At 52.3% G+C, this 385000-nt stretch carries 385 protein-coding genes, 6 tRNA genes, 2 rRNA genes, 7 pseudogenes and 2 riboswitches (2 of these 402 running past the window's edge); of the genes and pseudogenes, 213 read left to right on the top strand and 187 right to left on the bottom strand.

Translation table 11 applies throughout. The annotated features are described in order from the left end of the window. The 3 genes from EOV40_RS11675 to EOV40_RS11665 form a co-directional block, all read left to right on the top strand. Positions 1–1634, top strand: a 23S ribosomal RNA gene (locus tag EOV40_RS11675); it begins 1104 nt to the left of the window's first position. 106 nt (positions 1635–1740) lie between these two features. Next, positions 1741–1856: ribosomal RNA gene (rrf, locus tag EOV40_RS11670) — 5S ribosomal RNA — on the top strand. A 55-nt stretch (positions 1857–1911) separates the two neighbouring features. Beyond that, positions 1912–1988: transfer RNA gene (locus EOV40_RS11665), tRNA-Met, on the top strand. On the opposite strand, the gene EOV40_RS11660 is transcribed toward EOV40_RS11665, so the two are convergent. The 3 genes from EOV40_RS11660 to EOV40_RS11650 all read right to left on the bottom strand — a co-directional run bounded on the left by EOV40_RS11660 (position 1945) and on the right by EOV40_RS11650 (position 5595). Beyond that, on the bottom strand, positions 1945–3612 hold the full coding sequence (locus EOV40_RS11660; protein WP_128106258.1) for a recombinase family protein: 1668 nt from the start codon (positions 3610–3612) through the stop codon (positions 1945–1947). The two genes, EOV40_RS11665 and EOV40_RS11660, sit on opposite strands and share 44 nt — an antisense overlap. 395 nt (positions 3613–4007) lie before the next feature. Next, the gene (locus EOV40_RS11655; protein WP_128106045.1) at positions 4008–5390 is read right to left on the bottom strand and encodes a hypothetical protein; all 1383 of its coding nucleotides are present in this window, start codon (positions 5388–5390) and stop codon (positions 4008–4010) included. Continuing rightward, positions 5356–5595: a hypothetical protein gene (locus tag EOV40_RS11650; protein WP_061498227.1), complete on the bottom strand. Its 240-nt coding sequence runs from the start codon at positions 5593–5595 to the stop codon at positions 5356–5358. Before EOV40_RS11650 ends, EOV40_RS11655 begins: the two co-directional genes overlap by 35 nt. Before the next feature lie 1527 nt (positions 5596–7122). Between EOV40_RS11650 and EOV40_RS11640 the strand changes: the two genes are divergently transcribed. From EOV40_RS11640 to EOV40_RS15025, 4 genes are all read left to right on the top strand, one after another. Beyond that, complete coding sequence (locus EOV40_RS11640; protein ID WP_128106044.1) at positions 7123–7890, top strand: hypothetical protein; 768 nt, start codon at positions 7123–7125, stop codon at positions 7888–7890. Positions 7891–8023: 133 nt separating this feature from the next. After that, positions 8024–8257, top strand: coding sequence for a hypothetical protein (locus EOV40_RS11635; RefSeq protein WP_128106043.1), 234 nt, complete (start codon positions 8024–8026; stop codon positions 8255–8257). Between the two features lie 114 nt (positions 8258–8371). Next, positions 8372–9163: a hypothetical protein gene (locus tag EOV40_RS11630; protein ID WP_244296924.1), complete on the top strand. Its 792-nt coding sequence runs from the start codon at positions 8372–8374 to the stop codon at positions 9161–9163. 127 nt (positions 9164–9290) lie between these two features. Next, entirely contained in the window at positions 9291–9458 is a 168-nt protein-coding gene (locus EOV40_RS15025) for a hypothetical protein (protein ID WP_167506877.1), read from the top strand. Positions 9459–9499: 41 nt separating this feature from the next. Here the strand turns inward: EOV40_RS15025 and EOV40_RS11625 are convergent, their stop codons facing one another. The 6 genes from EOV40_RS11625 to EOV40_RS11605 form a co-directional block, all read right to left on the bottom strand. Then, positions 9500–10048 carry a hypothetical protein gene (locus EOV40_RS11625; RefSeq protein ID WP_128106042.1) on the bottom strand — a complete coding sequence of 183 codons (549 nt, stop codon included), beginning with the start codon at positions 10046–10048 and terminating at the stop codon, positions 9500–9502. Positions 10049–10060: 12 nt separating this feature from the next. Beyond that, on the bottom strand, positions 10061–10576 hold the full coding sequence (locus tag EOV40_RS11620) for a hypothetical protein (RefSeq protein WP_128106041.1): 516 nt from the start codon (positions 10574–10576) through the stop codon (positions 10061–10063). A 63-nt stretch (positions 10577–10639) separates the two neighbouring features. Then, entirely contained in the window at positions 10640–11038 is a 399-nt protein-coding gene (locus tag EOV40_RS11615; RefSeq protein WP_128106040.1) for an outer membrane protein assembly factor BamE, read from the bottom strand. A 137-nt stretch (positions 11039–11175) separates the two neighbouring features. Beyond that, on the bottom strand, positions 11176–11475 hold the full coding sequence (locus tag EOV40_RS11610; RefSeq protein WP_128106039.1) for a hypothetical protein: 300 nt from the start codon (positions 11473–11475) through the stop codon (positions 11176–11178). A 13-nt stretch (positions 11476–11488) separates the two neighbouring features. Further along, the gene (locus EOV40_RS15020) at positions 11489–11659 is read right to left on the bottom strand and encodes a hypothetical protein (protein WP_167506876.1); all 171 of its coding nucleotides are present in this window, start codon (positions 11657–11659) and stop codon (positions 11489–11491) included. Between the two features lie 237 nt (positions 11660–11896). After that, on the bottom strand, positions 11897–12535 hold the full coding sequence (locus EOV40_RS11605; protein ID WP_208729341.1) for a LexA family transcriptional regulator: 639 nt from the start codon (positions 12533–12535) through the stop codon (positions 11897–11899). 190 nt (positions 12536–12725) lie between these two features. Between EOV40_RS11605 and EOV40_RS11600 the strand changes: the two genes are divergently transcribed. Beyond that, on the top strand, positions 12726–12971 hold the full coding sequence (locus tag EOV40_RS11600; protein ID WP_061498169.1) for a hypothetical protein: 246 nt from the start codon (positions 12726–12728) through the stop codon (positions 12969–12971). Between the two features lie 255 nt (positions 12972–13226). On the opposite strand, the gene EOV40_RS11595 is transcribed toward EOV40_RS11600, so the two are convergent. The 6 genes from EOV40_RS11595 to EOV40_RS11570 form a co-directional block, all read right to left on the bottom strand. Beyond that, positions 13227–14633 (bottom strand): hypothetical protein, encoded by a 1407-nt coding sequence (locus tag EOV40_RS11595; protein ID WP_128106037.1) that lies wholly within the window; start codon positions 14631–14633, stop codon positions 13227–13229. Continuing rightward, a complete protein-coding gene (locus tag EOV40_RS11590; RefSeq protein ID WP_208729185.1) occupies positions 14630–19501 on the bottom strand; it encodes an ATP-binding protein in 4872 nt (1623 codons plus the stop codon). Before EOV40_RS11590 ends, EOV40_RS11595 begins: the two co-directional genes overlap by 4 nt. A gap of 478 nt (positions 19502–19979) precedes the next feature. Continuing rightward, positions 19980–20387: a hypothetical protein gene (locus EOV40_RS11585; RefSeq protein ID WP_128106036.1), complete on the bottom strand. Its 408-nt coding sequence runs from the start codon at positions 20385–20387 to the stop codon at positions 19980–19982. After that, the gene (locus EOV40_RS11580) at positions 20384–20887 is read right to left on the bottom strand and encodes a hypothetical protein (protein ID WP_128106035.1); all 504 of its coding nucleotides are present in this window, start codon (positions 20885–20887) and stop codon (positions 20384–20386) included. The genes EOV40_RS11585 and EOV40_RS11580 overlap by 4 nt, the downstream gene beginning before the upstream one ends. Before the next feature lie 336 nt (positions 20888–21223). Then, positions 21224–22501 carry an anti-phage deoxyguanosine triphosphatase gene (locus EOV40_RS11575; RefSeq protein ID WP_128106034.1) on the bottom strand — a complete coding sequence of 426 codons (1278 nt, stop codon included), beginning with the start codon at positions 22499–22501 and terminating at the stop codon, positions 21224–21226. A gap of 335 nt (positions 22502–22836) precedes the next feature. Beyond that, on the bottom strand, positions 22837–23760 hold the full coding sequence (locus EOV40_RS11570; RefSeq protein ID WP_128106033.1) for a LysR family transcriptional regulator: 924 nt from the start codon (positions 23758–23760) through the stop codon (positions 22837–22839). A 98-nt stretch (positions 23761–23858) separates the two neighbouring features. On the opposite strand from EOV40_RS11570, the gene EOV40_RS11565 reads away from it, so the two are divergent. Further along, positions 23859–24827, top strand: a complete 969-nt coding sequence (locus EOV40_RS11565; protein ID WP_128106032.1) for a carbon-nitrogen hydrolase family protein — start codon at positions 23859–23861, stop codon at positions 24825–24827. A gap of 67 nt (positions 24828–24894) precedes the next feature. Here EOV40_RS11565 and EOV40_RS11560 read toward each other — a convergent pair whose 3' ends face one another. Further along, on the bottom strand, positions 24895–25719 hold the full coding sequence (locus tag EOV40_RS11560; protein WP_128106031.1) for an IS5 family transposase: 825 nt from the start codon (positions 25717–25719) through the stop codon (positions 24895–24897). Positions 25720–26125: 406 nt separating this feature from the next. On the opposite strand from EOV40_RS11560, the gene EOV40_RS11555 reads away from it, so the two are divergent. Beyond that, entirely contained in the window at positions 26126–26965 is an 840-nt protein-coding gene (locus EOV40_RS11555; RefSeq protein ID WP_128106030.1) for a hypothetical protein, read from the top strand. A 350-nt stretch (positions 26966–27315) separates the two neighbouring features. Here the strand turns inward: EOV40_RS11555 and EOV40_RS11550 are convergent, their stop codons facing one another. Both EOV40_RS11550 and EOV40_RS11545 read right to left on the bottom strand, forming a co-directional pair. Continuing rightward, entirely contained in the window at positions 27316–28416 is a 1101-nt protein-coding gene (locus EOV40_RS11550) for a hypothetical protein (RefSeq protein WP_128106029.1), read from the bottom strand. A 489-nt stretch (positions 28417–28905) separates the two neighbouring features. Further along, positions 28906–29676, bottom strand: a complete 771-nt coding sequence (locus EOV40_RS11545) for a hypothetical protein (protein ID WP_128106028.1) — start codon at positions 29674–29676, stop codon at positions 28906–28908. On the opposite strand from EOV40_RS11545, the gene EOV40_RS11540 reads away from it, so the two are divergent. Then, positions 29670–31286, top strand: coding sequence for an ISL3 family transposase (locus EOV40_RS11540; protein ID WP_128106021.1), 1617 nt, complete (start codon positions 29670–29672; stop codon positions 31284–31286). The genes EOV40_RS11545 and EOV40_RS11540 overlap by 7 nt on opposite strands. Before the next feature lie 106 nt (positions 31287–31392). On the opposite strand, the gene istB (EOV40_RS11535) is transcribed toward EOV40_RS11540, so the two are convergent. From istB (EOV40_RS11535) to EOV40_RS11525, 3 genes are all read right to left on the bottom strand, one after another. Next, a complete protein-coding gene (istB, locus tag EOV40_RS11535) occupies positions 31393–32172 on the bottom strand; it encodes an IS21-like element helper ATPase IstB (RefSeq protein WP_128106020.1) in 780 nt (259 codons plus the stop codon). After that, entirely contained in the window at positions 32162–33685 is a 1524-nt protein-coding gene (gene istA, locus EOV40_RS11530) for an IS21 family transposase (protein ID WP_128106019.1), read from the bottom strand. The genes istB (EOV40_RS11535) and istA (EOV40_RS11530) overlap by 11 nt, the downstream gene beginning before the upstream one ends. 361 nt (positions 33686–34046) lie before the next feature. Beyond that, positions 34047–35075: an IS110 family RNA-guided transposase gene (locus tag EOV40_RS11525; RefSeq protein WP_128106027.1), complete on the bottom strand. Its 1029-nt coding sequence runs from the start codon at positions 35073–35075 to the stop codon at positions 34047–34049. Positions 35076–35184: 109 nt separating this feature from the next. On the opposite strand from EOV40_RS11525, the gene EOV40_RS11520 reads away from it, so the two are divergent. Then, complete coding sequence (locus EOV40_RS11520) at positions 35185–35376, top strand: hypothetical protein (protein WP_244296922.1); 192 nt, start codon at positions 35185–35187, stop codon at positions 35374–35376. A 9-nt stretch (positions 35377–35385) separates the two neighbouring features. Here EOV40_RS11520 and EOV40_RS11515 read toward each other — a convergent pair whose 3' ends face one another. The 4 genes from EOV40_RS11515 to EOV40_RS11500 form a co-directional block, all read right to left on the bottom strand. Beyond that, entirely contained in the window at positions 35386–37542 is a 2157-nt protein-coding gene (locus EOV40_RS11515; RefSeq protein WP_128106026.1) for a peptidase domain-containing ABC transporter, read from the bottom strand. Then, positions 37542–38846: an HlyD family secretion protein gene (locus EOV40_RS11510; protein WP_128106025.1), complete on the bottom strand. Its 1305-nt coding sequence runs from the start codon at positions 38844–38846 to the stop codon at positions 37542–37544. The genes EOV40_RS11515 and EOV40_RS11510 overlap by 1 nt, the downstream gene beginning before the upstream one ends. A 94-nt stretch (positions 38847–38940) precedes the next feature. Next, the gene (locus tag EOV40_RS11505) at positions 38941–39201 is read right to left on the bottom strand and encodes a hypothetical protein (RefSeq protein WP_128106024.1); all 261 of its coding nucleotides are present in this window, start codon (positions 39199–39201) and stop codon (positions 38941–38943) included. Between the two features lie 400 nt (positions 39202–39601). Then, positions 39602–40987: an IS1380 family transposase gene (locus tag EOV40_RS11500; RefSeq protein ID WP_128106023.1), complete on the bottom strand. Its 1386-nt coding sequence runs from the start codon at positions 40985–40987 to the stop codon at positions 39602–39604. Between the two features lie 90 nt (positions 40988–41077). Between EOV40_RS11500 and EOV40_RS11495 the strand changes: the two are divergent. Then, a pseudogene (locus EOV40_RS11495) lies at positions 41078–41850 on the top strand (IS630 family transposase); the annotation flags it as partial. Positions 41851–42005: 155 nt separating this feature from the next. Here EOV40_RS11495 and EOV40_RS11490 read toward each other — a convergent pair. Beyond that, positions 42006–42947 carry an IS5 family transposase gene (locus EOV40_RS11490; RefSeq protein WP_244296920.1) on the bottom strand — a complete coding sequence of 314 codons (942 nt, stop codon included), beginning with the start codon at positions 42945–42947 and terminating at the stop codon, positions 42006–42008. 137 nt (positions 42948–43084) lie between these two features. On the opposite strand from EOV40_RS11490, the gene EOV40_RS11485 reads away from it, so the two are divergent. Continuing rightward, positions 43085–44503 carry a Hint domain-containing protein gene (locus tag EOV40_RS11485; RefSeq protein ID WP_128106022.1) on the top strand — a complete coding sequence of 473 codons (1419 nt, stop codon included), beginning with the start codon at positions 43085–43087 and terminating at the stop codon, positions 44501–44503. A gap of 201 nt (positions 44504–44704) precedes the next feature. Further along, positions 44705–44821: pseudogene (locus EOV40_RS11480) on the top strand (IS5/IS1182 family transposase); the annotation flags it as partial. Positions 44822–44855: 34 nt separating this feature from the next. Here EOV40_RS11480 and EOV40_RS11475 read toward each other — a convergent pair. The 4 genes from EOV40_RS11475 to EOV40_RS11460 all read right to left on the bottom strand — a co-directional run bounded on the left by EOV40_RS11475 (position 44856) and on the right by EOV40_RS11460 (position 50220). Continuing rightward, positions 44856–46472: an ISL3 family transposase gene (locus tag EOV40_RS11475; protein WP_128106021.1), complete on the bottom strand. Its 1617-nt coding sequence runs from the start codon at positions 46470–46472 to the stop codon at positions 44856–44858. Positions 46473–46636: 164 nt separating this feature from the next. Continuing rightward, complete coding sequence (gene istB / locus EOV40_RS11470; protein WP_128106020.1) at positions 46637–47416, bottom strand: IS21-like element helper ATPase IstB; 780 nt, start codon at positions 47414–47416, stop codon at positions 46637–46639. Beyond that, positions 47406–48929: an IS21 family transposase gene (istA, locus tag EOV40_RS11465; RefSeq protein ID WP_128106019.1), complete on the bottom strand. Its 1524-nt coding sequence runs from the start codon at positions 48927–48929 to the stop codon at positions 47406–47408. Before istA (EOV40_RS11465) ends, istB (EOV40_RS11470) begins: the two co-directional genes overlap by 11 nt. A gap of 238 nt (positions 48930–49167) precedes the next feature. Next, on the bottom strand, positions 49168–50220 hold the full coding sequence (locus EOV40_RS11460; RefSeq protein WP_058988301.1) for an IS110 family RNA-guided transposase: 1053 nt from the start codon (positions 50218–50220) through the stop codon (positions 49168–49170). 325 nt (positions 50221–50545) lie between these two features. On the opposite strand from EOV40_RS11460, the gene EOV40_RS11455 reads away from it, so the two are divergent. The 5 genes from EOV40_RS11455 to EOV40_RS11435 all read left to right on the top strand — a co-directional run bounded on the left by EOV40_RS11455 (position 50546) and on the right by EOV40_RS11435 (position 54059). Beyond that, the gene (locus EOV40_RS11455) at positions 50546–51160 is read left to right on the top strand and encodes a YceI family protein (protein ID WP_128106018.1); all 615 of its coding nucleotides are present in this window, start codon (positions 50546–50548) and stop codon (positions 51158–51160) included. 4 nt (positions 51161–51164) lie between these two features. Further along, complete coding sequence (locus EOV40_RS11450; protein ID WP_086641005.1) at positions 51165–51797, top strand: cytochrome b; 633 nt, start codon at positions 51165–51167, stop codon at positions 51795–51797. Next, positions 51784–52353 (top strand): YceI family protein, encoded by a 570-nt coding sequence (locus EOV40_RS11445; RefSeq protein WP_086641004.1) that lies wholly within the window; start codon positions 51784–51786, stop codon positions 52351–52353. Before EOV40_RS11450 ends, EOV40_RS11445 begins: the two co-directional genes overlap by 14 nt. Before the next feature lie 39 nt (positions 52354–52392). Continuing rightward, the gene (locus EOV40_RS11440) at positions 52393–53202 is read left to right on the top strand and encodes a VOC family protein (protein WP_244296916.1); all 810 of its coding nucleotides are present in this window, start codon (positions 52393–52395) and stop codon (positions 53200–53202) included. Between the two features lie 176 nt (positions 53203–53378). Then, a complete protein-coding gene (locus tag EOV40_RS11435; protein ID WP_128106016.1) occupies positions 53379–54059 on the top strand; it encodes a flavin reductase family protein in 681 nt (226 codons plus the stop codon). A 7-nt stretch (positions 54060–54066) separates the two neighbouring features. Here EOV40_RS11435 and EOV40_RS11430 read toward each other — a convergent pair whose 3' ends face one another. From EOV40_RS11430 to EOV40_RS11415, 4 genes and pseudogenes are all read right to left on the bottom strand, one after another. After that, complete coding sequence (locus EOV40_RS11430) at positions 54067–54981, bottom strand: LysR family transcriptional regulator (RefSeq protein WP_086641002.1); 915 nt, start codon at positions 54979–54981, stop codon at positions 54067–54069. Positions 54982–54992: 11 nt separating this feature from the next. Next, positions 54993–55616, bottom strand: a complete 624-nt coding sequence (locus EOV40_RS11425) for an alpha/beta hydrolase (protein WP_128106015.1) — start codon at positions 55614–55616, stop codon at positions 54993–54995. Between the two features lie 214 nt (positions 55617–55830). Then, a pseudogene (locus tag EOV40_RS11420) lies at positions 55831–56607 on the bottom strand (glutathione S-transferase family protein); the annotation flags it as partial. Positions 56608–56871: 264 nt separating this feature from the next. Then, on the bottom strand, positions 56872–57222 hold the full coding sequence (locus EOV40_RS11415) for a hypothetical protein (RefSeq protein ID WP_128106014.1): 351 nt from the start codon (positions 57220–57222) through the stop codon (positions 56872–56874). A 254-nt stretch (positions 57223–57476) separates the two neighbouring features. On the opposite strand from EOV40_RS11415, the gene vapB reads away from it, so the two are divergent. Beyond that, a complete protein-coding gene (vapB, locus tag EOV40_RS11410) occupies positions 57477–57701 on the top strand; it encodes a type II toxin-antitoxin system VapB family antitoxin (RefSeq protein ID WP_128106013.1) in 225 nt (74 codons plus the stop codon). Further along, entirely contained in the window at positions 57702–58112 is a 411-nt protein-coding gene (gene vapC / locus EOV40_RS11405) for a type II toxin-antitoxin system tRNA(fMet)-specific endonuclease VapC (RefSeq protein WP_128106012.1), read from the top strand. Between the two features lie 286 nt (positions 58113–58398). On the opposite strand, the gene EOV40_RS11400 is transcribed toward vapC, so the two are convergent. Beyond that, complete coding sequence (locus tag EOV40_RS11400; RefSeq protein WP_087607217.1) at positions 58399–59289, bottom strand: LysR family transcriptional regulator; 891 nt, start codon at positions 59287–59289, stop codon at positions 58399–58401. A 392-nt stretch (positions 59290–59681) separates the two neighbouring features. Here EOV40_RS11400 and EOV40_RS11395 point away from each other — a divergent pair, with 392 nt between their 5' ends. The 28 genes and pseudogenes from EOV40_RS11395 to EOV40_RS11245 form a co-directional block, all read left to right on the top strand. Beyond that, entirely contained in the window at positions 59682–60641 is a 960-nt protein-coding gene (locus EOV40_RS11395; RefSeq protein ID WP_341865149.1) for an MFS transporter, read from the top strand. Between the two features lie 493 nt (positions 60642–61134). Continuing rightward, entirely contained in the window at positions 61135–62331 is a 1197-nt protein-coding gene (locus tag EOV40_RS11390; RefSeq protein WP_196778589.1) for an AAA family ATPase, read from the top strand. Next, positions 62328–64550 carry a S8 family peptidase gene (locus EOV40_RS11385; RefSeq protein WP_087607218.1) on the top strand — a complete coding sequence of 741 codons (2223 nt, stop codon included), beginning with the start codon at positions 62328–62330 and terminating at the stop codon, positions 64548–64550. Before EOV40_RS11390 ends, EOV40_RS11385 begins: the two co-directional genes overlap by 4 nt. Positions 64551–64643: 93 nt before the next feature. Beyond that, positions 64644–65843 carry a nucleotidyltransferase domain-containing protein gene (locus tag EOV40_RS11380; protein WP_087607219.1) on the top strand — a complete coding sequence of 400 codons (1200 nt, stop codon included), beginning with the start codon at positions 64644–64646 and terminating at the stop codon, positions 65841–65843. 486 nt (positions 65844–66329) lie between these two features. Continuing rightward, the gene (locus EOV40_RS11370; RefSeq protein ID WP_087607221.1) at positions 66330–67322 is read left to right on the top strand and encodes a CBASS cGAMP-activated phospholipase; all 993 of its coding nucleotides are present in this window, start codon (positions 66330–66332) and stop codon (positions 67320–67322) included. Between the two features lie 255 nt (positions 67323–67577). After that, entirely contained in the window at positions 67578–69647 is a 2070-nt protein-coding gene (locus EOV40_RS11365; protein ID WP_087608783.1) for a ParB/RepB/Spo0J family partition protein, read from the top strand. A gap of 138 nt (positions 69648–69785) precedes the next feature. After that, positions 69786–70988, top strand: coding sequence for a DUF932 domain-containing protein (locus tag EOV40_RS11360; RefSeq protein WP_087607222.1), 1203 nt, complete (start codon positions 69786–69788; stop codon positions 70986–70988). Positions 70989–71071: 83 nt separating this feature from the next. Next, positions 71072–71503, top strand: a complete 432-nt coding sequence (locus EOV40_RS11355) for a hypothetical protein (protein WP_087607223.1) — start codon at positions 71072–71074, stop codon at positions 71501–71503. Further along, complete coding sequence (locus tag EOV40_RS11350; protein ID WP_087607224.1) at positions 71503–72549, top strand: DUF7146 domain-containing protein; 1047 nt, start codon at positions 71503–71505, stop codon at positions 72547–72549. Before EOV40_RS11355 ends, EOV40_RS11350 begins: the two co-directional genes overlap by 1 nt. Positions 72550–72910: 361 nt before the next feature. Continuing rightward, positions 72911–73840: a DUF2493 domain-containing protein gene (locus EOV40_RS11345; protein ID WP_087607225.1), complete on the top strand. Its 930-nt coding sequence runs from the start codon at positions 72911–72913 to the stop codon at positions 73838–73840. 193 nt (positions 73841–74033) lie between these two features. After that, entirely contained in the window at positions 74034–74474 is a 441-nt protein-coding gene (locus EOV40_RS11340) for a hypothetical protein (protein ID WP_087607226.1), read from the top strand. A 599-nt stretch (positions 74475–75073) separates the two neighbouring features. Then, positions 75074–75400 carry a DUF736 domain-containing protein gene (locus tag EOV40_RS11330; RefSeq protein ID WP_087607227.1) on the top strand — a complete coding sequence of 109 codons (327 nt, stop codon included), beginning with the start codon at positions 75074–75076 and terminating at the stop codon, positions 75398–75400. Positions 75401–75736: 336 nt separating this feature from the next. Then, entirely contained in the window at positions 75737–75889 is a 153-nt protein-coding gene (locus tag EOV40_RS15015) for a hypothetical protein (protein ID WP_162900377.1), read from the top strand. 264 nt (positions 75890–76153) lie between these two features. Beyond that, positions 76154–76354, top strand: coding sequence for an XRE family transcriptional regulator (locus EOV40_RS11320; RefSeq protein ID WP_456303536.1), 201 nt, complete (start codon positions 76154–76156; stop codon positions 76352–76354). A 130-nt stretch (positions 76355–76484) separates the two neighbouring features. Then, a complete protein-coding gene (locus EOV40_RS11315; RefSeq protein WP_087607229.1) occupies positions 76485–76748 on the top strand; it encodes a DNA -binding domain-containing protein in 264 nt (87 codons plus the stop codon). A 140-nt stretch (positions 76749–76888) separates the two neighbouring features. Beyond that, entirely contained in the window at positions 76889–77107 is a 219-nt protein-coding gene (locus tag EOV40_RS15325; RefSeq protein ID WP_087607230.1) for a transcriptional regulator domain-containing protein, read from the top strand. 19 nt (positions 77108–77126) lie between these two features. Further along, the gene (locus EOV40_RS11305) at positions 77127–77675 is read left to right on the top strand and encodes a DUF2285 domain-containing protein (RefSeq protein ID WP_244184318.1); all 549 of its coding nucleotides are present in this window, start codon (positions 77127–77129) and stop codon (positions 77673–77675) included. A gap of 223 nt (positions 77676–77898) precedes the next feature. Beyond that, positions 77899–78150, top strand: a complete 252-nt coding sequence (locus EOV40_RS11300; protein ID WP_087607231.1) for a helix-turn-helix transcriptional regulator — start codon at positions 77899–77901, stop codon at positions 78148–78150. Beyond that, positions 78147–79238, top strand: a complete 1092-nt coding sequence (locus tag EOV40_RS11295; RefSeq protein WP_208620530.1) for a replication initiator protein A — start codon at positions 78147–78149, stop codon at positions 79236–79238. Before EOV40_RS11300 ends, EOV40_RS11295 begins: the two co-directional genes overlap by 4 nt. Then, positions 79235–79873 carry a ParA family partition ATPase gene (parA, locus tag EOV40_RS11290; RefSeq protein ID WP_087607232.1) on the top strand — a complete coding sequence of 213 codons (639 nt, stop codon included), beginning with the start codon at positions 79235–79237 and terminating at the stop codon, positions 79871–79873. Before EOV40_RS11295 ends, parA begins: the two co-directional genes overlap by 4 nt. Further along, positions 79870–80112, top strand: a complete 243-nt coding sequence (locus EOV40_RS11285; protein ID WP_087607233.1) for a hypothetical protein — start codon at positions 79870–79872, stop codon at positions 80110–80112. The genes parA and EOV40_RS11285 overlap by 4 nt, the downstream gene beginning before the upstream one ends. Beyond that, on the top strand, positions 80109–80609 hold the full coding sequence (locus EOV40_RS11280) for a DUF2840 domain-containing protein (RefSeq protein WP_087607234.1): 501 nt from the start codon (positions 80109–80111) through the stop codon (positions 80607–80609). The genes EOV40_RS11285 and EOV40_RS11280 overlap by 4 nt, the downstream gene beginning before the upstream one ends. Then, positions 80606–81163 (top strand): S26 family signal peptidase, encoded by a 558-nt coding sequence (locus tag EOV40_RS11275; protein WP_087607235.1) that lies wholly within the window; start codon positions 80606–80608, stop codon positions 81161–81163. Before EOV40_RS11280 ends, EOV40_RS11275 begins: the two co-directional genes overlap by 4 nt. A 1-nt stretch (position 81164) precedes the next feature. After that, the gene (locus tag EOV40_RS11270) at positions 81165–81503 is read left to right on the top strand and encodes a DUF736 domain-containing protein (protein ID WP_087607236.1); all 339 of its coding nucleotides are present in this window, start codon (positions 81165–81167) and stop codon (positions 81501–81503) included. A 4-nt stretch (positions 81504–81507) separates the two neighbouring features. Continuing rightward, entirely contained in the window at positions 81508–82224 is a 717-nt protein-coding gene (locus EOV40_RS11265; RefSeq protein ID WP_087607237.1) for a lytic transglycosylase domain-containing protein, read from the top strand. A gap of 282 nt (positions 82225–82506) precedes the next feature. Then, a pseudogene (locus EOV40_RS11260) lies at positions 82507–83412 on the top strand (relaxase/mobilization nuclease domain-containing protein); the annotation flags it as partial. 76 nt (positions 83413–83488) lie between these two features. Then, positions 83489–84520: an IS110 family RNA-guided transposase gene (locus tag EOV40_RS11250; protein WP_128106011.1), complete on the top strand. Its 1032-nt coding sequence runs from the start codon at positions 83489–83491 to the stop codon at positions 84518–84520. Between the two features lie 339 nt (positions 84521–84859). Then, positions 84860–85696: pseudogene (locus EOV40_RS11245) on the top strand (DUF3363 domain-containing protein); the annotation flags it as partial. Positions 85697–85709: 13 nt separating this feature from the next. Here the strand turns inward: EOV40_RS11245 and EOV40_RS11240 are convergent. Both EOV40_RS11240 and EOV40_RS11235 read right to left on the bottom strand, forming a co-directional pair. Continuing rightward, complete coding sequence (locus EOV40_RS11240) at positions 85710–86138, bottom strand: type II toxin-antitoxin system VapC family toxin (protein ID WP_087607239.1); 429 nt, start codon at positions 86136–86138, stop codon at positions 85710–85712. After that, the gene (locus EOV40_RS11235; protein WP_010517990.1) at positions 86138–86392 is read right to left on the bottom strand and encodes a type II toxin-antitoxin system Phd/YefM family antitoxin; all 255 of its coding nucleotides are present in this window, start codon (positions 86390–86392) and stop codon (positions 86138–86140) included. Before EOV40_RS11235 ends, EOV40_RS11240 begins: the two co-directional genes overlap by 1 nt. Before the next feature lie 288 nt (positions 86393–86680). Here EOV40_RS11235 and EOV40_RS11230 point away from each other — a divergent pair, with 288 nt between their 5' ends. The 12 genes from EOV40_RS11230 to EOV40_RS11175 all read left to right on the top strand — a co-directional run bounded on the left by EOV40_RS11230 (position 86681) and on the right by EOV40_RS11175 (position 98740). Next, a complete protein-coding gene (locus EOV40_RS11230; protein WP_010517992.1) occupies positions 86681–88672 on the top strand; it encodes a conjugal transfer protein TraG in 1992 nt (663 codons plus the stop codon). A 7-nt stretch (positions 88673–88679) separates the two neighbouring features. Continuing rightward, positions 88680–89126 carry a hypothetical protein gene (locus tag EOV40_RS11225; protein WP_010517994.1) on the top strand — a complete coding sequence of 149 codons (447 nt, stop codon included), beginning with the start codon at positions 88680–88682 and terminating at the stop codon, positions 89124–89126. A gap of 145 nt (positions 89127–89271) precedes the next feature. Continuing rightward, a complete protein-coding gene (gene trbB, locus EOV40_RS11220) occupies positions 89272–90276 on the top strand; it encodes a P-type conjugative transfer ATPase TrbB (protein WP_087607240.1) in 1005 nt (334 codons plus the stop codon). Continuing rightward, positions 90273–90641 (top strand): TrbC/VirB2 family protein, encoded by a 369-nt coding sequence (locus EOV40_RS11215; RefSeq protein WP_034933525.1) that lies wholly within the window; start codon positions 90273–90275, stop codon positions 90639–90641. The genes trbB and EOV40_RS11215 overlap by 4 nt, the downstream gene beginning before the upstream one ends. Continuing rightward, the gene (locus tag EOV40_RS11210; protein WP_087607241.1) at positions 90641–90919 is read left to right on the top strand and encodes a VirB3 family type IV secretion system protein; all 279 of its coding nucleotides are present in this window, start codon (positions 90641–90643) and stop codon (positions 90917–90919) included. The genes EOV40_RS11215 and EOV40_RS11210 overlap by 1 nt, the downstream gene beginning before the upstream one ends. Positions 90920–90934: 15 nt before the next feature. Further along, complete coding sequence (gene trbE, locus EOV40_RS11205) at positions 90935–93388, top strand: conjugal transfer protein TrbE (protein ID WP_087607242.1); 2454 nt, start codon at positions 90935–90937, stop codon at positions 93386–93388. Beyond that, positions 93385–94188, top strand: coding sequence for a P-type conjugative transfer protein TrbJ (gene trbJ, locus EOV40_RS11200; RefSeq protein WP_034933520.1), 804 nt, complete (start codon positions 93385–93387; stop codon positions 94186–94188). Before trbE ends, trbJ begins: the two co-directional genes overlap by 4 nt. 5 nt (positions 94189–94193) lie before the next feature. Next, positions 94194–95621: a P-type conjugative transfer protein TrbL gene (gene trbL / locus EOV40_RS11195; RefSeq protein WP_034933517.1), complete on the top strand. Its 1428-nt coding sequence runs from the start codon at positions 94194–94196 to the stop codon at positions 95619–95621. A 5-nt stretch (positions 95622–95626) separates the two neighbouring features. Further along, positions 95627–96310 (top strand): conjugal transfer protein TrbF, encoded by a 684-nt coding sequence (gene trbF / locus EOV40_RS11190; RefSeq protein ID WP_007397923.1) that lies wholly within the window; start codon positions 95627–95629, stop codon positions 96308–96310. Continuing rightward, positions 96307–97308 (top strand): P-type conjugative transfer protein TrbG, encoded by a 1002-nt coding sequence (trbG, locus tag EOV40_RS11185; RefSeq protein ID WP_007397924.1) that lies wholly within the window; start codon positions 96307–96309, stop codon positions 97306–97308. Before trbF ends, trbG begins: the two co-directional genes overlap by 4 nt. Continuing rightward, positions 97305–98504, top strand: coding sequence for a TrbI/VirB10 family protein (locus EOV40_RS11180; RefSeq protein ID WP_029329795.1), 1200 nt, complete (start codon positions 97305–97307; stop codon positions 98502–98504). Before trbG ends, EOV40_RS11180 begins: the two co-directional genes overlap by 4 nt. After that, positions 98501–98740 carry a DUF2274 domain-containing protein gene (locus EOV40_RS11175; RefSeq protein WP_007397926.1) on the top strand — a complete coding sequence of 80 codons (240 nt, stop codon included), beginning with the start codon at positions 98501–98503 and terminating at the stop codon, positions 98738–98740. The genes EOV40_RS11180 and EOV40_RS11175 overlap by 4 nt, the downstream gene beginning before the upstream one ends. A gap of 1 nt (position 98741) precedes the next feature. On the opposite strand, the gene EOV40_RS11170 is transcribed toward EOV40_RS11175, so the two are convergent. The 12 genes and pseudogenes from EOV40_RS11170 to EOV40_RS15320 form a co-directional block, all read right to left on the bottom strand. Next, complete coding sequence (locus tag EOV40_RS11170; RefSeq protein WP_228120804.1) at positions 98742–99386, bottom strand: LysR family substrate-binding domain-containing protein; 645 nt, start codon at positions 99384–99386, stop codon at positions 98742–98744. A gap of 132 nt (positions 99387–99518) precedes the next feature. Next, a pseudogene (locus tag EOV40_RS15550) lies at positions 99519–99662 on the bottom strand (LysR family transcriptional regulator); the annotation flags it as partial. A 178-nt stretch (positions 99663–99840) separates the two neighbouring features. Further along, positions 99841–100731, bottom strand: a complete 891-nt coding sequence (locus EOV40_RS11165; protein WP_034931184.1) for a CopD family protein — start codon at positions 100729–100731, stop codon at positions 99841–99843. Continuing rightward, complete coding sequence (copC, locus tag EOV40_RS11160) at positions 100728–101105, bottom strand: copper homeostasis periplasmic binding protein CopC (RefSeq protein WP_010517558.1); 378 nt, start codon at positions 101103–101105, stop codon at positions 100728–100730. The genes EOV40_RS11165 and copC overlap by 4 nt, the downstream gene beginning before the upstream one ends. Before the next feature lie 99 nt (positions 101106–101204). Further along, positions 101205–102545, bottom strand: coding sequence for an aminotransferase class III-fold pyridoxal phosphate-dependent enzyme (locus EOV40_RS11155; RefSeq protein ID WP_010517556.1), 1341 nt, complete (start codon positions 102543–102545; stop codon positions 101205–101207). Then, positions 102542–103717, bottom strand: coding sequence for a methanobactin export MATE transporter MbnM (locus tag EOV40_RS11150; protein ID WP_208620531.1), 1176 nt, complete (start codon positions 103715–103717; stop codon positions 102542–102544). Before EOV40_RS11150 ends, EOV40_RS11155 begins: the two co-directional genes overlap by 4 nt. A gap of 1 nt (position 103718) precedes the next feature. Beyond that, positions 103719–104624: an MbnP family copper-binding protein gene (locus EOV40_RS11145; RefSeq protein WP_157132976.1), complete on the bottom strand. Its 906-nt coding sequence runs from the start codon at positions 104622–104624 to the stop codon at positions 103719–103721. Beyond that, positions 104621–105196: a methanobactin biosynthesis protein MbnC gene (mbnC, locus tag EOV40_RS11140; RefSeq protein ID WP_010517452.1), complete on the bottom strand. Its 576-nt coding sequence runs from the start codon at positions 105194–105196 to the stop codon at positions 104621–104623. Before mbnC ends, EOV40_RS11145 begins: the two co-directional genes overlap by 4 nt. Next, the gene (mbnB, locus tag EOV40_RS11135; protein WP_010517450.1) at positions 105183–106004 is read right to left on the bottom strand and encodes a methanobactin biosynthesis protein MbnB; all 822 of its coding nucleotides are present in this window, start codon (positions 106002–106004) and stop codon (positions 105183–105185) included. Before mbnB ends, mbnC begins: the two co-directional genes overlap by 14 nt. 54 nt (positions 106005–106058) lie before the next feature. Next, the gene (gene mbnA, locus EOV40_RS15510; RefSeq protein ID WP_082770916.1) at positions 106059–106157 is read right to left on the bottom strand and encodes a methanobactin; all 99 of its coding nucleotides are present in this window, start codon (positions 106155–106157) and stop codon (positions 106059–106061) included. Positions 106158–106282: 125 nt separating this feature from the next. Further along, complete coding sequence (locus EOV40_RS11125) at positions 106283–108463, bottom strand: TonB-dependent receptor domain-containing protein (protein WP_087607244.1); 2181 nt, start codon at positions 108461–108463, stop codon at positions 106283–106285. A 145-nt stretch (positions 108464–108608) separates the two neighbouring features. After that, positions 108609–108875: a DUF2946 family protein gene (locus tag EOV40_RS15320; protein ID WP_230975674.1), complete on the bottom strand. Its 267-nt coding sequence runs from the start codon at positions 108873–108875 to the stop codon at positions 108609–108611. A 36-nt stretch (positions 108876–108911) separates the two neighbouring features. Here EOV40_RS15320 and EOV40_RS15315 point away from each other — a divergent pair, with 36 nt between their 5' ends. After that, positions 108912–109067, top strand: a complete 156-nt coding sequence (locus EOV40_RS15315) for a hypothetical protein (protein ID WP_244297038.1) — start codon at positions 108912–108914, stop codon at positions 109065–109067. Positions 109068–109458: 391 nt separating this feature from the next. On the opposite strand, the gene EOV40_RS11115 is transcribed toward EOV40_RS15315, so the two are convergent. Both EOV40_RS11115 and EOV40_RS11110 read right to left on the bottom strand, forming a co-directional pair. After that, on the bottom strand, positions 109459–110628 hold the full coding sequence (locus EOV40_RS11115; RefSeq protein ID WP_034931190.1) for a site-specific integrase: 1170 nt from the start codon (positions 110626–110628) through the stop codon (positions 109459–109461). 320 nt (positions 110629–110948) lie between these two features. Beyond that, the gene (locus EOV40_RS11110) at positions 110949–111872 is read right to left on the bottom strand and encodes a LysR family transcriptional regulator (RefSeq protein WP_128106010.1); all 924 of its coding nucleotides are present in this window, start codon (positions 111870–111872) and stop codon (positions 110949–110951) included. A 120-nt stretch (positions 111873–111992) separates the two neighbouring features. Between EOV40_RS11110 and EOV40_RS11105 the strand changes: the two genes are divergently transcribed. From EOV40_RS11105 to EOV40_RS11090, 4 genes are read left to right on the top strand one after another with little or no spacing between them, the layout of a single operon-like run. Next, positions 111993–113633 (top strand): MFS transporter, encoded by a 1641-nt coding sequence (locus tag EOV40_RS11105; protein ID WP_128106009.1) that lies wholly within the window; start codon positions 111993–111995, stop codon positions 113631–113633. 15 nt (positions 113634–113648) lie between these two features. Next, positions 113649–114725, top strand: coding sequence for an HlyD family secretion protein (locus EOV40_RS11100; RefSeq protein WP_128106008.1), 1077 nt, complete (start codon positions 113649–113651; stop codon positions 114723–114725). A gap of 4 nt (positions 114726–114729) precedes the next feature. Then, positions 114730–116253: an efflux transporter outer membrane subunit gene (locus tag EOV40_RS11095; RefSeq protein WP_128106007.1), complete on the top strand. Its 1524-nt coding sequence runs from the start codon at positions 114730–114732 to the stop codon at positions 116251–116253. 9 nt (positions 116254–116262) lie between these two features. Next, positions 116263–117012, top strand: a complete 750-nt coding sequence (locus EOV40_RS11090; RefSeq protein WP_128106006.1) for a pirin family protein — start codon at positions 116263–116265, stop codon at positions 117010–117012. Positions 117013–117110: 98 nt separating this feature from the next. On the opposite strand, the gene arsC is transcribed toward EOV40_RS11090, so the two are convergent. Next, entirely contained in the window at positions 117111–117458 is a 348-nt protein-coding gene (arsC, locus tag EOV40_RS11085; protein ID WP_128106005.1) for an arsenate reductase (glutaredoxin), read from the bottom strand. Positions 117459–117538: 80 nt separating this feature from the next. On the opposite strand from arsC, the gene EOV40_RS11080 reads away from it, so the two are divergent. Continuing rightward, on the top strand, positions 117539–119230 hold the full coding sequence (locus EOV40_RS11080; protein WP_128106004.1) for a SulP family inorganic anion transporter: 1692 nt from the start codon (positions 117539–117541) through the stop codon (positions 119228–119230). Here EOV40_RS11080 and EOV40_RS11075 read toward each other — a convergent pair. Beyond that, positions 119225–120010 (bottom strand): sulfite exporter TauE/SafE family protein, encoded by a 786-nt coding sequence (locus EOV40_RS11075; protein ID WP_050818584.1) that lies wholly within the window; start codon positions 120008–120010, stop codon positions 119225–119227. The genes EOV40_RS11080 and EOV40_RS11075 overlap by 6 nt on opposite strands. Positions 120011–120039: 29 nt before the next feature. Continuing rightward, entirely contained in the window at positions 120040–120966 is a 927-nt protein-coding gene (locus EOV40_RS11070) for an MBL fold metallo-hydrolase (RefSeq protein WP_128106003.1), read from the bottom strand. 88 nt (positions 120967–121054) lie between these two features. On the opposite strand from EOV40_RS11070, the gene EOV40_RS11065 reads away from it, so the two are divergent. From EOV40_RS11065 to EOV40_RS11045, 5 genes are all read left to right on the top strand, one after another. Further along, positions 121055–121735, top strand: a complete 681-nt coding sequence (locus EOV40_RS11065) for a peroxiredoxin (RefSeq protein ID WP_050818582.1) — start codon at positions 121055–121057, stop codon at positions 121733–121735. 4 nt (positions 121736–121739) lie between these two features. Next, positions 121740–122168 (top strand): ArsR/SmtB family transcription factor, encoded by a 429-nt coding sequence (locus EOV40_RS11060; RefSeq protein WP_128106002.1) that lies wholly within the window; start codon positions 121740–121742, stop codon positions 122166–122168. A gap of 56 nt (positions 122169–122224) precedes the next feature. Continuing rightward, a complete protein-coding gene (locus EOV40_RS11055) occupies positions 122225–122746 on the top strand; it encodes a DNA-3-methyladenine glycosylase I (protein ID WP_244296914.1) in 522 nt (173 codons plus the stop codon). Between the two features lie 70 nt (positions 122747–122816). Then, positions 122817–123263, top strand: coding sequence for an HIT family protein (locus EOV40_RS11050; protein WP_128106000.1), 447 nt, complete (start codon positions 122817–122819; stop codon positions 123261–123263). 25 nt (positions 123264–123288) lie between these two features. Further along, positions 123289–123648, top strand: coding sequence for an ArsC family reductase (locus EOV40_RS11045; RefSeq protein WP_128105999.1), 360 nt, complete (start codon positions 123289–123291; stop codon positions 123646–123648). Positions 123649–123699: 51 nt separating this feature from the next. Here the strand turns inward: EOV40_RS11045 and bfr are convergent, their stop codons facing one another. The 3 genes from bfr to EOV40_RS11030 all read right to left on the bottom strand — a co-directional run bounded on the left by bfr (position 123700) and on the right by EOV40_RS11030 (position 127358). Continuing rightward, complete coding sequence (bfr, locus tag EOV40_RS11040) at positions 123700–124188, bottom strand: bacterioferritin (protein WP_428182527.1); 489 nt, start codon at positions 124186–124188, stop codon at positions 123700–123702. Positions 124189–124371: 183 nt separating this feature from the next. After that, positions 124372–125397 (bottom strand): Lnb N-terminal periplasmic domain-containing protein, encoded by a 1026-nt coding sequence (locus EOV40_RS11035; protein WP_128105998.1) that lies wholly within the window; start codon positions 125395–125397, stop codon positions 124372–124374. Then, positions 125394–127358 carry an esterase/lipase family protein gene (locus tag EOV40_RS11030; RefSeq protein WP_128105997.1) on the bottom strand — a complete coding sequence of 655 codons (1965 nt, stop codon included), beginning with the start codon at positions 127356–127358 and terminating at the stop codon, positions 125394–125396. Before EOV40_RS11030 ends, EOV40_RS11035 begins: the two co-directional genes overlap by 4 nt. Positions 127359–127477: 119 nt before the next feature. On the opposite strand from EOV40_RS11030, the gene EOV40_RS11025 reads away from it, so the two are divergent. Together EOV40_RS11025 and EOV40_RS11020 are read left to right on the top strand one after the other, a co-directional pair. After that, positions 127478–128068 carry a histidine phosphatase family protein gene (locus EOV40_RS11025; RefSeq protein ID WP_244296912.1) on the top strand — a complete coding sequence of 197 codons (591 nt, stop codon included), beginning with the start codon at positions 127478–127480 and terminating at the stop codon, positions 128066–128068. A 321-nt stretch (positions 128069–128389) separates the two neighbouring features. Beyond that, on the top strand, positions 128390–130066 hold the full coding sequence (locus EOV40_RS11020; protein ID WP_128105995.1) for an alpha-keto acid decarboxylase family protein: 1677 nt from the start codon (positions 128390–128392) through the stop codon (positions 130064–130066). A gap of 125 nt (positions 130067–130191) precedes the next feature. Here the strand turns inward: EOV40_RS11020 and EOV40_RS11015 are convergent, their stop codons facing one another. The 7 genes from EOV40_RS11015 to EOV40_RS10985 form a co-directional block, all read right to left on the bottom strand. Next, positions 130192–130929, bottom strand: coding sequence for a class II aldolase/adducin family protein (locus tag EOV40_RS11015; protein WP_128105994.1), 738 nt, complete (start codon positions 130927–130929; stop codon positions 130192–130194). Positions 130930–130966: 37 nt separating this feature from the next. Next, positions 130967–132013, bottom strand: coding sequence for an isopenicillin N synthase family dioxygenase (locus EOV40_RS11010; protein ID WP_128105993.1), 1047 nt, complete (start codon positions 132011–132013; stop codon positions 130967–130969). Continuing rightward, complete coding sequence (locus EOV40_RS11005) at positions 132013–132879, bottom strand: sugar phosphate isomerase/epimerase family protein (protein WP_128105992.1); 867 nt, start codon at positions 132877–132879, stop codon at positions 132013–132015. The genes EOV40_RS11010 and EOV40_RS11005 overlap by 1 nt, the downstream gene beginning before the upstream one ends. 29 nt (positions 132880–132908) lie before the next feature. Next, entirely contained in the window at positions 132909–135182 is a 2274-nt protein-coding gene (locus tag EOV40_RS11000; protein ID WP_128105991.1) for a TonB-dependent receptor, read from the bottom strand. Between the two features lie 147 nt (positions 135183–135329). Beyond that, a complete protein-coding gene (locus EOV40_RS10995; protein ID WP_280114340.1) occupies positions 135330–136082 on the bottom strand; it encodes an amino acid ABC transporter ATP-binding protein in 753 nt (250 codons plus the stop codon). Next, a complete protein-coding gene (locus EOV40_RS10990; RefSeq protein ID WP_128105990.1) occupies positions 136072–137649 on the bottom strand; it encodes an ABC transporter substrate-binding protein/permease in 1578 nt (525 codons plus the stop codon). The genes EOV40_RS10995 and EOV40_RS10990 overlap by 11 nt, the downstream gene beginning before the upstream one ends. Further along, complete coding sequence (locus EOV40_RS10985) at positions 137649–138602, bottom strand: LysR family transcriptional regulator (RefSeq protein WP_050820031.1); 954 nt, start codon at positions 138600–138602, stop codon at positions 137649–137651. Before EOV40_RS10985 ends, EOV40_RS10990 begins: the two co-directional genes overlap by 1 nt. Positions 138603–138917: 315 nt before the next feature. On the opposite strand from EOV40_RS10985, the gene EOV40_RS10980 reads away from it, so the two are divergent. The 5 genes from EOV40_RS10980 to EOV40_RS10960 all read left to right on the top strand — a co-directional run bounded on the left by EOV40_RS10980 (position 138918) and on the right by EOV40_RS10960 (position 144206). Next, positions 138918–139781, top strand: a complete 864-nt coding sequence (locus EOV40_RS10980; RefSeq protein WP_050820030.1) for a dimethylarginine dimethylaminohydrolase family protein — start codon at positions 138918–138920, stop codon at positions 139779–139781. A gap of 35 nt (positions 139782–139816) precedes the next feature. Continuing rightward, positions 139817–140761 carry a 2-hydroxyacid dehydrogenase gene (locus EOV40_RS10975; protein ID WP_128105989.1) on the top strand — a complete coding sequence of 315 codons (945 nt, stop codon included), beginning with the start codon at positions 139817–139819 and terminating at the stop codon, positions 140759–140761. A 35-nt stretch (positions 140762–140796) separates the two neighbouring features. Then, entirely contained in the window at positions 140797–142041 is a 1245-nt protein-coding gene (locus EOV40_RS10970) for a M20 family metallo-hydrolase (RefSeq protein ID WP_128105988.1), read from the top strand. Between the two features lie 144 nt (positions 142042–142185). Further along, the gene (locus tag EOV40_RS10965) at positions 142186–143787 is read left to right on the top strand and encodes a flavin monoamine oxidase family protein (protein WP_128105987.1); all 1602 of its coding nucleotides are present in this window, start codon (positions 142186–142188) and stop codon (positions 143785–143787) included. Beyond that, positions 143787–144206, top strand: a complete 420-nt coding sequence (locus EOV40_RS10960) for a c-type cytochrome (protein WP_128105986.1) — start codon at positions 143787–143789, stop codon at positions 144204–144206. The genes EOV40_RS10965 and EOV40_RS10960 overlap by 1 nt, the downstream gene beginning before the upstream one ends. Positions 144207–144253: 47 nt before the next feature. Here the strand turns inward: EOV40_RS10960 and EOV40_RS10955 are convergent. From EOV40_RS10955 to EOV40_RS10915, 8 genes are all read right to left on the bottom strand, one after another. Then, positions 144254–144329 (bottom strand) — tRNA-Glu (locus tag EOV40_RS10955). A gap of 534 nt (positions 144330–144863) precedes the next feature. Further along, the gene (locus tag EOV40_RS10945) at positions 144864–145298 is read right to left on the bottom strand and encodes a DUF1489 family protein (RefSeq protein WP_128105984.1); all 435 of its coding nucleotides are present in this window, start codon (positions 145296–145298) and stop codon (positions 144864–144866) included. A 44-nt stretch (positions 145299–145342) separates the two neighbouring features. Further along, positions 145343–146497, bottom strand: coding sequence for a radical SAM family heme chaperone HemW (gene hemW, locus EOV40_RS10940; protein ID WP_128105983.1), 1155 nt, complete (start codon positions 146495–146497; stop codon positions 145343–145345). Between the two features lie 4 nt (positions 146498–146501). Beyond that, complete coding sequence (locus EOV40_RS10935) at positions 146502–148484, bottom strand: potassium transporter Kup (RefSeq protein WP_128105982.1); 1983 nt, start codon at positions 148482–148484, stop codon at positions 146502–146504. Positions 148485–148597: 113 nt separating this feature from the next. Continuing rightward, the gene (locus EOV40_RS10930) at positions 148598–149296 is read right to left on the bottom strand and encodes a YggS family pyridoxal phosphate-dependent enzyme (RefSeq protein WP_128105981.1); all 699 of its coding nucleotides are present in this window, start codon (positions 149294–149296) and stop codon (positions 148598–148600) included. Between the two features lie 143 nt (positions 149297–149439). Then, complete coding sequence (locus tag EOV40_RS10925) at positions 149440–150471, bottom strand: NAD(P)H-quinone oxidoreductase (RefSeq protein WP_128105980.1); 1032 nt, start codon at positions 150469–150471, stop codon at positions 149440–149442. Positions 150472–150595: 124 nt separating this feature from the next. Beyond that, the gene (locus EOV40_RS10920) at positions 150596–152362 is read right to left on the bottom strand and encodes a chloride channel protein (RefSeq protein WP_128105979.1); all 1767 of its coding nucleotides are present in this window, start codon (positions 152360–152362) and stop codon (positions 150596–150598) included. 84 nt (positions 152363–152446) lie between these two features. Continuing rightward, positions 152447–153469, bottom strand: coding sequence for an ABC transporter substrate-binding protein (locus EOV40_RS10915; protein WP_128105978.1), 1023 nt, complete (start codon positions 153467–153469; stop codon positions 152447–152449). 95 nt (positions 153470–153564) lie between these two features. Here EOV40_RS10915 and EOV40_RS10910 point away from each other — a divergent pair, with 95 nt between their 5' ends. Continuing rightward, entirely contained in the window at positions 153565–153777 is a 213-nt protein-coding gene (locus EOV40_RS10910; protein WP_014457453.1) for a hypothetical protein, read from the top strand. 22 nt (positions 153778–153799) lie between these two features. Here EOV40_RS10910 and EOV40_RS10905 read toward each other — a convergent pair whose 3' ends face one another. The 8 genes from EOV40_RS10905 to tkt form a co-directional block, all read right to left on the bottom strand. After that, positions 153800–154027: a hypothetical protein gene (locus tag EOV40_RS10905; protein WP_050818562.1), complete on the bottom strand. Its 228-nt coding sequence runs from the start codon at positions 154025–154027 to the stop codon at positions 153800–153802. A gap of 18 nt (positions 154028–154045) precedes the next feature. Then, complete coding sequence (locus EOV40_RS10900; RefSeq protein ID WP_003629300.1) at positions 154046–154630, bottom strand: gluconokinase; 585 nt, start codon at positions 154628–154630, stop codon at positions 154046–154048. 10 nt (positions 154631–154640) lie between these two features. After that, positions 154641–155354, bottom strand: a complete 714-nt coding sequence (gene rpiA / locus EOV40_RS10895) for a ribose-5-phosphate isomerase RpiA (protein WP_128105977.1) — start codon at positions 155352–155354, stop codon at positions 154641–154643. A gap of 16 nt (positions 155355–155370) precedes the next feature. Continuing rightward, entirely contained in the window at positions 155371–156117 is a 747-nt protein-coding gene (gene pgl, locus EOV40_RS10890) for a 6-phosphogluconolactonase (RefSeq protein WP_128105976.1), read from the bottom strand. Beyond that, a complete protein-coding gene (locus tag EOV40_RS10885; protein ID WP_128105975.1) occupies positions 156114–157001 on the bottom strand; it encodes an HAD family hydrolase in 888 nt (295 codons plus the stop codon). Before EOV40_RS10885 ends, pgl begins: the two co-directional genes overlap by 4 nt. A 36-nt stretch (positions 157002–157037) precedes the next feature. Beyond that, a complete protein-coding gene (gnd, locus tag EOV40_RS10880) occupies positions 157038–158036 on the bottom strand; it encodes a phosphogluconate dehydrogenase (NAD(+)-dependent, decarboxylating) (RefSeq protein ID WP_128106254.1) in 999 nt (332 codons plus the stop codon). Between the two features lie 21 nt (positions 158037–158057). Further along, positions 158058–160913, bottom strand: a complete 2856-nt coding sequence (locus tag EOV40_RS10875; protein WP_128105974.1) for a bifunctional transaldolase/phosoglucose isomerase — start codon at positions 160911–160913, stop codon at positions 158058–158060. An 84-nt stretch (positions 160914–160997) separates the two neighbouring features. Further along, positions 160998–163100 (bottom strand): transketolase, encoded by a 2103-nt coding sequence (tkt, locus tag EOV40_RS10870; protein ID WP_128105973.1) that lies wholly within the window; start codon positions 163098–163100, stop codon positions 160998–161000. Between the two features lie 338 nt (positions 163101–163438). On the opposite strand from tkt, the gene EOV40_RS10865 reads away from it, so the two are divergent. The 4 genes from EOV40_RS10865 (at position 163439) to EOV40_RS10850 (ending at position 166850) form a co-directional block, all read left to right on the top strand. After that, on the top strand, positions 163439–164011 hold the full coding sequence (locus EOV40_RS10865) for an ankyrin repeat domain-containing protein (protein WP_050818555.1): 573 nt from the start codon (positions 163439–163441) through the stop codon (positions 164009–164011). Between the two features lie 97 nt (positions 164012–164108). After that, a complete protein-coding gene (hisC, locus tag EOV40_RS10860; RefSeq protein WP_128105972.1) occupies positions 164109–165179 on the top strand; it encodes a histidinol-phosphate transaminase in 1071 nt (356 codons plus the stop codon). A 176-nt stretch (positions 165180–165355) separates the two neighbouring features. Beyond that, a complete protein-coding gene (locus EOV40_RS10855) occupies positions 165356–165643 on the top strand; it encodes a hypothetical protein (protein WP_050820270.1) in 288 nt (95 codons plus the stop codon). 145 nt (positions 165644–165788) lie between these two features. Continuing rightward, positions 165789–166850: a transporter gene (locus EOV40_RS10850; RefSeq protein ID WP_128105971.1), complete on the top strand. Its 1062-nt coding sequence runs from the start codon at positions 165789–165791 to the stop codon at positions 166848–166850. Between the two features lie 3 nt (positions 166851–166853). Here the strand turns inward: EOV40_RS10850 and EOV40_RS10845 are convergent, their stop codons facing one another. From EOV40_RS10845 to EOV40_RS10835, 3 genes are read right to left on the bottom strand one after another with little or no spacing between them, the layout of a single operon-like run. Beyond that, entirely contained in the window at positions 166854–167201 is a 348-nt protein-coding gene (locus EOV40_RS10845; RefSeq protein ID WP_070322603.1) for a YnfA family protein, read from the bottom strand. Between the two features lie 3 nt (positions 167202–167204). Further along, positions 167205–168062, bottom strand: a complete 858-nt coding sequence (locus EOV40_RS10840) for an ABC transporter ATP-binding protein (protein ID WP_128105970.1) — start codon at positions 168060–168062, stop codon at positions 167205–167207. Next, a complete protein-coding gene (locus tag EOV40_RS10835; RefSeq protein WP_128105969.1) occupies positions 168059–168922 on the bottom strand; it encodes an ABC transporter permease in 864 nt (287 codons plus the stop codon). The genes EOV40_RS10840 and EOV40_RS10835 overlap by 4 nt, the downstream gene beginning before the upstream one ends. 189 nt (positions 168923–169111) lie before the next feature. Here EOV40_RS10835 and EOV40_RS10830 point away from each other — a divergent pair, with 189 nt between their 5' ends. Beyond that, positions 169112–170476 (top strand): transglycosylase SLT domain-containing protein, encoded by a 1365-nt coding sequence (locus EOV40_RS10830; protein WP_128105968.1) that lies wholly within the window; start codon positions 169112–169114, stop codon positions 170474–170476. Between the two features lie 57 nt (positions 170477–170533). Here the strand turns inward: EOV40_RS10830 and EOV40_RS10825 are convergent, their stop codons facing one another. Genes EOV40_RS10825 through rfaD form a run of 5 tightly spaced genes read right to left on the bottom strand, consistent with a single transcriptional unit; the run spans position 170534 to position 175210 of the window. Then, entirely contained in the window at positions 170534–171547 is a 1014-nt protein-coding gene (locus tag EOV40_RS10825) for a hypothetical protein (protein WP_128105967.1), read from the bottom strand. Beyond that, positions 171544–172329 carry a peptidoglycan editing factor PgeF gene (gene pgeF / locus EOV40_RS10820; protein ID WP_128105966.1) on the bottom strand — a complete coding sequence of 262 codons (786 nt, stop codon included), beginning with the start codon at positions 172327–172329 and terminating at the stop codon, positions 171544–171546. The genes EOV40_RS10825 and pgeF overlap by 4 nt, the downstream gene beginning before the upstream one ends. Then, positions 172326–173354, bottom strand: coding sequence for a class I SAM-dependent methyltransferase (locus EOV40_RS10815; protein ID WP_128105965.1), 1029 nt, complete (start codon positions 173352–173354; stop codon positions 172326–172328). Before EOV40_RS10815 ends, pgeF begins: the two co-directional genes overlap by 4 nt. An 8-nt stretch (positions 173355–173362) precedes the next feature. Continuing rightward, on the bottom strand, positions 173363–174205 hold the full coding sequence (gene lgt, locus EOV40_RS10810; RefSeq protein ID WP_050818544.1) for a prolipoprotein diacylglyceryl transferase: 843 nt from the start codon (positions 174203–174205) through the stop codon (positions 173363–173365). Positions 174206–174229: 24 nt separating this feature from the next. Then, positions 174230–175210, bottom strand: a complete 981-nt coding sequence (gene rfaD, locus EOV40_RS10805; RefSeq protein WP_128105964.1) for an ADP-glyceromanno-heptose 6-epimerase — start codon at positions 175208–175210, stop codon at positions 174230–174232. A gap of 149 nt (positions 175211–175359) precedes the next feature. Here rfaD and EOV40_RS10800 point away from each other — a divergent pair, with 149 nt between their 5' ends. After that, the gene (locus EOV40_RS10800; RefSeq protein ID WP_003623595.1) at positions 175360–175662 is read left to right on the top strand and encodes a putative quinol monooxygenase; all 303 of its coding nucleotides are present in this window, start codon (positions 175360–175362) and stop codon (positions 175660–175662) included. A gap of 87 nt (positions 175663–175749) precedes the next feature. On the opposite strand, the gene EOV40_RS10795 is transcribed toward EOV40_RS10800, so the two are convergent. Then, positions 175750–177342: an L-lactate permease gene (locus EOV40_RS10795; RefSeq protein ID WP_050818542.1), complete on the bottom strand. Its 1593-nt coding sequence runs from the start codon at positions 177340–177342 to the stop codon at positions 175750–175752. Positions 177343–177521: 179 nt separating this feature from the next. Here EOV40_RS10795 and EOV40_RS10790 point away from each other — a divergent pair, with 179 nt between their 5' ends. Together EOV40_RS10790 and EOV40_RS10785 are read left to right on the top strand one after the other, a co-directional pair. Continuing rightward, on the top strand, positions 177522–178865 hold the full coding sequence (locus EOV40_RS10790) for a lytic transglycosylase domain-containing protein (protein ID WP_208729337.1): 1344 nt from the start codon (positions 177522–177524) through the stop codon (positions 178863–178865). Between the two features lie 79 nt (positions 178866–178944). Continuing rightward, positions 178945–180345: a sugar porter family MFS transporter gene (locus EOV40_RS10785; RefSeq protein WP_087651540.1), complete on the top strand. Its 1401-nt coding sequence runs from the start codon at positions 178945–178947 to the stop codon at positions 180343–180345. Positions 180346–180459: 114 nt separating this feature from the next. On the opposite strand, the gene EOV40_RS10780 is transcribed toward EOV40_RS10785, so the two are convergent. Then, a tRNA-Arg gene (locus tag EOV40_RS10780) sits at positions 180460–180536 on the bottom strand. A 72-nt stretch (positions 180537–180608) separates the two neighbouring features. Further along, positions 180609–181061, bottom strand: a complete 453-nt coding sequence (locus tag EOV40_RS10775) for a hypothetical protein (protein WP_050818539.1) — start codon at positions 181059–181061, stop codon at positions 180609–180611. Positions 181062–181280: 219 nt separating this feature from the next. On the opposite strand from EOV40_RS10775, the gene guaA reads away from it, so the two are divergent. After that, positions 181281–182882: a glutamine-hydrolyzing GMP synthase gene (gene guaA, locus EOV40_RS10770; protein ID WP_050818538.1), complete on the top strand. Its 1602-nt coding sequence runs from the start codon at positions 181281–181283 to the stop codon at positions 182880–182882. Between the two features lie 72 nt (positions 182883–182954). Here the strand turns inward: guaA and EOV40_RS10765 are convergent, their stop codons facing one another. The 4 genes from EOV40_RS10765 to mtnA all read right to left on the bottom strand — a co-directional run bounded on the left by EOV40_RS10765 (position 182955) and on the right by mtnA (position 186941). Continuing rightward, positions 182955–183995 (bottom strand): cysteine synthase A, encoded by a 1041-nt coding sequence (locus tag EOV40_RS10765; protein WP_003623602.1) that lies wholly within the window; start codon positions 183993–183995, stop codon positions 182955–182957. A gap of 112 nt (positions 183996–184107) precedes the next feature. Beyond that, on the bottom strand, positions 184108–185031 hold the full coding sequence (locus EOV40_RS10760; protein WP_128105962.1) for a DUF2272 domain-containing protein: 924 nt from the start codon (positions 185029–185031) through the stop codon (positions 184108–184110). 142 nt (positions 185032–185173) lie between these two features. Further along, the gene (ybaK, locus tag EOV40_RS10755; protein ID WP_050818536.1) at positions 185174–185692 is read right to left on the bottom strand and encodes a Cys-tRNA(Pro) deacylase; all 519 of its coding nucleotides are present in this window, start codon (positions 185690–185692) and stop codon (positions 185174–185176) included. A 118-nt stretch (positions 185693–185810) separates the two neighbouring features. Next, positions 185811–186941, bottom strand: coding sequence for an S-methyl-5-thioribose-1-phosphate isomerase (gene mtnA, locus EOV40_RS10750; RefSeq protein ID WP_128105961.1), 1131 nt, complete (start codon positions 186939–186941; stop codon positions 185811–185813). A gap of 284 nt (positions 186942–187225) precedes the next feature. Here mtnA and EOV40_RS10745 point away from each other — a divergent pair, with 284 nt between their 5' ends. Next, a complete protein-coding gene (locus EOV40_RS10745; RefSeq protein WP_128105960.1) occupies positions 187226–187945 on the top strand; it encodes a histone in 720 nt (239 codons plus the stop codon). A gap of 262 nt (positions 187946–188207) precedes the next feature. Here the strand turns inward: EOV40_RS10745 and EOV40_RS10740 are convergent, their stop codons facing one another. After that, entirely contained in the window at positions 188208–188750 is a 543-nt protein-coding gene (locus EOV40_RS10740; RefSeq protein WP_244296910.1) for a hypothetical protein, read from the bottom strand. Beyond that, positions 188750–189322, bottom strand: coding sequence for a transcriptional repressor (locus EOV40_RS10735; protein WP_128105959.1), 573 nt, complete (start codon positions 189320–189322; stop codon positions 188750–188752). Before EOV40_RS10735 ends, EOV40_RS10740 begins: the two co-directional genes overlap by 1 nt. 124 nt (positions 189323–189446) lie before the next feature. Between EOV40_RS10735 and EOV40_RS10730 the strand changes: the two genes are divergently transcribed. The 3 genes from EOV40_RS10730 to EOV40_RS10720 are packed head-to-tail and all read left to right on the top strand — an operon-like array spanning position 189447 to position 191955. Continuing rightward, a complete protein-coding gene (locus EOV40_RS10730) occupies positions 189447–190355 on the top strand; it encodes a metal ABC transporter solute-binding protein, Zn/Mn family (RefSeq protein ID WP_128105958.1) in 909 nt (302 codons plus the stop codon). Continuing rightward, positions 190355–191161 carry a metal ABC transporter ATP-binding protein gene (locus EOV40_RS10725; RefSeq protein ID WP_128105957.1) on the top strand — a complete coding sequence of 269 codons (807 nt, stop codon included), beginning with the start codon at positions 190355–190357 and terminating at the stop codon, positions 191159–191161. The genes EOV40_RS10730 and EOV40_RS10725 overlap by 1 nt, the downstream gene beginning before the upstream one ends. After that, positions 191161–191955, top strand: a complete 795-nt coding sequence (locus tag EOV40_RS10720; protein WP_014457408.1) for a metal ABC transporter permease — start codon at positions 191161–191163, stop codon at positions 191953–191955. Before EOV40_RS10725 ends, EOV40_RS10720 begins: the two co-directional genes overlap by 1 nt. Positions 191956–192156: 201 nt before the next feature. Here EOV40_RS10720 and EOV40_RS10715 read toward each other — a convergent pair whose 3' ends face one another. Continuing rightward, positions 192157–192660: a flavin reductase gene (locus EOV40_RS10715; RefSeq protein WP_050818530.1), complete on the bottom strand. Its 504-nt coding sequence runs from the start codon at positions 192658–192660 to the stop codon at positions 192157–192159. Between the two features lie 65 nt (positions 192661–192725). On the opposite strand from EOV40_RS10715, the gene EOV40_RS10710 reads away from it, so the two are divergent. Further along, positions 192726–193745: an enoyl-CoA hydratase/isomerase family protein gene (locus EOV40_RS10710; protein WP_128105956.1), complete on the top strand. Its 1020-nt coding sequence runs from the start codon at positions 192726–192728 to the stop codon at positions 193743–193745. 57 nt (positions 193746–193802) lie between these two features. Here the strand turns inward: EOV40_RS10710 and EOV40_RS10705 are convergent, their stop codons facing one another. From EOV40_RS10705 to EOV40_RS10695, 3 genes are all read right to left on the bottom strand, one after another. Further along, complete coding sequence (locus EOV40_RS10705; protein WP_128105955.1) at positions 193803–194426, bottom strand: acetate uptake transporter; 624 nt, start codon at positions 194424–194426, stop codon at positions 193803–193805. A gap of 151 nt (positions 194427–194577) precedes the next feature. Further along, positions 194578–196815, bottom strand: coding sequence for an FUSC family protein (locus EOV40_RS10700; RefSeq protein WP_128105954.1), 2238 nt, complete (start codon positions 196813–196815; stop codon positions 194578–194580). Further along, the gene (locus tag EOV40_RS10695) at positions 196805–197323 is read right to left on the bottom strand and encodes a MarR family winged helix-turn-helix transcriptional regulator (RefSeq protein ID WP_128105953.1); all 519 of its coding nucleotides are present in this window, start codon (positions 197321–197323) and stop codon (positions 196805–196807) included. The genes EOV40_RS10700 and EOV40_RS10695 overlap by 11 nt, the downstream gene beginning before the upstream one ends. A gap of 154 nt (positions 197324–197477) precedes the next feature. Beyond that, a riboswitch (cobalamin riboswitch) is annotated at positions 197478–197714 on the top strand. A 179-nt stretch (positions 197715–197893) separates the two neighbouring features. Here EOV40_RS10695 and EOV40_RS10690 point away from each other — a divergent pair. From EOV40_RS10690 to EOV40_RS10660, 7 genes are all read left to right on the top strand, one after another. Continuing rightward, a complete protein-coding gene (locus EOV40_RS10690) occupies positions 197894–198322 on the top strand; it encodes a DUF1636 family protein (protein WP_128105952.1) in 429 nt (142 codons plus the stop codon). Beyond that, positions 198319–199371, top strand: a complete 1053-nt coding sequence (gene cobW, locus EOV40_RS10685; protein WP_050818524.1) for a cobalamin biosynthesis protein CobW — start codon at positions 198319–198321, stop codon at positions 199369–199371. Before EOV40_RS10690 ends, cobW begins: the two co-directional genes overlap by 4 nt. A 19-nt stretch (positions 199372–199390) precedes the next feature. Then, positions 199391–202855, top strand: coding sequence for a cobaltochelatase subunit CobN (cobN, locus tag EOV40_RS10680; RefSeq protein WP_128105951.1), 3465 nt, complete (start codon positions 199391–199393; stop codon positions 202853–202855). Continuing rightward, complete coding sequence (locus EOV40_RS10675; RefSeq protein ID WP_128105950.1) at positions 202852–204213, top strand: cobyrinate a,c-diamide synthase; 1362 nt, start codon at positions 202852–202854, stop codon at positions 204211–204213. The genes cobN and EOV40_RS10675 overlap by 4 nt, the downstream gene beginning before the upstream one ends. 110 nt (positions 204214–204323) lie before the next feature. Continuing rightward, on the top strand, positions 204324–204938 hold the full coding sequence (locus EOV40_RS10670; protein ID WP_128105949.1) for a histidine phosphatase family protein: 615 nt from the start codon (positions 204324–204326) through the stop codon (positions 204936–204938). Continuing rightward, positions 204935–205561: a cob(I)yrinic acid a,c-diamide adenosyltransferase gene (gene cobO, locus EOV40_RS10665; RefSeq protein ID WP_128105948.1), complete on the top strand. Its 627-nt coding sequence runs from the start codon at positions 204935–204937 to the stop codon at positions 205559–205561. Before EOV40_RS10670 ends, cobO begins: the two co-directional genes overlap by 4 nt. A 14-nt stretch (positions 205562–205575) precedes the next feature. Next, positions 205576–207096 carry a cobyric acid synthase gene (locus EOV40_RS10660; protein WP_128106252.1) on the top strand — a complete coding sequence of 507 codons (1521 nt, stop codon included), beginning with the start codon at positions 205576–205578 and terminating at the stop codon, positions 207094–207096. 14 nt (positions 207097–207110) lie between these two features. Here EOV40_RS10660 and bluB read toward each other — a convergent pair whose 3' ends face one another. Both bluB and cbiB read right to left on the bottom strand, forming a co-directional pair. Further along, positions 207111–207749, bottom strand: coding sequence for a 5,6-dimethylbenzimidazole synthase (gene bluB, locus EOV40_RS10655; protein ID WP_128105947.1), 639 nt, complete (start codon positions 207747–207749; stop codon positions 207111–207113). Then, entirely contained in the window at positions 207746–208735 is a 990-nt protein-coding gene (cbiB, locus tag EOV40_RS10650; protein ID WP_128105946.1) for an adenosylcobinamide-phosphate synthase CbiB, read from the bottom strand. Before cbiB ends, bluB begins: the two co-directional genes overlap by 4 nt. On the opposite strand from cbiB, the gene cobD reads away from it, so the two are divergent. Further along, entirely contained in the window at positions 208734–209852 is a 1119-nt protein-coding gene (gene cobD, locus EOV40_RS10645) for a threonine-phosphate decarboxylase CobD (RefSeq protein ID WP_128105945.1), read from the top strand. The genes cbiB and cobD overlap by 2 nt on opposite strands. Here the strand turns inward: cobD and EOV40_RS10640 are convergent. Together EOV40_RS10640 and cobT are read right to left on the bottom strand one after the other, a co-directional pair. Then, positions 209849–210682 (bottom strand): adenosylcobinamide-GDP ribazoletransferase, encoded by an 834-nt coding sequence (locus tag EOV40_RS10640; protein WP_128105944.1) that lies wholly within the window; start codon positions 210680–210682, stop codon positions 209849–209851. The genes cobD and EOV40_RS10640 overlap by 4 nt on opposite strands. Further along, on the bottom strand, positions 210679–211728 hold the full coding sequence (gene cobT / locus EOV40_RS10635) for a nicotinate-nucleotide--dimethylbenzimidazole phosphoribosyltransferase (RefSeq protein WP_128105943.1): 1050 nt from the start codon (positions 211726–211728) through the stop codon (positions 210679–210681). The genes EOV40_RS10640 and cobT overlap by 4 nt, the downstream gene beginning before the upstream one ends. Positions 211729–211789: 61 nt before the next feature. Here cobT and cobU point away from each other — a divergent pair, with 61 nt between their 5' ends. Next, on the top strand, positions 211790–212344 hold the full coding sequence (gene cobU / locus EOV40_RS10630) for a bifunctional adenosylcobinamide kinase/adenosylcobinamide-phosphate guanylyltransferase (protein WP_050818513.1): 555 nt from the start codon (positions 211790–211792) through the stop codon (positions 212342–212344). A gap of 14 nt (positions 212345–212358) precedes the next feature. Here the strand turns inward: cobU and EOV40_RS10625 are convergent, their stop codons facing one another. Then, positions 212359–213669 carry an MFS transporter gene (locus EOV40_RS10625; protein WP_196332586.1) on the bottom strand — a complete coding sequence of 437 codons (1311 nt, stop codon included), beginning with the start codon at positions 213667–213669 and terminating at the stop codon, positions 212359–212361. A gap of 85 nt (positions 213670–213754) precedes the next feature. Here EOV40_RS10625 and EOV40_RS10620 point away from each other — a divergent pair, with 85 nt between their 5' ends. Continuing rightward, positions 213755–215209, top strand: coding sequence for an NAD-dependent succinate-semialdehyde dehydrogenase (locus EOV40_RS10620; RefSeq protein ID WP_050818511.1), 1455 nt, complete (start codon positions 213755–213757; stop codon positions 215207–215209). Between the two features lie 105 nt (positions 215210–215314). Here EOV40_RS10620 and EOV40_RS10615 read toward each other — a convergent pair whose 3' ends face one another. The 7 genes from EOV40_RS10615 to EOV40_RS10585 all read right to left on the bottom strand — a co-directional run bounded on the left by EOV40_RS10615 (position 215315) and on the right by EOV40_RS10585 (position 224619). After that, positions 215315–216634 carry a c-type cytochrome gene (locus EOV40_RS10615; protein ID WP_128105942.1) on the bottom strand — a complete coding sequence of 440 codons (1320 nt, stop codon included), beginning with the start codon at positions 216632–216634 and terminating at the stop codon, positions 215315–215317. Continuing rightward, positions 216627–218264, bottom strand: a complete 1638-nt coding sequence (locus tag EOV40_RS10610) for a GMC family oxidoreductase (RefSeq protein WP_128105941.1) — start codon at positions 218262–218264, stop codon at positions 216627–216629. Before EOV40_RS10610 ends, EOV40_RS10615 begins: the two co-directional genes overlap by 8 nt. A gap of 21 nt (positions 218265–218285) precedes the next feature. After that, the gene (locus EOV40_RS10605) at positions 218286–218960 is read right to left on the bottom strand and encodes a sorbitol dehydrogenase family protein (RefSeq protein WP_050818509.1); all 675 of its coding nucleotides are present in this window, start codon (positions 218958–218960) and stop codon (positions 218286–218288) included. A gap of 112 nt (positions 218961–219072) precedes the next feature. Continuing rightward, positions 219073–219537 carry a DUF2147 domain-containing protein gene (locus EOV40_RS10600; RefSeq protein ID WP_128105940.1) on the bottom strand — a complete coding sequence of 155 codons (465 nt, stop codon included), beginning with the start codon at positions 219535–219537 and terminating at the stop codon, positions 219073–219075. A 42-nt stretch (positions 219538–219579) separates the two neighbouring features. Beyond that, positions 219580–219818, bottom strand: a riboswitch (cobalamin riboswitch). A 77-nt stretch (positions 219819–219895) separates the two neighbouring features. Then, positions 219896–221488, bottom strand: a complete 1593-nt coding sequence (locus tag EOV40_RS10595) for a carbohydrate porin (RefSeq protein ID WP_128105939.1) — start codon at positions 221486–221488, stop codon at positions 219896–219898. Positions 221489–221853: 365 nt separating this feature from the next. Continuing rightward, positions 221854–223158, bottom strand: coding sequence for a dicarboxylate/amino acid:cation symporter (locus tag EOV40_RS10590; protein WP_128105938.1), 1305 nt, complete (start codon positions 223156–223158; stop codon positions 221854–221856). A gap of 405 nt (positions 223159–223563) precedes the next feature. Next, the gene (locus EOV40_RS10585; RefSeq protein WP_128105937.1) at positions 223564–224619 is read right to left on the bottom strand and encodes an aromatic ring-hydroxylating oxygenase subunit alpha; all 1056 of its coding nucleotides are present in this window, start codon (positions 224617–224619) and stop codon (positions 223564–223566) included. A gap of 93 nt (positions 224620–224712) precedes the next feature. On the opposite strand from EOV40_RS10585, the gene EOV40_RS10580 reads away from it, so the two are divergent. After that, positions 224713–225654, top strand: coding sequence for a LysR family transcriptional regulator (locus tag EOV40_RS10580; protein ID WP_128105936.1), 942 nt, complete (start codon positions 224713–224715; stop codon positions 225652–225654). Between the two features lie 55 nt (positions 225655–225709). On the opposite strand, the gene EOV40_RS10575 is transcribed toward EOV40_RS10580, so the two are convergent. Genes EOV40_RS10575 through exbB form a run of 3 tightly spaced genes read right to left on the bottom strand, consistent with a single transcriptional unit; the run spans position 225710 to position 227798 of the window. Then, positions 225710–226570, bottom strand: coding sequence for an energy transducer TonB (locus tag EOV40_RS10575; RefSeq protein WP_128105935.1), 861 nt, complete (start codon positions 226568–226570; stop codon positions 225710–225712). Then, positions 226567–227016 carry a TonB system transport protein ExbD gene (gene exbD, locus EOV40_RS10570; protein WP_087651761.1) on the bottom strand — a complete coding sequence of 150 codons (450 nt, stop codon included), beginning with the start codon at positions 227014–227016 and terminating at the stop codon, positions 226567–226569. Before exbD ends, EOV40_RS10575 begins: the two co-directional genes overlap by 4 nt. Before the next feature lie 5 nt (positions 227017–227021). Further along, the gene (exbB, locus tag EOV40_RS10565) at positions 227022–227798 is read right to left on the bottom strand and encodes a tonB-system energizer ExbB (protein WP_208729181.1); all 777 of its coding nucleotides are present in this window, start codon (positions 227796–227798) and stop codon (positions 227022–227024) included. Positions 227799–228249: 451 nt separating this feature from the next. On the opposite strand from exbB, the gene EOV40_RS10560 reads away from it, so the two are divergent. From EOV40_RS10560 to EOV40_RS10545, 4 genes are read left to right on the top strand one after another with little or no spacing between them, the layout of a single operon-like run. After that, positions 228250–230559, top strand: coding sequence for a TonB-dependent receptor (locus EOV40_RS10560; protein WP_128105933.1), 2310 nt, complete (start codon positions 228250–228252; stop codon positions 230557–230559). Positions 230560–230604: 45 nt separating this feature from the next. After that, positions 230605–231321 carry a tetratricopeptide repeat protein gene (locus EOV40_RS10555; RefSeq protein WP_208729179.1) on the top strand — a complete coding sequence of 239 codons (717 nt, stop codon included), beginning with the start codon at positions 230605–230607 and terminating at the stop codon, positions 231319–231321. A 42-nt stretch (positions 231322–231363) separates the two neighbouring features. Continuing rightward, on the top strand, positions 231364–231903 hold the full coding sequence (locus EOV40_RS10550) for a hypothetical protein (RefSeq protein WP_128105931.1): 540 nt from the start codon (positions 231364–231366) through the stop codon (positions 231901–231903). 15 nt (positions 231904–231918) lie between these two features. After that, positions 231919–232602 (top strand): Fe2+-dependent dioxygenase, encoded by a 684-nt coding sequence (locus EOV40_RS10545; protein WP_128105930.1) that lies wholly within the window; start codon positions 231919–231921, stop codon positions 232600–232602. Between the two features lie 165 nt (positions 232603–232767). Here EOV40_RS10545 and EOV40_RS10540 read toward each other — a convergent pair whose 3' ends face one another. Genes EOV40_RS10540 through EOV40_RS10525 form a run of 4 tightly spaced genes read right to left on the bottom strand, consistent with a single transcriptional unit; the run spans position 232768 to position 237638 of the window. After that, the gene (locus EOV40_RS10540; protein ID WP_128105929.1) at positions 232768–233646 is read right to left on the bottom strand and encodes a TauD/TfdA dioxygenase family protein; all 879 of its coding nucleotides are present in this window, start codon (positions 233644–233646) and stop codon (positions 232768–232770) included. Between the two features lie 18 nt (positions 233647–233664). After that, the gene (locus EOV40_RS10535; RefSeq protein ID WP_128105928.1) at positions 233665–235032 is read right to left on the bottom strand and encodes an MFS transporter; all 1368 of its coding nucleotides are present in this window, start codon (positions 235030–235032) and stop codon (positions 233665–233667) included. Next, the gene (locus EOV40_RS10530; RefSeq protein WP_128105927.1) at positions 234962–236368 is read right to left on the bottom strand and encodes an LLM class flavin-dependent oxidoreductase; all 1407 of its coding nucleotides are present in this window, start codon (positions 236366–236368) and stop codon (positions 234962–234964) included. Before EOV40_RS10530 ends, EOV40_RS10535 begins: the two co-directional genes overlap by 71 nt. Before the next feature lie 37 nt (positions 236369–236405). Further along, positions 236406–237638, bottom strand: a complete 1233-nt coding sequence (locus EOV40_RS10525; RefSeq protein WP_128105926.1) for an acyl-CoA dehydrogenase family protein — start codon at positions 237636–237638, stop codon at positions 236406–236408. 269 nt (positions 237639–237907) lie between these two features. On the opposite strand from EOV40_RS10525, the gene EOV40_RS10520 reads away from it, so the two are divergent. Together EOV40_RS10520 and EOV40_RS10515 are read left to right on the top strand one after the other, a co-directional pair. After that, positions 237908–240370: a TonB-dependent receptor gene (locus EOV40_RS10520; protein WP_244296904.1), complete on the top strand. Its 2463-nt coding sequence runs from the start codon at positions 237908–237910 to the stop codon at positions 240368–240370. 18 nt (positions 240371–240388) lie between these two features. After that, positions 240389–240895 (top strand): flavin reductase, encoded by a 507-nt coding sequence (locus EOV40_RS10515; protein ID WP_128105925.1) that lies wholly within the window; start codon positions 240389–240391, stop codon positions 240893–240895. A 225-nt stretch (positions 240896–241120) separates the two neighbouring features. Here EOV40_RS10515 and EOV40_RS10510 read toward each other — a convergent pair. Next, positions 241121–241196 (bottom strand) — tRNA-Glu (locus EOV40_RS10510). 384 nt (positions 241197–241580) lie between these two features. Between EOV40_RS10510 and cysG the strand changes: the two genes are divergently transcribed. The 5 genes from cysG to EOV40_RS10485 all read left to right on the top strand — a co-directional run bounded on the left by cysG (position 241581) and on the right by EOV40_RS10485 (position 247046). Further along, positions 241581–242984: a siroheme synthase CysG gene (cysG, locus tag EOV40_RS10505; RefSeq protein WP_128105924.1), complete on the top strand. Its 1404-nt coding sequence runs from the start codon at positions 241581–241583 to the stop codon at positions 242982–242984. 87 nt (positions 242985–243071) lie between these two features. Beyond that, positions 243072–244499: an FAD-binding oxidoreductase gene (locus EOV40_RS10500; RefSeq protein ID WP_128105923.1), complete on the top strand. Its 1428-nt coding sequence runs from the start codon at positions 243072–243074 to the stop codon at positions 244497–244499. A 99-nt stretch (positions 244500–244598) separates the two neighbouring features. Then, positions 244599–245411 (top strand): MetQ/NlpA family ABC transporter substrate-binding protein, encoded by an 813-nt coding sequence (locus tag EOV40_RS10495; protein WP_128105922.1) that lies wholly within the window; start codon positions 244599–244601, stop codon positions 245409–245411. Then, positions 245408–246391, top strand: coding sequence for a methionine ABC transporter ATP-binding protein (locus EOV40_RS10490; RefSeq protein ID WP_050818488.1), 984 nt, complete (start codon positions 245408–245410; stop codon positions 246389–246391). The genes EOV40_RS10495 and EOV40_RS10490 overlap by 4 nt, the downstream gene beginning before the upstream one ends. After that, positions 246372–247046: a methionine ABC transporter permease gene (locus EOV40_RS10485; RefSeq protein WP_128105921.1), complete on the top strand. Its 675-nt coding sequence runs from the start codon at positions 246372–246374 to the stop codon at positions 247044–247046. The genes EOV40_RS10490 and EOV40_RS10485 overlap by 20 nt, the downstream gene beginning before the upstream one ends. Before the next feature lie 52 nt (positions 247047–247098). Here EOV40_RS10485 and hmpA read toward each other — a convergent pair whose 3' ends face one another. Beyond that, positions 247099–248313 carry an NO-inducible flavohemoprotein gene (hmpA, locus tag EOV40_RS10480; RefSeq protein ID WP_128105920.1) on the bottom strand — a complete coding sequence of 405 codons (1215 nt, stop codon included), beginning with the start codon at positions 248311–248313 and terminating at the stop codon, positions 247099–247101. A gap of 362 nt (positions 248314–248675) precedes the next feature. Here hmpA and EOV40_RS10475 point away from each other — a divergent pair, with 362 nt between their 5' ends. Continuing rightward, positions 248676–249044 carry a helix-turn-helix domain-containing protein gene (locus tag EOV40_RS10475; RefSeq protein ID WP_003626381.1) on the top strand — a complete coding sequence of 123 codons (369 nt, stop codon included), beginning with the start codon at positions 248676–248678 and terminating at the stop codon, positions 249042–249044. A gap of 103 nt (positions 249045–249147) precedes the next feature. On the opposite strand, the gene EOV40_RS10470 is transcribed toward EOV40_RS10475, so the two are convergent. Both EOV40_RS10470 and alkB read right to left on the bottom strand, forming a co-directional pair. Further along, on the bottom strand, positions 249148–250308 hold the full coding sequence (locus tag EOV40_RS10470; RefSeq protein WP_128105919.1) for a serine hydrolase domain-containing protein: 1161 nt from the start codon (positions 250306–250308) through the stop codon (positions 249148–249150). A gap of 33 nt (positions 250309–250341) precedes the next feature. Then, positions 250342–251010: a DNA oxidative demethylase AlkB gene (gene alkB, locus EOV40_RS10465; RefSeq protein ID WP_128105918.1), complete on the bottom strand. Its 669-nt coding sequence runs from the start codon at positions 251008–251010 to the stop codon at positions 250342–250344. A 109-nt stretch (positions 251011–251119) separates the two neighbouring features. Between alkB and EOV40_RS10460 the strand changes: the two genes are divergently transcribed. Continuing rightward, positions 251120–251506, top strand: coding sequence for a toxin-antitoxin system protein HicB (locus EOV40_RS10460; protein ID WP_128105917.1), 387 nt, complete (start codon positions 251120–251122; stop codon positions 251504–251506). 70 nt (positions 251507–251576) lie between these two features. Here the strand turns inward: EOV40_RS10460 and EOV40_RS10455 are convergent, their stop codons facing one another. The 9 genes from EOV40_RS10455 to EOV40_RS10415 form a co-directional block, all read right to left on the bottom strand. Beyond that, on the bottom strand, positions 251577–253031 hold the full coding sequence (locus EOV40_RS10455; RefSeq protein WP_050820266.1) for a sodium:solute symporter family protein: 1455 nt from the start codon (positions 253029–253031) through the stop codon (positions 251577–251579). Then, a complete protein-coding gene (locus EOV40_RS10450; protein WP_208729177.1) occupies positions 253028–253225 on the bottom strand; it encodes a DUF3311 domain-containing protein in 198 nt (65 codons plus the stop codon). Before EOV40_RS10450 ends, EOV40_RS10455 begins: the two co-directional genes overlap by 4 nt. 156 nt (positions 253226–253381) lie before the next feature. After that, positions 253382–253873: a hypothetical protein gene (locus tag EOV40_RS10445; RefSeq protein WP_050818482.1), complete on the bottom strand. Its 492-nt coding sequence runs from the start codon at positions 253871–253873 to the stop codon at positions 253382–253384. A 32-nt stretch (positions 253874–253905) separates the two neighbouring features. Next, positions 253906–255051 carry an anhydro-N-acetylmuramic acid kinase gene (locus EOV40_RS10440; protein ID WP_128105915.1) on the bottom strand — a complete coding sequence of 382 codons (1146 nt, stop codon included), beginning with the start codon at positions 255049–255051 and terminating at the stop codon, positions 253906–253908. Between the two features lie 4 nt (positions 255052–255055). Then, positions 255056–255412 carry a DUF6476 family protein gene (locus EOV40_RS10435; RefSeq protein WP_128105914.1) on the bottom strand — a complete coding sequence of 119 codons (357 nt, stop codon included), beginning with the start codon at positions 255410–255412 and terminating at the stop codon, positions 255056–255058. Position 255413: 1 nt separating this feature from the next. Further along, positions 255414–256136: a pyridoxine 5'-phosphate synthase gene (locus EOV40_RS10430; RefSeq protein ID WP_128105913.1), complete on the bottom strand. Its 723-nt coding sequence runs from the start codon at positions 256134–256136 to the stop codon at positions 255414–255416. After that, entirely contained in the window at positions 256133–257104 is a 972-nt protein-coding gene (gene pdxA, locus EOV40_RS10425; protein ID WP_128105912.1) for a 4-hydroxythreonine-4-phosphate dehydrogenase PdxA, read from the bottom strand. Before pdxA ends, EOV40_RS10430 begins: the two co-directional genes overlap by 4 nt. 49 nt (positions 257105–257153) lie before the next feature. Then, positions 257154–257816: a glycosyl transferase gene (locus EOV40_RS10420; protein WP_128105911.1), complete on the bottom strand. Its 663-nt coding sequence runs from the start codon at positions 257814–257816 to the stop codon at positions 257154–257156. 54 nt (positions 257817–257870) lie between these two features. Further along, complete coding sequence (locus tag EOV40_RS10415; protein WP_128105910.1) at positions 257871–258365, bottom strand: protein-export chaperone SecB; 495 nt, start codon at positions 258363–258365, stop codon at positions 257871–257873. 25 nt (positions 258366–258390) lie between these two features. Here EOV40_RS10415 and EOV40_RS15010 point away from each other — a divergent pair, with 25 nt between their 5' ends. From EOV40_RS15010 to EOV40_RS10390, 6 genes are all read left to right on the top strand, one after another. Next, on the top strand, positions 258391–258558 hold the full coding sequence (locus EOV40_RS15010; RefSeq protein ID WP_155467907.1) for a hypothetical protein: 168 nt from the start codon (positions 258391–258393) through the stop codon (positions 258556–258558). 63 nt (positions 258559–258621) lie between these two features. Further along, complete coding sequence (locus EOV40_RS10410) at positions 258622–258969, top strand: lipopolysaccharide assembly protein LapA domain-containing protein (RefSeq protein WP_128105909.1); 348 nt, start codon at positions 258622–258624, stop codon at positions 258967–258969. Beyond that, positions 258962–259675, top strand: coding sequence for an orotidine-5'-phosphate decarboxylase (gene pyrF / locus EOV40_RS10405; protein ID WP_128105908.1), 714 nt, complete (start codon positions 258962–258964; stop codon positions 259673–259675). Before EOV40_RS10410 ends, pyrF begins: the two co-directional genes overlap by 8 nt. A 25-nt stretch (positions 259676–259700) precedes the next feature. Continuing rightward, the gene (locus EOV40_RS10400) at positions 259701–260342 is read left to right on the top strand and encodes a phosphoribosylanthranilate isomerase (RefSeq protein WP_128105907.1); all 642 of its coding nucleotides are present in this window, start codon (positions 259701–259703) and stop codon (positions 260340–260342) included. Positions 260343–260413: 71 nt separating this feature from the next. Further along, a tRNA-Ser gene (locus tag EOV40_RS10395) sits at positions 260414–260504 on the top strand. A 247-nt stretch (positions 260505–260751) separates the two neighbouring features. Then, positions 260752–261396 (top strand): TetR/AcrR family transcriptional regulator, encoded by a 645-nt coding sequence (locus EOV40_RS10390; RefSeq protein WP_128105906.1) that lies wholly within the window; start codon positions 260752–260754, stop codon positions 261394–261396. Here EOV40_RS10390 and EOV40_RS10385 read toward each other — a convergent pair. Further along, positions 261356–262813, bottom strand: coding sequence for an NCS1 family nucleobase:cation symporter-1 (locus EOV40_RS10385; protein WP_128105905.1), 1458 nt, complete (start codon positions 262811–262813; stop codon positions 261356–261358). The genes EOV40_RS10390 and EOV40_RS10385 overlap by 41 nt on opposite strands. A 95-nt stretch (positions 262814–262908) precedes the next feature. Beyond that, complete coding sequence (locus EOV40_RS15475) at positions 262909–263031, bottom strand: hypothetical protein (protein WP_280114349.1); 123 nt, start codon at positions 263029–263031, stop codon at positions 262909–262911. Here EOV40_RS15475 and hydA point away from each other — a divergent pair. Further along, positions 262999–264342 (top strand): dihydropyrimidinase, encoded by a 1344-nt coding sequence (hydA, locus tag EOV40_RS10380; protein WP_244297032.1) that lies wholly within the window; start codon positions 262999–263001, stop codon positions 264340–264342. The two genes, EOV40_RS15475 and hydA, sit on opposite strands and share 33 nt — an antisense overlap. Here the strand turns inward: hydA and EOV40_RS10375 are convergent. After that, the gene (locus EOV40_RS10375) at positions 264339–265349 is read right to left on the bottom strand and encodes a 2OG-Fe(II) oxygenase (protein ID WP_128105903.1); all 1011 of its coding nucleotides are present in this window, start codon (positions 265347–265349) and stop codon (positions 264339–264341) included. The two genes, hydA and EOV40_RS10375, sit on opposite strands and share 4 nt — an antisense overlap. Positions 265350–265569: 220 nt before the next feature. Between EOV40_RS10375 and EOV40_RS10370 the strand changes: the two genes are divergently transcribed. The 4 genes from EOV40_RS10370 to EOV40_RS10355 all read left to right on the top strand — a co-directional run bounded on the left by EOV40_RS10370 (position 265570) and on the right by EOV40_RS10355 (position 272021). Further along, positions 265570–267987, top strand: coding sequence for a TonB-dependent receptor (locus EOV40_RS10370; protein WP_208729174.1), 2418 nt, complete (start codon positions 265570–265572; stop codon positions 267985–267987). A gap of 113 nt (positions 267988–268100) precedes the next feature. After that, positions 268101–269444, top strand: coding sequence for an NAD(P)-dependent oxidoreductase (locus EOV40_RS10365; RefSeq protein ID WP_128105902.1), 1344 nt, complete (start codon positions 268101–268103; stop codon positions 269442–269444). 15 nt (positions 269445–269459) lie between these two features. Continuing rightward, a complete protein-coding gene (gene preA, locus EOV40_RS10360; RefSeq protein WP_128105901.1) occupies positions 269460–270728 on the top strand; it encodes an NAD-dependent dihydropyrimidine dehydrogenase subunit PreA in 1269 nt (422 codons plus the stop codon). 30 nt (positions 270729–270758) lie between these two features. Next, positions 270759–272021, top strand: coding sequence for a M20 family metallo-hydrolase (locus EOV40_RS10355; protein ID WP_128105900.1), 1263 nt, complete (start codon positions 270759–270761; stop codon positions 272019–272021). 54 nt (positions 272022–272075) lie between these two features. Here EOV40_RS10355 and EOV40_RS10350 read toward each other — a convergent pair whose 3' ends face one another. After that, positions 272076–273485, bottom strand: a complete 1410-nt coding sequence (locus EOV40_RS10350; RefSeq protein ID WP_128105899.1) for an aminotransferase-like domain-containing protein — start codon at positions 273483–273485, stop codon at positions 272076–272078. Between the two features lie 133 nt (positions 273486–273618). On the opposite strand from EOV40_RS10350, the gene EOV40_RS10345 reads away from it, so the two are divergent. From EOV40_RS10345 to EOV40_RS10335, 3 genes are all read left to right on the top strand, one after another. Then, a complete protein-coding gene (locus tag EOV40_RS10345; protein ID WP_128105898.1) occupies positions 273619–274971 on the top strand; it encodes an aspartate aminotransferase family protein in 1353 nt (450 codons plus the stop codon). A gap of 38 nt (positions 274972–275009) precedes the next feature. Continuing rightward, on the top strand, positions 275010–275399 hold the full coding sequence (locus EOV40_RS10340) for a tautomerase family protein (RefSeq protein ID WP_128105897.1): 390 nt from the start codon (positions 275010–275012) through the stop codon (positions 275397–275399). Positions 275400–276079: 680 nt separating this feature from the next. Next, positions 276080–278518, top strand: a complete 2439-nt coding sequence (locus EOV40_RS10335) for a membrane-bound PQQ-dependent dehydrogenase, glucose/quinate/shikimate family (protein ID WP_128105896.1) — start codon at positions 276080–276082, stop codon at positions 278516–278518. A gap of 102 nt (positions 278519–278620) precedes the next feature. Here EOV40_RS10335 and EOV40_RS10330 read toward each other — a convergent pair whose 3' ends face one another. From EOV40_RS10330 to EOV40_RS10315, 4 genes are all read right to left on the bottom strand, one after another. Next, complete coding sequence (locus EOV40_RS10330) at positions 278621–279613, bottom strand: hypothetical protein (protein ID WP_208729172.1); 993 nt, start codon at positions 279611–279613, stop codon at positions 278621–278623. Next, complete coding sequence (locus tag EOV40_RS10325; RefSeq protein ID WP_408740491.1) at positions 279613–281103, bottom strand: amino acid permease; 1491 nt, start codon at positions 281101–281103, stop codon at positions 279613–279615. Before EOV40_RS10325 ends, EOV40_RS10330 begins: the two co-directional genes overlap by 1 nt. 432 nt (positions 281104–281535) lie before the next feature. After that, entirely contained in the window at positions 281536–282330 is a 795-nt protein-coding gene (locus EOV40_RS10320) for a family 1 encapsulin nanocompartment shell protein (RefSeq protein WP_087651771.1), read from the bottom strand. A 3-nt stretch (positions 282331–282333) separates the two neighbouring features. Further along, complete coding sequence (locus tag EOV40_RS10315; RefSeq protein ID WP_128105894.1) at positions 282334–283365, bottom strand: Dyp-type peroxidase; 1032 nt, start codon at positions 283363–283365, stop codon at positions 282334–282336. A 334-nt stretch (positions 283366–283699) separates the two neighbouring features. Here EOV40_RS10315 and EOV40_RS10310 point away from each other — a divergent pair, with 334 nt between their 5' ends. After that, the gene (locus tag EOV40_RS10310) at positions 283700–285133 is read left to right on the top strand and encodes a cytochrome ubiquinol oxidase subunit I (protein ID WP_128105893.1); all 1434 of its coding nucleotides are present in this window, start codon (positions 283700–283702) and stop codon (positions 285131–285133) included. Positions 285134–285138: 5 nt separating this feature from the next. Then, positions 285139–286155 (top strand): cytochrome d ubiquinol oxidase subunit II, encoded by a 1017-nt coding sequence (gene cydB, locus EOV40_RS10305; RefSeq protein ID WP_208729170.1) that lies wholly within the window; start codon positions 285139–285141, stop codon positions 286153–286155. A gap of 193 nt (positions 286156–286348) precedes the next feature. Here cydB and EOV40_RS10295 read toward each other — a convergent pair whose 3' ends face one another. Beyond that, the gene (locus EOV40_RS10295) at positions 286349–286681 is read right to left on the bottom strand and encodes a hypothetical protein (RefSeq protein ID WP_208729168.1); all 333 of its coding nucleotides are present in this window, start codon (positions 286679–286681) and stop codon (positions 286349–286351) included. A 353-nt stretch (positions 286682–287034) separates the two neighbouring features. Here EOV40_RS10295 and proP point away from each other — a divergent pair, with 353 nt between their 5' ends. Further along, complete coding sequence (gene proP, locus EOV40_RS10290) at positions 287035–288495, top strand: glycine betaine/L-proline transporter ProP (RefSeq protein ID WP_050818458.1); 1461 nt, start codon at positions 287035–287037, stop codon at positions 288493–288495. Between the two features lie 70 nt (positions 288496–288565). Here the strand turns inward: proP and EOV40_RS10285 are convergent, their stop codons facing one another. From EOV40_RS10285 to EOV40_RS10270, 4 genes are all read right to left on the bottom strand, one after another. After that, positions 288566–289312 (bottom strand): lysophospholipid acyltransferase family protein, encoded by a 747-nt coding sequence (locus EOV40_RS10285; RefSeq protein WP_128105891.1) that lies wholly within the window; start codon positions 289310–289312, stop codon positions 288566–288568. A 95-nt stretch (positions 289313–289407) separates the two neighbouring features. Further along, on the bottom strand, positions 289408–290028 hold the full coding sequence (locus tag EOV40_RS10280) for an SCO family protein (RefSeq protein WP_128105890.1): 621 nt from the start codon (positions 290026–290028) through the stop codon (positions 289408–289410). Positions 290029–290032: 4 nt separating this feature from the next. Continuing rightward, entirely contained in the window at positions 290033–292834 is a 2802-nt protein-coding gene (polA, locus tag EOV40_RS10275) for a DNA polymerase I (RefSeq protein ID WP_128105889.1), read from the bottom strand. Between the two features lie 188 nt (positions 292835–293022). Next, a complete protein-coding gene (locus EOV40_RS10270; RefSeq protein WP_050818455.1) occupies positions 293023–294123 on the bottom strand; it encodes a branched-chain amino acid aminotransferase in 1101 nt (366 codons plus the stop codon). Between the two features lie 280 nt (positions 294124–294403). Here EOV40_RS10270 and EOV40_RS10265 point away from each other — a divergent pair, with 280 nt between their 5' ends. Continuing rightward, positions 294404–295867 carry a protein adenylyltransferase SelO gene (locus EOV40_RS10265; RefSeq protein WP_128105887.1) on the top strand — a complete coding sequence of 488 codons (1464 nt, stop codon included), beginning with the start codon at positions 294404–294406 and terminating at the stop codon, positions 295865–295867. A 20-nt stretch (positions 295868–295887) separates the two neighbouring features. On the opposite strand, the gene EOV40_RS10260 is transcribed toward EOV40_RS10265, so the two are convergent. Both EOV40_RS10260 and EOV40_RS10255 read right to left on the bottom strand, forming a co-directional pair. Continuing rightward, a complete protein-coding gene (locus EOV40_RS10260; RefSeq protein WP_128105886.1) occupies positions 295888–296700 on the bottom strand; it encodes an ABC transporter ATP-binding protein in 813 nt (270 codons plus the stop codon). Then, positions 296697–297815: a FecCD family ABC transporter permease gene (locus EOV40_RS10255; RefSeq protein WP_167506872.1), complete on the bottom strand. Its 1119-nt coding sequence runs from the start codon at positions 297813–297815 to the stop codon at positions 296697–296699. Before EOV40_RS10255 ends, EOV40_RS10260 begins: the two co-directional genes overlap by 4 nt. A 47-nt stretch (positions 297816–297862) precedes the next feature. Between EOV40_RS10255 and EOV40_RS10250 the strand changes: the two genes are divergently transcribed. Both EOV40_RS10250 and rpoH read left to right on the top strand, forming a co-directional pair. Then, positions 297863–298876 carry an RluA family pseudouridine synthase gene (locus EOV40_RS10250; RefSeq protein ID WP_208729166.1) on the top strand — a complete coding sequence of 338 codons (1014 nt, stop codon included), beginning with the start codon at positions 297863–297865 and terminating at the stop codon, positions 298874–298876. 249 nt (positions 298877–299125) lie between these two features. Beyond that, complete coding sequence (gene rpoH, locus EOV40_RS10245; RefSeq protein ID WP_019087846.1) at positions 299126–300085, top strand: RNA polymerase sigma factor RpoH; 960 nt, start codon at positions 299126–299128, stop codon at positions 300083–300085. An 86-nt stretch (positions 300086–300171) separates the two neighbouring features. Here the strand turns inward: rpoH and recJ are convergent, their stop codons facing one another. The 5 genes from recJ to EOV40_RS10220 all read right to left on the bottom strand — a co-directional run bounded on the left by recJ (position 300172) and on the right by EOV40_RS10220 (position 306924). After that, positions 300172–302004 carry a single-stranded-DNA-specific exonuclease RecJ gene (gene recJ / locus EOV40_RS10240; RefSeq protein WP_128105884.1) on the bottom strand — a complete coding sequence of 611 codons (1833 nt, stop codon included), beginning with the start codon at positions 302002–302004 and terminating at the stop codon, positions 300172–300174. 16 nt (positions 302005–302020) lie between these two features. Then, positions 302021–303019: a class II fructose-bisphosphatase gene (gene glpX / locus EOV40_RS10235; protein WP_087651774.1), complete on the bottom strand. Its 999-nt coding sequence runs from the start codon at positions 303017–303019 to the stop codon at positions 302021–302023. A 53-nt stretch (positions 303020–303072) separates the two neighbouring features. After that, complete coding sequence (locus EOV40_RS10230; protein ID WP_128105883.1) at positions 303073–304386, bottom strand: homoserine dehydrogenase; 1314 nt, start codon at positions 304384–304386, stop codon at positions 303073–303075. Then, the gene (locus EOV40_RS10225) at positions 304383–305615 is read right to left on the bottom strand and encodes an LL-diaminopimelate aminotransferase (RefSeq protein WP_050820258.1); all 1233 of its coding nucleotides are present in this window, start codon (positions 305613–305615) and stop codon (positions 304383–304385) included. The genes EOV40_RS10230 and EOV40_RS10225 overlap by 4 nt, the downstream gene beginning before the upstream one ends. Before the next feature lie 136 nt (positions 305616–305751). Beyond that, positions 305752–306924, bottom strand: a complete 1173-nt coding sequence (locus tag EOV40_RS10220) for an OmpA family protein (RefSeq protein WP_128105882.1) — start codon at positions 306922–306924, stop codon at positions 305752–305754. Positions 306925–306970: 46 nt separating this feature from the next. Between EOV40_RS10220 and EOV40_RS10215 the strand changes: the two genes are divergently transcribed. Further along, positions 306971–307651: an ATP-dependent Clp protease proteolytic subunit gene (locus EOV40_RS10215; protein WP_019087840.1), complete on the top strand. Its 681-nt coding sequence runs from the start codon at positions 306971–306973 to the stop codon at positions 307649–307651. A gap of 138 nt (positions 307652–307789) precedes the next feature. After that, a complete protein-coding gene (locus tag EOV40_RS10210) occupies positions 307790–308803 on the top strand; it encodes a hypothetical protein (RefSeq protein WP_050818446.1) in 1014 nt (337 codons plus the stop codon). A gap of 69 nt (positions 308804–308872) precedes the next feature. Here the strand turns inward: EOV40_RS10210 and pqqE are convergent, their stop codons facing one another. The 5 genes from pqqE to pqqA form a co-directional block, all read right to left on the bottom strand. Then, the gene (pqqE, locus tag EOV40_RS10205) at positions 308873–309967 is read right to left on the bottom strand and encodes a pyrroloquinoline quinone biosynthesis protein PqqE (protein WP_128105881.1); all 1095 of its coding nucleotides are present in this window, start codon (positions 309965–309967) and stop codon (positions 308873–308875) included. Beyond that, a complete protein-coding gene (pqqD, locus tag EOV40_RS10200) occupies positions 309964–310239 on the bottom strand; it encodes a pyrroloquinoline quinone biosynthesis peptide chaperone PqqD (RefSeq protein ID WP_128105880.1) in 276 nt (91 codons plus the stop codon). The genes pqqE and pqqD overlap by 4 nt, the downstream gene beginning before the upstream one ends. Positions 310240–310260: 21 nt before the next feature. Further along, entirely contained in the window at positions 310261–311001 is a 741-nt protein-coding gene (gene pqqC / locus EOV40_RS10195) for a pyrroloquinoline-quinone synthase PqqC (RefSeq protein WP_050818443.1), read from the bottom strand. Next, complete coding sequence (gene pqqB / locus EOV40_RS10190) at positions 310998–311909, bottom strand: pyrroloquinoline quinone biosynthesis protein PqqB (protein ID WP_128105879.1); 912 nt, start codon at positions 311907–311909, stop codon at positions 310998–311000. The genes pqqC and pqqB overlap by 4 nt, the downstream gene beginning before the upstream one ends. An 88-nt stretch (positions 311910–311997) precedes the next feature. After that, on the bottom strand, positions 311998–312078 hold the full coding sequence (gene pqqA / locus EOV40_RS10185) for a pyrroloquinoline quinone precursor peptide PqqA (protein WP_014457297.1): 81 nt from the start codon (positions 312076–312078) through the stop codon (positions 311998–312000). Between the two features lie 342 nt (positions 312079–312420). Between pqqA and EOV40_RS10180 the strand changes: the two genes are divergently transcribed. From EOV40_RS10180 to EOV40_RS10165, 4 genes are all read left to right on the top strand, one after another. Next, positions 312421–313746: a lipopolysaccharide biosynthesis protein gene (locus EOV40_RS10180; RefSeq protein WP_128105878.1), complete on the top strand. Its 1326-nt coding sequence runs from the start codon at positions 312421–312423 to the stop codon at positions 313744–313746. Beyond that, entirely contained in the window at positions 313739–314776 is a 1038-nt protein-coding gene (locus EOV40_RS10175) for an ELM1/GtrOC1 family putative glycosyltransferase (RefSeq protein WP_128105877.1), read from the top strand. Before EOV40_RS10180 ends, EOV40_RS10175 begins: the two co-directional genes overlap by 8 nt. A 15-nt stretch (positions 314777–314791) precedes the next feature. Then, positions 314792–315937, top strand: coding sequence for a glycosyltransferase (locus EOV40_RS10170; protein ID WP_128105876.1), 1146 nt, complete (start codon positions 314792–314794; stop codon positions 315935–315937). A 126-nt stretch (positions 315938–316063) separates the two neighbouring features. Next, positions 316064–316870, top strand: a complete 807-nt coding sequence (locus EOV40_RS10165) for an alpha/beta fold hydrolase (protein ID WP_128105875.1) — start codon at positions 316064–316066, stop codon at positions 316868–316870. A gap of 80 nt (positions 316871–316950) precedes the next feature. Here EOV40_RS10165 and EOV40_RS10160 read toward each other — a convergent pair whose 3' ends face one another. Next, entirely contained in the window at positions 316951–317736 is a 786-nt protein-coding gene (locus tag EOV40_RS10160) for an exodeoxyribonuclease III (protein WP_128105874.1), read from the bottom strand. Continuing rightward, positions 317733–318101 carry a HesB/IscA family protein gene (locus EOV40_RS10155; protein WP_128105873.1) on the bottom strand — a complete coding sequence of 123 codons (369 nt, stop codon included), beginning with the start codon at positions 318099–318101 and terminating at the stop codon, positions 317733–317735. The genes EOV40_RS10160 and EOV40_RS10155 overlap by 4 nt, the downstream gene beginning before the upstream one ends. Before the next feature lie 123 nt (positions 318102–318224). Here EOV40_RS10155 and EOV40_RS10150 point away from each other — a divergent pair, with 123 nt between their 5' ends. The 9 genes from EOV40_RS10150 to EOV40_RS10110 all read left to right on the top strand — a co-directional run bounded on the left by EOV40_RS10150 (position 318225) and on the right by EOV40_RS10110 (position 327283). Next, positions 318225–319445 carry a deoxyguanosinetriphosphate triphosphohydrolase gene (locus EOV40_RS10150; protein WP_128105872.1) on the top strand — a complete coding sequence of 407 codons (1221 nt, stop codon included), beginning with the start codon at positions 318225–318227 and terminating at the stop codon, positions 319443–319445. Between the two features lie 47 nt (positions 319446–319492). Beyond that, positions 319493–321292 (top strand): arginine--tRNA ligase, encoded by a 1800-nt coding sequence (gene argS, locus EOV40_RS10145; protein ID WP_128105871.1) that lies wholly within the window; start codon positions 319493–319495, stop codon positions 321290–321292. Then, positions 321292–322290 carry an SPOR domain-containing protein gene (locus tag EOV40_RS10140; protein WP_128105870.1) on the top strand — a complete coding sequence of 333 codons (999 nt, stop codon included), beginning with the start codon at positions 321292–321294 and terminating at the stop codon, positions 322288–322290. The genes argS and EOV40_RS10140 overlap by 1 nt, the downstream gene beginning before the upstream one ends. Positions 322291–322310: 20 nt before the next feature. Then, a complete protein-coding gene (locus tag EOV40_RS10135) occupies positions 322311–323222 on the top strand; it encodes a segregation and condensation protein A (RefSeq protein ID WP_128105869.1) in 912 nt (303 codons plus the stop codon). Then, the gene (gene scpB, locus EOV40_RS10130) at positions 323219–324085 is read left to right on the top strand and encodes an SMC-Scp complex subunit ScpB (protein ID WP_128105868.1); all 867 of its coding nucleotides are present in this window, start codon (positions 323219–323221) and stop codon (positions 324083–324085) included. The genes EOV40_RS10135 and scpB overlap by 4 nt, the downstream gene beginning before the upstream one ends. 72 nt (positions 324086–324157) lie before the next feature. Next, positions 324158–324826, top strand: coding sequence for a Sec-independent protein translocase protein TatB (tatB, locus tag EOV40_RS10125; RefSeq protein ID WP_167506870.1), 669 nt, complete (start codon positions 324158–324160; stop codon positions 324824–324826). Next, positions 324823–325653, top strand: a complete 831-nt coding sequence (gene tatC / locus EOV40_RS10120) for a twin-arginine translocase subunit TatC (RefSeq protein WP_050818430.1) — start codon at positions 324823–324825, stop codon at positions 325651–325653. The genes tatB and tatC overlap by 4 nt, the downstream gene beginning before the upstream one ends. Positions 325654–325656: 3 nt before the next feature. Beyond that, a complete protein-coding gene (gene serS / locus EOV40_RS10115; protein ID WP_128105866.1) occupies positions 325657–326925 on the top strand; it encodes a serine--tRNA ligase in 1269 nt (422 codons plus the stop codon). A 19-nt stretch (positions 326926–326944) separates the two neighbouring features. Then, entirely contained in the window at positions 326945–327283 is a 339-nt protein-coding gene (locus EOV40_RS10110) for a DMT family transporter (RefSeq protein ID WP_128105865.1), read from the top strand. On the opposite strand, the gene EOV40_RS10105 is transcribed toward EOV40_RS10110, so the two are convergent. Further along, positions 327280–329472 (bottom strand): protein-disulfide reductase DsbD family protein, encoded by a 2193-nt coding sequence (locus EOV40_RS10105; RefSeq protein ID WP_128105864.1) that lies wholly within the window; start codon positions 329470–329472, stop codon positions 327280–327282. The genes EOV40_RS10110 and EOV40_RS10105 overlap by 4 nt on opposite strands. A gap of 94 nt (positions 329473–329566) precedes the next feature. Continuing rightward, entirely contained in the window at positions 329567–329782 is a 216-nt protein-coding gene (locus EOV40_RS10100) for a zinc-finger domain-containing protein (RefSeq protein ID WP_128105863.1), read from the bottom strand. A 60-nt stretch (positions 329783–329842) separates the two neighbouring features. On the opposite strand from EOV40_RS10100, the gene EOV40_RS10095 reads away from it, so the two are divergent. Both EOV40_RS10095 and EOV40_RS10090 read left to right on the top strand, forming a co-directional pair. Further along, a complete protein-coding gene (locus EOV40_RS10095) occupies positions 329843–330952 on the top strand; it encodes an alpha/beta fold hydrolase (RefSeq protein WP_128105862.1) in 1110 nt (369 codons plus the stop codon). A gap of 120 nt (positions 330953–331072) precedes the next feature. After that, a tRNA-Arg gene (locus EOV40_RS10090) sits at positions 331073–331149 on the top strand. A 174-nt stretch (positions 331150–331323) separates the two neighbouring features. Here EOV40_RS10090 and EOV40_RS15305 read toward each other — a convergent pair. The 16 genes and pseudogenes from EOV40_RS15305 to EOV40_RS10015 all read right to left on the bottom strand — a co-directional run. Continuing rightward, positions 331324–331545 (bottom strand): annotated as a pseudogene (locus EOV40_RS15305) (tyrosine-type recombinase/integrase); the annotation flags it as partial. A gap of 13 nt (positions 331546–331558) precedes the next feature. Continuing rightward, a complete protein-coding gene (locus EOV40_RS15300) occupies positions 331559–332140 on the bottom strand; it encodes a hypothetical protein (protein ID WP_244296897.1) in 582 nt (193 codons plus the stop codon). 327 nt (positions 332141–332467) lie between these two features. Next, positions 332468–332956, bottom strand: a complete 489-nt coding sequence (locus EOV40_RS10080) for a hypothetical protein (protein ID WP_128105861.1) — start codon at positions 332954–332956, stop codon at positions 332468–332470. Between the two features lie 181 nt (positions 332957–333137). Continuing rightward, positions 333138–333314 (bottom strand): Lar family restriction alleviation protein, encoded by a 177-nt coding sequence (locus tag EOV40_RS15545; RefSeq protein ID WP_128105860.1) that lies wholly within the window; start codon positions 333312–333314, stop codon positions 333138–333140. Beyond that, positions 333311–333631, bottom strand: a complete 321-nt coding sequence (locus EOV40_RS10070; RefSeq protein ID WP_128105859.1) for a hypothetical protein — start codon at positions 333629–333631, stop codon at positions 333311–333313. Before EOV40_RS10070 ends, EOV40_RS15545 begins: the two co-directional genes overlap by 4 nt. Then, the gene (locus EOV40_RS10065) at positions 333628–333969 is read right to left on the bottom strand and encodes a hypothetical protein (RefSeq protein ID WP_128105858.1); all 342 of its coding nucleotides are present in this window, start codon (positions 333967–333969) and stop codon (positions 333628–333630) included. The genes EOV40_RS10070 and EOV40_RS10065 overlap by 4 nt, the downstream gene beginning before the upstream one ends. Continuing rightward, positions 333966–334556, bottom strand: coding sequence for a 3'-5' exonuclease (locus EOV40_RS10060; RefSeq protein ID WP_128105857.1), 591 nt, complete (start codon positions 334554–334556; stop codon positions 333966–333968). The genes EOV40_RS10065 and EOV40_RS10060 overlap by 4 nt, the downstream gene beginning before the upstream one ends. Next, positions 334553–335386 (bottom strand): recombinase RecT, encoded by an 834-nt coding sequence (locus tag EOV40_RS10055; protein ID WP_167506869.1) that lies wholly within the window; start codon positions 335384–335386, stop codon positions 334553–334555. Before EOV40_RS10055 ends, EOV40_RS10060 begins: the two co-directional genes overlap by 4 nt. A gap of 1 nt (position 335387) precedes the next feature. Continuing rightward, the gene (locus EOV40_RS10050) at positions 335388–335846 is read right to left on the bottom strand and encodes a hypothetical protein (protein WP_128105855.1); all 459 of its coding nucleotides are present in this window, start codon (positions 335844–335846) and stop codon (positions 335388–335390) included. A 190-nt stretch (positions 335847–336036) separates the two neighbouring features. Beyond that, on the bottom strand, positions 336037–336357 hold the full coding sequence (locus EOV40_RS10045) for a hypothetical protein (RefSeq protein ID WP_128105854.1): 321 nt from the start codon (positions 336355–336357) through the stop codon (positions 336037–336039). A gap of 78 nt (positions 336358–336435) precedes the next feature. Then, positions 336436–336672, bottom strand: coding sequence for a hypothetical protein (locus tag EOV40_RS10040; protein WP_128105853.1), 237 nt, complete (start codon positions 336670–336672; stop codon positions 336436–336438). Then, the gene (locus EOV40_RS10035; protein ID WP_128105852.1) at positions 336672–336962 is read right to left on the bottom strand and encodes a hypothetical protein; all 291 of its coding nucleotides are present in this window, start codon (positions 336960–336962) and stop codon (positions 336672–336674) included. Before EOV40_RS10035 ends, EOV40_RS10040 begins: the two co-directional genes overlap by 1 nt. Then, on the bottom strand, positions 336962–337846 hold the full coding sequence (locus EOV40_RS10030) for an META domain-containing protein (RefSeq protein ID WP_128105851.1): 885 nt from the start codon (positions 337844–337846) through the stop codon (positions 336962–336964). The genes EOV40_RS10035 and EOV40_RS10030 overlap by 1 nt, the downstream gene beginning before the upstream one ends. Positions 337847–338217: 371 nt before the next feature. Further along, positions 338218–338658, bottom strand: a complete 441-nt coding sequence (locus tag EOV40_RS10025) for a hypothetical protein (RefSeq protein WP_128105850.1) — start codon at positions 338656–338658, stop codon at positions 338218–338220. Beyond that, positions 338658–338927: a hypothetical protein gene (locus EOV40_RS10020; protein WP_128105849.1), complete on the bottom strand. Its 270-nt coding sequence runs from the start codon at positions 338925–338927 to the stop codon at positions 338658–338660. The genes EOV40_RS10025 and EOV40_RS10020 overlap by 1 nt, the downstream gene beginning before the upstream one ends. Before the next feature lie 120 nt (positions 338928–339047). Then, complete coding sequence (locus tag EOV40_RS10015; protein WP_128105848.1) at positions 339048–339446, bottom strand: helix-turn-helix domain-containing protein; 399 nt, start codon at positions 339444–339446, stop codon at positions 339048–339050. A 291-nt stretch (positions 339447–339737) separates the two neighbouring features. Between EOV40_RS10015 and EOV40_RS10010 the strand changes: the two genes are divergently transcribed. Genes EOV40_RS10010 through EOV40_RS09995 form a run of 4 tightly spaced genes read left to right on the top strand, consistent with a single transcriptional unit; the run spans position 339738 to position 342032 of the window. Further along, positions 339738–340532 (top strand): P63C domain-containing protein, encoded by a 795-nt coding sequence (locus EOV40_RS10010; RefSeq protein WP_244296895.1) that lies wholly within the window; start codon positions 339738–339740, stop codon positions 340530–340532. Continuing rightward, positions 340529–341092 (top strand): hypothetical protein, encoded by a 564-nt coding sequence (locus EOV40_RS10005; protein ID WP_128105847.1) that lies wholly within the window; start codon positions 340529–340531, stop codon positions 341090–341092. Before EOV40_RS10010 ends, EOV40_RS10005 begins: the two co-directional genes overlap by 4 nt. After that, entirely contained in the window at positions 341089–341550 is a 462-nt protein-coding gene (locus EOV40_RS10000) for a hypothetical protein (protein ID WP_128105846.1), read from the top strand. The genes EOV40_RS10005 and EOV40_RS10000 overlap by 4 nt, the downstream gene beginning before the upstream one ends. Beyond that, positions 341550–342032, top strand: a complete 483-nt coding sequence (locus EOV40_RS09995) for a hypothetical protein (protein ID WP_128105845.1) — start codon at positions 341550–341552, stop codon at positions 342030–342032. Before EOV40_RS10000 ends, EOV40_RS09995 begins: the two co-directional genes overlap by 1 nt. Before the next feature lies 1 nt (position 342033). On the opposite strand, the gene EOV40_RS09990 is transcribed toward EOV40_RS09995, so the two are convergent. Continuing rightward, complete coding sequence (locus EOV40_RS09990) at positions 342034–342273, bottom strand: hypothetical protein (protein ID WP_128105844.1); 240 nt, start codon at positions 342271–342273, stop codon at positions 342034–342036. Between the two features lie 98 nt (positions 342274–342371). On the opposite strand from EOV40_RS09990, the gene EOV40_RS09985 reads away from it, so the two are divergent. The 33 genes from EOV40_RS09985 to EOV40_RS09830 all read left to right on the top strand — a co-directional run bounded on the left by EOV40_RS09985 (position 342372) and on the right by EOV40_RS09830 (position 364530). Beyond that, complete coding sequence (locus tag EOV40_RS09985) at positions 342372–342761, top strand: hypothetical protein (RefSeq protein WP_128105843.1); 390 nt, start codon at positions 342372–342374, stop codon at positions 342759–342761. A gap of 58 nt (positions 342762–342819) precedes the next feature. After that, a complete protein-coding gene (locus EOV40_RS09980) occupies positions 342820–343413 on the top strand; it encodes a GIY-YIG nuclease family protein (RefSeq protein ID WP_128105842.1) in 594 nt (197 codons plus the stop codon). After that, positions 343410–343637: a hypothetical protein gene (locus EOV40_RS09975; protein WP_128105841.1), complete on the top strand. Its 228-nt coding sequence runs from the start codon at positions 343410–343412 to the stop codon at positions 343635–343637. The genes EOV40_RS09980 and EOV40_RS09975 overlap by 4 nt, the downstream gene beginning before the upstream one ends. Then, positions 343637–343912 (top strand): DUF2312 domain-containing protein, encoded by a 276-nt coding sequence (locus tag EOV40_RS09970; RefSeq protein WP_128105840.1) that lies wholly within the window; start codon positions 343637–343639, stop codon positions 343910–343912. The genes EOV40_RS09975 and EOV40_RS09970 overlap by 1 nt, the downstream gene beginning before the upstream one ends. After that, a complete protein-coding gene (locus tag EOV40_RS09965; RefSeq protein ID WP_128105839.1) occupies positions 343909–344451 on the top strand; it encodes an HNH endonuclease in 543 nt (180 codons plus the stop codon). Before EOV40_RS09970 ends, EOV40_RS09965 begins: the two co-directional genes overlap by 4 nt. Then, positions 344445–344648, top strand: coding sequence for a hypothetical protein (locus EOV40_RS09960; RefSeq protein WP_128105838.1), 204 nt, complete (start codon positions 344445–344447; stop codon positions 344646–344648). The genes EOV40_RS09965 and EOV40_RS09960 overlap by 7 nt, the downstream gene beginning before the upstream one ends. Then, a complete protein-coding gene (locus tag EOV40_RS09955) occupies positions 344645–345067 on the top strand; it encodes a hypothetical protein (RefSeq protein ID WP_244296893.1) in 423 nt (140 codons plus the stop codon). Before EOV40_RS09960 ends, EOV40_RS09955 begins: the two co-directional genes overlap by 4 nt. 121 nt (positions 345068–345188) lie before the next feature. After that, positions 345189–346127: a DUF1376 domain-containing protein gene (locus EOV40_RS09950; protein ID WP_128105837.1), complete on the top strand. Its 939-nt coding sequence runs from the start codon at positions 345189–345191 to the stop codon at positions 346125–346127. Next, on the top strand, positions 346124–346867 hold the full coding sequence (locus EOV40_RS09945) for a hypothetical protein (protein WP_128105836.1): 744 nt from the start codon (positions 346124–346126) through the stop codon (positions 346865–346867). Before EOV40_RS09950 ends, EOV40_RS09945 begins: the two co-directional genes overlap by 4 nt. Before the next feature lie 65 nt (positions 346868–346932). Then, entirely contained in the window at positions 346933–347115 is a 183-nt protein-coding gene (locus EOV40_RS09940) for a hypothetical protein (protein ID WP_128105835.1), read from the top strand. 163 nt (positions 347116–347278) lie between these two features. Continuing rightward, complete coding sequence (locus tag EOV40_RS09935) at positions 347279–347473, top strand: hypothetical protein (RefSeq protein ID WP_128105834.1); 195 nt, start codon at positions 347279–347281, stop codon at positions 347471–347473. A 138-nt stretch (positions 347474–347611) separates the two neighbouring features. Continuing rightward, positions 347612–348091, top strand: a complete 480-nt coding sequence (locus EOV40_RS09930; RefSeq protein WP_128105833.1) for a hypothetical protein — start codon at positions 347612–347614, stop codon at positions 348089–348091. Continuing rightward, positions 348088–348261 carry a hypothetical protein gene (locus tag EOV40_RS15005; protein ID WP_167506868.1) on the top strand — a complete coding sequence of 58 codons (174 nt, stop codon included), beginning with the start codon at positions 348088–348090 and terminating at the stop codon, positions 348259–348261. The genes EOV40_RS09930 and EOV40_RS15005 overlap by 4 nt, the downstream gene beginning before the upstream one ends. A 50-nt stretch (positions 348262–348311) precedes the next feature. After that, entirely contained in the window at positions 348312–348995 is a 684-nt protein-coding gene (locus EOV40_RS09925; protein WP_167506867.1) for a hypothetical protein, read from the top strand. Then, positions 348992–349555 (top strand): hypothetical protein, encoded by a 564-nt coding sequence (locus EOV40_RS09920; protein ID WP_128105831.1) that lies wholly within the window; start codon positions 348992–348994, stop codon positions 349553–349555. Before EOV40_RS09925 ends, EOV40_RS09920 begins: the two co-directional genes overlap by 4 nt. A 126-nt stretch (positions 349556–349681) precedes the next feature. Further along, complete coding sequence (locus tag EOV40_RS09915) at positions 349682–349996, top strand: hypothetical protein (protein WP_147748153.1); 315 nt, start codon at positions 349682–349684, stop codon at positions 349994–349996. A 136-nt stretch (positions 349997–350132) separates the two neighbouring features. After that, positions 350133–350756 carry a GIY-YIG nuclease family protein gene (locus tag EOV40_RS09910; protein ID WP_128105829.1) on the top strand — a complete coding sequence of 208 codons (624 nt, stop codon included), beginning with the start codon at positions 350133–350135 and terminating at the stop codon, positions 350754–350756. 6 nt (positions 350757–350762) lie between these two features. Continuing rightward, on the top strand, positions 350763–351230 hold the full coding sequence (locus tag EOV40_RS09905) for a terminase small subunit-like protein (protein WP_341873034.1): 468 nt from the start codon (positions 350763–350765) through the stop codon (positions 351228–351230). After that, entirely contained in the window at positions 351211–352695 is a 1485-nt protein-coding gene (locus EOV40_RS09900; protein WP_128105828.1) for a hypothetical protein, read from the top strand. The genes EOV40_RS09905 and EOV40_RS09900 overlap by 20 nt, the downstream gene beginning before the upstream one ends. Further along, positions 352695–354185 carry a DUF1073 domain-containing protein gene (locus tag EOV40_RS09895; RefSeq protein ID WP_128105827.1) on the top strand — a complete coding sequence of 497 codons (1491 nt, stop codon included), beginning with the start codon at positions 352695–352697 and terminating at the stop codon, positions 354183–354185. Before EOV40_RS09900 ends, EOV40_RS09895 begins: the two co-directional genes overlap by 1 nt. Next, a complete protein-coding gene (locus tag EOV40_RS09890; protein ID WP_128105826.1) occupies positions 354182–355012 on the top strand; it encodes a phage head morphogenesis protein in 831 nt (276 codons plus the stop codon). The genes EOV40_RS09895 and EOV40_RS09890 overlap by 4 nt, the downstream gene beginning before the upstream one ends. Next, entirely contained in the window at positions 355005–356450 is a 1446-nt protein-coding gene (locus EOV40_RS15540) for a DUF2213 domain-containing protein (protein WP_244296891.1), read from the top strand. The genes EOV40_RS09890 and EOV40_RS15540 overlap by 8 nt, the downstream gene beginning before the upstream one ends. A 4-nt stretch (positions 356451–356454) precedes the next feature. Beyond that, positions 356455–356955 (top strand): structural cement protein Gp24, encoded by a 501-nt coding sequence (locus tag EOV40_RS09880; protein WP_128105825.1) that lies wholly within the window; start codon positions 356455–356457, stop codon positions 356953–356955. Then, positions 356955–357995: a major capsid family protein gene (locus tag EOV40_RS09875; RefSeq protein ID WP_128105824.1), complete on the top strand. Its 1041-nt coding sequence runs from the start codon at positions 356955–356957 to the stop codon at positions 357993–357995. Before EOV40_RS09880 ends, EOV40_RS09875 begins: the two co-directional genes overlap by 1 nt. 3 nt (positions 357996–357998) lie before the next feature. Continuing rightward, positions 357999–358337, top strand: coding sequence for a hypothetical protein (locus tag EOV40_RS09870; protein ID WP_128105823.1), 339 nt, complete (start codon positions 357999–358001; stop codon positions 358335–358337). A gap of 9 nt (positions 358338–358346) precedes the next feature. Then, entirely contained in the window at positions 358347–358763 is a 417-nt protein-coding gene (locus tag EOV40_RS09865; protein WP_128105822.1) for a DUF4054 domain-containing protein, read from the top strand. After that, entirely contained in the window at positions 358754–359332 is a 579-nt protein-coding gene (locus tag EOV40_RS09860; RefSeq protein ID WP_128105821.1) for a hypothetical protein, read from the top strand. Before EOV40_RS09865 ends, EOV40_RS09860 begins: the two co-directional genes overlap by 10 nt. A gap of 128 nt (positions 359333–359460) precedes the next feature. Further along, the gene (locus tag EOV40_RS09855; RefSeq protein ID WP_244296889.1) at positions 359461–359730 is read left to right on the top strand and encodes a hypothetical protein; all 270 of its coding nucleotides are present in this window, start codon (positions 359461–359463) and stop codon (positions 359728–359730) included. Continuing rightward, complete coding sequence (locus EOV40_RS09850) at positions 359667–360230, top strand: phage neck terminator protein (protein WP_128105820.1); 564 nt, start codon at positions 359667–359669, stop codon at positions 360228–360230. Before EOV40_RS09855 ends, EOV40_RS09850 begins: the two co-directional genes overlap by 64 nt. Beyond that, positions 360227–361384 (top strand): DUF3383 family protein, encoded by a 1158-nt coding sequence (locus tag EOV40_RS09845; protein ID WP_128105819.1) that lies wholly within the window; start codon positions 360227–360229, stop codon positions 361382–361384. Before EOV40_RS09850 ends, EOV40_RS09845 begins: the two co-directional genes overlap by 4 nt. 2 nt (positions 361385–361386) lie before the next feature. Then, positions 361387–361824, top strand: a complete 438-nt coding sequence (locus EOV40_RS09840; RefSeq protein WP_128105818.1) for a phage tail fiber protein — start codon at positions 361387–361389, stop codon at positions 361822–361824. Beyond that, a complete protein-coding gene (locus EOV40_RS09835) occupies positions 361824–362288 on the top strand; it encodes a hypothetical protein (RefSeq protein WP_088364719.1) in 465 nt (154 codons plus the stop codon). The genes EOV40_RS09840 and EOV40_RS09835 overlap by 1 nt, the downstream gene beginning before the upstream one ends. A gap of 145 nt (positions 362289–362433) precedes the next feature. Beyond that, complete coding sequence (locus EOV40_RS09830) at positions 362434–364530, top strand: phage tail protein (protein ID WP_128105817.1); 2097 nt, start codon at positions 362434–362436, stop codon at positions 364528–364530. A gap of 3 nt (positions 364531–364533) precedes the next feature. On the opposite strand, the gene EOV40_RS09825 is transcribed toward EOV40_RS09830, so the two are convergent. From EOV40_RS09825 to EOV40_RS09810, 4 genes are all read right to left on the bottom strand, one after another. Further along, positions 364534–365025, bottom strand: coding sequence for a hypothetical protein (locus EOV40_RS09825; RefSeq protein WP_128105816.1), 492 nt, complete (start codon positions 365023–365025; stop codon positions 364534–364536). After that, complete coding sequence (locus EOV40_RS09820; RefSeq protein WP_128105815.1) at positions 365025–365585, bottom strand: hypothetical protein; 561 nt, start codon at positions 365583–365585, stop codon at positions 365025–365027. The genes EOV40_RS09825 and EOV40_RS09820 overlap by 1 nt, the downstream gene beginning before the upstream one ends. A gap of 264 nt (positions 365586–365849) precedes the next feature. Next, the gene (locus EOV40_RS09815) at positions 365850–366029 is read right to left on the bottom strand and encodes a hypothetical protein (RefSeq protein ID WP_128105814.1); all 180 of its coding nucleotides are present in this window, start codon (positions 366027–366029) and stop codon (positions 365850–365852) included. 136 nt (positions 366030–366165) lie between these two features. Continuing rightward, the gene (locus tag EOV40_RS09810; RefSeq protein WP_128105813.1) at positions 366166–366621 is read right to left on the bottom strand and encodes a hypothetical protein; all 456 of its coding nucleotides are present in this window, start codon (positions 366619–366621) and stop codon (positions 366166–366168) included. Positions 366622–366999: 378 nt separating this feature from the next. Here EOV40_RS09810 and EOV40_RS09800 point away from each other — a divergent pair, with 378 nt between their 5' ends. The 20 genes from EOV40_RS09800 (at position 367000) to EOV40_RS09705 (ending at position 381630) form a co-directional block, all read left to right on the top strand. Next, positions 367000–367254, top strand: a complete 255-nt coding sequence (locus tag EOV40_RS09800; protein ID WP_128105812.1) for a hypothetical protein — start codon at positions 367000–367002, stop codon at positions 367252–367254. Then, positions 367251–368075: an antA/AntB antirepressor family protein gene (locus EOV40_RS09795; RefSeq protein WP_128105811.1), complete on the top strand. Its 825-nt coding sequence runs from the start codon at positions 367251–367253 to the stop codon at positions 368073–368075. The genes EOV40_RS09800 and EOV40_RS09795 overlap by 4 nt, the downstream gene beginning before the upstream one ends. Positions 368076–368125: 50 nt before the next feature. Then, a complete protein-coding gene (locus EOV40_RS09790; protein ID WP_128105810.1) occupies positions 368126–368317 on the top strand; it encodes a hypothetical protein in 192 nt (63 codons plus the stop codon). 221 nt (positions 368318–368538) lie between these two features. Further along, a complete protein-coding gene (locus tag EOV40_RS09785; RefSeq protein WP_128105809.1) occupies positions 368539–369279 on the top strand; it encodes a phage baseplate protein in 741 nt (246 codons plus the stop codon). Further along, entirely contained in the window at positions 369276–369584 is a 309-nt protein-coding gene (locus EOV40_RS15590; protein ID WP_128105808.1) for a phage baseplate plug family protein, read from the top strand. Before EOV40_RS09785 ends, EOV40_RS15590 begins: the two co-directional genes overlap by 4 nt. Further along, the gene (locus tag EOV40_RS09775; protein ID WP_088364703.1) at positions 369581–370534 is read left to right on the top strand and encodes a baseplate hub protein; all 954 of its coding nucleotides are present in this window, start codon (positions 369581–369583) and stop codon (positions 370532–370534) included. The genes EOV40_RS15590 and EOV40_RS09775 overlap by 4 nt, the downstream gene beginning before the upstream one ends. Then, positions 370521–371168, top strand: coding sequence for a Gp138 family membrane-puncturing spike protein (locus EOV40_RS09770; RefSeq protein WP_244296887.1), 648 nt, complete (start codon positions 370521–370523; stop codon positions 371166–371168). The genes EOV40_RS09775 and EOV40_RS09770 overlap by 14 nt, the downstream gene beginning before the upstream one ends. Positions 371169–371180: 12 nt before the next feature. Continuing rightward, positions 371181–371597, top strand: a complete 417-nt coding sequence (locus EOV40_RS09765; RefSeq protein WP_244296885.1) for a hypothetical protein — start codon at positions 371181–371183, stop codon at positions 371595–371597. Between the two features lie 38 nt (positions 371598–371635). Next, positions 371636–372847 carry a baseplate J/gp47 family protein gene (locus EOV40_RS09760; RefSeq protein WP_244296883.1) on the top strand — a complete coding sequence of 404 codons (1212 nt, stop codon included), beginning with the start codon at positions 371636–371638 and terminating at the stop codon, positions 372845–372847. A 62-nt stretch (positions 372848–372909) separates the two neighbouring features. Further along, entirely contained in the window at positions 372910–373830 is a 921-nt protein-coding gene (locus EOV40_RS09755) for a DUF2612 domain-containing protein (protein WP_244296881.1), read from the top strand. Beyond that, entirely contained in the window at positions 373820–374143 is a 324-nt protein-coding gene (locus tag EOV40_RS09750) for a hypothetical protein (RefSeq protein WP_128105805.1), read from the top strand. The genes EOV40_RS09755 and EOV40_RS09750 overlap by 11 nt, the downstream gene beginning before the upstream one ends. Before the next feature lie 83 nt (positions 374144–374226). Further along, positions 374227–374466 carry a hypothetical protein gene (locus EOV40_RS09745; protein WP_128105804.1) on the top strand — a complete coding sequence of 80 codons (240 nt, stop codon included), beginning with the start codon at positions 374227–374229 and terminating at the stop codon, positions 374464–374466. A gap of 1 nt (position 374467) precedes the next feature. Beyond that, positions 374468–375853, top strand: a complete 1386-nt coding sequence (locus EOV40_RS09740; RefSeq protein WP_128105803.1) for a hypothetical protein — start codon at positions 374468–374470, stop codon at positions 375851–375853. 226 nt (positions 375854–376079) lie between these two features. Continuing rightward, positions 376080–376658 (top strand): phage fiber-tail adaptor protein, encoded by a 579-nt coding sequence (locus tag EOV40_RS09735; RefSeq protein ID WP_208729155.1) that lies wholly within the window; start codon positions 376080–376082, stop codon positions 376656–376658. Positions 376659–376729: 71 nt separating this feature from the next. Then, positions 376730–379441 carry an SGNH/GDSL hydrolase family protein gene (locus EOV40_RS09730; RefSeq protein ID WP_128105802.1) on the top strand — a complete coding sequence of 904 codons (2712 nt, stop codon included), beginning with the start codon at positions 376730–376732 and terminating at the stop codon, positions 379439–379441. 56 nt (positions 379442–379497) lie between these two features. Continuing rightward, positions 379498–380004, top strand: coding sequence for a hypothetical protein (locus EOV40_RS09725; protein ID WP_128105801.1), 507 nt, complete (start codon positions 379498–379500; stop codon positions 380002–380004). Further along, positions 380001–380474: a hypothetical protein gene (locus tag EOV40_RS09720; protein ID WP_128105800.1), complete on the top strand. Its 474-nt coding sequence runs from the start codon at positions 380001–380003 to the stop codon at positions 380472–380474. Before EOV40_RS09725 ends, EOV40_RS09720 begins: the two co-directional genes overlap by 4 nt. A gap of 226 nt (positions 380475–380700) precedes the next feature. Then, positions 380701–381051 (top strand): hypothetical protein, encoded by a 351-nt coding sequence (locus EOV40_RS09715; RefSeq protein WP_128105799.1) that lies wholly within the window; start codon positions 380701–380703, stop codon positions 381049–381051. Continuing rightward, on the top strand, positions 381048–381428 hold the full coding sequence (locus tag EOV40_RS09710; protein WP_128105798.1) for a hypothetical protein: 381 nt from the start codon (positions 381048–381050) through the stop codon (positions 381426–381428). The genes EOV40_RS09715 and EOV40_RS09710 overlap by 4 nt, the downstream gene beginning before the upstream one ends. A 1-nt stretch (position 381429) precedes the next feature. Beyond that, on the top strand, positions 381430–381630 hold the full coding sequence (locus EOV40_RS09705) for a hypothetical protein (protein ID WP_128105797.1): 201 nt from the start codon (positions 381430–381432) through the stop codon (positions 381628–381630). A gap of 232 nt (positions 381631–381862) precedes the next feature. Here EOV40_RS09705 and EOV40_RS15535 read toward each other — a convergent pair whose 3' ends face one another. The 4 genes from EOV40_RS15535 to EOV40_RS09680 all read right to left on the bottom strand — a co-directional run. Further along, on the bottom strand, positions 381863–382315 hold the full coding sequence (locus EOV40_RS15535) for a MucR family transcriptional regulator (RefSeq protein ID WP_128105796.1): 453 nt from the start codon (positions 382313–382315) through the stop codon (positions 381863–381865). 152 nt (positions 382316–382467) lie between these two features. Continuing rightward, entirely contained in the window at positions 382468–382692 is a 225-nt protein-coding gene (locus EOV40_RS09690) for a YccJ family protein (protein ID WP_128105794.1), read from the bottom strand. 628 nt (positions 382693–383320) lie between these two features. Then, positions 383321–383527 (bottom strand): hypothetical protein, encoded by a 207-nt coding sequence (locus EOV40_RS09685; RefSeq protein ID WP_050818424.1) that lies wholly within the window; start codon positions 383525–383527, stop codon positions 383321–383323. 63 nt (positions 383528–383590) lie between these two features. Further along, positions 383591–385000, bottom strand: partial view of an FUSC family protein gene (locus tag EOV40_RS09680; RefSeq protein WP_128105793.1) — the 3' portion only. It continues 426 nt past the right edge of the window; only the last 1410 of its 1836 coding nucleotides appear in the window; its start codon lies beyond the right edge, outside the window; its stop codon occupies positions 383591–383593.

Below are 385000 nucleotides of genomic sequence, written 5' to 3'. Positions count from 1 at the left end.
CGAAAATGTAACGGGGCTCAAGCCACGTGCCGAAGCTGTGGGTGCATATCTATGATATGCGCGGTAGCGGAGCGTTCCGTAAGTCTGTGAAGGAGATGGGGTGACCCTCTCTGGAGATATCGGAAGTGCGAATGCTGACATGAGTAGCGACAAACAGTGCGAGAAACACTGTCGCCGAAAGTCCAAGGGTTCCTGCGCAAGGTTAATCCACGCAGGGTTAGTCGGCCCCTAAGGCGAGGGCGAGAGCCGTAGTCGATGGGAAACAGGTGAATATTCCTGTACCTGCCAGAAGTGACGAATGCGATATGTTGTCAGGTCTTAACGGATTGACCTGGCTTTTGGAGCATTCCAGGAAATAGCTCTGGCGTATAGACCGTACCCGAAACCGACACAGGTGGACTGGTAGAGAATACCAAGGCGCTTGAGAGAACGATGCTGAAGGAACTAGGCAAATTGCTCGTGTAACTTCGGGATAAGCGAGACCCGTTGGTGGGCAACCATTGGCGGGTGGCACAGACCAGGGGGTAGCGACTGTTTATTAAAAACACAGGACTCTGCGAAGTCGAAAGACGACGTATAGGGTCTGACGCCTGCCCGGTGCCGGAAGGTTAAGAGGAGGTGTGAGAGCGCTGAATTGAAGCCCCGGTAAACGGCGGCCGTAACTATAACGGTCCTAAGGTAGCGAAATTCCTTGTCGGGTAAGTTCCGACCTGCACGAATGGCGTAACGACTTCCCCGCTGTCTCCAGCATCGGCTCAGCGAAATTGAATTCCCCGTGAAGATGCGGGGTATCCGCGGTCAGACGGAAAGACCCTATGAACCTTTACTGCAGCTTTACAGTGGCATCAGAGACATTCTGTGTAGGATAGGTGGGAGGCTTTGAAGCAGGGGCGCCAGTTCCTGTGGAGCCATCCTTGAAATACCACCCTGAATTTTTCTGATGTCTAACCGTGGTCAGTTAGCCTGATCCGGGACCCTGTATGGTGGGCAGTTTGACTGGGGCGGTCGCCTCCCAAAGTGTAACGGAGGCGCGCGATGGTGGGCTCAGGCCGGTCGGAAACCGGCTGTTGAGTGCAATGGCATAAGCCCGCCTGACTGCGAGAGTGACAGCTCGAGCAGAGACGAAAGTCGGCCATAGTGATCCGGTGGTCCCGCGTGGAAGGGCCATCGCTCAACGGATAAAAGGTACTCTAGGGATAACAGGCTGATCTCCCCAAGAGTCCACATCGACGGGGAGGTTTGGCACCTCGATGTCGGCTCATCACATCCTGGGGCTGGAGCAGGTCCCAAGGGTTCGGCTGTTCGCCGATTAAAGTGGTACGTGAGCTGGGTTTAGAACGTCGTGAGACAGTTCGGTCCCTATCTGCCGTGGATGTTGGAGACTTGAGAGGATTTGTCCCTAGTACGAGAGGACCGGGATGAACATACCTCTGGTGCACCGGTTGTCGCGCCAGCGGCACCGCCGGGTAGCTAAGTATGGAAGGGATAACCGCTGAAAGCATCTAAGCGGGAAACCCACCTCAAAACTAGGTCTCCCTGAGGGTCGTGGTAGACCACCACGTTAATAGGCCAGGTGTGAAAGCGTGGTAACACGTGCAGCTAACTGGTCCTAATCACCCAATAGGCTCACTCTCTTACTGTCCCCTTAAAAGGACAGCCCGTGCACAGAAATCATCCATATAACGCCTACTTCTTCATAACCAACCGTCCTCCACACCCCTTACAGGGTGGACTGGATGACCTGGTGGCCATGGCGGGGAGAGATCCACCCGATCCCATCCCGAACTCGGCCGTGAAAACCCCCAGCGCCTATGATACTGTGGCTTAAGCCACGGGAAAGTCGGTCGCCGCCAGGTCTTCCAATCCACCCTACACAAATCTTACCCCTACAAATTTCAACACATCTTCAACCGCGGGGTGGAGCAGCCCGGTAGCTCGTCAGGCTCATAACCTGAAGGCCGCAGGTTCAAATCCTGCCCCCGCAACCATTGAATCCTGCACCAAGAACTTATTAAGAACGCCAGCATCAGGGTGATGCGTGGCGTTCTTTTTGTTCGTGGCAAATCCCAGCATTGCAGCTAAATCCCCTTCAAGGAAAATCCCAAGCGTACCATTCTCCGGAATAAGGCGGATCCGCGTGATCAGAGAGCGAATGGCTTCCTTAGCCCGCATCCCGGTGGCTTCGTTCTGCAGGCTGTCTTGGAGCATCGCAATCTTCTGGCGGTAAAGTTCCGCCATGTTCGGATGAAGGAGTGGAGGCGGGGAAGGGGCCTCGGCCAGCCGTGCTTCGATCTCGGCCTTGCGGGCTTCAAGTTGCTCCATGCGTGTCTTGAGAGCAGAACTGGCAAAGCCATCCAGGATCGCCTGAACGGCCTTGTCCAATTCGCGCTCGATTTTGGGAAGTTCGGATTTCAGGGTAGCCAGGTCCGCGCCTTTCTCCATCCGCAAACGGTTTATCTCGCGCGTGAACTCGTCACAGAATTCCTTGAAAAGCGCCGGATCCATCATTTGCGTTTGCAAACCGTTGAGCACGGATTTTTCCAGAACGTCCCGCCGGATTGTCAGGCGGTTCTCACAGGTGCCCTTGTTGCGGGCTGTTGAGCAGCCGAGGTGATGTTTCGAGATCATCGAGAAGCCACCGCCGCAACAGCCGCATTTGATGAGGCCTGTCAAAAGATGGGTCGGACGCTGCAGGGCGTTGAGCGGATGAACGCCAGTGCCGCGGGATTTCTGAGACCAGGTCGTCTTGCTTTGACGGGCTTTGACCGCATCCCAGAGATCCTGCTCGATAATCCGCAGTTCAGGAACGTCGTGAAGAGTCCATTCGGATTCAGGGTTGAGGCGCGAGACGCGTTTGCCGGTGTTGGGGTTCTTGATATAGCGCAGGCGGTTCCACACGAGGCGCCCAATATAGAGTTCGTTGTTAAGAATACCCGTGCCGCGTTCGCGATTGCCATTGATCGTTGACGGACTCCAGGCCCCGGACAGGGGGCCGTGATGGCCTTCGGCATTCAGAGACAGGGCAATGGCTTTAGGGGATTTGCCGTCAGCATAGTCCCGAAAGATCCGTCGGACGATATTGGCCTGTTCGCCATTGATCGCGCGTTCGCCACAGATCGCCTCGCCACGGGTATCGCGTTGCCGGACAACATCGTAACCATAGCACAGGCCACCGCCGGACTTCCCCTGTTCGACACGACCGCGCAGGCCGCGTCTGGTTTTGTTGGCCAGTTCCTTGAGGTAGAGTGCATTCATCGTGCCAGTGAGGCCGATGTGAAGGGGGGTGATCTCGCCGCCTTCCGAGAGCGTGACGATCTTTACCCCCGCGAAGGTCATGCGCTTGAACAGGCCGGCAATATCTTCCTGATCGCGGGACAGACGGTCCATGGCTTCGGTCAGGAGGATCTCGAAGCGGCCAGCGGTGGCATCGGTGATGAGGTCCTGGATACCCGGACGGATCAAGGACGCCCCCGAAATTGCCCGGTCGGAATAGCTGTCGACGATCGTCCATCCCTGTTGTTCTGCGTACGTGCGGCAAATCCGGAGTTGATCCTCAATGGACGCATCACGCTGAGTGTCAGAAGAGTAGCGGGCGTAAAGGACAACTCTCATGGCGGTCTGTCTCCTGATGCTGTAACGTTCTGCTGGGTGCTCTGCTGACGCAACTGATCTGCTTCAAACCACTCTTGCGCGGCACTGCGCGCAAGAAGGCGCACAACCGTTCGCAGGTGGCTCTCTGAACATGAAGGACTGTTTCTGTCTGGAGCGGCAGGGCTGGCAGCGGGATGCTTCGGGTTCATGGTGAATCACCAGAAGCACTTCTGCAAGAGTCGTTTGTGCAGATCGTTGCATTGAAGCTGGCATAAATCGCGCACTTTTTGAGTGCGATGATGTAAGAAAAATCTCTGCTGTGACTTTGCATAACACCCCCTCGTTGTCAGAGGGCACTCTGCGCAGGCCTGATAAATGAAATGGAATCCGCATTTTCGCGGATTCTGACAGATCGCTTATTGTGGCTTCTGATTCACATCTTTGTAGCTCCGCAGAGCGTCAACAATTGCGCGCGGCAGAGGAGGAAGGATCATGGCTGGATATGACGTTTGAAGCGGCTCTTCCAAAGACTGTTTTGGAAGCATTGACGCGCAGTTTTTTGTGCCCACCTGATGCAGGAGTTCCTGTGCGTAAAGACCTTGTGCTTTGTAGTCTTTCCCAAGCAATGGTTCCTGAAGGAACACCTGCCCGTCCGCTCGGGAAACGATACGATGCATGTCTTCGATCTCGGCAGGATACAAGTCGCTCTCGAGTGTAACGATCTGCTGTGGGGGAAGCAGTGGTTTAGAGCGTTCGTGCGTCCCTTTGCGCGTTAAAAGCTGCTGAAAGCGCAGAGCGTAGATGATCGTGGCTTTTGTTAAGAGTTCATCGTCGGGGTCGTCCATAAAACTGACGCCAGCGCGGTATCCTCTCAAAAGGCCGTCTGGTCCCGATTGATATGACGGCCATCGACTGTCGAGGGGGGTTTGGGGGATGTACGGATGGCTGGAGATGACACTCATGGCGCCCAGAATAGGCGCAACCGGGAGAAAATATTCCTTGAGTGCCATGAACTGGGTGCGGCCGGTGCTATAACTGACCTGCTTTTCAGATGGTGTGCGTGGGACCGTAAACCCGCGTTTCCATAAGAGGGGAGCGCTCGCGTCGATCAGGTAATCCGCTGGATCGCGCCCTCGGGAGATTTCTCCTGCGGCATAACCAAAAACATGAGCAAGGCGTTCCCACGAGAGGGGAATATCCGTGTGGTGCAGGCTTTGTCGTAGCGCAATCTGCATGGCAAGCCCAATGATGGCCCGTCCGTCTTCAATGAGGCTTGCTCGCATGGTGACATAGTCGCGGAATGGGTAAGCAGGATCCGGATGGCTCAGTTTTCTTTCAAGGCGAACTGTTCTCATCTGGGAAGCCCAGAAGTGTCTTTCATTCCGATATCGAAAAATAGCCTCTAATTTCTCCTGTGCGACCTGGTTTGGGAGCAGACATGTGGGCCACTCCTGGTCGAGCTGCTGTTCAAGATCTTTGGACGTTTCGAAGTCAAAGGCGTCGATGAAGTCGAGAAAACACTGTCCTGAACTTCTGAGAGCAGACCTATAATGTCTTTGAGAACAGGCCTCATGCATGAGGTGAAGATTGATGTAATCGTAACTGCATTTGTATTGCGCTTCATGATTGGAATAACATTTTTCAGCGCTTAATTTTTGTTTTTTGAAGAGTTCCAGACGTCGCAGTCGTTCCGTTGCAAGAAGAGTTGCCTGTAATTTAAGATTAAGACGTAAAAAAGGATATCTTGAGGGTAAGATAATTCTTTTATAGACAGGTCCAATACTTTCCTTTCTGGCCATCTCTTCCGCCTTTTCTGAGGGGGTGGTTCAGATACGCATAGTCCATCAGGCTCGTCACAGCCTGAGCTTCTGTTCTGATGTGATCGAAAAATGTCTCATAAACGAACATCATCTGCACTTTAAAAAACCAATTAAAAACAACAATATTCGAAAACACCGAGGCAAATACGAATACCGGAAAATACGGCTTCTGACGCGCTGACATTCGCTATTTTCCGCAGAAAATAGCCATAATCAAACTGTCTTCTCATCTGCCATCATCCCCACATTGGCAGAAAACTGCCGCTTCCAGCGAATCAGCCTGCTGAAAAAAGGGTCTTCCCAGCATACCGTATTCGCCGAAAATGGCGGTCTTCATAGTATGCACGAATCACATTCCAATCTGCACCAGAGGCCAGATTGGCAGAAAACTCCCGTTTTCTGAACCATGACACCTGAAAAAAGGGTCTTCCCAGCATACCGTATTCGCCGAAAATGGCGGTCTTCATAGTATGCACGAATCACATTCCAATCTGCACCAGAGGCCAGATTGGCAGAAAACTCCCGTTTTCTGAACCATGACACCTGAAAAAAGGGTCTTCACAGCATACTGTATTCGCGAAAAATGGCGGTCTTCATAGGGTGCATGAATCACATTCCAATCTGCACCAGAGACCAGATTGGCAGAAAACTGCCGTTTTCTGAACTATGACCCCTGAAAAAAGGGTCTTCGCAGCATACTGTATTCGCGAAAAATGGCGGTCTTCATAGGGTGCATGAATCACATCCCGATCTGCACCAGAGACCAGATTGGCAGAAAACTGCCGTTTTCTGAACTATGACACTCAAAAAAAGGGTCTTCGCAGCATACTGTATTCGCGAAAAATGGCGGTCTTCATAGGGTGCATGAATCACATTCCAATCTGCACCAGAGACCAGATTGGCAGAAAACTGCCGTTTTCTGAACTATGACCCCTGAAAAAAGGGTCTTCGCAGCATACTGTATTCGCGAAAAATGGCGGTCTTCATAGGGTGCATGAATCACATTCCAATCTGCACCAGAGACCAGATTGGCAGAAAACTGCCGTTTTCTGAACTATGACACTCAAAAAAAGGGTCTTCGCAGCATACTGTATTCGCGAAAAATGGCGGTCTTCATAGGGTGCATGAATCACATATCCCACCAAGCAAGCCAGAAATCGCAGAAAACCTAACGCCCCGTCACGATCGTTACCAAACCGCACAAAAACCACGGCCATTGCCGCCAGAAAACCATCGAAAATGGCCGCACAAGCCGGTCTGAAAACTTGCCCGCATAAAGACCGCCGGATTCCTGCCAGACCGGCCTACAGACCGTTTCTAAGACCTGTTTGCGGCATGTTCGACGAACACATGCACCACAAAAACTTCAAAACGGATCAAATATATCCCCGCAAGGGATTTAAGGCACGATACCGCATTTTGGTGCGCAGGGCGCACGCAAAACGCAGAAAAACGACGGTTATCTGCCATTTTTCGTGTGGTCCTTCGGACGTCGCCGGATGCGCGCCTGACGGCGCGACTTTGGCCCTGCCAAAGTCTGCATCCGGGAAACCGGAAGACGAGGTCAGGGAGAAGACGGTCGGACAGGGCGACATCCTCGGTTCTGAGGGCTGTCGATGAAGGGACTTGTCCCTTCGTTCCCAGAGAGAAGGACGTGGTGTGGGCCTGTGTGCTCCCGCCGTGTCCTTCCTCGCCTTTCAGGACATGTTTCATGACACGAATTTCGTCTTCCTTTTTCGCTCCCGCCTCGCCGGTGGGTGCATTGCGCTCTGACGGCGTGGGGCAACTCGCGTCCCTTCGTCTGCGTCTGCTCAGCTGGTGGCCGGCCAGACCTATGGCCTGCTTTACCGAGGGCAGCCGCTTTGTGGTCGTGGTGCAGAATATCCTCTGGACCCCGCTCACCGTTTCGACGGTGTGGGATTATGTCCGCACGATGGAACTGCATCATGACGCCAGCGGGCGGCTGTGCTTCGATGAACCGCTGGTCTTTGCCGAAGAGGGCATGGACGTACCAAACGCCATCGCCGTCTTCAACTACCATTTTCTGCGGCGCTTCCTCGCGGATGACGACCCCGCACTGGCCCTGCCGGGCCTGTGCCTGCATCGCGCGGCCCGGGAGCTCTGGCCGCATCTGATGTTCCATACCCCGATGAGTCTGATCGTGCACGCCGCCTCCAGCGGGCGGCTGGCGGGTCTCGCACCTGAAGACCTGCTGGGACTGACGGATCCGCAAAGGGATCTGATGCTGTTCGACGCGCTGAGCCGGCAGATCAATCCGTCGAACCTGATCTGCCTGTCGGCCTCCACAGCGGTGGAGGCTGCCCCCGTCATCAACGGTCTGGCTGTGGACCCGCGCTGGTTCAGCACGGAGTGCGCGCCCGGCTACAGCCTGCAGGCCGGGCTGGAACATCTCGGTGTGCTCGAATGTCCTGAAGAGGATGATCTGCTGCCGTTCGATCTGTCCTTTCGGGACTATTGAACGCTTTTTCTCTCTATCGCGACAGCTGTTTTTTTCATGGCCTGCCCCAGGGCTTTTCGGTCACCGGACGCTTCAGGAGCGTGCCGGTGTCGACCTGCGTCTGCAGGGCAGGCAGGAACAAGGATCATTTCTTATGTCTGCCGAACATTTCTCTCTGCCCCGCACTGGCCTCGACCGGCTGATCGATGTCTGGCTGCAGATGCACGACGTGCTGCTGCCCGCCCTGTGTGTTGCCCACGATGACGGTCCAGACGACATGCTGCCCTTTGGCCGCCCGCTGGAAGGCCATGTGCTGCTGCTCGGTGATCTCCTCGAAGATTTTGGCGAGACGCTTCAGGAGATCATGGACAGTCCCGCTTCGGCGTGAGTGCCGGATATCTGCATCTTTCTGGTCGTCAGACCATCACCCTCAAACCTAAATCATCACTCTGCCATCGGACAGGAACCGTTCTGTCCGATGGTTCTGCTCAGGATTTTCATCATGCGTTACCAGACCACACGCCATCAGACAGGCCGATCCGCCTCGTCTTATTCCATCCGCCGTCTTCGCCAGCCCCGTCGTCTCTCGCCGTGGGATGCGACAGACGAGGATCTGCAGTTCATGGCAGCACTCACCGAACGGCTGGGCGCACCGCCGGTCTCGAACATGATGCGGTATTGCGGCCCCGAGGCCCGGCATCTGGACCAACTGGGCGAAAGCCTCGGTGACTGGCGGCGGATGCTGGAGGCACTCGCCCTGCGTTATCCGGATCTGCCACGATCGGGACAGCAGGCGTCCGATGGCACGACACTGGACTCTGCGCCCGAGCGCATCGTCTGGGAGACCCTCGTGCAGATGGTGCCCGATGAACTGGAGCTGTGCTGCCATCCCTGGCTGGAAGACGGGCGGTATCTGCGCAGCGATTTCGGTCTCTGCGCACCGGATGAGGAGACCCCTCTGCTCTGCATCGAGGTGATGGGCATGCTGGGCTCCGACCGGATCTGCCGGGCGGACGTCGAGGAAGCCTCTCTGGACCGTCTGGCGGCGAAGCAGGACTGGTTCAGTCAGCCGGGCCGTCCGCTCCTGCGCGTGATCTGGCTCGACATGATGGCGCACCCGGACTGGTTGGAGGCAATTTGTTCAGAAGCCATCCAAGCGGCTGTCGCGCAGCTTGCTTATGGCAGGGAGGGACGTCGCACATCAGGCAGGAGACTATCAGAGCGCGGTGCTGAACAGGGGCGGCAACTACCCCTGCGTGGGCGCACGCGCGAGTACAGAGTCAGAAAGAACTAAGTGGTACTTCAGGTCGCTGGCGATGAGGGGATGTCCCTTCATTCCCAGGGAGATTCTTTAAGGATTGTAAGTCAACAGTCCCTGATGAGGAACCCTGGTGTCAAGCCATAAACAAGGGATAACTCTTATGGCGCGCCCGAATAGTATCGATCATGAGGATTTCGAAAACATCGTCTCTTCCGTCATTCTTCCGTTGCTTGTGGCCTATCGCGACAGGCTGGGGGAAGACGTGCCGGAACTGAATGGCGTCATCAGTATTCTGCGCCTTCTGGAAAACAGACGCGCAGTTGAATGAACGGATCGGACCAGCCTCCTCAACGGGAGGCTGGTTTCCGCTCAGTCGTTTTTGTCATCATATGGCGGCAGCAGTTCAGGCTCTCTCTCGTCGGGCTGTTTGTCAGCCTCCTGTGCCTTTTCGATCCGGGTTGCACGCCACAGCAGGACGGGAGCAGCAAGGAGAAACAGAATGCCCGAACCGGGCGTGAAATAGAGATGGAAGGTCGAGAACGCAAAAAGAAAGCTGCTTGTTTCTGTCTGCGATGATTGCAGAAAAACGTAGATTTTGACGAGACAGAACAGCGCCATGCCCCATGACGCACGATCACAGTAAAGGCGGGGGACATTGAAGGAGGCACGTTTCCGGCTCAGCCACGATGCGCCAAAACAGGCGATGGTCAGCCAGAGTGTGATGCCCAGAATATGAAACCCGCTGAAGCCGGCGTGCTGAACCGAATTCATGCCGCGTTCGACATGGCGGTAAGCGCAGGACAGAAACCCCGCCAGAACGGTGCTGCCCAGCGCAGCCAGAACAAGTTCAGCGGGGGTCTCCCAGAACAGACCCAACCGGGCCTTGATCCCTTCAAAATCGATGTCATTCCTGTTCATGGCGGGTTCTTTTTATTCTGTGTCGATGACGACGTGTAACTGATAGGCGTGTCTGGATGGCGACCAGCTCCAGACAGGCGTCTTTGGACCTGGTCCACCGAAACTCAGATCGTGAATCCCGTTATGACGGCTTTCCAGAATGGCAATGGCGGCGGCGGAGTTCTGCCAGACGACATGACGCGTTCTGTCGAGAAGGGTGTAGCGGGCGCCATCACCCCCGAAGCAGGCAGGGTCCTCTTCGATGACTGCAGTGAGGGTCCCAAGGTCACCGCCGACATCAAGAAGCAGGATTCTGGGTGTCACGCGTGTTCCGCACAGATCGTGATACTGTCCAGTTGTTTTCGTGAGGTCAGGCACGGCCTTCAGGATGGCGGCATCCGAGGCTGTGGCTGGTCGGGCCTGTTCCGCGTTGAGCCAGTGGGCGTGCGCAATCATCTGCCTGTCGCTCTGACTGGCCGCCTGAGCGTGAGCAGAAACAGTGAGCAGTGACAGGGCGGAGAACAGGGATAGGGACAGGAAAGGTTTCATGAAGGCAGTCCGTTTCATGGAGGAAGCAGATGTCACCCGGCATCAGGGATGCCGGATGAGAGCTCAGAAGACGCCGCTTCCGGTTTTGACCGCCGAGGCATTCATCGTGTGATGCCAGACGACGTCACCGTTAAAGAGAACGGTCAGGGTTTTCTCGGTGCCGTGTGTGCCCTGATGGAGATCGCCATACAGCGGAATGAAGTTCGCCGCGTCCGATGAGGCATTGGTGAAGGAATAACGCCATTGTTCATGGCCGCTGTCGGTAAATGAGCTTTCACGGGGATCGCCGAACAGGGCCCGGATCTGGGCTTTTGTCGTGACGCCATCCTGAATTTTCTGGTCGATGGAGGTCACTGTTTCGTTCTTGAGGCTTTCGTTGCCTTCCGTGGCGCAGCCGGACAGCAGGATCATGGCTGTCAGGGAAACAGCACCGCCGAGCATTTTGAGCGAGCGTGAGGACATGGAGGTATTTTCCTTTTTTGTGAGATGATGGAAAGATCAGCTATTGGAGACAGTCGGATATTCTTCTGTCTTTCCGATTGTATTCAGACAGATTTATTTGATTTCGTCAGTAAAAGTGGTTTCTGAACCGGGTCTGTTCAGTCGAGCCCGTAGAACTTCCGCCGTTCTTCTGCGGTCCTGCATTTTTCCAGCATCGGCCTGCGGGGATAGACCCACGCGGCAAGCCCGAAACAGAACACGATGACCGGATGAAAGGGGATCGATATGACGATCCCGCAGATGACGCAGACACAGGCACAGAACAACGTCATGTCACGAAGTTCCTTGCGGTTTGCCGCTTCTTCCGCGCCATATTCTTCTTCATAGGCGGCAAGGCGGGCAGCCTTTTTGTCGACGCCGTTCTCACCGGCCTGCAGAATGGTATCATTGAGGGGCATCGTGCTCTCCCGGTCAGTCATGACGGTGGAACAGAAACATGCACGCCAGATAGGTGCAGAGCATGATGAGGCTCGGAGAGAGGACATCAGTCGTCATGAGCCAGTCGCCGAATTTATTCAGGCACACCAGCAGGATGATCCCACCCACCACGACCACGACGATAAGGACTGTCAGAAGCAGCATGTCAGGATGCTCCTGCGCCATAACGGACAGGAAGCACGCTGAACGACGCGATCCGACAGGGTGTGCGATCGAAAACTGACAGAGACACCATCATGACCTCCCGATGGCAGAAGGGCGAAAAGCGCTGCCCCTACGTGCCTGATGGGAGGGATAATTTACGAGATATCGCCCATAGTCAATACGAAATATCGTATTTTATGACAATTGGCTTTCCGCCGGTCGTTTAAAGCCAGACCCTCACGGTCCGGGCACGCCACCGGTCCACACAACTTCACCCAGAAGCCGGAAGCAGTCCAGTCTATTTTCTTCGATATCCTGTGGCGGATAGCGATGGTTGTCGGCTATGACCCGCACGCCGCCGCCCAGACGGGGATCGAGGCGGCGGATCATCAGCGTGCCGCTGCTTTCCAGCGCATAGAGGGCGCTGGCCGTGACGGTCGTCACGCTGCGGTCGACGATCACCAGATCGCCCGAAGCCAGCGTGGGCTCCATCGCATCGCCCTCGCTGGTCATCAGGCAGAGGGCCGAGAGATCACGGGGGATGGCGCTCTGCAGCCAGTCACGACCGATCCGCAGGCCGTCCTCGTGATTGTCGTGCCAGGGGATGACAATCTGCCGGGTGGTGCTGGCTGTTCCGTCCGGATTGTCGGTTCCGGGGCCTGTGCCGTTGCCAAAGGCCAGCCAGTCCAGGGAGACGCCACAGACGCGGGCCAGTGAGGAAATGGCGGAGAACTTCATCTCGCCGCCGTTCATGTAGTCACGCAGGGTTGTGTAGGGGACGCCGGCTGCCTTTGCAGCATGGGTGATGCCGATGCTCTGGGCGGCTTCACGCAGACGCTCGCCACGCTCGCGCATCAGGCGGATCTGTTCATCCATGAGCTTGCGCTTCTGTCTGCGTTTGCGGGCCACGTGTTCTGTCCTCATCACAAAATGAGGATGCTATACGGATTCCCGCTTGATATGTAAGTCGGAAAAACGTAGTTGTGTGAATCGTAATGTTGCGGGACCCGTCACTCATCATGGTCAGATCCTCGCACAGAAACGGCGTTCTGTCGAAGGGATTATCATGCCTGAAGATCCGCTCCTGCCTCCGCCCGCGCACGCCCCCGGTCTCGAGGACCTCCATGCTGGGCTACACGACGTGCTGCGTCTGATCGAGATCGAGCATGCCCTGCTGCGCGGGCGGCTGGAAAGCCTGAAGGCTGACAGCGAGGGCGCGAGGCTGCTGGAGGGAGTGATGGTGCTCGGCGCCGTGCTGCAGCAGAGGATGGCCGGGTTGTTGCAGATCTGTCGGGACATCGGGAGGTTGTGAGCGGCATGAAGTGTCTCTGCTGGACTGTCCGAAAGGCAGCCGCTTTGGGGGGGGTAAACGGAAGGTCGGCTTTGTGTTGCACGATCGGCAAAACTGGACATTCACATGGACAACCCCCGCGAAGGCTTCCACCCATTCCGATTATTCAAATAACCCATATGACTTTCTGAGGGCTGATATTCATCATAAAATCGCTGAGCGCCAGCCAGATGATTCAGTTTAAGTGTTCGAATCTTACCTAATCCACCATGGAAATCATTCGCCGCAAGGCAAGTTTGCCTTCTCATATGACGTCCAGCAATGATCGAGGAAAGCGCAAACCTGGCAACAAATTCGGCTATCAATCGGAGCAATCAGACATTTTTTCGTCCGGCGGTCCTGAACAACCTGATTGGCGCAATGGTGCTGCTGACTGTCGATGAAGAAAGCGCGTTGCTCCACTGAGCGAACGCTGATAGCGGATTGCCCAATCGCGTCTGCGCCACAATGAGCCCAGGTGTGGAAGCGGCAATCCGCTACTCGCGGTTCGACAAGCAGGAAATGGGAAGAATTACCCGTCGCGACGAACCAGTGGTTCGCCTCGGGGAGGTTACCGACGAGCGTCTTCGTCATGATGTCGCTGGGAAAGCCGGGAAAGGCTCCGAGAGGCGGGCTCGGAAGGGGGCCGCCAAGTTCTTGGACGCAAGCGGCAAGAAGCGCAGTACTGCGTGCGTCGATCGCGTGTAGGTGCGGGGCTAAGGTTTCACCACCCACGTTGTCATGCTCGTAATCCAGGTTAACGGGCGTGTCATTGTCCATGACCGTGTAGATGACATCGTCATTCCGAACGACGAACATAGCTGGATAGATCGAAATGCGCGGGCGGGGCGTGAATAGGCGGCTGCCCCCCTTGTGATCGTAATGAACATGCACACCCCGAAAGGCGCCCGCGACATCGGCCAGCTCTAAGAATTGCCTAAGCTGTGCAGGGCGTAAGGGGATAGGGGCGTCTTGAGTCAGTGATGAGCGATGGAGAAGCTTAAAGAGTTCCCCCGCCTGAGCCGCGAACTCCTGCCGCCGGTAGACCGCAATATCGCCAGGAACCAACGCACCGAGAAAGGTCTGAGTTGGTCGCTTGAACACCACCAGCCATTCGCCGCTGACGATCATTGCCCGTGGCAAGTCGTGCCCGTATTGCTCCTTTAGGGTGCGAACATAGCCTTCGACCTGATGAAGATACTTATGCCATTCAGCGATCGCGGGGGACGTATCTTCCGACTTTCCATCACGTATATGTTGGATAGCGGCGACGATTAGTTCGGCTTCGGTGGCGAACGCAACCCCCGCGCGCGCCGAAACGAAGGGTTTGTCCCAGGCCTTTGCTTCGACCAGCAGCAGCGGCTTGCCCGCTATATCAACGACGCCAACGTAGTCCATGAACTTCGTAGTGGCACCTTGAAGGCGAGCCTCCTCCAATACATTGCCGCCAGCCCCACGCTTCCAGCCGAGATGGCTTAGTAGCTCATCGACGAAGAGCAGCCGCGTATCATGTTCATGCGGGCGTCGTTCGGGATTGAATTCGGCGTAGGGATCGCGGTTGGGCTTCGCCAACGCGTGTTCGATCGCCTCCAGTAGGTCGCCGAGGTCTTGCTTGAACAGATTGAGTAGCGTGGCCCGGTTCACTGGATGAGTTCGGGCAGTCGGTAGAGCAGACGGCGCGCCGCCGGCCATCCCGCTTCAAGGAATATCTCTAGGCACTCGACAAGCGCGGCTCGACGATCGGCGTCCTCGAATATTTCCTTGTGGTCGGCGAGGAAGACACCGACCAGATTGACGAGCAGATCAACGCCCAGAGACTCGTTTTGATAATCCGACTGGCGTCCAGCCCGCAGGGCACTGACCGCGAGATCGAAGGCGCCGGCGGGGTCCACATTCATCAGCCGCTCGACGAGTTGCAGAAGTTGGTAGGTCGTGTGGGGCGTCGCGTAGGTGCTGATGTGCTTCAGGAGATCCGCATTCTCACGGAAGAACACGTTGAGGATAGCATGGCCGTACTCAGGGTCGTTATCTCGCTTGCTGGCTGCTGCGTCGGTCGCGTGGTACATTGTGTTACCGGCGACATCAATCAGGTGAGCGCACTCACGCGCCTCCTTTGTCTGGCCGTCATCTAGGTTGGGTGCGGACATATGCACCCCCAGCCTAGCGTTCACGGCATCTACGATGGTGGACACTAACGCTTGGGACCTCTGCCGAAGATCCGCGTCTTTGTCGGTCTCGTCGCCAATCCCGGCCACGATCGCCCCGCGCAAAGTCGTCAGAATCGTCCGTACTTCGTCGGGGTGCTCCCACGGCGTCGCAAGCCAGCTGTCAAGAACAACCTTAGCTTCCTGAGACTGATAGGTGACCCAAAGAACGGTCAGTTTGTCGGCAATGGCTTTGCACAAGCGATGCGCCCGGTCTGATCCGGCGGGCTCACGATGCAGCAGCGCTAGTAGTAGCGTCACTGTCCGCGCCGGCTCCGAATGAATCAATCGCGAGACTACGTCGCCGAGCACATGCTCGATGACCGTCAGATTTTGTTCGTTTTCCAACACTTGTGCGATGAGTTGCCAAAAGTGCTCACGGTCGATATCCCAGATGCGCCTGATCCGCACGGCAGCGTTCAGTCGAACCGCGGGGTGTGGGTCGGTCAATAGAGGCTCCGCCAAAGGATAGATGACATGGTAGAGGTCTGGGCGCTGATAGACGAGATCGAACGCGGCCTCGGCGGCTTCCACCCGTGCGGCCGGCCCGCCCCAGGCAGCAGACTTCTCGAACTGCTCTTCCGTGGCGTCGTTGAATTCCGGACTTGCAGAATGGGCGGCAATCCCCCACAGATCAAGAAACAGGGCGTCCTGATCCGGGGTTGGTGCGGGCTCGCTAGCGAGCAGCTTGCGCGACACTATGACATGACAACCCTGACCGATGATCGCTTCAGCATACTGCCGCAAATCCGCGTTGGGCGTGTCAGCCGCCAGCGCTGACTGTATTGCGACGAGAGGGGCGAGCGCCTCCGCTAAGGAGGCAGAAGGAATTTCGTCAGAACCGGGCTCCAGACGCAACTGGGTCTTGGCAGCATTGATCGCGGCGATGACTGTAGCATTTTCTGGCGCTGCCCGATCAACGTTCTCCATCCAATGGAAGTCGTCGGCATCGACCACGCTGGATTGAATGACGAAAAGGCGCTTGTTGTCGACTGCAACGTCCTGCGCTTTGGCGTCGACGATCTCGCGAGCCTCATCGGTCGTCAAATTGTCCCGGCCAATGGCGGTGAAAACGCGCTCCAAAAAGCCTCGACGCGCGTCGTCGCGATAAGTGAAACGCTCGAAGTTGAAGCTTAGGGCTGCGCGCTCAAAAGCCTCCTGTTCATCTAGGGACCGTCGTCTGAAACCAGCTGCAACGACATCTATTGCGTCCTTTCGGGTGTCGGGAAGGACAAGGAAGGGCTCTGCTGCCGCGAACGGCCAGACGCGGTCGATGAGGCTGTCACCACGCTCTACGGCGCATAGGAAGAGCCGGGACCAGAAGATCGCCGATGTACATTCGTTGATCAAAAGGTCGGCCAGGATGGCGGCGTCAGGTTCTGACGCGTCGCGAAGCCGCGTCCGCAATTTCAACACCAAGCTCTTCGCATCAGAGGCATACTGATCGTCCGGGTTATGCGCCCAAATGTAACTGTGATCTTCCCGCAGGCGGATCGTGCGGCCGCTAATGTCCAGTTGAACGTCCAGAGCCCCCTCGCTAATGGGATGCACGCGGCGAAGGTAGCCATCGAGAGCGGCTACGACCGCTTTCACAGCGGCACGTGGTTGGTATTCGAGGAATTGCGGCAGGTATGCGCCGAGCGACCACCGCGCGCCGTTGTAGTCCTGGCGAGTGTTAGAGGTCAGGTTGAGAATTCGGCTCTGGCCAAGCTGCGTCTGCCGATCCTCAGTCACCTCGTAGTCGAAGACGACACGGTAGATAACGGTGACGAACTCGGGATCAGCCGCACCGATGGCAGCGATCTTGTAACAGATCGTCGGCACCTCCTCGTGGCCAAACCGGTTCAACCGCTCACGGGTAAAAAGCTTTGCAAGCAGGAGCCGCGACGCGGCAATGTCAGTTACGTAGGTGTCAATTACGAAGCCGATCGCCGATCGAACGATGAACTCGACGTTCTGCTGAGCCAAGCCGTGGGCCAGCAACGCACGGGCTGCTTCACCAAGCATCGGAGTGAGGGGACCATCCTTAATGCGTTCGATGAGATTGTGTAGCAGGAAGCGGAGCGTTCCAGCGACTGGCCCAGGCTTCTCCGCCATCCGTGCGGCCAAGAAGACCCAAGGTTCGATGGGAACGTTCTTTTCGTCCTCAAGTCGCACGACCAGGGCGCCGCTGACGTGCGACAGGGTATTCGGGGCGGTGGCGTCGCCGGAGATCGCGAGATCGCATAGCCAAAGGCAGTCCTCGGCAGCAGTTGGAAACTCGGCGCCCAGTCGACCTGCCGTGCTGCGGATGATTGGGTCGCCGTCTTCGTCATTGATCAGGCGACCGAGTGCGATCCAGAACCTGGCATGGTCGGTCTCGGTCTCCCAAATCTCCCGCAGCACAAACCCTAGCGCAGGTGAGAGCATCAGGCCGAGGGCTTCGGCCTTGCTGAATCGATAGGCTCCACTGACGATGTTGCTTGGCTCTAACGCCAGTTGCGCCGCGGCATAGTCGAAGATCAGGTGGTGGCGGAACTGTACCCAGCGGTCGCCGTCAACAACGACGAGGACACCCTCCTTACAGAGAATGTCGATCATGGCTGGATCATTGCCCGCCGCTTGAAGCACAGGAGCACGAAGCGCTCTTGCCTTAATCATGAGCTGCACCACGCGGCTCAGGCTAGTTCTGGCCGGTAGCCCATGGCCGTCGACGCGATGTTCCCAATAGAGGCGCAGCAGATCGGCTTGAGATGATACTTGGCCGAGGCCTCCAACTGCCCCGCCGGTGATTAACTCGCTGAGCAAGCGGGTGTTGAACGGCACCATGGCCAAGTCGCGCAGGCGGGTGGGCGCTTGTGCGAGGTAGTCAGCCAGCGCAGGCGCCCGGCAGAGAAGTTGGTCGAACTCCTCTGCCGACCAAGAAGGCACCTGAATGTGCCGAACGCCAGCAAAAGTCGGGTCCGCCAGTAAACGGTCTGGCGGCGCCCCTTTGAACAGTGCGCGGAACTGATGTCCCATACGCAGGTCAAAGTTGCGGATTGAGGCGACTACATTCCAACGCCCCTTCAATTCTAGCACCCGCTCGATGAGTGATCGGAAGACACCTTCCCCGCGACCGCCCCTGGTCGCGTCTAGGGCATCTACAACGAGATAGGCTGGTTCGGAGCCGTCCCAGGCTTCCAGCACCTCCAACAGCGGGCGCTTCAGACCCAGTTCAAGCGAAAGGCCTTCTAAGCTCTCGACCGAGTACCGATCAACGGCAAGTTCCAAGACGTCGGCACCGGAAGCGCTCAGGGTCTTCGCTAGGGCGTTCATTACGCCGCTCTTGCCGGTCCCGGGTTCGCCGATGATGAGCAAAGGGCCGCTACGTACAGCGTCTTCGACGGCAGATTGGCAGTCGCGTTGAACGGTGAGCGGCGCGCCGCTATCGACCTCGATTTTCTCGTAGGCGCCGAGCGCTTCGGAGATGCGTTTGGAATGCCGCTTCAGAGCTTCGATGTCGTCGCGATATTCCGGTGCTGCTCCAAGGGCGATGCCGTTACCGGCCAAGAGATTCCGCCAGGTGACCAAATCACCCCCACCACGCTCCTTCATCAGCCGGCCGCTAAGATCGGTCAAAACTGTGAAAGCGACCCCAGCGTCGAAGTCTAGACCGAACGCCTTAACAAGCGATCCCCCGGCCAAGGCCGGACCACGTGCTCCGTCGAACTCAAAGACCGTAACCAATTTGGATAGGTCCGCGAGCAGGACACTATCGAAGGGGTCCTTGGTGATGCTTTCCCAGGCCCGTTTGACGTGAGAAGCGAACACCTCATAGGCCCGTTGCTGAGCGTCATTCAGCGCACCGCCGCCTGACTGCGAGGCGAGGCGTAGGGCCGCCGGTAGGTCATATCTGATTTGGGCCGAGGCCTGAGGGCCAACGGCGAGAACGAGGCGGTCGCGTGCGGGGTCAAGGGGGCGGTTCCAGTCCATTGAACCATCGCCCTGGTTTGACGCGTGCCAGTGCCGCACGAACTGGGTGATTGTCTTGCCGAGCGGCGAGCCGGCATCGTCGCTCAGGGATGCTGTCGTCTTCGCCTGAATGGCGACAAACCCGCCATTACTCGTCTTAACCAGCAGATCGTCGACTGGAGCTTCGGTTTCGAAGCGGACCCACTCCGGGGTCGCGGCGCCAAGCCGAAAGCTCTCGTCGAACCGGTCGCCTGCCAGAATCCATGATGAGATCAGAGCCCCAAGCTGTTGCTGAAAGCGAATGCCTGCACTCGTCGCGGCTCCGCCGCCGCCGATGCGATCATTTCGGAGAGTGTTGGGCGGCGTGTCGGTCAAAGCTTGCTTTCAGTTTGAAACTTGAGTGAAGATTACCAATAATCGGCGTTCGCTGCGTTCTTGGCAACCAGATATGGCTCCCGTTTTTCAGACAATGCGATAAGCTAAAATCCGACCTGAGCGAAGACGGACTTTACAGGCAAGGTTACGCGGTAACGATATTCGAGTGAGTTCAGATCACGTGTTGCTGTGGGAGAAAACCGTGGTGAACTGACGCTGGTGGAGATTGCTCTGAGACCGACACGATTCAGGGCTTTGAACCAATTATGTCTGCTATGGGGAACCTGATGGGGCGCATTCAATGGGCGGGATGGAGGGCGGGAGCGGCATGTCAGCTATCGGTTAGAGCAAACGATAAGCCGCTATTGTGACGCTAATGCTCATGACGGCTACCGACCTGTTGCTCCCTTCCGACGTGGTGCCGGGAATGTTAGTTCACATCACAACCAGTCGGTCTTGATCGGCAATCAAATCCTGTTTAGACGCTGCACGGACAATTGGTGAGATCTTTCGCCATATAATATGTGCGACAGCCGTCCACGGTGAAATGATTAACCTGCGCGAGGTTCTCTCGAGTGATAATTCCGTCAGGCGCATTCCCAATCAAGGCCAGTGACGCTGTCAGAGGGATGAGTAGACGCCTCGGGATATCCGGGGTAATGAATTCTCCAGACTGGGGGCGTATCGCTCCCCACCGCACTGTTTCTTCGAGTTGGCGGGCCAATTCGTCAATCTTAAATTGAAGCCAGATGCCATTAAGCTGACGACTTGGGATACGGCCACCAGTTCTGATAAATAGATAATGATCTTGTTCCAGATTTTCCTCCTGCTCTAAGGTCAGTCGGTCGCCGGTATTACTGGCTAACTGGGTTTCTTGATCCTTCAACTGGGTATACCTCGCCCGCATGTATGGGTATACCTCGCCCGCATGTACCAGAGTGCATAGAAGCGATTAACGCGTCTTCTTTGTTCCACGTCGACGATACCACATTGCTCAACAATCGTTTTTTCAGCAATTTCCTGAAACTGATTTTCAATCTCAAGCATATAGCCGGACTCTGAGCGCTGGTCCCACGCTCTTTTCGCACAAAATATCCCGTCTGTTGGCTTGGCTCTGCGGGAGCGCCGACGTAAAATGTCATAGACGTCCACCGTTCCTTGAGTATTGGTCAGCCTGCTGATGCTTTTGGTCGGAAAAACATGCTGCAACAGCGTCAACTGGTTGGGATTTTTAGGACGAGTCTTTTCAGGCTTAGACCACTGGGCTTCATCATCGTAATCCGGTTGACCGCAGGCAATTGCGCCCGCAATCGCTGCGGCGGCATCGCACCCGTTCTGACTGTATATTGATATGGTTCGATTAAATTTCTTAAGGGAATTCATCACACAATAGAACGGAAAACCGCGGATTTAATCAAGGGGAGTAGTGACTTTGATCGACATTATGACTCTTCAAAGGCAACTTTCTGCGCAGGGAAGCTGATAGGCTTCGAAACAGTTAAGTCCGCTATCGGGATGCAAGTAGGAGCCCCTCTATATTCTGTTAGGAGGCGACTGCCGCCTGTCTGCTCTGTTCACTAAGAATAGAGCAGACAGGCTGGCGTGGGGGGAAGTAGAAGATCAGTTATCGAGTAGCAAAGTCATCAATGATGTGCCGGGCCACAACATCATATGCAAGAGATAGTTTGCTGATCTGAATCGAGATAAATCCAATCTATATGCTCACAATTCGTCACCACTGCTACCAAACCCCGGGCTGAAAAGGCGCTTGTAGAGACGCTCTGCGTAGCTATCCGTCATTCCAGCAATATAATCGCATACACGACGCTCCTTAGAGCTTTCTATACATCCATCTTGCCAAGAGGATTGGGGAATTAGCTTTTCAGGATCTGAAAGTAAAGTATCGAACAGTTTCTTTACGACTCTTTGACCTCGTCGTTCAAGCTGCTGCACCTCAGCCTTCCTGATTATGAGTTCGTAGGCTAGTCCTTTGAGGGATTTCAATAGTTTTGCATGAGGGTCGGGAAGACGTGCGTTAAATCTGAGAAGCTGATGACTGTATAATGTATTTTCTTTAATGTATACAGAACTGACAAAAAGATTAACAAGTCTAGAAATCATCTGTTTCCGTTTAAAGCTGTCAGAAAGTAGACATTCAGAGACTAAATTGGCGGTTAGGCCATCCAAATCCGTGCTCTTAAGTCCATCGAAGGCTTGAGTTATTGCTTTTTTGACTTCGCTTTCGGTCGCTAGACCGCGAGCGACTATGTCTTCTATGTCATGAATACCATAGGCGATGTCATCTGCCAGTTCGAGAATGCTGCAGTCGAGAGTGTGGTAGGCGCCTTTCCCATCAGCTGATTTTATCAGATGACCTCTATCGGCAGACGAGAAGCCTTGAAGAGCCCACTCAACAACATCTTTCTCGTCATCATGAAAAGACTTAGGCGGTTTCGTCTTAAAATCATCAAGTTCAAAATATTTCATTGAACACGGATACTTTAATATTGCGAGCACTAGCCGACGTGTTGGATACAGGCCTTTTCCTCGCTCCATATACTTCTCGAGTTTCGTTAAAATACGAAGGGTCTGACCGTTTCCTTCGAATCCTCCGTGTCCGAACATGGCTTCATGCAGGGCTTGCTCTCCTTTGTGGCCAAACGGCGGATGACCAAGATCATGGGCAAAACATGCAGCTTCAATCAGATCACGCTTGGGTAACCACTTTAAAACCGGCCTAGGTAAAGTCTTTTTGTTGGATTTTAATACTTGGAGTAGACCATAACCGACTTGGGCTACCTCGATAGAATGAGTTAATCGAGTGCGATGGAAATCACCTTCTCCGACTCCCATAACCTGCGTCTTACCTTGCAGCCGCCTAAAAGCAGCTGAATGCATTATACGCGAACGATCCCTCTGAAATGGCGAACGGGGGTCTCCTGCGCGTTTAGGCTGATTTTCAGGGAATTGCTCTTCAAAAAAGCTTAAATCAGAGGTCATGGGTATGTCCTGCTTCTAATGATCTAGGTCGATTTTTAGTCGAAGATTTATGCTTTCCAATGTCGGTTACAAGGAAGCTGCCATGCTACATCGTCGTCACTGACGCACGAAGAGACTAAATTTATTATTTGGCTGCTGGGCCAATTCGACGGTTCACATTCGAACAGATGATGTCCGCTGTGTGGAAAACCAGTTGGCGATATTTATGTCTGACATGTAGGCGTCTGCCGCCTGTCCGCTTATCGTTCCTTGAGTAGACAGGCGATTCAGGGGGGGGAACGGAATGTCGGTTATCAGTTTATTGTTGTCCGATATCGGACATTCACGATGCGAGATTAATCTGAATAGATTGCCTCTAAGTCCGGTAAAATCGCCAGAAAGACATCACTCATAATTTGGCGCATCCAAGGATTATCGGCCGTTCTCTGCCAGAGGATCGATACAGAATAGTCTCCCAAATCGATGGGTGCCGCGCAGACCGTAAGACCCGAAACGGCAGCGAGGCTCTGCGCGGCATGGAGGGGCAGTGTGGCAATGGCACGCGTTCCAATCAGGAAAGGGGGGAGCGCAGAAAAATGCGTCAGTGCCGATTGTACCCGGCGTGCGTGGCCCAGAGTTTTCAACACATGGTCCACGATGCCCTCACGTCCGGAAAAGGACACCAGAAGATGTGGCAGCGTCAGGTAATCTTCCAGTGTCAAAGGAAGTGTAAGGCCGCAGGCGACTGGATCAAGCAGGCAGGCATAACCGGACCGCCCGATTTCCTGCCGCTGCAATCCGGATCGCACATTCGGCTGTGCGACAACGGCAAAGTCGATTTCTCCTGCTTCGAAAAGAGCCTCGACGCGATGTTTGTTGGCCTGTCTGAATGTCACCGAAACCCGTGGGGCTTCCTCTGCCAGACGTTTTGCGATCAGGGGGCCAGCCGCGATCTGGAAGTCGTCGGACATTCCCAAAGAGAAATGCTGTCGGCTGGTTGCCGGATCAAATGCCGTGACGGTTGAGAACGCTGTCTGGATCAGCGTCGCTCCGTTTTGTAGCGGTTCCGCCATGGCAATTGCCCGAGGGGTTGGTTGCATGCCGTCACGTGTGCGGACGAACAGGGGGTCATCCGCCGCTTCCCGCAGGCGGGCCAGAGAAGCGCTGACGGCGGACTGGCTCAGGGACAGTCGCCGTGCCGCTCTGGAGACGCTGCGTTCTTCCCAGAGTGCCAGAAACGTGGTGGCCAGATTGAAATCGAGGCGTGAAATATCGACCATGGTGATTTAGACTATTAAAACAATCAATTTGCCCGATAATGGGAAAAAGTCCACTCTTCCTCTTACTGTAATCCGCTACATGCATGAGAGATCCGGACATGAGCCAGCGTCGCGTCGCCGTTATTCAAGCGGGAACCAGTCTTTTCGACACTCCTCGGACACTGGATCGGATGGAAGCCCATTGTGATGCGGCTACCGCACAGGGTGTTGAGCTTGCAGTTTTTCCGGAAGCGTATGTTGGCGGATATCCAAAAGGGCTGAGTTTCGGCGCTGTTCTGGGAAGCCGCTTCCCGGAAGGGCGTGAGGATTATCTGCGTTACTGGAAATCTGCCATTGACGTGCCAGGGGCAGAAACGGCGCGGATTGGCTCGTTTGCAGCGAAAATGAAGGCCCATCTCGTTGTTGGGGTTATCGAACGTGATGGGGCTACGTTGTATTGTACGGCGCTTTTTTTCGGACCCGATGGGACACTTCTTGGCAAACATCGCAAGCTGATGCCGACCGGCACCGAACGATTGGTCTGGGGACAAGGAGACGGTTCGACCATTCCGGTTTTTGAGACGGATATCGGCCGTATCGGGGCTGCGATCTGCTGGGAAAACTATATGCCGGATCTGCGGCAGAGTATGTATGTCCGGGGTATCAATCTCTGGTGTGCGCCTACGGTAGATGAGCGCGATATCTGGCAGGCTTCCATGAGGCATATTGCCTATGAAGGACGGACGTTTGTTCTTAGTGCCTGTCAGTACATGACGCGTGCGGATGCGCCGGAGGAGTATGCCTGCCATCAGGGCAATAATCCGGACACCGTGCTTATTCGGGGTGGCAGTGTGATCGTCAGTCCGCTTGGAGAAATCATTGCCGGACCAATTTATGATCGTGAAGCGATCATTACGGCTGATATCGATCTGGATGATGTAATCCGGGGGAAATACGATCTGGACGTGGCAGGCCATTACGCCCGTCCTGATATATTCAGTTTGCAGGTTAACAACGCCTGTCAAAATCCAGCATCGTTCTCTGCGCAAGAGATCGATGCTCCACTTCCCACGATGAAGATCGAATAAAATAACTGTGGCCTCTATCGCCTTGCCGTAACTACTGAAGCCCTCCTTTTAGAGCCCTTTTGGAAATTCAGGGATGAGCATTTCGGCGTAGCATGAGGCTTCCCATGGCGATGTGGATCATGGCCTCTGCCACGTCGATACGCTGTTCGTAATCCCTCACCAGTCGGCGCCAGCGGATCATCCAGCCGAATATCCGTTCAACGACCCATCGACATGGCAGAATTTCAAATCCTTTTGCCGTATCTGAGCGCCGGATGATCTCGACCGTGAAGTCGTGAAAGGCGGCTTTGTCCATCAACTGCAGGCGGTCATAGGCCCCATCTGCGAAGAAATGCTTCACCCACGTCCAGCGTTGGCGGATAGCATCCAGGATCATCTGTCCACCCGCACTATCCGAAATATCGGCTGGTGTCAGCCTGACCAGAAGCAGTCGGCCATCGGTATCGACCGCGATATGACGCTTGCGGCCAACGATCTTCTTGCCGGCGTCATAGCCACGGGTCATTGCATGAGGAGCCTTGATACTCTGGCTATCGATAACGCCCCCAGATGGACTGGCCTCGCGTCCCGCAGCTTCACGATCAAGCATCAGGCAGACATCATGGATGGTTTGAAACAGGAAACGGCGCATTAGCCTGCGGAACCACCAATAGACGGTCTGCCATGGACCAAAATGAACAGGCAACATTTCCCAGCCACAACCTGAGCGGACAAGATAGCGCAGCGCATTGATGATCTCACGAAAATCGGTCAATCGTTTCCGGCCACGCCGGTTCAAAGGTGGCATCAGGGGCGCTATGCGTTCCCATTCTTCATCGGTCAGATCAGACGGATAACGCTTCGTCTTGCCTGTAATGTCGGCCATTCGGCCGCGTTGTTCTGGCGTCCACATCCTGAGTTTGAATCACGCGACAGACACCCTGAAAACCACTCACGCTCAATTTCCAAAAGAACTCTTAGATGTCACGGCAAATTTCGTATCTGGGGATGAACTGCTATGGGGGGGGAGAGCGGAATGTCGGCTCTCGGCGCAAGAAAGGCAAAACCGGACATGCAACGGGTAGTCAATTCTGTTTAAGAAACACCGACGTTGCATCTTTTGGATCCAACATGTATAACTTCAGAAGTTCGCTTGCATTTTGCCCGCGATGTCAGAACTTAATAGAATCACTGCCTCTCGATCTAGCTAAATTCCTCGATTTTGAAGCCGAAAAACGAATCACAACGGTAGTGCTAGTGCCCCAATAAATCTAACCTCCGTATTCTAAAATCAGCACTCTATATCGAAAGGTATCATTTTGCCACGCGTATTGCCATCCCAAGTTATTGAATATCTAAGTATTGGAAATCGGCCCAAAAATATCACAGGGGTCAATGGAGCCGTTATAATTTCTGCGCTGACTTCCGGCTATTTGTCCGGATTGGTGCGGCTAATTGAAGAAATACCAAATGAATACATAACAATAAGCGGAAGTGATTATGGTAATCTAATATTCTCCGTTGAATCTATTAAGAATGCCGTTGAGCATTGGAGTTCAGGTCACAATATGGCATTACAGCCTCACAGCGGAAAGGGCCTGCTTGAGTTAATCCACGCTGCATTGGTAAAGTGTCCAGACGCTGTGCCTTCACCGACTACAACTGATTTGCTATTTGTCGATGATGAGGAGATGCGTAAGAGTATTCGTGCGGATCTATCTAGTGCTTCCAGTGCTCTGAGTAATGGAGAATGGAAAGCTGCAACTGTCTTGGCCGGTTCTGTTTGTGAGGCGTTGCTGTTGTGGGCTATACCAAAAGCGAAGGATTATGATCCACAGGAAATCAAAGACTCTCAGGGAATCTGTTGCGCCCCTGAAAATTTAGAGCTCGCAGCATTTATCGATAGGGCATCAGCTCTGAAAATTATTACGACTGGCACTCGTGATATTGCCCATCGTGCTCGCAATTATCGAAATTTAATTCATGCTGGTCGCGCAAGGAGGCTCGCTCAAGACTGTGACCGTGCATCGGCGTTGGCGGCATTGGCGGCTGCAGAGTCCATTATCAGAAATCTGAAGATGGCAACCGAGGCCGCGAATGGATTGACGCTGACGGATGCGCAGTTGGCAAGCGATGCATCTCAATACGCAAAAAAGTGATCAGGACGTATCTAACTCAATGTCGAGGAAAAAGCCGGGATCGCTTGGGATTGTTCGAAGATAGGTCATAGATAAGCAATTGACGAGTATCGAATATCTTACGTACGGAGCAAAAAAGCGCGAGTTTCAATATTCCGTCTGATAGGTAGGCTGCTTATTGGCTTCACCGAATAGCCATGATGTCTATATGCTATGTCTGCTTTAAAAGAGGTATGGAGCCAACAAAGCGACCGCTGTGAGGGCGAGTGCAGCCTGTCTGTTCTGGTTCTCTTGAGCCGACAGGCTGTTTAGGCATGTTTACGACCATGTAGGTGGCGGAAGCGGCTATCCCCTTTCCTGCACAAGATTCCTCAGATAGCGGACCACTCGCTACGCACAGGTTGCAAATCTTCTTTGTCTCCCCCAGTGACGAAAACCCCTTCACTGTTGAATAAGAACGAATACTCATTTGATCCGAGCAATTCCAGCGCCTCTTCGCGCGTATGATCTGCTGTTGCTTGACAAAAACTTCCCAAAACTGAACGCTTGATGTGACCTATCGCGTTATTGCTTTTGGCAAAGAACTCGGCATTCCCTTCTGGAGGGAGAGCTATAATCTCGAGATCGTCACCATCAGCGTTCGACGATCTCGTCCCAAAGCTAGGGGGATTTTTAAGGTGAATATTTGCCGCCGCCAGTTCCGCGGCCAACTCGCGAGCTTGCGCCGAATTCATCACGCCCGTGATTCTTGATAAAACGGGCTCTACAGCCTCCAGACAAATTCCGGAATCATCAAACACGGTGTATATAGCTATGTCTTTTACTCGAATGTACAAGCTGTAAGCGCTGGACACGGTAGCAATATCAAAAAATTCATCTTCGGAGTTCTCTCCAACTTCGACGAACAACATTGATCCGTGGACATACTTACCAATCTTTGCGCCGGAGTAATGGGCGCGGGCGAGACAATGCATGTGGTGAAATGTTGACCAATCATAGCCATCAGATATGTAGAATCGTCCAAGGCGCGTATCCGGGTTCTGTAAAAGCGTTTTGTCTTTAAGGTGCATTTTTACAAAGAGTAGGGCCATCCACTGAAACAGGCGCTCGGTCCCCTCGCGCTCGACCAACGCGCTTAGACCTGAAAAGCCCTTCCCAAACGCTTCGCTGATTGGTTTTTCAAAATGCTCCGCAAGACCCGTGTTACATTCAGTGCAACACGGGATGGTATAACTTCCATATCGGTGCAGCCTACCGTTCGGAAGCTGAATATTCCCCGAGTGAATATTGACATTCCTCAACAACCAATTTGGTATAACATGCTCTCTATTGAATGGGACTTTACTCGGATGTCGTCCGCATATAAAGCAATGATCGCCCTCACAGATATCAGAAACAAATTTGTCTATACTACAAAATCGTAGGCGACCGGTTTTGTCGTAGATCGACTTGTCAGTGGTGATGGGCATCATGAGATTATGCTGGAGAACTCACAAAATTTCAACAAGATTACAGTGAGTAATGTTTTAACCGAACAATGTTTCACCTACACGTTTGGCATGCTTGTTGCGACCGCAAGCTGAACCACTCTAAAACTGATGGAAGCCAGTCTTCGAAAGTCGAACATTCATGTCTGTTCTTCGCAATCACATATTGGTGCACCGACGTCCGATATGAGAGGCAAAGTGGCCGCAGGAGTCTGCGCTATTCACGTCCGCTATGCGGAAAGCGATCGAGGATCGCTGTATTTCCGATATGAGGCGGAACCCGCCTGTCTGCTTGTCGCGCACTAAGCAGACACACTGCTTTCGCCTACATAGCGGTCATTAACGACCAGATATAAGAAGCTGGAAAGCAGACATGAATATTCATATTCTTGCTTTCCACTTATTTATAAAATCCGCCTCTCACACTAACAATATCATAACATATAATAATTTGCAATTTATATATCTCCGATATCACTTATGTTTAGGGGTGTCATAGTTTATATAGAACCCTGCTGTCGGAAACTGATTTATTTTTCCTTTTTCTGTTTCTTTAGCATAAATATAATTATTTATTTTCATTTCGATATGATATGTTTTGCATTCTTTTTGTTCATTTAGTTTTGTACTAATCTGACAGATTGAGGCATCAAAATTTCCAATATGTGTGTTAGCTAAAGAACTACCAACAATATATGTATTAGCTTGCGTGAATGGAATAACTATTAAGGCAATCATAAAAATTGCTGGTACTACCCAAAAAATAGATTTTTGTTTTATCGAGGTAGACACTATGAAGGCAAAATACGTCAAGGCCACTAGTATTGTCCCCGTTGCAATTATTGATCCAAATAATCCATAATTAAAAAAAGAAAAAACAATAACACAAGATATAATAATTAATGAATACAAACCCATAACCAATGACAGACACTTTTCCTTGAGTTTTTTTGTAATAACCCAGAATCCCAAGGCAAATGATGCGATTGCATAGTTGTAAGCAGAGTTTATCATCACGACAAAAGGAATATATTCGTGCACAAGATCGCTATCGTAAAAATAGTGAGATTTCATATACTCAAACATATAAATATTGGGTAAATTTTCTAAAACTATATCTAAGGTGTTGATTTTCGTTGAGAACTGGGCTCTTCCGCACTTTTCGTGATGGGTATCTTGTACTGTGGTTCTGGAACTGGAAAACCCTGAAAGTCGCCCACTTTCATGGATATTCCCCAGTGTCACGCCTTCGGATCCTTGATCTTCCCCGTTCCCTCGTCGTTCGTCGTGTTGTTGCACTGGGCAACAGAGTGGAGATCGAAGTCGGTCTGCGCAAGCGGAGTGTACTGTGTCCGGACTGTCAGTGCCCGACACAACGCGTTCACAGCTTCTATCAGAGAAAACTTGCGGATCTTCCATGGCAGGGCCGTCCGGCCACGCTGATCGTTTCTGTACCACGCTTTTTCTGTCAGGCTGCGGTCTGTCCACGTCGGACCTTTGTGATGCCCCTTGACGGGATAACCGTACGTCATGGCAGACAGACCACGCGTCTTACCGATCTTCATTATTATATCGCCCATACCCTGGGCGGTTCCGCTGGTGCACGAATGACCGTGCGCCTGTGTTGCCCCATCAGCCCGGACACTCTCATTCGCCGCCTCCTTTCCCGGGCACGGAACACCAAGAAAGACATGCCCCCTACACGCGTGGTAGGGGTGGATGACTGGGCATGGCGACGGGGACATCACTATGGAACGATTGTGGTAGATCTTGAGAAAAATGATGTCATTGACCTCCTGCCAGATCGGGAGGCTGCGACCCTGGCCCAATGGCTGCAGGCCCACCCCGGTGTTGAAATCATTGCCAGAGACCGTGCCGGTGCTTATGCAGATGGATGCCACAGAGGCGCGCCATCAGCTCTTCAGGTGACGGACCGCTGGCATCTGCTGAAGAACCTGTCAGAGGCTTTTGTCAGCATACTGGGCCGTTTCACGACAACAGTCAGAACCCTGACGCGACAACTCAGCGCATCAACGACATTGAGCGAAACGTCTGGAACAGTCAGGACACAACCGGAAGAAACGCAGACGCTCATCAGGTCAGTCTCTGGGGAGCGACGTGAAACTCTTTTCAATGAAGCTCTTGCCCTGAAAGCAGAAGGGCACAGTATTCAGGCTATCGCCACAACGATCGGGGTAGAGAGAAAAACCGTGCGGCGCTGGTTTCAGCGGGGCCATGCGCCAACATGGAAAAGGACGGTTCCGACACGCAGCATACTCGGGCCTTACATATCCCATCTGGAAAAGAGATGGGTCGAAGGATGTCGGAATATTCGCCAGCTATGGCGGGAACTCCTGGAGCAGGGGTTTACAGGAAAATATGGCACTGTCCGGAAATGGGTGACGACGCGACAGGGTATTTCCACGAAACCCATTTCTTCCGCGTATGTCTCGCCCCCTCTGGGGCGCAAACTTGCACGCCTTCTTCTTGCAGATGATCCATTGTCTGCTGGACGACAGGACGGGCTACCTGTTCCTGCCCTTCTGGAAGCCGAACCGCAACTCGCTGTCACGCTCTGCTGGCTCAGGAAAATGCAGAACCTCCTCTGTAAAAAGGAGGACACCAGAAAGGAAGGCGATCTAAAGGCCCTGCTGGAAGAAGGGAAAACGACGCTGCTATCGCGTTTGATTCCTGCGCTTGAACGGGATGCTGCTGCCATTGAAGCTTCTCTCGTCACACCATGGACAACCAGCCCGGTTGAAGGACAGATCAGCCGACTGAAAATGATCAAGCGAACCATGTTCGGAAGAGCAGGCTTCGAACTCCTCAGGGCTCGTGTCCTCCAACCCGCATAATCAAAAACATCATCACGAAAAGTGCGGAAGAACCGAGAACTGACCCGGGTTTTTCATCAGGAATTGACCCAGCCAGATGCTATTTCAGGCATAGTCGGGCGGGCGGTCAAGAAGAGGATCTGTCCTTTCTGTTTTTTGACGCGGCGGTGCTGGCGCGGAACCTGTAGCTGTCATTTCCTGTCTCGAGGATATGACAGTGATGGGTCAGCCGATCGAGGAGCGCCGTTGTCATCTTCGGGTCACCAAAGACGTCTCCCCATTCACTGAAGCTCAGATTGGTTGTGATGATGACAGTGGTGCGCTCGTAGAGGCGGCTGAGCAGATGGAACAGCAGGGCGCCCCCAGATGCACTGAAGGGGAGATAACCGAGTTCATCAAGGATCACGAGATCCAGGCGGAGCAGCCTGTCGGCAATCTGCCCGGCCCGGTTGGCGGTCTTTTCCTGTTCGAGCGCATTGACCAGGTCGACCGTTGACCAGAAGCGCGCCTTCTTGCGGTGATGGGTGATCGCCTGGATGGCCAGCGCGGTCGCCAGGTGGGTTTTTCCGGTTCCCGGACCACCGATCAGCACGACATTTTCAGCACGCTCGATGAAGTCCCCGCTATGGAGCTGGCGGACCATGGGCTCGTTGACCTGCGTATTGGCAAAGGAGAACCCGGACAGGTCCTTGTAGGCAGGGAACCGGGCGGTCTTTGTCTGGTAGGCGATGGAGCGCACTTCGCGTTCGGCCAGTTCCGCCTTCAGGAGTTGTGAGAGGATAGGGATGGCCGCCTCGAAGGCAGGTGCGCCCTGCTCGATGAGGTCAGCCGTGGCCTGGGACATGCCATACATCCGCAATCCACGGAGCATGACGACAAGTGAAGCAGCGGCAGGATCATGACGCATGGCGGCTGTCCCTTCGCAGGATGTCATACCGCCCTGTATCGGCGCACGGTTCATGTTCGAGCACCAGGGCCTGTGGGGCATCGAGCCGGGGAACCACGGTTCTCTTGGCATCGATCAGGCGATGAAGCGTATTGAGAACATGGGTCTTGGTCGCCACACCATCTTCAAGAGCCAGTTCAACCGCGCAGAGGACAGCCTGCTCATCATGCTGCAGCACAAGGGCCAGGATTTCAGCCATTTCCCGGTCGCCTCCAGGCCGCCTGAGCAGTTGATCCTGCAGGGTCCGGAAGGCAGCTGGCAATTCGGTAAACGGCGCGCCATTGCGCAGGGCGCCCGGTTTGCGCTGGATGACCGCCAGATAATGCCGCCAGTCATACACCGTGCGGCCTGGCACACCATGCGAACGCGTGATGATCCGGTCATGCACGCACAGAACCTGCCCTTCGGCGATAATGCGCAGCTTGTCAGGATAAACCCGCAGGCTGACCGGACGATTGGCAAAGGAGGCCGGCACGCTGTAGCGATTGCCTTCGAACTGGATCAGGCAGGTTGGTGAGACGCGTTTGGTCTGTTCGACAAACCCGTCAAAGGGACGCCCCGGCACCATGAGGTGAGGACGCTCGCTGGCATGGACCTCGGCGATGCTCCGGGCCAGTTCGATATGCTGCAGCCGTTCCCAGCAGTCCAGGCAGCGGGCTTCCAGCCACGCATTCAGCGCCCCCAGATCAGGAAAGGCAGGCAGATCCTGCCAGATATGACGTCGGGCATCCTGCACGGTCTTCTCGATCTGCCCTTTCTCCCATCCCGCTGCCGGATTGCAGAAGGTTGTCTCGAACAGATAATGGCTGGCCAGGGCCATGAAGCGCAGGTTGACCTGACGTGCCTTGCCAGAGCCAATCCGGTCCACGGCCGTCTTCATGTTATCAAAAATACCCCGCCGCGGCACGCCACCGAGCACGCGGAAGGCCTCGGTAAGCGCATCAAAAAGCATCTCGTGGGTCTGTAGGGGATAGGCCCTGAGTATGAAGGCCCGGCTGAAGGACAGTTTGGTGTGGGCAACCTGCAGCTTGACGCGATGCCCGGCAATCACCGCCCAGTCCTCGCCCCAGTCAAACTGGAAGGCTTCCCCGGGCTGGAAGCACAGGGGCACGAAAACACCCCGGCCCGTTGTCTGGCGTGCCTGGTGCTGTTCGTGTTTCCACTGCCGGATGAAAGCAGCCACCCGTCCATAGGATCCATCATAACCCAGCGTCACAAGGTCTTCATACAACCGTCGCGCCGTGCGCCGGTTCTTGCGGGATCGGGCGGCTTCCAGAACCAGCCATCCTCTCAATTTGTCAGCAAACGGGTCCAGTCGGCTGGGACGTTCGGGAACCTGGAACCGCGGTTCAATGCTCTCTGCCCGGAGATATTTCCGGATCGTATTGCGTGACAGTCCTGTCCGGCGTTCGATCTCGCGGATCGGAAGATGATCCCGGCGATGCCACCGGCGGATCACACTCAGAAGCTCCATGTCAATCACTCCAAAAACCCCCAGCAGATGATGCCGGGGAGTGTGAAGGCATGGGTCAAATCTCGATGAAAATTTCCGCCCTACCCGGGTCATGTATGGATGCCCGCGTTCGTGCAAGCCGATGCGCTGAACAATAGAGGCGTGTGATCGGATGCGGTCATGTATCAGGCCTTTGGATGCGGTCTGAACATGACCACTGGCCGGTATGGGCTACGCGGATCTGGTGCAAATCAATTCTGCGAACTCGAGGTTCATTGACCCGAATGCTTTTCCAGACCCGTTCTTTCCGATCGTTTGTCCTTACTGTTCGACGACCTCCTCACACGCCGACATACCGCGCGTAGCTACTGCCGACTGATTGTCAGGCGGCAACCGCGCGCGGATCCCTGAAAAACTCGTTCTTCGTCTCCATGGCCCAGAGCGACCGGGCCATTTTATTGGCCAGGGCAATGGCAGCCAATTGACGGGGCTTGCGGCGCAGCAGCCGCCCGAGCCAGGTATCGGCGTCGGGCGTGTTTTGGCTGAACCAGCGAATAACGGACATGGCGCCGATGATGAGCAGCCGCCGGATGTCGCGCTGGCCCATCTTCGACGTGTGTCCCATGAGCTGTTTGCCGCCGGACGAGTGCTGCTTCGGCACCAGACCCAGCCATGCCGCGAAATCCCGGCCTCGCCGGAATGTCGACAAGGTCGGCGCGAACGCCTCGACCGCCATGGCCGTCACCGGGCCAATCCCCGGCATGCTCATCATTCGCTCCGTCCTGTCGGATTGCCCAGCCTCCTTCCTGAGCGTTTTCTCCAATGCCGAGATTCGCCCCGAAATCTGTTCAATCTGATCGAGATAGATGCGGGCCGTCTCCACGACCAGAGGCTCAATCCCGGTTTCCGCCGTCTCGATGATCCGCCCCAATTTCTGCACGTTCGTGATTCCCTTGGCGGCGATCACGCCATGCTCCGCCAGGTGAGCCCGGAGCGCGTTAATCATCTGCGTGCGCTGGCGCACGAACATGTCACGCGTCCTGAAAACCATGGCCCGAGCCTGCTGTCGTTCCGTCTTGGGCTCCACGAAGCGCATCGTCGGACGGCTCGCCGCTTCTGCGATCGCCTCGGCGTCGGCCGCATCGTTCTTCTGGCGCTTGACGAAAGGCTTCACATACGCCGGCGGCACCAGGCGCACATCATGTCCCAGGGCGGCGATCGTCCGCGCCCAGAAATGAGCGGTCGCGCAGGCCTCCATCGCAACGATGCAACGAGGCAGCTTCGAGAGAAACGTCGTCACCTGCGCGCGCGATAATTTCCTCCTGAACGCGACGCTTCCGTCTGCCCGGGCGCCGTGAAGCTGAAAAACCCGCTTTGCGAGATCAAGTCCAACAATGGTAACTTCGTCCATGGATGCCTTCTCCTTCCCGTGACGTTGCAGAACAACATCACCTTGGCACATCGCGATGCCGTCGGGAGCGGGCATCCACCCCATCAGTTCTCAGTGAAAATCAACAACATTGGTAGGCATTGATAGCGTGCAATGCCCGCGGCGAGAGCGGCAGGAGGCATGGGCGCGCCTTGCCGAACTGATAAACCCGCGGCAGCTTGATGACATGGTGCGTGAGATTGATCTGGCGGAAGCCCCGCAGGCCGCAGATATGCTGCTGGCAGGCCATGTGCGGGGGCGGCTGGTTGTGCGTATTCCCTAAACTAACAGGTTAAGACGCAGCTCTGTTTTGCTTATTGGGTGGTTGATATTGCGTCAGAACCCCACCGGGCTGGAAGATATAGATGGTATCCGCATGTGCGATGGTTGCCGGGCGATGTGCAACCATAATGCGGGTTACGTTCATATCGCGTAGGGCCTCGGCCACCTTGTGTTCGGTCAGTTCATCCAGATGGCTGGTGGCTTCATCCAGAAACAGGATTTCAGGTTTGCGGTAGAGCGCGCGTGCCAGAATGACGCGCTGCTTCTGCCCGCCAGAAAGCCCACTGCCCATATCACCTACCAAGGTTTCAAACCCCATTGGCATGCGTTTGATATCATCAATAATGGCGGCGCGGGTGGCGCATTCCACCAGCCATGCTTCATCCACCTGTTCGGAAAAGCCGCTGATATTGTCTGCAATGGAGCCAGAGAACAGGCCATCATCTTGCAATACCCCGGCAATGCGGTTGCGATATCCTTCAAGCGTCAGGCTCTCCAAGTCCGCACCATCCAGCCGGATGCTGCCTTCCTGCGTTTCCATCAGCCCCATCAGGGCCTTAAGGAATGTGGTTTTGCCACAGCCCGAAGGGCCGACAATGGCTACACTGCTGCCTGCAGGCACTTCCAGTGAGATGTTGCGGAAGATCCACGGATCCTGCGAGCCATAGCGTGCAGACAGGCCAGAGCAACTAAGCGTGCCATTGGCCCGTTGTTCACCCAATCGGGGTGGGGGCACTGCAGCCGTGGTACTTGTGGCTTCCGGGTCTGTCATCACAATGTCGGACAAACGGTCTGTCTGCACATTCAGCATACGTATCTGAAAGCCGCTGCTAATCAGATTGCCAATGCGTGTGGCGAACTGATCTTTGTAAGACAGGAAAGCCACCAGCATACCCACTGTCATGTGGCCGCTCATGACAGCACCCGCGCCCAGAACCATCATAATCAGGCGGTCAGCGCCAAAAATCAGATCGCCCATGCGGCCATAAATCAGATCATACCGTTGCAGGCGTAGGCGGATGTTAATGCTGTCCACTAGCAAATTCAGCCATGTGGTACGGCGGCGCTCGCGCAGGCCCAAAAGCTTTACGCTGGCCATGCCGCGCAGGGTTTCTATAAAATGGCTTTGCTGGCGGGCATCAATAACAATCTGTTCTTCAGATGCCTCACGGTAGATGCGGTAGGTAATTAGCCGTAACAGCACATCCAGCCCCGTGGCCACCATAGCCACCATGCCCAGCCAGCCACCATAAATGAACAGCATGATGGCCATGCCCACGGCCATTAGCCCATCCATAACCGTTTGGACCATATCGGTGGTGATGGTTTTTTGGATGGTACCCAGTGAGTTAAAGCGCGAAAGCACGTCGCCCACATGGCGTTTGGAAAAGTAATCCAGCGGCAAGCGAGAGAGATGGTCGAACAGGCTGGTGTTCCATTGCAGGCCAACCCGTGTGCTCAGCAGCAGCACGGCCCATTGGCGCACACAGCCAATAAGCATCTGCAAGAGCAAAAGCAGGGCCATGCCACAGGCAATGGTAATAAGCAGTTCATGATCGGCCGTTACCACCACTTCATCAATCACGACCTGCGAGACCATGGGCATGATCAGCGCAATCACTTCCAGCCCAAGAGAAAGCGCACCCAGCACCATAAGGGCCGGGCGTAGCCCTGCTACATGGCGAAACAGATCGCGCAGGCGCAGGGTTTCTCGGTCATCCTCGCGGCGGAAGCTATCGTTTGGGGAGGCTTCCAGGGCAATACCCGTGAACTCGCGCGAGACTTCTCCCATGCTGAGTGTGCGGCGGCCTACTGCTGGGTCATGAATGGTAACTTTGTTGCCCTTAACCTGCGTAAGCACCACAAAGTGGTTCATGCTCCAGTGCAAAATGCAAGGCATGCGCAGGTTGGGTAGATCTTCCAGCTCTAGCCGCACGGCACGGGTGGAAAGGCCCACCGTATCAGCCGTGGCGATAAGATCGCGCAGAGTAACGCCTTTAACGGATATGGAATAACGCCTGCGCAATGTGGCCAGATCAATCTGATTGCCATAATGGCCCATAATCATGGCCAGACATGCCAAACCACATTCTGCGGCTTCTACCTGTAAAATAACAGGCGTGCGCGAACGCCACCCGAATTCAAGGGATTTGAGGGTTACGCCCATTACCTCAATCCTCCGCTCACGGCGTAAAAATCATCGCGCATGCTAATAACAGGGTCGAAAATCCATTGGTACAATCTACGGGTATCAATAGCGATATCGGCTTCCACTTCCATGCCAGCTTCAAGGGGCTTGTGTTGGCCATAGGCTTCAACAAACTGCTGATCGGGGCGCACACGAATGCGGTAAATATCTTGCCCCGGATTTTGGGATTGCGTTTTGTCTTTGTCTGAAGGGGCAGCTTTCTGGCCTGTGCCATCTGTTGCAGTGACGGGCGCGCGGGTGATCTCGCTGACATGACCGCGATACAAACCAAAACGTTGGTAGGGGAAGGCTGCATAGCGCAGCAGCACGGGTTCGCCCTCATGCAAAAACCCTATAGAGGCAGAGCTGACATACAATTCAGCTTCCAAAGCATGGCCTGTGGGCAATAACGTGAGCAAAGGTGTACCAGAGGAAACCTGCTGGCCGGGGTCAACGCGAATGGCGGTGAGGGTACCATCATCCGGAGCAAGGATAATACTGCTGCGGTGGCCTTCACTTTCTGCAATCTGTTGGTCAATCTGGGCTATCTGCTTGTCCAGATCATTCAGATCATGCGCCAGTTGGCCATCGTAACGGATGAGCTTTGTGGTAAGGTCCGCAATCTTTCCTTCTGTATCTGTATAGCTTTGCAAAAACTGTGCATGACTGCTGAGTAGTTGGGCATAGGTGTAAAGCTGGCTCTGGAACTGTGTTTCTGTTACCAGATGTGCGGATTGTGCCGTTTGCATGCGGCGTACGGCAGCTTCCACCACGGGCAGCACATGGGCATCGTTATCAAGCTGGTGCCCGATATGTTGGTGTTGCTGGTTGAGGTAACGGATCTGGGTCACCATGGATTGTTTTTCCACGGGCGCATCTTGGGCGCGAATATCTTTTTGCTGCTGCAACAGATCGCGCTGGTGGCGTAACTGGGAGAGAATATGCTCCTGCGTGGGGCCTGATGAGGATGTGGCTTCCAGATCTATGGTGAACAGTACATCACCTTTTTTAACGTGTTGGCCTTCCGTGGCGTTTTGCAGGGCAATGGTGCCAGTTGTATTGGCGTTAACGGTAATAAGACCCGAAGGGGGAACCATTAAGCCAGTAGCGTGCACACGCCGGGTATAAACACCCCAGATAGTGTAGAGAATGGCCAGTAACACAAGGGCGAGCGTGAACCATGCCGCAATCCGGATAGAAAGCGGTTGAGAGGCCTGAACCTGCCCAAGCCATGATTGGCGCCGTGCTTCCAGAACCTCACGCCTAAAAAGGTCCGAACTCATGCAGGCTTTTTTGAAGGGTGCAAGGTTTTACCACTTTAGTATTTTTGCAAAATAACCAGGCGGCTTTTTGCAAACCGCCTGGAAATTTCTGAAATTAAACTTTCAGAACGTCACCCAGCAGGGAGGTCACGCCATTGGTCGTGGCGTCCAGACCCGTCAGCAGGCCGTCACCAATCTTGGTTACGCCGCTTGTTACAGCAGGAACCAGGGCATTAACCGTGCTGTTCACGCCGCCAAGGATGGTGGCCAGACCAACATCCAGACCAGCCAGTGTGTCTGTCAGTGTGGTGCCCAGAGCATCGCCCAGCGTGCCGCCAGCAACCATAGCGATTTCGGAATCGTTCAGAGTTTTCATAGGTTTTCACCTTCGACTAAGAAAGTTGTGCCATTGCGGCAGACCTATATTCTGGCAAAATATATTTTCTGACAATAGTATAGTAAAGTAAAAAATAAGAGAATACCTAACAAATTAACCAAATAAACAAATGTATATTATATGTTGTGTATTTATTTTGTTCATTAATGCTTATCAAAAATAAATAATCAAATTAGGTATGTAATTTTTGCATTTCTCCCATTTCTCACAGATCATGTAATTTTAGGACATTTTATGGTTTTATGGACTTCTTGAATGTCTGATCTTGCATAACGATGATCTTGTGCCTCTGGAGGCGCATTCTGGACATAGCTGGGGTGTCACCACCTGAGAAGGCCGTGTTGGTGGAAGCTATGTGGCCTGTGCGCTGTCTGTTTCGTCAGGACGCCTGGCAAAGCCTTCGCAATCGTGCATGAGCGAGGGCGAATTCATGCTGACAGGGGAACATGTCCGGCATGGACAGGACAATCCGACGGACGCTGAGCGTGACACGTGTCGCGATTTTGAGCAGTCGTGCGCGTATGGTGCCACAGGTCGCCGTCTCCAGGCTGGTCTGGCCAAGGGCCAGTCTTTGCAGAGCGGTGAGCAGGACATAGGCTGCGGCCGAGAACCACAGCCGGAGCTGGTTGGCCCGGATGGTATGGGACGAGGTCCTGTCTGAGAACAGATCCATCTGACATTCCTTGATGCGGTTTTCCATATCCCCGCGTGCGCAGTAAATCTGTTCGTAGAGATGGCGGGGGTCGGACATTCCCTGCGGTAGCGTGGTGACAATAAAGCGATGATAGCGGTTGCCGTGGCGCCATTCGGCCTTGGCCACCACCCGCCTGCGGCGCGTCCAGCTGTCCTTTGTGATCCAGTCAAAGGAGGCGAAACCGCGCGCAGCTCTGCCTGTCGTGGCGGCTTCGTCACGAACCTCAGCGGACAAAGAGGCAATCCGGTCATACAGGCGGGTGTTGCCTGCAAGCCCGAACAGGAAGTCAACGTGGTTGTCTTCGCACCATGTCATCAGACTGTCCCGGGCGAAACCGCTGTCCCCACGCACCAGGATACGCACCCGGGGCCAACGGCTCCTGATCTGCTCCACGATCCGGCGGATGTCTGCCAGTGCTTCCTTCCCCGGGTCCCTGTCTGCCGTGCGCAGGGTAGCGCTGAGGAGATGATCCCCGCAAAAGATGTATAGTGGCAGATAGCAGTTATGGCCATAATATCCATGAAAGGCCCGGCCTTCCTGATGGCCATGGATACGGTCATCGGTGGCATCCACATCCAGAATGATCCGGGCGGGTGCGCGCTCATGCTGGTCAAGGAAGAGCGTCACGAACAGGGTAGCCAGGGCCTCATGATCAGCAATGATGCGGCAATAACGGTCTGCCTTGTGGCCACTGCGCTCCAGCCGGTTCAGTGTGGATTTTCCTGCCAGTGCCGCACAGTTGGCCCGGCTTCCTGACAGACGTCCCGATACCAGACCCATGACAGGATCATGGCGTAAAGCGTCATGGTCATTAAGGTCTTCATAGCCCAGTGCCAGGCCCATGATCCGCTGACGGACAAGGTCTTCAACCCGGTATTCCACAAAGCCGGGATGCCGCTCATCGCGAAAACAGGCTGCAAAGCGGCGGCTGAGACCCAGAATGTCATCAGCCTGCTTCACCAGAATGACGCCCCCATCCGAACTCATGCGACCCCTGTCAAAACGGGCCACAACACGCCGTCCACAGGAGGCTGGAAACTCATACGCGCCTGCGCTACACTCTGTCTGCATCGGGTTTTCTTATAGCTTACGAAAATTTCTTTTTTACAAAACAGACTTTTTCATAATCTAACCCGATGTACAACCCTTCTGTGAGATTTCCGCGTCGAAGAAGGGCCAATTCCTGCGGTGCATGGTGTTGTCCGCTGGAGACTGTGCGATCTGTGCGCCTGGCTGCATGAGAGCTATGGCGTCACCCTGTCGGAAACCCGTCTGGGTCAGATTATACGTCGTGAAGGGTTTCGTCTGCTGACAGCCCGGCCACGGCACTACCGCCAGGATACAGAAGCGCAGGACATTTTTAAAAAGAGTTCCCCGGTGTCATGGCGGCAATCAGGGCCAGACATCCGGGAAAAGACATCGAAATCTGGTGGTCTGATGAGGCGCGGATCGGCCAGAAAACGAAGCTGACGCGGCGGTGGGCGAAACGGGGCGCCCGGCCCCGGGCTGTAGCTGACCTGCGCACCAGATCCGCGTGGATTTTCGGGGCTATCTGCCCTGAAAAGGGAACGGCAGCAGGCCTCGTGCTCCCTGTCTGCAACCTGCATAGCATGCAACTCCATCTCGCGGAGATTTCACGCACGGTCGCGCAGGGCGCTCACGCCGTCCTCATAGTGGATCAGGCGGCCTGGCACACCAGTCAGAAACTGAATGTGCCTGAAAATATCACCATTCTCCCACTGCCTCCCCAGGCTCCTGAACTGAACCCAGTGGAAAATCTCTGGCAGTTCCTGCGCAATACGTGGCTCTCAAACAGGATATTCAGAACCTATGACGATATCATCGATATCGCCTGCCATGCCTGGAACCAGCTCGTCGATCAACCTTGGCGCATCATGTCAATCGGACTGCGCAATTGGGCTCATGGGTTATAGCAATCAACGGTTGGTATCAGGGAGACCTGTGCGCGGGTGGTTGATATTGTCGGTGCCATCTCAATTTGATGAAGAAAACGCGGTATTGATACCTGTTTTCTTCATGACGAGGACGCCGCACAAGGCTTTTCATACAGGATAGGGTATCAACCCTATCATGCTGCTACAGCGAGGATATTGAGTGTCCGTCTGAGATTGTAGGCAATGGCTGTGACGTGGATCTGGATGGCGGCTTTGGCGAGACCGCGCCATCGCATCCGGCGTAACCCATAGCTGCGCTTCCAGGTGCCGAAGATCTTCTCGATCCGGCCCCGGGTCCGATGGACATCATCGTTCCATGCCTTCAGTTGGGCAAGCGTTTCCTGTTCGTCCCGCCCCCACATCGACGTTGCGGCAACGCGGAGCGTACCGCCTTTTGAGCGGACTGCGTCGCGGGAATGATTGCCCCGATAGGCGCTGTCGGCAAAAACCTCGCCTGGATCGTTGGGTATGGCATCCGGTCCAGCCCGGCCATCGTTGATATTGGCTGGCGTGATCGCAATCTGCTCGACCAGAGCAGTCGTGGCATCGGCGCCGACATGGGCCTTGAAGCCATGCACGGCCTTGCGTCCTTTGTGCTTGACCCACCGTGCCTCGTCATCGCGTTCCGTTTGCGACGCGATGATCGTCGCATCGACGATCGTACCGGTCTTGATCCGAATGGCCCTCGATTTTAACTGACCCGTCACCGCTTCGAACAGGGCTTGATCAAGCGAGTGGCTGGCCAGTTCGCGTCTGAACCGCACGAAGGCTGTGCGCTCCGGTGTGGGTTCGTGTGCGGAAAATCCGCAGAACCGGCGAAAGGATGTTCGATCGTCCAAAGCTTCAGCCAGTTTGACATCGGAGAGGTCATACCAGACCGCAAGCAGCATCGCCCGGAACATCGCAAGCGGTGGCCATGCGGCTTCGCCTTTCGGCGCGGCGTAGAGTGAGCCAAGCAGCGCAGCAATTGGCTGCCAGTCGATCAGGGCCGAGATGTCATCCAATGATGACGACTTCTGATCCTGTCCCGAAAATGCCAGGCAATCCTGACCAATCGACCGGTGCGCCATCGTCATGCTCCAGGCTTGTTATCAGGCAAAAGAGAACCACTTTTCGTCCTAAAAATCCACCACCCGCGCACAGGTCTCATCAGGTATGTAATTTTTGCATTCATAGGTATGCTTCAAAACCTCTTACGTTTTGGCATGTTTTCATGAAATTATATGGTGATTCTCAAATGTCAGATTCAAATACTATAGAAATTACCTCATCAAATCAGGATGTATCTCTTTTGGGTGCATCCGGACTGACAGGTTCCAATTATTATGAAATCAGCAATCCATATGATTACCATTTCACATTAGATCTTTCTATTTCTACATCAGATCTATATGCAACGTATAATCCAACAACTAAAGAAACAATTATCAGTACAGATCTTAACGAAGGCATTGGTTATACAAACCAGAGATTGTACGTTGTGATACCAGATACAGCAACGGTTTCTAACCCGCTAAACATTACCCGAAGCTTATCAGGCGCATATTCGGTTACAACTATTTCACAAGATGGAAAGTACAGCGATACATTTTCATGTTTTTTAAAAGATTCTTTAATAAAAACACAAAATGGATATATGCCGGTGCAGGATATTGCTCCCGGTGAAAAGGTTTCTGTTTTTATTGATGGTACAGAAGAACAAAAAGAAGTGGTATGGGCAGGAACAGCACATGTTGTTGTCAATGCCAATTTACCAGAAGATCAAGCTGGATATCCTATACGGATTCTAAAAAATTCTATTGCAGAAAACGTACCTTTTAAAGATATGTTGATAACACCCGAACATTGTCTGTTTATGGAAGGAAAGTTTGTTCCTGCACGTATGTTGGTAAATGGTCGTTCCATTTATTATGATACCACCACGACATCTTATGATTACTACCATATTGAAACGGAAAAACATTCAGTCATTATGGCAGATGGTATGTTGACTGAAAGCTATCTGGATACAGGAAACCGTCGTAACTTCCAGCAGGCTGGCAAAGTTGTCAGAATTGGTGGAAAGCAGAAAAACTGGCAGGAAGATGCCGCTGCACCATTGGGTGTTCAGCGTGATTTTGTTGAACCAATTTTCCAAAAATTGGAAGAAAAAGCAAAATGTCTGGGAATCGATGGCCGCGCAGAAGCAAAAGTTCTTATTGAAGACCCGGACCTCAAGTTAATTACCAACAGTGGGGTAACTATTTATCCATTCAAAAAATCCGAGAACATTTACAGCTTCATGCTTCCCGCAGGGGTAGAGAGTGTGCGCGTGGTATCTCGCTCCAGCCGCCCTTGTGATTCTATCGGACCGTTTGTGGATGATCGTCGTCAAATGGGTGTTGCTGTTGGCAAAATCCATTTTGGCTCTATCCGGGTGTTGCAGCAGGTTCAGGAGCATCTGGCGCCATCCAAGCCAGAAGGGTGGCATGATATGGGCTGGCAAGATTGCGCATGGACCAACGGCAATGCATTGTTGCCACTGCACAATATCGTAACAAGCAAAATGGGTATTCTCAGCCTGGAAGTCCGAGCAGCTGGCCCATATGTTGTACAGGCCGACCAACAGGAATATGCTGCGTTGTCAGCATAGTTTCTGCTGTCAGGAGCTACGGAATAGAAAAAGCCCCAACATCTGTAAAAAGATGTTGGGGTTCATAATAAAATCCCATTAGAAAATGGGTAGCTTTTTAAGCTTCCAGACCACCATCAACCGGAATGGCTGCACCCGTAGGCTCAGGACCCATTGATTTGATTGCGGAAATCTGATTCAGGCTCTGTAAGGAGACTGAAGATGAGTGACCTGTATTGGCTGACCGAGGAACAGATGGATCGTCTGCGGCCCTTTTTCCCGAAGAGCCATGGCAAACCTCGCGTTGATGACCGTCGTGTGTTGAGTGGGATCATTTTCGGTTCTTCCGCACTTTTCGTGATGATGTTTTTGATTATGCGGGTTGGAGGACACGAGCCCTGAGGAGTTCGAAGCCTGCTCTTCCGAACATGGTTCGCTTGATCATTTTCAGTCGGCTGATCTGTCCTTCAACCGGGCTGGTTGTCCATGGTGTGACGAGAGAAGCTTCAATGGCAGCAGCATCCCGTTCAAGCGCAGGAATCAAACGCGATAGCAGCGTCGTTTTCCCTTCTTCCAGCAGGGCCTTTAGATCGCCTTCCTTTCTGGTGTCCTCCTTTTTACAGAGGAGGTTCTGCATTTTCCTGAGCCAGCAGAGCGTGACAGCGAGTTGCGGTTCGGCTTCCAGAAGGGCAGGAACAGGTAGCCCGTCCTGTCGTCCAGCAGACAATGGATCATCTGCAAGAAGAAGGCGTGCAAGTTTGCGCCCCAGAGGGGGCGAGACATACGCGGAAGAAATGGGTTTCGTGGAAATACCCTGTCGCGTCGTCACCCATTTCCGGACAGTGCCATATTTTCCTGTAAACCCCTGCTCCAGGAGTTCCCGCCATAGCTGGCGAATATTCCGACATCCTTCGACCCATCTCTTTTCCAGATGGGATATGTAAGGCCCGAGTATGCTGCGTGTCGGAACCGTCCTTTTCCATGTTGGCGCATGGCCCCGCTGAAACCAGCGCCGCACGGTTTTTCTCTCTACCCCGATCGTTGTGGCGATAGCCTGAATACTGTGCCCTTCTGCTTTCAGGGCAAGAGCTTCATTGAAAAGAGTTTCACGTCGCTCCCCAGAGACTGACCTGATGAGCGTCTGCGTTTCTTCCGGTTGTGTCCTGACTGTTCCAGACGTTTCGCTCAATGTCGTTGATGCGCTGAGTTGTCGCGTCAGGGTTCTGACTGTTGTCGTGAAACGGCCCAGTATGCTGACAAAAGCCTCTGACAGGTTCTTCAGCAGATGCCAGCGGTCCGTCACCTGAAGAGCTGATGGCGCGCCTCTGTGGCATCCATCTGCATAAGCACCGGCACGGTCTCTGGCAATGATTTCAACACCGGGGTGGGCCTGCAGCCATTGGGCCAGGGTCGCAGCCTCCCGATCTGGCAGGAGGTCAATGACATCATTTTTCTCAAGATCTACCACAATCGTTCCATAGTGATGTCCCCGTCGCCATGCCCAGTCATCCACCCCTACCACGCGTGTAGGGGGCATGTCTTTCTTGGTGTTCCGTGCCCGGGAAAGGAGGCGGCGAATGAGAGTGTCCGGGCTGATGGGGCAACACAGGCGCACGGTCATTCGTGCACCAGCGGAACCGCCCAGGGTATGGGCGATATAATAATGAAGATCGGTAAGACGCGTGGTCTGTCTGCCATGACGTACGGTTATCCCGTCAAGGGGCATCACAAAGGTCCGACGTGGACAGACCGCAGCCTGACAGAAAAAGCGTGGTACAGAAACGATCAGCGTGGCCGGACGGCCCTGCCATGGAAGATCCGCAAGTTTTCTCTGATAGAAGCTGTGAACGCGTTGTGTCGGGCACTGACAGTCCGGACACAGTACACTCCGCTTGCGCAGACCGACTTCGATCTCCACTCTGTTGCCCAGTGCAACAACACGACGAACGACGAGGGAACGGGGAAGATCAAGGATCCGAAGGCGTGACACTGGGGAATATCCATGAAAGTGGGCGACTTTCAGGGTTTTCCAGTTCCAGAACCACAGTACAAGATACCCATCACGAAAAGTGCGGAAGAGCCGAGAACTGACCCGGGTTTTTCATCAGGAATTGACCCAGCCAGATGCTATTTCAGGCATAGTCGGGCGGGCGGTCAAGAAGAGGATCTGTCCTTTCTGTTTTTTGACGCGGCGGTGCTGGCGCGGAACCTGTAGCTGTCATTTCCTGTCTCGAGGATATGACAGTGATGGGTCAGCCGATCGAGGAGCGCCGTTGTCATCTTCGGGTCACCAAAGACGTCTCCCCATTCACTGAAGCTCAGATTGGTTGTGATGATGACAGTGGTGCGCTCGTAGAGGCGGCTGAGCAGATGGAACAGCAGGGCGCCCCCAGATGCACTGAAGGGGAGATAACCGAGTTCATCAAGGATCACGAGATCCAGGCGGAGCAGCCTGTCGGCAATCTGCCCGGCCCGGTTGGCGGTCTTTTCCTGTTCGAGCGCATTGACCAGGTCGACCGTTGACCAGAAGCGCGCCTTCTTGCGGTGATGGGTGATCGCCTGGATGGCCAGCGCGGTCGCCAGGTGGGTTTTTCCGGTTCCCGGACCACCGATCAGCACGACATTTTCAGCACGCTCGATGAAGTCCCCGCTATGGAGCTGGCGGACCATGGGCTCGTTGACCTGCGTATTGGCAAAGGAGAACCCGGACAGGTCCTTGTAGGCAGGGAACCGGGCGGTCTTTGTCTGGTAGGCGATGGAGCGCACTTCGCGTTCGGCCAGTTCCGCCTTCAGGAGTTGTGAGAGGATAGGGATGGCCGCCTCGAAGGCAGGTGCGCCCTGCTCGATGAGGTCAGCCGTGGCCTGGGACATGCCATACATCCGCAATCCACGGAGCATGACGACAAGTGAAGCAGCGGCAGGATCATGACGCATGGCGGCTGTCCCTTCGCAGGATGTCATACCGCCCTGTATCGGCGCACGGTTCATGTTCGAGCACCAGGGCCTGTGGGGCATCGAGCCGGGGAACCACGGTTCTCTTGGCATCGATCAGGCGATGAAGCGTATTGAGAACATGGGTCTTGGTCGCCACACCATCTTCAAGAGCCAGTTCAACCGCGCAGAGGACAGCCTGCTCATCATGCTGCAGCACAAGGGCCAGGATTTCAGCCATTTCCCGGTCGCCTCCAGGCCGCCTGAGCAGTTGATCCTGCAGGGTCCGGAAGGCAGCTGGCAATTCGGTAAACGGCGCGCCATTGCGCAGGGCGCCCGGTTTGCGCTGGATGACCGCCAGATAATGCCGCCAGTCATACACCGTGCGGCCTGGCACACCATGCGAACGCGTGATGATCCGGTCATGCACGCACAGAACCTGCCCTTCGGCGATAATGCGCAGCTTGTCAGGATAAACCCGCAGGCTGACCGGACGATTGGCAAAGGAGGCCGGCACGCTGTAGCGATTGCCTTCGAACTGGATCAGGCAGGTTGGTGAGACGCGTTTGGTCTGTTCGACAAACCCGTCAAAGGGACGCCCCGGCACCATGAGGTGAGGACGCTCGCTGGCATGGACCTCGGCGATGCTCCGGGCCAGTTCGATATGCTGCAGCCGTTCCCAGCAGTCCAGGCAGCGGGCTTCCAGCCACGCATTCAGCGCCCCCAGATCAGGAAAGGCAGGCAGATCCTGCCAGATATGACGTCGGGCATCCTGCACGGTCTTCTCGATCTGCCCTTTCTCCCATCCCGCTGCCGGATTGCAGAAGGTTGTCTCGAACAGATAATGGCTGGCCAGGGCCATGAAGCGCAGGTTGACCTGACGTGCCTTGCCAGAGCCAATCCGGTCCACGGCCGTCTTCATGTTATCAAAAATACCCCGCCGCGGCACGCCACCGAGCACGCGGAAGGCCTCGGTAAGCGCATCAAAAAGCATCTCGTGGGTCTGTAGGGGATAGGCCCTGAGTATGAAGGCCCGGCTGAAGGACAGTTTGGTGTGGGCAACCTGCAGCTTGACGCGATGCCCGGCAATCACCGCCCAGTCCTCGCCCCAGTCAAACTGGAAGGCTTCCCCGGGCTGGAAGCACAGGGGCACGAAAACACCCCGGCCCGTTGTCTGGCGTGCCTGGTGCTGTTCGTGTTTCCACTGCCGGATGAAAGCAGCCACCCGTCCATAGGATCCATCATAACCCAGCGTCACAAGGTCTTCATACAACCGTCGCGCCGTGCGCCGGTTCTTGCGGGATCGGGCGGCTTCCAGAACCAGCCATCCTCTCAATTTGTCAGCAAACGGGTCCAGTCGGCTGGGACGTTCGGGAACCTGGAACCGCGGTTCAATGCTCTCTGCCCGGAGATATTTCCGGATCGTATTGCGTGACAGTCCTGTCCGGCGTTCGATCTCGCGGATCGGAAGATGATCCCGGCGATGCCACCGGCGGATCACACTCAGAAGCTCCATGTCAATCACTCCAAAAACCCCCAGCAGATGATGCCGGGGAGTGTGAAGGCATGGGTCAAATCTCGATGAAAATTTCCGCCCTACCCGGGTCAGTTCTCAGTGAAAATCAACAAACCACGGGCTCTTGCGGAGTGTCTTCCATTCAGATCGAACGATCTCCCCATCTCCTCTTTGCAGGACTGCGGTATCGGCTCACACGATCACGTTCTTTTTCCGTGCATCGTGTTGGCCAATCTCGTCAGCAGGCGGCTGCCGCTGCCAGCGCAACAGCATCCATCGGTTTGCGATATGTTTCGCCGCTGGTCATCAGCTTCCATGCAATGCGTGCCATCCTGTTGGCCAGAGCCACAGCAGCGGGTTTCGGCTTCTTTCTGCTCAGAAGACTGAGAAGCCACGGCGTGGCGAGACGGCTCTGTCCGTTCTGCCTGACATGCCGGAGCACGGTGGTCGCGCCAACCACCAGCGTGCTTCTCAGGCGGCTGTCTCCAGCCCTGGTGATCCCGCCATGCCTGACCTTGCCACCTGAGGAATGATCACGAGGAGTGAGGCCTATCCACGCCGCGAAATCCCGCCCTGAGCGGAACAGATGCGGATCCGGCGCCTTCATGAGCAGAAGAGCAGCAGCCAGAGGACCGATGCCCGGAATTCCGGACAGCCTGCGGCTCACCTCCTGACTTCGATGCCATGTGGCCAGCTTTTTATCGAGATCCCTGATCTGTTCCATCAGACCTTCATACTCTTCTGCCATCTGCGCAAACAGATCACGTGCTAGAGGTGGCAGCGTTTCTTCAGACGCAATCTGCTGAAGGAACGGGGCCACACGGGAGAGACCCACAGGGGCGGTCACTCCAAATTCTGCGGCATAGCCCCGAATGGAATTGGCCAGCTGGGTCCGCCTGCCAATGAGCCGCTCCCGCATGCCGACAAGCATGAGGGCTGCCTGCTGCCCAACGGTTTTGACAGGTACAAAACGCATGGTCGGCCGGCTCATCGCCTCACAGAGGGCCTCGGCATCTGCCGCATCATTCTTGCTGCGTCTGACGTAGGGTTTGACAAGCTGTGGCGCCATCAGCCGCACCTCGTGGCCAAGTGCACCAAGGGTTCTGGCCCAGTGATGGGACGCTCCACAGGCTTCAATGCCAATTACTGTGGGCGGAAGGTTCGCGAAAAACCGGATCATCTGATGTCGGCTCAGTTTCCGGCTCAGAACAACCCGCTCATCGGCATCCACGCCATGAAGCTGGAACACTTTTTTCGACGTATCCATGCCAATACGGATCAACTGGGACATGATGGTTTCCTCCACTGGACACTCAGCTCTTCAGTATCCTCTCAGGACCGCTGCGAGCCGTCCACACCATCAGTTCTCAGTGAAAATCAACAGCCGTCCTCCCCAAACGGCGATGTGCCAACGTGGTCATTCGGAACAGCCACGGAAGACAGGACGGCAACCACCACATCTCATAAGTGCCACATTGCTTCCAATTTGGATGAAATAATCTTCCAACCTTCCCGTAGATCCGAACCACTCCGACGGACAGGATACCGTTCAGTTCATGGCTTGGGGGCCGACAGTCCGCCCTCTGGTCAGTTCGGTTTTCTGGAAGGATCATCTCATGCGTTTCTCTTTATCCCGCATCGCAATTTTGGCAGTTTCGGTCGCAGTTCTGCCAGCCATCGCCTCTGCCCAGACGGTGACGAACCCGGCTCAGGTCCAGTCCGGCAGCTATGCCATCGAACCGGGCCATACACAGGTCGGGTTCTCGCTGCTGCACTTCGGTTTCACCTATTATAGCGGGCTTTTCTCCAATGTTTCTGGCACGCTGGAGCTGGATGCCAAAACGCCGTCCGCTTCCAAACTCTCCGTGACCATCCCGGTTGCATCTGTTCAGACGACCAGCGACAAGCTGACGGAAGAACTCAAGAGCGACCAGTGGTTCGATGCGGCAAAGTTCCCGAATGCAACCTTTGTCTCCACTGAAGTCAAGCGTTCCGGCAGGAACGATGCCATCGTGACCGGCAACCTGACCCTCCATGGCGTTACGAAGCCCGAGACGCTGAAGGTGCATTTTGTCGGTGCCGGCATCAACCCGATGGACAAGAATTACACGGCCGGCTTTGAAGCCACCGCCACGATCAAGCGTAGTGACTTCGGCGTGAAGATGTATGTGCCCTATGTCGGTGACGATGTAACGCTACGCATCGCCGGTGCTTTCGAAAAGCAGGGCTGATTTCATGAACACGGTCCCGATGCGTAACGAAAAAGCATCGCGATATGGGGCGGTGGCGATCGGCCTGCACTGGCTGATCGCCGCCGGTATTCTGGTCCTGATCGGCATGGGGCTGACCATGGATCATGTTGCCCTTGACCCGATGCGCATGTTCCAACTGTACCAGCTCCATAAATCCATCGGGATTTCTGTTCTGCTGCTGGTCTGCCTGCGGGTGGGATGGCGTCTGACCCATGCGGCGCCCGCGCTTCCCGCAGACATGCCTGCCGCGGAACGTCGGGCGGCCCATCTGGCTCATCTGGCCCTGTATGGACTACAGATCGTCCTGCCACTCAGCGGCTGGGCCATGGTATCGGCGTCCGTGCTCGGCATTCCAACCGTGCTGTTCGGCACGGTACCGTGGCCGGATCTTCCGGTTTTCGCAATGCTGCAGGACAAGGCTCCCGTGGAGGCAGTCCTGAAGGAGTTTCACCATTGGGCGGCCTGGACGCTGGTCGTTCTGATCGTCCTGCATATCGCAGCCGTTTTGCGGCATGCCCTGATTTTACGGGATTCCGTGCCTGGGCGCATGCTGCCCAGGCCGGTTGGATCGTCGCGTCGCAAGCGGCCGGAGGATTTGCACAATGCCATCCATTAAGACGATCGCCGCGTTGGCGCTTGCGGCAGGTTTTTCTCTGCCCCTGTCTGCCCTGGCCGCGGACTGGACGCTCGATCCGGCGCATAGCACGCTGGCCTTTTCGGGCAAGCAGACCGGAACGCCGTTCAGCGGTCATTTCGGAGCATTCGACGGCACCATTTCCTTCGATCCGGAGCATCCGGAGGCCGGACAAGCCCATGTGACGATCGCCCTGTCGAGCGGTGTCACGGGAGACCGCCAGCGTGACGGCGCCCTGCCGGGAAAGGACTGGTTTGACGTTGCGCATTTTCCGTCAGCGATATTTGACGCGCGGAACTTCCGTGCCACGGGAGGCAATGCCTATGAGGCAGTCGGAACCCTGACAATACGCGGGATCAGCAAGCCGGTCACCTTGCCCTTCACGCTCGATATCAATGGCTCCGCACTTCATGTAAAAGGGCATCTGGATCTCGTACGCTCCGCCTTCGGGGTCGGGCAGGGACCATGGGCGACCGGGCAGTGGGTCGCGCTGGAAGTTGGCGTCGACCTCGACATCACGGCGCAGCGGAAGTCCTGACCTATGAGAGAGCATCCTGTCTTTCCCACGGGGTTTGCCGTGGATCATGTCGTACTGACAGTGAACGATCCGGAAAAGGTTGCGGCCTTCTATCAGAAGACAGTCGGCCTCGAAGGACACGGCCGGGATGGGGAGACAATGCGCCTCGGTGCCGGTGGCACGTCCCTGCTCGAACTCCGGCAGGACAGACATGCCCGGCTACGTTCCTCCCGGGAGGCGGGGCTGTTTCATACGGCATTCCTGCTGCCGTCCCGCTCTGCGCTGGCATGTTGGCTCGACCATGTGATCGAACAGAAGCTACCGGTTGTCGGCGCCTCGAACCATGATGTGAGTGAAGCCGTGTATCTGTCCGATCCCGAGGGAAACGGCGTCGAAATCTATGCCGATCGCCCTGCGTCCACCTGGATCTGGCAGGACGGGACAGTGCGTATGAGTACGGCGGCCCTCGATATTCCCGCTCTTCTCGGGCAGGCCCGGGGGGCACGCTGGGATGGCGCGCCACACGGAACGCGGGTCGGGCATGTCCATCTTCAGGTCGGCACCATTGAGGCCGCGGAGGATTTTTATGCCCGCAAATTCGGTCTGGATATAACCTGCCGGTATCCGGGGGGCACGTTCTATGCGGCGGATGGCTACCATCACCATATCGCCACCAACATCTGGAACAGCCGTGGAGCGGGCCAGCATCGTTTCCCCTCGACCGGGCTGGCCGAAATCGCCCTGTCGGACTTCCGGCCTCCAGCGGCAGGATTGACATCCGTTCCTGGCTCGAATCCCTCCACGAACGAGGTGACGGTTGCAGATCCATGGGGTACGCCGATCCGTTTGCACACTCCAGAAGCACTGTGAGAGCCTGATTTGAGAACGTGCGCTGTCGAAGACCGGACGCAGATTGTCTTTATCCTTGGTACCGGCGCTCACTTAGGTTGTCCTCGCTCAACCAGCTCATATTTTCAAACAGGCTGTGAGACTTTCCTGCACAATGGGATGCAGGGCCAGGCAGGAAAAATCCGGAAGGGACTTGCATGTCGGATGACCGTTTTCACACCTACCGTCCTGAAGACGGGCATGGTCTTCTGCACGATCCGTTTAATGCCATCATCGCGCCACGGCCGATCGGGTGGATTGCGACGGTTGATACGGAGGGTGTACCCAATCTTGCCCCCTACAGTTTTTTCAATGCGTTCAACTATATCCCGCCGATCATCGGGTTTTCCTCGATCGGCTGGAAAGATACGGTCCGCAATGCGCAGCAGACCGGAGAATTCGTCTGGAATCTGGTCACGCAGCCGTTGGTCGGGCGCATGAATCTGTCGTCTGCTGCATTCGACCGGCAGATTGATGAATTTGATGTGGCGCGACTGGCGAAAATTCCGTCCTGTCGTGTTCGGCCGCCACGGGTTGCTGCCAGTCCGGTGCAGTTTGAGTGCCGTGTGACTCAGATCGTCCAGCTTGAGGCGGCTTCCGGGGAGCGCCTGGAGAGCTGGCTTACGTTGGGGGAAGTGGTGACGGTCCATATCGATCGCTCTTTTGTAAGCGAGGGAATCTACGAAACCGCTGCGGCGCGCCCCGTTCTGAGAGCCGGCGGAGCAGGATGGTATTCAGAACTGGCCGAGGCTTCCATGTTTGACCTGCGTCGCCCGTCATCGTCCGACACAGCTCTGGACGAAGGTGCCGGCTTGCCGGTTCTGCCTTCTACGCCCTGAAAGAAGATTACCAGCCTTCGTCCCATTCTGCCCGGCTTCGGAAGTAATCCGAGAGGAAATCGGACAGGGCCCGTACCTTTGCGGCAAGATGCCGCGCGGGGGGGTAAAGGGCGTGTATTCCCAGCGCTGGCGGCTCGAAGTTGTGCAGCAGGGGCGTCAGCTTACCTTCCCGTATTTTCGGGCCTGCAATGAAGCTGGGCAGATAGGCTATTCCCAGGCCCCGTTCAGCCGCTGTCAGGCAGGCTTCCCCGTTTGAGAAGGCGATGCGTCCGGTCACGGGAACCTGAATGTCCTGTCCTGATGACTCGTCGTGGAAAGACCAACTGTGGGGTGTGCGGAAATTGGTGTCGATGATGCATGTATGCTGCGACAGTTCTTCCGGACGCTGGGGTGCGCCACGGTCCGTGATGTAAAACGGGGCGGCGACAGTGACGATCCGGGCATCGCACAGCCTGCGGACAATCAGGCTGCTGTCGGACAGACGCCCGATACGAACGGCAAGATCAAAACCCTCCTCAACCAGGTCCGCCAGCCGGTCCGAAAAACTGACATCGAGGCTGATGCCGGGATATTGCTCCGCAAAGGCCAGCAGCGCGGGCACCAGTTGGACGGCGCCGAACGACATCGGGGCCGTGATCCGCAGTCGGCCCGAAGGTGCGCCCGATGTCTGGCGGATGGATGCATCGAGCGCGTCCCGCTCTTCGAGCAGAACCTTGACACGCTCATAATAAACCTGGCCGATCTCGGTGGGGGAGAGGGCGCGGGTTGTCCGCTTGATCAATTGCACGCCCAGGTCGGCTTCAAGGCGGGACAGCATCTTGGAGGCCTGGCCGCTGCTGACCCCCATCCGCCCGGATGCCGCGACAAAACTTCCTGTTTCCAGAACGGCGACGAACAGGCGGTCAAGGCTCAGACGATCCAAATCACAGGTCCTTAGGACACCAGCGAACCCGGAAGCAGAAGGGTCCGTATGAATTCCCGCGCCCGCGTCACTCCAGAAGCCGTCAGAGTATGGCCGACGCCGGGCAGAATGTCACATGTGACGGTCATGCCGATCGTCGTCAGGGTCCGGGCGGCCTTGTGAGCTTCCCGCACCGGCATGATGGGGTCCGCATCGCCATGGATCAGCAGAATGCGTGTTCCCGTGGATGGAGCATGGGAGGGAGGCGAGGCAAGCCGCCCGGAAAAGGCGGCCACGCCAGCCACGGGCCAGCGGCCGGAGACCGCGGCATCCAGCGCCATGATCGATCCCTGGGAAAAGCCCACAAGCACCACCCGGTCCAGCCTGTTTTCAAAGCCGGCCTCCGAGATGCAGGACTGGAGCGTGTCGTCAAAAGCCTGCCGCGCAGCGACGATCCGTTCCGTCCGGTTGGCCTCCGTCACGCCCTTGATGCTGAACCATTGTCGCCCGTCTGGCGCAAGGTCGAACGTGAACGGCGCATCGGGAGCGGCAAGGGCGATCGTGGGCAGATCCGTCCCCCATTGTGCCAGTAACGGCGCAAAAGAGGCGCCCCGACTGCCGACCCCATGCAGGAAGATAACCAGGCCGGCACTCATGTCCCGCCCCCGATGGGAGGGGTGTTGCAGGCATGTGTGCCGCCCATGTAAGGTCGGGCCCGAGGGGCACGATGCCATTGGGGTTCAGCGCCTTGATCGAATAATAGCCGCACTTGATATGGTCGAGGCTGACGGTTTCCGCAACCCCCCTGACCCCGAGCATCCGTTCCAGATAGCGGCTCAGGTTAGGGTAGTCCGCGACGCGGCGGCGATTGCACTTGAACAGCCCGTGATAGGCGGCATCGAAACGGACCAACGTCACGAACAGGCGGATGTCACTTTCGGTCAACTGGTCTCCGACCAGCCATGAGGTGCTTCCGGACAGACGTGCTTCCAACGTGTCCAGCATGCTGAAAACACCCTCGAAGGCTTCCTCATAAGCCTGCTGGGTTGTTGCAAACCCGGTGCGATAGACGCCATTGTTGAGCTGCACATACAGCCCGTCGTTCAGGGCATCGATTTCACCGCGCAGGGCTTCGGGATAGAGGTTGTGGTTCGAGGACGCCAGCGTACCAAACCCGGAATTGAACATCCGCACGATATCGGCGGACTCGTTGTTCACGATCGTTCGTCTTTCCCTGTCCCACAGGACCGGAACGGTGGCGCGACCCGTATAGTGCGGATCGGCGCGGGTATAGAGTTCATGCATCCACGTCGCGCCATTGAGCGTATCGACGTCCGCTCCCGGATAATCGCCAAAGCGCCAGCCCTGATCGGTGAGGGCGGGCTCGACGACCGATACCGACACGATATCCTCCAGCCCTTTCAGGCTACGGGCAATGAGCGTGCGTGACGCCCAAGGGCAGATCAGGGCGACGTAAAGATGATAGCGTCCTTTTGTGGCTGTAAAACCACCCTCTCCCGTGGGGCCTGGGCTTCCGTCAGGGGTGATCCAGTTGCGGAAAGACGAGGTCTGACGGACAAAGCCGCCTTTCGCGTCCTTGGCTTGAACCGGCTGCCAGTTCTCGACCCATTGTCCATCAACCAGCATCGGCAACTCCTGTTCCACAGTATCATGATGATCTTCCGGCGAAAGAACGGCGTTTTCTTCCGCTACCGAGATTACTTGCGCCGCTATTGCTAATATGGCCGAACGCGAAAGATTAGATACCGTAGCAGCAAGGCATTCCTTCCCTGTAGGAAGTAGTGTTGCGATTGGACGCCTCCATGTAATGTGGCATTGCCACTCTGTCATGCGGCGAGACGGGGTAGGGGTTCGAAGGCGTGAAGTGAAGAGGCTCGACCGGCAGGGCGGTCAGGCGAAGCTTCCTACCGCAATGCTGCGGGCACGCCGGAGGGCCAGTGCGCCCCTGCCATCACGAAGCGTTTCCAAGGCTGTCTGACCGGCAAGTTCGGGATTAGACTGCATCAGGAAGCGATGAATGGTCCATCCGCTGTCGCCCAGCGCATCGAAAAGTGCGTGCAGGACAGGGAAGGGCGGTCCCGTCGCGTCGATCTGCCAGGCCGGATAGCGCACATCTCGTGGTGAGAGCCCTGGCAGAACGAGGACAGCATGGGCCTGTTCCAGATTACGCAGATCTGCGACAGTCAGGCCAAGACGGTGGGCAAAAACCTCGCCCGTCAGCATGTCCGGACCTGACAGCATGGTGGCTGTCAGGTGGCGACCCCGTTCTTCTGCTCGGGCGAAGGCTTCACTCCGTGTTCGTGGCCTGTCCGTCATGAATGCTGTCTTTTTGTCTTTCAGGGAGAGAGGAGAGCGGTCCCATCATGGGACGGGCGGAAGATCTACTGTATCATCCGGCCCGCTTGTATGCATTCGGTGCATAGAGCCCTAAAAATACGGGACATCAACGTCCAAATGGGATATACATAATATATATCCATGGGGAGGAATAACCGATGCTGACCCGTACGACACTCTTTCTATCCAACCGCTCGCAGGCAGTGCGCCTGCCGAAGATGGTCGCCTTCGGGGAGCAGGTGCGTGACGTCGTCATTGTGTCCGAAGGTTCACGACGCATCATCGCCCCCGCTGACGCAGCGTGGGATGATTTCTTTGCGGCTCCCGGCGTGGATCTGGGGGAGCGGAACCAGCCGGCCATGCAGGACCGTGAGGCGCTCTGAATGCTGCGTTATCTGCTGGATACGAACCTCTGTATCCGGGTATTGCGGGATCGACCACAAGGGCTGCGTCCGAGGTTCAACAGCTGTGCGGAGGAACTCTGCATCTCGGACGTGGTTCTGTATGAGCTGCTTTATGGCGCAGAACGCTCGTCCGATCCCGTGCGCACAAGGCGTGAAGTCGAGCGCTTCGCGGCAAGGCTGGCGGTCCTGCCATTCGACAGTGAAGCAGCCGCCCATACGGCAGACATTCGGGCCGAACTTGAACGGAATGGCCGTATCATAGGTCCGTATGATCTCATGATTGCCGGGCATGCCCGGAGCAGAGGGCTGATTGTTGTGACCGGCAATCTGCGGGAATTTCAGCGGGTGGAGGGGCTTCGAACGGAGGACTGGCTGACTGACACGGCCTGACCGGGAAAGGCCTGGCGAGACAAAATATTGATAAAAACGATTATTTATCAATCGATTATGTCATGCAGCGAGCCTCTCTACGAACCCGCTGACAAGCAGCAGTTTTCTTTGGTTGCAGGCCCCCGCAACCAAAACTTATCCAATATCATCAGCATGTTAAGCCGTCCTCAAGGGCGGCTTTCTGCGTTTGGGACATACGCGCAGGATGCGTATAGGATGCAGATGGGAGTGAAACTCCAGCGTAGTTTGGGCTGATTTCACGTGTGCGTGAACCGCCAGAGCGAGGTCATTTGGGCGGGAACAGATTCGCCGTCATGAACTCGATAAACACCCTGAGCTTCGGTGAGAGATAGGGGCTGGACGGCCACAGAAGACGGAAGACCCCCGAATCTTCGGTATGGTCGGACAGCACAGGAACGAGGTGTCCTGTCCTGAGATGCTCGTGAAGCACAAAATCCGGCAGGCTGACGATACCCAGCCCGGCTTCGGCCATGCTGATCAGCGGCTCCAGCGCCGAGGCAACGACGGTTGCCGGTGGCTCAATAGTCCCAGCCATGCGATCCTGCCGCAGGGGCCATGCTTCCAGTTTCCCGGTGGTGGGATATCTGTGGCGCAGGCAGGCATGATGCGCCAGATCAGCCGGTTTGATGGGTATCCCACGGCGATCCAGATAGGCGGGGCTGGCAACCAGCCGGTGATGGAACGTGCCGACGATGCGGGTCATCAGGCGTGAGTCCGCGGCATCTCCGGTTCGGAGAACCACATCGAAGCCTTCGCCGATGACATCCACGAGACGATCGGTGAAATCAAGATCGGGCTCGATTTCCGGATAGGCCTGGATAAAGGCGTTGACCGCCGGCATCAACAGCATGCCGACCATGGGGAGGCTCACGCGCAGACGTCCCGATGGTGCGGCGTGTGTATCCGCCAGTTCCTGTTCTGCAGCCTCAACCTCTCCCAGAATCCGACGGCAGCGCGCCAGAAAGAGATGACCTTCCTGGGTCAGCGTGATCGTTCGCGTGCTGCGATGAAACAGCCTGACGCCGAGACGCCCTTCAAGACGGGCAATGGCCTTGCCGACCGCAGAGGCAGACAGGCCCAGTTGCTGACCGGCGGCCGTGAAGCTGCGTGTTTCGGCCGCCTGAATGAAAATGGGAAGAGCACCCAGACTGTCCATCGCATGATCCGGCTATTGCGGACATCTCTGTCCATTGTGTGTGGAACTATAGCCTGATTAATCCGGAGCAGGGACCATCTTATCGTGAGGGCAACGAGGGGCCAGAGCGGCAGACAGCTCTGCGCCACGGCATGCTTTGAGATGGATGACTCCATGACCTCAGAAACCACAGAATGCAACCTGTCCACATCGGAGCGCCTGCCGTTGGCGGGCCTCCTGGCCCTGGCCACATCTGGCTTCATCACCATCCTGACCGAGGCTCTGCCAGCAGGCCTGTTACCGCAGATGGGTAGTGGCCTGAACGTAGCGGATGCGATGGTCGGGCAACTTGTCACACTTTACGCAATCGGTTCCCTTGTCGCGGCCATCCCGCTGACCAGCGCCACGCAGGGATGGCGACGGCGCAGATTGCTGCTTCTGGCTATTGGTGGCTTTGCTGTCGTCAATACGGTCACGGCCGTCTCAACCAGCTATGTCCTGACCCCGCCGCCCGTTTTCTGGCAGGGGTATCGGCCGGACTGCTGTGGGCGCTGCTGGCGGGCTATGCCAGCCGGATGGTGGCACCCGCCTTGCAGGGACGGGCCATCGCTGTTGCAATGGTCGGGACACCGCTTGCCCTGTCATTCGGCATTCCTCTCGGTACCCTTCTCGGGACGGTTGTGGGGTGGCGTTACACTTTCGGTATCATGACCGTGCTGACCGTCGGGCTGCTGGGCTGGGTCGTGGCCGCGGTGCCGGACTTTCCCGGCCAAGGTCAGGGACGACGTCTGACGCTCAGGCATGTGTTCCTGATGCCGGATGTGCGGACAATCCTGTCTGTCACGCTACTGTTCGTCCTGGCCCATAATATCCTCTACACATATATCGCGCCTTTCCTGCTGCAGGCCGGCATGGGCGGACAGGTGGATAGGGTGCTGCTGGTATTCGGTCTCACCGCTCTGGTCGGGATCTGGCTGATCGGCGCCCTCATCGATCACTGGCTGCGGGCGCTGGTCCTGGCGAGTATTGCTCTTTTCGTGATCGCAGGCTGCACATTGGGTTTTGCAGGGACCAGTCCGATTGCAATTTACATCGGAGCCGGTCTGTGGGGGCTGGCCTTTGGTGGCGCGGCCACGCTGTTCCAGACGGCGTCCGCGCGTGCAGCAGGCGAGGGGGCCGATATCGCCCAGTCGATGATCGTGACCGTATGGAACGCGGCCATTGCCGGCGGCGGGATCATCGGGGGTCTGCTTCTCGACCATCTTGGCACGACCGTCATTCCGTGGGCAGCAACAGTTTTGCTGCTCTGTGCCCTGATGATCGTCGTGATGGCGTCAGGAAGCGGGTTTACACGCATGCCACGCAATGGCTGACTGAACGCGCTTTTTACTCCCCCGATAGCTGGCTGGGACCGATGCACATATTCTTCTTTAGAAAATCAAGAACTGCCCTGATCCGCGCGGACAGCGTGCCACGATGTCCCAGATAGACGGCTTGCACATCGACAAATCTGTCGATCTGAAAAGTGCTCAAGCATTGAGGTCAGCCGCCCAGCGATGATGTGTGGATCAACTTGAAACGCCGCAAGGTGCGCCAGCCCCGTACCCGGCAGTGCGAGTTCCAGCATCGTGTCGGGTTGGAGTGCCACGAAAGCGCCGAGAGAATGGACAGGGAATGACTGTGAACGTTGAGGAAGAGACGTTCTCTTTGATCATAGACTTCCTGCCTTGATGCGCCCGCTCTCATATATGGTCATGGCTGATCATGACCGCGCCAAGAGTGGTGAGTGGGCGATTGGTCCTGATCGCTCAGAATATCTTTCCAGCAGACAGAAAATATGAGAGAATAATTTTAGTCCATTTTTGAATGAAAAAAAGTGGTTTATATGAATGGGTTACAGTGTTTATGGACGATTCTAGTGGATTGAAGTCTGATTTAGCCCAGATTGTTCGGCTCGCCTTGGCCGAGCAAACGGAGGACGTACGCCTGTTCGCCGCACGGCTAGTTAGAAAATATCGAGGGACTGAACCTGAGTTGGCAGCACAGGTAGATATGTTCCTTCGTTCCAAACCGCATCGCACCGGAGCTCCGTTACGGAAGGCAGTTACACCATCCTCTCCGGAACAGGCTTTGCCAGTGGACGATGAGTCGCGCTTGTCACTGCTTAAAGAGTTTACGGATCTTCCAGATCAGGAAGCGCCACTGCTTTCTCCCGGATTGGAGGAAATGCTTGGACAGTTGATCTTGGAGCGTAAGCAAGCTGAGCGTCTTGTCGCAGCGGGCTTGGTGCCAACACGCTCTGCAATATTTGTTGGCCAACCTGGACTGGGTAAGACACTCACTGCGCGTTGGTTGGCATCTCAGCTAGGTGTACCGCTGTATGTACTCGATCTTACTGCGGTTATGAGTAGTTTGTTGGGGCGTAGCGGTAACAATTTACGCGCAGCTCTTGATTTTGCTAAACAACGCCCTTGTGTGTTGTTGCTTGATGAAATCGATGCAATTGCCAAGCGACGTAGCGATGATTCCGATGTGGGTGAACTCAAGCGTCTTGTGACAGTGATTTTGCAGGAAGTTGATGAGTGGCCTTCTACCGGGGTGTTGTTGGCCGCAACTAATCATCCAGAGCTGATTGATCCTGCGTTATGGCGACGGTTTGACTTGGTTGTCGAATTTAAGACACCTGAGCCCGTAGCGGTCAAAGAAGCTATTAAACGGTTCTTGGGACCTGATTTCGCGTTGTTTGCTCGGTGGGTAGATATTCTGACCTTCGCGTTTCGTGGACAGTCCTTTAGCGATATAGGAAGAGAGATACAGCGCTTTCGGCGAGCAGTAGCATTGGGAACAGCTCCAGATGTCGATTTAATTGAGGAATTCATTAAAGCTCGCGCTCTATCATTGGATCGACAGGGGCGTATCGATATGGCTGTTTTACTCGCTAAACAAACACGCCTGTCTCAGCATAGTATTTCGGATATTACAGGTGTGAGCCGAGATACTATTAGAAAATACACGACTGACGGTCCTGCCGTCGTTCCTAAAAAGCGGAGACGTGAAGGATGAGTCAGACCAATTTTTTGATAGGACGAGGCGAACTCCTTACTTATGATATTAAAGGTCCTCGACGGAAGATAACGAAAGCTGAAGTTTATACGCTGCAGCAAGCGAGAACACGTTTGGTGCCGCAATTTATCGAAACATCGATAAATCTCGATAGGTTGCCCTCCAAAGCCTGTCCGGGCGATTTGAGTGTGGCCCGTCTCGCCTTGAATCCCAGTTACATCGCGCGTTCTTTTTATCCTGTCGCAATGTTGCGCAGTGCTGGTCTTGAGTCGGTCGGGAGTAGAGCTGTAAAACTGACCCCGGAGGCTTGGGCAAAAAAGGGTTCTCCGCGCGAGTCAACGACCACGGAGCTTTTTGTGGTGGGACGGCGAAAAGCGTTTCGTCAGTTGGCAGATTGGGCTGGAGAAGTTGAAGAAGGGTCCAGTGAAGCCAAAGACCTTTCTCATATTGAGAATTTTTCTGCATTTGAGTCAACAGATCGCATTGTGTCATTCGAAAAATCCCAAGATCGTTTTTTCGAAGTGGGTGTTCATCTGTTACCCGGAGATAACTCTCAATTTGTACAACGCGCATTTGCCAAATATGCGACCGACGTTGGCGTAAAGCTGCACCTCGATCTGGCATTTAGCGCAGGGAATCTATGGTTTCTTCCTGCAGAGGGCGATAGTGAGAGCATCAGGCACCTAGCTGAGTTCTCTTTTGTACGTGTAATTCGTTCCATGCCCAAGTTGCGTGGTATGCGTCCGATACAACGGGCTTCTGGGGTGACTGTGCCGTGTAGCCTGCCCACGGAGCAGCCGCTGTCGTCAGAGCCTAAAGTCGCCATTTTGGATGGTGGTTTGCCGACAAATAGCAGTATCACTCCGTGGATAAATACTTATCGCGTCATGGATGAGCATGCGGAAGATGATCCAGGCGGCATTGAGCATGGGCTTGCAGTCACGTCGGCATTCCTTTTTGGACCGATCATACCCAATAGCACTCCGTCTCGGCCTTATTCTTATGTTGATCATCTCCGCGTTCTGGATCGTGAAACTGATTCAGAAGACCCATTGGAATTATATCGTACGCTGGGGTTTGTGGAAGAAGTTCTTCTGTCTCGATATTATCAGTTCATCAATTTGAGTTTGGGACCGGATCTCCCAATTGAAGATACAGATGTACACGCGTGGACTTCTGTGATTGATGATTTGTTGAGCGATGGCGATACATTGATGACCATAGCCGTTGGAAATAACGGCGCTATGGATCGCTCCACAGGTAACGCACGTGTTCAGGTGCCATCGGATTGCGTGAATGCGTTGTCCGTAGGGGCTGCTGACAACGTTGATAAAACTTGGGGTCGGGCCGCTTACAGCGCCGTTGGACCCGGTCGTAGTCCAGGCGTAGTAAAACCTGATCTTATGGCTTTTGGTGGGGCCGCAGAAAATTCTAAATATTTTCATGTTCTGGCATCGGGAGCCAAGCCGTCCCTAGTGCCTCAATTGGGAACAAGTTTTGCATCACCATATTTATTGCGCAATGCTGTTGGAGTTCATGCGGTTCTTGGGTCGGATTTATCGCCGCTCGCTATTAAAGCGTTGCTTGTTCATAGTGCTGATCCCTCTGAACACGATAAAATTGAAGTCGGTTGGGGTAAAATTCCAGAAGATTTGATGGAAGTTATTACTTGTCCGTCTGGCGTGGCGCGGGTGGTCTATCAAGGCGAATTAAAACCCGGGAAATATTTACGCGCGCCGCTTCCAATACCAACTGGTGGTCTACAAGGTAAAATACGCTTGAAGGCAACATTTTGTTACGCGTCTCCGACGGATCCGCAGGATGCTGTTACCTATACTCGAGCTGGTTTGGATATTGTCTTTCGTCCCAGTGATAAGAAGGTAAAAGAAGGTAAAGCGAACGCCGATACAAAAGGCTTTTTCGATATGAAAAAATACGCAACCGAAGAGGAGCGTCGTTCGGATATGGGGAAATGGGAAACTGTTCTACATGGCGATAAACGTATGCTCGGGCGTAGTCTCGATAGCCCAGTGTTCGACATTCATTACAATGCGCGTGAATCAGGACATGCTACGACAAGCGCTGAGAAAATTCGTTATGCTCTAATTATCACAGTAGAAGCTGCTAAACATCCTGATCTCTATAATGATATTTTGCGCAGTTATACAAAGGCACTTGTGCCAATTCAGCCAAAAATAACCCTGCCAATTCGAACATAGGAATTGTTCAAATTGGGATTTCTTATTTTTCAAATTGACTAAATGTTTCGACATTTTTGCGAATGGGTTCGGCCCATTTGATCAGAGGTTGCAATGTATATGGAACGGCGCCCTGCGCTCAGAAAGGTAGAGATTTTTGGGCTCTTGGAGCGGCTTTGTGAGCGACTGGAGCCAAGTGAAACCCAAACTAATCGTGCCCAATCCAGTTATGAAGCGGTGGGCCGGTGGTTGGCCGATGCTGAAGATAACCGGCTTGCCACCAGCGGTATTTACTTGCAAGGCTCGATTGCGCTAGGAACCACGGTAAAGCCGATTGGCCAAAATGAGTACGATGTTGACTTAGTTTGTCATCTTCCTGCTTTCGGTCAGTGGTTGCCGCCCGCTCTGTGCAAGCAGATAGTAGGTGATCGATTGAAGGCCAATCAGCGTTATAATAATATTCTTCAGGAAAAGCCGCGTTGCTGGCGACTAAATTATGCAGATGAATTTCATCTGGATATAACCCCGTCCATTCCAAACGCGAATTGTGCCAACGGCGGAGAGTTGGTACCTGATAAAGCGCTTTCTACGTGGAAGCCTAGCAATCCCAAAGGATACCGAGACGCATTCAAGCGTCGGGCCGAGCTGGTTCCGCAGATGCGTCTTCTCATGAGCTATGCGGAAGATCGAGCACGCGCGGACGCGGACATTGAACCGTTCCCTGAGCGTCCTCGCTTTAAAGGGCTTTTGTGTCGGATTGTGCAAATTGCAAAGAGACATCGCGATAGTTATTTTCTCGAACGTAATATGTCTCTCGCGCCGATTTCAGTAATTATCACTACACTTGCCGCATGGAGTTACGAACACTGTGTTCGGACGATGGTGTTCGACAGCGAGCTGGATGTTTTGCATGCCGTGATTCGTCATATGCGCACTTTTATCCTATCGAATACGATAGAAGGACGCGTCTATTGGGCTATCTGGAACGAAACAACGGAGGGTGAGAACTTCGCTGAACGTTGGAATGCGGAGCCCGCCAAGGCAGCAGCTTTTTTTGAGTGGCACGCTGCAATAATGCTGGATCTAGAACGGTTGAGTGCTGCTGAGGGGCTCGATGGTTTGGGTAGAACCCTTGCATCATCGTTTGGACAGGCTCCTGCGCGAGAAATTATCCAGGAGATGCTCGATAGCATGTCGACCGCGCGATCCGCCCGTATGCTGGCCGTTGCTCCAGCGATTGGTTTGACAACTGCAAAAGTGCCTGTGGCTCGAGCGACATCGGTCCGCAGTAATACGTTTTATGGGGCGTCATAGTCTCGATGCGCTTCGATCTTCCTCGGCCACTGACACCTTCACAGCAGTATATCGCGCTACGGTCTAACCCGATCTGTGAAGGTCACGGGAAACTGCGCGGTAATATTCTTACGTGGAACTTTCTGGTTACGCCTACGCCCTTGAGCAGGTTGTATCATGCCCGGATAGAATATCGGCAAGGGAAGGCACCGGCAGTCTATATTGACCAGCCTGATCTTACGATTTTGGCTGAGGGAAGAAAACTACCGCACGTATATGAACAATTGCCAACGCGGCTTTGTCTTTATCTTCCAAACTCGGGCGAGTGGGGAAATTGGATGCGGCTAGACCAGACGATCGTACCATGGACGGCACTCTGGTTGTTCTATTTCGAAGCATGGCTGCTGTCCAATGAATGGTCAGGTGGCGGACTACATCCTAGAGTGCGGGACCGATCCGATAGTCATAAACCGAAGCGTAATATTCTGATATCAAATAGAAAACGTCATGAACATGCAAGATGATCAGGATAAGTCTTATCGTATTCTGTGTTTGGATGGAGGGGGAATCCGAGGAGTATTTCCTGCAGCTTTCCTTGCCCGACTTGAGGAATACATCGAGCATCCGATCGGTCAATACTTCGATTTGATAGCAGGCACGTCGACCGGCGGCATTATAGCTGTTGGTTTAGGCTTAGGACTTTCTGCAAACGAGATTCTGAAACTTTATGAGGAGCGTGGACCGGCAATCTTCGATCAGCAGCACGGCACTATTGGTAATTGGCTCCGTCAGCGCTGGCGAAGCGCGCGGCACTGGGTTGGCAGCAAATATGAGGCGACAGAACTCCGCGCTGCTCTCGACGGCATTCTCGGAGAACGGCGTCTTGGGGAAAGCGCAACTCGATTGCTTATCCCTGCGTGGCACCCGATATTGGAACGCGTTTACATCTACAAGACGGCCCACCATCCGCGGCTGGAGACTGATTTTAGGCAGTTGGCCGTAGATGCAGCGATGGCTACTGCTGCGGCTCCGACATTTCTGCCTGCACATAATACATCTGATCAAGTCGAGCTTATTGACGGTGGTGTCTGGGCCAATAATCCGATTGGCGCAGCGGTGGTCGAGGCGGTCGGAACGCTGGGATGGCCCGCCAAGAGACTGAAAGTGCTTAGTATCGGGACTATCGCAGAAGTTAATGCCCCGCCTCGATGGGCTGGAAAATTGCCGATGGCTGCTCATGTCACTCGGCTGTTCATGGCAGGTCAATCTCATAGTGCGCTCGGCGCTGCAAAAATCCTTACAGGAGATGGCCACGGCCATCAAGCTATTTGGCGTGTAGACCAGATAGCCCCATCAGGTCGTTACACATTAGACAATGCTGGTCGTATTGCTGAAATGAAGAATCGCGCAGTAGTGGAGGCGCGTGAGAAGCTTCCTGAACTTCGACGGAATTTTTTTGATAAACCTGCCGATAAATTTGTGCCATATCATCTGCTATAAACCTGCGTAAGGATAGTAAATCATTATCTCTTTAGGCTCAGGTTACATAGATAGAGCGTAATGGTTGCAACGAGGCAGATCTTCAAGGAGAGAAGCCTTCTGCGTTCTCGTCTTTATTCTTCTTTCCTGCCGGGAAAGGAGGAGAGCGTGCTTGTTCGGGTATAGCCTTCAGAGGCAGAGGGCTGCGGGGATTTTCGTGACGGGTTGAGAGGGTGGGAGAGAGGCTCCTGTCCGCCCGTCATGGAGCTTTTCGCCATGGCGACCGCTATTCCCAAAATCACCCTGAGTTCCTCCCGTGACATCCCCTTCAACCGGCTGGTGCTATCCCAGTCCAACGTCCGGCGTGTGAAGTCCGGTCTGTCGATCGAGGAACTGGCCCGCGACATCGAGCGCCGCGGGCTGCTGCAGAGTCTGAACGTCCGCCCTGTTCTCGACGACACCGGGGCCGAGACCGGTACCTATGAAGTGCCTGCCGGTGGACGACGCTTCCGTGCCCTCGAACTGCTGGTGAAGCAGAAGAAACTGGCGAAGATGGCCCCGGTACCGTGCGTCGTGCGCGAGGCCGGGTCGGCCATCCTCGCCGAGGACGATTCCCTGGCCGAGAACGTTCAGCGCGTGGCCCTGCATCCGCTGGACCAGTTTCGCGCCTTCCGTGACATGCTGGAGAAAGGCATGTCCGAGGAGGAAATCGCCGCAGCGTTCTTCGTCGCACCGGCCGTGGTCAAACAGCGCCTGCGGCTGATGACCGTGTCCGACAAGCTACTGGATATCTACGAGCAGGACGGCATGAAGCTGGAACAGCTGATGGCCTTTTCCATCAGCGATGACCATGCCCGCCAGGAGCAGGTCTGGGACATCGTGTCCCAGAGCCATAACCGTGAACCCTATGTCATCCGCCGCATGCTGACAGAAAAGACTGTGCGGGCCTCGGACGCCCGTGCCCGCTTCGTCGGGCTGGAGGCCTATATCGCAGCGGGCGGTCATATCATGCGCGACCTGTTCGAGGCCGATGACGGCGGCTGGCTGCAGGATCCGGGTATTGTGGACCGGCTGGTCATGGAAAAATTGCATGCAGCCGCAGAAGATATCCGTGCCGAGGGCTGGAAATGGGTCGAGGCGGCCCTGTCGTTTCCATGGGGGCATACCCGGCAGTTCGCGGAAATTGATGGCACGGAAGTGCCACTGGCCGATGAAGAGACGGTCCGCCTCGAAGCCCTGCGTGTCGAGCAGGAAACCATCGAGGCCGAATACGCCCAGGCCGATGAATATCCCGATGAGGTGGATGCAAGGCTGGGCGAGATCGAGCAGGCCATTCTTGCTCTGGAGGAACGACCTCTGGCGTTCGATCCTGCCGACATGGCGCGGGCCGGAGCCTTCGTCAGCCTTGCCAGCGATGGCATGCTGCAGGTCGAGCGGGGCTTCGTCCTGCCCGAGGACATGCCGGCCGAGCCCGAAGAGACCGATGATGCCGATGGATACGATCATGCTGGGTATGATGGGCGGGACCACGATAGCACAGGCCATGGTTACCAGGAGGGGGAGGGCGACAACATCGCTCCCGACGTCGAGCCCGAGGAAGAAGACGGGATCAAACCACTGCCTGACCGGCTTCTCACCGAACTGACGGCCTGGCGCACGCTGGCCCTGCGGGATGCTTTTGCCAGCAACCCGCACATCGCGCTGACCGAAATGCTGCATACGCTGGTGCGTGATGTTTACTGGCAGACATCGGGTGCGGACTGCCTGGAAGCCTATGTCCGGGAAATTTCTCTGCCGGTCCATTCGCCTGACATGCCGGGCAGTCTGCTGGCCCATGCGCTGCGCCAGCGCAACGAGGGCTGGAAGCATGATCTGCCGGATGACGAGGATGCGCTGTGGCGCTGGATCGACGGGCTGGATGATGCCAGCCGCATGGCGCTGCTGGCCCATTGCCTGTCCTTTGGGGTCAACGCGCTCTACGAGCGCATGCCCGCCTACGGCGCGGTGTCCCAGCGCAGCGTCACCGAGCGTCTCAAGCGTGCAGACCGTCTGGCATCGGCCCTCAGCCTCGATCTGGTCGAGGCGGGCTGGCAGCCCACGGTCGAGAACTATCTCGGCCGGGTGACCAAGGCGCGCATCCTGCAGGCTGTGCGCGAAGCACGCGGTGACGAGGCGGCAGAGCGCATCGCCCACCTGAAGAAGCCCGACATGGCGCGCGAGGCCGAGCGGCTGCTTGAGGGTTCCGGCTGGTTGCCCGAGGCATTGCGGACCGTGGGACTGACAGATCAGGTACAGGTTGAAACAGTAACGGCAGGCGGGGATATGGAAGCCATTGCCGCCGAATAGCGTAATGGATTTTTGGAATGGTGAGACAGCGGCTTCCGGTGCCCGGAAGCCGCTTTTTTCATGTCCGGCGCCCCGGAAAGAGGGAGAGGTCGGCTTCGCCTTGGGTGCCGAATAACCGGCATCAGAGGAGAGTTTTCCATGACCACAACCACCATCCTGCCCCCTGCGTCCCGTGGCGCCGCGTCTGGCGGCTTCCGGATCGATCCTTCGCGTGGGGAGCGCAGCGCCCGCGTATCGTCCGAATGGTTCTCGCGGCCCGATGACGAGCGCTACCTGTCCCTGTCTGACCTGCATGCCGCCACACTTGCCCGTGCCGAGCGCGCCACCGCCCGCACGGTGGAAAGCCGCGCCATTCGCGTGGAAGCATCCCGCGACGATGCCGAGCGCCTGACTTTGACCGTTCCGGGACAGCATGAGCCAATCGCACCGACCCACTGGTCCTTTGGCCAGATGTGCAGTCTGGTCGGTGCGCCGTCGTCCTATCTGCGCAATCTTCCCGCCCCACTGGCGGCGATCAACCTGCAGCACGGCCTGCTGTCGCATCGGGCCGAACTGGTCAAGACGCTGGAAACCGAAGACGGTCGGGTGGAACTGCGCGCCGTCACGGGGCCGGATTACGGCCGCATCTGGGACCATGAACTGGTCGGCGCGGTGCGCAAGATCGCCGGCGACGGCACGGGCGATACCAACTGGAAGGTGCCCGGTGTGATCGACTGGGCTACCATGACCCATAATCCGTACGTGGACATCACCAGGGAAACCACGACGCTGTATGCGTCAGACAGGGACGTGTTCCTGTTTCTTGTCGACGATACACACCCGATCGAGGCGGGCCGCCTGCCGAACGGCGATCCCGATCTCTATTTCCGGGGCTTCTACGCCTGGAACTCGGAAGTCGGCAGCAAGAGCCTCGGCATTGCGTCATTCTATCTGCGCGGGGTGTGCCAGAATCGCATGTTGTGGGGCGTGGAAAATTTCGAACAGATCACGATCCGGCATAGCAAGTTTGCAGCGTCCCGTTTCGTGCATCAGGCGACACCAGCCCTGCGGAATTTCGCCACAACCAGCCCGGCCTCGTTCGTCTCCGGCATTCAGGCTTCGCGTCGGGCGCTGGTGGCAAAAACTGATGAGGACCGCGAAAGTTTCCTGCGTCGTCGTGGGTTCTCCAAACCGGAAACCACCAGGATCATCGAAACAGTGCTGCACGAGGAGGGACGCAAGCCCGAGAGCGTGTTCGATTTCGTGCAGGGCATTACCGCACTGGCGCGGACGAAGGCCAATCAGGATACGCGGCTGGATCTGGAGGAGAAGGCCCGCAGGCTGATGGAGCGTGCGTCCTGAAAGCCGATTTTCCGTTTTTCTGTAAAGCCGTTTTTACGAGCCCGGCCCCTGCGCCGGGCTTTTTCGTTTCGGGAGTTATTCCGATGGCCGATTTCTTCACGCATTTTTCCTGCGTGCTCGATGTGGGCACGGTGGAAAACGCTGCCAAGGCGCTCGACCTCTATAATAAATTCATGGACGAACTGGCGGCGGAAGACCCGCCCTCTGACGGTTTTGTCCTGTCGATCGTGCCTGAATATGGCGGCACGCAACTCTGGATACACGATGAGACGACCGGCGATCCGCAGCAGGTCGTGGACTTCGTGCTGCGCTGCGCACGGGCATTCCGGCTGCGGGGCCGATGGGGGTTCCAGTGGGCCAATACGGCCTCACGTCCCAGGATCGGAGCCTTCAGCGGTGGCGCGCATCTGCTTGACCTTGGCAGGCGCAAGACGATTTCATGGACGACCACCGATCGCTGGCTGGCGATCGCCCTCGACGGAGGCGATCCCGAAACAGGAGGAGGGCAAGGGTAATGGCCTCGCATGATGCAGGCGATCTGGCCCGTCGTCTGGCGGAGAACGCGGAGGCGGTGTGCCGGCGGTATCTTTCCGCCGGTCGCCGTCACGGCAATTACTGGCTGGTCGGTGACGTACGCAACACGCCGGGGCGGTCGCTGTTTGTCCGGCTGCACGACACCGCCAATGGCAGGGCGGGAAAATGGACGGACGCACAGTCGGGCGAGCATGGCGACCTGCTCGACGTGATCCGCGAAAGCCTCGGCCTGGGGGATTTCCGTGACGTGGCCGACGAGGCGCGCGCCTTCCTCAGCCTGCCTCGACCCGATCCGGTACCGTCGTCGCGGGATCGTCCGGTTCAGGAACGTGGACCTGCCAACTCTTCCGAAGCGGCGCGACGGCTCTGGGCCATGTCCGGGCCGATCGCGGGCACGTCCGTAGAAGCGTATCTCCGTAGACGCGACATTACGCTTTTGCACGGAACCGAAGCCCTGCGCTTCCATCCGCGCTGCTTTTACCGGCCGGACGAAGACAGTCCGACCGAGACCTGGCCCGCGATGATCGCCGCCGTCACCGACCTCGACGGCACTCTGACCGGTGTGCATCGCACCTGGCTGGCGGAGGAAGGGCGCGGCAAGGCACCGGTCGATCACCCGCGTCGTGCCCTGGGGGGCCTGCTCGGCCATGCCGTGCGCTTCGGGGTGGCATCCGACGTGCTGGCCGCCGGGGAAGGCATCGAGACGGTGCTGTCGCTGCGGCAGGTTCTGCCCGATCTACCGCTGGCCGCCTGCCTGTCCTCGGCGCATCTCGCCGCCCTGATCTTTCCGCCACTGCTGCGCCGTCTCTACGTCCTGCGCGATGACGATCCGGCCGGGGACCAGGCGCTGGCGACGCTGCACGCCCGTGCGGATGACGCCGGGATCGAGGTGATCGGCCTGTCGGCACGGCTGGGCGATTTCAACGATGACCTCAGGGCCTTTGGGCGCAGTGCGCTGCGGGCGATCCTGCATCCGCAACTCGCGCCATCGGACGTGGCACGCTTTCTGGAGACCGCCGGCACCTGAGCGGGCCGGAAAGAGGGGCAGGCGGTTCCAGTCTTCGTTCTCTGCGGGCCTGTTCGTGTCCTTCCGTCCGGCAGGTCCACGCCCCGGCCTTTCAGGTGGGGAGCGGGCGTCAGCCGGGCCAGGCCTTCAATGGCGGGGACCGGCTATTTTCCGCCGCGCCCTCACACCCCACGCGGCAGGCCGCGTGGGGACCCCGGTTCGGCGCGCTTTGCACCGCGAAGCAAAATAGCCGGCCCCCTGCCATCCTTCGCTGTGCTGCGGCCGCGCGCGAGCGCGCGGTTCCGGCCTGTCCCTGGTCTGCCGCTATCCGCCCCCGGAAAGGCCGCGAAGGGCGCGGCCGGAGACCTGGGAGGACCGCATCATGACCCGCACGACCGACGATTTCGAACTGCCGCACGCCGCTTCATCCACCGCCCACGTGCTGGCCGAACTCCAGATGTATGGCTACCGTCCTTTCGAGGACGAGCCGGACCCGAGGCCGCTGCCCGAAGCTCCGCGCATCGGAGGTGCTGTGGCCGACATCTTCGACGCCATTGCCGCGACGCTGACCGACACACGGCTGGAACCCGATCTTGAAGCGTTGCTCTGGTCTGCCGTGAACATCTTCCACCGCATGGCCGGCCAGGTCGAGCGTGAGCTTGACCGCAACGAGCAGGCGCAGAAGCGCAGTCAGCAGGAACAGGATGGCAGCGAGATCCGCTCGGTGGAGCTGGAGCGGTTGATTGCCGAAGGGCTGACCCTGATCGAGCGTCGCAACGCCTATGAGATCTTCCGCGACGAGGCGCAGGAGCAGTTCGAACGCCTGACCCTGAGCGCGTGGCGACCGAAGACCGGCTCGCTGGTGTCACGCCGCACCATGACAGCCTCCATGATCGACAGCCGCGACTTCCTCAATGCCCGCCGTAAGGCCGAGGGCGAATTGCTGGTTCCGCCCGGTCCTAAGGTGGTCGTGACCGGCGGTCTCGATTTCGACGACCATATCCTGATCTGGGATCGGCTGGACAAGGTACGTGCCAAGCATCCGGACATGGTTCTGCTGCACGGCGGCTCGCCCAAAGGTGCCGAATTCATTGCCTCACGTTGGGCCGATCACCGCGAGATTGTACAGATCGCCTTCAAGCCGGATTGGACGAAGCATGCCAAGGCAGCCCCCTTCCGTCGTAACGATGCGCTGCTCGACACCATGCCGATCGGCGTCATGGTCTTTCCCGGAACCGGCATTCAGGAAAATCTGGCCGACAAGGCGAAAAAGCTCGGCATCCCTATCCTGCGGTTCGGAGGCGGCGCGTGAGCGCCGTCTTCACTCCGGATTATCCGTGACGGCGATCCGCGCGGCGCGGGCATAGAAGGCCAGTTCGGTATCGCCGGACGCCAGTACGATTCTCGTTCCGTCGACACATCATTTTCGCTATGATGCGAGTGCGCCGTGGTGGTGGTGGCAGGCGCACCCGTCCGACATCGTCGATTGCACGGAGACCACCACCATGTTCATCCTTGCTCCCTTCCTGCTCGTTGCCGGCATTGGCTTCCTGTGCTGGTTCTTCTTCACCGTCGCAGTTTTCGCACTGCCCTGTGCTACCGGTCTGATGGCTGCGCTCTGGGCCTTTGATACCGGTGCCGGCCTATTGGGTGCGGTCATCATCGGGTTTGTCGCGGGAGCCGCGACCTTCATTCTCGGCCAGATCGCATTCGCCTGCGTGCCTTGGGCGTGGCTCAGGCTGCTGATTGTCCTGCTCTATACCGTGCCCGCTATCATCATGGGCTACAGCACCACACATGGGATTGCCCAGATGATGATGCCGTCTGCGGCATGGCAGTTCTTTTTTTCCGTCATCGGCGCGAGCGCGGTGGGGATCACCGCTTTCATCCGTTTTACAGCCGTGGCCCCACCCGGACCGTCCGGCGGGAACATCGCGCGCGTCTGACCCCGTCCCGGCAGACTGCAGGCAGGGGACCAGACCAGATGCTTCGTATGGCTGCCAGTCCTGTCATCGGGGGAGGGCGGCTGACGCGGCGTTGGCTCGTCTCAACGCGTTGCTGGCCCTGGTCGCTTTCCTCTTGGAACCTCTCGGTCATGGACGGCCCTCGCCTGCGACTGGCTGGCAGAAACAGCGGATAGCGCGGCCACCTGTCTGGCATCGTCCCCAGCCACCGGGTCATGTCATGGCCCGAAACGAACGCGTGACGACGCTCATGCTCTTTCCTGCCGGACCCTGTACGCCGAGGGGGCCTCATGTCCTCCGTGATGGTCGCTCTGTCGGGCCACGCACGCATACGGCCTCTGAAAATGGCTGATCTAGCCGAGGGGCGGCTGCGCCTCGATCGTCTCTGGCGCAACGGCAGGCCGTAATTTTCTTCCCCTGACGGCTGCGCCGTCATTCCTCGCGAGACAAGAAAATTCCGTCCCGCCGTCCTCCGCTGCGCTGCGGCCCTGAAGGGTGCGCCGCCGATCGCCCCCGGCTCGTCGATCGCCATCGAGGCCGCAATGGTGCGGGCTCGATAACAGAGATCACGGAGCAGTATCATGGCCACCATCGGCACCTTCAAGAAGTCCGGCAACGAGTATGTCGGCGAGATCGTCACCCTCTCGGTTCAGGTCCGCAATGTCCGCATCGTTCCCGAGACCGGACGCCAGAGCGACAACGCCCCCAGCCACCGGGTGTTCGTCAACCGGGCCGAGATTGGAGCCGCCTGGTCCAAGCAGTCCAACGAGGGACGCAGCTATCTGGGCCTCAAGCTCGACGATCCGAGCTTCAACGCCCCGATCTTCGCCAACCTCTTCAATGACGAGGACGGCGAGACCTGGAGCCTGATCTGGTCTCGCCCCAACGGTCGCCGCAACGGCGACTGAGGTGCCAACGATTCCCCGCCCGGCCGGTCCGGGCGGGGCCTTCGTATGATCGGTCGGGAAACGGCGGGCGTCCCCATCGCGTCGCGCCCGATCCACCCGTGTGCGGGCAGGGAAGGGGAACAGGGCTTCCCTCAGCCTTCCCATTGTACCATGCCCGACGTGAACCGCCTCAAGGACGCGCGGTCCCCCCAATTTTGCCCGGCGCACCCTGCGGGCACACCAGACAAAATCGGCTCCCCCGCGCGCCGCTGGCGCGGTCGCCTGCGGCGATCCCTGACCCGGTTCACGCGCGCATGAGGCGACGGCCTGTCTTCGACAAACGAAAGGAGCAGGACGATGACCACATTACACGACCATATCCAGATGCTGCGCGCCGAACTGACCAGCTTTCACCTCAGCCACCGTGAGCGGGCCAAAATCGAGCGTGAACTGAAGCAGGCATGTGTGCAATTCGCAACGAAATGCCGCGACGGAGAGGCCCCCGCATAGAGCGGGGGTCTTTTCGTCTGGTCGCCCGTACCGATGGCAGGCCCACTGGCGGTCCTATCGGAAGCAGGACGCCGGTTTTTCCTCACCATCCCCCTGAAAGAACGATATTGAATCTCCACGATACGACTATTATAGTCGTATTTCTGGTGTGGATGTCTGGCATGTCGGATGTGATCATGGATGATCACTGGCCGACAGGTTAGGGCGGCACGGGCACTTCTGAACTGGACACAGGAACGGCTCGCTGAAAAGGCCCTCGTAGCATTGACCGCGCTCAAGCGCCTCGAATCCGAGCGCGGCCTTGGCGTTCAGGAGGGCACGATCGATCAGGTCCGCCGCGCATTGGAGGCGGCGGGCATCCTGTTCATCGAGTCCGGACAAGGGCGTGGTGTGATGTTTCTTCACGAGACTTCCGATCCCCAAGCGCGACAGAATGCGGGGCGTCGCGGACGCAGCCCGTCCTGAGCGACCTGATTTTCGTAGTCATTCTGTTGGGCGCTGCGTTGTTTTTATGTCAGCGCGGAACCATCGGACGATCATCATTGCATGGATTTGTTATCACATCGATCTGATTGCGGTATCACGAGGGACCGCCATGACCGACCTGCCTTTTCAGGATTGTCCACCTCTGACGGCGCGTGTGAACCCATACGACGAGCAGCATCTCGAACTTTACCTGCGCCTGCTGATCGCCGAGGAGGAAGGTGCCGACTGGCGTGAAGTGGTCGAGGTGCTGTTTGGGCTCGATCCCGCGCGCGAACCCGAACGTGCCAGAACTGTCCATGCGAGCCATCTGGCACGGGCGCGCTGGATGACCGAAGTCGGCTACGGGCATCTGCTGGCGCCACGTCTGCAATAGCTGGACTTCGCCAGCCCGCGTCTTCGTCCTCCTCGACACTCTCCCCGATAAAAATTCAGGGTCTATGCACTCGCGGTTCCGGTCCGGTTAATCGAGGCTGCCCCCTTGCCGTATGAGGGGCCAGACAGAGAGAGGCCGTCATGCCGACACCCTTCTGGCGTTCACCGGAAATACGCGATCATATCAGCACTCTGGACCGTTCCGGTTTTGCCGTCGAGTTCCTGCGTCGTAACGCGGCGTATCGTCGCGACTACGCCCGCCTGCAACGGCGGATCGCGCGTCGGCGTGTCGATGCTGCTGCCGAGTGCGCGGCGTTTGTCCATCGCTGGGGGCTGTGCTTTTGTCCATGCTCCCGATGAACCTGCCCGGCGTGGTCGTATGGTCTGGCGGCCGGAGGTTTCACCGGCGACGCTGATCCTCACGCCAGCGCCGTCGGATTTCGCGGTCGTTGCCCCCATTGAGCCGACGGTGCTGGGGACGATCCTGTCCCGTCATGACGACATGGACGACACGTGGCTGGCGATCGGAGATACCGCTGGCGATCTGTTCGTCCGCCTTCTGGCTCCATCGGCAGCAAGCCGCCCTGCCGTGCTGTTGCCGATGGATGCGGTCGCCGAACTGCGTCTGGATGTGGCGCTGCGTTTTCTCCGCAGGCAGCGCGGTCAGCGCGTCGCCCTGCTTCCGCGTGCCCTCCAGCTCACGCCGCTCCAGCGTGCGCGGCAGATCATGCTTCTGCTCGCTTTCGATATCCGCGAGGCTGGTGGAACCACACGCGACATCGCCGTCGCGGCGAACCGTTCATGGCAGGCGGGTTTGCCGGCTGTCGAATGGCGCAACACGGCGGCGCGTCGCCATGCGGAACGCCTGCTTCTTGATGCCGAAACCCGGGTCCGGGGCGGCTATCTCGATTTCTTGCGCGGCGGATAGCGTCAGCCGTTTTTTCGCTCTCCTGCGCTGTTTGCCTCCCTTTTCCCAACGCTGTCCCCCGCCCGGTTACGTCCGGTCGCGCTCCGGCGCGTCACGACCCGTGGAGGGTGGACATTGAGTCCGAAAAATCTTCGTCCACCCCCAACGCCTGTTTTCTGCGCCACCGTCATCCTGATCCGCCGCCCCATCCCTGCGGCGCTTCGAAACCAGATGGAGGCGTACCATGCTTGACCGAACCGCACCGTCGCCGACGCGCTATCTGCGCACTCATGAAGCCGCCCGGATTCTCGGCCTTTCCCCGCGCACGCTGGAAAAATATCGCTGCCACGGAACGGGACCGACGTTCCGCAAGCTTGGCGGTCGCGTCGTCTATCTGATCGACGATCTCGACCTCTGGGCTGCGGCCGGTGCGTGCAAGTCCACCTCTGACCCGAATTACGACGCGGCGCGTGCCGCCGGGCAGGTTCCGCGATGAATACCGCGTCAGGCATGTCGCACTCCCGGTCCGCCAGCGAGCGCAGCAGGCTTCACCCGTTTGTGGTCTCCGGCGGGGATGCCAGCCCGCGCGATCAGCGTGACCTAATGGAACGACCATTTTTCTCGCTCGCCAAGGCGAAACGCACGGTGCCGATCCTCTACGCAGCTGGCGACGTCCGTGTCGAAGTCCTCGGCATGCCCGAACACGGCATGGCGACGATCTGGGATGCCGATGTGCTGATCTGGGCTGCCAGCCAGATCGTCGAGGCGGAAAATCTTGGTCTTACGACATCGCGCTTCCTGCGTTTTACGCCCTATCAGCTCCTGAGCGGTATCGGGCGTCAGACGGGGGCGCGGGATTACGGGCTGCTCAAGGCGGCCCTGGCCCGGCTCCAGTCCACCGTGGTCGCCACCACGATCCGCAACGGCCAGAACTGGCGCCGCCAGCAGTTTTCCTGGATCACCGAATGGGAGATCTGTGCCAGCCAGACGGGCCGCGCCGCCGGTGTCGAGATCGTCATTCCCGAATGGTTCTATCGCGGCGTGATCGACCGTTCGCTCGTGCTGGCCATCGATCCGGCCTATTTCCGCCTGACCGGCGGCATCGAACGCTGGCTCTATCGCGTCGCCCGCAAGCATGCCGGGCGACAGCAGGCGGGCTGGGCCTTCGAGATTGCCCATCTGCACCGAAAATCCGGCAGTCTCGCCAGGGTGGCTGACTTCGCCTGCGACATCCGGCGCATTGTCGCCCGTCAGTCCTTGCCTGGTTACCGGCTGGGCATCGAGCGCGATGGTATGCGCGAGTTGCTCCGCATCCTGCCTGCCGACTTATCCACAGATCCTGTGGATAGTCATGTGGATGGTATCGGGACTTCGGGCGTTGGGACTATCGGGACATCAGGCGTGCCACTATCGGGACTTCAGGCGTGCAAACCCCAGCTAAGTCTTTGGCCTGAAACGGCGATTCCAGCCCTTAACTTATCTAACTTAGAATCTAACTCTTATGTTGTTGGGACGGGCCGCCTTGCGGATAACGGCCGTGACCCATCCGTCTCCCGCCGGCAGGGGCGTGGAGGCGGGCCATGATCGTGGCGCTCCTCAACCAGAAGGGTGGTGTCGGCAAGACGACGCTGGCGCTGCATCTTGCCGGCCAATGGGCTCGGGAAGGCCGGCGCGTGACGGTCATCGACGCCGACCCGCAAGGCTCGGCGCTGGACTGGTCAGCACAGCGGGCGAGGGAAGGGCTGCCCAGACTGTTCGGTGTCGTAGGACTGGCGCGCGACACGCTGCACCACGAGGCTCCGGAACTGGCTCAGGGGGTGGATCACGTCGTCATCGACGGTCCTCCGCGTGTGGCGTCCTTGTTGCGCTCCGCCCTGCTGGCCGCCGACCTGGTGCTGATTCCCGCCCAGCCTTCGCCGTTCGATGGCTGGGCCTCGGGCGAGATGCTGCGGCTGCTGGCCGAAGCGCGGCTCTTCCGTCCCGGTCTGCTGGCCCGCTTCGTGCTCAACCGCTGCGCCACGCGCACGGTCATTGCCCGCGAGACCCGGCTGGCGCTGGCCGGGCATGACCCGGCGGCGCTCATGGCGCGGATCGGCCAACGGGTCGCTTTCGCCGATGCCGCACGTTCCGGCCGCCTGGTCTGTGACCTGCGACCGCAGGGTATCGCAGCCCGTGAAATCGCCGCGCTGGCGGCCGAGATCGGGGGGCTGGCGTCATGACCGGGACACCATCCCGAAACGGCTTCGCATCGCGTCCTGCCGACCCCGAGCGTTGGGTAAAGGCAGCGGACAGGACTGCGCTCGCCAACAGTTTTACCGCCCGGCTGACGATCGACGTCACACCGGCCTTGCGCGCCCGCATCAAGGTCGCGGCGTTCCAGCGCGGCATGACCGTCGCCGATACGCTGCGCGCGCTGCTGGCCCGCGAATTCCCTGACAATTCCGGAGACGTGCCATGAATGGACGACTTCCTTCGCCGACGCATCTGCGCGCGGCGTCGCTGACCCATGTCGAACTGACCTGGATCGAAAAACGTGTCGAGCACTGGTTGCGCTTCGGTCAACGCGCTGACGAACAGATCCTTGACGATCGCCGTAGCATTTCCAGTTTCGCGCCGGGCAGCATCTTTGCCTTCGTCCGCTGGGCGTCGGACGATCTGGGCATCACGGTCTCGCGCATCGACATCGTGCGGGCGGTGGCGGTAGGAAGCCCGTTCCAGACCCTCCCGTTTGTGCGTCCTGGCGGCGAAATCCTGCTGCGTGTCGATAGCTGGCCGAGGGTTGAACGTGTGCTTCAGGCGATCAACGCCGTTGAGGCGCTGGGTCTCGATCCGGCGGACGCGGCACCCGAATACTGGCGGCATCTGCACCATCGCATCACTGTCGGACATGAGCCGCGTGCCTATACGCGCGAGCAGCATTCAGCATGGCTCAAGCGGCGGCAGGTGATGTCATGACCCGGCGTGGCTGGTTCTTTGCGACCTATTTTGCCGTACTCGGTGTGGGTGCGTCGATGGTCGTTCATCCTGCGCCACGGCTGATCTGGAACGAGACGGCGAGCGTGCCCGTCGGGTTGTACCGATTGCATAGGAACCCCACACCGCATGTCGGTGATCTGGTCGCCGTCCGTCTGCCAGCGCGCGAGGCGATGCTGCTGGCAAAACGCGGCTACCTCCCTCCCGGTGTGCCCCTGCTCAAGCCTGTAGCGGCTATCGCTGGGCAGTCCGTGTGCCGTATCGGGCAGCGCGTAACCATCGACGGAAAATTCACTGGCGACGCGCAATCCCTCGATCACCGGGGCCGTCCATTGCCCGTCTGGCAGGGGTGCCGACATCTCGCTTTCGGGGAAGTCTTCGTCATGAACCCGGCCGAGCCACGCAGTCTCGACGGTCGGTATTTCGGCCCGTTGCCCCTGTCCACCGTCATCGGTCGCGCCACCCCGGTCTGGCTTCCATCCGGGAACAGGCAGCCTGTCACCGTGACCTTCAATCCGTCACTGAAAGGGCAATGAAATGGCACAGATCGGTCTTTTTACCCGCACCAAAGCCGGTTTTGTCGGGCGTATTCGCACCCTTACCGTGACACAGGACATCATCCTCGTTCCGGCTGAGTTTTCCGATGCCGAACATGCGCCGGATTACCGCGTCCATCTCACCGACGCTGATGGCCCGGAGGTTGGTGCGGGCTGGAAACGCACTGGCGAAAGGGCAGGTGATTACATCGCCGTGGCACTCGATGATCCCGCCTTCGCGCAGCCGATCCGTGCCAATCTCTTCCGTGCCGGTGGGGAGCGTGCGGTCTGGGTGCTGAACTGGACGCGTCCGTCACGGCGTGTCGAACGCGGGGAATGAGACGATGCGACGCATCTTCTTCCTCGCTGTCGGTGTTATTGCAATCGGCGTATCGGGCGCACCTGACCTGTCATGGGCGGCATCGGTTCCAGCGCCCGCTGACACCGATCCTTATGGTGCGGTGATCGCTGAAGCCGTGCAGCGCTTCAACATTCCCGCCACATGGATACGGGCCGTCATGAGCGCTGAGAGCGGTGGTGATATTGGCGCGATTTCATCGAAAGGCGCGCTCGGCCTCATGCAGATCATGCCCGCGACCTGGAGCGACCTTCGTACCCGTTACGGGCTGGGAAGCGATCCGTTCGATGTGCATGACAACATCCTCGCGGGCGCTGCGTTCCTGCGCGAGATGCACGATCGTTACGGCTCGCCGGGTTTCCTGGCAGCCTATAACGCCGGGCCGGGGCGCTATGAGGACTACCGTGATCGGCAACGTCCGCTGCCACCCGAAACGCGCGCCTATGTCGCCGGATTGCTGTCCCTGATCGGTCAGGGCGGTGGTGAATCGTTGCTGCCGGTTTCGCATCCTGATCCGCTGTTCTGGACCCGTGCACCGATTTTCGTCGTGCAGTCGGACGACGCGAGGAAAGGCGTTCCGGTTGCAATGAAGCTGCCGTCGCATGGTGTTCGAAGTGACATCATCGCGCATGGTCTCGCGCCTGTCAGGCCGCTTTCGGATGGGTTGTTCGTTGTCTCTTCCGCATCGGGAGCAATGCCATGAATGCGCACTTTTCCGCTCTCTCTTCTGCCGATTTTCCACGGTTCGTGGGTGACGCTCGGGGCAGCAGACATCATCGCGGGGTAGGTGCAGGCAGGGGTGAACAGGCGCTCTGGGGCAGGGGGAATGAGAGGCGAGATAAAAGGGCGCACATTGCGCCTCGGTTGGGGTGTCGGTTTTCCTGCGTTTTTTCGTTCTTTCAGCAATGTTTCCTCTTCTTTGGCAATGTTTGCCGACCCTGTTTTCCTTTGTTGCACCAGCCTTTTTCGCACATTGGAGGGTCCAATGGCCCGCGAGAATGACTTCCGGCCCCGTCTGGGTCGCATCCGCTCGCCGCGCGCCCAGCGGCTCAAGCCCTTCGTCGCCCAGGCCCTTGCTTCGGCCCAGCGTGCCGGTGGCGGCGGGTTCCGCTCGGGCCGCAACGGCAGTGGTTCCCGTTCGTCCTTCGGGCGTGGCCGCATCGCGGCAGCCAGGGCCAATCGCCTGCTGACCAGCCGAGCCCGCCGCGTGACCGTCAAGGCCCGTGTCGTACGCCATAGCGGGCGCAAGGCGCCGCTCGCCGCCCATCTGCGTTACCTGCGCCGGGAAGGGGTCACGAAGGACGGTGAGAAGGCACGGCTCTTTGGTCCCGGCATCGACGATGCCGACCCGAAGGCGTTCGCCGAACGCTGCGAGGACGACCGTCACCATTTCCGTTTCATCGTCTCGCCCGAGGACGCGCCCGACATGGCCGACATCAAGGGCTATGCCCGCGAACTGGTCGGGCAGATGGAAAAAGACTTCGGCACGAAACTGGACTGGGTGGGGGTGGATCACTGGAACACGCAGCACCCCCACGTCCATATCCTCGTGCGCGGTGTAGCCGAGGATGGCAGCGACCTTGTCATCTCGCGGGATTATATCAAAGACGGGTTGCGCGCCCGTGCCCAGGATCTGGTGACGCAGGAACTCGGGCAGCGCAATGACATCGAAATTCACCGCGCCCTCGAACGTCAGGTCGATGCCGAATACTGGACCCAGCTTGACCGGCAGCTTCAGCGCGATGCGGGGCGCGATGGCGTCATCGACACGGCGCCTTCGCCTGGTGAGCAGCCCGATCCGTTCGGGGCATTGAAGGTCGGACGCCTGCGTCGGCTGGAAGGGCTTGGTCTCGCCCATCAGGTTGGAGAGGGGCAATGGTTGCTGGATGAGATGGGGTGGACGGCCTCCCTGCGGCATCGATGTGCCATAATGGAGGTTCACTGACCATCAGAAGGAGACCGCCCGGATGAAAGCTAGCATAGTCGGCCTTGATATTGCCAAATCTGTTTTTCAGGCTCATGGAACTGATGCGAATGGAAAGAGCATTTTCAAATGCAAGCTTGGTCGCAGTGAAGTTTCGGCATTTTTTGCAAAGCTTGCCCCCTGTGAAGTTGTGCTGGAAGCCTGCGGGTCAGCGCATTACTGGGCACGGGTGATCAGCAGGATTGGTCATGATGTCAAACTGGTTCCTCCTGATCGGGTCAAACCATTTGTCAAAAAAGGCAAGAAAAATGACGCTGTTGATGCGGCTGCAATCTGCATGGCGGCAACTCATCCTGATACGATGTTTGTTCCGATCAAGAGCGAAGAGCAGCAAGGTGTGTTGTCGCTGCATTCCACCCGTGCTCTTCTGGTCAAACAGCAGACCATGTTGAGTAATGCGTTACGGGCTCTTGCTTCCGAGTTCGGGCTGATTGCCCCTCTGGGCACACGCCGGCTGCCAGTGCTGATGGCAAAAATAGAGGCATCAGCAGACCTGCCTGCTGCCATGAAGCAGAGTGCCATGTTGTTATTTGAGCATTACGAAAAAGTCGCTCAGAGCATTGATGCTTTGGAAGGGCAGATCCGGGCGCGTGCAAAAAACGATGATGATGCGCGTCGGCTGATGACCATTCCCGGGGTAGGTCCCATAACGGCTTCCATGATTGTCGCCTCGGTCGCGGATATTGGCTCCTTCGCCTCTGCGCGCCATTTTGCCGCATGGCTTGGGCTTGTGCCTCGTCAGCATTCTACAGGTGGTAAAACCCGTCTGGGAAGGATTACCAAAGCGGGCAACCGGCAGATAAGAACATTGCTGGTTCTTGGCGCCACGGCCATGCTTCATCGTGCCCAGAAGTGGGAGAGCGCTGCGGGTCAGTGGCTATGCGAACTCATGGCGCGTCGTCCAAGGCGTCTGGCAACAGTTGCACTTGCCAATAAAATGGCTCGTATCATCTGGGCGTTGTTGTCACGTAAAGAGATCTATCGTCCGGCTGGTGTCAGTGTTTCAGCAGGCTGACTTGTACCAGCAGAACGATGGACACCGGAGCTTGCTCCGGTAAATCCGGCAGGATGTATGAACCGACGTGATGGGAAGACTGTCATTCAGCAACAGTTCAGGCCATACCGTTCGACCGTCTGTGCCCCTGAGCACGCGATACGAGATTGGTGCCTGACACGTGAGCGCACACCCATGATGGCCAGCGCATAAAGTCGCATAAACAGGCCGGACATAAGAGCGCATCTGACCGGGTCTTCACGTTAAATCGGTATGCATCATCCGCCAGTAGAATAATACGTTTTGGAAATTGCATGGGAAAGACAATGTGAAGCATTGCCTTTAAACGGCCGTCCACATAAGACGGCCGAGGCGACGCTGCGTGAACTGGGCGAACGCGGCGACATCATCAAGCGCATTCACCGTTCCCTGGCCGAGCGCGGGATCGAGCGGAGCACGTCGAGTTATGTGCTGGCGGGCGAAAGCCTGGATGTTCCCGTCATCGGCAGGCTGGTTGATCGTGGTCTGGACGATGAACTGAAAGGCACGGCCTATGCGGTCATCGACGGCGTGGACGGGCGTACGCATCATATCCGCTTTCCCGATCTCGATGCGACCGGGGACAGTGTAATGGGTTCGGTGGTGGAACTGCGCGCCTTCGATGACCGGAAGGGGCAACGGCGTGTGGCGCTGGCTGTGCGGTCTGATCTGTCGATCGAGGATCAGGTGATGGCGCGAGGGGCCACCTGGCTCGACCGGCAGGCAGTGGCGCGCGACCCTGTTGCATTGGGGCAGGCGGGCTTTGGCGCCGAGGTCCGTGAGGCGATGGAGCGCCGGGCGGAGCAACTGATTGAGCAGGGTCTTGCCGAACGTCACACGCAGCGGGTGGTTCTGGCGCGCAACTTGATCGGGACGCTCAGGGACCGGGAGGTCCGGGAAGTTGGAGAGCGGCTGGCCGTCGAGACGGGACGGACATTCAGCCAGTCGGGTTCGGGGGAGTATGTCACCGGCACCTATCGTCAGCGCATGGTGCTGGCCTCGGGTCGCTATGCGATGATTGATGACGGGCTTCAGTTCCAGCTTGTGCCCTGGACGCCATCGCTGGAGAAGCAGCAGGGCAGGCACGTCTCCGGTGTCGCGCGCGACAATGGCGGGATTGACTGGAGCTTCACCCGGAACAGGGGGCTGGGTTTGTGAACCAGCGCTCCTGTCAGTCCGGCTGGGGTTCCCACGGGTTGAGCAGGGGGACACCGCATGGCAGGAAATCCGCGACGTTGCGGGTCACGACCGTCTTGCCATGAACCAGCGCGGTCGCGGCGATGAGGGCATCACGTTCCGAACGGGGATCGGGGACATGGAGCCGGGTGCAGCGCAGGGCTACGGATGTATCGACGGGAAAAATACGCCCTTCGAACGCAGGAAGGACATGCTGTTCCAGCCAGGTCCGCAGGATCGTGCCAGTGGCTCCGTCGCGGCGCTCCACGCGCAGGATGCCGTTTTCCAGTTCCATGACGGTGATGGCGGAGAGATACAGATCTTCTGCCTCCACGCTATCCGCCCATGCCGCGACATTCGGGTCGGCTTTCCCGGCACGGATTTTTCTCAGTTCTGAAACGACGTTCGTGTCCAGCAGGAACATCAGGAAAAATCGGCCGGGCGGAGTGTGATATTGGCGCGAGGCGGATCGAATGCGATGTCCGCAGCTTCCGGCATCGCCAGAGCGTCCGCGATCTTGCGCGGATGGTGTGTCAGACGGCGGTATTCCTCAATACTGAGCAGGACATGGGCCGTGCGTCCCCTGTCGGTGATGAACACCGGTCCCTCGGCCGCCGCCTTCTTGGCCCGGCTGGTGTCCTGGTTGAACTCGCGGCTTGAAAGTGTGGTGATGCTCATGTCCGGCCTCCAGACTGCAATGTAGGAACATTACTACATAATGAGAGGGAGTGCCAGAAAATCCATGTCTGGTCGGGGTTCGCATCATCGTTGGCCGCAGCACCCGTCCAGCCACAAGACCCGGTTATCATTCGACTCCCGCGACCTTCGCTCAATGTGATGACGGTCTGGGCCGCACCGGACAAGTATTTTTTCCCTGCCATGCGCCGGGATGCGACGACGCGGGAAAAGCCCTTGCGGAACGGAAAATGGCCGCCCGACCTGTTCCTGCGCAAGGAGGAATCGAAAATGCCGGGAACCAAAATTCAATGGGGACAGGTCGCGGTGGTCCTGTCCATTGTCGTCCTGTCCTGGTGGGCCGCGACCCAATGGACGGCCTGGGAACTGGGCTTCCAGCCTGAACTCGGTCGGCCCTGGTTCGTGCTGTTCCATCACTGGTCGGTCTACGCGCCGCCGCTGTTTTTCTGGTGGTGGTTCGAATTCGACGCCTATGCCCCGAACGTCTTTGCGCGCGGGGCGTGGATGGCCGGATCGGGTGGGGTGCTGGCTTTCGCCGCCGCCGTGACGCTGTCGGTCCATCGCGCCCGTGAAGCCAGGAAAATCGAAACCTACGGGTCGGCACGCTGGGCGGACCCGGACGAGATCGCGAAAGCCGGGCTGCTTGACCCGGATGGGGTGGTGCTTGGCCGGTATGGCAAGGCCTATCTGCGCCATGACGGACCGGAGCACGTCCTGACCTTTGCACCAACGCGCAGTGGCAAGGGTGTCGGTATGGTCATCCCGACGCTTCTGACCTGGCCTGGCTCAGCTATTGTCCACGACATTAAGGGCGAGAACTGGGAGTTGACGGCGGGATTTCGCGCCCGTTTCGGTCGCGTCGTGCTGTTTGACCCGACCAATGCGATCTCGTCCGCCTATAACCCGTTACTGGAAATCCGGCGTGGAGAGTGGGAAGTCCGCGATGCCCAGAATGTCGCCGATATCCTCGTGGACCCGGAAGGCAGTCTGGAGAAGCGCAATCACTGGGAGAAAACCTCACACTCCCTGCTTGTCGGCGCCATCCTGCATGTCCTCTATGCCGAGCCAGACAAAACCCTCGCCGGTGTCGCCAATTTCCTGTCGGACCCGAAGCGCCCGATCGCCACCACGCTGTCGGTCATGATGCGGACAAACCATCTGGGTGAGAAGTGGCCACATCCTGTTGTTGCATCGGCCGCGCGCGAGCTGCTGAACAAATCGCCCAATGAACGCTCGGGCGTGCTCTCCACTGCCATGTCCTTCCTTGGCCTGTACCGTGATCCGGTGGTGGCGGAAGTCACCCGGCGCTGCGAATGGCGCATTGCCGACATCGTTGGAGGGGACCGCCCAGTGACGCTTTACCTGACCGTGCCCCCCTCGGATATCAGCCGCACCAAGCCATTGATCAGGCTGGTGCTGAACCAGATTGGCCGTAGGCTGACGGAAGACTTGGAGGCTGCGGCACAGCGACGGCGCCTGCTACTGATGCTCGACGAATTTCCGGCCCTCGGGCGTCTGGATTTCTTTGAATCGGCGCTGGCTTTCATGGCGGGCTACCGGATCAAAAGCTTCCTGATCGCCCAGTCCCTCAACCAGATCGAACGGGCTTATGGGCCGAACAATTCGATCCTCGACAACTGCCATGTCCGGGTGAGCTTCGCCACCAACGATGAGCGGACGGCGAAACGTGTGTCTGACGCGCTTGGGACTGCCACCGAGATGAAGGCGATGAAGAACTACGCGGGGCACCGGCTTTCGCCCTGGCTGGGCCATCTGATGGTTTCGCGCTCGGAGACGGCACGCCCGCTGCTGACGGCGGGAGAAGTCATGCAGCTCCCGCCAGCGGACGAGATCGTCATGGTCTCCGGTCTCTATCCGATCCGCGCGAAGAAGGCCCGCTATTTCGAGGATGACCGCTTCCGCGAGCGCGTTCTTCCTCCGCCTGATCTTCCGCGCCCGAAAGATGGCCGTCCCGACGACTGGAGCACGCGACCGTTGCCGCCACGCCCACCGGCGCCGGATGCCGGGGCGGAGCCGACGGAGGACGAGGGGGATGAAGACCCGAAACAGTCTGCCCGCCGCCGTCAGCCAGAACTGGGTGAGGGAACGGTCGAGAAGAAGGAGCCGATGGAAAATGAATTCGCACCCGACCCGACTGACGAATTCGACGACATCGCGCCCCGTAACAACCGGATGAACGATCTCATGCGCGGTGTGGCCCGGCAGGCATCGCTCGACTGTGGCGACGAGCTGGAACTGTGAGGAAAGTATGGTGATGGCAAAAAAGAAAGCCCAGATCTCCGTCTATCTCGACCCTGATGTGATGAAGACCCTCTCCGCCTATGCCGCGCGACGTGCGCAGCCGATGTCCCTGATCGTGGAGGCTGCCGTCGCTTCCTTTCTGTCGCCCGACGGGGAGGAGCGCCGCGAGGCTGCAACATCGAAGCGCCTCGACCGGCAGGACCGGCGTCTTGCGCGGCTGGAGCGCGATATCGGCATCACGGTGGAGACCCTGGCGCTGTTCATCCGCTTCTGGCTCACCACGACCCCGCCCTTGCCTGAACCGGCTGCCAGGGCAGCACGGGCGCAGGCCGGGGCGCGTTACGATAATTTTGTCTCGGCCCTCGGTCGCAGGCTGGCCCAGGGACCGAGACTCCAGCAGGAAATTCCAGACGATGTTTCCGATCCTGCCTTACAGGATGAACCGGATTCGTAATTTCCGCACCCTGCAAGTATTTTTGCCCTACGTTTCCCCACCGCCCTACGACGCATGAATTCCTGTTGAACCGCGTGGTTTCCTGCCTTTCTTAATTGCCCCGTTGCTGTCCGCGCATCGTGTTCGGCTCATAGCGGGGAAAATCATGTCAGTTTCCAGCATCCATGAAAGGGCCACGGTACGCGGCATGTCCATGCTGCGCACGGCGATGGGACCGGCGATTGCCCGGCACCTCGCTGATCCTGCCATTGTCGAGGTGATGCTCAATCCCGATGGCAGGCTGTGGATCGACCGCCTGTCCGAGGGGCTGGGCGATACCGGCGACAGGGTTACGCCGGCCGATGCCGAGCGCATCGTACGCCTGGTCGCGCACCATGTCGGGGCGGAGGTGCATGAGGCAGCACCGCGCGTATCGGCGGAACTGCCAACCGGTGAGCGGTTCGAGGGATTGCTCCCGCCCGTCGTGACCGCCCCGAGTTTCGCCATCCGCAAGCCCGCCGTGGCCGTGTTCACCCTCGACGATTATGTCGCCGCCGGAATCATGACGGTGGGGCAGGCGGTATTTCTGCGCCGCGCGGTCGCGGAACGGAAAAACATCCTGGTCGCCGGCGGGACATCGACCGGCAAGACCACGCTGGTCAATGCGCTGCTGGCCGAGGTCGCGAAAACCGGTGATCGCGTCGTGCTGATCGAAGATACGCGGGAACTGCAATGCACAGCCCCCAATCTGATCGCCATGCGTACAAGGGATGGTGTCGTAACCCTGTCCGAACTGGTGCGGTCCGCCCTGCGCCTGCGGCCCGACCGTATCCCGATTGGTGAGGTGCGCGGCCCCGAGGCGCTGGACCTGCTGAAAGCATGGGGCACCGGCCATCCCGGCGGTATCGGTACACTACATGCCGGATCAGTGCTCGCGGCCCTGTATCGGCTGGAACAACTGATCCAGGAGGCGGTGGTCACAGTGCCACGCGCCATGATCGCGGAAACCATCGACGTCATCGCGGTCCTGTCCGGACGCGGCACGGCCCGCCACCTGTCCGAACTGGCAGAAATCGATGGCCTAGATCCCGTGACGGGTGCCTATCGCATCCGTCCGGTCAGCTTCTCGTCTCTCGAAACATCCTGCTCTGCCAATGGAGAGTCATCATGAGGCCGCCTTCACGTCTGCGCGCCGTCGTGTGCGCTGTCGCACGTCCTGACTGGCATGTGCGGGATCTCCGTGTATTCGGAACGTCCCTGTTGCTGTCGTTTGCTTTCGCGTCGTCGGCATGGGCGTCAGGATCCAGCATGCCGTGGGAAACCCCGCTCAACGAGATTCTGGAATCCGTGCAGGGACCGGTCGCCAAAATCATCTCGGTGATCATCATTACCGTGACCGGCCTGACGCTGGCCTTCGGGGAAACATCCGGCGGGTTCCGCCGCCTGATCCAGATTGTCTTTGGTCTATCCATTGCTTTTGCCGCGTCCAGCTTCTTCCTGTCGTTCTTTTCGTTCTCCGGTGGGGCGCTGATCTGATGGCCGTGGGATATGACGATGATGCCGTGCCGGGCTTCCATGTCCCGGTGCATCGCTCGCTGACCGATCCCATCCTGCTCGGTGGTGCGCCCCGCGCCGTTGCCATCGCCAACGGCACGCTGGCGGCAGCGATCGCCCTTGGTCTGCGGCTGTGGCTGATCGGGGCCGCATTCTGGATCGTCGGCCATGGGCTCGCGGTCTGGGGTGCGAAACGCGATCCGGTCTTCATCAAGGTGGGACGACGGCATCTCCGTTATCCCGCCTGGCTTCGTGCGTAGAGGGAGGACAGGGCCATGATGTCCCTTGGCGAATATCGCAACCGAAACTCCCTGCTGTCTGATTTCCTGCCCTGGGCCGCGCTGGTCGAAAAGGGCGTCGTCCTGAACAAGGACGGCAGTTTTCAGCGCACCGCAAAAATACGTGGTCCCGATCTCGATAGCGCAACACCAGCGGAACTGGTCGGTGTGACCGGAAGATTGAACAATGCGCTCCGTCGCCTTGGCTCAGGCTGGGCGGTGTTCGTGGAAGCGCAGCGCGTCCCGGCGACACTCTATCCTGACGGTGACTTTCCCGACGCAGCCAGCCAGATGGTCGACCTGGAGCGCCGGGAGCAGTTCGAGGATGAGGGCGCGCATTTCGAGAGTCGGTATTTTCTGACCCTGGTCTGGCTGCCACCGGCGGAATCATCAGGTCGCGCCGAGCGTTTTCTCTATGAAGGCAGGGAACGCGATGGTCCCGATCCGCATGGCATGCTCCATACGTTCGTGGACCGCACGGATCGGATGCTGGCCTTGCTGGATGGCTTCATGCCCGAGGCGGCATGGCTGGATGACGGTGAGATGCTGACTTATCTGCACAGTACCATCTCCACCCGGAACCAGCGGGTCCGGGTGCCGGAAATTCCGATGCATCTGGATGCCCTGCTGGTGGACCAGCCGCTTTCGGGTGGTCTGGAGCCAAAGCTGGGCGATGCCTTCCTTAAAACCCTGACCATTACGGGTTTCCCGTCGCGGACTTTCCCCGGAATCCTGGACGACCTGAACCGGCTGGCCATGCCCTATCGCTGGTCCACCCGCGCCATCCTGCTGGACAAGACCGACGCCACCAAGGTGCTGACGAAAATCAGGCGCCAGTGGTTCGCAAAGCGCAAGAGTATCGCAGCCATTGTCCGCGAAGTGATGACCAATGAGGCGTCAGTTCTCGTGGATAACGATGCCGCCAACAAGGCAGCCGATGCCGATCTGGCGTTGCAGTCGCTGGGCGCGGATGATGTCGGGCAGGCTTACATCACGGTCACGGTGACGGTGTGGGATGGCAGCGCCAGCATAGCGGCGGAAAAACTTCGCCTCGTGGAAAGGATCATTCAGGGCCGTGACTTCACCTGCATGGCGGAAAGCCTGAACGCGGTGGAGGCGTGGCTGGGATCTCTGCCGGGGCATGTCTACGCCAATGTGCGGCAGCCCCCGGTCTCGACCCTGAATCTGGCGCACATGATTCCGCTTTCCGCCGTGTGGGCAGGGCCGGAGATGGATGGGCATTTCAAGGCCGCACCGCTGTTTTATGGCAAAACGGCAGGGGCCACGCCGTTCCGGTTTTCCCTGCATGTCGGCGATGTGGGTCATACGCTAATCGCGGGACCGACCGGGGCAGGTAAATCCGTGCTGCTGGCGCTCATGGCGCTCCAGTTCCGTCGCTATGCGGGATCGCAGATTTTTGCCTTCGATTTTGGCGGGTCGATGCGCGCGGCAACGCTGGCGATGGGAGGCGATTGGCGCGACCTCGGGGGTGGACTGACAGATGCCGATCTGTCTGGAGAAGAGGGCAGCGGCGTATTACTTCAGCCGCTGGCGCGGATCGATGATCCGGATGAGCGCAAATGGGCCAGTGAATGGCTCGGTCAGATCCTTGTCGGCGAGGGGGTGGCGCTGACCCCGGAGGTGAAGTCTCACCTCTGGTCGGCTCTGAATTCGCTGGCATCGTCGCCTGCCCGTGAGCGGACCCTGTCCGGCCTGGTCGCGCTTCTCCAGTCCAACGCCCTGAAGCAGGCGTTGGCGCCCTACTGCCTCGGTGGTCCCTACGGCCGCCTCCTGGATGCGGATGCCGAGCGTATCGGGGATGCCGATGTGGTGGTGTTCGAAACCGAAAGTCTGATCGGCTCGGGCGCGGCCTCCTCCGTTCTGTCGTACCTGTTCCACCGCATCGAAGGCCGTCTGGACGGCCGGCCGACCCTGCTGGTCATCGATGAGGGCTGGCTGGTTCTCGATGACGGGGATTTCTCCGGCCAGTTGCGAGAGTGGCTGAAAACCCTGCGCAAAAAGAACGCCAGCGTCATCTTCGCCACCCAGTCCCTGTCGGATATTGCCAATTCCCGCATTGCTCCGGCGGTGGTGGAAAGCTGCCCGACACGGATATTCCTGCCTAACGAGCGGGCGATCGAGCCGCAGATCATGGCGCTCTATCGGGATTTTGGCCTGAACGACCGACAGATCGCCATCATCGCGCGGGCCGCGTCGAAGCGGGACTATTACTGCCAGACGCAACGCGGCAATCGCCTGTTCGAACTGGGGCTCGGGCCTGTCGCACTCGCCTTATGCGCAGCATCAGGGAAGGACGATCACAAGCTGATCGATGCAGTGCTGGCGGAACACGGCCGGGACGGTTTTCTCCTCGCGTGGTTTGACGCGCGGGGCGTGTCATGGGCGGCGGATCTGTTGCGCGACGATCGCGGGGCGGAGGACGTGCCATGACGGAAAGACATTGCCAGCTTCGGACCGATTTTTTTGCGCGTGTGAGAGAAAAACATTTCCATCGCACTGCTCTTGTCGCCTCTGTTACGCTGGCATTCGGTGCAACGTTCGACCTTTCACGACCGGCCCGTGCCCAATGGGCGGTCTATGATGGGGCGAACCACGTCCAGAACGTGCTGATCGCGGCCCGCACGCTTCAGCAGATCGACAACCAGATCACATCTCTTGCCAATCAGGCGCAGATGCTGGTCAACCAGGGCCGTAATCTGGCGAGCCTGCCACTGTCGACATTGTCGACGCTGCAATCAACGATTTCCCAGACAACAGCCTTGCTCGCGCAGGCACAGAACATCGCTTATTCGGTGACCTCGGTCGAGCAGCAATACCAGCAGGCGTACACCTCAATCTCGTCCGGCATGTCAGACAGTGCCCTGTTCAGCCAGGCACAGACACGGTGGCAGAATTCCGTGGGCGGGTTCGAAGATGCCCTGAAGCTTCAGGCTCGGGTGGTAGGAAACATCCCCAGCGACAGTTCGGCCATGACCCAGCTTGTCTCTTCCAGCCAGACCTCCACGGGCGCGTTGCAGGCGGCGCAGGCAGGAAACCAGCTTCTGGCGCTACAGTCCCGTCAGTTATCCGACATTCAGGCCGAACTTGCTGCCAATGGCCGCGCCACAGCCCTGCAACAGGCGCGCGATGCTGCGACGGAAGCGGAAAGTGAAGCTCAGTATCAGCATTTTTCACAGCATGACGCCTATGTGCCCGGCACGGTGTCCATTTTCGGCAGCAGCGGGAACTGACCGCCATGGCGATGGGCAATGTGGGCGTTATCGACACTTTCCTGAATACCTTCACCACCACCATCGACAGCGGCTTCGGTCTGGTGAAGGGGAATGTGATCTCACTAGCAGGAACACTGTCCGTGCTGGATATGGCGCTGGCTGGCCTGTTCTGGGCCTGGGCTGCTGATGAGGACATCATCCAGCGTCTGGTGAAGAAGACGCTCTATATCGGATTCTTTTCCTTTCTGATCAGCAATTTCTCCAGTCTGTCGAAGACCGTCTTTGACAGTTTTGCGGCCCTTGGCCTGAGAGCCGGTGGCGGCAATCTGGCACTCGGAGACTTCCTGCGGCCCGGCCGACTGGCATCCACGGGTTTCGATGCAGCCCAGCCGCTTCTGGATTCAGTCCATAATCTCCTTGGTCCTGTCGCCTTCTTTACGAACTTCATTCAGATCTTTGTGCTCTGTCTGTCGTGGCTGATCGTGCTCGCGGCGTTCTTCATTCTGGCCGTGCAGCTTTTTGTTGCCCTGATCGAATTCAAGCTGACCACGCTGGCGGGTTTCATCCTGATCCCCTTCGCCCTGTTCAGCCGCACCGCCTTTCTGGCGGAAAAGGTGCTGGGCAATGTCGTCTCGTCGGGTGTGAAGATCATGGTGCTGGCGGTCATTTCCGCTATCGCGTCGGTTCTGTTCGCCCAGTTCTCAACCTCCTACGGCAGCGACGTTCCCACGATCGGGCAGTCCGTCTCGGTGGTGCTGGCCTCCCTTGCAATTGTCGGCCTGTCCATTTTTGGCGGCAGCATCGCCAATGGGCTGATTTCCGGCGCACCGCAGCTTGGCGCGGGAGCGGCAGTCGGTACCGGCATGGCGGTTGGCGCCATGGGTGCTGCTGCGGCGGCCGGTGTCGGGGCTGTTGCTTCCGGTGGTGCCGCAGCCCTCGGCGCCACGGCTGCCGCCGCGCGGGGAGGGGCCGCGATTGCCGGGGCTGCTACCTCCGCCTATTCGGCCGGAGCCGCAGGCGCGTCTGGCGGCGCGGGCAGCATGGCCGCCGGGATCGGAGGCATGGGCCGGGCCGTCGGTGGAAATGTCGCGAATGCCGTCAAAGGGGCGGCTTCGCGTGCCGGTTCATCCCTCAAGGAAAGCTATGCCGCCGGTGGACGCTGGGCCGCGCGCGGGATGGGGGAGGGAGGCGAAGGCGGAGCCGGGGATAACGGACCGGCACCTTCTGGAGGCGGTGGTCCTGCCGGAGAAGGGGATGGCCCCACGGGTGGCGGCCCTACCGGTGAGGGTCCGTCTGGTGGAGATGGTGGCGGTTCCGGCGAACCGCCCCGCTGGGCTCAGAAGATGAAGCGCCGCAATGCCGCCGCTCATGCTGCTGAGGCCGCCCATGTTATCCGCTCCGCCGATGGCGGGGGCGGATCTTCCTCCATCGATCTGTCGGAAAAGGAATGAGGACGATGTTCCGTCGCTCCACCACCCGCTACGGGACCACGCCCGAGCCTGTCACGCCCTATCAGAAAGCCGCGCAAGTCTGGGACGAGCGCATCGGCTCCGCCCGTGTACAGGCCCGTAACTGGCGGCTGATGGCGTTCGGCTCTCTGCTTCTGTCCGCAGGCCTTGGCGTAGGGCTGGTCTGGCAGTCCGCGCGCGGTACCATCACGCCGTGGGTCGTGCAGGTCGATCGGCTGGGGCAGGCGCAGGTCGTGGCCCCCGCGATAGCGGGCTATATGCCCGCCGATCCGCAGATCGCTTGGTATCTGGCGCAGTTCGTTCATGACGTGCGCGCTCTGTCGTCGGACCCTGTGGTGGTGCGGCAGAACTGGCTACGCGCCTATGATTTCACCACCACGTCGGGCGCTCAGGCGCTTAACGATTATGCCCGCCTCAATGATCCGTTCTCGCGCATCGGGCATGAGCAGGTCGAGGTGGACATCGCCTCGGTGATTCGGGCGTCTCCCGGCAGCTTCCGTGTCGCCTGGAGCGAGCGCCATTACCGCGACGGCGCGTTCACCGGCACCGAACGCTGGACCGCCATCGTGTCGGTCGTTCTGCACACGCCACGCGATGCCGACCATCTCAGGAAAAATCCGCTCGGAATCTACGTCTCCGCCATCAACTGGTCGAAGGAGCTTGGTCAATGACGCGCTTCATTTTCGCAGCCCTTCCTGTGGCGCTGCTCTCGCTTGCCGGTTGCGCGGGCAGTTACCATCCGCCCGTCATCCGGTACGATGACGCCGCGCGCGCGACGAGAATTCCCGATCCACCGAAGCCCGTGCAGGTGGTGGAGGTGCCACAGCCACTTCCTCTGCCGGGCCAGTTCAAGCCACTGCCGTCACGACGCACGGCCCATCCGGTCCCCGAGGTTACTGATCCGACCACGCGCGTGACCCAGGCTAATCTGGCGGCGCGCATCCAGCCGACGCGGGCCGGTTTCATCAATGCGGTGCAGGTCTATCCCTATTCTCCGGGTGCCCTCTATCAGGTCTATACCTCGCCAGGCGAGATCACGGACATCATGCTCCAGCAGGGTGAAAAACTGGTGGGCACCGGCCCAGTTGCTGCTGGGGATACGGTGCGCTGGGTCATCGGTGACACCGAAAGCGGAGAAGGGGCGACCAAACGCATCCATATCCTGGTGAAGCCGACCCGGCCGGATCTGACCACTAATCTGATCATCAATACTGACCGACGGACTTATCTGGCGGAATTGAGGTCAACACCCCCCACATACATGGCGTCGGTCTCGTGGAACTATCCCGAGGACGATCTGATTGCCCTGCACCGGCAGGACGACGCGGCCGATGACTCTGCCCCAGTGGACGCGGGGCTGAATCTCGATACTCTGAATTTCCGCTATGCCATCCAGCCGGTGAAAGGCGGCACGCCGCCCTGGTTACCCGGCCGGGCCTTTGATGACGGTCACAAGGTCTATATCGCTTTTCCATCCGGGATCGGGCAGGGGGAACTGCCGCCGCTCTTCGTGCTGGGGGCGGATGGCGGCCCGGAACTGGTCAATTACCGGGTGCGGCAGAACTGGATGATCGTGGATCGGCTGTTCGCCGCCGCTGAACTGCGGCTGGGCGATAAGCATTCCGAGCAGCGGGTGCGCATTGTCCGCATTGACGGCAGGAAGTCATGACCGGGCAGGCTCACACAGTGGGAGAAAATTCTGCGGCTCCGGCCACAGGGGGAAATTCCGCAGCATCACCGCCGCCACCTGATCTGCGTCTGCGGACGGAACGACCGCGTGTCGTGCGGCTTTCCCGCACCGTGGTCTGGTCGCTGGGCGGGGTTGGTATGATCGCGGTGGCCTTCGCGCTGGGCTATGCCCTTCAGGCAAGCCATCGGGTGTCATCCACGCCTGCCGCGCAGGACGCGGATGTGCGTCCCTCTGCCGACGGGCTGGCGGGACTGCCGTCCGACTATGTCGGCAAGGATGTGCCGAAGCTGGGACCAGCGCTGCCCGGTGATCTGGGGCATACCATCCTCCACGCACAGGAGCAGGGAAAGGCAGCCTCGGGTGGCGACGACCGCCGTGCCGCGCAGGAGGTCGAGGCCGCAATCGCCAGCAAATTGTTCGTGCAGACGGGAGAACGCGACCGGGGTACCGACCAGGCAACTCCGCCCACATCGGGTGCATCTGCGTCCCAGGCAAATCCATCTTCTTCGACCGACGCCCAATCAGGCAACCGTGCCTTTCTGGCAGGCCAGCCTGACCGCGCGACGACCAGCCCGGATCGCATCATGCCGTCAGCTTCGCCTTATATCCTTCAGGCGGGCACTGTCATCGCGGGGGCGCTGAACACGAAAATCAGCTCTGACCTTCCGGGTCAGATTACTGGCCATGTCACGCAGAACGTCTATGACAGCCCGACCGGTCGTTTCCTGCTGATCCCGCAGGGAAGCCTGCTGTTCGGGGCCTATAACAGCGGCATTTCTTTCGGGCAGCAGCGTACCCAGATCATCTGGACCCGGCTGATTTACCCGAACGGCGAGAGCCTGGTGCTGGAAAAACTGCCCGGTGGCGACGCCATCGGCCAGTCCGGCCTGTCCGATGAAGTGAACAACCACTGGGGCCAGCTTTTCAGGGCTGCCATCGTGACCACGCTCCTGAGCGTCGGATCAGAGGCCGGAACCAGTCAGAGCGAGAACAATCTGGCGCAGGCCATCCGTTCTGGGGCCAGCAATGGGTTTTCCATGGTTGGTAACCGGTTGGTTGATCGCAGCCTCAACATCCAGCCGACCCTAACCGACCGGCCGGGGCTGCCTTTCACCTTGATCCTTAACCGCGACCTTGTCCTGCAACCTCGCCACGCAAAGGAAACAGCACCATGACAACGCTGCGCATCACTGAAATTCCGGATGAAAAGCCGGTCCGCATGCCCGTGGACTTACCGGCGGACCTCCATCGTGATCTGGTGACTTACGCAGCACTGGTCAGCCAGAATGGTCAGCCCGTCGATCCAACCCGTCTCGTGCCGCACATGATCCGTGGATTCATTGCATCTGATCGAGCTTTCGCGAAGCTTAAGCGTGCGCGAGCTAAGCAGATAGTAAGCAGAGAAACTTAGTCTATTCGAGATTCTGCTTTCCCAAGAAAACAAGTATTTTATGTGCGACGGTCGACAAATTTCTATCGCGCCATCCAATGCCGTAATCAAGATGTGAAAAACCGTCGCCGTCGCGCACTTCTAGCACAGTTACCTGCTCAAGGATCGTACCTGGAAAAAATGCGAGCCAGCCAGCCGGCATGAGCGTAATACCATGTCCGTTAATGACGAGAGCGATCGTCCGCAGACTTATGATTTCTTCCCTACACACTGTTGGTAGAAAGCCAGCAATGCTTGCTTTGCGTTTTAACAGTGTAGACATGTCCTCTCCTGTATCATCGTTACCGAAGACAAAAGTTTCTTCCCGTAAATCGCTCCAACATGTCGTGACAGACGAAGCAAGAGGATGGTTTGTCGGTGTCACAGCGACAATTCGATCGCTCCACAGTGGTAAGGTAGCTGCGCAAGATTCGTTCAGCGGAAGGGCTATAATTACTAAATCAACGATACCGTCGAAAAGAGCCGAAATTACATCTCTCTTGGATACGTCACGATATATAAACGAAATACCGGGATAAAGAATTCTATACGGTTCGATGAAGGCCGACACCCGTCCTGGCGGTACATTACTTTGTATTCCTATTGATACGATACCGCTTTCACCCAAGGCGCATCTCCGAGTATATTCATAAAGAGCATTTGTGTCGTGCAACAGAGCCTCAGCTTGTCGGAGGAATGCTTCGCCGACTGGCGTAGGCGTTGTGCCAGATGATGTCCTGCGGAAAAGCTGAATTCCGACGCGCTCCTCAAGTAGCCGAAGTGAACGACTGACTGCGGACTGTTTGGAATTTAGAGCGCGTGCCGCGCCATGGATGCTTCCTTGAAGAGCAATTGCGCATACGCATTGCAGTTCCCGTAGATCAAGAGGAGGGTGTCTTACCATTCCATTTCTTTCCTCTCATACAAATTAAAATTCGACAGTTTGTAGTGTGAGTGTTGTAACGCACAATAATATAATTTATGTATACGTGAAAATATAATGTAATATTTATATATTTCTTATATACCACAATTAATACCTAGATATATTTATTCGCATCTATAGATATGCGCGCATGACTCTAGTTTGTAGGCAGAGATAAGATTGTCGGGTCCATTCTCCCAGCAACGGCAACAATTGCAATAACAGCAATAGAAAGTGCAATTTCGGCTATTGTTCCGCGTTGAAGATATTTAAGGCTAACCGTAATGTTTCTTTTCTGGCGTAGATTTTTCACGTATACATAGCGGTTGACGCAGGCGATACAGACCATACCGCTCGTTAATCCCAGCTTGAGAATGAGTAGTGTAGAATAGACAGTGACATGCTTCGGCCATCCCCCCAGGATATTCAGGCCGAGTCCAGAGCCGGTAAGCAGGACCAGAAGCACCGCGATATGCCCCGCAGCCGAGTACCGTGCTAACGCCACTTGCATGGAGCAATCCCACTTCTTTTTTCGTGTATCACTGACAAGCATGGCAACGGGGATGAGGCCCCCGCACCAGAAACTACCTGCAAGCAAATGCACGGCCTGGAAGAACATCGCGCCCACACCGATCATGCGCACGTGACCTGTCAAGGCTGTCGCCGTCAGAAGCACGCATGCGGGTATGACCGACAGGACCGCGCCGCATTTACGCCAAGTTAGAAGTAGAAGACAGACGCCAGCTACGGCCTGAATGATCCATGCCTGTCCAATGGTGGTGTCAACAAGCACGGCTTTGCTTAAAGTCGGCGAGAAGGCATCCTGCCATCCATCTCCGACCTCGGAGACTTCGGCTGGCAGTGTTGCAACGACGATTACCGTCGTAAAAACGCTCCCCCATGCCCAAAACTTTCCCAGGCGGGCAGAGAGTGCGTTTCCGAGTTTGCGCGGAGCCAGCCACCCTGCAAAAAGCAGGCTACCTGTAAGAAAGAGCGCCAGGCTGTCTCGTGCGGCGCGACATAGGATCAGGAAAGCATCCGGTGTCATCGGTTAGTAACTGTGAACCCGTAGACGCCATGAGTCTTGTGTCCATCGACGGCAAGGGCGTGCCAGGTTACGGAATATCGTCCAGGCACGAGGTCAATTTTGAGCGGGATCGTCAGAGTCTTGCCGTCATCCGACAGGGAAACGTTTCCTGTTTCTATAACATTACCCTTGGGGCCAGTGACAACGACGCCGGTGAGCTTGACAACTACTGCTTCAGTAAAGCCTAGCGTCAGGCTCTGCGGCGCCGTTCCCGTGCTATCCGCAGCGGGTATTTCGGCGTTCAGGTGGGCATGTGCATAGGCAGGGTCCGCCATCTGCAGAACGAAGTTCCCTGCGAGACACATAGAGGCAACGATTTTACGGATAGAAGTCATGTTTACTTTCCTTGCTTGGTGTGAATTACAGCAGAAAGACAAATATTTTCAGAGAAAAAAGTCTCTTATTGACCAACGAAAAGGATACCTTCGACGCAGCTATGCTGTTGAAAACAGAATAGTATTGAAAGCTTTCGTCATGCGTTGCTCAAGCTCATCAATGTCTTTTTTAGAAATAATGAGAGGTGGTGCTAAAATTATGCTATCGTGTGAGATTCTTATCAGGACGCCGTGTTCCATACATGCTTTCACAACTGACCGTTTGATGTCTCTCTTCTCATCATTTCGGAAATCAAGCTCCCTGTAGCTACGGAATCCGACTTCAATCGCGCTTAATAATCCGATTGTCCGTGTGGATCGGACCAGTTCGTGTGCCGCAAGTTTCGAAATCATCTTTATCCAATGTTCTGAAATATCCCGCACATGATCTACTATTCTTTCATCCTCATAGATTTTTAGCGTTTCAAGGGCGACGGCAGCGGCAACAGGATGTGCGTGATATGTGCCGCCATGATGAAACCCATGGTGCATAATCGAGCAGTCCACCAATGCGGAGTGAAAATCATCATTCATGACGACCGCCGAAATCGGTTGATAGGCCGCTGAAAGCCCCTTCGATGCGACGAGGCAGTCGGGAGTCTGGTTGACGGTCTGGCTTCCCCACATCTTTCCGGTTCGACCGAAGCCCGTCACGATTTCATCGAAATAAAGAGGAATATCGCGCATCGACAAGACGTTGCGTATTGCTTCAAAATATCCTTCCGGCGCTGGGTACATGCCGCCAGCAATCGAGACTGGCTCGCAGAGGAAGGCCGCGATATTTTCGGCACCCGTGTGATCTATCAGTTCTGCCAGTTCCAGCGCCAGGCGATGTGCATAATCTTCTTCTGTTTCTCCAGCCAACGCGTCACGTGGCCAGCGGGGTTGCGCAGCATACAGAATATCGTCACCCGTCAGATCGAATGAATTGATAATGCTTTCGATCCCGCCAAGTCTCGTGGCAAATATCGTCGATCCATGGTAGCTCCCCCGACGCGTGATTATTTTATGCCGTTTTGGATTTCGTTGTTTATTGATATACCAAGTCGTTTTAATGAGAGTTTCGATAGCTTCCGATCCGGTTGTGGCGAAAAGAACGTGAGCGTCCGGTATCGGCGCTGCCGCGCTGAGCGCGTCCGCAAGCGCGTGGACGACAGGGACCGTCCGGTTTAGCGCGGTGGGATAGACTGGCAGCTCTCGCATCTGGCGTGTGGCGGCTTCGATCAGGCGTTCATTATGAAAGCCGAGCGTAGCGCAAAACAGTGCCGACACCGCGTCGATATAGTCTTTACCCGAAGAATCGAAGACGAAGACACCAGATCCAGATACCATATCGACGCCTGATGACATGGCGGAGTTGCTAAGATGCGATAAGCCGTACACCAGTCGCGAAGTCATCATTGTGCGCCTTTACCAGAGGGAGAGGCTGAGGGCAGAGCCAAAGGGCAGGTCTTTCCCGGATCTGAGAACGCCGGGTTGGTGATGAAGCTCTGATCCGTCAGGGAGTTCAGGAAGGCGATCACGTCCGCGATCTCCGCCTCGCTGATATCGAACGGCTCTATGAACTGGTCGCGCAACGGGTTCTCTCCGTGTGGCCCTGTCGCCGACCGACCTCCCTTCGAGTAATGTGCTGCCAGCACGTCGTGCAGCGTGGCGATGGAGCCATCATGCATATAGGGACCCGTCAGAGCGACGTTGCGCAGGCTTTCCGTGCGGAATTTCCCCTCGTCCTCGGCATTGCCTGTCACTGTCCGCAGCCCGTGATCACTGGCAGGATAGGCCCCCTTGCCGTCCTCGTTATACAAGCCGGTATTGTGAAAGCCTGTTTCTGGAAAGGGCATGTTAGCCGCGCGGATATTGTCGGTCAGATTCAGGCCATTATGGCAATGCGAACATTCGAGCTTCTCGCCGAAGAAGAGCGCCTCGCCTCGTTGCGCGGCCGGGGACAGCGCCGTCTTGTCGCCATGCAGCGAGTGGTCGTAGGGACTGTCGAAGGACAGCAGCGTGCGCTCGAAGGATGCAATCGCCTTCGTGACCGTGGAGAGTGTGATCGCGCCCTTCGCCTCGGGGAAGGCGACACGGAACAGGCGCGCATAGCAGGGATCATCCGAGAGCCGGGCGAACAGCGCCTTTTCCTGGCCGCCCATGCCCAGCTCGACCGGTTGGTCGCTGAACATCGGGATCAGCATCTGCTTTTCCAGAGTGGTGAGCTGTGGATTGGCCCAGGTGTAGCTCGGCAGATAGGCTACGTTCGCCAGTGGCATCGGCGTGCGTAGTCCCGGCTCGCCATGCGCGCCTACATGCGTCGGGACACCAGAGGCAAAGCCCAGTTTCTGGAGATGGCACGACGCGCAGGCGAGCGTCCCATTCTCCGATAGCCGTTTGTCATAAAACAGCCGTCGTCCCAGTGCGACCTTCTCTGCCCTCATCGGATTGTCGGACGGGACGACTGGCGCAGGCGCCCAGGAGGGGATGTCCCAATGCCACGTCGTGGGCCGGGTTGCGGCCGATAGAAGCAGCGCCCCCCCACCCAGAAGGGCCATCTGGAGAACTTTGCGAAATAACGTGCGCATCTTATCGACCCCGAAATACCGACTGAGCCGGCGGAGAGGTCTCTGATCCGAATGGCAGGCCGAACTCACGGAACACACCTGCGCAATCCTTGTCGTCCGGTCCAGACATGCAACCTGGCGCACTATTAATCTGGTTGGTGCTGACATTACTCAGAGCGAGCAGTCGACTTATGTCGAGCTTCACGGTCTGATGCGCCGGATCGAACTCCGGCAGCGTGACCGTGACGAGGTTCGGGGCCGTGCACGCGCCCTTCGGCGCCTCGACCGCGCTGGCGGACTCACAGCCGGTGCTCCCGATATGGACAGGGAAGCCGTGCGGTCGCGCTTTGTCGCCAGGCTTCGGAATCATCGTGATGTCGAGCGTGAAAAAACGATATCCTGACTGCCAGGTCCAGAACATGCTCGTCATGTTCAGTGGTGGCTGTGCAATCGTAGGATCGCCGTGATTGGCGGCCATAGGCAGCCCAACGGTGAAGCGCAGGCCGGTGAAATGGCCTTGCGGCCAAACAAAACTGATAGCCGAGTTCGGCGACGGAGTCGTATCGCTGCATGGAATATTGCGATCGATCAGGTCGATCAGCGCTATCCCGTCACGCTGCCAGAGGCCGGACGGCCCTGGCTTGACCAGCACCGCACGGCCGTCCTTCGTGAGCAGCGCCACATCGTGGATGTAGAAGCGTAGATCGTTGATGCGGACCGTATTGTCGCTTGTCCCCACCGGGCTTATGGTTCTAGCACAACTTACCGGCTGGTTTCCGAATGCCGCCTGGAAAGTAAGGCGCCCGAGCTTTGGTGCTGCGTGGGCTTCGTTTGAAGAAAAGGCCGGGAAAATAAATAGACCCATCCCAATGAATAACAAAAAAAAATTTATTCTATACACTGACGGCGCATAGGTCAAATTGCTCACAGTATGCGGCTCCATCCAGGGAATACAGAAATTTTGTTATCAAAAATAAGGAAATACGACGGAATATCATCTTCCGGGCTTAAATCCGCACCAATTTCAATTTCTTGAATTTCTCGTTGCAGATCTACCGCACGGCACTTCCAGCCGACAGTCCAGTTTTGTTTGATACCGCGGTAAATGGCGATGCCTAGTGCTTCTGTGCGATCAGATATGGCCCACCGAGCAGCTGCAGCTCCCGCCAATTCCGATAGAATGATTTCGGAATTAGAACTATTCAGCATCTCATTTTCTTGCAACCAAATGATAACCCAGAGGTGTAATGGCCAACCAAAACAAATTTTTCGCTCAGAACCCCACCTCATAAAGGGCCGAAAAATATTGAATCCGTCTTGATCACCAGAAAAATCCAGTAGGGATGGACATGGATCATAAAGAGCATGCCAATAACCGCGCCACGCAATATCTAATCGCACCAACGCGCGCCTGTTGTCAGAAAACAAAGAAAACTGATCTGGGCGCGACATAAAGTCTATGACATCGATATCACGCAAATATTTTCTATGATTGTTCATTGTATACACTCTGGTTTTTCGATTTCAAGCGAAGGCTGTTTAAATCTTCCACTATAAGGTCGTAATCAAAATTTCCGTCTCGTTCGTAAGTAATTGTAGTATTTTCACGAAAAAACAGATCAGCATAACGATCTATGAAGATCTCCGTTTCTGATGAAATCTGCTCCGAATGTGAATCAATTAAAATATTATTATCGCTTGGTGCTGGAGTGTATCCTGCAACATGATAGTGTAGCGTTTTCGATATTACATTCTTCCAGTCGTCTATGTCTGCGCCCGTATTCCTAGAGGCACAAACAGCATTGGATATATCAAACAACACATTACATTCAGTTTTCTTTGATATATGCTCGAAGAAAGTTGGAGCTTCATAAGAACCGTCGAGCAGTGAAGGATAATTCTCTAAATATAGAGTATGACCAAGCATATCCTGCCATCGCCGAATTTTATCAAAATATATTGACCCTATTGCATAATTTATTTCGGCGAGTTGATAAAAATTAGTTCCGTTATGCTCGAAAAGTGCGATATGATCGGAAATATAAAGTGGCTGAAACGCCTCAGACATTTGCGTTATTCTGCTTGATATATACTTTAATTCTTCCTCACCTCGCTCCAAAAAACGGGATTGCATAATATGGAATGCGACAGGGCAAGGAAATTTCTTTGCAATTTCTGTTGGATTGAGATGTAAAAAATTGTCGATCAGGAGTTCGACGTAATCTATATGTCCCTCGTCAATAAGGGACATAATAGATGAGTAAGATTGGCCGCCAGTGAAATTTATGCCAATAGAACCGTTACACATCGTATACCTCCTAGTGCGAGACTGGCGCGGAAAGGCGCCAGTCTCTGTATTGTTTTAAGCGTTATAACCGCAGACACCCGAACCACACTGCAGTCCGGCCCGGACAGGTACAGAAATTTGTTTGGTTTTAAGTATAGTTATAGTAATAGTCATTTCATACCTCCAGTAACCACAATAGACATTCTATGTGGCGTCTAATTATACATAAAAACAGGAAATAAATCAATGGAATTACGTGTAATAATTTGATTTATTTCAGAATAACCTCCTGGCAATTGTCAAAATCTATATGATAGATCAAAGCGAAAGCTGCGACCTACTTCAGGAAAATCAACGTTTGTGGAAGCCATTTTATACATACTGTATTCCTTGTCGAATAAGTTGGTAACAGCAAAATTAATTCGCCAAGGCTTGCGAGGAGGTGCCCAGGTTGCGAGTATGTCGTGCACCATATAGCCGGGACGCCGACGAATAATAGTTGCATCGTAGTTCTGAGCGTCTACGGCCATGAGGCTGTACATTAAAGTCAGTCCGATGTTCGGAAAACGGTAACGCATATCAGCGGCAACTTTATCTGGAGGCGAGTACAACCCAGCACCGGTCAGAGCGTTTGTGACTCTTATGTGGCTGAAGCTCAGATCAAACCCCCAGTTTCCTATGTCGTAATTACTATGTAGCTCAATACCGTAACGTGTGGCGTGTCCAACGTTCTGATATTGATAAATGGGTCTGTTTTTCCCATATTTTCCATTAAAACGCCCGATAGCAACTTCTTGAATGAGATTGGTTACGTCTTCGTAAAAACCTGTAGCGCGGACGCTCGCACGATCGTGCTCGCTAAACAGTGCGCTCTTTGTATAAGTAAATCCGCCTTCGTATGTTTTGGCAGATTCGGGTTTTAGATTTTTGTTAGAAACAAAATTTGCGAACCATTGATTGCCTGTCAAATCCATGTCGCTTTGCGCTGGGGTGGGAGCATTATAAGCTTTCCCCCAACTGAGATATATCATCCATTCGCGTGTTGGTTGCCACGATAATGTTATTTTTGGAAGAATAGCACCGTTTGAGCTATTTGAGAGACCTTTCCCGTGTTCAGGAAAGGTATTGTATCTATCGTAACGCAAGCTAGGGGAAAGAGTGACATGGTGGCGAAATTTTATTTCATCTTGCCCGTAAACCCCATATACCTGCTGTTGTGCGTTGGGTGTATTTGAACCAGATGTGGTGTACGTATAAAAATCGCGGTAGTAATTTACGCCTCCAGTAAATTTATGTCTTCCAAACAATCCGAAATTACGAAAGTATGATTTTTGTAAGTCGAAACCATAGGTCTCAAGGACAGTGGACCCGCCATTAGAGTCCATGCTGTTCGGCACCTGCTTTGAGGCCATTTTCGTTCTGTAAAGGGTCAGCCTTCCATCTTCCTCGCCTTGCTCGTTACGTGTTGTGAGGTGCAATGTTGACTCGTCCTGTCGGACATTTTGCTCTTGGCAGGTAGAACAGTGGTAAGTGGAAGGACCTTTTTGTGGCACTGAAGATCTATAGTTTTCATCAAGATAAAATTGCTGACCAAAATCTATTCTAATTCGGTCATTGATGTCATATCCAAGTTTAAGTAGTGCGCTGTGGCTTTGCCCGTCATTGGGTGAAAGTCTCTCGCCGCCCCCTAATCGTATCGAGTTGAAGGTTTGCCCAGAATAAGCAAGAAGCGCATCGAACTTGCCCCATTTTCCGTATATTTTTGCTGATCCCTTCCCATTTCCGTTGGCGCTTTGATAGCCGCCATCAATTTCTCCGCCCAAGCCTTGACCCGGTTTCAGAAGGGACTTTGCGTCAATAGTCTTAATTGACATAACTCCGCCGAGACCACCTGTTCCATAAAGAGTGGACGCTGATCCGGCGACAACTTCTACACTCTGGATAAAGGCGGGATCGATATAAAGCGGCGCTTCAATCCCTTGGGAATCCCAATTACGCCGTGCGCCATCGACCATCAAAATGATCTCGCGTCCCGCAAACCCACGGATTTGGGGAACCTGACCTTCCATACGCGCCGTGCCGACCATATCGACATCAGGCAAGCGATTGAGGGCATCTGAAATCGTGGAAGATTGCCTCATTTGGATGTCCTGACGTGTTATCAGGCTGACCGAGGCGGGAACGTCCTGGATCTGCTGTGGCGTTCGCGTGGCTGTGACAACGAGCCGCTCAGCTGCGTTGCTGGATATAGGGACGGCTGCTCCTGTTTTTACGTGAGCGCCGAGTTGTTTTGACGTGTTTCGTGATGACTGTTCCGGAGTTTTTTTAATCGCCGCCTGCCTGGTTGATGCGGCACTCTCACGCTCTTTTCCGGGCAGTTCATTGGCATGCGCCGCGAAGGACGGGATAAGAAAAATTGCGGCGGCAGAAAGTAAGTGCGCGCGGTGGAACGTGTGTGCGCAAACATGTGTCGAAGACATGAAAGCTGATCCTGAGCTGAGAATATCGTTCAGCCAGCAGGACGGTCATTGTCTTTTTCGTCATTAGTTTATGACGTCAGCGACGCACTATGCGTTAAGTGAACGCGTACGGTCGATGAATGACAGCTTAAACGGCCTGCGGGCGCTAGAAGACCGCAGACACAGGGGGGCCACAGGAGAAAGGAACACCAAGTGTGATGACAGGTGGAGCACGGGGGTTAACGATGTTGACGTGGCGTTGCCAACGAATAAACGCCAGTGCCAGCAAGATCACGAGAGCTGTGAACAGGAATACTGGCAGGTGCAGGAGGGGGCATAACGGACAGCTTCCATCGTGATGAGAAGGATGCCCGGACATGTGGTCGTGGTCGCCCTCATTGTCGGCTGACACAGCCTGCGTCACATTGTCCATTGTCATGCCAGGCATATCCGCACAGACGGAGTGCTTATGTGGCGTGTGATAAAGATGTGGAGCGATATCAATGCCTGTCAGGCGCAGGATGGTAGCACGAGGCATTTCTCCCGGCATTGCCTGACTCTGGATCAGGAGTTGCCCCAGAAAGCCCATGAGCGTGAACGCGACCAGAAACCAGCGGCTCAATGAAGAGCGGGGCGCAGGATGTATGGCATGGGCCATCTTTTGAAAACATATGCTCCTGTCACGGTAGACTTTTTATAAAATCCATTATGGTTGCGAGCCTGTCAACCCGATATTGCACACACATGGCAGGCATTCCTACCAGGATGCTTGAAGAGCCCATTTTGGCTTGGCGGCGGCTTTGTTTCGCAAATACGTGGAAGATCGCCGAAGTTCACATCCACGTTGCTACTTTTAACCGCTTCACAACGCTCGGAACCTCAATCACTTAGGCGGTCGTATAACAAAAAACATAAGAGCGTTCAGCACGACCAATCAGTGAATTGTGCAACAAAGCCGAATATATTTTTAGGTATTTTTAAAAATAGTTCTGTGAGGCAGGGCATAATTGACGTGTTCAGATGTTGCTCTCGCTGCCTCCTGAAACAAGTGCCGTAAAAATTTTCAAATCGATCCCTTTGACTGCACGCTGGATTGGTTCTTTCTTGAGGTGAGCATAACGTGCGGTCGATTTGAGATCGCGATGACCCAGCAGTTTCCCGATCATGACCAGATCCTCGCCGAGTTCCAGCGCATCGGATGCAAAGGAATGGCGGAGATCGTGAATGCGGACATCATGCAGCCCGGCTTCCTTTCGGATGCGCCGCCACGGCTTCTCCAGATCGGTCAGGTGACCACCGTCTTTCCGTCCCGTGATGACATAGGGATTGCCCTCAACCCGCGTGATGTCTCCAAGCAAGCCGATCGCACTCTCGCCCAACTGAACCGTGCGGGCACCATTTTTGCTGTCAGGTAATCTGATTATCCCTTCGTCCAGAAAAACATATTCCCATTTCAGACGTTGGATTTCCCGCAGGCGGCAACCGGTTAAAAGCAGGAGTTGGAACGCGTTGACGGCTTCCGGCATTGCGGAACGGCCGTCGTCGAGTGCTTTGCCAAGACGCTGATGTTCTTCTGTTGTGAGGTAGCGCTCGCGCTTCTGCTCCTTATAGCGTTTCACGCCCCTGCATGGATTGACGTTGTCTGTCCGCACACCCCAGAGGATTGCCAGAGAGAACATTTTCGACAGCACACCCAGAGTCCGGTTCGCCTGATACGGGATATGGCGATAGGCGTGGTGGAATGCGACCACATCCGAGTGGGTCAGGGTGGCCACCATCCGGCTGCCAATTTTTTTTATAATGAACAGGTCAATCGCGCGTTGATATTCGGCTTGTGTGGTTGATTTCAGATGCGTCTTTACATGCCGTTCAATGAAAGTCTTGCAGAACTGACTGATTGTGGGGGAGGTCCGCTCTTCGCCGCGTTCGGTGTTTGGGTCGTTGCCGTCTTTCACACGAGCGAGGATTTTAATCGCTTCATCGCGTGCTTTGTCTGCCGTCCAGGGACCATGATGGCCGATCGTATAACGTCGGAACCGGCCATTGGCTCGATAATGAACCACGTAGCTCATCCGACCCGAAGGCCAGACCCGCAGGGCGAAGCCGGCGACCTGATCGTCCCAGACGATGTAGTCCTTCTCAGCAGGCTGGAGGGTGGCGATTATGCGCTTTGATATCCGGGGCATGGCTGCCTCCACAGGATGCGTATAGGATGCAAATGGGATTGAAACGTCAGCGTGAGTAAGCGTAGACAGAAGAGCCAAAATGAACGACTTATTCAATTAAAATAATAGGATAGTAGTGGTTCTTCGGGATGCGTCGGGGAATTTCGTGGCAGGGCGTAGCTCTTGCCTACAAACTCATAACCTGAAGGCCGCAGGTTCAAATCCTGCCCCCGCAACCATCTCAAAAGCCCCGCTCAACCAATCGGTTGGCGGGGCTTTTTGTGTCTCAAAAAAGCCCTGGCTAATTTGGTGTCCGCGGCGGGATTCGAACCCACGGCGTGCTATGGAGGGAATTTTACCAATACCTGCCGGGCAACACGGAAAAGCGTTTCTCGCAACCAGCGATGCACTGGGTCCATGTCACGGCGAGGATGCCATGCTTGAAAAGCTTCCACGGATGGAAGTGAAAGCGGAAATTCAAAAGATGTCAGCCCCAGAGCATCTAAAGAGATATGATCAATCACGATACCCGGTAAAGGTAGAATGAGATCTGTATTTTTCATACTTTCTATCATTGCATGGTAATTGGGCACTACCATCGCAATCCTACGGGTGAGCCCATGTTGATTACGCAGCATCCAATCAATAGGCCCTTGCGCCCGGCCTCTGCGTGAAACGCTGATGTAATCGTAGCGCACCATGCTTTGAGGTGTGATGGGCTCTGCCAGAATTGGATGTTCTTTACGTACAAGGCCCCGCATATAATCGCGGAAAATGGTCTGGCGGCGTATTTCGGGCTTCATCGTGTCTGTCGCACCGATGTACAAATCTACACTGCCATCGCGCAGTGGATCAGATGCAGCAGCATCAAGCTCGGGTGCCCAGATAACTTCACAGCGTGGGCAATCTTTTTTCAAGGCTTCCAAGAGTGGAAGTGCCAAGGCTGCCACAACCAGATCATTCGCCCGGATGGTAAAAGTAGGCGCCATGTTTGCCAGATTGGCAAGTGCGCGTGTTTCTATAAGGCTATCTGCCGCTACAACAACATCCTGTACACGGTTGAGTATGCCCGCGGCAAAGGTTGATGGGGTCATGCGTCGGCCAGATTGCACAAGAATAGGGTCAGCAAACGCTTTGCGTAATTTAGCCAGCTGGCGGCTCATGGCCGGTTCGCTGATTTTTAGCCGACGTGCAGCAAGAGAAACGCTTTCTTCTTCAACAAGAACCTGAAGGTAGCGCAAGAGGTCGAGATCATAACCTTTCATCCCTTCAGAAGTAGATGTTGATTTATGGAATGGCCAGAAGTTTCTATTCCGAAAATCGAATTCGTCACTTACCAGAAATGGAGGTTGTCGGGGGCGCTGTAGGCGGCTTGAACTGCGCTTATGAATACTGCCGCTCCTGCACAAGGAGGAGGTGCCGCACCGGTTATTCACGCTGCGCCACCACGCCCTTCTTACATCCCACCCTTTGGCCTACGTACTGTTATTGGCTGTTTGGGCATGCTGCTTGCCGTGCATGTTGCAGGATTTAATGAGCATGTGACCGAGATTGGTCTGTCCGATATTCGCGGCGCCATGCACATTGGGCATGATGAGGGCACCTGGGTTATTGCCATTTATGAGGCGTTCAATATTGCAGCCATGGCGTTTACGCCGTGGTTTTATATGACATTCTCAATCTATCGTTTTTCCATTTTCATGACAGCAGCCATGGCGCTGCTTTCCATCCCTGCACCTTTTATGCCGGATGTGACGTCGCTTTGTATTTTGCGTGCCTTTCAAGGTTTAACAGCCGGGTGTCTGCCGCCTGTGCTGATGACCGTGATGTTAAAATACCTTCCACCAGAAATACGCGTATTTGGCATTGGGGGATACGCCATGAGTGCGACCTTCGGCCCTAATCTGGGTTTGCCGTTAGAAGCATTCTGGTTTGAACGTATGGGGTGGCACTGGCTGTATTGGGAAATTATCCCAACGGCAGTGTTGGCCATTGCGATGATGGCTTATGGTTTGCCGAAAGACCCAATGCATTTTGAGCGGTTTGAAAAGTTCAACTGGCTTGGCTTGTTGGTTGGGCTACCGGCCATCTGTTCCTTGGTGATTGTGCTGTATCAGGGAGACAGGTTGGATTGGTTCCGCTCCTCAGTCATTACGGATCTGACATTCTGGGGCGGAGCAGCTTTTATTGTCTTTGTGATTAACGAGGCCTTTCATCCCAGCCCTTATTTTCGCATTCAATACTGGCGGTCTCGTAATATTCAGGCGGCTTTGCTCTCACTGGTCGGTATTCTCGCCATCTGTGCGATTATGGGGGATATTCCTGCCACCTATCTGTCTGCTGTGCGTGGGTATCGGCCTATTCAAACAGCGCCTGTTTCTTTGGTTGTGGCTTTGCCGCAGCTGATTATGCTGCCGCTGATTGCCGCTTTCTGTAACAGCCGTAAGGTAGATTGCCGTTTTGTGCTGGCGGGCGGCATGTTGTGTCTGGCTGCTTCTGCATGGTTGGGCACATGGCTGACTGTGGATTGGGTGCGGGATAATTTTTATCCGCTGCAAATTCTGCAGGTTTTTGGCCAGCCCATGACTGTTATTCCCACTCTCATGTTGGCAACCCTTGCCATGGGGCCCGCCGATGGTCCGTTTATTTCTGGCATGGTCAATATGCTTAAAGGCTTGGCCAATGCAGTTGCTTATGCACTGTTTGCGGCATTAACCCGTAGGCGGGAACAATATCACTCCACAATGTTGCTTGATCATCATGGCACGCATGGCTTGGCCCTGCAGGGCATGGGCAACCCTATTACGCAACAGCTTTCCGTGACATCGCCCGATAGTGCACATGTTGCACGAAATTCACTGCAGGTTTTCCATACCTATGTGCATGAGCAGGCGCTCGTTCTGGCGTTGAACGATATCTATTATGTGCTGATCTGGGTCTGCCTTGGTTATGCCTGCATGAACCTTGTTTTGCCGCGCCGGGTGTATCCGCCGCGCGCGCCTTCTGCAAATACTCCAGCCCGCTAATCCGGAATACAGATTATGATCTATAAAAAACCGCTGCTTTATGCTGGCTGTGCCGCTGCTGTGCTTGCCCTTGTTGCATGGGGTGGTTCGCGGCTGATCAATGGTGATGGTGTCAACCAATATACCAATGATGCGTATGTAACAGCAGATTTCCCTACAGTTGCACCTAAGGTGTCAGGCCGTATTGATAGGGTGATTGCGCAGGATAACCAGCTTGTGCATGCAGGTGAAGAACTGGCGCATATTGAGGATGATGATTACCGGGCAGCCTTGGAAGTGGCAAAAGGTAATGTGCTGGCAGCCCAGGGTGATGTTGCTAATCTGGAAGCCGAACTTGGCCGGCAGGATGCCATTATTGCGCAAACACGTGCTGCTATAATGGCAGATCAGGCAGCGTTGATGTTTGCTCGCCAAAATGCCACCCGGTATCGCAATCTTTCTTCTGGCGGTGCGGGCACAATTGAGCAAAAGCAATCTTCTGAAGCACAGGAAAAAGAAGCAGTTGCGGCCATAGCGCGAGATCAGGCTGGAGTAGATGCGGCTATTCGGCAGGTTGCTGTTTTAAAAGCCCAGCTTCAGCGGGCCCGTGGTGTTTTGCTGCGTATGCAGGGTGATGAAAAACAGGCAGAACTCAACCTGTCTTACTGCACCATTCCGGCCCCAATGGATGGCGTGGTGGGTGAACGTGGCGTGCGTGTAGGGAATTATGTGCATCCCGGTACGGGTATTTTGGCTGTTGTGCCTGTTCATGAAGCCTATGTGCTGGCCAATTTTCAGGAAACACAGCTTACAAAAGTGCAAACCGGCCAGAGTGCGACTGTTTGGGTCGATACATTTCCCGGTCATCCGCTTAAAGCTCATGTGGATTCCTTGGCACCTGCCACGGGTGTCGCTTTTGCACCTATTCAGCCAGATAACGCGACGGGTAACTTCACCAAGGTTGTGCAGCGTATTCCCGTTAAACTCACGTTTGATCCAGACCAGCCGCTTGCTGCAAAGGTGCGTGTTGGCATGTCTGTTGAGGTGAATATTGATACGGCGTCAAAGCCAGAAGGCCCGCATGCCAATAACTCCCGTTATATCTGGCAGTAATGTCATGAAGCGTCTTTTCCTTTCCGGCTTGTCTGTATTCGTGCTTTCTGGCTGCACAGTCGGGCCGAACTATCATAAACCGCAGGTGAAAGCGCCAGCAGATTGGCGCGCAACGCAACCGCCAGCAGAAAGCCAGATTACAACGGCATCAACAGATCCGCAGTGGTGGACACTGTTTCATGATCCGGTGCTAACAAAGCTGGAAAATGAAGTTGCAGCCTCTAATCTGGATCTTAAAGCCGCCAGCCTGCGTTTGATGCAAAGCCAGGCAGAGCGGCGGATTGCCAGTGCCGCACAGTTTCCGCATGCAGAAGCCAACGCCTCTTATGGGCGAGAGCGGGCCAGCACCAATGGTGTGTTGGGGTTGCTGGGCACTATGGAGCGTGAACAGGCAGGGTCTATTGCATCTGGCTCTCAAGGGTTTGGCCCAACCGCCTTGCCCGGAAGTGTTGGGAACCCATCATTCAACTTGCCTCAATATGGTATGAACGCATCGTGGGAAGTGGACTTCTGGGGGCATGTGCGCAGGCAGGTGGAAGCAGCTACAGCGGCCATGCACGAAACGGAAGAAATGCGGCGTGATATTCTGGTGTCTCTTATGGCCGAGACAGCGCAGGATTATATAGATTTACGCGCCACACAAACGCAGATTGGCATTTTGCAACATAATATTCAGGTTGCAAAAGATAGTGTAAAACTCACAACATTGCGGTTTGAGCAAGGTGCTGCCACACGCTTGGATGTGGCGGAAGCTACAGGACAGCTGCATACATTTGAAGCACGTTTGCCGCCATTGCAGGCGCAGGCAACACATATGCTGAATGCTCTGAGCTTTCTGGTTGCGCGTGAACCGGGTGCATTAGATGCAGAACTTGGGCCACCAGGCCCCATTCCGCTTGTGCCTGCTTTGGTGCCGGTTGGTTTGCCATCTGAACTGGCAGAACGTCGGCCAGATATCCGTATGGCTGCGGATCATTTACATGCCGCCACAGCCAGTATTGGTGTGGCCATTGCAGATTTCTTTCCGAGGATTACGCTATCTGGCAGTTTGGATGTGCAGGCGCTTCAGTTTAGCGGGTTAGGATCATGGGCATCACGCCAATATGGTTTTGGCCCCACGGCAACGCTTCCTTTGTTTGAAGGTGGGCGGCTGACAGGCCAGTTGCATTTGCGCAAGGCGCAGCAGAAAGAAGCTGCCACCATGTTCCAGCGCACGGTTTTAAAGGCGTGGCAGGAAATTGATGATGCCATGGCCGATTTTACGGCGGCTCAGCATCGGCGAGATGAATTGGCCGAAGCCGTGCATGAAAACGAAATTGCAGTAGATACGGCCAAGGCTCAATATGTGCAGGGATCATCCGATTTCTTGAATGTGCTGACATTGCAGAATGCACTGTTGTCTTCTCAAAGCGCGTTGGCTGATGCCACGGCCCGCGTGGCAGGGTCTGTTACGCATCTTTATCGTGCGGTTGGTGGCGGCTGGGAAGGGATGTACCCAGAAAGAACAAAAGCAAAAAAACATGTGTGAGATTGGCGTATGATAACAATCAGGCAAGCACCTACGTTAGGCAGTGCACATTCAGATACGTTAATACTCCGCTGCCATTTTGCATTTGCTGATTATCAAGATCCTGCACATATCCATGATGGGCGCTTACGTGTGCTTAACCTTGGCATGCTTAAGCCAGAGCAGGCGTATCATCTTGGGCCAGAAGCCAATGTGGATATTCTCACATGGTTATCTGCGGGCAGTCTGGTGAGTCATGCAGATGGTTTTGAGCAGGAAGAAGTAGGGCAGGGCGGACTGCATCTTTTAAGCACCGGTACTGGCTGTAAAAGACTGGAATGGTCTGCAGGCCCAGAGGGTGCCACGTTTATTCAGTTCTGGTTCATGGCTGATGTAGAGGGTGTGGCCCCTACGCAGGAAGTTCGCGCAAGTTTCCCTCAATTGGAAGATGGAGGTTTTAGAATTCTTGCATCAGGATTTCCTGAAGATGATCCAGAAGAAGATGATCCAGAAGAAGATGGTCAGATTACGGATGGTGCTCCTGTTACCTTAACGGCACGGGCCCGTCTGTTACATGCCGTTATACCAGCGGCAGAGGGAGCTGCTTACAGTACCACGTTAGGGCGAGATCTATATCTGCTGGTTGTATCAGGTATTGTGACAATAGATGGGTATGTTCTGCATTGTGGTGATGCAGCGGCAATAACCGGTCAGCAGGATATCGTTGTGATTGCGCAGGAAAAAGCAGAGCTTCTTCTGGTCGATGTCGCATCTCGTTAGATATATTGGGCTCAAGTATCAGAATGCTTGAGCCCAATATATCTAAAACCATACGCTCATTCTTTGTGAGAAAGATAAGGCATATGGTTGCGCTTACTTTATAACAGTTCCAGCACAACATCAGCCGGACGGCAGGCTTTTGCGCCTTTGGGTGTAACCACAACGGGGCGATTGAGAAGCTTGGGGTGTTCTGCAATGGCATCAAGTATCTGATCATCGCTGATGCCAGGCACATCAAGCCCCAATTCCTTACATAAAGCTTCCTTGCTGCGTAAAATGTCGCGCGCGCTCAACTTTCCTTTGGCTAAAATGTTTTCCAATTCTGCCCGGGTTGGTGGCGTTTTGAGATAAAGGATAATGTTCGGTTCAATTCCTGCATCTCGAATAAGGCCCAAAACTGTGCGTGACGTGCCGCAAGAAGGGTTGTGGTAAAGAGTGACAGACATAGGTGCATCCTAAAGAGTGAGGCCTCAATGATGATATTTGAGGGTATCATGGCACGCAAATAGAGTGGGATAGAGAAAGTATGTCGCCCTTGTTAGGCATAAAAAATTGGCTCGGCCAACGGATAACCAAAAAATCCGGGTCATGGTCGGATATGCTGGCGGGGCTTTCTCTGGCTTCCATGAACATTCCTCAGGTTCTGGGGTATGCGCGTATTGCCGAAATGCCTGCTGTATGCGGGTTATATACTGTGTTGTTTCCGTTAGTGGCGTTTGCTCTGTTTGGTTCATCACGTCACCTCGTGGTGGCGGCAGATTCTGCTACAGCAGCCATTTTTTCCAGTGGTCTGTCAGAAATTGTTTCGCCCGGCAGCGCCAGGTATATGGAATTGGTAAGTGCGGTAGCTCTTCTTAATGCGGGGTTTCTGCTGGTTGCCCGCTTATTTCGCTTGGGCTTTCTGGCAGATTTTCTGTCTCGCACTGTGCTGGTAGGCTTTTTGGCAGGTGTAGGTGTACAGGTAGGCCTAAGCATGTTGTATGACATGACAGGCTTGGTCTCGTCCTCTCACAATACACTGGTGCAGGCGATAGGGTTGTTCCAGGGCTTTGGGCAAATGCAAGGCTTAAGTATGGCCATTGCCAGCCTGAGTTGTGTGGTGCTGTTGGCAGGTGCAAGGCAGAGGCCCCATTGGCCAGTAGGCCTGTGTGTTGTGGTTGTAAGTATTTTGTGTAGCTGGGGTTTGGATCTGCAGCATTACGATGTTGCCATTTTGGGCAGCATACGCGGTGGCTTGCCGGCGTTTTCCATGCCTCTTCCTGGCTGGCATGATATGCTGGCCCTGTTACCTATTTCTGCATCCTGTGTTTTTGTTATTATTGCACAAAGTGCGGCTACATCACGTGCTTTTGCAAACATGTTTCATGAACATGTTGATGAAAATGCAGATATTGTGGGGTTGTGTGCGGCCAATGCTGCGGCTGCTTTAACCGGCACATTTACGGTGAACGGTAGCCCTACGCAAACAGCTATGGCCGTGCAGGCCGGAGCAAGATCACAAAAAGCGCAGCTTGTTTTTGCTGCGGTAACGGCCTGCGTACTTTTGTTTTTTCCAGAACCTTTGCAGTATCTTCCTCGCTGTGTGTTGGGTGCCATTGTGTTTTGCGTAGCCGTGCGGATGATAGATATTCAGGCGCTTAATGGTATCCGCCAAGAAAGCCCCGGAGAATTCCGTTTGGCGCTGGTAACAGCTGCTACGGTTGTGAGCGTAGGGGTAGAGCAGGGTATCTTTATTGCTATTGCACTCTCTCTGTTTCGGCATGTGCGGCATAGCTATATGCCGCATACGTTGATAATGGCACCAGAAGCCTCCACCGGGATGTTGGAAGCAGAAGCGGTCGCACCCGGAGAGCAAAGTATGCCGGGTATTATCATTTATCGTTTTTGTGCAGATCTGTTTTATGCAAATTGTAATTTGTTTGCAGATGATATCATGACACTGATTTCATCTGCACCAAATCCGGTAAAATGCGTTGTGGTAGATTGCAGTGCAATTACCGATATTGATTATTCAGCAGCACAAGTTGTGCGGGATGTTTTACAAAGGTTACATGCGCGCGGAATAACCGTTTTGTTTGGGCGTGTTGCTCCATTCTTTCTAAAAGATATGGAGCGTCACCATATTACTGCCGTGCTTGGAAAAGAGAATATTTACACACAACTGCATACGGCACTGGCGAGCGCACGCAAGCTATGTGGTGGCGCAAAAGCTTTATAATTTCTGCACACCTTGCCAGATCATGTAGATGGCCACGATAAAAATGATACAGGCAAAAACTGTTGTAAGATGATTGGAAGAGCCTGACATACGGCGGGCTGTGCGGGTGCCAAACAGGCTGCCAAGCGCTCCACCTAAAATGAACAAGGCTGCTAATTGCCAATCTATATAGCCAGAAAGCATATAGCTTAAAGCTGTGCTAAACCCAAAAGCGGAAACGGCAACCAGAGATGTGCCTACGGCATTGAGAATGGGCATGCCGGTAGAAGCAATAAGGCCAGGCACAATTAGAAAACCACCGCCAATGCCAAAAAAGCCAGAAAGCAGACCGGTGCCAAGGCCATAGCCCATAACTTTGGGGGCATTATGCCTGTTGCAGCTTGCCCCTTGGCAGCCAACGTTATGCCGCCCGCGGAGCATAAGAATGCCAACGCCAATCATCAGCAGAGCAAAAAACAAAAGCAGCTTTTTGCCATCAACTGTTTTGCCAATGGCTGCGCCAATAAAGGCCCCGGCAACTCCACAAGATGCAAAAATACCTGCGCAGCGCCATTTTACCGTATGGTTGCGGGCATGCTGTGCCAGCCCCACCAATGCGTTGATAGCGACTGCCAATGCACTGGTGCCAATAGCTACATGGGGGTTTTTGACCCCCACCAGATAAACCATAAGTGGCACAGCCAGAATGGATCCCCCGCCACCGATTAATCCCAGAGTGAAGCCAACCAGAACGCCAGACATAAGTTCCAGCAGGAGATGGGCAGAAAATAAGGTGAGCATGCGGGGTATCCAGAAAAGATCAGTAAATTTTAGAGCTTGTTGATGGGGATCTTGATGTAGCTGGTGCCATTATCTTCCGGTTCTGGCATGTGTCCCCCGCGGATATTGACCTGCACGGAAGGCATGATCAGATTGGGGAGAGCGAGCGTTGCATCGCGCGATGTGCGCATGTTTACAAAATCATCTTCACTCACACCTTCATGCACATGCACATTATGCGCGCGTTCTGCACCCACTGTGGTTTCCCACGCATAGGTATCACGGTTTGGCGCTTTGTAATCGTGACAAAGGAACAGGCGCGTTTCTGCTGGTAAGGTGAGAAGGCGGCGGATAGAGCGATACAGCATGCGGGCATCCCCACCGGGGAAGTCTGCGCGGGCGGTGCCGTAATCTGGCATGAACAGTGTATCGCCAATAAAGGCGGCATCACCGATAACAAAAGCCATATCTGCGGGGGTGTGGCCCGGAACGTGCAGGGCAATAGCGTTCAGGTTGCCCAGCTTGAACTGTTCACCATCTTTAAAAAGATGATCAAACTGAGATCCATCACGGGCAAATCTGGTATCGGCGTTAAAGATTTTGCCAAAAACTTCCTGCACCTGCACAATATTGGCGCCAATACCCAATTTGCCGCCCAGTTGTTCCTGCAACCACGGCGCAGCGGAAAGATGATCAGCATGCGCATGTGTTTCTAGTTGCCATGCAACCTGCAACTTTTTAGCGCGTACATAATCTACAATTTCTTGGGCAGAATCGTATTTAATGCGGCCAGAAGCCGGATCATAATCCAGTACACTATCAATTACGGCAGCTGTGAGGGTTTGTGGATCATGCACCACATGGCTGGCCGTGAAGGTTTTTTCATCAAAAAAGGTTTTTACAACAGGCCGTTGTTCGGGGTGCTGCACAGCCATCAGAATCTGCTGGGTGGCTGTGGCGATAGCTGGATCTGACATAAGGGAAACTCCCAACAGTTTATTATTTTAAGTAAACATGAATATACACTTTAATTAAGAATGAAAGCGTCTTGCGTCAAGGGAAAGAATGCGCGTAAACACTGCAGCTATGAATGACCGCATCATAGATACCAGTCAGTTGGAGCCGGTAGTGGCCGCACCCAGAATTGGAGACATGGCTCCAGATTTTATGGCGCGGACAACCCAAGGCATGCTTACGTTAAGCGCATTGCGTGGGCAGTGGGTGCTGCTGTTTTCGCATCCGGCAGATTTTACGCCGGTTTGCACCAGTGAATTTATTGCGTTTGCACAAGCTGCTTCGCAATTTGCCGACATGAATTGTGCGCTAGTGGGCCTTTCCGTGGATAGTCTGCCCGCGCATCTTGCATGGATTGAGGCCATACGGGAAAGGTTTGACGTAAGAATTCCTTTTCCTGTGGTGGAAGATCCCTCCATGGCCATTGCACGTGCCTACGGCATGCTGGACCCAACAGCCCGCAATAGTGCAACGGTGCGCAGTGTGTACATGATTGACCCACAAGGTATTGTGCGTGCCACAACCTGCTACCCCATGACTGTTGGCCGTTCTGTAGCTGAACTGTTGCGTTTGCTTGCGGCTCTTCAACGGGTGGATGAAGGTGATGTGCTGACGCCAGAAGGCTGGACGCCCGGAGGGAACGTGGTGCTGCCTACAGCGCAAACCCAAGATGCTGTCATGCAGGCCGGGCCATCGTGGTTTATGTGTTTAAAGCCTGATCAGGGGCGATAAGCTCATGGTGGAAATGTCTTTAGATGAAGCAAAGCAGTTGGTGGAGCAGCTAAAGCTGTTTGCTCAGCCGCAGCGGCTTATGATTCTGGACGCGCTTTTGCAGCATGGGGCGCTGGCTGTGGGAGAACTGGAAAGCAAAACCGGAATCGGCCAGCCGACTCTGAGCCAGCAGTTGGGCACGTTAAGGCGTTCTAACCTGATTGTGCCACGCCGCGAATCGCGAACGATTTATTATAGCTTGCAGAGCGAAGATGAAGCTTTGCGGGTAAGGATTCTGATTGCTCTTTTAAAAGGTGATAAAGGCCTGCTGTCCGCCACGCATGAAATTGCAGATAAGCTCGGGACAAAATCGACCAAAAGAAAAGACCAGATCCTTCGGGAAGAAGGCGCGCAGTTTGCTTTTGTGCAAACACCACAGCCACGCCGCTTCTAAAACCAAAACATAGCATGGATTCTCCTAAGCAGCGGTGCAAATGGGCATGTGGAAACATGCTTTTGCGTGATTACCATGATGCTGAATGGGGTAAGCCCATCAAGAACGCACGCAGCTTATGGGAAATGCTGGTGTTGGAAAGTTTTCAGGCTGGGCTTTCATGGAATACGGTACTGCAGAAGCGCGAAAATTTTCGGAAAGCTTGTGCTAGGTTTGATCCTGAAAAAGTCGCGCAGTTTACAGAGCACGATGTGCAAAGGCTGATGCAAGATGCTGGCATTATCCGCTCGCGCCTAAAAATAGAAGCCACCGTCAAAAATGCACATGCCTATTTGCAGATGCAGGCAGCGGGAGAGGATTTTGCCGATTTTGCATGGGGTGTGGCGCAACAAAACCCCGTAAAGGCAGAGCACCCGCATGCACTTGCGCAAACGCTAGCTTCACAGGTTCTCTCCAAGGAATTGAAAAAGCGTGGTTTTTGCTTTGTGGGGCCGGTCATTGTTTATGCATGGATGCAAGCAGCAGGCATGGTAAACGGGCATGAACCAGATTGTTTTCGGTATCACGCCTGCGATTGATTCGATAAGCCTCGTGAAATGGCTGTCCTCAGGCGTATTGCGGAAAGCAAAATTATAACTGAGGCAAAACATGACAAAAAATGTAATTCAGCAGCGCGTTGAATGGGCGAGGGAAGGAAAGTTCCCTCAAGTTATCGGGCGTATGCCTTCAGGTTGGCTTATTGTAGCCGATACACAGCCTGTACAAGGTTATTGCCAGCTTTTGTCAGACCCTATTGTGCCAAGCCTGAATGACCTGCAAGGGCAGGAACGTATGCAATATCTGGCAGATTGTGTAACGGTAGGTGATGCCCTGCTGAAAGCCACGGGTGCTGCCCGCATTAATTATGAGACGTGGTGTAATCAGGAGCCTTCGCTCCATACCCATATTGTGCCGCGTTATCTGACAGAAGCGGATGCCGTAAAAACAAAGCCTGTTTGTGTAGGCTATGCGGGCATTTCTGCACGCCCGTTTAATCTGGAGCAGGATACAGCTTTTATGGAAGAGATGCGGAAACTTCTGGATATCCAGCCATAAAAGTTGCTTTGCTCTAGGAGGGTTTATGAGCGCGCCAATAACGATATACGGAATTAAATCCTGCGATACGATGCGTAAGGCCATGAAGTGGCTAGAGGCGCACGGTGTAGCATATGGCTTCCATGATTATAAAAAGCAGGGAATAGATACCGCTACACTCAAACTGTGGGCACAAAATGTTGGGTGGGAAAAGCTTTTGAATAAAGCAGGCACCACGTTTCGTAAATTGTCTGATTCTGAGAAAGAAAATATTGATGAACCACGCGCATTGGCGCTTATGGTTGCTTATCCTTCCCTTATAAAACGGCCTGTTTTAGAAGCGCAGGGAAAGATCACGGTTGGCTTTAAGCCAGAAATCTATGCAGCTTTATTTGCGAACAATTAAATGGCACGGAAATATGGGGCGTATGAAACGCCCCATATTTTTGATCAGTGATTATTCCTGATCAGGTGCAGCTGCGGAGTTCAGCTGGATGTAGCGTTCAATGCCAATCTGCTTGATCAGATCAAACTGACGATCCAGGAAGTCTTCGTGCTCTTCTTCGTTTTCAAGGATCTTCAGCAGAAGATCACGGGAAACAAAGTCACGCACGCTTTCGCAGTAGGCAATGCCTTCACGCAGATCAGCCAGAGCTTTTTCTTCCAGCTTCAGGTCGCATTCCAGAATTTCCTTCACGTCCTGACCAATCAGGATGGTGTTCAGGCGCTGAACGTTGGGCAGGCCACCCAGATACAGAATGCGTTCGATCAGCCAATCAGCATGGCGCATTTCTTCAATGGATTCTTCGTATTCTTTCTTGCCCAGCAGGGTAACACCCCAGTGGCGCAGGGTGCGTGCGTGCAGGAAGTACTGGTTGATAGCCGTCAGCTCATTTGTCAGCTGCGTGTTCAGATGTTCGATAACCTTAGGATCTTTTACCATGATACGATTTCCAGATTTTGATGGAGGTTTGTGAGATCTTTTTACGGATATTTCAGGCACAATGCAATCAGAAAATCGTTAAATATCAAGGAGTTTTAATAAGTAATTCTTATTCGCAAATGTTATTAGTGTTTTTTGTTGTCGAAACAGCATCTTATGTATGTAGTGTCCTTTATAACATTTCTGTTATTTGGTTTGTGAAAGTTTAGGTGTGTCATCTAAAGGTAAATGAGCGCGTATTCCTTGCGAATAGTATGCATCTGGCGTTGCGTCATCAGGCCTTTGTATGCGGCTTAGGCGTTTAAGGGTAGGGAAGTCATACTGCGTGTTTAGGAGCCCCAAATCATATGCCAAGGAGGCCGTGTAGCCACTTAGCAACACGCGCCAGTCCAGCCGATAATGCAGTTGTGCACCAGCGCGGGAGAGAATTTCTGTTGTGCAGTTATCTGTGAGCGTATTGTACCAACGCGGGTGGGAATGTAGGAAATGAATTTCCGAAAGATAGCTTTTAAACAGGCGCTCACGCGTTTGCGGTGAAATGAAGAGCCGGTAAAGATAGACGCGCTCCTTACGGATATCTGTGCGCACGCCAATCAGATCCTGCTCATCTGCCGTAACATAAAACATTTCATAATGATGGAAAAAGCCAGCAATCGCAGAATAGGGGAAACGCTTTTGCCTGCGTGTTTCAATAGATATTGCAAGGTGGCGCCCATCCTTGAATCCAAAGGTCAGGAAAACATGGGCAATGCTTTCCCCTGCCCAGTAAGAGGTAATCATATCTACGGATGAAAGGTCATCCAGATTATACGTGGCATCGTAATAACGAGGTGTATAATCCGTTTCTGTTTTGTATTTGAAATTGCGTATATTTTGAATATGCACAGTTCGACCGGTCAAAATGGCATCTGCCGGCAACGCATATTCTCCCGCCCACTCTCGATGATTGCGCGGGGGATCAGTTAAATACCATATTGCAAAAACAGTACATAAAGCAGGAATGGCAGGGCGGCGAAGCCGTGCAGGAGCAAAAAAGAACGCACCTAACACAAGTAGCGGAAAGATAATGCTCAGGCCTAAGCGCAGAATATCTGGTGTTAAGGTAGAATAATAAAATGCCGCAGCTGAGTAGAGGCTGAATAAGCATACGCTTGCCGCTTTTATCCAGAAAATCCAGCCATGCGTCGAAGAATTATGAGGAAGCTTGCTCATGGGTGTACCGGGGGTGTGGTTGGCTGATACTCACCGCCAATACGTGTGATATTTTGTTTGTTCATATCCCCTGTTTCTGGCGCTCCCGGGGTAAGGTGCGCCAGATGCTCCAGCAGAATGCGCCGCACCTCTGCAATGGTGATTGGGTTGGACTGTGTGGAATGGCCAGAATGCCGCACAACCAGTTCGGAATCAGCATAAGGAACATGTGCGCTGCGGTATTTTACCACGCCATCATCGGCTGTTGCTAAGGGGCCATCCCCCAAAACCGGAATAATGGAATGTGTGCGCACTTCCGGCACAACAGGTATGGAGGCAAGAGAGCGGATAAAAGCACTATGGGGTGTCATGCCATACACGCTGCCCATACGCCACGGGCTCATGTTTACACGTATTGAACCGGACTCTCCAGCAACAACTTGCTGCATCACCTCTGTCAGACTAACGGGAAATGTTACCATACGGCCTACAAGATGCGCTAGAGAAAGTGCAGCCAGGTAACTTCCGTGTTGTGGTGTAGAAATAAACACAACTTGCTGCACTTCAGGCAACGGTTTTGGAAACAGGGTTTCTTGCAAAAAGCTATGGGCTTTTGGGGTAAGGTGTAAACTGTTGAAAGGATGGTGCGTAAGACCATTCCAGAGTTTATCCTTGGGGTCTATCACTTGCATTTTTGCTAGAAGACCGCCTTGGCTATGGCCAATAAGCACCATATGCCCAAGCGCGGGATCGGCCTGCGTGCCACCGTTGTTTTGAATGGCAGCTTCCAGAGCCTCGCGAAGTTGGAAGGCAGAGTAAGGGATGGGATTGCCCGTAGCGTAAGAAAAAAACCAAAATTCAAAATGGGCGCGGATTTGAGGATCTTCCAGAAGATCGTTCACCATATCAGCCCATCGTCCCGGGCTGGAAGCTGTGCCGTGAACAAGCACAACGGGAATACACCCATAGCGGTGAGGTTCTATGGCAATGAGCTGAGGTTTGCGGCCGTTATCAAAAAAACGACCGTCCAGAAAACCTTTGTACTCGCTAGACCAATCTACAGCATTGCTAAGGCTCAGCGCGCGCGAGGCTGTTTGATCATACTGCAGAGGGATGGGTGTTTTGTTGGCTATGAGAATATGCCCCTGATCATCCAACGCTGTTAGCGTCAGGTGTCCAGAAATATGATCGGAGAGAACTTGCCTGCGTGGATCAGGTATTTCCATAAACAGGCTGACAGGGATACGCAGTTTGTCTGTCACGGTAAAGGAAGATGGGGCACGGCCATCTACATGCGGAATAGCGGCTAGAGGTTCGCCCAGCCCCATATGACTATAAATATTTTTAACGCCATTTACTGTCAGGCGTGCTGTGGGGCGGAAATCGGTTAATTCGTAACCATGCCATATATGTTCTGCCGGGTTTGATGAAAGATCCAGATCACCAAATGGCAGTACCCAGTGTTGAGCATTCACATTGGCGGGTGATCCTAAGGCCTCTGTCAGGCTGAGCATATAAAGATCACACGCTTGCCGAAAATGTGGATCATACGGATCGGGGTGGTCCGATGTTTTATCCGCTGGGTTGAGGTACGCATATGCATACATGGCAGCAGCCATGAAATCTGTGCGAGACTTATGTTTTTTGCCACGTAAGTAGCTGAGTTCAGCCAACGCAAAAAGCTGGTCATTTAGATCTGGTGTGTAAAATTGGTCTTGCGTGCTTTTACGCAGGATATCAATGGCGGCACTTGGGTGTGCTTGCCATATGCCCAACAAGTTTTGGCGTTCCAACACAATCCGGGTGGTGTTGCTAAGGATTGTTCCGTTAAGGGCCGTATGGGTACGGTCCAGATAAGCTTCTGTCAGGCTGAGTTGCTTGACAGATACAGGAGGGGTGCATCCTGTAAGGGCCAGAAAAACAGCAATGTAACAAGCTTTGTGATTTAATTTTCTTATAAATCTTATAGAAAAAACAGACATTATGCTTTCCGGAAGAACACACCCAAGCGTTAAAATATGCGGCGGAACTTACGATGTTCACGACTATGTGGCAAACAGAATGAACAGAAAGAGAGTTCTCTAAAATATTGGAAGATATTATGCGCAATATGCCAGCATTACGTGTTATTTTATTGGGAAGTTGTATGCCTGATAATGTGCGTAAAGGGTATATACCAAAAAAAGATGAAATAATAAAATTTCAATTACCCAAGTTATTTCAGGAAAACATTTTAGAAAAACAGAATATTACACGTATTTTTTGTGCACCTGATATTCAGGTTTCTCCAGAACGTTTTTTTTCTAAATATAGTATTGAATTAGAACCAAAGTTGGAAAATAGGAATTATGGCATTTGGGCCGGACAACAGTTAAAAAATTTGTTGGTGGAAGATCAGGTGCAATTCATGAACCCCACATATTCTCCAAATGGGGGGGAAAGTATGTGCGCGTTTCATATCAGATTAAAATCCTGGCTTGATAGCCTATTTCATAAAGCTCAAAATCAAGATACATTCTTGGTTATAGCTTCACCTGTTATCATACGTGCTTTGAGTGCATGTATTCTAGCTGATGAGATAAAAAATTCGTTTCATATTCTAAATAAATTAGATATTTATCCGGAAAGCTGGAGCGTTTTTTCAGGTAGAGCGGGAAAGTGGCGTATTCTCACACTTTCTGCTCCTTTTTGAAGTCATAAGGTGAAGTTATAAAAGTATCAGTAAAATTTTTGTTTGTTAAGAATAATCATTCACGATGTGGTGACATTTTGTGATATATTATATAAATATATATGAACAATTTCGGTATAAAATTCTCCTTAATTGAAAATTAAATAATTAATATCAATAGTTTAACGTATATTTTCTGGCAGAAGTCAAAGATATTTTCTTGGGTATGGAATATCTTTTTTATATGAAAGACCGCTGTTTCATATATTGGACATTTGTCAGGTTGAGGGTGTTAGCTAAAAGCCGTTTTTTGAGGCTATTCCGATAGGAGTGACTAAACCCATGACATATACAGTCGGCATGTATCTTGCTGAGCGTCTTTCTCAAATCGGATTAAAGCACCACTTTGCCGTAGCCGGCGATTTCAATCTGGTTCTTTTGGATCAGTTGCTGGCAAACAAGGAAATGGAGCAGGTTTACTGCTGTAATGAGCTAAACTGTGGATTTAGTGCAGAAGGTTATGCTCGCGCACATGGGGCAGCTGCAGCTGTTGTCACCTTTAGCGTAGGGGCTATTTCTGCCATGAACGCTATTGCAGGTGCTTACGCAGAAAATCTGCCTGTTATTTTGATTTCAGGCTCACCCAATAGCAATGATTACGGCACAGGCCGTATTCTGCATCATACTTTGGGCACGAATGATTATACCTATCAGTTGGAAATGATGCGGCACGTAACGTGCGCGGCAGAAAGCATTACAGATGCTGCATCTGCTCCGGCTAAAATTGATCATGTTATCCGCACGGCCCTGCGTGAACGCAAACCAGCATATGTTGAAATTGCTTGTAACGTATCTGATGCAGAATGTGTGCGTCCTGGTCCGGTATCGTCTTTGCTGGCAGAATTACGGGTAGATGATGTCAGCCTGAAAGCTGCGGTAGAAGCTTCCCTCAATTTGCTGGAAAAATCTCAGCGTGTGACCATGATTGTAGGGAGCAAAGTGCGCGCTGCACATGCACAAACACAAACAGAACATCTGGCAGATAAGTTAGGCTGTGCTGTTACTATTATGGCAGCAGCAAAAAGCTTTTTCCCAGAAGATCACAAAGGTTTTCGTGGTCTGTATTGGGGAGATGTGTCTTCACCTGGCGCGCAGGAACTAGTTGAAAAATCTGATGCGCTTATCTGTGTCGCGCCCGTCTTTAATGATTACTCCACAGTAGGTTGGACAGCATGGCCCAAGGGTGACAATGTTTTGTTGGCAGAGCCCAATCGCGTTACTGTGGGCGGCAAAACATACGAAGGTTTCACGTTGCGTGAATTCCTTGAGGAGCTGGCAAAGAAAGCCCCCAGCCGTCCGTTAACGGCGCAGGAAAGTCAAAAACACACGCCAGTTATCGAACCAGCCAAAGCAGATGCACGCCTGACGAATGATGAAATGACCCGTCAGATCAATGCAATGCTAACATCAGATACCACTCTGGTTGCTGAAACAGGTGATTCCTGGTTCAACGCCACGCGTATGGATTTGCCGCGTGGCGCACGTGTTGAGCTGGAAATGCAGTGGGGGCATATTGGTTGGTCTGTGCCGTCGGCTTTTGGGAATGCTATGGGTTCTCAGGAACGCCAGCATATTCTTATGGTAGGGGATGGGTCATTCCAGCTAACTGCGCAGGAAATGGCGCAGATGGTGCGTTATAAGCTGCCAGTCATTATCTTCCTTGTGAACAATCGTGGCTACGTTATCGAAATTGCTATTCACGATGGTCCGTATAATTACATCAAAAACTGGGACTATGCCGGTCTGATGGAAGTGTTCAATGCTGAAGATGGGCATGGCTTGGGCATGAAGGCCACTACAGCAGGTGAACTGGCAGAGGCCATCAAAAAAGCCAAAGCAAATCGTGAGGGCCCAACCATTATTGAATGTCAGATTGAACGTTCTGATTGCACCAAAACATTGGTGAAATGGGGCAAGAAGGTTGCTGCAGCTAACGCCAGAAAGCCTCAGGTTTCCTGATACTTTGAGAGTTGAAGTCTAGAATATTTATCCCCTCTTCTTTTTATAAAAGAAGAGGGGATTATTTATATGTATTTATTATACAATAAATTTTACAAATCTTGTTACAATCAATCGGTTTCAATTTATTTTTTATAATCAGGTTGTTCCCTGTCCAATTTACGACGTAGAGCTTTCCAGATCATTTGTCCTTGATCGGGGTCTGTATCAAACTGGCTTTTGGTACGCAGGATTTTTTCTTCCGAAGGGATATGCAAAGGCACCCCGGTAGATTGAGCAGCAATCTGGATTTTGCAGGCTTGTTCCATGTAATACATACGGTAAAATGCTTGGGCTACAGTGCTGCCAACTGTTAACAGACCATGGTTTTGCAGAATGATGGCATTGCGAGATCCAAGATCGCGTACAAGCCGTTCACGCTCGCTCAGGTTATCATCCGCAGCAATCCCTTCATACGCATGAAAAGCGACAGCACCGTAAAATTCGATGTTAATCTGGTTAAGTGGCAGAATGCCTCTATCTTGTGCGGCAATCACCATGCCTGGAACAGTGTGCGTGTGCATGACACATGCCGCATCGGGGCGGTTGGCATGTATGGCGGAGTGAATGACAAAACCGGCCGGATTTATGGCCCAACTGGTTTCCTGCTGTGGAATGCCATCAGCATCTACAATCACCAGAGAGCTTGCTGTGATTTCTTCAAACAGCAGGCCATACGGGTTGACCAGATAGCGATGTCCGGCATTGGGAAGCCGAAGGGAAAGATGGGTATAAACAAGATCAGTCATGTTGAAATGCGCCATCAGCCGGTAGGCGGCTGCTAGGTCTTCCCGCAGTTCCTGTTCTGTTTGATGTGTTGTCATTTGTAAAACCTCCTTAAAGGTCTGCTACAATTTGTATTCAGGCGGCAGAGTTGCGTTTGAAGTGCCCAAAAGTAGCCGTTTTGCGTGCTCCTTTGGGCAATTTCAGTTCGCCCTTTTCAACCTTTTTAACCAGATATTGATACGTTTGCAGCGCTTGGGCCCACATATGCTCGCCAATGGTTATGGCTTCGTAAGAAGCATCATCTTTTTTTGCAAAGGCAGGAAGTGGGCGAATCTGAGTGTGATAGTCACAGGCATAAAATAGTGGAAAAGAGTAACGTTCTTCTGAAACTTTTCTAACACGGTGTGCTGTGGCCACAAATTCTCCGGCCGTCATCACTTCCAGCATATCACCAATATTCACAACAAATGCACCCGGAATTGGCGGCGCATCAATCCAGTCTCCGTTGCCGTTCATCACTTCCAGGCCGGGTTTATCCGCCAGCAGAATTGTAAAACACTCGTAATCCGTGTGGGCGCCAATGCCTGGGGCATCCTGTGCATCAGCATCGTAAGGATAGTGGATCATGCGCAATTTGGAGGGGGGGAAATTTGCAACTGTATCAAAGTAGTTTTCGTTTAACCCCAATGCGAGGGCAAACCCGCGGAAGAGTGTGCGGCCCAGATCAAAAACAGCGCGGTAATAAGCTTCTGCAGCGGAGCGGAACCCCGGAATATCTGGCCAGTTATTGGGCCCCAGCAAGGGTGTTCCTGCCTGCACTAGAGGATGGTTGGCAGGTACTTCATATCCAATATCGAAGGCTTCCTTATGGTCTGGCCGTCCAGCAGAATAGACTTCTTCTCCTTCAGGCACGAACCCTTTATGGGTGGCAGATGTGCCTATGTAATATTCCATCTTTTTTTCAAATGGTTCGGCAAAAAAATCACGTGCAGCCTTGCGCACGCCTTCAATCAGATCAGCACCAACATTATGGCCGGAAATGTAAAGAAACCCGACATTACGGGCCGCATCTCCCAATTTTTCGGCTACAGCCTTACGCTCCGCAAGGTCAGAGCTATATAATTTGCCGATATCAATAACCGGGATACTGGTAAAAGTTTCAGTGGTCTTGGAGACAGACATCAACCCAATTCCTTCTTGTTGCCAGAATCTGACATGACATGTTGAAAATGTTCGTATTCTGTCTGGCCCGTCCAGACATTGAGTGACCAGAGGTCTGCTACGGGCATGTTGGTAAATGGCAAGGTATGCAAATAGCCATCAGGCCCACATTCTGGGGTCATTGTGGTGGTGGTGTATCCGCGCGTGCACTGACTTTGCCATATCTCTTGCCAGATATGCTGATGGAAGCGTAGGGCTGGGGCATATTCAGGAGCTGCTGGATGAGGGGCCTGAGGGCCCTGATCATATCCTATACGTGCCTGAATGTGATGAACACGGCTGATGAAAGAGGAAAAATCATCCGCCGGATCATTCAGTAACCGTTCACAGCAAACAACCCAATGGCTAATGTCAGCAGTAAAGAGCACATCTGGAAGTTGCCTGATAACATCAAGTGTAATCCAAGGCGTTGCCAGAATGCGGGAGCGATGTGTTTCAAAACAACACACCATATTCGCTGCACGACATATTTCCTGTGCAGATGCTATGAATTCAGCTTGTTTGTGAGCAGGCCAGCGATCATTTCCTCCTAAAATATTAATAAATCGAGGCTTCATAAGCGATGCACGGTCTATGGCATCACGCAGATCATCTAGATGATCCTGCACTGTTGCACTCTGCCGCGGAATAACGCCTCCACCTGTCATGGCAATGGCAATGAAGGGAGCGCCTTCTCCCTGTAAAATGGCTGCACATTCCTGAGCCTCTTCATGAGTTGGAGGAATGCGAGCCTCCAACCCTACAAAACCGGCTTTGCGTGCTTCTGCCAGAGGGATATCCCATCGGCGGTTATCCCCCCACAATGTGCGGAAAAGTTCAAGTTTCATAAGCTCTTTCCCGGTTTCTTGTGTAGTATTCAGAAGTTGTAGTGTAGGTCACAGCCAACCCAGCGTGGTGTCTGAATATACTGGGCGCGGTTATTATCGCTGCCGGTGAAGGAATAGGTTGTGCCATGCTTATTCTGCAGATTGTCAACATATACGGCAGCAGTCCACTTGCCGGTTTTGGGGCCAAACTCCATACGAAGGCCAAGGGAGCTGATCTTGCTGGATTTGGCGTTGGGGTCCCCCAGAGCAACCCACATGTTGTCTTTCCATGTGTAGCTGGCTTGTAATGTTGTACGGTACAGGCCCATGTCGATGCCATAACGGGCAACGGCGCTCCATGAAAAACGCGGCGCGAATGGCAAAGGCGAATTATGCGTAACGGGAGGATCTAGCGGTAGCCCATTAATGGAACCTACAGGGCTTTTGGCCTGAGCATCCAGATAGGCAAATGATCCGCGCAGATCTAGATTGGGGACGAGATTATGCAGCGTGCTGGAGAGTTCTCCCCCACGAGTGCGTGCCCGGGAAATTGTGCCCAGTGTAAGGGAGTTTGATCCATCTGGCATGGGCGCGAAAAAAAGTGTCTGCCGATTATGATATTCGTAGTCAAATAAAGAGCCTTCCACCACAAGCTTGTTATGCAGAAGGGAGGATTTGATACCAACTTCATACGCAATCAGGTTTTCAGGTTTTACGTAATCCAAAGCAGATGTGGCAGCCACGGGGCCTGCAAAATATGTGCCTGGCTTATAACCATTGGAAATGGTGCCATAAGCATAGGTGCCAGGTACAATCTGGTAGCGCAGGCCAACACGCCCGGTAAAACGATGATACGCGTGGGTAGTGTCCAGAAAGGTTCTTTGCTCACCTGTCTGAACGTTGTGTGTGCCACCATTAAAGCCGCGTTCATCGTAGGAAAGGCGACCGGATGCAATGAAATCCAGCTTTTTGGTGATATTGGTAACTGTGTTGACGTACAGGCCTGTGGACAGGTTTTGCTGAGAAAACTGGTCTCTCAGCCAATATGGTGGTGTGGCAGATAAGGAGTTGCGGAAGCTTGTGTAACTGCCATCAATTTTATCATAGGACTCATAAACGCCTACCGTTAGATGGAGAATTTTTGCAAGATTCATACGCAGGTGCATGTCGTGTGATTGCGCGATGGATGTATCATTCCAACGATAATCACCATACTCGTTGGATGTGCCATCGTAGTTGTCGTAATCATCACGGCGGTAGAAATCTATGCCGGTGGTGGAGGTGAATGTGCCAAAGTTGAAGGCTTTGGTATAGGCAACAGAAACACCGCCTCCATTTTCATTACGTTTAGCAGGATCTTTTCCGACATTGACAGCATTGGCGTGTGGATGTGGCCCTACACCATCTACGGGATCCAGATCTTGCGGAGACATCGGGGTACCTTTGTCTCGTGTATAATGCAGATTCAGCAATACGGAGGAAGTGTCATCTATCACAAACTTGGTCAGGTTGCGGATAGATAGCAGATCCTGCGATCCATAGCGTGCACCGGTTCCAACATCTTTTTGCCAGCCATCACCCTTTACGTAGTTAAAGGCTGTGCGATTGTAAATTTTGTTGGTGATGGGCACGTTTACAGCAAACCGACCACGGTTTGTATTGTAGCTACTATACCCCCATTCTGCATAACCTCCGAATTTATCAGAAGGCTTTACAGACTGAATATTGACCGTTCCACCTGTAGAGCTACGCCCCATATCAAAGCCTTGCGGCCCTTTTTCTACCGCAACATTTTCTGTATCGAGCATTTGGCCATTATAGAATACCGGATACGGTGCCAGCAGCCCATCCAGATAAATGCCAATTCCCCCCATGTTTGTGCCGATATAGTCATCCAAACCAACACCACGGATAGAAAAAATGGGTGTTGAACCGGAAGTGGCGTTTACTGCCGTAACACCAGGCGTAAATGCGGCAATATCCTTTGGGCTTTCAATGCGCAGTGCACGCAGTTCCTGGCCACTCATAACGTTCACCGTGCCAGGGGAGGATAGATAACGGTGTGTGTGGGAGCGCGTTACCTCCAGCTGTTCAGTAGAACCCATGTGTGGGGCAGTATTTTTACGGCGTGGTGTAACGACTGCATGCTTTCGTCCAGGAGAGACAGAATGCGCCGAAGCAGGCTGCGTGCTAGCGGTGGGTGTTGCTGTAGCAGCCAAAGAAGATGTTGATGCCAGAAGCAGGCAGGGCAGGGTTGGCAGTGAGATATATGCTGGAACAACGGCCAGAAAACGGAAGGACCGATGTAAAAAAGATGATTTCATGCCCGTATTCCTGTTTCATTCCTATTGGAACCGGTTTCTGGGGCGCGAAGACAACCGGCTTTTCATTTCTATTTGACAATGAAATTGGGTCGCCTTCGTTTAGGAATGACTCAAGCATACTTTTTCTGATTGATATTGAGATGCTGTTCAGTAACGAAGCATCTGGTTTAGAAAGTTTTGTGCACGATCCGTTTGTGGTGCTGTAAAAAAAGTTTCTGGAGGCGTAATTTCCAGAATTTTCCCTTGATCCATAAAGATAATATGGTCTGCAATACGGCGGCTAAACGCCATTTCATGCGTTACGCATACTGTTGTAATACCCTGTTCAGCCAGTTCATCTATAATGCTTACCACACCTACAATCGCTTCGGGATCAAGTGCCGCGGTAGGTTCGTCAAACAACATCACTTCTGGCTGCATGCATAGTGCTCGGGCAATCGCAACGCGTTGTTGTTGCCCACCAGAAAGCTGAATAGGGTATTTATCTGCCTGATCGGGAATGCCCACCTGGTCCAGATAGCGGCGGGCAAGATCTGTGGCCTCCGTGCGTGTCATGTGCCGGACGCGCATGGGGGCCAGAATACAGTTTTCTAAAACACTTAAATGTGGAAACAGATTATAGTTTTGAAAAACCATACCGACCATACAGCGGAGTTGGATAGGATCTGTTTTGTCATTAATCAACTTGCCGTTGATTTTAAGCGTTCCGCTATCGTGGGGTTCAATGCGGTTTAATGTGCGGATAAGGGTAGATTTTCCAGATCCAGATGGCCCCAGAATAACAATTTTTTCGCCTTTTTCTACATCAAAGTCTAAGCGGTCAAGCGCTACAAACTCTCCAAACAGTTTGCTCATGCTGCGCACAGAAATCATGGGAGTGGTTGTGGATTCATGCTGCATTAGACACAACCTTTTTTCGGTCAGACCAGGTGAAGCGTCGTTCAACCCGTTTTTGAAGGAAAAGGAAAAAGAAGACCATGACCAGGTAATAAACCAGAGCCGCAGCATAATACTCTGTAAAGGCAAAGGTCCGTGCAACCTGTATTTGTGTCACGGCCAGAAGTTCTTGCAGTGAAATAACAGAGGCAAGAGATGTAATTTTAAGAAGATTGATAAACTCGTTGATGGTAGGCGGCAGAGCAATACGGAACGCTTGCGGAAAAATAACGCGCCAATAAATATCACGTCGGCTTAGTCCAAGTGCGCTGGCGCCAAGTTCCTGCCCCGGATCTACGGCGCTGAGTGCGGAACGGTTGATTTCCACCTGATAAGCAGATTCATTGATGGAAAGGGCCAGAACTGTTGCCAAAAAGGGCGTAAACCATTGTTCACGAAAAATGGGGAAAAACTGCGGCACAGCATTCCAGATGAAAAGAAGCTGCAACAATGTTGGGGCGGCACGAAAAAGAGCGACATATCCTTCTAGAACAATTTTGAGAACAGACCGTTGAGGATTGTTGAGTGCAATGGCAATCGGCACGGACAAAGTGATGGCGATGACGTGAGAAAGGAGGGCCACGGTTAATGTAATCAGGGCGCCATGGAGAAAGGCGCGGGATGTCAGCGCAGAAAAAAAGGCATTCCAATCAAATATCGAGCCAGAGGAAGACGCATCTGCCCCTTGTTTTGTGGACTGATCGGTAATGGACCATTTGTTGCGTAGTGTCGCCAGTGTTCCATCTGTTTCCAGCGCAGTGATTGCTGTTTGGAGCAGTTCCTGATCCTGCTTGTTCTGGCGCAGGTAAATGGCAAAATGTCGGTAATCCGGAATATCCGGGGTCAGAAGGATGTGTAGTTTGCCCTGAAGCTGGCGCATGCGGAAAAAGATTTCAACATCCTGGCTGACAAATGCAAAAACCCGCCCAATAAGAACCTGCTGTACAACCTGTTCTTCGGTTGGATACTGCTGGATAATCATAGGGGCTTTGCCTGCAGCAACCAGGGCATCGTTTATGACGCCAAGGCGGGTCACATAGCTTGTGCCGGATTCTACAGCGACATCCTTGCCAGACAACTCATCCATACTGGTTAGAACAGGAGTATTTGCACGTCCTGCCACCACCAGTGCCGTATCCTGATAGGAAACCGCATCAAAGCTTTTCTCACGCGGGGGCGTGCGGATAATGCCACTCATAACCAGGCCACAGCGTTGGGCGCCCAGACTGGGGAATAATCCTGTAAAATCCATGGTAACAACGGAAAGTTGCGCATGCCAGCGTGTGGCCAGAAAATGAGCAGCGTCAATATCAAACCCTTCCGGATGTGTGACATCCTGCCCTTTCACGAAGGTCATGGGGGGAAGGGTCGGGTTGGTGCAGATGGTTAGTGTGCCATCATGTATAAACGAAGGAAGTTCTTCGGCTCGTGCTGATCCCAGCTGGCCTAAAGCCATAAAAAGGATGCCGAGCAGCGCGACAACATGCTGGAACCACTGCATGAGTGGCTGATGGGGGAAAAAGCGGGGCATTAATATGACGCTTCCAGTAAATTACGGAATGTTTCGACCATCAGGCTGGTTTCGGGGGACATGCGAGCCAAAAAATGGCAGCAGGTTATAAGGTGCAGATCATTAAAGGTGATCCGGCGTAGTAATTTTTGCGCAACAAGAGGTGCTGCAAAAATTTCCGGCAAAAATCCAATGTAACTGCCAGACAGGATAAGAAGAGCGCGTGCATCTACTTTGTCCGCCTTGGCATGGTAGGTGAAATGCGGGCGTATTTCTTCCCATGCTTTGGATGTTGCGGCATCGGCAACGCTGATCATGCGCTGGCTGGTGAGCACATCAAGCGTGATTTCTTTTTCAGGCATATGAAAGAGAGGGTGCCTGGCACCGCAGAACAGGAAAGATGATTCTGCCACCAGTGGGCGGCTGCCTAAAGGGGCCTCTCCCTGGGCGTAAAGGGCAATGCCAGCCGTAGCCTGGCCGTTTATAACCGCCACTTCCACTTCCTTGGTTGCAGCAGAATGCAGGTTCATAAATACGCTTGGGTGGTTTTGTGTGAATGTATGAATGGCTTTTACAAGCGGTGTTTCACCGTGGGTCTGTATGTTGTCGGGCACATACAGGTTGAACGTGCCGCTTAACATACCGCTGGCTTGGTTCACCTGCTGGCGAAACTGTTCAAGATTAAGAAAAAGCGCATGTGTTGCCTCCAGCACCTCACGCCCTTCATCTGTCAGTGCAAAGCCACTTCGCCCACGCAGGCAAAGGGTGATCCCCAGACGTGTTTCTAAGGCGGAAATGTCCAAGCTGATAGAAGACTTGCTTTTCCCCAGGGTTATTTCAGCGGCGCTGAACCCACCCTGTTCTGCCACAGTATGAAAGACACGCAGAAGGCGCAGATCTATTTCCGAAACATGCCCTTGAAACCCACGCGGCCTTTTTCTGGGACGGGGTTTTTTATGGCTGCTTCCTATCATGGTTTGAATGCTCCTGCTGGGTGGGGCGTCAGGATAAAGATGGAGGAAACTGTCGGAGGATCCTTTGGCTTGATTAACAAGGCTCTATTGTTTCTTATAAGGAATGATTATGGCGTGTAAAACATGGGCTGTGAAGAGCGAACTGCGGACAATTATCAACATGTCGGAGGCAGAAAGCGGGAGAAAGGCGGTTTTCCGGGTGATTTGAATATATTTGTGAAAAAACTAAAGTGAACTCTTGTCCGTTCGTATTCGGATTGCAGTATCTCTCGGATAGTCTGTGCCTGAAACAGATACCTTGAGGAATTTCAAGACATGGCTGCAAACAGGTGGTTTATAGACAGCGAAACCGGCGTGCTGGCAGACGTTCTTTTGTGTCCGCCTGATTATTACGAATGGATTCCAAGTAACGATATTGCTATTCAGACAATGGCGCATGGCGGAAACATAGATCGCACCGCCTTACGTACTCAGTTTGATGAACTGGTTTCAACGCTTAAAAGCGAGGATGTGTCCTGCCATTTCCTTGTGCCGCATGAAAACATGCCGTACGAAGTTTATACGCGAGACAGTTCACAAACCACGCCATTTGGCACGGTTGTTACAAATCTTTCCCGACCGGAGCGTGTGGGAGAGGAAAAAGAAATCCGCTCTTTTTACGCACCCGATGAAATCTGGCGCACATGTACCGCAGGGCGTATTGAGGGCGGGGATATCCATATCATTCGCCCTGGTTTGCTAGCCGTTGGTGTAAGTGGCGGCCGGACGGATGCAAAAGGAGCGGCCGAATTCATCAGCTGGTTTGAAGAAGCTGGCTGGACCTGCCGCATGATTCACTTTCCAGAGCATTTTCTTCATCTTGATGTCATTTTCTGCATGGTTGCGGAAAACCTTGCGATTGCTGCCGTGGATGTGTTGGATGAAGCTGATCTGGAATGGTTCCGTGAACAGGGTATCCGTATTCTGCCGGTAAGCTATCGTGAGGCCATGCGGGATATGGGGTGTAACGTGCTCTCCTTGGGGAAAGACAGGGTGGTAAGTCCGCGCCATTCTGTGCGGATTAACCAGATGCTGCGTGCTGAAGGGCTGACAGTGCTTGACCCAGAACTCAATCAGTTTTCCCGTGGTGGCGGCAGTATTCATTGCATGACCATGCCTTTGCGCAGGCAGCCATTGTAAAAGCTTTAGGGATTTTACAAAGAAAGGAATAGCAAATGCCTGCTCGTATTGTAATCAGCGCAGATGGCCACGAGGTCTTTGAAAGCTGGCGGCAGGCTTTTGCTACGGTTGCGCCTGATCTTCCTGTCTGCTCATGGTTTGACCCTGCGTGGCAATTGCAGCCTGATGATTATGCCTTGGTCTGGAAACCAGAACCAGAGCATGTGGAATGCCTTGCCCATATGAAAGGCATTATATGCACAGGAGCAGGTGTTGATCATCTGCTCTCCTTGCCGGATTTTCCGCAGGATGTGCCCTTGGTGCGCATGGGCGGGGAGCAGACAGCCCGCCTGATGGCGGATTATGTGCTGTGGGCAGTTATTAGCCTTCTCAGGGGGGCTCGCACATGGGCTCTCCAACAACAGCACGCTGTATGGCGCAATAACGTATGTAGCCGCACATCCGATACAACCAGGGTCGGTATCATGGGCTTGGGGCATCTTGGTGCTTTTGTTGCGCAGGATCTGGCCAGGTTTGGTTTTTGTGTTTCTGGATGGAAACGTCTGCCTTCCGATGTAGAAGGCGTAACAGTCTGGAGCGGCAGAGAGAATCTGCCCGGATTTTTGGCCGAAGTGGATGTTCTGGTAAATCTGTTACCAGCAACGCCTGCAACAGAAGGGCTGATTGATTCTGACTTTTTCCAGCATCTTCCTAAAGGCGCAGGATTTGTAAATGTTGGCCGTGGGAAACACGTTGTACAGAAAGATCTTCTGAAAGCACTGGATGATGGCACGTTATGTGGTGCCGTGCTGGATGTTGTTACGCCCGAACCATTACCCGCAGAATCTGCCTTGTGGCAGCACCCACGCGTGATCCTTACGCCGCATGTTGCATCTGAGGCATCACGTGAAATGCAGGCCCGTTACGCAGTGAATGTGGTGGCATGCCTAGAGCGGGGAGAGCGGCCCGCTTTGTTATGTGATGTTGCGCGTGGATATTGAATACCAAAAAGCCTGAAATAGAAAAGGTGCAGAATATGAGCCAATATGCCGATCTGACAGTGAATGGACAGGCGCTGTGGCATGATCTCACCACAACTGCTACTTTTGGTGGTACGGCCAAAGGTGGCATATGTAGGCTTGCTCTTTCAGATGAAGATTTTCAGGTTCGGGCATGGTTTGAACAAACCTGCAAGGCGCTGGGATGTACTGTAACCCATGATTCTATGGGTAATCAGTTTGCCCGTCGCGCTGGCCTGCAAAATGATCTGCCCCCCATTATGATGGGCAGCCATCTGGATACTCAAGTTACAGGTGGCCGTTTTGATGGCATTTTAGGCGTATTGGGCGGTATTGCGGTTTTGCGTGCGCTTCATGATGCAGGCATTCATACGCGGCATCCAATCGAAGTGGTGAACTGGACAAATGAGGAAGGGGCACGCTTTAGGCCTCCCATGCTCGCTTCAGGTGTTTTTGGTGGTGCTTTTACAGAGGAATTTGCCAGCAGCAGGACAGATGCAACTGGCATAACGTTGCGGCAGGAACTGGAACGTGGTGGCTTTGTAGGAGAAGAACACTGCGGGCAGCATCCGGCGGCAGCATATTTTGAGCTGCATATTGAACAGGGTCCTGTGCTGGAAGCCAAAGAATGCACCATAGGTGTTGTAACCGGCGTGCAGGGCATGCGCTGGTATGAGGTTGTGGTACGCGGCCGCTCTGCACATGCAGGCACAACCCCCATGCTCATGCGTAAGGATGCCTTATTGGCCGCCGCACGTATGATTGACCAAGTGAATGCCGTGGCACAAGCGTATGCGCCTGATGGTTTAAGCACCATTGGCATTATCACGGCGTTTCCTGCCAGCAGCAACGTTGTTCCGCGGGAAGTGCGCTTTACTGTGGATTTGCGGAATCCATCGGAAGGCGCATTACAGGGTATGGAAGAAGATTTCCTGCGCCGTATGCAGGAATGTGCGCAAGCGGCTGATGTGGAGGTCAGCATAACGCCGACATGGAATTCCTCAGCCGTACATTTTGATAAGCGTTGTGTTGCCTGTGTTCGGGAAAGCGGGAAAGAGCTGAATTATAGCATGCAAGATATTGTATCCGGCGCCGGGCACGATGCTGTGTATGTTTCTAGGGTTGTGCCAACCGCCATGATTTTTGTGCCATGTTGGCAGGGTATCAGCCATAACGAAGCAGAAAGTGCAACGCAGGAAGATGCAACGGCCGGAAGCAACGTGATGCTGCATGCCGTGTTGAAGGCAGATCAGGAATTTTGAACAGATATATTCATGTAAAGCAATATATGTAAAAGCCATGAATTTTTATAATGGTTTCATGGTTTTTGCATTTTCCATATGATGCTTTGGAATGTTTGTCGCAGAGTTCGGTAACGCTGAATATAAAAATGACGGGATTTTTTGATGTCACAACCTCATCATTCATTCCCTTTTACACGGCGGCAATTGCTTACGCGTATTGGTGCATTGGCAGGCAGTGTGGCGCTCTATCAAGCCATGACTACTATGGGGCATGCCGCCGGAACTGATTTTACACATCCTCCCTCTCTTACTGGAGCCAAAAAGGGAACCAGAATTCTAGTTCTCGGGGCGGGGCTGGCAGGTATGTTATCGGCGTATGAACTGCGCAAGGCTGGATATGATATTCAGATTCTGGAGTTTCAGAACCGCAGTGGTGGCCGTAATATCAGCTTGCGTGCGGGAGATACCGTAACGGAACTGGGGGGTGCATCACAGAAAGTTCGTTTTTCAAACGGGAATTATTTCAATCCGGGTCCGTGGCGTATTCCGTATCACCATCAAGGATTGCTATATTATTGCCGGAAGTTTGGGATTGAGCTTGAGCCGTTTATTGAGGTCAATCATAACACGTGGCTGCATTCAGGTGATACTTTTGGTGGTAAATCCGTAAGGTACAGGGAGTTTTCTGCCGATTTTTACGGATTTACGGCAGAACTTCTCGCCAAGGCAATCAATCAGCACAAGTTGGACGATATCGTCAGTGAAGACGAGCATCATTATTTAATTGAAGCCATGAAATCATGGGGGGCTCTTACGCCAGACCTTTCTTATACAAAAGGTACTGTCAGTTCATGGCGTCGTGGTTTTGAGCGTGCGCAAGGTGGCGGTTTGAATGGTGCACCTATCCCATCAGAGGTGTTGGCGCGCAAAGATATCATGAAATCTGGTTTGTGGGACTGGATGGCATTTAACCAACGTATTGATATGCAGACAACACTGTTCCAACCCGTTGGTGGCATGGACCAGATTGGCAAGGGTTTTGCACGACAAGTTAAAGATCTCATTACATTAAACTGTAAAGTTACAAAGATTTCCCAGAATGAACAGGGTGTAACCGTTACTTATAACGATATGGCACGTGGTGGCGCTGTTAGACAGATGCAGGCTGATTATTGTATCTGCACTATTCCTCTTTCCATTCTCTCACAACTGGATGTGCAGGTGGAAGATGCGATGAAAGCTGCAATCCTGGCTGTACCGTATGCATCTTCTGTTAAAATCGGACTGGAGTTTAATCGTAGATTCTGGGAAGAGGATGAGCAGATTTACGGTGGCATCAGCTTTACAGATCAGCCGATCAGCCAGATTTCCTATCCCAGTCATGGGTATTTCAGGAAAGGACCGGCAGTATTGCTGGGGGGCTATCTGTTTGGAACGCCTGCGTATGACTATGTTGGAATGCCTCCCCAAGAACGCCTAGAACGTGCTTTGGAGCAGGGAAGTATTATTCATCCTCAATATCACAAGGAGTTTTCAAACGGTGTGAGCTTTGCTTGGAGCCGGACACCATGGGTTATGGGATGTTGTTCCATGTGGACAGAGGAAGCAAGGCGAACACACTATAAAACACTTTGCAGTATAGATAAGCGCATTGTGCTGGCAGGCGAGCATGCTTCTTATGTTGGATGTTGGCAGGAAGGTGCCATTTTATCTGCCTTGGATGCTATTACGCGCTTGCATCAACGCATAGTGGGGGCGGCCTGATGCGTAGTACGTTTTTTCATATTCCCTTTTTTTTACTTCTGATTTTTACATCAACAACGGCATGGGCTGATAGCTCTGGTAATGTAGTAGATAAAACGCAATCCCTTTCAGATGGCGCAGATATTTATAAGCACATCTGCCAGAGCTGCCATATGTCAGATGGAAAGGGAGCAAAAGGTGCTGGTGCCCGGTTTCCTGCCTTGGCGAAAAATCCCAAATTACAGAGTGCGGAATATGCTGCATCGGTTGTGCTTAACGGCATGGGCGCTATGCCATGGTTTGCCGTCACCCTGGATGATCAACAAATAGCCAATGTTGTAAATTACATTCGTGCACATTTTGATAACCATTATACAAATGCAATCAAGCCGGACACTATTACGATGATGCGGCCACATCTAACCGAAGAATATGAATGAAATTTTTGATAATAAAAGCATTTTGCCTTCAAGCCTTTAAAAAGACTTGGCGTCCCGTACGGGATTCGAACCCGTGTTGCCGCCGTGAAAGGGCGGTGTCCTAGGCCTCTAGACGAACGGGACAAGAGGCTGTGTTGAGGCGCTTTGTAGAGATAATGCTGGGGGGCGTCAAGGCAGGAAATAGACTTTTGTGGAGGTTTTTGAAAAAATAATCATTCCAGAATATGCCAACTGATTGTTCTGGTTAAAATGGCATGATGAATCCCGATTAAGGCTAGCCAAGTACATGCTAATCAAGCATTTTATAAAAGGCCTAACGGTTTGTTATTTTGTCTGCACGGTTACGGTAGTGGCATGCGCGCAAAGCAGCGTGCATAATATTGCGGTCTGTCAGCTTTCGGCTGGTCATCCTGTATTTTGCAGTAAGCCTTTTACGGGAAAGGCTGCAATGCCGTTCCCATTGGGGAGTGGTATATATTATACGTGTTCAATTACAGCAGGAAACATCACATTCTGTGCTGCACCTTATACAGGTAGAGCGGTCATTCAGCAGCTTAATGGTGTGTATGCATCCTGTTTGATTGAGCTTGGGCAGGTAAAGTTTTGCAGCCTTCCTTATACCGGTCGTTCTGCCATTCCCGGATAATAGGGAATATTTTACAGGCCAAGTTCTAACAATTTTTTCTGCAGAGAAAGGGGCAGGCCTGCTGGGCGCGCGTCGGTTCCCTGTAAATCAGGTGGTGCATCTTGGCTTTGTAGGTACCGCCACCCCTGAAATGCCCGCATGGCGCGGGGTTCTACGGGAATAATCTTGGGGGAAAGCAAGATAAGTGTGCCCTGTGTACCATCAGCCCGTGTTGTGGTTTGAATATCCAGAATGGGTTGTCGGCACAAAATAAGCCCGTTGATAACGCGGTAAAGCGAACCACCATCTAGAAGGGCATCTTTCTGTTTGGGAAAAGAACGCGTGTGCACCACAGGCAGGGGCGTATCATAATCAGGGTGGCTGTGCGTATTGAATGGCTGTTTTAACCGTTCACTCAGATCTTCGAGTGATTCAACGCCTACAGCCAGCTTGATCAGATTAAGCATTTTTCCAATGTAGTGTACTACTTACGCCAGACAAGGCTCTATTTTTAAAGCACCAATGCATGCAATAGGGCTTCTAACCGCAAGCGGCCTTCTTCTGTCGCGTATAAATGGGTGGGCGTTTGCACAAGGTAGCCTTCTTCCAACGCAGCAGCCAGAATAACCGGGTCTAGGGTTTCGGTTAGTTGCAGGCCTGTGCGTGCCTGAAAGTGGCTAAGAGCAATGCCTTCCTGTAAACGCAGGCCCATGAGCAACATTTCTCGCGCACGTTCCTGCGGTACAAGCGGCTCCTGAGATGTCTGGCCAGAACTCGTGCGTTCTACAAGCTCGGCCCAAGGTTCGGGCGCGCGGTGCCTGCGTGTGGCATAAAGCTGGCCATCTAACGTAATGCGCCCATGCGCACCCGGGCCAAGGCCCAGATAATCACCGTAATGCCAGTATGTCAGGTTATGGCGGCTTTCACTGCCCGGGTTGGCGTAGTTGGAAACCTCATACGCATTCAGCCCGTGTGCGTGCGTGATGGTCGTTGTTGTTTCATAAAGTGCTGCGGCTGTTTCCTCATCCGGCAGGCTGAAGCTGCCTTGCCGGTAAAGGGCTTCAAACTTGGTGCCAGGTTCAATGGTTAACTGATAGAGCGAGACATGATCTGCCACCAGTTGCAGTGCTGTCTCTAGCTCTGTTTCCCATGCAGCCACGCTCTGGTTGGGGCGGGCGTAAATCAGGTCAAACGTAATGCGGGGGAACAATGAACGTGCAAGTTCCAGCGCAGCCAGCGCCTGTGTGGCGGAGTGCTGCCGGCCCAAAAAATGCAGCGCCTCATCATTCAAAGCCTGAATACCGAGGGATACACGGTTGATTCCGGCCTGCCTGAAATCTTTCAGTCTTTCGGCTTCTACACTGGTTGGGTTGGCTTCCAGCGTAATTTCAAGGTTGGGGACAGCATCAAACAGAGATGTGGCATCATCTATCAGGCTCGCGACCGTTTGCGGGGCCATGAGAGAAGGTGTGCCGCCACCAAAAAAGATAGATGTCAGGCGGCGGCGGCCCAAACGGTTTGCCTCGTGCGCAAGCTCTGCGCGAAGGGCCTGCGCAAAGCGCGCCTGTGGAATTTCTGCCCGTACGTGTGAGTTGAAGTCACAGTACGGGCATTTGGCCAAACAGAATGGCCAGTGGATGTAAAGGGCGAGTGCGTCCTGTTCCACAGTGTTAGATAGCCACTTTCACGCCCAGTTCCACAACACGATCCGGCGGAATACGGAAGAATTCCATGCTGGAGGTAGAGTTGCGGAGCATGAACAGGAAGATGGACATTCTCCAGCGCGACATGCGCGGCACAGAGGAACGGGTAATCAGTTCGCGGGATGTGAAATAGGAGGCCTGAAGGGCATCAAAATCCACGCCGTTGGCTTTCAGTTCTTCCAGCGCGCGGGGGATGTTGGGCATTTCCATAAACCCGTAGCGCAGCACAATGCGGTAGATATCTGGCGCCAGCTCTTCCACAGCCACGCGGTGGCCGCGCTCTGCTTCTGGCTGATCAAGGTTCTGCACGGTTACGAACAGCACATGATCATGCAGGATTTTGTTATGGCGCAGATTATGCAACAGGCACGGAGGCACAAAGTCTGGTGTGCTGGTCATGAACACAGCCATGCCGGGCACACGAATAATGCGGGACTGCGGAAGCCGGGCAATGAAGGACCCCATGGGCAGACTATCCTGCCGCTGGCGTGCAATAATAAGGCTGCGGCCTTTTTTCCATGTGGTCATCATCAGGGTCAGCACGCAGCCAAGCAGCACTGGCACCCAACCGCCATCAGGAATTTTAAGAGCGTTGGCAGCAAAGAAGGTGCTGTCCAGCAGCAGGAAGCCGCCAAATATGGCTCCCACTTTCCATGCAGGCCAGTTGAAGTGGCGATGGAAAACGACAATGGCCAGAATGGAGGTGCAGATAAATGTGCCCGTAACCGCAATACCATAGGCAGAGGCCAAGGCATCGGAACTACGGAAGGCCACCACCAGCAGTACAGCCCCAACGGCAAGGAAGCGGTTGAAGTCCGGCAGATAAATCTGGCCTTCTTCTTCGGCATTGGTGTGGGTAATGCGAAGCCGGGGCATATAGCCCAACTGGATCAACTGGCGGCAGATGGAAAAGCCGCCGGAAATACCGGCCTGACTGGCAATAACAGTGGCAAAGGTAGAAAGCACCACCATTGGCCCCTGCATCCAGTGAGGGCACAGCAGGAAGAAGGGGTTTGCCAAGGCTTTGGGGTCAGCAATTACCAGTGCGGCCTGCCCAAAATAGTTGAGCACCAGCATGGGCAGCACAAAGAAAAGCCACGCATAGCGGATAGGGGCACGGCCAAAATGGCCCATATCAGCATACAGCGCTTCCGCCCCGGTAACGCACAATACGACAGAGCCAAGCGCCAGAAAGGAAAGCTTGCCGTGGTAGAAGATAAATTCCAGCGCGTAGGTGGGTGAAAGCGCCATGAGAATAGCTGGGTGATGCAGAATTTCCATCAGCCCCAGCACACCCAGCGTGCCAAACCACAGCAGCATGATTGGCCCAAATATGGCGCCAACCTTGCCCGTGCCTATCCATTGCACGCTAAACAGGCTGATAATCACCAATATGGCTACGGGTATCACAAAGTCATGCGCCGCAGGCACACTCACTTCCACGCCTTCAATGGCGGAAAGCACGGAAATGGCAGGGGTAATAATGCCATCACCAAAAAACAGACAGGCCCCTACAATACCAACCAGCCCTAATATCCATCGGGTTTTCTGGTTGATAACCACGCGTTGCGCGAGGGACATAATGGCAAGGATACCGCCCTCACCATTATGGTCAGCCCGCATGATCAGGATGACGTATTTAACCGTGACAATCAGGATCAGCGTCCAGAAAATCAGGCTGGCAACGCCCAGAATTTCCCACGGGGCTACCTGATGGTGGCCCGAAATAACCTCGACAGTAGAGCGGAAGGCGTAAAGTGGGCTGGTGCCGATATCACCATACACAACGCCCAACACACCCAGCAGAGCGGCAAAGCCAACAGGGGCGGCAGCGTGCTGCGGTTGGTCGGCGTCAAATTCCGTAATGCGCCGCGGTTCCGGCGCTGAAGCCACATGCGGCTGATCTCCTGTAGGGGAAGAACCAGCCGATTTGTTGGCGGGGTCAGTCATGGTGTCTCTGGCTCCACGTCAGTCTTGCAGGGGCACGTTGCCCCGTTCGCCCTGCATAAAGGGCGCAGATAGGTGGAAGCAAGGCATACTGGCCTCCACCCAGAAAATGAAAATCAGGGAGAAGGTGGCCGCGGACCGAAAATTGCGGTGCCAACACGCACAAGAGTTGCCCCTTCGGCAATGGCCTGTGGGTAATCTGCAGACATTCCCATGGAAATAACAGGAAGCCCATGTTCCTGCGCCATGCTGCGCAGAAGCCTAAAATGCGGCACTGGGTCTTGCGTGGCAGGTGGAATGCACATCAGTCCTTGCAGTTTGGCCCCAAACTGCTGGCGACAGGTGCGGATAAAGCTATCTGCTTTTTCACGCGGGACACCAAACTTCTGGGGCTCATCACCTGTGTTAACCTCAATCAACAGCTCAGGCAGGCGGCCTTCTTTATCTGCCGCTTTGGTCAAGGCTTCTGCTAGTTCCGGCCGATCTAGGCTTTCTATTACATCGGCAATGCGCACTGCATCACGCGCTTTGTTTGTTTGCAGGCCGCCGATCAGGTGCAGTCGGAGGTCAGGATAAGTTGCCCGCAGGGCGGGAAACTTGCTGGCGGCTTCCTGCACCCGGTTTTCTCCAAACACACGCTGGCCTGCGGCAAGAGCTTCCTGCACGCTTTCAAGCGGATGGAATTTGGAAACGGCAACCAGCGTAACAGAGGCGGGATCCCGGCCTGCTGCATGTGCTGCTGCGTCAATATTCTGGCGAACGGCCGCAAGCCGGTCCGCCAGAACAGATGAGGGAAGGGTGGATGGTGTTTCCATGAGGCGTCAAAATTCTTGAAGATGGGCACTTGGTCAAGTGCCGCAAACGCCGCATACCTATGTTGAGATGGGAAGATAGTCTTTTCAGGCACCTAGAGAACTTGGACTAAAGCGCCTGAAGGATGCCGAGTATAAAAGCAAATTTATACTGCAAGAGAATCGACTGTTAAGATAATTTTACCCAAATGGTGCCCATCTTCCATTGCCTGATGCGCAGCCGCAGCCTGTGCCAATGGCAAAGTTTGATGGATAAGTGGGCGTATTGTGCGACTGGTTAGCAAGGGCCAGACTTTTGCTTTCAGCTCCTGTGCAATGCGGGCTTTGCTGGCGCTATCACGCGGGCGCAACGTGCTGCCTGTTACAATAAGCCGGTGCGTCATGATCCGCACCAGATTAGCCTGTTCGGCCTTTGCGCCACCTTGCAGTGCGATAATGATGAGCTTGCCATCAAAGGCGAGGCTTTTGAGATTTCGTTCAAAATAAGGGCCACCCACCATATCAAGAATAGCATTTACGCCTTTGCCTTTGGTCAGTTCCGCAATGCGTTCGGCAAAGTCTTCCGTTTTGTAGTTAATGGCTTGTGCACCCAGCTGTTCGCACAGAGCGCATTTTTCATCAGTTCCGGCTGTTGCAAAAGGCGTGCCGCCAAAAGCTTTAACAAGCTGAATAGCCGTTGTGCCAATGCCGCTACTGCCACCATGGATCAATACCCGTGCATCTTTGGGCAGCATGGTGGGCATGAAAAGGTTAGACCACACGGTAAAAAAGGTTTCCGGCAGTGCTGCTGCCTCTATGGCATTAAAGCCTTCAGGCCAAGGCAGACACTGCCCGGCAGGTACAAGGCAATATTCTGCATATCCGCCCCCATTTGCTAGGGCGCATACGCGGCTCCCTATGGCGGGCATTGTAACATCTTCTTGCGGCAGACCGTGTGCAACAACTTCCCCAGCTATTTCCAGCCCCAGCCTAGGGCAAGCACCGGGCGGAGGGGGATAAAGCCCTTTGCGCTGCATGATATCCGGCCGGTTTACGCCAGCAGCCATCACGCGTACCAGCACTTCACCTCGGCCAGGTTGCGGAATCTGAATGGTTTCCAGGTGCAGCACATCGGGTGCGCCCGGTTGCGTAAAACAGATGGCTTTCATGGTGGAAGGTAAAAGGGGGGCTGCAGACATAGATTGTTCCACCGTTTGTAGTGGTTAAACCAAAAATATTTAACGTATTTGCATTATCGTATAGACACCTCACGCACGTTCACGTCTGCGCTATAATTGGCTGTTTTCTCTGGTTTGTGATGTGCTAGCGCCGGTGTTTTTCACCTGCCAGTTCCCGGCGGGTGCGTTCCAGTTCTTCTGCATAGCGGCGTAAAACGTAGCGTTCACTTAGTATGCCAAGCACATTGTGATCTGTGTCTGTAACAGCCAAGGCGGGCAAACTTGTGCTTTCAAACGCAGCCAAAGCGCGGGAGAGGCTATCTTCTGGCGCAAGAACCATGCTGTCTGAAGGTAGCAGGCTCTGCAAGGGGTGGTTAGCGGGCGTTACCATGGATTGAACTTGCGCGTATTCTACCAGTCCCATGCAATGGTGCTGATTATCCAGCACAACAATGTAACGGGGTGCGCGGCCCGTAAACGCAGTACGTGCTTGGGCTACAGACGTTTCAGCAGACAGTGTATCCACTTGTGTGCGCATCATCTGCCCCACGGTCAGTGTGCGCATCCAGCCCACATCTACGCCAGAGCGAATGTTTTCTCCACGCAGATGAAAGCGCCATGTGGTGAAGGAATAGCCAAAAATACGCCGAGTGGTGAGCGAGGATGTAATGGCAGCCAAAGCCACTGCTGCTGTCATGTTGGCGCTGTGTGTTGTTTCCAGCGCCAACAGAATCATGGTGAAGGGGCCACCAATAATGGTTGTTGCCAGTGCACACATGCCAGCAACGGTGCAAAGCGTAATGGGCAGAGAAAGAAGAGGGGCTGTCAGCCCCGTAAAGGCTGCTCCCGTTAGAACGCCCAGATAAAGAGATGCAAAAAAGAGACCACCACGAAAGCCACTGCCAATGGAAATGGTGGAGGCCAAGGCTTTCAGCAGAAGTAGGCCTATGGCTAGCCATAATGTGGGCGGCATAATCAGCCCTTCCCGCATGGCCATGTGCCCAGAAGACAGCACAGATGGAGAAATCAGGGCCAGTAACCCAACCAGTAATCCACCTACTGCCGGACGCAACCAAAGAGGGGGCAGAATACGACGGAAAAGAGATTCCGTCAGTGTCACGCTTTTCATCAGCCCAACGCCGATAAGGGCTGTGGCAACGCCCAGCAGTATGAGCAACGGATACGCCAGCGGTGGAATGGCTTGTGGCAATGCAAGAGAGAGTTCTGGCAGATTGGCCCCCGCAAGATGCACAACAGCCAAAGCACAGAGAGATGCACAGGCCACAGGTGCAAGGAGGGGAAAGGCGTAGGAGCCAATAACTAGTTCAAACGCGTAAAAAGCCCCAGCCAGAGGGGCATCAAACGCAGCGCCAATAGCGCCTGCCGCACCACACCCTACCAACAGGCGTATATCTGCACGGTGCATGCGGAGGTTTCGCCCAATGCGGGAGCCAAATGCGGCTCCAATCTGGCTGAAACCGGCTTCCAGCCCAATAGACGCACCGCAACCGTTTGAAAGAACAGTTTGCCCGGCAACAATCAGGCTGTCTTTCAGGTTCATGCGGCCGCCGTGCAGGGCATTGGCTTCAATAGGGTCTACAGGCCGATGGCGTTGGCGGGTAAGGGCGAGGTTCCATAACCCAAGCAACAATCCCCCGAAAACGGGAACCAACAGGGCGTGTAAAGGTGTAATGTGTTGCAGGCCAGAAAGTCGGGAATGACCGGGCGCTAGAATCTGATGAACCAGAAAAGTTGCTTTGGTCATAAGGCTGACAGCGCCACCAGCCAGCAGACCAATAAGAACAGCCAGCACAACAAGCCATAAGGAATCCGTACGCACCAAGGCACGTAAGGTCAGCAAAAGGCGTGCAGGCGTTTTATGAGTGCGCAGGTGGTCCAGCAATCCTGTCATGGATCGGACATAACAGGACGACTGAGCAACGTCCAACACATCACATAAGTGTCATGCACTTTTATGGCATATGATACATGGTGATTATGGAGCAGGCGGTTTTCCTGCCAAAATAAGATCAGCTTCCTGATCTGTTAACGGGTAATGAAAGAACTTGCGATAGAAGGCCTGTGTGGCCTTGTGCATATCGGTATCAGCAAAAAGGTCTGGATGCAGTTTTTGTGCAACCCATTGGAGTTGCAGCAGTTCTTCCGCTCCGTATCTGTCCCATGCAAATACGCCTTGTGGGTTTATCCATGCCCGCCCGTTTTTGAAAGCGGCGAGAGATCTTAAAGGAGAAGCCGCATCTGGCATGCCTGCAGAGGCCCCGATAATAATAACATCCGGGTTCCACACAGCAATCTGCTCAAAAGAAACAGGCCGATGGTTACCGCTGACCGTAGCGGCATTTTGCCCACCAGCGGTTTGTATCCAAGCATCTATCAGCGTGTCTGTGCCATCAATCTGCAACGGGTTCAGGCGCGCAATATGCAAAACGCGTGGGCGCTCTTTGGCTGGCACATTGGCCAAACGGGCGCTTAATTGCTTCAGCGTTGCTTCCATATCCTGCCTGTAGGATTGGGCAACCTTAGAGGCTTCTGGCGTATCCAGCGCTTGGGCTGTCATGTCCATGGATTGTAGCATTTGCGGCAGAGTTGTATATTCCGCACATAAAGTGGGTACACCCATTCTGCGCAGTTCTTCTGCCTTTGCAGCAGTTGGTACAAAAGCCAGACCGATGTTGAGAGCCAGCAGATTTTCTGCATTGGCGGTATCAGGCCGCACACCCGTATGGGCGTTTTTCATGATAGGCGCGACCTTGAACAGCCAAGGGCTATCTACCGGGTTTTCTGCAGAAACCCGAATACGGTCTGCCGCCCCCAGCATGACGGAAATTTCGTTATGGGCAAACCATAGGTCTGCAATGGGTGGGTGGTCATCCTTGATCTCAACGGTATGACCACTCATATCCGTAACGCTGCGTGCCATGGCGGCAGGGGCAACAAAAGAGCCTAACCCCGCAATCAGCAGGGTGGAGCAGCAAAGGCGTGTCAGCAATGAAGCCATGAAATGTATCCTATTTTTATATACGATAGGATACAGATAAATGCACCACAAGCACCATGTTGGCGCGGATATGGTGAAGCATTGGAGGAAAGAGCGTGCGGAAGCACAAGGTTATGCTGGGGGATAAACTGCTTTATCAGGCATCTCAGCTTTCACATGCTCAACGCTTTGCAAAGGCACGGCAGGCCGAAGGTGTGCCATGCCACGTTGTGCCAGATGAAACGCCTAAACCACCCCGGAAGGTGAGAATCAATAGCCTCACCGGTAAACCGTATCGCAAGGTGACATCGGAAAAAGCAGAGCGTTAACTGTTGCGCTTCGTGCAAAAAATTATACAAGCACCGAGCGGTTGTTGCGCCATGCTTCTTCCAGCGCATCTGCCGGGTCTGCATGGGGTGCGCTCCAGCTTCCTTCCTTATCCGGTGCGTGTGTGAGCGCGCGCCATGTGGCTTCACCAGTCGGACGCTCCAAAGCAATGTGCCAGCCGGGTGGGATACGTGTGAGCAAGCGCTCCATTTTCTGCCCGGATGTAAGCGGTTTAGCGTAATTATGTCCCACTACCTTCTCCCGTAGCGTTTACATGTTTGAGGGAAGAGTTCTCAAGCGTGTTAGAATTTCAGCAATGACTTCAGCAGGTTCAGGCAGCACGGAAAAAGTGAGCGCCTGTTCATCTGCCTGCGGAGGTTCCAATGTTTGTATCTGGCTTGGCAGTAAGGAGGCGGGCATAAAGTGGTCGGGCCGCGTTTTTAGCCTTTGCGCCAGAACAGATGTATCTGCGCTTAAATAGATAAATAATGGTTTTACGCCATCTTGCCGAAGTTGATCACGATAAATGCGGCGGAGGGCAGAGCAGGCAAGAATACCGCCTGTTCCGGCTTTTTGTTTTTCTGCCAACCAAGCATGGCAGCGTGTTAGCCAGCCTTGGCGATCTTCATCTGTAAGTGGGATGCCGTGAGCCATTTTTTCAATGCTGGAAGGAGCATGCAGGCTGTCTGCATCCAGCCACGGCCATCCCAACTCATTATGCAGGCCTTCGGCCACAGTGCTTTTGCCAGATCCGCATACACCCATAACAACCAGCAGGTGCCGGGTAATGCCCTGTGCCGCCGGTTGGGTAGGGAGTGTGCTGTCTGTGGGGTAGGCAGAAGCATTCTGTGGCATGGGTGATATTTTAATCCTGTTGCGGGGTGAGGATGCGTATGCCTTCTGGCCCAGCGGTAATGGTCTGGCACGCCATATGCAGGAACAGCCCGTGTTCAACCACGCCAACAATTTCCAGAATGGAGCGGCCCAGTTTTTCTGGCTCTATCATGGGGCCAAATACGCAATCCATGATCAGGTTTTTTTCATCGGTCAGATAGAAAGACCCATCTCGGTTACGCCGTGGTGTGACGTGTGCGCCCAATTCACCCAACTGGCGTGCAACGTTTTCCCAACCAAAAGGAATAACCTCTACGGGCAGGGGGCATTTTGCACCCAGATGGTCCACATATTTGCTGGCGTCGGCCACCACAACAAACTGTTTTGCGGCAGAGGCGACTATTTTTTCCCACAATAGAGCGCCCCCCAAACCTTTAATCAGGTTAAGGGTGCGGGGTTCAATTTCATCTGCCCCGTCTATGGCGATATCAAGTTCAGGCTGTTCCCCAAAAGTGGTGAGGGGGATACCTTCTTCTTTAGCCTGCTTTTCCGTAACACTGGATGTGGGAATGGCACGGATACGCAGGCCTTCTTCGCGCACACGGCGGCCGAGTTCAGCAACAACAAATTTGGCGGTAGAACCCGTGCCAAGGCCAACGGCCATGCCATCCTGCACAAGGGATGCAGCCTTGATGGCAGCCTGCTGTTTAAAGGCGGCAGCGGGATCGGGCGGTGTTGCGGTCATGCCTGTTTATATCCTGTTAGTTCTGCGGTGCTGGGGCTGCTGGTTGATCTAAAAACCAGATCAGATCTCCTGCACTGGTAATGGCGCTGGCGGGGCAGGCGGGATCCTGCGCTCTCACGCGGGTAACGGCTTCTTTTTTATCAGCCCCTTCTACCAGAAAAATAACATGCCGGCTGGCATGAATGGCCGGGTAGGTCAGTGTCAGACGTGTGTGGGGGGCAACAGGGGGCACGCAAGGGGCAACCCATGCAGTGCGTTCCTGCAATACCGGCTGGCCGGGGAAAAGGGAGGCTGTATGGCCATCTGTGCCCAGGCCCAGCAGGTTTACGTCAAAAAGTGGTTTGTCTGCCCGTAGAGCATCTCCCTGATATATCTGTTTCAGGGTTACTTCATATTCCTTGGCAGCCTGCTCCGCTGTGCCTTTATCCGGCATGGGGAAGATGTTTCCTGCGGGCACTGGCACGCGGGAAAACAGCAGGCGGCGCATCATGCCATAATTGCTGTCTGCATGATCGTGCGGAACAAATCTGTCATCCCCCAAGAAAAACTGCATGTGCTGCCACGGAAAGCGGCTGGCATAGGGTTCTTCTGTCATCAGGCGGTAAAGGTGCTGCGGTGTGCTGCCTCCGCTGAGCGCGATGCGGAAGGGGGCATCCGGGCGCTGGAGTGTCTGTTTTACAAGCCAATCAGCCAGATCATGCATCAGGCTGTCTCGTGTTGCAGAAATGTGCAGGGCACCGTTGGCGGTAGTCTGTTCTGTCACGATACTGTCTTTCCTGCCGTGTCTGAAAGCGGAGCCACGCGGGGCAATACAAACTGTTCCATGGCTTTGGCCCAGCCATCTTCCGAATTAGGGGCGGTTACGAAATGTGCCGTTTCTGCCACTTCCGGTTTTGACTGCCCCATGGCGATAGAAAGCCCACCAATGGAGAGCATGGGCACATCGTTGTTCATGTCCCCAATGCAGGCCACTTCTTCTATGGGAATATTATAAAAGCTGGCCAATTGGCGCAGAGCATAGCCTTTGTTGGCATCTTTGGGGGTGATATCCAAAAAGCACTGGCAGGAGCGGGCCACGCTGGCGCGGCCTTCAAGCAACTGCCCGATTTCCAGCTCCTGACGCATCAAAGCTTCATAATCGGCAGAAGACCCGGTCACCTTGCCAACATCCTGCCGGTAATCATCAAAAGAAGGCACGGCTGTAGGTGTCATGCGCACGGCTTTTGCTTCGGGTTCTACGTAAGCGCCGGTTGCATTGGTGACCAACCATTCGTGCCCACGGAACAGCCACGCATCAATGTCGTGCACCTTGAGCATATCCAGTGTTTCCTGAACAGCTTCGGGGTCTAATGAAAGGCGGGAGCGGATTGTGCGGTCTGCATTAAAAATGGTGCCACCGTTTAGCGCGCCATAAGGCGTGTGCAGGCCCAGCACATCAAAATACATTTCCATGCCACCCGGAGGGCGGCTGCTGACAAGACAGACCGGCACACCGGCCTGCTTGAGCGTTTGGATGGCGGCAATGCTATGGCGTGTTACCTGTTTTTCAGGCGTCAGCAGCGTGCCGTCCATGTCAGACACAACAAGGCGGATGCGGGAGGCAGGCGGACGGCCCGGGTTGAGTCCGTTCTGTCCGTTATCTGTCATACTTCCCGACTCCTACCTTGTGTCTAAAATGTTATTTTAGTTCTTGTTTTCTACGTGGCCACCAAAGCCAAAGCGCATGGCTGATAGCACTTTTTCTGCAAATGTGTTGCCGCTGCGTGAACGGAAGCGCGTGAACAGTGCGGCCGTCATCACCGGCACTGGCACGGATTCTTCAATGGCAGCTTCAATTGTCCATCGGCCTTCACCAGAATCACTGACTTCACCGCTGAACTCAGAAAGCTCACCATTTTTGGCCAGAGCCTGAGCGGTAAGATCTAGCAACCAGGAAGACACCACGCTGCCACGGCGCCAGACTTCGGCAATATCTGCCATGTTGAGGGAGAAGCGTTCATCTTCTGCCAGCAGTGGTGAATCCTTGCAGTACATCACATCAAAGCCTTCAGCAAAGGCCTGCATCATGCCGTATTCAATGCCGTTATGAACCATTTTAACAAAATGGCCTGACCCAGCTGGGCCACAATAAAGGTAGCCCTGCTCCGCACGGGGGTCGAGATCTGCGCGGTCACGGTCCGGCGTGCGTGGAATATCCCCAATTCCCGGTGCCAGAGAGGTCAGAATGGGGTCAATATAATCAGCGGCTTCACGCGGGCCGCCATACATCATGCAGTAGCCGCGGTCCAAACCCCACACACCGCCAGATGTGCCAACATCAATGTAATCAATGCCTTTTTCAGCCAGCACTTTGGCGCGGCGGATATCGTCCTTGTAGTAGGTGTTGCCACCATCAATAACGATATCACCTTTTTGCATCAGGCCAGCCAAGGCCATTACGGTTTCTTCCGTAATGGCGCCAGCCGGAAGCATGGACCATACAATCTTTTTGGGTCCGTTCAGCTTTTCCACCACATCGGCAAGGTTGCTGGCGGCAACAGCACGACCGGCTTCTGCGCGAGCAACGGTTTTTTCCACCATTGCGGTATCGCGGTCATAAACAACAACGTCGTGCCCGTGCCGTGTCAGGCGGACGGCAATGTTGCCGCCCATTCTGCCCAGTCCAACAATGCCAATCTGCATCATGTTCTCCTGTTTAATATTTTACAGGGCGTCATGCAGGGCAGAAGCAAGCGCTGCAAGGCCTTCTTTGAGATTTCCTTTAATATGCACCCGCAGGGCACGGCGCTTGCGTTCGGCCAGCACATCAAAATCACCACGTGCCTGAGCGGCTTTTACAACGCCAAAGGAATAGCCAGTGCCGGGCACGGGTAGGTCTCGCGCATCATCTGCTGTAATTTGCAGGAACACCCCTGTGTTGGGCCCGCCTTTGTAAGCCTGACCGGTAGAGTGCAGGAAGCGCGGCCCGAACTCTGCTGCCGTGGCAATGGTTTTGGCATCACGCACATGCAGGCGTGCATGCTGGATCCATTCCAGTGTTTCACGGTTACGTTCAATGTAAGCCAGAAGCCCCACGTAATCTCCAGCCTTTACGCGGTCAAAATGCGCTTTCAGGATAGCTGTGGCCGTATCTCCCTTAAGGGTGGCTGCATTGGCCTGATCGGCAAAAAACACCAGCGACCCGTGCTGCGCAAAGGGTTCTTCTGCAGGCAGTTTGCCGGTTTTTTCGTAAGCTTCCATCAGCTTGCGCGTTTCGATCTTGGTGGATTCAACGTCCGGCTGATCGAACGGATCAATGTTCAGGAAAGCGCCAGCAACAGCGGTGGCAATCTCCCAACGGAAGAATTCCTGCGCGATCTGGCGCTTATTGTGGAAATTGATGGTGATGACAGGCTGCCCAGCATCAATCAGGGTTGAAATGGCTTCGTCCTGCTCATGCCGATGTTCTGTTGCAAGGCGCAGATAAACAAACAATCTATCCTTGCCGTAGCGCTTGGGGCCGCCCAGTGTTTCATCATCAATGGGGATGATGCCTTTGCCATGCTTGCCGGTGGATTCAGCAATAAGCTGTTCCATCCAAGCGCCAAAGTCCATGATCTGTGGCGTGGCAATAATTGTCAGCTTATCCCGCCCGAACTGTGTGGCGGCAACACCCATAATGGTGCCCAACAACACGCCGGGGTTGGATACGGGCGGCACGCTGCCATCGCACATGCGTACGCCACGCAGCGCGTCTTCAAGGAACAGGCGTAGCGGCACACCGGCTGCGGCTGCAGGCACCATACCAAAGTTGGAAAGCACGGAATAACGGCCACCAATTTGCGGGTCACCAGCAAAAATCTTCCAGAACCCTTCAGCCTTGGCATAGGCCTCCAGCTTGGATCCTGGGTCTGTAATGGCCACAAAATGTGAACCCGCTTTTTCTTTCAGAGCCCGTTTGGCCAGATCCTGGAAGTAGGCCAACATGATATTGGGCTCCAGCGTGCTGCCGGACTTGGAGGCCACAATAAACAGCGTGTGGTGCGGATCTATCTTTTTCTCAAAAGCGGCAACCTGCTGCGGATCTGTGCTGTCCAACACGTAAAGATGGCCAAAGCCTTCGTGCTTGCCAAAGGTCATGGCCAGCACTTCTGGCCCAAGGCTAGAACCACCCATGCCCATTAGCAGAACCTGATGGAAGCCGCGGGCTTTTACTTCAGCCTGAAAAGCTTCCAGATCCCCAATATGGTTCAGGCGGTCATCTACCGTGTTCAGCCAGTTCAGCCATTTGGCTTCTGGTCCATTGGTCCAGACAGATGCATCCTTGGCCCACAAACGGCGGATGGAGCCATCCTTACGCCAAGCGTTTAATCCTTTATCAACGGCTTCCTGAAAATCAGCTGGAAGGCTTGTTTTCAGAGTGGTGAGCTTATCTCCAAGAAGAGTTGCCTGCTTGGCGGCAACAGAGCCCAGCAGCCCATCAAAGGCATCAGCAAAGGACTGCACACCTTCATCTACAAGGGTTTTGGTAATACCTTCCAGATCAAGGCCAAGGCGCTGTGTATCTTCCATCACCTGTCGGGCGTTGGCGATATCCGTACCGAGTGTTTCGGCCACGGTGCCGTGGTCACGGAAGGCATCCATGGTGGCAGGCGGCAGGGTGTTGACGGTCTGCGGGCCGATCAGGCTCTCAACATACAGCACATCGCTATAGGCTTTATCTTTGGTACCAGTAGAGGCCCACAGGAGGCGCTGAGTTTGAGCACCTGCGTCTTCCAGCGCTTTCCAGCGCGGCGTCTGCATCATTTCCTGCCAGTAAACATAGGCCATCTTGGCGTTGGCAATGGCAACTTTGCCACGTAGGGCCTTTAGGGCTGCGGCGTCCTTATCCCCTGCAGCAACGCGCCGATCAATTTCTGCATCAATCTTGCTGTCAATCCGGCTGACAAAGAAGGAAGCAACGGATGCAACGCGGGATAGATCTCCGCCTTTGGCTTGCAGGTCTTCCAGACCACTGAGCCATGCGTCCACCACGTCTTTGTAAGCGTTCAGAGAGAAAATAAGTGTAACGTTGACGTTAATGCCCGCAGCAATGCTTGCCCGAATAGCCGGAATGCTTTCTGGCGTTGCGGGAATTTTAACCATCAGGTTGGGCTCAGCCACATCTGCCCATAGGCGGGCAGCCTCATGTGCTGTGCCTTCCATATCCCGCGCTAGATACGGAGAAACTTCCAGGCTTACAAAGCCATCCTTGCCATGAGCCTGTTCATAAACAGGGGCCAGCACATGGGCCGCTGCCTTGATATCGGCAACTGCCAGCTTTTCGTAAAGCACACCCGGGGCAACAATTTCATGCGCCAGAATATCGCGCATCTGGGCATCATATTCCGTACCTTCTCCCATTGCTTTTTGGAAGATGGCCGGGTTGGAGGTGACACCACGAATGTCATCATCCTGCACGAGGCGCGCCAGTGAACCATCTTCCACAAAGGAACGACGGATGAAGTCCAGCCAAGGGGACTGGTGGGCTTTTGCAAGTGCCCGTAGTGGATTGGCGCTTGGCGTGGCAGAGGATGTCATTGGTGGTTATCCTTTCTCCATCCTGCCCGATCAACAACCGGGCAGGCCGATGTCATATAACGCGCGGTGAAAGATCAGGTTTGCTTAGCCTGCCTGCCGCTTGGCTGTTGCCAACACGGCATCTGGCGTGAAACCAAATTTTTCAAGCAGCTTGCCCGCTGGAGCCGAGGCACCAAAGCCACGCATGGCAATGATTTCACCTGTTGGTCCAGCATAACGGTCCCACCCAATGGGTGAGCCTGCTTCTACAACCACACGTCCTGTTACAGCGGCGGGTAGCACGCTCTCACGGTAAGATTGTGGCTGAGCTTCAAAAAGTTCCCAACTGGGCATGGAAACAACGCGGGCCGGAATGCCTTCTGCGCTCAGGGCTTCATATGCGCCCACGGCAAGAGCAACTTCGCTGCCCGATGCAATCAGGATAACCTTTGGTGTCTGCTCACTGCTTGCAAGAACATAAGCGCCTTTTGTGAGGCCAGAAGCCGGCGCGTAGCGGGTGCGGTCAAGCGTAGGCAGATTCTGGCGGCTTAGGGCGAGGGCAGTGGGGCCATTGCGATGCTGGATCAGAAAACGCCATGCTTCGGCCACTTCATTGGCATCGGCCGGGCGCAGCGTTAGCAAGCCCGGCGTAGCACGCAACTGCACCAGCTGTTCAATAGGCTGATGTGTGGGGCCATCTTCACCCACCCCGATGGAGTCATGGGTGAAGATATAAGTGACAGGCAGGCCCATAATGGAGGAAAGGCGGACAGGGGCCTTCATGTAATCCGAGAAAATCAGAAAGCCAGCTGCATAAGGGCGCAGGCCATACAGGGCCATACCATTTACAATGGCCCCCATGGCATGTTCGCGCACCCCAAAGTGGAAATTGCGCCCAGCATAGCTTCCCCCCCATTGAGCAGGCTGAAAGCTTTTTTCACCCTTCAGCAGCGTTTTGGTGGAGGGTGCCAGATCCGCAGATCCGCCCAGAAGCCAAGGCAAACGGCCAGCTACAGCGTTAAGCACGGTGCCAGAACTGGCGCGGGAGGCCTCACCTTTTGCGCTGGTTTCATAAACCGGAATATCCGCATCCCAGCCTTCTGGCAGAGTGCCATTGAAAATGGCGTCCAACTCTGCAGCCAAAGCCGGATGTGAGGAATGGTAACTGGCAAACAGTTTGTTCCATGCGGCACTGGCGGCGGCCCCACGGGCGCCTAAACCATCCTGCATATGTTGCAGTGCTTCTTGTGGAACAAGGAAACTGCTGTCTTCTGGCCAGCCGAAAAACTTTTTGGTTTCACGCACTTCTTCTGCGCCCAAAGGTTCCCCGTGGGCGGAAGCCATGCCAGCCTTATTGGGCGCACCCCATGCAATAACCGAATGTGCAATAATAATGCTGGGGCGGTTGGTTTCAGCCTTGGCTTGAGCGATTAGCTGAGTGAAGGCTGCTGTATCATTGGCATCCTTCAGTTCCAGAACCTGCCAACCATAGGCGGCAAAGCGTTCTGCCACGTTTTCTGTAAATGCAATGTTGGTGCCGCCCTCAATGGAGATACGGTTGGAATCGTAAATCCAGATCAGGTTGCCAAGCTGGAGATGGCCGGCGAGGGATGCTGCTTCGCTGCTTACACCTTCCATCATGTCACCATCACCACACAGGGTGTAAACATGATGGTCAAACAGATCGAAACCCGGTTGATTAAAGCGTGCAGCCAGCCATTTTTCTGCCATGGCCATGCCAACGGAGTTGCCACAGCCAGCGCCCAGTGGGCCGGTTGTAGTCTCTACGCCGGTTGTGTGCCCATGTTCAGGGTGCCCTGGGGTTTTGGAGCCAAGCTGGCGGAACTGTTCTAAATCAGCCGTTGTGAGGGCCGGAGCGTTCGTCACCTTGCCGTTAGTCACCTGCCGGATGCCAGACAGATAAATCATGGAATACAGCAGGGCAGAGGCATGCCCGATGGAAAGCACGAACCGATCCCGATTGGGCCACAATGGGTTGGTCGGGTCATAGTTTAAAAGGTTTTGCCATAGAGTATAGGTCAGCGGCGCCATGGACATGGCCGCCCCCGGATGGCCAGAATTGGCCTTCTGCACAGTGTCCATGACAAGTGCGCGAATGGTGTTGATGCACAGCGTATCAAGGCTGGATGCGCCACTGCCCTGCATTTGTGCAGGTGCGCGAACAGGAGTGGGAAGAGAAACGCGCATGCAGACCTATCCTCCAGACTGGGCCGTAATTACGAATTATGGCCGGAAAGTTATGAGCACCCTAAGCGGTGTGCCTTGTAAGAGTTCCGCACAATTCCACGGTTAGGCGTTTTTCGGCAAGAGATGATGACGCTTGGGCTGCTTTTTATGTTCAACAGGCCTGCTGTCATAACTCTGTGATTTTGGGCCTGAAATGCTCTTTTTACCTGGGCAGGGAGCAGGCGTGCCACTTGTGCGTTTGTGGTATGGACAAAGGGGCTGATATGGTTCTTTTTCTTAATAACGCGGCAGCGTAAGATAACCGTTGTTGCAAAACCATTCTTTTCCGGAGGTCAGTCATGACAGAAGTTTCTTCCCGGACTCCGTCCGAGCAGGGAACAGCCGCCCCGGCAACCGGTGGTGGCGCACAGGGCTTTACGCGTGAACAGATTGAAGCACTTTTCCTGAACGCGGCGCGTGAAGGGGATGCAGATATGCTGGCCCGCTTTTTACAGGCTGGAATGGACCCGAACCTAAGAGCTGAAAAAGGCTACACGCCGCTTATTTTGGCCTCTTACAATGGGCATAAGGACGCCGTGAGCGTGCTGCTGGCTCATGGTGCCAAGCCAGATTTGCAAGATGAAAAAGGGGCAACAGCGCTGGCTGGCGTGGCGTTTAAAGGCGATATGCCTATTGCCACCATGTTGCTGGAAGCTGGGGCAGGGGTGGATATTCCCAACGCTGTTGGGCGCACGCCTCTCATTTTTGCCGTGATGTTTGGGCGGGATGATATGGCTCTTTTGCTGCTGAAGGCCGGTGCCAACCCCACATTGCGCGATGGCGAAGGCCTAAATGCTATAGATCTGGCCCGTAGGCAGGGTAAGCCTGCACTTGAAGAAGCGCTGAAAGCAGTGGCCGCCAGCCTTTCCTGAAAAAGGATTGGCGGGTTATTTTGGTTTTACACCTTCAGATAAGAAGGGATAAGGCGGCCTGACCTCAGGCTGCTTTTGTTTTTTGGATATAGGTAGCATGAGTCGTTTCTGGAGCCCGCTTGTTCATAAGCTGACACCGTATGTGCCCGGTGAGCAGCCCAAAATGACCGATCTGATCAAGTTGAACACCAACGAATCGCCTTATGGCCCGTCTCCACGTGCGTTGGAGGCTATTCGTGCTGCGGATAATGACACATTACGCCTGTATCCCGATCCCGAAGCTTTGGCTTTGCGCACGGCTTTGGGCGCGCGTGTTGGGTTAGGGCCGGAATATGTGTTTGTAGGCAATGGTTCGGACGAGGTTCTGGCCCATGCTTTTCAGGCATTTTTTGCGCATGGTGAACCATTGCTGTTCCCGGATGTAACTTACAGCTTCTATCACGTGTATTGCGGCCTTTATTCCCTGCCGTTCCGTACGGTTCCGCTTACGGATGATATGCAGGTAAATATTGCAGATTACGCGGGCCCATGCAGTGGGGTTGTAGTGGCTAACCCGAATGCCCCCACAGGCATTGCCCTGAGCTTGGCAGAGGTGCGCCAGCTTCTGGAACTCCAGCCAGACCGCGTTGTGCTGATTGATGAAGCCTATGTGGATTTTGGTGCAGAAAGCGCTGTTTCCTTAATTAAGGACTATCCTAACCTTCTGGTCGTACAGACTTTCTCTAAATCACGCGCACTTGCTGGCTTGCGGGTTGGTTTTGCATTTGGGCAACCCGAACTGATTGAAGGTTTGGTGCGCATAAAGGATAGCTTTAATTCCTACCCGCTGGATCGTCTGGCGCAGGTCGGGGCAACGGCTGCGGTGGAAGATGAGGCGTGGTTTGCCTCCAGCGTGCAGAAGGTTGTTGCCAGCAGAACGGCATTGGCAGAAGGGCTGCAAAAACTCGGTTTTGATGTCTTGCCGTCCAAAGCCAATTTTGTTTACACTCGGCACCCGAACCGGAACGCAGTAGAACTGGCTACCCAACTCAGAGAGCGTGCCATTATTGTCAGGCACTTAAGGGGTGAGCGCACCGCTGCGTGGTTGCGCATTACGGTCGGCACAGATCAGCAGTGTGAAAAGTTGCTTTCAGCATTGCGGGATATTCTGTGCAGCAATTCGCTCTAACCAGACCTTAAAAGTCTGTTTTTCTTACGCGTATAAAGGGCTTGCCTGCCGCTTTTTGCGGTGGGCGAACTGTTATGTGTGTTTGGCGCAGGTTTCAACGGGTCATTTCTGCACTGTGCAGGCAGCGCGGCCATAACGTTGGCCGCGCCTTATTTTGTTGTAATGAGGTTCAGCTCATGCGTGCTTATCGTGGCCAGATGTCTGACAACCAGCCTATTCGTCGTTCTCTGCCAGAAAAACAGAAGCAGCTGCGCGATCTGAAGGAAACGCTGGGGGCAATGAAGGCTCATACCTCTCCGGCACTTAAGGAAAGCATACGCAAACGTATTGCTCAGCTTGAGGCCGAGCTTACAGCAGCGCCCGTTCTTAAAGCTGCACGTAAGCAGCAGAATGGCACGCGCTCTGCGCGTCCAACTGGAGAAGGTGCGGGCCGCCGTCCCGGAGGTTTGCGGGCGCGATCATAAGTTAAGTGTTGGCAAAAGGTGGTTTCTCTGCCTTTTGCCAATTTCTGGCTCATGTTATGCAACCTGACTGGCGCTGGCGCCAAAAGCAGGTTTTATGACACAGCCCGCTTGGGGATATGCCCGTAAGAAAGCAGGGAGACCAGTGATGCCCAACTTACCATCAGCCGGAGCTCTGCCTGATCTTCTTTCGGAAGGGGGCACCCTGTTGCGGGATGGCTTGGTGTGGGCCATTTTCTGCCGCCCAGGTAAAGAACCGGTGGAACTGGGGCGTGATGTTGTTACCCAGCGCCTGACAACTGGCAGCTTTCCCCCAGAGCTGATGCAGGAGGATGGGTGGGCCTGGTTCCATTTTGATATCGTCCATACCCTTTCTCGCGCGCAGATTGAAAGCATACCTTCGTTACCAGAAGAAGTGCGTCAGGTTCTGACCAATCTGGAACGCAGCACACGCCTGGAAAGTGAAGGCGATATTGTTTTTGGTGCGCTGCCAGCATTTGATGACACATCCACTGATGATGAAAGAAATGTGAGCACATGGCGGTTTGCGCTAGAGCCTGATCTGCTGCTGACCACACGCAGGCACCCCATTCCGGCATTGGGTGTGGTGTATCATGAGCTACAGCGCGGGCTTGTGCCTCGTTCTCCTGCCAAGGTGGTGGATAGAGCTCTTCTGGAATTTGCAGATACATTGCGGCGTGATTTTGCACGGCTGGATGATCAGTTAGACCGTGCAGAAGATGTGCTGCTGATGCTGGACCGAGATACCGATCTGGGCCGTATGAGCGGCCTGTTGGGTGTGGCTCGGCGTCGCTCTACAGAATTGCGCCGTGTTTTGGCGCCGGTAGATCGTATTTTTCGTGATGAAGAACTGGAGCTGCCGGAATGGGCTGAGGATGATTTGCGAGATCGTTCCCAGCGCCAAGTTCATGCGGCACTGGATGACCTTTTGGCCTTGCAGGACCGTGCGCGCTCTTTGCAGGACGAACTCACATCCAATCAGGCGGAAGAAACCAACCGCCGCCTGTATATCGTTTCTGTTGGTACAACTTTGATGCTGCCCGCCACGTTTGTAACCGGGTTTTTCGGCATGAACACGGGCGGCATGTTTTTGTCCGGCGGTGCGTGGGATACGGTTATTGCCGGTATTCTGTGCTTTGGCATTATGTTGGGCACATGGTTTGTGCTGAAGCTGACAAAGCTGCTTTAAAAATTATCCGTGCCGTGGGGCCAACAGAATAACGCCAGCACCTAGCAGGCAGATAAGGGCTCCGGTTATTTCCCATTTATCTGGTGTCCGGCCTTCTACACAGCGCATCCATATAAGTGATGCCGTAATGTAAATGCCGCCATAAGCGGCATAGGCTCGGCTGGCGCTTTCTTCATCTATACGTGTGAGCAAAAGGGCAAACACACATAAGCTGATAAGGCCGGGGATAGTCAGCCAGCCTGAGCGGCCTTCCTTGATCCAGAGCCAGACAGCAAAGCAACCTGCAATTTCGGCAAAACCGGCAAGAAGATATATCCCGAAAGAACGCAGCAGAAAAATAAGAGTATTCATATTTCAGGAATGATCTTTCCGGGCGTTTTGTTCAGATTCTTTGCAATATGCATCCATAACGGATTCCACTGGGCCATCCATCCGTATCTGGCCATGTTCCATCCAGATCAGCCGGGTGCACCATTTTTCCAGCACACCTAGCGCATGTGAGGTGATGACCAGAATATCTGTGGAATCTACAACAGAGGCCAAGCGCTTTTCAGCGCGTTCCTGAAAGTGGAAGTCTCCTGCCATAAACCATTCATCCATCAGAAGAATCTGTGGGGTAATGGAAGTGGCAAGCCCAAAACCCAGGCGAATAGTCATGCCTGTGGAGTAAAGCCTTACGGGCAAGTCCAAAAAGTCATCCAACTGCGCAAAAGCTTCTACGTCTTTTTCCAGTTGGGTGATCTGTGCAGAGTTAAAGCCTTTCTGGTGGCCAAACAGGCTTATGTTTTCTCTGCCTGTAAGTTGTGGGTTCATGCCAGAAAGTAGGTCCAGCAACGGGGCTACTTTGCCTTGAATATGCACGTTTGGCGCTTCTGGCATGTAAATGCCTGCCATGACACGCAACAAAGTAGATTTACCAGCACCGTTATGCCCGATAAGCCCCACGCGTTCCCCAGCTTTGATGCTGAGCGAAACATCTCGGAGTGCTTCTACGTAAACAGTGCCTGTTTCACCTTGCCCGAGTGTAACGGAGCCGCCTGTCTGAAGCCCACGTGCGCTGGCCAGCAGCGATTTGCCGCGTTTGAGCAGCATTTTCTTAAGTGAACGTGCGCCCCCATGGAAAATGGGAAAGCTGAGCGAAAGATCTGTAATGCTGATGGAGGCAGATTCAGTCGTGGTTTTTGTGCTCGTGGGCGCAGAAGAACCTGTCATATCCAGAACGCCAGTCTGCTACGGGAGCGGGAGAAGGTAAAGAGCGCCAGAATCCATAAAATGAGGCTGAAACCTCCGGCAATCATCCATAGCGTTGCTTCTGGAGCCTGCCCCAAAAACGGGCGGCGTACAATTTCCAGCAACGCGTAAAATGGGTTGAAGTATAGCCAGAAAGTTGTGTTCCCAAGCTGTTTGGGCTCCCAGATTACTGGGGTGACGTAAAACATAATCTGGAGAATACTGCCCACAATAGGGGGAATATCTCTAAAACGGGCGCAGGCACTGCCCAGCAATAGGCAAAGTGCTACGTTGTTAGCGAGCCATATTGCAACGGCAGGTATAGCCAAAAGCATTGTAAGGCCGGGCCACACGCCCAATATCAAAAATACCACTACAGGCACGATGATGTTGTAACCAAACATAATCCCGCACCGCACCATAGTGCGGAATGCCTGCACGGAATATGGCATGTTAACCGAGCGCAGAGTTTCTGCCGCACGGGTGAAGGTAGAGCAACTTTCCTGGATAAGAGAGGAAAGCCCCGCCTGCCATAGAATAAGCGAAATTGCCAAGTATGGCAGGTAATCGTGCAGAACCAGATGGAAGAGCTGAGAATAGATCAGCCCCATGGAGCCAACCATGACACCTGTAGTGAGTGTGAGCCAGAAGGGGCCGATGCGTGACCCGTTGAATTGCAGCCGGATATCTAGCCAGCCCAATGAAAGGGCCAGCCGCCACAGGCGCAGCCCGCCCGCAATATCATTGCAGGCAGAAACAAGGCGAGAGCGCGAAGCCCGGCCTGGTTGTGTGGGTAACCCAGACCCTGAAAACTGCGCGGAAGAACCGGATGTGGCCGTCATGCTTTATGGCCTATCCGATCAATTCGGTCTCTGCAACAGGCAGTATAATGGGGAGAGAACAACAGCAGCGATTTCTTGCATGAGAAACATCCGAGGTATAAATACCAGCATGAGTTTTATGCCAGATCGTCAGGAAAACCTCCCGACAAGCCGGTGCCTTGCCTTCCATGAATGGGATGACCAGATAGCATGACATCCAGACAGATCAGCCAGCATAAGCGGTGTTCTGTGGCATGGCGAGGCAAAAGGCTGGCCCATGCTGCCAAAGGTTCAGTTATTCTGGGGCTTCTGGCCTTGCTTTCTGCCTGTGCAAATCAGCCCAGTGGGGATGATATTACCATGCCTGTGGCAGAAGAAGCCGCACGGTATCGGGCACATGCACGTTCCTATTACGCACCACCGGGCACGGCGGAAGATCCTTGGGGCCCCTATATTCAGGAAGCCTCAAAGCGCTTTGATGTGCCGGATGAATGGATACGCGCCGTTATTCAGCAGGAATCGGGTGGGCGGCTTTTCCATAATGGCCAGCTTGTTACATCCGGGCCGGGCGCTATGGGGCTGATGCAGTTAATGCCGCCTACATATGATGAAATGCGCCAAGCCTATAATCTGGGTGACGATGCGTTTGATCCGCATGATAATATCATGGCGGGCACAGGCTATATTCGCCAGTTGTATGATGTGTATGGTTCTCCGGGCTTTTTGGCGGCCTACAATGCAGGGCCCGGAAGGTTAGAAGATTTTCTAACGCGCAACCGCACTCTCCCGCGTGAAACCCGTAACTATGTTGCCTCTATTGGGCGCAGAATTGTTGGCATTTCACCCACCAATCGCTCTCAGGCAGATCTGCTGGTAGCCAGCCATGATAGCATGGCCCAATCTTACCAGCCCATTCAGTCTGTGGGGGAAGTGAACTCCGTTAAGTCCGCATGGGCGCAGCGGAGCGGAAATAGTGGTGCACAGCCCGTGCAATTGGCTGAAGTTGTGGGCAGTGATGGAGATTCTGCAACCACTTCTTACACGCCAGAATGGCAGCCGGTTGCCCGTAAGGGGCGCATTAACGGGCTGACAGAAAGCCCGGCAGATGTGCGTGCAGCTTGGGCGCAGCGGTTGGGATCTTCTGAAACAGCGGCTTCAACTGCGCCAGTGCAGGTGGCAGATGCGTCTGACCCCATTCCAAACCCGCCAGAACAACCTACGGCACCTGCGCGCCTTGTGTTGGGGAATACATCTTCCCAACGGCGCATGCAGATGTTTCCTGCCGCGCATGCAGAGCCAGCACCGTTATTGACGCATCGCACACGCAGCGATGAATCAAAAACATGGGCTATTCAGGTGGGGGCTTTTGGCACGCAGTCCATGGCGCAGAGTGCAACCGGGCAGGCCCGTAATCGGGCGGCTCTTTCTGGGGCCCGTGCGCAAATTGCAAGTGTTCAGGCCAAAACGGGCAAATTGTATCGGGCCCGGCTGACCAATCTTTCGCATGAGGAAGCATTGGATGCCTGCCGCAAGCTTAGCGGTTGTGTGGTAATTTCCCCCGGTTCCCGCTCATAAGGTTTCTCTTTCTCTGCCTATCTTGAGGGACGAGCAGAGAAAGAGATTCATTATTTCTTATGGTAATGCAGAAGCTGCCGGTTGATTTGGCTGGGCTGGATTTGCCGTGCTGTTTGTGCTTCCGGTAGCTTTTGCTTGTGTTGGCTGTGGGTGTTGTGCGTTGGCAGCGCCTAATGGTGCATTATCTCGCCCAGAATAACGGCCAATAATCTGTTTAACAGCAGCGGCTGCTTCCTGCGCAGCGGCAACGGCAACATCCCCCCAATAATTATCTAGGGAATGGGCATCAATATCATGCAGCTGTGTTGCTGCTCCGGCTTCCTTGCCTTCCTTGTCCACAACGCGCCAAACAATTTCGATATGTTGCTGGGGGTGTCCAAGTGTTCCTACGGGGCCAGGTGTAAGTTTAACGGTGGAAATGACCGTGAAATCTGCATTTTCCTTTGAGTTCTGGATTGTATCTTCACTGTCTCGGAAAGAGGCGGTGAAAGCCCGGGCCAAAGATATATTCCCATCGCCCGGTGCACCGGTTACACCGGTAAAGTAAACCCGTGCAGCACGATGCTTCAGGCTGTGTGGATCTTTTTCCATATCATCTGCCTGAATACCCGTCAGCACAGAGGAAATGCGTGGCGCAGCATCCTGCGCAACCAGCGTGAAGAAGGATGCATCTCCGGCAGACCATTGGGTGGCTAGTACGGCTTGCCCTTCCTGCGTAGCGCGAATTTGGTTTTTGGGCGTCATGATTGTGTAAATTGGCACAACTTGATCCCCCCTTAATTCTGCTCGCATTTTGAGCCACCAGTCTCCGGGCCGTGTGGGTTGAGCAATGGCCGGAATGGTTTGCTGAAGCAGTTCCGATGCAACATCCTTGGCCCATATCTGGGCAGAAGCATTAGGGAGCAAGGAATCCGTAGGGGTAGGGATATCTAATCGGGATGGTGGTGCATTGGCCGCAAGTTTTGAAGCCCCTTTTCCGGGGTTAGAAAACGGATGCGGCACATCCAAACACCCTGCCAACAGCAGTAAAGAGGAAAGGGGCAGGGCAGTATGGCGTAAAAGGCGGTTCATCCGTTCTGAGGTCCCGTAGCAATCGCTGAAATCTGGTGTCCAATTTGTCCACCACCCGCCAAAGTGCGGCGGCGATGGCTAAAAAAGCGTTTTTCGTCAGAGAGTGTATCAACGCCTAATGCGGCAGCATTGCGCACCCCAGCTTGCTGCAACCTGAAAACACACCAACCAGCCAGATCAAACTGATAATGGCCGGGGCGTGTGCCCGGTGCAAAAAAGCGTGCTGCCTGTTTATCTGCCGAGGTAATGGCCATGTGCATGTCTTCAGCCGTTTCGTAGCTTTCCTGAGCAATGCAGGGGCCAACAACAGCGCTAATACTTTCAGCGTTAGCGCCAAGGGCTTTCATGGCTTCCAAGGTAGATTCCAAAATACCAGCCAAGGCACCGCGCCAGCCAGCATGGGCGGCGCCAACAATGGTGCCTTCTGCATTGGCAAACAGCACAGGCGCACAGTCTGCGGTAATCACACCAATGGCGATATCAGGCTGATTGGTGACAAGCGCATCAGCTGGTGCGCCAGAGCCGGGTGGCCAAGGTGCTGTGGCGGTGACCACGGCACGGCCATGCACTTGTGTAACGCCTAACAAGTGATCTGCCTGAACGCCCAGATGGGTTGCAACCCGCCTACGATTTTCAGCCAGATTTTGTGGGCTATCGCCAGATTTTGTAGAACAGTTGAGGCTGGCATAGGGGCCGGTGGAAACACCACCTTCCCGTGTAAAAAATCCGTGGCGTGTATGCCCAAGCAAAGGGCTGGTGAGAGGTGAGAGCGTTGTGGTCATACGTCCGCTCCTTTCATGAAGCCGGGAGGTGAGGGCAGGCCGGGGGAGGCAAGGGCCATAACACGGAACAGATGCCCCATTTTTTCAGGAGCGGCTAGCCGATGCGCGGCACTGCGCAATATGGCAGCCTCTTCTGTGGTTGCACGTGTGGCCAGTTGTTCGGTGCGTTCCATAAGGCCTAATACGCGCAAAAAAGCACCTTGCGTTTCTGCGCCATAAACATGGCCACCTGCTTGTTGGGCAACTGCGGCAAGGGCGGTGAAATCAACATGCGCCGTGAGATCGGCCTCTCCGGCGGCTTTTAGCGGCTGGGCTGGGCATGCATGGCGTAAGGCCTGTAGGGAATCACCCGTTAGGGTGGAATGGTGGCCGTAATCAATAAACAGTGCCGCACCTGGCTGTGCTGCAAAACGTTGCCCCAGATAGCGTGCAACCTCCAGCGCGGGTTCGCATAACTCTACAATAGTGTCTGGTTCCAGATTTCTGCCATCTGGCAGTGCTGGCGCATGGCATGGAACAAGGTGAAATGCCTCATCCATAACGTAGCGTTCGTGCCAGCCTGAAGGGGTCTGCACGAACTGGCGAATGGGAAGGGCATCCAGAAATTCATTTCCCAATAGAATGAGCGGGCCAGAAGGAAGATTTTCTATCCGATCATGCCATGTGGGGTGCACATAAGGGGCTAGAGCCTGCTTTTGTGCTTGCCGCATAAGAGGGGAAGTTTCTATCAGATGCACATCAAGGGCACGCGCAAAATCTGGGGCACAACGCGTAATCAGGCGTAGTGCATCTGCCATAAGTGTGCCGCGGCCCGGCCCGGCTTCGGCAAGAATAACCTGCGCAGGGCAGCCCATATTCTGCCAGACCGTGGTAGCCCAAGCCCCCAGAAGTTCTCCAAAAACCTGAGAGATTTCAGGGGCAGTAATAAAGTCTGAAAGCAAAGGCTTGGTTGCATAATAGCGCGCATTGGCGCGCGCCATAAATATATCCAGCCTTTCAGCTTTTGGAGGCAAGGGGGAAGGCATGAGCGCGCTTACGGCTTGGCTTCTTCTGCTTCTGGGGGAATACCCTCGTAAACAGGGTGGCGGTTAGCATACACCATAAGCGCAATACCGGCGGCCAGCATGGGGCAGCACAACAATTGCCCCATGGTGATACCACCGGGCAGAAAACCAAGGAATGAATCCGGTTCACGGAAAAATTCACAAAAACTCCGGGCGCAGGCATATCCGGCTAAAAACAGGCCGGCAAGAAAACCGGGGTGTTGACGGATAGAGAGTTTGCGAGAGGCCGCAAACATAACCAAAAAAAGCAGCAGCCCTTCTGTAAGCGCTTCGTAAATCTGAGAGGGATGGCGTGGGATTGGCCCTCCATCTGGAAAGATCATCGCCCATGGTAGAGAGGCCGGAGCTTCACGCCCCCAAAGCTCACCATTGATAAAGTTGGCCACGCGGCCCAGCCCCAAACCGATTGGCACCGCAATGGTTACACGGTCTGCAAAAGCCAGAAAGTTGAGCTTGTGCCGCCATGTAAACAGCATCATGGCAATAATGACGCCAAGCGCGCCACCGTGGAAGGACATGCCCCCGTGCCATACTTCCAGCATGGCCAGAGGGTGCGTGATGTAATAGCCGGGTTGGTAAAACAGCACGTATCCCAGCCGGCCGCCCATTAGAATGCCAAGGGTTACCCAAGCCAGAAAGTCATCTGCCAGTTCTGGCGTGCCAGCACGCGGAGGAAGATTAACCAATCGCCGCAGCAGCGTAATGCCCAGCACAATGCCGATGATGTAGGAGAGCGCATACCACCGTATGGCAAATGGCCCGACATGCACCAGCACCGGGTTAAACTGAGGAAACATCAGAACAGGAAGCATGATGGGTGATCCGGTATGGCTGGGTCAGAGATAGGGATTATCAGTGGCAAGATAATCTTGCACGTAGCGTTTAACGCCCTCTTCCAGCGGTGTGAACTGGGCAGTGTAACCAGCAGCCCGCAGGCGGGAAAGATCTGCCTGTGTGTAGGATTGATACTGCCCATGCAAGCTTTGGGGCATATCAATAAATTCTACCCGGCGTTCACAGCCAATGGCATCACACACGGCATGGGCCATATCCAGATAGGTGCGTGCGGTGCCTGTGCCGCAATTAAACAGGTCTGATACCTCCGGGTTATCATACAGCCAGAGCATAACGTTTACGACATCACCTACCCATATAAAGTCACGGGCTTGCATGCCATCTGCAATATCTGGCCTGTCAGACCGGAACAGACGTGCTGGCTGGCCGGATTTTACTTCATCATATTTTACTTTAACCACAGAGATCATCTTGCCTTTGTGGTATTCGTTTGGCCCGTAAACGTTAAAGAACTTTAACCCGGCCCATTGCGGTGGGCGAGGTGTGTGCTGATCAAGCGTGGTGGTAACGTGCTGATCAAACACGTGTTTGGACCAGCCGTACAAATTAAGCGGCCGCAATTGTGAAAGATTGCCCGGATCATCATTAAAAAGCTCTGGTCTGTCAGCCGCGCCATATGTGGCGGCAGAAGACGCATAAATAAACCGTGCACGGTTGCGTGTGCACCAGTCCCATAGTGTTTGTGAGAGCTCCACATTGGTGCGCCATACCAGATCACCATCTGTTGCGGTGGTTTCGCTGATAGCGCCCATATGGAAAATGGTGTCTATTTTTGGGGTTGTGGCCAAAAAGGCTTCCAGATTTTCTGGCGCAATCAGGCGCGTAGGCGCATGCTGAGACACATTGCGCCATTTGCCTTCCTGCCCAAGCCAATCAACAATTATTGTTTCCAGCCCTCTGGCAGCCAATGCAGCCTGTAGGCATGAGCCGATAAAACCGGCTCCCCCTGTAATTACTATCATGGCGGGGGAGTATAAAGGGCGGCATCGTGCACTCCAAGCTGTCAAATGCCTGATGTGCCCAGAAGTGGGGTTTCATCCCATAGTCAGGGCGAAACATATTGCCTACTATTCCTGCGTGATCGCAATTTAACAGGAAAGAGGCACATAGCATGAGCGAAGAAATTACAGTTGTTGCTCTTTTGAAGGCAAAGCCGGGCGCAGAGGAAAAAGTGGCACAGGCTATGGTGGCGTGCATCAAGCCATCTCGTGCAGAAAGCACCAACAGCCAGTATGTGCCCAACCGTGATCTGGATGATCCGCAGACATTTGTTTTTGTAGAGCGTTGGGCAAGCCGCAAGGCATTGCAGGATCATATGGAAACGCCGCATTTTAAAACACTAGCAGCAGAACTGAACACGCTGTTGGAAGCCCCCATTCAGCTTCATATCTTGCAGCCTCTACCCGGTGCCTGAGTGCACGTAGTGAAATCTGCATAAAAAAACGGCCCCACCTCAATGGGGCCGTTTTTTGTTTTGCGTAATTGGATGGCAGTAAATCGGCTATCGCAGCACAAACTGCTGAAAAACAACCACCAACCCGATACAGAATGTTAAAAACAGACTGTGCTTAAAGGTACGCGCCAGCACGGTACCTTCCTGCCCTTTGAGGGATGTTACAGATACGCCGGTGGTGATGTTCTGGGGCGAGATCATCTTACCCATCACGCCACCTGATGAGTTTGCTGAAGCAAACAGCACCGGGTCCAGTGAAAGCTGATGCGCTGCGGCCACCTGCAGGTTGCCAAAAAGGGCGTTGCCGGAGGTATCACTCCCCGTCAGGAACACGGCAATCCAGCCAAGGAAAACAGAAACCAGTGGGAAGACCATGCCCGCAGAAGAAACCGCATATCCCAAAGTATAGGTCATGCCGGAATAGTTCATCAAAAATGCCAGCCCGATTGTGAGTGCAACAGTTACCACAGCCAACCAGCCCTGTTTGAGCGTAGTGCGGGCGGCCGCGCCAAACTGCTGTAGTGTTGTACGGGTGAACAGGGCTGTTAGAATGGTGGCAACCAGAATAGCCGTGCCTGTGCCCAAGGGTTCAAACTTCCACACAGCGGCATAGGGTGTTTTATACAGAGAGATAAATACCGCATTATCCAGCCCCGGCCAATGAATGGGCAGTGCGCCAATTTTGGCGATATGCAGCGCATCCCACGCAATAACCACAGCAATAACCGTAATCCACGGAATCCACCCTTGCCAACGCGGAACGGGGGCAGTGCCTGTGTGCTGGTTGTGCAGATGGCTAAGATCAATAGCGTATTGTGGGTCGGATATCGGTTTCCAAAAGCGTAGGAAGCCAATGGTCGCCACAAGTGCCACGCTGGAAGAAAGCACGTTGCTCAGGCTGTAAAGCCCGGCGCCAGAAATAATCAGCAGCGTTAAGGCAAAGCTGCCACCGGCAACCAATAGTACGGGCCATGTCTGCCGGACGGAACGCCACCCGCCGTAAAGTGCCATAACGTAAAAGGGAATAAGCAGCGCAAACGGGGTAAGCTGCCGCCCAATGGTTGCCCCCAGCACATCTGCCGGTAGCCCTGTAATGGAGCCCAGAACGGTAACGGGAATACCCAAGCCACCAAATGCTACGGGTGCGGAGTTAAAGATCAGCACATAGGTCAGGGCATCCAATGCCGGAAAACCCAGCATGATCAGCAAAGCGCTGGTAATAGCTACGGGGGTGCCAAATCCGGCCACACCTTCTAGGGCAGCGCTAAAGCAGAAGCCCAGAACAACAAGCATGATGCGCCTGTCATTGGGGACGTGTTGGATAATCCAGTCTCGGAAAGCATCAAATCGCCCGTTCTGTACAGCCACGTTGAACAGAAAGAGTGCAGAAAGCGCGATCCACATAACTGGCAGAAGAGAAAACACAACACCATTGCTGATGCTGGCAACAGCCAATTTGGCAGGCAGCCCCCAAATTGTGGTGGCTACCAGCAACCCTACAATCAAGCCGCCCAGAGTGGCTTGCCATGCCGGACGACGCAGAATGCCCATAACAAAGAGTGTAACGATAATAGGTGAGGCCGCGAGCAGAAATGACAGCACAAGGTTGTGCCCTGCTGGAACAAGTGGCTGTATGAACATGGCAGTTCCTGAATAGGCGTTAATTCCCCTTCTTACGTGGGGGATAAAACAATCTTAAGGGAACGGTTGCGGCGCGATGCAAGAAAAAATGTCGTTATAACAATATGTTGTGATGAGGGAACTTTTAGAAAGGCAGCTAAACAGCCATCTTTCATGAAAATGACATATTGGTAATGGATGTGGAGAAGCCCCGTAATCCGTGCTTTTTGTCGCAAGTTTATGGGACAAGCCTTATTGGCAAAAGTTCATGCGGAAGGGGACGGCAGGTGTCTTTTCGGATTCAGCAACGGCAAACGGTATGTGCCGCGTTACTGCTGGGGTTGGCGGGGTGCGCTACGCCTGCTGTCAGATCCGGTGGATATGCATCCTCTCAAGCGTATTATCAGGCTGCATATGAAAGGTCAGAAGCCAACCCGGCGGCCTATAGGCCTGTAGGCCCGGCAGAAGATCCGTGGGGACCATATATCAGGGAAGCGGCGCAGCGTTTTTCCATACCGGAAAGCTGGATACGTGCCGTGATGCAGCAGGAATCGGGTGGGCATCAGTATCTGGATGGTCAGCTTACAACGTCATCCGCCGGTGCAATGGGGCTGATGCAGCTTATGCCCGCTACCTATGCGGATATGCAAAGCCAGTTCAATCTGGGGGGAGATCCGTATAACCCACATGATAATATCATGGCGGGGGCAGGGTATATCCGCCAGATGTATGATCATTATGGTGCGCCCGGGTTTTTGGCAGCTTATAATGCTGGCCCACAACGCGTAGATGACTATTTAACATCTGGGCGGCCTTTGCCGGATGAAACGGTGAATTACGTTGCATCCATTACGCCCCATTTGGGTACAGCAACCGCACCAGCTGGCAGTTTTGCCCCAGCACCTTCCCCTGTAATGGTAGCCAGTGCTGGTTCATCCATAGCGGCAGCTCCTGTGGCAGAATATGCACGGGCAGATCTTTCGCGCACGGCCGATGGCTGTTTGCGTGACCCGGATGCAGCATATGATCCCTCAACCCCTTGCTTGATGGATAGAGATACGCCTCATCCAGACCCGCAACCGGTTGAAGAAGCTGCTCCTGTAGAAGTTGCACAGGCGCAACCGGCTGGTGTTTCAGATCAGGCGGTAACAGCTACGCCGCTTGCTGTAGTGCCTGCTGGGGCTGGTAGTGCCCCGGTGCAAGCTGCAGCGTATAATATACCTTCAGAACAAAGAGGATATGCGCGTTCCAGCCCGGCGCATGTTCTCACGCTGCCTTCATCATCTTTGTCAGCAAGATCATCTGGAGCGGTGCAGGTAGGGGCCTTTGCATCTTATGCCGAGGCACAGCACACGCTGGAATCTGTAAACCGTCTGCTAACAGCGCATGCCTTATCTGTGCGTCCTACTGTTACACAGGCTTCTGTAGCAGGGCGGTCTTATTATCGGGCGCAGTTTATTACAGCTCAGAATACCGGTCCGGCTGATGTTTGTCAGGTGCTGCGGGCACGTGCGCTCCCCTGTATTCAGGTGCGTGGAGGGTAAGAGGAGAAAGTCTTTTCCCTTTTGAGCCAATTACCTGTAAAGCCTCTGCGTCTTCCAGAAAAACAAAGTGGAACAATAAATGGAAAACGCAGCAATGCCTGAGAAGGGAGCAGATAGTACTGTTCCCATAAAGGTTGTGGTTGTTGGTGTTCTGGCTGCAACGGCAGGCCTGATGTCCGGGTTGGATATTGGCGTTATTTCCGGGGCGCTAGATTTTCTGGCGCGGGATTTCAACGCATCTACTCTGGCGCAGGAATGGATTGTCAGCGCCATGATGGCGGGCGCGGCCGTAGGGGCTGTAGGCGCAGGGTGGATTACCCGGCATACCGGGCGCAAATGGTCTTTAGTTTTTGGGGGCGGCGTTTTTATTGCCGGCTCCTTACTGTGTGCTCTGGCATGGTCTGTGCCTGTGCTTATAGCTGGGCGCGTGCTGATGGGGTTGGCCATTGGCGTGGCAGCTTTTGCCGCTCCCCTTTATCTTTCCGAGGTATCAGACCAATCTAGCCGTGGCGCCATGATTTCCACCTATCAGCTTATGATTACGATAGGTATTTTTCTGGCGTTTTTAAGCGATACGTTTTTTAGCTACCACGGGCAGTGGCGGTGGATGTTTGGCATTATTGCCATTCCCGGCATTGTTTACGTTATTGGGGTTTTGTTTCTACCCTATAGCCCGCGCTGGCTTATGATGCGTGGCCGGAGGGCAGAAGCGCTGGAAGTGCTGACAAGCCTGCGCGCAACCCCGCAGGAAGCACGGGCCGAAATAAAGGCCATTCATAACCAGTTGCAGGCACGCCAGAATGGCTGGAGCTTATTGCGCGCAAACGGCAATTTTCGCCGTTCGGTTGGCTTGGGCATGTTGTTGCAAGTTATGCAGCAATTCGCGGGCATTAATGTGGTGATGTATTATGCCCCACGTATTTTTCAGCTTGCAGGCTTTGTAGGGACTGCACAGATGTGGTGCACCGCCATGATCGGGCTGGTAAATGTGATGGCAACATTTCTGGCCATCAGCCTGGTTGATAAGTGGGGGCGCAGGCCTGTGCTGTATTGTGGCTTTGCCATTATGGTGCTGAGCATGGCGAGCCTCTCCTTACTGCTCCACGGCAGCATGGTGGACCAGGCATCCCGCATGGCATGTGTGTTTATGGTCATGGTTTTTATTGTGGCTCATGCCATGTCTGCCGGGCCGATTGTGTGGGTGCTGTGTTCGGAAATTCAGCCAATGCAGGGCAGGGATCTGGGCATTATGCTTTCCACCCTGACAAACTGGATTGCCAACATGATTGTTGGTGCTTCTTTTTTAAGCGTGCTGGCATGGTTGGGTGGTTCTGCCACTTTTGGAATGATTGCCGCATTGAATGCCTGCTTTTTAGGGCTGACATATTTGTTTGTGCCAGAAACCAAGGGTATCAGCTTGGAGCAGATTGAGCGGAATCTGATGTCTGGCAAAAAATTACGGGATATCGGAATTTCTTGAGCAAAGCATAAGAATGGGCGCAGACAAAATGCGTCCATTCTGAATGTGCAAAAAATACAAAACCACATGCAAAATCTTGCAAGGAAGGTATTTTAAATTTTCTTGGAAAAAACTTGGCGCACCCGAAAGGACTCGAACCTCTAACCCCCAGATTCGTAGTCTGGTGCTCTATCCAGTTGAGCTACGGGTGCGCCGTGAGCGGGTATTTAGCCGAGCACGGTGGGGTCGGCAACCCCTAAAATGCAAAAAAGTGAAATTTTTTGTCAGTCATTGCCCAGAAAGTTTTTCCAACCGCGGTTTTCTGGGCGATGGAGCGTAACATGGGCTCGACATTCGGGGGTTCCGTATACGCCTTCAAACGTATCTCCAGCCGGATGTGCTTCAAACACCATGGGAAGCGGCTGGTTTTTGGCGTCCTTTAAAACAAGTTGCGCATGATAATGCTGCTTACTCTTATCAGGCGTACCGCGTAGGATCAGCGTGCCCATTTCAGGCACAAAGATCATGCGTTTGGGTTCGATCTGCATGAGTGATGTGCCGTTAACGGGGCAATTTTCGCCTTTGTCTTGCACAAGGGTGCCAATCCATTCCCCGTATGGGTCATCTGCGGCAGAGGCCGGTTGCGTGGCGGCTTGGGCGGATGTGCAAAAAAAGCCAAGGCTGCCTAACGCCAGTGCGCCATATTTCAGCCAACAGGAAAAACGTGTGTGCTTCATGCAAAAACTCCTGATTTCGTTGGCAATCTGTACCTTGTGTATGGCACAGGCAAGGCGGGTATCAGGCGGAATAGGTGTGCACCTTTCTGGTTTTTAGGGTGACGCCATGACTGCATGGCTTTATATCCGCCTGTAAGAGAGCCCGTGTAGCCCCATATGTGGCCGCACATCCTTAGGAAAAGCCAGTTCTGGCACTGAAATCAGAAAGACCTGCAGTTCATGTCTGTTGATGCCACCCCGCCTGTTTCGCCTTCCAAGCTGGATGAATCCTTGCACCATGACCGTATTCTGATTCTGGATTTCGGAAGTCAGGTTACGCAGCTTATTGCCCGCCGTGTGCGCGAAAGTGGTGTGTATTGTGAAATCTGGCCGTTTACGGCAGATGCTGAACGGATTCGTCAGTTTTCACCCCGTGGTATTATTCTTTCTGGTGGCCCTGCCAGCGTAAACAACCCAGATGCCCCGCGTGTGCCGGATGTGGTGTTTGAAATGGCCGTGCCTGTGCTGGGCATCTGCTATGGTCAGCAGGCCATGTGCAAACAGCTGGGTGGGCAGGTTGAAAGCGGAGACCACCGTGAATTCGGCCGCGCCTTTGTTGATATTGTAGAAGATTGCGCGCTGTTCCGTGGTGCATGGGCACGTGGTGGCCGTGAACAGGTGTGGATGAGCCATGGTGACCGCGTGGTGGAACTTCCCCCCGGGTTCCGTACTGTTGCAGTGAGTGAAGGCGCACCGTTTGCTGTTATCGCAGACGAAGGCCGCCGCCTTTATGGTGTGCAGTTCCACCCGGAAGTGGTGCATACGCCGCATGGTGCAGCACTGCTTAAAAACTTTACCCATAATGTTGCAGGCTGCTCCGGCACATGGACGATGGCTGGTTTCCGTGAAATGGAAATTGCCCGGATTCGTGAGCAGGTGGGTGATGGCAAGGTTATCTGCGGTCTTTCCGGTGGTGTGGATTCTTCCGTGGCTGCGGTGCTGATCCATGAAGCTATTGGCGATCAGCTAACTTGTATTTTTGTTGATCACGGCATGCTGCGCGCTGGCGAAGCTGATGATGTGATCAAGACATTCCGCGGCCAGTTTAACATCCAGCTTGTGCATCGCGATGCTTCAGACATTTTCCTGAAGGAATTGGAAGGCGTTACAGACCCGGAAATCAAGCGGAAAACCATTGGCCGCTTGTTTGTGGAAGTGTTTGAAGAAGAAGCCACAAAGCTGGGCGGGGCGCAGTTCCTTGCGCAGGGCACGCTTTATCCAGATGTGATTGAGAGTGTCAGCTTTACCGGTGGTCCTTCCGTTACCATCAAGTCTCACCACAATGTGGGTGGCTTGCCAGAGCGGATGAACATGAAGCTGGTTGAGCCGCTGCGCGAACTCTTCAAGGATGAAGTGCGCGATCTGGGACGCGAACTGGGGATTCCCGAAATTATTGTCGGGCGTCATCCGTTCCCGGGGCCGGGGCTGGCTATTCGTATTCCGGGCAATATCACGCGGGAAAAACTGGATCTGCTTCGTAAGGTGGATTCCGTGTTTCTGGAAGAAATCCGGGCTGCCGGACTGTATGATGCAATTTGGCAGGCCTTTGCAGTGCTGCTGCCAGTACGCACCGTTGGTGTGATGGGCGATGGCCGCACGTATGATCAGGCCTGCGCCCTGCGTGCCGTCACCAGTACAGATGGCATGACAGCCGATGTTTATCCGTTTGACATGGGCTTCCTCACCCGTGTTGCTGGGCGCATTGTGAACGAAGTGCGCGGGATCAACCGCGTAACGTATGACATTACGTCTAAGCCCCCGGGCACGATTGAGTGGGAATGAGTTTCCCGTCATAAAAAAGGCCGGGTGGCTGTAAAGCCCCCGGCCTTTTTTATTGGTTTGTGACCAAAGACCTTATTTGTTCAGCCAAGGTGCGATTGGCAGATTTTTTGCCCGCAGGAACTCGGGGTTGAACAGTTTGGATTCATAACGTGCGCCGCCATCGCAAAGAATGGTGACAATCCGATGCCCCGGGCCGAGTTTGCGTGCAGTACGGATTGCAGAGGCCACGTTAATGCCAGAAGACCCGCCAACGGAAAGGCCTTCTTCACCTAGCAGGCTATAAATAATTTCCAGCGCTTCTGGGTCAGGAATCCGCTCGGCATCATCAATAGGTGCGCCTTCCAGATTGCCTGTTACGCGGGATTGGCCAATACCTTCTGTAATGGAAGATCCAGAAACAGACAGATCATTGCTTTTCACCCAGCCATACAGCCCAGAGCCTTCTGGGTCTGCCAGCACAATACGGGGGGCTGTTACGCCATCGCGCTTGGCAGCATCATGCAGCCCCAAGGCCACGCCAGCTAACGTGCCGCCTGTGCCGCAGGCGCAGGTAAAGGCATCTACCTTACCGCCCATCTGCTGCCAGATTTCTGGTGCCGTGGTGGCGCGGTGGCCTTCACGGTTGGCAACGTTATCGAACTGATTAGCCCATACCCATCCGTTTTCTTCGGAGAGGCGGCGTGAAACGTGCACGTAATTGCCCGGATCACGGTAGGGTTTGGCTGGCACAAGGCGGAGATCTGCCCCGATCATGCGCAGAAAGCCGATTTTTTCCTGGCTCTGGGTTTCGGGCATGACAATAACGCATTTATATCCACGCGCATTGGCAACCAGTGTGAGCCCAATACCGGTGTTCCCGGCGGTGCCTTCAACAATTGTGCCACCGGGTTTAAGCACGCCACGGCGTTCTGCATCTTCAATAATGGCCAGCGCCGCACGATCCTTGACAGAACCGCCCGGATTCATGAATTCGGCCTTGCCGTAAATATCACACCCTGTGGCTTCAGACGCTTTGCGCAGGCGTACCAGAGGGGTTCCGCCCACCGCGCCCGGCATGTCGGCAGAAAGCGTGGTCCAGCCGGGGTGAGGGGTGGAAACGGCGTTTTCAGTCATTTGGTTACACCTTATGCTGTCACGTTATAATGCGTTGGTCAGACTATCATGCTCCATCTGAAAATTCTGCCCCAAGGGCAAACAGATGAAAGATAGCGGCTTATGCCGCTTTTTACTGACCAGCTGTTGGTTCCTGTTCTGCGTCGTAAAGCACTTCGAGAATAGCTACCCACGGATAGCGTGAGTCGTAGCTCTGGCCATCGGGGGAGGCGAGGCGCCCTTGGGTATCTGTTGGTACATGGGTCAGGGCAACGGCATCATCAATATTGCCACCGATAATGCTGATTTGTCGGCCAAAAGGCTGTCCATTCTGGCCAACAGCAACAACAAAGCCGCAATGCGCAGGAAACCCATAAGAGGTGGGCAGGCTGGAGAATCGGATTGTGTCTTTGCTGCGGCCACGTGCTACACAGATGAGGTCACCCGGTTTGGGGGTGTAATTTGCCGGATCCTGCGCCCGCAGAATGGGAGACTGCCCAGAAGCTGCAGCGTTGATATAAGTGGAATGGTTGGGAGAATAGGGAAAGCGGCTGTTAGCCCCTGCTACGCGCATAACGTAGGAAATAAAGGCAGCGGACCACGCATAAGATCCATCATGCACAAAGTCGGTCAACCGTCCGTTGGCATCGTGTTTGCCGGTCCATGATGTTTCTGTCATGTCCGGGTCCATACCAATCCACCAGTATTCCCCTACGCGTTCCCACAGACCGGGGGCGCGTTCTGGCTTTACAGAGGCCACTTGCGGTTCTGGGCGCTGTTCCGGGTCATCATCATTTACCGGGCTGCCAAACAGGCGCCATTCACGCATGGCAATGCCCACAACATCCTGCCGGTTAAAAGGTTCAAAATTGCGGGTGGCAAAATCTGGCACATGGCCACCATAGCCGTAGCCACCACTGGCTGTGTTCCACGTATTCGTGCTGGAAGCACTAGGGGTGGGGCGTGCACCTGGCTGTGGTTGCTGTGTGGCGCATGCTGCTAGACACAAAGGGGCCAGCAGGGCAACGGTAAGCTTGCGTGACAATCTCGTCTCCATACCAGAACAACTCTCCGGTAGATCCGGAGCGCGAGACAACCATTGGTCGGAAGTCTGAATGCTATAGCAATAAGCGTCTGTTGTTCTGGGTGGAAGAGGGTTTGTGTTTTTGTGCCGCGCCTGTTTCTTTTCTGTATCTGTGTTATCCGGCGTCAGGAACAGTAACATCAGCCGTGCGGGCATTCACGCAGCGGATAGCATCTGCTGGTTTAAGCGCTACCACCAAGCCTCTGCCGCCGCCGTTAATGTAAAGCGTATCCAGTTTGAGAACGCTTTCGTCTAACACCACCGGTACTTGCGTGCGTGCGCCAAAGGGGCTGATACCCCCTACCTTAAAACCGGTCAGGGCTTCGGCTTTTTCAGCTCCCAGCATACGTGCATTGCGACCACCAAACAGGGCAGCCACCTTTTTTAGGTCCATTTTTTTATGAACAGGAATAGCTACACAAACAATCTGCTTTTTATCGATTTCAACCATCAGGGTTTTGAAAACCTTGTTTTGGTCGATACCAATGCCAGCAGCAGCATGCAGGCCAATTTTTCCAGGGTCAGACACATAGTCATAATCCTGAAGGGTAAAGGCAATGCCGTGAGCAGTCAGAAACTGCGTTGTGGGTGTTTCAATGGTTTCTGACATGGTAACCCTTTCTGGAAAATCCATGAAGTATTGTGCCTTTTGCAAGGCCTGCACATGGTTTCGCTTATTCAATAGTTACTCTTAGCGTCAAGTCATGAAGGCTGCATACCGCCATGCAGCATGGCGGTATGCAGGATGACTTTTACTTATGGTCAGGGAAAAGGGTGATGAGACCGTTTTCTGTGGCTGGGCAGCAGCCTTTTTCTGTAATGAGCCCGGTTACAAGTCTGGAAGGTGTGACATCAAAAGCAGGGTTGGCTGCTGGGCTATGATCTGGGGTGATCTGTACAGAGCCTATTTTTCCGTCTGACATACGCCCCTGTACGTGAGTCACTTCAGATGCTGCACGTTCTTCAATAGGAATATCACGGATGCCATCGGCAATACGCCAATCTATGGTTGTAGAAGGTAATGCAACCCAGAATGGTATTTTGTTGTCCTGTGCAGCCAGAGCTTTCAGATAAGTGCCTATTTTGTTTGCAACGTCCCCATTGCGGGTTACACGGTCTGTTCCAACAATAACAATATCAACCTGACCATGCTGCATTATATGGCCACCGGCATTGTCTGTAATAACAGTATGCGGAACGCCGTGGCTTCCAAGTTCCCATGCGGTAAGGGCGGCTCCCTGATTACGAGGGCGTGTTTCATCTACCCATACATGCACGTTCAGGCCCAGATCATGCGCCATGTAAATGGGGGCCAAGGCGGTGCCCCAATCTACTGTGGCAATCCATCCGGCATTGCAGTGGGTGAGAATGTTCAGGCGCTGCCCTTTTTCTTTTTTGCCGGCAATATCCTGCAAAAGTTTAAGACCATGCCTGCCAATAGCTTCATTTTGGGCCGCGTCTTCATCACAGATATGCTGGGCTTCAGTATAAGCAGCGGATACTCGGTTTTCTGGCGGAATGGGCCGGAGAGCATTTAGCATTCTTTCAAGAGCCCAGCGCAGATTTATGGCAGTAGGGCGCGTTGCCGCAAGCATAGCTGCATTTTGTTCAAGGCTGGTATCACTGCTGTCTGTGCGTAATGCCAGTGCCAGACCATAAGCGGCAACAGCACCAATAAGTGGAGCGCCACGTACCTGCATACTGGTAATGGCGTGGGCTACATCCTGAACGGTGGTAAGCCGCAGGATATCTAGTGAAAAGGGAAGGCGTGTTTGATCGAAAATATGAATAGACCATAGGTCTTTTTCATCAACCCATACACTGCGGAAAGAGGTGCCGTTGATTTTCATGAAGTATGTTCCGTGAGAAGGAGAGGTCTGCATTTAAGATATAAGGATGATTGCCTGTTTTGAGCAATATGCCACAAGCACATGAATTTTTGAGAACGTATTTAGAACATTTTTAAGGTAAATAGATCAGAAGAATGAAATATATCTTTAAATGTGAAAGTATTTTTTTGCATTTTCTATAGCATTTGTTATGTAGAATGAAAATCTAAGGCTATACCAGTTCTTATAGGTATGTGCTTCAGTTAAAGAAGTTTTGAAGTTTAAAAATGTTGTTTGTATATCTCCTTATTTTTAAAGGGAGATGAAAAGGAGTTGGAATGAGTGAGACAAGAGCCCGCCGAAAACCTGCTGCGGGTAAGACGGTTTCCAAGCGCAAGGTTGCTACTGCAGCACCTAAAAAGCGCGCGCCTCGTGCAAAAGTTGTCGAAGTAGAAGAGCTTTTTGATTTCGAAGCAGAGCCAGAAGCTCCTAAGCCGCGTCGTGCTTATGTGCGTAAGGCTGCTCCCCGCAAAGTAGCAGAAGAAAAACCGGTCGCACCCAAAACAACAGCACGTAAGAAAGCTGTAGCTGCCAAAGCTGAAAGTAAGGTTGCTCCCAAGACAACGCGGCGCACTAAAGCCAAAGCGGAAGATGTGGTTGAAAAGCCAGTGCGTGCCACCAAAACAACGCGGGCTGCCAAAGCCCCGGTTGCCACTGCAGCGCGTAAAACTGCAAAGCCAGCCAAGGTGGAAGCCGCAAAGTCTGTACGCGCCACGCGCACTGCCAAGGCCCCTGCTGCCAGTAAGGCTGCAAAACCAGCAACTTCAACACGTAGCGCTGCAGCTGCTACAACCCGTAAGCGGGCTGTGCGTGAAGTAGAACCCGCAGCTAAAAAGAAACTTTCAGCTGTAGAAAAGCTGCGTATTGTCCAGGAAGAACGTCGTCGTAAGCGCTACGAACGTTTGGCGGCAGCTGCAGAGGCTGAAAAAGTAGCAGTAAAGGCACCTGCTGCGCGTAAGACAAAAGCAAAAACCAGCCGTCGCACGCGTGCGTCCTAAATGTCATAACCTTTTATCTGGTTTAGACATTTAGCTGTAAAATAATGCTGTTTTAAAAAGGGTTCATTTCTGTGGAAACGGAATGAACCCTTTTTAAATGTAATATGTTACTGAGAGGAAATTTTACATTTTACGGGTAATTTCCTTTTCAGGGGAAAAACGTTCTGAATCTATATTTAAGTATATATAGTTTTCTGGCTACTTTCCCATTCTTGTCTGTTAGATTTCTCTAAGACTACCGTGCTAAAATAGAGGGCTCTTTTTAAGTTATCGCGCACTTAAAGTTACCGCTCAGTAGGTAGCAGTTGCTTGCAAATTCTGCCGTATGATCGGGATCTGGTTCAAGCGCATCTTCTACCATTATACGGCGTAAGCGTAGGATAACGGCATCTGCAGAATTATTGTCCGGCACGTAATCTGATAGCTTTGCCAGCCACGCACTTATGCCATTCTGTTCTGTCAGCATGAGTGGATGACGCTTATTAAGAGGGAGCCCTTCTTGTAATAACAGAGATGCCATAGAGGCATTTGCGATATGATACAGAAAACCATCAGCTTCCTTGGCATGAGTGGCTGCCAAGGAAGGTATGCGTGTCAGGCGGATTTCACTTGGTAAAAAGCGTGTGCGCAGCGGTGGAAGAAGAGGAAGAGAGAATAAGTCTGTTTGTATTTCTTTTGTGTTGATTGGTCGTTTCTGTTGAGTGCGCTGTTGTCTAGGACTGCGTGGTAGTTGCTTTTCTTGCGATGCAGGCAGCAATAATTCTGGCAGCATGTCCTGTAAGGAAGAAGGGCGATGGTTACCCATTATGCACCTTGGTGCGGAATCTCTTTTGCGGGATGTATTACCGACTGTTGAGATGCACAGTTTGCGCATAGTCCTTCTACTTCTACCGAGGTGCTCTGAATAACAAAATTCTTGTTTTTGCAAATGTGTTTCAGGGTTTCCAAAACAGTTGTATCCGCAATTTCCGTGACAGTTTTGCAGTTACGGCAAATGAGAAACTGCGCAGTATGCAGGCAAGCTTCTGAGTGCTCGTGCGTATGGGAACAATGGCGCAGATTGGTGCAGGGAATAAAAGCGGAAAGGCGTTCAATGCGGTGGATCAGGCCGTGTTCAAGCAGAAAATCCAGAGCGCGATATACGGTGGGGGGTGCAGGACGCCGTTCTGCTGTTTTTAGTTCTTCCAGTAAGTCATATGCGCCTACCGGGTGTGCATGCATAAGGATAAGCCCAAGCACGTCGCGTCTTTGCGCTGTCATACGGGCGCCTTGCTGGGCGCATAAGGCAGTCGCTTTATTAAGCTGATGCTCAATATGCGCGGGAAAGGTATGAGGTGTTGCTGTGGAAGAAGACGTAGGGTGGGGCATGTTCATCATCCGTTCTCTGTATTTCTTAGCGTAACTGATCTGAGAGGTGAAGGCCAAATTTGCGCGTGTGGGGTGGTGACGCGCAGCTGATAAAATGTAATAATATTACATTGCATTTAGGCATGGCAGGATAATGGGTATGGAATTGAGGAAAACAAAAGGCACTTCACGCCGGATGTTGTTTGGTATGGTGGCTGTGCTTGGTTTTGCAACCATGGGCACAGGTTGTGCGGCTGCACGCCCTTTGTCTGTTGTGGCGGCAGAAAACACATGGGGGGATCTGGCTGCGCAAATTGCTGAGCCAGACATGCACGTTACATCCATACTTGTATCACCAGCTGTCGATCCGCATTTATACGCTCCTACACCGGATGATGCGCGTCGTGTTGCAGATGCCACATTGGTTGTGGCCAATGGCGCGGGATACGATGCATGGATGGATCATTTAGTGCAGGCTTCGGCTTTGCCACAGGCGCGGTATGTGCGTGCAGATACATGGCCCGGTTGGCACGAGGGCGGAAATGCCCATTTATGGTATGATCTCAACGCTGTGGCAGATTTTGCGCAAAGATTTGAAAAAGCGTGCGAACAGGCAGATCCAGCACATGCAACAGCATATGCTGCGCGCGGGCATAAGTTGCAGGCTGATATTGCCCGAGTGCAGGCGCAGGCCGCTGCATTGCGCCCACACGTGCAAGGTATGGCTGTGGCAGCAACAGAACCGCTGTTTACCCCGTTGGCTAATTATCTCGGTTTGGACATGAAGGAAAATGCTTTCCAGATTGCCATCATGAATGATGTTGAACCACCACCTGTTGCGGTTGCCACGTTTGAACAGGATCTTAAGCAAAAAAAGTTGCGGCTCCTTGCCTATAATGTGCAGGTAGAAGAGCCAGCCAGCAAACAGCTGATTGCTCTGGCACATAACGCAGGTATACCCATTCTGCCGTTGGCGGAAATTATGCCGCAGGATACGCATTGGCAGATATGGATCGGCTCAACTCTTACGCAAGTAGCGCACCTGCTGGGTGTAACGCAGTAATGCCATCTTCTGCTGTGCAAGTGGCTGGCGTAACTCTGTTGCGCCAGAAAAAAGCAGTTCTGGACAATATCAGTTTTACAGTTCCTGCAGGCAGTTTTGTGGCTGTTCTGGGTGGAAACGGGGCTGGAAAAACAACCCTGTTTAGAACTCTTTTGGGGCTAGAAAAGCCTTCGGCTGGCCAGATATGGATAGAAGGCCAGTTAGTGCAAAAAGGCCGTATGCCCATAGGGTATATGCCACAGGTGCGCGCCATGGTGGCCGCACAACTTAGCGGCTGGAGCACAGTTGCCGCAGCGCAGCAGGGATGGAAATGGGGCCTGCCATTTTACGGCAAACAGGCCAGAGCAGATATTGATGCAGCTTTGGCCGCAGTAGATGCGCAGGCGCTGGCGCAGCGGCCAGTTGGCTCTCTTTCTGGGGGAGAAAGGCAGCGGCTGATGCTGGCGCAGGCATTGTTGGATACCCCGCATATTTTGCTGCTTGATGAGCCTTTAGCCAGCCTAGACCCCACCCGTATGCGTGAAACAGCAGAGCGCATTCATACATTGGCGCGCGATAGAAATATGACGGTGCTGATGTCTACCCATGATATCAATCCGCTTATGGGGTTGATGGACCATGTTCTTTACATGGCACATGGCAAGGCGGTGCTGGGGCGTGTGGAAGATGTGATGACAAGCCAAACGCTTAGCGCGCTTTACGGGGCGCCGGTTGAGGTGATTAAGGCGGGAAATAGATTATTTGTTGTGGCAGAAGGCGGTGGGGCATCACTCCAGTCCTGTATGTGCGTGGGGCATGGTGCTTGATGCTTGAGTATGAATTTATGCGCACTGCCTTTCTGGCAGCGTTTTTGGCAGCTTTGGTGTGTGGGCCTGTAGGCTGGTTTCTTGTTTTGCGTGGGCAAAGCTTCGCAAGCCATGCGCTTTCACATGTGGGATTTGCAGGGGCTGCTGCAGCTCTTCTGTTGGGGCAGCCCGCTTTGCTTGGGCTTGGGCTTGGCGCTGTTGGGGGCGGTGTTGCCATAGGGCTGGCGGGAGACAGGCTTGTAGGCCGGGATGTAACAATCGGGCTGGTGCTTTCTGTTGCCATGGGTTTTGGGGCATTGTGCCTGCATTTTCTAACCCACTCTGCCAGCTCGGCTACCGCACTGCTTTTTGGCGATATTCTGGGTATTGGGCCTTCTATGCTGGGTTGGCTGGGTGCTCTTTCGGTAACCTGTTTGATGGCTTTGGCGTTTGTTGCAAGGCCGCTTCTTTTTGCGTCACTCCAGCCAGAACAAGCTGAGGCACGGGGCGTTAATATGCGCCTGCTTGATATTCTTTTTCTTATGATTGTTGCTGTAGCTACAGCGCAATGCGCCCAGATTACGGGTGTCTTGCTGGTGTTTACGCTTATGATCGCGCCTGCTGCAGCAAGTTTGCGGATGGGCTTTTCGCCGTTGTTGGGAATGGGCGTTGCAACGTTACTTGCGTTGCTGGAGGCTTGGCTGGGTTTGGTGTTAGCTTGGTACACCAATTGCCCTACAGCATTCTGGATTGCTGCACTGGGTGGCAGTGTGTTTATAGCCGCGAGCCTGTTTTGCCGTGTGCGGGGCAGCTAAAAAATTGCGGCTCAGTCTTTTACTGAGGTAAGGACCAATCTAACCAAGACCATAAAGCTACGGCTATTAAAAGCGCAACATGTATGATGATGAGGCCTTTAACCGTCAGAAAAGGGACGTAGTCATTATCCCCTTTTACCGGGTAATCGTCATGAAAATTCTGCGACATCATTCAACACCTTGGTTGTATGCCTAAAGCCCTTAGGGCTTTAGGGCCGGAACATGAGGTAAAGCGTGGTACATTCTGTTAAAATACACAAGCCCATGAGCCGTTGCATGGGTGCGTAACGCCTGCACAATACCAAACATCACGCTGTGTGTGCCAACCTCTACAATCTGGCTGATCTTGCAGTCAAACGAGGCTACGGCCTCTTCCAACACTGGTGCACCAGTTGCTAAGGTTGTCCAGTGCCCAGTGGCAAACCGTTCCTGCATGGAATTGGGGCTGGCAAAATGGTTGGAAAGATGCTGCTGGGTGGATGCCAGCACGTTTACACATAATGCGCTACCTTCATGAAAAGCCTGTCGGGCACGGCTTCCACGGTTCAGGCAGACCAGCAGCGTAGGTGGGGTATCTGTTACGGAACACACGGCTGATGCGGTAAAACCAACGGGGTTTTCCAGCGTTCCTGTTGTAACAATGTTCACAGCTGCGCCAAGTCGGGCCATGGCATCGCGGTAGGCGCTGGTCTCCGGAGCCAACATCTGCTCTCCTTAAATCAATCAAAAACGGTCTGTGCGTGTTTGTGCATGAAATAAAGAGGAAAGCAATGAGAGAGCAAACTCTTTCCGACGTATCTGGCGTAAGAATGCAGCAGGAAGGGCATTTGGGGCGTATTATTCTAGACCGCCCCAAACGTTTGAATGCTGTGGATATCAGCATGGCCAGCGGCATAAGAGATGCTTTGCAGGCATGGCGGAATGATCCGTCCATCCACACTATTCTGCTGGAAAGCAGCAGTGCGCGCGCTTTTTGCGCTGGAGGAGATTTACGCGCCATTCATGATTGCTTGAAGGCACACGGAGCATTGGCTGCATATGAGCTGATGAAGCGTGTCTATAACGTCATGCTGTTGCTGGCAGATTATCAAAAACCCATCGTTTCCTTTCTGGATGGCGTGGCCATGGGAGGGGGTATCGGCTTGGGTGGACATGTGCGGTATCGGGTGGTTACGGAAAGATCCGTGCTGGCTATGCCTGAAACGGCTATAGGTCTGGCCCCAGATGCTGGCGGTAGCTGGTTACTGGCGCGTGCACCTGGTTTTTCTGGGTTGCGGCGAGCTGTAACCGGTGGCCGCATGAATGGCGCAGAGGCCGTAGCCATGGGGTTTGCAGATGTTCTCGTGTCATCGGACTCGCTTACAGATTTAAGAGAATCTCTGAGTATTGAGAGTGCGGAGCATGTATTTGCACGCCTGCATTCTCGGCCAGAAAGTTTGGACGTGCAAAATCTAGATGCGTGTTACGATGCACCAGATATTTTGCAGGTTATTGAAAAACTGAAAGCGGAAGGGTCAGAAGAGGCGCAGGAAGATCTGGAATCTCTATCTCGTGCCTGTCCGTTTTCTGTGCAGGTGGCATGGTGTGGGTGGCACCGGGCACGTGCAGCTTCCTCGTTACATGCCGCTTTCGCACTTGAGGAAAATATGGTGCGCCATATGGTGGCCCGGCCTGATTTTGTAGAGGGTATTCGGGCACGCTTGATTGATAAAGATAACAAGCCTGTGTGGGTACCTTCAACTTTGGCGGACGTGCATGAGCGCGAAGCGCAGAATTGCTTTGATAACTAACTCAAACATATTGCCCCGGAGCATTTTGTGCTGCGGGGCAACATATTTTGGGGATATTTACGCAGATGCGGTTCGGAAAGATATGGAAGCCGGGGCCGGTTTGCCAATCGGCAGTACTGCATATCCGAATGCTTCTTCCAGTATTTCGGAAGCAGCCAGATAGATGGCGGAAAAACCGCAGAACAATCCTTCATATCCAGCAAACTGTGTAACAACTGGCATAGCCAGCATATCACCCGTGGCCAGTAAGGCGAATAGAACAGTCAGGCTCAGGAAAATAACCTGATGTGCCCGTGTGGCGCGTAGTGAGGCTATAAACATGATAAAAGTGAACAATCCCCACGCCAGCAGGTAACTACCTACAAGATTAGGGCTGCTGGCATCCACAATGCCAGTATGCGGCAAGCTAATAAGTGCCACGAATGAAAGCCAGAATGCACCGTAAGCCGTAAAAGCTGTCATGCCAAAAGTATTGCCGTTACCATACTCCAGCATCCCTGCCAGAATTTGGGCCACACCTCCAAATGTAAGCCCCATGGCCAAAATAGCAGACCCCATAGGCACCAGATCTGCATTATGTAAATTGAGAAGAACGGTTGTGAGCCCAAACCCCATTAAACCTAATGGAGCTGGGTTGGCTCTTCGGTATGTCACCGGAGGCGATGTTTCGGAGTATGCCATGCCAGATACTTCTTTTTATGAGTGATGACTTAAGCATTAAGCAACTGGCAGGGCAGAAGTTCTTTATAAATAGAAACAGGCTGATAAAATTAAATTCATCATTATGGCTTTTCTTTTAGGAAACTTTTTATTTCATTCCATAACAACACCACTAAGCCAGCGTAGAAACGGATGCATCTGCGCCAGCTTCATCTACAGAGCGATGGATGGGGCCGTATTTATCATAAAATCCTGGTATGGCGCGGATAATACCGGCAGCCTGCATAAGGCAGGATATGGTTCTATCCCGCATAAGAGAGGCACCTTCATGCTCTGTGGTTGTGGCATGAATAATGGCGGCAGCCTGTTCCAAAGCATCTGCAGTAGCTAATGGTGTATGACGTAACATGGCAAAGGCTTTTAAGGCATTTTCAAGAGCAGAGCGCGCCTGTGTGTTGAGTTTTACGTGTTCTGCATTCCAACGCAGGCGTAAAATGAGCCTTCCTAGGGAAAGTGTTGCAAAGGCTGCATCTGTATATCCCTGCCTGTCTATACCGGAAGGAATAAAGGAAAGACGCATCATCAACCGCGTAATTTTCTGAAGTTGAAGACCCTCCCATGCAATCCATTGCACCGGCTTGCGGCTATGGGAAAGAGCCAGTTGTTGCAGGCTACGCGTAAGGGAAGAAACTAACCGTGCAGCATCCAGCCGATGATCTGGCGGTAAAATAACCCGAAAAACCAGCACCAGAAGCACGCAGGCTGCCACCATGGTCATCCAGTTATTGGTAAGTGCCAGGTCATTATAAACAATAGGGTTGTTGATAGAGAGCAGCATGGTGAAAAACACCGCATATCCAAATGCACCAATGCTGTAGCGTGGGTGAAATTGTAGCCATACACCGGGCAGCAGAAACAGGCAGAGCGTCAGCCATAAAAGCGGGTAGCCATCTATGCGGGGTAAAAACAGGGAATGGCATAAAAATCCCATAGGCACGGCCAACATCGTCCCAGTTGCCATCATGGGGCTTGCTTTGCCGGCAGAGGGCGCCGTTGAAAGCAGGCTGGAGGCTGCCACCACATACAGGATCAGCATAGGGCCTGCGCTCCAGTGGAAAACATACCATAACATGCCAGCCAGAAGCGCAATAAACATGCCGCGCACACCATTACGCAAGGCAACTGGCCATTCCAGATATTGGCGCGTGTAAGAGGATTCACGATCGCGGCGCAAGCTCGTCAAATCGTACAGGGCCAGATCTATCTGTACCAGAATATCACGCGTATTATCTAGTGTTGCCAGCAAGCCGGGTGCCGGATTATTGCGTGAAAGTTGTTCCAGATTTTTCAGGCAATCATGCAGGCAGGTAGAAACTGGTGCGGGGTTTTCCAGCCAACCGGGTTGCTCTGTAAAATGCAGAATGTGCTCTAATGTTTCGGCAACATGCTGATGCACGGGGCATGATTGTGCATCCACCAAAGAGAGGTTTAACCAATAGGGATGATAGCTGACAATCAGCCCGGTTAAACGGTTGAGAGCCAGACGCAGGTTAGAAATACGGGCCTGCATATCTGGGTCATCTGCAGCAGCAAATTCTATGGCTGGTGTTAAACCGGCCATACCTGCCAGAAGGCGGCTGCGGCTATCATAAAGGGGTTGTGGCAGGCTGCGGAATGCTGTGCCTGTGGTTGCGGTATCTGTGGTTTCAGATGGGTTGTTTTCTTCTGCCGCATGTTCTTCCGGTGTGGCGGAAAGACCTTCCTGTGCATGAAAGTTTTTTGCATGGAGAATGGTATCCCGAAAAGCGTTTCCCAGCTTTTCCATCACCGCGCTGGGTTTGCGCGGGCTTGTCACCATAAATACGCAGGCTGTTACCACCACGCCTGTTACCACGGCAGATAAGCGCCCCATTGCAGAAAGAAAGATATTGTCTGGGTCTGCAAAAGCGGGTGCAGCAATAATAACAATTGTATAACCGGTTAGCACGGCAGCATAGGCACGAAAGAAGCGCAGAAACGTGGCCACCATGCAGGCTATACCTACAAAAACAGAAAGCGCTGCAAAATACAGAACGGGAGACTGTACAAATACGGCCATAATGCCAACGCTAATAACAGCCCCAATAACTGTGCCGATAACACGCCATACGCTTTTTGAAACCATGGCCCCTACAGTTGGGTTTGCCACAATAAGAACAGTTGTGGCTGCACTGAGGGGGGAATGAAGCTGGAACATAAATGCCAGAAAAACGGCAATGCCAATGCACAAAAACACGCGGGCAGAATAACCTGCGGTAGCTTTAAAAGCATTCCATTGGGCTTCATCAGAAAAAAAGGCCGGTAAGCAGCGGGATAATAGAGTGTTAAGGGAAAAGAGCGTATGACTGCTGTGCTCAGATCTAGCGTTCATGATGCGTTTCCAGCATGCAGGACAGATCATGAATTAAGCTACGTACCTGATCTTCTGTAAGGTTCTGGCGAACGTTCTGCTCAAGTTGCGCTGCAATGGTATGGAACAGCGTGCATCTTTCCTGCCCAGCAGAAGTAAGCACAAGTTTTTTGGCACGCCGGTCCCGCGTATCCTGCAGGCGAGTAATCAGCTTTTGTTTTTCTAGCAAATCAAGAATACGCACCAGTGCCGAGCAATCCACATTCATGGCGGCTGCAAGATCACTTTGCGTGGCGCCATCGGGCATCATCATCAAATAAGCCATCGGGCGCATGCTGGCCAATGTCATGCCATGCGGGCGTAAGGCCCGGTCCAGTTGCGTGCGCCAGACGGTGGCTAACCGCATAATGCGGAAGGTAAGCGCCATGTCTGAAAAACGCGTTTCATCCAGTGTGGGCAGAACGCGTGGGGAGGTCATGGAATCCTCATTAGTTAGCGAAAGAATATTTGACATATAAAGTATATTCATACGAATATAACATAGCTGTTTTGCGCGTCAATAATGGAAATAAGGCTGCAAAGCACAGGAACATTAGCGTGAAGCCTCAATCCTGTTTCAGATCAGCAGACTTTTAAAGTTGCAGGGCTAAAACTGCGGGTTGAAAGCAAAGGCCGCTTATGCGCATTGTGCGCGGGCTAATGGTGTCCTTTACGGGATGAAAAGGGAAGAACGGTGCAAGGCCGTCGCTGCCCCCGCAACTGTAAGTTACCCATGGTGTTCCGTATGGGCTTTCTGGCCCAATGTGCCACTGGCCTACGTACAGGCTGGGAAGGTAGGGAACGCTGTTTTATGTTCTGGCCTGTAAGGGAGAGCATATGTGGGTACAAGCCAGGAAACCTGCCATTGGTGCCTTATGCGTAAGCATATAGGCGGGCCTTAATTATTAAGTTCTGGCGTTGCTGCTGGCGGGGTGCCCGGCAGGCATAGATGCACCATAGGGTGCATTTCTTCTGTCATCTCTGGGCAGGGGCGCCGGGTATCTGCACCCCTTTTCAAGCAGCCGTTCTTTTAGAATGGTAGTTATTTCAGGGATACAGCATGGCCGAAGCGTCCGATTCTTCTCAAAAATCACCTCAGAATCGCCCTGTTTTGCATGTGTGTGTCACATGTCGGCGTGGTGGGCCTGCTATGGATCAGCCGCCGGGTGCCCAGTTGTATGCACGTTTGCAGACCTTGGTGCAGGAAGCAGAAGCTGCTGGGCAGGAAGCTCCGGTTCTGTTGCGTCAGGTGCAGTGTCTGGCTGCCTGTGATCGCGGATGCACTGCAGCCATTGCCATGCCAGAGCGTTGGACATGGTTATTAGGGCATCTGGGCGCTGAAAAAGCAGAAGATCTTCTGACGTATGCCCAACTCTATGCAAAATCCGCGCGGGGCACGGTCATGCCTTCGCGCCGTCCGGCATCTCTTTCCAATATGGTGCTGGGGCGTGTTCCCGCACAACTTTATGATGAACAGGAGCCTTCATGACACTCGCATCTCGCGTGCCTGTAACCATTATCACTGGTTTTTTAGGGGCAGGCAAAACAACCCTTTTGCGCAATCTTCTTCAGCGTGCAGCAGGGCACCGCATTGCCGTGGTGGTGAACGAATTTGGTTCTCTTGGCATTGATGGAGAAATTCTGCGCGGGTGCGGCGTGGAAGGCTGCAAGGAAGATGATATTGTCGAACTGACCAATGGCTGCCTGTGCTGCACGGTAGCAGATGATTTTCTGCCAACAATGGAAGCCCTGCTAGATCGGGCCGATCCGCCAGAACATGTGGTGATTGAAACATCAGGTCTGGCGCTGCCTAAACCATTGCTCAAGGCCTTTGGGTGGCCAACAGTGCGCAACCGCATGACTGTTGATGGGGTGATAACCGTAGTGGATGCACCAGCAGTAGCTGCTGGCCGTTTTGCAGATGACCCGGAAGCTATTGCCCAGCAGCGTGCAGCAGACCCATCCCTAGATCATGACAACCCTTTGGCAGAGGTTTTTGAAGATCAGATCAACGCTGCAGATCTTGTGGTGTTGAACAAGACAGACCTGCTTGATGCAGATGCACTCGCACGTGTTGAAGATGAAATCCGCCACACAGCACCGCGCCCTGTGCAGATTGTACGTGCCACGGAAGGCAAGGTAGATCCGGCCATATTGCTTGGTATCGGAGCTGCGGCAGAAGCTGATCTGGCCGCTCGTCCTTCCCATCATGATGCAGAAGATGGCGAACACGAACATGATGACTTCGAAAGTTTTGTGGTGCGTGTGCCTGAGCAACAGAGTGTGGAGCAGTTTTTAACGCTCTTGCAGGATACAGCACGCCGTTATGATGTGCTGCGCATGAAAGGTTTTGCCGCAGTGGCAGGTAAGGCCATGCGTTTGGCAGTGCAGGGTGTGGGAACGCGTTTTCGGCACGAATTTGATCGTCCTCTTGCTGCCAATGATGGACGAGAAGGCCGCATTGTCGTGATCGGGCAAAAGGGGCTGGAGGCTCCGGCCATAGCCAAGGCGCTTGGCGGTACATTGGTAACGGCCTGATTAAGGACGGAGTGGGCTTATGCATCTCTTGGTGCGGGAAAACCGGACGCTTGATGAACAGGAAGTGGCGGAAGATCTTAACCTTCCTTCAGCTGATCTGATTGTACTTTCTTTTACAGAAAGCGATCTTCTGGCCCTGCGCCATGCAGAAGCTCTCTTACGTGCACAAACTGAAGGAAGCGCGTTGCGTCCTACCTTGCAGGTTACAAGTCTTGCACGGTTACGCCACCCTATGTCGATTGATCTGTATATTGAAACTACATTGCAAAAAGCGCGCTGTGTTGTCGTGCGGTTGCTGGGTGGTTTGGATTACTGGCGCTATGGGGCAGAAGAGTTGGCGGCATGGAGCCGTGAAACAGGTGTGCCGCTAACTTTGCTACCTGGTGATATTTTGCAAAGCCATAGCTCTGATGCGCAGCAACAAGTAGGACATATAGGAGGAGATAGGCGGCTGGCAGAACTTTCCACCGTTTCTGCTGAACATTACGCGCGCTTAAATGGTTTTTTCCAGCAAGGTGGCCCAGATAACATCTGTGCGGCATTAGGGCTCATGTCTGCTCTTGCGGGTATGCAGGAAGATAAGGGAACACAACCCAAAGCATTGCCTGCATGGGGTGTCTATCGTTCTTATTCTCCTGCCATAGCTCAGGCGCAACTCCAGATAAAAGCGATCATACTCCTGTATCGCGCGCATTTGCTGGTAGGGGATGTGGCAGGCCCGGAATCTCTGGCAGAAGAACTGGCACAACGTGGCTGCGCTGTAGAGATTGTGTATGTTACCTCTTTAAAGGATCCATCCGTTTCTAAAGATGTAAGCCATTACCTACAATCTGCAAAACCTGATGTTGTTCTGGATGCAACGTGCTTTTCTGCACGAAACCAGAATGGTTTTTCACCATTGGATGTGGCTGATGCGCCTATTCTGCAACTTTTGCAGCCGGGATGTACACAGGCTTTGTGGGAAGAAAGCCCACGTGGTCTGGCGCGGGCAGATATGGCCATGCAAGTGGTCTTGCCAGAGTTGGATGGTACAATTGCAACTTTTCCAATTTCTTTCAGAAAGGATGCTGAGCCCGGGCAGCCTGCGTTCAGAGATCCTTATAAACCAGGTATAAAGTTGGTGGCAGGCCGTGCAATTGCATGGGCTAGATTGCGGAAAATTCCACAACCAGACAAGAAAATATCTATTATTCTGTCTGATTATCCAGGCGCGGGGCTAGAAAAATCTGGAGCGCATATAGCGCATGCTGTGGGATTGGATGGTTTTGCATCTACATCTTCCATTCTCACATTCTTGCATCATGCAGGCTATAATATAGGAGCAGAAGATGCTCCTGATGCAAAAGCCCTTGCTTCTGCTTTGATTGATAGCTGCTCCAAGCCTGTTCTTGATACAAAGCTCTATCGTCAGCTTTTGGCAGATTTAGATCCGGCTTTTGTGCAATCTGTTTGTGCAGCATGGGGTGACCCTGAACAGGATGCCAATGTAAAAGATGGTGTTTTTTGCCTGCGTTACATTCAGCTAGGGAATATTTCTCTGGCTGTGCAACCAGACAGAGGGGCGGTGGCTGATCGTAAAGCCCTGTATCATGATCCTGATACACCGCCATGCCATGCATATGTTGCGTTTTACTTGTGGTTGCAGCATGTGAAAAAGCTCGATGCCATGGTGCATTTAGGTACGCATGGCACACTGGAATGGTTGCCCGGTAAGGCCGTGGCGTTATCTCCATCTTGTGGGCCAACCGTATTAACAGGTGATTTACCAGTTATTTACCCATTTATTGTTAATAATCCGGGCGAAGCTGCGGCTGCACGCCGGCGTTTGGGTGCGGTTATTATTGGCCATATGACGCCCCCTGTTATGCAGGCTGAACTTTCGGCAGAGGCGCAGGAACTCGAACGCCTGATTGATGAATATGCTGAGGCAGATGGGCTGGATCCTCGTCGCGGTGCTTTATTGCGTGCTGATATTCTGGATAAAGCCATACGCACGGGTATGCTGGCCGAAAGTGGTGTGCGCCCCGGAGAACTGGATGAAGCAGAAGCACTTGCACGGCTTGATGCTTATTTGTGCGATGTAAAAGATCTGCAAATTCGTGATGGCCTGCATGTTTTTGGCAAACCAGCTACACATTCCAAAAAACTGGTGCAAATTATTGCGCAGGCCTGTGGGCGGCAGGAAGATGCTGCTTTTACGTCTAAGGTCGCGCATAAAATCATGCAAAGTGGACAAGCAGAGGCTCAGGCGCTTCTTGCAGCATTAAGTGGGCGTTTTGTCGCACCTGGTCCAGCAGGAGCGCCAACCCGCGGGCGCGTAGATGTGCTGCCAACAGGGCGTAACCTGTTTACGGTGGACCCACGTGCATTGCCTACACCCTCTGCCATGGTGCTGGCCAAAAAAATGGAAAAACTGTTGCTGACAAGGCATTTGCAGGAACAGGGGGAACATCTAACGCATATTGTTATGGATATGTGGGGATCTGCCAGTTTACGTACGGGCGGTGAGGATATGGCGCTTGCCTTGCGCCTTATGGGGGTGGAAGTGCAGCGCACTGCCAGTACAGGGCATGTATGCGGGTTTGAAATTATTCCCTTGCCATTGCTGGACAGGCCAAGAGTGGACGTAACTTTGCGTGTTTCTGGCTTGTTTCGGGATGCTTTTGCAGATCAGATAGCCCTGTTTGATCAAGCTGTGACTGCTGTTGCCCAACGAAATGAACCGGCTGAATGGAACCCTTTGGCAGCTTCTGTCAAAGGGCTGGAAGGAGAGGCCCGAAAGCGTGCCACGGCCCGTATTTTTGGGGCTGCGGCTGGTAATTACGGCACAGGTGTTGAGGAACGCCTGAATACAGGCGCTTGGGACAATAAGCAGGAACTCGGAACAGCTTGGTTGGAAGGATCATCCTGGACATATGGTGGTGGCAGGGATGGCCAGCAGGATATGCAGGCGCTTTCCAATTTGGTTGGTCAGGCAGAAGCTGTGCTGCATGTGCAGGACAATGCAGAAACCGATATTTTAGAAAGCCCGGATATAGCTGCGCATGAAGGTGGTCTTTCTGCCGCCGCAGCTACATTAGGGGCAATGCCAACTATATTACATGGAGATACATCTCGGCCGGATATGCCCCGCTTACGTACAGCAGCGCAGGAAGTGGCGCGTATTGTGCGTGGCCGGTTGGCTAATCCGCAATGGATTTATGGCATGCAGCAGCACGGATACGCAGGGGCAGCGGAAATGGCGCGTGGGCTAGATGCGTTGCACGGATTTGCGGCTACGTTGCCCCAACGCTTTGATAGGCAATTTGATCTGGTTTTTGACCAAACCTTAGGTAACGCCGTGTGTGATGCATTTTTGAAACAGGAAAACCCAGCAGCACGAGAAGCAATGCGCGCACGTTTTGCCGATGCATGGCAAAGAGGCTTGTGGCATCCACGGGGAAATAGTGTGGCTTGTGTTTTGGATGAGGAAAACAAGGCATGAAGGCCCCTCGTATTATCATGGTTGCGGCCCCTCGCTCTGGTGGTGGCAAAACAACGGTTACGCTTGCATTGCTGGCAGCTTTTCAGCGCCGAGGGTTACGGGTTGGGGCCGTTAAAACTGGGCCGGATTATATAGATCCCGCTTTTCATGCCGCTATCACACATCGCCCACCTCTGAACTTGGATAGCTGGTGCATGCCTACAGATTTATTGGCTGGCATTATGGATGCCGCTGCCAAAGATGTAGATGTGGTTGTGGTGGAATCTGCCATGGGGTTGTTTGATGGATTGATGGCGCCAGAGGGTGCACGTGGCGCGCCTTCTGATATCGCAGCTCTATTTGGTATTCCTGTTTTGCTGGTGCTGGATGTTTCCGGACAGGGGCAATCTGTCGGGCCAATTGCACAGGGTTTTGCACGGTGGTCCGATGCTGTGCAGGTGCATGGTGTTGTACTAAACCGCGTTGCATCCGAACGGCATGAGCGTTTGGCGCGCTCTGCTGTGGCTATGGCGGATCTGCCTGTTTGTGGTGCCCTCCTGCGCCAAAAGGGTGAGGTATTGCCAGAACGGCACTTAGGGCTGGTGCAGGCGCGTGAGCACGGCAACCTCGCAGGGTGGTTATCTGACCTTGCAGATAAGGCAGAGCGTGAACTGGATTTGGATGCCATTTTAGAAGCGGCAGCGCCTTTGGCTGAGCGGAAAGTGGATCAGGTATCCATGGCAAAGGCGTGTATTCCTCCTCCGGGGCAACGCATTGCCGTGGCGGATGATGCCGCTTTTTCGTTTCTATATGGGCATCTTTCTTTATTCTGGCGGCAAGCTGGTGCGGAATTGATACCGTTTTCTCCCTTGGCCAATCAGGCCCCAGATACTTCTTGTGATGCTTGTTGGCTGCCCGGAGGATATCCGGAACTTTATGCAGGCCAAGTAGCGCAGGCAGAGCACTTTAAAAAAGGGTTGCAGGATTTTGCGCTTAAGCACCCAGTGCATGGGGAATGCGGAGGCTATATGGTTTTGGGCCGTGCGTTAGAAGATGCACAGGGGCAAATACATTCCATGACAGGTTTGTTAGGGCATGTAACATCTTTTGCACATCGGAAGCTGCATTTGGGCTATCGTGAAGCCACATTACTGGCAGATAACGTATTGGGTTGTGCAGGTACACGCTTGCGTGGGCATGAATTCCATTATGCTACAGTCACGGAAACAGGTGATGATGTGCCACTGGCTGATTTGGTAGCAGGTGATGGCACATCCCTTGGTGTATGTGGTGGTCAGCGTGGTTTGGTTTCCGGGTCATTCTTTCATGTTCTGGCGCGGTGTTCCAATCAGAAAATTTTGAACTCTTCCTATTTGTGAAAAGAGCATATGCAAAAACGAACGCGGAAATTTGTGTGATAACAAGGTATGCACAAAGTGCTCTGCCGTCCTGATAAAGCTGGGGCAGGCGGTGAGAAGGAGATATTGAAATGCGATCTTTTCCCGTGTTGCTGGTAAGGCATGCTCCTGTTCAGGTTGCACAGGGCGTTTGTTATGGCAGGCAGGATGTTGCTCTCAAACCTGGGTGGGAGAATATCGTTTCTGGGCTTTCTGTTCTTGCAAAAGGTGCTGTGTGCCAGGTTCTATACAGTTCTCCTGCGCAAAGATGTTGGCAGATGGCGCAGCGTTTGGCGCAAAGCGCAGGTATGGAATTGCGCGTGGATCATCGGTTGGCGGAATTGAATTTTGGTAGGTGGGAAGGTGTGCGTTGGCAGGATATAGACCGCACATTGCTGGATGAATGGGCACAGAATCCGGCAGGTTTTGCACCGCCAGAAGGTGAAAGTGGGCAAGATCTGCATCAGAGAATTCAAAGCTTTTGGCGCGAAGTGTGTCAGCGCGAAGAAAATGTATGTGTTTTATCGCATGGGGGTCCGCTAAGGCTGCTTAGCGCCTTTGCAGGCGGCTATAAACCGCAGCTTCTTGCACCTTCTATGCCGCAGGGGTTTGCGCGCTTGTTCATGGTAGGTGACAAGAGCAACTTGAATTCAACTGAAGCAGATTTTCACAAACATCATAAAAAGAAAGAACCGTGCCAGGTATGACAACTTCGCAAAAGCCAGCATCAGCACAGGATGCAGAGCATCACCGTACCAAAATGCAAAAACGCAAAGCTGTGCAAGATAAAGAAGTTGCCAGCAAGATAGTGGAAAAAGGCCTGTTGATTGTAAATACAGGTGCCGGAAAAGGAAAATCTACTGCAGCGTTTGGTCTGGCTTTGCGGATGCTCGGCTATGGGCGGCGTGTTGTTGTGATCCAGTTTATCAAGGGGGCTTGGCATACGGGGGAGCGCAAGGCGCTGGAGCGATTTGAAGATCTGGTGGAATGGCACGCTCTGGGTGAAGGTTTTACATGGGAAACGCAGGATAAAGCGCGAGATATTGCTGCGTGCCAGCGTGCATGGCGTGTTGCACAGCAAACACTGGCAAACCCGGATGTTGGGTTGGTTATTCTGGATGAGCTAAACATTGCACTCAGATATGATTACCTGCCTATAGAACAGGTGTTGGCAGATATTTCCGCACGCCCGGCAAACCAGCATGTTGCCGTAACAGGCCGTAATGCCAAGGAAGCCATGCTGGAAGCAGCAGATTTGGTAACAGAAATGACATTGGTGAAACACCATTTCAAAGCAGGCGTAAAAGCGCAGGAAGGTATAGAGTTTTGAGTGCTCGCGTTCTGATGGTGCAGGGCACCGGGTCCAGCGTAGGCAAATCTACACTTGTTGCAGGTCTTGCGCGGGCTTTTACGCGGCGCGGTCTGAGAGTGTTACCTTTTAAGCCGCAGAACATGTCCAATAATGCTGCAGTAACATGGGATGGTGGTGAAATTGGGCGTGCTCAGGCTTTGCAGGCGCGTGCCTGTGGTGTGCCTGCAAGCGTGGATATGAATCCTGTTTTGCTCAAACCACAAGGGGAAACAGGCGCGCAGCTTGTTGTGCAAGGGCGTATTGAAGAAACAGTGCAAGCGCGGGATTATCAGAGCCGAAAAGCATTTTTAATGCCGGCTGTTTTACAAAGTTTTTCCAAACTTGCGGCCAAGGCAGAACTGGTTTTGGTAGAAGGTGCTGGGTCTGCTTCTGAAGTCAATTTACGAGCGCATGATATTGCCAATATGGGGTTTGCAGAAGCTGTAAATGCACCGGTTGTACTTGTGGGGGATATAGATAGAGGCGGAGTGATTGCCAGCCTTGTTGGCACACAGGTTGTTGTAAGTCAGGAAGATGCCCAACGTATTAAAGGGTTTATTGTAAACCGTATGCGGGGTGATCCAACATTATTTGCTTCTGGGATGCAGTTTATTGCTGAACGCACAGGATGGCAGCCATTAGGGCTTGTACCGGATTTGCCAAAAGTGAGGAGCCTGCCAGCAGAAGATGCTGCGGATCTGGATGAAAAACTTGCGTATGCAGAAAAGAATTCAAAAACAAAATTAAATCAAAATACTTCGTTGCGTGTTGTTGTGCCTCTTTTGCCGATGATCGCGAACTTTGATGATTTAGACCCACTTTATGCAGAACCAGGTGTGCACCTTATTCCGGTTAAACGTGGGCAGATTTTGCCAGAATGTGATCTGATTATATTGCCCGGATCAAAAGCAACCCTATCTGATCTTGCCTGTTTGAAAGAGCAGGGGTGGGACAAGCAGATTGCAGAACACGTAGCTAATGGCGGCTATGTGATGGGGATTTGTGGTGGTTACCAGATGTTGGGTAAGACTGTTGCTGATCCTTATGGAACAGAAGGAGCAGTAGGGCAGACGGAAGGCTTGGGGCTGTTAAAAATTGATACAGTTTTAAGCCGAGATAAAAGTCTGGAACACAAGGAAGGAAAGCTGGCAATAGAAGGTCGTAAAGTTGCTGGATATGAAATGCATGTAGGGCAAACAACAGGCCCTGATTGTCAAAACCCATTGATTTATTTGGATAACCAACCCGAAGGTGCCGTTTCTACCAATGGGCATGTATGGGGCACCTATTTGCACGGTATTTTCAACCATCGCGCCGCACGTATGGCTTTGCTGGCACGTATAGGTGGGGCTGCATTTCAGCCAAATGGCGTATGGAATACAGCTGGCGCAGATTTGCCTATGTGCCATGATCAAAGTGTCGAACAGGCATTGGATGCGTTAGCTGATCATCTGGAACAACATATTGATCTTGATGCCGTGTTGCGGCTGGCCTCTGTGCCAACTGGTATTTGATAAAATGACATGCCTTAACGTTGAATCCACCGCCTTCGGGCTGGGTTGCGTTGTTCCCACCCGCGGCGTTCCAGTTCAGGTGTGTTGGCATGTTGTTCAGGAAAGCCAACACATAGATAGGCTAGAAACTGCCAATTAGGTTCAACACTTAAAGCAGCATGTGCTTCTTGCGGGTTAAGAATGGAAACCCATCCTACCCCAACACTGCGTGCAGTGGCAGCCAACCAAAAAGTATGAATGGCCATAACAGCAGACCATGTGGTGGTTTGCGGCATAGTGGCCCGGCCGAGCCCACGCCCCTGTTTGGGGTTGGTTTCACAAAATACAGCAATATGGTGGGGAGCATCATCCAACCCGGCAAGTTTTAGCCGAGCATAGCGTTCCGCATCTTTTCCTTCGCGCCCTTCCAGCTCCTGCGTATTGCTGCGCATAAAGTTCTGGCGGATAGCATCGCGGCGGCGAGAATCATTTACCAGCACAAAGCGCCATGGTTCACTCAACCCGACTGAGGGTGCCAAGCAAGCCGTTTCCAGCAGTTCATCCAGGACGGGCGTTGGGAGGGGTGTTGTGCGAAAATGCCTTACATCTCGCCGCCATATAAGCAGTTGCTCTAATTGGTTCTGAAAAGAAGGTGAGAAAAAAGGTGCTGTCATGGCTTTATCATGCAGCCAATAGCGGCTAGCAGCAACCCACCTATCAGAATACCACACGCTCTGCGGTAAAGGGTAAGGCCGTGTTCCAAATCATGCAGGGTAGCAGTTGTGGTGCCTTCTCCAATCCACCCATCATCTACTATGGTGCCTGCATAATTGCGGGGGCCACCAAATTTCACGCCAAGAGCCGTGGCTAGAGCTGTTTCTGGCCATCCTGCATTGGGGGAGCGATGGCGGCTCGCATCTCGCCAAATGGCGGCCCAGATTGTGCGCCAGTGTGTTGGGGGGCTGGAAAGGAGAATACACAATGCGGCCAAGCGGGAAGCAGGCAGGTTAATCAGATCATCCATTTTGGCAGCAGCCATGCCAAATGCTGCATAACGAGGGTTAAGGTGGCCGATCATGCTGTCTGCCGTGTTAACGGCTTTATAAAAGACAGTTCCGGGCAAGCCGAGTAATGCCGTCCACAATAAAGGGGCAACAATGCCGTCGGAAAAGTTTTCTGCCAGACTTTCCAAGGCTGCACGCACAACGCCGGTTTCATCCAGCACAGATGTATCGCGCCCCACAATTTGGCTTACCGCATTGCGTCCGCCTTCCACTCCATTGTGTTGAAGTGCCGTGGCAACTGCTTTGACATGCACCCATAAAGACTTCTGAGCCACCAGTGTGCATGCGGCTACAGCCTGCACACCAAGCATAAAAGTTGCAGGTAAAAGCATATAACCAATATGGAGGATCAGTACCGTCAGCCCGACAGGAATACCAACAAGCAGCAAAAGCGTGAACAAACCGGATATCCGGCGTGCGGTATCTGACCATTCAGGCCGGTTGAACGTCTGCTCCAGCCTGTTTATCAAGAAGCCAATCCACACAACAGGGTGGCTTATTGTAGCAAACAGCGGTGCAGGATATCCGCATAAAGCTTCTAGCCCCGCAGCTATAGCGGCAACGGGTAGGGTTGTAGAAAAAGGATAAAGCAGCATGGCAGATGCAGGCGTGCGGGAAAAGCGGCAAGAAGGCAAGGGGTATCCGCTGCAACAGGCATCTGCAGTTTCTGTGTCGCCTGCAAAAACATCATCAGCACCAAGCTATATCCCTGTACATGGCGGGCAAGTGCAAAAAATTATGCAGATGTTTGCAGATGCACCGCAACCATTTGTAGACCTTTCTACAGGGATCAGTCCCTTTGCTTACCCAGCAAAATTGCCCGATCTATTTGCTTTGCACACATTACCAGAAGAGGCAGAAGAAGCGGCGTTACAGCATGCTGCTGCTACAGCTTATGGCGTTTCTGACGCCCGCATGGTGGTTGCTGGTGGAGGAAGCCAGAGCCTGATTGCTTTGTTGCCAAGGGTGTTGAAGGCAGAACGGGCCTGCATATTGGGGCCAACGTATTCCGGGCATGTGCAGGCATGGAAGCAGAACGGCATTTCAGTTTCAGAAGTATCTGATTTTGCTGATCTACAATTGGCAGCACAGCAAAAGAATACGGTCTGCGTTGTATGTAACCCCAATAATCCTGATGGGCGTTTGATACAGGCTTCGCATCTGCTTGATTTGGCTCATACCTGTCAGACTGCGGGAAGTTGGTTGGTGGTGGATGAGGCTTTTGCAGATATTACTGGCCAAAGTGTTGCGTTTGCATTGCCGCACCCTGCGTTGCTTGTTTTACGTTCTTTTGGCAAAACATATGGGTTGCCGGGGGTTAGGCTGGGGTTTTTGTTGGCTCAACCTAGCATAGCCGCATATGCGCGGGATCTGTTGGGATCATGGCCTGTGAGCACCATTGGGTTGTCAGTTGGATGCCAAGCCCTGCAGGATAGAGAATGGTTAAGGCAGGCTTCAATTAAACTGCGTACTGCAAGTTCTCGTTTAAAAAAATTACTGACCAAAGCAGGATTAAATCACAAAGGCCAAGCTGTTTTGTTTGAGCTGGTAGAATGCGAACAGGCCACAGATTTATGGCAGCATCTTTGCCAGAAAGGAATTGTAACCCGGATTTTCCCGTACAATGCCCAGTGGCTGCGCATGGGCTTGCCTGCATCCGAACAGCAATGGCACAGGTTGGAAGAAGCTTTGCAGGATTGGTGTGCACTTTAATAAAAAAGCGCTGATAATACCGTCATAATTACACATTCTGTAATAACAGCACAGGCTCCTAGAATATCACCTGTATAGCCACCAAGTTTGCGTTTTGCATATTGGGCTATCAGTAAGGCGATAGCCAAAGCCAGTAAAAGAGGAAGTGCTATAAATGTTAGTACATATGCCGTTGTAAGCGGGACGGGTATTAAAAATACTGTCAGCAAAGTGCTAAGACAGATTGAGCCCACTATAGCGATTGTTAGATTGTTGCGTGGCAAGGGGTAAAGCGATCGTGCCAGACCATCAGGCCGGGCCGGTGGAACTGTTTTTGTAACAACCAAAAACGCGCCACGTGCCAAACATCCAGCAAGCCCACATATTAGGCAAGCCAGCGCGATGGAATGTATGGATGAAAGCACGCCCGCGCGTATCAAAATTGCCAAACACAAAGCCAGCACCCCGTAACTGCCAATGCGGCTATCACGCATGATCTCCAGCTTGCGCTCAGGGGTTATGCCACCAGAACTATCGGCGGTATCGGCAAATCCATCTTCATGTAAGCCGCCTGTTATAAGAACTTGCGCTCCTAACGCTATGCCTGCTGCTGCAAGGGGCGGAATGTGGCTCAGTTGTAATGTTGCGGACAGTCCACCGGTAAATACTCCAATGCCCATGCCAACAAGAGGCCAGCACCAGATAGATTGCGCCAAGGGCCAAGAAGCAGAACTATTTTGGTAAGCAGCAGGTAACAGCCAGTTCACAGGTATGCGGGTAAGAAGCCCAACCCCACAGGCCAAATGCAACCGTAATCTACCTAATATGGAAAGGGAGCCAGAAGAGGTCATGTTTTCTGGCTTACAGCGGCTTCTGCAAAAGTAGCCATACCTGTGTGGCAGGCGAGTGCAGCACGTAAAATGGAAACAGCGAGAGCAGCGCCTGAGCCTTCCCCCAACCTGAGCCCTAATCCCAAAAGAGGTTCTAATTTAAGGTAGGAGGCAAGGCGATGCGTTTGTCCTGTTGTGGTAGCGCAGTGCGAAAGGCAGGTATGGGCCAGTCCATCGGGATGTAACCGCGCAAGAGGTGCAGCGGCTGCCGTACAAACAAAGCCATCTAGCAGCACGGGTACGTTTTTATGCCTGGCCGCCAATGTGGCGCCCAATATGGCTGCCAGTTCGTATCCACCAACACAACGTGCGGTTTCCAATGGATCAGAAGATGCGTGCTGATGCAGGGTAAGTGCTGCGTCAATAACAGTTGCTTTGCGCTTTAACCCTGCATCATCTGCACCGGTTCCGCGCCCGGCCCAGATAATGCCGCTTTCCTTAAATAAGGCTGCGGCCAAAGCTGCTGCGGTTGTGGTGTTTCCAATGCCCATTTCACCCAGGCACAGTAGATCGCAGTCAGATGGAACAGCATTGTAGCCAAGCGTGACAGCTTGCAAGAAATCCTGCTCTGTCATGGCAGCTGCATGCGTAAAATCTGCTGTAGGTTGCAGATCATGCACAGGAATAACGTGCAAGGATGCCTCAACCGTTCTGGCGATCTGGTTGATAGCAGCCCCTCCGTTACGGAAATTACTGACCATTTGAGCTGTAACATCAGAAGGCCAAGGAGAGATTCCTTGCCGCGTTACTCCGTGGTTGCCTGCAAAAACCAAGACCTGCACATTTTCCAGTTGTGGTGTGGCACGTTGCTGCCACCCACCTAGCCAGCTTGTCAGTTCTTCAAGGCGGCCAAGGCTACCTTCGGGCTTGGTAAGCTGCAGCTCACGCTGTGCAATGGCGTTTTGGGCAGCCTTATCTGCTTGCGGTAAATTGCTACATAGGTTTCTGAGTTCCTGCATGGAACTAAGGCAGAGCGGCGCGTTAGAAAAAGAAGGAGATGCTGGCATATCGTTGATTTTGTGATGTTATAAGGATGTAAGCAAACAAAAATGGTGAGGCGCATATAGCATGAGTGTTCTATCTCTCAATCCAACAGAAACAGGGACGCAGGGCACTGTTCTGATTTTGGGGGGCGCCCGTTCAGGAAAGAGTGGTTTAGCTGAAGCAATGCTAACTGCCTTGCCATCTCCTTGGATCTATCTGGCAACAGGTCGAGCGTTTGATGCAGAAATGCAGGAACGGATTGAGCACCACAAGGCCAGCCGCACAGAACAGGGATGGCAAACGGTTGAAGAGCCATTTGACATTGCATGGGTGTTAAAAACCTATGCGCATTTGCCTGTATTGGTGGATTGCCTGACCTTGTGGGTGACCAACATGTTGCTGGATGACCAAAATATTGAGGAAGCAACACACCGCCTGCTGGAAGTGTTGCCAGAGCGCTTAGCCCCCACCATTCTTGTAGGCAATGAAGTGGGGCTGGGAATTGTGCCAGAAAATGCTTTGGCCCGCCGCTTTAGGGATGAGGCAGGGCGCCTGCACCAGCGAATAGCGGCGCAGGCAGGGCAGGTTGTGTTTGTGGCAGCCGGGCTGCCATTAGTGCTTAAGGGGAAAGCCTTATAGGCATTAGCTCCCTATCAGCTTTCGGATTCTGAATGATCATGCAGCACGCGGGGGAAGGCAACGGGGCTGCATAGCCCTAATGCTGTGGCCATTATAACAATGCCAACAGCCATGGGCGGCAGGACGGAAAGTCCGGCGGTATTTAAAATCATGCCGCCAGCGGCAGACCCGAACAGAATACCCACATTGCTGCTGGCGTTTACGGCTGCACCGGCAATATCAGCCGTTGTGGCGCGACTGCGAATAGCACCAGACATAATAACCGGAATAAGTGCGGCGTAACCTGCGCACCACAAGCCTACAGCAGCAACAGCGCTCCACCCACTAAGGAGAGAACCGCAGAGCGAGCCCATACCGCACGCGGTAATTAGGCCAGCTACCAGCAACCCGAGTGCTGGTCTGGAATCCACCATCTGTCCGGCAGCCCATAATCCAAGAATACTCACGCCACCTGTAATCAACAGGGCGATACTCAGCGCGCTTTCTGGCAACCCATGAGACATCAGCAATGGTGAAACATAGGTGTACAAAAGGTTATGCCCCAGAAAGAACAACGTGTTTACGGCAATCACCACCGCAAAAACCCGCGCAACACCTGGTGTACGGAATGAAGGAAGATGCACGGAACTGGAAGATGCTTCGACCTTGGGCAGAAAAAACGCGATGCATACGGTGAGAATAGCGGCCAACCCCGTAACCACCATCATGGAAACCCGCCAGCCTGCCAGTTGTCCAATAGCGGCAGTGCCGGGTACCCCCAGAACAGACCCCAAAGATGTGCCGCCAAATACAAAGGAAATGGCGCGTCCTGTCATGCGAGGGGGAACCAGATGCGCTGCATAAGCAGAAACAATGGACATCATAAGCGCATGGGCAGCCCCGCCCACGGCACGGCCTAAGCACAAAATGGCAAAGGTGGGCGCCAAAGCGGCAATGAGATTAGACGCGATATAGCCAATCAGAGCCCACAGCATGAGTGTCTTGCGGTTGATTTTAGCTGTAAGAATGGTGAGCGGCACCGCCGCCAGCGCCACAACCAGCGCATATGCACTGACTGCCAGACCGGCTTTACCTTCTGTGATATGGAAGGAATTTGCCATATCTATCAGCAACCCTACGGGGGCAACTTCGCTGGTAATGGCCGTAAAAGTGGCAGCAAACAAGGCGCACAGCCCGATGATTGTCTGACCGGACAGGGTTTTGAAAAGCATGGGCTTTCTACTGATACAACTGAGGGTTTGAGGGATAATAGCCCTGCCGGATGGAACTGAGCCGGGCAGGAAGCCATTATGCGCTGGGGTGTATAGACCTCTTTTTTCTTGCATGGCAGTACATAAAATGGTGTCAGCAAAAAAAATCCGGACAAAGGCTCCATGGTGGATGTCTGCCCGTTCTGCTTGAGAGATGTAGATGTCAGAAAAAGAAATACGCACGCAGCTGTTGGTGGCCGGGAAATGGCAAGATGCGGCAGATGGTCGTACCATTCCAGTAACCAATCCGGCTACGGGTCAGGTTATTGGGCAGGTAGCCCATGCTTCCAAGGCTGATCTAGAAAAAGTGGTTGCGGGTGCGCAGGTAGGTTACCAGGCATGGCGTAACCTTACGGCGTGGGATCGCTTTGTGATTATGCGCAAGGCGGCAGATCTGCTGCGTGAACGGGCAGAGCAGATTGGCCGTATTATGAGTGAGGAACAGGGCAAACCTCTTGCTCAGGCAATTATCGAAATTCAGGGCGCTGCCGGTGTTATTGAATATTTCGGTGAAGAAGGCCGCCGCCTGAACGATGAACTGGTGCCACCGCGTGCGCCTTATGTGGAACAGCGCGTGTTGCACCGCCCTGTAGGTGTTGTGGCTGCCTTTACACCGTGGAACTTCCCCATCAACCAGATTGCCCGCAAGCTGGGCGCCGCTTTGGGTGCAGGGTGTGGGGTTATTGTAAAGGCCCCGGAAGATACGCCCGCTTCTCCGGCAGAGCTGATCCGGTGCTTCTGTGATGCCGGCATTCCGGCAGGTGCAGTTTCTCTGGTGTATGGTGTGCCAGCAGAAATTTCTGAGTATCTGATTGCTCACCCCGTTGTGCGTAAGATTTCCTTCACGGGTTCTACACCTGTAGGCAAGCATCTGGCAGCATTGGCTGGTGCGCAGATGAAGCCAGTAACCATGGAACTCGGTGGCCACGGCCCGGTTATTGTGTGCCCGGATGCAGATCTGGATGCTGCTGCCGAACGTCTGGCAGCAGCCAAGTTTCGCAATGCCGGGCAGGTGTGCATTGCTCCCACACGTTTCCTTTTACACAAGGAAATTGCAGCGCCATTTATTGAAAAATTCAAAGCTCAGATGAGCGCGCTTAAGATCGGCAATGGTCTGGATGAAGGCGTGACCATGGGGCCATTGGTGAATGAGCGCCGTGTGAAGGCATTGACCGAACTGGTGGCTGATGCCCGCCAGAAAGGTGCGGAGCTGTGGCAGCCCGATATTTCCATGCCAAATGAAGGATGCTTCTTCCCACCCACGTTGGTGTTGAAGCCAACGCTAGAAATGCGGGTGATGCAGGAAGAACCTTTTGGCCCGATTGCCATTATGGATGAGTATTCTGATCTGGCTGATGCAGTAACGGAAGCCAACCGTTTGCCATATGGTTTGGCAGCTTATGTTTACACACGTTGTGAACGCACGGAACGCTTGCTGGGTGAAAAGCTGGAAGCCGGCATGGTTGCCGTTAATCATCATGGCATTGGTGTGCCGGAAGTGCCGTTTGGTGGCATGAAAGATTCCGGCTATGGCACGGAAGGTGGGCCAGAAGCCCTAAAGGCACATACCATTACACGCTTGGTATCTGCTCTTCATGAAAAGCCTTCTTTCTAAGGTTTCAGTCTTCGTTCTGAAGATCATGTAAAAAGGGCGGAGGGGTTTTAAACCCCTCCGCCCTTTTTGTTGTGTGGTGCAACCACCTTGTATGTGGGGTGGCTGTTATTTGTCTTTATGGAACTGCGCAACCTGATCTGCTGTTACGTGTGGGTCTCCACTGCCAAAGGTTGCCATCACATAATTCACGATCTTGGCAATCTCATCATCACTCAAACGTTGCACGTCTGAATGCCCGCTAAAGTCAGGCATAGAGACATCGCCTGCTTCGGTTTTACGCTGCACCCCGTGCAGAATGGTCATGATAAGATTGTCTGGCCGTGCGCTGCCCACAGTGGAGTTGTGGAACAGTGAAGGTGCGTATTGGTCCTTCGTGCCCATACCAGTCTGGCCGTGGCAGGCTGCGCAGTTGGCATCATACGCGTGTTGTCCATCCATCTCGGTCAGATCATCAATGCGGGTAGGGGCACTCTGGCGGATGTCCAGCGCTTCGGTGGCTTTGCCAAAGCTATCTCGTGCCTGATGTTCCATATCATCATCCATAGCTGGCACTTGATGAATATAAGTGGCTATGGCGTGCAGGTCCTGATCTGTCAGATGGCTAGTGCTATGTTCCACGGCTTCTGCCATGGGGCCTGCTGCCTGCGCGTGGCCATTGGCGTGGCCTGTTTTCAGGTAGGCAACAATATCGTCTTCGCTCCAGTTGCCGATACCGCCGGTTTTGCTGGAGGTAATGTTGGGAGCATACCATCCATCTAGAGAAGTGCCGGCCAGATATCTGTCCTGCTTTTCACTTAGCATGAAGTTACGGGGGGTATGGCAGGTGCCGCAATGTTCCAGCGCATTGGTAAGATACTTACCCCGGCGTAGCGGATTATATGTGCTGGAATCCCCGCTTTCTGGTTCTTCCTTGGTGGTTACAAAGTTCCATGCCGCCATTGCGCTACGCATATTGGCAGGAAACACCAATGTTGTTTCTGCTGGGGCGCTGGCTACTGGTTTTACGCTGTGCATGAACCACACATAAAGTGCATGCACATCTTGGTCTGTCATACCTGCGTAAGAAACATAAGGCATAACAGGGTACAGGTAAGCACCATCTTTGCGCACACCGTGGCGTACGGCCTGTTCAAAGTCCTGCTCTGTGTATTTGCCAATGCCGTGGTCTGGGTCCGGCGTGATGTTGGTGGAAATCACATCACCCATAGGTGTTGCAATTTTTAGGCCTCCAGCAAAAGGCTGCGAACCGGGTTTGGTGTGGCAGGCAATACAATCTGACGCAGTGGCAATATAGGCACCACGATCCAGCACCGCCTGATCTGGAGCAGCATCTTCTGCATGCACAGGTGTCTGGCCAAGGGCACAGACACCAATGACCGTGCTTGCTGAAAGAAGGACGCGCAAGGTTTTGGAAAAATCAGGCATGAGCAAGTTCTTTTTTCAGCGTATCGGCAACACGTAGCGCCAAGGCGGCTACAGTCAGGGTGATGTTGCCGGTGCCAACGGTTGAGAAAACCGAGGAACTGGCAATAAACAGGTTGTCATGGTCATGCGTCCGGCAATGGCCATCCACTACGGAATCCTTGGGGTCCGTGCCCATAATGGTGCTGCCTGCGGGATGATCCTGCGGGAAGTAGCCCGGTGTCCACTGTTCATCCGTGCCGTGCATCAGCTTGATAAGGTTACGGAAAACGTAGCGCGTGTGTTCACAACTGCGCACGGTATATTCGGGCAGCTTGTAATACACTTCCGGGTGCGGGATCCCCAGAATATCCTTATGATCCTTGCTGAGTGTGAGGCGGTTATTGGGGTCTGGCAGTGCTTCGTTATGGCTGAACAGGCGCACTGTGTGCGAAGCCAGATAGCGGATTTGTTCTTCCAGTTCCCGGCCAACGTAACCTTTGGAAATTGCCAGCTGGGTGGCCAGATCTACCTGGTTATCATCCACCATATGTACAAGATAGGCGCCACGATCCGTGCGCCAGTTTCCATCACGGAAATTGTCAATCACGTTCGTTTCCAGCGGTCCACGGCCCGGCCACAAGGCTTGGTCACCACTGATAAAGGTTACCTGCACGCCTGTATGGTCCATCATGTTGCGGCCTACATGGCCGGAACTGTTGGCAACACCATCTGGGCTTTGCTCATCGGCAGAAAGCAGCAGCAGTTTGGCTGTTTCAATGCAGTGCGCGGCAATAACAAAATATTTGCCCGTTACGCGGTGAGACCCTTTGTCGGGGTCAAAGTAATGTACGGCGGTTACGCGCTTGTTCGCGCTGTCTCGCTCAATCTTATACACTACAGCGTTGGGAATAAACTTAGCCCCGGCGGCTTCTGCATGGTAAACAGAATAACTGCCGTTATACATGGCCCCAATAGGGCAGATAGGCATGCAGTTATTATGCCCTTCACATGTTGGGCGGCTATCATACGGGCGGGTGTTACGGGCCTGTGGTTCATGCACCACGCGCCACGGCGTTTTTTCCTGAATCAGCTTACGGAACTGCTGCGCAGCGTAGGAAATGGGCAGCGCATCCATAGGATAAGGCTGTTTGCGGGGGGACCCAAGATCTTCCACCGCAGGATCTGGCCCACAAACCCCCATTATGACTTCTGCCTGATAGTAAAAGGGTTCCAGATCATCATATGTCAAAGCCCAATCGCGGCCCTGACCGTAACGTGTTTTCAGTTCAAAGTCTGATGGCAGATAGCGCCAGGCACAACCTGCCCAGTGCCATGTGGTGCCGCCCATCATGCGCAGGTAAACCTGCTGATAGGCTTCGGCATTCGGGCCGGTGGTGTGCAGGTAATCGTTCGGGGTTTGCTGATCAGGCGGATGCCGTGCCCAAGGTACGGCCGGGAAGGGCCCCTGGTAGGACGGTTTGTTTTCCAGATTGCGGAAGTTTTCCACAAAATGCTGGCGGTCAACGCGCGGGCCAGCTTCCAGCACAATGACGGAAATACCGGCACGTGCCAGTTCATTGGCAATAGAGCTGCCTGCAACGCCTGATCCTACGATCACAACGTCGGCTGAAAGATTTTCTTCGGAGGGCATAAGGCGGGGTATCCCGTAAGATCAGGTCGGTTCGATAACAAGGGCGGAAGCAGAAAGTGCAGGGTGCCCTTTGGGGCGTGCAACTTCTGGTGGCTTGCTTGTCCAGTAGAATGGGCCGCCCGTTGCGTAGGTTTTGGGGTAAACGGCATCCTTCGTGATGTCGAACATCAGGGCAGAGCGGTAAACCACCACCTTGCCATCTGCAATGCCCCGGTACCAGCCGGTTAGAATTTCGTGAATGACATCTTTAAGCTTTGGATCAGATTTTTCTGCAGCATGTGCAAAGGCTGATGCTGTTGTAAATTTTTCCCGCTCCAGCAGGGTATGTAAGGCGTTAAGTTTGTCTTTCCGATCTGCATTGGCCTGCACAATGTTGGCGTACAGGGCCGCGCCAATCTGGGGGTTTAACGTCTCTCTATCTGTCAGGCGCTGGGATACCTGCATAAAGCGGGATAGATCTTCATTGTTTGGGGTGGCAGGAGCGGTATCTGCCGCAAGGGCTGCACCTGTTGCGCCTGCAACAGAAAGACCAATACCACCTAAAAGCACATCTCGCCGGGACATACGTAAAAGCTTGTTCAAGCGCATGGCGTTAGGGGATGCACACCATTCCGCTACAGGTTGCCCCTTGTGCGTTTGTCTCATTCTTCGGGTTCTCCCTACAAAGCCGGGCTCCGCCCTGTCGGAATGAAACATTGCGGAGAAATATTGAATGCCAAATTGTGAATGGTTTTATAGAGAAGGCCTGAGCTTGCAACCTGTTATAACGGCATAATACCTATTTCATGCCCTGTTGATGCAGGTATGCTCAGGGGTTAATGCGGCAGTTATTACCTATATGGCCATGAAATGGCTGCCACGTATCTGTTCTGCCAAAAAGTTCCAAACCTAAAAAACCATGCAATTTCAGGGAGCCGTCTTCCGCCACCCATACAATGGCATCGTAAGTATTTTTGCTTTGAGGGTCAAAAATGTGGCCTTTCCAATGGTCATGCCGGTCTTCCATGGGGTGGAAGCCTTTGAGCATTTGAAGGTTACATTCAGTTTTTCTGCGGCTAGAAGCTTCTTCATCCTGCGTTAGGTTCAACCCTACAAGATTCCCGCACATCTTATCGCCACAGCTATGGATATCGAATACGCCTTTGCCGTCTTCTGTAATCCATTGTCCTGTTATGGTTGGTGTGGAGGCGTTTTCTGCATGAGCATGAGAAGGTATGGTGCCCCATGCAAGAAGCAGTGCTGTTATAAATGAGCTAAAGGCATGTTTGTACATTTTGCTGCCTTGTCCTGCCGCTACCGGTTCATCCCGCCCGGTGTGATGTGCCTGATGGAGGCAGGTCTCCTGGCTTGGGGATCTGGTGTGTGTTAGACCTTTTGCCTTCCCAGCCGTATTACCGGCCAGTGGCTAGCCGCGATCGGCAGCAGGTCCAACCTCCCCTTACAGTTGCGGGAGCAGCTGCCGACTATAAGTTTCTGCTTCAATATGAGGCAAAAACCGTGCACGGCATTCCCTTTTAAGCCGCTTGCGCAGCACCATCCATCTGTTCAAGCATTTATTCTAGCAATAAGAGGACTTGGTGCCAGTATGAGAAAAGCAGAGCAGGTGAGAGGTTTTTGCGCCTCGCTTTGCCTTACAGGGCAGCAATAACCTTAAGTCCCGCCAGAATAGCATTGGGAATAACCGAGGTTTCTCCGGGGCGCATCATATATTCAAACTCCGGCGTAATAACCAAACCCGGTGTGACAGGAATGCCGTAATACGCTTCCAGAATAGCGGAATGCGTTTGTGGTCCATTGATATACGGGCCAAGCGGAACGCCTGCGGCTTCCCGCATGCGTTGCCCGTAGGCCAGACGGGGGCTGAGCTGGTAATAGGAATACATCACGCCCAGACGATCCAATGGCCGGTGGGGAATAATGCCCAGAAGGGAAGCGCCAGCATAAAATTCGTTTGAGAATGTAGAGTTACTTGGCGTGTTATGAATAAACCCTGCCAACACGTAGCCGCCAGCCATTTGGTGTTCGCCATGGCTGCGATACACCATCTGATCTGCCTCTATATAAAATGTATCACGCGGCTTGAGTTTGTGTGGATGCACAGACCCCGCAAAAGCGGCCGGAATGGTGCCAACCATATCAGGGTAAGGTGAGGTATCGTGGCCAAAGCCGATTTTGTAATGACCGGGAAGCTTACGCGTGCCAAAAAACGGCTCCCACGTTAATTCAACCGGAGTTTGAATGCCCGTATAAGGCTCATCGCCCCATGCCCAGCCTGTGTTATCGCGGGCTTTAGGGCCTATGCGATAAATGCCTGTGCGCAGGATAAGATCATGCGTTGGCCGAAAGCGTACTGTGCCTCCCCATGATGTTTTGGGGTAAACACTCCAACCAGCCGGTTCTCGTATAGCCATGGGCGCAGAGCACATGGTCATGAATGTGCACAGTAAAATAGAAGTAGAATATGTGTGCGTAAGTGAAATGCGCCCAACATTGATATTGATACGGTTATTGAGGAAAGATTTTTCCAGATACAGATCTGCCAGGCGAGCCGCGGCCGGCCCGTGGATGCTCCATACTTCTGTAAGAAGTACGTTTCTTTCTCCAACATGATCCCAACCGACTTGCCTACCTTCACGGTTCATAACAATACCATGCAGGTACCACCCCTGTAGCGGATTCCAACCTGTTAACTTGCCCAGATCAAACAGCATGCTGGCACGTATTTCGTGCGTGTAATCCATACCTTTTGAAAGGCCGCCAGCAAGATTGGCCATACCTTCACCTTTGTAGGTTAACTCAAAGGTAAAGCCGTGTTCACTTAACCTGTCGCGCCAAGGTTTAAGGCCGGGGGCCAAATTGCCAAAAGCCTGTTCGGCAACAAAATACCCAGCGCTGATATCCTGCCTACGTAACGCTGTATTATTGTGGTTTAGCAGGTAGGAAAGGCTTTCTGTATCAAACAGAGCGTCCAGACGTTCTTCTGCTATTGGGCGCTTGTGTTTTTTGGGTATTTCAGCGTTGATAATAGGTTTTGAAAAAAGTTGGGGGCTCTCAAGAGATTTAGTCGGTTCACTCTGCTGGGCGCGTGCAGTGGTGGCGTTAAAAGCAATATTCAATGAGAAAAGAACTGTTCCGACATAGATTGCACGGACAATGGATAAAAAATCTTGCCGATAGCATGATATTTTTTGTTCTGAATTAGAAATGATATAAGTTGAGGGCATTGCCCGATCCTCATGGCGCAAGAATGGCCATTGCATGCAGTTCGCATGAAGCAACGGCGTATTTCTGAAGCAAGGGGAAAGAAATACAGAGACTAAAGAGAAAGGTGACTGGCAGCTTTCTCTTTAAAAAATAGATTTTGTAATTTCTGCAAACATTTTCTCGTTTCCGCATTTGTTTTTATTTTTATTGTTACGGAATATAGTAATTAAATTACATACAGAAAGATTCAAGAGATTTTTTCTGTTATAACGAATGTTCAAGGAAAAGTTTACAAAGTTATGTTGTTACAACAGGAATGATTCTAAAACACGCATACAGGAAATCCGTAGAAAGCTAGCAGAGAGCTTTCTACGGAAAATAACAATTAAGCTGATGGTGCTTTTGTAATTTGTGGCCGTGTGTGTAAGGCGTCATGAAGTTGCGCATCGTCCAGCGCATTTTCCCAGCGAGAGACAACAATCGCAGCAACAGCGTTACCAACCAGATTGGTGAGGGAACGACATTCAGACATAAAACGGTCAATCCCCAGAATAAGGGCCATACCACCGACAGGTACACTGGGCACAACAGAAAGAGTGGCAGCCAGAGTGATAAAGCCCGCCCCTGTTACACCGGCAGCACCTTTAGAACTCACCATGGCAACCAGAAGCAGGGCAAGCTGTTCTTGAAAGCTAAGGTGTACATCAGTAGCCTGCGCAATAAACAGTGCGGCAAGTGTCATGTAAATGTTGGTACCATCCAGATTAAAGGAATAGCCCATGGGCACAACCAGCCCTACAATTCCTTGGGAACAGCCAGCCCGTTCCAATTTGGCAATCAGGCCGGGTAGGGCAGATTCGGAAGAACTCGTGCCCAGCACAATGAGCAGCTCTTCTTTTAAAAAGACCAACAGCCGCAGAATGCTAAAGCCAGCCAACCTTGCCACAATACCCAAAACAACGCCTACAAACAGAATGGCAGTGAGGTAAAATGTCAGTACCAAGGCAAGAAGGTGCAGAATGGAATGCAGGCCAAATTTACCAACGGTAAAGGCCATGGCACCAAAAGCCCCAATAGGGGCCAGATACATTACCAGACGTACAACCCCAAAAACCAATTCTGTCAGACTATAAAACAGGTTGAGGACAGTTTCACCCGCCTTACCCATTTTGGCCAGACTGATGCCAAACAGGATGGCAACCAGCAGAACCTGTAAAATTTCACCAGATGTAAATGCACCGGCGGTGGTGGAGGGAATGATTTGGAGCAAAAAATCTGAAAAGGAGTGATGTTGTGCAGCAGCACTTACAAACTGTGTAACAGAACTTGTATCAAGGCTTTCCGGGCGAATATGCAGCCCGGCACCGGGTTGCAGAACGTTGGCTACAAGCATGCCAATAGCCAGTGCCAAAGTGGAAAAGCACAAAAAATATAGCATGGCTTTGCCTGCTACGCGGCCTGTTTGCTTAAGGTCCGCCATGCCTGCAATGCCTGTGCACACTGTTAGAAAAATAACAGGTGCAATGACCATTTTGATAAGTTTAACAAACCCATCTCCCAGCGGTTTAAGCGCAGTGGCAACAGAGGGAAACATTGCACCCACGGCAATGCCTGCACCCACAGCTACCAGAACCTGAAGGTAAAGGAAGCGTTGGTGTGAACTGGAAAGGGGAGCAGATGATGGAAGCACGCCTAAAAACTTTCTGTTCTTGTTTTTGTGCCTGTGGTGCATCCTGATAAAATATATAGTGTTATATCAAGAATATACGCGCAGACTCACGTAAGGTAACGCGTGTTTATATCGTTTGGGAAGAGAGGGTATATCTCTTTTTCTTGAGTTTTCTAGGTGCAGGCACTGCGTAAGGTGAATATTCAGGTTGAAGATTCTGGGTTATATCAATGTAATTACATGAATGTAATGATACGGAGTTTGACCATATTTTTATTTTGAATGTTAGAAATGCCGGGTGGGCAGGCTCTTAATACGTGTGGGTGTTGGATAAGAGTCATGTGGTTCTCTCAACTCACATGAAAGTGGCTGAGTAATCTCAGCACAACTTTCATGTAAGAAGGGGAACTATGATTTTTTAATTTTTTAGGCGGTAAAAAACTGGCTTAAGCCGATGTTGCGTAAGGCGCGCCGATAGGCAATGGAACTGCGGTCTGCCACCACATGCACTTCCAATGAAGGGTCAAGTGGCAGGTTTTCGGGTTTCTGGGCTTCTACCAAGGCGCGGTCTTCTTCAAAGACTTTCAGATTGAAATCATAAACATCCTGCAAAGGCAGATCGGTATCAAAGTTACGGCACATAGGGGCAAACATACGTGTTTTTTTGGCAGAAACAGGAGAAGCCGCATTCATGATGACCAGCCTACCGTTATCGGGAAAGTGAATTTCCAGCGTGGCGGTAAAAGGAACATGCACCCGAAAATGGCGAAGCCATTCAAAATCTGGCCGTCCGCGTTCTGATTGCCCAATAGGATAGTTGCCTACATAGCTACGGTATTCTGCTTCAAACCCATATGGTGTCATTTTGGGCATGTAAGCTGGCACAACAGGGTTGTTCGGGTCTGCAAAAGTTTCTGTATGCACAAATGCAAAATGGGCAACATCTATAAAGCCTTCAACCTGCCGTCCGGCAAAACCGGCAATATCTATCCAAGGGCAGTTGATTTGTTGAAAACCAGCTTCATCCCAATGTGGCATGGATGGAATTGAGATATCTCCATCTGCCTGTGGGCGCAGGCACGTCCAAATTAAGCCATACCGTTCTACGGCAGGGTAATTGTGTAAGTTCAGGCGGGAAGGAATGGCGCTATCCGGGTGGGCAGGAACACGCACACACTGGCCTTGATGACCAAACTGGAAGCCGTGATAGGCGCAGGCAACTGTTTGGCCGTTACCCTTGCCCATGCTGAGGGGCACACCACGATGAGGGCACAGATCATCTGCGACAACAATTTCTTCACCTGCCCGATAAACAACCAACGGCGTATCAAGCAGCGTTACACCTAATGGTTTGTCTTCCAATTCACGCACAAGGGCAATGGGGTGCCAGTAAGAGGCAAGAATAAGCCAGTCATCAGCATCAAAACTGAGCTCGCGGGGGAGTTTGGTATCGGTGGTGCGGGCGCAGGCTGGTGGTGTCACAGCTTAATCTCCTAAATGGGAAAGGTTTCCCGTTCCTTTAAGAGACAGTGTTTCATCAAGCGCATATTATCGGATATATCTATTTCATGCAGTATGCATTCTCAAACTGAGAACAGACAAATGAACCCATTTTCGCGCTTTCTGATCTATTTTTTGGCTGTGGCACGGCATGGCTCTATCCGCAAAGCATCGGAAGACCTGCATATTGCGGCTTCTGCCATTGATAGACATATTTTGTTAGGTGAGCAGGCCCTCCAAACACCGCTATTTGAGCGCCTTTCTTCCGGCATGCGTTTAACTGCGGTGGGAGAGTTATTTTATGCGCATGCCAGCCGGTGGGCGAAGGATTTTGAAAGCCTTAATCGTCAGATTGATGATCTAAAGGGAATGCGCCGTGGGCGCATAGATATTTTGGCCCCAGAGGCTTTGGCGCGCGTATTTTTACCCAGCATTGCTGCGCGCCTTAAAGAACAATACCCCGGAATTGTTCTGAATATTCATATTCATGACAATGCAGAGTTGGGAGAACGCCTTTTTGCAGGGGAGGGAGATTTGGCATTTCTGTTAGATCCAGCAGATTTGCGAGACCTGCAGGTGCGTTCCATGCTTTCTTTCCCGTTAGGGGTAGTAAGCCTACCCAAGCATCCAGTCACTCAGCAATCTTCTGCTCGGTTCTCAATATGCGCTGAATATCCGGTTATTGTGCCAGAAGAGCCATTGGCGCTCGCATCTGTTTTTTCAAAACTGGAAGCAGACACAATGGTCAATCCGAATGTGATTTCTGGAGCCAATAATGTGCAGATGATAAAGTCTTTGGTGAAGGCAGGCTTGGGTATCACCATTCTCAGCTATCTGGATGTGATGGATGAGGTCCAGAGTGGAGACATGGCTTTTACGCCCTTAGCAGGAGCACATGTTCCTCCTCTACGGTTGGCGCTGGCGCATGATCGTGCACGGCCTTTATCTGCTGTGGCACGGCGCGTTGCAGATAGCGTAGAGGCAGAATGGGCGCTCTTGCGTCAAAAAATGATATGAAGGGCAAGTTATTGTCTCATGATATATAAATATATCAGTAATAACAAAAAACTTTTTAATCCCGTTCTTGTTCCATATAAAATTCGATTGGCACGGTGAGTGTAATAGAAGCACCTGCCACACTATCGGGTGGGCTAGGTAAGGGTTCGGCCCGTCGTACAAGTGCCAAGGCTTCACCATCTAACAGTGAGTAGCCAGAGCTTTTTTCGATATGGGCAGAAAGCACATGTCCTTTTCGGTCCATCGTGAAATGTAGTCTTGGAGCTCCCTCCTGATGAGCCGACATCGCTTCTGCCGGGTAACGTTTATATTTTTCTAGACGAGCCAGCAAAGCTCCTTGCCATGTGGCGGGACTCTGGGAAGCATGAGAGGAAGACGATCCTTCAACAGGTGCGGCCTGCGTTTGAGCCGGTGGTGCCTTGGAGGTGGGAGGAGCCGTTGTTTTTTCAGCCGGTGGTGTTTTGTCAGGAACTGGTTTTTTAAGATTTACTGTAGGTTTCTGCTTTTTCACAATTTTATGTGGTTTTTCAAGTTTGGGAACAGGAATAGGTGGGTGTGGAGCTGGCGCAGGAGGGGCTTCCAACTTAGCGGGATCAACGGGAGACGGGTCTGATTCTGAAATTGTTTGCTGAGGGCCGGGCGGCGCATCTGTAGGCGGAGAAGGGGGTGCAACAGGTTCCGGTGCCATATCAATAGCAATAGCCGCTGGTGGAGGCTCAGGTATGGCGGGGGCTGTATGCGGCATGTACAGGAAAGATAAAGCGGCGGCGCCGGTTGTCGCCACGACAATTAAAAAAGATATGCCCCAACGGAAGGTATCTTCTTGCCGGGCTTTTCGTATTTGTTGAATCTTCCAATCAGAAAAAGCTGTTGAGGGCACGTTTTCTGCTACATTTTTATATGTTGTTGCGCTCATGGCTCGGCCTTTGCCGCTGGGGCAGATCCCTCTTCTTGTCCTTGCAAATTAACAAGAGCAACCTTGAGATAACCAGCAGAGCGAAGCTTATCCATCACACTCATGAGTGTTCCGTAATCTACCGTTTTGTCAGCACGTAGGAAAATACGTTCATCTTTGTTTCCCTTGGTCGCTGTTTCTAACGCTTGGGGTAGGTTCTCAGCCGATACATTATCTTCACCAAGTGCTAGTGCATGATCAGCTTTTACTGTTAGAAAAACAGGATTTTCAGGGCGTGGCGCCGGTTTTTCTGTTGATGAAGGTAGATCTACAGGTACGTTGACTGTGGTGAGCGGGGCCGTAACCATAAAGATTACTAAAAGCACCAACATAACATCAATGAACGGCGTTACATTGATCTCACTTGCTTCGTGTGGATTTTCATCTGCATGCTGGATACGGCGCATATGGCTTATTCCCCAGCCATGCGATTGACATTAAAAGGGGTAATCTGAGCACTGGTTGTAAAGATATGCGCTCGGCTCAGATCACGAGAAACCAGACGCATGACAAGAGATGTCAGATCCGCCACTTGCGCTCTGCAGGATGCAGATTGGCGTGCAAGATGATTATAGATAACCACCGCAGGAATAGCAGCTACAAGCCCGAGCGCGGTGGCTAACAAGGCTTCTGCAATGCCAGGAGCCACCACAGCGAGGCTGGTGGCTTTGCTGGCAGCAATACCTGTAAAGGATGTCATAATTCCCCACACAGTGCCGAACAGCCCAATAAAAGGTGATGTTGCACCAATGGTGGCCAATAGGCCTGTGCCGCGCATGAGCCGACGCCCCTCTGCTGCTTCCAGGCGCTCAAGGTGTAAAACAATACGTTCCTTAAGGCCTTCGTTGTCATTAGGAATGTCGTGCGAAACAGCTTTTTCAGTTTCTGCTGCCATAACCAGTGTATGCGCAATGCTGTTTTGGCGTGTGCCTTTTTCACCCAAAGCTAATGTGCCGGCCTCTTCCAGAGTTTTTTCTGCTGTTCTCAGTTTTCTACGAACACTCAAAAACTCAACAGATTTGGCGATGAAGATGGTCCATGTCAGAAGCGAGGCAAGCGCAAGAAGTGCCATGACACATTGCACAACAGAACCCGCATTCAGGAACATCTCCCATGGAGAAAAAGAAAGGGGGATCTGAAGAGATGATTCTGATGAGGGCATAAGATACCAAGTACTTTCGCAATACATATAATGAAGTGATACGCAGGAGAACCTGTAAGGAACAACCGATGGCGTAATTGGAAAACAGGTGCCTTATGCTTTCTCACGCGGGGCATATCTCAAGCAGCAGATAACAAAGTGCTTATCTATACGCAAGTGCGAATCACTATCATCTAAGCGTGAATATCTTAATATTTTGCAAACACCCAGTATGGATCATTTGCTCAAAGATCCTTTGTAAATACGGATATCTTGCTAACATATTGAAAAATTAAAATTTATTTTATGAATTTTGGTTTGTAGGCAATTTTTGGTCATCAACAACCTGTTGCGGCAAAAGCACACCCCATGCAATTTGATAATATATGATATTGATAATCATTTGCTTCGTAAGATGAGAATGATTATCAGGTAGCCGTTTCGTCCCTATTATCTAGTAAGGTGAACCAGAAACTAGGGTTCATCAGGAGTGCGGCAAATGAGTCGATCAGAGTTGTCTCACCCGAGTTCACAAGGCAAGGGCCTGCGTGTGGCTGTTGCCTTGGGTGTATCTGTTGGGTTGGGTGTTACAGAAAGCAAAGCGCAGGCAGAAGATGCGGCGCAACCACCTCAGCCTTCCTCATCCGATACATCTATTAAACTTTCCGCAGTGCGGGTGGGAGGACATGCTGAATCTAAAAATGAATCTTATGAGGCAGGGAATACCAACAGTAAGATACTGAATATTTCACGTATGCCTGCCTCCGTGCGTGATACCCCTCAAACCATTAACGTCGTGCCACAGGAACTCATGAAGCAACAGCGTGCTTTCACGCTGGATCAGGCGCTGAGCAATGTTCCGGGCATTACGCTTTCAACAGGGGAGGGAGCTGGGGGCCTGAATGGTGATCAGTTTCGTATCCGTGGTCTGCAGGCCAGGCAGGATATTTATACCGATGGCCTGCGTGATTTTGGCACATATACCCGAGATGTTTTCAATACGGAAAGTGTTGAAGTTATTAAGGGGCCATCAGGCGAATATTTTGGTGCAGGCAATGTTGGTGGGGTTATCAACCAAAGCCAGAAGCATGCACATGCGGGTAACAGTTACAGTTATGATCAGTCCTTTGGGAGTGGCCCGCTCTTCCGTGGGGTAGGTGATATCAACTATCAGATCAATGATGATATGGCCATTCGTGTCAACGGAATGTTCAATAAACAGGATGTCGTTGATCGTAATAATGTAACCTCAAATAGGTACGGTGCTGCGGTTGATTTTGGCGTTGGCTTGCGTAGCAAAACATCCTGGCATTTAACGTGGCAGTGGCTAAACAGTGATAGCAAGCCCGATTACGGTGTAAGCATGATCCAGGTGAATGGGATTTACCGTCCTATTACAGAATATGGTCTGTCTCGAAACACCAGCTATACACGTAATTTCGATTTTGATCGCTCCAACATTCATTCTTTGACATCCTCTCTTAAATCCGAGATTTCGCGCTGGTTTACGCTCACGAATGATACGCGTTTAAGCCTGTATAATCGTGATTATACTGCTACAACGCCTGCTGCATGTTCCGGTGCTTGCGCAACAGCATTTCTGGCAGGTGGTAATTATGCATTGCCTTATGGTGCCGGTGGTGGCGCTGCTTACCGTCAGGAAGGCTGGGGTGTACAAAATATCCTGATGGGACGTTCACAGTTTAAAACAGGCTTTGTGCATCACGACATTAAAGCTGGTGTTGATGTAAACTATGCAAGTGATTCCCGTTGGCCTGGTAGCTTTACCAACCGAGTGAATAATCAGACCATTCGTAATCCACAATATTCTTATTCTGGCACGTCAGTTAGTTTTCCATCTTCTGGGTATGGGAATGCAAATGCCAGAGATGTTGGGTTGTTCTTTTCTGACCGTATTCAGTTAACCAAACAGCTTTCTCTTTTTGGAACCGGTCGTTGGGATTCCTTCAGCAGCACATATTACGCGCGCTCCAAGGCTGCGCAAGGCCGTGCAGAGCAGAAATCTGATCGCTGGAGTCCATCTGCCAGCATTATGTATTCTCCTTTGAAAAATGCCTCTTTCTACTTTACGTTTGCACGCTCCTATAAGCCAGTGGGAACCGATGTATCCTCTCTGGTGACAATCAAGCCACAAGCAGGCGATGTTGCACAGAAAGGTGTAAACCTTTCACCCCAGCGGAGTGATTTGTTTGAGTTTGGCAGTAAGGCGGATTTTCTACATAAACGGCTGGGAACAACCGTTTCTTTCTTCCAGATCAGTGAAAATAATTCTCGTTACTATGATGTAAACGGTGATATGGAAACAGGGTTTGCAGATTCAGGAAGTGGCCGACGTATCCGTGGTGTGGAATTAAGCGCCAATGGCAAGCTTACACGAGATTGGCAGGTGTTTGCATCTTATTCCTATATGGATGGGCGTGTAACCCATAGTAGCACCGGAGATAACGGGAAAACTGCTCCACAGGTGCCACATAATACAATGTCTGTTTGGAGCTCGTATGATCTTTCCAGACAATTACTGAATCCTGAATGGGGCACGTTAAAAATTGGTGGTGGCGTACAATATTCATCTGGTTATTGGGCAGGCCCAGATACGGCCAATACGGCACGTATCCCTAATACGTTCCTACTGAATGGGATGTTGTCTTGGGATTACAAGCATTATCGTGTGTCGTTTAATGCCAACAACATCACAAATAAGTTGAATTATGCTTCTTCATTCTCTGGTTCACGCGTTGTTCCTGCATCTGGCCGGTACTTTATAGGAAACATTGGTGTGACATTCTAATAATATCAGAAAATATAAAAAACTTATGATGCATGCTTTGTTTTTGTGGTGCAAATTATGAAACCAGTTACAGGTGTTGGTACGCTTGATAAAGATTTCCCGGAAGACAAAGCATGTCATTCTGTCTCCACAGTGAATGTGCAACTCATGCTTGGGCAGATTTATCTGAATAATGGTAAATTTTCAGATGCATTTAATATGTTTGAAGTTGCAGCACGATCGGGGGATCCTCGTGCGTTAAACATGCTTGGGCGTGCGTATGAGCGCGGTTGGGGTGTTCCGTGTAATGCATCTGCTGCTGCAATGTATTTCTCTCATGCTGCGAGCATGGGAGAAGGGTGGGCCATGTTTAATCTGGCAGACCTTTATTTGGCAGGTAAGGGCGTAAAAAAGGATACGCAAACGGCATATAATTTGTATGTTATGTCTGCACAGCATGGCATTTCTAAAGCGTTTAACATGCTTGGTCTTATTATTGAGGATGGGCTTATTCCTGAAATTGAACCTGGAAAATCCATTGATTTTTTTAGAGCAGCCATAAATTCTGGAGATTGTTGGGGCTATTTAAATATGGCGCGTTACCACCTTTTGTATGGAGAGAGGGAAGCCGCCTTAATGTGCCTTGAGGGGGCTCTTGATCTTGGGTTTGAGGATGTTTTTCAGGCAATAGAAAAACTATTTTACGGTGTGGAAGATGCGCGTTTTTGCAAAATCGTAGAAAGAGCAAAAGAGCGCTTCTTCCATTCTTGTAAGAGTGCTTAGAATGCACGCTGGGTTTGAATATTATTCTTGTTTTAACAGGGTATGGTTTCCATGAATATCGTTATAAAAAAATATTCTACTCCGTTGATCACCGGCTTGTTTATTGTTTCAGCTGTTTCTGGAACAGCCCTGTTTTTTCATTGGATGCCAGGGATGTTCCACTCCATGCATACATGGCTCAGTATGGTATTGTTGCTACCTTTTTTTATGCATATGTGGCGCAACTGGTCTCAGTTTTTGCTCTATTTCCGTAATAAGACAATGATATTTGCGTGCATGGCGTCTTTAGTGGCAGCAGGAGCCTTTATGCTAACGACAGGTCATAAAGGAGGAAATCCGGCTGCCCGAGTTTTTCCTGTTTTAACGCATGCTCCGCTTATAGATCTGGCCCCTTTACTTCATGTATCGCCAGATGAATTGGGTGCGCGTTTAACGCGAGATGGTTATATGGTACATTCTACATCAGAAACACTGGATGAGATTGCTTCACGATCAGGTAAGTCTGCTTCGGACGTGCTGCTGAAGATTTTGCCTCAGCATTCAGGTAATAATCACAAACATTCTGATGTAAAACCTAGCTGAACGGTAAGACCTATTATGCTTGTTCACATTCCCAACGTTCTGACTTCTGAAGAAATTGCTTATTGCCGTAAGACACTGGAAAAATCGCAATGGGTTGATGGTAAGGTTACTGCGGGAGATCAATCTGTAAAAGCAAAGTTTAATCTTCAGATCCCGCAAGAAAGTGCAGAAAGCCAAGAACTGGGGGAAATCATTCTGCAAGCGTTGGGGCGTAATCCGACGTTTAACAGTGCAGTGTTACCGTTACGTGTTTTTCCACCATTGTTTAACCGGTATGATGAAGGAATGTGTTTTCATACGCATGTAGATAACGCCATTCGTCATTTGCCTGGTACAGGTTTTCGTATTCGTACGGATGTTTCTTCTACATTGTTTCTAAGTGGCATGGACGAGTATGATGGAGGAGAACTTATTGTACAAGATACGTATGGTGTTCAAAAAATTCGTTGTCCGGCAGGGGATATGGTTATCTATCCTTCTACAAGCTTACATAGTGTAGAAAAGGTAACGCGTGGCAGCCGTTGGGCCTCTTTTTTCTGGTCTCAATCTATGGTGGCTGATGACACACAGCGCACGCTTTTGTACCAGTTTGATCAGTCAATAATGGATGTCAGGAAACAACTTCCTGATGATCATTCTGCTGTTCTTGGCCTGACGGCAACATATCATAACCTATTACGTCAGTGGGCGGTGCTTTAGGTATTAGATAGGATGATTTCTTCTTTTGGAAGTATTTGATTATAAATTTTATTTATCATAATGAGATAGAAAAAATGTTTTTATATAAATGCTTAAAATATTATTGAGAGGTATGATCATAGAAATAAATAGCTCTATACGATTGGTATAGAGCTATTTATTTAATTAAATATAATAACTTTTTTTTCCATCTACGTTTATAGGTATGTCTCCTTTCACTGTAATACGTCTTAATTCCCTGCGGTGTTGATCAAAATCTGCAGGAGCGTAATGTTGGGTGCTACGATTATCCCATATTGCTACGTCTCCAGGTTCCCATCGCCAGGTAATAGTATTTTCAATTTCTGTTATATAATTCTGAAAAATTTCGAAAAGTGCATTGGCGTCTTTGGTGGAAAACCCGTCCAATCCAATCACAAAATGCCCTAACACCAGACTCTTTTCTCCACTGTCTGGATGAACCCTTACAACAGGATGCACTGTTTTATATATTTGAGATGTAAATTCTTTTCTGAAAGCCGATATTTCTTCTTTTCGGCTATCAAATTTATAATAATTTGTATCATAATCATTAGAATGAATGGCCCAAGCCGCATCTGCCAATGCTTTTAATGGTGCAGGCAATGCCTCATACGCGGTTGCTGTATTTGCCCAAATTGTTGTGCCTCCGTATGGGGGAATATGTAAAGCCCGCAAAATTGAGGCTTTTGGATAATTGGTCATAAACGTAACATCTGTATGCCATGAATCTGTTGAACGCCCATAACGAGATTTAAGTTCAAACGTATATTTTGTGCCTTGAGGCGGAGCGATTGTTGGGTGCAGAATAGGTTCACCGAATACACGGCTTAAACGTTCATGTTGCGCATCATCCAAAAACTGTTTTTTTAGGAAAATAACTTTATTTTTCACAAGTTCTTTATTTAAAAATTCTTTTTGATCTTCTGTTAGATCCTTTTTCGCATCTATTCCATGAAGGACAGCTCCTAACCGTGATCCAACTTTTTCAGCAACAAGATGTTCTGTATTGAGTGTTTCAGACATTGCAGTATTTCCTCTTGGTTAAAGTTGCATAGGAGAGAATATTGAGGAAGAATTCTGGCGATGCAGGATCCTGCCTGCTGATTGTGGTGGGATCTTGATGAGCGACACCAGAATGCCACTTACAAAAAAGAGAAATGCGTAAATATGGATAACGCCCGCAACGCCAACAAATGGCTGAAAAATATAAACAATAAGAGGCCCCAACCATACACTGCATCCAGCCCCCAGATTTAGGAACGACATAGCAACCCCTTTCTTTTCTGGTAAAAGGGAAGGCGTTAAGGCTGAAAGCGGAACATATCCGGCTAATGTAAGGCCAAACAGAATTGCGGCTACGTACACGCTCCACGGATGGCTATGCCCATATAGGGCCGGCACCCAATATAGCAGGGCGCAAGCAAAGCTGCTTCCTATGCCACCAGCCCACAAAACAGTTCCACGCCAAGACAAACGATCACTTACGGCTCCTAAAAGCACGTTAAAAACGATGTTACTGGCAAAAATGGTTTCTAAAAAATGGATCCATAATTCGTTTGATAATCCAAGCGTTTGCACAAAATAGAATGGCATGAACACAATAATACCATGCGTAGCTGCTGAATTAATCGCTCTGATAATGCATACAAGCAGCAAAGAAGGGTATGCGTATCCGTCCTTCAGAAACTGCAAAAAATGTCTATCCTGATGTATAGATAAAGCCTTTGGCTGATCCGAGTTGTTGGGCAAAGCAATTACACTCAGGCTTCCACCTAGTATAACAACGCCTAGTGCAACCCAAAAAGTAAGATATTCTCCTAGTATCGGTAAGCTTGCAGCAGCTACAACAGTGCCGAGTGTGGGTAGCCCACACGTAAAGCAAAACCAGAAAATGCCAGAAGCCAGACCTCTTTGCTCTGCACTTACTTCTTTAACAATAAGAGTGAGAATACCGTACGCTAATAAAGGGTATCCGAACCCTCTGATACTGTATGTAAGCAAGATACCCCATGCTGTATGCGATGGCAGCGCCCAAGCCAAAAAAAGCACTTGTGGTACCACCCATAATACCACACCTGCAATAATCACCTTGCGGCAGCCCGCATACTCACACAGCAATCCAGCGCCCCATGCAGAAATTGCAGCAGCAAAGCCATATAACGTAAAAATAAATGCTACCTGATGCTCACTTATGCCCGAGGAGACCAGAAATGGTGATAGGTAACCAACCTCCACACCATCTCCAATCATAAAAAACAAAAGCCCCAGATACTGCATACCAAAATCACGTGGCGTTTTTCCTGCTTGTGGTAAGGATTGCACCATCAGACTGTTTCTTTCAGGCTGGAATTTTCTGATCAAACGCATAGCGTGCAGCCGGATGATCTGCTGAGGGTCGACCATTTTCATTATTAGGAAACAACCTTTCTCTTAAGGTTGCTGCTTGATCGCCCCGAATACGCCCGCGCTTTTTAAGTTCTGGAATAACCAGACGACCAAAATCTTCAAAGCTTTCTGGATTAACGAGCTGAATCAAGTTGATGCCGTCCGTCTCGGTTTCATCCAACCACTGTTCCAGATCATCCGCCACGGTTGTGGCTGAACCTATAAATGTACGTGCGCGCCCAAATCCATTTTGCGGGTTAGCGGCTTGGGCTAATGTCCATTGGCGCCCACTGACTTGCGGATCAAATTGACGTAGAACAGATTGGCTGGCTTCCGTGTTTTGGTAACGAAGTACATTGTCAGGAGCCGTTTGCGAAAAATCTACACCAGTCATGGATGAATAATGGATAATTGATGCTATAGGGTCATAATATCCATAATATTCTTCAAACTTTTCCCATGCGGCTTCATCTGTTTCTGCTGTCACAACAGCAACTGCTGTAATAAATTTTATGTTTTCTGGTTTTCTTCCATACTTCACTGCCTGAGCACGGATACGGCGTACATTTTCTCTCACGCCATTTGCGCCTGCCCCTACAACAAAAACAATCTCGGCATGCTTGGCTGCAAAGTCTGAACCACGGGCAGAGGTGCCTGCTTGTAACACTACAGGCACGCGTTGCGGGCTGGGTTGTACAACATGCCCGTCTGGCACTGTAAAATACTTACCTTTATGCTGAATGGAATGTACCTTGGACGGATCTGTATAAATACTTTTTTCCAGATCAGTATTCCGGATAACGGCGTTATCTTCCCAAGATCCTTGCCAAAGTTTGTAAGTCACATCCATAAACTCATTGGCAAGATTATAACGCTCATCATGAGCTATTTGGTGGCCGAGACCAAGATTGCGCGCGGCACTCTCTTGCTGCGACGTGACAACATTCCAACCAATGCGACCATTGGTGATGTGATCCAATGTGCTGAACTTACGCGCAGCTTGATAAGGATGTTCGTATGTGGTGGAAAGCGTAACGCCAAATCCCAGCTTTTTTGTTGCCGCAGCCATTGCAGAAACAAGCAGGAGTGGATCAATTAAAGGTGACTGAATGCCATGCTTGAGAGAAGGCGCAGGACTTGCACCATAAACATCAATAAGCCCCAGAGCATCTGCTATAAACAGGCAGTCAAACCCAGAAGTTTCTAGAGATCGTGCAAGTTCAACCCAATACTCAACGCTTGTATATCTATATGTTTTATCTCGTGGATGACGCCATAGCCCGTAATTGAGGTGTGATACGGTGGCCATGGTAAAGGCATTGAGAATGATTGGATCTGTTTTTTGTGCGGTATAAGCCATGCTGAGATTTCCAAATAAGAAACGGTAAAACAGACGTTCAAACAGTCCCTACGCGCCATTGGCCGGGCGGTGGATTGCCGTTTACCAAGTAATCCCCCACAATTCTGGTGCGATAGACCCGTGGATTATGGCAACCAATTGTACGGATATTGCGCCAATATCTATCTAGTGCAGCGCTGCGCAATGTTGCTGTGCCTCCCAAGGCATCAAACAACAAAGACGTTGCATTTAACGTAAGCGGAAAGATAATTTCCTGAGCTTGCCAGACTTCGAGTTCTGCCTTGATAATATCGGGGCCTCTATCTTCATCTTTCTTATCTACTGCAGCTTGCAGCGCTTCTGCTGCGTGCCTGACAATAGATCTGGCTGCATGCGCGGCAGACGCAACCTGTCCCACAATTTCCAGAATCTGAGGGTCTTGCGCAGGTAATTCGTGGTTAGCGTGGCTAAAAGCTCGTTTTCTGTTTTTTACAGCCCCCGCAATATCCAAAGCGGCCGCTTGCGTAATGCCCGCCACTGTTGCGAGGTGATAAAGTTGGAAAAATGCTTGAGAATACGGAAACTCGGTATTGCCGTAACGCAAGATATCATCATGCACTCGCACATCTTGAAAATGAGCTGTGCCACTTGCTGTTAATCGCTGGCCAATTCCATCCCAATCATCAACAATGTTCAACCCAGGATCATGGCGAGATGCAAGGCATTTAACTGTCTGGCCATCCTGTGTAGAGGCTGTAACGGTCAACCAATCGGCATATAAAGAGCCGGTTGTGAAAAATTTACTTCCATTGATCACAAAATGTTCATTCTTGCGGGAAACCGTGGTGGCAAAGTGATCTCGCCCAGTGCCTTTTTCGGCTGCGGCAGCTCCTGCTGTTTCCCCTTTTCCAACGCGCTCAAACCATTGGTCTGTATAAGCGGAAGGTTGTTCAAACAGCAGATGTTCTACAAAGCCAAAATGTGCACGCAGGGCCTGTGCCACATTTGAATCTGCTGTTGCCAGATCAATAACCGCAGAAAATAATTCAGAAAGCGGACGCCCAAGCCCGCCATACTGTGCAGGCACGCGTAAAGCAGTAAAACCACTCTGTTTTAGTCGCTTGATCGCCTCAAAAGGGAGTGCGCGTTCAACTTCAGCCTTGGCAGACTGTTGGCGAATATCTTCCAGCAGTACAGCATATCCACTTATTTCTGTCGGATATTGTAGCGGAAACGCCTCCCCCCACAAAACAGAGCTCCGCTCCTGCTCAACAGATCTATTTCGCTTCAACACCTTAAACCTCCTGCGCAGAATGGTTCTGCCATTCTGTTTCTAATTTTCTTTCTACAAAAAGAGGTTTTCCCGAATCACATGGAAGATTCTCCATGTCTACGAATCACTCTCATGATTCGTATTAGGCACATATTCCACGAAACAAACAAGCGCATAATTCTGCAATTTATAATTTTATCATGTTGACTCGTATTTAAGTGTAAATGCATTCTAATAAACGATTCTGAGTCATTGTTTTATGAATCTCATAATAACGAACAATTAACGTGAAATGCCATGTTCTGGAGCCGAAAGTGAAATCAAAAAGAGCTTGGCACTACGCCACCACAACTGCGCTTGCTGTATCCTTTGTATTTTGGGCTGAAAACTTGGCTCATGCACAAAGCAAGGCAGATGCTGAACATTCTCCGGCGGCGGTACGTAATACCGTTACGTCTCAACAAAAAAGGAAAACCATCACAGCCGTTGATGCACATTCTGTAGAGCACGTGAATATACAGGGGCAAAGGCAAGCCAACTGGGTTGTTACCCCCGTTTCGGCCTCTACAATTGCGAATTATGCACCTGGTACTAACGCCTTAAAAGCGCTCACTACCCTTCCCGGCGTCATGTATAACTCTGCGGACCCTCAAGGCCTGAACCTGTGGGGACAATCCTTTTTGATGCACGGTTTTGACCAATCCCAGATTGGCATGACATTAGACGGTATGCCTTTAGGGGGACAATTATGGAGCAATTCCAATGGTCTTAGCCCTTCAGCCGCTATTTCTTCCGAAAATATCAGTCGGCTAGATGTATCTGCCTCTGCTGGGTCTGAAGGAGCAGCCAGTATCAGTAACCTGGGCGGAACTGTGCAGTTTGTTTCCCGAGATTCATCGCATAAAGCGGGGGGCACAGTGCGCCAAACTTTTGGCAGCAACTCCATGTTTCATACCTTTGTGCGGGCGGATAGTGGTGACCTGAATAAACAAGGCACACGTTTTTATGTGTCCTATATGCGGAATGACACAGATAAATGGCGCGGGGGACAAAATCAGTTCATGCAGCAGGTGAATGCCAAGCTGCTGCACCCTATTGGAGAGCAAAGCAAGCTGACTGCTTTTTTTAACTATGCTGATGAAGAAATGCAGAATTATCAGGACTACAGTATGAATATGTTCCGCCACGGCGGCTATCATATTGATAATCTTGCTGGCACACCTAATGGTTATGAAACAGCATACCGTCTTGCTCTTGCCTCCAATGGTATGCCTGGAGGCAGTGTGCCAGCTGCTTATCAAAATCTTTCTAGCCCATATACGGCTTCTTTTTATGATGGTGCGGGCAATCAGCGGCAATATTTTGGCGGTGTAAATGCTGATCTCGCGCTTACAGATAGATTGCGTTGGAACTCTACTTTTTATGGTCATCGCTCGTGGGAAGTTGGAACGGTTACAAGTCCGCTTATTTCATCTCCGAATGGCGCACCTTTTGTTGAGCAGGCTACCATGCCAAGTACCAATAGATTTGGTTTGCTTTCTTCTCTGACATATACAATTGCCAAAAATGAAATTAACGGTGGCGTCTGGTACGAAAACACAAAATTTGTTGCCGATAAAAGAGCTTATGAAGAACCTTTGTTAGAAGACGTTCTTTCGGGTAATGCACGTCCCGTTGATGGTATGCACCTGACATCTCCTTATCAAAGGGAATATGAGCAGGTTTTTAATACCAATACTTTTGTTGCTTACCTGCAAGATACTTATCATCCTCTGTCTAATTTGGCATTCCACTTTGGCTTTCGGTCAGTGCTCAACACCACGCGCGTAGGGCAGTTGGCAAACTGGCCTACCTATACCCGAACAGATGCTATTGCCGGTGGCGATGGTATTACCACAAGCAAGCCATTTCTGCCGCATATTAGCGGCCAATGGAGCTTTTTACCGGGGCATCAGTTTTATTTTGATATTGCCAATAATGTGAAGGTTTTACCTGTAGCAGGTTACAATAGTGGAGCTTCACCTTTTGCAACAACACAAGCTGCCTTTGATGCATCTAAAGCCGGTTTGACATCAGAAACTGATTGGAATTACGCCGTAGGGTATCGTTATACATCCCACCTGATTACCGGGAATGTTTATGCGTATCACACAGATTTTTCTAACCGCTTGCAACAGATTTCAACCGGAAACCCCAATAATCCATATACTGTTATCAAAAATGTTGGTGGTGTAAGTATGAACGGCGTAGATGCAGGATTTGTGCTACGGCCATTGGAGGGGCTGCAATTAGCCAGTAGCATTAGTTATAATCATGCAACTTACTCAGATAACGTGACAGAAACCACGAGCTCTGGAAACGTAACTTATGGGTTGAAGGGTAAGCAGGTAGTTGCCTATCCGCGGTTAATGTACAAAGGTCAGATTTCCTACAAATGGCGAGATGCCGAAATACATGCTGATACACAATATATAGGTACCAGAAACCTCAGCTATACGGGGGATGAGAAAGTGCCTGCTTATTGGCTGACAAATGTAGGAGCGAGATATGACCTTACGCCTCTGTTTAATCAGGGAAAGGTGGGGAATATTATCAAACATGCATCCTTAAGCTTTAATGTTTATAATATTACTAACGAGCACTACATCTCCACAATGGGGCAAAATGGCTTTCCCATGTCTGGAGATTACCAATCCGTCGTTTTGGGCGCTCCTCGGCAATATTTTGGCACTGTTCAGATTGATTTCTGATAATTGGAAACAAATGTCATGTCACAAACAACGCTTTTCCTTGCAGTAGATTCTCAAAAATTTCGTAATGGTATGTCTCTTGTGCCTGGTGCTATTTGTATTATCGCAACAGATGGCAAAAATGGCTGCTATGGATTTACAGCTACTGCGGTATGCAGTGTTTCTGATGCACCACCCACCTTGCTTGTCTGTGTCAATAAAAGCACAACAGCACATGACCATATTCTGGTTCATCAATGTCTTTCCGTTAATGTACTGGCCCCTTCGCAAGAAGAACTCTGTGCAGGTTTTAGTAACCGCTCTTTGACTCAAACTGAGCGGTTCGCTCTTGCAAAATGGAATAAGCGTAACAGCGGTGCACCGCTGCTTGCCGGATCTACCGTATCTTTTGATTGTATGATTGCGCAGACGATTGAGACACAAACGCACACAATCATTATCGCCTCAGTGGTCGATATTGTTTATGAGCAGGAGCCTCAGAATGGCTTGGTCTGGTACCGTAAAAAAATAGCTTACACAGTTTAACCGAAAATATTTTTCTAATGAGGTGTCATTTTAGAGAGTTTTTTTCATAGCCTGCGGGTGAAGCTTCATGATGGCTCCATTGCCATGTGCAAGGAGGATCTCCGCTGGATCGTCAACCTTGTAGAGGTTGATGATAAGGAAATTCGTATTTGTGGAAGAGAAGGGGAGATTGATAAAACAGCGTATCTCAAGCGAAGCCCGAAGACTCTTGTTTTCGCACAGAAGTGGCGTCCCGTACGGGATTCGAACCCGTGTTGCCGCCGTGAAAGGGCGGTGTCCTAGGCCTCTAGACGAACGGGACAAGAGGCTGATGCGGCTTCCTACGAGAAAAATATCTTTAACACAAGAGGATTCTTTAGAGTGTTTACTTGTTTGATACGAAAATGCAGGCAAAGCACTGAATTTGTGCGCGTTCTGGCCTGATACGGATTATGAAACGTGGCGGAAATGGCGTTATTATAATGAGTGCGTCACTTCAAAATAACGCCAGTGTTGGTTCATGGGGGCTGCACCTAGCAGCAGACATTATAACACTTCAAACGTTTGAGGGGCATGCTTAGAAGCTATTAGCCATCTTCAATATGATAGTGGTTTTTGTGCGTAAAAGCAGGTTCTGGAAATCTTTTTTGCGTTTAAGGTGTTTGGCCTCTTGCATCTGGGCCAGAAGACTGCTTGCAGAGGCATTATGCAAGGTTTGTCAGAAAATACAGGTTGGTTTCCCGTTGTGTTTCGCATGGAAGGCGAGCGGGTTCTTGTTGTGGGTGGCGGAAATGTTGCTGCCAGCAAGGTGCAACTTCTTGTCTCCACAGGTGCGCGTGTTGAAGTGCTTTCAGCTTTCTTGTGTCCAGAGCTTGAGCGGCTGGTAGATAAAGGTGCCATACACCATCTTGCGCAGGATACTTCTGAACAGGATTTACGGCCACGGCTTGCTGGCTGCCGTCTGGTTTATTTAGCGACGAATGACCGGGATCTGAACCAAACACTTGCGACTCTTTGCAAAGCGCAAAACGTGCCGGTTTGTGCTGTAGATGATCCGGCTATTTCTACATTTATTACGCCAGCACTGGTTACACGTGGGAAGGTGCAGGTTGCTATTTCCACAGGAGGAGCAGCTCCTGTACTCGCACGTAGGCTCAGAACAATGGTCGAGCGTGTTTTGCCAGAAGGTTTGCATCATCTGGCAGATTTTATGTCTGCCATACGGGATGAGTTGCGCCAGCGTATTCCAGACACCTCTGCTCGTCGGCAATTGTGGGAACATTTTCTGGATGGGGAAGGTGCACGCGCAGCACTGGCACGAGATACGGCTGAAGCCACACGGAAGCTACAGGAATTGGAAGTAGGTAATGCTGCGCGTGGCGAGGTCTGGTTGGTAGGGGCCGGCCCGGGTAATCCTGATCTGCTTACTCTGGCGGCTTTGCGCCTTATGCAGGATGCCGATGTTATTTTGTATGATAACTTGGTAGGGCCAGAAATCCTGAATTACGTGCGGCGAGATGCTGAGCGTGTTTTTGTAGGAAAAAAGCGCAACCGCCATACATTGCCGCAGGAAGACATCAATCATGAACTTGTACGTCGTGCGCAAGCCGGCCAACGGGTTCTGCGTCTAAAAGGTGGAGATCCTTTTATATTCGGCCGCGGTGGGGAAGAGCTGGAAACATTGGTAGAGGCTGGCGTGTCTTTCAGAATTGTTCCGGGTATTTCTGCAGCTAATGGATGTGCTGCATATGCGGGTATTCCGCTGACACATCGTGATTGCGCACAGGCATGTCTGTTTATTACGGGACATGCACGCGCAGATGGCGTGCTGAATCTGGAATGGGAAACCATCGCCCTTAAAAATCAGACAGTAGTGATTTACATGGGGCTGACAATGCTTTCCCAGCTTTGTGCTCAGCTTGTTAAGCACGGATTGCCTGAAAACTGGCCCGTTGCGGTGGTAGAAAAAGGTACGTTGCCAGAGCAGAGAGTATGCGAAGGCACATTGGCAACGTTACCAGATATGGTGGCGGAACAGCAGATACAAAGTCCGGCCCTTGTTATTGTTGGAGAGGTTGTACGCCATCGTGTGATCTCACCTCGTTATTGATTTAAGATACAACACCACATCGTTGATATTTGCGGCATTGTTACCTGCAGGTTTTAACCGCCATTTATCGGGAAAACAGGATAGAGCATGACAAGCACTTCATTATCTCATGCAGATGCAGCCAAACGGGTTGAGGCTGTGCTAGCGCAACTGAAAGCGCAGTTTGGTGAACGTGTTTCGTGCAATGAATCCGTTTGTGAAGCCCACAGCCATGGAGAGGCTTTGCAGGTGTCCCGCATGCCAACGGCTGTGGTGTTTGCTGAGAGCACGGCCGATGTATCTGAAGTGCTCAAGCTTTGCCATCATCATCGGGTTCCGGTGGTTGCCTTTGGTGCAGGTACATCCGTAGAAGGGCATGTCACGCCCCCAGAACATGCCATCAGCCTTGATCTTTCCCGTCTGACAGAGGTGTTGGAAGTAAACCCGGCGGATCTGGATTGCCGTGTGCAAGCCGGCCTGACCCGGCAAGATTTGAATGTGCAGTTGCGGGATACGGGGCTGTTTTTCCCGGTGGATCCGGGTGGTGAAGCAACATTGGGAGGCATGTGCGCTACACGAGCTTCTGGCACAGCTGCAGTGCGTTACGGCACCATGAAGGAAAATGTGCTTGGGCTAACAGTTGTTCTGGCGAATGGGGAGGTTATTCGCACTGGGGGGCGTGTACGCAAGTCTTCCACAGGGTATGATCTTACTTCTTTGTTTGTCGGCTCAGAAGGCACGTTAGGAATTATTACAGAGGTGCAGTTGCGCCTGCATGGTATTCCCGAACAGCTTTCGGCTGCTATTTGCCAATTTGAAAATCTGCATGATGCTGTCAGCACGGCTATTGAGATTATCCAGATGGGCGTGCCTATTGCCCGTGTGGAACTGATGGACGAAGTGCAGATGGCGGCCAGTATCAGCTACTCTGGCCTCACAGATTTGCAGCCTCTTACAACCCTGTTTTTTGAATTTGCTGGTGCACCAGAATCTGTGCGTGAACAGGTAAGTGTTACGGAAGAGATCGCGCGTGAAAACAACGGGCTGCGCTTTATGTGGGCAGATACGGCAGATGAGCGTGCACGCCTTTGGAAAGCGCGACATAATGCGTTCTGGGCAGCTAAAGCTGTTGATCCAGCCGCACGTGTGATCAGCACGGATTGTATTGTGCCTATTTCACGCCTTGCGGATCTGATAGATGGCGTTCGGCAGGATATAGCAGCTTCCGGCTTGCAGGCTGCTATTTTGGGGCATGTGGGTGATGGCAATTTTCATACCCTGATCATGACAGAAGATAACGATGCCGGGCATGCACGTGCGCTTAATCTTGACCGCAAGATTGTTGCACGTGCTTTGGCAATGGGTGGTTCATGCAGTGGTGAACATGGTGTGGGCTTGGGAAAACTGGAGTTTCTTGAAACCGAGCATGGGGCAGGGGCTCTGTCTGTCATGCGGGCGTTGAAAGCAACACTGGATCCGCTGAACATTCTCAACCCCGGCAAATTGCTGCCAGAAGGGCCTGTGTTCAAAGGGTGAAGGAGTGTTCAGGCAGTTCTCCCGTATAAACTTGACATCTGCGTGTTATTTTCTGTTTATACACACCAAATCGTATTTATCTGGAATGGACTATAAATCATGTCTTCGTCCTTTTTATCCCGTAGGGTAATGCTTGCCGGAATGGGCGTGGCCATGATGGCCCCCTACGGTATTGCTCATGCTGATGGTCAGGTTTTGCGCATCGGCATTATTGCTGGTGAGGATGAAGATGTCTGGCGCGTGGTGGCTGAAAACGCTGCCAAGGAAGGGCTGACTCTCAAAATTATTCCGTTTTCAGATTACAATGCGCCGAATGAGGCATTGGCTGAGCACGAACTGGATGCAAATGCGTTCCAGCATGGACCATTTCTGGAAGCGCAGAACAAAGCCAAAAATTTCCACATTGTGCCTGTTGGCAATACGTATCTGTCGCCTATAGGTTTGTATTCTCGGCGCTGGAAGTCAGTTGCAGAACTGCCAAATAAAGCCGTGATTGGCGTGCCGAATGACCCGACGAATGAGGGGCGCGCCCTTTTGCTGTTGCAGAAACTGGGGCTGATCAAAGTGGCGGAAGATGCCGGCCTGGTGCCCACAGCATTAGATATTACCGAAAATCCACGCCAGATTTCTGTAAAAGAAATGGATGCCGGAATGGTAGGGCGCGCACTGCCTGATATGGATGCGGCTGTGGTGAATACAGATTGGGCCAACAAAGCGGGTATTAATCTGCAGAAAGAGCGGATTGCACAGGAAGCCCCGCAAAATAATCCGTATGTCTGCTTTATTGCGGTAAACGAGGCAGACAAAAATGCACCGTGGGTCAGCAAGCTTGTTTCAGCTTTTCAGCAGGATAATGTCAAACAGGCGCTGGCACAGGCTTTTCATGGTGCAGTTGTGCCGGGTTGGTCATGAGTCTTTTACAGGTTGAACATCTTACCCGCTCATTTGGCGGGCAGCCTGCCCTCAAGGATATTTCTTTTACGGTGGAAAAAGGCGATAGCCTTGGCATCATCGGGCGTTCGGGGGCGGGAAAGTCCACCCTGTTGCGGTGCCTATGCGGGCTGGATCGTCCTCAATCCGGGCGTATCCTGCTAGAAGGGCAGGATCTGGCGGTTCTGCCAGAATCTCAGATCATTCCTTTGCGGCGGCGTATCGGGCTGGTGTTTCAGCATTTTAATTTGCTGACATCCCGCACCGTTGCGGACAATGTAGCGCTGCCATTGGAAATTGCGGGTATACCGCGCGATCAGCGGGTAAAGCGTGTAGCGGAATTGCTTGATCTGGTGGGTTTGGCTGATCATGCCAATAAATACCCGGCCATGTTGTCTGGCGGGCAAAAGCAGCGGGTGGGTATTGCCCGCGCCCTTGCTGCACAACCTGCCTTGCTATTGTGCGATGAAGCGACTTCTGCACTGGACCCCGAAACAACAGAGTCGATATTGGCTTTGTTAAACAGCATCAATCGTGAATTGGGGCTGACCATTGTTTTCATTACGCATGAAATGGACGTTGTGCGTACATTGGCCAAGCATGTTCTGGTGCTGGATCATGGCCGAATTATAGCTCGTGGCCTGCCTGCTGATATTCTGGAAGAAACCAGCCTGCAAGCAGCTTTACCCTCCAATATGGAACATAGCCCGCAGGAGGGTAGCCATGCGGTGGTAAGGTTAACGGTGGATCAACATCTGATAATGGCGCCATTGCTGCAAAATGTGCAGGAGATGTGCCAGACACAGGCATCTTTGCTACGCGTTATTCCTGCCGAAGATGCGGAATATCAGGTTTTGGATGTTCTTTTACAGGTTGGGGATGTTTCCGTCGCAACCATGAACTTTCTTCAGCAAAATTGTCATGCAGCAGAAGTGGTAGGATATGTCCCGGCTCATTCTTGATCTGCTATGGCATGCCACAGGCGAAACGCTGATAATGGTGCTGGTATCTGGGTTTATTGCAGTACTCTTTGGGCTGCCATTGGCCGTTTTTATGGTTGTAGCCGGCCGGGGTGGCCTTTACCCATTGCCTGTACTGCCACGTTTGCTTGGTGTGGTGATTGATGCCATCCGAGCTGTGCCATTTATTATTCTGCTGGTGTTGCTTATTCCATTTACCCGAATGGTTGTGGGTAGTGCGTTGGGCACAACAGCTGCCATTGTTCCTCTTTCCATCGCCGCTATTCCGTATTTTGCGCGTATTGCCGAGGTTTCCCTGCGGGAGGTGGATCATGGGTTGGTGGATGCCGTGCGCGCCATGGGCGGAACGCGGTGGATGGTTATACGGTATGTTTTGCTGCCAGAAAGCATGCCAGCGCTTGTATCCGGCATAACAGTTACATTGGTCACTCTGGTGGGCGCATCAGCTATGGCAGGTACCATTGGGGCCGGTGGTTTGGGAGACCTGGCTATCCGTTATGGCTATCAACGTTTCAATACAACGGTGATGTTAGGGGTGGTGGCCGTTTTGATTGTGCTGGTAACGGGTATGCAAGCCTTGGGTAACTGGCTTTCACGCATACTACGTCATTCTGAGCGCACCAGAATTGCAGATTAGAGCTTAAAAATAGCCTCTCTATTCTGCATGAAATAGAGAGGCGGTTACGTAATTACGCGCTTACAAGTTCCGCATCAGCGGCAGATCCAAAGAATTCATAGTGGATTTGTTTTTCCGGCACGCCGGCTTCTGTCAGAGCTTTAATCATGTCTCGCATAAAACTATCAGGCCCACAGATATTGTAATCTGCCATGATATCTATGCGGGGTTTAAGCCATTCTGCGGTCACTCTGCCTTCATGCAGTGTCACGTTCTTGCTCGAACGGTTGGTGGGGGCGGGGGAATGACTATAGAAAATATCGGCTTTGAGAGCATCTTTTTCGGCTAGGTCGTATATGTAGTCGGAAAATGCTTCATCCTGTGCCGTATGGACGCCGTGGATGTAATGGATATCACGCTTGGTTCCATCTTTCAGAAATGCACCCAAAGTAGAAATAAAAGGTGTTTGCCCCACACCTGCGCACAGGAGAACGATTTTGCTGTTTTTTTCTGTTTCGGGCGTAAAGTCTCCTGCTGGTGCAGAAACGTCCAGCATTTGCCCTTCTTGTACGGTATCATGTAACCATTGAGACACCACACCACCATCTGCACGACGCACACTAATGCGGTAATGATCCGCACCGGGTTCGGAAGAAATACTGTAGTTGCGGCGTTGTGAACCGTGCCCCGGAACATCTAGCTTGAAGCTGAGATATTGCCCGGCTTCGTGCTTCATAATGGGTTTGTTATCGACTGGTACCAGTTCGAAGGATGTAATGGTGTCACTTTCACGCACTTTGCGCCGTACCGTAAAGGGCCGCCAACCTACCCATCCGCCGGGGGCTGCTGCATGGGCTTCATAAATCTGCTCTTCACGGCTAATGAGAATTTCTGCCAAGAACCAGTAAGCTTTGCCCCATGCTTCCAGAATTTCGGGGGTGGCGGCATTTCCCAATACCTGCGCAATCGCTCCCAAAAGTGCGTCTGCTACATAGGGGTAGTGTTTGGGCAGAATATTCAGGCCAACGTGTTTTTCAGTAATGCGTTCAACCATACCGCCTAAGGCGCCAAGGTTATCAATGTTACGCGCATAAGCCAGCACAGCTAAGGCAAGGGCTTTAGGTTGTTCACCATCTTTTTGGTGAGACATGTTGAAAAGGTCCCGGATATCGGGGTTGGACAGTAGGCGTTTGTACATCTCCCGCGTAATATCCAACCCGTATGCCTCAAGAGCAGGAACGCAGGCTTTTATGATTGAGATTGTTTTTGCATCAAGTGGAGAAGGCATGAGGAGGATTCCGTATAAAATGTATTTCAATTACACCTTATAGGGGTATTTAAAGGTGTCAATATGACACATCTTTTGTACGGAGATAGCTGCATTGTGATACATGCAATATTTAGAGAGAATTAATATTCTATATTTGAGTTATTATGTTAGATAATGACTAATATTATACGTTTTCTGAAAAAAGGAAGTTTTTGCTTTTGCATTTCTATAAAACTAAGATTACTTACTGGATATAAGAAAACATGTTATCAGGTTATTAAGTTTTCAGTGGTTTGTCATACTTTGTAGAATGACAACCATAAAATATTGGGCATGCTACAAGAACCACGGTAACTCTGGAGCAATGGGTATAAAGAACAATGGCTGACCAGGACGACGTTATTTCACCCGGGATAGATCTTGGACAAAGGATCAAAATCCTGCGTAAATCTGCTGGACTTACACAGCAGCAGGTTGCGGATGCGCTGGGGGTTTCAAGGCCAGCTATCGCTTTTTGGGAAACCGGACGCGAAGGAAGCGCTAGAAAGCATATTCCCAAGCTGGCTGCACTTTTTAATGTTGATCCAGAAATTTTTCTGACAGGTTATGTGCAGGAAGATATTGAACTGGTGATTACACCGGATGAGCATGATGTGATCCGCCTTTACCGTATGCTTGATCCATCTCGCAAAGTATCTGCACAAAAATGGCTGGAACGTCAGGCGCGGATGGCGCGGCAGGAAGACTAAATTTATCGCGTCATTTTTATATAATTAGGTAAGTTCTTTTCAGTGTTTGTGGGCGCAACCCCTGTGTAAACATTGAGAAGAACTTACCTTTCAAACTGCTTCTTTAAAGCTGCTCTAAGGCAAGTGCAGCCGCAGAAGCCACATTATGCCTTAAGGCAACAACATTGCCCTTTCCATAAGGGTGAACCCGGTTTGTTAAAATCAGAACAAAGCTGTCTGTTTGTGGCACCAACCATAAAGATGTGCCCGTAAAGCCGGTGTGACCAAATGATCCTACAGGAAAGTAATCTCCTCGCGGGGTAGAATAGTGGGTTGCAATATCCCATCCTAAACCACGTTGGTCTGTTTTACCCACAGGTTGTTGCGGTGATGACATCATAACCAGAGTTTCTGCCTTGAGCGGAAAAGGGGAGGAACGCCCGGCGCGCTTGTTAAGCAGCGCAATGGCGTAGTGGGTCATGTCATCTGCGCAGGAAAACAACCCTGCGTGGCCTGCAACGCCACCCATTCGCCGTGTTGTGGGGTCATGCACAATACCACGGAGGAGTGTCCCTTTTTCATCATACTGAGTAGGGGCAATGGTGCTGTAAAGTGCCGGTATGGGCGTAAAAAAAGTTCTTTTTAGGCCGAGTGGTTTGAGAATATTTTGAGTTGCATAGTCTTGTAAGGTCAGGCCTGAGAGTTTTTCTACAATCAGCCCAAGCAGGATGAAATTGATATCACTATAGACAAACTGTTCTCCGGCAGGGTGGATAGGGGTGCAGGAAAACGCCATGTGTATAGCTGTATTACGGCCTATCCATGGTGTTGAAAGGTCCAGATCTGGTGGCAGGCCGGAATAGTGAGTGAGCAACTGTCGGACAGTAATATCCTGTTTGCCCTGTCCGGAAAATTCAGGAAGGTAATGGCAAACAGGAGTATCCAGTTGCACTAATCCGCGTTCATAAAGCTGCATGATGGCAGGGGCGGTAATAAGCACTTTGGTGAGAGACGCCATATCAAACAGCGTATCCCATGTCATGCCCTCAGGATGAGGCACAAGTGCACGTTGCCCGAACACACCTTTCCAAACCACGCGGCCTTTATGGCCAATGGCAGCAACGGCTCCCGGTGTTTTATGGGTTTTGACGGCATCCTGAAAAATCTGTTCCACTTGTGCAAAGTGGTTTTTTGTCTCGGAGGCCATACTTTTCTTTATCGGCATGTAGAACAGGTTTGTCATACCCAACAGCAGAATACGTCGGCTCAAAGCGGGAGAGGGCATACTTGTTCTGCCTTATAATAAAATGCGGTTTGTTCAAGAAGCAACGAATCTGAATGTGATATTCAGGCGTGTTTCTCCTGTTCGGGAGTGTGTGTCTTGGCGGAGGGGTTTAATTCCATGAAAGCGTAGGCGATCAGGCCCACCCCATACCAGCACATCTCCATCTTTGAGCAAAATTTGCCGGGTAGGGTCTGATCTTTTGAGACCACCCCACAGAAAAGTTGCTTCCAATCCAAATGAGAGAGAAACCACGGGCTGATCCGTACACCCTTCATCTCGGTCTTGATGCAGCCCCATACGGGCACCGGGGCTGTAAGAATTGATAAGGCAGGCATTTGGCTGAAACTGTGCAAAGCCTGCTTTCTGGGCAGCCTTGTGTGCCAGAGCTTGAAAAATGGCAGGCATATCTGGCCAAGGTTGGCCAGTAAATGGGTTTACTTTGGTATAGCTGTAACCTTGTAATGTGCTCACCCACCCAAATGTTCCGCAACATGTCATGGCTACAGACATCTGCCCTCCACCAGGAGTATGCATCTTCCTGAATGGAGCCTGCTGCGCAATATGATGAATAGCTCGCATACAAGCTTCAGCATTGTGCAGGGCGAAACAGGGCAATAACACAGCACCTGTATCTAACTGCACATACTCTGGCCGTGTATCTGGCAAAAGAAAATCCAGTTGCGCGGGATGGTTGTCTTTCATGCAGGAAGCTCTGTGTGGAAAGTGTTTGCGGTGGTGTGCGCAGTCTGGCACAGCATGCAAAGAGTATAGCAGCACCTATGTTTGAAACAGAAGGAGCAGATTCCCAACAATGTCGGTTTCTGGTCGGGATATGATGTTTATCGGCGGCATTCCGGCTGTTATCAGCTTTAATGCCAGCAGCCGCATGTTTCGTGGGGTTTTTATAGGCTTGAACGCAGAGGTGGATTTTCTGGCGTGTTCCCCTATGGATTTGCAACCGCAAGGTGAAGCAGCTTTGAGTGTGTTTTTGGAAACATGCCGCCAGCAGAAGCGTTCTCCCTTGCTTGCACGGCAGGAGGGGCAGAAAGGCTACCTGCTTGAAGATATATATGCAGAACTGGAAGGGCCAGCACGCCAGAAAGGGATAGATCTGTACCAGCTTGTACGAGATCAGACACTGGAGTTTCAGAAAACAGGATATCGGGAAAAAGGGCCGGTCGTTTTTCTGAATTTTTAATGGGAACGGCTGACTCTCTAAAAATGAAAGAGGGCTTGAGGTATAAGCCCTCTTCTTAACATCTATTGTGTTAGGCTGTGGTTTTAGCTGGGATATCCTGTTTGGCGGGAGCCATTACAGATACAAGTGCAACCATGGCAATATTGATAACCAGAGAAAGTAGGCCCGTAGAAATATTGCCTGAAAACAGCCCCAGATTAATGGGGTGAATAGGTTTCAAGCCGTCCATCCAGCACATGCCAACGCCAAATACTGTGCCTACAGCCCATCCCGTCAACATAGCGGCGGCAGAAAAGCGCACACGTAACAGGCCCAGAATAAGCGCAGGGAATGTTTGTAGAATAAACACCCCTCCCAGAAGCTGGAAATCAATGGCAAATTGCGCGTTCAGGAACAATACGCAAATCAGCGCGCCAATTTTAACGATGAACGCTGTAATGCGGCTGGCACGCACCGGGTTAGCTTGTGCGGGAAGCAGATTGTTGGTGACCAGATTTGCTGCGCCAATGGCCATAACGGCCGCCGGCACCAACGCACCCACGGCAATGGCAGCAAGGCAAAAACCGGCAAACCATGCCGGAAAGACGCTTTGGAACAGCAGAGGCACAACCATGGACGTATTGGTGGTGTTAATGCCCGCTGCATGCGCCATAAAACCCAGCATGGCGATAAGCCCCAATACAATGGTGTATGCCGGTAAAAAAACGGCATTCTGTTTGATGGTATCTGCCGAGCGAGATGCCAGAATCCCTGTAAGTGTATGGGGGTATAAAAAGGCAGCCAGAGCGGAAGAAAGCGCGAGTGTGGCATAGGGTAAACCTTGCCCGGTTTTAAGTACCGTATCGGCATGTGCCGCCGTGGCGAACAGCGCGCTGTAACCGCCGGTGTGCAAAGGAATAACAGTTACCGCCACCAGTACGGCAATATAGATCATAATATCCTTGATAAAGGCCGTAAGCGCTGGTGCGTGCAGTCCCCCCAGCCATGTGTAAGCGGCAAGAGAAATAAAGGCGATAATCAGTGGTAGATCGCCCGGTAATCCCAAAGCCTGCACTACTGTACGGATACCAATAAGCTGGAGTGCAATATAGGGCATGACCGCTACCAGGCCGGTTAACGCGATAACCACCTCCAATGCCCGGCTGTTAAAGCGTGCCTTTACAATATCTGCCGCTGTGGCGTGGCCGCCTGCACGAGCAAGCTTCCAGAGTTTAGGCATGACAAGAAAAATGAACGGGTAAACGATAATGGTATAAGGCAGCGCAAAAAAGCCGTATGCCCCCGCCGCATACACCAGTGCGGGCACGGCAATAACAGTATAGGCGGTGTAAAAATCTCCACCAACCAGAAACCACGTTACCCACGGCCCAAATTCTCGCCCGCCCAAAGACCACTCTTCATGGCTATTGGTGTCACGCTTGGCATGAAACAGGCCGCGTATCCATTGTATGGAACTGCCAACAACAATGGTGGCAGCAAAAAAGAAAACAAAAACGCCAAGCGCCCACGGGTTTATGGTGTTCATGTGCTTTGTCCCTTTTTCCAGACAATCCAGATAAGGACAGAGGTTACGGGCACCCATGCGAATTGGTACCAGTAGAAAAAGGGAAAACCCCATAAAACAGGATCGTGCCTGTTATACAGGGGTGTCCAGAGCAACCCTAAAAAGGGCAAGGCGAGTAGGAAGTTCAGATATTTCATTACAGAAAACCCGGTCATTTTGTTTTTTTTGTTCGTGACCGGGATAAGAATGGCGATGAAAGTTACCGCCTGTCAATTATTCTGTATGTTTTTCTGGTTTGAGAAACCAAGCTGTGGCTTTTCCACTACAAACAGCTGAATTGCCTGTAATGGAGTAAAAAAGACCAGTGGATTTTAACGTGTGGCACTATGCTTTTTGTTCTGTAAAACTTGGTTTAGTTTATCGCCATACTGCCGATAGCTGCCCTCTGGCACGCAGCCCATTTCTTCCAGATCAGCCAGATCCGCTCCGTGATTGATCCACATATTCACTTCACGTGAATCAATAGTGGCTGGGATTTCACGTGGTTCATAAACGATAGGTGGGTTTTCACCCTCCGCTGCGCCAAAAAGCATAAAGCTATCTGGTTCCGGTGTTTTGCTGGAACTCAGGCTGATTTCACCACACACAACCTGCTTTTTTTCTGCATTAGGATGCGTGGTAATTGCGCGGAAAAATGGATGCGTGTCTGGGAATCGTTTTGTTAGTGTTTTGAGGGTGTTTTTGACAAAAGGAGAGGCCTTTTTATCGCTACCATCGATAACGGTTTGTGCACTCGCAGAACAGGCCAGTCCCGGCGCGCCAAGGGCAGCAAGCAACAGGCTGAATGCCAGAAAGCGTTTCATGGTTTTAAGTCTTTCCTGTTCAATGGAATGTATTAGACAATATTATACTGCATTTTCGTGTTTAAAACAGCTTTTGCCTTCCATGGCGTAATGCCGCCGCAACTTAACCGGCCACCCCGTTGAGGAGTAGGTACACCGGTGGTGGATGGCAGAGATAAAGGTAATCCGTAAAGGCTTCTGACTGCTAGAAAACCAAAGCATTCGGCTTCCAGCGCATCCCCGTTCCATCCTAGAGTTTCTACCGGAAATACTTGGCCAGAAAGGCGTTGTGCAAGCGCTTCCATGATAGCGGGGTTGTGCCGGCCACCACCACACACAAACCATGCCTTTGGTTGTTCTGGTAACGGGGTGCGGGCAATGGTTTCTGCCGTAAAGGCGACCAATGTAGCAGCCCCATCTGCCGGAGAGAGTGCAGCAATATCCTGCAAGGCAGTATGGAAGCTCAGCCTATCGAGAGATTTCGGGGCTGGTTTGCTAAAAAATGGATGTGCCAACAACTGCTTCAGAAGAGGTTCTGCAACCTTACCACTGTGTGCCAGCTGTCCATCTTTATCGTAGGGAATACCGGTATGGCGGAAAGTCCAGTCATCCAGCAGGGCATTCCCGGGCCCTGTATCGCAGGCCAGAATCTCACCTTTCGAAGTCAGCAAAGTGAGATTGGCAACTCCCCCAATATTCAGAATTGCAACGGGCCGTGGCTGATCATGTAGCAGAGCGGCATGATATAAAGGAGCTAAAGGCGCACCTTCTCCACCAGCCTGAACGTCTGCGGTGCGAAAGTCATGGATAACTGGTAAATCTGTAGCAGCAGAAAGAGCAATGGCATTGCCTATCTGCCATGTGCGTCCAGGCTGATGCAAAATGGTCTGACCATGAAAGCCGATAAGATCGGCAGGCATATCAGGAGCCATTTGGCGCAGTTGCTGTACAGCTATGGCATGCACTTCTGTCAGATCATGTTCTGCAGACAGTAATATAGGGTCAGAAGGTGCAAGCTGGGGTGCCGCATCCAGTATGTGGCGTAGGCGTGCGCGTAACTCTGGGGTATAAGGCACGGTTAAGGAAGGACCATGCCTGGATATACGTGTGCCATCAGTTTGTATGAGCGCTGCATCTACGCCATCAAGCGATGTACCACTCATAAGCCCAATGGCGGTGAGGAGAGGGGAAGAAGGCATAGTGTTACTGTGCCGTGTTGATATCCAGACCGGTCCGTAACTGTCCGGTGGGTACATCCCATAGCACAATACGATCCTGCCCCTGTTCTGTAACATGCAGGGCCAACAGATTATCCCGCACACGCGTTACGCTTAACAGGTGTTCACCTGCAGGTAACGTCGCATGTGCTGTGGGGAGGCTGGGGGATGGTGCGGCATCAGATAACGCAACAGGTGGAAGTGGAGGGGGAGTAGGCTTGCTGCTCATGCGATGAATGAGTACGCCTGCCAATACAACAACGCCCACCACAATCAGCACACCCATGCCAATAACGGCTACAAGTAAGGCTTTGGGTGTTTTGTATTCCTGTGGTTCTTCCATTTTAAAGAGCCGCACCTTCTGCAATATGACGTTTCATGTTTTGCACAACGGCTGCCAGACCATCAAAAATGGCCTGTCCAATCAGAAAGTGCCCAATGTTGAGTTCTCGCAGCTCTGGCAAGCCTGCTATGGGGCTAACGTTTTCAAATGTCAGACCATGTCCTGCATGTACCTCCAGCCCAAGTGCGGCGGCTTGTGTGGCTGCGGCACGCAGGTGTTCCAGTTCTCCAGCTTTCCCTTCTGCGTAAGCGCCAGTGTGGAGCTCTACTACTTGTGCGCCTATTTTGGCGGCAGCTTCTATCTGTACGGGTGAGGGGTCTATAAACAGCGAAACACGAATACCTGCTTGGGCGAGTTGTTGCACTTTTGGCGTAAGTGTTTCTAGCTGTCCTGCTACGTTCAGGCCGCCTTCTGTGGTGAGTTCCGCACGCCGTTCGGGCACAAGGCAGCAGGCATGGGGGTGTAAGCCAAGGGCTATGCCAACCATTTCATCAGTTGCGGCCATTTCCATATTAAGAGGTGCCGCAATTTCTGCGCGCAGGCGTTCCAGATCTTTATCACGGATATGGCGTCTATCTTCACGTAGATGGGCAGTAATGCCATCTGCACCAGCCTGAATAGCCAACAAGGCCGCGGCAACGGGATCTGGATATGTGCCACCACGTGCATTGCGAATGGTAGCGACATGATCAATGTTGACGCCAAGCCGGATAGCTGAAGTCATGCTGCGTTCCTTCTGTTCTGCGCAAGCTGTGCTGCCAACCGAATGGCCGCAACAAGGCTGCTTGGGTCTGCCTTGTTCTGCCCCGCAATGTCAAAGGCTGTGCCATGGTCGGGCGATGTACGAATAATGGGCAAACCCAGCGTTACATTCACGCCTTCTGCCATATCCAGCGTTTTGAGCGGGATCAGCCCTTGGTCATGATACATGCATAAGGCCACATCGTAACGGCTGCGGGCTGCGGGTGTGAACATGGTATCTGGCGGCATGGGGCCTGTAATGTTGAGCCCTTCCTGCTGTAACGCTTTAATGGCAGGGGTGATAATCTGCTGCTCTTCATGCCCCATTAAACCGTTTTCCCCTGCATGGGGGTTTAATCCGGCTACAGCAATGCGTGGTGCTTTCAGCCCAAAATCGCGCTTGAGCCCAGCCGCGACTGTGCGGGCTGTTTTAACAATCAGCTCTGTATTTAATTGTTCCAGCGCATGCCGGAGGGATACATGCACAGTAACAGGCACAACCCTCAGAGATGGGCTGGCCAGCATCATCACTTCATGTCCGGGCACATGGCATAGTTCTGCCAGATAGCTGGTATGCCCCGGATGTTTAAACCCTGCGCTTTGAATAACTTCCTTGCTGATAGGGTTAGTAATAATGGCGGAGGCTTCACCATTCTGGGCCAGTTCTACCGCCAGGCGGATGCTTTCAATAACACTGGGTGCGTTTTGGCGGTCTGGTTCTCCGGGGGCAGCAGGTGTTTCCAGACGGAGAGGGATTACAGGAATGGCGTGGGAGAAAACATCCGTTCCCTGTTCCAGATAACGCACCGCTTGCACTGGGGCGTGTTGTTCCAGAAGGGTGGGGTCTCCTATAAAAACAAAAGGAAGCCCACTTTCGCGTAATATGCGCCATGCTTTTACAGTAATTTCAGGCGCAATACCTGCTGGGTCACCTTGTGTTAAAGCAAGCATAGGCTTCTTCCTTCAGTGCAGGAAAATATGAGTATGCAGGCAGAAACGCTCAGAAATGGTCTGGCGTAAAGGCGCTAAGAAACTGATACAGCACGTTAGGTGCAAAACCATATTCTACGGCCATAACGGCATCCGGGCAAAGGGTGCGATACCATGTAGGATTAAAGTGATCAGACAGTGAAATGGAATTGGGAAGACTATGTGCTGAATGAAGTAGGTTCATAAACGGGGCCAGCCCCTGCAGGTTTGGATCAGCTGGTCTATTTTGCAGGTAGATGTTTGGATCAAAAAATAGATGGCCGGAACGCTTTTCTTGATCGCCAGATCGTAGGAAATGATCATACCCATTTACAAAACCGCCTGATTGCAGGTTTTGTTCCGAGATATCAGGATAGCGCTGGCGATAATAACGTTCTGAAAAGAGGTAATGTGGGGAAAAGCTTTTGTAGCCCTCGTTGCAGTAATGCTCAAAGCCAGAAGTATAGGTGCCGCTTGTAATGGCTTCTGCCGCTTGGGAACAATTAACCCGGTACCATTCCTCGTTGAAATATCTGTTTGGCGAATGGCCGGAGGGAGCACCTTCGGTTTTATACCAGTGTTCAAGTTCCTGATCAGAAAAAGACAGCAAAGCATCCATAATTGCGCCGTATTCTGCGCGGTACCAATTTGCATCAAAAGAGTACCATAAAGCTTTGGATGCTTTAGCAGCCATAGTTTGTTATCTTTCTTTTGCAGGTATAAAAATCAACAGGCCGGAATGTTGCTTTCAGCCTACAGCGCGGCGATTGCGCCATAATGCGGCAAAATCAATCTGCTGCATGATAACAGGCAGAAAGCCTGCTTCACGGCATAGAGTGGCCAACATGTTGCGTGCAGCAGGGTAGAGAAGACGCGGAGCTTCAATAAGCAGCAGGGTTTCAAAAGTTTCGGCTGTTGCATGTTGCAACGTAAAGATACCTGCATACACCAGATTAACATCAAACAAGGGCGTAATTTCTTCTCCTTCCCGTTGTGCAGGAAGATGCCCTTGGCAGCGCAAGATAAGTTCAACTTCAAAATTTGGCTGGTTTTCGCCCATTTGATGGGCACGCACATCTACAGAAACACCAAGATGAGGGCGGTCTGTTACGCGTGTGTAAACTGCAGGTGCGCCGAGAACCTGAAATTCAACAGATTTAACGTATTGGATTCCCATCTGAATAGACGGTGCACGAGGTGTTTGAGAGGCGCCGCCAAGTGAATCTGCAGTCTCGGTATTCATGATGGATGTCTGATCCTCAGGAGTAATGTCGCAAACAGAAATGGCTCATTATTCAGGAAAAATGAGCAAAACAATACAATCCACATCAGCTCTAGCAGATTCAGGCAGTTGCGGCGAGAGGAAACACAATAAAGTTCTTTATCTATTGCAGCTTGGTGATCCTGTAAAAATGTGTGAAATATTTTATCATTAAGCGTGCAGTTGATGATATTCAGTCGCTTGTTCTTTATGTGTGATACGGCTACGACTTGCTATCATGATCAGGCTGATAATTGTTGTCCCATTCCTGCTGGCGCTTGTCGTGTTCAGTGCCAGTAATCAGGATCCGCTCGATATGTGGCTGCTGACATATAGCTGGAAATCTTCCGCTGGTGTGTTGGCGCTGTTGGTCGCTGCTGTTGCTTTTCTGCTAGGCGCGTTCTGTTTGTGGACGGCTGAATTCAAGCAGCGTCGGCGTGCGCGCAAGGCAGAACAGCATGTAAAGGAATTGGAAGCACAGCTTGCGCAAGTGCAGGTTGTATCCAGCCAGCCGGTGGCCCCTGCGCCTGTAGCTGTGGCAACTCCGTCTGTTTCTCCTTCTTCAGGGGTAGAGCCACATGTCTGATACGGCAAGACAAACAGGTTTGATTGTGGCGCTGGATACACAGGATCCGGCACAGGCCAAGGCATGGGCTCACGCAGTGCAAGGTGCTGCGGGCGTTATTAAGCTTGGTATGGAATTTGCGTATGCGGCCGGTTTTCAGGCTGTAGCAGATGTGGCCGGGCAGAGGCCTTTATTTCTGGATCTCAAGCTGCATGATATCCCCAATACAGTTGGGGCAGCAGTAAAGGCACTTTCCCATTTGCGCCCTCGTATGCTCACACTCCATGCAGTTGGCGGCGTAGACATGATGAAAGCTGCGCGGAAGGCATGTGATGAAGCTTTTCCGGAGGGGGAGCGGCCATTACTGCTGGCTGTAACTGTGCTGACCAGCATGGATGATCAGGCTTTGGCAGAAGTGGGTGTGCCAGATGATACGCGCACGCAGGTTTTGCGTTTGGCACATCTGGCCATGGAATCCGGGATGGACGGATTAATCTGCTCAGCGCATGAACTGAAGGCCATTCGAGATGCTCTGGGAGATAAACCCGTTTTGGTAACGCCCGGTATTCGGCCCGCAGGTGCCGCGAAAGGGGACCAAAAACGCGTTATGACACCAGCAGAAGCGCGTGCCGCTGGAGCAGATTGGATTGTGGTGGGAAGGCCCATAACACAGGCAGCAGATCCGGCCGCGGCTGCCGCCGCCATTGCTGCAGAGCTGGCAGCATAAATCTGCTGTATAGATGGGGTAGGTTATGGACGGCGTTCAGACAGGCGTAAAAATCTGTGGCCTGACGGAGGAAGCCGGGCTTGAGGCTTGCGTGGAATATGGCGCCGATTGGATCGGTTTTGTTTTTTTTGAGCGCTCACCCCGTTATATAAGTGCTTTGCAAGCAAAGGCTTTGGCTTCTCGGATTACGGGTAGCATCAGGAAGGTGGGGCTGTTTGTGCGTCCTGATGATACTGTCTTGGAGCGGGTGCTGGATCAGGTAGATCTGGATATCTTGCAACTTTATACAACGCCTGAACGTGCCGTACAGATACAAGCCAAGTTTGGGCGGCCTGTCTGGTCATCCATACCAGTCGCATCACAGGCCGATTTGCCACGACTATGCACGGTGGAGCGCCTTTTAATTGAGCCTAAGCCTCCTGTTCATGCAACACGCCCAGGCGGCAATGCGCAGCAATTGAACTGGGATCTGCTGCACGGGTGGCAGCCTGGTTATTCGTGGATGTTGGCTGGTGGCTTGAACCCGGAAAATGTGAGCCAAGCTGTTGCAATAACTGGCGCTCCGGCGGTGGATGTATCATCAGGAGTTGAGAGCGCTCCGGGTATTAAGAGCCCTGATGCAATTGCCCGTTTTATCCACAATGCGCGTAGCCCAGCCGTTAGTTGAGATAAAAACATTATTTTTTCTGCTTTAGGTCTTGCCTGTTTCGAAAATTTTGCTATTACCTCTCTCGCGTCGGAGAGATGGCCGAGTGGCTTAAGGCGCACGCTTGGAAAGCGTGTGTACGTTAATAGCGTACCGAGGGTTCGAATCCCTCTCTCTCCGCCATAGTGCTTTTCCTTAAAAATATTGAACTTTATGAATTAGTCTCAGAGATTCTGTGACGTTGTTCTGCACGGGACGTAAATACGGGGTCTTAGGGCTTTCTGTTGCTTCAACGTTATAAGGTTGGGAATCGTCTGAGCAAAAATAACAGTGTCTAGAAAGAGGGGTAGCAGAGTTCTCTAAATAAGGACTGTTCGCTCTCAGTTTAATTTAGTAAGCGCGTATAGAATTCCAATTAGAGATTTTTGTAATTATGCGCAAAAATGGCAATGCCGAGCAAACTGTTGGCAATCCTCGTAAGCAGAATACGAGTCAAATCTTGGATGCTGCAGAAAAAGTGTTTGCCGTTCATGGTTTAAATGGCACGCGTATAGATGACATAGCCAAAGCATGCGCGTTGCCAAAGGCAAATATTCTTTATTATTTCAACACAAAAGAAATACTTTACCAAGCTACGCTAGGACGGTTTTTGGATGATTGGCTGGGAGATGCCAATGTGCATCTTTCCGCAGATATGAACCCGCGAGAAGGTTTGCAAAGCTACATTCAGGCTAAAATGTTATTTTCCCGCCAGAGGCCAGAGGCTTCCCGCTTGTTTATGCATGAGCTTTTAGCCGGTGGTGAACAAATCCAGTTTTTTCTACAGGAAACACTGAAACCACATGTAGAGCACTTAGCGATTATATTTGCTGCATGGTATGAGAAGGGACTTATCAAAAAGATAGATCCCTTCCATTTTATGTTCATGCTTTGGGCGATGACGCAATCTTATGCAGATATGCAGGTACAATTTGCCGCAGTTTTAGGAAAAAAACGTCTGACAAAGCATGATTTTGAAGCAGGCGCAGAAACAATCATGCAGTTGGTTGCCTCAATTTGTATTGACGCGGAATAAGGGAGCTAAGTAGTGTTTGTGCAAGCATGCCAATAACAAAACCAAAAAGGCATGAAAAATTTCGCACACTCTCCAAGCTGGGCAAGAAAATAAAAAGAACGCCGCATCCTGTACTGATAAACAGTGAGAGCAAGGCAATAGGATTAAATCCAGATTTATACCAATAAACATTTCTTTTGTCTGATGAATACAGAGCTTCGGTGACAATGTTTTGTTTCTTGATAAGATAATAATCTGCCAGAATGATACCGATAAGAGGCGTAATAAATGTGCCCAAAACATCAAGAGTCAGATGGATCAGTTCTGGACGTGCATATAAATTCCATGGTGTGAACAAGATGGCACCTATGGCAGCAATAAGCCCACCCTTGCGCCAAGAAAGAAGGTGAGGTGCCATATTAGAAAAATCAAAGGCAGCAGATACAAAATTGGCGGAAATATTAATGCCAATGGTCGCAATAACAATAGTTATCACGCCAACAATAGCTGTTCCTAAACTCGTAGTTTTGACGACCGTTTCTACGGGGTCAAAAATCATATGCCCGAACACAGGCAGTGTCAGTGTTATGGTAACAAGAGTAAGAAGTGAGAAGGCAAAAAAGTTAAACGGTAATCCCCAAAAGTTCCCTCGATTTATAGATTGCATACTCGTACCATAGCGTGAAAAATCTCCAAAATTTAAAATAATAGGCGCAAAAAAGGCAAGTATTAAGGCCATTGCATTTATAATGCCCAGAGTATGCGCAATAAGGCTAATAGATTGATGTGGTGCAAAAAATTGAAAAGAAAGATGCCACCCGGTTTTAGAAAACAGCCAAATATCTAGTAAAGCCATCAGGCCATAAATAACGGGGCCAGCCCAATCTATAAAATGGCGTATGGCGTCCATACCATTCCAAAAGACAAGGGTTTGTAAAGCCCAGACAATCAGAAAGGCCAACCATCCCACGTAGGATAATCCAAGAAAACCATGGTGTGTGGCATTGGCCCAAGGCTCTACAACAGGCCAGATTTTGAGAATGAGAATGACCAAAGCATTTGATGCTAACCACGTTTGAATGCCATACCACCCAACGGCTATAATTCCGCGTATGAGTGCTGGAATAATGGCACCGTACACGCCAAAGGTCATGCGCGCGACAACAGGGAAAGGGGCCCCTGTTTTAAAACTGGGTACAGCCATCAGGTTGCACGTTAATTGAACGAGCAGAATGGCAAAAAGCAGAGCTGCAAAAACATCGTATAGCGGGAGGCCTAGAGTAAATAAGCTTCCAAGCGTGATGTATCCGGCAACACTATGAATGTCTGACATCCATAAAAACAGATAATCTTTCCATTGCCATGTGCGTGTCACAGAGGGCGCTAAATCCTCGTTTGTTAGGCGATTATCATGTGATGCATGATGCGTTCCACCCATAATGTTTCCCTACATTACGATTCGAATCCAAAATTATATTATTGACCAATTAGTCAGAATAACAATACGATTTCGATATGAAATGTATTTTGTTTTTAACGGTTAGAAAATAGAAAGGCAGCCACGTCATGCTCCATGTTAAAGGCGGAACGCTTGTTACGGCGGAAGGCAGTAAGCGGGCAGATATTCTGTGTGGTGCAGATGGAAAAATAGCTCATGTGGCAACAACTATAGAAACACCTACAGGGTGCGATGTTGTTGACGCAGCAGGGCTATTGGTTATGCCAGGGGGAATTGACCCGCATACCCATATGGAAATGCCTTTTATGGGTACAATTGCAAGTGATGATTTTTATACCGGAACAGCTGCGGGTTTAGCTGGTGGAACAACCAGTATTATTGATTTTGTTATTCCTGATTCCAGAACATCTTTGGTGGATGCTTGGCAAGCATGGCGGCAAAAAGCCCAGAAATCTGCGGCTGATTATGGATTCCATGTTGCGATTACGCATTGGAATGATCAAATTTACCACGATATGAAAACCCTTGTAGAAGAATGTGGGGTTAATTCATTCAAACATTTCATGGCGTATAAAAATGCATTGATGGTGGAAGATGAGGCCTTTCTACATTCAATGCGCCGTGCCGCAGAATTAGGTGCCATTTGCACTGTCCATGCTGAAAATGGAGATGCAGTTGCTTACCTGCAGCAAGATCTCTTGTCTGAAGGGCGCACAGGGCCGGAAGCGCATCCAGTATCACGCCCAGCTGCGGTAGAAGGGGAGGCTGCACATCGCGCCATTACTTTGGCGGGCTTGCTTGGAGTACCTATTTATATAGTGCATGTTTCAACGCAGGAAGGCGTGCAAGCCATTTCAGAAGCACGATTGCGAGGGCAAGAGGTATACGGTGAAGTACTGCCCCAGCATTTAGTATTTGATGAAAGTGTTTATGAGGGGTCTGATTGGTTGAAAGCAGCACAGTATGTCATGAGCCCACCTTTTAGGCCCAAACATCATCAGGCAGCGTTGTGGGGTGGTATGATGTCTGGGCAGCTACAAACAACGGCTACAGATCATTGTTGTTTTTGTGCGCCACAAAAAGAAATGGGCAAAACAGATTTTACCCGGATACCCAATGGCACGCCTGGAATTGAGGATCGGATGAGTGTTTTATGGCACTATGGTGTTAAAACAGGAAAACTGACGCCAGAACAGTTTGTGGCTTTAACATCTACAAATACAGCGCAAATTTTTAATATGTATCCACAAAAAGGAAGCTTAGCGATAGGGGCAGATGCGGATATCGTGCTGTGGGATGCCGACGCAGAACGTACAATTTCTGCACAAACACATCATCAGAATGTTGATTATAATATTTACGAAGGAATGACGGTAACAGGTGTTGCAAAGAAAACAATAAGCAAAGGCCATCTTGTCTGGGATGAAGGGGATTTACGCGCAGTGCGTGGGGCAGGGCAATATATTGCACGCCAGCCAAAACGCAGAAATGTGCGTAAACCGCTTTAACCAGATTGTAGGCGTGCAGTATTTAGAGATTCTTCGTTAAAAGCAAAGGGTAAACAGGCATAGCGTTTACCTTTTGTAACGGGCTGAACAGCATGTAAAAGCGCGCTTGAAAAAATAAGTGCTCCCCCAGCAGGCGGACAAAACCTTTGACTGGAAAATTCAGGGAAAGTCAGTTCTCCACCTTCAAAAGTATCATTCAGATTAATAGAAATAGCAAAAAGTCTATGTTTGGCACCTTCCACTGTATTGTCTCTATGTGGGGAAAAGTGCCCTTTATATGCAGCATCATAACAGCTTACAATCATACGATCCATGCCAGTGACAGTGCATTGAAAGGCTTTGCGAATTTCAGGAACAACGCGTCTGATAATACGTGCTTGCAAGCCTTTGATTAAATTTTGATTTTGTATTTTACAATCATAACGACGTTTAAAAAATGTATCTACTTTTTCTATAGTTGATCCATGTGCATTTTTTGTAAGCACACCTGAAGGTGTAGGGTTGTTATGATGGTAATAATGAATAAGGGCATGGCAAAATTCTTCCTCAAGAATGTCTGTTAACAAAAGTGCTGGAATAGGGACGTTTTGATTTGGGATTGTATTTTTTAGAAAATGTTTAATGATGTCATACGCAATAGCATGTTGCGGGAGAACTTCTTTTATTCTTAACATTGGATCTGTTATAACGCATGTAATATCTTCAATATTAATGCCGAAAATATTGTGAACATTACAGTCTAAGTCGTAAATATAATAAAAATCATCACTCTTTAATTTTTCATCCTGCGGGGATGTTGTAACAATAAAAATTTCTATGGGAACGGATTTTTTTAACTTGAGTAAATCTTTTAGCGTATCGGTTATTTTGCTTGTAAGACACATTTGCACAGCAGGCACAAACACCAGAATATTGTATTTTCCTGCGGCCATATCAAAGCTGTAATGCCCCCAGTTTGTAGAGCATTTTTGGGTAAAAGTAGGTGCAGGATCTCCAGGAAGAATCATAAGATAATCCTTATTAAATCTAATAACTTTTTAAAAACCTACCCTATATAGGGAGTGGATTTCAATCATAATTCAGTTTCGTAATAAGTGTGATGCATGAAAGACACAAAAGGGCAAAACTTAACCAAGCATTCAGATTTATGTTGCGAATCCGAAACATTAAAACATAACGTCTCTGTGTCCCCGCGATTTATCCTCTTTATCAGAGCTGAGAAAAAACATGCCTCATCCTCGTTTTTCAGTTGTTCATTTTCTCTTGGCTGGAACCATCTGTAGTTCAATTGCACTGGAGAATGCTGCATTTGGCCAGTCCATGTCACATCCTGCAAAAACGGTAAGGGCACAAACTAAAAATACGAATAAAAAAATAGCATCACCTAAAAAACTTGGTGCGGTTGAATCCAAAAGTGGTCCTGAAGAAGTCCATGTGGGTGGGCATGCATTATCTGCCCAAGGTGTGACACGTCGTGCCCCAGGGGGAGGCTTGATGCGACTGGAGACCAGAGCAGGAACCATTCAGTCTGTTACGCGCGATGCTATTGCCAAACAACCACCATCAGCTAATCCTGTTCAGGTTTTGGCGTTAACTCCCAGTGCATTTGTTACCCTGACAGAACCCTATGGTATTGCGGGTGGCAACCTGATGTTACGTGGTTTGCCGGGTGATCACGTAGGTTGGATTTATAATGGAGCTCCTGTAAATGACGTGGGAGATGGCGGATTTTACGCAAACCAAACATCTGATGGTGATAATCTAAAATCCGTTTCTTTGATGCCTGGTTCAGTCGATATTGATACGCCCAGTATTTCTGCTGCAGCGGGGAGTGCCTATGCAGAACTTATAGATCCTTCTCATAGAAGGGGAGGGTTTGTAGATTTTTCCTACGGCTCTTACAATATGCATCGCGAATTTATCCGTCTTGAAAGCGGTGATATAGGAAACAGTGGTGTAAGAGCATTCGCTTCTTTTTCTAACACAGAATCCGATAACTGGCGCGGTCCGGGAAAGTTCACGCGTAAGCATGTAGATTTCAAAATGATCAAGGAATTTACGCCAGAAAGCCGCTGGACTATTAACGCCAGTTATAACACCAATGTTCTACAGCTTGATGAAAACCCTACAAAAGAACAGTTTGGTGAATTTGGGAAAAATTACGATTATGATTCCCATTATCATTTAAATAACAAAACAAATTACTATAAGTATGGGCTTGATGCTTTCCAAAACTTGATAGCTTCAGCACCCCTATCTGTTAAGCTGGCAGAAGGCTTGCGTTTTGATGATACACCATATCTTTGGTGGGGATCTGGCACTATTGGTGGGGTAAGCACCGTTGAGGATGGTAAAACGTATTCAGGAACGCAACCTGTTGATGTAGACGTTGCAAACGGTACAAATGTCTATACGCCACTATATTTTAGTTATCATCGCACGGGCAATAATGCCAAGATGACATGGACAAAAGGCATTAACACCTTAACTTTTGGCTGGTGGTATGAATGGTCTCGTACAAACCAATCTACTCCCGTATCCTACATCAATCAGGCAGATGGTGGGCCTGCGAATATCTACGGAGATTATGGACCACATATTTATCGGACATCCGATGGAAACCGATGGTATCTGAATGACCATAATACGTTTACTCAGGTAAACATGTTGTATCTGGGTGATCGGGTGAAATTGCTACATGATAAGCTCGAATTGCAGGCGGGTATAAGGCTGGCTATGGTCAACCGTAAGGTAGACAGCTACGTGCCGAACATTCAGCAGCATCGTGGGCAGAATGTTTTTGAACCTCTTCCACAGTTTAGTGCCAGTTACAAATTTAATGATCATCATCAAATATATGTTCGCGGGGCAACAAACTTTAAAATGCCCAATAACAATACTATGTTTGAGCTGTATAATATTGATGGAAGCATGTCTACAGCACCATCAGGTAATGTAAAACCGGAATATGCTATTAATGAAGAAATAGGTTACCGCTACCATGATGATCTTCTGGTGGGAGAAATTTCTTTCTTCAACTATAATTTCACCAATAGGCAAATGGGCGTTCTGAGCTATTTTGGAAGTGCTCCGATGTCTACAACAATGAACGTAGGTAACCAGACATCTCGCGGTGTGGATATTCAAATCGGAACACGGCCTATTTTTGGACACTTCAGGCCGTATATGAGTTTTGAATATCTTGATGCAACAATGGATTCAAACATCCAATACCTTAATGACTACCTACATACAAAGGGCAAGCGTCCGGTAGGCACTCCGCATGAAATGGGTGCTTTAGGGGTTGATTGGGACAATGGGCATATTTTTGCCAATCTGAACCTTAAGTATATTGGTTCTCAGTATTCCACTTTGATGAATGATGAAAAACTGCATCCATATATTATGGATACAGTTACGCTCGGCTATAGATTTTCCAATAAATGGTATTTGCGCTCTCCTCAGATACAGTTGAATTTTCAAAACCTTGCGGGCTCACTCTATCGGAATGGGGTATACTCTATGTCTCCATTTGCGCATGCAACAACTGGCGTGTACGGCACGCAATTCGCATCAGGAACAGCACCAACCTATACCTTATCACCTGGGTTTGCCGTTTCGTTTTCAGTATCAACGGGTTTCTAATATCCCCGCGGATATTTTGAATTAAAAACTGACTAAATGGTCAGAAAAATGTTGCGGAAACGAACTTAAATAACATACCATTCTGGTATCGGGGTTGAACGGGAAATCTTCTGATGCATGTCTTGGATCTAAAAAATAGTCGCTTAACAGAGGAGGAGCTCCAGAAAAACTTTTCGGATGCTCATCCTCCTCTTACGCATGAGCAGGCTTTGGTAGAGGCAGAACGTTGTTTTTACTGCTATGATGCACCTTGCACAGAGGCCTGCCCAACAAGCATTGATATTCCTAAATTTATACACGCTATTGCTACGGGTAATATGCAAGGTTCGGCACATACTATCTTGGAATCTAATATTCTGGGGGGATCATGTGCACGTGTTTGCCCGACTGAAATCCTATGCGAACAGAAGTGTGTTCATAATGTTCGGGAAGAAGGAAAGCCCATTCGTATTGGTGCCTTGCAGCGCCATGCCACAGATTGGCAAATGGAGCATGGTGGCCAGCCATTTACTCGTAAACCTTTAACTGGTCGTAAAATTGCAATTGTAGGGGCAGGGCCTGCTGGGCTTGCATGTGCGCATCGTCTGGCCATGCACGGGCATGATGTTGTGATTTTTGATAAGCATGACCACCCAGGTGGTCTGAACGAATATGGTGTGGCCGCCTATAAGCTTGCAGATGATTTTGCGCAGAAAGAAGTAAAATTCCTTTTTGATATCGGTGGAATCTCCTTTGTTGGGGGTAAAACGTTAGGAGTGGACTTCACTCTGGGAGATCTGCAGCGAGATTACGACGCAGTGTTTCTTTCTTTAGGTTTGGCGGGAGTACGCCAGCTGGAAATGGAAGGGGAAGCGCTTGAGGGTGTTCAGGATGCCGTTTCTTTCATTAAAACATTACGATCTAATAACAAAAAGGACATTCTAGTAGGTCGGCGTGTTGTTGTGATTGGAGGAGGGAACACAGCAGTAGATGCGGCTGTTCAGGCGCGCCGGTTAGGCGCAGAGGACGTTACGCTTGTTTATCGTCGTGGTGAAGAAAACATGTCTGCCACTGTTGTAGAACGAGAATGGGCACAAACGAATGGTGTAACTGTAAGGTTGTGGTCTGCACCAACCCAGATAGTTCAGAAAGATGGTGTGCTGGCAGGTGTTGAATTTGCCAAAGGGCACGGCAATGCGGATGGAAAAGTCATATATAGCACAGAGGATACGTTTTTCATTCCTGCGGATATGCTGCTGAAAGCAGTCGGGCAAGTATTTCATCATGATCCCGTTAGTGGTGAAGACATTGAAATCTGTAATGGGCGTATCGTTGTGGATTCCTTTTATCGTACGAGCATGCAGGGTGTTTATGCAGGGGGTGATTGCACAGCGGGTGAAGACCTAACGGTGGCTGCTGTACGGGATGGCCGAGATGCAGCAGAAGCTATGAATATAGCCCTACAAAAAGACGCATGAGCAGGAGAGACGTAAATGGCTAATTTAAAAACATCTTTTGCTGGAATTAAGTCTCCCAATCCGTTCTGGTTGGCCTCAGCTCCTCCAACAGACAAGGAGTATAATGTTCGCCGTGCTTTTGAAGCTGGTTGGGGAGGAGTTGTCTGGAAAACATTGGGGGAAGATCCTCCGGTGGTCAATGTCAGCTCGCGTTACGGATCACTTGATTATAATGGCGCGAGAATGATTGGCTTAAATAATATTGAGCTTATTTCTGATCGACCATTGGCTGTAAATATTGCAGAAATTAAATCTGTTAAGAGAGATTATCCAGATCGTGCCATTATTGTCAGCTTGATGGTGCCTTGTCAGGAGGAAAAATGGAAAGCCATTTTGCCTATTGTTGAAGAAACAGGCGCTGATGGCATTGAATTGAATTTTGGTTGCCCGCATGGAATGTCAGAGCGCAATATGGGTGCGGCCGTAGGGCAAGTTCCAGAATATGTGGAAATGGTAACACGTTGGTGTAAACAAAATACACGTATGCCTGTTATTGTTAAACTTACGCCAAATATCACTAATATTCTTATGCCAGCTCGTGCGGCAAAACGCGGTGGAGCTGATGGTGTTTCTCTTATCAATACGATCCAGTCTGTTATTGGTGTAGATCTGGATGCCATGGCGCCTATGCCCGTTGTGGGTGGAAAAGGAACACATGGTGGATATTGTGGCCCAGCAGTTAAACCCATAGCTCTCCGTATGATTGGTGAGATTGCTCGAGATCCAGAAATGGCTGGTATGCCTATTTCTGGTATTGGAGGCATTGGAACATGGCGTGATGCCGCAGAATTTTTGGCAATGGGCTCAACAAGCCTTCAGGTTTGTACAGCCGCCATGCATTATGGTTTTCGTATTGTAGAGGACATGGTGGATGGATTATCTGCATGGATGGATCAAAAAGAATATGTCGATATTCCTGCTGTAAGCGGTCAGGCTATTCAAAAATTTGTTCCGTGGAACACGCTTAATCTTAAATTCAAAACCATTGCCAATATTGATCAGGATGCTTGCGTGCGTTGTGGCTTGTGCCATATCGCTTGTGAGGACACGTCACACCAGGCAATTTCTAAAACCCGAGTAGATGGTGAACGTCATTACGAAGTTATTGAGGAAGAATGTGTAGGGTGTAATCTTTGTGCACATGTGTGCCCAATTGATGATTGTATTACCATGGAACCTCAACCTGAAGAAGGTGAACTGACATGGAACCAACATCCTAATAATCCAATAAAGATTCCAGCATAATTACAATATTCTATATTCAGGAGAAAATCTGTGTCCGATTTAGCAAAAAATAGCAACCTACACATTGATGGTGCGGCCCTTTGGGCAGATCTTATGGAAACAGCACAGTTTGGCGGAACAGAAAAAGGAGGGGTACGCCGTTTAACCCTGACAAAGGAAGACAAACTGGTGCGTGACTGGTTTATGCGCACGTGCCAGAGCTTGGGTTGTGAAGTTTCTTATGATTCCATGGGTAATCTTTTTGCGCGGCGTCCAGGGCAGGACAATAATCTGCCACCTATCACCATGGGGAGTCATCTAGATACACAACCTACAGGTGGAAAATTTGATGGTATTTTAGGTGTATTAGGTGGCTTAGCCGTTTTGCGGACACTGCATCAATCCGGATATGCCACACGTCATCCTATTGAGTTGATTAATTGGACAAATGAAGAAGGTTCTCGCTTTTCTCCACCCATGATGTGTTCTGGTGTTTTCGCAGGCATCTTTACAGAAGCAGAAGTGCTTGAAAAAAGAGATCGCGCAGGTATCCGTTTTGGTGATGAGCTTGAGGCCATAGGTTATCGAGGGGAAGAGGTATGCGGGCAGCATCCAATTTCTGCTTATTTTGAACTGCATATTGAACAAGGGCCTATTTTAGAAGCAGAAGACAAAACAATTGGTATTGTAACGGGTATTCAGGGCGCCCGTTGGTATGAAGTAACCGTGCGTGGCAAGGATGCTCATGCAGGTTCTACGCCAATGACATTAAGGCATGATGCCTTGGTGGCAACTGCAGGTATGATTGAGGCCGTGAGTAAAGTTGCAAAGGCACATGGTCCAAGTGCTGTGGGAACTGTAGGGTTGATTGAGAATAGGCCCAACAGTAGCAACGTGGTGCCGGGTGAAGTTTTTTTCACAGTGGATATTCGAGATCCAGACGATGCAGTTGTTCTGCGTATGGAGAAAGAACTTAAAACACTGATGGAAAAAATTGCATCAGATAATCAGGTTACTGTTGAGATCGTGCAGATATGGGATGCCCCAGCGGTGCACTTTGATCCAGCCTGCATTGGTATGGTTGAACAGACAACGCAGGAAAAAGGTTATAGTGCACGCCGTATCGTTTCTGGGCCTGGTCATGATGCTGGTTATTTGGCCCATGTTGCGCCAACAGCAATGATTTTTGTGCCCTGTAAAGATGGGCTCAGTCATAATGAAGAAGAGAGTATTCTGGAAAAGGATGCAGAAAAAGGCGCTAATGTTCTTCTTGGTGCAATTTTAAAAGCTGATACCGAACTGAACTCTAAGTAACGGAAAACTACTTAGGAAAATAAATAAGGATGCAAGATCATACTTCTTGCATCCTTATTTATGTGAATGTGTGCGTGTAATATTTTCCAAAAACGAATATAATTTTTTATTATCCGAGAGTGTTACGTTAAAACGAAACCATTGTGATGGTTCTTGGTTGGGGCGGAATAGATAACCAGGAGCTAAAAGAATATTATTTTCAGCGGCTATTTGTGTGATTGTTAAAGGAGAAATGTCATATGCAAATCGTGCCCAGATAAATAAGCCTCCCATCGGTCTATTATAAACCTTAAGTCCAGAAGATTTGAGGGAATTTGAGACTGCCTTCTGGCTTTGAAAAAGTTGTTCACGTAAATCTGAGAGATGCGTAATATATAAACCACTTCTTAAAATATTATGTACAATCATTTCATTGATTTGTGGTGTTGTAAGACTGATTGACATTTTGTGAGAAAGAATTTTTCGGGTTATTTCAGGGGGAGCAATAATATAGCCAACCCGCAAACCTGGACCAATAGTTTTTGAAAAGCTTCCTATATGAATAACATTATTATTTTCTTGTGATAAGAAAGGTTGGCTAGTTGGTGTAAGATCAAGAAAAATATTATCTTCGATTAACGTTATACCAATTTTTTTTGAAATATCATTTATTTGACGAATATTGTCCGCAGATGTGCACGAACCAGTCGGATTATGTAAAACTGAAGTTGTAACCATAATGCGTGCTTTTGTCTGATATTGTATTTTTAGCAAGGCATCTATATCTGGTCCTTCTTTGGTGTATGGAATACCAACAGCCCGTAAATTGAGGTTTTTGAGTAAAAGGTAAAGATTACAATAGCCGGGATCATCAACTAATACGATATCTCCGGGATGTGTGCATGCTCGTAAGGAGAGTTCAAGAGCTTGACTGGCTCCGTGTGTAAGGGTGATGGCACTTTCTATTGTATGTACATTCCTGCGTTCTAAAAGGTGACGAATATCTGTTCGCAGTAATCGTAATCCAGCAGGATCTCCATACTCCATAAGAGAAGGAATAAAATTTGATTGCGTAATACATTTTAAAGATTTTTGAATAGATGATGTAAATATTTGCTGTTCGGAAAGCCAGCCACCACCTGCTTTAATGTGCGGAGATGTATCTTCATAAGCATACTGCAAAAGCCATTCAGGATTGAATGATGATTGTGTGTATGTAGATGTAACGGGGATTTTTGTGACGTAATATCCGCTGCGGTTTTTAGAATGAATATATCCTTTTTCAGATAGTTTATTGTACACATTGGCAGCTGTTACATGGCTGATAGAAAAAATATCAGCAAGTTTTCTAATGGAAGGAAGACGTTCTCCTGGAGCGATATGCCTGTGTTCAATTTCTTTTTGTATAAATTGAACAAGATGGTGTGTGAGCGTCTCTCTCTGATCTACTTTGAATTGGAACAAAGGGGGACGAGAGAAGGGCATTTTATACCTGTACAGATTCCAGATTAAATGGTGCTTCTGTACATATCATAACACATGGTATTTTGTTACGGTTATTTACTGACTTCCGTGCAAGACAGAAGTTCAAACACATCATTATGATGGAACCCATGCTATGGTAGACATGAGCAGCAATTTTGATTCTGTAAATGAAGCGCGTAAGGGCACTTACTGGCAGCCTTTTACAAGCAATAGGCTATTGCGCGCCAACCCAGAACCTCGAATGCTTACAAAAGCTGAAGGTATTTATTATACGTCTATCAACGGCACGCGTTTGCTGGATACGCTTTCAGGCCTATGGTGCACTCCTTTGGGGCATGCTCATCCACGTATTGCAGAAGCTGTTAAAACGCAGGTGGAAACGCTGGACTTTGCACCGAGTTTTCAGATGACGCATTCTGGTGCCATAAGCCTTGCTGAACGCATTGCAGAGATGGCTCCAGAAGGAATGAACCATGTGTTTTTTGCAAATTCTGGTTCAGAGTCTGTAGATACGGCTTTGAAGGTTGCCTTAGGTTTCCACCGTATTAAGGGGGAAGGTAATCGCTTTCGTATGATAGGGCGTGAGCGCGGATATCATGGGGTTGGTTTTGGGGGGATGTCTGTTGGGGGCATTGTATCCAACCGTAAGATGTTTGCGCCATGTATGATGCCGGGAGTGGACCATCTTCGGCATCCGTATGAACCAGAATATGCAGCTTTTTCACATGGTCAGCCAACATGGGGGGCTGAACGGGCTGAGGATTTGCAGCGATTGGTTGCGTTGCACGATGCCTCTACAATTGCTGCAGTTATTGTGGAACCAGTGCAAGGGTCAACTGGAGTACTGGTGCCCCCAATAGGGTATTTGGAACGTTTGCGTGAGATTTGTACGCAAAATGGTATCCTTCTTATTTTTGATGAAGTGATTACAGGGTTCGGCCGTATGGGTGCTCCGTTTGCGGCCCAGAGATTTGGTGTAAAGCCTGATATCATCACGTTTGCCAAAGCTGTTACAAACGGTGTGGTGCCGATGGGCGGGGTGATTGTTACGGATGAAATTTACAACACATTTATGACAGGTCCTGAAAGTGCCATAGAATTCTGTCATGGATATACGTATTCTGGGCATCCTTTGGCGGCAGCTGTGGGGCATGTTGTGCTCGATATTATGGAAAGTGAAGATATTTTTGCCCGTGTGCGTGAACTGGAGCCAGTTCTTGAAGAAGAAGTGCACAGTTTGAAAGATCTATCTTGTGTTTCTGATATCCGTAATATCGGTTTAACTGCTGCTGTGGATATCAAACCCATAGAAGGCAAAGCTGGCGCACGATGGTCCGCTATTTTTGAAGAAGGCCTACGTCAAGGGCTTTTGCTCCGTTGTACGGGAGATACGGTTTCTTTTGGCCCTCCTTTTGTTGCGTCAGAGCAGGAATTGCGGGGTATGATTGGCTCTTTCCGCAAAGTTCTTGAAACTGTTTGTGAGTAAACTGTTTTTTGTTCAGTTGATTTTGTAAAGGAATTGTTATGCCTCTTCTTCACTTCCATCTTGTTAAAGGCCGTAATCCAGAAGAAATTCGCACATTATTAGATGCTGCGCATGGAGCCATGCTGGCGGCCTTTAAGGTGCCAGAGCGTGATCGATATCAGATTGTTTCTGAGCACGATTCTAACCATATGGTTATTGAAGATACTGGGTTGGATATCCCGCGTACGAACAAGTTCGTGTTACTTCAGGTTACATCGCGCCCACGTTCTAAGGAGCAGTTTGCGGAGTTTTATCGTTTGCTGGCAGAAGCGCTGCAGCAGAAATGCGGCATAGAGCCTTCAGATCTCATGGTTTCTGTTGTAGAAAATTCTGCAGAACATTGGAGTTTTGGTTACGGTCGCGCCCAGTTTTTAACTGGCGAACTGTAAATTTTATTATTTCCAACATAAATTTCATGACCATGCAGTATTTATATGCATGGTCATGAAATACTTTTCTAATATGCAATAATATTTCTAATTTATATAAATAATTATATGCGTATATCGTATATAATTTTCATTATATTCATAAAGTAAATTCGGAAAATGCACTCTTTAATATTTGATGGCATGAAATATGTAGATGAGCACGTTCATGTTGACGGATTTTTGAGGCTGTATGCCTCAGATGAGGGTGTTTTCGCATATACGTATAAAAAATCAGCAAAATATACTATTTCATTAGGATATGAATGAGAGTGATGTTTTAAGAATTTTTATCAAAAGTCTGGTAGCGCGCATAAGCTTTATCCTGGAAGTCATAAATATTTGCTTTGAAATTTACAAATATTGTGCGGATTCCCAAGTCTTCCCAGCTTGACAATATCTATAATTTTCGAGACAGAGCAGCCTGTTTTTCTTTTAGTCTTACTTCGCAGGTGAGGAGCTCTTTTTATCGCGGCAGAAAAATAAGGTGTTCTGTGGTTCACTTCAGAACCGGCATGGCAAAATTTTACGGTGTAAAAAGTTTTATTACACTGTTTGCCAGAGCAAAATTTTTTCTGATTGTCAGTCATTAACCTCGTATCGGCCTATGTGCCGGACATTGATATTATTGGAGTGATAAAATGGCTGATATCCAGCCCACAGATCACCAACCACCTTTAGGTGGTATCTATCGCGCTTTTTTCTCTTTAATAAGTTTTCTTGCAGGATGTGCTCTTGTTTATGGAGGGGGGAAACTTCTTCTTTTGGGCGGATCTGCTTATTATCTCCTTGCTGGCTTGGCCTATATTGCAGCGGCTATTCTGGTCTTTCTCAAAAATCGTTTCTCTTTGTGGGTAGCTGTAGGCACATTTATTGCAACGTGCTTATGGGCTGTCTTTGATACCCCAGAATTTGGATATTGGGCCCTGCTGCCACGCTTGGTGGTTCCAGCTATTTTATTCACGTTAAATATTTGGGCTGTGGCGACCTTTTCCAATATCAGCCAATCAGTACGGCGCAAAAGCGTTTTTACAGGTTTGGGTATTGTTGGATGTTTGCTGCTTACTCTTGTTGAAGCATTTTACCCACATGGGCAGATTATTTCTCCGGAAGTAGCAGAAAAAAATCCCGAATTGGCGCAGACGGATAAAGCTGATGGGCCAGAAGATTGGGAGTTTTTTGGTAGGAATGCAGCCGGAACGCGTTACGCGCCGTATACCCAGATTACCCCGCAAAATGTTGATAAGCTGAAAGTCGCCTGGGTGTATCATACAGGTCGGCGGATACATGGTGCGGGAACAGGGGTTGATGAAAATACGCCCGAACAAATTGGGAATGTATTGTATTCCTGCACGCCAGAAAATCTTATCACGGCACTGGATGCTGATACAGGTAAACCGATCTGGAAGTTTGACCCGAAAGCTCATACTGCAGAGCACGTAACATGCCGCGGTGTTGGTTATTACGATATTGATAAAGATGTATCACTTACCGAAGCGGAAAAAACAGCTGGTTCAGCACAGATGTGCCGACAGCGTATTCTGGTTTCAACGGTAGATGCCCGTTTTATCGCGCTAGATGCACATACAGGCACACCATGCGCTGGTTTTGGTGTTGATGGTGTAGTAGACCTTAAACCTCAGATGGGGCCGGTAGAAGGGGGCAGACGTTACCATCCAACCTCTATGCCTGTTGTTATGGGGCATGTGGCTGTTATTGGTGGTTGGGTGCGTGATATCGTGCACGGTGAGCCGTCCGGGGTTGTGCGTGCATATGATGTGCGGAATGGTTCCTTGGTTTGGGCGTGGGATGTTGGCCATTCGGACAACACTGGCGCACCGCCAGAAGGCCAGACCTATACATTGGAAACGCCTAATGTGTGGACGGTCCCGACATATGATAAAGAACTTAATCTTGTGTATTTGCCTACAGGCAATGGCCCACCAGATTACTGGGGTGGGGACCGTGATGCTGTAAAAGAAAAGTTTGGTGCTGCCATTGTGGCGGTGGATGCAGCAACAGGCAAAACCAAATGGGTTTTTCAAACAGTTCATCACGATGTATGGGATTATGATCTGCCTTCTCAACCTGTGCTGTATACGGTTACAAATGCACAGGGTGAAAAAATTCCAGCACTGATCCAGACTACAAAGACCGGCCATATTTTTGTTGTGGATCGTCGAACAGGCACTCCGGTGACCGAGGTGCAGGAACGCAAGGTTGCCACGTCTCCTTCCGCACAGGGCGAGCATCTTTCTCCTACACAACCTTTTTCGGTTGGGATGCCTGTTATTGGTGCAGATCCGCTTACAGAAAGCGCTATGTGGGGTGTCAGTACGTTTGATCAGCTTTATTGCCGGATCATGTTCAAGAACTCTGTTTATGAAGGGCCGTTTACCCCGCCGGGTGAAAAACCTTACATTGAATGGCCGAGCCTTTTGGGCGGGATGAACTGGGGCGGCATCTCTATTGATGAAGCTAAGGGTGTTATGTTTGTAAATGACATGCGTATGCCCTTGCGTATGTCTTTGGTGACGCACGAAGAAGCTAAAAAATATAAATCTTCTACAGATGAAGTGCCGGGCTTTATGGGTACAATACGCCCGCAAATTGCAGGGCCTTATTCTGGTGTAAGAATTGATATTCTGCAGTCACCACTTGCAGTGCCGTGCAATACACCACCTTTTGGCACCATGAGTGCGATTGACTTGCATACCAAGAAATTGCTGTGGCAGGTGCCGATGGGCACCACGCAGGATCTGGGCCCTATGGGTATTAAAACCCATTTGCCAATTCCTATGGGTATGCCCACGCTTGGGGGGCCAACCTCCACAGCTTCTGGGTTAGTCTTTTTTGCAGGAACGCAGGATTATTATCTGCGGGCGCTTAATTCTGCCAACGGCAAGGAGGTGTGGCGTGAGCGTTTGCCAGTTGGGGCCGTGGCAGCACCACTGATCTATCGTTCACCTAAAACGGGTAAGGAATATATTGTTATTTCTGCCGGTGGTATGAGCCATTCTCCAGATGTAGGCGATTATATTATTGCCTATGCGCTGCCTGATGGTGCTGCGCAGAAATAAAGAATGACTAGAATGAGCCTAAGAAAAATCCCCACTTACGAGTGGGGATTTTTTGTGGGCAAAGAGTGAATAAGGAAAGGAGGCTAGGTTTTGCAAATCTGGTCAGTATAACGCGTTAAAGGCAAACTGTGGTGATACGACGCGGGATGTATTATGCCCCGCATAATAAACAGAAACACCAGCAATCACGCCATAATTGGGTGTCCAGTTGTATTCTAATGCTGGGGCAACCTGCCAATCTCCCGAACCCGAGCTGAGTTCATCTACTTTCAGGCCAGAAGCATAGTGCCCTTTTAGACGGGAGCCATTGGCCCAATCTCGCGCTACGTCAATTGCAAAAACCCATCTCTGGGTAATACCATATTCCAAGGAAAATCCTGCTTCACCATACATGCCGGGCTGTCCGTGACCTCGGAAACCGCGTGTGGTGCCATAACTTGTAACATCTCTCAGGTGAGCAGAATTAAGTGCTCGGCGGAAGGTTGCCCATAACCGTAACCGCAACTCGTGGTTATTGGGCATGGTGTATGTGGATTGTTCGGTTAATGTTGCGCGGTATGTGTAAACCCCACTGCCAACACCATCCTGCGAGCGTCCCAGATGAGAGTAATCACCCGTAGGAAAGGAAACGCCGGTAATCAGATTGAGTGTGGGAATAAACCGTTTGGGGTCTGCCGTCAGATAGCGCCACATCAGATCAACGGGAACATCCCCAATTTTCAGGCCACTACTGGTTGTATCACCATGCTTCCACCGATAGCTGATGGCCGGAGTGGTCTGAATACTCAGGTAATCAGTTAAGGCATATCGGTAAATGGTAAAGCTGGTAACCGATTGCTGACGTGGGGAGGACATGGGCACATTATTATTGTGCGGCCCGATCATACCTGAGGGCACAGAGTAGTACATATAAGGTTCTAAAAGGAACATACCCTGTTTGGAGAGGGGGCCTGATGGAGAAACAAGAGACCCCGTGTACCACTGATCGGCAGCGTATGCGCTATGAGAGTATGTGGCTGCAGTAATGGCGGATAAGGCAAGAGGCAGAAGGAAACGCAAAGATTTAAAAGAAAAATATCTGATAATACTGCTCATCAAATGTGCTCCTTGGAAACCTGATTGTTTTCTGCACATGGAAAGTTTGCATCATCAGTAAGTTCCACCGAGGAGAGTGTTTGTGGAACAATATTGTGTGGCTTCTGGCTGGAGGTTTTCCATCCGATAATGAGCACAACAGCCAATAATGGAATAGCGGCGATGGACATGGTGCCGGTTGGGTAATCCAGTGCCATCAGCAGTAAAATGCAAAGGAAAAACACAATGCTTAACCAGGATGTAAAAGGGGCACCGGGCATTGCAAAACCTGTAGGAGCAATGCGACCAGCCTTAATAGCTTGGCGCAATTTGATCTGGCATAAGAGAATAAAGCACCAGGTGCTGATTATTCCCAAAGACGCCATATTGAGAACGATTTCAAAAATTTGTGATGGCAGAAGGTAGTTTAACCCAACACCAACCAGATAAATGGCAACAGTTGTAAGAATGGCAGCTGCTGGCACAGATTGTTTGTTCATATGTGTGAGGTAACGTGGTGCGGAACCGTTGAGCGCCAGCGCCCGAAGCACTCGGCCTGTGGAATAAAGGCCAGAGTTCAGGCTGGAGAGTGCTGCAGTGAGCACCACAATGTTCATAAGGGAATCTACTCCCGGAACACCTAGTTTGGAAAAAAACGTTACAAATGGACTAATCCCTGCCTGATAAGATGACCACGGCAGAAGCAGCACAAGAAGAGTAACAGTACCAACGTAAAAAATAATAATCCGCCAAATAACATTGTTGATGGCAGATGGCAGGATTTCACGCACATTCTGGCATTCACCAGCGGCAGTGCCAATCATCTCAATGCCAAAATAGGCGAAGACAACACCTTGCATGAGAGCAAGCGCAGGGAGTGCTCCATGAGGGAATAGGCCACCATGTTCAGTAATCAACTGCAGGCCAGTTGTGTGTCCATCAATTGGAACGCGCAGGCCTAAAATAGCACTTCCCACAACAAGAAAAATTAAAAGTGCGGCAACTTTAATCAGCGAGAACCAGAATTCCATCTCGCCAAACCATTTTACACCAATAAGATTCATTGATGTAATCACCATAAGGGCCATTAACGCCATGACCCATTGAGGAACAGCCGCAAATACGCCCCAGAAATGCATGTAAAGGGCAATGGCGGTAATATCGACAATACCTGTCATGGCCCAACTGAAAAACGACAGTGCACCCGCGACATAAGAAGCACGAGGCCCCAGAAATTCCAGCGCGTAGGAAACAAAACTGCCGCTGGTAGGCCGGTACATAACCAGTTCCCCCAATGCTCTGAGCATAAGGAAGGAAAAAATGCCGCAAACGAGATAAACGATTGCAAGAGAGGGGCCTACAGCCTGAAGCCTGCTTCCTGCACCAAGAAAAAGACCAGTGCCAATTGCACCTCCTATAGAGATCATTTGGATCTGACGTTTGCCTAAAGCTTGTTTATATCCTTCTGAAGTCTGTTGAAGGGGGTGGGATGAAGACGTTTTTGTGTCCAAAATTTCTATCTCCATAACAACAGACAGTGCGAAATCTGCAGTATATTTAATGGAACGCACCTTGTTTCGATAATGCAATAACAGTAATCGCAAGATCAGGGAAGTCATTGCAAAATCGAAATGCCGCAGATTTGATGTATAATTTGTTTTATAAAAATAAACTACATAGAGTTTATTGGAGTTTTTATGGAGTGTGTAACCTATTTTATTTGTATTTATTTAAGTTAAGCCAGAAATAAAAAAGTAAAAAACTTTTTATATATTATATGTCGTAATTAAAAATATATTATAATATCTAAATAAGGAATTATTTTTGATAAATACAAATCAATTGTTTATTCATAAAATAAGATAAATAGTGATATTTATTGGATGTTTAAGTGAGGTGTCGTGACGGTCTTACCGTAAATGGCACGACACCTCTTTAAAAAGTTACGCGATGCAGACTGTTGCTTCGCTTGTAAGCACACGGAAAGTGAAGCTTTCCTGAAGATACAATTCAACGGTTTCTGCTGTATGGCTTAGATAGCCGATAGAAAAGTCCTGCCCGATATCAAGCTGTAAATCTCCACCACGTTTGGAGATAACAAAGGCACCTTCAATAGCAGGAGCCCAAATGGGTTCTCCCTCAATCAGGCTTTCAATATGCTTAAGCACGGGGTAGCCAACATCATCTCCGCCACTCACGGCTTGATAAGCTTTTGTGCCAAGAACGAGGGCATAAGGGCCGTTCACACCAGCAAGGCGCAATGTGTCCAGCGCACTGGTAATGGCCCGAGGGTAATCTTTTGCAGAAGCCGGCAGTTTTGTATGAGGGTTGGATGATGCCTGCCGAATGCCCTTAATGCCAGCTGCGGTATAGCCATCGAAAATGGCACGGTCTTCTGCAAAGGCAATTTTTTGGGCGGCATCCTTAACGGGCTGCCAATCAGAATCCAGAGAGCCACGTTCTACGGCATCAATTTCCGCGCGAGATAAGGTAAAGGGCACGCGCACTTCAATAAGTGGAAGCACTTCGCGCTGTACAGCCTGTACGCCATCACTTGGCGGCTGGATCTGTTTGTTACGGCCCGTGCCAACGCTGGAAAATGCTGTACCTTTGGGTTCTGGTGTATCAACCACGCGCCGGCCAGCCAGATTGCGGCGAATGGTGCGAGAGGCTTCCTGTTCAATTTCAGCCCAAGCTGCGTGGGAAATGGGGGCGAGATGTTTATGCAGGTTGTTCATGTTTTAGGCGTCCTTATTGTTTAATGATCCAATGCCAAGAGAACCGTGCAGAGCTTTGGGGTTTTGAGGAGCCGTTACAGGTTCTGGAGATGCCTGTGTATTTTCTGTGCCGAAGTTTGGAGCATCGTCAAGAAACTCACTGGTAGGAATAAAGAAAAGCGACCCTGTTACCGCTGTGCTGACATCCAGAATTCTATCGTAATTGCCCGGGGGCTTTCCGATAAACATATTTTGTAACATCTGCTCTGTGCGTGCAGGAGAACGCGCATAGCCAATAAAGTATGTGCCAAACTCTCCTTTACCCACTTCCCCAAAAGGCATGTTGTCACGCACAATTTGAAGCTGCTGCCCGTTTTCTTCAATGTTGGTCAGAACATTGTGCGCGTAGCTGGGTTTGGCGGCTTCGGGCAATTCTATGTCGGATACTTTTTTACGGCCGATAATGTGTTCCTGAACCTCAGTTGGTATGGCATCCCATTTTTTCAGGTCATGCAGGTATTTCTGCACAATAACGTAACTACCGCCCGTAAAGGCAGGGTCTTCATCTCCAATAACAGTTGCTGCAAAAGCTGCCTGCCCGGTTGGGTTTTCGGTGCCATCAACAAAACCGAGCAGATCTCGTGCATCAAAATACTTAAAGCCGTGTACCTCATCTACAACTTTTGCAGCGCCTTCTAAGCGGGAGGTAAGGGCTGTTGCCAGTTCAAAGCATAAATCCATACGCGTAGCGCGTATATGAAACAGAAGATCCCCCGGTGTTGAGGGGGCGTGATGAACGCCGTTAATTTCCTGAAAAGGATGAAGCTCCTTAGGGCGTGGTGCGCCAAAAAGGAGATCCCACGCGTTTGAGCCAATACCGGTAATACAGCTTAATTTTCCATCAGGAATACGAAACCCGACACCTCGTACAAGTGAAGAAATATCACCAAGCAGATCCAGAACCTGAGTGCGCACCGTGGGGGCATCATTCAGGGTCATCACAAGAAAAAGGGCCGATTGCGTTAATTTGGTATCAACTGGCTGCGGTGTAACCACTGTGAGGGAACTCCTGAATGCATGACGCGTTATATAATCGCAACTCATGCCTAGCATAGGCAGATGAATATTTGTGGCAAGATGGCAGGTGGTATCTAATAAACACATCCATCAGATAATAATTTTCTATGATAAGCACCTTTTATCATAAGATAAGTAAAAGGTCTTGGACGCACACTTACTGTTGATCTAGGTTTATAACCAAATCATGGTGGTGTTGTTTCCGGTGTATAATGCACATTTATGGCATTAACGGCGTATAGATGGCGTTTTTATTAATATCCAACGTCAATTTTCGGTCAAAATACCACAATTATAAGTTTGGAAAGAACCTATGCAACCTGCGCATGATATTGCGCTTCTTTTGGCGCGCTTCCAGTTTGCCTTTACTGTTGGTGTTCATATCATCTTTCCGGCCTTTTCAATTGGGCTGGCAGCTTACTTGGCTGTATTGGAAGGATGCTGGCTGAAAACCGGACGTTCTGTTTTCCTTGATCTATATCGTTACTGGATCAAGGTATTTTCAATCGTTTTTGGTATGGGCGTGGTCTCCGGTCTGGTGATGTCGTATGAATTCGGCACGAACTGGTCGGTTTTTTCTCAAAAGGCAGGACCTATTACAGGGGTTCTTTTGTCTTATGAGGTCATGACAGCCTTTTTTCTTGAGGCCGGGTTTCTTGGCATCATGCTGTTCGGCATGAACAAGGTTGGGCGCAAGCTGCATTTTGCGGCTACGTGCTGCGTATCAGTCGGCACTTTGATTTCCATGACGTGGATACTGTCTTCCAACTCATGGATGCAAACGCCGCGTGGCTACATGATAGATCCCGCAACAGGGCGTTTTATGCCAGCAGATTGGTTGGCCATTATCTTTAATCCGTCTTTCCCATTCCGTTTGGTACACATGGGGTTAGCGGCTTTTTTGTCAGTTGCCTTTATTGTTGGCGCAACAGGCGCGTGGCATATGCTTAAAGCGCGGCGAGAAGGCAAAGCTGCTACGGCTCCAGTGCGTACCATGTTTTCCATGGCCATGTGGATGGCAGCTATTGTGGCCCCATTACAGATCATGGCAGGTGATGCGCATGGCCTGAATACCTTGAAATATCAGCCAGCAAAAATTGCAGCTATGGAAGGGGATTGGGATTCCACAGCCCGTGCGCCGGAGCTTTTGTTTGGTATTCCCAACATGAAAACCGAGCATACCGATTATGCGGTAAAAGTGCCGCTGCTTGGTTCCCTGATTTTAACGCATAGTCTGGAAGGCAAAGTGCCGGGGCTGAAAGACTTCCCGCGTGATCAACGTCCGCCTTCACAGGTTATCTTCTTTTCCTTCCGTATCATGGTTGCGCTTGGTGTGCTCATGATGTTGGTTGGCTTCTGGTCTTTGTGGCTGCGGCGTACACGTACCTTGTTTACAAACGCTGCGTTCCATCGTGTTGCGGTGTGTATGGCGCCAGCAGGTTTTCTGGCCTTGCTGTGTGGCTGGGTTACCACGGAAGTGGGGCGGCAGCCTTGGACAGTTTATGGTCTGCTCAGAACATCGCAAAGTGTTTCACCAATTATGCTGCCCAGCATGGCTATAACAATGACAGCCTTTGTTGTGGTGTATGTGATTGTGTTTGGTTCTGGCATTGGCATTTTGGTGCGCCAACTAGGGCACGCACCGCAGGAAGGTGAGCAGGAAACCAGCTCTGCAAACGCATCCGACATTTTGGCAGAACGTATGCATCCGGAAGTTATTGAATCTACTTCTGGTAAAGGAGCTTGAATATAATGGATCTTACATATTGGCTCCCGATTATATGGGCCGTTATTTTGGTAGCGGCTATTTCGATCTACGTCATTCTGGATGGTTTTGATCTTGGCATTGGCATGCTGTTTGCATTGGAGCGTGACCCCGGCCGCCGCAATGTGATGGTGAGCACCATTGCCCCGGTATGGGATGGCAATGAAACATGGATGGTGCTGGGTGGGGCTGTGCTTTACGGTGTATTTCCGGGAGCATATGGCACGCTTTTGCCAGCTTTTTACTTACCAATCATTCTTATGCTGCTGGCGCTGATTTTTCGTGGCGTGGCATTTGAATTTCGGGTCATGACACATGGTACAGGCCGCGAGAAGTTATGGAATGTCGGTTTCATGGCAGGGTCTGGCATTGCCGCATTTTGTCAGGGCGCCATTCTTGGGGGTGTTGTTCAGGGTGTAAAAGTTGTTGATGGTGCCTTTGCCGGAAGTGCGCTTGATTGGCTGACGCCTTTTAGCATTCTGTGCGGTCTCGCCGTGATGTGTGGTTATGCTTTGTTAGGAGCAACCTGGCTGATTTGGCGCACGACCGGAGCGCTAGAAGCATCTTGTCGCCGCTGGGCAAGTAAGCTGGCCATCGGGTTGTTCGCAGGGATTGTGGCCGTCAGCCTGTGGACGCCACTTTTGCATGCGCCTTATTTACGCCGTTGGACAGATTGGCCAAATATCGTTTTTGTTCTTCCTGTGCCAGTTCTCGTGGCTGTGTTGGGCGTTCTGTTCGTGCGCGGCTTAAGGCATGAACATTCCAAAAGCCCATTTCTATGCGCGCTCGGCTGGTTCTTTTTATGCCTTTCCGGTTTGGGTATTACGGTTTGGCCTTATATTGTGCCACCCGGTCTGACACTTTGGGATGTTTCGGCCCCTCCAAGTAGCCAATTGTTCCAGCTTGTTGGCACAGTTATTCTGCTACCAATTATCCTAACCTACACAATTTATTCCTATCGTGTGTTTCGCGGAAAGGTGACGGGAACAAATGGCTATCACTAAAATTGTTCAGGGCAATGGCGATGGTGCCCCAAAGAATATCGGGGCACGGATTGGATGGTTTGTAGCTATCTGGACGCTGAGTACCGTAGTGTTTTTTGCCGGGGCCTCGTTATTACACCTGATGATTCCCAAATAGGTAAGTTTGAAACTCCCCTGCTTTGCGAGAAGCAGGGGAACACCTTAAAAGTGTATTTTATTTTGAGGTAGCAGTATTCTCTTTTGGTTGTTTTGCTGAATTATCCGTGTTGTTTTTTGAAGCAGTGTCAGCATTTTCTAATTGGCTGCGTGGTGTGCTTTGAAAGGGCGGGATTTTTTGTCCTGGTAAGTAATAAGGCCCTTGGTAATTTTGATCGAGTTGAGCATTGTTAAGCCTGTCGATCATATTATCGCCCGTTCCATCAGAATAAATGGAAGATTGCGGCGTGGGGCCTGCCCTGTGCGGTTTAGAAGTGCTCTGCGCAAAAGCTGGCACTGCCAAGCATCCTAAAGCCATTCCTGTATATACGATCTGTTTTATGCGTGACATGAGGAATTTCTCTTTGCTGAGTATAGGCGAAGGAGAATGGATAGGCCTATCAAAACAGAAGCCTCTTTATAACTGTTTATGGATATGCGGCGTTCCTCAGTGAACGCAAAGAATTTTTCATTTACGGAGAATGCAACATTCATGCTGGTATTTCGTTTCTAAGGCATGACTTTGTTTTGCATTCAATGGGTGTAGTAAAGTTATTTAAAGTATTGTTTTTTAATATGTAAATTAATTTACCAAACAAAACATCATAAAATAGTATAAATTAGAAAAATATTGAATAAATTTCTGCACAATGATAATATTTTAGATGCACATTACGTATGAAATAAGAGGTGAGGGAATATTTTATGAAGGATTCTGGAGCGGCGCACGCGCATTTTGGTTGGTTTAAGCGCCGTAAACAGATGAAGCCGCAGGACATTACTGTTGTTGATGCCCAGATGTTAAACAAAGCAGTGGGCGCAGCCGCTTTGGGTAATGCCATGGAGTGGTTCGACTTTGGTGTCTATGGTTATATTGCCGTCACGCTGGGGCAGGTCTTTTTTCCATCGGATGATGCTGCCACTCGTCTGATTGCAACTTTTGCTACGTTTACTGTTGCATTTCTGGTCAGGCCTCTTGGCGGTATGGTTTTTGGGCCGCTGGGGGATCGGTACGGGCGGCAGAAAGTGCTGGCCTTTACCATGATCGCAATGGCAATCGGCACGTTCTCTATCGGTCTGATTCCATCTTATGCCCAAATTGGTTTATGGGCTCCGTTGCTCTTGCTGCTGGCGCGTTTGGTGCAGGGGTTTTCAACCGGTGGGGAATATGCCGGTGCGGCCACCTTTATTGCAGAATATTCCACCGATAAAAATCGCGGGCTTATGGGTAGTTGGCTGGAGTTTGGTACTCTGGCTGGGTATGTGGCAGGTGCAGGCATTGTAACAGCCTTGCAAATTGGCCTGAGCCATACGGCCATGTTGCAGTGGGGATGGCGTATTCCCTTTTTAATTGCCGGCCCACTGGGGCTGCTGGGGGTATATATGCGCTCCCGGTTGGAAGAAACGCCAGCTTTTCAAGCGTATGCAGAACAGGCCGCGCAGCGGGATGATGAAAAACCGGGCTGGGGTGAACTGCTACGTGTGCATTGGCGCCAGTTGCTCAAATGCATGGGCCTTGTGCTGGTATTTAACGTAACCGACTATATGTTGCTGACGTACATTCCCAGCTATCTGACGGTTGCTTTAGGCTATGCTGAAAGCAAAGGGCTTTTGCTGATTATCATCGTTATGCTGATGATGATGCCATTGAATGTAATGGGTGGGTATTTAAGCGATAAACTGGGGCGTCGCCCCATGATTATCGGGGCCTGTATTGCTCTTCTGGTGCTGTCTATTCCTTCAGTACTGCTGTTGCAGAGTGGGAATGATTGGCTGATTTTTGCGGGCCTTATGCTTCTTGGTCTTGCGCTTGTCTGCTTTACCAGCAGCATGCCATCCACTTTGCCGGCGCTTTTTTATACACCTATCAGATATACGGCGCTTTCTATGGCGTTTAACGTATCTGTTTCCATGTTTGGTGGCACAACACCGTTGGTAACAGCATGGCTGGTGGGGCATACGGGTAACCTGCTTATGCCAGCTTATTACCTCATGTTTGCAGGTGTTGTTGGTATTGTGACAATGCTGACGGTGAAGGAAACAGCATGCATGCCTTTGCGAGGGTCACCACCAGCTGTGGGGAGCGAGGCTGAAGTTAAAAAGATCCTTCAGGGGGATCACCCTATCACGGTAGATTCTACGTTGCCGCCTATTCCTCAGGAATAAGGTGAAACGAAATAGTGTTTCTATGATGCAGGCTCAGCATGAAACCACTCATGCTGAGCCTGTTTTGCATTCAGGCCAAATGGTCTTTCAACCAGCTTTCAACAGCTTCAAGCAAAGCGCGCCCGCTTGCTTCATCTCTGGCGGGGGCAGGAAAGTGCGGGCCAGTTTGTATTTGATAGCGCATAGGGAGGGGAGGCTGCTTCAAAAAAGGCCATCCTTGAGAAAGATAAGGCGAGTCCGTTTTGATCAGGAGCGTTTGCACGGGCAGGCGTGTGCGCTGTGCAATAGCAGCAAAACCCGGCTGCATGGGGCTGGGTTCTGTTCCTGCGCGGGAACGTGTGCCTTCGGGAAACAGGAGTAACTGATTACCTTCTTTCAGGCGTTCAGAAGCAGGTCCGATCAGCCGCAAAAGGCTATCATGCCGAATATAACCCGCAGTGCGTAATGTGCTGCCTAAGGTTGGACGCTCCCAAATGGAGGCCTTGGTAACGCAAACCAGATGCGGCAGGGCAGAGGCTAGAATAAGGCTATCCAACCGTGAGGGGTGGTTAGCAACCAGTATAATATTGGGAACGTTTTTAAGAGTGTTAAGCTCTGCCAGGTCACATTCCAAAATACCGGCTGCTTCAAGGTAACGCACTGCAAGCCGGGCCATAAAACAAAGCCATGCCTGCCCTATTTTACGGCGTTTTGGCCCTTCCGGCAGTGTATGACGTAGCAGAAAAGAGCCTGCGTCCAATGCCAGAAAAATAATACCAATAACGGCAAGTGATGCATAAAACCGTAAGCTGGTACCAAGTTTTGAAAACAACGACATGAGAATACAGTACAGCTCTGGCAGAAATAAAAAACATGCAGAACATACATTACGCCATCACGTATAAAGCATGGCGTCATGTATTTTAATGTAGATTATTCGCCGTTCTGAGGTTGCATGATGCGGCGCAGGTCTTCCGCCATATGGGCACTATCTGCACGGGCGTCAATCACCCCTTTGTAACGCACCTCCGGCCCCATAACGACAAACTGTGGAGACATCCGCATGGTATATGTCCATTCGGGGTCAGGCACTTTTTCAATAGGAGCATGATATTCCTTTGCCAGATCAGCCAAGGCAAAGGGAGCCGCCGTGCCGCTTACAACCCGTGGGCCAATACTTTCACCATATTGGCGGAGGCGTTCGGCATCATCCCTGTCTGGGTCGAGACTTACAAAAATGATAACGGCGTTGTGCCTGCCACCTTCTACCTGATCCAATGCAGCAGACATATTGCGCAGGGCAGGGGCGCAGGCATCTTCTGCACAATGTGTGGCGCCAAACAGAACAAGCATCCAACGGTTACGGAAGGTCTGGTCCGTCATGGTGCCTGTTGTGGAATCCATAAGGCGGAAGGAACCCCCAACCTCGTTGCCATAGGTGTTTAGCTGCACGCCGTGCTTTAAGGCCAGATGAGTGGCTGTGTAACCTCCGGCGGCCGCCAGAGCCAGCACACCAAAGGTCATGAGGGCTATACGTTTTCCAGCCGGTGTCATGGTTTTAATGTGCCTCCGCCCAATTCTGGCCTATTCCGGTTTCTACAACCAACGGTACAGCAAGATCTGCTGCTGCTTCCATAACGTTTTTAATAATTGCTGCTACTGCTTCGGCTTCTGATTCATCTGTTTCAAACAACAGTTCATCGTGCACCTGCAAAAGCATGCGTGTTTCGCCAAAGCCTGCTTTTTGTAAGGCTAATGGCAAATGCACCATGGCGCGTTTTATAATGTCTGCCGCGCCACCCTGTAAGGGGGCATTAATAGCTTGTCGCTCGGCATATTGGCGTCTGGCAGCACTTTTTTCATGAATGCCCGGCACATAGCAGCGCCGGCCAAAAGGCGTGAGAACATAGCCATGAGTGCGCGCTTCTTCGCGCATGCGTTCCATATAATCACGGATACCGGGGTAACGGGCAAAATAGGCATCTATATAAGTGCGCGCTTCGCCCGCAGGAATGCCAAGCTGTTTGCCGAGCCCAAAAGCCGAAATGCCGTAAATAATACCAAAGTTAATGGCTTTGGCGCGCCGCCGTGTTAGGGCATCCATCCCCTCAAGCGGGATATTGAACACTTCCGATGCGGTGCGGGCATGAATATCCTGCCCAAGCTGAAAAGCCTCACGCAACGCGGGAATATTGGCAACATCAGCCAATAACCGCAGTTCGATTTGCGAATAGTCAGCAGAAATCAGCTTCTTGCCTGGGGGCGCAATAAAGGCCTGCCGGATACGTGTGCCTTCTTCTGTGCGTACTGGAATATTTTGCAGGTTGGGGTCTGTAGAAGATAGGCGCCCGGTGGAGGTGATCGCCATCTGGAAAGATGTATGCACGCGGTCATTCCGTCCGGCTTGGCGTAACAGCGCATCCGTATAAGTGGATTTCAGCTTGGCAAGCTGTCGCCATGCCAGAATGCGCGCTGGCAGATCATGCCCTTGGTCGGCCAGATCCTGCAGGACAGAGGAATCCGTGCTCCATGCTCCAGCCTTGCCGCGTTTGCCGCCTTTCAGGCCCATTTCATCAAACAGGATTTCCCCAAGTTGTTTGGGAGAAGCAATATTGAACTGCCGACCGGCGGCTTCATAAATATCGTTTTCCATGCCCTGCATACGGGCTTCAAAGTCCTTGGAAAGTCGATCAAGCTCTGCGCGATCTACTGCAATGCCTGCTTTTTCCATGTCAGCCAGAATGGCCGAAAGCGGGCGTTCAATCTGCTCATACAGCGCCAATGCCTTATTGGTGCGCAGCGTGGGGTGCAGAACATGCCACAGGCGTAAGGTTACATCGGCATCTTCAGCCGCATATTTGGTAGCAGTTGCAACAGGCACTTGTGCAAAAGGCAGGCGGTTGCGGCCAGTGCCCGTCACACTGTCATACGTGATGGGGGTATGATTGAGGTGCAGGGCAGAAAGCTCATCCATGCCTTGCCCATGCAACCCAGCAGACTGGCTGTAAGAGATCAGCATTGTGTCATCTACAGCAGTAATGCTGGAAAGAGGGCTGCCCGCATGATCCAGAATGAGCAGATCAAACTTGGCGTTATGGAAAATCTTTAAAACGGCATCATCCTGCAAAAGAGGAGCCAAGAGTTTAAGGGCTGCATCAACCGCAAGCTGTTCGCCTGTTGGGGCTTCCAGAGTGCCTTCATGTTTTAAGGGCACATAGCAGGCTTTGCCCGGAGCCGTTGCAATAGAAAACCCGACAATATTGGCCGCAAGCGGGTCTAGCCCATCTGTTTCTGTATCCACAGCACAGATACCGGCTTCCTGCGCTGCGCTTACCCATTTTTGCAGGGCTTCTGCTGTGCGCACGGTTTCATAATTATGATACGGGGCAGAAAGCACAGATGCATCGGGGGCTGAGGCATCATCAGCGGGTGTGGTGGCTCCAGCAACAGAGGCTGCGGCGACTTTTCTGGCAGCACGATGAGCGTGGGCGCCAGAAGGGTGGCCAAGCCCCATACGGCTAAGAATGGAGCGAAAGCCCATGCGGTCTAGCCAGTCTGCCAAAACCAACATGTCTGGTTCACGTGTGCCAAGCTCTTCTACCGGCACGGGCAGGGGGACATCTGTGGCAAGTGTGACGAGCTGGAGGGAAACCCGTGCGGCTTCGGCATGTTCGATCAGCATGTCACGCCGCTTGGATTTTTTCATCTCCGGAGCTGCATTCAAAACGGCTTCCAACGTGCCGTATTCCTGCACAAGGGCTGCTGCTGTTTTGGGGCCAATACCGGGCACACCGGGCACGTTATCTGTGGGGTCTCCCATCAGGGCCTGTACATCCACCACTTTTGTGGGGGGCACACCAAATTTGGTTTCTACTTCAGCGGGGCCAACTGGTGTCTGTTTGATAGGGTCCAGCATGCAAACGCCGTCTCCCACCAGTTGCATCAGATCTTTGTCGGATGAAACGATGGTGCATGTGCCACCCTGTGCCCGAATGGCCGTTGCATAGGATGCAATCAGATCATCGGCCTCCCAGCCGGGGAGTTCGATTCCCGGCACATTGAAGGCCTGCGTGGCTTCCCGGATGAGGCTGAACTGGGGGCGCAGATCCTCAGGCGGTTCGGGCCGGTGCGCTTTATACTGCGGGTAGATTTCTGAACGAAATGTCTGGCGGCTGGCATCAAACAGCACAGCCAGATGGGTGCCTACATGGTCTTTAAGCAAACGGGCCAGCATGGTGGTAAAGCCGTAAACAGCATTTACTGGTACACCTTCCGGGCTGGTCATGGGGGGGAGGGCATGAAAGGCGCGGAAAATAAAACCGCTGCCATCTACCAGAACCAGATGGGGTGTTTCTGTCATACTGATGCAAACCGTGTAAGCGGAAGGGAAGGCACAAAGAAAGCCATAGGGTTTGGATATGCCCCTTGGGTTTTGATGTCCAGCATTGGGCATCTGGCTTTCTGCAAGATGTTAAGGTCTGTAATAGGCAAATACCCCAGCCTAAGCCGGGGTATAAGGGATACGTTTACAGGAAGGATACCTGCAACTTAGCCAATTTTTTTAACCCAGCCATGCGGATCTGCTGCACGGCCAAACTGGATATCGCACAAAGCCTTGCGCAGGCTGCTGGTGACTTCACCAGTCTGGCCGTTACCGATGGTGCAGCCGCCTTCTGTGCTTTTGAATGTGCCAATAGGTGTCACAACTGCAGCGGTGCCGCAGGCAAACACCTCTTTCAGCTTGCCGGAATCAGCATCACCATAAAGCTGATCAATAGCGTAGCGTTCTTCCTTTACCTTCAGGCCGCGATCACGCGCCAAAGTAAGCAGGGAATCGCGCGTAATGCCGTGCAGGATGGTGCCGCTATCCAGCGGAGGTGTTTGCAGGGTGCCGTCTTCAAACACCATCATCACATTCATGCCGCCCATTTCTTCCAGCCAGCGGCGTTCCTGCGCATCAAGGAACAGAACCTGATGGCAGCCGTGTTCCTTACCTTCCATCTGGGCTGTCAGGCTGGCAGCGTAGTTGCCACCACATTTGGCAGTACCCGTTCCCCCGCGGGAAGCACGCACTGTGCGTTCTTCCACCCATACGGAAACCGGGCCGGCATCCTTGGAGAAATATTCACCAGCGGCACAGGCAATCACGATAAACTTAAATTCAGATGCCGGCTTTACGCCAAGGGCAGCTTCCGTTGCAATCATGAATGGGCGGATATACAGCGTGCCAACTTCGGGCTTGGGCACCCAGTCCTTATCCAGCTTCACAAGCTGTGTAACGGCATCCAGAAACAGGTCTTCAGGCACCTGCGCCATAGCCATGCGTTCGGCAGAATGGCGGAAGCGGCGGGCATTTGCATCTGGGCGGAAAAGCTGCACGCTACCATCCGGGGTGCGATAGGCCTTCATGCCTTCAAAAATTTCCTGCGCGTAGTGCAGTACGGATGCAGCAGGATCCAGCATCAGTGGCTGGCGGGGCAGGATTTCAGCAGAATGCCAGCCCTTGCCTTCCGTATAGGTGACAACAGCCATGTGGTCGGTAAAAACGCGGCCAAAACCCGGATTGGCCAGCATGGCTTCCCGCTCTGCCGCGGGGGTGATGTCTGTTTTGCGGGTAATCTTGAAGGCGGTGTCAGATTCGGTGGTCATGGGTTCTGCTGTCTCCACGGCGCTGGGGTCTGAACCAGATAGTCTGGTGGCTCCGTTGCCTCGGTTCTTTTTTTGCTTTCAGACGTTCTTATATCTAGGTCTGAGTTGGCAGGCGTGATGGGGCTTTTCCTATCATGTTCAGGCTTTATGTGCCAGAGAGCCAGACAGGCATGCCCCGTGGGGCGGGTTTGCATCTGGCGGAATGGGTGCTGTTTTCAGCAACACAGGCCGTTATTGAGCCACTTGGCCGCTTTCCGTCTTTATTCCGGAGAAATGAGTTATGGCACCACTTCCTTTCCGACAAAGCTATGCAGCATTGCCAGAGCGGTTTTATGCCAATGCTCCTCTTTCTCCTGCACCAGCTCCTAAGCTGATCCGGCTGAACCATGCTTTAGCAGATCAGCTTGGGCTGGATGCAGAATGGCTGGCCAGCCCGGAGGGCGTAGCCATGTTATCTGGTAGCGCCATGCCAGAAGGGGTGGAGCCACTCTCTACAGCGTATGCAGGCCACCAGTTTGGCAGCTTTAACCCGCATTTGGGGGATGGCCGAGCCCTGTTGCTGGGGGATGTGCGGGATGCCCAAGGCCATGTGTGGGAAGTGCAACTTAAAGGTTCTGGCCCCACGCCGTTTTCGCGCAGGGGAGATGGCCGTGCTGTGTTGGGGCCTGTGCTGCGTGAATATGTGGTGAGTGAGGCCATGCACGCCTTGGGTATTCCCACCACCCGTGCATTGGCTGCCGTAAAAACGGGCATGACTGTTTTACGTGAAACCATGTTGCCCGGGGCTGTTCTGGCGCGTGTGGCATCCAGCCATATCCGGGTTGGCACATTTCAGTATTTTGCATCACGGCAGGATCTAGCAGGGTTACGGCTTTTGGCAGACTTTGCCATTGCCCGCCATTACCCACATTTAGCACAAGCTCCAGCACCGTATCTGGCGTTTCTTCAGCAGGTTATTGAGGCCCAAGCCAAGCTTATTGCCCAGTGGATGCTGGTTGGCTTTATTCATGGTGTGATGAATACGGATAATATGGCCGTATCGGGGGAAACCATAGATTATGGCCCATGTGCCTTTATGGATCAGTATGACCCGAATACCGTGTTCAGCTTTATTGATGAACGCGGGCGTTATGCCTTCACCAATCAGCCGACAATCGCCCTGTGGAATCTTACGCGCCTGGCGGAAGCCTTGCTGCCACTTCTTTCCGAAGATGAAGAAGAAAGTGTTGCTTTGGCAGGGCAGGCGCTTGAGCAGTTTGGAGGGTTATTTCATGGCGCATATTTTGCGGGATTGCGTGCAAAGCTTGGTTTGAAAACACAGCAAGCAGGGGATGAAGCATTCTTTCACGCCTTGTTTGCTCAAATGCAGGAACATCAGGCAGACTTTACCAATACATTCCGCAGTTTGAGTGATGAGCGCGTCATAACAGGTGAGCATGTGCCCGATATGTTGGAAGGCATGCAGCCGTGGCTCTCCCAATGGCGGCAGCGCTTAATGCAGGAAGCGGAGGAAGCTCCTGCTATGCGGGCGGAAAACATGCGCGGCGTAAACCCATGTTATATCCCGCGCAATCATCTGATAGAGGCCATGATAAGTGCTGCCGTGAATAATGATGACTACACGTTGTTTGAGAAAATGCTGAAGCTTACAGCTTCACCCTATACAGAGCAGGCAGATATGGCGCGGTATGCACAACCTCCGCAGCCTGAAGAGCGGGTAAGATACACGTTTTGCGGGACGTAATAAGGCTAAAGAGTAGTCTCTTATATACAGTCGGTAATCACGATAAATCGGTGGTTATCGGCTGTCGTTTCAATGCGTGCCTCTACGCGGTACACGGTGCGGAGCAGTGCTGGAGTTAAAACTTCCGCCGGAGGGCCAGAGGCAATAATTTGGCCTTGATGCAGCACACATACCAGATCGCACAAGTTTAATGCGATGTTCAGGTCATGCAGCACCATCAACGTGACAAGGTTATTTGTGCGGGTGATCTGCGTGAGCAGTTTTGTAACGGCATACTGATAATGCAGATCCAGAGCACTAAGTGGCTCATCCAGCAACAGGGCGTGCGGTTGGCGGCCAAGTGCCTGTGCCAGACCAATAAGCTGGCGTTGGCCTCCAGAAAGTTCGTTCAATTTGCGCAACGCCAAATGGGCAATATTAAATTGCTTCAGAAGATCCAATGAAGCCTGAATATCTGCCTCATGCGGAGCATCCGCAAAACTTTGTCCTTGTCTGCCAAGCGTAACACGTTTTGCAGCCAGCATGGCTTCCAGCGCAGTAATGTTGACGGGCGCGGGAAGTGCTTGCGGGAGATACAGGCAGTGTTGGGAGCGTTCAGGCAAGCGCAGGCTGCCAAGTTGAAGACCATCTAGTGTGACACAACCCTTAGCTGGCAAGAGGCCGCTCATGGCGCGCAGTAAGGTAGATTTGCCGCTACCATTTGGCCCGAGCAGGGCGCAGATACGTCCATGTGGAAAGCAAGGTGTTGTCAGATCATCCAGCACCGTATGACGTCCGTAATGGACGGTAAGATTTTGCGCTATCAGGCCTGAAAAAGGTTTATCTGCCATCATACCATTGGCCGCTGTTTAAGAATGATGGCCAGAAAGAATGGAATGCCCACCAGTGACGTAATAATGCCAAGAGGCACAACAATGCCCGGCACCAGAATGCGTGCGACCAAAGAAGAAACAGATAGAATAAGTGCGCCAGTCAGTAAGCTGCCAGGTAGGCTGAAGTGGTGATCTTCTCCCACCAACCGGCGTGCGATGTGTGGGGCTACTAACCCTACAAATCCAATAACACCTACAAACGCTACGGAAAGAGCGCATAAAAAACTGATACGTAAGAGGGCCGCCCGCCGAAGCCGAGGGACATCCACCCCAAGGCTGGCCGCGCGTTCTTCACCCATGCTTAAAAGGGTTAGCTCACCAGCAGAGCGTAGAGAAAGCGGAAAGATAAGAGCCAGACTTCCAGACAATAAAGCCAGAGTAGCCCATGTGGCACGGCTTAGGCTGCCAAGCGTCCAGAATACCAGATCTTGCAGCGTATCTTCACTGGCAACAAATTGCATGAGAGCAACAAGCGACTGAAACGAAAAAACAAGCGCAACACCACACAGAATAACCGTGCTGGTATCCGCCTGCCGGAGGCGTGTCAGTATATCCAATGCAAAAACAGAGGATACGGAAAACACAAAGGCACATCCTGCTACCAGCCAGTTATCGGGCACGCCAGCAATGTGCCACTGCAAAACAATAGCCAAAGAAGCCCCAAAAGCTCCGGCAGCAGAAACGCCCAATGTAAACGGGCTAGCCAATGGGTTGGCCAGAACTGTCTGCATTTCTGCGCCGGCCAGGCCAAGAGCGCCACCTATACAGGCAGCCATCAGGGCATAAGGCATACGAATCTGCCACACAATAATGGCAGTTTGCTGCGGCACAGAAGCTGAATGAAACAGTGTCTGCAAAAACAGGCGTGGGGAGAGATGAGCGGGCCCAATCAGAAAATTGGCACCAAGTGAGAGCACAACGCCAACGGCCAGACAAACAAGGATAAACAGCCGTTTGTAGATGCTTGCCCGATATGTAGTTTGCACAGCAACAATATCTGGCAGCGTATCCTTGTAGTCCGACATGGTATCCTGAGCTTGACGGTATGCAGTGGAAAAGGCTTTGTGCGTTTTCATCTTTTCCTTCTGCATGAAACTTGAAAAACGGGTGGGTGTTGGCACAGATGGTTATAATGCAAAATGGTTATGATCCATCTTTGCCTGTAAAGGAAACATCCATCTCCTTTACAGTAACACCAGAGCAGGCAGGAGAACGGATTGACCGTTTTCTGGCTGCCACAATGGAAACGCTTTCACGCTCACGCATCAAAAGCCTGATTGAAGAAGGGCATTTGGCGTGTGATGGCATATGTATAAGGGAACCCGCAGCCATAGCCCGTGCTGGTATGGAAGTGGTACTTACCATTCCGCCCGCTGCTCCCGCAGTGCCGCAGGGTGAGGATATTGCTTTCACTGTTTTGTATGAAGATGATGATCTGATTGTGCTGGATAAACCGGCCGGTCTGGTTGTTCACCCCGCGCCGGGGAATGAAACAGGCACCCTTGTAAATGGTCTGATTGCGCATTGTGGGGAAAGTCTGAAAGGCATTGGTGGGGAACGCCGCCCCGGTATCGTGCATCGGCTCGATAAAGATACTTCTGGCGTGATGGTCGCTGCCAAAACAGAAATGGCGCATCAGGCCTTGTCAGAAGATTTTGCGGCACGCCGGATAGACCGTGCCTATCTGGCTTTTTGCTGGGGGCTGCCTAATCCGGCAGAAGGAGATTTTGAAGGCGCTATCGGGCGCGATAAGCGCGATCGTAAACGTATGGCGCTCACGCCCAAAGGTGGGAAATGGGCGCTAACGCATTATCGCACGTTGCAGGCTTTTGGCACAGGAGCGGCCCTTGTGGCTTGCAAGCTGGCAACAGGACGCACCCACCAGATTCGTGTGCATTTTTCTGCGAATGGGCACCCTTTGATAGGTGACCCACTGTATTTGCGTCGGATTCCCGCAGCTTCTCGTGTTCTGCCATCTGCTGCCCGTGCGGCTGCGCTGGATTTTCCGCGTCAGGCCCTACATGCAGCGCGGTTGGGTTTTACACACCCCAGAACGGGTGAAAAACTACTGTTCGAAACCCCTATGCCTGAAGATATGCAGGTGTTGGAACGCAGCCTCAAAGTAGATCAGGAATAGGTTTTTCGATTCGGAAACAATAAACAGGACTGCGCAGGTCCAGAAATCTGGCTGTCTTCTGCCATGCATCTTAGAATTCTTGACACATGTGCTTTTTCCAGCGCACCCTGTTGCACCCACTAGGCCTTGGAAACCGTAGCCGAACTGGTGGGAGAGCCTCTTTTCAGTTTGTCGCTCATACGGAGGACAGAGGGATTGAGGATTAAGACATCTGTCCATCGCATGACTGGATCTTGCCTCTTTTTATGAATGTTTTGCGGGCGTTACGGGAACCTAAAGCATTCAAGGGAGTTTCCAGTTCAGGGGAGTAGTCAACACATGGTATCTTCCGTTATCAATGTTGGGCCTGAAAACAATCTTTCAAGGTACCTTCAGGAAATCCGCAAATATCCTCTCCTTACACCAGAAGAGGAACTCAGCCTTTCACGCTTGTGGCGCGATAAGGGAGACGTTAAGGCAGCGCATCAGCTCGTTACCTCCCATCTGCGTCTGGTTGCAAAAATTGCCATGGGTTACCGTGGTTATGGCCTGCCGATTAATGAACTGATCAGCGAAGGCAACATTGGCATGATGCAGGCCGTAAAGCGGTTTGACCCTGAAAAAGGGTTCCGCTTGGCCACATATGCCATGTGGTGGATTCGTGCGGCTATTCAGGAATACATCCTGCATAGCTGGTCTTTGGTGAAAATGGGCACAACTGCGGCTCAGAAAAAGCTGTTCTTCAATCTGCGCCGCCTGAAAGGGCAGATGCAGGCCATTGATGATGGTGATCTGAAACCAGAGCAGGTGAACAAGATTGCCACGACACTGGGTGTATCTGAACAGGATGTGGTGGATATGAACCGCCGCATGGCTGCGCCAGATCATAGCCTGAATGCGCCCATGCGGGCCGATCAGGATAGTGAATGGCAAGACCGACTGGTTGATGATCATACCAATCAGGAAGATGTTTACGCTGAGAATGAGGAGCTTTCAGGCCGGAAGGCACTACTTTCTTCCGCCATGGAAAACCTTAATGAGCGCGAACGCCGGATTTTCACGGAACGCCGGTTGAAGGATGATCCTTCCACCTTGGAAGAATTGGCGCACGAATATGGTATCTCGCGCGAGCGAGTGCGCCAGATTGAAGTGCGTGCCTTTGAAAAAGTGCAGGCGGCCATGAAAAAGGAAGTTCAGGCCCGGCGCGAAGAAACGGCCCAGAATACGTAAGAGGGTTCAGGCGTTTCCTACTTGCAGATCATGCAGGCAGGAAGCGTCTATACGCTTTGATTTGTTACGTAAGGGCAGGCTTGTTATCAGGCAGCCGCAGCATCCTGAATAAAGAATGTAGCGTCTGTTCTGCCATTCCAACTTTCTGCCCGCAGATACCCGGCAAGATGTAGGGCAGGGCGTGTTGTATCTTCCAGCTTGGCCGCTAAAGGGTTTTCATGCGCCCGGAACAGTAGCGCTTTCAACCGGCCATTATTTTCACCCTTTAGAAGCAGACGCAGTGTGTTGCCATCTCGGCCAATGCGGTCTGCCCGTATGACTGTTACACGTGGTATGGCTAACAGAGGTTCCGGGTTTCCGGCCCCAAATGGGGCAAGGGCTCCCATATCCTGCGCCAATTCCGCTGTGGCGCCAGAAATAGCTACCACCGCATCTACGGTAAGAGGCACTTTTTCTGGAAGCGTGGCTGCTTGCGCCAACCGAGTATCCAGAAAAGTATGAAATTCTTCCAGTTTATCTGCTGTAAGCGAAAAACCTGCGGCCATGGCGTGGCCGCCGCCGGTTTTCAACATTCCTGCTTGGCGTGCCGCAATAATTACGGTGCCAAGATCTAAACCGGGAACAGAACGGCCAGAACCTTTAATGATGCCATCTTCCTGTTCAGCCCCAACAAGGGCAGGCCGATTGAACCGCTCCTTAATACGCCCCGCTACAATACCGACAACACCGGGGTGCCAATCTTTTCCGGCCAGCAAAATAACAGCATGCCCCGCTTCTTTCTGGGCTTCTGCCTGTTGCATGGCGCGGTCCAGAATATCGGCCTCAACACCTTGTCTGCGGCGGTTTACGGCATCCAGACGTTCGGCCATCTGGCGTGCTTCAAAACTATCCGGGCAACGGAGCAGGCGCAGGCCTAAAGCTGCTTCTGCAATACGGCCACCGGCATTGATGCGCGGTCCCAATGCAAAGCCGCAGGAAAAAGCATCCGGGGCTTTGGTAACGCCAGCAATTTCCATAAGGGCATTCAGGCCAGTACGCTGGCGGCGGGCCATAATTTTTAGCCCTTGCGTTACAAAGGCGCGGTTAAGCCCATGCAGGGGCATAACATCACAAACCGTTGCCAAGGCAACCAGATCAAGCTGACGCATCAGATCGGGCGGAGGTTGGTCTGCTGTAAACCACTCTGCACGTCTTAGGTCTCGCGTGGTTGCAACAGCGGCAAGAAAGGCGAGGGCTGCCGCGCAAATATGATGCAAGCCAGAGGAACAGTCAGGCCGGTTAGGGTTAACTGTTGCCAGAATTGGGGGGAGGGCATCTTCCGATTTGTGGTGGTCCAGTACAATCACATCGGCTTTGTCTGTCACTTGAGACAGAATATCTGCAGAAGCAGTGCCGCAATCCACGCAAATCAGTATGGAAGCGCCTTGTGCTACTAAATTATCCAGTGCGGCTACGTTAGGGCCATATCCTTCGGTCATTCTATCCGGGATATGGGTATGAACGGTGCAGCCGAGTTCTTCAAAAAATGAGGCGAGAATGGCGGAAGCGCAGGCACCATCCACGTCATAATCACCAAAAATACCAATTACTTCACGGTTCTGGACAGCTTTTGCCATGCGGTTGGCAGCTTTATCCATATCCGTGAGACTGGAAGGATCAGGCATAAGTGCCCGTAGCTTAGGCTCCAGAAAATGCGGAGCCTGATCTGGTGTGATCTGACGCATGGCCAACAGACGGCCAACAATTTCTGGAATGCCCAGTTGTTGTGCCAAAGCAGCACCCAGACGCATCAGAGCAGGGTCTTCTGCTCCGGCCCGCCAAACCCAACGCCGCCCAATAAAGCTGGCTTCCACCCCCAATACAGCAGGAGTGGAAGTTTCTTCAGTGGGTTCAGAAAGTTGCAAGGTGCTGCTTTGCATCAAAATTCAGAGCTGCTTATTGCGGAGCCCATGTTTTGGTTTTGAAGTTATGGTGGCCTTCAATAAAGCGCACCGTGCCAGATTTGGAACGCATGACCAGAGAATGCGTAATAGCCTGATGCGGCAGCTGCCGAACGCCACGCAGCAATGTGCCAGTGGTAACACCGGTGGCAGAAAACAGCACAGATCCAGCAGCCAGATCATGCAGCCCCAGTTTACGGTCTGGGTCTTTTCCGGGGTTCATTTTGCGGGCACGTTCGCGCTGCCCATCATCTTCAAACAGCAGGCGACCCTGCATCTGTCCTTCTACGCAACGGATGGCAGCAGCAGTCAGCACACCTTCAGGTGCACCACCAGAACCTACGTAGATATCAACCTGGCTGGTATCAAGACAGGCAGCAATGCCGCCAGCCACATCGCCATCTGTCAGCAGGCGCACCCGCGCACCCGCAGCGCGGGCGCGGGTGATCATTTCTTCATGCCGTTCACGGTCTAGCGTGCAGAGCAGAAGATCCTGAACGCTCTTGCCTTTGGCTTTAGCCAGATTTTTCAGGTTGGTTTCAATGGAGTTATCCAGATCAACAACACCATCAGGCAGATTGGGGCCGACCACAATCTTGTCCATATAAATGTCTGGCGCATGCAGGAAGTTGCCACGCTCAGCCAATGCCACCACGGTAATGGCGTTTGGCATATCTTTGGCGCAAAGGTTGGTGCCTTCCAGCGGGTCCACGGCAATATCCATGCCGGGGCCGCCAGAGCCAACTTTTTCACCAATATAAAGCATGGGGGCTTCATCCATTTCCCCCTCACCAATTACCACCATGCCATCAATGGCGACGGTATCAAATGCCGTGCGCATAGCTTCTACAGCTGCGCCATCAGCATCGTTCTTGCGTCCGCGGCCCGTCCATCGGGCAGAAGCCAGAGCAGCGGCTTCCGTTACACGCACCAGTTCAAGCGCGAGATTGCGGTCAGAAACAACAAAAGGAGAGGGGCCTATGGAATCAGACATCAGAAACAGGATCCTTGCTTAAAAGTCTATGATACCGGAAAAGGTGGCTAGAATCAGGCTGTTTCGATCCGAATCATCACAGGGCTGTCCGTCACCACGCTCAAGGCATCTATTTTGGTGATAGCTTCCTGCATGGCGGATTCTGATGTCTGATGCGTAACCAGAACAAGCGGAACGTACGGAGTTGTTTCATTTTCCGCAGGATGCTGGAGCATGCTGCGCAAGGAAACACCGCAATCTCGCAAGACTGCTGTAATATCTGCAATAACGCCGGGGCGGTCTTCTACCATCAAGCGCAGATAGAAAGCACCGGCGCCAGTGCCAGCCGGGCAAGCGCGCAACGCCGGTTCTGAACTGGCTTGCACACCCCAGACCGGAATGGTGTGGCCACGAGCAATATCAACCAGATCTGCTGTTACAGCACAGGCTGTTGGGCCAGCACCGGCGCCGCGGCCTTCCAGCATGATACGGCCCACAAATTCGCCTTCAGCCACAACGGCGTTAAATACACCATCCACCTGCGCAATAGGTGCATTGTGGGGCAGCAGGCAAGGGGCAACACGCGCTTGAAGTCCGGCATCTGTCAGGCGGGCAAGGCCCAGAAGTTTGATGCGATAGCCAAGGGTGCGCGCAAAAGCAAAGTCAATGGCGCCAATCTGGCGAATGCCTTCTACCTGCACGGAATCAAAGGCTACAGGGCGGCCAAAAGCCAAGCCAGCCAGAATTGTCAGCTTATGTGCGGCATCAATGCCATCAATATCGGTGGAAGGATCAGCTTCTGCATATCCGAGATCCTGCGCATCTTTCAGCACCAGATCGAAATCCTTACCCGTTTCACGCATTACCGTAAGGATATAGTTGCATGTACCGTTCAGAATGCCGCCAACATGTAGCAGTTTGTCTGCGGCCAGACCTTCGCGCACTGTTTTAATGGCAGGAATGCCACCAGCTACGGCGGCTTCAAACAGCAGCGGTGCGTTGTTGTCTGCACTAAGCTGGGCAAGGGCGGAGCCATGCACAGCAAGAAGCGCTTTGTTGGCGGTTACAACAGGTTTGCCTGCAGATAGCGCTTTTTCTACCAGCGCACGGGCCGGACCTTCGCTTCCGCCAATCAATTCTACAACAACATCCACATCGGGGTCAGAAACCAGATCCAGCGGGTTTTCATGCCAACGCAGAGTGGAAACATCTATACCGCGGTCACGCGAGCGGTCTCGGGCGCTTACGGCTACCACTTCCAGTTTGCGGCCTGCGCGTGCACTTAGCAGATCTGCATTCATACGCAGCAGGCGAATAACGCCAGCACCAACCGTGCCCAGACCGGCAATACCAAGACGAAGAGGAGAGGAATTGGAACAGGATGTCACGGTGCAACAGGCTCCGGCTTTTTAGGAGAGGAAGAGGAAGACGGCGAGATACCATGCGCAGATAGGAACCCACGAATGGAACGCAGGGCCTGACGCAGGCGCTGGGTATTTTCAACCAGCCCGATGCGAACATGGTCATCACCATATTCACCAAAGCCAAGGCCGGGGGCTACAGCCACGCCAGCTTCTTCAAGAAGAAGTTTGGAAAAGGCAACACTGCCCATTTCACGGAATGGTTCAGGAATAGGTGCCCAAGCAAACATGGAACCTTCTGGGGAAGGAACATCCCATCCTGCCGCATGCAAGCCGCGGATCAGCACATCGCGCCGATCTTTATAAAGAGCGCGCAAATCAGCAACACAATCCTGCGGGCCATTAAGGGCCGTTACAGCAGCCACCTGAATAGGCGTGAAGGCACCGTAGTCCAGATAAGATTTAATGCGGGTAAGGGCGGCAATCAGGCGTTCATTGCCTGCGGCAAAGCCAACGCGCCACCCTGCCATGGAATAGGTTTTGGAAAGAGATGTGAATTCTACGGCGATATCTTTCGCACCCGGCACAGCCAGAATGGAAGGTGGCACAAGATCGCCAAAGTAGATTTCAGCATATGCCAGATCAGATAGAATCCAGATTTCTTCCTTCCGGCAGAAGGCAACCAGTTCTTTATAAAAATCCAGATCAGCCAGATATGCAGTTGGATTGGACGGGAAGTTGACAATCAATGCCGTGGGTTTGGGCACAGAATGGCGCACAGCCCGTTCCAACGCACGCAGCATGTTCTCATCAGGCGTGGCCGGAATGGAGCGGATGGAAGCTCCGGCGATAATAAAGCCAAACTGGTGAATGGGGTAGGAAGGATTGGGCACCAGAATGGTGTCCCCCGGGCTGGTGATGGCAGAGGCCAGATTGGCCAGCCCTTCCTTGGAACCCAGTGTGACAATCACTTCCTTGTCCGGGTCTAACCCCACATGGAAGCGGCGTTCATAATACCCGGCAACAGCCTTGCGCAGCCCCGGAATGCCGCGGCTGACGGAATAACGGTGGGTGCGTGGGTCCTGCACCGTTTCTAGCAGTTTGTTGACAATATGCTGCGGGGTGGGAGTGTCCGGGTTGCCCATGCCGAGGTCAATAATATCCTCGCCCCGCGCGCGGGCTGCTGCCTTGGCCTGGTTTACCGAGGCAAATACATAAGGCGGCAGGCGGCGGATACGATGGAACTCTTCGGTCATGGGCTTTTGATGCTCTAAAGAACCGGGGGTAAGGAACCCCCGCAGGTTTGTGGGAAGAAGCATAGTAATCGTCAGAACAGAACAGGCAACTCCTCACTCTGCCTAAAATGTGGGAATGGCGTTTTTTCGGTAGGTTTTAGGGGCTGGTAGCTACTTTGGCACCTGTGCCAAAGGCATCACCGCGCACATGAATGCTGGCGGAAGGCACACCAAGCTTTGCCAGTTCCGTTGCCAGACGTTGCGCCCGCAAAAGCCCCAGTTTTACGGCATCAGATTGATCCTGCGCGCTAAGGGATAAGGCATTGCCAAACCCACGAATAAAGAATGGCCCATTGGGATGATCAGCTTTGAGCTTGCTGAGAATATTTTCCTGCCCACTGGAAAGCACATCTGACTGCGGCACAAAATGGAACGAAGTGCCTTTTACATCAACCAGATCATAGTTTGGTTTGATGGTATCCGGCACGTGCGCATCAGAGGGTACATCAAAACCCGGGAATGATGGTGCTGTGGGGGGCGCATCGGGAATCTGCGGGATGTCAGAAGCTGGTATTTCTGTTTGTGCGGCTTTGGGGCGCACTTCTGGCATACCAACTTCAGGCTCGGTTTCTGCGGTTTCGTCTTGCTTCTTACTGGCATGGCTATCTTTGGAAGACGCTTTGCCGGTTTGGGAGGCGGAGCTTTGTGCGCTTTGGTCTGGCGAGGAATCTGCTGCATCCATAATGGCGCCGCTTACGCCCTCCGGCAGACTGGCTTGTTGAGACGCATTCTGAGCAGCGCCATTTGGCTGCGTGGATGAGCCAGCTGCGGGCGTAGCACTTTTTGTAGGAGGCTGCGCTGCGGCAGAAGGCGGGGGCGGAATATCGGGAATAAGGCTGCCATTGGCGGCCACTGTCCGATAGGCCAGATTGCGCTCACGAATAAGTTCCTGGGTTACAAGCGCACGGTCTTGGGGCGAGGGCATTTCTGGCGCTTGTGTAGGCGTGAGGCCAACATGCGGGTAGGGGTCATAAATACCCGGCGGCGGTGGGCGTTGGGAGGCAATAACCCCACCGCGCATATGCTGCATCCATGATAGCGTTCCATCAATCGCATCTTTATGGGGGCTGCACCCGCCAAGCAGCAGTGCTCCAGAGGCCATGAGCATTCCAAGCCGTACAGCAGATTTTAAACCTATGGCGCTGCGGAGTGTCCGCTTGTGTTCTAAGCAGGGTTGCGGCATGGCAGCGCGGATACTCCGACTAATGGAAACCAGACAGTAAGACGGAGCGCACCTTACCCTTTTCCGCCCCGGCTGGCGAGACAGCACATGATTGCCCCTTGGCAGGCAGGCTTAGGCAGCGCAGGATAAGGGAATGTACACAGATACAGAACATGCGGAGAAAGCAATGACGGGCATTTTCCCCCGTAACGCCATCAAGATGGATGACGAACCGGAAACTCCGGCAACCCCGGAGAAGGCAGAAGAAAAAACAGCCGGCGCCCCGCATGGCGAACTGGAACACAAGTTGTTCAAGCAGCGGAAAGTGCTGATTTTTGGCGGGATTGATGACAAAATCGCCCGTGATGTAACGGGCCGCCTTTTGGCGCTGGCTGGTGAATCTGACCAGCCGATTGATGTTTACGTTAACTCTCCCGGTGGGCATGTGGAAAGTGGTGACACAATCCATGACATGATCCGCTTTGTCGATTCGATTGCTCCAATCAACATGATCGGAACAGGCTGGGTGGCATCTGCTGGTGCGCTGATTTTTGCCGCCGGGCACAAAGATCGCCGATTCTGTCTGCCGAATACGCGATTTTTGCTGCACCAGCCGATGGGTGGCGTACGTGGCCCTGCAACGGATATTGACATTGAAGCGCGTGAAATTATCAAGATGCGTGAACGGCTGAACCGGATTTTCGCCAAGGAAACCGGCCATAGCTATGAAAAAGTCGCAAAAGATACGGACCGCAATTACTGGATGTCCGCCAAGGAAGCGATTGATTACGGCTTAGTGACTAAGATCATTTCAAAGCTGTCTGATCTGCACTAATACACATCGCGCCTGCTTCGCATTCCCATCTTTGGGCTGTGCGAGGCAGGCGCGTTTGCGTTACTGGATCTGCCAGAATGTCTGCCCAAACGGTTGGGTGTCGTATCAGGCGAGATCCCTAGAAAACAGGTTCCTCACATGGGTTCTCTGAGCGATATCTATTCTCATCTGCCTGAAAGCATGGATGATCTGCCCCCGCCGCCCAATGAGGCAGCTGTGGAAGAAGCTGATTATCGTGCCCGCCATTGGGTAAGCCCTCTAAAAGGGCCGCTTAAACCGGGGTCTGAGGCGCATAAACACGCCTTGGCGCAAATGTTCCGTGAAACGTTTAATCCCTACAGGCCATCTGTCATCAACTGGCCTAAGCTGGATCCAGAAACGCTCAAGCGCGTAACTTCCTTGCCTATCTGGGATATCGCTGTGCAGACAGAGGGCAAGGCCCGCCTGCGCATGGCGGCTTATGCCAATCTGGTGACAGACCCGGATATGAAGGATGCCATCTCCCGCAATGCGTGGGAGGAAAACCGGCATAAGGAAGTGCTGTCCAAAATGGTGGCAGCCTATGACATCCCTATGGCACCGGAACCGCCCTACATTGAGCCCAAGGATGTTGAATGGGCGTATCTGGTGACGGGTTTTTCCGAATGTGCGGACAGCTTTTTTGCTTTTGGCATGTTTGAACTGGCCAAGCGTTCTGGCTATTTTCCACCTGAACTAACAGATACATTTGAGCCCATTATGCAGGAGGAATGCCGCCATATCCTGCTGTTTGCCAACTGGTTGGCATGGAACCGGGCTGTTATGCCGTGGTGGCGGCGGCCTTACTTTGAGCTGAAGGTTCTGGCTGTTTGGGCTTTTCTCGGTTACGAGCGCTTGTCTTTGGTGCGCACGGTGGATGATGAAGGCCATGTGCATACGCAGGATAACAACTTTACGGTAACTGGCACCAAGGAAGTAACTAACATTCAGATCAACCTGCCTGATTTCATGCAGCTTTGTCTGGATGAGGATGATCGTCGCTTCTCTGGCTATGATCCACGTTTGCTGCGTCCTACAACCACGCCAGCCATTGCACGTGTTATCCGTGACGTTGGGCGGTGCTGGGAATTTGCAAGTGGTGTTTTCAAGGCAAATCGTAAAACAGCAGCATAATCTGTTTTGAAGTTATCCCAACCAGCAAGACTATTTTATCTGGGCTGGTTGGGTGATTTTTTACCCGCCTTACACTTTGGCGTTGCCATAGCGCCTGTAATGGAAAGGCGGTGGGGCTTCTGGCCGCTCAGTTATGGCTTGGGTAATAAGGTCATGATCCGGGGCACGGTGGCATACTGGGTCAGTTGCCGTAGCATCTCCAGCTAGTGCCAAGGCTTGGCAACGGCATCCGCCCCAATCGTCTTCCTTGAATGCACAGGACTGGCATGGTTCGGGCATCCAATCTGTGCCACGGAATAAGCGGAATAGGGGCGCATTTTCCCAAATATGAGCGAGAGATTCTTCTGTAACAGAAGGTATCTGAACGCCCGGAATACTTTCTGCCGCATGGCATGGCAGCACTTTGCCTGCGGGGGAAACGTTTAGAAAGCGCTGGCCCCACCCGCCCATGCAGGGTTTGGGCCTGTCTGCATAATAATCTGGTGTTACAAAATCTATGCTCATGCGGCCCGCAAGGCGGGTGCGTGCTTCTGCAACCACCTTTTCTGTTTCTTCTACCTGAGCGTGGCTTGGTAATAACGCATTACGGTTGAGCAGCCCCCAGCCGTAATACTGCGTATGCGCAATTTCTACGCGTCTGGCCCCAAGTTGTTCCGCCAAGGCCAGCATGGCAGGCACACGTTCGCAGTTTTGCCGATGGATTACAAAGTTAAGAGTAAGCGGTAGGCCTTCGGCTTTAATAAGCTGTGCGGCTTCAAGTTTTTTGGCGTGAGCCCCTTTCATATGGGCAATACGGTCTGCGCTTTCAGCTTCGGCGTCCTGAAAGGAAAGCTGGATATGGTCTAACCCGGCATCAGCCAGTTCTTGCAGGTTTTGGGCGTTGAGCAGCACACCGGAGGTGATCAGATTGCTGTATAATCCTGCTTTAGCTGCGTGAGCTACAAGTTCGGGCAGATCTGGCCGCGCCATAGGCTCACCTCCAGAAAAGTGAACCTGCAATACGCCCATTGCAGCAGCTTCATCCAGCACACGTTTCCAGTCCTGCGTGCCAAGTTCCTGTGTGCGTGGTTCCAGTTGCAAGGGGTTGGAACAATACGGACATTGCAGAGGGCAGCGGTGCGTGAGCTCTGCAAGCAAGCTCATGGGAGGCGGCGGCGCACTCATATGGCTTGCAAAACCTGTTTGGTAGCCAGATCCTGTAGAAGGGTCAGCACATCCCGCGCAATAATCTCCCGTGGGGCTGAAAATTTCTGGCAGAGCAGATCCAGTATATCCCCCACATTGCGGGTGCCATCTATAAGTTGCAGCACTTCAACTGCAATAGGGTCTGCATGAAAGGCGCGTTCAGGCGCTTGAATGAACCATACATCCCGCACGCGGTCATGTTGCAAGCGTGTGCCCCGCGCAAAGCGGAGGATACTGTTTTCAGAAATCATTGGAAGCATCAGCCACTTGGTTCATACCGCAGCTTCTGGGCGGAAAGCACCCGGTGGAATACGGGCGGGTGTGACATAAGCGTAATCCAACGCATCCAGCATGGACCACAACACCCCACATTTAAACTTCAGCGCATTGAGCACGCTTTGCTGTTGCTCAACCGTGCGGGCATGCTCCTTTACATAAGCCAGAGCAAAAGCGGAATCCTGCGGGGCCTGTGTGAGGCGTGGCTTAAAGTAAGCCAGTGTTTCTTCGGTAATGAAGGCATAGTTCTGCAACATGCCCGAAACACGTTCGCTGATAATGGTGGGGGAAAACAGTTCTGTTAGGGAAGATGCAATGGCTTCCAGCACAGACCGTTCACGCACAAAATGCACATAGGCCTCTACAGCAAACCGTGTGCCGGGCAGCAATCCTTCGAGTGACTCTACATAGGCACGGTCCAGCCCAAGGCCATCGGTTAGTTTCAGCCAGCGGGCTACACCGCCAGAACCTGGTTCTGTGCCATCATGGTCTTCCAGCCGTCGCCGCCATTCACGCCGCAGTTCAGCGGTGGGAAGGCGCGCAAGGAGAGAGGCATCTTTAGCGGGAATGCTGGCCTGATAGTAATATCTGTTCAGCGCCCATGCCTGAACCTGCCCTTTATTCAGTTTGCCGTCATGCAGCGCACGATGGAAAGGGTGCAGGTTATGGTAGCGTTCTGCGCCTATGGCACGCAGCGCTTTTTCCAGTTCATCCGGGGTGAGCAGTTGGTTGGTCATAGCGAGACTTTCATTCCATCAAATGCAACATCCCATCCGGCTTGCTCTACGGCACGGCGTTCTGGTGAATCGGTCAGCAGAATAGGGTTGGAATTGTTGATGTGGATGAGAATTTTACGTTTCACATGCAAGGAGCGGAAGGCAGCAATGGTGCCATCAGGTTCATCTGCAATGGACATGTGGCCCATGCGGTGGCCGGTTTTGCTGCCCAGTCCGGCACGGATCATTTCATCATCCGTCCACAACGTGCCATCAAAGAACACAACATCTGCGCCGTTTATGCGGTTGCGTAGGGCATCCGTCATCATCGCGCATCCGGGGATAAACAGGGCGCGGGCGTGGCCATCCGTTATTTCCAGCCCGATATTTTCCCCATTGCTCATGATTTCAGCGGGGTTCTCGGCCTTTTCTGCGTAAAGGGGCACTTTGCCCGGCACAATAAACGGCGTGATGCTAAACCCGGCAGGCGCTAAAGAAATAGGGTGTTCTGGCTGCATGGCATGGCGTGGCACAAGCGTGCGGTCCAACGCATTAAAAATAGGGTTTGCGTTGAGCTGGTCGAGCACTGGTTGTGTGGCATACAGATCAAAATGTTGCCGTTCCCGCAGGGTTAGCAGGCCCGTAATGGCATCAATTTCCCCACTTGTAAGCACAACGCCAGAAATGGGGGTGGAGCGTAGCCCCTCACGCGGGAACATATCCGGTGTCTGATTGATCTGGGTACGCAGATCGGGCGAGGCATTGAGCACATACCAGTGCTGGCCATCTCCGCTTACAGCAATCGAGGCCTGAGTGCGGGAAGGGGCTGCGGGGTCTCCCGCACGGGCGCGGCGGCAAGCAGGAGCGTTAGAATTCCATTGCGGAAAACCGCCACCTGCACCTGCACCAAGAACAACAATCTCAAGCATAACAACACATCTAAATAAAAAAGCCGCCAGTGCAAAACCGGCGTTCACACCGGTAATGGCTGGCGGCTAAGCTGGGTATAACCCTGACTTATTTCTTCTGGCCGCAAACGTAGCTGTTGATTTCAGCGCCCAACGGAATTTCGGTTACTTTTGGTGCGGTCCAAGCCATGAGCCTGTCTCCTTGATCGAGTTGAAACAGGGCCGTTTCCTACAGGTTCTTGAGATAAAGATCCGCAGGAAAAAGCCGCTTTTGCGCCTTGCAGTGTGATGAAAAATAGCTATCACGCAAGTGTTTTACCCTCCAAACAGGCGGGTAGAGGGCCTATTTTCACGCAACTGTGAATAAAAGAGGGGCTGTACACCGCAACCACACAAAATCTGTGCAAGATTTGTCTTGGCGGGCGGAGTCTTCTAAAGCAGCCCACACAAGCAAGGCCCCAGCCCAGCGGGGAACTATGCCGGGGAGGAAACAGATGAGTGACCAGATACGCGGTTGGGGTAAGACACACGCATGATGAGTAGTCAGGTTAAGGCGCTGTTTGTCCGTGTCTTTCGCAATACCGGGTATATTCTGGGGGGGCGCGGGTTTTGCGCCGTTCTGTCTCTTATAACCACAGCTGTTTCTGCACGTGCGTTGGGTTTGCAGGATTACGGTGTTCTGCTGCTTATCAATTCCTTTGTTCTCTCCTGTTCGGCTGGGTTGCGGTTTCAGTCCTGGCAACCTTTGCTGCAATACGGCAGCAGTTTGTACCGTAATGGAGATAGGCATCCGTTCCAGATGCTCTTACGCCATTGCATGTTGCTGGATGGCATAGGGGCCGTGGCCGGTATGGGGCTTGCTCTGTTGCTGTGTGAATGGTTCGGGAATCTTTTGGGTTGGGGAGATGCCTCTTCTGCCACGCCGTTTTGGTACATGACTGTTATTTTGTTCATGAACACAGGCGGCGCCATGGGCGTGATGCGGCTTTTGGACCGATATGAACTTTCTGTGCTGGCAGATAGTGGAAGCGGGCTGATCCGTTTGGTAGGCAGCCTTGCCGGACTGTTCTGGCATTGGTCTTTCACCAGCTTTTTGATGATCTGGTATCTTTCAACAGCAGCATCATTCTTTATCAATTACGGAATGGGCGCGTATCTGCTTTTGCGCTCTGATAGTTTGCAGAACTTCCGTATATTCGGTGTGCCTTGGGTAAGCCCTATCAAGGGTATCTGGCGCTTTATTTTTTCTGTCAGCATCAATCAGGCACTTGCGCGGCTTTCTTCACGCTTAACGGTTATGATTGTAGGTGCTGTTCTTGGGCCGCAAAGTGCTGCCATTTACAACGTGACATGGCAGATTTCTGATGGTCTGGCCCGCCCGGCCCAGATGATGACACCAGCCTTGTATCCAGAACTGGTGGCTCTGAAAGATAAGCGAGACTGGACCTCCATTCGGCAGGTCACGCATCGTATTCTGCAAGTGCTCGGCGTGTTTTCGGCGGCGGTGCTGGCTATTGTGTTTGTGCTGGGGCCTTGGTTGTTGCATGTGCTGCTGACTGTACCGTGGTCTGGAACCCGCACACTTTTGCTGTTGATGACATTAACTGCCATTCTGGATTTGTGGGATGTGCCGCTGGAGCCCTTGCTGGTTTCTCTCAACCGCGCCCATCAGATTTTGCTGGGCCGGTTGTTTACAATGTGTGTGACACTGCCCTTGCTGTATTTCCTAACTTCAGGATTGGAGATGACGGGGGCTGGACTGGCAACGCTGATAGGTGAGTTGGTGATCTTCCTGACCCGTTTGGTGCCGTACATGTTGATGAGCCGAAAGCAGGATTTTGGAAGAGGTAATGGCTAAGGCAACTCCAGTTTCTGATACATCTGAGGTATGGATACTGGATACCCACCGTGTTGGGGAAATGGCGCAGTGCAAGGCCTTGGCAGATATGCTTGGGTTACCGTGCCGGATTATTTCGCTTCAGTCAGATTTCAGCCTGCCTGAGCAGATTCCGGATACCCAAAACCTTCGGTTGATTCTGTCTTTTGGTAACGCAGTGCAAGCTGCATTGGCATTGCGTGGGCGTTGTAAAAACACGCCTGCCATTGTGCAGTTGGGGCGTCCCAGCCACGTGCCTGCAGCGGATTTGGATCGGATAATCATTCTGCCGCAGGATGATTATCCGGTAGCACCCAACGTATTACACTTAAGGTTTCCCTTAAACGGTGCGCATAAAAGCCAGACATTCATCCCGCAAATAGACCCCAATATGCGGCATGGTGGCACTGTTGTTTTATACGGGGCACCATCACGGCAGTTTTTTCTGGATAAGCAGGATACGTATAAACTGCTACGCTTCAGCCATGAACTTGCACGGGTGAATCAGGAACCTTTGCATGTGCTGACCAGCCCAAGAACGCCTGTTGAGGCTGAAGGATGGCTGGAAGATATTAGCAAAACTATTCCAATGCAGATGTATATATTCCGCAAAGGCGTTAACCCGTTCCAGAAGTTTTTGCACGAAGCCAACAGGTTTGTGGTAACCGGAGACAGTGCGTCCATGTTGGCAGATGCGTGCCGCACAGGTGTGCCTGTATGGCTGTTTCCATTACGGCCCAAACACAGCTTCATGACACGTTTGCAAGCCAGCGCAGATCGACTGGGGCTGCAGAATATCCGCAACGGGCTCGTGCGGCGTGGTTGGCTGGGGAGCGGAACATGTTTTCGTAAGTGGCACGCCGCTTTGGCCAAGCAGAATTATATCCGTTTGGTAACGCCAGAGCTTTCCCCCCAGATGTTGAAGTGGCAGCCAAATGCATTGCGGTGGGATGATGATATGCAAAAATGTTATGCAAGTATCATGAAACTGCCTTTGTTTATTGCCAGATAAGCAGCAGCATTAGATATGCTGGAGACGTGGCAGTGTTTGCCACGTTTATGGTTTCTGCCATTGGGAAGTTTGTTTCGGCTGACGACTTATAACGGCATTTCACAACGGGCAGACATGTGCATGCACGATAATCTTGAATGGAATGAGCAGACAATTCTGCAAGGAACATGCGCAGCCATTGTTACGTATGGTAACCGTGTCCATTTTCTAAAACAGGTTTTAGAAGGTGTTTTTGGCGCAGGAGTTGGGCATGCCATTGTTGTAGATAATGGCACAGAAAAAAGTGTGGCGGCAGAAATTGCCAGCTTGCCAGAAATATTCGGAGCCAGTCAGCTTACCATTGTACGCTTACCAACCAACACAGGGTCTGCGGGTGGTTTTCATGCGGCTATTCAAGCTGCTGCAGCGCGTGAAGATACACAGCATGTCTGGGTGCTGGATGATGATAACAGGCCTGAGCCTGCTTCTCTTACGGCGCTTGCCAAAGCATGGAACGGTATGGGAGCAAATACACAAATATGCCTCAGCAGCTTTAGAGAAGATAAAACAACATATAAAAAACTTTTCAAAACCTGTAAGTTGCACGGCATTACAAAAAACTCATTTTTTGGTTTTTCCATGCAGACTTTGCTGCGGAAACAGAAAGCAAAGATTTGGCAGAAAGATGGGCTGAAATGTTTGCAAATGCAGATGTCGGCTTATGGTGGATTTTGGTTTCATAAAAGTTGGATTCAAAAAGTAGGACTGCCGGATACACGGCTTTTCCTTTATTTTGATGATTATGATTTTACATTACGAATTACTGCAAATGGCGGGCAAATTTGGGCGTGCCAGAACAGTGTGCTGAAAGATCTGGAACTATCATGGCAGGTTCATGATTCTGCATTACAACACTGGCTGCGTGAAGAAGAAAATTTCTCTCGTACTTATTTTTCTATCCGCAACCGTGTTTATATTGAGAGAGGTTTTGTAAAAAATAAATATATTTATGATGCGAATATCATTTTATATTTTTTATCAAAGATTATTTTTAAAAATAGGCAGAGCGTTTACTATCATTTACTGCATCCACGCTTGGTATGCAAAAGGTGGAAATTGATTCTACAGGCCATAAAAGCAGGCAAAGCTGCAGATTTTCAAACACCCCCTCCGAAGGTTTAAAAAAGTTTTGCATATTTGGTATGATCCATACTGGATGGTTTGTTATAACAAAAAGGGCTCCTAAATTACTAAAGTGAAATGGGCGGAAAATGTGTCCCGTTACATTGTGATTTAAGGAGAAGATGCGTGTCTGATCGTAAGCATCTGCGTTGGCAAACATTGCCAGCAACGCCAGCTCCCTTGGCTAATTTCAAGGGGCAGCATGCTCAGATCAATGGGTGTTCATTATATTATGCAGTAGGTGGTGTGGGGGAAAATACTGTCATCATGCTGCATGGTGGTATGGCAAATTCAGATTATTGGGGTTTGCAGGCGGCATTTCTGGCCCAAACGCATCGTGTCATTCTTGTTGATAGCAGGGGGCATGGGCGTAGCACGCTTGGTGATAAACCTCTTGGTTATCACCAGATGGCGCATGATGTTGCACGGTTAATGGAGCATCTGGAAATTTCCAAAGCCAGCATTGTTGGCTGGAGCGATGGTGGCGTGCAAAGCATTATTCTGGCAGCAACTTACCCAGATAAAATTGCACGTATTTTTGCATATGGCCCGCATATGTCCTTGGCCGGTTTGAACACGCAATGTGGTGATAACCCGGTGGTAGATGCATTCATGAAGCGGGCAGAGCAGGATTACAAACGTCTTTCCCCAACGCCTGCCCAGTTCGGAACTTTTTATAAGGACGTTTGGAGCCTTTGGCAGTGGCAGCGTGATGCACTGTTTACGGAAGATCAGATGGCTGCCATCCGTTGCCCAGCATGGATTGTGGATGGAGATAGGGATGAGATGATTAACCGCTCACACCTGGATTATCTTGCCGCACATATTCCCGATGCTTCTTTGATGCTGCAGCCAGATACAAGCCATTTTGCCTTTTTGCAGGCACCAGAATTGTTTAATGCGGCTTTAAAGGACTTCCTCTCTGTACAATAAAACAGAACAGAACCAAGATCTTTTTAGTCGCATATTGCAACCCCGGCGCAATGAAGAATTGCGCCGGGGTTTTTATATCCTTAAGCGTTTGTTTTTGCTGGATCTTTTAACGTTACAATAAATGGCACATGGTCAGATGGGCGCGGCATTGCGCGTTCATTTCTGTCTGGCTCAGCGCTTTGCAGACGTTCGGCAAGGCGGGGGGAAAGCAGCATGTGGTCAATCCTCAGCCCGCAATCGCGTTCCCACGTGCGGGCCTGATAATCCCAGAATGTATAAGCTGCACCTGTTGGGTGTAATGCCCGCAAAGCATCTGTTAGCCCCAACCATAGCAGGCGACGATACGCAGCCCGGCTTTGTGGGCGTACGAGCGCATCTTCTGGGCCAAGGGCTCCGGGGGCGCAATCTATGGGGGCAGGGCAGATATTGTAGTCACCCGCCAAAGCAAAATCTGTTTCTTCCGCCAGCAAAAGGCGTGCGCGGGCTGTGAGGGCGTTTAGGAACTCAAGCTTGGTGGCGTAGCCCTGTTCTCCGCCCGAATTGCCATTGGGCAGATAGAGATTGCCTAGCACCATATCTTGGGTGCGCACTTCTACATACCGCGCGGCCGGGTCTGAAAAACCGGGGAGGTGGTCTGTTGTTACGCTAAAATCTCCGCGCACAAGGGTGGCAACGCCATTGTAGGATTTCTGCCCCACTACGGCGCAACCATAACCAGCATCTTCGAACGCAGCTTTGGGGAACTGATCTGTCTCGCACTTGATTTCCTGCATCATCAGTACGTCTGGCTGTTCGCGCTTCAGCCAATCCAGAACCAGATCCAGACGTTGCCGGACGGAGTTTACATTCCAGGTCGCGAGTTTCATGCCACAGAAAAGCTTGTGCCACAGCCGCAGGAAGACGCTGCATTGGGGTTGTTTACCGCAAAATGTGCGCCCATCAGCTTGTCTGCAAAATCAAGCTCTGCACCGGCCAGTAAATCCATGCTGGCTGGGTCTACTACCACCAGCGCACCGTTTCTTTCTATGCGCGTATCATCGGCAGCAATATCAGCCGCAGGAATAAGCGTGAAGAGATACTGAAAGCCGTTACATCCCCCGGCTTCTACAGATACCCGCATGGCAACCGGTGCAGGGTTTTCTGGGGTGGCAGTTGCCTGCTTTTTGTCAATCACGCTGGCAATGCGGTTTGCTGCAGATTCCGAAACGGAAAAGGGTGTTGGCTGTGTCATACTCTCTTAAATAGCTTGCGTGCCTTCTGGTTTGAAGGGGCAAGATAGCAAGAATAGTCAACTTTGGCGGAATATTCTAAACTCCTATAAGTTTCACTCGGATTAGATACCGGCAACACGCTGGTGGACCGTGCTGCAAAGGAAACCGCAGGAGTGCCAGACACGACAGAATGCAGGGATCTGATGCCCTATGCCGTTCAACCGGGAGAAGGCCGGGCGCGTCGCCTTTATGATGAGCCGGAATCTCTGACACGTTCACCATGGCAGCGTGATCGGGATAGAGTCATCCATTCTTCAGGCTTTCGTCGCCTGCAATATAAGACGCAGGTGTTTGTGAACCATGAGGGAGATTTCTTTCGCACACGCCTGACACATTCCTTGGAAGTGGCTCAGGTGGCCCGTTCCATGGCCCGGTTTCTAAAGCTGGATGAAGATCTGACAGAAGCCGTCGCTCTGGCGCATGATCTGGGGCACACACCCTTTGGGCATGCGGGGGAAGATGCACTGGCAGCCCACATGCAGGAATGGGGCGGGTTTGACCACAACACGCAGGCTCTCCGTCAGGTGATGCTGAAGGAACGCCGCTATCTGGCGTTTGATGGGTTGAACCTGACATGGGAAACGTTGGAAGGGCTGGCCAAGCATAACGGTCCGGTCAAACGTCCATCTGCACGGTTGTTGGAATTGGACACGCTGTTCCCGCTGGAACTTTCCACATACGCTTCAGCCGAGGCACAGGTGGCAGCCTTGGCAGATGATATTGCCTATCACGGGCATGATCTGGATGATGGCGTGAAGTCAGGCCTGCTCTCGCTGGATGATCTGGTGGATGTACCAGTGGTAGGGGAAGAACTGTTTGAAGTGCGGAAGGCTGCGGCTGATCTGCCTTCTCAGGATAAGCGGACCTTACAGCGTATCCGGCATGAAATGGTGCGCCGCGTTATTCATAAGCTGGTGACGGATGTGCTTATCTGCACGCGCGAGCGTCTGCAGGATCTGGCGCCCCGGCATGTGGAGGATATACGGGCTGCTTCCGGTCCGGTTGTGGCGTTTCATGAACCCATGGCCCAAGCCAATAAAGGTATCCGCAAGTTTCTGTTTGCGCATCTGTATCGCCATTGGCGTGTAAACCGTATGACGCATAAGGCACGGCACGTTACGGCCGAGCTTTTTGATACGCTTACGGAGTCGCCATCTCTGTTGCCGGCTGAATGGCAGCGTGAGGCAGAGGGAAAAGATGCCACAGGGTTACGGCGTGTGGTGGCGGATTATGTGGCTTCCATGACAGATCGCTACGCCATGGAAGAACATAGACGGTTGACTGACCTGTCTGTTGCAGGCTGATAAACGCGCTTCCAGCGCTTTCTTACTATTACGGGGTTAAGTGTTTTATGTCTGACTGTGTGTTTCAGCGTTACCGTCAACATGTTCTGGCCATTGTGCAGGAACTGCTGCCCAATGTGCCGGAAGAAACGCTGGCCCGCGTGGAACTGACCCCAACGCGAGACCCCTCGCACGGAGATATGGCAACCAATGCCGCTCTGCTGCTGGCCAAGGTGGCACGGCGCAAACCGGCAGATATTGCGGCTGATCTGGTAACCGCCCTGCAAAAGGTAGAAGGTGTTGCCTCAGTAGCCGCGGCAGGGCCGGGGTTTGTAAACATTACGCTCAAGCCCGATGTTATGCGTGGCATTCTGCCCGCAGTGTTGAATGCGGGTGAAGCCTATGGGGCATCTCAGGCAGGCAAGGGCTTACGGGTGAATGTGGAATATGTTTCCGCCAACCCAACTGGGCCAATGCATGTTGGGCATTGCCGTGGCGCTGTGGTGGGGGATGCCCTTGCCAACCTTATGGCCAAGGCAGGCTTTGCCGTTACCAAGGAATTTTACATTAATGATGCCGGCGCACAGGTAAAGGCGCTGGCATGGGCAGCCTACTGGCGTTACCTGCAAGCTCTAGGCACCAAAATGACGCAGGATGATTTTTCTGCGCTGGCTCCGGGTGGTCTGCAATATCAGGGGAAATATCTTATTCCCGTAGGTATGGAACTGGCTGCGGAATACGGCAACAAGCTGACAGAAACCGATGCCGATGGGGCACCTCTGCCAGCGCCAGAAGCCACGTGGCTGGAAACAGTGCGTGGTTTTGCCGTGGCGCATATGCTTGCAGCTATCAAGGAAGATTTGGCAGCCCTTGGAGTGCATCATGATGTGTTTACATCAGAAGCCGAAGTGCTGCGCCGTGGCGTAACAGATGCGGCTATCAGCAAGCTGGAACAGCAGGGACTGTTGTATGAAGGCGTGCTGGAGCCTCCCAAAGGCAAGCTGCCGGAAGATTGGGAAGAGCGTGAGCAGCTTCTGTTCCGTTCCACTCAGTTCGGAGATGATGTTGATCGTCCGCTGCGCAAGTCTGATGGCACCAATACCTATTTTGCCAACGATATTGGGTACCATGCAGACAAGGTAGCCCGTGGCGCGCAGATGATGATTGACGTCTGGGGCGCCGATCACGGTGGTTACGTCAAACGCATGAAGGCGGCTGTTAAGGCGATTACGGGCGATACGGTGCCGCTTGAAGTAGTGCTGTGCCAGATTGTGCACATTCTGCGTGATGGGCAGCCCGTTAAAATGTCCAAACGTGCTGGCACGTTTGTCACGCTGCGTGATCTGATTGATGAAGTTGGGCGTGATGCGGTGCGCTTTACCATGCTAACCCGCAAGAGCGATGCTCAGATGGAGTTCGATCTTGATCTGGTTGTCGCGCAGCAGCGTGATAACCCGGTGTTTTATGTGCAGTATGCCCATGCTCGCTGTCGCTCCGTGTTGCGGGCCGCAGCCGAAGCTGCCGTGTATGGTGATGCTGATGATGCCGCTCTGGCCTCAGCATCGCTCGAATCTCTGACATCTGATGCAGAAATGGCGCTTATCCGCCGTCTGGCAGAATGGCCGCGTATGGTGGAAGCTGCAGCGCTTGCGCGGGAACCTCATCGTGTGGCCTTCTATCTTGCTGATGTGGCGGGTGACTTTCATGCCCTTTGGAATCGTGGCCGGGATGATGCCTCTTTGCGCTTCCTTCAGCCTGATGCCGTAGAGGCTACCCGTGCGCGTCTTGCCCTTGTTGCAGCTACGGCGGTGGTTATCCGCTCTGGTCTTGCAGTCATGGGTGTGGAACCTGTGGAGGAAATGCGCTGATGAGTGATGAAGACCGACCCAAATTTTCAGCGGATGACAGGATCAGCCGTGCGCGTGAGCGCATGAGCATGGATTATGAAGATCCAGCACCTACACGGCCAGCAGCCGTAGGTGGCCGCCCCACAGAAAACGTGCTGACCCGTTTTTTAAGCAGCGATACGGGCACGCGGCGTCTGGTTTATGGGGCTGCTGGTCTGGGCGGTTTGCTGGTGTTGGGTATTGGTGGTTGGGCATTGGTGGGGCACCATCAGCATGGTATTCCCATTATGGGTCCGCCACCGGTTTCCATGCGTACAAAGCCGGTTGATCCGGGTGGGATGCAGCTTGATTCTGTTGCCATGCCGGATGAAGAAGGTGATGCAAAGGCGCATCCTGTTCCTGCCCCGGAAAAACCTAACCCAGAAGCTCTGGCAGCCCAATATGGTGCACAGGGTGAAGGGGATGCTGGTAAACCGGAGGGGGCACCTGCTCTGGCAACTGGCGCTGAAGGAGCAGGCACAGGGCAGGCAGCAGACCAACAAGCACCCGCTGCCGCACCATCTCCGGCAGATGCACAAAGTACTTCTGCGCAGGAAGAAACCGAAGCTTCATCCGGCGGAGAGGAAGGGGACGCCGCTGCGGCTGCACAGTCAGCCGAAAGCAGCCCGAAACCAAAGCCAGCAACACCAGTTCCTGCCAAGGATACTGCTGCGGCTAAAGCGGCACCGGCAGATACAAAAGCATCCACTGTGCCACATGGTGGCGTAGAGGGCGGGAAGTATCAGGTGCAGTTGGCTGCGGTGCAGAGCGAAGATGAAGCGCGTAAGGAGTGGTCGCGCCTGAAGTCTCGTTACCCCACCTTGTTCGGAGATAGCACGCCTTCCTTTGTGCGGACGGAGCAGAATAACGCCACGTTCTATCGCTTGCGCGTAAAAGGCTTTGCTTCTGTTGCAACAGCGCGTGAATTCTGCTCTGCGGTGCGAGAACGCGGCATGGCATGCATGGTTGTGCGGCAGTAAGCTGCAACTGGTCTGGCAGAATGGAAGCAGGACACACGCAGGCAGATATTGAAGGTGCGCCAAGCACAGTAGAGGCTTCTGGCGCGCTGTCTGCTCATGCGAATGTGCAGGCAGAGCAGGTGCCGCGTGTGCCGCTGTTGCGTCTGGATGGGTTTGAAGGTCCTATGGATCTTCTGCTTGATCTGGCACGGGCGCAAAAGGTCGATCTGGCGCGTATTTCCATTCTGCAACTGGTAGAACAATATCTTGCCGTTGTAGAAAATGCCCGTCGGGTTCGGTTAGAACTGGCCGCAGACTGGCTGGTTATGGCGGCATGGCTGGCGTGGCTTAAGTCGCGCCTGCTCCTTCCCCCAGATGATGAACTTGCCGTAGAAGGCGAAGAAGCCGCAGAACTCTTGCAGGAACGGCTGATAGAGCTTGCCTGCATGGGTGAACTGGCACGTTGGCTGGATGATAGGCCCAGATTGGGGCGGGATGTGTTTGCCCGTGGCGTGGCCGAAGATCTGGTGGAAATAGATCGGTCTGGTCTGGCGCTAGATATGCCGCAGCTCATGCGGGCCTATATGGCGGCTATGCGGCGTAATGCTCGTAAGCGTATTTATGCGCCACGCACGTTACGGTTCTGGACAGTGCAAGATGCCTTAAGCAGGCTGACACGCTTGTTAGGGGAAACACCACCGGGCTGGAGTAGCCTGGATGCGTTTTTGCCTGATGTTCTGCCAGAACAGGCCGAAGGGGCAGATGCGGTGCGCCAACGGCGTGCCGCCGTGGCAGGCACACTGATTGCAGGGCTGGAACTGGCAAAAAGTGGAAGGCTAGAATTGCGGCAGGAAGAGGTGTTTGGGCAGATCATGCTACGCCCGCATGAAGAAACGCATGAGCCAGATAGTGCTGAAAACGCACTTGCCACAGAAGAAACGCAAAATTCATGACCACGGACATAACGGATAATGCTGCTTCTGAAAGTGCAGAGGCCATGAAGGTAGTTCAGCCTGAAAATACTATGGTTTCAGAAGAAGCTTTACGCTTGGCGGAAGCACTTATTTTTGCGTCTACCGAACCTGTAAGTGCGCGCCGGTTGGCGGAGTTGCTGGAATTGCGCCAGCTTGTGCCAGATGGAGTGGATAATCTGGCCGCCTTTGTAACATCTGTTTTGCAAGCCCTTGTGCAGCGTTATGAAGGCCGGGGTGTGATGCCTGTTGAAATAGCCGGAGGGTGGCAGTTTCGGACAGCGCCAGGCTTGGCGCCAGCTCTTACGCGCGTGTTGGAGCGGCCTCGCCGTTTTTCACGTGCGGTTATGGAAACACTGGCAATTATTGCTTATCACCAGCCCTGCACACGTGTGCAGATAGAAGAAATACGCGGCGTAAGCCTTGGCCAGAATGTGCTGGATACGCTGATAGAATCAGCACTTATTATGCCCAAAGGGCGCAAGGAAGTACCAGGGCGGCCTGTGTTGTGGGGTACAACGCAGGATTTTCTACGCCATTTCAGCTTACGCTCTTTGGCGGATTTGCCGCGCAGAGAAGAACTGCTGGTAGAAGTGCCAGAAAACGCAGGGGCAATGGGGCGCCCACAAACAGAAATCACTTTTGCAAATGGCGCAGAAGAGGCGGCTGATCAGGCAGAACACGCGCCCGATATATCAGGCACGGATGCACAGTCAGAGAATGCGTTACAGACTGATACTGGCTCAGCCACGGCTGCCGAAAATACAGATGAACAGGCAGAGATAACGCCAGAAGTTGCGGAAGAAAGCATAAAACCGCATGTTTCCGCGCCAGAAGGCTCATGATAGATACTCTCCATCTGGTTGTGCGGGCGTTTTTGTTTTTCCCGTGCGGTGCGTGCAGCAACGGAACTGCCCATGTTTGATTTTGCCTGGTCTGAAATCGCGCTGATTGGCGCCGTGGCTCTGGTCGTGATCGGCCCGAAGGATTTGCCCGTGGCTATTCGTGGGCTGGCAGGAGCTATAAAAAAGGCACGCAAACTGGCGGGGGAGTTTCAGTCCCACGTTGATGAAATGGTGCGTGAAGCCGATCTGACGGAAGTGCGTGATCAGGTTCGGGATCTCAAAAACCTCAACGTACGCAACCGGATCATGAAGGCTATTGATTCCGATGGCACGCTAAGCAGTTCTTTCGCACCGCCGCCACAAATTGCTGAACAGCATATTCCCGCCGGTCCCCGTGCATTGGATATGCCTGCTTCCAGCACACAAAGCACAACCAATGTTTCTGCTTACGTGCCCAGCACGTATGAGCCAGCCGTAACGGATGAGGATATTGCCAGCGCTCCGCCAGAACTGCCGCCCAATATTGTCCGCCGCATTTTGAAGGAGCAGGACCGCTTGCACCCTCCAGCATTTTTGCCGCCAGTGCGCGTCATGCACGGTGGGCGTAGTGTGGCACCGGGTGAAAGATTGGTGCGTGTGGCTGGCCCAAGCAGGCCAGCATGGCAGCAGGATGTGGATTTGCAGACAGAGCAGCCAAAAGGGGCTGAGCCAGAACAGCAGGTGATGGATCATCAACCATGAACGAAAACGAAACCGTGGGGGAAGATCCTATTCACGATCAACCAATGCCGTTGATTGATCATTTGCTGGAATTGCGTCGCCGTTTGTTATGGGCGGGCGCTGCCTTTATTCTGTGTTTTGCACTGTGTTATCATTACGCAGGTGATATATATCTGTTTCTGGCGCGTCCGTTGGGTGAAATTATGCGCCAGCAGGGAGAGCAGCCGCATCTCATTTACACCGCGCTGTATGAGGCATTTTTTACCTATATTCGTGTGGCGTTTTTTGGCGCGGCTTTTCTGTCTTTTCCCGTTGTGGCCATGCAGGCGTGGATTTTTATAGCCCCTGGGCTTTACCGGTCGGAAAAGCGCGCTTTTGCTCCATTTCTAATTGCAACGCCCATTTTGTTTCTGGTTGGGGCATCGCTGGCCTATTACTTTATTTTCCCCATTGCTTGGCGTTTCTTCCTGTCGTTCCAAACAGCCGGTGCGGGGCATGATGGTGTGCAGATTGAGCTGCAAGCCAAGGTTTCCGAATATCTTTCACTGGTCATGAAACTTATCATGGCTTTTGGCGTGGCGTTTGAACTGCCGGTAGTGCTTACGCTTCTGGCACGGGTGGGCATTGTTACGGCAGATATGCTCCGGCGTTTCCGCCGTTATGCCATTGTGGGCGCTTTTGTTATTGCCGCTATTCTGATGCCGCCAGATGTTATCACTCAGATTGGTCTGGCCGTGCCGTTGGTCTTACTTTACGAAATTTCCATTATCTGTGCGCGCTTGGTCGAACCTAAATGGAAGGCCAGCCAAGCGGAAGATACATCCAACACCCAGCAGGAGGTTCCCTGACCCATGCATGATATTCGCGCCCTGCGGGCTGATCCCGCTGCTTTTGATGCCGATCTTGCCCGCCGTGGGATTGAGCCTGTTTCGGCCAAATTGCTGGCATGGGATGAAGAACGCCGCCAGGCCCAGACCGTGTTGCAGGAAAAGCAAGGACGCCGCAAAGCGCTGGCACGTGAAATTGGAACTCTGAAGCGTAATGGTGGCGATAGCAGTGATCTGGAAGCTGAAGGCTTGGCCCTGCGCGCAGAAATGGAAGCGCTGGAAGAACAGGTAAACGCACTGGGGCGTGAAAGCACGGCACTTTTGGCTAACCTGCCCAACCGTTTGGATGCCACCGTGCCAGAAGGCCCGGATGAAAGCGCCAACGTAGTGCAGCATGAATGGGGCACAAAGCCTGCCTTTACGTTTACACCCAAGCAGCATTTTGAGCTGGGTGAAACGCTAAAGCAGATGGATTTTGCAACAGCAGCCAAGCTTTCTGGTTCGCGTTTTGTGGTGCTGCGTGGCGGTATTGCGCGTCTGGCGCGTGCTCTGGGCCAGTTTATGCTGGATCTGCACGTTACCGAGCACGGATATACGGAAACGCAAGTGCCCGTCATGGTGAATGATGATGCCATGTACGGAACAGACAAGCTGCCAAAATTTGCAGATCAATCCTTCCGTACGGAAGATGGCCGCTGGCTTATTCCCACAGCAGAGGTGCCGCTTACAGCTTCTGTATCTGGCGATATTCTGGAGGCTTCAGCACTGCCGCTGCGTATGACAGCACTAAGCCAGTGTTTCCGAAGCGAAGCAGGGGCTGCTGGGCGAGATGTGCGTGGGATGCTCCGCCAGCATCAGTTTGAAAAAGTGGAAATGGTTTCCGTAACCACGCCAGAAGAAAGTGATGCCGAGCATGAGCGCATGACGCGCTGTGCAGAAAAGGTGCTGGAAAAGTTGAACATTCCGTATCGCCGCGTTCTGCTGTGCGCGGGTGATACCGGGTTTGGCGCAGCTAAAACCTTTGATCTGGAAGCATGGCTGCCGGGGCAGGATGCTTGGCGGGAAATTTCTTCGTGCTCCAATACGCGGGATTTTCAGGCTCGCCGTATGAACGCCCGTTATCGTCCGCAGGCCGGTGCGGCTCCTGCTTTTGTGCATACGCTGAACGGCTCTGGCCTTGCTGTGGGCCGTACCCTTATTGCGGTTATGGAAAATTATCAGAACGAAGATGGCTCTGTAACCGTGCCGGATGTTCTGCGCCCATATATGGGGGGTATTGAAAAAATTAGCTAAAAAGTAGAGCTTAGATACAATGGTTTCCAAACCTTCCTTATACTTGGCAGTTGCCATTGTATCTGAAGTTATCGGCACATCCTTGCTGACAGCCTCACACGGGTTTGCGCGTTGGGGATACGCTGTTGCCAGTCTGGCGGCGTATGGATGTGCCTTCTATTTTCTATCCATCCCGCTCAAAACCATTCCAACAGGCATTGTTTATGCCATATGGAGCGGGGTAGGCATTGTGCTTGTTTCAGCTATTGGTGCGCTGTTCTTCAAGCAAATGCTGGATATACCAGCCCTTATTGGTATTGGTCTGATTATGATTGGGGTGTTGGTTATCAATCTGTTTTCAGGTTCCATGCAACATTAACGTGTGGAACTGATAGTTTTAATAACCAACCCTGGTGTGAGCACCTGCGGTAGCGTTATGGGTGCTCCGTTAGCCGGAATAAACAGGTAAAAAGGCACACCATCGCGCCCATGTTGGCGTAGGAAGGCGGTAATGGCGGCATCGTGCGTTGTCCAGTCTCCGCGTAGCAGGGTGACATTCTGGGTTTTGAAGGCCTCGCGCACCTCCGGCACATCCAACGCTACACGTTCGTTGACCAAACAGGTAATGCACCACGCAGCTGTCATATCCACAAACACGCCTTTGCCGCTGTCATGTAAGGTTTGGAGCCGCGTGGTGGAAAAAGCTTCTACGCCTTCGGGCAAGGTCATGCCTTGGGTAGAAGATGGAGCGGCTGCTTGTTGCCGTAATACGGGCAGCAGAGATAATGCACCAAGTAATGCCAATAATGCCAAACCGTGCAAGGCAAAGCGTTTGCGGTCAGATAACGTGTTCTGATGTGTCTGGGCCAGACCATACACCCATGCGGCTACCCCTAACAGCACCATGCCTGACCCAAGCAAGGCAACTATAGAAGCGCCACCTTCCAATGTAGCAACCCATAGCAACCATACGCAGGATGCAAGGAGGGGAAATGCTAGAAACTGGCGTAAATAGATCATCCATGCGCCGGGGCGCGGCAGCATTCTGGCGCAGGAAGGAAAGATTGCAATTAACAGATAGGGAAGGGCCAACCCAAACCCGAGTGCTGCAAATACGGTAAGCCCTGCAATGGGAGGGCCAGACAGAGCCCCGGCAATGGCCACGCCCATAAAAGGAGCTGTGCAGGGTGAGGCCACAACAACAGCCAGCACACCTGTTAGAATATCATTCCATACGCTGTGGTGTGTATGAGGTGCGCTGTTGATGGATACAGCAGAAAAAGAAAACACGCCCAAAAGGTTTAGGGCCATGGAAAAAAGCAGCCAACAAATCATCCCAACAAAAAGGGGAGATTGAAACTGAAAGCCCCAACCTGCTGCAGAGCCAGTTAACCGTGCCGCCATCATGGTGGCGCCTAATAAAGTAAAGCTGCCGATAACCCCACCAGCATAACAGGCTGCACTCAGAATTTGTTCTTGTCTTGCAGCATGTCCTAGCCGGGTGACTGCCAATGCTTTCATGGCCAGAATGGGGAACACGCAGGGCATCAGGTTCAGGATCAGCCCACCTATAAAAGCAAACAGTATTTGCCGCATAAATCCGGCAGAAGCAGTGCGCGTATTTTCTGATGTATCGGTAACTGTACCGGGGTTGGCCTTAACTTGCAGAGCGCGTTCGGTATCAGCTTTATCCTTTAAAACTACAATTCCAGATAAAGATGGCAGGGCAGAAAAATCTGCAGTCGGCTTAAGATGCAACGTCACAGAACCGTTGCGGATGATAGGTTTTTGCGCGGCAGCTTCGGCAATTTTGCCTTGTTGCTCTGGCATGAACCATGCATCGGATACGGATGTGGGGCTAAGATCTTTACCTGTTAGCTGTAAAATGCCGTTGGAGGAAAAGGTTGCCGTATAGGGTGAGGACACAGCCATGTGCTGTAATGTTTGCTCAAACAAAGGGGCTTGAGCAGAAGGCGCTGGAGTGCCTTTACTCAATGTGAGCGCAAGATCAGCTTCTTCGGGCACGCAGACATGCTCACACACCAGCCAATTTGCGTGTGCTGTGATGTTCACCTTGTCTGATTTCTGGTCTGCAGATTGAAGAGGAAGCTCCAAAGGCAGAATTACATCGCCAGTATAGGCATAAGACATGAGTGAAGAATCAGGAATACGCTGAGGTACTGGCCACTGAATGGTTTGCGTGCTGCCTTGCAATGCGCCATCCGCTTTTATGGTAATAGCAGGAGGATCTCCTGCGTCTCCCGGATTTTGCCAGTATGTGTGCCAGCCGTTCTGAAGCTGAAGCCGCAAGGCAATGTGTAAGCGACTATGCGCATCAACTGTGTCAGACGCAGTTATCAGGCTTGCAATGCTATGGCCGGTTTTAACCTGCGGGCTTTCTGCCGCGACTGAAGGATGTGAGAAAACAAAAGGCGCCGTCAAAATGGCAACAGAAAGAGCCAGCCAGCCTGCAAGGCCGCGCCTGTTGCCTTTTGCCTGCCTTGAGGCAGAAGCAGAAGGCAGACTAAGGGCAATAAAACGCGAAAGAGGCATAACAGGCAAACTCATGGTGCATTCTGCAATAAGGAACGCGCAGCATAGGCCAAACTTGCCTGTAATTGTAACCTGTTGTTGGTGAAAGCGAAGGATGCAGAAAAAGCGGTTAGTGTTCTGCTAGCGCCTCGGTATCTGGTTGCAGCACAAACAGGCGTGAACAATAGGGGCATACGGTTTGATGACCGCTAATTTTCAGCCATACGCGCGGGTGTCCAAGCGCGCCCAAGCCGCCATCGCAGGCAATTGTGCGTTTATCCACCATAATGGTTTCAACATGCCCCAGTTTGGGGTGTGGCACAGGGTTGGCAGGCTGTATCAACATAGGTGTGGTATTCCCTTTTTGCTATGATGCCCAAATGAACAACATGTGCTGGCTGTGTGCATGATAGCTGTGTGGGCTATGGTTTTGCACCTTTCTTATCTTCCCATGCGCGTGAGCAGATATGGACGATACGCTTGCGCGTTACTGGTTGTGTTTTTGAGTTTGGCAGGATGCAGTATGAAACTTCCTGATCCCCCTAAGCCTCTACCACGTTTTGCGGCAGCTGCGCGGCTTGTTCCACCCGATCGCATGTTCACATTGTCTGACGGTGTAGCCATTCCCGCTCGTGTATGGAAGGCGCAGGAACAACCACGGGGTATATTGCTGGCGCTGCACGGGTTTAATGATAGCCGTGATGCTTGGGAGCAACCTGCGCCATTTTTTGCCGGACAGGGCATAACTGTAGTCGCACCAGATCAACGGGGTTTTGGCGAAGCCCCAAACCGTGGAGAATGGGCCGGTTCAGACCGTATGGTGCAGGATGTGCGGGAAGAAATAGCCATCCTTCAGAAAGAAAACCCCCAGATACCGCTCTATCTTACGGGTGAAAGTATGGGGGGCGCTATTCTCATGCTTCTCATGTCTAAGTCAGATGCTCCATCTGTTGCTGGCACATTGCTGCTGGCACCTGCTGTGTGGAATCTGGGTCTAGGGGCAGATATTCCATTAGATGTTCTGGCAACGCTTTTTCCACATCATTTGGTAACTGGGCGGGAGCTGCCCGTGCATGTGGTGGCGAGTGATAATCCGGCAGCCCTTTTGCGCCTGTATTTTGACCCGCTTACTCTAAGGGCTACGCAGCTAGAGGCCTTGCGCGGGTTAGTGGGTTTGATGAAGCAGGCCGCTGCCGCCGCGCCACAAATTAAAGGGCCACTGCTTTGTGTGTATGGAGATAAGGACCAACTGGTGCCTTCCAAGGCAATGGCCAAGGTATGGGAAACTTTGCCCAAGGGTACGCGGCTGGATCTGATTTCCGGCGGCCACCATTTGTTGCTGCGCGATAAAAACGGCAAGCAGGTGATGCAGGACATGCTATCTTGGATCACGCAGCCAGATAGTTTTTTACCATCAGGTGGAGATGTATCCGCCAGTACGTGGCAAGCACAAAATCCGGCAAAACCGGAGGGAAAGTGGTTTCCGGCCTCATGGTTGGATGGTTTGGCGCGTTAAATCCATTAGCCCAGAATGATAGGGTCGGAATGCGGCGTAAAAGTCTATCTGCGGAAGTTATCAGGATAATGCAGATAGAGGCTTGGCAAATACCCCTGAATTGCGTTAGGGAAGGCGCACGGACCCGTAGCTCAGCTGGATAGAGCGTTGCCCTCCGAAGGCAAAGGTCGCGCGTTCGAATCGCGCCGGGTCCACCAAGAATTTCCTTTCCCCGCAGTTTTCTGCCGTTTTTCGTCTAGGTTAGACACTTCGTCAGTTTCGGTTAGACACTTCTCCCCCAGCATTGACATCGCGTCTTCGGCCATTTTTCTCTGCTCAGCCGCACGTGTATAATGGGCAACATCAGTCAATCTTTTATGCCCAGTGATGGCGGCAATCTGATGCGCAGAGCATCCGGCCTCAGCTAGCCGTCTTGCAGCAGCCTTTCGCAATCCGTGAGGTGAGCAGTTTTCTGGTAATTCAGCTTCCCGGCACCATGACTTGAATACGTTGTAGAAACCGTTTGCCGTATAAGGGCTCCCCTTGGCAGCTTCCAGAAACGTCTGTCCCGTGCCGTTCCACTGATTAAGCTCGTGCAGAAGCGCTGTATGCAAAGGGAGTATCAGTTCAGTCTTTGTTTTTTTTCTGCTTGAGGTGAATGGCCCCCTGAGAAATATCTGCTGGCCCCATAGTGACTACATCGCTACGTCTCTGGCCGGTATATAACATGAGATAGAGCGCCAGCCTCTGGATTGAGCCGGACGTCCATCTCCTCTCAAACTGAGCTATCTCTTTCTCTGTCCATGAATGGATACCTTCGCTTTTCTGGCGCTTTATCTTTATTCCTAGCGTTGGATCATCCTCTCTCCACCCCAGAGAAATGGCGAATTGCATTAACTGCCCCAAGAGCCGCAGGATACGTTGCGCCGTTGTAGGGGCTGTTCCAAAGTGTGAAACCAGAATTCGTATATGCTTCTGCTGCATTGTAACGGCATCACCTTGCGCCGCCTCGCTTTCACGGATGCGGTTTAGTAGGCGCATGTATACAGCCTTGGTGCTATCCTCCAGTTTCCCGAAGTGGTTGGACTTTACCCACAGCACAATGAGATGATCCAGAGAATGACTTTTAGTTCCTTCGGAGCGGGGCTCTATTCTTTCCTCACCTGAAAGGGCGGAATGATAGGAAGATAGGAATGAGGCATCCAGCATATCTGGAAGCCGGACGCTCTTCATTCCCTTTTTGCGAAAGTAATAACGTGTCTTCCCGTGCCTATCCCGGTATATTTTTACGAATTTGAGGTTAAGCGGCGGCACAGGCTATCCCATTCATTGCCATTATGTGGAGAAACAGAGCGTCCAGCTTTGGCTGATAGGTAGGAATCAAGATCATCAATAAGCCAGACCTTTCTGTTCTGGCTTATCTGAACCGCTGGTATTTCATTTCTTGCCAGCATTCTGAAATTAGTTTCTGATATTCCCAAATATTCAGCAGCTTCACTAGCCCCCATAACCCTGCGCCGCACAGGTGCGAGCGTCTCACCCATCAACCCCTCCCAACGCATTGGATTTTCCGCCAGCATATTCAGGGCTTTCAAAGGCTTTGCCTTCATCTTCGCATGCCGAGATGCACCGCTCCCGTTCCGCCGCCAGCATTCCGTTTATCTGCGTAGGGGTGAGGATGGAGTTTTGGTCACGTATGGTTGCAACTTCTGCATCAATATCATCAAGAATTGGAGAAAGTGCCTTTGCCATTTTTCTAGCTCCACTTGCGGCAACGATATTTTTTCGCGCCCTATCAGTCAGAGTTTCGATGTTGGATAGTGCTATATTTTTCTTGTCAGGAAATGGGCACGGGCCATGATAGTAAAGCCCAGCCATTTCATGAGCTTCTTCCGGTTCTTCTCCCATATCCCAGAACCATTCCGTTTCAGCGTCTGAATAGTCTTCATGCGTCCATTCAGCCGGGAACGGGGTCTCATTGGGTTTGTTTGACAGCCAATGCCAACCATCCCGCTCTGGAAACATAGGCACGCCGGGGCGCGTTGGGTCGGGCCAGTTTTGGGTGGTCATATCGGCATACCGCAAAAAATAACAAAGAGGCATGCACCGCTTCCGATTTCTAATGCTTCCTTGCTGTGTCCGTTCATTATCAAAACAACCATACCAGCCATTAGGGAAATAAGAGCCAGCGCCCTTGCAAAACTTCTCACGCCTTCTCTCCTGCGCGGGTGTTCCATGCGGCGATGGCTGCATGGGCGGTATCTTTTACTGGTCCCTCGGCCATGCAGATTAAGCAGTGTACCCACGTATTGAAGTCACTAGGGTGTGGTGTCGAAATCTCTCTACTCCCACAAAACGGGCAGCTTTTCAGTTCCTCACTCATGCTTCCGGGCCTTTCAGGGCTTCTTCGATATTCTCGATCTGCTCTTGATGCTGATGTCTGCGCCACCGGCCCTGTGCAGACGGTGGCTGTTTGGAGATTGCTTTGTCCTGCTCCTCATGAAATCTCTTTGCGTCCTCAAGAGCATCGCGCAACTGCGCAATCACCGCATCCGCATCAGCCTTCAAAACAAGCGGCGCTGACACAGGCCCATTACGCTCTGCCCGTAATTGCGTAACATTGATGCCGCTGGTTGGGTCGCGTAGGGCGTCTGCCACCGGCGGGTTGATGTAGCCAACTATGGAGAGGGGCTTAGTCATTCGCCTTCTCCCGGCAGCACTTCGCGGACGTGGATTAATTCTGATCTTGGCATAGCATTGTCATGTATGCGGGTGGCCTCTCCTTTGTTTAAAAAGATAAGCCCACCAAGCACCCAAAACTCCCGCGCTTCGGGGACTTCCTCGGCATTCCTGATATAATCAACAGAGCAGGCAAAAGTATTGCAGGTAAACGTATTCCTTTCCCCCAGCACTGTAATAAATGCCACATTATCCACAACAGAGTGGACAACGCATAGTTTCGGATGTCCTGTAATCCACGCATACGGCCCGTCATGATCTGGCGTGTAGGGGCCGAGGATTTTTAGTTTTTTGGTCATGCTGCGGCTCCTTTTACATCCCGCAGATGGAAGAACAGACGAGCGCAGGCTCGAACATCTACCATTGCATCATGTGCGCCTATCAGTTCTTCATTGAAGAAATGCTTGATGCATTCTTCCAGCTTCGGTGCTTTGGGCTTGTCGATGCCGGCAGCGATCATGCGTTCTGTTGGCGGCAGGTTCACCAGCGGGGCAGCTGCATCCATCGTGCAGAACTTCTCGCCCAGCAGACGCCATCCACGCGGCACACGCGCAAACATAATGTCGATGATCTGCACATCGAATTTGATATTGTGCGCGACTAGAAGGTCGGCCTTTTTGGTCAGATCATAGAAGGCCGCGGCTGCGATTGCTTCACGCACACCGCAACGCTGAGCCATCTCCGTTGTGATGCCATGAACCCTTGCCGCTGCTTCCGGTATCGTCCACCCATCAGGGTGAACGATCAGGTTCAGACTTGCGCGTTCCGTTCCATCATCTTCTGTCAGCAGGGCCGCAAGCTGCACGCAATGCGGCTGCCGGTCGGAATTGAGGGGAGTGTACCGGTCGGGTAGGCCTGTAGTCTCCGTATCAAAAAAGAGGATCATGCCGGCACTCCATCAACGGGTGCGTTTGTGTAGGCCTTTTCCTTGAAAGCCTCTATGCGTTCCGAGATAATATTCCGAACGGCGTCAACTGTTCCAGGGGGTATTGGTTTCCCCATTTCGCGCGCCTGGTCAATCTTCTCATCCCACGCCTTCCATAGACCATCACAGCATTCCGTATTTGTGCATGTGTTGGCGCGTCGTGTATATAGTGCGACGTATCGTTCGTGGCGCTCTTCTTCCGTCAGTTCGCGCTGGACGGGGGGTGTCGGGGTTGCGTGCGCATCAGGAGTCACATCTATTGCTTCCCGCTGGTTGCGAGGCTCATCAAATTCATCAGGAGAATAAACACCCAGCATGACCTCTGGAGCATGCCGCCGAGCCCACACCCGCGCTGCATGATATGCCAGCATCTGGTCGGGGGTTTTTGTCCACCATTCGTTGTTTGTCTTGGCACCCTCAAGAGTGACCTCAACCGTCCGCTCTTTGCTTTCTCCACGGATATGCCCCGAGCAGATCACCTTCCGATTTTCTCCGTCTCCTTCAAAATCGTAGCGCAGACGCCCCTCAAGTATTCCACTCGTCTGGATAGCCGCTGCGACCAGCTTACCTTCGAAACACATCTTTCCACGCACAACGGCGGTAGCCTGAGCTACAGCAAAGGGTGACATCTGCCAGCGCATCGCTTGCTCAATAACCATAAGGCAATCGCCCGGGCTCCCTTGCAAATGCTGTGGCACCATCTTTGCAGACGCCATAGCCGTAGCCAGCTTCATAGCTCCTTGCATCCCATCAATTGCAAAGCCGCCTGTCGCTGTCAGTGCATTACTCATTTCAACCATCCTTCCGGGCGCTAACAACCAAAACGGGAGCGCCGCCATTGCTCATTGTGACGCCGGGCAAATCCTGCTTCCGGGCCAGTTTCTTCATTTCTGTGGTTTGGAACTTATCCGGCTGCGGCTTCCAAAGTTCGGGATGGGCGGCTTGAAGTGCCTTTTCATCCGTGACCATTGGCTCCGGCAACCGCTCACGCAGGCTGGCCTTCCAGTTATCAGACTGGAAACCTGTTACGCCGTCCTGCTGCATCGTCTTTGCGAGTTCTGACCGCAGAAGCTCTGCTGCCATCTTTGCCTTACGCACCAGATCCTCAGCCGCCCCAATAGCCTCAAGGGCGCATGCATCTGTATTGGCCCCTTCCGCCCTAGACGCGATGATCTGATCGTTCCACGCCTTCATGGCTTCGCGCATGTAATCAGCGTGCGCTCTATTGAGGGTTGCGAGAACGGCATCCATCACGCAACCTCCAGAGCACGAAACGGATGCACGTGCCGCACGGCCTCCATGGCATCGCGGTTTTGCAATTCCAGCCGCACGTATTCGCGTGTCAGGTTGGAAAGTGCTTTCATTGCCATGTCGCGTTTATCATCTGGGACATGTTGCAGGAGAAGTGAGTGCACGACTGCTTCGTGTTCATTCCACACGCTCATGCCGCACACTCCGCAACTTTGCGCATGTCGTCATTATGCGACAGGGCAGCAGACTTAATGCTTTCCTTCCGCTTTTCGCGTAGTTCACGCACTGCGCAGACCATATCGCCGATAGCTTCTTCTGAGTATTCGATCATCGTGTCTGCAAAATCACGGTCTGAAAACTCATCCCGCCGCATGCGCATGACGATCTGGCTGTGCTGATCTATTGCCGCTTCATATTCGCGTATTTCACGCGCTACATGCGCCGGCACATCATCCGTATTAAACATGCCATCACGCACGGCGTTTGCGTATGCCTTGTTCGTGTAAGCCATTTTCTACTCCTAGCATGGAGAAACATTCGGCCAATGCGGCCATGCAACCCGCTGCGGACAGCGGGAAACATTGCGGCATCAGTAGGGGTAGGGAGCGCCGAACAGATTGCAGCCAATCATGACGACCAACTCGATCAGGTATTCAGCTATTTTGCGGCCCGGTTCCGTGAGAACGATGAGCGCGAACAAGCCGTAGAAAAACACAGCCAGACAGAGCAACTGCCCCAGCGCCGTAAACTGCAACCAGTCACATACATCCCGCGCACCGCTTCCGATGCGTTCGGGGATGCCGTCTTTATGGATTGTGCCGGACATTATGCAGCGCCTTTCTTTTTGCGTTTTTCTTCGCGTGATTTCTTTCGTTCTTGGATGGCGCGGAAATGCCTATCCAATTCATCAGATCCAGCTTTAGTTATTTTGTATTTGTTGAAGTATTCACCGGGCATGATGAATCCGCGCGCAATATTGCGTTCAATGATGCCGCGGCGATCAAAGCCATCGAATTTTATATCGACAGATTTCCCGTCACCAAACGCTCCGATAATGCTAATTTCTCGCTTACTGGCCTTTTCCAGAACGCGCCAATCGGCCTTTTGCATCTTCATTATGCATCCTCCTGCTCGACAGCCTGCCAAGAGGAAGTGCGTAAACGGATAAACTCAATGAGCAGCGCGTATTCTTTACCGATCTGATTATCGCCGTGGCGCCTCTTTACTGCGCTCTCGAATTCATCAAGAGTTCCATCAAAACACCCGCGATTTGTGTGAATGCCGCCATCCTTGGCGCGGGAATAGGTGAGGGTGCCATTTTCAGAACCAACATGTGAGAACCAGCCAACGTGAATGCTTAAGGACACCTCAGCATCGCCGAACACCCGAGCATTGCCGGACACATCAGCATCGCCGGACACCCGAGCATTGCCGGACACCCGAGCATTGCCGAACACCCAAGCATCGCCGAACACCCGAGCATTGCCGGACACCTCAGCATCGCCGAACACCCGAGCATTGCCGGACACCCGAGCATTGCCGAACACCCAAGCATTGCCGAACACCCGAGCATTGCCGGACACCCAAGCATTGCCGGACACCCGAGCATTGCCGGACACCCAAGCATTGCCGGACACCCGAGCATTGCCGGACACCCAAGCATTGCCGAACACCCGAGCATTGCCGGACACCCAAGCATTGCCGAACACCCGAGCATTGCCGGACACCCGAGCATTGCCGGACACCCAAGCATTGCCGAACACCCGAGCATTGCCGAACACCCGAGCATTGCCGGACACCCAAGCATTGCCGGACTGCTCTAGGTTGGTTTCTGCTTCAATAAACCCGCCCAGATCACCAGCAGCTACGCCAATGGATGCGATCGCAACCAATGCACGGATGCGGTGCAGCGTGCGGCCATCCCATGACTTTGTTGTTTCGTCAGTGAGTTCGTATTTCTTTGCGGGAGCCTTCTGCTCGACCGTCTGTGTCTGTTCCATCGCCCATCACCTTTCGTTCGTGATGGGTCATATATGTCTCATTATGAATCGTGGCGCAAGGACAAAAATGTCCCATTTTAGATAAAAAATATCCCGCTCCGAATTTGGGGCGGGATAAAATGAGCTTAGATTAATGCCGTGGAGCGTAAGCCATCATGCGCTCCACGCCGAACCATCTAGACACAGACAGGAGTGAGAAAGCCTGTCTGGTAATGTCGATCACGTAGTAGGAAATGCGTTTCATCTGACCTTGTCCTCTTATTGGATAAGAGGAGGTTGGCAGGTGACTTTGCCCGCGCTTGGGCGAGAAAAGGGCAGGGATTGGGCAAAAATCCCTGCTAGTTAGGCCGGGGTTGAGGGGGAGTAGTTAATTAGTGACTAAATATCCCAGGAAGATATTTTAGGGCAGCCCCTATTAAGGCAACAACTGCGGAAATTTTTGCGATACCAGGAAGCGAATCAATTCTTCCTTTAAGTTCAGACACAGATGAAGCAGAAGCTTTTCCTTCTAGTGAAGCTTTGATGGATGATATGTCGGCCCTGATGGGAGAAAGATCAGCGCGGATAGATGAAATATCATCTTTCGTAGCCATGCTGGCACGCATTTCAGCAAGAGTTATCTGTATGGCATTCAAGGTGACCTGAACGCCATCCATTTTATCTTCAAGTCTGGTTACTCGACGTTCCATATCTGAATCATGGGGCGGCCCACCACCACCGTCAAGACTAGAGGAAGATATCTTATCTATGGCTTCCGACACCTTCGAGAATTTGCGCTTTATTTCTTCAGTGCGATCTATTGCAGCGTCCATTATTCAGAAACTTTCCACAATTTTGCAGCCAGTTCTTTCATCCCGGTTTCAATATCGTTAGTCATTTCATTTGTCATTGAAAATAATTCTCTATGATCTACATCCATTTCTGAAAGAATTGTTGAAATGCTTGAGTTATGTGCTCGAACTACTATTGCCAGTTGGCACATTGATAACGCAATCTCCCCTAATACTTCTCTGATATTTTCATCTTCTATTTTTGATGCTGATTCATATGCTCTTTTCATTTTACTTAAATCATCATTCATGTATTTCTTCCTATATTTTTAATATATAGCTTCATATCGTTGCTTGTCTGTCTTGCCGTTCACGTTTCGTTCTGTCATACTCGCCACATGGTACGGGCACACAGAATCACTAGCGAGGAGTTAAGCAGCATCGGTATCGATGGCGGCCTGTATCAGGGCAAGCGCCATCCGCCTTTGTTTCTCGTTCATGTCGCGCCAGAGCCCGAGCCAAGCAGCCTCCTCGGCATTATCGAGAGTTTGCGCAGACGTGTTCGGAGAAGGAACAAGATGAGAGCCATCTCTCTCCATGTCTCCGGGGATAAACCCATGAGCATCAAAAGAAACGAAAAAAGGAATGTTGTTCGAATGAGCAATCCGAGCGAGGGTGTCCACCTTAGGGCTGCCGCTGGTTCCTCTTAAGATATGCTTAATGGCCGATTCACTTAAGCCAGCCTTCAAACTAGCTACGCGCGCGGACAGATCACGCGACTGAATCGCCTCTTCTATAGCTTGAGCTAGTGTTTCTGCCTGTTTTTTCATGGGACAATTATGCCCTGAAACGGGTTAGCTTTCACGGGACAAGAATGTCCTTGCTTCCGTAAGAGGAATAGGACATATATGTCCTATGTCGATACGCACTTCACTTCTGAAAGAGATCGAGACCGTCCAGAAAGAGAGGTCTCTCTCTGATCGCGCCTTTAGCCTTGGTGCTACAGGAAATCCGAAATTTATGTCTCGTTTGCGCACAGGGAACGTGACGCTAGCTTCTATAGAAGCTGCCAAAAGATATGTCGCATCTCTCAAGCGCACCCCAGTAAGGGATGCCGCCCAATGACTGCCGACATCATTCCCTTCAAGATTGAGCGGCAGGACGATGGCGAACTGCGCATCAGTGATGTGGAGCTTTCCAAGCATCTTGGTTACGTCGAAGTGCGTAACTTTCGAAAAGCAATTCGGAAAAACCTTGATGATATAAAGGAACTCGACTTTTGCGTCAGTGTGGCGCAAAAGTCCTCTGGTGGTCGCCCCGAGAAAATCTACTGGTTGACAGAGCGGCAAGCCGTTCACATGACCTACCGAGCAGATACACCAGAAGCGCGTCAAATAGCTATTCTTCTGACTAAGGCTTTTGTGGCCCTGCGCCGCAAGACAGAACGACATCTTCCGCTTCCTGAGTTCTTCCGTCTTCAACTCATTAACGATCAGGTGCGCCAGTGGCAGCGGGAATATCCCGCTACGTTCTTTATTGAACTGCATCGTGTTCTTGGGTTGCGGCGTCCAGCCATTGGCAATCACTCTAACTGCTCTCATTTCATCAATCGCTACGTGTATCAATTTCTGTTTGGAGCGCTTGGCTTAGATGCCATACGCAGCGCCAACCCAGCAGATGAGGAACATGTACGCGCTCACAAGCATCATCAGGTGCTTAGGGAGAAGCATATGCCTCGCTTAAGGCAACATATCGACAAAGTTGGTGCATTACTCGCCAACGCAGTTTCGATTTCTCATTTCGATGACATGTTCAATCGCTCCTTCCCATCAGTGGATACGCAAATTGGCTTCATGTTTGCGGAAACTCCGCTGCTGGCTATTTCTCGCACCCCAGCGCAGGAGGTGGCGCGATGATTGAAGATATCCGTAAAACGGCCTTAGCTCATGCCATGGAGCTTTCTCGCTCCCGTATTAATCCTGAGGCATCCGGGATAGTCGAGGATGCCTCAGTGTTTGAGGGTTACTTAGCGGGATCTTCCAAAGCGGCGGTTAGTAACTCACATGCTGATGCATTTCCCATTGGTACAGAACATCCTTCAATCGGGTTAGAATTTCTTGAGAAATTCCGTCGATCCCGCGTCGAGAAAATTCTGTCACTCCCGTTCGTGGAATCTCCGCTTCTATATCCATTGACCAAACAGGCTCGCCTTCGAGTGCTTGAACGCGCAATTTTACTTGTGCAATCTGCGATTTCTCAGGCTCGTCCGGAAGATTTAGAGAAAGAATTTCTGCGCAGAAAAATTCTTTCCCATCGGCCCTCTTCGCAACAATCATCGGCTTCATCCTCTTCAAAAGATGGCGAAAGCATGGGGGATATTACGGATCCCCCACACGCTGAAACGGTAGCATTAGACACCCTGCCGGGCACGCAGCCTTGTATGCCTCACCGTATGGACGGGGAGGCAACGCGATGAGTGCAGGAATAGCCACGCCACGGCCAGAAAGGCTGATTCCTACGCTCACAGGGTTTATTACTGCTCCTGACTGGATGTCAGACGAGGAGGTTCGTTCTCTGTCTGCACAGCTTTACGGAGCAGATTCCGAACCCAGTTTTCTCGTTCGTAAGGACCAATATCGGGAACCTCTACGGACCGAAGGGAAATATTCCCATCCATCCGATATGCCTCTTGGAAATCATCACCAGGTCCAGAGCGAAGTAGGCAAAATCCTATATCGATTTGCACTTCAGGCAGCTGCCTTTGCGCATGAAGGCGTTCGCTTTCTGGGATGGGTCTTTCGGCCCACGAAGTCAGGAAGAATTTCGTCATATCGAATCTCCATGGTGGTTGTGGCGATTACCATGGTGGTGGGGCTTCGGGTGCTGGTCAATCAGCACTCGAAGCATACCCGTACAGACGGGGAGGGTGCGTGATGAGCAGGCGAAATGAATGGACACCAGAAGACGATAGCGCCGTAGCTGCGGGTGTTCTTTCTGGACGCACTGCACGTGAAATTGGCGAGGGAATTGGACGTACGCACAGGGCTGTGAGCGTCCGCATCACCCACCTGCGTAAAGCAGGCAGTATCCCTAAAGTGAATATAACATCAGCAGAAATAGCTGCGCAGGAGGCGGTAGAAGAACGCAAACGCTGGAAACGCGCCAAGAAGAGAGCGTTTGCTGATAAGTGTCGTCTTGATGCAAAGGGACCATCGTACGCGGCCAGAATGCTGGGCTGCTCGGTTCGTGAAGTTCGCGAACTTCTTGCTGAATGCAGGAAATTAAAAGAGCAGGACGCATGGAAAGATAAGCGCACGCGTTCCTGCAGCAGATGCCATAAGGTTTTTACCACCCCGCATAAGTGCCGCTTTCTTTGTGATAGCTGCAATTCGTATGCTTCCAGTATGGGCTGGTAACTCACCCAATGCACGCCGCGTCAACCCCCAGCTTGTCGGCTACGTCCTGTAGCAAAAGCACGCGCTGCCTGATGGTAGCGTGGGGGTTGAGCTGCGCCCAGATGATCGCGTTGCGCACAATGGCGTTCCAGAGGAACGGTGTGCCGTGCGGGATATCTGGCGCTGCATCGCAGGCGTTCAGCAAATCGGGGGAGTATGTGCCCCCGAATTCTACAGTTCCGAATTCAGTCTCCTTCTTCATCGTTTCTCCAGTTCACGACCTCAACAATCGTGAATGTGGCAGGGATGAATTCCGTGGAGAGAGAAAAGTTTTCCGTGAGAGCAGAAAGGGGTCACGACATGACGCCTGAAGCTATTGCACGGCAGGTTCAGGGCCAGTTGCGTGAGGTTGTTGACGCAACCGGAGAGCGCTCCTGCCTGAAGCAATCGTTCGCTTCTATCGCCCGCAAGACTGGGCTGACGGAAGGGCAAATAAAGCGGCTGTTCTATGGAGAATGGAGCGTTATTCCAGCGCACATTTTCCTGAATGTAGAACGGCTTTACCGAAATCATCTGGCGCAGATGCGTGCGCGGTCTGAACATCAGGCCGCCCTGTATCGCGCCAAAAGTGAAGAATGGGATCGCAAATGGGGCGACTATTCCTCCAATGGCACATCCGTATCACCCGCTGGCGTGCCTGCCGCGCGCTCAATCGAGCCTTCTATTTCCGAGAACTTGCCCAATGGCTGAATGCCAAGGCGGATAAATTGCAGGCGCGAGCGGATAGGCTGGCGAGGGAGTGTGGAGAATGACTGTTTATATCGTAAAAGCAGAGGGCTTAGGCCTTGTGAAGATTGGATATGCAGCAAACCTTTCTGCACGTCTGTCTACTTTGCAGAGCGCTTCTCCTGTCCCGTTAAGCCTTGTTAGGTCATCTGATGGGACCAAAGGCTTAGAAGCATGGCTGCATGAACATTTTTCAGAGTATCGCAAACAGGGCGAGTGGTTTTCCTATCATCCGGATATGCTCATCATTGAGTTTCCTAAAAATTTATGTGTGAACGATAAGGAAAGAGATTTCCCGCTTGAAAGAATTAAACCTGTTGATTTGCGATATGCAGAACGAATTCAAAAAGTTCTTCTTGACTGTTACGGGCGAGAAAAAGGCGGAGCGCAGCGTTTAGCCCATGCCGTTGGATGCACAGTAAAAACGGCAAGAAATTGGATAACTGGAAAATCAGAGCCTCAGTCGCACCATTTTATAGGAATTGTTAGTGTATGCCGTGATGCAGCTCAGCTCATGGACGATATGCTTGACGAGGCCGCAGCGGCATTAGGGAAGCCTCCTCACAAGAAAAGGTTTGTGGATATTCATGATCAATATCCGGATGCCGCAGCATGATGCGCTCCAATAGTCTGAAGTCTGGGGACGTTCTGAGAATTGTCAGGCGATGGGCTGACAGTTTCAAAACAGAATCAGCCGCAGCAAGATCAGTCGGCATTGCTCGGCAAACCCTTAACGAAATGACAAACGGCAAGAAGCCATTTTCTGAGCGCGTTCTCAGCGCCGCCGGAATAAAGCGCATCCAGCCGCCTGCCGAATATTACCTGATGGATGAAATCTGATGACTGAATTTCCAAAAGATCACAATGAGACTGCCAACGTTGGCGGCATTGCTGCCGACCGCCTGCAGTCGATTGTGGATCGATATATACGCCTCGAAGAAGAAAAAAAGGCGCTGGCATCTGACCAGAAAGACATTCTGACAGAGGCGGCCTCTGCGGGTTTTGACAAGAAAGTCCTGCGTCAGCTTATCCGTATTGTCCAAACAAAGGACAAGGACGCCTTGGAGACACAAGAAACGCTTCTTGACATTTATAGAAGGGCGATTGGTGTATGAATACGAAACCCCTTATTTGGAAAACCAGCAATTCTCATCCTGATTATGAGGTGTCTGATTGCGGGGATGTGAGGCGCGCCGATCGAGACGGTATCTTCCAGCGTGGACGACGCCTGCGCGGGATTATAGATGCTGACGGCTATCTGAAATATTCCATTCATTCGCAGGATGGCCGGAAAATTACTGTATTTGCTCACTTTATGGTTGCTGATGCGTTTATTGGCCCTCGGCCCACGCCATTGCACCAAGTGGCGCACAACAATGGGTCACGCCTCCTGAATACACCCGGGAATCTCCGATGGGCCTCGGCGAAGGATAATCAGCAGGATCGTGTTGCGCACAACACGAATGCTGTCGGCGTCAGGAATGGCCGCGCTACAATAACGGACGAGGATGTTTTATACATTCGAGAACGCTACCGTTTCCTGAAGCTGCACAGGCTACCAGTTAAAGAGCTGGATGAGCGCTTCAATTTATGCCGATCTCAAATAATTCGAATTGCTCGAAAGAAAGCTTGGGGGCATGTGCAGCCATGCTGAAAACGCTCCTATCCCCAGACGCTAAACTCCGGCGTGAGAACACTCAACTGCGGGCAGAAAATGCCCGCTTTCTGGAAGCTGTCACGCGCCGGAATGCTGAAAACATCAGATTGCGTGAAGAAAACCGGCAGCTCCGTTTGCAGAACAATGCGTTACGCCTTGGGCGCCGCCGTGATGGCACAGGACGGTTTGCATGAGGGTAATTCGCTTTGAGCTTCCTGAACCCTATCCTCTACTCAACCACAGCATAGGGCAAAGCCGTTTTGCGCTTACACGGATGCGCCAGAAGATGGCCCGCGCCGTTGCCTGCGCGACTGTTAACATGCGCGTTCCTGAGCCATTTCAGAAAGCGCATGTATCTATTGAGCGCTATTCCTGCGGCACTCCAGATCATGACGGCGTGCAGGGTGGCGCCAAGTTCCTGATTGATAGCCTGACTACACCAAAGTTGCTCAATGTAAGGAAGCCGGGAGCCCGCCAGCGTGTGCGGAATAAACGTGGTCTGGGCTTCATTGTGGACGATGGGCCGGAATATGCCACGTTTGATATTCGCTCTGTCAAAAGCCGTTTATGCGACCAAAAAACAGTGGTGACGATTACGGAGATATTGCCGTGATTATCAGCAACTTTTCACCTGCGACCCCGTACCCAACGGGGCGCAAACCTGCTAACATGACGAAGGCCGCTGGTTCGGGGGAACCGGGCGGCCTTCTGACCAATTCTTGAGGTGACAAGACATGGCTGAGAGTTTCTGTACCATGCCCGACCCGCTAACGCCAGCAGATTGCGATTTGAGGGGGTATGATTTCATGCCTCTTTATGGAAATCGTTACTTCAAGTCCTCTAGCTATATGCATGCAGCTTCTGAAAACCCACGCGCCGGCATGGCCGCAATGAAGTTGTGGTGGGAGGCTTGGTATCAAGTTCCATGCGGAAGCTTACCCGATGATGATATTGAACTAGCAATGCTAGCAGATTTCGGGACAGACAAGCGTGGCTGGGCCAAAGCAAAAGAAATTGCCTTGCGTGGGTTTGTGAAATGCTCTGATGGCAGGCTTTATCATAAAGAGCTTTGCGAGATCGCGCTGGATAAATTTGACCTGCGCTTAAAGTCAGATGAAAAGCGTGAAGCTGATCGCGAACGCCTGAAAGCATGGCGTGCGAAACAGAAAGAGCGCGGTAATCAGCCAAATATCGAAACGCAGAATGAAACGCGGTCAGAAACTGTTTCTGAAACACATGATGAAACAACTAATGAAACGCACGGTGAAACAAATGACGAAACGCGTTTCGTCGCAGGTAAGAGAGTAGAGAGTAGAGATATATCCTCACTACGTTCGGATACCCCCTGTAGTCCCCCTTCGACATCGAAATCTGACAGTCGCGGCTCTCGGCTTGCTGATGGCTGGAAACCAACCGATGCCATGCGGGCCTTTGCGCTTGACCTGCGATTGAACCCAACGGACATTGGCGAGCAGTTTCGGGATTATTGGATTTCCGTACCGGGAGCCAAGGGCCGAAAGTCTGATTGGGAGGCAACGTGGCGCAACTGGTGTCGGAAAGAGGCTGAGCGCGCACCGAGGAAAACGATTGTCCATTCTCAGCAACTGCCACGCCAAGAGCGTGTTCGAGAGGCATTCGCTGGGGCTCCGCGCTTGGAGGATTTGGGACTATGAGCGCCATAATCACAAAACCATTCGCTCCCATTGAGCCGTCCAGGGATTTCGTTGCGCTGGGTGAAGCGGTTATGCGTGGCGTTCCGATGTTGCGCCGAGACCTGACCCCTGAGCGTGTTGCTGAAGCCCATCGCATAGCCACGCAAGCCCTTGAGCCTGCCGGCCCTGTTTTGGTCACGGCATGGCTGAACAGCCTCTCTGAAGTGGTCGTGAATGCGCCAGACGTTGCTGGAATGGCTGGTGAAAAATGCAAGATCATTTGCGAAATTTGCAGCGATTTACCCGCCGGTGTCTGGACGCGAGAAACGATGATGGCATGGGCGCGTTCTGGTGATCGCGGCAAGTTCTGGCCCGCACCGGCTGAGCTTTACGCCCACTTGCTGCCGTTCGCTGAGAAAATCCGCTGGCAGGTTCACGCAGCGCGCAAGGTGGTGAAGATGGCCGAGGCCGCGAAGGGAGCCCCCAAGCGCCGCACGGCGGAAGAACGCGCTGCCGTTGAGCGTGCCGTCAACGCTTGGAAGGATCGTCAGCCAGTGCCGCCCAAAGACGCCGTAAAGCGGATGCAGCCAGACCAGCCAAGCCTTCGTCAGCGCATTGCCGAGTATCGCCGTCAGCTCGAAACGGCAGGCCCGGAAGCGAGGGCATGGTTGGAGCCGTTCATTGCGAACCTAGAGGCGCAACATGCAGCGATACGCAGGAAACAGCCGCGAGGCTTCACGGAGAGCGTGGTTGGAGAGTGAGAACGAAAATGACTGCATGAGTGGCTACGGTACACTCTGCGGGAAGATATGGGGATTTTAGGGGTATGTCTGAATTGGAGAACAATACCACAGTGAGCGTTTCTGTGAGGCCGGATGGGATGATCGTAACGAACTTCAACCTTAACGATCAGGTCGTTGTTTTCACGCAAAATGCGGCTGGAGCACATCGCTATGCGTGCGATCTTCTCGATGCCTTAGCAGAAGTGCAGAGCAGGGATGCAAAGTGATGCAAGTAATATGCTTCATGTGCACAACAGTTTTCTTATCATGCTTTGTGTTGTGGTTCTTCATCATCAGATGCCCTCACCATTGGAAAATCCTTCACGAAGGCAGAAGGCTTGATGGAAACGGAGTGGTGATAGGCTATTTCTACGACCAAGAATGCACGAAATGCGGAAAGATACGATGCAAGAAAACCTGACCAAACCCGACCTAATAGGCTGGCACGAATGGCCGACCAACCGGCGTAAGGACACACAGGAACTACGCACCGATCTGCCGCCCATACACGAGCCAGAGCCGGGGTTGCTGGATGAGGAAATCCTGCCCTTGCATGACGACTGGATGAAGGGGCCGAAAGGGTAAGTTTTCCCTGTACTTTCTGGGCAGTTTGTGATTCCATCAGCGTATGCAGGAAATCCACCATACATGGGCTGATGTGGGTTATAATTTTTCAACAGGTATAGGCTTTGCGCTGGTATTTGCTGTGCTCGGATACTTCACATGGAAGATCCTGCCATGAAATGGCTCAACAAACGCAAGCCCGTTATCGTGCAAAAGGTCTTGGCTTTTGGGAAAATCACTAAAGGTAGAACGGCGCGCATTTGCGCTGGAGGGTATGAGTTTTCCGAGGGCTATACGCACCAGATGAAAGTTCCGAAAGGGATAGATCGTCGGTATTTGGGAAAGCGTATCATCACATGCGCAGCCATTTATGTTCATTGGCGCGATGAGGATGGGGAAGAGTATAGACGCGTCTTTGCTGCCCCAAGACCAAAGCGGCACCATGATGTATTCATGGTCATGCGGGAACAAGGCGTGAAGATCGAAAGCACGGATATCATCGACATTGTGCAGGGCTTCAATACATCAGATGATGGGTTTGTGGATCGGCGCATCGGATTTCATGTCGCGCGTAATGCCGGACAGATCATTAAGAAGCATGGTCCTGCTGATACGCTATTCAGCGAGGATATGTGGTGACTGAGAAAATGAAATGGCGCGAAAACCTCCCAGACTTTCTAAAGCCCGGCAACGTGGAAACATACACAGCGCCGGTTGATTGGGATGTGGCCTGTGCGTTGCAGAACGTGCGGGCTGGGGTACCGTTGACTGAGGCGCAGAAAGAGCTGGTCAAGAATGCGCGCGACTGACCGCACACCGCCACGCATCGTGATTGGCCTTTGGCTGGTGTTGGCGTTTTTTGAAATTGTTGCAGGATTGGGTGGGTAATATGCAGAGGGCGGCTAAAGTATGGAATATCAGTAAGGGTGGCGCAAATGATATTGCCATACTGAAGGCCAGATATCACCGCCGACAAGGCACTCCAATAATGGATGTCCATCTTGTCCCGCGAATGAATACATCATCTGTTCGTAATCGGTTGGAATGCTTTTCATGCCACAGAATGCTGCCCGAAGCACAGTTTTCGATAATTGATGGCAGTTATAATCACTGTATTAGTTATTTGATTGTTTCTGGGTACTGCCGCCGGTGCCAAAAACAAATCAGGAGTGGCGCTGATTTATCTGAGATGCCTCCTAAATTGGTAACATGGCTCGATAAATTATATTCTGCAGCGCGCTCTAGCCGAAGGGGTAGGGGGATATTCTGCGGAATAAGTAAAGAAGATGTTTACAATTTATGGATTAAGCAAAAAGGGAAGTGTGCTCTAACTGACGTAGAAATGCAGTATTCAGGGATTGGCAAAAATCCCCTTGGGGCCAGCCTTGATCGTATAGATAGCAGCCTGAATTACACACCTAATAATATCCAGCTGGTTTGCTGGGTAGTAAACCAAATGAAAAATAATATGACCATGGAGCAGTTTATGCTGTGGGTTCATAGGTTGGCGCAACACGATGATAACGTGAGGAATGAAGCATGACTAAGTTGTGCATTCGTGAAAATGCTCCGTCATTTGCAGAATTAGCGATCCGTGAAAAACGGCGTGTATCAAAAATGTTCAAAGACGATAAACGGTATGCGGATAATGAGCAGCGCATTCGATACGGTGCCCCTGATGCAGGGGCCAGCGGGCTGGCTATGAAAAAAAGGCCTCGGGAGTTTGTGTCCGCTGTCGGCGCAGAGCGGTTAACCGATGTGTCGCCAATCGATTTTTATTTTTATACAGCTGAATGCCTATCCCAGAGGCAAGCGAGTGCTGGGTGGGAATTAATGGGACTATACCGTGCCGGGTTCCCGCAGCCTCGTATGGTTAGTCGTATTGGTGAGACGGGCCGCGAATTGATTTCTCCCGAACAAGAGGTCGAGCACGCCGAGGCAAGGAGAAAGTTTATTGAATTAACGGAGAATATACCAACTACGCCAGTTAGAATGCTGTCCCGTGTTGTGCGCGGCGAATACCCAGATTGTCATATGGGCGTGCTTAGGTTGCAGGAGGCGTTAGATATCGTCGCCGACCGTTTAAAGTTGCCTCATGAATGATGTTGACAAGAGCCTGAGTTCTTAATAAAAAAGCGATGGCGCTATAGTTGCGTCTAAATTCAAGCCGCCACAGTGCGGCTTTTTCTTTTTCCGGACAAAATGCAGATACTCAGGCGTGGCGACATCGTGCGTTTCAAGCGCCGTGACGCTCTGTGTCTTGATATTGTGTCCGGCCTGTCGCTTCTTTGCGACATCGTGCCCGCAACAGAAAATACATGGCACCGCGCAGACTTGCCGCTGTCGATGATGGAATGCGCGAACGCGGGGCTTCGTCCTGATGTGCGTATCCGGTGTTGGCCACGGTTTGGTTTGATGCGCGGGAATGTATCAGGCCGCGTTTCCAATGCGCTGCTGATTGCAGTCGATGGGCGTGTTCAGCGTGAAGCAATGTTGCGGCAGTTCGAAAACAGTTTCGGGGGCGGCCATCCTTTAACGATGTAGCGCGCATCGCAATCCTGTTCTCTCTAACCGTTGGCTCCCGTGTAGTAGGTATTGGTCAACGGCATGGGTAAAACGTGCCGCCTTAAATTAGCAGCGTTAAGGCAGGAAGCGCATTTTTCATTCTGGAGTGTTGGATATGGCCGGGGAATATCGTGATTTTGATGTTTCTGGTTTGGAAGAAATAATCGCTCCAAGTAAAAGCGAGGCGGGTAGATTTTTCATTTATGCGCTTACGTCATCCTCTTGTGAGGAAATCAGATATATTGGGAAGGCCAAGAACCCGTGGAAGAGACTGCTTCAGCATAGATCGCTTTCCAATAATAGATCTATATCAAGGCATGTGACGAACTGGCTGCGAGGCCTTATTCTTGAAAAAGATATGCCTCGAATGTTTGTTTTGGAAAAGTGCCTAGATTGGGAGGAGGCTGAGAGCCGATGGATTGATCTTGCTAGACGGGCAGGGCTGCGGCTCACCAATCTTGCGGATGGTGGCAATTCACTAGCTCATGCATTACGTGCAAAAAAGACTTCTGCCTACAATGGCTGGACGCCGATACAAAAGATTATCCAGAAAGAGCGGCGACTTGAGCGTGATATGCGGCGATTAGGATTGGATGATATTGCCAATCGTTCTCTGGAGAGGCTCGCAAGAATAGAGCGGGCTCTTCAGGCGGCCTATTCCCGAGAGGGGAGGCGATCCGCAACTGATCGAGTAAATAAGATGCTTGAAAAGAGACGCCCGGACTTGTTTGCGCTGTGAGGCGGAATGGCTAGAAAAATAACGAGAGAGAAGACAAAGGTGGGTAGGCCATCTGTTTTCTCAACGTCTATCGGGAATGAAATCTGCGCAAGAATTATGGAAGGCGAGAGCCTAAGATCTATATGCCAAGATGACCACATGCCGGGCCAAAGAACGGTATTTGAGTGGCTCGATAACGACGCGCATGAAAATTTCCGCAGCAGGTACGCGCACGCACGCACGCGTGCGACGGAAGTATTTGAAGATGAGATTATTGATGTTGCTCGATCTGCAACTCCCGAAGACGCGAATGCGCGCCGCCTGCAAGTTGACGCCCTCAAGTGGGTTATGTCCAAGCGCGCACCAAAAGTCTATGGTGACAAGGTCACGCAAGAACTGAGTGGCCCAGACGGCGGCCCGATAGAAGTGAAGGGCGGCGGCGTTTCCGGCTTGCTCAACGCGGCATTACAGGAAGATGGCTCTAACTCAGGCTGATATTGCTGATTACCGCAAGCTGCGCGGTATCTGGCGTAAAGATCCTGTTCTGTATGCCCGTCAGCGCTTGGGGCTTAACCCAACCACGCAACAGCGCCAGTTGCTGGAGGCTATTGCCCCGCCGGGTGCCAAGGTGTCGGTGCGGGCGGGTCATGGTGTCGGCAAGTCGGGTTCTACGTCTGCGGCGATCTGGTGGCATCTGGAGTGTTACGAATACTGCCGCATTCCATGCACGGCCCCAACAGCATCGCAGCTTTACAATGTTCTTTGGGCGGAGCTTTCCAAATGGGGGCGTCGGTCTGAAGAGCGAGCGCGTGCAGATGGCCTGCCGGAAGAATTGTGGCTGGCAAACCTGTTTGACCGCAATCAGGACAGGATATCTGATAAGGGCCAGCCCGCTGAGTGGTATGCTGTTGCCCGCACAAGCCGCCGGGAATCTCCTGACGCATTGCAGGGCTTTCATGCGTCTGACGTGCAGATCACGGATGATAACAGGGCGGTAGAGCGTTCATCGTCCGGCGGTTCAATCATGTTCGTGATTGAAGAAGCTAGCGGCGTTCCTGACGAGATATTCGAGGTTGCGGAAGGTGCGCTTTCTTCTCACGGCGCGCGTCTGCTCATGGTTGGCAACCCAACGCGCAACACAGGTTTCTTTGCGCGCTCCCAGAAGCAGGACAGGGCGCTTTACACGGCGCTCCACTTTCGCTGCTCTGATAGCCCGTTGGTTGACCCCAGCTACCGCGCTAATTTGGTGCGCAAGTATGGGGAAGGGTCAAATGTTGTTCGCGTGCGTGCTGATGGGGATTTCCCTAAGCAGGACGACGATGTTCTGATCCCTCTGGAAACGGCAGAGGCTGCGCTTGCACGTGAACCAGCGACCGGAAAATACGAGCGCAGGCTGGGTGTGGACGTTGCCCGCTTTGGTGACGACAGAACAACATTTGTCCTGCGTGAAGGCCCGCGCGTTGAGAAAATAGAAATCAGGGCCAAGCAGGATACGATGGCCACAGCCGGGATGGCGGCAGATTTCTTTCGCCGCTGGAAGGCTGACAGCATTTACGTTGACGTTGTTGGCGTGGGTGCTGGTGTTGCTGATCGGTTGCGTGAACAGAAGCTGCCGGTCGTGGATGTGAACGTGGCTTGCCGTGCGCCCGATGAGGTCGTTGCGGAAGACGCCAAGCCCGCGAAACTGCGCGATTATCTGTGGCTGCAGGTGGCCGCTTGGTTGCGCACTGGTGACGCCTCCATTCAGGCAGAAAGCAAGGACAACGCAGAGGATCTGGCCGCCGAGCTTTCAACGGTTCGGTATGGGCTGGACAGTTCTGGCAATCTGCTGGTGGAAAGCAAGGACGCCATGAAAAAGCGCGGCCTGCGCTCTCCTGATATTGCCGATGCTCTGGGGCTTACTTTTGCGCCGGGGCCTAAGAAGGCTTTTAACTTCAACTCCATACTGAACCGTATTTAATGCTCTCTCGTCTCCGCTCACTGTTCCGGCCATCAATAGAGCCGGATCCGCCGCGTGTGCGCGATGAGCCGCGTCTTGCGGTCAGTGAAAAGAAGAAGATGGATTGGGGCCGGGCTGCTCCGAGCGTTGGCGCGCCGCCATTGCGTGATGTGTTTAAGCCGTACACGCCGCCGCCGGGCGTGCAGGGCTGCGGCCAATCTGCACTAGCCATGGATAGCGGCGCTACGACCGGCGCTACCCTCATGAACTGGATTGGGGAAGCCGTTTCCGAAGGTGTTGTTTTCCTCGGATACCCGCGCCTTGCTGAAATGGCGCAGCGGGCTGAATATCGCAATATGGTGGAAATCCTTGCCACGGAATCAACCCGTGAATGGATTGACTTCCAGGCGGTTGGCAAGGACGACAAAGGCCAGCGCATCGACCAGTTGCGCAATGAGTTCATCCGCCTGAAAGTGCGTGAGCGTTTTCGGGAGATGTCCGAAATGGACGGCTATTATGGGCTCGGCCTGCTATATGTGGACGTGGGGCAGGCGCGCACAAGCGATGTAGTTTCCATGCCCTTACTGCTTCGTCCTGAAACCTTCAGGAAGGGATCGCTAAAAGAGCTGGTCGCTGTTGATCCGATCTGGGCTGCCCCAAACCAATACAGCACGTCAACGCCGCTTGCTTCTGATTTTTACAAGCCCTCTACGTGGTGGGTGCAGGGTGCAAATGTGCATCACACGCGGCTGCTGCGGTTTGTGTCGCGTGATGTGCCAGACATCCTGAAGCCGACATATAACTTTGGTGGTCTGTCGTTGGCGCAGATGGCCAAGCCGTATGTCGATAACTGGCTGCGCACGCGCCAGAGTGTTTCCGATCTGATCAACGCCTTTTCGGTTGTGGCTCTGTCTACCGATATGTCGTCCTATCAGCAGGACCCTGAAGGTTTGCTGGGGCGTGTGGAGGCCTTCAACCGCTTCCGCTCCAATCGCGGCACGTTCCTGCTGGACAAGGACAGTGAGGAAATCCAGATCCTGAATGCCGCATTGGCTGGGCTGGATAAGTTGCAAGCGCAGGCTCAAGAGCAGATGTGCTCAGTGGCTCAGACACCGCTTGTGAAATTTACAGGCATTACGCCAAGTGGTCTGAATGCTTCTTCTGACGGTGAGATCCGGGTGTTTTACGACCGGGTGCACGCTTATCAGGAAAACACATTTCGAGATCCCCTCACAGCGATCATGCATATGTGCATGCTGAACCTATGGGGCGAAATAGATCCGGGCATTACGTTCGAGTTCAATACGCTGTGGCAGGCGACCGATGAGGAAGCCGCGGCCATCGAAAAAACCAAAGCGGATATTGATGCCGAGTATATTGACCGGGGCGTAATCTCGAACAGTGAAGCGCGGGACAGGATCGCGGCTGACCCTGAGAGCATTTATCAGGGCGTAGTGGAGCGAGGCAGTGAAGCGCCAGAAGTGCCTGATGAGGGCGATAATCTTTCATGAAGACACGTTTTATCGCTCAATCCGTAGAGCCGGATGGGCGTAAAAAGCGTGCGCCAAATGTGCGGCCTGTCTTTTCCAATCAGGGTATCTGGGCGAAGTATCATGCCGTTCTGGTGCATCATATTGCCTGTATGCGGCAGGACGTTCTCAAACGCGTCTTGGCTGCGTATGAGCAGTTTGACGCTCGTCAGGCGCAGGATGAAACGCCCCTAGAACGCCTTAAGCGCACTTTCTCGAATATTCTGGAGCAATGGCAGGGGCACTTTGACAGGCACGCTGAAGATCTAGCTTCTCAGTTTGTGCAGCAGGCTTCCGGCCACGCGACCAGAAGCGTTCGGAACAGTCTGCGTGATCTTGGGTTCACGGTGCAGTTTCAGGCAACGCCTGCCGTAAAGGAAGCGGTAAGCCAGGCGCTCACTGAAAACATTGGCCTGATAAAATCCATCCCGACTGAATGTCTGGGTGAGGTTCAGGGGTTGGTGGAAAAGTCCGCTTTGGCCGGGCGTGATCTTGGCACGCTCACCGATGAGATCAAGCGCCGGTTTGATGTTGCAGATAGCCGGGCGGCTCTGATTGCCAGAGACCAGAACAACAAAGTTTCGGCCAGCATAACGCGTAGACGGCAGCAGGACCTGGGCATCTCGGAAGGTATCTGGCTGCACTCTGGCGCGAGTAGGCACCCGCGCCCCGAGCATGTGGCCGCTAATGGCAAGCGGTTCAATCTAGAGAAGGGGCTTTATCTCGACGGGCATTGGACGATGCCCGGTGAAGATATCAACTGCGGGTGCACATGGCGGCCTATTTTACCGGGGTTTAACGATGGTTAATACAGACCGCGTGCAAATTGCATTGGATGCGGTGCAGAGCGTGCGCGAGAAATCGCCAGAGGGACACTTGCGGATTACGCAATGCGTTCTCTCCAGCGCGTGCGTATGCCCGTACTATGGGCGCGAAATACCGGGCTGGCGTGAGTTGGGGCTTGAGCCGGAAACGATCTACCAGCTCTACCGCGACCCGACGGCACTGGCGCAGGCCGCTGATACCATGCGCGGCAAGCCGGTTCTATTCATGCACCAACCTGTTTCTGCCGGGGATCACCCCGCGGAGATTACAGTCGGCAGCGTGACGGATGCGCGGTTTGAAGATCCTGACCTCGTTGGCTCGTTCACGGTCTGGACGCAGGACGCTATCGACGCAATCGAAAGCGGAGAATTGAAGGCTGTATCAGCGGGGTATGCTTACAAGGCAATTCCGCAAGGTGGCGTGCTGAATGGCCAGCCCTACAGCCTGACGATGGTTGATATCGTATTCAACCATCTCGCACTTGTCGCAACGCCGCGTGTTCCTCACGCAATTATTGGAGATGCGGCGCTTTCTTCCACGGAGAACACATTGTCACAGACAAATGGAACGGCGCTGGAAAAGCGTCGCGCTAAGCTGCTGGAGGCTATCAAGCCACTTCTGGCCGCTGATACAGACATCGAGGTCTGCAAAAAGGCTATCGATGATGCAACATCAGCCACACCTTTGCCGCAGGGCGCCCCTGAACCCGGCAAAGGCGCAAAGGACAGCGATGTTGCAGATGCACTGCGCAATCTTCTTGCGACCCGCGTGCCTGACGACATCATGGATCAGGTTCTGGCCCTTGTGCAGAACGTGGAAACCGAGGGTGGCCTGAATGCAGGCGGCACAGATGATGATCCGCAGGCCATGGCCGAACGTATGAAGGCCGCTGGCCTTACTGATGATCAGATTGCCAAGTGCATCGCCGCCATGACCGCGCAGGGGCAGGATGACACTCCGGGCGAACGTGAGGCCGCAGGAGCAGCGCGTGCAGATGCCGAGAAAGAAGCCGCCCGTCGTGCGGAAGCTGCTGGCGCTGCGCGTGAGGATAAAGAACGCGGAATGGATAAAGGTATTACCAAACAGGCGATGGATGCGGCTCTCGCCAATGTTGCTGCAACCGTAGAGCGCAACACGATTGCCCGCATGAATGCACTTCATGCTGCGCGTGATGCCGTGAAGCCTTTTGCTGGTGAAGTGGCGCTAGATAGTGCTGCGGCTGTGTATCGCTTTGCCCTGAAAGAAATGGGCTTGGATTGCACAGGCATTCCTGATGCCGGGCTTGAGCCACTGTTCAAGCAGGCCGCGCAATTACGCACTCAGGTAACTGACGCTCCGGCAAAGAAGATCGCGCAAGACAGCAAAGGTACCGCTGATTTCCGCGAGAGCTTCGGCCTCAACCGCATTCAGGTGAAGGGATAATCACATGGCATTTCAGCAGCAGGTAAATGTTGAACCCGCACTTGGCGTTGCGGGGGATTTCGCATCCATGAACCCAACGGCGAATACGCTGGCGGGTGAGGGCGCATTGGTCGCAGGCGCTGGCGGTGTAACTGTTGGCAAGTTTGGGTGGATTCAGGCAGACGGCCAGACCGTTCTGAACGCGCCACCGTCAGGATCAACGGCTGCCCCCGATGGCTTTGTGCATCGTGACCTTACTGCCCAGATCGACAATTTTTACGATGAAGCCGGGATGGTTGTTCCAGAAGGATTTATGGTCAGCCTGTATCAGGCTGGTGATTTCTTTGCTGACGCCTCCACCGCAGCTACGCGCGGCCAGAAGATCTTTGCATCTACCACGGATGGCAGCGTTTCTACCGGTGCTGCAGGGGCCAAGGTTGCAGGCTCTGTTGAAACCAAATTCTACGCCGCCAACGCATGTGCCGCTGGCGAGCTTGTTAAAATCTCCACGTGGGATCATTCATAATGGATAATTTTCAGGCACAACTGGCGGAACTTAACCGCCTAGGCTTTGTGATGCCCGAAGCAAAGGGTATGATCAAAGGCAACGCGCTACTGGCCACGGACGCCATGGCGATGGATGCCCAGCCCGCACTTTCTACCACGGCCAACGCGGGTATCCCTGCGTTCATGTCTGCGTGGATTGACCCCAATCTGATCAAGGTTGCATTCTCCCCCATGCGTGGCGGTGAGATTGCGGGTGAGGTCAAGAAAGGGGATTGGGTTACCAAAACAGCCGTGTTCCCCATGGTCGAAACCACGGGTGAAGTTTCCAGCTATGGTGACTGGAACAACAACGGTCAGGTGAACCTGAACCCGAACTTCCCTGATCGGCAGTCCTATCATTATCAGGTCTTTGCGACTTGGGGTGAGCAGGAACTGGATCTTGCTGGACAGGCACGCATTCAGTGGGCCGCTGGCCTGCGAGAAGCCGCAGCGCTCAAGCTGAACAAGTTTCAGAACAAGACCTACTTCTTCGGTATCGATGGTCTGCGCCTCTACGGTTACCTGAACGACCCGCGCCTGAACGCGGCTATCGTGCCAGAAACCAAGGCGGCAGGCGGCACATCATGGAAAAACGCCACGCCGGAAGAACGGCAGGATGATGTGATTGACCTCATCAACCAGCTGCGTAAGCAGACCGCTGGCATGGTGACGACTGACAGCGCCATTACCATCGGCCTGTCTCCTACCAGCATGGGCCTGCTGACCCGTAAAAACCAGTTCGGCATGTCTGCGCTTTCACTGCTGACGGACACCTACAAGAAGCTCCGCTTTGTTGAGGCTGTCGAATTTGGCGATGAAATTGGCCAGACCGTACAGACCATGATTGCCGTGGTTGACCAGGTCGATACGCAGAAAACTGCCGAAGCGGCATTTACCGAAAAGCTGCGCACGCATGCCATTGTTACGGAATCCTCTGCATGGAAACAGAAGATGTCTCAGGGCACATGGGGCGCGATCATCTACATGCCTGCGGGCGTTGCAACCATGACGGGGATTTAAGATATGAGCGGCACAACATCCAGCGCCATCGTTATCGGCTGCAAGCTGGCCAACGGCGTTATCCTGCGGCTGAAAAACAGGCCGGGCGTAGAATACAAACTGAACGGTGCCAATGCTGCACGCGTGATTGGCGGGTATGGCCTCACCACTATTCCATCTGATTTCTGGGATGCTTGGGTGAAAGAGAAGGCCGGGTTCCCGCCTTTGGAAAACAAACTGATCTTCGCGCAGCCAACGGTGGCCAAGGCAGAAGGACAGGCTAAAGAGCAGGAAGCGGTCAAGGCGGGCACAGAGCCGCTTAACCCTCAGAAGCCCGCTCCGGGCATTACCCCAGCCAAGTAAGGTGCAGGCGTGGCGATAGCGCAGTTTGATTATACAAAATGGTCGGCGCGTTATCCCACGCTGGCCACTTATGTGAATGCAGGACTTGGCGGCGCTTTGTGGGAAGAGGCCGGTTTGTATCTCAACAATACAGACGCTTCACCCGTGCAGGACGTGGGCAGGCGTGGCATTTTGCTGGGGATGATCACAGCCCATCTGGCGCAGCTTAATTTAAGCGCGCAGCAAGGAGGCTCTAATGTGGTGGGGCGCATCGCATCGGCGTCAAAAGGGAGTGTATCGCTTTCGGCTGATATGGGGCCTGTCACTAATTCTCAGGCATGGTGGGTGCAAACCAAGTGGGGCGCGGCCTATTGGGCAGCCACCGCTTTCTTGCGCACAGCACGATATGTTCCGGGGCGGCCACAGCCTGCGTGGTCATGGCCGTAAAGGCAAAGGTGCGTGGAGGCGGAAAGTTGCGTGCGTATTTGCAGCAACTTGAGCGCAATTCAGAAACAGCCCGCATGGCGCGGGTAGGGTTTTTGGAAGGTTCCACGTATCCAGACGGTACGCCTGTTGCTGAGATTGCTTCTATTCAGGAGTTCGGGGCCTCGATTGATCATCCGGGCGGCACGAAATACATCACAGATGCTGTGGTCGGAAAGCGTGGGGCAGAACGGATAGCCACGCGCTTTGTAGGTAAAGACTTCCATGGCAAAACCAAGGAAACGGCGGCGCATAAAATCGTTATCCCACCACGTCCATTCTTTCGGACTGCCATAGCCAAAAACAAACAGGAGTGGGCTGATGCGCTGGTAATAAGCATGAAGCGCACGGGTATGGATTCCGCCACATCCCTTGGCCGCGTGGCTATGCTGATGGTGTCGGATATTCAGAAGTCCATCATTGATTGGTCAGACCCACCGAACGCGCCCAGCACGATACGCAAGAAGGGTTACAACAACCCGTTGGAACATACCCGCACGATGCTCCGGGCGGTTGATGGCGAGGTGAAGTGATGAACCTTTTCGGGCCGGTAACAGGCATTATATCGGCGGTTAACCCGTGCATACAGGCCATATTAAGGGCAAGTAGCGGCAGTGAGACACTTCCTAGCGGGCGTGTGACTCCTGAATACACTGAGGTCTTGATCACCATTCAGGTGCAGGCCGCCAACAGCGAGGATTTACAGCAGGTTGCCAACCTCAACCAATCCACTGATGCGCGCTCAGTTTACGTTTATGGGCATATCAAGGGCCTAGACCGAGCGCACCAATTTGGCGGTGATATCCTTGTTTTTGATGATTCAGAATGGCTGGTTGTCGGCCAGCCCGAACAGTGGGGCAGCGGTGAATGGTGCAGACTGGTAGTGGTGCGGCAGACCCCATCGCAACAAACCTGTCCGAAGATGATGTAACAACGGCACTGCGGGCCTTTTTGCTTTCTATTTTACCCGCAGGAACAGAGGTTAGGCTTGGCCAACAGAACCGCGTGGTCGCGCCTCTGGGCCTGTTTGTGCTTATGACCATTGTTGTGCGGCAGCAGATTGCTACCAATGGCTCAAAATACGGCATAGGCACACGCACAGTAAGTAGGCAGGAGCATGTTACTATTCAGGTCAGCGTGTTCGGCCCCGGCGCTGGCGACATGATTGAGCGCATCGTGACGCTTTTTCGTGATCCTTACGCCTGCCAGTTCTTCCAGCAGGAACGCCCTCAAGGGGATGTGGCACCGCTTTATGCAGATGACCCGCGCCAGACTGGATTCATAAATGGCGAGCGCCAGTATGAAAATAACTGGAATGCAGACCTGCACTTGCAAGCCAACTACCAATACACAATCGCGCAGCAATTTGCCGATGCCGCCACGATTGACCTGATCAATGTGGACGCGGCTTACAGCGAGAGCAACTCATGACATTATCGATTAAAAGCATCGTCAACGTGACGCCGAGCGTGGTGTCTCCTGCCGGTACGGTAAACATTCTCAAGGGGCTGGTCTTTTCTACCAATGCCGCTTTGGATGCTGGTGTAAGCTCTTTTTCTACGCCGCAGGCTGTGGCAACCAAATGCGGGGCAGACAGCATCGAGGCGAGTATCGCCAGCATCTACTTTGGGTCGTATTCCGGCTCTTTGGATACGCCGTCCACCCTGTATTTTTACTCGCTTCCAGCCGCTCCAGTGAATGCTGATTATGGAACATACCTCTCTGCTGCCGCTGATGCAGAGGGTGATTGGTCTGGGTTCATGTTCGCTCAGGAGCCGAATGCTGCGGCTAAAACTGCCATTGCCACGTGGATGGGGGCGAACCCTAATCGTTACTGGGGTGTCATTCAGGATGCAGACCCCAATATCCTGACCGCCAATGCGACCGCTACATTTGGCGCGACCGTGAAGGCCAACAGCACTCCGGGGCTGACGTGCGTATGCAACGCAGATGGCAACGGCACGCTGATTGCCGCCGCAGCCCTTTCTTGGGCGGCATCTATCAATCCCAACCGGACGAATGGGCGCACAACGCTAATGTTCCGCCGGTTCTCTGGTGTGACGCCCTCTAATATCTCCAATACGCAGGCCGAAAACCTGCTGGCGAATGGCTACTGCTTCTATGGCAGCTACAAGGCCAACGACACATCATTCAACTGGTTTGTGGACGGATCCGTATCCGGCTCGTTTGCGTGGGCTGATAGCTACCTGAACCAAATCTGGATGAACGCAGATTTCCAGATCAATCTGGCGAATATGTTCTCCAACGTTGGGCTCATCCCATACGATGCGGTGGGGGATGGAATTATCTCAACGTCCGTTCAGGCAACCATCAATACGGCGCTTTCCTTCGGGGCCATTCAAGCTGGCGTGACGCTGTCTGACGATGAAGCCCTGCAAGTAAATGCCAAGGCCGGGAAGACCATCAGCACAACGCTGCAAACTCAGGGCTGGTATCTCATCCCCGGCGCTTCTATCGCATCTGCTGCTACGCGGGCCACACGAGGCACGGTGGACGGCATGTTTTTCTATATGGACGGTGAGAGCGTGCAGTCCATCTCTCTGGCGTCTGTGGAGGTCCAATAACAATGTCTGATTACGATATCACAGCCGCCAACTCGGTTTTCACCATCACTGTGCCGGGGCTTTATAATGCCCCGATCACATTGGAGAACTATGCGGCAGATCGCGCATTTGAAACGGAAGCGCGGGAATTGATTGAAACCCAGATGAGCATTGATGGCTACCTGAACGGCGGCTGGGTTCCCAACCCCGTAACGCAATCAATTTCTTTGGCTGCCAGTAGCGACAGCGCTGCGATTTTTGAAGTTATTGTCGCCGCGCAGGACGCAAAACGCGGGTTGTATCGCCTAGGGGCAGAAATTCAGATCCCATCAATCGGGCGCAAATACACCATGGTGCGAGGTCTGCTGCGCTCTATTGTGAGCGTCCCATCTGCCGGGCGAGTTCTTGAAGCGCGAACGTTCGAAATTATCTGGGAGCGGGTTCTCCCGGCGGCTATCTGATGCGCACGTTCGATTACACAGTTTCCGCAGAGGGGGCGGATAAAGGAAAGTCCTTCGTGATTACACGCATGGATGCCTTTACGGCGGATAAATGGGCTCGGCATGCGGTGCAGTCAGCTATCCGTGGCGGCGCGCGTATCGGGGCGACACTAGCGGACTCCGGAATGGCAGGTTTGGCGAGCGTAGGGCTGGAGATTTTTGGCTTCATGGATGAGGCCGATCTTGATCGCGCATTCGATAAACTCATAGCGTGCGTCAAAATCCGGACCGACCCAGCCAACCCTAATATGACGCGCGCTGTTATTGCCTCAGATTTTGAGGAGCCAGACACACTGGGGCTGGTGAGGGGGGCGGCGTTTGATTGCCATGTGGGTTTTTTGCTGGCCGCCGCGCGCCAACTTTCTCCGCTCGTGGCGGCGTTACTCCCAACGGAAAGCCCCGTAGAGAACCAATCTCCTGCCTGAACGTCTCACGACCCGTGGCGTCCGTTGTGGCGTCCGGGTTAGCCACGCTGCATGAACTGCAAACGGTTTATGACAGTGAAGACCTTTACGATCTCCTCGAAATCGCATCCGTGCGAAACTATAACGCCAGCCTGTAGGGTGCTTCATGGCCGCCAATGTTATTGATCAGCTTGTTGTCATGTTTGCGATTGATAGCAGGAAAGCAACTTCCGGCGCAAAGGAAGTTGAAAAAGCCATTGATGGCCTGACTGATGCGGCAACGAGCGGTGCCGAAGCAAGCGAGAGCGCCGCTAAATCCACGGAGCAAGCATTCCAGCGCACAGGTCAGGCTATCCGCCGGACGGGTGGCGCGCTGCAGGGGGCGCGCCGCAGCATAGAGGGTAATAATCGGGCCATAGACGGCTCAGGGAAATCTGTTGTCGAGACGGGTAAGAAAATCGTCAAAACGACAGATAAGACCGATAAGTCGATGGACAGGTCCCGTGAAAAAAATGTGCGCAATGCACGGGATGTGGGAGATTCTCAGAAAGAGTTAGCCGATACGCTACGGCGGACCAAAGGCGAGGCTTTGCGCGTCATGGCGATTTTGACCGCCGGACGTGGCATGAAGGAGTTCCTATCCTCCACCACAGCCACGTCAGCCGCAGCTGGGCGTATGGCGCATAACCTCGGCATGACAACGCAGGATCTGACGGCTTGGCAAACTGTCGCCAAAGAAAGCGGCGGCACGGCTGACGGTATGGCGAGTTCTTTGCAGGGGATTGTCGACCAGTTCCAGACCATTAGCGGGCAGCAGAACTTAACGAGGGTATTCTCAAGTATCGGCGTCAATCTAAAAGATAGCAACGGTAAGCTCCGAGACCGCACGCAGATCATGATGGATCTGGCGGACAGGTTTTCAAATATAGACCCCACACAGGCTAACACGTGGGGCCAGATGTTGGGGTTTGATCAGGGCACTATCAACACGCTGGAGCGTGGGCGTAAGGAGCTGTCTGGCTTGTATGATGAAGCCAGAAAAAATGCGATTACCCCGGAACAGGCATCCGCGTTTTCTCAACTCCAGCAGGATTGGGTTCAGCTTACCACTCAGTCCGATGCTTTGGGGCGGTCTATCCTGACCAGCCTCGTTCCGCCAATGCATGCGGTGCTCAAGGATACTTCTGAATTTATCGATAAGTATCCCAATCTAGCCAAGGGAATTGGCATTACAGGCGTAGGGTTGGCTGGCATCGCCACAACTCTTGGAAGTATCGCATCCGTCAAAATTGGTGGCAGTCTTCTTGGAGTGCTGGGGAGGGCCTGCACATGCGGAGAAGGTGAGGGGATTAAGAAGGACGCAGCCAAGGCAGAGGGAGGAAAGGCAGCAACAAAGGAAGTCGCAAAAGATGCCGCTGAAGCAGGGGGCAGCGTGGCGGCTACAGGTCGAAGAAAAGCTGCCGCCCCTATATTGCGCCGTGTTGGTCGGGATGCGTTACGATATGGAGGCAAAGCTCTGCGCGTTGCGCCCTTGGCAGCCGTCCCATACGAAATACTAGCCGATGCTACGCCGACAGCTAAGGATGACACTATCCCGCGTGGATCAAATTCTGCCCGCAGCGCAGTTAGTAATCCAAGCCGCTTTGGTCTTTTTGCTCAATCGGTCGCCAAGATTGAAGACGCCCGCTACAACCAGATGGGTGGCTATAATAACGCCTATGCTGGGAAATATCAGATGGGCAAGGGTGCAATTAAGGATGCTGCCCGTAGTCTGCATGAAACGGTCCCGTCACAAAGCCAGTTTCTTAGTGATCCAGATATGCAGGAACGCTACTTCCGTGCGTATACTAGCCAAAACGAGAAATATTTGTGGGCTCATAGCGATACATTTCGCAACGCTTCAGATGCCCGGAAAATGGAAATATTGGGGTATGCTCACAATCAGGGGGCTGGTGGGGCGCTTCAATGGCTACAGACTGGGGTGGCGGCGCAGGATGGGTTTGGAACGCGAGCTGACCGATACGCCAATGAAATCCACGCCAACTTTGCCGCCAATAACATGCTGGACAATATGCAACCCTTAATCCAGCATGCCGCGGGGCCAGTAAATAACAACAGCACCTCAAACAGCCAAACGATTCATGTAGATGCGATTACCGTGAACACGCATGGGGCTAACCCTGATTCCGTGGTGCGAGCCATTCATCACGAATTCGGCGCGGCAGCTGCATTGGGGCACCAAACAGCCACCCGCCTGGGGTAAAATTTACTGGAGAGGCACATCCATATAATGCTGGAATGAATGTGCATCCGGTATCCAGTGCCATACCGGGGCGGAGAAACCGGGCTCAATGATGGAGATATTGTTAACTCCAGCAGTTTGGGATGACAGCACGACTACACCGCCCCCGGTCACACGCAAAAGCGTGCGGTCATTCCCGTCTAAAATTACCACCATGTCGCCAGCATTGCCGTAGCAAACGGAGTCAGGGAGAAGGATAATTTTTGAGTTAGGAAGGCTGGGCCCAAGATCAATTGGCGAGATCTTCGGTGTTATTTCCTGATCGCAATTATCAACGTATTTGAGAGATGCTGATTTGGTTTTGTCAATCAATCCAGCATCGCTTGGTTTGGCATCCGGCATGACATCATCTGAATATGACTTCCCCCCCTGGATTTGCTGCGGCAGGTCGGCCGCTGCTGCTTGCGCCAATGGAGAGGATAGAAATAGAGAGATCGCGAGGGCAATTTTTTTCATCACAGACCTAATATCTTTTTCCAAAAAGGTTTTCGTTTTTGTGGGGCGGCCTCAATTTCCGGATCTTTAGATATCTGCAGAACACCGTCTTCTGACTCTTGCTTCTTTTGAAGTTCACTCCTCAAAAGCTCTTGAGCGGCTTTCTTGCCGCCTTTAACCCACAGTGCATGTTTCCCATCATCAATCCCCTCGATGATTGGACGCCATATGCAACCGCACCATTCCTTGGACGTGCAACATTTTCCAGATCCGGGAAGGCCGTCGTCTCCGGGGGCTAATAAGCAAAATTTACGGCCGTCATTCCTTTCCGCAACGGTGCATCGGGAATAACTAGGGCCTGAATCTACCCATATGCCAAAGTATATACCTGCCCTGCTTTGTTCTTTGGCTTCATATTCTGCGATTTCTTTTGTTCTCTGGCGCATGATGTCTCTATATTTGCGCCAAGCTGGGTCTTTGTAGTCTGGCCTTCCTTTCCAATCCGCACCATCAGGCCATGGCTTGGCTCTCGGGTCTTCAGAAGCTTCTTGATCTCTTTGCGGCAGTTCTTCTTTGCTCAAATCACCCTCCCTAAAACCCCCGCACCATAGCCGTACGGAGCGTCTTGTGGGAGTCGGGGTTCTTGTACCTTCTAGTCTCTTGTACTAGGCTTATGTTTTGATGAAATAGGAGGCGGTATGTCACAAGCGCACGAATGGGCTATGGAAAAAGCCATTGAACTACACAAGGGCGCGGGGGTCTCAGCAGAAGATTTGGCTGCTACCGCTGAGACCATTCGCCGCTATTGCGCGGGGGATTTTGAGGGCAAAACGCTCCCCGTAAGTTTATCGAGCCTCCTTACCGTCAACGGCAGCGGCCACTTGCCGCAGCAACGTTAAAACATATTCGCGGTCGGTATTGGCTGCGCCCATTGATGTAGGAACAAGCTGCTTCTTTTCAGCCGAGGCAATGCTTTTAGCAGCCTGCCAAATAAGGCCTTCACGGGTCAACTGTTGATCGTTCATTTGAGACTCCTTTTGCAAAAGGCTTCGGACGAAATTCGTCCGAAGTGTCTCAACCTGTCACGCACCAAAGATTCCAGCATAATCAACCCTACCCAAAGCCGTGTGCATGGCCTGAATGGGGGTGAGGAATCTGGGGCTAGAAGGGGATTTCATCGTCTAGTTCTGGAGCAGGAGAATCTGTCCATGAACGCGCCCGAGGCCAATTCTCTCCTAGACGGAAATAACCTTCGTCGTCCACGGTTCCCACTTGCATTGTTCCATCTTTAGAGATGGAGCCAGCGTCTCCCGTCCTCATGCCAAATCTGACGCAGTTATCTTCAATTTCTAAGCGATTTACCCGAGTGTGCCCCGTCAGAACTTCCTTGGCGATATTTCGTAAGTCTCTGTCTATCTTAAATTGGGCAGCAACCTGCTTCATGATGTCGTCGATTGAATCTCGTGCCTGAAGCGCCTCGCTTAATAGCCGTCGCACAGCCTCAACTTCTGAGGGGATATTGTTATCAGCTTGGTACGCCCTGATTCTATCTAAAAGCTCAACCGGCAGAACATGAATTCGACGCTCGGTCGTTGGTTTTTCTTGATCTTCCGCCATTTCTATCTCCGCATGCCAACGTATGTACATTTTCAGCACAAATAATGGTGACATATCAATTGACACACATGGTGACATATGGATATTCATGCAGAGACGCACATAGTTGCGTCATGCGGTAAGAGGAATGAAAATTGGCATATACAAATGGTTATAGGGCATATCTCCAAAAGGAGGATGTTTCGCGCGTCCAATTGAGGGTGCCGAAGGAGATCGTAGATGCGATCGATAACTTTGGTATTCCGAAAGGTTTTCGAAGCCGAAATGCAGCGATCATTTACCTGATTGAGCGCGGTTTGGCAGACGCAAAAAAGGCACCAGAGCACGGCCTAGGAAACCGCTCTGATGCCTCTGACAGTGAATAAGGAAAACACTGATATGAATTCTATTATCACATCGGGCATCACGCCTGCAATGATTCCAGGTATTCGTAAGGCCATTGAAATCTGCGAAGAATATGCCGCAGAGAATTGTTTAATTTGTGTTGATGAGGTGGAGCGCCTTTGCCAGTCAAATGATTGGAAGGACGTTACCAAGCATGAATTGGCAGCCATTCATCGTCATCAATCAAATCTTTGCACAAGGATTGCAGACCATCTGCGCGCCCCGATTGGCGAAGGAGATGCGGCATGAGCGCAAATCTCCCCATCCCCGCAGAGTTCGCCGAAATTGCTGCTATTTGCGTGGCTTCTGAAATGACCATTGGCGGCAAGGTTGTTCTCGGCGTCGAAGGCCGCGCCCTCCATGAGGGCCTAAAAGTAGGTAGGGCTTTTGGTGCTTGGATGCCAGGGCGCATAGATGAGTATGGCTTTGTAGCAGGTCAAGACTTTGAAACTTATGATGGTTTGAGCGTTCCCAAATCGGAAAGCTCAAAATCTCGCCCTCAAAAGACAAAAGAATACCGTCTCACTATCGATATGGCCAAGGAACTATCCATGGTCGAGAACAACGAGAAGGGCCGGTTGGCTCGGCGGTATTTCATCTGGCGCGAACAGCAGGCGTTTTCAGCACAACCATCCGTCTCGGTTGCGGAAATCGAACGCCGTATGATGCAGGCTCTCGGCGGCATGATGAAGGGTATCGTTAACAAGCAGATCACACCCAAGATTGAGCAGCTTTCGCAAAAAGTCGATGGCGTTCTTGCTGTCCGCCCCGCAGGTGTGGCGGTAACAAGCAGCCGTACTGCCCGTGGATGGTTGCAGCATTATGGCGTAGTGAAGCGTAAGCGCGGCATGTCGCAAAGGGTATCGAGCGCCCTTAAGAGCCTGTCTTTCCGAATGGGCTATGTGGTCAGCCAGACAGCGGAGGAGGGGAAGCTCTGCTTCCATGAAGTTGTAGCAAACGCCTATTTTGGCGTTGGCGCAGGCCGTCACCTTTTGCCTAAGACCGTTAAAGACCAGAAGGAAATGGGTTTGGAGCCCGCACCATCCCCTTTTCACCAAACACCAGCGTAAGCGCCGCAAAGGCCAGCCACCCTTTCGAGGGTGGCAACGCTGGTGTGAGGATGAGCGATACAGAAATTGGGCAGGCCCTGTTTAACGCATCTCTGGTAGCGCCAACCGTTAGGTGCAACTTCCGCAGAACGCGGCCTGAACTTATGGCATTTCTGAAAGAAGGCGCAAAAGCCATCACCCAACTCTGGCACGACCTTGAGGAAGAAGAACGGGCTAGGGTGGGGCGGAAGGCCCTGGCTTGAGGGAGAGGCGGCTTTTGGGCCACCTTTTTCTTGTACAATCCTGCAAAGCCATACCCACGGCGGCGTGCAAACGGGCGGTGGAACAACTGGAAAGCCCGAATAGGCTTGCAAGCATTGGCCGCAAAGCGTATAAAAATAACGGCGCTATAATTGCGTCTTTTTTATACCCCCATAAAAATATCACGCCGCTCCGCATGGGGCGGCTTTTTTGTTGGATATCCATGCCCCTAACAGCCGTCCCGCTGCCATCTCTTTGGAATGTGCCGGTAGCTAATGGTGTGCCTAAATTGGCAGCTTATGCGGTGGAGGGAGCGGAAGCCGTGGCATCCGTAACGGCGGGGACGCTGCTGCAAGATTATCTCGTGAGCGATGCGGCCAGTCATTGGGGTATTTTTGACGCATCAAAAAATAGGGTTCTAACGGCGGCGCACGTTATCTCGCTTGATGGGCAGAGCAGTTACCAGATTTCAGATGCTCCCTTGGAAGAGGGGGCATTTTCTTCTTACAACAAAGTTACGGCCCCAAGCATATATCGGATTCTAGTCATCTGTGATGGCAGCGAAATTGGGGGCGGCGGTCTATCTGATCTGGTAAGCATGTATAGTATAAGCACTTTTAAAAATGCCCTGACCGGATCTGGGGATATGTATGTCAGGAAAGACTTCCTTGATACGCTGGAGGCGCTAGAGCAGGATACAAACCTCTATTCTGTAGCTACACCGGAGAAGGTTTACCGAAACGTAAATATCCTCGGCTCCCGCTGGTCGCGCTCATCCCGTGGCGGCATCACAATGCCCGCCGTAGAAATCGCGCTGCAGACCGTTCGACTAACGGCCACGTCTTCGTTCTCTAACGCGCATGAGCCACAAGGGCAGCCACTCCAGACAAACGGTGTAGTGCAGCCTTCATCCTCTGAGATTTCTGATGCATTTATGAAAAATATCATGGACGGCGCTACGTGAATAATGGTGCGCGAATTGCTCTCAACGCGGTTGCGGCTCAGACGCTAAAGGTAAGCCTGCCCAGCTGTATAGTGCAGATCACGCTGCGACAACGAAGCACGGGACTATACGCAGACTTTTCTCTGAACGGAGTGGTTACTGTTTGCGGGGTAATCTGCCAAGACAGAACTTGGCTAATACGAGATTCTTACCTTGGGTTCCCGGGAGATTTCATTTTCGTAGATACACAAGGATCAAGCGATCCGACCTATAGCGGATTAGGCGATCGCTACTTACTGATCTATGTGCCGGGGCAAAACGCATGAGCGATAGCGAGGTTGTTGCGGTTTCCAAGCGTCCCGCCCGTAGTTTTACGCGCAAGAAAATCCGGGTGGTGTTTATGCTGGCCTCCGGGGCATTCGGGCCGAACGGGGAAGATACAATTACCTTGGACGGCTACCGAGTGTCTGCCACAATCGAAAATGCCGAGTTCCCTACAGCTGCGATTGCGTCCGTCCAGATTAGCGGTCTAGCTCTGGATATGATGAACCGGCTATCTACTGCTCGGTTTGATATCGTTACATCTAGCCCCAATCAGATCCAGATTTACGCAGGTGACGACATCAATGGCATGCCCCTAGTATTTCAAGGGGGCATCACAGTCGCGTTTGCAGACTACAGCAATGCTCCAGATGTCGGGTTTGTGGCGCAGGCGCAGTCCTCTCTGATTGGTAATGCTACATCTTGTGCGCCGACAGTGTTCCGGGGCACAGTTCGGGCAGATGTGGTTCTGGAGACGATAGCCACGAAAGCTGGGTATGCATTCGTCAACCGAGGCTGCAATGATGTTCTGCTGAATCCAAATTTTCCGGGCTCTCCCGGACAGCAGATTGCACTCTTGATGCAAAAATTGCCAAATATTGTCGTAAATATCAGTAATAATCAGCTAATAATTTGGCCGCGTGATGACCCGACCCCGGGGAATAACGTCCCCTATATATCCAAATCCACAGGTCTAGTTGGATACCCGAGTTATGCAGAAGGGGGCATAGCGTTTCGCTGCTTATTTAATCCGCTTATTGTTTTCAATGAATTCGTTGAAATTGAGAGCAAATACCTTCCTACCGGCTGGGCCAATACATTCGGCAACACATCTGGAAATGGAAGTTGGTTGGTGATGCAAGTGGCTCATAACATATCCAGCGAAACGCCCGGGGGGCCATGGTTCACTGATGTAATGGCGCAAAGTGTGAGAGGGCAGTTTGTCAGAAAGTAAATCCTTCGACACCCTGCTCAGGGCGCGTGATCTCACATCCCAGTTCGGGGCACTTTCTGCGGTTGTGCGAAATATTTTGAACGGTCGCCGCACAGCCCTATTGGTACAGGTGCAGGCCGTCTCGGGATCTGGCCTTAACCCAGTAGGATTTGTTGATGTAATCCCAATGGTTCATCAGCAGGATGGTGCGGGAGGCACGGTGCCGCATGGCGTGATTTATGATGTCCCGTATTTCCGACTTCAAGGTGGGCATAGCGCGGTAATTGTAGATCCTACGCCGGGTGATATCGGAATTGCTATCATCTCGGACCGGGATATAGCCAACGTCAAAGCATCGCGTAAATCTGCCGCACCTGGTTCTTACGCGCAGCAGGATATTGCGGATGCACTTTACGTTGGCGGCTTTCTAAATTCTGTTCCGCACGAATACATCTGGCTCACTGGTAGTGGCGTCAAGATCAAGACCAGCGGTGCGATGGATATTGAGGCCGGATCAGTCAAGATTGGATGCGATGTGTCTGTGTCTGGCGATATCTCGGCCAGCGGCGATGTGAAGGCGGGGAATATAAGCCTCACGAAGCATAAGCATTCCGGTGTTCAGCCAGGAAGCGGCACGACAGCCCCCCCGGAATAATAAGGATCCAACATGCCTTCGACTTTGCTACTCGACCGATCCTCTTGGGATTTAGTCGCTGACGCGTCTGGTAATATTGCAGTAGCTGATGCGCCTTATGCGGTAGCGCAGGATACAGCATCTGCCGTGCGCGTGTTCCAAGGGGAATGCTGGTATGATACGGACCTAGGACTGCCTTATCTGAATAACATTCTAGGCCGCACGCAGTCTGCCCCGGTATTCAGATCAGATGTTGAGGCAGAAGCCAAAACAGTTCCCTTAGTTGAATCTGCTCAATGCGTCCTGACTGCAATGACAATTTCGCGCCAACTGACTGGGCAAATTTTACTAAAACTCACCGATGGAACGCAGCTAGGTATCGGATTCGGGTCCACCACATACTTCACCCTTGACCAGAGCGCGCTCAATAGCAGTGACGTATTATTATAACGCCTGCATATTTCAGAAAATGATGCTCAGGAATTACTATGTCTGATACCCTCACCACAGGCACCACATCTGTTCCTGCGCCATCCCTTACTGATGCCGGGTTTGTATCCCCTGCAGAAACAGACATACTTTCCGGCGCATTGGCGGATATCAATGCGGCCTTTGGCAATAATCTGAATACGGCGCTTTCCACCCCGCAAGGGCAGTTGGCTATGACGCTAACGGCCATTCTGGGTGATGCATATGATCAGATGCTGGCCGTGTTTAATGGGGTGGACCCGGCGCGTGCTTCTGGCCGTATGCAGGATGCCATTGGGGATATCTATTTCCTAGAAAGGTTGCCTGCTACGTCTACCGTTGTTTCTGTGGCGTGCTCGGGCGCGGCGAATGCCGTGATCCCACAGGGTACGCTTGTTCAGGATGGCAATGGCAACACATATGCAGCGGCTAACGATATCACGCTGGATGCAACAGGAGCTGGCGCTGGCGATTTTGCCTGCACCGTAACGGGGCCAATCGCGTGCCCAGCAAATACGATAGAGATATATCAGTCTGTTGTCGGGCTCTCATCTGTATCCAATGCTGCAGATGGTATCATTGGCTCTGATGTTGAGGGGCGGCAGCATTTTGAAGTTCGCCGCCGGGCATCAGTTGCCAAGAATGCTACTGGATCTGTGTCTGCTATCCGGGGTGCCGTTCTGTCTGTTGCGGGCGTAAACGATGCGTACGCATGCGACAATCCGAATGATACGCCCATCACGGTAGATGACGTCACGATTAGCCCGCATTCTGTGTATGTCTGTGTAGATGGCGGGTCGGATGCGGACGTGGCCGCGGCGATACGTCAAAAAAAGCCTGCGGGGTGCGGTTATACCGGCACGACTGCGGTTGTCGATAATAATGCGGCAGATGGTGCGCAGACGGTTTTGTTCTCCCGCGCTCAAAAGGCACCCGTCTTTTTATCTGTGGTGTTGGTGAAATCAGCTTCCACGCCGAATAATTTTTCCAATCTCGTGCAAGATGCAATTATCGATGCATTTTACGGGGAGGGTTCGGAATATGAATTGAAAATCGATAGCATGCTCTACGCCAGCCAGTTTTACGACATTGTGCAGGGCATAGGGTCATGGGCAAAGCTTCTCAGTATTACTATGGGATTATCTCCTGAGCCGTCAGGATTGTTCATTTCTGTCGGCGCTGACAGCATCCCTGAAATTCTCCCAGAAAATATAACCGTCTCGGTTGTGTAATGCGCGATTACCTCAAAACTGTATTGTCTCAATACGCGTGTAGTGCGCGGATTACGACAATCTTGGAGGGTTGGAATCAGGCCATAGATCCGCAGGCCTTGATTGACGAATGGTATAACGGCGTCTGGAATATCAGAACCGCAACTGGATGGGGATTGGATGTATGGGGGCGCATAATTGGACAGCCCCGTACTCTAACTGTTCCCGCCTACGGCATCCGATACGGGATACAGGGCACTGAGGTTGTTACGCTTGGTGATGATGACTACAGAAAATTGCTTTACGCTGGGGCTGCCGCAAATATCTGGGACGGCACTATTCAGGGAACCGAGGCTGCGTACGATCAAATCCTGAGCGGGGATGGGTCTGCTGCCATTCGAGACAACCTTGATATGTCGCAGGACATTGCCCTGCTGGGAAGTATCGCGCCCAAATGGCAGGCTGCCATCTTGTCTGACATGGTGGATGTCAGGCCGGCAGGTGTCAAAACCAGAAATGTCATAGTTTCGCCGAGCAGCAAGGTCTTTGCATTCAATCTGGAAGCGGGATTTTTTGCAGGGTGGAACGAAGCGTCATGGGCGGCGCAGGCGTTAACACCTGCATCTCTGGGTCTATGGTGTCCGGGGATCGAGGCGCTCATTGTGGGTGAGCAGCCCCCAGATGGCGCGTTTATGGTGCGTGTTGCGTTTGCCTCTGAAGATGTACAGTCGGGGAATTTCACTCTGCCTTTAGGCGCGAACGGGCGAGATGGGAGTGGGGTTGGGGTATGGCTCTCGAACTATGCCGCGGCAACCCAGAGCACAGATGCTCCAAGCATTTCTTTTTCTGACGGTGTGATAAGCGGCCTTTCATTTTCTCTGCAAACGCCATTGGGCGGCATATCTGCCAGCGGAAATGAAATTGTCATTACGAGCAGCTCTGGCACGGTCACAAAAGCCACGCTCACTTTTCCTCAGTGCAACTGGATAACTCATGCCAGCTAATCAGATAGTTTTATTCGCGTCTGGAACTGGCGCGAACACATATGCGCCTGCCGTCTGGTCGGCCAAGCCCGAGGTCTCGTTTGGGTATCAGGTCGGGATAGCCGATGCCACGTCCGTAAATACAGCGTTACGACAAACATCGTTTGTGGCTGCGATGATTGGGCAATACACCGCAGACCAGAGCGGGAACGATACGCTTGATAATGGTGATGTTCCGACATTTGAAAATAATTTCAAATCGGCACTCTCCAACACATTCAAAAACCAGTTAGCGGCATCAGCACCGTATCTCTATTTTATGGGGCAAATCTAATGGCATCCAACGGGTGGAATGCATCCCTTCCTGTCGCAAAGTTTGTGAAGATTTACACAAATAGCGGGAGCAGCCCTGCGACAATGAATATTGCATTTTGCAATATGTCTACTGCTGAAACTAATGGCGTGCGTGTTGCCATTTCCAATGCGTCTGATGCAAGCGGCATCACAAGCGCTGATTACGTTGAATACAATCAGACCGTAAATTCCGGGAATGTTTACGAGCGCACAGGGATGGTGATTTCTCCCGGCGAGAGCATTTACGTTTTTGATCAGTATGGCGTTTGCAGCGCCCGTGTCCACGGATTTGAGGGGAATTGATATGGGGATTTACCGTTCTGATTTTTCCTCTGTAACTGTCACAGGCGATGGTAGCGGCGGCTCAGGGGGAAATGGCGAGGTAAAGGTCGCCATCACCGCGCGGAGCAATATCGACAAAAACGATATGGTCCAGCTCTTACCATCCGCTGACGCAGTTAAAATTGTGCGCAGTGATTGTGCCGGAATGCGCCCAGGCAATAATCTGATGCAGAATGCAAGCGGGGGAGCCTTACGCACGCTCATCACAGCCGATAAGAGGATTATTGGCGCGTATAACGCGATGGGCTCTGACACGGTAAGCAAGTATTACGAATACGGAGCTGATGGCGGAACGTTAAATGCGTATTCTGTAGATATGAGCATCTGGGATAAATCCGTGCCATTGAATGGAAACGGCTTTGTCGTGGATGCATCATCTGTATATTACTTTTTTGCTCAGGTAGGCGCATCTCCGGTTAAGGTGCAAACCCAAATAAATAGCGCAGTCATTGTTCCATCCGCAGGGAACTCTTTCTGGCTTGTGGGTAACGGCACCGTAGAATACTGGAGCAGCTCTGCTACACTCGTGTTTCGCGAGAATATCAATCAGACTGTATTTTATGACTGCGCAACGCTAGATGACGGCTCTCTTGTCACTGGCGCGTTTATCGTCAAGCAAGACAAGAGCATTACAAACTATACGTCATTGTCTATTGGCGGAGTTTATTACAGCGGCAATGCTGATCATTTCTGGGCAGTGTCTCAGGACAAAGGCACGATATACACATTCAGCACTGCGGGGGCATTAGTTAATACGTTCTCGGGAAATCCTGCGCTATCCGGCGATATCGTTCCCTACAACAATGATCTGATCTATATATCGGATGCAGCAGAGGGTTCCGCCAACCCTTATACGTATTATCTCCCGGCGGATAAAACTAAATCCATCACTCAATTGAGTGGGACGCAGGGATATACAAATATCGCAGCCGATCCGGCTCTGAATATTTTGTATGTTGGGGGACCTGAGGACGATACAAACCCCAACCTAATCGCCTTTGATCTCACAAAATTAACCCCATACAGCCTGAGTAATTCAGGCGTTTTAGGGTCCATAACTCCCATCTCAGATGGCGCATTGTTATGCGATGCAGAAGACAAAAGTTACATATCAAAGGCCATTTACACCCAGTTTCTAGGTGTCTCATTAGGGAGCGTCACGGCGGCTGCATCTGGATACGTGAATGCAGCGAACGGCACATATACAGTAAACGGCTATTACGGCCCGCAGACGTATAATATCCCGCCGCCTGTGAACAACGGCCCCGTTTCATCCGGCGCTGGCGCAAAACTCCTCGGCACCAGCTGCACCGTGTATTCCAGCACCTATACAGATACGAGTTCATAATGGCTGATACGCAAACCACATGGACGGTCACGGTGACGTCTAATTCTGCAGTGTTTACGTCATACTCTGAACCAAAATGGTTCCCGAGGTTAATGGCGTATCGGTGCTCTGATGAGGGGGGCGATTGCTATTATGTCATTGTTCCGAATGCATCTGCGGTAACAATTGCCTCTACGCCATGACTGCGCCAATCCAATCCCCAGTATGGCAGCCTGCACAATCTCGAGTGATACCTATTGCGCCCCCGGCCAACCTGCGCGCACGAGGACTGGTCCCGGATGTTATCATTATTGCGTGGGCCCCGAAGCCGAGCGTGGACCGGTTTGATTTCTCGCTCGACTTGTCTGCGGTTCTGCGCTGCACCGGCGACTATGCGGCCTCTGCCTCTGTCAGCGTTCCCACAGCCACTGGATCTAATGATGATCTTGAGGTCCTTTGGGTAACGATCGTCAACGGCCTCGTAAGCGTGTTTCTGGGATCAGGGCCGCCGGATACTATGCAGACTGTGCGCGTGACCGTCACCACACAACAGGGCCGGGTGATTTGTCAGGATGTGCAGCTCGCCATATCAGCAGGATTTTCCGGCGCGACATCCGGCGCGGTTCCGGTGCTGCCAGACGGCACGCCTGTACCTCCCAATGCAATGCGAGCCCCAAGCGGGACGATCCTGACGTTGGGCAGCACTATCACGCAGTCGTTTGATACGCTGCTGCTTCCTAACGGCACCCAGATACTAGACGCGGGCGGCGTGCCTCTGGGGCAAAACATCGAGACTGTCGCGTCTGATCTACTCCTGATTGCTTGACCTGATTAGCAATCTCCCGAATTTCAACCGGCCATAGAGCCGGTTTTTTTGTGCCCAAATTTAGGTGGAAAATGTCCGGTACGACCCAATCTGGAACTCCAATTACTGCCCTGAAAGTTGCTACGACCATTGCCGCAACTGATAATGTTCTGGGCGTTGTGAAAAACCCTGATGGGACACAGGAAGCGCAGCAAGTCCCTGTAGGTGTTATTGGCGGGGCTGTATCTGAGGCAGCGGGAATCCCAGCCGCAGTTCAGGCTGCAGAGAATGCAGCAACAACTGCACAGGCGGCGTCTGATGCATCTTACAAAAATGCCACGCAGGCTATGAACGATAAGCTGGGTGTTGCTGGCGGCGCAGCTCAGTTGGACAGCAAAGCTCAGCTGCTTTTGCAAGGCGAGAGCTCGTTGGCCATCACCCCCGCGACCGCCGCGTCTGGCACAACACCTGCTACCCCCGCAAAGCTCAAGCCGTTACTGCCACTTGATGAGACAGCAACGGTTGGGAATGGTGGCAATACACTGGGTGATGCCGTTTCTCAGGCCGCAGGTGCTGTGCAGGCAACTGGTGGCGATGCGTCTAAAACTATCAGCATAGCAAAGGGCGCTACTGCACCCCGCGCACTGTCTGACAGACAGGCCGATATTGTATCTGTTGCTGATTTTGCGGGCACTACTGTTACAGAGCAGTTTATCGCAGCAGATAAATCAGGGCGTGGAAAAATCACTATTCCTGCGGGCACTGATTTGGCTTTAGATGGGTCTGACGATCTTAGTGCAGCAAATCATTCCATCCCGGTGACGGACGATAAAACTGTTGTAAATGGGCAGACTAACAACCGGGGGAATTACGTTCACTGGTCTGCGTATGGGTCTGCTCCTGACACATTTAATCCTACGGTTGGCCCTGAGCATCTAAAACAGGCAGGTATCGCCGCACGGGATAACGGCGCAGTCATTTTTATGAACGTGGGGGATAGTATTGGCGCTATTGCGTCCGACCCGTGCGAAATAGCTGTTTACCCAAACGCGATTGTCGAAATGCTCAAACGGGATAACCCCGGAGTTAAAATAGACCACCGCAATATGGCCATTGGTGGAACCCATTGGTCTGATTTTATCAACCCCAATTATGGTGCCCCAGATTGGCAAGACCCTAAAAGCGGCGAGTCTTGGCAATCATGCTGTGCGCGCCAAAATCCTGACGTAGTGATATTGCATTTTCTGGGCAACGATATCCCGAATTTTTCTCCAGCCAATGTATATTCTGCGGTTAATTTCTGGAAATCACAGGAAAAAGTTCCTGACATTATTTTCGGCGTTACTTATCGTCCGTCCTACTCCAATGCTGTAGATCCGGGTGAAAGTGAACTTACTTATTACACAGAGGCATGGCAAAGGGCGTTTCAGGCATCAGTTGGGTGGCTCAAAACCTACTGTCAGGCTAATGGGTTTGGGTATATTGATTTTGACCGATACGTTGCATCAGCGCGTGACGGATACGACCCTGAAGACGTTGCTCTGTCTATGGTGCCCGCTCTTGCAGGAACATCTCTGCCTTCTTATGAAAATTGGCTTGAACTGTCTTCTGACAATTATGCAAACGGCAAATGGGAAATGCCTCATGCCCCGTCTGCTGTCGGCACGTATGCAGATGAATGCACTGATGCATCACTGGCTTTTGATCTAGATGCAATTCCCGGCACGTTTATTGTTGCGCTAAACCCAATGGGCAATGACGGACTAAACATTACGTTTGATTGTGGTGTTTACGTTTGGTTTGACGATGCGAGTGGTTTTATCACGTGGTCTTATAGTGATGGTGTGATTGACCCCAACACGAACAAGCAAACCACAAATATTCCAATCCCCGCCAATGTATCGCAGAGCAATCCTGTCAGGATGTGCGTGGAGGCAGTAGGGGCGCGTGTTCGCGTGCGTGTTTTCACCCCGTTCACAAACAACCCGTCTTGGTATCCAAATTACCCTCTGTTTTATTACGGAACGGGGTTGGCAACCGTTTGTGATATCCTGATGGCGCGTCCGCTGGATGCGCGGCAATATTCCCTCACAATGTCGCAGATTGGCGGGAAAAATATTAAATTCCACCGGATTTGCGTTGGTGATAGGTCTCGTCCGGGCCCAGACGTACATCGCTATGTTCCGTCAACACCTTGCTACGATCTGTATTCCGAAATTGACGGGAATGTTCAGCTAATTGGCGGTTCCAATGCTTACCACATGAACAGCCAAGGGGTGCGGGATACGCAGTGGCGTGCAGTGCGTGACCAAGTCTGGCGTGTTTACAGTTACGAGCAAAATCCTGTTTTGCAGACAGGCTCGTTTGCTGGGACAAATGGCAATTTCATTCTGGGAAAACCGACAACCGCGCCCGGTTCATATTTGTGGTATGATAATGGGGGCCTAAATATCGCAATTCAACCGGGCTCAGGCAGTGCCGGCACATATCTAATGGCCTATACTAATGGCGGGTTAGACTCCACTATTGGTCAGGGTGGATACGTGTCTATTTCTGATAAATTCTATACATTTACTCACTTCACATCTCATCTATTCAATAAAACAGTTAATATCTGCGGAAACACATTGGGTGTTGCTGTTGATGGGGAAACCAAAACTGTCTATCTAAACCCTCCTACTGCCGCTCCAGCATCGCCCACCGATGGCGGGAATAACGGCGAAGTGCGGATTGACGATAATTATCTCTATATTTGTCGTGACGGTAAATGGCGCAGGATAGCGTTTGATACCACGTGGTCTTAAAATTTAGAGAATTTCCTTAAATTTTAAGATCATAGGTCTTCTTAACTGGATAACAAATGACAGATGAACAGAGCGCGGGCACCCCCTGCGCGGCTGATGGCGTCCACGCACGTCTGGATGATCATGAGGAACGCCTTGCGGCCGTAGAGCGGCGGCAGGATGTGACGGATGGCAAACTGGATAGCATCAGCCGGGATATTGCTGCGGTGCGAGCTGAAGGGAATGCTAGGCAGCAAGCCACTAATGCTGGAATGGACAGAATTGGTATTCAGCTTTCCGATCTTACACGCCAGTTGGCGGCTCATACTGGCGCGCAGGAAGAGCGCAACAGACTGGCAGAAGATAGTTTGCGCCGATGGAAAAAACTTGCGGTTATTGTGGGGCTGTTTTGCACACTTGGTGCTGCGATTGGTTCTACTCTCCTTTCCGATCAGGAAGTGGCCAGCACAATCTGGGTGAAGTGGCTGCACCTACGTGAGCCGTGGGATGTGCCAACGCAGCCCGCACCACAGCCTCAGACAACGCAGTTCATTCTTCCCCCGCGTGAAATGGAGGTGGCATGACTGGCCTAAATCTTTCCCAGTTCAAGTCCCTGATTGTCAGGCCTGCGCTTGAGGCAGTCAGTCTAGGAGGCGATAAATCCGTTAATTTGCTAACTGGCACCTGCGTGGTTGAAAGCGGCCTAGCATGGCTGCAACAGCTTAACGGGCCCGCGCTTGGCATCGCGCAAATGGAACCCGCAACTCACAATGATTGCTGGGCAAATTACCTGCGCTACCAGCCTGATATAGCAAATCGCATACTCGCAACCTGCTGCCTCTCTGGTCTGCCCGATGCGGGGATAATGGTGTGGAACCTGCGTTACGCCGTTCTGATGGCGCGGGTGAAATACCTGCGCGCTCCCGAACCATTACCCTCAGCCACAGATGCCGCGGCCCTCAGCGCCTATCACAAGCGGTATTACAACACCGAGCTAGGGCAGGCCAACGCCAGCACAAACACATCTCTATTCCAGCAGGCCATCAATGCATGAGGCGAGTTCTCCTGCCGCTTATGCGTCAGTTGGCATGGCGATTACTCAGAAAGGACAAAGACGGTGTTTCTCACCGAAACCGAATGCGAACGCATAGCCAAGCGTACCGCAGAAATCGTGCTGGCCGAATTGCGCCGGAGCACCCACCGCAGCCCAAACGGGAACCTCGTGATTGAGATGGTGGAAGTAAACACGCTGCCTGTCAGTTTACGGGGAGGGGTGTCGCATGGCTGACACCCCCGCAAAAACCAACATTGCCCAGACGGCAAAAGCAGTTGCCGCGGGCTTGTCCATGCCCACGCTTATTGCAGCCTTACCGCAGCCGGAAGCAACGTGGGTTCTGTATGCCTGCGCTGTATTTGCCTCGGCAGGATTTGCGGCAACCCTGATCCCACTTCCAGCCAATCAGTCAGGCAAACTGTGGCTGGTTTACCGGATCATCAATTTCCTTGCTCTCAACTGGAAGTATGCGGCCAACGCAGCCGTCATGCTGCGAGGTGCAGCGTCCTCCAAAGCTGAGCCACCCAAAGCAGGCCCCGGTTCCGTTGTGACCATTCCGAAAGACGATACGAAATGAAGAAAGCAATTCTCGCTCTGGGGCTACTGCCTCTCCTTGCAGCTTGCGGCACGACAAAGCAGGCCAAACTGAACCAGACTGTTTTCGATGTGGACAGCGCCTACCATGTGTTGGCCAATCCTATGCCGGATGTAATGGCCGGGAAAGTGCCCGGTGTGGCGCTGACCGATACACAGAAGGCCATTGCCAAGGCAGCCAGTCAGACCGTGTTCAATGAAATTCAGTCGCTGGAAACCTCTATTGAAGGCGGCGATAGCATCACGCAAACAGCAGTAAACGCATTACAGACAGACTTCGCATCATTCGAAACCTGCTGGGTAGGCCTGAAAACTGGCACCACGCCGGATGCCTGTGCAGCTATTGGCGGGAGCAAATAACATGAACGCAGCAGAAATCAGCGCCATCCTGGGCGTAGTTGGTACCGTGGCCGGTCTGGCCGAAAAATACGGGCCGGAAGTGTATGAAACGGTCAAGGAAGCCCTGGAGCAATCCAAGAGCAAGACCGGGCCGAGTGTGGCGGATGTTCATGCCATCTTTGCCAAGTGCAAGGCCGATAATGCGGCCATCCAGGAGGCGTAACATGACGGCAATTGCTTTTACCGCTACGGCTATCGCTGGATTTATCGGCGGTCTATGCAGCGGCGCATTCATAATCGCCTATCTGGCAAGCAATTCAGAATGACGCCGGACTTTGAGTGCGGGATGGTTTTGGGTGGCGGGGGAGTCTTCCTCGCCATCATCATCTTTGCGGTAGGCTGGCGGCTGCTAGTGTTGCGGTCAGATTTTTGGAATAAAATTCGGGGTAGTTAGGTTAGCGGCTTCTATATTTTCTCTGATATTCACGTGCCCGTAGAGCGTCTCTCCCATCAGCACGTTTGCTCCCAGGCGGGATTTGTGGGCGGTCTATTTTGGCGGCCCTCTCGGCCTGCTCGGAAATATCCCATGCCACCCGCTGCCCACGTCCGGAAGCGCGAGCCGCATCTGACGCCACTTTGGGGTTAGCATTGATTCTGCCTGTATTGTGCAGGTTTCGGGCGATATCAGATCTTTGTTTCCGGTAGATTGATCCCGCTAGCCCACGGCCTGCTGGTATGCAGAACATTTTGCGATATTCATTAGACGTAACGCCATGAATAGATTTCAGATGCTTCCCTGACAGGATAAGAAATCTGCGGCCACATAATAGGCATTCAATATCCTCTCCGTTCAGGTAAGCGTCAACATCAGCGCGACTGGCGAACGGGAGGGGGATTTTTTTCTGCATGCTGTGCCATCACCTCTAGCCAGTATGCGACATCATCTGGTACGCGAACCGTTCCTCGCGCCCATTGACGAACAGTGCCTTCTTGGCGGTTTAATATGGCTCCAAGCCCCCGCTGCGACCAATGCAGCAGGGATAGGCATTCTCTCAATCTATCAGGCGTCACGGCTGAATTTCTCACAGCCCCAGATTAGGCTATCTTCATCTGCATCAGCCATTTCCCACGCCGCAGAAACTATGGCAGTGCGTTGTGCGTCTGAAGGTTCTTCCCAAACGTTTTCTTCGTTGCCTGGGAATAGATCGAAAATTGCCTGAGCAATTTCGTAAGAGGTTTCACGGCTGTCAGCGAAGGAACGGATTTCGTTGGAAAAGTGTGTCATGGGTTAATTCCTCATTAACCGGGCTTCATTGCCTCGGTGATTTCTATATACGCATATTGCGTATATAGCGCAATAGAGAAAATCAAATTTCCAGATTTTTTTGACCAAGAGCCGCCATAGGTAGCGGACAGGCTCTTGGCTTGTGGGCGTTATAACGGGGACTGAACTGTTGGGGAATACCGAATAGTTGCCGGGCTTCCACCGACTGCGAGATATGCCACACGACTAAGGCCGCGCCGTCCAGATCTCTCTGCATTTCTTGCTACCGTCTAGCGGCGGCCCTCAGTTTTACCGGCGTTATGTTTCCATCCCCGACCGAGCGTTCCCAGAAACAGCCCCATGATTCTATTACGGGTTGGGGATGGGTACAAGGGGAAAGGAATCGGGTTTTGGGGCAAAAAGGTTAGACACTTAGCCTCTGGAACCCTTGGTTTTCCATGTGTGTATTTTTTTAGTGAGACAGTGTAAGTTATTGTAATATATCAATTATTACTGTTGCGCCGGGTCCACCATTCCTTAAAATTATTGATAGTTTTTCGCCGCTGTCTGCAAAAGTTAGACACTTTTGTGGTCTCGGTGAGACCGTCTGCTTCCAACGTTGGAGTTATACGGTTTGCCTTGGTAGGCATTACTTTTTGCGTCGGTAATGGTCTTTTGCATCTTCCAGTAGGCTTCGCAGGCTGGCGCGAGGGGATGCAATGAATCCGATAAAACCTAAAAACGCGGTAATACCTGCGCCGCTCCCTAAGTTGGCACCTGTTTGAGATGTAGAAGCCCGTTGGGTTGCCCGATCTGTGGTTGGCGTCTTGTTTTCAGGTTTGGGCATGCGGTGCATTCTTTCTGGTTTTGAGTTTTTCAGCCGCAAATATGTAAAACCGTAAACAAGGCTGAAAAGCCACTATTTCATAGGGGCAGCCAGAACATGCAGGTACGTGCATATTTTTTCCATGCGCGTGTGGTCTGGAGAAGAAGGTGGGAAATCTTCCTGTTTCAGTCTGTTGAGAAAATCCTGCGTTTGTTGCATGCGTAAAGGGCTGCCGGAGGCCCAGACCCGAAGGATTTTTTTGATCTCGGTTTTTAAAGCCTCGGGAAGTGTTTTGTCCTTCAAAGTATCCCGCAGAAAAATCAGATACAGGCCTTTCACCATGTAAATGATCTGCTCCTGAATATAATGTTCCGTTTTCTCCTGAGGGAGAGCTTTGGAAGTATTGATAATTCGCACAAGGCTTTCTGCATTTCTCGAAAGCCAGATATGGGGCAGGGTTTTATCACCTGTACGGGCCAGATGATTCAGGCTTTTTTCTATCCATCTGCGCGTGCGGCGCATGTGAGAATCAAGCCGGAAGGGAAAGATAATCAGAAAAGTCCACCGGGCGAACAAGACAGCTCCCAGAAACGCCAAAGTGGTGTTGAAAAAAGATTGCTCGTCAAATCGCCCTTGGTTGGCAGGTCCAAGCAGCACGGGCAGGAACATGTTGAATGAAAAAGCATATCCCGCTGTGTGTGCATGCCGCGCAGCTAACCCGCCAATAATCATCGGAATAAACAGGAACAGAACCAGAAGTTCTGGTGCCGTTATGGCGGGTATAACCAGTAGTGCGTATAAAGCGGCAATAAGCCCGCACCATAAAGCACCCTTAAAAAATGGGGCCGCCGCCAAAAGTGGATTTTCACGCGTGGCCAGCAAGCCATATACGAGCGAGACAAAAGAAAAAAACGTAGGGCCTGCGGGCCATGCGGTTACTTCCCATACAAGCCATGCCCCCAAAATGCCCAAACAGGCCCGGATACCGTTATCCATGGCTTCTACGGCATGCCTGCGAGATTGCAGCCTGAAACGGAAATGATCCCTAGATTTCGGATACATACAGGCCTGAATATGCTCGCGGATAGCTGCTTCATCAGCCAGCATGGTGTGTTCTGTTGGTGTGAGTTGATGCGTCAGGGCAAGGCCATATCCGCGGGCCAACATGGTAATCATGCCAGCAAAAGCTGCACGTGCATGGTCTGCCGCGTGAGAATGCGGGCCCATTTCCAGAGCATCATATTCTGCACGGGCATTGGCAGTGAGAAGTGCAGATAATGCAGGTTCCAGTGTAATGGCGCGAGGGTGATGGATAAGTGAGGCAATGCCTTGGTTTGTACTTAACAGGGTTGTCTTCAGGCGCTCTAAAAGGCGTTTTTGCGCCTGTTCCTGTAGGCCTGGCATAAACAGCACGGCCAAAGTGGCTTCACACACAATTCCCAAGATAATGTAGGAACTTCGAGCCATGGCGATATCGAAAATATTGTCTGGCTGCATAATGGC

Origin of the sequence: Acetobacter oryzoeni (assembly GCF_004014775.2) — a bacterium.
GTDB lineage: Bacteria > Pseudomonadota > Alphaproteobacteria > Acetobacterales > Acetobacteraceae > Acetobacter > Acetobacter oryzoeni.
Note: the sequence above shows the minus strand (reverse complement) of the source record. Positions and strands in the feature narration are given on the sequence as shown.

What these genes read in the sequence shown, in the direction of transcription:
- EOV40_RS11660 (WP_128106258.1), bottom strand. Translation starts at nt 3,612, where the DNA reads ATGAGAGTTGTCCTTTACGCCCGCTACTCTTCTGACACTCAGCGTGAT.
- EOV40_RS11655 (WP_128106045.1), bottom strand. Translation starts at nt 5,390, where the DNA reads ATGGCCAGAAAGGAAAGTATTGGACCTGTCTATAAAAGAATTATCTTA.
- EOV40_RS11650 (WP_061498227.1), bottom strand. Translation starts at nt 5,595, where the DNA reads ATGTCAGCGCGTCAGAAGCCGTATTTTCCGGTATTCGTATTTGCCTCG.
- EOV40_RS11640 (WP_128106044.1), top strand. Translation starts at nt 7,123, where the DNA reads ATGACACGAATTTCGTCTTCCTTTTTCGCTCCCGCCTCGCCGGTGGGT.
- EOV40_RS11635 (WP_128106043.1), top strand. Translation starts at nt 8,024, where the DNA reads ATGTCTGCCGAACATTTCTCTCTGCCCCGCACTGGCCTCGACCGGCTG.
- EOV40_RS11630 (WP_244296924.1), top strand. Translation starts at nt 8,372, where the DNA reads ATGCGTTACCAGACCACACGCCATCAGACAGGCCGATCCGCCTCGTCT.
- EOV40_RS15025 (WP_167506877.1), top strand. Translation starts at nt 9,291, where the DNA reads ATGGCGCGCCCGAATAGTATCGATCATGAGGATTTCGAAAACATCGTC.
- EOV40_RS11625 (WP_128106042.1), bottom strand. Translation starts at nt 10,048, where the DNA reads ATGAACAGGAATGACATCGATTTTGAAGGGATCAAGGCCCGGTTGGGT.
- EOV40_RS11620 (WP_128106041.1), bottom strand. Translation starts at nt 10,576, where the DNA reads ATGAAACCTTTCCTGTCCCTATCCCTGTTCTCCGCCCTGTCACTGCTC.
- EOV40_RS11615 (WP_128106040.1), bottom strand. Translation starts at nt 11,038, where the DNA reads ATGTCCTCACGCTCGCTCAAAATGCTCGGCGGTGCTGTTTCCCTGACA.
- EOV40_RS11610 (WP_128106039.1), bottom strand. Translation starts at nt 11,475, where the DNA reads ATGCCCCTCAATGATACCATTCTGCAGGCCGGTGAGAACGGCGTCGAC.
- EOV40_RS15020 (WP_167506876.1), bottom strand. Translation starts at nt 11,659, where the DNA reads ATGCTGCTTCTGACAGTCCTTATCGTCGTGGTCGTGGTGGGTGGGATC.
- EOV40_RS11605 (WP_208729341.1), bottom strand. Translation starts at nt 12,535, where the DNA reads ATGGATGAACAGATCCGCCTGATGCGCGAGCGTGGCGAGCGTCTGCGT.
- EOV40_RS11600 (WP_061498169.1), top strand. Translation starts at nt 12,726, where the DNA reads ATGCCTGAAGATCCGCTCCTGCCTCCGCCCGCGCACGCCCCCGGTCTC.
- EOV40_RS11575 (WP_128106034.1), bottom strand. Translation starts at nt 22,501, where the DNA reads ATGACCTCTGATTTAAGCTTTTTTGAAGAGCAATTCCCTGAAAATCAG.
- EOV40_RS11570 (WP_128106033.1), bottom strand. Translation starts at nt 23,760, where the DNA reads ATGGTCGATATTTCACGCCTCGATTTCAATCTGGCCACCACGTTTCTG.
- EOV40_RS11565 (WP_128106032.1), top strand. Translation starts at nt 23,859, where the DNA reads ATGAGCCAGCGTCGCGTCGCCGTTATTCAAGCGGGAACCAGTCTTTTC.
- EOV40_RS11560 (WP_128106031.1), bottom strand. Translation starts at nt 25,719, where the DNA reads ATGTGGACGCCAGAACAACGCGGCCGAATGGCCGACATTACAGGCAAG.
- EOV40_RS11550 (WP_128106029.1), bottom strand. Translation starts at nt 28,416, where the DNA reads ATGATGCCCATCACCACTGACAAGTCGATCTACGACAAAACCGGTCGC.
- istB (WP_128106020.1), bottom strand. Translation starts at nt 32,172, where the DNA reads ATGCGTCATGATCCTGCCGCTGCTTCACTTGTCGTCATGCTCCGTGGA.
- istA (WP_128106019.1), bottom strand. Translation starts at nt 33,685, where the DNA reads ATGGAGCTTCTGAGTGTGATCCGCCGGTGGCATCGCCGGGATCATCTT.
- EOV40_RS11525 (WP_128106027.1), bottom strand. Translation starts at nt 35,075, where the DNA reads ATGGACGAAGTTACCATTGTTGGACTTGATCTCGCAAAGCGGGTTTTT.
- EOV40_RS11515 (WP_128106026.1), bottom strand. Translation starts at nt 37,542, where the DNA reads ATGGGCGTAACCCTCAAATCCCTTGAATTCGGGTGGCGTTCGCGCACG.
- EOV40_RS11510 (WP_128106025.1), bottom strand. Translation starts at nt 38,846, where the DNA reads ATGAGTTCGGACCTTTTTAGGCGTGAGGTTCTGGAAGCACGGCGCCAA.
- EOV40_RS11505 (WP_128106024.1), bottom strand. Translation starts at nt 39,201, where the DNA reads ATGAAAACTCTGAACGATTCCGAAATCGCTATGGTTGCTGGCGGCACG.
- EOV40_RS11500 (WP_128106023.1), bottom strand. Translation starts at nt 40,987, where the DNA reads ATGCAGACAGAGTGTAGCGCAGGCGCGTATGAGTTTCCAGCCTCCTGT.
- EOV40_RS11490 (WP_244296920.1), bottom strand. Translation starts at nt 42,947, where the DNA reads ATGACGATGGCGCACCGGTCGATTGGTCAGGATTGCCTGGCATTTTCG.
- EOV40_RS11485 (WP_128106022.1), top strand. Translation starts at nt 43,085, where the DNA reads ATGAAATTATATGGTGATTCTCAAATGTCAGATTCAAATACTATAGAA.
- istB (WP_128106020.1), bottom strand. Translation starts at nt 47,416, where the DNA reads ATGCGTCATGATCCTGCCGCTGCTTCACTTGTCGTCATGCTCCGTGGA.
- istA (WP_128106019.1), bottom strand. Translation starts at nt 48,929, where the DNA reads ATGGAGCTTCTGAGTGTGATCCGCCGGTGGCATCGCCGGGATCATCTT.
- EOV40_RS11460 (WP_058988301.1), bottom strand. Translation starts at nt 50,220, where the DNA reads ATGTCCCAGTTGATCCGTATTGGCATGGATACGTCGAAAAAAGTGTTC.
- EOV40_RS11455 (WP_128106018.1), top strand. Translation starts at nt 50,546, where the DNA reads ATGCGTTTCTCTTTATCCCGCATCGCAATTTTGGCAGTTTCGGTCGCA.
- EOV40_RS11450 (WP_086641005.1), top strand. Translation starts at nt 51,165, where the DNA reads ATGAACACGGTCCCGATGCGTAACGAAAAAGCATCGCGATATGGGGCG.
- EOV40_RS11445 (WP_086641004.1), top strand. Translation starts at nt 51,784, where the DNA reads ATGCCATCCATTAAGACGATCGCCGCGTTGGCGCTTGCGGCAGGTTTT.
- EOV40_RS11435 (WP_128106016.1), top strand. Translation starts at nt 53,379, where the DNA reads ATGTCGGATGACCGTTTTCACACCTACCGTCCTGAAGACGGGCATGGT.
- EOV40_RS11425 (WP_128106015.1), bottom strand. Translation starts at nt 55,616, where the DNA reads ATGAGTGCCGGCCTGGTTATCTTCCTGCATGGGGTCGGCAGTCGGGGC.
- EOV40_RS11415 (WP_128106014.1), bottom strand. Translation starts at nt 57,222, where the DNA reads ATGCTGTCAGGTCCGGACATGCTGACGGGCGAGGTTTTTGCCCACCGT.
- vapB (WP_128106013.1), top strand. Translation starts at nt 57,477, where the DNA reads ATGCTGACCCGTACGACACTCTTTCTATCCAACCGCTCGCAGGCAGTG.
- vapC (WP_128106012.1), top strand. Translation starts at nt 57,702, where the DNA reads ATGCTGCGTTATCTGCTGGATACGAACCTCTGTATCCGGGTATTGCGG.
- EOV40_RS11400 (WP_087607217.1), bottom strand. Translation starts at nt 59,289, where the DNA reads ATGGACAGTCTGGGTGCTCTTCCCATTTTCATTCAGGCGGCCGAAACA.
- EOV40_RS11395 (WP_341865149.1), top strand. Translation starts at nt 59,682, where the DNA reads ATGGCGACGGCGCAGATTGCTGCTTCTGGCTATTGGTGGCTTTGCTGT.
- EOV40_RS11390 (WP_196778589.1), top strand. Translation starts at nt 61,135, where the DNA reads ATGAAAAAAAGTGGTTTATATGAATGGGTTACAGTGTTTATGGACGAT.
- EOV40_RS11385 (WP_087607218.1), top strand. Translation starts at nt 62,328, where the DNA reads ATGAGTCAGACCAATTTTTTGATAGGACGAGGCGAACTCCTTACTTAT.
- EOV40_RS11380 (WP_087607219.1), top strand. Translation starts at nt 64,644, where the DNA reads ATGTATATGGAACGGCGCCCTGCGCTCAGAAAGGTAGAGATTTTTGGG.
- EOV40_RS11370 (WP_087607221.1), top strand. Translation starts at nt 66,330, where the DNA reads ATGAACATGCAAGATGATCAGGATAAGTCTTATCGTATTCTGTGTTTG.
- EOV40_RS11365 (WP_087608783.1), top strand. Translation starts at nt 67,578, where the DNA reads ATGGCGACCGCTATTCCCAAAATCACCCTGAGTTCCTCCCGTGACATC.
- EOV40_RS11360 (WP_087607222.1), top strand. Translation starts at nt 69,786, where the DNA reads ATGACCACAACCACCATCCTGCCCCCTGCGTCCCGTGGCGCCGCGTCT.
- EOV40_RS11355 (WP_087607223.1), top strand. Translation starts at nt 71,072, where the DNA reads ATGGCCGATTTCTTCACGCATTTTTCCTGCGTGCTCGATGTGGGCACG.
- EOV40_RS11350 (WP_087607224.1), top strand. Translation starts at nt 71,503, where the DNA reads ATGGCCTCGCATGATGCAGGCGATCTGGCCCGTCGTCTGGCGGAGAAC.
- EOV40_RS11345 (WP_087607225.1), top strand. Translation starts at nt 72,911, where the DNA reads ATGACCCGCACGACCGACGATTTCGAACTGCCGCACGCCGCTTCATCC.
- EOV40_RS11340 (WP_087607226.1), top strand. Translation starts at nt 74,034, where the DNA reads ATGTTCATCCTTGCTCCCTTCCTGCTCGTTGCCGGCATTGGCTTCCTG.
- EOV40_RS11330 (WP_087607227.1), top strand. Translation starts at nt 75,074, where the DNA reads ATGGCCACCATCGGCACCTTCAAGAAGTCCGGCAACGAGTATGTCGGC.
- EOV40_RS15015 (WP_162900377.1), top strand. Translation starts at nt 75,737, where the DNA reads ATGACCACATTACACGACCATATCCAGATGCTGCGCGCCGAACTGACC.
- EOV40_RS11315 (WP_087607229.1), top strand. Translation starts at nt 76,485, where the DNA reads ATGACCGACCTGCCTTTTCAGGATTGTCCACCTCTGACGGCGCGTGTG.
- EOV40_RS15325 (WP_087607230.1), top strand. Translation starts at nt 76,889, where the DNA reads ATGCCGACACCCTTCTGGCGTTCACCGGAAATACGCGATCATATCAGC.
- EOV40_RS11305 (WP_244184318.1), top strand. Translation starts at nt 77,127, where the DNA reads ATGGTCTGGCGGCCGGAGGTTTCACCGGCGACGCTGATCCTCACGCCA.
- EOV40_RS11300 (WP_087607231.1), top strand. Translation starts at nt 77,899, where the DNA reads ATGCTTGACCGAACCGCACCGTCGCCGACGCGCTATCTGCGCACTCAT.
- EOV40_RS11295 (WP_208620530.1), top strand. Translation starts at nt 78,147, where the DNA reads ATGAATACCGCGTCAGGCATGTCGCACTCCCGGTCCGCCAGCGAGCGC.
- parA (WP_087607232.1), top strand. Translation starts at nt 79,235, where the DNA reads ATGATCGTGGCGCTCCTCAACCAGAAGGGTGGTGTCGGCAAGACGACG.
- EOV40_RS11285 (WP_087607233.1), top strand. Translation starts at nt 79,870, where the DNA reads ATGACCGGGACACCATCCCGAAACGGCTTCGCATCGCGTCCTGCCGAC.
- EOV40_RS11280 (WP_087607234.1), top strand. Translation starts at nt 80,109, where the DNA reads ATGAATGGACGACTTCCTTCGCCGACGCATCTGCGCGCGGCGTCGCTG.
- EOV40_RS11275 (WP_087607235.1), top strand. Translation starts at nt 80,606, where the DNA reads ATGACCCGGCGTGGCTGGTTCTTTGCGACCTATTTTGCCGTACTCGGT.
- EOV40_RS11270 (WP_087607236.1), top strand. Translation starts at nt 81,165, where the DNA reads ATGGCACAGATCGGTCTTTTTACCCGCACCAAAGCCGGTTTTGTCGGG.
- EOV40_RS11265 (WP_087607237.1), top strand. Translation starts at nt 81,508, where the DNA reads ATGCGACGCATCTTCTTCCTCGCTGTCGGTGTTATTGCAATCGGCGTA.
- EOV40_RS11250 (WP_128106011.1), top strand. Translation starts at nt 83,489, where the DNA reads ATGAAAGCTAGCATAGTCGGCCTTGATATTGCCAAATCTGTTTTTCAG.
- EOV40_RS11240 (WP_087607239.1), bottom strand. Translation starts at nt 86,138, where the DNA reads ATGTTCCTGCTGGACACGAACGTCGTTTCAGAACTGAGAAAAATCCGT.
- EOV40_RS11235 (WP_010517990.1), bottom strand. Translation starts at nt 86,392, where the DNA reads ATGAGCATCACCACACTTTCAAGCCGCGAGTTCAACCAGGACACCAGC.
- EOV40_RS11230 (WP_010517992.1), top strand. Translation starts at nt 86,681, where the DNA reads ATGCCGGGAACCAAAATTCAATGGGGACAGGTCGCGGTGGTCCTGTCC.
- EOV40_RS11225 (WP_010517994.1), top strand. Translation starts at nt 88,680, where the DNA reads ATGGTGATGGCAAAAAAGAAAGCCCAGATCTCCGTCTATCTCGACCCT.
- trbB (WP_087607240.1), top strand. Translation starts at nt 89,272, where the DNA reads ATGTCAGTTTCCAGCATCCATGAAAGGGCCACGGTACGCGGCATGTCC.
- EOV40_RS11215 (WP_034933525.1), top strand. Translation starts at nt 90,273, where the DNA reads ATGAGGCCGCCTTCACGTCTGCGCGCCGTCGTGTGCGCTGTCGCACGT.
- EOV40_RS11210 (WP_087607241.1), top strand. Translation starts at nt 90,641, where the DNA reads ATGGCCGTGGGATATGACGATGATGCCGTGCCGGGCTTCCATGTCCCG.
- trbE (WP_087607242.1), top strand. Translation starts at nt 90,935, where the DNA reads ATGATGTCCCTTGGCGAATATCGCAACCGAAACTCCCTGCTGTCTGAT.
- trbJ (WP_034933520.1), top strand. Translation starts at nt 93,385, where the DNA reads ATGACGGAAAGACATTGCCAGCTTCGGACCGATTTTTTTGCGCGTGTG.
- trbL (WP_034933517.1), top strand. Translation starts at nt 94,194, where the DNA reads ATGGCGATGGGCAATGTGGGCGTTATCGACACTTTCCTGAATACCTTC.
- trbF (WP_007397923.1), top strand. Translation starts at nt 95,627, where the DNA reads ATGTTCCGTCGCTCCACCACCCGCTACGGGACCACGCCCGAGCCTGTC.
- trbG (WP_007397924.1), top strand. Translation starts at nt 96,307, where the DNA reads ATGACGCGCTTCATTTTCGCAGCCCTTCCTGTGGCGCTGCTCTCGCTT.
- EOV40_RS11180 (WP_029329795.1), top strand. Translation starts at nt 97,305, where the DNA reads ATGACCGGGCAGGCTCACACAGTGGGAGAAAATTCTGCGGCTCCGGCC.
- EOV40_RS11175 (WP_007397926.1), top strand. Translation starts at nt 98,501, where the DNA reads ATGACAACGCTGCGCATCACTGAAATTCCGGATGAAAAGCCGGTCCGC.
- EOV40_RS11165 (WP_034931184.1), bottom strand. Translation starts at nt 100,731, where the DNA reads ATGACACCGGATGCTTTCCTGATCCTATGTCGCGCCGCACGAGACAGC.
- copC (WP_010517558.1), bottom strand. Translation starts at nt 101,105, where the DNA reads ATGACTTCTATCCGTAAAATCGTTGCCTCTATGTGTCTCGCAGGGAAC.
- EOV40_RS11155 (WP_010517556.1), bottom strand. Translation starts at nt 102,545, where the DNA reads ATGATGACTTCGCGACTGGTGTACGGCTTATCGCATCTTAGCAACTCC.
- EOV40_RS11150 (WP_208620531.1), bottom strand. Translation starts at nt 103,717, where the DNA reads ATGCGCACGTTATTTCGCAAAGTTCTCCAGATGGCCCTTCTGGGTGGG.
- mbnC (WP_010517452.1), bottom strand. Translation starts at nt 105,196, where the DNA reads ATGAACAATCATAGAAAATATTTGCGTGATATCGATGTCATAGACTTT.
- mbnB (WP_010517450.1), bottom strand. Translation starts at nt 106,004, where the DNA reads ATGTGTAACGGTTCTATTGGCATAAATTTCACTGGCGGCCAATCTTAC.
- mbnA (WP_082770916.1), bottom strand. Translation starts at nt 106,157, where the DNA reads ATGACTATTACTATAACTATACTTAAAACCAAACAAATTTCTGTACCT.
- EOV40_RS11125 (WP_087607244.1), bottom strand. Translation starts at nt 108,463, where the DNA reads ATGTCTTCGACACATGTTTGCGCACACACGTTCCACCGCGCGCACTTA.
- EOV40_RS15320 (WP_230975674.1), bottom strand. Translation starts at nt 108,875, where the DNA reads ATGGACAATGTGACGCAGGCTGTGTCAGCCGACAATGAGGGCGACCAC.
- EOV40_RS15315 (WP_244297038.1), top strand. Translation starts at nt 108,912, where the DNA reads ATGTGGCGTGTGATAAAGATGTGGAGCGATATCAATGCCTGTCAGGCG.
- EOV40_RS11115 (WP_034931190.1), bottom strand. Translation starts at nt 110,628, where the DNA reads ATGCCCCGGATATCAAAGCGCATAATCGCCACCCTCCAGCCTGCTGAG.
- EOV40_RS11110 (WP_128106010.1), bottom strand. Translation starts at nt 111,872, where the DNA reads ATGAAAGGTTATGATCTCGACCTCTTGCGCTACCTTCAGGTTCTTGTT.
- EOV40_RS11105 (WP_128106009.1), top strand. Translation starts at nt 111,993, where the DNA reads ATGAATACTGCCGCTCCTGCACAAGGAGGAGGTGCCGCACCGGTTATT.
- EOV40_RS11100 (WP_128106008.1), top strand. Translation starts at nt 113,649, where the DNA reads ATGATCTATAAAAAACCGCTGCTTTATGCTGGCTGTGCCGCTGCTGTG.
- EOV40_RS11095 (WP_128106007.1), top strand. Translation starts at nt 114,730, where the DNA reads ATGAAGCGTCTTTTCCTTTCCGGCTTGTCTGTATTCGTGCTTTCTGGC.
- EOV40_RS11090 (WP_128106006.1), top strand. Translation starts at nt 116,263, where the DNA reads ATGATAACAATCAGGCAAGCACCTACGTTAGGCAGTGCACATTCAGAT.
- arsC (WP_128106005.1), bottom strand. Translation starts at nt 117,458, where the DNA reads ATGTCTGTCACTCTTTACCACAACCCTTCTTGCGGCACGTCACGCACA.
- EOV40_RS11080 (WP_128106004.1), top strand. Translation starts at nt 117,539, where the DNA reads ATGTCGCCCTTGTTAGGCATAAAAAATTGGCTCGGCCAACGGATAACC.
- EOV40_RS11075 (WP_050818584.1), bottom strand. Translation starts at nt 120,010, where the DNA reads ATGCTCACCTTATTTTCTGCCCATCTCCTGCTGGAACTTATGTCTGGC.
- EOV40_RS11070 (WP_128106003.1), bottom strand. Translation starts at nt 120,966, where the DNA reads ATGTCAGATCCAGCTATCGCCACAGCCACCCAGCAGATTCTGATGGCT.
- EOV40_RS11065 (WP_050818582.1), top strand. Translation starts at nt 121,055, where the DNA reads ATGCGCGTAAACACTGCAGCTATGAATGACCGCATCATAGATACCAGT.
- EOV40_RS11060 (WP_128106002.1), top strand. Translation starts at nt 121,740, where the DNA reads ATGGTGGAAATGTCTTTAGATGAAGCAAAGCAGTTGGTGGAGCAGCTA.
- EOV40_RS11055 (WP_244296914.1), top strand. Translation starts at nt 122,225, where the DNA reads ATGCTTTTGCGTGATTACCATGATGCTGAATGGGGTAAGCCCATCAAG.
- EOV40_RS11050 (WP_128106000.1), top strand. Translation starts at nt 122,817, where the DNA reads ATGACAAAAAATGTAATTCAGCAGCGCGTTGAATGGGCGAGGGAAGGA.
- EOV40_RS11045 (WP_128105999.1), top strand. Translation starts at nt 123,289, where the DNA reads ATGAGCGCGCCAATAACGATATACGGAATTAAATCCTGCGATACGATG.
- EOV40_RS11035 (WP_128105998.1), bottom strand. Translation starts at nt 125,397, where the DNA reads ATGAGCAAGCTTCCTCATAATTCTTCGACGCATGGCTGGATTTTCTGG.
- EOV40_RS11030 (WP_128105997.1), bottom strand. Translation starts at nt 127,358, where the DNA reads ATGTCTGTTTTTTCTATAAGATTTATAAGAAAATTAAATCACAAAGCT.
- EOV40_RS11025 (WP_244296912.1), top strand. Translation starts at nt 127,478, where the DNA reads ATGCGCAATATGCCAGCATTACGTGTTATTTTATTGGGAAGTTGTATG.
- EOV40_RS11020 (WP_128105995.1), top strand. Translation starts at nt 128,390, where the DNA reads ATGACATATACAGTCGGCATGTATCTTGCTGAGCGTCTTTCTCAAATC.
- EOV40_RS11015 (WP_128105994.1), bottom strand. Translation starts at nt 130,929, where the DNA reads ATGACAACACATCAAACAGAACAGGAACTGCGGGAAGACCTAGCAGCC.
- EOV40_RS11010 (WP_128105993.1), bottom strand. Translation starts at nt 132,013, where the DNA reads ATGTCTGTCTCCAAGACCACTGAAACTTTTACCAGTATCCCGGTTATT.
- EOV40_RS11005 (WP_128105992.1), bottom strand. Translation starts at nt 132,879, where the DNA reads ATGAAACTTGAACTTTTCCGCACATTGTGGGGGGATAACCGCCGATGG.
- EOV40_RS11000 (WP_128105991.1), bottom strand. Translation starts at nt 135,182, where the DNA reads ATGAAATCATCTTTTTTACATCGGTCCTTCCGTTTTCTGGCCGTTGTT.
- EOV40_RS10995 (WP_280114340.1), bottom strand. Translation starts at nt 136,082, where the DNA reads ATGCAGCATGAATCCACAACCACTCCCATGATTTCTGTGCGCAGCATG.
- EOV40_RS10990 (WP_128105990.1), bottom strand. Translation starts at nt 137,649, where the DNA reads ATGCCCCGCTTTTTCCCCCATCAGCCACTCATGCAGTGGTTCCAGCAT.
- EOV40_RS10985 (WP_050820031.1), bottom strand. Translation starts at nt 138,602, where the DNA reads ATGATAGGAAGCAGCCATAAAAAACCCCGTCCCAGAAAAAGGCCGCGT.
- EOV40_RS10980 (WP_050820030.1), top strand. Translation starts at nt 138,918, where the DNA reads ATGGCTGCAAACAGGTGGTTTATAGACAGCGAAACCGGCGTGCTGGCA.
- EOV40_RS10975 (WP_128105989.1), top strand. Translation starts at nt 139,817, where the DNA reads ATGCCTGCTCGTATTGTAATCAGCGCAGATGGCCACGAGGTCTTTGAA.
- EOV40_RS10970 (WP_128105988.1), top strand. Translation starts at nt 140,797, where the DNA reads ATGAGCCAATATGCCGATCTGACAGTGAATGGACAGGCGCTGTGGCAT.
- EOV40_RS10965 (WP_128105987.1), top strand. Translation starts at nt 142,186, where the DNA reads ATGTCACAACCTCATCATTCATTCCCTTTTACACGGCGGCAATTGCTT.
- EOV40_RS10960 (WP_128105986.1), top strand. Translation starts at nt 143,787, where the DNA reads ATGCGTAGTACGTTTTTTCATATTCCCTTTTTTTTACTTCTGATTTTT.
- EOV40_RS10945 (WP_128105984.1), bottom strand. Translation starts at nt 145,298, where the DNA reads ATGCTTAATCTGATCAAGCTGGCTGTAGGCGTTGAATCACTCGAAGAT.
- EOV40_RS10935 (WP_128105982.1), bottom strand. Translation starts at nt 148,484, where the DNA reads ATGACTGACCCCGCCAACAAATCGGCTGGTTCTTCCCCTACAGGAGAT.
- EOV40_RS10930 (WP_128105981.1), bottom strand. Translation starts at nt 149,296, where the DNA reads ATGGAAACACCATCCACCCTTCCCTCATCTGTTCTGGCGGACCGGCTT.
- EOV40_RS10925 (WP_128105980.1), bottom strand. Translation starts at nt 150,471, where the DNA reads ATGTCTGCAGCCCCCCTTTTACCTTCCACCATGAAAGCCATCTGTTTT.
- EOV40_RS10920 (WP_128105979.1), bottom strand. Translation starts at nt 152,362, where the DNA reads ATGACAGGATTGCTGGACCACCTGCGCACTCATAAAACGCCTGCACGC.
- EOV40_RS10915 (WP_128105978.1), bottom strand. Translation starts at nt 153,469, where the DNA reads ATGGCTTCATTGCTGACACGCCTTTGCTGCTCCACCCTGCTGATTGCG.
- EOV40_RS10900 (WP_003629300.1), bottom strand. Translation starts at nt 154,630, where the DNA reads ATGCCACAGAATGCTTCTGCCTACCCCACAGACAGCACACTCCCTACC.
- rpiA (WP_128105977.1), bottom strand. Translation starts at nt 155,354, where the DNA reads ATGACCGCAACACCGCCCGATCCCGCTGCCGCCTTTAAACAGCAGGCT.
- EOV40_RS10885 (WP_128105975.1), bottom strand. Translation starts at nt 157,001, where the DNA reads ATGACAGATAACGGACAGAACGGACTCAACCCGGGCCGTCCGCCTGCC.
- gnd (WP_128106254.1), bottom strand. Translation starts at nt 158,036, where the DNA reads ATGCAGATTGGCATTGTTGGACTGGGCAGAATGGGCGGCAACATTGCC.
- EOV40_RS10875 (WP_128105974.1), bottom strand. Translation starts at nt 160,913, where the DNA reads ATGACATCCTCTGCCACGCCAAGCGCCAATCCACTACGGGCACTTGCA.
- tkt (WP_128105973.1), bottom strand. Translation starts at nt 163,100, where the DNA reads ATGCGCGTTTCTCTTCCCACTCCTGTTCGCGCACCTGCACAAATGCAG.
- EOV40_RS10865 (WP_050818555.1), top strand. Translation starts at nt 163,439, where the DNA reads ATGACAGAAGTTTCTTCCCGGACTCCGTCCGAGCAGGGAACAGCCGCC.
- hisC (WP_128105972.1), top strand. Translation starts at nt 164,109, where the DNA reads ATGAGTCGTTTCTGGAGCCCGCTTGTTCATAAGCTGACACCGTATGTG.
- EOV40_RS10855 (WP_050820270.1), top strand. Translation starts at nt 165,356, where the DNA reads ATGCGTGCTTATCGTGGCCAGATGTCTGACAACCAGCCTATTCGTCGT.
- EOV40_RS10850 (WP_128105971.1), top strand. Translation starts at nt 165,789, where the DNA reads ATGCCCAACTTACCATCAGCCGGAGCTCTGCCTGATCTTCTTTCGGAA.
- EOV40_RS10845 (WP_070322603.1), bottom strand. Translation starts at nt 167,201, where the DNA reads ATGAATACTCTTATTTTTCTGCTGCGTTCTTTCGGGATATATCTTCTT.
- EOV40_RS10840 (WP_128105970.1), bottom strand. Translation starts at nt 168,062, where the DNA reads ATGACAGGTTCTTCTGCGCCCACGAGCACAAAAACCACGACTGAATCT.
- EOV40_RS10835 (WP_128105969.1), bottom strand. Translation starts at nt 168,922, where the DNA reads ATGACGGCCACATCCGGTTCTTCCGCGCAGTTTTCAGGGTCTGGGTTA.
- EOV40_RS10830 (WP_128105968.1), top strand. Translation starts at nt 169,112, where the DNA reads ATGACATCCAGACAGATCAGCCAGCATAAGCGGTGTTCTGTGGCATGG.
- EOV40_RS10825 (WP_128105967.1), bottom strand. Translation starts at nt 171,547, where the DNA reads ATGAACCGCCTTTTACGCCATACTGCCCTGCCCCTTTCCTCTTTACTG.
- pgeF (WP_128105966.1), bottom strand. Translation starts at nt 172,329, where the DNA reads ATGACCACAACGCTCTCACCTCTCACCAGCCCTTTGCTTGGGCATACA.
- EOV40_RS10815 (WP_128105965.1), bottom strand. Translation starts at nt 173,354, where the DNA reads ATGCCTTCCCCCTTGCCTCCAAAAGCTGAAAGGCTGGATATATTTATG.
- lgt (WP_050818544.1), bottom strand. Translation starts at nt 174,205, where the DNA reads ATGCTTCCTGTTCTGATGTTTCCTCAGTTTAACCCGGTGCTGGTGCAT.
- rfaD (WP_128105964.1), bottom strand. Translation starts at nt 175,210, where the DNA reads ATGATAGTAATTACAGGGGGAGCCGGTTTTATCGGCTCATGCCTACAG.
- EOV40_RS10800 (WP_003623595.1), top strand. Translation starts at nt 175,360, where the DNA reads ATGAGCGAAGAAATTACAGTTGTTGCTCTTTTGAAGGCAAAGCCGGGC.
- EOV40_RS10795 (WP_050818542.1), bottom strand. Translation starts at nt 177,342, where the DNA reads ATGTTCATACAGCCACTTGTTCCAGCAGGGCACAACCTTGTGCTGTCA.
- EOV40_RS10785 (WP_087651540.1), top strand. Translation starts at nt 178,945, where the DNA reads ATGGAAAACGCAGCAATGCCTGAGAAGGGAGCAGATAGTACTGTTCCC.
- EOV40_RS10775 (WP_050818539.1), bottom strand. Translation starts at nt 181,061, where the DNA reads ATGAAGCACACACGTTTTTCCTGTTGGCTGAAATATGGCGCACTGGCG.
- guaA (WP_050818538.1), top strand. Translation starts at nt 181,281, where the DNA reads ATGTCTGTTGATGCCACCCCGCCTGTTTCGCCTTCCAAGCTGGATGAA.
- EOV40_RS10765 (WP_003623602.1), bottom strand. Translation starts at nt 183,995, where the DNA reads ATGACTGAAAACGCCGTTTCCACCCCTCACCCCGGCTGGACCACGCTT.
- EOV40_RS10760 (WP_128105962.1), bottom strand. Translation starts at nt 185,031, where the DNA reads ATGGAGACGAGATTGTCACGCAAGCTTACCGTTGCCCTGCTGGCCCCT.
- ybaK (WP_050818536.1), bottom strand. Translation starts at nt 185,692, where the DNA reads ATGGATTTTCCAGAAAGGGTTACCATGTCAGAAACCATTGAAACACCC.
- mtnA (WP_128105961.1), bottom strand. Translation starts at nt 186,941, where the DNA reads ATGCAGACCTCTCCTTCTCACGGAACATACTTCATGAAAATCAACGGC.
- EOV40_RS10745 (WP_128105960.1), top strand. Translation starts at nt 187,226, where the DNA reads ATGAGTGAGACAAGAGCCCGCCGAAAACCTGCTGCGGGTAAGACGGTT.
- EOV40_RS10740 (WP_244296910.1), bottom strand. Translation starts at nt 188,750, where the DNA reads ATGGGTAACCATCGCCCTTCTTCCTTACAGGACATGCTGCCAGAATTA.
- EOV40_RS10735 (WP_128105959.1), bottom strand. Translation starts at nt 189,322, where the DNA reads ATGATGAACATGCCCCACCCTACGTCTTCTTCCACAGCAACACCTCAT.
- EOV40_RS10730 (WP_128105958.1), top strand. Translation starts at nt 189,447, where the DNA reads ATGGGTATGGAATTGAGGAAAACAAAAGGCACTTCACGCCGGATGTTG.
- EOV40_RS10725 (WP_128105957.1), top strand. Translation starts at nt 190,355, where the DNA reads ATGCCATCTTCTGCTGTGCAAGTGGCTGGCGTAACTCTGTTGCGCCAG.
- EOV40_RS10720 (WP_014457408.1), top strand. Translation starts at nt 191,161, where the DNA reads ATGCTTGAGTATGAATTTATGCGCACTGCCTTTCTGGCAGCGTTTTTG.
- EOV40_RS10715 (WP_050818530.1), bottom strand. Translation starts at nt 192,660, where the DNA reads ATGTTGGCTCCGGAGACCAGCGCCTACCGCGATGCCATGGCCCGACTT.
- EOV40_RS10710 (WP_128105956.1), top strand. Translation starts at nt 192,726, where the DNA reads ATGAGAGAGCAAACTCTTTCCGACGTATCTGGCGTAAGAATGCAGCAG.
- EOV40_RS10705 (WP_128105955.1), bottom strand. Translation starts at nt 194,426, where the DNA reads ATGGCATACTCCGAAACATCGCCTCCGGTGACATACCGAAGAGCCAAC.
- EOV40_RS10700 (WP_128105954.1), bottom strand. Translation starts at nt 196,815, where the DNA reads ATGAACGCTAGATCTGAGCACAGCAGTCATACGCTCTTTTCCCTTAAC.
- EOV40_RS10695 (WP_128105953.1), bottom strand. Translation starts at nt 197,323, where the DNA reads ATGAATATACTTTATATGTCAAATATTCTTTCGCTAACTAATGAGGAT.
- EOV40_RS10690 (WP_128105952.1), top strand. Translation starts at nt 197,894, where the DNA reads ATGGCCGAAGCGTCCGATTCTTCTCAAAAATCACCTCAGAATCGCCCT.
- cobW (WP_050818524.1), top strand. Translation starts at nt 198,319, where the DNA reads ATGACACTCGCATCTCGCGTGCCTGTAACCATTATCACTGGTTTTTTA.
- cobN (WP_128105951.1), top strand. Translation starts at nt 199,391, where the DNA reads ATGCATCTCTTGGTGCGGGAAAACCGGACGCTTGATGAACAGGAAGTG.
- EOV40_RS10675 (WP_128105950.1), top strand. Translation starts at nt 202,852, where the DNA reads ATGAAGGCCCCTCGTATTATCATGGTTGCGGCCCCTCGCTCTGGTGGT.
- EOV40_RS10670 (WP_128105949.1), top strand. Translation starts at nt 204,324, where the DNA reads ATGCGATCTTTTCCCGTGTTGCTGGTAAGGCATGCTCCTGTTCAGGTT.
- cobO (WP_128105948.1), top strand. Translation starts at nt 204,935, where the DNA reads ATGACAACTTCGCAAAAGCCAGCATCAGCACAGGATGCAGAGCATCAC.
- EOV40_RS10660 (WP_128106252.1), top strand. Translation starts at nt 205,576, where the DNA reads ATGGTGCAGGGCACCGGGTCCAGCGTAGGCAAATCTACACTTGTTGCA.
- bluB (WP_128105947.1), bottom strand. Translation starts at nt 207,749, where the DNA reads ATGACAGCACCTTTTTTCTCACCTTCTTTTCAGAACCAATTAGAGCAA.
- cobD (WP_128105945.1), top strand. Translation starts at nt 208,734, where the DNA reads ATGGCAGATGCAGGCGTGCGGGAAAAGCGGCAAGAAGGCAAGGGGTAT.
- cbiB (WP_128105946.1), bottom strand. Translation starts at nt 208,735, where the DNA reads ATGCTGCTTTATCCTTTTTCTACAACCCTACCCGTTGCCGCTATAGCT.
- EOV40_RS10640 (WP_128105944.1), bottom strand. Translation starts at nt 210,682, where the DNA reads ATGACCTCTTCTGGCTCCCTTTCCATATTAGGTAGATTACGGTTGCAT.
- cobT (WP_128105943.1), bottom strand. Translation starts at nt 211,728, where the DNA reads ATGCCAGCATCTCCTTCTTTTTCTAACGCGCCGCTCTGCCTTAGTTCC.
- cobU (WP_050818513.1), top strand. Translation starts at nt 211,790, where the DNA reads ATGAGTGTTCTATCTCTCAATCCAACAGAAACAGGGACGCAGGGCACT.
- EOV40_RS10625 (WP_196332586.1), bottom strand. Translation starts at nt 213,669, where the DNA reads ATGCAAGAAAAAAGAGGTCTATACACCCCAGCGCATAATGGCTTCCTG.
- EOV40_RS10620 (WP_050818511.1), top strand. Translation starts at nt 213,755, where the DNA reads ATGTCAGAAAAAGAAATACGCACGCAGCTGTTGGTGGCCGGGAAATGG.
- EOV40_RS10615 (WP_128105942.1), bottom strand. Translation starts at nt 216,634, where the DNA reads ATGCCTGATTTTTCCAAAACCTTGCGCGTCCTTCTTTCAGCAAGCACG.
- EOV40_RS10610 (WP_128105941.1), bottom strand. Translation starts at nt 218,264, where the DNA reads ATGCCCTCCGAAGAAAATCTTTCAGCCGACGTTGTGATCGTAGGATCA.
- EOV40_RS10605 (WP_050818509.1), bottom strand. Translation starts at nt 218,960, where the DNA reads ATGTTTCATTCCGACAGGGCGGAGCCCGGCTTTGTAGGGAGAACCCGA.
- EOV40_RS10600 (WP_128105940.1), bottom strand. Translation starts at nt 219,537, where the DNA reads ATGTACAAACATGCCTTTAGCTCATTTATAACAGCACTGCTTCTTGCA.
- EOV40_RS10595 (WP_128105939.1), bottom strand. Translation starts at nt 221,488, where the DNA reads ATGCCCTCAACTTATATCATTTCTAATTCAGAACAAAAAATATCATGC.
- EOV40_RS10580 (WP_128105936.1), top strand. Translation starts at nt 224,713, where the DNA reads ATGCATTCTCAAACTGAGAACAGACAAATGAACCCATTTTCGCGCTTT.
- EOV40_RS10575 (WP_128105935.1), bottom strand. Translation starts at nt 226,570, where the DNA reads ATGAGCGCAACAACATATAAAAATGTAGCAGAAAACGTGCCCTCAACA.
- exbD (WP_087651761.1), bottom strand. Translation starts at nt 227,016, where the DNA reads ATGCGCCGTATCCAGCATGCAGATGAAAATCCACACGAAGCAAGTGAG.
- exbB (WP_208729181.1), bottom strand. Translation starts at nt 227,798, where the DNA reads ATGTATTGCGAAAGTACTTGGTATCTTATGCCCTCATCAGAATCATCT.
- EOV40_RS10560 (WP_128105933.1), top strand. Translation starts at nt 228,250, where the DNA reads ATGAGTCGATCAGAGTTGTCTCACCCGAGTTCACAAGGCAAGGGCCTG.
- EOV40_RS10550 (WP_128105931.1), top strand. Translation starts at nt 231,364, where the DNA reads ATGGTTTCCATGAATATCGTTATAAAAAAATATTCTACTCCGTTGATC.
- EOV40_RS10545 (WP_128105930.1), top strand. Translation starts at nt 231,919, where the DNA reads ATGCTTGTTCACATTCCCAACGTTCTGACTTCTGAAGAAATTGCTTAT.
- EOV40_RS10540 (WP_128105929.1), bottom strand. Translation starts at nt 233,646, where the DNA reads ATGTCTGAAACACTCAATACAGAACATCTTGTTGCTGAAAAAGTTGGA.
- EOV40_RS10535 (WP_128105928.1), bottom strand. Translation starts at nt 235,032, where the DNA reads ATGAAAATGGTCGACCCTCAGCAGATCATCCGGCTGCACGCTATGCGT.
- EOV40_RS10530 (WP_128105927.1), bottom strand. Translation starts at nt 236,368, where the DNA reads ATGGCTTATACCGCACAAAAAACAGATCCAATCATTCTCAATGCCTTT.
- EOV40_RS10515 (WP_128105925.1), top strand. Translation starts at nt 240,389, where the DNA reads ATGTCACAAACAACGCTTTTCCTTGCAGTAGATTCTCAAAAATTTCGT.
- cysG (WP_128105924.1), top strand. Translation starts at nt 241,581, where the DNA reads ATGCAAGGTTTGTCAGAAAATACAGGTTGGTTTCCCGTTGTGTTTCGC.
- EOV40_RS10500 (WP_128105923.1), top strand. Translation starts at nt 243,072, where the DNA reads ATGACAAGCACTTCATTATCTCATGCAGATGCAGCCAAACGGGTTGAG.
- EOV40_RS10495 (WP_128105922.1), top strand. Translation starts at nt 244,599, where the DNA reads ATGTCTTCGTCCTTTTTATCCCGTAGGGTAATGCTTGCCGGAATGGGC.
- EOV40_RS10490 (WP_050818488.1), top strand. Translation starts at nt 245,408, where the DNA reads ATGAGTCTTTTACAGGTTGAACATCTTACCCGCTCATTTGGCGGGCAG.
- EOV40_RS10485 (WP_128105921.1), top strand. Translation starts at nt 246,372, where the DNA reads ATGTCCCGGCTCATTCTTGATCTGCTATGGCATGCCACAGGCGAAACG.
- hmpA (WP_128105920.1), bottom strand. Translation starts at nt 248,313, where the DNA reads ATGCCTTCTCCACTTGATGCAAAAACAATCTCAATCATAAAAGCCTGC.
- EOV40_RS10475 (WP_003626381.1), top strand. Translation starts at nt 248,676, where the DNA reads ATGGCTGACCAGGACGACGTTATTTCACCCGGGATAGATCTTGGACAA.
- EOV40_RS10470 (WP_128105919.1), bottom strand. Translation starts at nt 250,308, where the DNA reads ATGCCCTCTCCCGCTTTGAGCCGACGTATTCTGCTGTTGGGTATGACA.
- alkB (WP_128105918.1), bottom strand. Translation starts at nt 251,010, where the DNA reads ATGAAAGACAACCATCCCGCGCAACTGGATTTTCTTTTGCCAGATACA.
- EOV40_RS10460 (WP_128105917.1), top strand. Translation starts at nt 251,120, where the DNA reads ATGTCGGTTTCTGGTCGGGATATGATGTTTATCGGCGGCATTCCGGCT.
- EOV40_RS10455 (WP_050820266.1), bottom strand. Translation starts at nt 253,031, where the DNA reads ATGAACACCATAAACCCGTGGGCGCTTGGCGTTTTTGTTTTCTTTTTT.
- EOV40_RS10450 (WP_208729177.1), bottom strand. Translation starts at nt 253,225, where the DNA reads ATGACCGGGTTTTCTGTAATGAAATATCTGAACTTCCTACTCGCCTTG.
- EOV40_RS10445 (WP_050818482.1), bottom strand. Translation starts at nt 253,873, where the DNA reads ATGAAACGCTTTCTGGCATTCAGCCTGTTGCTTGCTGCCCTTGGCGCG.
- EOV40_RS10440 (WP_128105915.1), bottom strand. Translation starts at nt 255,051, where the DNA reads ATGCCTTCTTCCCCTCTCCTCACCGCCATTGGGCTTATGAGTGGTACA.
- EOV40_RS10435 (WP_128105914.1), bottom strand. Translation starts at nt 255,412, where the DNA reads ATGGAAGAACCACAGGAATACAAAACACCCAAAGCCTTACTTGTAGCC.
- EOV40_RS10430 (WP_128105913.1), bottom strand. Translation starts at nt 256,136, where the DNA reads ATGACTTCAGCTATCCGGCTTGGCGTCAACATTGATCATGTCGCTACC.
- pdxA (WP_128105912.1), bottom strand. Translation starts at nt 257,104, where the DNA reads ATGCTTGCTTTAACACAAGGTGACCCAGCAGGTATTGCGCCTGAAATT.
- EOV40_RS10420 (WP_128105911.1), bottom strand. Translation starts at nt 257,816, where the DNA reads ATGGCTGCTAAAGCATCCAAAGCTTTATGGTACTCTTTTGATGCAAAT.
- EOV40_RS10415 (WP_128105910.1), bottom strand. Translation starts at nt 258,365, where the DNA reads ATGAATACCGAGACTGCAGATTCACTTGGCGGCGCCTCTCAAACACCT.
- EOV40_RS15010 (WP_155467907.1), top strand. Translation starts at nt 258,391, where the DNA reads ATGTCGCAAACAGAAATGGCTCATTATTCAGGAAAAATGAGCAAAACA.
- EOV40_RS10410 (WP_128105909.1), top strand. Translation starts at nt 258,622, where the DNA reads ATGATCAGGCTGATAATTGTTGTCCCATTCCTGCTGGCGCTTGTCGTG.
- pyrF (WP_128105908.1), top strand. Translation starts at nt 258,962, where the DNA reads ATGTCTGATACGGCAAGACAAACAGGTTTGATTGTGGCGCTGGATACA.
- EOV40_RS10400 (WP_128105907.1), top strand. Translation starts at nt 259,701, where the DNA reads ATGGACGGCGTTCAGACAGGCGTAAAAATCTGTGGCCTGACGGAGGAA.
- EOV40_RS10385 (WP_128105905.1), bottom strand. Translation starts at nt 262,813, where the DNA reads ATGGGTGGAACGCATCATGCATCACATGATAATCGCCTAACAAACGAG.
- EOV40_RS15475 (WP_280114349.1), bottom strand. Translation starts at nt 263,031, where the DNA reads ATGAGCTATTTTTCCATCTGCACCACACAGAATATCTGCCCGCTTACT.
- EOV40_RS10375 (WP_128105903.1), bottom strand. Translation starts at nt 265,349, where the DNA reads ATGATTCTTCCTGGAGATCCTGCACCTACTTTTACCCAAAAATGCTCT.
- EOV40_RS10370 (WP_208729174.1), top strand. Translation starts at nt 265,570, where the DNA reads ATGCCTCATCCTCGTTTTTCAGTTGTTCATTTTCTCTTGGCTGGAACC.
- EOV40_RS10365 (WP_128105902.1), top strand. Translation starts at nt 268,101, where the DNA reads ATGCATGTCTTGGATCTAAAAAATAGTCGCTTAACAGAGGAGGAGCTC.
- preA (WP_128105901.1), top strand. Translation starts at nt 269,460, where the DNA reads ATGGCTAATTTAAAAACATCTTTTGCTGGAATTAAGTCTCCCAATCCG.
- EOV40_RS10350 (WP_128105899.1), bottom strand. Translation starts at nt 273,485, where the DNA reads ATGCCCTTCTCTCGTCCCCCTTTGTTCCAATTCAAAGTAGATCAGAGA.
- EOV40_RS10345 (WP_128105898.1), top strand. Translation starts at nt 273,619, where the DNA reads ATGGTAGACATGAGCAGCAATTTTGATTCTGTAAATGAAGCGCGTAAG.
- EOV40_RS10340 (WP_128105897.1), top strand. Translation starts at nt 275,010, where the DNA reads ATGCCTCTTCTTCACTTCCATCTTGTTAAAGGCCGTAATCCAGAAGAA.
- EOV40_RS10335 (WP_128105896.1), top strand. Translation starts at nt 276,080, where the DNA reads ATGGCTGATATCCAGCCCACAGATCACCAACCACCTTTAGGTGGTATC.
- EOV40_RS10330 (WP_208729172.1), bottom strand. Translation starts at nt 279,613, where the DNA reads ATGAGCAGTATTATCAGATATTTTTCTTTTAAATCTTTGCGTTTCCTT.
- EOV40_RS10320 (WP_087651771.1), bottom strand. Translation starts at nt 282,330, where the DNA reads ATGAACAACCTGCATAAACATCTCGCCCCCATTTCCCACGCAGCTTGG.
- EOV40_RS10310 (WP_128105893.1), top strand. Translation starts at nt 283,700, where the DNA reads ATGCAACCTGCGCATGATATTGCGCTTCTTTTGGCGCGCTTCCAGTTT.
- cydB (WP_208729170.1), top strand. Translation starts at nt 285,139, where the DNA reads ATGGATCTTACATATTGGCTCCCGATTATATGGGCCGTTATTTTGGTA.
- EOV40_RS10295 (WP_208729168.1), bottom strand. Translation starts at nt 286,681, where the DNA reads ATGTCACGCATAAAACAGATCGTATATACAGGAATGGCTTTAGGATGC.
- proP (WP_050818458.1), top strand. Translation starts at nt 287,035, where the DNA reads ATGAAGGATTCTGGAGCGGCGCACGCGCATTTTGGTTGGTTTAAGCGC.
- EOV40_RS10285 (WP_128105891.1), bottom strand. Translation starts at nt 289,312, where the DNA reads ATGTCGTTGTTTTCAAAACTTGGTACCAGCTTACGGTTTTATGCATCA.
- EOV40_RS10280 (WP_128105890.1), bottom strand. Translation starts at nt 290,028, where the DNA reads ATGACACCGGCTGGAAAACGTATAGCCCTCATGACCTTTGGTGTGCTG.
- polA (WP_128105889.1), bottom strand. Translation starts at nt 292,834, where the DNA reads ATGACAGAAACACCCCATCTGGTTCTGGTAGATGGCAGCGGTTTTATT.
- EOV40_RS10270 (WP_050818455.1), bottom strand. Translation starts at nt 294,123, where the DNA reads ATGACCACCGAATCTGACACCGCCTTCAAGATTACCCGCAAAACAGAC.
- EOV40_RS10265 (WP_128105887.1), top strand. Translation starts at nt 294,404, where the DNA reads ATGGCACCACTTCCTTTCCGACAAAGCTATGCAGCATTGCCAGAGCGG.
- EOV40_RS10260 (WP_128105886.1), bottom strand. Translation starts at nt 296,700, where the DNA reads ATGATGGCAGATAAACCTTTTTCAGGCCTGATAGCGCAAAATCTTACC.
- EOV40_RS10255 (WP_167506872.1), bottom strand. Translation starts at nt 297,815, where the DNA reads ATGAAAACGCACAAAGCCTTTTCCACTGCATACCGTCAAGCTCAGGAT.
- EOV40_RS10250 (WP_208729166.1), top strand. Translation starts at nt 297,863, where the DNA reads ATGGTTATAATGCAAAATGGTTATGATCCATCTTTGCCTGTAAAGGAA.
- rpoH (WP_019087846.1), top strand. Translation starts at nt 299,126, where the DNA reads ATGTTTTGCGGGCGTTACGGGAACCTAAAGCATTCAAGGGAGTTTCCA.
- recJ (WP_128105884.1), bottom strand. Translation starts at nt 302,004, where the DNA reads ATGCAAAGCAGCACCTTGCAACTTTCTGAACCCACTGAAGAAACTTCC.
- glpX (WP_087651774.1), bottom strand. Translation starts at nt 303,019, where the DNA reads ATGTCTGATTCCATAGGCCCCTCTCCTTTTGTTGTTTCTGACCGCAAT.
- EOV40_RS10225 (WP_050820258.1), bottom strand. Translation starts at nt 305,615, where the DNA reads ATGACCGAAGAGTTCCATCGTATCCGCCGCCTGCCGCCTTATGTATTT.
- EOV40_RS10215 (WP_019087840.1), top strand. Translation starts at nt 306,971, where the DNA reads ATGTACACAGATACAGAACATGCGGAGAAAGCAATGACGGGCATTTTC.
- EOV40_RS10210 (WP_050818446.1), top strand. Translation starts at nt 307,790, where the DNA reads ATGGGTTCTCTGAGCGATATCTATTCTCATCTGCCTGAAAGCATGGAT.
- pqqE (WP_128105881.1), bottom strand. Translation starts at nt 309,967, where the DNA reads ATGAGTGCGCCGCCGCCTCCCATGAGCTTGCTTGCAGAGCTCACGCAC.
- pqqD (WP_128105880.1), bottom strand. Translation starts at nt 310,239, where the DNA reads ATGATTTCTGAAAACAGTATCCTCCGCTTTGCGCGGGGCACACGCTTG.
- pqqC (WP_050818443.1), bottom strand. Translation starts at nt 311,001, where the DNA reads ATGACCAACCAACTGCTCACCCCGGATGAACTGGAAAAAGCGCTGCGT.
- pqqB (WP_128105879.1), bottom strand. Translation starts at nt 311,909, where the DNA reads ATGCTTGAGATTGTTGTTCTTGGTGCAGGTGCAGGTGGCGGTTTTCCG.
- pqqA (WP_014457297.1), bottom strand. Translation starts at nt 312,078, where the DNA reads ATGGCTTGGACCGCACCAAAAGTAACCGAAATTCCGTTGGGCGCTGAA.
- EOV40_RS10180 (WP_128105878.1), top strand. Translation starts at nt 312,421, where the DNA reads ATGATGAGTAGTCAGGTTAAGGCGCTGTTTGTCCGTGTCTTTCGCAAT.
- EOV40_RS10175 (WP_128105877.1), top strand. Translation starts at nt 313,739, where the DNA reads ATGGCTAAGGCAACTCCAGTTTCTGATACATCTGAGGTATGGATACTG.
- EOV40_RS10170 (WP_128105876.1), top strand. Translation starts at nt 314,792, where the DNA reads ATGCTGGAGACGTGGCAGTGTTTGCCACGTTTATGGTTTCTGCCATTG.
- EOV40_RS10160 (WP_128105874.1), bottom strand. Translation starts at nt 317,736, where the DNA reads ATGAAACTCGCGACCTGGAATGTAAACTCCGTCCGGCAACGTCTGGAT.
- EOV40_RS10155 (WP_128105873.1), bottom strand. Translation starts at nt 318,101, where the DNA reads ATGACACAGCCAACACCCTTTTCCGTTTCGGAATCTGCAGCAAACCGC.
- argS (WP_128105871.1), top strand. Translation starts at nt 319,493, where the DNA reads ATGTCTGACTGTGTGTTTCAGCGTTACCGTCAACATGTTCTGGCCATT.
- EOV40_RS10140 (WP_128105870.1), top strand. Translation starts at nt 321,292, where the DNA reads ATGAGTGATGAAGACCGACCCAAATTTTCAGCGGATGACAGGATCAGC.
- EOV40_RS10135 (WP_128105869.1), top strand. Translation starts at nt 322,311, where the DNA reads ATGGAAGCAGGACACACGCAGGCAGATATTGAAGGTGCGCCAAGCACA.
- scpB (WP_128105868.1), top strand. Translation starts at nt 323,219, where the DNA reads ATGACCACGGACATAACGGATAATGCTGCTTCTGAAAGTGCAGAGGCC.
- tatB (WP_167506870.1), top strand. Translation starts at nt 324,158, where the DNA reads ATGTTTGATTTTGCCTGGTCTGAAATCGCGCTGATTGGCGCCGTGGCT.
- tatC (WP_050818430.1), top strand. Translation starts at nt 324,823, where the DNA reads ATGAACGAAAACGAAACCGTGGGGGAAGATCCTATTCACGATCAACCA.
- serS (WP_128105866.1), top strand. Translation starts at nt 325,657, where the DNA reads ATGCATGATATTCGCGCCCTGCGGGCTGATCCCGCTGCTTTTGATGCC.
- EOV40_RS10110 (WP_128105865.1), top strand. Translation starts at nt 326,945, where the DNA reads ATGGTTTCCAAACCTTCCTTATACTTGGCAGTTGCCATTGTATCTGAA.
- EOV40_RS10105 (WP_128105864.1), bottom strand. Translation starts at nt 329,472, where the DNA reads ATGAGTTTGCCTGTTATGCCTCTTTCGCGTTTTATTGCCCTTAGTCTG.
- EOV40_RS10100 (WP_128105863.1), bottom strand. Translation starts at nt 329,782, where the DNA reads ATGTTGATACAGCCTGCCAACCCTGTGCCACACCCCAAACTGGGGCAT.
- EOV40_RS10095 (WP_128105862.1), top strand. Translation starts at nt 329,843, where the DNA reads ATGATAGCTGTGTGGGCTATGGTTTTGCACCTTTCTTATCTTCCCATG.
- EOV40_RS15300 (WP_244296897.1), bottom strand. Translation starts at nt 332,140, where the DNA reads ATGCTGGATGCCTCATTCCTATCTTCCTATCATTCCGCCCTTTCAGGT.
- EOV40_RS10080 (WP_128105861.1), bottom strand. Translation starts at nt 332,956, where the DNA reads ATGTTTCCAGAGCGGGATGGTTGGCATTGGCTGTCAAACAAACCCAAT.
- EOV40_RS15545 (WP_128105860.1), bottom strand. Translation starts at nt 333,314, where the DNA reads ATGAGTGAGGAACTGAAAAGCTGCCCGTTTTGTGGGAGTAGAGAGATT.
- EOV40_RS10070 (WP_128105859.1), bottom strand. Translation starts at nt 333,631, where the DNA reads ATGACTAAGCCCCTCTCCATAGTTGGCTACATCAACCCGCCGGTGGCA.
- EOV40_RS10065 (WP_128105858.1), bottom strand. Translation starts at nt 333,969, where the DNA reads ATGACCAAAAAACTAAAAATCCTCGGCCCCTACACGCCAGATCATGAC.
- EOV40_RS10060 (WP_128105857.1), bottom strand. Translation starts at nt 334,556, where the DNA reads ATGATCCTCTTTTTTGATACGGAGACTACAGGCCTACCCGACCGGTAC.
- EOV40_RS10055 (WP_167506869.1), bottom strand. Translation starts at nt 335,386, where the DNA reads ATGAGTAATGCACTGACAGCGACAGGCGGCTTTGCAATTGATGGGATG.
- EOV40_RS10050 (WP_128105855.1), bottom strand. Translation starts at nt 335,846, where the DNA reads ATGGATGCCGTTCTCGCAACCCTCAATAGAGCGCACGCTGATTACATG.
- EOV40_RS10045 (WP_128105854.1), bottom strand. Translation starts at nt 336,357, where the DNA reads ATGGCTTACACGAACAAGGCATACGCAAACGCCGTGCGTGATGGCATG.
- EOV40_RS10040 (WP_128105853.1), bottom strand. Translation starts at nt 336,672, where the DNA reads ATGTCCGGCACAATCCATAAAGACGGCATCCCCGAACGCATCGGAAGC.
- EOV40_RS10035 (WP_128105852.1), bottom strand. Translation starts at nt 336,962, where the DNA reads ATGAAGATGCAAAAGGCCGATTGGCGCGTTCTGGAAAAGGCCAGTAAG.
- EOV40_RS10030 (WP_128105851.1), bottom strand. Translation starts at nt 337,846, where the DNA reads ATGGAACAGACACAGACGGTCGAGCAGAAGGCTCCCGCAAAGAAATAC.
- EOV40_RS10025 (WP_128105850.1), bottom strand. Translation starts at nt 338,658, where the DNA reads ATGGACGCTGCAATAGATCGCACTGAAGAAATAAAGCGCAAATTCTCG.
- EOV40_RS10020 (WP_128105849.1), bottom strand. Translation starts at nt 338,927, where the DNA reads ATGAATGATGATTTAAGTAAAATGAAAAGAGCATATGAATCAGCATCA.
- EOV40_RS10015 (WP_128105848.1), bottom strand. Translation starts at nt 339,446, where the DNA reads ATGAAAAAACAGGCAGAAACACTAGCTCAAGCTATAGAAGAGGCGATT.
- EOV40_RS10010 (WP_244296895.1), top strand. Translation starts at nt 339,738, where the DNA reads ATGACTGCCGACATCATTCCCTTCAAGATTGAGCGGCAGGACGATGGC.
- EOV40_RS10005 (WP_128105847.1), top strand. Translation starts at nt 340,529, where the DNA reads ATGATTGAAGATATCCGTAAAACGGCCTTAGCTCATGCCATGGAGCTT.
- EOV40_RS10000 (WP_128105846.1), top strand. Translation starts at nt 341,089, where the DNA reads ATGAGTGCAGGAATAGCCACGCCACGGCCAGAAAGGCTGATTCCTACG.
- EOV40_RS09995 (WP_128105845.1), top strand. Translation starts at nt 341,550, where the DNA reads ATGAGCAGGCGAAATGAATGGACACCAGAAGACGATAGCGCCGTAGCT.
- EOV40_RS09990 (WP_128105844.1), bottom strand. Translation starts at nt 342,273, where the DNA reads ATGAAGAAGGAGACTGAATTCGGAACTGTAGAATTCGGGGGCACATAC.
- EOV40_RS09985 (WP_128105843.1), top strand. Translation starts at nt 342,372, where the DNA reads ATGACGCCTGAAGCTATTGCACGGCAGGTTCAGGGCCAGTTGCGTGAG.
- EOV40_RS09980 (WP_128105842.1), top strand. Translation starts at nt 342,820, where the DNA reads ATGACTGTTTATATCGTAAAAGCAGAGGGCTTAGGCCTTGTGAAGATT.
- EOV40_RS09975 (WP_128105841.1), top strand. Translation starts at nt 343,410, where the DNA reads ATGATGCGCTCCAATAGTCTGAAGTCTGGGGACGTTCTGAGAATTGTC.
- EOV40_RS09970 (WP_128105840.1), top strand. Translation starts at nt 343,637, where the DNA reads ATGACTGAATTTCCAAAAGATCACAATGAGACTGCCAACGTTGGCGGC.
- EOV40_RS09965 (WP_128105839.1), top strand. Translation starts at nt 343,909, where the DNA reads ATGAATACGAAACCCCTTATTTGGAAAACCAGCAATTCTCATCCTGAT.
- EOV40_RS09960 (WP_128105838.1), top strand. Translation starts at nt 344,445, where the DNA reads ATGCTGAAAACGCTCCTATCCCCAGACGCTAAACTCCGGCGTGAGAAC.
- EOV40_RS09955 (WP_244296893.1), top strand. Translation starts at nt 344,645, where the DNA reads ATGAGGGTAATTCGCTTTGAGCTTCCTGAACCCTATCCTCTACTCAAC.
- EOV40_RS09950 (WP_128105837.1), top strand. Translation starts at nt 345,189, where the DNA reads ATGGCTGAGAGTTTCTGTACCATGCCCGACCCGCTAACGCCAGCAGAT.
- EOV40_RS09945 (WP_128105836.1), top strand. Translation starts at nt 346,124, where the DNA reads ATGAGCGCCATAATCACAAAACCATTCGCTCCCATTGAGCCGTCCAGG.
- EOV40_RS09940 (WP_128105835.1), top strand. Translation starts at nt 346,933, where the DNA reads ATGTCTGAATTGGAGAACAATACCACAGTGAGCGTTTCTGTGAGGCCG.
- EOV40_RS09935 (WP_128105834.1), top strand. Translation starts at nt 347,279, where the DNA reads ATGCGGAAAGATACGATGCAAGAAAACCTGACCAAACCCGACCTAATA.
- EOV40_RS09930 (WP_128105833.1), top strand. Translation starts at nt 347,612, where the DNA reads ATGGAAGATCCTGCCATGAAATGGCTCAACAAACGCAAGCCCGTTATC.
- EOV40_RS09920 (WP_128105831.1), top strand. Translation starts at nt 348,992, where the DNA reads ATGACTAAGTTGTGCATTCGTGAAAATGCTCCGTCATTTGCAGAATTA.
- EOV40_RS09910 (WP_128105829.1), top strand. Translation starts at nt 350,133, where the DNA reads ATGGCCGGGGAATATCGTGATTTTGATGTTTCTGGTTTGGAAGAAATA.
- EOV40_RS09905 (WP_341873034.1), top strand. Translation starts at nt 350,763, where the DNA reads ATGGCTAGAAAAATAACGAGAGAGAAGACAAAGGTGGGTAGGCCATCT.
- EOV40_RS09900 (WP_128105828.1), top strand. Translation starts at nt 351,211, where the DNA reads ATGGCTCTAACTCAGGCTGATATTGCTGATTACCGCAAGCTGCGCGGT.
- EOV40_RS09895 (WP_128105827.1), top strand. Translation starts at nt 352,695, where the DNA reads ATGCTCTCTCGTCTCCGCTCACTGTTCCGGCCATCAATAGAGCCGGAT.
- EOV40_RS09890 (WP_128105826.1), top strand. Translation starts at nt 354,182, where the DNA reads ATGAAGACACGTTTTATCGCTCAATCCGTAGAGCCGGATGGGCGTAAA.
- EOV40_RS15540 (WP_244296891.1), top strand. Translation starts at nt 355,005, where the DNA reads ATGGTTAATACAGACCGCGTGCAAATTGCATTGGATGCGGTGCAGAGC.
- EOV40_RS09880 (WP_128105825.1), top strand. Translation starts at nt 356,455, where the DNA reads ATGGCATTTCAGCAGCAGGTAAATGTTGAACCCGCACTTGGCGTTGCG.
- EOV40_RS09875 (WP_128105824.1), top strand. Translation starts at nt 356,955, where the DNA reads ATGGATAATTTTCAGGCACAACTGGCGGAACTTAACCGCCTAGGCTTT.
- EOV40_RS09870 (WP_128105823.1), top strand. Translation starts at nt 357,999, where the DNA reads ATGAGCGGCACAACATCCAGCGCCATCGTTATCGGCTGCAAGCTGGCC.
- EOV40_RS09860 (WP_128105821.1), top strand. Translation starts at nt 358,754, where the DNA reads ATGGCCGTAAAGGCAAAGGTGCGTGGAGGCGGAAAGTTGCGTGCGTAT.
- EOV40_RS09850 (WP_128105820.1), top strand. Translation starts at nt 359,667, where the DNA reads ATGGTGCAGACTGGTAGTGGTGCGGCAGACCCCATCGCAACAAACCTG.
- EOV40_RS09845 (WP_128105819.1), top strand. Translation starts at nt 360,227, where the DNA reads ATGACATTATCGATTAAAAGCATCGTCAACGTGACGCCGAGCGTGGTG.
- EOV40_RS09840 (WP_128105818.1), top strand. Translation starts at nt 361,387, where the DNA reads ATGTCTGATTACGATATCACAGCCGCCAACTCGGTTTTCACCATCACT.
- EOV40_RS09835 (WP_088364719.1), top strand. Translation starts at nt 361,824, where the DNA reads ATGCGCACGTTCGATTACACAGTTTCCGCAGAGGGGGCGGATAAAGGA.
- EOV40_RS09830 (WP_128105817.1), top strand. Translation starts at nt 362,434, where the DNA reads ATGGCCGCCAATGTTATTGATCAGCTTGTTGTCATGTTTGCGATTGAT.
- EOV40_RS09825 (WP_128105816.1), bottom strand. Translation starts at nt 365,025, where the DNA reads ATGAAAAAAATTGCCCTCGCGATCTCTCTATTTCTATCCTCTCCATTG.
- EOV40_RS09815 (WP_128105814.1), bottom strand. Translation starts at nt 366,029, where the DNA reads ATGAACGATCAACAGTTGACCCGTGAAGGCCTTATTTGGCAGGCTGCT.
- EOV40_RS09810 (WP_128105813.1), bottom strand. Translation starts at nt 366,621, where the DNA reads ATGGCGGAAGATCAAGAAAAACCAACGACCGAGCGTCGAATTCATGTT.
- EOV40_RS09800 (WP_128105812.1), top strand. Translation starts at nt 367,000, where the DNA reads ATGAATTCTATTATCACATCGGGCATCACGCCTGCAATGATTCCAGGT.
- EOV40_RS09795 (WP_128105811.1), top strand. Translation starts at nt 367,251, where the DNA reads ATGAGCGCAAATCTCCCCATCCCCGCAGAGTTCGCCGAAATTGCTGCT.
- EOV40_RS09790 (WP_128105810.1), top strand. Translation starts at nt 368,126, where the DNA reads ATGAGCGATACAGAAATTGGGCAGGCCCTGTTTAACGCATCTCTGGTA.
- EOV40_RS09785 (WP_128105809.1), top strand. Translation starts at nt 368,539, where the DNA reads ATGCCCCTAACAGCCGTCCCGCTGCCATCTCTTTGGAATGTGCCGGTA.
- EOV40_RS09775 (WP_088364703.1), top strand. Translation starts at nt 369,581, where the DNA reads ATGAGCGATAGCGAGGTTGTTGCGGTTTCCAAGCGTCCCGCCCGTAGT.
- EOV40_RS09765 (WP_244296885.1), top strand. Translation starts at nt 371,181, where the DNA reads ATGCCTTCGACTTTGCTACTCGACCGATCCTCTTGGGATTTAGTCGCT.
- EOV40_RS09760 (WP_244296883.1), top strand. Translation starts at nt 371,636, where the DNA reads ATGTCTGATACCCTCACCACAGGCACCACATCTGTTCCTGCGCCATCC.
- EOV40_RS09750 (WP_128105805.1), top strand. Translation starts at nt 373,820, where the DNA reads ATGCCAGCTAATCAGATAGTTTTATTCGCGTCTGGAACTGGCGCGAAC.
- EOV40_RS09745 (WP_128105804.1), top strand. Translation starts at nt 374,227, where the DNA reads ATGAATATTGCATTTTGCAATATGTCTACTGCTGAAACTAATGGCGTG.
- EOV40_RS09740 (WP_128105803.1), top strand. Translation starts at nt 374,468, where the DNA reads ATGGGGATTTACCGTTCTGATTTTTCCTCTGTAACTGTCACAGGCGAT.
- EOV40_RS09730 (WP_128105802.1), top strand. Translation starts at nt 376,730, where the DNA reads ATGTCCGGTACGACCCAATCTGGAACTCCAATTACTGCCCTGAAAGTT.
- EOV40_RS09725 (WP_128105801.1), top strand. Translation starts at nt 379,498, where the DNA reads ATGACAGATGAACAGAGCGCGGGCACCCCCTGCGCGGCTGATGGCGTC.
- EOV40_RS09720 (WP_128105800.1), top strand. Translation starts at nt 380,001, where the DNA reads ATGACTGGCCTAAATCTTTCCCAGTTCAAGTCCCTGATTGTCAGGCCT.
- EOV40_RS09715 (WP_128105799.1), top strand. Translation starts at nt 380,701, where the DNA reads ATGGCTGACACCCCCGCAAAAACCAACATTGCCCAGACGGCAAAAGCA.
- EOV40_RS09710 (WP_128105798.1), top strand. Translation starts at nt 381,048, where the DNA reads ATGAAGAAAGCAATTCTCGCTCTGGGGCTACTGCCTCTCCTTGCAGCT.
- EOV40_RS09705 (WP_128105797.1), top strand. Translation starts at nt 381,430, where the DNA reads ATGAACGCAGCAGAAATCAGCGCCATCCTGGGCGTAGTTGGTACCGTG.
- EOV40_RS15535 (WP_128105796.1), bottom strand. Translation starts at nt 382,315, where the DNA reads ATGCAGAAAAAAATCCCCCTCCCGTTCGCCAGTCGCGCTGATGTTGAC.
- EOV40_RS09690 (WP_128105794.1), bottom strand. Translation starts at nt 382,692, where the DNA reads ATGACACACTTTTCCAACGAAATCCGTTCCTTCGCTGACAGCCGTGAA.
- EOV40_RS09685 (WP_050818424.1), bottom strand. Translation starts at nt 383,527, where the DNA reads ATGCACCGCATGCCCAAACCTGAAAACAAGACGCCAACCACAGATCGG.